The 447200-nt window shown below is 73.7% G+C and carries 414 protein-coding genes, 2 tRNA genes and 6 pseudogenes (2 of these 422 cut by a window edge); 199 read left to right on the top strand and 223 right to left on the bottom strand.

Annotated elements, in window-relative coordinates; genetic code table 11:
- The 3 genes from BLU95_RS29945 to metH form a co-directional block, all read right to left on the bottom strand.
- Positions 1-1435 carry the 5' portion of an ABC transporter substrate-binding protein gene (locus tag BLU95_RS29945; RefSeq protein WP_159425042.1) on the bottom strand. Its footprint begins 173 nt before the window's first position, so only the first 1435 of its 1608 coding nucleotides appear in the window; its start codon is at positions 1433-1435; its stop codon lies beyond the left edge, outside the window.
- Between the two features lie 284 nt (positions 1436-1719).
- The gene (locus tag BLU95_RS29940; RefSeq protein ID WP_093862721.1) at positions 1720-2424 is read right to left on the bottom strand and encodes an HAD family hydrolase; all 705 of its coding nucleotides are present in this window, start codon (positions 2422-2424) and stop codon (positions 1720-1722) included.
- Positions 2425-2565: 141 nt separating this feature from the next.
- Complete coding sequence (metH, locus tag BLU95_RS29935) at positions 2566-6075, bottom strand: methionine synthase (RefSeq protein ID WP_162497196.1); 3510 nt, start codon at positions 6073-6075, stop codon at positions 2566-2568.
- Between the two features lie 145 nt (positions 6076-6220).
- Here metH and BLU95_RS29930 point away from each other — a divergent pair, with 145 nt between their 5' ends.
- Positions 6221-7321, top strand: coding sequence for a glycoside hydrolase family 18 protein (locus BLU95_RS29930; RefSeq protein ID WP_107452613.1), 1101 nt, complete (start codon positions 6221-6223; stop codon positions 7319-7321).
- 10 nt (positions 7322-7331) lie between these two features.
- On the opposite strand, the gene BLU95_RS29925 is transcribed toward BLU95_RS29930, so the two are convergent.
- A complete protein-coding gene (locus BLU95_RS29925; protein ID WP_159425041.1) occupies positions 7332-7865 on the bottom strand; it encodes an SRPBCC family protein in 534 nt (177 codons plus the stop codon).
- A gap of 316 nt (positions 7866-8181) precedes the next feature.
- On the opposite strand from BLU95_RS29925, the gene BLU95_RS29920 reads away from it, so the two are divergent.
- Entirely contained in the window at positions 8182-9132 is a 951-nt protein-coding gene (locus BLU95_RS29920; protein ID WP_045939655.1) for a PAC2 family protein, read from the top strand.
- 117 nt (positions 9133-9249) lie between these two features.
- Here the strand turns inward: BLU95_RS29920 and mshC are convergent, their stop codons facing one another.
- The 6 genes from mshC to BLU95_RS29890 all read right to left on the bottom strand — a co-directional run bounded on the left by mshC (position 9250) and on the right by BLU95_RS29890 (position 15269).
- Positions 9250-10479: a cysteine--1-D-myo-inosityl 2-amino-2-deoxy-alpha-D-glucopyranoside ligase gene (mshC, locus tag BLU95_RS29915; protein ID WP_093862719.1), complete on the bottom strand. Its 1230-nt coding sequence runs from the start codon at positions 10477-10479 to the stop codon at positions 9250-9252.
- A gap of 283 nt (positions 10480-10762) precedes the next feature.
- The gene (locus tag BLU95_RS29910) at positions 10763-11647 is read right to left on the bottom strand and encodes a dioxygenase family protein (protein ID WP_093862718.1); all 885 of its coding nucleotides are present in this window, start codon (positions 11645-11647) and stop codon (positions 10763-10765) included.
- Positions 11648-11790: 143 nt separating this feature from the next.
- The gene (locus BLU95_RS29905; RefSeq protein WP_093862717.1) at positions 11791-12708 is read right to left on the bottom strand and encodes a helix-turn-helix domain-containing protein; all 918 of its coding nucleotides are present in this window, start codon (positions 12706-12708) and stop codon (positions 11791-11793) included.
- Positions 12709-12888: 180 nt separating this feature from the next.
- Complete coding sequence (locus tag BLU95_RS29900; RefSeq protein WP_400754988.1) at positions 12889-13734, bottom strand: SCO1664 family protein; 846 nt, start codon at positions 13732-13734, stop codon at positions 12889-12891.
- 26 nt (positions 13735-13760) lie between these two features.
- Positions 13761-14330, bottom strand: a complete 570-nt coding sequence (locus tag BLU95_RS29895; protein ID WP_093862715.1) for a DUF3090 domain-containing protein — start codon at positions 14328-14330, stop codon at positions 13761-13763.
- Positions 14331-14522: 192 nt separating this feature from the next.
- Complete coding sequence (locus BLU95_RS29890) at positions 14523-15269, bottom strand: histidine phosphatase family protein (RefSeq protein WP_093862714.1); 747 nt, start codon at positions 15267-15269, stop codon at positions 14523-14525.
- A 276-nt stretch (positions 15270-15545) separates the two neighbouring features.
- Here BLU95_RS29890 and BLU95_RS29885 point away from each other — a divergent pair, with 276 nt between their 5' ends.
- A complete protein-coding gene (locus tag BLU95_RS29885) occupies positions 15546-16538 on the top strand; it encodes a magnesium and cobalt transport protein CorA (RefSeq protein WP_173862161.1) in 993 nt (330 codons plus the stop codon).
- A gap of 63 nt (positions 16539-16601) precedes the next feature.
- Here BLU95_RS29885 and BLU95_RS29880 read toward each other — a convergent pair whose 3' ends face one another.
- On the bottom strand, positions 16602-17660 hold the full coding sequence (locus BLU95_RS29880) for an LLM class F420-dependent oxidoreductase (RefSeq protein ID WP_093862713.1): 1059 nt from the start codon (positions 17658-17660) through the stop codon (positions 16602-16604).
- 323 nt (positions 17661-17983) lie between these two features.
- Here BLU95_RS29880 and BLU95_RS29875 point away from each other — a divergent pair, with 323 nt between their 5' ends.
- The 3 genes from BLU95_RS29875 (at position 17984) to BLU95_RS29865 (ending at position 22316) form a co-directional block, all read left to right on the top strand.
- On the top strand, positions 17984-18961 hold the full coding sequence (locus BLU95_RS29875) for an aldo/keto reductase (protein WP_093862712.1): 978 nt from the start codon (positions 17984-17986) through the stop codon (positions 18959-18961).
- Between the two features lie 152 nt (positions 18962-19113).
- Positions 19114-21429 carry an ATP-binding domain-containing protein gene (locus tag BLU95_RS29870; protein ID WP_093862711.1) on the top strand — a complete coding sequence of 772 codons (2316 nt, stop codon included), beginning with the start codon at positions 19114-19116 and terminating at the stop codon, positions 21427-21429.
- 248 nt (positions 21430-21677) lie between these two features.
- Positions 21678-22316 (top strand): ester cyclase, encoded by a 639-nt coding sequence (locus BLU95_RS29865; RefSeq protein ID WP_093862710.1) that lies wholly within the window; start codon positions 21678-21680, stop codon positions 22314-22316.
- Between the two features lie 51 nt (positions 22317-22367).
- Here the strand turns inward: BLU95_RS29865 and BLU95_RS29860 are convergent, their stop codons facing one another.
- Complete coding sequence (locus BLU95_RS29860; RefSeq protein WP_093862709.1) at positions 22368-22973, bottom strand: hypothetical protein; 606 nt, start codon at positions 22971-22973, stop codon at positions 22368-22370.
- A gap of 336 nt (positions 22974-23309) precedes the next feature.
- Between BLU95_RS29860 and BLU95_RS29855 the strand changes: the two genes are divergently transcribed.
- Positions 23310-23504 carry a DUF5703 family protein gene (locus tag BLU95_RS29855; protein WP_286158661.1) on the top strand — a complete coding sequence of 65 codons (195 nt, stop codon included), beginning with the start codon at positions 23310-23312 and terminating at the stop codon, positions 23502-23504.
- A 216-nt stretch (positions 23505-23720) separates the two neighbouring features.
- Here the strand turns inward: BLU95_RS29855 and BLU95_RS29850 are convergent, their stop codons facing one another.
- The 3 genes from BLU95_RS29850 to BLU95_RS29840 all read right to left on the bottom strand — a co-directional run bounded on the left by BLU95_RS29850 (position 23721) and on the right by BLU95_RS29840 (position 26632).
- Positions 23721-24599 (bottom strand): chaplin, encoded by an 879-nt coding sequence (locus BLU95_RS29850; RefSeq protein WP_093862707.1) that lies wholly within the window; start codon positions 24597-24599, stop codon positions 23721-23723.
- 244 nt (positions 24600-24843) lie between these two features.
- Positions 24844-25086: a chaplin gene (locus tag BLU95_RS29845; protein WP_400754991.1), complete on the bottom strand. Its 243-nt coding sequence runs from the start codon at positions 25084-25086 to the stop codon at positions 24844-24846.
- 223 nt (positions 25087-25309) lie between these two features.
- Positions 25310-26632 (bottom strand): M20/M25/M40 family metallo-hydrolase, encoded by a 1323-nt coding sequence (locus tag BLU95_RS29840; protein WP_043471987.1) that lies wholly within the window; start codon positions 26630-26632, stop codon positions 25310-25312.
- A gap of 252 nt (positions 26633-26884) precedes the next feature.
- Here BLU95_RS29840 and BLU95_RS29835 point away from each other — a divergent pair.
- Positions 26885-26972 (top strand) — tRNA-Leu (locus tag BLU95_RS29835).
- Positions 26973-27113: 141 nt separating this feature from the next.
- Here the strand turns inward: BLU95_RS29835 and BLU95_RS29830 are convergent.
- From BLU95_RS29830 to BLU95_RS29810, 5 genes are all read right to left on the bottom strand, one after another.
- Positions 27114-27872 (bottom strand): methyltransferase domain-containing protein, encoded by a 759-nt coding sequence (locus BLU95_RS29830; RefSeq protein ID WP_093862705.1) that lies wholly within the window; start codon positions 27870-27872, stop codon positions 27114-27116.
- 84 nt (positions 27873-27956) lie between these two features.
- Complete coding sequence (locus BLU95_RS42530; protein ID WP_093862704.1) at positions 27957-28277, bottom strand: hypothetical protein; 321 nt, start codon at positions 28275-28277, stop codon at positions 27957-27959.
- Between the two features lie 130 nt (positions 28278-28407).
- Positions 28408-29865, bottom strand: a complete 1458-nt coding sequence (locus BLU95_RS29820) for a chloride channel protein (protein WP_093862703.1) — start codon at positions 29863-29865, stop codon at positions 28408-28410.
- Positions 29866-30032: 167 nt separating this feature from the next.
- Positions 30033-30797, bottom strand: a complete 765-nt coding sequence (locus tag BLU95_RS29815; RefSeq protein WP_231977866.1) for a TetR family transcriptional regulator — start codon at positions 30795-30797, stop codon at positions 30033-30035.
- A 136-nt stretch (positions 30798-30933) separates the two neighbouring features.
- Positions 30934-32085, bottom strand: coding sequence for an acyl-CoA dehydrogenase family protein (locus BLU95_RS29810; protein ID WP_093862702.1), 1152 nt, complete (start codon positions 32083-32085; stop codon positions 30934-30936).
- Between the two features lie 170 nt (positions 32086-32255).
- Between BLU95_RS29810 and BLU95_RS29805 the strand changes: the two genes are divergently transcribed.
- Positions 32256-32693 (top strand): PhlB family protein, encoded by a 438-nt coding sequence (locus tag BLU95_RS29805; protein WP_093862701.1) that lies wholly within the window; start codon positions 32256-32258, stop codon positions 32691-32693.
- 181 nt (positions 32694-32874) lie between these two features.
- Here BLU95_RS29805 and BLU95_RS29800 read toward each other — a convergent pair whose 3' ends face one another.
- Both BLU95_RS29800 and BLU95_RS29795 read right to left on the bottom strand, forming a co-directional pair.
- Complete coding sequence (locus BLU95_RS29800) at positions 32875-33837, bottom strand: electron transfer flavoprotein subunit alpha/FixB family protein (protein WP_093862700.1); 963 nt, start codon at positions 33835-33837, stop codon at positions 32875-32877.
- A gap of 56 nt (positions 33838-33893) precedes the next feature.
- Entirely contained in the window at positions 33894-34679 is a 786-nt protein-coding gene (locus BLU95_RS29795; RefSeq protein ID WP_093859420.1) for an electron transfer flavoprotein subunit beta/FixA family protein, read from the bottom strand.
- Positions 34680-35059: 380 nt separating this feature from the next.
- Between BLU95_RS29795 and BLU95_RS29790 the strand changes: the two genes are divergently transcribed.
- Positions 35060-36475, top strand: a complete 1416-nt coding sequence (locus BLU95_RS29790; RefSeq protein ID WP_231977864.1) for a hypothetical protein — start codon at positions 35060-35062, stop codon at positions 36473-36475.
- Positions 36472-37038, top strand: coding sequence for a hypothetical protein (locus BLU95_RS29785; protein ID WP_159425040.1), 567 nt, complete (start codon positions 36472-36474; stop codon positions 37036-37038). The genes BLU95_RS29790 and BLU95_RS29785 overlap by 4 nt, the downstream gene beginning before the upstream one ends.
- A 171-nt stretch (positions 37039-37209) precedes the next feature.
- Here the strand turns inward: BLU95_RS29785 and BLU95_RS29780 are convergent, their stop codons facing one another.
- Positions 37210-39387: an ATP-binding protein gene (locus BLU95_RS29780; protein WP_093862698.1), complete on the bottom strand. Its 2178-nt coding sequence runs from the start codon at positions 39385-39387 to the stop codon at positions 37210-37212.
- A gap of 284 nt (positions 39388-39671) precedes the next feature.
- On the opposite strand from BLU95_RS29780, the gene BLU95_RS29775 reads away from it, so the two are divergent.
- The 4 genes from BLU95_RS29775 to BLU95_RS29765 all read left to right on the top strand — a co-directional run bounded on the left by BLU95_RS29775 (position 39672) and on the right by BLU95_RS29765 (position 45135).
- Positions 39672-42794, top strand: coding sequence for an AfsR/SARP family transcriptional regulator (locus BLU95_RS29775; protein ID WP_093862697.1), 3123 nt, complete (start codon positions 39672-39674; stop codon positions 42792-42794).
- A gap of 169 nt (positions 42795-42963) precedes the next feature.
- Complete coding sequence (locus BLU95_RS45260; RefSeq protein WP_286158589.1) at positions 42964-43089, top strand: hypothetical protein; 126 nt, start codon at positions 42964-42966, stop codon at positions 43087-43089.
- 157 nt (positions 43090-43246) lie between these two features.
- Positions 43247-44338 carry a Dyp-type peroxidase gene (locus BLU95_RS29770; RefSeq protein ID WP_093862696.1) on the top strand — a complete coding sequence of 364 codons (1092 nt, stop codon included), beginning with the start codon at positions 43247-43249 and terminating at the stop codon, positions 44336-44338.
- Entirely contained in the window at positions 44335-45135 is an 801-nt protein-coding gene (locus BLU95_RS29765; protein ID WP_093862695.1) for a family 1 encapsulin nanocompartment shell protein, read from the top strand. Before BLU95_RS29770 ends, BLU95_RS29765 begins: the two co-directional genes overlap by 4 nt.
- Before the next feature lie 64 nt (positions 45136-45199).
- Here the strand turns inward: BLU95_RS29765 and BLU95_RS29760 are convergent, their stop codons facing one another.
- Complete coding sequence (locus BLU95_RS29760; RefSeq protein WP_107452691.1) at positions 45200-46480, bottom strand: MFS transporter; 1281 nt, start codon at positions 46478-46480, stop codon at positions 45200-45202.
- A 286-nt stretch (positions 46481-46766) separates the two neighbouring features.
- Here BLU95_RS29760 and BLU95_RS29755 point away from each other — a divergent pair, with 286 nt between their 5' ends.
- Positions 46767-47186, top strand: a complete 420-nt coding sequence (locus tag BLU95_RS29755; RefSeq protein ID WP_093862693.1) for a winged helix-turn-helix transcriptional regulator — start codon at positions 46767-46769, stop codon at positions 47184-47186.
- Positions 47187-47250: 64 nt separating this feature from the next.
- Here the strand turns inward: BLU95_RS29755 and BLU95_RS29750 are convergent, their stop codons facing one another.
- The 6 genes from BLU95_RS29750 to BLU95_RS29725 all read right to left on the bottom strand — a co-directional run bounded on the left by BLU95_RS29750 (position 47251) and on the right by BLU95_RS29725 (position 54686).
- A complete protein-coding gene (locus BLU95_RS29750; protein ID WP_093862692.1) occupies positions 47251-47889 on the bottom strand; it encodes an FMN reductase in 639 nt (212 codons plus the stop codon).
- Positions 47886-49031 (bottom strand): LLM class flavin-dependent oxidoreductase, encoded by a 1146-nt coding sequence (locus BLU95_RS29745; RefSeq protein ID WP_093865227.1) that lies wholly within the window; start codon positions 49029-49031, stop codon positions 47886-47888. The genes BLU95_RS29750 and BLU95_RS29745 overlap by 4 nt, the downstream gene beginning before the upstream one ends.
- A 43-nt stretch (positions 49032-49074) precedes the next feature.
- A complete protein-coding gene (locus BLU95_RS29740) occupies positions 49075-50304 on the bottom strand; it encodes an MFS transporter (protein ID WP_093862691.1) in 1230 nt (409 codons plus the stop codon).
- A 134-nt stretch (positions 50305-50438) separates the two neighbouring features.
- Complete coding sequence (locus BLU95_RS29735) at positions 50439-51035, bottom strand: TetR/AcrR family transcriptional regulator (RefSeq protein ID WP_093862690.1); 597 nt, start codon at positions 51033-51035, stop codon at positions 50439-50441.
- 151 nt (positions 51036-51186) lie between these two features.
- The gene (locus BLU95_RS29730; RefSeq protein ID WP_093862689.1) at positions 51187-53751 is read right to left on the bottom strand and encodes a collagenase; all 2565 of its coding nucleotides are present in this window, start codon (positions 53749-53751) and stop codon (positions 51187-51189) included.
- 362 nt (positions 53752-54113) lie between these two features.
- Positions 54114-54686 carry a DoxX family protein gene (locus tag BLU95_RS29725; protein ID WP_093862688.1) on the bottom strand — a complete coding sequence of 191 codons (573 nt, stop codon included), beginning with the start codon at positions 54684-54686 and terminating at the stop codon, positions 54114-54116.
- Between the two features lie 195 nt (positions 54687-54881).
- On the opposite strand from BLU95_RS29725, the gene BLU95_RS29720 reads away from it, so the two are divergent.
- Positions 54882-55478 (top strand): TIGR03086 family metal-binding protein, encoded by a 597-nt coding sequence (locus tag BLU95_RS29720; protein ID WP_093862687.1) that lies wholly within the window; start codon positions 54882-54884, stop codon positions 55476-55478.
- Between the two features lie 151 nt (positions 55479-55629).
- Positions 55630-56091 (top strand): hemerythrin domain-containing protein, encoded by a 462-nt coding sequence (locus tag BLU95_RS29715; protein WP_093862686.1) that lies wholly within the window; start codon positions 55630-55632, stop codon positions 56089-56091.
- An 86-nt stretch (positions 56092-56177) separates the two neighbouring features.
- On the opposite strand, the gene BLU95_RS29710 is transcribed toward BLU95_RS29715, so the two are convergent.
- From BLU95_RS29710 to BLU95_RS29660, 12 genes are all read right to left on the bottom strand, one after another.
- The gene (locus tag BLU95_RS29710; RefSeq protein ID WP_093862685.1) at positions 56178-56969 is read right to left on the bottom strand and encodes a VOC family protein; all 792 of its coding nucleotides are present in this window, start codon (positions 56967-56969) and stop codon (positions 56178-56180) included.
- A 299-nt stretch (positions 56970-57268) separates the two neighbouring features.
- Entirely contained in the window at positions 57269-58768 is a 1500-nt protein-coding gene (locus tag BLU95_RS29705) for an ABC transporter ATP-binding protein (protein WP_231977862.1), read from the bottom strand.
- A complete protein-coding gene (locus BLU95_RS29700) occupies positions 58765-59598 on the bottom strand; it encodes an ABC transporter permease subunit (protein WP_093862684.1) in 834 nt (277 codons plus the stop codon). Before BLU95_RS29700 ends, BLU95_RS29705 begins: the two co-directional genes overlap by 4 nt.
- Positions 59595-59879: a hypothetical protein gene (locus tag BLU95_RS42525; protein WP_159425039.1), complete on the bottom strand. Its 285-nt coding sequence runs from the start codon at positions 59877-59879 to the stop codon at positions 59595-59597. The genes BLU95_RS29700 and BLU95_RS42525 overlap by 4 nt, the downstream gene beginning before the upstream one ends.
- Entirely contained in the window at positions 59876-60832 is a 957-nt protein-coding gene (locus tag BLU95_RS29695) for an ABC transporter permease (protein WP_173862302.1), read from the bottom strand. The genes BLU95_RS42525 and BLU95_RS29695 overlap by 4 nt, the downstream gene beginning before the upstream one ends.
- Complete coding sequence (locus BLU95_RS29690; RefSeq protein WP_093862683.1) at positions 60820-62382, bottom strand: ABC transporter substrate-binding protein; 1563 nt, start codon at positions 62380-62382, stop codon at positions 60820-60822. The genes BLU95_RS29695 and BLU95_RS29690 overlap by 13 nt, the downstream gene beginning before the upstream one ends.
- 6 nt (positions 62383-62388) lie before the next feature.
- Positions 62389-63288: a class I SAM-dependent methyltransferase gene (locus BLU95_RS29685; RefSeq protein WP_093862682.1), complete on the bottom strand. Its 900-nt coding sequence runs from the start codon at positions 63286-63288 to the stop codon at positions 62389-62391.
- Entirely contained in the window at positions 63285-64490 is a 1206-nt protein-coding gene (locus BLU95_RS29680) for an MFS transporter (RefSeq protein WP_093862681.1), read from the bottom strand. The genes BLU95_RS29685 and BLU95_RS29680 overlap by 4 nt, the downstream gene beginning before the upstream one ends.
- On the bottom strand, positions 64487-65704 hold the full coding sequence (locus BLU95_RS29675; RefSeq protein WP_093862680.1) for a dipeptide epimerase: 1218 nt from the start codon (positions 65702-65704) through the stop codon (positions 64487-64489). The genes BLU95_RS29680 and BLU95_RS29675 overlap by 4 nt, the downstream gene beginning before the upstream one ends.
- Positions 65701-66906, bottom strand: a complete 1206-nt coding sequence (locus BLU95_RS29670) for a pyridoxal-phosphate dependent enzyme (RefSeq protein ID WP_107452690.1) — start codon at positions 66904-66906, stop codon at positions 65701-65703. The genes BLU95_RS29675 and BLU95_RS29670 overlap by 4 nt, the downstream gene beginning before the upstream one ends.
- Before the next feature lie 5 nt (positions 66907-66911).
- A complete protein-coding gene (locus tag BLU95_RS29665) occupies positions 66912-67835 on the bottom strand; it encodes a Rossmann-like domain-containing protein (protein ID WP_107452612.1) in 924 nt (307 codons plus the stop codon).
- Positions 67832-69181 (bottom strand): ATP-grasp domain-containing protein, encoded by a 1350-nt coding sequence (locus BLU95_RS29660; RefSeq protein ID WP_093862679.1) that lies wholly within the window; start codon positions 69179-69181, stop codon positions 67832-67834. The genes BLU95_RS29665 and BLU95_RS29660 overlap by 4 nt, the downstream gene beginning before the upstream one ends.
- A 168-nt stretch (positions 69182-69349) precedes the next feature.
- Here BLU95_RS29660 and BLU95_RS29655 point away from each other — a divergent pair, with 168 nt between their 5' ends.
- The 4 genes from BLU95_RS29655 to BLU95_RS29640 all read left to right on the top strand — a co-directional run bounded on the left by BLU95_RS29655 (position 69350) and on the right by BLU95_RS29640 (position 73516).
- The gene (locus tag BLU95_RS29655) at positions 69350-69940 is read left to right on the top strand and encodes a GNAT family N-acetyltransferase (protein ID WP_093862678.1); all 591 of its coding nucleotides are present in this window, start codon (positions 69350-69352) and stop codon (positions 69938-69940) included.
- Between the two features lie 268 nt (positions 69941-70208).
- The gene (locus BLU95_RS29650) at positions 70209-70874 is read left to right on the top strand and encodes a TetR/AcrR family transcriptional regulator (RefSeq protein WP_093862677.1); all 666 of its coding nucleotides are present in this window, start codon (positions 70209-70211) and stop codon (positions 70872-70874) included.
- A 111-nt stretch (positions 70875-70985) separates the two neighbouring features.
- Complete coding sequence (locus tag BLU95_RS29645) at positions 70986-72518, top strand: MFS transporter (protein ID WP_093862676.1); 1533 nt, start codon at positions 70986-70988, stop codon at positions 72516-72518.
- Positions 72519-73075: 557 nt separating this feature from the next.
- Positions 73076-73516 carry a PPOX class F420-dependent oxidoreductase gene (locus BLU95_RS29640; RefSeq protein WP_093862675.1) on the top strand — a complete coding sequence of 147 codons (441 nt, stop codon included), beginning with the start codon at positions 73076-73078 and terminating at the stop codon, positions 73514-73516.
- Positions 73517-73816: 300 nt separating this feature from the next.
- Here the strand turns inward: BLU95_RS29640 and BLU95_RS29635 are convergent, their stop codons facing one another.
- Complete coding sequence (locus BLU95_RS29635) at positions 73817-74086, bottom strand: DUF1876 domain-containing protein (protein ID WP_093862674.1); 270 nt, start codon at positions 74084-74086, stop codon at positions 73817-73819.
- A 191-nt stretch (positions 74087-74277) separates the two neighbouring features.
- Here BLU95_RS29635 and BLU95_RS29630 point away from each other — a divergent pair, with 191 nt between their 5' ends.
- Together BLU95_RS29630 and BLU95_RS29625 are read left to right on the top strand one after the other, a co-directional pair.
- On the top strand, positions 74278-75213 hold the full coding sequence (locus tag BLU95_RS29630) for a YndJ family protein (RefSeq protein ID WP_093865223.1): 936 nt from the start codon (positions 74278-74280) through the stop codon (positions 75211-75213).
- Entirely contained in the window at positions 75210-75755 is a 546-nt protein-coding gene (locus BLU95_RS29625) for a DUF1990 domain-containing protein (RefSeq protein ID WP_093862673.1), read from the top strand. The genes BLU95_RS29630 and BLU95_RS29625 overlap by 4 nt, the downstream gene beginning before the upstream one ends.
- 1057 nt (positions 75756-76812) lie before the next feature.
- On the opposite strand, the gene BLU95_RS29620 is transcribed toward BLU95_RS29625, so the two are convergent.
- A protein-coding gene (locus BLU95_RS29620; RefSeq protein ID WP_093862672.1) for an IS5 family transposase occupies positions 76813-77621 on the bottom strand; the annotation gives its coding sequence in 2 pieces (ribosomal slippage) (positions 76813-77282 and positions 77282-77621; 810 coding nt in all).
- 63 nt (positions 77622-77684) lie between these two features.
- Between BLU95_RS29620 and BLU95_RS29615 the strand changes: the two genes are divergently transcribed.
- On the top strand, positions 77685-78059 hold the full coding sequence (locus tag BLU95_RS29615; protein ID WP_093865222.1) for a hypothetical protein: 375 nt from the start codon (positions 77685-77687) through the stop codon (positions 78057-78059).
- A gap of 350 nt (positions 78060-78409) precedes the next feature.
- Here the strand turns inward: BLU95_RS29615 and BLU95_RS29610 are convergent, their stop codons facing one another.
- Genes BLU95_RS29610 through BLU95_RS29600 form a run of 3 tightly spaced genes read right to left on the bottom strand, consistent with a single transcriptional unit; the run spans position 78410 to position 80311 of the window.
- On the bottom strand, positions 78410-79120 hold the full coding sequence (locus BLU95_RS29610; RefSeq protein ID WP_093862671.1) for an anti-sigma factor family protein: 711 nt from the start codon (positions 79118-79120) through the stop codon (positions 78410-78412).
- Complete coding sequence (locus BLU95_RS29605) at positions 79117-79677, bottom strand: sigma-70 family RNA polymerase sigma factor (protein WP_093865221.1); 561 nt, start codon at positions 79675-79677, stop codon at positions 79117-79119. The genes BLU95_RS29610 and BLU95_RS29605 overlap by 4 nt, the downstream gene beginning before the upstream one ends.
- A gap of 55 nt (positions 79678-79732) precedes the next feature.
- Positions 79733-80311 (bottom strand): COG4315 family predicted lipoprotein, encoded by a 579-nt coding sequence (locus BLU95_RS29600; RefSeq protein ID WP_093862670.1) that lies wholly within the window; start codon positions 80309-80311, stop codon positions 79733-79735.
- 126 nt (positions 80312-80437) lie between these two features.
- Between BLU95_RS29600 and trxA the strand changes: the two genes are divergently transcribed.
- Positions 80438-80881 (top strand): thioredoxin, encoded by a 444-nt coding sequence (gene trxA / locus BLU95_RS29595; protein ID WP_353653514.1) that lies wholly within the window; start codon positions 80438-80440, stop codon positions 80879-80881.
- A 143-nt stretch (positions 80882-81024) separates the two neighbouring features.
- On the opposite strand, the gene BLU95_RS29590 is transcribed toward trxA, so the two are convergent.
- A complete protein-coding gene (locus tag BLU95_RS29590; RefSeq protein ID WP_093862668.1) occupies positions 81025-82011 on the bottom strand; it encodes a helix-turn-helix transcriptional regulator in 987 nt (328 codons plus the stop codon).
- 274 nt (positions 82012-82285) lie between these two features.
- Between BLU95_RS29590 and BLU95_RS29585 the strand changes: the two genes are divergently transcribed.
- The 3 genes from BLU95_RS29585 (at position 82286) to BLU95_RS29575 (ending at position 86071) form a co-directional block, all read left to right on the top strand.
- Positions 82286-83029: an alpha/beta fold hydrolase gene (locus BLU95_RS29585; protein ID WP_093862667.1), complete on the top strand. Its 744-nt coding sequence runs from the start codon at positions 82286-82288 to the stop codon at positions 83027-83029.
- A 235-nt stretch (positions 83030-83264) separates the two neighbouring features.
- Positions 83265-84743, top strand: a complete 1479-nt coding sequence (locus tag BLU95_RS29580) for a dihydrolipoyl dehydrogenase family protein (RefSeq protein WP_173862157.1) — start codon at positions 83265-83267, stop codon at positions 84741-84743.
- A gap of 230 nt (positions 84744-84973) precedes the next feature.
- Entirely contained in the window at positions 84974-86071 is a 1098-nt protein-coding gene (locus BLU95_RS29575) for a WD40/YVTN/BNR-like repeat-containing protein (RefSeq protein ID WP_093862666.1), read from the top strand.
- 29 nt (positions 86072-86100) lie between these two features.
- Here the strand turns inward: BLU95_RS29575 and BLU95_RS29570 are convergent, their stop codons facing one another.
- Complete coding sequence (locus BLU95_RS29570) at positions 86101-86553, bottom strand: hypothetical protein (protein WP_093862665.1); 453 nt, start codon at positions 86551-86553, stop codon at positions 86101-86103.
- A gap of 250 nt (positions 86554-86803) precedes the next feature.
- Between BLU95_RS29570 and BLU95_RS29565 the strand changes: the two genes are divergently transcribed.
- Entirely contained in the window at positions 86804-87580 is a 777-nt protein-coding gene (locus BLU95_RS29565) for a GNAT family N-acetyltransferase (protein ID WP_231977860.1), read from the top strand.
- Between the two features lie 38 nt (positions 87581-87618).
- Here the strand turns inward: BLU95_RS29565 and BLU95_RS29560 are convergent, their stop codons facing one another.
- Positions 87619-88470, bottom strand: a complete 852-nt coding sequence (locus BLU95_RS29560) for an EamA family transporter (RefSeq protein ID WP_093862663.1) — start codon at positions 88468-88470, stop codon at positions 87619-87621.
- 175 nt (positions 88471-88645) lie between these two features.
- Between BLU95_RS29560 and BLU95_RS29555 the strand changes: the two genes are divergently transcribed.
- Entirely contained in the window at positions 88646-89509 is an 864-nt protein-coding gene (locus BLU95_RS29555; protein ID WP_093862662.1) for a MurR/RpiR family transcriptional regulator, read from the top strand.
- 85 nt (positions 89510-89594) lie between these two features.
- Positions 89595-90623, top strand: coding sequence for a LacI family DNA-binding transcriptional regulator (locus BLU95_RS29550; RefSeq protein WP_093862661.1), 1029 nt, complete (start codon positions 89595-89597; stop codon positions 90621-90623).
- A gap of 90 nt (positions 90624-90713) precedes the next feature.
- Here BLU95_RS29550 and BLU95_RS29545 read toward each other — a convergent pair whose 3' ends face one another.
- The 5 genes from BLU95_RS29545 to BLU95_RS29525 form a co-directional block, all read right to left on the bottom strand.
- Positions 90714-92114 carry an FAD-dependent oxidoreductase gene (locus BLU95_RS29545; RefSeq protein WP_093862660.1) on the bottom strand — a complete coding sequence of 467 codons (1401 nt, stop codon included), beginning with the start codon at positions 92112-92114 and terminating at the stop codon, positions 90714-90716.
- A 118-nt stretch (positions 92115-92232) separates the two neighbouring features.
- Positions 92233-93285 (bottom strand): ABC transporter permease, encoded by a 1053-nt coding sequence (locus BLU95_RS29540; protein ID WP_107452610.1) that lies wholly within the window; start codon positions 93283-93285, stop codon positions 92233-92235.
- On the bottom strand, positions 93282-94256 hold the full coding sequence (locus tag BLU95_RS29535) for an ABC transporter ATP-binding protein (protein ID WP_093862658.1): 975 nt from the start codon (positions 94254-94256) through the stop codon (positions 93282-93284). Before BLU95_RS29535 ends, BLU95_RS29540 begins: the two co-directional genes overlap by 4 nt.
- 21 nt (positions 94257-94277) lie before the next feature.
- Positions 94278-94754, bottom strand: a complete 477-nt coding sequence (locus tag BLU95_RS29530) for a GntR family transcriptional regulator (RefSeq protein WP_093862657.1) — start codon at positions 94752-94754, stop codon at positions 94278-94280.
- Between the two features lie 96 nt (positions 94755-94850).
- Positions 94851-96422 (bottom strand): DUF2079 domain-containing protein, encoded by a 1572-nt coding sequence (locus BLU95_RS29525; protein WP_231977852.1) that lies wholly within the window; start codon positions 96420-96422, stop codon positions 94851-94853.
- Between the two features lie 185 nt (positions 96423-96607).
- On the opposite strand from BLU95_RS29525, the gene BLU95_RS29520 reads away from it, so the two are divergent.
- Positions 96608-97684: a fatty acid desaturase family protein gene (locus BLU95_RS29520; RefSeq protein WP_093862655.1), complete on the top strand. Its 1077-nt coding sequence runs from the start codon at positions 96608-96610 to the stop codon at positions 97682-97684.
- A 123-nt stretch (positions 97685-97807) separates the two neighbouring features.
- Here BLU95_RS29520 and BLU95_RS29515 read toward each other — a convergent pair whose 3' ends face one another.
- Entirely contained in the window at positions 97808-98320 is a 513-nt protein-coding gene (locus BLU95_RS29515; RefSeq protein WP_093862654.1) for a GNAT family N-acetyltransferase, read from the bottom strand.
- A gap of 123 nt (positions 98321-98443) precedes the next feature.
- Here BLU95_RS29515 and BLU95_RS42520 point away from each other — a divergent pair, with 123 nt between their 5' ends.
- Positions 98444-98590 (top strand): hypothetical protein, encoded by a 147-nt coding sequence (locus BLU95_RS42520; protein ID WP_159425038.1) that lies wholly within the window; start codon positions 98444-98446, stop codon positions 98588-98590.
- Between the two features lie 173 nt (positions 98591-98763).
- A complete protein-coding gene (locus BLU95_RS29510) occupies positions 98764-100143 on the top strand; it encodes an erythromycin esterase family protein (RefSeq protein WP_093862653.1) in 1380 nt (459 codons plus the stop codon).
- Positions 100144-100209: 66 nt separating this feature from the next.
- On the opposite strand, the gene BLU95_RS29505 is transcribed toward BLU95_RS29510, so the two are convergent.
- The gene (locus tag BLU95_RS29505) at positions 100210-101922 is read right to left on the bottom strand and encodes an FAD-binding dehydrogenase (RefSeq protein WP_353653591.1); all 1713 of its coding nucleotides are present in this window, start codon (positions 101920-101922) and stop codon (positions 100210-100212) included.
- Positions 101923-101976: 54 nt separating this feature from the next.
- The gene (locus tag BLU95_RS29500; protein WP_093862651.1) at positions 101977-102630 is read right to left on the bottom strand and encodes a TetR/AcrR family transcriptional regulator; all 654 of its coding nucleotides are present in this window, start codon (positions 102628-102630) and stop codon (positions 101977-101979) included.
- Between the two features lie 229 nt (positions 102631-102859).
- Between BLU95_RS29500 and BLU95_RS29495 the strand changes: the two genes are divergently transcribed.
- Positions 102860-103234: a YciI family protein gene (locus BLU95_RS29495; RefSeq protein WP_093862650.1), complete on the top strand. Its 375-nt coding sequence runs from the start codon at positions 102860-102862 to the stop codon at positions 103232-103234.
- Positions 103235-103438: 204 nt separating this feature from the next.
- Positions 103439-104680 (top strand): RNA polymerase sigma factor, encoded by a 1242-nt coding sequence (locus BLU95_RS29490; RefSeq protein ID WP_231978873.1) that lies wholly within the window; start codon positions 103439-103441, stop codon positions 104678-104680.
- 155 nt (positions 104681-104835) lie between these two features.
- Here the strand turns inward: BLU95_RS29490 and BLU95_RS29485 are convergent, their stop codons facing one another.
- Positions 104836-105351 carry a MarR family winged helix-turn-helix transcriptional regulator gene (locus BLU95_RS29485; RefSeq protein ID WP_093862649.1) on the bottom strand — a complete coding sequence of 172 codons (516 nt, stop codon included), beginning with the start codon at positions 105349-105351 and terminating at the stop codon, positions 104836-104838.
- 151 nt (positions 105352-105502) lie between these two features.
- Here BLU95_RS29485 and BLU95_RS29480 point away from each other — a divergent pair, with 151 nt between their 5' ends.
- Together BLU95_RS29480 and BLU95_RS29475 are read left to right on the top strand one after the other, a co-directional pair.
- A complete protein-coding gene (locus BLU95_RS29480; protein WP_093862648.1) occupies positions 105503-106285 on the top strand; it encodes a dioxygenase family protein in 783 nt (260 codons plus the stop codon).
- Between the two features lie 137 nt (positions 106286-106422).
- A complete protein-coding gene (locus tag BLU95_RS29475) occupies positions 106423-107013 on the top strand; it encodes a maleylpyruvate isomerase N-terminal domain-containing protein (protein ID WP_231977848.1) in 591 nt (196 codons plus the stop codon).
- 15 nt (positions 107014-107028) lie between these two features.
- Here the strand turns inward: BLU95_RS29475 and BLU95_RS29470 are convergent, their stop codons facing one another.
- Together BLU95_RS29470 and BLU95_RS29465 are read right to left on the bottom strand one after the other, a co-directional pair.
- Positions 107029-107409, bottom strand: a complete 381-nt coding sequence (locus tag BLU95_RS29470; protein WP_093862647.1) for a VOC family protein — start codon at positions 107407-107409, stop codon at positions 107029-107031.
- Between the two features lie 108 nt (positions 107410-107517).
- Positions 107518-108012, bottom strand: coding sequence for a group II truncated hemoglobin (locus BLU95_RS29465; protein ID WP_093862646.1), 495 nt, complete (start codon positions 108010-108012; stop codon positions 107518-107520).
- Between the two features lie 227 nt (positions 108013-108239).
- Between BLU95_RS29465 and BLU95_RS29460 the strand changes: the two genes are divergently transcribed.
- The 3 genes from BLU95_RS29460 to BLU95_RS29450 all read left to right on the top strand — a co-directional run bounded on the left by BLU95_RS29460 (position 108240) and on the right by BLU95_RS29450 (position 111077).
- Positions 108240-109025, top strand: coding sequence for an SDR family NAD(P)-dependent oxidoreductase (locus tag BLU95_RS29460; protein ID WP_093862645.1), 786 nt, complete (start codon positions 108240-108242; stop codon positions 109023-109025).
- 78 nt (positions 109026-109103) lie between these two features.
- Entirely contained in the window at positions 109104-109493 is a 390-nt protein-coding gene (locus tag BLU95_RS29455; protein ID WP_093862644.1) for a MerR family transcriptional regulator, read from the top strand.
- Between the two features lie 51 nt (positions 109494-109544).
- Positions 109545-111077 (top strand): AMP-binding protein, encoded by a 1533-nt coding sequence (locus BLU95_RS29450; protein ID WP_093862643.1) that lies wholly within the window; start codon positions 109545-109547, stop codon positions 111075-111077.
- A gap of 18 nt (positions 111078-111095) precedes the next feature.
- On the opposite strand, the gene BLU95_RS29445 is transcribed toward BLU95_RS29450, so the two are convergent.
- Complete coding sequence (locus BLU95_RS29445; RefSeq protein ID WP_159425037.1) at positions 111096-111884, bottom strand: helix-turn-helix transcriptional regulator; 789 nt, start codon at positions 111882-111884, stop codon at positions 111096-111098.
- 178 nt (positions 111885-112062) lie between these two features.
- Here BLU95_RS29445 and BLU95_RS29440 point away from each other — a divergent pair, with 178 nt between their 5' ends.
- Both BLU95_RS29440 and BLU95_RS29435 read left to right on the top strand, forming a co-directional pair.
- Entirely contained in the window at positions 112063-112893 is an 831-nt protein-coding gene (locus BLU95_RS29440; protein WP_093862641.1) for a TIGR03084 family metal-binding protein, read from the top strand.
- Positions 112894-112982: 89 nt separating this feature from the next.
- The gene (locus BLU95_RS29435; RefSeq protein ID WP_159425036.1) at positions 112983-113471 is read left to right on the top strand and encodes a hypothetical protein; all 489 of its coding nucleotides are present in this window, start codon (positions 112983-112985) and stop codon (positions 113469-113471) included.
- 104 nt (positions 113472-113575) lie between these two features.
- Here the strand turns inward: BLU95_RS29435 and BLU95_RS29430 are convergent, their stop codons facing one another.
- From BLU95_RS29430 to imuA', 5 genes are all read right to left on the bottom strand, one after another.
- Positions 113576-114202 carry a DUF7691 family protein gene (locus BLU95_RS29430; protein ID WP_093862639.1) on the bottom strand — a complete coding sequence of 209 codons (627 nt, stop codon included), beginning with the start codon at positions 114200-114202 and terminating at the stop codon, positions 113576-113578.
- 81 nt (positions 114203-114283) lie between these two features.
- Entirely contained in the window at positions 114284-115042 is a 759-nt protein-coding gene (locus BLU95_RS43440; RefSeq protein WP_093865217.1) for a DUF4232 domain-containing protein, read from the bottom strand.
- A gap of 34 nt (positions 115043-115076) precedes the next feature.
- Entirely contained in the window at positions 115077-118352 is a 3276-nt protein-coding gene (locus BLU95_RS29420) for an error-prone DNA polymerase (protein ID WP_093862638.1), read from the bottom strand.
- Positions 118353-118468: 116 nt separating this feature from the next.
- A complete protein-coding gene (locus tag BLU95_RS43435; protein WP_197698631.1) occupies positions 118469-120490 on the bottom strand; it encodes a DNA polymerase Y family protein in 2022 nt (673 codons plus the stop codon).
- 15 nt (positions 120491-120505) lie between these two features.
- Positions 120506-121249 carry a DnaE2-dependent mutagenesis accessory factor ImuA' gene (imuA', locus tag BLU95_RS29410; protein WP_159425035.1) on the bottom strand — a complete coding sequence of 248 codons (744 nt, stop codon included), beginning with the start codon at positions 121247-121249 and terminating at the stop codon, positions 120506-120508.
- A 226-nt stretch (positions 121250-121475) separates the two neighbouring features.
- On the opposite strand from imuA', the pseudogene BLU95_RS29405 reads away from it, so the two are divergent.
- A pseudogene (locus BLU95_RS29405) lies at positions 121476-122488 on the top strand (aldo/keto reductase).
- A gap of 51 nt (positions 122489-122539) precedes the next feature.
- Here the strand turns inward: BLU95_RS29405 and BLU95_RS29400 are convergent.
- Together BLU95_RS29400 and BLU95_RS29395 are read right to left on the bottom strand one after the other, a co-directional pair.
- Positions 122540-122998, bottom strand: a complete 459-nt coding sequence (locus tag BLU95_RS29400; protein ID WP_093862636.1) for an NUDIX domain-containing protein — start codon at positions 122996-122998, stop codon at positions 122540-122542.
- 66 nt (positions 122999-123064) lie between these two features.
- The gene (locus BLU95_RS29395; RefSeq protein WP_093862635.1) at positions 123065-123757 is read right to left on the bottom strand and encodes an HAD family hydrolase; all 693 of its coding nucleotides are present in this window, start codon (positions 123755-123757) and stop codon (positions 123065-123067) included.
- Between the two features lie 322 nt (positions 123758-124079).
- Between BLU95_RS29395 and BLU95_RS43430 the strand changes: the two genes are divergently transcribed.
- Positions 124080-126467 carry a serine/threonine protein kinase gene (locus BLU95_RS43430; RefSeq protein WP_197698630.1) on the top strand — a complete coding sequence of 796 codons (2388 nt, stop codon included), beginning with the start codon at positions 124080-124082 and terminating at the stop codon, positions 126465-126467.
- A gap of 142 nt (positions 126468-126609) precedes the next feature.
- Here BLU95_RS43430 and BLU95_RS29385 read toward each other — a convergent pair whose 3' ends face one another.
- Complete coding sequence (locus BLU95_RS29385) at positions 126610-129753, bottom strand: AfsR/SARP family transcriptional regulator (protein WP_159425034.1); 3144 nt, start codon at positions 129751-129753, stop codon at positions 126610-126612.
- A 184-nt stretch (positions 129754-129937) separates the two neighbouring features.
- Here BLU95_RS29385 and BLU95_RS29380 point away from each other — a divergent pair, with 184 nt between their 5' ends.
- Entirely contained in the window at positions 129938-130399 is a 462-nt protein-coding gene (locus BLU95_RS29380) for a carboxymuconolactone decarboxylase family protein (RefSeq protein ID WP_093862633.1), read from the top strand.
- A 67-nt stretch (positions 130400-130466) separates the two neighbouring features.
- Positions 130467-131156 (top strand): DinB family protein, encoded by a 690-nt coding sequence (locus BLU95_RS29375; protein WP_093865216.1) that lies wholly within the window; start codon positions 130467-130469, stop codon positions 131154-131156.
- Positions 131157-131282: 126 nt separating this feature from the next.
- Here the strand turns inward: BLU95_RS29375 and BLU95_RS29370 are convergent, their stop codons facing one another.
- A complete protein-coding gene (locus BLU95_RS29370; RefSeq protein WP_093865215.1) occupies positions 131283-131675 on the bottom strand; it encodes a YciI family protein in 393 nt (130 codons plus the stop codon).
- Positions 131676-131875: 200 nt separating this feature from the next.
- Here BLU95_RS29370 and BLU95_RS29365 point away from each other — a divergent pair, with 200 nt between their 5' ends.
- Positions 131876-132808 (top strand): oxygenase MpaB family protein, encoded by a 933-nt coding sequence (locus BLU95_RS29365; RefSeq protein ID WP_093862632.1) that lies wholly within the window; start codon positions 131876-131878, stop codon positions 132806-132808.
- A 21-nt stretch (positions 132809-132829) separates the two neighbouring features.
- Here BLU95_RS29365 and BLU95_RS29360 read toward each other — a convergent pair whose 3' ends face one another.
- Both BLU95_RS29360 and BLU95_RS29355 read right to left on the bottom strand, forming a co-directional pair.
- The gene (locus tag BLU95_RS29360; protein WP_093862631.1) at positions 132830-133612 is read right to left on the bottom strand and encodes a hypothetical protein; all 783 of its coding nucleotides are present in this window, start codon (positions 133610-133612) and stop codon (positions 132830-132832) included.
- Between the two features lie 117 nt (positions 133613-133729).
- The gene (locus BLU95_RS29355; RefSeq protein ID WP_093862630.1) at positions 133730-134260 is read right to left on the bottom strand and encodes a MarR family winged helix-turn-helix transcriptional regulator; all 531 of its coding nucleotides are present in this window, start codon (positions 134258-134260) and stop codon (positions 133730-133732) included.
- A gap of 108 nt (positions 134261-134368) precedes the next feature.
- Between BLU95_RS29355 and BLU95_RS29350 the strand changes: the two genes are divergently transcribed.
- The 3 genes from BLU95_RS29350 to BLU95_RS29340 all read left to right on the top strand — a co-directional run bounded on the left by BLU95_RS29350 (position 134369) and on the right by BLU95_RS29340 (position 138151).
- Positions 134369-135484, top strand: coding sequence for a substrate-binding domain-containing protein (locus BLU95_RS29350; RefSeq protein ID WP_093862629.1), 1116 nt, complete (start codon positions 134369-134371; stop codon positions 135482-135484).
- Positions 135485-135590: 106 nt separating this feature from the next.
- Positions 135591-137135, top strand: a complete 1545-nt coding sequence (locus tag BLU95_RS29345; RefSeq protein WP_093862628.1) for an APC family permease — start codon at positions 135591-135593, stop codon at positions 137133-137135.
- A complete protein-coding gene (locus BLU95_RS29340; RefSeq protein WP_093862627.1) occupies positions 137132-138151 on the top strand; it encodes an acetamidase/formamidase family protein in 1020 nt (339 codons plus the stop codon). The genes BLU95_RS29345 and BLU95_RS29340 overlap by 4 nt, the downstream gene beginning before the upstream one ends.
- A 10-nt stretch (positions 138152-138161) precedes the next feature.
- Here the strand turns inward: BLU95_RS29340 and BLU95_RS29335 are convergent, their stop codons facing one another.
- Positions 138162-138587 (bottom strand): SgcJ/EcaC family oxidoreductase, encoded by a 426-nt coding sequence (locus BLU95_RS29335; protein WP_231977844.1) that lies wholly within the window; start codon positions 138585-138587, stop codon positions 138162-138164.
- Positions 138588-138970: 383 nt separating this feature from the next.
- On the opposite strand from BLU95_RS29335, the gene BLU95_RS29330 reads away from it, so the two are divergent.
- Together BLU95_RS29330 and BLU95_RS29325 are read left to right on the top strand one after the other, a co-directional pair.
- A complete protein-coding gene (locus BLU95_RS29330) occupies positions 138971-140017 on the top strand; it encodes an isopenicillin N synthase family dioxygenase (protein ID WP_093862625.1) in 1047 nt (348 codons plus the stop codon).
- 156 nt (positions 140018-140173) lie between these two features.
- A complete protein-coding gene (locus BLU95_RS29325; RefSeq protein ID WP_093862624.1) occupies positions 140174-140908 on the top strand; it encodes a MerR family transcriptional regulator in 735 nt (244 codons plus the stop codon).
- 12 nt (positions 140909-140920) lie between these two features.
- Here the strand turns inward: BLU95_RS29325 and BLU95_RS29320 are convergent, their stop codons facing one another.
- The 4 genes from BLU95_RS29320 to BLU95_RS29305 all read right to left on the bottom strand — a co-directional run bounded on the left by BLU95_RS29320 (position 140921) and on the right by BLU95_RS29305 (position 146976).
- The gene (locus BLU95_RS29320; protein WP_093862623.1) at positions 140921-143107 is read right to left on the bottom strand and encodes a 3-hydroxyacyl-CoA dehydrogenase NAD-binding domain-containing protein; all 2187 of its coding nucleotides are present in this window, start codon (positions 143105-143107) and stop codon (positions 140921-140923) included.
- A 54-nt stretch (positions 143108-143161) separates the two neighbouring features.
- Positions 143162-144376, bottom strand: a complete 1215-nt coding sequence (locus BLU95_RS29315; RefSeq protein WP_093862622.1) for an acetyl-CoA C-acetyltransferase — start codon at positions 144374-144376, stop codon at positions 143162-143164.
- A 134-nt stretch (positions 144377-144510) separates the two neighbouring features.
- Positions 144511-145653, bottom strand: a complete 1143-nt coding sequence (locus BLU95_RS29310) for an acyl-CoA dehydrogenase family protein (protein WP_093862621.1) — start codon at positions 145651-145653, stop codon at positions 144511-144513.
- Positions 145654-145680: 27 nt separating this feature from the next.
- A complete protein-coding gene (locus BLU95_RS29305; RefSeq protein WP_231977843.1) occupies positions 145681-146976 on the bottom strand; it encodes a CaiB/BaiF CoA transferase family protein in 1296 nt (431 codons plus the stop codon).
- Positions 146977-147173: 197 nt separating this feature from the next.
- Between BLU95_RS29305 and BLU95_RS29300 the strand changes: the two genes are divergently transcribed.
- The 4 genes from BLU95_RS29300 (at position 147174) to BLU95_RS29285 (ending at position 151326) form a co-directional block, all read left to right on the top strand.
- Positions 147174-148340: a hypothetical protein gene (locus BLU95_RS29300; protein ID WP_093862620.1), complete on the top strand. Its 1167-nt coding sequence runs from the start codon at positions 147174-147176 to the stop codon at positions 148338-148340.
- Positions 148337-149728, top strand: a complete 1392-nt coding sequence (locus tag BLU95_RS29295) for a sensor histidine kinase (protein ID WP_093862619.1) — start codon at positions 148337-148339, stop codon at positions 149726-149728. The genes BLU95_RS29300 and BLU95_RS29295 overlap by 4 nt, the downstream gene beginning before the upstream one ends.
- Entirely contained in the window at positions 149725-150489 is a 765-nt protein-coding gene (locus BLU95_RS29290; RefSeq protein ID WP_093862618.1) for a response regulator transcription factor, read from the top strand. Before BLU95_RS29295 ends, BLU95_RS29290 begins: the two co-directional genes overlap by 4 nt.
- Before the next feature lie 174 nt (positions 150490-150663).
- Positions 150664-151326 carry a Pr6Pr family membrane protein gene (locus tag BLU95_RS29285; protein WP_093862617.1) on the top strand — a complete coding sequence of 221 codons (663 nt, stop codon included), beginning with the start codon at positions 150664-150666 and terminating at the stop codon, positions 151324-151326.
- Between the two features lie 115 nt (positions 151327-151441).
- Here the strand turns inward: BLU95_RS29285 and BLU95_RS29280 are convergent, their stop codons facing one another.
- The gene (locus tag BLU95_RS29280) at positions 151442-151816 is read right to left on the bottom strand and encodes a toxin Doc (RefSeq protein ID WP_093862616.1); all 375 of its coding nucleotides are present in this window, start codon (positions 151814-151816) and stop codon (positions 151442-151444) included.
- Positions 151817-151844: 28 nt separating this feature from the next.
- On the bottom strand, positions 151845-152057 hold the full coding sequence (locus BLU95_RS29275; protein WP_093865213.1) for a hypothetical protein: 213 nt from the start codon (positions 152055-152057) through the stop codon (positions 151845-151847).
- Between the two features lie 238 nt (positions 152058-152295).
- Between BLU95_RS29275 and BLU95_RS29270 the strand changes: the two genes are divergently transcribed.
- On the top strand, positions 152296-153957 hold the full coding sequence (locus tag BLU95_RS29270) for a S41 family peptidase (RefSeq protein ID WP_093862615.1): 1662 nt from the start codon (positions 152296-152298) through the stop codon (positions 153955-153957).
- A gap of 3 nt (positions 153958-153960) precedes the next feature.
- Here BLU95_RS29270 and BLU95_RS29265 read toward each other — a convergent pair whose 3' ends face one another.
- Positions 153961-155568, bottom strand: coding sequence for an ABC-F family ATP-binding cassette domain-containing protein (locus BLU95_RS29265; protein WP_093862614.1), 1608 nt, complete (start codon positions 155566-155568; stop codon positions 153961-153963).
- Between the two features lie 525 nt (positions 155569-156093).
- Between BLU95_RS29265 and BLU95_RS43425 the strand changes: the two genes are divergently transcribed.
- The 4 genes from BLU95_RS43425 (at position 156094) to BLU95_RS29245 (ending at position 160788) form a co-directional block, all read left to right on the top strand.
- A complete protein-coding gene (locus tag BLU95_RS43425; RefSeq protein WP_093862613.1) occupies positions 156094-157416 on the top strand; it encodes a hypothetical protein in 1323 nt (440 codons plus the stop codon).
- A 215-nt stretch (positions 157417-157631) separates the two neighbouring features.
- The gene (locus BLU95_RS29255; protein ID WP_093862612.1) at positions 157632-159269 is read left to right on the top strand and encodes an ABC-F family ATP-binding cassette domain-containing protein; all 1638 of its coding nucleotides are present in this window, start codon (positions 157632-157634) and stop codon (positions 159267-159269) included.
- A gap of 83 nt (positions 159270-159352) precedes the next feature.
- Complete coding sequence (locus tag BLU95_RS29250) at positions 159353-160042, top strand: nitroreductase family protein (protein ID WP_093862611.1); 690 nt, start codon at positions 159353-159355, stop codon at positions 160040-160042.
- A gap of 143 nt (positions 160043-160185) precedes the next feature.
- Complete coding sequence (locus tag BLU95_RS29245) at positions 160186-160788, top strand: GNAT family N-acetyltransferase (RefSeq protein ID WP_159425033.1); 603 nt, start codon at positions 160186-160188, stop codon at positions 160786-160788.
- 38 nt (positions 160789-160826) lie between these two features.
- Here the strand turns inward: BLU95_RS29245 and BLU95_RS29240 are convergent, their stop codons facing one another.
- Together BLU95_RS29240 and BLU95_RS29235 are read right to left on the bottom strand one after the other, a co-directional pair.
- Entirely contained in the window at positions 160827-161783 is a 957-nt protein-coding gene (locus BLU95_RS29240) for an aldo/keto reductase (RefSeq protein WP_093862609.1), read from the bottom strand.
- A gap of 88 nt (positions 161784-161871) precedes the next feature.
- On the bottom strand, positions 161872-162540 hold the full coding sequence (locus tag BLU95_RS29235; protein WP_093862608.1) for a GDSL-type esterase/lipase family protein: 669 nt from the start codon (positions 162538-162540) through the stop codon (positions 161872-161874).
- A gap of 285 nt (positions 162541-162825) precedes the next feature.
- Between BLU95_RS29235 and BLU95_RS29230 the strand changes: the two genes are divergently transcribed.
- Both BLU95_RS29230 and BLU95_RS29225 read left to right on the top strand, forming a co-directional pair.
- The gene (locus BLU95_RS29230) at positions 162826-164346 is read left to right on the top strand and encodes a carbohydrate binding domain-containing protein (protein WP_093862607.1); all 1521 of its coding nucleotides are present in this window, start codon (positions 162826-162828) and stop codon (positions 164344-164346) included.
- 173 nt (positions 164347-164519) lie between these two features.
- Positions 164520-165911 carry an SDR family NAD(P)-dependent oxidoreductase gene (locus BLU95_RS29225; protein ID WP_093862606.1) on the top strand — a complete coding sequence of 464 codons (1392 nt, stop codon included), beginning with the start codon at positions 164520-164522 and terminating at the stop codon, positions 165909-165911.
- A gap of 10 nt (positions 165912-165921) precedes the next feature.
- Here BLU95_RS29225 and BLU95_RS29220 read toward each other — a convergent pair whose 3' ends face one another.
- From BLU95_RS29220 to BLU95_RS29200, 5 genes are all read right to left on the bottom strand, one after another.
- Entirely contained in the window at positions 165922-166470 is a 549-nt protein-coding gene (locus BLU95_RS29220; RefSeq protein WP_093862605.1) for a hypothetical protein, read from the bottom strand.
- A gap of 49 nt (positions 166471-166519) precedes the next feature.
- Positions 166520-167131 (bottom strand): hypothetical protein, encoded by a 612-nt coding sequence (locus BLU95_RS29215; RefSeq protein ID WP_159425032.1) that lies wholly within the window; start codon positions 167129-167131, stop codon positions 166520-166522.
- 124 nt (positions 167132-167255) lie between these two features.
- Positions 167256-167582: a DUF6191 domain-containing protein gene (locus BLU95_RS29210; RefSeq protein ID WP_093862603.1), complete on the bottom strand. Its 327-nt coding sequence runs from the start codon at positions 167580-167582 to the stop codon at positions 167256-167258.
- 94 nt (positions 167583-167676) lie between these two features.
- The gene (locus BLU95_RS29205) at positions 167677-168780 is read right to left on the bottom strand and encodes a restriction endonuclease (protein ID WP_159425031.1); all 1104 of its coding nucleotides are present in this window, start codon (positions 168778-168780) and stop codon (positions 167677-167679) included.
- Between the two features lie 249 nt (positions 168781-169029).
- Positions 169030-169476, bottom strand: a complete 447-nt coding sequence (locus tag BLU95_RS29200) for a nitroreductase family deazaflavin-dependent oxidoreductase (RefSeq protein WP_093862601.1) — start codon at positions 169474-169476, stop codon at positions 169030-169032.
- Between the two features lie 117 nt (positions 169477-169593).
- Here BLU95_RS29200 and cutA point away from each other — a divergent pair, with 117 nt between their 5' ends.
- Positions 169594-169926 (top strand): divalent-cation tolerance protein CutA, encoded by a 333-nt coding sequence (cutA, locus tag BLU95_RS29195; protein WP_093862600.1) that lies wholly within the window; start codon positions 169594-169596, stop codon positions 169924-169926.
- Positions 169927-169978: 52 nt separating this feature from the next.
- Here cutA and BLU95_RS29190 read toward each other — a convergent pair whose 3' ends face one another.
- Positions 169979-171208: a GNAT family N-acetyltransferase gene (locus tag BLU95_RS29190; RefSeq protein WP_093862599.1), complete on the bottom strand. Its 1230-nt coding sequence runs from the start codon at positions 171206-171208 to the stop codon at positions 169979-169981.
- Positions 171209-171401: 193 nt separating this feature from the next.
- On the opposite strand from BLU95_RS29190, the gene BLU95_RS29185 reads away from it, so the two are divergent.
- The gene (locus tag BLU95_RS29185; protein ID WP_231977842.1) at positions 171402-171752 is read left to right on the top strand and encodes a hypothetical protein; all 351 of its coding nucleotides are present in this window, start codon (positions 171402-171404) and stop codon (positions 171750-171752) included.
- Positions 171753-171883: 131 nt separating this feature from the next.
- On the opposite strand, the gene BLU95_RS29180 is transcribed toward BLU95_RS29185, so the two are convergent.
- A complete protein-coding gene (locus tag BLU95_RS29180; RefSeq protein WP_093862598.1) occupies positions 171884-172735 on the bottom strand; it encodes an SDR family NAD(P)-dependent oxidoreductase in 852 nt (283 codons plus the stop codon).
- A gap of 163 nt (positions 172736-172898) precedes the next feature.
- Here BLU95_RS29180 and BLU95_RS29175 point away from each other — a divergent pair, with 163 nt between their 5' ends.
- The 5 genes from BLU95_RS29175 (at position 172899) to BLU95_RS29155 (ending at position 177485) form a co-directional block, all read left to right on the top strand.
- The gene (locus BLU95_RS29175; RefSeq protein ID WP_093862597.1) at positions 172899-173492 is read left to right on the top strand and encodes a TetR/AcrR family transcriptional regulator; all 594 of its coding nucleotides are present in this window, start codon (positions 172899-172901) and stop codon (positions 173490-173492) included.
- A 217-nt stretch (positions 173493-173709) separates the two neighbouring features.
- Positions 173710-174930: a cytochrome P450 gene (locus BLU95_RS29170; RefSeq protein WP_502689872.1), complete on the top strand. Its 1221-nt coding sequence runs from the start codon at positions 173710-173712 to the stop codon at positions 174928-174930.
- Positions 174931-175018: 88 nt separating this feature from the next.
- Positions 175019-176179 (top strand): type III polyketide synthase, encoded by a 1161-nt coding sequence (locus BLU95_RS29165; protein ID WP_093862595.1) that lies wholly within the window; start codon positions 175019-175021, stop codon positions 176177-176179.
- Complete coding sequence (locus BLU95_RS29160; protein ID WP_093862594.1) at positions 176176-176880, top strand: NUDIX hydrolase; 705 nt, start codon at positions 176176-176178, stop codon at positions 176878-176880. Before BLU95_RS29165 ends, BLU95_RS29160 begins: the two co-directional genes overlap by 4 nt.
- Positions 176881-177062: 182 nt before the next feature.
- Positions 177063-177485, top strand: a complete 423-nt coding sequence (locus BLU95_RS29155; RefSeq protein ID WP_093862593.1) for an SHOCT domain-containing protein — start codon at positions 177063-177065, stop codon at positions 177483-177485.
- 57 nt (positions 177486-177542) lie between these two features.
- Here the strand turns inward: BLU95_RS29155 and BLU95_RS29150 are convergent, their stop codons facing one another.
- Positions 177543-180017 carry a Tex family protein gene (locus tag BLU95_RS29150; RefSeq protein WP_093865211.1) on the bottom strand — a complete coding sequence of 825 codons (2475 nt, stop codon included), beginning with the start codon at positions 180015-180017 and terminating at the stop codon, positions 177543-177545.
- A 261-nt stretch (positions 180018-180278) separates the two neighbouring features.
- Between BLU95_RS29150 and BLU95_RS29145 the strand changes: the two genes are divergently transcribed.
- Positions 180279-181220, top strand: coding sequence for an aminoglycoside phosphotransferase family protein (locus tag BLU95_RS29145; RefSeq protein ID WP_231977841.1), 942 nt, complete (start codon positions 180279-180281; stop codon positions 181218-181220).
- Positions 181221-181348: 128 nt separating this feature from the next.
- On the opposite strand, the gene BLU95_RS29140 is transcribed toward BLU95_RS29145, so the two are convergent.
- Both BLU95_RS29140 and BLU95_RS29135 read right to left on the bottom strand, forming a co-directional pair.
- Positions 181349-182509 (bottom strand): hypothetical protein, encoded by a 1161-nt coding sequence (locus BLU95_RS29140; protein WP_093862591.1) that lies wholly within the window; start codon positions 182507-182509, stop codon positions 181349-181351.
- Positions 182510-182785: 276 nt separating this feature from the next.
- Complete coding sequence (locus BLU95_RS29135) at positions 182786-183781, bottom strand: zinc-dependent alcohol dehydrogenase family protein (protein ID WP_093862590.1); 996 nt, start codon at positions 183779-183781, stop codon at positions 182786-182788.
- A gap of 175 nt (positions 183782-183956) precedes the next feature.
- On the opposite strand from BLU95_RS29135, the gene BLU95_RS29130 reads away from it, so the two are divergent.
- From BLU95_RS29130 to BLU95_RS29105, 6 genes are all read left to right on the top strand, one after another.
- Positions 183957-184343 (top strand): ArsR/SmtB family transcription factor, encoded by a 387-nt coding sequence (locus tag BLU95_RS29130; protein ID WP_093862589.1) that lies wholly within the window; start codon positions 183957-183959, stop codon positions 184341-184343.
- A 9-nt stretch (positions 184344-184352) separates the two neighbouring features.
- Positions 184353-185105, top strand: coding sequence for a tyrosine-protein phosphatase (locus BLU95_RS29125; protein ID WP_093862588.1), 753 nt, complete (start codon positions 184353-184355; stop codon positions 185103-185105).
- 350 nt (positions 185106-185455) lie between these two features.
- Positions 185456-185863: a hypothetical protein gene (locus BLU95_RS29120; protein WP_093862587.1), complete on the top strand. Its 408-nt coding sequence runs from the start codon at positions 185456-185458 to the stop codon at positions 185861-185863.
- A gap of 197 nt (positions 185864-186060) precedes the next feature.
- The gene (locus tag BLU95_RS29115) at positions 186061-186930 is read left to right on the top strand and encodes an ATP-binding cassette domain-containing protein (RefSeq protein ID WP_093862586.1); all 870 of its coding nucleotides are present in this window, start codon (positions 186061-186063) and stop codon (positions 186928-186930) included.
- A 1-nt stretch (position 186931) separates the two neighbouring features.
- Positions 186932-188242, top strand: a complete 1311-nt coding sequence (locus tag BLU95_RS29110) for a DUF7224 domain-containing protein (RefSeq protein WP_093862585.1) — start codon at positions 186932-186934, stop codon at positions 188240-188242.
- Between the two features lie 23 nt (positions 188243-188265).
- The gene (locus BLU95_RS29105; protein ID WP_231977840.1) at positions 188266-188844 is read left to right on the top strand and encodes a hypothetical protein; all 579 of its coding nucleotides are present in this window, start codon (positions 188266-188268) and stop codon (positions 188842-188844) included.
- A 206-nt stretch (positions 188845-189050) separates the two neighbouring features.
- Here BLU95_RS29105 and BLU95_RS29100 read toward each other — a convergent pair.
- A pseudogene (locus BLU95_RS29100) lies at positions 189051-189851 on the bottom strand (pentapeptide repeat-containing protein); the annotation flags it as partial.
- Between the two features lie 180 nt (positions 189852-190031).
- On the opposite strand from BLU95_RS29100, the gene BLU95_RS29095 reads away from it, so the two are divergent.
- Positions 190032-191702, top strand: a complete 1671-nt coding sequence (locus tag BLU95_RS29095; protein WP_093862582.1) for a DUF2079 domain-containing protein — start codon at positions 190032-190034, stop codon at positions 191700-191702.
- A 330-nt stretch (positions 191703-192032) separates the two neighbouring features.
- Here the strand turns inward: BLU95_RS29095 and BLU95_RS29090 are convergent, their stop codons facing one another.
- A complete protein-coding gene (locus BLU95_RS29090; RefSeq protein WP_093862581.1) occupies positions 192033-192842 on the bottom strand; it encodes an SGNH/GDSL hydrolase family protein in 810 nt (269 codons plus the stop codon).
- A gap of 517 nt (positions 192843-193359) precedes the next feature.
- Positions 193360-193710: pseudogene (locus tag BLU95_RS29085) on the bottom strand (winged helix-turn-helix transcriptional regulator); the annotation flags it as partial.
- A 97-nt stretch (positions 193711-193807) separates the two neighbouring features.
- On the opposite strand from BLU95_RS29085, the gene BLU95_RS29080 reads away from it, so the two are divergent.
- From BLU95_RS29080 to BLU95_RS29065, 4 genes are all read left to right on the top strand, one after another.
- Positions 193808-195022, top strand: coding sequence for a pyridoxal phosphate-dependent aminotransferase (locus BLU95_RS29080; RefSeq protein WP_093862580.1), 1215 nt, complete (start codon positions 193808-193810; stop codon positions 195020-195022).
- Positions 195023-195287: 265 nt separating this feature from the next.
- Complete coding sequence (locus tag BLU95_RS29075) at positions 195288-195512, top strand: type II toxin-antitoxin system VapB family antitoxin (protein WP_093862579.1); 225 nt, start codon at positions 195288-195290, stop codon at positions 195510-195512.
- 3 nt (positions 195513-195515) lie between these two features.
- Positions 195516-195974, top strand: a complete 459-nt coding sequence (locus BLU95_RS29070) for a PIN domain-containing protein (protein ID WP_093862578.1) — start codon at positions 195516-195518, stop codon at positions 195972-195974.
- A gap of 124 nt (positions 195975-196098) precedes the next feature.
- Complete coding sequence (locus tag BLU95_RS29065; RefSeq protein WP_030391222.1) at positions 196099-196431, top strand: YnfA family protein; 333 nt, start codon at positions 196099-196101, stop codon at positions 196429-196431.
- 66 nt (positions 196432-196497) lie between these two features.
- On the opposite strand, the gene BLU95_RS29060 is transcribed toward BLU95_RS29065, so the two are convergent.
- The 6 genes and pseudogenes from BLU95_RS29060 to BLU95_RS29045 form a co-directional block, all read right to left on the bottom strand.
- Positions 196498-198162, bottom strand: a complete 1665-nt coding sequence (locus BLU95_RS29060; RefSeq protein WP_093862577.1) for a purple acid phosphatase family protein — start codon at positions 198160-198162, stop codon at positions 196498-196500.
- A 251-nt stretch (positions 198163-198413) separates the two neighbouring features.
- A complete protein-coding gene (locus BLU95_RS45635; protein ID WP_502689871.1) occupies positions 198414-199064 on the bottom strand; it encodes an MSCRAMM family protein in 651 nt (216 codons plus the stop codon).
- 162 nt (positions 199065-199226) lie between these two features.
- A pseudogene (locus BLU95_RS44435) lies at positions 199227-200084 on the bottom strand (choice-of-anchor A family protein); the annotation flags it as partial.
- The gene (locus tag BLU95_RS44430) at positions 200012-200515 is read right to left on the bottom strand and encodes a hypothetical protein (protein WP_231977839.1); all 504 of its coding nucleotides are present in this window, start codon (positions 200513-200515) and stop codon (positions 200012-200014) included. The gene BLU95_RS44430 and the pseudogene BLU95_RS44435, both read right to left, overlap by 73 nt.
- Positions 200516-200702: 187 nt before the next feature.
- A complete protein-coding gene (locus BLU95_RS29050; protein WP_030391225.1) occupies positions 200703-200954 on the bottom strand; it encodes a hypothetical protein in 252 nt (83 codons plus the stop codon).
- Positions 200955-201031: 77 nt separating this feature from the next.
- Positions 201032-201487: a (2Fe-2S) ferredoxin domain-containing protein gene (locus tag BLU95_RS29045; protein WP_231977838.1), complete on the bottom strand. Its 456-nt coding sequence runs from the start codon at positions 201485-201487 to the stop codon at positions 201032-201034.
- Between the two features lie 251 nt (positions 201488-201738).
- On the opposite strand from BLU95_RS29045, the gene BLU95_RS29040 reads away from it, so the two are divergent.
- Together BLU95_RS29040 and BLU95_RS29035 are read left to right on the top strand one after the other, a co-directional pair.
- Positions 201739-202152 (top strand): DUF3592 domain-containing protein, encoded by a 414-nt coding sequence (locus tag BLU95_RS29040; protein ID WP_093862576.1) that lies wholly within the window; start codon positions 201739-201741, stop codon positions 202150-202152.
- Positions 202153-202502: 350 nt separating this feature from the next.
- Positions 202503-203420 carry an SGNH/GDSL hydrolase family protein gene (locus BLU95_RS29035; protein WP_093862575.1) on the top strand — a complete coding sequence of 306 codons (918 nt, stop codon included), beginning with the start codon at positions 202503-202505 and terminating at the stop codon, positions 203418-203420.
- An 84-nt stretch (positions 203421-203504) separates the two neighbouring features.
- Here the strand turns inward: BLU95_RS29035 and BLU95_RS29030 are convergent, their stop codons facing one another.
- Together BLU95_RS29030 and BLU95_RS29025 are read right to left on the bottom strand one after the other, a co-directional pair.
- A complete protein-coding gene (locus tag BLU95_RS29030) occupies positions 203505-205928 on the bottom strand; it encodes a DUF8508 domain-containing protein (protein WP_093865208.1) in 2424 nt (807 codons plus the stop codon).
- A 310-nt stretch (positions 205929-206238) separates the two neighbouring features.
- Positions 206239-207228 carry a helix-turn-helix transcriptional regulator gene (locus BLU95_RS29025; protein ID WP_093862574.1) on the bottom strand — a complete coding sequence of 330 codons (990 nt, stop codon included), beginning with the start codon at positions 207226-207228 and terminating at the stop codon, positions 206239-206241.
- Between the two features lie 468 nt (positions 207229-207696).
- Here BLU95_RS29025 and BLU95_RS43420 point away from each other — a divergent pair, with 468 nt between their 5' ends.
- The 3 genes from BLU95_RS43420 (at position 207697) to BLU95_RS45255 (ending at position 214636) form a co-directional block, all read left to right on the top strand.
- Positions 207697-207915 (top strand): hypothetical protein, encoded by a 219-nt coding sequence (locus BLU95_RS43420; RefSeq protein WP_093862573.1) that lies wholly within the window; start codon positions 207697-207699, stop codon positions 207913-207915.
- 7 nt (positions 207916-207922) lie between these two features.
- A complete protein-coding gene (locus BLU95_RS29015) occupies positions 207923-208195 on the top strand; it encodes a hypothetical protein (RefSeq protein ID WP_093862572.1) in 273 nt (90 codons plus the stop codon).
- A 234-nt stretch (positions 208196-208429) separates the two neighbouring features.
- Positions 208430-214636, top strand: coding sequence for a DNRLRE domain-containing protein (locus BLU95_RS45255; protein WP_093862571.1), 6207 nt, complete (start codon positions 208430-208432; stop codon positions 214634-214636).
- 179 nt (positions 214637-214815) lie between these two features.
- Here the strand turns inward: BLU95_RS45255 and nicT are convergent, their stop codons facing one another.
- On the bottom strand, positions 214816-215919 hold the full coding sequence (nicT, locus tag BLU95_RS29005) for a Nickel transporter NicT (RefSeq protein WP_093862570.1): 1104 nt from the start codon (positions 215917-215919) through the stop codon (positions 214816-214818).
- 264 nt (positions 215920-216183) lie between these two features.
- Here nicT and BLU95_RS29000 point away from each other — a divergent pair, with 264 nt between their 5' ends.
- From BLU95_RS29000 to BLU95_RS28985, 4 genes are all read left to right on the top strand, one after another.
- Positions 216184-217116 carry a motility-associated ABC transporter substrate-binding family protein gene (locus BLU95_RS29000; RefSeq protein ID WP_173862155.1) on the top strand — a complete coding sequence of 311 codons (933 nt, stop codon included), beginning with the start codon at positions 216184-216186 and terminating at the stop codon, positions 217114-217116.
- Between the two features lie 167 nt (positions 217117-217283).
- Positions 217284-219158 (top strand): CocE/NonD family hydrolase, encoded by a 1875-nt coding sequence (locus tag BLU95_RS28995; protein WP_159425030.1) that lies wholly within the window; start codon positions 217284-217286, stop codon positions 219156-219158.
- Between the two features lie 41 nt (positions 219159-219199).
- Positions 219200-219673 (top strand): hypothetical protein, encoded by a 474-nt coding sequence (locus tag BLU95_RS28990; protein ID WP_093862568.1) that lies wholly within the window; start codon positions 219200-219202, stop codon positions 219671-219673.
- Entirely contained in the window at positions 219670-220023 is a 354-nt protein-coding gene (locus tag BLU95_RS28985) for a hypothetical protein (protein ID WP_093862567.1), read from the top strand. The genes BLU95_RS28990 and BLU95_RS28985 overlap by 4 nt, the downstream gene beginning before the upstream one ends.
- 14 nt (positions 220024-220037) lie before the next feature.
- On the opposite strand, the pseudogene BLU95_RS28980 reads toward BLU95_RS28985, so the two are convergent.
- The 6 genes and pseudogenes from BLU95_RS28980 to BLU95_RS28960 form a co-directional block, all read right to left on the bottom strand.
- Positions 220038-220193 (bottom strand): annotated as a pseudogene (locus BLU95_RS28980) (aminoglycoside phosphotransferase family protein); the annotation flags it as partial.
- Between the two features lie 165 nt (positions 220194-220358).
- On the bottom strand, positions 220359-221720 hold the full coding sequence (locus BLU95_RS28975) for a hypothetical protein (protein WP_093862565.1): 1362 nt from the start codon (positions 221718-221720) through the stop codon (positions 220359-220361).
- Complete coding sequence (locus BLU95_RS28970) at positions 221710-222261, bottom strand: SigE family RNA polymerase sigma factor (protein ID WP_093862564.1); 552 nt, start codon at positions 222259-222261, stop codon at positions 221710-221712. Before BLU95_RS28970 ends, BLU95_RS28975 begins: the two co-directional genes overlap by 11 nt.
- Before the next feature lie 107 nt (positions 222262-222368).
- The gene (locus BLU95_RS45250) at positions 222369-222503 is read right to left on the bottom strand and encodes a hypothetical protein (RefSeq protein ID WP_286158588.1); all 135 of its coding nucleotides are present in this window, start codon (positions 222501-222503) and stop codon (positions 222369-222371) included.
- On the bottom strand, positions 222500-222736 hold the full coding sequence (locus BLU95_RS28965; RefSeq protein ID WP_093862563.1) for a hypothetical protein: 237 nt from the start codon (positions 222734-222736) through the stop codon (positions 222500-222502). Before BLU95_RS28965 ends, BLU95_RS45250 begins: the two co-directional genes overlap by 4 nt.
- Positions 222733-223101: an ATP-binding protein gene (locus tag BLU95_RS28960; RefSeq protein ID WP_093862562.1), complete on the bottom strand. Its 369-nt coding sequence runs from the start codon at positions 223099-223101 to the stop codon at positions 222733-222735. Before BLU95_RS28960 ends, BLU95_RS28965 begins: the two co-directional genes overlap by 4 nt.
- A gap of 297 nt (positions 223102-223398) precedes the next feature.
- Between BLU95_RS28960 and BLU95_RS28955 the strand changes: the two genes are divergently transcribed.
- The 4 genes from BLU95_RS28955 (at position 223399) to BLU95_RS28940 (ending at position 225686) form a co-directional block, all read left to right on the top strand.
- Positions 223399-224262: a helix-turn-helix domain-containing protein gene (locus BLU95_RS28955; RefSeq protein ID WP_093862561.1), complete on the top strand. Its 864-nt coding sequence runs from the start codon at positions 223399-223401 to the stop codon at positions 224260-224262.
- Positions 224259-224483, top strand: coding sequence for a DUF397 domain-containing protein (locus BLU95_RS28950; protein WP_093862560.1), 225 nt, complete (start codon positions 224259-224261; stop codon positions 224481-224483). The genes BLU95_RS28955 and BLU95_RS28950 overlap by 4 nt, the downstream gene beginning before the upstream one ends.
- Positions 224484-224559: 76 nt before the next feature.
- Positions 224560-224784 carry a DUF397 domain-containing protein gene (locus tag BLU95_RS28945; protein ID WP_093862559.1) on the top strand — a complete coding sequence of 75 codons (225 nt, stop codon included), beginning with the start codon at positions 224560-224562 and terminating at the stop codon, positions 224782-224784.
- Between the two features lie 101 nt (positions 224785-224885).
- Positions 224886-225686 (top strand): class I SAM-dependent methyltransferase, encoded by an 801-nt coding sequence (locus tag BLU95_RS28940; RefSeq protein WP_159425029.1) that lies wholly within the window; start codon positions 224886-224888, stop codon positions 225684-225686.
- A 204-nt stretch (positions 225687-225890) separates the two neighbouring features.
- Here the strand turns inward: BLU95_RS28940 and BLU95_RS28935 are convergent, their stop codons facing one another.
- The gene (locus tag BLU95_RS28935; RefSeq protein ID WP_093862557.1) at positions 225891-226499 is read right to left on the bottom strand and encodes a hypothetical protein; all 609 of its coding nucleotides are present in this window, start codon (positions 226497-226499) and stop codon (positions 225891-225893) included.
- 288 nt (positions 226500-226787) lie between these two features.
- Here BLU95_RS28935 and BLU95_RS28930 point away from each other — a divergent pair, with 288 nt between their 5' ends.
- Together BLU95_RS28930 and BLU95_RS28925 are read left to right on the top strand one after the other, a co-directional pair.
- The gene (locus tag BLU95_RS28930; protein ID WP_093862556.1) at positions 226788-227135 is read left to right on the top strand and encodes a DoxX family protein; all 348 of its coding nucleotides are present in this window, start codon (positions 226788-226790) and stop codon (positions 227133-227135) included.
- 73 nt (positions 227136-227208) lie between these two features.
- Positions 227209-227889, top strand: coding sequence for a DUF4097 family beta strand repeat-containing protein (locus tag BLU95_RS28925; protein WP_093862555.1), 681 nt, complete (start codon positions 227209-227211; stop codon positions 227887-227889).
- Positions 227890-227909: 20 nt separating this feature from the next.
- Here the strand turns inward: BLU95_RS28925 and BLU95_RS28920 are convergent, their stop codons facing one another.
- Positions 227910-229031 carry a fatty acid desaturase family protein gene (locus BLU95_RS28920; RefSeq protein WP_093862554.1) on the bottom strand — a complete coding sequence of 374 codons (1122 nt, stop codon included), beginning with the start codon at positions 229029-229031 and terminating at the stop codon, positions 227910-227912.
- A gap of 7 nt (positions 229032-229038) precedes the next feature.
- On the bottom strand, positions 229039-230109 hold the full coding sequence (locus tag BLU95_RS28915) for a ferredoxin reductase (RefSeq protein WP_093862553.1): 1071 nt from the start codon (positions 230107-230109) through the stop codon (positions 229039-229041).
- Positions 230110-230196: 87 nt separating this feature from the next.
- Here BLU95_RS28915 and BLU95_RS28910 point away from each other — a divergent pair, with 87 nt between their 5' ends.
- Both BLU95_RS28910 and BLU95_RS28905 read left to right on the top strand, forming a co-directional pair.
- A complete protein-coding gene (locus tag BLU95_RS28910) occupies positions 230197-231336 on the top strand; it encodes a PucR family transcriptional regulator (RefSeq protein WP_093862552.1) in 1140 nt (379 codons plus the stop codon).
- Positions 231337-231399: 63 nt separating this feature from the next.
- Positions 231400-232515: an NADAR family protein gene (locus tag BLU95_RS28905; protein WP_093862551.1), complete on the top strand. Its 1116-nt coding sequence runs from the start codon at positions 231400-231402 to the stop codon at positions 232513-232515.
- A gap of 79 nt (positions 232516-232594) precedes the next feature.
- On the opposite strand, the gene BLU95_RS28900 is transcribed toward BLU95_RS28905, so the two are convergent.
- The gene (locus BLU95_RS28900) at positions 232595-233344 is read right to left on the bottom strand and encodes a dienelactone hydrolase family protein (RefSeq protein WP_093862550.1); all 750 of its coding nucleotides are present in this window, start codon (positions 233342-233344) and stop codon (positions 232595-232597) included.
- A gap of 163 nt (positions 233345-233507) precedes the next feature.
- Between BLU95_RS28900 and BLU95_RS28895 the strand changes: the two genes are divergently transcribed.
- Both BLU95_RS28895 and BLU95_RS28890 read left to right on the top strand, forming a co-directional pair.
- Entirely contained in the window at positions 233508-234386 is an 879-nt protein-coding gene (locus tag BLU95_RS28895) for a helix-turn-helix transcriptional regulator (protein WP_093862549.1), read from the top strand.
- Positions 234387-234414: 28 nt separating this feature from the next.
- Positions 234415-235470 (top strand): serine hydrolase domain-containing protein, encoded by a 1056-nt coding sequence (locus BLU95_RS28890; protein WP_093862548.1) that lies wholly within the window; start codon positions 234415-234417, stop codon positions 235468-235470.
- Between the two features lie 90 nt (positions 235471-235560).
- Here BLU95_RS28890 and BLU95_RS28885 read toward each other — a convergent pair whose 3' ends face one another.
- Positions 235561-236916, bottom strand: coding sequence for a helix-turn-helix transcriptional regulator (locus BLU95_RS28885; protein WP_107452609.1), 1356 nt, complete (start codon positions 236914-236916; stop codon positions 235561-235563).
- Between the two features lie 186 nt (positions 236917-237102).
- On the opposite strand from BLU95_RS28885, the gene BLU95_RS28880 reads away from it, so the two are divergent.
- From BLU95_RS28880 to BLU95_RS28865, 4 genes are all read left to right on the top strand, one after another.
- A complete protein-coding gene (locus BLU95_RS28880; RefSeq protein WP_093862546.1) occupies positions 237103-237423 on the top strand; it encodes a hypothetical protein in 321 nt (106 codons plus the stop codon).
- Between the two features lie 188 nt (positions 237424-237611).
- Entirely contained in the window at positions 237612-237866 is a 255-nt protein-coding gene (locus tag BLU95_RS28875) for a hypothetical protein (RefSeq protein ID WP_093862545.1), read from the top strand.
- Between the two features lie 94 nt (positions 237867-237960).
- Complete coding sequence (locus BLU95_RS28870; RefSeq protein WP_093862544.1) at positions 237961-238896, top strand: aegerolysin family protein; 936 nt, start codon at positions 237961-237963, stop codon at positions 238894-238896.
- A 49-nt stretch (positions 238897-238945) separates the two neighbouring features.
- Positions 238946-239821, top strand: coding sequence for a ribosome-inactivating family protein (locus tag BLU95_RS28865; RefSeq protein ID WP_093862543.1), 876 nt, complete (start codon positions 238946-238948; stop codon positions 239819-239821).
- A gap of 72 nt (positions 239822-239893) precedes the next feature.
- On the opposite strand, the gene BLU95_RS45630 is transcribed toward BLU95_RS28865, so the two are convergent.
- Positions 239894-241444: a putative Ig domain-containing protein gene (locus BLU95_RS45630; protein WP_093862542.1), complete on the bottom strand. Its 1551-nt coding sequence runs from the start codon at positions 241442-241444 to the stop codon at positions 239894-239896.
- Between the two features lie 226 nt (positions 241445-241670).
- Here BLU95_RS45630 and BLU95_RS28855 point away from each other — a divergent pair.
- A pseudogene (locus BLU95_RS28855) lies at positions 241671-241868 on the top strand (Uma2 family endonuclease); the annotation flags it as partial.
- 52 nt (positions 241869-241920) lie between these two features.
- Here the strand turns inward: BLU95_RS28855 and BLU95_RS28850 are convergent.
- Both BLU95_RS28850 and BLU95_RS28845 read right to left on the bottom strand, forming a co-directional pair.
- Positions 241921-242730 (bottom strand): hypothetical protein, encoded by an 810-nt coding sequence (locus tag BLU95_RS28850; protein ID WP_093862541.1) that lies wholly within the window; start codon positions 242728-242730, stop codon positions 241921-241923.
- Positions 242731-242954: 224 nt separating this feature from the next.
- The gene (locus BLU95_RS28845; RefSeq protein ID WP_159425028.1) at positions 242955-243959 is read right to left on the bottom strand and encodes a hypothetical protein; all 1005 of its coding nucleotides are present in this window, start codon (positions 243957-243959) and stop codon (positions 242955-242957) included.
- A gap of 150 nt (positions 243960-244109) precedes the next feature.
- On the opposite strand from BLU95_RS28845, the gene BLU95_RS28840 reads away from it, so the two are divergent.
- Entirely contained in the window at positions 244110-245234 is a 1125-nt protein-coding gene (locus BLU95_RS28840) for an alpha/beta hydrolase (protein WP_093862539.1), read from the top strand.
- A gap of 144 nt (positions 245235-245378) precedes the next feature.
- A complete protein-coding gene (locus tag BLU95_RS28835) occupies positions 245379-248024 on the top strand; it encodes an ArnT family glycosyltransferase (protein WP_093862538.1) in 2646 nt (881 codons plus the stop codon).
- An 80-nt stretch (positions 248025-248104) separates the two neighbouring features.
- On the opposite strand, the gene BLU95_RS28830 is transcribed toward BLU95_RS28835, so the two are convergent.
- From BLU95_RS28830 to BLU95_RS28815, 4 genes are all read right to left on the bottom strand, one after another.
- Positions 248105-249679, bottom strand: a complete 1575-nt coding sequence (locus BLU95_RS28830) for an alpha/beta hydrolase (RefSeq protein ID WP_231978868.1) — start codon at positions 249677-249679, stop codon at positions 248105-248107.
- 134 nt (positions 249680-249813) lie between these two features.
- A complete protein-coding gene (locus BLU95_RS28825) occupies positions 249814-251472 on the bottom strand; it encodes an alpha/beta hydrolase (protein ID WP_093862536.1) in 1659 nt (552 codons plus the stop codon).
- Between the two features lie 62 nt (positions 251473-251534).
- Complete coding sequence (locus BLU95_RS28820; RefSeq protein ID WP_231977836.1) at positions 251535-252296, bottom strand: HNH endonuclease family protein; 762 nt, start codon at positions 252294-252296, stop codon at positions 251535-251537.
- Between the two features lie 280 nt (positions 252297-252576).
- The gene (locus tag BLU95_RS28815; protein ID WP_093862535.1) at positions 252577-253491 is read right to left on the bottom strand and encodes an NAD-dependent epimerase/dehydratase family protein; all 915 of its coding nucleotides are present in this window, start codon (positions 253489-253491) and stop codon (positions 252577-252579) included.
- A 122-nt stretch (positions 253492-253613) separates the two neighbouring features.
- On the opposite strand from BLU95_RS28815, the gene BLU95_RS28810 reads away from it, so the two are divergent.
- Entirely contained in the window at positions 253614-254633 is a 1020-nt protein-coding gene (locus tag BLU95_RS28810) for a GlxA family transcriptional regulator (RefSeq protein WP_093862534.1), read from the top strand.
- A 32-nt stretch (positions 254634-254665) separates the two neighbouring features.
- Here the strand turns inward: BLU95_RS28810 and moaA are convergent, their stop codons facing one another.
- The gene (gene moaA, locus BLU95_RS28805) at positions 254666-255820 is read right to left on the bottom strand and encodes a GTP 3',8-cyclase MoaA (RefSeq protein WP_093862533.1); all 1155 of its coding nucleotides are present in this window, start codon (positions 255818-255820) and stop codon (positions 254666-254668) included.
- 145 nt (positions 255821-255965) lie between these two features.
- Here moaA and BLU95_RS28800 point away from each other — a divergent pair, with 145 nt between their 5' ends.
- The 5 genes from BLU95_RS28800 to BLU95_RS28780 all read left to right on the top strand — a co-directional run bounded on the left by BLU95_RS28800 (position 255966) and on the right by BLU95_RS28780 (position 261373).
- Positions 255966-256565, top strand: a complete 600-nt coding sequence (locus BLU95_RS28800) for a nucleotidyltransferase family protein (RefSeq protein ID WP_173862153.1) — start codon at positions 255966-255968, stop codon at positions 256563-256565.
- Between the two features lie 331 nt (positions 256566-256896).
- A complete protein-coding gene (locus BLU95_RS28795; protein WP_231977835.1) occupies positions 256897-257769 on the top strand; it encodes a hypothetical protein in 873 nt (290 codons plus the stop codon).
- 198 nt (positions 257770-257967) lie between these two features.
- Positions 257968-258810, top strand: coding sequence for a hypothetical protein (locus BLU95_RS28790; protein ID WP_400742378.1), 843 nt, complete (start codon positions 257968-257970; stop codon positions 258808-258810).
- A 215-nt stretch (positions 258811-259025) separates the two neighbouring features.
- The gene (locus BLU95_RS28785; protein ID WP_231977834.1) at positions 259026-260090 is read left to right on the top strand and encodes a (2Fe-2S)-binding protein; all 1065 of its coding nucleotides are present in this window, start codon (positions 259026-259028) and stop codon (positions 260088-260090) included.
- Between the two features lie 224 nt (positions 260091-260314).
- The gene (locus BLU95_RS28780; RefSeq protein ID WP_093862532.1) at positions 260315-261373 is read left to right on the top strand and encodes a DUF2637 domain-containing protein; all 1059 of its coding nucleotides are present in this window, start codon (positions 260315-260317) and stop codon (positions 261371-261373) included.
- Between the two features lie 110 nt (positions 261374-261483).
- Here the strand turns inward: BLU95_RS28780 and BLU95_RS28775 are convergent, their stop codons facing one another.
- Both BLU95_RS28775 and BLU95_RS28770 read right to left on the bottom strand, forming a co-directional pair.
- The gene (locus tag BLU95_RS28775) at positions 261484-263733 is read right to left on the bottom strand and encodes an ATP-binding SpoIIE family protein phosphatase (RefSeq protein ID WP_093862531.1); all 2250 of its coding nucleotides are present in this window, start codon (positions 263731-263733) and stop codon (positions 261484-261486) included.
- A gap of 303 nt (positions 263734-264036) precedes the next feature.
- Complete coding sequence (locus BLU95_RS28770; RefSeq protein ID WP_231977833.1) at positions 264037-264480, bottom strand: ATP-binding protein; 444 nt, start codon at positions 264478-264480, stop codon at positions 264037-264039.
- Between the two features lie 532 nt (positions 264481-265012).
- Here BLU95_RS28770 and ureA point away from each other — a divergent pair.
- Genes ureA through BLU95_RS28755 form a run of 3 tightly spaced genes read left to right on the top strand, consistent with a single transcriptional unit; the run spans position 265013 to position 268516 of the window.
- A complete protein-coding gene (ureA, locus tag BLU95_RS28765; protein ID WP_093862529.1) occupies positions 265013-265723 on the top strand; it encodes an urease subunit gamma in 711 nt (236 codons plus the stop codon).
- Positions 265720-267423, top strand: coding sequence for an urease subunit alpha (locus BLU95_RS28760; RefSeq protein WP_093862528.1), 1704 nt, complete (start codon positions 265720-265722; stop codon positions 267421-267423). Before ureA ends, BLU95_RS28760 begins: the two co-directional genes overlap by 4 nt.
- A gap of 49 nt (positions 267424-267472) precedes the next feature.
- Positions 267473-268516 (top strand): agmatine deiminase family protein, encoded by a 1044-nt coding sequence (locus BLU95_RS28755; protein ID WP_093862527.1) that lies wholly within the window; start codon positions 267473-267475, stop codon positions 268514-268516.
- A 181-nt stretch (positions 268517-268697) separates the two neighbouring features.
- Here the strand turns inward: BLU95_RS28755 and BLU95_RS28750 are convergent, their stop codons facing one another.
- Positions 268698-269195: a hypothetical protein gene (locus BLU95_RS28750; RefSeq protein ID WP_093862526.1), complete on the bottom strand. Its 498-nt coding sequence runs from the start codon at positions 269193-269195 to the stop codon at positions 268698-268700.
- Between the two features lie 135 nt (positions 269196-269330).
- On the opposite strand from BLU95_RS28750, the gene BLU95_RS28745 reads away from it, so the two are divergent.
- From BLU95_RS28745 to BLU95_RS28735, 3 genes are all read left to right on the top strand, one after another.
- On the top strand, positions 269331-270179 hold the full coding sequence (locus BLU95_RS28745; protein WP_093862525.1) for a helix-turn-helix domain-containing protein: 849 nt from the start codon (positions 269331-269333) through the stop codon (positions 270177-270179).
- Between the two features lie 11 nt (positions 270180-270190).
- The gene (gene cyaB, locus BLU95_RS28740) at positions 270191-270766 is read left to right on the top strand and encodes a class IV adenylate cyclase (protein WP_093862524.1); all 576 of its coding nucleotides are present in this window, start codon (positions 270191-270193) and stop codon (positions 270764-270766) included.
- 317 nt (positions 270767-271083) lie between these two features.
- Positions 271084-271692, top strand: a complete 609-nt coding sequence (locus BLU95_RS28735; RefSeq protein WP_093862523.1) for a TetR/AcrR family transcriptional regulator — start codon at positions 271084-271086, stop codon at positions 271690-271692.
- Positions 271693-271707: 15 nt separating this feature from the next.
- On the opposite strand, the gene BLU95_RS43415 is transcribed toward BLU95_RS28735, so the two are convergent.
- Entirely contained in the window at positions 271708-273429 is a 1722-nt protein-coding gene (locus BLU95_RS43415; RefSeq protein WP_093862522.1) for a PP2C family serine/threonine-protein phosphatase, read from the bottom strand.
- 305 nt (positions 273430-273734) lie between these two features.
- Here BLU95_RS43415 and BLU95_RS28725 point away from each other — a divergent pair, with 305 nt between their 5' ends.
- The 3 genes from BLU95_RS28725 (at position 273735) to BLU95_RS28715 (ending at position 275845) form a co-directional block, all read left to right on the top strand.
- Positions 273735-274283, top strand: a complete 549-nt coding sequence (locus tag BLU95_RS28725) for a hypothetical protein (protein WP_159425027.1) — start codon at positions 273735-273737, stop codon at positions 274281-274283.
- Positions 274284-274418: 135 nt separating this feature from the next.
- Positions 274419-275099: a thioredoxin-like domain-containing protein gene (locus BLU95_RS28720; protein WP_093862520.1), complete on the top strand. Its 681-nt coding sequence runs from the start codon at positions 274419-274421 to the stop codon at positions 275097-275099.
- Positions 275096-275845, top strand: a complete 750-nt coding sequence (locus tag BLU95_RS28715; protein ID WP_173862148.1) for a DUF305 domain-containing protein — start codon at positions 275096-275098, stop codon at positions 275843-275845. Before BLU95_RS28720 ends, BLU95_RS28715 begins: the two co-directional genes overlap by 4 nt.
- Positions 275846-276011: 166 nt before the next feature.
- Here BLU95_RS28715 and BLU95_RS28710 read toward each other — a convergent pair whose 3' ends face one another.
- The gene (locus BLU95_RS28710; protein WP_093862519.1) at positions 276012-277514 is read right to left on the bottom strand and encodes an MFS transporter; all 1503 of its coding nucleotides are present in this window, start codon (positions 277512-277514) and stop codon (positions 276012-276014) included.
- Between the two features lie 142 nt (positions 277515-277656).
- Between BLU95_RS28710 and BLU95_RS28705 the strand changes: the two genes are divergently transcribed.
- The gene (locus tag BLU95_RS28705) at positions 277657-278172 is read left to right on the top strand and encodes a MarR family winged helix-turn-helix transcriptional regulator (RefSeq protein WP_093862518.1); all 516 of its coding nucleotides are present in this window, start codon (positions 277657-277659) and stop codon (positions 278170-278172) included.
- Positions 278173-278222: 50 nt separating this feature from the next.
- On the top strand, positions 278223-278753 hold the full coding sequence (locus BLU95_RS28700; protein WP_093862517.1) for a GNAT family N-acetyltransferase: 531 nt from the start codon (positions 278223-278225) through the stop codon (positions 278751-278753).
- A 91-nt stretch (positions 278754-278844) separates the two neighbouring features.
- Here BLU95_RS28700 and BLU95_RS28695 read toward each other — a convergent pair whose 3' ends face one another.
- Positions 278845-279498 carry a methylated-DNA--[protein]-cysteine S-methyltransferase gene (locus BLU95_RS28695; RefSeq protein WP_353653513.1) on the bottom strand — a complete coding sequence of 218 codons (654 nt, stop codon included), beginning with the start codon at positions 279496-279498 and terminating at the stop codon, positions 278845-278847.
- A complete protein-coding gene (locus BLU95_RS28685; protein WP_173862146.1) occupies positions 279495-281066 on the bottom strand; it encodes a DNA-3-methyladenine glycosylase 2 family protein in 1572 nt (523 codons plus the stop codon). The genes BLU95_RS28695 and BLU95_RS28685 overlap by 4 nt, the downstream gene beginning before the upstream one ends.
- A gap of 109 nt (positions 281067-281175) precedes the next feature.
- On the opposite strand from BLU95_RS28685, the gene BLU95_RS28680 reads away from it, so the two are divergent.
- Positions 281176-281631 carry an ASCH domain-containing protein gene (locus BLU95_RS28680; protein ID WP_231977832.1) on the top strand — a complete coding sequence of 152 codons (456 nt, stop codon included), beginning with the start codon at positions 281176-281178 and terminating at the stop codon, positions 281629-281631.
- Between the two features lie 108 nt (positions 281632-281739).
- On the opposite strand, the gene rsgA is transcribed toward BLU95_RS28680, so the two are convergent.
- Entirely contained in the window at positions 281740-282804 is a 1065-nt protein-coding gene (gene rsgA, locus BLU95_RS28675) for a ribosome small subunit-dependent GTPase A (RefSeq protein WP_173862299.1), read from the bottom strand.
- Between the two features lie 448 nt (positions 282805-283252).
- On the bottom strand, positions 283253-284548 hold the full coding sequence (locus BLU95_RS28670) for a YihY/virulence factor BrkB family protein (RefSeq protein WP_231977831.1): 1296 nt from the start codon (positions 284546-284548) through the stop codon (positions 283253-283255).
- A gap of 320 nt (positions 284549-284868) precedes the next feature.
- Here BLU95_RS28670 and BLU95_RS45625 point away from each other — a divergent pair, with 320 nt between their 5' ends.
- The 13 genes from BLU95_RS45625 to BLU95_RS28610 all read left to right on the top strand — a co-directional run bounded on the left by BLU95_RS45625 (position 284869) and on the right by BLU95_RS28610 (position 295507).
- A complete protein-coding gene (locus BLU95_RS45625; protein ID WP_310593185.1) occupies positions 284869-284952 on the top strand; it encodes a putative leader peptide in 84 nt (27 codons plus the stop codon).
- A gap of 198 nt (positions 284953-285150) precedes the next feature.
- Positions 285151-286875, top strand: a complete 1725-nt coding sequence (locus tag BLU95_RS28665) for a nitrite/sulfite reductase (RefSeq protein ID WP_093862510.1) — start codon at positions 285151-285153, stop codon at positions 286873-286875.
- A complete protein-coding gene (locus BLU95_RS28660) occupies positions 286872-287051 on the top strand; it encodes an eL43 family ribosomal protein (protein WP_030391290.1) in 180 nt (59 codons plus the stop codon). The genes BLU95_RS28665 and BLU95_RS28660 overlap by 4 nt, the downstream gene beginning before the upstream one ends.
- Positions 287032-287733 carry a phosphoadenylyl-sulfate reductase gene (locus tag BLU95_RS28655; protein WP_231977830.1) on the top strand — a complete coding sequence of 234 codons (702 nt, stop codon included), beginning with the start codon at positions 287032-287034 and terminating at the stop codon, positions 287731-287733. The genes BLU95_RS28660 and BLU95_RS28655 overlap by 20 nt, the downstream gene beginning before the upstream one ends.
- A 70-nt stretch (positions 287734-287803) precedes the next feature.
- A complete protein-coding gene (gene cysC / locus BLU95_RS28650; RefSeq protein ID WP_286158587.1) occupies positions 287804-288403 on the top strand; it encodes an adenylyl-sulfate kinase in 600 nt (199 codons plus the stop codon).
- A complete protein-coding gene (gene cysD, locus BLU95_RS28645) occupies positions 288400-289356 on the top strand; it encodes a sulfate adenylyltransferase subunit CysD (protein ID WP_093862508.1) in 957 nt (318 codons plus the stop codon). Before cysC ends, cysD begins: the two co-directional genes overlap by 4 nt.
- Complete coding sequence (locus BLU95_RS28640) at positions 289356-290702, top strand: sulfate adenylyltransferase subunit 1 (protein WP_093862507.1); 1347 nt, start codon at positions 289356-289358, stop codon at positions 290700-290702. The genes cysD and BLU95_RS28640 overlap by 1 nt, the downstream gene beginning before the upstream one ends.
- 254 nt (positions 290703-290956) lie before the next feature.
- A complete protein-coding gene (locus BLU95_RS28635; RefSeq protein WP_093862506.1) occupies positions 290957-292138 on the top strand; it encodes an aliphatic sulfonate ABC transporter substrate-binding protein in 1182 nt (393 codons plus the stop codon).
- Between the two features lie 163 nt (positions 292139-292301).
- Positions 292302-293105, top strand: a complete 804-nt coding sequence (locus BLU95_RS28630; protein ID WP_093862505.1) for an ABC transporter ATP-binding protein — start codon at positions 292302-292304, stop codon at positions 293103-293105.
- Entirely contained in the window at positions 293092-294003 is a 912-nt protein-coding gene (locus BLU95_RS28625) for an ABC transporter permease (protein WP_093862504.1), read from the top strand. The genes BLU95_RS28630 and BLU95_RS28625 overlap by 14 nt, the downstream gene beginning before the upstream one ends.
- Before the next feature lie 10 nt (positions 294004-294013).
- A complete protein-coding gene (locus BLU95_RS28620; protein WP_093862503.1) occupies positions 294014-294829 on the top strand; it encodes a sirohydrochlorin chelatase in 816 nt (271 codons plus the stop codon).
- Between the two features lie 40 nt (positions 294830-294869).
- On the top strand, positions 294870-295097 hold the full coding sequence (locus BLU95_RS42505; protein ID WP_159425026.1) for a hypothetical protein: 228 nt from the start codon (positions 294870-294872) through the stop codon (positions 295095-295097).
- On the top strand, positions 295094-295507 hold the full coding sequence (locus tag BLU95_RS28610; protein WP_093862501.1) for a type II toxin-antitoxin system VapC family toxin: 414 nt from the start codon (positions 295094-295096) through the stop codon (positions 295505-295507). Before BLU95_RS42505 ends, BLU95_RS28610 begins: the two co-directional genes overlap by 4 nt.
- A 35-nt stretch (positions 295508-295542) precedes the next feature.
- Here BLU95_RS28610 and BLU95_RS28605 read toward each other — a convergent pair whose 3' ends face one another.
- Entirely contained in the window at positions 295543-295866 is a 324-nt protein-coding gene (locus BLU95_RS28605; RefSeq protein WP_093862500.1) for a DMT family transporter, read from the bottom strand.
- 5 nt (positions 295867-295871) lie between these two features.
- Entirely contained in the window at positions 295872-296540 is a 669-nt protein-coding gene (locus BLU95_RS28600) for an FMN-dependent NADH-azoreductase (RefSeq protein WP_093862499.1), read from the bottom strand.
- A 145-nt stretch (positions 296541-296685) separates the two neighbouring features.
- On the opposite strand from BLU95_RS28600, the gene BLU95_RS28595 reads away from it, so the two are divergent.
- Positions 296686-297318 carry a TetR/AcrR family transcriptional regulator gene (locus tag BLU95_RS28595; protein WP_093862498.1) on the top strand — a complete coding sequence of 211 codons (633 nt, stop codon included), beginning with the start codon at positions 296686-296688 and terminating at the stop codon, positions 297316-297318.
- Between the two features lie 15 nt (positions 297319-297333).
- Here BLU95_RS28595 and BLU95_RS28590 read toward each other — a convergent pair whose 3' ends face one another.
- From BLU95_RS28590 to BLU95_RS28550, 9 genes are all read right to left on the bottom strand, one after another.
- On the bottom strand, positions 297334-298092 hold the full coding sequence (locus BLU95_RS28590) for a ricin-type beta-trefoil lectin domain protein (RefSeq protein WP_231977829.1): 759 nt from the start codon (positions 298090-298092) through the stop codon (positions 297334-297336).
- A gap of 54 nt (positions 298093-298146) precedes the next feature.
- Complete coding sequence (locus tag BLU95_RS44405) at positions 298147-298905, bottom strand: ricin-type beta-trefoil lectin domain protein (protein ID WP_231977828.1); 759 nt, start codon at positions 298903-298905, stop codon at positions 298147-298149.
- A 41-nt stretch (positions 298906-298946) separates the two neighbouring features.
- Positions 298947-299705: a ricin-type beta-trefoil lectin domain protein gene (locus BLU95_RS44400; protein ID WP_231977827.1), complete on the bottom strand. Its 759-nt coding sequence runs from the start codon at positions 299703-299705 to the stop codon at positions 298947-298949.
- A 45-nt stretch (positions 299706-299750) separates the two neighbouring features.
- The gene (locus BLU95_RS28575; RefSeq protein ID WP_093865196.1) at positions 299751-300476 is read right to left on the bottom strand and encodes a ricin-type beta-trefoil lectin domain protein; all 726 of its coding nucleotides are present in this window, start codon (positions 300474-300476) and stop codon (positions 299751-299753) included.
- A gap of 264 nt (positions 300477-300740) precedes the next feature.
- Entirely contained in the window at positions 300741-301472 is a 732-nt protein-coding gene (locus tag BLU95_RS28570; protein ID WP_093862497.1) for a ricin-type beta-trefoil lectin domain protein, read from the bottom strand.
- A gap of 177 nt (positions 301473-301649) precedes the next feature.
- Positions 301650-302177 carry an RICIN domain-containing protein gene (locus tag BLU95_RS28565; RefSeq protein WP_159425025.1) on the bottom strand — a complete coding sequence of 176 codons (528 nt, stop codon included), beginning with the start codon at positions 302175-302177 and terminating at the stop codon, positions 301650-301652.
- Between the two features lie 210 nt (positions 302178-302387).
- Entirely contained in the window at positions 302388-304073 is a 1686-nt protein-coding gene (locus BLU95_RS28560; protein ID WP_093862495.1) for a DEAD/DEAH box helicase, read from the bottom strand.
- 157 nt (positions 304074-304230) lie between these two features.
- Positions 304231-304437 (bottom strand): cold-shock protein, encoded by a 207-nt coding sequence (locus BLU95_RS28555; RefSeq protein ID WP_030391310.1) that lies wholly within the window; start codon positions 304435-304437, stop codon positions 304231-304233.
- Positions 304438-304758: 321 nt separating this feature from the next.
- Complete coding sequence (locus tag BLU95_RS28550) at positions 304759-306945, bottom strand: MMPL family transporter (RefSeq protein WP_093862494.1); 2187 nt, start codon at positions 306943-306945, stop codon at positions 304759-304761.
- 566 nt (positions 306946-307511) lie between these two features.
- Here BLU95_RS28550 and BLU95_RS28545 point away from each other — a divergent pair.
- The 3 genes from BLU95_RS28545 to BLU95_RS28535 all read left to right on the top strand — a co-directional run bounded on the left by BLU95_RS28545 (position 307512) and on the right by BLU95_RS28535 (position 311783).
- Entirely contained in the window at positions 307512-309797 is a 2286-nt protein-coding gene (locus tag BLU95_RS28545; RefSeq protein ID WP_093865195.1) for an MMPL family transporter, read from the top strand.
- Positions 309798-309931: 134 nt separating this feature from the next.
- Positions 309932-310825: a phosphotransferase enzyme family protein gene (locus BLU95_RS28540; RefSeq protein WP_093862493.1), complete on the top strand. Its 894-nt coding sequence runs from the start codon at positions 309932-309934 to the stop codon at positions 310823-310825.
- Positions 310826-310922: 97 nt separating this feature from the next.
- The gene (locus BLU95_RS28535) at positions 310923-311783 is read left to right on the top strand and encodes a DUF3592 domain-containing protein (RefSeq protein ID WP_093862492.1); all 861 of its coding nucleotides are present in this window, start codon (positions 310923-310925) and stop codon (positions 311781-311783) included.
- Here BLU95_RS28535 and BLU95_RS28530 read toward each other — a convergent pair.
- The 5 genes from BLU95_RS28530 to BLU95_RS28510 all read right to left on the bottom strand — a co-directional run bounded on the left by BLU95_RS28530 (position 311755) and on the right by BLU95_RS28510 (position 316752).
- Positions 311755-312456, bottom strand: coding sequence for an exonuclease domain-containing protein (locus BLU95_RS28530; RefSeq protein ID WP_093862491.1), 702 nt, complete (start codon positions 312454-312456; stop codon positions 311755-311757). The two genes, BLU95_RS28535 and BLU95_RS28530, sit on opposite strands and share 29 nt — an antisense overlap.
- A 270-nt stretch (positions 312457-312726) precedes the next feature.
- Positions 312727-313359, bottom strand: a complete 633-nt coding sequence (locus BLU95_RS28525) for an RICIN domain-containing protein (RefSeq protein ID WP_093862490.1) — start codon at positions 313357-313359, stop codon at positions 312727-312729.
- Between the two features lie 163 nt (positions 313360-313522).
- The gene (locus BLU95_RS28520) at positions 313523-314770 is read right to left on the bottom strand and encodes a Dyp-type peroxidase (RefSeq protein ID WP_093862489.1); all 1248 of its coding nucleotides are present in this window, start codon (positions 314768-314770) and stop codon (positions 313523-313525) included.
- A gap of 142 nt (positions 314771-314912) precedes the next feature.
- Positions 314913-315371, bottom strand: coding sequence for a GNAT family N-acetyltransferase (locus BLU95_RS28515; protein WP_093862488.1), 459 nt, complete (start codon positions 315369-315371; stop codon positions 314913-314915).
- A gap of 100 nt (positions 315372-315471) precedes the next feature.
- Complete coding sequence (locus BLU95_RS28510; protein ID WP_093862487.1) at positions 315472-316752, bottom strand: DUF5919 domain-containing protein; 1281 nt, start codon at positions 316750-316752, stop codon at positions 315472-315474.
- Between the two features lie 734 nt (positions 316753-317486).
- On the opposite strand from BLU95_RS28510, the gene glgX reads away from it, so the two are divergent.
- From glgX to treZ, 4 genes are all read left to right on the top strand, one after another.
- Positions 317487-319634, top strand: a complete 2148-nt coding sequence (gene glgX, locus BLU95_RS28505) for a glycogen debranching protein GlgX (protein ID WP_093862486.1) — start codon at positions 317487-317489, stop codon at positions 319632-319634.
- 132 nt (positions 319635-319766) lie between these two features.
- The gene (locus BLU95_RS28500; RefSeq protein ID WP_093862485.1) at positions 319767-320522 is read left to right on the top strand and encodes a hypothetical protein; all 756 of its coding nucleotides are present in this window, start codon (positions 319767-319769) and stop codon (positions 320520-320522) included.
- A 99-nt stretch (positions 320523-320621) separates the two neighbouring features.
- Entirely contained in the window at positions 320622-323126 is a 2505-nt protein-coding gene (locus BLU95_RS28495; RefSeq protein ID WP_093862484.1) for an alpha-amylase family glycosyl hydrolase, read from the top strand.
- Between the two features lie 87 nt (positions 323127-323213).
- On the top strand, positions 323214-324932 hold the full coding sequence (gene treZ, locus BLU95_RS28490) for a malto-oligosyltrehalose trehalohydrolase (RefSeq protein ID WP_093865194.1): 1719 nt from the start codon (positions 323214-323216) through the stop codon (positions 324930-324932).
- A gap of 15 nt (positions 324933-324947) precedes the next feature.
- Here the strand turns inward: treZ and BLU95_RS28485 are convergent, their stop codons facing one another.
- Together BLU95_RS28485 and BLU95_RS28480 are read right to left on the bottom strand one after the other, a co-directional pair.
- Positions 324948-325844, bottom strand: coding sequence for a transketolase family protein (locus BLU95_RS28485; RefSeq protein WP_093862483.1), 897 nt, complete (start codon positions 325842-325844; stop codon positions 324948-324950).
- 22 nt (positions 325845-325866) lie between these two features.
- The gene (locus BLU95_RS28480) at positions 325867-326571 is read right to left on the bottom strand and encodes a thiamine pyrophosphate-binding protein (RefSeq protein ID WP_093862482.1); all 705 of its coding nucleotides are present in this window, start codon (positions 326569-326571) and stop codon (positions 325867-325869) included.
- 55 nt (positions 326572-326626) lie between these two features.
- On the opposite strand from BLU95_RS28480, the gene soxR reads away from it, so the two are divergent.
- The 4 genes from soxR to BLU95_RS28460 all read left to right on the top strand — a co-directional run bounded on the left by soxR (position 326627) and on the right by BLU95_RS28460 (position 329361).
- Positions 326627-327136: a redox-sensitive transcriptional activator SoxR gene (gene soxR, locus BLU95_RS28475; RefSeq protein WP_093862481.1), complete on the top strand. Its 510-nt coding sequence runs from the start codon at positions 326627-326629 to the stop codon at positions 327134-327136.
- A gap of 59 nt (positions 327137-327195) precedes the next feature.
- The gene (locus tag BLU95_RS28470; RefSeq protein ID WP_159425024.1) at positions 327196-328065 is read left to right on the top strand and encodes a M23 family metallopeptidase; all 870 of its coding nucleotides are present in this window, start codon (positions 327196-327198) and stop codon (positions 328063-328065) included.
- A 40-nt stretch (positions 328066-328105) separates the two neighbouring features.
- Positions 328106-328561 carry a cupredoxin domain-containing protein gene (locus BLU95_RS28465; protein WP_231977826.1) on the top strand — a complete coding sequence of 152 codons (456 nt, stop codon included), beginning with the start codon at positions 328106-328108 and terminating at the stop codon, positions 328559-328561.
- A 62-nt stretch (positions 328562-328623) separates the two neighbouring features.
- The gene (locus BLU95_RS28460; RefSeq protein ID WP_093862480.1) at positions 328624-329361 is read left to right on the top strand and encodes an AAA family ATPase; all 738 of its coding nucleotides are present in this window, start codon (positions 328624-328626) and stop codon (positions 329359-329361) included.
- A 97-nt stretch (positions 329362-329458) separates the two neighbouring features.
- Here BLU95_RS28460 and BLU95_RS28455 read toward each other — a convergent pair whose 3' ends face one another.
- Complete coding sequence (locus BLU95_RS28455) at positions 329459-330310, bottom strand: oxidoreductase (RefSeq protein WP_093862479.1); 852 nt, start codon at positions 330308-330310, stop codon at positions 329459-329461.
- A 67-nt stretch (positions 330311-330377) separates the two neighbouring features.
- Between BLU95_RS28455 and BLU95_RS28450 the strand changes: the two genes are divergently transcribed.
- Positions 330378-331046: a helix-turn-helix domain-containing protein gene (locus BLU95_RS28450; protein WP_093865191.1), complete on the top strand. Its 669-nt coding sequence runs from the start codon at positions 330378-330380 to the stop codon at positions 331044-331046.
- Between the two features lie 67 nt (positions 331047-331113).
- Here BLU95_RS28450 and BLU95_RS28445 read toward each other — a convergent pair whose 3' ends face one another.
- Positions 331114-331452, bottom strand: a complete 339-nt coding sequence (locus BLU95_RS28445) for a hypothetical protein (RefSeq protein ID WP_231977825.1) — start codon at positions 331450-331452, stop codon at positions 331114-331116.
- Between the two features lie 263 nt (positions 331453-331715).
- Positions 331716-332132, bottom strand: coding sequence for an ATP-binding protein (locus BLU95_RS28440; protein WP_093862478.1), 417 nt, complete (start codon positions 332130-332132; stop codon positions 331716-331718).
- A gap of 225 nt (positions 332133-332357) precedes the next feature.
- On the opposite strand from BLU95_RS28440, the gene BLU95_RS28435 reads away from it, so the two are divergent.
- The 3 genes from BLU95_RS28435 to BLU95_RS28425 all read left to right on the top strand — a co-directional run bounded on the left by BLU95_RS28435 (position 332358) and on the right by BLU95_RS28425 (position 333688).
- On the top strand, positions 332358-333212 hold the full coding sequence (locus BLU95_RS28435; protein WP_093862477.1) for a helix-turn-helix domain-containing protein: 855 nt from the start codon (positions 332358-332360) through the stop codon (positions 333210-333212).
- A complete protein-coding gene (locus tag BLU95_RS28430) occupies positions 333209-333418 on the top strand; it encodes a DUF397 domain-containing protein (RefSeq protein WP_093862476.1) in 210 nt (69 codons plus the stop codon). Before BLU95_RS28435 ends, BLU95_RS28430 begins: the two co-directional genes overlap by 4 nt.
- 66 nt (positions 333419-333484) lie before the next feature.
- Complete coding sequence (locus BLU95_RS28425; RefSeq protein ID WP_093862475.1) at positions 333485-333688, top strand: DUF397 domain-containing protein; 204 nt, start codon at positions 333485-333487, stop codon at positions 333686-333688.
- Positions 333689-333819: 131 nt separating this feature from the next.
- Here the strand turns inward: BLU95_RS28425 and BLU95_RS28420 are convergent, their stop codons facing one another.
- Complete coding sequence (locus BLU95_RS28420; RefSeq protein ID WP_093862474.1) at positions 333820-334719, bottom strand: YwqG family protein; 900 nt, start codon at positions 334717-334719, stop codon at positions 333820-333822.
- 358 nt (positions 334720-335077) lie between these two features.
- Positions 335078-335536, bottom strand: coding sequence for an RICIN domain-containing protein (locus tag BLU95_RS28415; RefSeq protein ID WP_093862473.1), 459 nt, complete (start codon positions 335534-335536; stop codon positions 335078-335080).
- Between the two features lie 408 nt (positions 335537-335944).
- On the opposite strand from BLU95_RS28415, the gene BLU95_RS28410 reads away from it, so the two are divergent.
- Both BLU95_RS28410 and BLU95_RS28405 read left to right on the top strand, forming a co-directional pair.
- On the top strand, positions 335945-337030 hold the full coding sequence (locus tag BLU95_RS28410; RefSeq protein WP_093862472.1) for a DNA alkylation repair protein: 1086 nt from the start codon (positions 335945-335947) through the stop codon (positions 337028-337030).
- Between the two features lie 501 nt (positions 337031-337531).
- Entirely contained in the window at positions 337532-337813 is a 282-nt protein-coding gene (locus BLU95_RS28405) for a Uma2 family endonuclease (RefSeq protein WP_159425023.1), read from the top strand.
- A 15-nt stretch (positions 337814-337828) separates the two neighbouring features.
- On the opposite strand, the gene BLU95_RS28400 is transcribed toward BLU95_RS28405, so the two are convergent.
- Positions 337829-339241, bottom strand: coding sequence for an MFS transporter (locus tag BLU95_RS28400; RefSeq protein ID WP_093862470.1), 1413 nt, complete (start codon positions 339239-339241; stop codon positions 337829-337831).
- A gap of 88 nt (positions 339242-339329) precedes the next feature.
- Here BLU95_RS28400 and BLU95_RS28395 point away from each other — a divergent pair, with 88 nt between their 5' ends.
- From BLU95_RS28395 to BLU95_RS28380, 4 genes are all read left to right on the top strand, one after another.
- Positions 339330-339725 carry a MerR family transcriptional regulator gene (locus tag BLU95_RS28395; RefSeq protein ID WP_093862469.1) on the top strand — a complete coding sequence of 132 codons (396 nt, stop codon included), beginning with the start codon at positions 339330-339332 and terminating at the stop codon, positions 339723-339725.
- A 272-nt stretch (positions 339726-339997) separates the two neighbouring features.
- The gene (locus BLU95_RS28390) at positions 339998-340732 is read left to right on the top strand and encodes a class I SAM-dependent methyltransferase (protein WP_093862468.1); all 735 of its coding nucleotides are present in this window, start codon (positions 339998-340000) and stop codon (positions 340730-340732) included.
- Positions 340733-340826: 94 nt separating this feature from the next.
- Complete coding sequence (locus BLU95_RS28385; RefSeq protein ID WP_093862467.1) at positions 340827-341855, top strand: hypothetical protein; 1029 nt, start codon at positions 340827-340829, stop codon at positions 341853-341855.
- Entirely contained in the window at positions 341852-342880 is a 1029-nt protein-coding gene (locus BLU95_RS28380; protein ID WP_093862466.1) for a hypothetical protein, read from the top strand. The genes BLU95_RS28385 and BLU95_RS28380 overlap by 4 nt, the downstream gene beginning before the upstream one ends.
- Before the next feature lie 87 nt (positions 342881-342967).
- On the opposite strand, the gene BLU95_RS28375 is transcribed toward BLU95_RS28380, so the two are convergent.
- Positions 342968-343438 carry an SsgA family sporulation/cell division regulator gene (locus BLU95_RS28375; RefSeq protein WP_093862465.1) on the bottom strand — a complete coding sequence of 157 codons (471 nt, stop codon included), beginning with the start codon at positions 343436-343438 and terminating at the stop codon, positions 342968-342970.
- 365 nt (positions 343439-343803) lie between these two features.
- Here BLU95_RS28375 and BLU95_RS28370 point away from each other — a divergent pair, with 365 nt between their 5' ends.
- Positions 343804-345423 (top strand): alpha/beta hydrolase, encoded by a 1620-nt coding sequence (locus BLU95_RS28370; RefSeq protein WP_093862464.1) that lies wholly within the window; start codon positions 343804-343806, stop codon positions 345421-345423.
- 186 nt (positions 345424-345609) lie between these two features.
- A complete protein-coding gene (locus BLU95_RS28365) occupies positions 345610-346017 on the top strand; it encodes a hypothetical protein (protein ID WP_093862463.1) in 408 nt (135 codons plus the stop codon).
- 4 nt (positions 346018-346021) lie between these two features.
- On the opposite strand, the gene BLU95_RS28360 is transcribed toward BLU95_RS28365, so the two are convergent.
- Entirely contained in the window at positions 346022-346939 is a 918-nt protein-coding gene (locus tag BLU95_RS28360; RefSeq protein ID WP_093862462.1) for a LysR family transcriptional regulator, read from the bottom strand.
- A gap of 77 nt (positions 346940-347016) precedes the next feature.
- Here BLU95_RS28360 and BLU95_RS28355 point away from each other — a divergent pair, with 77 nt between their 5' ends.
- Positions 347017-347736, top strand: coding sequence for a CTP synthase C-terminal region-related (seleno)protein (locus tag BLU95_RS28355; protein WP_093862461.1), 720 nt, complete (start codon positions 347017-347019; stop codon positions 347734-347736).
- Between the two features lie 56 nt (positions 347737-347792).
- Here BLU95_RS28355 and coaE read toward each other — a convergent pair whose 3' ends face one another.
- The gene (gene coaE, locus BLU95_RS28350; RefSeq protein WP_093862460.1) at positions 347793-348386 is read right to left on the bottom strand and encodes a dephospho-CoA kinase; all 594 of its coding nucleotides are present in this window, start codon (positions 348384-348386) and stop codon (positions 347793-347795) included.
- 116 nt (positions 348387-348502) lie between these two features.
- Entirely contained in the window at positions 348503-349141 is a 639-nt protein-coding gene (locus tag BLU95_RS28345; protein ID WP_093862459.1) for an MBL fold metallo-hydrolase, read from the bottom strand.
- 61 nt (positions 349142-349202) lie between these two features.
- On the opposite strand from BLU95_RS28345, the gene BLU95_RS28340 reads away from it, so the two are divergent.
- Entirely contained in the window at positions 349203-349628 is a 426-nt protein-coding gene (locus BLU95_RS28340) for a MarR family winged helix-turn-helix transcriptional regulator (protein WP_093862458.1), read from the top strand.
- A gap of 103 nt (positions 349629-349731) precedes the next feature.
- Here BLU95_RS28340 and BLU95_RS28335 read toward each other — a convergent pair whose 3' ends face one another.
- Together BLU95_RS28335 and rpsA are read right to left on the bottom strand one after the other, a co-directional pair.
- A complete protein-coding gene (locus tag BLU95_RS28335; RefSeq protein WP_159425021.1) occupies positions 349732-351963 on the bottom strand; it encodes an MMPL family transporter in 2232 nt (743 codons plus the stop codon).
- A 267-nt stretch (positions 351964-352230) separates the two neighbouring features.
- Entirely contained in the window at positions 352231-353721 is a 1491-nt protein-coding gene (gene rpsA / locus BLU95_RS28330) for a 30S ribosomal protein S1 (RefSeq protein ID WP_030307517.1), read from the bottom strand.
- A 414-nt stretch (positions 353722-354135) separates the two neighbouring features.
- Here rpsA and BLU95_RS28325 point away from each other — a divergent pair, with 414 nt between their 5' ends.
- Together BLU95_RS28325 and hrpB are read left to right on the top strand one after the other, a co-directional pair.
- A complete protein-coding gene (locus BLU95_RS28325; protein WP_093862456.1) occupies positions 354136-354990 on the top strand; it encodes a class I SAM-dependent methyltransferase in 855 nt (284 codons plus the stop codon).
- A 4-nt stretch (positions 354991-354994) separates the two neighbouring features.
- Positions 354995-357523, top strand: coding sequence for an ATP-dependent helicase HrpB (gene hrpB / locus BLU95_RS28320; protein ID WP_173862145.1), 2529 nt, complete (start codon positions 354995-354997; stop codon positions 357521-357523).
- 30 nt (positions 357524-357553) lie between these two features.
- Here the strand turns inward: hrpB and BLU95_RS28315 are convergent, their stop codons facing one another.
- The 5 genes from BLU95_RS28315 to polA all read right to left on the bottom strand — a co-directional run bounded on the left by BLU95_RS28315 (position 357554) and on the right by polA (position 364842).
- A complete protein-coding gene (locus BLU95_RS28315) occupies positions 357554-358021 on the bottom strand; it encodes an NUDIX domain-containing protein (protein WP_093862455.1) in 468 nt (155 codons plus the stop codon).
- 851 nt (positions 358022-358872) lie between these two features.
- Positions 358873-359646, bottom strand: a complete 774-nt coding sequence (locus BLU95_RS28310) for a GNAT family N-acetyltransferase (RefSeq protein ID WP_093862454.1) — start codon at positions 359644-359646, stop codon at positions 358873-358875.
- A 105-nt stretch (positions 359647-359751) separates the two neighbouring features.
- Complete coding sequence (locus tag BLU95_RS28305; RefSeq protein ID WP_093862453.1) at positions 359752-360882, bottom strand: DUF3103 family protein; 1131 nt, start codon at positions 360880-360882, stop codon at positions 359752-359754.
- 450 nt (positions 360883-361332) lie between these two features.
- Positions 361333-362019: a hypothetical protein gene (locus tag BLU95_RS28300; RefSeq protein WP_093862452.1), complete on the bottom strand. Its 687-nt coding sequence runs from the start codon at positions 362017-362019 to the stop codon at positions 361333-361335.
- Between the two features lie 141 nt (positions 362020-362160).
- Complete coding sequence (gene polA / locus BLU95_RS28295) at positions 362161-364842, bottom strand: DNA polymerase I (protein WP_093862451.1); 2682 nt, start codon at positions 364840-364842, stop codon at positions 362161-362163.
- 406 nt (positions 364843-365248) lie between these two features.
- Here polA and BLU95_RS28285 point away from each other — a divergent pair, with 406 nt between their 5' ends.
- The 6 genes from BLU95_RS28285 (at position 365249) to BLU95_RS28260 (ending at position 372013) form a co-directional block, all read left to right on the top strand.
- The gene (locus tag BLU95_RS28285; RefSeq protein ID WP_045940274.1) at positions 365249-365662 is read left to right on the top strand and encodes a PaaI family thioesterase; all 414 of its coding nucleotides are present in this window, start codon (positions 365249-365251) and stop codon (positions 365660-365662) included.
- 547 nt (positions 365663-366209) lie between these two features.
- Positions 366210-367442 carry a branched-chain amino acid ABC transporter substrate-binding protein gene (locus BLU95_RS28280; protein WP_093862449.1) on the top strand — a complete coding sequence of 411 codons (1233 nt, stop codon included), beginning with the start codon at positions 366210-366212 and terminating at the stop codon, positions 367440-367442.
- Between the two features lie 132 nt (positions 367443-367574).
- The gene (locus BLU95_RS28275; protein ID WP_093862448.1) at positions 367575-368504 is read left to right on the top strand and encodes a branched-chain amino acid ABC transporter permease; all 930 of its coding nucleotides are present in this window, start codon (positions 367575-367577) and stop codon (positions 368502-368504) included.
- Positions 368505-368509: 5 nt separating this feature from the next.
- Positions 368510-370447, top strand: coding sequence for a branched-chain amino acid ABC transporter permease (locus BLU95_RS28270; RefSeq protein ID WP_231977824.1), 1938 nt, complete (start codon positions 368510-368512; stop codon positions 370445-370447).
- 7 nt (positions 370448-370454) lie between these two features.
- A complete protein-coding gene (locus tag BLU95_RS28265) occupies positions 370455-371300 on the top strand; it encodes an ABC transporter ATP-binding protein (protein WP_093862447.1) in 846 nt (281 codons plus the stop codon).
- On the top strand, positions 371297-372013 hold the full coding sequence (locus BLU95_RS28260; protein ID WP_093862446.1) for an ABC transporter ATP-binding protein: 717 nt from the start codon (positions 371297-371299) through the stop codon (positions 372011-372013). The genes BLU95_RS28265 and BLU95_RS28260 overlap by 4 nt, the downstream gene beginning before the upstream one ends.
- A gap of 71 nt (positions 372014-372084) precedes the next feature.
- On the opposite strand, the gene BLU95_RS28255 is transcribed toward BLU95_RS28260, so the two are convergent.
- Complete coding sequence (locus tag BLU95_RS28255) at positions 372085-372741, bottom strand: ANTAR domain-containing response regulator (protein WP_030307471.1); 657 nt, start codon at positions 372739-372741, stop codon at positions 372085-372087.
- A 100-nt stretch (positions 372742-372841) separates the two neighbouring features.
- On the opposite strand from BLU95_RS28255, the gene BLU95_RS28250 reads away from it, so the two are divergent.
- Together BLU95_RS28250 and BLU95_RS45620 are read left to right on the top strand one after the other, a co-directional pair.
- Positions 372842-372914 (top strand) — tRNA-Leu (locus tag BLU95_RS28250).
- 473 nt (positions 372915-373387) lie between these two features.
- Positions 373388-373804 carry a hypothetical protein gene (locus tag BLU95_RS45620; protein WP_353653512.1) on the top strand — a complete coding sequence of 139 codons (417 nt, stop codon included), beginning with the start codon at positions 373388-373390 and terminating at the stop codon, positions 373802-373804.
- A gap of 43 nt (positions 373805-373847) precedes the next feature.
- On the opposite strand, the gene pyk is transcribed toward BLU95_RS45620, so the two are convergent.
- A complete protein-coding gene (gene pyk, locus BLU95_RS28240; protein WP_093862444.1) occupies positions 373848-375278 on the bottom strand; it encodes a pyruvate kinase in 1431 nt (476 codons plus the stop codon).
- A 274-nt stretch (positions 375279-375552) separates the two neighbouring features.
- Here pyk and BLU95_RS28235 point away from each other — a divergent pair, with 274 nt between their 5' ends.
- The gene (locus tag BLU95_RS28235) at positions 375553-376686 is read left to right on the top strand and encodes a substrate-binding domain-containing protein (protein ID WP_159425020.1); all 1134 of its coding nucleotides are present in this window, start codon (positions 375553-375555) and stop codon (positions 376684-376686) included.
- A 29-nt stretch (positions 376687-376715) separates the two neighbouring features.
- Positions 376716-378359, top strand: a complete 1644-nt coding sequence (locus BLU95_RS28230; RefSeq protein WP_400742172.1) for a VWA domain-containing protein — start codon at positions 376716-376718, stop codon at positions 378357-378359.
- A 66-nt stretch (positions 378360-378425) separates the two neighbouring features.
- Here the strand turns inward: BLU95_RS28230 and BLU95_RS28225 are convergent, their stop codons facing one another.
- Positions 378426-378908: a hypothetical protein gene (locus BLU95_RS28225; RefSeq protein WP_093862442.1), complete on the bottom strand. Its 483-nt coding sequence runs from the start codon at positions 378906-378908 to the stop codon at positions 378426-378428.
- Positions 378909-378918: 10 nt separating this feature from the next.
- Here BLU95_RS28225 and BLU95_RS28220 point away from each other — a divergent pair, with 10 nt between their 5' ends.
- A complete protein-coding gene (locus tag BLU95_RS28220; RefSeq protein WP_159425019.1) occupies positions 378919-379059 on the top strand; it encodes a hypothetical protein in 141 nt (46 codons plus the stop codon).
- Positions 379060-379216: 157 nt separating this feature from the next.
- Here BLU95_RS28220 and BLU95_RS28215 read toward each other — a convergent pair whose 3' ends face one another.
- Positions 379217-382369: a helix-turn-helix transcriptional regulator gene (locus BLU95_RS28215; protein ID WP_093862440.1), complete on the bottom strand. Its 3153-nt coding sequence runs from the start codon at positions 382367-382369 to the stop codon at positions 379217-379219.
- A gap of 644 nt (positions 382370-383013) precedes the next feature.
- Between BLU95_RS28215 and BLU95_RS28210 the strand changes: the two genes are divergently transcribed.
- The 3 genes from BLU95_RS28210 (at position 383014) to BLU95_RS28200 (ending at position 386384) form a co-directional block, all read left to right on the top strand.
- Positions 383014-383691, top strand: a complete 678-nt coding sequence (locus BLU95_RS28210; protein ID WP_231978866.1) for a helix-turn-helix transcriptional regulator — start codon at positions 383014-383016, stop codon at positions 383689-383691.
- 282 nt (positions 383692-383973) lie between these two features.
- Positions 383974-385800 carry a bifunctional metallophosphatase/5'-nucleotidase gene (locus BLU95_RS28205; RefSeq protein WP_093862438.1) on the top strand — a complete coding sequence of 609 codons (1827 nt, stop codon included), beginning with the start codon at positions 383974-383976 and terminating at the stop codon, positions 385798-385800.
- 158 nt (positions 385801-385958) lie between these two features.
- Positions 385959-386384, top strand: a complete 426-nt coding sequence (locus BLU95_RS28200) for a hypothetical protein (protein WP_093862437.1) — start codon at positions 385959-385961, stop codon at positions 386382-386384.
- Between the two features lie 37 nt (positions 386385-386421).
- On the opposite strand, the gene BLU95_RS28195 is transcribed toward BLU95_RS28200, so the two are convergent.
- Together BLU95_RS28195 and BLU95_RS28190 are read right to left on the bottom strand one after the other, a co-directional pair.
- Positions 386422-387414, bottom strand: a complete 993-nt coding sequence (locus BLU95_RS28195; RefSeq protein WP_093865186.1) for a BtrH N-terminal domain-containing protein — start codon at positions 387412-387414, stop codon at positions 386422-386424.
- Positions 387411-388256, bottom strand: coding sequence for a MerR family transcriptional regulator (locus tag BLU95_RS28190; protein WP_093862436.1), 846 nt, complete (start codon positions 388254-388256; stop codon positions 387411-387413). The genes BLU95_RS28195 and BLU95_RS28190 overlap by 4 nt, the downstream gene beginning before the upstream one ends.
- Before the next feature lie 244 nt (positions 388257-388500).
- On the opposite strand from BLU95_RS28190, the gene BLU95_RS28185 reads away from it, so the two are divergent.
- From BLU95_RS28185 to BLU95_RS28175, 3 genes are read left to right on the top strand one after another with little or no spacing between them, the layout of a single operon-like run.
- The gene (locus BLU95_RS28185) at positions 388501-389427 is read left to right on the top strand and encodes an NADP-dependent oxidoreductase (RefSeq protein WP_093862435.1); all 927 of its coding nucleotides are present in this window, start codon (positions 388501-388503) and stop codon (positions 389425-389427) included.
- 44 nt (positions 389428-389471) lie between these two features.
- Positions 389472-390404 carry an AraC family transcriptional regulator gene (locus BLU95_RS28180; protein ID WP_093862434.1) on the top strand — a complete coding sequence of 311 codons (933 nt, stop codon included), beginning with the start codon at positions 389472-389474 and terminating at the stop codon, positions 390402-390404.
- 57 nt (positions 390405-390461) lie between these two features.
- Positions 390462-391025 carry a Uma2 family endonuclease gene (locus BLU95_RS28175; RefSeq protein ID WP_093862433.1) on the top strand — a complete coding sequence of 188 codons (564 nt, stop codon included), beginning with the start codon at positions 390462-390464 and terminating at the stop codon, positions 391023-391025.
- On the opposite strand, the gene BLU95_RS28170 is transcribed toward BLU95_RS28175, so the two are convergent.
- On the bottom strand, positions 391019-391756 hold the full coding sequence (locus tag BLU95_RS28170; protein WP_286158658.1) for an SAM-dependent methyltransferase: 738 nt from the start codon (positions 391754-391756) through the stop codon (positions 391019-391021). The genes BLU95_RS28175 and BLU95_RS28170 overlap by 7 nt on opposite strands.
- A gap of 28 nt (positions 391757-391784) precedes the next feature.
- Here BLU95_RS28170 and BLU95_RS28165 point away from each other — a divergent pair, with 28 nt between their 5' ends.
- Positions 391785-393308, top strand: coding sequence for a recombinase family protein (locus tag BLU95_RS28165; protein WP_231978865.1), 1524 nt, complete (start codon positions 391785-391787; stop codon positions 393306-393308).
- Positions 393309-393363: 55 nt separating this feature from the next.
- Here BLU95_RS28165 and BLU95_RS28160 read toward each other — a convergent pair whose 3' ends face one another.
- The 7 genes from BLU95_RS28160 to BLU95_RS28130 form a co-directional block, all read right to left on the bottom strand.
- Complete coding sequence (locus BLU95_RS28160; RefSeq protein WP_159425018.1) at positions 393364-393792, bottom strand: hypothetical protein; 429 nt, start codon at positions 393790-393792, stop codon at positions 393364-393366.
- Complete coding sequence (locus BLU95_RS28155) at positions 393785-395260, bottom strand: replication initiator (protein WP_197698628.1); 1476 nt, start codon at positions 395258-395260, stop codon at positions 393785-393787. The genes BLU95_RS28160 and BLU95_RS28155 overlap by 8 nt, the downstream gene beginning before the upstream one ends.
- A gap of 83 nt (positions 395261-395343) precedes the next feature.
- A complete protein-coding gene (locus tag BLU95_RS28150; RefSeq protein ID WP_093862430.1) occupies positions 395344-395601 on the bottom strand; it encodes a hypothetical protein in 258 nt (85 codons plus the stop codon).
- Positions 395598-396950 (bottom strand): FtsK/SpoIIIE domain-containing protein, encoded by a 1353-nt coding sequence (locus tag BLU95_RS28145; protein ID WP_231977822.1) that lies wholly within the window; start codon positions 396948-396950, stop codon positions 395598-395600. Before BLU95_RS28145 ends, BLU95_RS28150 begins: the two co-directional genes overlap by 4 nt.
- A complete protein-coding gene (locus BLU95_RS28140) occupies positions 396947-397492 on the bottom strand; it encodes an RDD family protein (RefSeq protein ID WP_159425017.1) in 546 nt (181 codons plus the stop codon). The genes BLU95_RS28145 and BLU95_RS28140 overlap by 4 nt, the downstream gene beginning before the upstream one ends.
- Entirely contained in the window at positions 397485-397745 is a 261-nt protein-coding gene (locus tag BLU95_RS28135) for a hypothetical protein (protein ID WP_093862428.1), read from the bottom strand. The genes BLU95_RS28140 and BLU95_RS28135 overlap by 8 nt, the downstream gene beginning before the upstream one ends.
- Positions 397742-398101: an SCO3933 family regulatory protein gene (locus BLU95_RS28130; protein ID WP_197698627.1), complete on the bottom strand. Its 360-nt coding sequence runs from the start codon at positions 398099-398101 to the stop codon at positions 397742-397744. The genes BLU95_RS28135 and BLU95_RS28130 overlap by 4 nt, the downstream gene beginning before the upstream one ends.
- Before the next feature lie 232 nt (positions 398102-398333).
- Here BLU95_RS28130 and BLU95_RS28125 point away from each other — a divergent pair, with 232 nt between their 5' ends.
- Entirely contained in the window at positions 398334-399089 is a 756-nt protein-coding gene (locus BLU95_RS28125; RefSeq protein WP_159425016.1) for a GntR family transcriptional regulator, read from the top strand.
- A 105-nt stretch (positions 399090-399194) separates the two neighbouring features.
- Here the strand turns inward: BLU95_RS28125 and BLU95_RS42495 are convergent, their stop codons facing one another.
- The 3 genes from BLU95_RS42495 to BLU95_RS28115 all read right to left on the bottom strand — a co-directional run bounded on the left by BLU95_RS42495 (position 399195) and on the right by BLU95_RS28115 (position 401265).
- A complete protein-coding gene (locus BLU95_RS42495; protein WP_159425015.1) occupies positions 399195-399446 on the bottom strand; it encodes a hypothetical protein in 252 nt (83 codons plus the stop codon).
- Between the two features lie 431 nt (positions 399447-399877).
- Positions 399878-400207 (bottom strand): hypothetical protein, encoded by a 330-nt coding sequence (locus BLU95_RS28120; protein WP_093862426.1) that lies wholly within the window; start codon positions 400205-400207, stop codon positions 399878-399880.
- Between the two features lie 536 nt (positions 400208-400743).
- Positions 400744-401265 (bottom strand): hypothetical protein, encoded by a 522-nt coding sequence (locus BLU95_RS28115; RefSeq protein WP_093862425.1) that lies wholly within the window; start codon positions 401263-401265, stop codon positions 400744-400746.
- A 168-nt stretch (positions 401266-401433) separates the two neighbouring features.
- On the opposite strand from BLU95_RS28115, the gene BLU95_RS28110 reads away from it, so the two are divergent.
- Complete coding sequence (locus tag BLU95_RS28110; RefSeq protein ID WP_093862424.1) at positions 401434-401679, top strand: GntR family transcriptional regulator; 246 nt, start codon at positions 401434-401436, stop codon at positions 401677-401679.
- Between the two features lie 700 nt (positions 401680-402379).
- On the opposite strand, the gene BLU95_RS28105 is transcribed toward BLU95_RS28110, so the two are convergent.
- The 3 genes from BLU95_RS28105 to BLU95_RS28095 form a co-directional block, all read right to left on the bottom strand.
- Complete coding sequence (locus BLU95_RS28105; RefSeq protein ID WP_093862423.1) at positions 402380-402724, bottom strand: hypothetical protein; 345 nt, start codon at positions 402722-402724, stop codon at positions 402380-402382.
- A 2-nt stretch (positions 402725-402726) separates the two neighbouring features.
- Positions 402727-403032: a hypothetical protein gene (locus BLU95_RS28100; protein WP_093862422.1), complete on the bottom strand. Its 306-nt coding sequence runs from the start codon at positions 403030-403032 to the stop codon at positions 402727-402729.
- A 104-nt stretch (positions 403033-403136) separates the two neighbouring features.
- Entirely contained in the window at positions 403137-403589 is a 453-nt protein-coding gene (locus tag BLU95_RS28095) for an NUDIX domain-containing protein (protein ID WP_159425014.1), read from the bottom strand.
- Positions 403590-404235: 646 nt separating this feature from the next.
- Between BLU95_RS28095 and BLU95_RS28085 the strand changes: the two genes are divergently transcribed.
- Positions 404236-405180, top strand: a complete 945-nt coding sequence (locus tag BLU95_RS28085) for a helix-turn-helix domain-containing protein (RefSeq protein WP_093862419.1) — start codon at positions 404236-404238, stop codon at positions 405178-405180.
- Positions 405152-405376 carry a DUF397 domain-containing protein gene (locus BLU95_RS28080; RefSeq protein ID WP_353653511.1) on the top strand — a complete coding sequence of 75 codons (225 nt, stop codon included), beginning with the start codon at positions 405152-405154 and terminating at the stop codon, positions 405374-405376. The genes BLU95_RS28085 and BLU95_RS28080 overlap by 29 nt, the downstream gene beginning before the upstream one ends.
- Before the next feature lie 399 nt (positions 405377-405775).
- Here the strand turns inward: BLU95_RS28080 and BLU95_RS42490 are convergent, their stop codons facing one another.
- The 3 genes from BLU95_RS42490 to BLU95_RS28070 form a co-directional block, all read right to left on the bottom strand.
- Positions 405776-405931, bottom strand: coding sequence for a hypothetical protein (locus BLU95_RS42490; protein ID WP_159425013.1), 156 nt, complete (start codon positions 405929-405931; stop codon positions 405776-405778).
- 84 nt (positions 405932-406015) lie between these two features.
- Complete coding sequence (locus BLU95_RS28075) at positions 406016-407473, bottom strand: aldehyde dehydrogenase family protein (protein ID WP_093862417.1); 1458 nt, start codon at positions 407471-407473, stop codon at positions 406016-406018.
- Between the two features lie 89 nt (positions 407474-407562).
- On the bottom strand, positions 407563-408429 hold the full coding sequence (locus tag BLU95_RS28070) for a Sco1979 family transcriptional regulator (RefSeq protein WP_093862416.1): 867 nt from the start codon (positions 408427-408429) through the stop codon (positions 407563-407565).
- Positions 408430-408730: 301 nt separating this feature from the next.
- On the opposite strand from BLU95_RS28070, the gene BLU95_RS28065 reads away from it, so the two are divergent.
- A complete protein-coding gene (locus BLU95_RS28065; protein ID WP_093862415.1) occupies positions 408731-409657 on the top strand; it encodes a hypothetical protein in 927 nt (308 codons plus the stop codon).
- Positions 409658-409804: 147 nt separating this feature from the next.
- Here the strand turns inward: BLU95_RS28065 and BLU95_RS28060 are convergent, their stop codons facing one another.
- From BLU95_RS28060 to hisI, 17 genes are all read right to left on the bottom strand, one after another.
- Positions 409805-411265, bottom strand: a complete 1461-nt coding sequence (locus BLU95_RS28060; RefSeq protein WP_093862414.1) for a glutamate synthase subunit beta — start codon at positions 411263-411265, stop codon at positions 409805-409807.
- Positions 411258-415859, bottom strand: coding sequence for a glutamate synthase large subunit (gene gltB, locus BLU95_RS28055; protein WP_173862295.1), 4602 nt, complete (start codon positions 415857-415859; stop codon positions 411258-411260). The genes BLU95_RS28060 and gltB overlap by 8 nt, the downstream gene beginning before the upstream one ends.
- A gap of 608 nt (positions 415860-416467) precedes the next feature.
- Positions 416468-417226 carry a VIT1/CCC1 transporter family protein gene (locus tag BLU95_RS28050; protein WP_093862412.1) on the bottom strand — a complete coding sequence of 253 codons (759 nt, stop codon included), beginning with the start codon at positions 417224-417226 and terminating at the stop codon, positions 416468-416470.
- A 136-nt stretch (positions 417227-417362) separates the two neighbouring features.
- Entirely contained in the window at positions 417363-418397 is a 1035-nt protein-coding gene (gene lgt, locus BLU95_RS28045; RefSeq protein ID WP_093862411.1) for a prolipoprotein diacylglyceryl transferase, read from the bottom strand.
- Between the two features lie 151 nt (positions 418398-418548).
- Positions 418549-419412, bottom strand: coding sequence for a DsbA family protein (locus BLU95_RS28040; RefSeq protein ID WP_093862410.1), 864 nt, complete (start codon positions 419410-419412; stop codon positions 418549-418551).
- Between the two features lie 60 nt (positions 419413-419472).
- Positions 419473-419934 carry a MauE/DoxX family redox-associated membrane protein gene (locus BLU95_RS28035; protein WP_093862409.1) on the bottom strand — a complete coding sequence of 154 codons (462 nt, stop codon included), beginning with the start codon at positions 419932-419934 and terminating at the stop codon, positions 419473-419475.
- 124 nt (positions 419935-420058) lie between these two features.
- On the bottom strand, positions 420059-420361 hold the full coding sequence (locus BLU95_RS28030) for a hypothetical protein (protein ID WP_159425012.1): 303 nt from the start codon (positions 420359-420361) through the stop codon (positions 420059-420061).
- Positions 420362-420561: 200 nt separating this feature from the next.
- Positions 420562-421371, bottom strand: coding sequence for a tryptophan synthase subunit alpha (gene trpA, locus BLU95_RS28025; RefSeq protein WP_093862407.1), 810 nt, complete (start codon positions 421369-421371; stop codon positions 420562-420564).
- Between the two features lie 2 nt (positions 421372-421373).
- Positions 421374-422633: a tryptophan synthase subunit beta gene (trpB, locus tag BLU95_RS28020; protein WP_093865183.1), complete on the bottom strand. Its 1260-nt coding sequence runs from the start codon at positions 422631-422633 to the stop codon at positions 421374-421376.
- Positions 422634-422701: 68 nt separating this feature from the next.
- The gene (gene trpM / locus BLU95_RS45870) at positions 422702-422851 is read right to left on the bottom strand and encodes a tryptophan biosynthesis modulator TrpM (protein ID WP_380605817.1); all 150 of its coding nucleotides are present in this window, start codon (positions 422849-422851) and stop codon (positions 422702-422704) included.
- 10 nt (positions 422852-422861) lie between these two features.
- Positions 422862-423668, bottom strand: a complete 807-nt coding sequence (gene trpC, locus BLU95_RS28015) for an indole-3-glycerol phosphate synthase TrpC (protein WP_030391399.1) — start codon at positions 423666-423668, stop codon at positions 422862-422864.
- 270 nt (positions 423669-423938) lie between these two features.
- Positions 423939-424385 carry a DUF2752 domain-containing protein gene (locus BLU95_RS28010; RefSeq protein WP_231977821.1) on the bottom strand — a complete coding sequence of 149 codons (447 nt, stop codon included), beginning with the start codon at positions 424383-424385 and terminating at the stop codon, positions 423939-423941.
- A gap of 90 nt (positions 424386-424475) precedes the next feature.
- Positions 424476-424733, bottom strand: a complete 258-nt coding sequence (locus tag BLU95_RS28005) for an HGxxPAAW family protein (RefSeq protein ID WP_093862405.1) — start codon at positions 424731-424733, stop codon at positions 424476-424478.
- Positions 424734-424878: 145 nt separating this feature from the next.
- Positions 424879-425541, bottom strand: coding sequence for a TIGR02234 family membrane protein (locus BLU95_RS28000; RefSeq protein ID WP_286158586.1), 663 nt, complete (start codon positions 425539-425541; stop codon positions 424879-424881).
- Positions 425542-425561: 20 nt separating this feature from the next.
- Positions 425562-426143 carry a Uma2 family endonuclease gene (locus BLU95_RS27995; protein ID WP_093862404.1) on the bottom strand — a complete coding sequence of 194 codons (582 nt, stop codon included), beginning with the start codon at positions 426141-426143 and terminating at the stop codon, positions 425562-425564.
- A gap of 39 nt (positions 426144-426182) precedes the next feature.
- Complete coding sequence (locus BLU95_RS27990) at positions 426183-427703, bottom strand: anthranilate synthase component I (RefSeq protein ID WP_093862403.1); 1521 nt, start codon at positions 427701-427703, stop codon at positions 426183-426185.
- A 39-nt stretch (positions 427704-427742) separates the two neighbouring features.
- On the bottom strand, positions 427743-428114 hold the full coding sequence (gene hisI, locus BLU95_RS27985; RefSeq protein WP_045938149.1) for a phosphoribosyl-AMP cyclohydrolase: 372 nt from the start codon (positions 428112-428114) through the stop codon (positions 427743-427745).
- Positions 428115-428293: 179 nt separating this feature from the next.
- On the opposite strand from hisI, the gene BLU95_RS43400 reads away from it, so the two are divergent.
- From BLU95_RS43400 to BLU95_RS27970, 3 genes are all read left to right on the top strand, one after another.
- On the top strand, positions 428294-428956 hold the full coding sequence (locus BLU95_RS43400) for a hypothetical protein (protein ID WP_159425011.1): 663 nt from the start codon (positions 428294-428296) through the stop codon (positions 428954-428956).
- 30 nt (positions 428957-428986) lie between these two features.
- A complete protein-coding gene (locus BLU95_RS27975; RefSeq protein WP_093862401.1) occupies positions 428987-429634 on the top strand; it encodes a TIGR03085 family metal-binding protein in 648 nt (215 codons plus the stop codon).
- A 150-nt stretch (positions 429635-429784) separates the two neighbouring features.
- Positions 429785-430570: a VOC family protein gene (locus tag BLU95_RS27970; protein WP_093862400.1), complete on the top strand. Its 786-nt coding sequence runs from the start codon at positions 429785-429787 to the stop codon at positions 430568-430570.
- Positions 430571-430670: 100 nt separating this feature from the next.
- Here BLU95_RS27970 and hisF read toward each other — a convergent pair whose 3' ends face one another.
- Genes hisF through hisD form a run of 8 tightly spaced genes read right to left on the bottom strand, consistent with a single transcriptional unit; the run spans position 430671 to position 436481 of the window.
- The gene (gene hisF, locus BLU95_RS27965; protein ID WP_093862399.1) at positions 430671-431441 is read right to left on the bottom strand and encodes an imidazole glycerol phosphate synthase subunit HisF; all 771 of its coding nucleotides are present in this window, start codon (positions 431439-431441) and stop codon (positions 430671-430673) included.
- The gene (locus BLU95_RS27960; RefSeq protein ID WP_093862398.1) at positions 431438-431878 is read right to left on the bottom strand and encodes a Rid family hydrolase; all 441 of its coding nucleotides are present in this window, start codon (positions 431876-431878) and stop codon (positions 431438-431440) included. The genes hisF and BLU95_RS27960 overlap by 4 nt, the downstream gene beginning before the upstream one ends.
- Positions 431875-432600 (bottom strand): bifunctional 1-(5-phosphoribosyl)-5-((5-phosphoribosylamino)methylideneamino)imidazole-4-carboxamide isomerase/phosphoribosylanthranilate isomerase PriA, encoded by a 726-nt coding sequence (priA, locus tag BLU95_RS27955; protein WP_045938181.1) that lies wholly within the window; start codon positions 432598-432600, stop codon positions 431875-431877. The genes BLU95_RS27960 and priA overlap by 4 nt, the downstream gene beginning before the upstream one ends.
- A gap of 20 nt (positions 432601-432620) precedes the next feature.
- Positions 432621-433256: an imidazole glycerol phosphate synthase subunit HisH gene (gene hisH / locus BLU95_RS27950; RefSeq protein WP_093862397.1), complete on the bottom strand. Its 636-nt coding sequence runs from the start codon at positions 433254-433256 to the stop codon at positions 432621-432623.
- A gap of 44 nt (positions 433257-433300) precedes the next feature.
- On the bottom strand, positions 433301-433438 hold the full coding sequence (locus BLU95_RS42920) for a CG2302 family histidine operon protein (RefSeq protein ID WP_037778773.1): 138 nt from the start codon (positions 433436-433438) through the stop codon (positions 433301-433303).
- 11 nt (positions 433439-433449) lie between these two features.
- On the bottom strand, positions 433450-434043 hold the full coding sequence (gene hisB / locus BLU95_RS27945; protein WP_093862396.1) for an imidazoleglycerol-phosphate dehydratase HisB: 594 nt from the start codon (positions 434041-434043) through the stop codon (positions 433450-433452).
- A 6-nt stretch (positions 434044-434049) separates the two neighbouring features.
- Complete coding sequence (locus tag BLU95_RS27940) at positions 434050-435150, bottom strand: histidinol-phosphate transaminase (RefSeq protein ID WP_093865181.1); 1101 nt, start codon at positions 435148-435150, stop codon at positions 434050-434052.
- The gene (gene hisD / locus BLU95_RS27935; protein WP_093862395.1) at positions 435147-436481 is read right to left on the bottom strand and encodes a histidinol dehydrogenase; all 1335 of its coding nucleotides are present in this window, start codon (positions 436479-436481) and stop codon (positions 435147-435149) included. The genes BLU95_RS27940 and hisD overlap by 4 nt, the downstream gene beginning before the upstream one ends.
- Before the next feature lie 91 nt (positions 436482-436572).
- Between hisD and BLU95_RS27930 the strand changes: the two genes are divergently transcribed.
- From BLU95_RS27930 to ybaK, 3 genes are all read left to right on the top strand, one after another.
- A complete protein-coding gene (locus BLU95_RS27930; RefSeq protein ID WP_093862394.1) occupies positions 436573-438153 on the top strand; it encodes an oxidoreductase in 1581 nt (526 codons plus the stop codon).
- A 51-nt stretch (positions 438154-438204) separates the two neighbouring features.
- Complete coding sequence (locus BLU95_RS27925; RefSeq protein ID WP_173862294.1) at positions 438205-438942, top strand: LON peptidase substrate-binding domain-containing protein; 738 nt, start codon at positions 438205-438207, stop codon at positions 438940-438942.
- Between the two features lie 91 nt (positions 438943-439033).
- Positions 439034-439528, top strand: coding sequence for a Cys-tRNA(Pro) deacylase (gene ybaK / locus BLU95_RS27920; RefSeq protein WP_093862392.1), 495 nt, complete (start codon positions 439034-439036; stop codon positions 439526-439528).
- Positions 439529-439546: 18 nt separating this feature from the next.
- On the opposite strand, the gene BLU95_RS27915 is transcribed toward ybaK, so the two are convergent.
- The 6 genes from BLU95_RS27915 to BLU95_RS27890 all read right to left on the bottom strand — a co-directional run bounded on the left by BLU95_RS27915 (position 439547) and on the right by BLU95_RS27890 (position 445965).
- Positions 439547-440398, bottom strand: coding sequence for an ABC transporter permease (locus BLU95_RS27915; protein WP_197698626.1), 852 nt, complete (start codon positions 440396-440398; stop codon positions 439547-439549).
- A 118-nt stretch (positions 440399-440516) separates the two neighbouring features.
- On the bottom strand, positions 440517-441329 hold the full coding sequence (locus BLU95_RS27910; RefSeq protein WP_093862391.1) for an ABC transporter permease: 813 nt from the start codon (positions 441327-441329) through the stop codon (positions 440517-440519).
- Entirely contained in the window at positions 441326-442324 is a 999-nt protein-coding gene (locus BLU95_RS27905) for an ABC transporter ATP-binding protein (RefSeq protein WP_093862390.1), read from the bottom strand. Before BLU95_RS27905 ends, BLU95_RS27910 begins: the two co-directional genes overlap by 4 nt.
- An 81-nt stretch (positions 442325-442405) precedes the next feature.
- On the bottom strand, positions 442406-443677 hold the full coding sequence (locus BLU95_RS27900; RefSeq protein ID WP_093862389.1) for an NYN domain-containing protein: 1272 nt from the start codon (positions 443675-443677) through the stop codon (positions 442406-442408).
- A gap of 241 nt (positions 443678-443918) precedes the next feature.
- Complete coding sequence (locus BLU95_RS27895) at positions 443919-444965, bottom strand: aspartate-semialdehyde dehydrogenase (protein ID WP_093862388.1); 1047 nt, start codon at positions 444963-444965, stop codon at positions 443919-443921.
- A gap of 109 nt (positions 444966-445074) precedes the next feature.
- Positions 445075-445965 (bottom strand): dihydrodipicolinate synthase family protein, encoded by an 891-nt coding sequence (locus tag BLU95_RS27890; protein ID WP_093862387.1) that lies wholly within the window; start codon positions 445963-445965, stop codon positions 445075-445077.
- A gap of 72 nt (positions 445966-446037) precedes the next feature.
- On the opposite strand from BLU95_RS27890, the gene BLU95_RS27885 reads away from it, so the two are divergent.
- Entirely contained in the window at positions 446038-446925 is an 888-nt protein-coding gene (locus BLU95_RS27885; protein ID WP_093862386.1) for a LysR family transcriptional regulator, read from the top strand.
- 54 nt (positions 446926-446979) lie between these two features.
- On the opposite strand, the gene dnaE is transcribed toward BLU95_RS27885, so the two are convergent.
- Positions 446980-447200 carry the 3' portion of a DNA polymerase III subunit alpha gene (dnaE, locus tag BLU95_RS27880; protein WP_093862385.1) on the bottom strand. Its footprint extends 3337 nt past the window's final position, so 221 of the gene's 3558 nt are visible here — the last part of the coding sequence; the start codon falls outside the window, past its right edge; it ends in the stop codon at positions 446980-446982.

Genomic DNA, 447200 nt, shown 5'->3' with positions numbered 1-447200 from the left:
TGCTGGCGGTGGCCCGGTCGGTCTGCTTGAGGGTGTCGGGCACCAGCTTCTGGCTGATCCGCTGGTCGTCCCAGCCGTGGTGGTAGGCGCCACCCTCGACGATCAGCGGCGCGACGTAGTTGTCCGGGTCCGGGTAGTCCGCGAACCAGCCGATCAGGTACATCTGGTACTTGCTCTCGTTCCAGCCCTTCTTGAAGGCGTCCCAGTCGGGCTCCTGCTGGACGGTGACCTGGAACAGGCCGCCGGCCTCCAGCTGCTTCTTCAGGGTCTCGGCCTCGACGGCCTCGGCGCGCGAGCGCGACCAGGTGAGGTTGAGCTTGACCGGGGTGGCGACCTTGGCGGCGGCGAGGATCGCCTTGGCCTTGGCCGGGTCCTGGTCGCCGTAGCGGTCGAAGAAGGCCGTGTTGTGGCCGGTGACGCCCGCCGGGACCATGGAGTACAGCGGCTGGACGGTGCGCGCGAAGACGTCGCGGGCCAGGGCCTTGCGGTCGACCAGCTGGGCGGCGGCCTGGCGGACGGCGACGTTGCCGGCGGTGGCGTCCTTGGTGTTGAACACCAGGTAGCGGGTGTCGTTGCTGTCGCCCTCGACGACGCGCAGGTCGGTCTTGCCGCCCTGCTGGTCGGAGAGGATCTGCGCGGCGGTGTTCGGCTCGAGGCTGTTGTCGGCCAGGTCGACCTCGCCGTTGTCGATCGCGGTCTTGAGGTCGGCCGGCTTGTCGAAGTAGCGCAGCACGAACTTCTTGTTCCGGAGCTTGGCGTCGCCGGTGTACTTGTCGTTGGGCAGGAGCACGACCTTGGCCGGGCCGCTCTTCGGGGTCGCCTCGATGGAGTCGATCTTGTACGGGCCGGAGCCGACCAGCTTGTCGTTCGCCAGCGCCTTGTCCGCCGGGAAGACCTCCTGGTCGACGATGGCGCCGGCCGGGCCGGCCAGCTTGGCCGGGAGGGTGGCGTCGGGCTGGGCGAGGTGGAAGAGCACCTCGGTGTCGTTGACCGCCTCGACCGTCTTGATCGACGACAGCAGGCCGGCCGGGCCGTTGGCGTCGTTGATCTTCAGGGTCCGCTGGATCGAGAAGACGACGTCGGCGGAGGTCAGCGCGTGGCCGTTGGAGAACTTCAGCCCGCTCCGGAGCGTGCAGTGGTACTGGGTGGCGTCGCCGGCGGTGAACTCGCAGGACTGGGCGGCGTCCGGGGTGGGGGCGCTGGACGCGGCCGGGTAGCTGAGCAGCGACTGGAAGGTGTTGCGCAGCAGCAGCCAGGAGCCGGCGTCGTAGGCGACGGCCGGGTCCAGGGCGTTGGTCGTCGCGGTGGTGCCCAGGGTGATCGCCTTGTCGCCGTCGCCCTTGACGGCGTCGGTCACCGAGCCGCAGCCGGCCACCGTAACGGCCACGATTCCGGCGCAGCCGAGCACGGCCAGTCGTTCAGCGGAAGTCTTCACGGGTCGCGTCCTTCTGGGTGCGGGGCTGCGACCGCGGGCACGACGGGGGTGCCCGTCAGCGGCGGTGCCTGGGCTCGGGGGTGGAACGAACTGGAGTAGCGTGCCATATCGAACAGACACCCCCGATACCCGCACAGGTGACAGTTGGGACACGGGCGGGTGCGCTGGACTGGCCTCTCCTACGAGTTGTCAGGCAATGCCCGTTTTCTCCCCGGGGAGTCCCCCGGCCCGGCCCGGTCCGTCCGCTTACCGGTCGGTACCGACGGTCCGCAATGAGACGACAATCACACTCGCGAGGCGACCAGCGAGCGCAGCAGTTCCAGGTCGACCTGCTCCAGCGAGGACAGCACCAGGCGCCCCGGAGCGGGCTCGATCGGCGCCACCGAGGGGACGGCGATCACCGGGCAGCCGGCCGCCTCGGCGGCCCGCACGCCGGTCGGCGCGTCCTCCACCACCACGCAGCGGGCCGGGTCGGCGCCGAGCCGGCGGGCCGCCTCCAGGTACGGGTCCGGGTGCGGCTTGGTGCGGGCCACCTCGTCGCCGGCGACCGAGAAGGCGAAGTGCTCGGCGCCGAGCGAGCGGAGCACGATGTCGATGATGTGCCGGTGCGAGGCGGACACCAGGGCGGCCGGGACCCCGTGCGCGGCCAGCGTGTTGAGCAGCCGCTCGGCGCCCGGCATCAGCGGCACGCCGCCGTCCAGCAGGTCGACGAAGCGCCTGTTGATCAGCACGGTCAGCTCGGCCGGCGAGAGGTCCACCCCGGTACTGGCCAGCAGGTGGTCGATGACCCGGGTCATCGGGCCGCCGACCACGTGGGCGCGGTCCTCGGCGGTCAGCTCGTGGCCCAGCTCGGCGAAGAGCGAGGCCTCCGCCTGCCACCAGAAGTCCTCGGTGTCGACCAGCGTCCCGTCCATGTCCAGCAGCACCGCCTGCAGGCCCCGGTCGTCGCCGCGGCCGAGGGTCGGGGTGGCGGTGGAGATGGTGGTCATTGGCGGGATCCTTCCGTCCGTGCCCGGATCGGACCCGGGGATGGCACGGGCCGGCCCGCTTTTGAGCGGACCGGCCCGTTCAGGATCATCAAGGATACGCCCGGGGACCCCGAATGAAGCGAACGCTGCGCAGCGTGGGCGTTACCGGGCGTTGAAGTACTTGGCCTCCGGGTGGTGGATCACGATCGCGTCGGTGGACTGCTCGGGGTGCAGCTGGAACTCCTCGGAGAGCACCACGCCGATCCGCTCGGGCTTCAGCAGCTCGGCGATCTTGGCGCGGTCCTCCAGCTCCGGGCAGGCCCCGTAGCCGAGCGAGAACCGGGCGCCGCGGTACTTGAGCGCGAACATGTCCTTGACGTCCTGCGGGTCCTCGTCGCCGAAGCCCAGCTCGTAGCGGACCCGCGCGTGCCAGAACTCGGCCAGCGCCTCGGCCAGCTGGACGGACAGTCCGTGCAGCTCCAGGTAGTCCCGGTAGGAGTTGTCGGCGAACAGCTCGTTGGCGGCCTCGGAGATCCGGTTGCCCATGGTGACCACCTGGAGGCCCAGCACGTCGCGGACCCCGGACTCCTCCGGGCGGAAGAAGTCGGCCAGGCAGAGCCGGCGCCCGCGCCGCTGGCGCGGGAAGGTGAACCTGGTCCGCTCGCTGCCGTCCTCGTGGAAGACGATCAGGTCGTCGCCCTTGGAGTTCGCCGGGTAGAAGCCGTAGACGACCGCCGCCTCCAGCCAGCCCTCGGTCTGCAGCCGGTCCAGCCACATCCGCAGCCGCGGCCGGCCCTCGGTCTCCACCAGCTCCTCGTACGAGGGGCCGTCGCCGTTCCGGGCGGCCTTGAGGCCCCACTGCCCCTTGAACAGCGCGTCCTCGTCCAGCCAGGAGGAGTAGTCGGCGAACGGCACGCCCTTGACGATCCGGTCGCCCCAGAACGGCGGCTCGGGCACCCGGTTGTCGACCGCGACGTCGGAACGGATCTGGCCGAGGTTGACCTCCTCCGGCTCCTCGACCTCGACCCGGGCGTGCCGGCGCTGCTTGAGCTCCGGCAGGGTGGCGCCGGGCACACCGCGCTTGACCGCGATCAGCGCGTCCATCAGCCGCAGGCCCTCGAAGGCGTCCCGGGCGTAGCGGACCTCGCCCTCGTAGATCTCGTGCAGGTCCTGCTCGACGTAGGCACGGGTCAGCGCGGCGCCGCCGAGGATCACCGGGTAGTCGGCCGCCAGCTTGCGCTGGTTCAGCTCCTCCAGGTTCTCCTTCATGATCACGGTGGACTTGACCAGCAGGCCGGACATCCCGATGACGTCCGCCCGGTGCTCCTGGGCGGCGTCCAGGATCGCCGAGACCGGCTGCTTGATGCCCAGGTTGACCACGGTGTAGCCGTTGTTGGACAGGATGATGTCGACCAGGTTCTTGCCGATGTCGTGGACGTCGCCCTTGACGGTGGCCAGCACGATGGTGCCCTTGCCCTCGTCGTCGGACTTCTCCATGTGCGGCTCCAGGTGGGCCACCGCGGTCTTCATGACCTCGGCCGACTGGAGCACGAACGGCAGCTGCATCTGGCCGGAGCCGAACAGCTCGCCGACCACCTTCATGCCGGCCAGCAGCGTGCTGTTGACGATCTCCAGGGCCGGGCGCTCCGTCAGCGCCTCGTCGAGGTCGGCCTCCAGGCCGTTGCGCTCGCCGTCGATGATCCGGCGCTGGAGCCGCTCCTCCAGCGGCAGCGCGGCCAGCTCCTCCGCCTTGGACGCCCGGACCGAGGACGAGGAGACGCCCTCGAACAGCTGCAGCAGCTTCTGCAGCGGGTCGTAGCCCTCGCTGCGGCGGTCGTACACCAGGTCGAGCGCGACCTCGCGCTGGTCCTCGGGGATCCGCGCCATCGGCAGGATCTTGGAGGCGTGCACGATCGCCGAGTCCAGGCCCGCGTCGACGCACTCGTTCAGGAAGACCGAGTTGATCACCATCCGGGCGGCCGGGCTGAGGCCGAAGGAGATGTTGGACAGACCGAGGGTGGTCTGCACGTCCGGGTGGCGGCGCTTGAGCTCGCGGATCGCCTCGATGGTCTCGATGCCGTCCCGGCGCGACTCCTCCTGCCCGGTGCCCAGGGTGAAGGCCAGGCAGTCGACCAGGATCGAGCCCTCGTCGACGCCGTACTCGCCGGTCAGCTGGGCGATCAGCCGCTCGGCGATCTCGACCTTCTTGGCCGCGGTGCGGGCCTGGCCGTCCTCGTCGATGGTCAGCGCGATCAGCCCGGCGCCGTGCTCGCGGGCCAGCGAGGCGATCCGGCCGAAACGGGTGTCCGGGCCGTCGCCGTCCTCGTAGTTCACCGAGTTCAGCACGGCGCGCCCGCCGAGCGACTCCAGGCCGGCCCGCAGCACCTCCGGCTCGGTGGAGTCCAGCACGATCGGCAGGGTGGAGGCGGTGGCCAGCCGGCCGGCGATCTCCTTCATGTCGGCGACGCCGTCGCGGCCGACGTAGTCCACACAGAGGTCCAGCAGGTGGGAGCCGTCCCGGATCTGGTCGCGGGCGATCTCCACGCAGGCCTGCCAGTCGCCGGCCAGCATCGACTCGCGGAACTTCTTCGAGCCGTTGGCGTTGGTGCGCTCGCCGATCGCCAGGTAGGAGGTGTCCTGGCGGAACGGCACCGACTGGTACAGCGAGGACGCGGACGGCTCGGGGCGCGGCTCGCGCGGCGCGACCGGGCGGCCCTGCACCCGCTCGACCACCTGGCGCAGGTGCTCGGGGGTGGTGCCGCAGCAGCCGCCGACCAGCGAGAGCCCGTAGTCGCGGGTGAACACGTCGTGCGCGTCGGCCAGCTCGGACGGGCTCAGCGGGTAGTGCGCGCCGTCCTTGCCCAGCACCGGCAGGCCCGCGTTGGGCATGCAGGACAGGCCGATCCGGGCGTTCTTCGCCAGGTAGCGCAGGTGCTCGCTCATCTCGGCCGGGCCGGTGGCGCAGTTCAGGCCGATGTAGTCGACGCCGAGCGGCTCCAGCGCGGTCAGCGCGGCGCCGATCTCCGAGCCGAGCAGCATGGTGCCGGTGGTCTCCACCGTCACCTGGACCAGCACCGGCAGGTCCAGGCCCGCGTCGGCCAGGGCCTGCTTGGAGCCCAGGATCGCGGCCTTGGTCTGCAGCAGGTCCTGGCTGGTCTCCACCAGCAGGGCGTCCGCGCCGCCGGCGATCAGACCGGCCGCGTTCTCCCGGAAGCCCTCGCGCAGGACCTCGTACGGCGCGTGGCCCAGGGTCGGCAGCTTGGTGCCGGGGCCGATCGAGCCGAGCACCCAGCGGGTCCGGCCGTCCTCGGCCGCGTGCGCGTCGGCGGCCTCGCGGGCCAGTCGGGCACCGGCCTCGGAGAGCTCGAAGATCCGGTCGGGGATGTCGTACTCGCCGAGCGCGGAGAAGTTGGCGCCGAAGGTGTTGGTCTCCACACAGTCCACGCCCACCGCGAAGTAGGCGTCGTGGACGGAGCGGACGATGTCGGGCCTGGTCAGGTTGAGGACCTCGTTGCAGCCCTCCAGGTTCTGGAAGTCCTCCAGCGTCGGGTCCTGTGCCTGGAGCATGGTGCCCATCGCTCCGTCGGCGACCACCACCCGGGTGGCCAGTGCCTCACGCAGCGCGTTCGCGCGGCTCTGCGGGGTGACGGACGGGCTGGCGGCAATGGCCATGGGGCTTCTCCCTGGGTGCGACGGCTGTCGGCTTTGCGAACCCGCTGAGTCGGGGACGCACGTGGCCAGGGTATCCGGACCCCGCCGGGAGGAGACCACCTATTCCGTATCCTGAACGCTCGGCCGAACAGGGGGGAACGACCGGATGACCACGATGCGGACACTGGTTCGGGACGGCGTACGGCGGGCCGGGGGCGCCGCCGCCGCCCGGGCCCGGGCGCTCCGGTCCCGCTGGCGCGGCTGGTCGCGGTGGCGCAAGAGCCTGGTGGTGGCGCTGACGGCGCTGGCCGTGGTGCTGGTCCCGGTCGGTTCGGCGGCGCTCGCGCTGCGCCTGCAGTACGTCGGCGACCCCTCCCCCGAGGCGCGCAGCCGCGGCCGTGACGCACTCTGGCTCGGCCACGCCTGGGTGGACGGCCGGAAGGGTGACGCGGACGTCGCGGCCCTCGCCGAACGGCTGGCCGGCACCGGCGTGCGGGACCTCTACGTGCACACCGGCCCGCTGGAGCACGACGGCTCGCTGCCGCCCGCCGTGCACCCCCGGGCGGCCTGGTTCACCGGGGCCGCGCACCGGGCGCTGCCCGGGGTCCGGGTGCAGAGCTGGCTCGGCGACGAGGTGAAGCCGGAGAAGGACGGCCTGGACCTGGAGGACGCCGCCACCCGCGACCGGGTCACCGCCTCCGCCCGCCAGGTCCTGGACCTCGGCTTCGACGGCGTGCACTTCGACATGGAGCCGATCCGGCCGGGCTCCGACGGCTGGCTCGCCCTGCTCGACCAGGTCCGCCCGGTCACCGCCGGGCGCGGCGCGAAACTGTCCGTCGCCGCCCCGCAGATCGACCCGCTGCCCTACCAGCACGACGTCGCCATCGCGCTCACGGACCACGGCAAGTGGTGGGACCAGGCGTACTTCACCGCCACCGCCCGCCGGGTGGACCAGATCGCGGTGATGACCTACGACTCCAGCATGCCGACCGAGGGGTTCTACGGCGCCTACAACGCCTACCAGACCGAGCTCGCCCTGGAGGCCACCCCGGCGGAGGTCGACCTGCTGATGGGCCTGCCGTTCTACTGGGAGGACGAATGGGGCCACTGGGGGCGTGCCGAGACGGTCACCGCCGGGATCCGGGGCATCCGGCTGGGCCTGGGCCGGCAGGACCTGCACCGGCCGAACTTCGGCGTCGGCCTGTACGTGGACTTCGCCGCCACCGAGCAGAACTGGGCCGACTACCGGCGCGACTGGGTGCGATGAGGGCCGGTTCTCAGGGCGCGGCCAGCCGGTGGGCGAGCGCGCTCAGGTAGCGGTGGACGGTGGCGTCCTCGCCGGTCAGGTAGTGCGAGACGGCCCGGTACAGCGGCTGGTAGACCTCGCCGTGCTCGGTGACGGTGAGCGTGCAGCCCCGGCCCGCCGGTGTCAGCACGTACGTCCAGGTGCCGCCGTAGGGCAGGTCCGGGTCCGCGATGCCGGTCACCAGGCGGTGCGGGGCGGCGCTCTCCACGACCTCGTAGGTGGTGTGGCCGTGCTTGCCGTACTCGCGCCACCGGGGGTGCCCGGCGGCGGTGGCGGGCAGCCGTTCGACGTGCGCCAGCCCCGGGCGCCAGGCCGGGAAGAGGTCGACGGCGGTCAGGACGTCCCAGACCTCGTCGGGCGGCCGGTCCAGTTCGAGTCCGCCCTCGCTGACGTGTTCCACCGGCAGTCGCCGGCCCGCGGCCAGCAGCGCCACCGCCAGCCCGGCCGTGGCTCCCGCCGCCACCACGGCGGTCGCCCCGACCGCCGTCCACCGCCGTCCGCTCATCCGCCGGCTCCTCACACCCTGTGCACCCGGCCCCATCACCCATCATCGCGCCGTCCCGCCGCGCGGGCGCGGCCGGGCCCGGGGCGGTCCCCCGGGGCCCGCCCGGATAACCGCTGGATCGCGGCCGTCCCCTCGCCCAGACTGTCCCGGTGGCCCGGCGGAACGGCGCTTCAAAGCCCGTAGGCTGGGCAGGTAGGGACCATGGAGCGCGGCGTTCCATGGGTGACGAGAGGTTCGACCGTCGGCTTCCGGCCGCCGGCACCCGGGCATTCCCGGCCGGGTGGCGCGGTGGACGCCGACCGGAGGGAGACGCTGGGTGATCGAGCTGGAGGAAGTTCCCGAGTTGATCGACCCGGTGATGGTGTGCGCCTTCGAGGGGTGGAACGACGCGGGTGACGCCGCCTCGGCCGCGCTGGCGCACCTGGACGAGACCTGGGGCGGCAAGGTGTTCGCCGCGCTCGACGCGGAGGAGTACTACGACTTCCAGGTCAACCGGCCCACCGTATGGCTGGACGGCGGGGTGCGCCGGATCACCTGGCCCACCACCCGGCTCTCGGTGATCCGGGTCACCGAGCCGACCACCCGGGACGTGGTGCTGGTCCGCGGCATCGAGCCGAGCATGCGCTGGCGCTCGTTCTGCAACGAGCTGCTCGGCTTCGCGCACGAGCTGGGCGTCGAGCTGGTGGTGATCCTGGGCGCACTGCTCGGCGACACCCCGCACAGCCGCCCGGTGCCGGTCAGCGGTGTCACCTCGGACCCGGAGCTTGCCCGCCGGCTGGAGCTGGAGGAGAGCCGCTACGAGGGACCGACCGGGATCGTCGGGGTGCTCCAGGAGGCGTGCACGCACGCCGGGGTGCCGGCCGTGACGCTGTGGGCGGCGGTGCCGCACTACGTCGCCCAGCCGCCGAACCCCAAGGCCACCCTGGCGCTGGTCAACAAGCTGGAGGACCTGCTGGACCTGCGCATCCCGCCGGGCGAGCTCGGCGAGGACGCCCGGGCGTGGCAGCTGGGCGTGGACCAGCTGGCCGCCGAGGACAGCGAGGTCGCGGAGTACGTCCAGCAGCTGGAGGAGGCGCAGGACACCGCGGAGCTGCCGGAGGCCTCGGGCGACGCGATCGCCCGGGAGTTCGAGCGGTACCTGCGGCGCCGGGAGAACGTCGGGCCGACCGGCGAGAAGCCGGTCTCCGGGCACGCCACCGCGGAGCGGCCGGCCGAGCCGGAGCCTCCGACGGCCCGGGAGAGCCAGGACGGCGCCGAGGAGGACTGAGCGCGTCCGGTCGGACCGGAACCGCCGTACCGACGCCGTGGGGGCGTCGAGGCCACTGGCCTCGACGCCCCCACGGCGTTGACGGGACTCCGCGCGGACTCCCTGGGGCGCGACGCCCTAGAGCGCGACGCCGAGCAGCGCGTCCACGGTGCGGGTGACCAGACCGGGGGCGCCGATCACGGTGCCGCCGTCGCGCTCCTGCGCGGCGGCCCAGCGGTCCACCGCGGCCAGCGCGGCCGGGGCGTCCAGGTCGTTCGCGAGCGCGGCGCGGACCTCGGCGAGCAGCTGCTCGGCGGCCGGGCCGTCCGGGCGGGAGACCGCGGCGCGCCAGCGGGCGAGCCGCTCGACGGCCTCGTCCAGGGTGCCCTTGGTCCACTCCCAGTCCTCGCGGTAGTGGTGCGAGAGCAGGGCCAGCCGGATCGCCGCCGGGTCGACGCCCTCGCGGCGCAGGGCCGAGACGAAGACCAGGTTGCCGCGGGACTTGGACATCTTGTGGCCGTCCAGGCCGACCATGCCGGCGTGCACGTACGCCTGGGCGTACGGGTGGGCGCCGGTGGCCACCTGGGCGTGCGCGGCGCCCATCTCGTGGTGCGGGAAGGACAGGTCGCTGCCGCCGCCCTGGATGTCGAAGGACATGCCGAGGAACTGCAGGGCGATCGCGACGCACTCGATGTGCCAGCCGGGGCGGCCGTGGCCGAGCTCGGTGTCCCAGGCGGGCTCGCCGGGACGGGCGGCCAGCCAGAGCAGGGCGTCCAGCGGGTGGCGCTTGCCGGGGCGGTCCGGGTCGCCGCCGCGCTCGGCGAAGACCGGGAGCATGGCCTCGCGGGTGAGGCCGGAGACCTCGCCGAAGGTCGGGTCGGCCTCGACCGAGAAGTAGATGTCGCCGTCCAGCTCGTAGGCGGCACCGCTCGCGAGCAGCTTCTGGACCAGCGGGACGATCCACGGGATGGACTCGACGGCGCCGATGTAGTGGGCCGGCGGGAGCAGCCGCAGCGCGGTCATGTCCTCGCGGAACAGCGCGGTCTCGCGCTCGGCGAGGGCCACCCAGTCCTGTCCGGTCTCGACCGCGCGCTGGAGCAGGGGGTCGTCGACGTCGGTGACGTTCTGCACGTAGAGGACGTCGTGTCCGGCGTCCTTCCACACCCGCTGCACCAGGTCGAAGGCGTTGTAGGTGGCGGCGTGGCCCATGTGGGTCGCGTCGTAGGGCGTGATGCCGCAGACGTAGATCCGGGCGGTGCCGTCCTGCGGCACGACCTCCCGGATGCCTCCCGTCGCGGTGTCGTGGATTCGAAGGGGGAGCCCCTGACCAGGCAGGGCGGGAACCTCGGAGGCGGGCCAGGCATGCATGGGATCGACTTTAACCTTGAGAACATTTGAAAGCCTAACCAGTCGGCAAGATCGACTGGATTCGTCTGCTTTCGCGGCCCGGGCGCTTCCTGACCGATCGTGTCCGGAAACCTTCGCCGGAGCGCCGGGGCGAAAGCGGCGCGAAGGCGGACCGGAAGCGGAACGGCGGCAGGCCGGAACCGCCCCGTGCACGGCCACACGGGGCGGTCCGGGCGGACGGGCGCCCGGTCGGCCCTGCCGCCGACCGGGCGCCCGCGACCCTGCGGGCAGACGGCCGGAGCCGCTACAACCGCTGCCAGAGGGCCGGCACGTTCGGCGGCTCCCACCCCGCGATGGCGGTGTGCCCCTGGAGGCACCGGTAGGAGACGCCGCCGTAGGTGACGCGGTCGCCCGCGTTGTAGAAGGTGCCCGCGGTCCAGGTCCCGCCCGGCGCCGTGGTCGGCGGCGTGGTGGGGGGTGTGGTGGGCGGCTTGGTCGGCGTGGTGGGGGTGGCGGTCGGGGTCGGGGTCTGCGGCACGTTGAGCACGAAGTCGTACGTGCCCTCCTTCGCCGAGCCGACCTGGCGGACGTTCATCAGCAGCCGCGCGTCGTAGATGGTGTCGGTGCTGTTGCGCGGCTCGTTCGGGAAGTACAGCTGGGTGGTGAGCACCGGCCGGCCGGGCGCCTGGAGCTTGACGTGGATGTGCCGGGTGCGACCCGGGTAGAGGCCCGGCACGATCGTGGTGAGGCTGAACGCACCCTGGGCGTTGGTGAACTGGTGGCCGCGGAAGGTGAACCCGACGTTGTCGTAGGCACCGTTCACGTCGGCCTGCCAGAAGTCCAGCAGGACGCCGGACAGGGGCAGGCAGGCGCGGCCGAAGACGTAGCCGCTGACGGTGAGCCTGGTGCCCGGGGTGCTGTCGGTGATGAGCGAGGTGCGCAGCGGCGAGTTGGGCTTGAAGTACGGCCCCTCGGTCTGCTCGATGGTCGGGGCGTCGCCGTCGTGGCACTCGGGCGTGAAGTCCGGCATCTCGCCGGTGCCGACCCGGTCGCGGGCCAGGGCGACGCCGCCGCCGACCAGCAGGGGGGCGGTGCCGAGAACGGCGGCTGCCCGGAGGACGGTCTTGCGGCTTATCCGGCGGTCGGTGGGACCGTCCGTCCCGGTGACGGGCTCTTCGGACGCGGGCATGCGCCGACTCCTTCGCTGTGGGTGTGGGGGATCTGCCGGTGTCGATGGGAATGACGGCCCTTGCCATGGTGGGGGCATGACAAGGACCGGGCCGGCGGGCCGCCCGCTCGCGCCGGGCGGTCCGCCGGTGGCCGACAGTCAACCTACGGGCCGTCCGGACCTGCCGCGATGGACGTGATCCGGGGATCGTGGTGATTTCCTCCGACCTTGGCCCGGAACTCCCCGGGCGTCATCCCGGTCTCCCGGCGGAAGAACCGGCAGAAGTACGCCGGGTCCCCGAACCCGGCCTCCCGGGACACCTGACGCACCGTCAGTTCGGTGCAGGCCAGCAACCGCTTGGCCTCCAGCGTCTGCTGCTGGCGGATCAGCCGCCCCGGCGTCCGGCCGGTCGCCTGCTTGACCGTCGCCTGGAGGTGCCCCGGGGAGACCCCCAGCTCCTGGGCGCAGGAGGCGACCGAGCGTTGCACTCCGCCCGGGTCGGCGATCAGCCGGGTGAACGCGGCGGCGAGGTCGCCGGTGCGGCCCGGCAGCGCCCCCGGGCCGACCGGCGCGCAGGCCCGCAGGGCGCGGACCACCAGGATGTGCAGACTGGCCCGCAGCACGCCCGGATAGCCCGCCGGCCGCGCCCGGTACTCGGCCTCCATGTCCGCCAGCAGCGCGGCGATCGGCCCGGCCTGCTCGCCCAGCCGCACCGCCGGGCGACCGGCCAGGACGCGCAGCGCGGCGAGGTCCTGCGGATTGGTCAGGAGGAAGTCCTCGTTGAACAGCACGACCTGGCCGGTGAGGTCGTCCGCGTCCACCCAGTGGTGCACCTGGCCGGGCGCGATCACGCACAACTGCGGCGGCTGCAGCGGTCGCTGGACCAGGTCCAGGACGTGGGCGCCGCGGCCGCCGGTGACGTAGACGATCTCGAAGAAGGAGTGCCGGTGGGGGAAGCCGGCCCGGGACAGCGGGCCGATGGTGTCGAAACTGCCGATCGCGAACGGGAGCAGATGCGGCAGCGGGACCTGGAGGCGGTGCAGCGGCAGGTCCAGGTGGGGGGTGGTCCGTCGCTCGTCCATCGTCGCAGTGTGCGGCCGGGACCTGGCACCGGTCCAGACCACTGTCCGGTGGAAGGACTTCCGGACGGGTGGTCCGGCGGGCCGGACGGCCCCGGCTTCGAAGGCGGGAGGCCCCGCGGGACCGTCCGATCGCGGGAAGCCGCACCGGACCGGCGGATCGCGGGAAGCCCCGCCGGACCGTCAGATCGGCGGCCAGGGGATGGACGGCCAGTCCTCGGAGGGCAGCGGATGGGTACCGGCGGCGAGCAGCGCCGCCACCCGGGCCCGGGTGGCGTCCAGTTCGGCCGCCGTCAGGTGCGGGGCCAGCCGCTCCCCCAGCGCGCCGTCCAGCTGCCCGGCCAGGCCGGCCAGCACCGCCGCCGCCTCCTCGGGCAGCGGGCTCCCGGCCCAGCCCCAGAGCAGGGTGCGCAGCTTGCCCTCGCTGTGGAAGGTGACGCCGTGGTCGATGCCGTAGATCCGGCCGTCCGCGGCCGGGATCAGGTGGCCGCCCTTGCGGTCGGCGTTGTTGAGGACGGCGTCCAGTACGGCGAGCCGGCGCAGCCGCTCGTCGTCGGGGTGGACCAGCAGCGCGGTGCGCCCGTCGCCGACCTCGGCCCGGACGATCGGCAGCCAGCCGTCCTCGGGGCCGTCCGGGTCCTGGAGCGCGAGCAGCGGGTCCGCGTCCGGGTCGGGCTCGACCCACAGCTGCACCATGCCGGGGCCGTGCGGGCCGTCCCGCAGCACGGTGGGCGGGACCAGCCCCCAGCCGGTGGCGGCGGACAGCTCGTAGGCGGCGACCTCGCGGCCGGCCAGGGTGCCGTCCGGGAAGTCCCAGAGCGGGCGCTCGCCGGCCACCGGCTTGTAGACGGCCTGGGCGGCGAGGCCTTCGGTGCCGTCGATGCCGACGGTGCAGTAGAGGGCCGCGTTGGAGGCGTCGGTGAGCCGGCCGTGCACGGTCAGCGCGCCCTCCCGCAGCAGCCGCAGCGCGGTCGGCGGGTCGGCGGCGAGGGCGGCGGCCCCGGCGGGGTCGGCGCGCGGCGGCTCGATCCCGCCGGCCGGGGCGGACGAGGTGTTCAGCGCCGGTACCCGTTCGCGCGCGGGCACAGGTGGCCCTCCGGGTCGAGCGGCAGGTTGCAGAACGGGCAGGGCTTGCGGCCGGCCGCGACGAGGTCCAGCGCGCGCCTGGCGAACACCCGGGCCATCGCGCCGGACAGCCGCACCCGGAGCATGTCGGGGCCGTTCTCGTCGTCCTCGAAGACGGCGGCGCCCTCCTCCTCGCCCTCCTCCTCCTCGATCAGCGCCTGTGCCTCGACGACCAGGCAGCTGTCCACGGTGTCCCACGCCAGCGCCATCGTGCCGACCCGGAACTCCTGCTCCAGCGGCAGGTCCAGCGGTGCGGTGTCCAGCAGCTCCTGCGGGGCACCGGCCGGGATCGCGGCGTCGCCGCCGCTGCGGCGCAGGGCCTCGTCGAGGACCTCCTCGATCCGCTCGGCGAGCGCGGCGACCTGGGTCTTCTCCAGCAGCACGCTGGTGATCCGCCCCCGGGCGCTGGCCTGGAGGTAGAACGCCCGGGCGCCGGGCTGGCCGACGGTGCCGGCCACGAACCGTTCGGGCTGGTCGTAGAAGTAGACCTGACGGGGCACGCTCTCGCTCCGGATCGTATCGATCGTCGTGGACGTCGGGGACGTCACGGGGTTCGGGGTCGGGCTCGGTGGTCCCGGGGTGCGCGGCGGGGTGCACCGGGGCCCACTGGTCACCCTACGACCTCCCGGGCCGGGCCGGGGAGCCGAGCCCCGGGGCCGGCCGCCGGGGGCCGTTGCGCGGGTCCGGCCCGATCAGGCCGCGCCGGTGGACCCGCCGACCACGGCGTCCCCGCTCGGACCGGCCTGGCCGGCCTGCCCGGGGTGGGCGGCGGGCCGGGGCGCGAGGGAGGCGAGGTCGCCGGTGTCGCCCATCCGCAGCACGAACGGGCGGCGCGCGGTGTAGCGGATCGCGGTGACCGAGCAGGGATCGACGTTGATCCGCTGGAAGTGGTCGAGGTGCAGGCCCAGCGCGTCGGCCACCACGGCCTTGATCACGTCTCCGTGCGAGCAGGCGATCCAGACCGCGTCCTCGCCGTGCTCGGCGGCGATCTTCTCGTTCCACTCGCGGACCGCGTCGACGGTTCGGTGGCTCAGCTCGCGCAGCGACTCGCCGCCCGGGAAGGCCGCGGCGGCCGCGTGGTCCTGGACGGTGCGCCAGAGCGGTTCCTTGGCGAGTTCGGCCAGCGGGCGGCCGGTCCACTCCCCGTAGTGGCACTCGCCGAGGCGCTCGTCCAGCGCGGGCTCGCCCGGCGCGGTGCCGCCGTGCTCGGGACCGGCCAGCCCGGGGCGGGCGGCGAGCAGCGGCTCCAGGGTCTGCCGGCAGCGCTCCAGCGGGCTGCTGACCGCCTGGACCAGCGGGACCGGGGCGAGCCGGTCGGCGAGGGCGGCGGCCTGGGCGCGCCCGGTGTCGTCGAGCTCCACGCCCGGCGTCCAACCGGCCAGGATTCCGGCGGTGTTCGCGGTGGAGCGGCCGTGGCGGACGAGCAGCAGGGTGGGCATGGGCCCACCCTACGGCCTCCCGGACCGGGGCGGGAGGGCTTCCGGATCTTGGTCGGGGCGCCGTGGCGGGGGCGGAGCGGGCCGTCACGGCGGGGCGGGGGCGGGACGTCGCGGCGGGCACCGGGGCGGGGGCGGGCCGGACGGGCGGCCGGGGCGGGACGCCGGGGCAGTACGGGTGGGGCGCACAGGACGCGGGGAACGCGGGGAGCACGGGAGAACGGTGCCGGGGCGAACCGTCGTCGCGGCGGATGTTTCGGAAGGGCGCCAGGGGCGAGAATGGCGCGCATGATCGTCCACTGCGCCATCTACCGGGACGGCCGCCCGGTCGCGACGCCCTCCGGTCCGGCCGGCTCCCTCGCCGCCGCCCGGAAGGCGGGGCGCGGCGGCTTCGTCTGGATAGGCCTGTTCGAGCCGACCGCCGAGGAACTCGACCAGGTCTCGGAGGAGTTCGGCCTGCACCCGCTGGCCGTCGAGGACGCGGTCGGCGCCCACCAGCGGCCCAAGGTGGAGGCCTACCAGGACTCGCTGTTCGTCGCGCTCAAGACCCTCGGTTACCACCCCGGCGGCCACGCGGTGACCAGCGGCGAGGTGATGCTCTTCGTCGGCGAGGACTTCGTGATGACCGTCCGGCACGGCGCCGACAGCCCACTCGGCGATCTGCGGGCCGAGCTGGAGGAGCAGCCGGAGGTGCTCAAGTACGGCCCGAGTGCCGTGCTGCACTCCGTCTGCGACGCGGTGGTGGACGGCTACGTGGACGTGGTGGTCGGGCTGCAGGCGGACCTCGACGAACTGGAGGCCGATGTCTTCGCCCCCGGCCGGGTGGGCCGGGACGTCGCGAGCCGGATCTACGGCTACAAGCGGCAGCTGGTCACCGTCCGCCGGGCCACCGGCCCGCTGGTCGAGCCGATGATACGGCTGGACCGCGGCGGGGTGCCGTTCGTCCGTGCCGAGGCGCGGCCCTATCTGCGGGACGTCTCGGACCACCTGGCCCGGGCCAACGACCAGGTGGAGGGGATGGACCGGCTGCTCTCGGACATCCTCGCCGCCAACCTGGCGCAGGTCAGCGTGCAGCAGAACAACGACATGCGGAAGATCTCGGCCTGGGCGGCGCTGGCCGCCGTGCCGACGATGATCGCGGGCGTGTACGGGATGAACTTCGAGCACATGCCGGAACTGCACCAGGCCTGGGGCTACCCGGCGGCGGTGTCGCTGATGGTGGTGGTCTGCGTGCTGCTGCACCGGGTGTTCAAGCGCTCCGGCTGGCTGTAGGCCCGGCCCCGGCGCGCCCGGGTGGCACCGCCGCCCTCGGGACGGTGCCACCGGGCCCGGTGATCAGGCCAGGCCGGCCCGCTCCAGCGCCGCGACGCCGGTGCGCAGCGCGGTGATCCGCTCGTCCAGGGTGAAGCCGGCCGGGGCCAGGGTGAGCGTGGTGACGCCCGCGTCGGCGTACGCCTGCATCCGGTCGGCGATCCGGGCGGTGTCGCCGATCAGCGAGGTGGCGTCGATGAGCTCGTGCGGGACGGCGGCGGCCGCGCCCGCGTAGTCCCTGGCCAGGTAGCGCTCCTGGACCTCGTCGGCGGCCTGCTCGTAGCCCATCCGCCGGGCGAGCTGGTTGTAGAAGTTCTTCTCCTTGCTGCCCATGCCGCCGATGTAGAGCGCGGTGTACGAGCGCTGCGAGTCGACGCCCGCCTTGATGTCCTCGCCGACCGCGATGGCGACGGTCGGGCAGACGTCGAATCCCTCGAACTCCCGGCCGGTCTCGGCACCGGCCCGGACCCGGCCGGCCTTCAGCGGGTCGAGGGAGAGCGCGGCGTGCTGCGGGTCGAAGAAGATGCCGAGCCAGCCGTCGGCGATCTCGCCGGTCTGCTCCAGGTTCTTCGGGCCGATCGCGGCGATGTACAGCGGGATGTGCTCGCGCACCGGGTGCACGGTGAGCTTGATCGGCTTGCCGGGGCCGCCGGGCAGCGGCAGCGTCCAGTGCTCGCCCTCGTGGACCAGCCGCTCGCGGGACATCGCCTTGCGGATGATCTCCACGTACTCGCGGGTGCGGGCCAGCGGCTTGTCGAACTTCACGCCGTACCAGCCCTCGGAGACCTGGGGGCCGGAGACGCCGAGGCCGAGCCGGAAACGGCCGCCCGAGAGGGTGTCCAGGGTCGCGGCGGTCATCGCGGTCATCGCCGGGGTGCGGGCCGGGATCTGGAAGATCGCCGAGCCCACGTCGATCCGCTCGGTCCGGGCGGCGACGAAGGACAGCACGGTGGCCGCGTCCGAACCGTAGGCCTCGGCCGCCCAGCAGACCGAGTAGCCGAGCCGGTCGGCCTCCTGGGCGACGGCGATGTTGTCGGCGTCCATGCCGAGTCCCCAGTAGCCGAGGTTGATGCCGAGTCGCATGGGCACTGCCTTCCAGTCGGTTGTGTCGTGAGGGTAGCGGCGCGTCCGGCGGACATGCTACTGGCCGGTAGGAGTGGTCCGGGTCACATTCCGGCCGCGTGGCGGGGGCCGGGCGCGACCGGCCGCGGGGGCGGCTCCGTCCCGCCGCGGGGGCGGGGGCGGTCCTGCGGGTCTGCGCACCTGCCCGGGCACCGGCCGCTACGCTCAGCCGACGTGGGGGCGCCTCGCCCCACCTGCGTGTTCGTCCCCGTCGTCCCGGCCGCGCTGCCGGCCGGTGGCGCCGCGCCGCCACCGCACCTACGGCCAGTAAGAGGGCACGTCCGATGGAAAAGCGTCACCTCGGCCGCACCGGGCTGCAGGTCTCCCGGCTCGGCCTCGGCACCATGACCTGGGGCCGCGCCACCGACGAGCAGGAGGCCGCGGAACAGCTCAAGGAGTTCGTCGACGCGGGCGGAAACCTCGTCGACACCGCCGACGTCTACGCCGACGGCGACGCCGAGTACCTGCTCTCCCGGCTCACCGACAGTCTCGTCCCCCGCTCCGAGCTGGTCATCGCCACCAAGGCCGGAAGCGTCCCGGCCGCCCGCCGCTTCGACGGCTCGCGCGGGCACCTGCTCGCCGCGCTCGACGCCTCGCTGCGCCGGCTCGGCACCGACTACGTCGACCTGTGGCAGGTGCACGCCTTCGACCCGGCCACCCCCGTCGAGGAGACCCTCAGCGCGCTCGACATCGCCGTCTCCTCCGGCCGGGCGCGTTACGTCGGGGTCTGCGACTTCAGCGGCTGGCAGCTGGCCAAGGCCGCCACCTGGCAGAACGCCCACCACGGGCGGGTCCCGCTGGCCGGGGCGCAGCTGGAGTACTCGCTGCTCCAGCGCGGCATCGAGCGGGAGGCCCTGCCCGCCGCCCGGGACACCGGGGTCGGGCTGCTCGCCGCCTCCCCGCTCGGGCGCGGTGTGCTGACCGGCAAGTACCGGCACGGCCTCCCGCAGGACTCGCGCGGCGCCTCGCCGTACCTGTCGGGGTTCGTCCAGCCCTACCTCGGGGAGCGTCCGCGCCGGATCGTGGACGCCGTCGCGACCGCCGCCGACGGCCTCGCCAGCAGCCCGCTGGCGGTCGCGCTCGCCTGGGTCCGGGACCGCCCCGGGGTGGCGAGCGCGCTGGTCGGGGCCCGCACCGTGGGGCAGCTGCAGGCGGCGCTGTCGGTGGAGGCGCTTACGCTTCCGGAGGAGATCCGCGGTGCGCTCGACGACATCTCGGCGCCGGTCCACCGCTACCCCGACCAGGGGTGGAGCGAGCTGTAGCGGTCGCCCCACCCCGCACCCGAGCCTGCCCGAACCGACCGACCGCCGACCCGACCGCCCCGCGCGGCCCCGGACCGGCCCGAACAGCCGACCGCCCGCAGCCCGGGGTGGCCGGTGCCCAGCAGTGGAGTTGAGCTTTTGTGGAGCGGACGATGACTGACGCGGAGAACGGTGCCCCGGAGGAGTCCTCGACGGGCCCGGACACGGGCGGCGCCGTGCCCGCGCAGGCGTCGGCGGAGCGGGACGCGGCGGAGCCGGCGGCGGGCGCCGACGCGGTGGCCACGGACTCGGAGGCGGACCCGGGCGCGGACGCGGGCTCCGACAGTGACTCGGGCTCGGGCTCGGACGCGGACGGGGAGGCGGCACGTGCGGGGGCACCCGACGCGGCCGGGCCCTCCGGCGGCGCCGCGGACCGGGCGGCCGTCGTCGCGGCGCTCGCCGAGCGGGTCCGCTCGGTGGGCCGCTCCGGCCCGGGTTCCGCCGCGCCCTCGGCGTCCCCCGCCGCCCCGGGCGCCCCCGCGCCGGCCGACGGGACGGCTCCCGCTTCACCCGCCGACCGCGGCGGCACCGACCGGGTGGTGACCGACGAGCAGCGGGCGCAGGCGCTCCGCGCGACCGCCGAGGTGCTCGGCGCGGGCGGCGCCCCGGCCGGGCTGGCCGGCGCCGCCGTGTCGGTGTTCGGCGACGGCGCGGCCGAGCAGCTCCGCGAGGACCCGTGGGCCGTGCTCTCGCTGCCCGGCGTCCGCCCGGAGCACGCGGACGGCTTCGCCCGCGGCCTGCTCGGCCCGGCGGCCGGCCCGGGCGACCCGCGGCGCGCGCAGGCACTGGTCGGCTGGCTGCTGGAGCAGGCGGCGCTGCGCGGCCACTCCGCCCTGGAGATCGGCGAGGTGACCGCCGGGCTGGAGCGCCTCGGGGTGCCGGACTCCGCCGCCGCCGTCCAGGCCGCGGTGCTCGACGGCCGGGCGATGCCCTTCCAGGAGGAACTCACCGGCGCCGAGGCGCACGCGGCGGGCGGCGACGACGAGGACGAGCCGCCGACCCGGACCCTGCTCGCCCTGGAGCGCCTCGCGCTGGCGGAGGAGAGCCTGGCGGACGGCCTGGTCCGGCTGATGTCCACCTTCGTGCCCGGCGAGGACCAGGAGGAGTCCGCCGAGGAAGCCGCGGCCGACAGCGTCCCCGAGACTGCCGACGAGGACTCGGACGACGACGCGGACGGCTCGGACGCGGAGGACGGCACCGAAGCCGCCCCTCAGGCACCCGCCGCGCCCGGTCCGGCCGCCTGGGAGGCCGCCGCCGAGGCCGCCCCGTCCTCCTCCGCGGCCGCCCTGGTCCGGGCCGCCGCCGCGAACGCGCTCGTCCTGCACACCGGCGGCGAGGCCGCCCGCGCCGAGCCGGCCGCCCTGCTGGCCACGGCCACCGGCCTCGGGCTGCGCGCCTGGGCCGCCACCTGGACCGACCACGGCCGGACCGCCTTCGCCGCCCTCGCCCCGCTCGCCGACGTCCCGGCCCCCGCCCCCGTCGCGACCCTGGCCGAGCTGCTCGCCGGCGCCGCCGGCCCCGGCCGCTCCCCCGACGGCACGCTCGCGCTCGACCTGCTGGTCGTGCTGGACGCGCCGCTGCTGGACGTCGAGCTGGCCGCCACCCTGCTGGAGTCGCTGGCCGACGGCACCCGGCTGGTGCTCAGTGGCGACCCGGGCCAGCTGTGGTCCGCCGGTCCGGGCCGGTTCTTCGCCGACCTGCTCACCGCCAAGGTCTGCCCGGCCGTCGCCTCCCGCACCCCGGACTTCGGCCCGATCGGCGAGCTGGTCTCCGGCGTCGGCATCGGCGAGCTCCAGCCGGTCGACGCACCGGACAAGGAGGTGGTCATCCTGACCGCCAAGGACAGCGGGGAGGCCGTCCACCGCGCCGTCCAGCTGCTCACCGACTCCATCCCGCGCGCCCTCGGCATCCCCTCCGAGCAGGTCGTCCTGCTCACCCCCGGCCACGGCGGCGGGGCCGGCACCCGCGCACTGAACGCGGCCGCCAAGGCCCGGCTCAACCCGGGCCCGGGCCGGTTCGCCGGCTTCGACCCGGGCGACCGGGTCGCCGACTCCCCCGCGCCCGGCCACACCCGGCCGGCCCGGGTGGTCGACGGCGACGCCGCCGGCCTGCACCTGGAGTACCCGGACGGCACCCGCCGCACCGTCCCGCCCGCCGAGGCCCAAAAGCTGCGGCACGGCTGGGCGCTGACCGTCCACCAGGCGGTCGGCCGGCACTGGCCGGGCGCGGTGGTGGTGGTACCGGACGACGCGGCTCCGGCGCTCAGCCGGCAGTGGGTGTACACCGCGTTCGGCCGGGGCGAGCGGCACCTCTCGGTGGTCCACGCCGCCGGACCGGCGCTCCCCCAGGCCGTCGCCGAGCGACCGGCCGCGCCGCGCACCACGCGACTGCGCGCGATCCTCGCCGAGAACGCCGCGCAGGAGTACTGACGGGCCCGGACGGCGTCCGGTCCGCACGGAGGGCCCCGGGTACGTCCTCGGACGTGCCCGGGGCCCTCCGGCCTTCGCGCGCGCCACCGGCCCGGGGCGCACCCTCCCGACCCTCGCGACATGAACAGGATTCATTGTTCCGGTAGAAAGCAAGCCTTGGACGCATGGCACCGGGCCGACGGAGGGTGAGGACGTCCCCCGGCGCGCACCTGCGCGCCGGCCGCGCCCCGAGAGGAACGTCCGAAATCATGCGTCCGAAGCGCCGCTTCCGCCCCGCCTCCGCCACCCTCGCCGGCTCCCTGGCCGCCCTGCTCGCCGCCGGCGCCGTCCTCGGCGGTGCGACCGCCGCCGCCGCCCGCGACTCCGCCGACCGGGGTTCCGCCGCAGCAGCGGACCGGGCCCGGCGGCTGGTGGACCGCTCGCCCGACCTCGTCCGGCCCCTGGCTCTCACCGTGGACGGCTCGCTGGGGACCCGCCGGGCCGCGCAGGAGGTCCGGCTGGCCCAGCAGCTCTACACCTTCTGGAACACCGGGGAGCAGCGCTACCTGGACGCCGCCGTCGACCGGGACTTCCGGGACAACACCCTCCCGGCCGGGCGGCCGCAGGGGCCCACCGGCCCGGCCGTCGCCGCGCGCGCCTTCCGGGCGGCCGTGCCCGACCTGCGCTGCGAGCTGGCCGACCTCCTGGTCACGGGGGACAAGCTCACCGCCCGGCTGGTGTTCCGAGGGCACTTCACCGGGGTGTTCCAGGGGCGGGCCGGCCGCGGGCAGGCCGTGGAGTTCACCGCGATCGACATCCAGCACGTCGGCGCGCGGCGGATCACCGAGGACTGGCACATCGAGGACAACACGACCCTCCTCGCCCAGCTCGGCGCCGCCACCGGCTGAGCGGCCCCGCCCCGCGCGCGCCGGGCGCGCGGGGCGGACACGGGACGGCTGTCAGTCGTCGAGGTCCTCGTCGTCGTAGACCTCGCTGACGTCGAAGCGGCAGATCAGCAGCTGCGGGTCCGCGTGCTCGAACGGCTCCGGCAGCCACTCGCCCGGCTCGCTCGGCTCGGCCGCCGCCACCCAGAGCGTGGAGTCGCCCTCCTCCAGTCCGAACTCCTCGCTGCGGGCGGCGATCTCGTCCGGCTCGAACTCGCCGAACAGCACGCCGATCGCGGCGTTCACCCCGTCGCCCGCGGCCCCCTCCGGGGTCAGCGAGTCGTCCAGCCGCTCGGCCTGGGCACGCAGCCGCTTCGGGTCGACGATGTGGTAGTCGCGGCGGATCAGCACGCTGATCGCCTCGGGCTGTTCGGGTCCGTGGTACCCGCCCGGGCCCTCGTCGCCGGGGACCTCGAAGGGGGTCACCTCGTCGTAGACCTCGTACAGGAGTTGGTCGTACGCGATGGCCGCCGTCGCGAGCTGCTCGTAGGCGGTGGACACAGCGGAATCGTCCGCTGCGCTGGGGCTTGACACCGCTTCCAGATGACGGTCGATGGCGGCCTTGACCGCCTCGGCGGCGGCGCGTACCTCGGCAATGGTGGGCTGCGCGGCATCAGACATGGTGCAGACGCTATCTCCCCCCGGTGCCGGTACGCACAGCGGTTGTCACCTACACCCGCGATTTCACCGCAACTTCCCCCCTGATGTCCGTTCCGCATGCATCTGTCCCCCGCCGGCAGGCGCTCGACGGCGCACGCCGGGCGCACACTCGGGCCCGTCCCGGGGTCGCTTCACCCGGCGCACCCGGGGTATGCCGACCACAGGAGCAACGGAACTGATGTCCAGTCAGCCAGGTGCGGGCCGGGGCGGCCGAAAATACCCGGGCCCGCTGTCGGAAGCAGGCCGTAGGCTTGCTCGGAGGCGTCCCACAGGAGGAGCATTTTGACCCCACCGAAGCTGGTCCGGCAGCCGGAGTACGAGTACCAGTCGCTGCGCATGCCGCGCGGGACGTCCCGCAACGCGGCACGCCAACTCCTCACCGATCATGCCGAGTACGGGCACTGGGAGCTCGACAGACTCCGACTGTTCCCGGACGGCAGCCGGACGGTGCTGCTGCGCCGGCGGATCATCCGGCAGGTCCGGAGCTGGTGACGGTCCGGGGCCGGTGACGGTCCGGGGCCGGTGAAGGTCCGGGGCCGGACCCTCCGGAGGCGGTGACGGCGGCCGAACGGGAGCCGGGACGTCGCCGGGTGCCGCGTCCCGCCCGTTGGCCCGCCTCCGGACCTCCGGACCTGCTGTGAGCACGCCACCGGCCCCGGGCCGTGGGGCCCGGGGCCGGTGTGCCGGGAGATCCGGCGCCGGGAGTGCTCAGCGAGCGCCGGCGCGGGAGCGGCGGTAGAGGACACCGCCGCCGATCAGCAGGGCCAGACCGGCCGCGCCGAGCAGTTCGGTGTCACCGGCGCCGGTGGAGGCCAGCTGGCTGCCCGCGGCGGCGGTCGGCGCCGCGGACGGGCTCCCGGTGCGCGCGGCCGCCGGGCGGGCCTGGCCCGCCGAGCCGCCCTGCTGCGTAGCGGCGGCACTGCCCGGAGCGGCGGCCGCCGCGCTCGCGGAACCCGTCGCCCCGCTGCCGGACGGCGTGCCCTCGGACGGGCCGCCGTTCCTGGGCGTGCCGGTGCTCGGGGTCTGGGTGACCGGCGGGGTGGAGGGGTGGGCGGTCGCGGGCGGCGGCGGGTTGTGCGGGCCGTGCTCCTCCGGGCAGTCCTCGTCGGGCGTGACGGGCGGAGCGGTGTGCGCGGGCGCGGCCGTGGCGGCGCAGTCGTTGCCGAACGCCGGGTTGGCGGCGCCGACCACGTCGACCGAGTTCCCGCAGGCGTTGACGGGGATGTGCACCGGCGCCTGGACGCTGTTCCCCGCGGCGACACCGGGTGAGCCGGTGGCCGCACCGGAGGCGCTCGCGCCCGGGGCCGACTTGCCGCCGCCCGTGTGCGCACCGCCGTGGTGCCCGGAGGCGTTGGCGCAGTTGTTGCCGTACGCCGGGTTCAGCGCGCCGACCACGTCGACCGTGTTGCCGCAGGCGTTGATCGGCACTTCCACCGGCACCTGCACCGAGTTGCCGGAGGCGACACCCGGCGAACCCACTGCCGCGCCCTCCGCCCCGGCGGTCGCGCTGGCATAGCCGGCTGTCGAGGCCAGCACACTGCCGGTGGCCACGGCCGTGAGGAGCCCCTTCTTGGCTGCGTTCCTCATATTTTCCCCTGACATTTCGAGACGACGTGACGACCTTCCGAAAGTCGGAATTTCCGATTGGGCGGAGAGGTCCTCGGCTGCATGGGAGAAAACGAAGCAACCCACAAGGAGGTTGAGCCGTGCGGCCCCCATTCACTCTTTCGAGGGATGTCATGGGTCGCGCCGGGGGCGGCCCCGGAAACGCAGGCGCCCCCGGCGCGGCGCGTCCGCCGCCCGGGGGCCCGACTCAACGACCGATCGAGGATCAGACGTTCGCGCAGTGGTTGCCGAACGCCGGATTCAGCACGCCGATCACACTGATGGTGTTGCCGCACAGGTTGACCGGGATGTGCACCGGGATCTGGATCTGGTTGCCGGCCACGACGCCCGGGGAACCGGCGGCCACACCCTCGGCACCGGCCCCGCCGTGGGCGGAGGCGACACCGGCAACGGCGAGCACCAGGCCGCCGGTGGCGGCGGTCACGGCGGCGATCTTCTTGACCTTCATCATTCCTCCTGTATGAACACCCGGATATCGGCTCCGGGCCGTCACAGTGAGGAACGAGATTGCGGCAAACGGGGTACGGAACAGACGTTGCATTCACCCGGACCGGTGATACGACGAACATGTCATCGAACTTCCCGGATCCGCGTCCGTCGGGAAACGCGGGAGCCGCACGGTGGACCGCCGTGCGGCTCCCGTGCGGCTCCCGCCCCGGTCGGCGGGCCGCTCAGCAGGCGTCGAGGAACCGGTCCAGCACCCGCACGCCGAACTTCAGGCCGTCCACCGGCACCCGCTCGTCCACCCCGTGGAACATCCCGGCGAAGTCGAGCTCCGGCGGCAGCTGGAGCGGGGCGAAGCCGAAGCAGCGGATCCCGAGGTCCTGGAAGGACTTGGCGTCCGTCCCGCCGGACAGGCAGTACGGCACCGCGCGGGCGATCGGGTCCTCGGCACGCAGCGCGGTCTGCATCGCCTCCACCAGAGCCCCGTCGAAGCTCGTCTCGATCGCCTTGTCCGAGTGCAGGCTCTCCCGCTTCACCCGCGGGCCGAGCACGCTGTCCAGCTCGGCCAGGAACTCCTCCTCGTAGCCGGGCAGGAAGCGGCCGTCCACGTGCGCGGTGGCCTGGCCGGGGATCACGTTCACCTTGTACCCGGCGCCGAGCATGGTCGGCTGGGCGGTGTTGCGCAGCGTGGTGCCGATCATCTTGGCGATGCCGCCGAGCACCCGGAGCGTCTCGTCCATGTTCTCCGGGTCGAGCTCGACGCCGAGCGCGTCCGACAGCTCGTCCAGGAAGGCCCGGACGGTCTTGGTGATGCGCAGCGGGAACTCGTGCCGCCCGAGGCGGGCGACCGCCTCGCACAGCTCGGTGATGGCGTTGTCGTTGTTCTCCATGGACCCGTGCCCGGCCCGGCCCTCGACCGTGAGCCGCATCCAGTGCATGCCCTTCTCGGCCGTCTCGATCAGGTAGAGCCTGTTCCGGTCGTTGACCGTGAAGGAGAAGCCGCCGACCTCGCCGATCGCCTCGGTCACGCCCTCGAAGAGCCCCGGGTGCTTGTCCACCAGGTACCGGGCGCCGTAGGTGCCGCCCGCCTCCTCGTCGGCGAGGAAGGCCAGCACCAGGTCGCGCGGGGGCTTGCGGCCGGTGCGCAGCCGGTCGCGCACCACGGCCAGGGTCATCGCGTCCATGTCCTTCATGTCGACCGCGCCGCGCCCCCAGACGCAGCCGTCCGCGATCTCGCCGGAGAACGGGTCGTACGTCCAGTCCGCGGCGTTGGCCGGCACGACGTCGGTGTGCCCGTGGATCAGCAGGCCCGGGCGCGACCGGTCCTCGCCCTCGATCCGGACGACGGTGGAGGCCCGCCCCTTGGCGGACTCGATGATCTGCGGTTCGAGGCCGAACTCCGCGAGCTGCTCGGCCACGTACTCGGCCGCCTTCCGCTCGCCCGGACCGGAACCGTCACCGTAGTTGCTGGTGTCGATCCGGATCAGGTCGCGGCAGATGTCGGCGACCTCGGACTCCCCCGTCACCTTCGACTCGCTCCGCTCGCTCACGGTCACTCCTCGTCTCTGGCCCGCACCGGCACCCCGGCGCCGCCCCAGGACCTGCACCCGGGTCGCGCGAGCACGTCCACCCATCCTCTCCCAGCCCCGGACCCGGATCCACCCCCAGGAAACACGCCGACACACCGCCGCAACCCCCACTCCCCCGCCCCGGGCCGTTTTGGGACCGACAGCCGATCACTGCTACAGTTACATCTGTCAGCGCGGCCGACGAACAGAAGGAAGCCGCGAGGACAACACCCCGTCCGGGTGGCGGAATGGCAGACGCGCTAGCTTGAGGTGCTAGTGCCCTTTATCGGGCGTGGGGGTTCAAGTCCCCCCTCGGACACCACGGAAAGACCCCAGATTCGTCTGGGGTCTTTTTCGTTTTCCGCACCGCTCCTGTCACGCTACGCCGCGCCGTGGCGTGACAGGAGCGGCCCCGGCCTCGGGCCGGACCGCCCCGGCGAACGGCGCACCGGGCGATCGCCGGTCAGTCCGCGTGGGCGGTGACGGCGACGGCGGTCTCGGCGAGGAAGAAGCGTCCGTGGGCGGCGGCGAGGCGGACGGCGGTGTGCCAGGCCTCGATCTCCGCCGGGGAGAGCGGGCCGCGTCCCTCCTCGGCGGCGGTGGCCAGGGCGTGGCGGATGCCCTCGATCCGGCGGGCGGCGTGGCCGGTCAGCTCGGTGGAACCGGTGACGACCGGGTGGACCCGTCCGAGCCGCAGTGGGGAGTTCCGGACCAGGCCCGGGAGCTTGCGGCCGATCCGCCCGTCCGCGTGGTCCATCCAGGGCTGCTGGTCGTCGGTGAAGGCGTGGCAGATCCGCCGGTCGAGGTCGCGGTCGGCGCCGGCGATCACCAGTGAGTCGAAGTCGACGTGGGCCAGGACCGCCCGGCCGCCGGGCCGCAGCACCCGGGCGGTCTCGGCGAGCAGCGCGGCCGGGTCCGGCAGGCATTCGAGCACATTGTAGGAGACCGCGGCGTCGACGTCGTGGTCGGGCAGCGGGAGCGGCCGGGCCAGGTCCGCGGTCCCGATCCCGACGCCTCCGGGGTGGTCCGCCAGCAGGCGGCGGGCGGCGGCGACGCTGTCGGCCGAGTGGTCGAGGCCGAGCAGCCGGGCATCGGGGTGGCGGCGGGAGAAGACGGCCAGGGTGGGACCGGTGCCGCAGCCGAGGTCGAGCACCCGCCCGCCCGGGCGCAGCGCGGCCTCGTCCACCAGGTGCTCGTGTATCGGCTCGTCGGCTTCCGACATGTGCGTCCCCCTCGGCGTCCGACCCGTTCTACCACCGGGCGGCGACCGCGGGCACGGGGTTTTCGGCGGGCGGCGGCGGGGTTCTCAGCGGGCGGCCCAGACCGGGCAGCGGGGGTGGTGGCGGTGGGTGCGGATGACCGTCCCGCCGAGCGAGCGGCGCTCGGTGGTGGAGACGGCGCAGCAGGCGGCGGCCTGCGGGGCACCCGGCGCCGGTGCGGACCCGGGCGCGATCGGACCTGATCCGCCCGGCCCGGACCTGCCGGGCGCGCCGGGCTGGTTCGGCGGAGGCGTGGGGAGCGGGCGGCGGGGGCGGCCCTCGGTGGACCGGCGGCCGGCAGCGCGGTGGTCGGTGGCGCGGCGGTCGGTGGAGCGGCGGCTGCGGCGATGGGGTGAGGAGGTGGTCATGGGAGCGGGATTGCCCGGGGCGGCGGCCGCGAATCCCGGATTAATTCGAAGGAGTGGAGAAGAGGGATCGGTATTGACGCGGGCGCCACCGGTCCCCCAGCCATCGGCCGGTGGAGCGGTGGCCGGTCCCTCAGCCGGCCCGCGCATCCGCCGGGGCCGTGCGCCGCTCGATCCGACCGCGCAGCAGTTCGCCGACCACGAAGGAGGTCACGGCCGTCACCAGCAGCAGGGGGAGCGAGTCGGGTGCGTCCGGCCCGAGCAGCTCGGCCGCCAGTACCGTGCTGGTCACCGGCAACCGGGTGACCGAGGTGGCCGCGGCGGCCAGGCCGACGGCCAGCCCCGACTCGATGCCGAGGCCCGGCAGCGGGCCGCAGGCCACCCCCAGGGCCGCGCCGATCAGCACCGCCGGGAAGATCGGGCCACCGCGCAGGCTGCCAAGGGCGATGCCCCAGGCGACCGTCTTGCAGAGCGTCAGCATCAGCAGCGCGAACACCGACCAGGCCGCCGGATTCGCGGCCAGGGCCCCCAGGGTGGCCTGGCCGGAGAGCGCCGCCTCCTCCGGCGAGCGGTCCGTCAGCAGCGCGTACGCGGCGATGCAGCCGCCGACCGCGACCGCGCACAGCACCGTGCGCAGAGCCGTCTGCCGGACCGTCGGCGGCGGAACCGCCCGCCCGGGGTCGCCGACGGTGAACGCCTTGACCCGGTGGCCGAGAAACTGCCCGGCCACGCAGACCACGGTGACCGCGACCGCCACCGGCAGACCCCACAGGAAGTCGCCCGGGTCGGGGACCGCGGCGGGCGGTTCCGAGGGCAGCGACAGCGCGCCGACCGAGAGCCCGGTCCAGTGGCCGAAGCCGGTGAACACCAGCGCGCCGACCCCGCTCGCCAGCAGGCAGGGCATGATCAGCAGCAGGAGCTGCGGCCCGCCCAGGCCGGCCGCCTCGATCATCATCACGGCGGCCACCAGAGGGCTGCCGAAGATGGTGGAGATCGCCGCCGCCGAACCGGCCGCGCCCAGGACCGGCACCAGCTGCGGCCGGGCCGCGCGGCGGGACGGCCGGACGGCGAGCAGCGCCAGCCCGGCGCCCATCGCCATCAGCGGCGCCTCCGGACCGAGCACGGCGCCGAGCGGCAGACAGGCGAGGGCGGCCAGCACGACGCCGGGCACGGCGCTCGGCGGGGCGGGCGGCCCGCCCAGACCGTCCACCGGGACGTGGCCGCCGCGCCCGGGCACCCGGGTGACGATCGGTGCGAGCAGCAGTCCGGCCAGCAGCAGCGCGGGCAGCGGCCACCACCACGGGGCCCGGTCGAGGCCGAGGGCGTCGGGCAGGCTCTCCCAGACCCAGTGCTGGAGCTGGTGCTCGAGGCCGACGAACCAGAAGGCGGCCAGCGAGACCGGGACGCCGACCAGGGCCGAGATCACGAGGAGGCCGAGATAGCCCTTGGTGCGCAGCACACCGTGCAGGGTGGGGGACGGTCGCGCGGGCGCCGGGTGGACGGGAGGGGACGCCGGGCCGGTGCCCGACGTCGGGCCGGATCCCGCCGTCGGGTCCTCGCTCCCGCTCGGGCCGTCGCTCGGCTCGGGCATCGTCCGCCTCCGTCGCGTTCCCCGCGCCGGTCCGGCTCCGGCCACGTCCTGCGACCGAGTCTCGCCCGCCGCCCGGGCTCGCGCACGGCAGCCGCGGGTCGGGGCCCGGCGCGTCCCGCCGGGCCTGCGCCATCAGGGTGAGAGAGGCGGGGCCGACGGGGGACGGGTCACTCCTGGGGGACCCGCCGGGGGTCGCCGAGGGCGCTCTCGATGCCCTGGACCATCCGCCAGAGCGGCGCCCGGCGGCTGGCGACCAGCACCACGACGTCGTCCTGCTCCCCCGGGCCGTCGCCGTCCGCCGCCGGGGCGCCGCCGGCGGGGCGCTCGCCCCAGGTGTCGGTGACGAAGGCCATCGCCCGGTCCACCTCGGTCACCCAGTCGCTCTCGCCGCCGGAGCGGAGCCAGGTGCGCAGGGCGTGGTTGTGCGCGGAGACCACGGCGGCGGCGACCACGTCGGCCCGCAGCGGGCCCTCCGGACGCCCGGCGAACCGGCCGCGCAGATAGTGCGCGAGGGTGTGCTCGTAGCGCCAGACGACGGACAGTTCGTAGGTGCGCAGGCCCGGCACCTTGCGGGTCAGGCGGTAGCGCTGGACGGAGAACGACGGCTGCTCGGCGTACATCCGCAGGACCAGCCGGGCCGCGTCGCAGGCGTGCCGGACCGGGTCCTCCTCGCCGCTGCCGGACTCCAGGAACTCCGTCATCTCGGCAAGGCCGCGCTCGTGGTCGGGGAAGACCACGTCCTCCTTGGCCGGGAAGTAGCGGAAGAAGGACCGCCGGCCGACGCCGGCGAGCGAGACGATGTCGTCGATCGTGGTCTGCTCGAAGCCGCGCTCCAGGAAGAGCTCGAAGGCGGCGGCAACCAGCGCCTCACGCATCGCGGGCTTCGGTTGCCCGTCGTTCATCGGTTGGTCCTGCTCTTCCTTCTCGCTCATTCCCGGAACATAGCATCGGCCTCGAACACCCGGACCGGCCCGTGCACGGCTGCGGTCCGGGTGCCCGAGGACGGGCCCCGAAGGGTCCTCAGACCGGTTCCCCGACCGGTTCCCGGACCGGTCGGGAGGGGTGGTGCTACGGCAGGTTGCGGGCCATCACGATGCGCTGGATCTGGTTGGTGCCCTCGTAGATCTGCGTGATCTTCGCGTCCCGCATCATCCGCTCCAACGGGTAGTCCCGCGTGTACCCGTAACCGCCCAGCAACTGCACCGCGTCCGTCGTGATCTCCATCGCCGCGTCCGACGCGAAGCACTTCGCCGCCGCCCCGAAGAACGTCAGGTCCCCGTCCTCCCGCTGCGACCGCGCCGCCGCCGCGTACGTCAACTGACGCGCCGCCTCCAGCTTCATCGCCATGTCCGCCAGCATGAACTGCACACCCTGGAAATCACCGATCGGCTTCCCGAACTGCCTGCGCTCCCGCACATACCCCTTCGCGTAGTCCAGCGCGCCCTGCGCGATCCCCAGCGCCTGCGCCGCGATCGTCACCCGCGTGTGGTCCAGCGTCCGCATCGCCGTCGCGAACCCCGTACCCTCCGCACCGATCATCCGGTCCGCCGGGATCCGCACGTTGTCGAAGTACACCTCACGCGTCGGCGAGCCCTTGATGCCCAGCTTCCGCTCGGGAGCACCGAACGACACCCCCTCGTCGCCCTTCTCCACCACGAACGCCGAGATCCCCCTGGACCGCAGCTCCGGGTCCGTCACCGCCATCACCGTGTAGAACTCCGACACCCCCGCATTGGTGATCCAGCGCTTCACACCGTTCAGCACCCAGAAATCACCGTCCCGCACGGCCCGGGTCTTCATCCCCGCCGCGTCGGACCCGGCGTCCGGCTCCGACAGGCAGTACGAGAACATGCCCTCACCCCGGGCCAGCGCCCCCAGGTACCTGGCCTTCAGCTCCTCCGAACCCGACAGCTGCACCGGCAGCGAACCCAGCTTGTTCACCGCCGGGATCAACGACGACGAGGCGCACACCCGCGCCACCTCCTCGATCACGATCACCGTCGCCAGCGCGTCCGCCCCGGAACCCCCGAACTCCTCCGGCACGTGCACCGCGTGCAGATCGTTGCCCTGCAACGCGTCCAGCGCCTCCTGCGGGAACCGCCCCGCCTCGTCCACCTCCGCCGCGAACGGAGCGATCTTCGCCTCGGCCAGCGAACGCACCGCCTCACGGAGCATCACGTGCTCCTCGGAGATCCGGAAGAGATCGAAGTCCTGGCTCATGAGCGGCACTCCTGTTTCACGATGTTCGCGACGGTACTCAGTACCCTTCATTATGCACGCGCACAAGGAAAAGGGAACTCAGTGCCTTCACAGAGCGGCACTGAGTTCCCTATCCTCTTTCTGGCGGTAGCCGTAGCACCGGACCCGTACAACCGCAGGGAGATGACACCGTGGTCCACCCAGCCATCGAGGCCGACACCGAGCACGCCCCGCTGTACTTCCAGCGCTGCGACTGGTGCCACAACCCGACCTTCCAGCGCCTGCTCTGCCCCACCTGCGGCTCCACCGAGCTGCGGCTGGAGCGCAGCGAGGGCACCGGGGTGGTGCGGCGGTGCGCCGTCGAGCAGGCCCGTACGCCGCTGGCGCGGCAGAAGTCGCTGATCCGGATGTCCGAGGGCTTCGACGTCTGGTGCATCGTCAGCGGCCTGCGATCCACCGTGCCGGTGGGCACCAGGGTCCGGCTCAGCGGGGCCGCCGAAGGGGTGGAGCAGCCGGAGCTGACGGTGCTGTCGCCGGAGGAGCCGGAGCGGGTGCCGGCCCTCGAACCCCGTCCGCTGCCGCCGAACCAGGGCGGGTTCACCCAGCACCTGGCGGCCTTCGCGGAGTGACAGCGCCGCGGCTCTCGCGGGGCCGCGGCTCTCGCGGGGCCGCGGCTCTCGCGTGGGGCCGCGGCCTGCGCGGAACAGCAAGCATGGAACGGCGAACGGGCGTGGCACCGAGTACCCCGGGGTACTCGGTGCCACGCCCGTTCGGGCATCAGGCCGGTGTGCGGCCGGAACTCGTTCGGGGTCAGGCCTTGCGGGCCTTCACCTCGCCGGTGAGCTGCGGCAGGACCTCGAACAGGTCGCCGACCACGCCGTAGTCGGCGAGCTCGAAGATCGGGGCCTCGGGGTCCTTGTTGACGGCCACGATGGTCTTCGAGGTCTGCATGCCGGCCCGGTGCTGGATCGCGCCGGAGATCCCGTTGGCGATGTACAGCTGCGGGGAGACCTGCTTGCCGGTCTGGCCGACCTGGCTGCTGTGCGGGTACCAGCCGGCGTCGACGGCAGCGCGCGAGGCACCGACGGCCGCGCCGAGCACGTCGGCGAGCTCCTCGACCACGCCGAAGCCCTCGGCGGCACCGACGCCGCGGCCGCCGGAGACCACGATCGCGGCCTCGGTCAGCTCCGGGCGCCCGGAGGAGACGCGCGGGGTGCGCGAGACGACCTTGGCGGCGTTGCCGGTGAACGCGACGGTGACGTCCTCCACCGTGCCCGCGGCCGGAGCGGCCTCCGGGGCGACGGCGTTCGGCTTGACCGCGATGACCGGCACGCCGTTGCTGACGCGGGAGTCGACGGTGTACGAGGCCGCGAAGACGGACTGGGTGGCGACCGGGCCGCTGTCGCCGGCGCGCAGGTCGACGGCGTCGGTGATGACGCCGGACCCCAGGCGGAGGGCGACGCGGGCGGCGACCTCCTTGCCCTCGCCGGAGGAGGTGACCAGCACCGCGGCCGCGTCGGCGGCCTTGGCGATCTGGGCCAGCGCGTCCACCTTCGGGACGACCAGCTGGTCGGCGAACTCGGCACCGTCGGCCACGTACACCTTGGCGGCGCCGTACTCGGCGGCCTTGGCGGCCAGCTCGGCCGCCTTGTCACCGGCGCCGAGGACGACCGCGGACGGCTCGCCGATGCGGCGGGCCAGGGTCAGCAGCTCCAGGGCCGGCTTGCGGACCACGCCGTCGGCGTGGTCGACCAGGACGAGGATCTCAGCCATAACTCGATGTCTCCGTGTTGTGGGGTGGGGCAGCAGGGATGCGCGAACGGGTGGGACTAGATGAACTTCTGGTCGGCGAGGAAACCCGCGAGCGCCTTGCCGCCCTCGCCCTCGTCCTTGACGACCGTGCCCGCGGTACGCGCCGGACGCGCCGTCACCGACTCCACCGCCGTCCACGAACCCGCCAGACCGACCTCACCGGCCCCGATCCCCAGATCGTCCAGGTCCAGGGACTCCACCGGCTTCTTCTTCGCCGCCATGATCCCCTTGAACGACGGGTAACGCGCCTCGCCCGACTGGTCCGTCACCGACACCACCGCCGGCAGCGCCGCCTCCACCAGCTCCGTCGCCGAGTCACCGTCCCGACGGCCCTTCACCACACCGCCCTCGACCGACACCTCCGACAGCAGCGTCAGCTGCGGCACACCCAGCCGCTCCGCCAGCAGCGCCGGCAGCACACCCATCGTGCCGTCCGTCGACGCCATACCACCGATCACCAGGTCGAACCCGGCCCGCTCCAGCGCCTTCGCCAGCACCGCCGACGTCCCGATCGCATCGGAACCGTGGATGTCCTCGTCGTTCACGTGCACGGCCCGGTCCGCACCCATCGACAACGCCTTGCGCAGCGCGTCCTTCGCGTCGTCCGGACCCACCGTCAGCACCGTCACCTCGGCACCCTCGTTCGCCTCCGCGATCCGCAGCGCCTGCTCCACCCCGTACTCGTCCAGCTCCGACAGAAGGCCGTCCACGCCCTCCCGGTCGGTGGTGTGGTCGTCCGCGAAACGACGGTCACCCGTCGCGTCCGGCACGTACTTCACACAGACAACGATCCTCAAGCTCATGAGCGGTTCTCCTGGTACGGGTGCACTGGTCGGATGCACTGGTCCACGGCCTCGCAGCCCGCCGAGGGTACTGAGTGCCAAGTCCGGCCCGGCCGCGCCCCGCGAGCGGTGTCGCACCACCCGGACCGGCCTGCCCTGTCGGCTCTCCGTCAACAGCGTCAGAGGCTCTCCGAAGAGGATACGGCACTCAGTACCCCTGGTAAAGGAACTCAGTACCCTTCCCTGCTGCCGGGCCCGCCGGACCGGGGGCAAGGCCGCCGCAAGCTTTGCGCAAGCCCCGGCCAGGGACCGTCATGGAATCCGCCAGAACGCCCGGGCACACCCCCGTCGGGGCCGCCGGGACCCGGGGCCCCGGTCCGGGATCAAGGAGGGGGAACGACATGACCTTGGTGCACGGGGAACACGGGGAACACGGGGAAGTCGACCGCGGGAACGTCGCGCACGGGAACGTCGCGCACGAGGCGGGCGGTCGCGGAGAGATCGCCCGCGAGGAGGGCGGGAGCGCGAGGGCCGGCCACGGTGAGACCGGGAGCGGTCGCCGCTGGGCCACACTGACCGGCTGCAAGGAGGTGCTGGTGGTCGTCCACTCGACGGTCTACGGCCAGCGCCTGCACGACATCTATCCGCTGCTCGGCGCCGATCTTCGGGTGCACGTCCAGTTCACGGTGGCACCGCACGCGTTCAACGCGGGAGCGGCCGCCCACGTCCGCAGGCTCGGCGGCACGGTGCTGCCCTGGGAGGAGGCCGTCCGCCGGGAGTTCGACCTGGTGCTCGCGGCCGGTTCGCAGGGGCTGGAGCGGTTGCGCGGGCCGCTGGTCCGGCTGCCGCACGGTGCCGGGCACATCAAGCTGTCGCCGGCCGGTCCCGGGAGCGGGGCCGGTAACGGGAGCGGGGCCGGGAGCGGGGCCGGGAGCGGGAGCGGGGCCGGCAGCGGGCGGACCGTGTCCGGCCTGGGGCCCGAGTACATCGTCCTGAACGGCCGGGTGATGCCCTCCGCCTTCGCCCTCGCACACGAGGAGGAGCGCGCCGAGGTGGGCCGCGGCTGCCCCGAGGCACTGCCGATCACCGAGGTGGTGGGGGACGGCTGCTACGACCGGATCGCCGCCGCCCTCCCCGCCCGCGAACGCTACCGGGCCGCGCTCGGGCTGCGGCCGGGCGAACGCCTGGTGCTGGTCTGCTCCACCTGGGGCAGCGGCTCGCTGTTCACCCGGCTCGACGCCGTCCTGCCGCGACTGGCCGGCGAACTGCCCAGGCGCGGCTACCGCACCGCGCTGCTGGTGCACCCCAATGTGGCCGCCGCCCACGGTCCGTGGGCCGTCCGGTCCTGGGCGACGGCCACCGCCCGCGGGGCGGTCGCCGTACTCGGGCCCGAGGAGGACTGGCGCCCGCTGCTGGTCGCCGCCGATTTCGTCATCGGCGACCACGGCTCCGTCACGCTCTACGGCACCATGACCGGCGCCCCGATCCTGCTCGCCGAATACCCGCACCGTGACGTCAACCCGCGCTCGCCCGGCGCCCTGCTCGCGCGGACCGCGCCCGCGCTCAGCCCAGCCCATCCCCTGACCTCCCAGCTCGACTACGCCGCCCGGCAGTACCGGCGGTCCGACTACGCGGCGATCGCCGCCCGGATCAGCTCCGAACCGGGCCGGTTCGACCGCCGGATGCGGCGACTGCTCTACCGCGTCCTCGGCCTCGGCGAACCCGCCCACGTGCCGGAGCCGCCGGTCCTGCCGCTGCCGGCACCGCTGTGGCCGTCGGCCGGCACGACCGGCCGGGCGGGGAGGGCCGGGCGGTGACCCCTCCGCGCACCGTGCCGCGCACCGCGTTCCGCACCACGCCGCGCACCGCGTTCCGCACCGTGCTGCTCGCCCCGGTCGACGGCCCTACGCCGTCGACCGGGGAGCCCGGCCGCAGCGTCGAGGCCCGGATCCGCTCCTCGGCCGGGGTCCGGTGCGGGCTGCTGCTCACCGTCGACCGCACCGCCGGGCCCGTGGTGCCCCGTCCCTTCGTCGACGAGCACCTGGCGCTCGACCTCACCGCACCGGGTGCCACGCACTGGCGTCACCACGCCGATGTGCTGCACCTCGGCCGCACCGGCCGGGCCCGGGCCCGGGAGCGGCTCTCCGCCGTCCTCGGGGCGCTCCCCGGCTGTGCGGTCGCCACGGCCGACGACGCGGACGGCACGCTGTTCGTCCTCGCCCGGAGCGGCGGCGGTCTGGTGCTCCGCACCTCCTCGCCCGTCCCGGGGCTCGTCCTCGGCTCGCTCGCCCACGCGTGGCTCGCCGCCGGCGGCAGGCTCGCCGAGCTCGTCGCGCTGGCAGCACCGGTCACCCGCCGGGCGGCCCGGCGCGGCGCCTGAAGTCCCGCGGCCGCTCGGCCGGCCCGCCTGCCGGAGCGGGTTCCGGCAGGCGGGCCGGCGGGCCGGCCGAGCGGCCGGGGCGGCGCGCCGGTGCCGGGTCGCGGTGACGCGGTGCCCTGGTGACGCGGCGGGGGCGGCGGGGGCAGCGACGCGTCGGGGGCGTACCCGCGCTCAGTCCGCAGCAGGTGGGGGTGGCGGACCGGGCGGCGCCGCCAGGACGGCGAGCGCGGTCTCGAGACGAGCCGCGTCGGGAGCGGCCAGGTGCTGGTAGCGGGCCAGGGACTCGCCGTAGCGGGCGGCCGCCTCGACCAGGTCTCCGCGCGCCCGGGCCAGGTCGCCGAAGAGTTCGAGCACCCGGGCCTCCCAGTGGCGGGCCCGGCCCTCGCGGAACTCGGCGAGCGCCTCCGCGTAGCAGTGCCGGGCCCGGTCGTAGGCGCCGAGTGCGACGTGGGCCTGGCCGAGGAAGGCGAGCGCCCGCGCGGCCTCGTAGGGGTCGGGGACGGCGACCAGGGCCCGGTGGGCGTCCAGGACGACGGGCAGGGTCTCGGCCGGGCGGCCGGCCGCGAGCAGCACCTCGCCGAGCGCCAACCGGGCCAGTGCCGTACCGCGGGCGTAGCCCCGGGCCTCCCTCAGCGCGGCCACCTCGCGAAGGCAGTCGGCCGCCTCGGTGAGCCGGCCCGCCGTCCGGTGGGTCTGGCTCAGGCCGTAGAGCGCGTCCGCCTCGACCAGTGGTTCGCCGACCTCACGGGCCAGCCGCAGCGCCGCGGTGAACCACTCCGAAGCCTCCTCCCCCTCGGCCGCGTTTCGCAGACCGTTGCCGCCGGAGGTGAGCATCCGCAGCTCGCCCTCGCGGTCGCCGGCGGCCCGGGCGGCCTCCCGCCCGATCCGGTGCGCCTCGACCCAGAGCCGGGCCGGGCGCAGCCGCAGGAACAACGGCCACATGGCGTCGACCAGTTGCCAGGCGGCGGCCGCCCGGCCGATCGCGGCGGCCCAGCGGACGGTGTCGGCGAGTCGCCCCGTCTCGGTGTCGAGCCAGCCGACGGCGGCCGCCTCGTCCGCGAACTCCCGTGCCCGGGGGCCCGGTTCGACGGCGTAGTCGCGACGCAGGGTGCGGTGGCTCGGGCTCAGCAGCGCCTCGGCCGCGGTGGTGCGGGCGAGGTACCAGTCGAGCACGCGGTCGACGGCGGACCGGCCCTCGGGCAGGTCCCGCACCGCCTCGGCCCGCGCCCGGGCATGCAGCTTGACCAGGTCGTGGAAGCGGAAGCCGCCCTCCACCTCCTCCAGCAGGTGGACGTCGATCAGCCCGTCGAGCAGCCGGTCGGCCTCGTCCGGGGCCAGGCCGCCGACCGCGCAGGCGACGTCCAGGGTGAAGACGGGGAACGGCAGCAGACCGAGCAACCCGTACAGCCGGACGGTGTCCGTCCCCAGGACCTCGAAGGAGGCGTCCAACGCGTGCTGCACGGCTTCCCCTTCGACGTCGAGCGCGGCGAGCCCCTGGGACTCCTGCCCGAGGGCTTCGGCGGTGGCGGCGAGCGGCTGCACCGGACGGGCGGCGATCCGGGCCGCCGCCAGACAGACGGCGAGCGGGAGCCGGCCGCAACGCTCCACCACCTGGACGGCGGCGGTCCGTTCGCGGGCCACCCGCTCCGCGCCGACCCGCTGGGCCAGCAGTTGCACGGACGCGTCGTCCGAGAGCAGGCCGACCGGTCGGAACACGGCACCGTCTATGCCCAGCCCGGTGAGCCGGCGGCGGCTGGTCACCACCACCACGGCGTGCTCCGAACCGGGCAGCAGCGGCCGGACCTGAGCAGCGGTGGAGGCGTTGTCGAGCAGAACGGTGATCCGGCGCTCGGCGGCGAGGGAGCGCCAGAGCGCCGCACCCTCGGCGAGGCTGCTGGGCACGGGGGCGATGCCGAAGGCCCGCAGGAAACCGCCCAGGGCCTCGGCGGGATCGGCGGGCCCGCCCGGGGCGTGGCCGCGCAGGTCCGCGTAGAGCTGACCGTCCGGGAAGCGGCCGGCCAGCCGGCGCAGCCACTGGGCGGCGAGCGCGGTCTTGCCCACCCCGGCGGGGCCCGTGACGACCACCGTGACATCGACGGCACCCGGGGAATCGCCCAACTCACTGTCCAGGGCAGCGAAGTCGGCGTCGCGTCCGATCAACCGCCTTGGCGTCGGCGGCAGTTGCCTCGGAACCGGCAGTACCGGGGCAGCGGACGCTTCGGCGGGGCCGCCGTAGACCGTCAGATGGCGGATCTCCCCCGCCTGGATCACGGAACCCTCGATCCTCCCGCCGGACAGGGAGTTCCGCGTCTCGAAGCGCTGTTCACGTGCTCCGTCCGCCGAGCTCATCGGCGGCTCCCGACGCGCGGCCGACCTCGGACCCCGGCTGCTCCGAACCCCTTTGGCTCCACTGGCTCCCCCTACCGGTAGAACGACGGACCGAAGTGACGTGAACGACCGATGTGACCCGTGTGACCGAACAATCGCCGACTCCCGCATATCACCTGACGCCCAGTCGGTCGAATTGTCAATAACGCCCGCCCCGACAGGCCGATGCGGTCTGGCTCAGCACCAGCGCACGTGGGATCCTCTCCGACACGGCACGCTGGAAGCCGACCGGCGGGGGGCGTCGAATGGAGTTCCATCTTCTGGGTTCGGTTGAACTTTCGGTGAACGGCGAGTTGTCGGCAATTCGCTCGGACAAGGGTCGCCGACTGCTGGCCGCCCTGGCCCTGGACGTCGGGCGGCCGCTCAGCCACGACCTGCTGGCAGGCCGCCTGTGGGACGAGGAACCGCCGCCCAGCGCGGTCGCCAGCATCTACAGCCATGTCTCCCGCATTCGGCGTCAGTTGAGATTGGCCGTTGCCGCCGAGGACCCCGGCTCGCCCCGCGACATCCCCACCATCGAGAGCCGATCGCACACATACGCGCTGCGTGCCGACACGCATTTGATCGACTGGCATCGCTTTGTCGACCTGTCCCGAAACGCCCGCCGACTCGCCGACAACGGCGACGACATCCAGGCCAGGACCGTCCTGGGCCGCGCCGAAGAAATCTGGCGAGGTGAACCGCTCGCCGGACTGCCCGGCGGCTGGGCCCAGTCCACCCGCGCCACCATGGCCGACCAGCGCCTGGCCACCACGCTGCTGCGGATCGAGATCGACCTCCGGCTCGGCCGCTTCGGGGAGGTCGTCCCCGAACTCACCGCCCTCCGCGAGGACCGCCCCACCGACGAACGGGTCGCCGCGCACCTCCTGGTCGCGCTGCACGGCGCCGGGCGGCAGGCGGAGGCACTGGCCGTCTACCCCGCCGTCGTCCGCCGCCTGCACGCGGACCTCGGCACCGGCCCGGGCGCGGCCCTCACCCGCCTGCACGAGCGCATGCTCACCGGCGCCCCCCTGGCCGCGCCCACCGTACGGACAACGGCCGTACGGCCAACGGCCGGCCCACGGGCGACCGCCGCCCCGCTTCCGGAGGACCCGCGCGGCGGCGCACCGTCGTCCGCTCCGGCGGGCCGGCGCATGATCGGACGCCGGGACGACCTGCGCCGCCTCCTCGGCGGCACCGAGGAAGCCGCGGAGCAGGGCGGCGTGGTGACCGTCTCGGCGATCCTCGGTATGGCCGGGGTCGGCAAGACCACTCTCGCCCTGCATGCCGCGCACCTCATGCGGGGGCGCTTCCCCGACGGCTACGCCCACCTCAACCTGGGCGCCCACGCAGTGGACCGACGCCCGCTCGCACCCCAGACCGTGGCCACCGCGCTGCTGCGCCGGCTCGGCGTGCCCGCCACCACCGTCCCGATCGACAGCGAGGAACTGTTCGCCCTGTGCGCCGAAGTGCTCGCCACCCGGCGCGCAGTGGTCGTCCTCGACGACGCGGCGACCGCGGCACAGGTCCGACCGCTGCTGCCCACCGCGCCGACCTCACTGGTCTTCGTCACCAGCCGCCGCCGACTCGCCGAACTGCCCGGCTCCAGACCGGTGTTCCTGGACATCCTGCCGGTGGACGACGCGGTCGCCCTGTTCACCTCGGTGGTGGGACGGGAGCGCGCCGACGACCGCGCCCGGATCGTCGAGATCGTCGACCGGTGCGGGCTGCTCCCGCTGGCCATCGAGATCGCCGCCAGCCGGTTCAAGGCGCGGCCGTCCTGGACCCTCGCACACCTCGCCCAGCGACTGTCCCGCAAGACCGGCCGGCTCGCCGAGATCCGGCACGACACGGAGAGCGTCGCCCGCGCCTTCGAGATGTCGTACCGGTCTCTGCCCATCGAGCAGCAGGAGGCCTTCCGGCTGCTCGGCGTCCACCCGGGGCCCGACATCGGCCTGCACGCGGCGGCGGCCCTGCTCGGCCGCACGGTCGACGAGACGGACCACCTGCTGGAGGCGCTGCTGCACTGCCACCTGGTGCAGGAGAACACTCCGGAGCGCTATCAGCTCCACGACCTCCTCAAGGAGTACGCGCACGCACTGATTCGCGACGAGGGGGGCGAGGAGGAGGCGGGGATCGCGCTTCGGCGGCTGCTCGGGTTCACGCTCCGAGCAGCCGACCAGGCGGATCGGCTGCTGTATCCACGCCGATCGCGGCTACCGTTGCCGACGTTCCGTCAGTTGCCGGGAATGGAAACGTTGTTGTACGACCTTGACTTGGATTCGAATGATGCCGCACGCAAATGGCTCGACACTGAACAGGCCGGCCTGACCGCACTGGCCGCTCACGCCCGCACGGCCGGTCACCCCGAGGCCACCGCGTGGCTCGCGCACGTCCTGGCCGGCCATCTGGACGCCCAGGCCTTCTGGAGCGAGGCCCACGAGCTGCATCAGGCCGCTGCCGCGTACTGGCGTTCGGCATCGAACGACCGCCGCGAGGCCCGTGCTCTGATCAACCTGGGGGCCACCTTCGCCAACGCCTCCCGCTACCCGGCCGCTCAGGAGGCGCTCCAGCGGGGCCTGACGCTCGCCCGCGCCGAGCGCGACGACGACGCCACGGCGGAGGCTTTGAGCCTGTTGGGGGCACTGCACTGGTACCGGAGCTCCTTGAGCGAGGCCCTCGCCCACCAGGAGGAGGCCCTGCGCATCCGACGAGAAACAGGCGACCTCTGGAACACTGCCCGATGCCTGGCGAACGTCGGCATCCTGGAGAATTCTCTGGGAAATCCAAAAAAGGCCCTGGTCGCCTATGAGACGGCACTTCCACTGGCCCGCAGAATGGGCAATCGGACTTTGGAGCTCAGAATTCTCAACAATCTGGGCGACCTGCATCTGGGAATTCGAGACCACGCCGCCGCCCGCGCCTCCTTCGAACAGGTACTGAGCCTGGAGAACGGCTCGATGCCGCACTTCGAGCTGGCCGTCGTACGGATAAACCTCGCCGCATCGCTCCCAGTCCCGGAACAGCTGGAGCGCGTGCTGTCGCTGTACCGTTCGGCGCTGGCCACCTTCCGCAGGACCGGAAGCATCCGGCACGAGTCCATTGCGCTCGCCGGACTCGGCGACGCCCTGCGCGCGGCCGGAGAGCTCGACGAGGCCCGCGACCAGCTCTCCCTTGCAATGGAGTTGGCCCGATCGGTCGGCGCCGCGCGCGAAGAAGTAGCCGCCCTCCGGGGCCTCGGCCAGTGCGAGGCCCTGCTCGGCGCGCCACAGCGGGCGGTCGCCCTTTTGACCGAGGCCGTAGCCCTGGCGGAGCGGGCCGAGGCGGCAGAGGAAGCGGCACTGGCCCGGGCAGCACTCGCTCGACTCGGATCCACGGACAACGAATAGAAGCCGACCGACTCCTCGGCGCACCCCACAAGAGAATACTCTTTCTCCGAGCCTATTATCATCACAGGCGGGGCGCCGACAGGTCCGACTTGTCGAGCAGGCTCTCGAATGCTAGGAATGGCACGGCAGATTGCCAATCATTCAAGCAGATGCAGGAGAACGACCACCCGTGTTCGAACACATCGACGAGCCCTGCCGTTCGTCCCTTCGCACCAGCCGCCCGTTCGCCGACAATCGGTCCGGCGAGGAGCCCTGCGTGGATCTCGTGGCGATCTGGTGCGTCCTGTTCGGCTAGGCCGAACCCCGGGCCGGTGCGAGTCGCACCGGCCCTCCGTGTGTCCGGGTCCGTGAGGGCGAGCACGTACGGCCGACCGGCCCGCAGCCCGCGCCGAAATGTCCGCTCCGGGGTGTAATCGTACGGATGATCAGGCCCCGGAGACCGGAGTCCGCCCATGCCGCCAGAGTCCCCCCACCCCCAGCCCGCCGACCCACCGGCCCCGCAGCCGGTCCTCACGCCGCTCACCACCGCCGCGATCTTCCTGGTCCTGACGGTCGAGCCCGGCGGCGAGAACGCCGTCCGCGCCCTGCTGCCCGACCTCGCGGGCCTCCGCCACGCCATCGCCTTCCGCGCCCCCGACGTCGGCCTCACCTGCGTCACCGGCATCGGCTCCGACGCCTGGGACCGGCTCTTCGACGGCCCCAGGCCGGCCGCCCTGCACCCCTTCCCCGAGGTGGCCGGCCCCCGCCACCGCGCCCCGGCCACCCCCGGCGACCTGCTCCTGCACATCCGGGCCGGCCGGATGGACGTCTGCTGGGAGCTCGCCGGCCGGATCACCCGACGGCTCTCCGGCGCCGCCACCGTCGTCGACGCGACCAACGGCTTCTCCTACTACGACGCGCGGGACCTGCTGGGCTTCGTGGACGGCACCGAGAACCCGGAGGGCCGGGAGGCCGCCGAGGCCGTATTGATCGGCGAGGAGGACCGGGACTTCGCCGGCGGCAGCTACGTCATCGTGCAGAAGTACCTGCACGACCTCGCCGCCTGGGAACACCTGACCGTCGACCAGCAGGAACGCGCGGTCGGCCGCAGCAAGGCCGACGACATCGAGTTCGACGACGCCGCCAAGCCCGCCGACTCCCACGTCGCGCTCACCTCCGTCACCGGTCCGGACGGCGAGGAGCGGCAGATCCTGCGGTTCAACATGCCCTTCGGCAGGCTGGACGGCGGTCCGGCGGGGCGCGGCGAGGCCGGCACCTACTTCATCGGCTACGCGCGCGACCCCGGGGTGCCCGAGGAGATGATCCGCAACATGTTCACGGGTCGGGGTCCGGCCGCCCACGACCGCCTGCTCGACTTCTCCACCGCGGTCACCGGCACGCTGTTCCACGTCCCCACCGCCGACTTCCTCGCCGACCCGCCACCGGCGCCGGCCGCCCCCGTCGCGCTCGCCGCCCCGCTCCCGGCCGCCGTGCTCCCCACCGCCGCTCTCCTCGCCGACGGCTCCCTCGCCATCGGCAGCCTGAAAGGCAGCCCCGCGTCATGAACAACCTGCACCGTCAACTCGCCCCCGTTTCCGCCGCGGCCTGGGAGGAGATCGAGGAGGAGGCCAGGCGGACCTTCAAACTCCACCTCGCCGGCCGCCGGGTCGTCGACCTGGCCGGCCCGGACGGCCCCACCCTCGCGGCGGTCGGCACCGGGCACCTCACCACCATCGAGCCGCCCACCCCCGGAGTGCAGGCCCACGCCCGCGAGGTCCGCCCCCTGATCGAACTCAGGGTCCCCTTCTCGGTCGACCGCGCCGCCGTCGACGACGTCGAACGCGGCTCCGGTGACTCCGACTGGGCGCCCGTACAGGCGGCGGCCCGCACCCTCGCCCTCACCGAGGACCGCGCCCTCTTCGACGGCTATCCGGCCGCCGGCATCGAGGGCATCCGTGCCGCCGCCACCAACCCGGCCATCCCGCTCCCCGCCGACGTCCGCGAATACCCGGAAGCCGTGAGTCGCGCCCTCACCACCCTCCGCCTCGCCGGAGTGGGCGGCCCCTACGCCCTGCTCCTCGGCGCCGACGCGTACACGGCCGTCAACGAGACCTCGGACCACGGATACCCCGTCGCCAGCCACATCGCCCGCCTCCTCGACGGCGAACTGATCTGGGCCCCCGCCATCGAGGGCGCCCTGCTCCTCTCCACCCGCGGCGGCGACTTCACCCTCGTCCTGGGCCAGGACGTCTCGGTCGGCTACCTCTCCCACACCGCCGACACCATCGCCCTCTACCTCCAGGAGTCCCTCACCGCCCGCCTCCTCACCCCCGAGGCCGCCGTCCCCCTGACGACCGCCTGAGCCCGCCCCCGCCCTCACCGGGTGGGGCGGGGCGGGGGCGGGGCAGGGGGACAGCGGGCGTCGGTCAGCCGCGGGCGCGGCGCAGGCCGAGGGCGGTGACCAGGGCGCCGAGGGCGACCGCCGCGACCGGCACCACCAGCGCGGCCCGCAGGCCGTCCGGGCCGCCGACGGTGAGGCTCACGGTGGTGACCGCCGAGAGGCCGAGCGCCGCGCCGAACTGGAAGGCGGTGTTGAGCAGCCCGCCGGCCAGCCCCTGCTCCTCCTCGGCGACGCCGTCGGTGGCGGCGATGGTCAGCGGCCCGTAGGCGAGGGCGAAGGCCAGTCCGGTGAGGAGCATGGTCGGGAACATCATCGGATACGTCCAGTCCGGCCCGACCGGCAGGAACAGCGCGTAGGAGACCACCGCCAGGCAGAAGCCGCCGAGGATCACCCGGACGTTGCCGAAGCGCTCCACCAGCCGGGGCGTGAGGGTCGGCGCCAGCACCGCGTCCACGCCGACCGCGAGCAGGGCGAGGCCGGTCTGCAGCGGGGACCAGCCGCGCAGGTCCTGGAGGTAGAGGGTGACGACGAACTGGAAACCGAAGAAGGAGGCCGCGAACAGCAGCGCGCCGATGTTCGCGCGCAGCAGCGGGCCGGAGCGGAGCAGGCCGAGGCGGAGCAGCGGGGCGGCCGAGCGCCGTTCGATCGCCACGAAGGCGGCCAGCAGGGCCGTGCCGCCGGCGAACAGGGCGAGGGTCGGGCCGGCGGTGGCGCCGGGTTCGCCGAGCCGCACCACGGCCTGGACGAGCAGCAGCATGGCGCCGGTGACGGTGACGGCGCCGCCCAGGTCGAAGCGCTCGCCGGGGCGGCGGACGGGCGGCCGGTCGCGCGGGAGCAGCGGCACGGCGGCGAGCAGCAGGCCGCCCGCGAGCAGCACCGGGGCGAAGAAGACCCAGCGCCAGCCGACGGCGGTGAGCAGTCCGCCGGCCACCAGGCCGAGGGAGAAACCGGCCGCGGCGGTGCCCGCGTAGACCAGCAGCGCGCGGTTGCGGCGGGGGCCCTCGGCGAAGGCGGAGGTGATGACGGCCAGTCCCGCGGGAGTCATGAAGGCCGCCGAGAGGCCGGTGGCGAAGCGGGCCAGGATCAGGACCCAGGGGGCGCCGGCCAGACCGCCGAGACCGGAGCAGAGCACGAAGACGGTGAGCCAGAGGAGGAACATCCGGCGCCGGCCCAGCAGGTCGGCGGTGCGGCCGCCGAGCAGCATGAAGCCGCCGTAGCCGAGCACGTAGGCGCTCAGCACCCAGCTCAGCGAGCCGGTGTCCATCCCGAGGTCCGCGCGGATCGACGGGAGCGCCACATTGAGCATGGCGACGTCGATGCCCTCCAGGAAGATCGCGCCGCAGAGGACGAGGAGGACGGCCGCCTCCCGGCCGGTGAAGCGGGCGGACGGGGCGGACGGGTCGGCCGGGTCGGACGGTGGCGAGCCGGCCGGGGCGGCGGCCGGGCGGCCGGTTTCGGGCACGGCTGAGGACGTGGACACAGTGGTCTCCTGGGAGCGCGCGGGGGGGTGGGGAGGCCGGACGAGGCGGTTCCCGTTCGTCCGGTCGGTTCCCTCTTGTAACCACCGCCATCCTGAGGCAGCATCAGGGGGCATGGAAGAAGGCACTTTGAAGTCACCGACGCACTGCGCGGTTACCGAGGACGACTACGACGTGCTCCAGTGGGACACCCGGGAGGACTGCGAGGTGCGGCAGATCCTCGACCGGATCGCCGACAAGTGGTCGCTGCTGGTGATCGCGCTGCTCGACCGGGGCTCGCTGCGCTTCACCGAGCTGCGGCGGGAGATCGACGGGGTCAGCCAGCGGATGCTGACCGTCACCCTGCGGCAGCTGGAGCGGGACGGCCTGGTCGAGCGGACCGTGCACCCCGTGGTGCCGCCGCGGGTCGACTACGCGCTGACGCCGCTCGGGCGGACGCTGCACGAGACCGTCCGCTCCCTGGTCACCTGGACCGAGACGCACCAGCGCGAGATCGCGACGGCCCGCGCCTCGTACGACGCACGCGTGGGGTGAGGGCACGCGAAGAGGCGGGTCCGGAACCTCCGGACCCGCCTCTCCCGCCCCTCCCCCGTCACCCTCAGACCCGCAGTGCCGCCAGTTGCTGCTCGAACGGCACCACGGCCTCCTGCTGCGCCGCGCCGCCCCCGGTCGGACCGCTCGGGGCACGGCCCGCGAGCAGTCCGGCGAGTTCTCCGGCAGCGCGGTCGATCCGGCCCGGGAGGCCGTCGGTGAGGCGGTCCCCCGTGGTGCCCCAGTCGTCGGTGGCGGCGTACACCGAGGTCGGCACGACCACCGAACGCAGGTAGGAGAACAGCGGGCGGACGGCGTGCTCCAGTGCGAGCGAATGCCGGGCGGTGCCGCCGGTGGCGGCGATCAGCACCGGCTTGCCGGTGAGGGTGTCCGGGTCGAGCACGTCGAAGAACGACTTGAACAGCCCGCTGTAGGAGGCGGCGAAGATCGGCGTCACCGCGATCAGCGCGTCCGCACCGCCGACCGCGTCGATCGCCTCGCGCAGCGCGGGGCCGGGGAAGCCGGTGACGAAGTTGTGCGCGATGTCGGTGGCGAGGTCCCGCAGTTCGACCACCTGGACGCCCATCTCCCGCCCCTCGGAAGCGAGCTGACGGACCGTTGCATCGGCGAGCCGGTCGGCGAGCAGCCTGGTCGAGGACGGCTTGCTCAGTCCGGCACTGATCACCACCAGTCGGTACGCGGTCACTTGGCCACCTCCACGGTCTGCTCGGCCTGCTCGGTCTGCTCGGCGGTGTCGGAACCCTGCCGGTGACGGGCGCGCTCGGCCGCCAGCCTGGTGGCGTGGGTCGGCGCGTCGGGGACACCGGCCGGGCGGCCCTTGGCGAACTCCTCGCGCAGCACCGGCACGACCTCCTCGCCGAGCAGGTCCAGCTGCTCCAGCACGGTCTTCAGCGGCAGGCCGGCGTGGTCCATCAGGAACAGCTGGCGCTGGTAGTCGCCGAAGGTGTCGCGGAAGGCCAGGGTCTTCTCGATCACCTCCTGCGGGCTGCCGACGGTGAGCGGGGTCTCGGCGGTGAACTCCTCGAGCGACGGGCCGTGGCCGTACACCGGCGCGTTGTCGAAGTACGGACGGAACTCCCGCACCGCGTCCTGCGAGTTCTTGCGCATGAACACCTGGCCGCCCAGGCCGACGATCGCCTGCTCGGGCGTGCCGTGCCCGTAGTGGGCGTAGCGCTCCCGGTAGAGGTTCACCAGCTTCTGGAAGTGCTCCTTGGGCCAGAAGATGTTGTTCGCGAAGAAGCCGTCGCCGTAGTAGGCGGCCTGCTCGGCGATCTCCGGGCTGCGGATCGAGCCGTGCCAGACGAACGGCGGGACGCCGTCCAGCGGACGCGGGGTCGCGGTGAAGGACTGCAGCGGGGTGCGGAAGCGGCCCGACCAGTCGACCACGTCCTCGCGCCACAGCTGGTGCAGCAGTGCGTAGTTCTCTATCGCGAGCGGGATGCCCTGGCGGATGTCCTTGCCGAACCACGGGTACACCGGGCCGGTGTTGCCGCGGCCCATCATGAGGTCCACCCGGCCGTCGGAGAGGTGCTGGAGCACCGCGTAGTCCTCGGCGATCTTCACCGGGTCGTTGGTGGTGATCAGCGTGGTCGAGGTGGAGAGGATGATGCGCTCGGTCTGCGCGGCGATGTAGCCGAGCAGCGTGGTCGGGGAGGACGGCACGAACGGCGGGTTGTGGTGCTCACCGGTCGCGAAGACGTCCAGGCCGACCTCCTCCGCCTTGCGCGCGATGGCCACGGTCGCCTTGATCCGCTCGTGCTCGGTCGGGGTGCGGCCGGTGGTCGGATCGGGGGTGACATCGCCGACGGTGAAGATTCCGAACTGCATGGTGCTCACCACACTCCTGGCTGATCCCGCCCGGGAAACCGGTTCAGGATCCGATCGTCAAAGTTTCAACCACCTTAGCATCCGGCCCGCGGCGGATATTCCCCCCAGCGCCCGACCCCTGTTCCGGGACCGCACTGCGACGCGCGCGCAGGGCGTCCGGGAGCAGCGTCAGCAGTCCCGCGGCGGCCATCGCGGTGCCGAGCCACAGCACGGCACGCAGACCGAGCGCGTCGATGGCGAGGCCGCCGAGCAGCGAGCTGAGGATGACGCCCAGCGTGATGAAGGAGTTGTGGACGGTGTTCACCAGCGGGCGGGAACCGCCGATCCGCTGGACCCTGGAGGCCATCGCGGGGTTCATGGTGACCCCGACCAGACCGACACCCAGCAGCAGGGCGACGGCGGGCACCCGGAACTGGGCGAGCAGCGCGAGACCCGCCAGGAACAGGGTGTTCAGCGCCAGCCCGGTCGCCAGCACCGGCAGCGCGTACTGGTCGGCGAGCCGGCCGACCACCGTGTTGCCGAGCACGGTCGCCGCGCCGTAGGCGACGAGCAGCAGCGGGACGGACCCGGCCGAGAAGCCGGTGAGCCCGGTCAGGATCGGATTGACGTAGCTGAACAGCGTGAAGGTCGCGCCGATGATCAGGGTGCTGGTGACGAAGGCCAGCCACAGCCGCCGGTCGCGCAGCGCGCCCAGCTCGTCCCGGAGCGAGCCGGTGCCCTCGGCGTGGTCGGCGTCCGGGACCCCGGCGAGGGTGCACAGCGCCACCGCCGCGGTGAGGACGGCCACCGCCCAGAACGCCGCGCGCCAGCCGAGGTGCTCGCCGATCACGGTGGCGAGCGGCAGGCCGAGCAGCGTGCCGAGCATGAGGCCGTTCATCAGGACGGCGATCGCCCGGCCGCGGATCTCCGGACGGGCCAGCTGGGCGCAGAGCGAGATCGAGATGCCGAAGAAGGCCTGCGCCGCGACGCCGGAGACCACCCGGGCCACCAGCATCACCGGATAGCCGGAGGCGGTCGCGGCGAGCAGGTTTCCGACCAGGAAGATCGCGAACAGGAGCATCAGCGCCGCCTTCTGGCGCATCCGGAGGAGGGCGACGGCCAGGAACGGGCCGCCGAAGGACATCGCCACCGAGAAGGCGGTGATCAGGTAGCCGATCTGCGGGACGGTGGCGTCGAGGCCCTCCGCCAGCTGGGGCATCAACCCGGCGACGGCGAACTCGCTGGTCACCATCGCGAAGACGCCGAGAGCGAGGACGTACACGGCACGTGGCATGGGAAGGGCTCCCCCGTTGATTTTGGATGGATCGGTACAGAATGAGGGCGGACGTGGGCACGCCGGGGCACGCGAACGCGCTCCCGGGGCGGGTCGCTCAGACCGCGCGGGTCACTCGGGTCGCGCAGGGCGGGTCAGGGGGTGAGGGCGTCCAGGGCGGTGGCGGCCACGGCCTCGACGGCGGCCCGGTCGGCCCCGCCCTTGGCGGCGACCCGCATCCCGCCGATCACCGCGTTGACGAAGCGGGCCAGCTCCTCCGGCGCCCGCCGGCCGGCGATCCCGCCCGCCAGTTGCCCGGCGGCGATCGCGGCCCGCAGCGCGGCGAGCCGCACCTCCTGGTCGCGGACCAGCATCGCGTCCGCCTCCGGGTCGCGTCCGGCCAGCTCCACCACGGTGTTCACGGTCAGACAGCCGATGCTGCGACCCTCCGGACGGTGCTCGAACTCCCCCTCCACGATCCGCGCGAGCAGGACCCGGATCCGCTCCAGCGGCGGCAGCCCCGGATCCTCCAGCAGCTCGATCTGCGGGACGGTCATCACCTCGATGTAGCGGGCCAGCGACCGCTTGAACAGGTCGTGCTTGCTGCTGAACGTGTTGTAGATGCTGCTCCGCCCGAGACCGGTCGCCTCGCAGAGGTCCTGCGTGGAGGTGGCCTCGTAGCCGTTCGCCCAGAACGCGTGCATCGCCGCGTCGAGCGCGCGGCCCTCGTCGAAGGTGCGCGGTCTCGCCATGGCAGCACGTTAACCTTTTTGGACCGGTCGGTGCAATACCGGTGCGTCCGCTCCGGGGCGGGACGCGGGGAGGCCCCCGGCGGCGCGCCGTTCGCGCGCCGCCGGGGGCCTCCGGGTACTGCCGGATGCATCCGGGATCAGAACTCCGGCCTCAGTACTCGGCCTTGATGTTCGCGCCGGAGAAGGCCTGCTGGCCGTAGAGGCTCACGTAGACGTAGCCGGCCGGCGGGTTGGCGATGGTCAGGGTCTCGGTGTTGTTGCTCGCGTTGGTGGACTTGGCGGTGTACGAGTTGGTGTACGCCCAGCTGGTGGCGTTGTAGTAGAGGTCGGCGTTGCCAGTGCCGCCCGTACTGGTGAGCTTGAGCTGCTTCACCCCGGCCGGGAGGTACAGGTAGAAGTGGGCGTAGTTGCCGGTGCCCGCCGAGAGGTTGCTGCGGCGGCAGTTCTTGTCCAGCTGGCGCGGGTCGGCGCCGGAGCACTCCGGCAGGCCCGCCACGGTGACGTTCTGCCGGGCGCTCGCGGTGGCGCCCTTGTCGTCGGTCACGGTGAGGGTGACGGTGTAGGTACCGGCCTTGGTGTACCACTTGGTCGGATTGGCGGTGGTGGCGCTGGTGCCGTCGCCGAAGTCCCAGGCGTAGGCGGCGATCTTGCCGTCCGGGTCGGTGGAGCGGTTGACGAAGGTGACCGCCAGCTCGCCGATCGCGGTGGTGAAGGCCGCGGTGGGCGGCTGGTTGCCGGGCGGGTTGGTGCTGCCGGAGCAGGCACCGGCCGCGCAGCGGGTCAGCCAGGCGTCGAAGTCGGCGTCGTAGCGGGTACCGATGGTGGTCTTGAGCACGGTGCGGGCGCCGTTCCAGTCACCGGCGCGGTACTTGCCGAGCACGGTGTCCACGTCGGCCCGGTGCTGCTCCAGCATGTAGCGCACCGCGAGGTAGCCCCAGCGGTAGGTGCGCTCCGTGTCGGTGTTCTCGTAGGTGGTGTCGAACAGCGTGGAGAGCTTGTAGGTGTGCAGGCCGGCGGCGGAGATCGCCGCGTCGTAGTTCACCTTGCGGTACGAGTAGGAGATGTACTCCGCGAAGCCCTCGATCCACCAGATGGTCGGGGTCGTCACGCCGGCGTCGAAGTCGCCGTACATGTCGTACCGGCCGTCGAGGTAGTGGGTGTACTCGTGGTTGAGGTTCCAGACCTGGAAGTCCGGGCGCGCCCACTCGGCCTCGTAGGCCAGGAAGCGCGGCTGGTTGCCGACCTCGTTCGGCTTGCCCTCCAGGTACATGCCGCCGTTGTCGGTGTTGATGCCGTAGATGGAGGCGGCGAACACCCCGTAGTCGAAGGAGCTGTGGAAGACCACGACCTCGATGGTGGTGTTCCGGTCGTCCGCGACCGGACCGTTGTCCTTGACCACGCCGTGGAAGTACGCGTCCTGGCCGGTCAGACTGGTGCAGGCGGTCGCCAGCTGAGTCGGGTCCAGCGCCTGGGCCAGGATCCGGATGCTCGAGCTGCAGGTGTAACTCACCTTCAGGACGGCCGACTTGAGTCGGGCCGCGGAGTCGCAGGTGCCGTAGTACGAGCAGTTGCCGTTGTCGTAGGCGTCGGTCATCTCGGCGACGGCGGCCCACTGGTAGGCGGTGGTGCCGCTGGGCGAGGAGCGGTCGGCCAGCCCCTTCAGCAGCGGGCGCACCTTGGCCTGGAGCACCGGGTACTGGACGAACCGGCCCAGCTCGCGGGTGGCGTTGTAGACCAGGAAGGTGTAGTCGCCGCCGAGCAGACCACTGTTGGCGGCCGCGAAGGAGTACAGCGCGTCGAGCACGCTCGGGTCGGCCGCCACCGCGTCGACGAAACCGGTGGTCTGGTGGCCGCGCCACAGCACGGTGAACACGCTGTTCAGCGCGTTGCCCATGTTGGCCGGGTTGTGGGTGGCGGCGTCGTAGGCGCCCAGCAGCCGCTTCACCACGGGGAGGTAGCGGACGTTCTCCTGCGCGCTGTCGATCAGGGTGATCGCCTCGCCGAGGGTGCCGGCGTTGGCGGAGGTGACGTCGCGGGAGTGCGCGCTGTTGAAGAAGGCGTCCAGCGCGCCGCGGATCGAGGTCTGCAGGGCGGTGCCGTAGGTGCCGACGTCGGAGGCGTGGTACCACTGCACGAAGTACCCGGCCCGCAGGAAGAGCACCAACTGGCCGGTGGAGGTGGAGTTGTCGCCCGGGTAGGCGGCGGCGTTGGCGCGCAGGGCGTCGGCCACCGAGACCATCTGGGCCTCGCGGAAGGCGCCGCGCGCGTCGGTGCCGACCAGGTTGAACAGGCTGTTGATGCAGCCGAGGTCGGCGGCCTTGACCGCCTGGACCAGGGCGCTGCCGGTGCGACCGGTGAAGTCCGGGATGTTGCAGGGCTGTTCGGCGAGGGCCTTGGGAGCGGCCGCGCCGAAGGTCTTGACGATCTCCGCCTGCCGGTGGGCCGCCGACGGGCTGTCGGAGCGGTCCGGCGAGGCGGTCGAGAACGGGGCGCGGTCCCGGGCCGGGACCGGCCGGTTCTTGCCGCCCGTGTCGGGGGTGTCACCGACGGCGGGCCTCGGGGCGAGCCCGGCCGGGCCGGCCGAGGTGGCGGCGGGAGAGCCGCCGCCGAAGTCCGGACGGGTCCGGTCGGTGGCCGCCTGGGCGCGCGGGGCGAACAGGCCGACCGTCACGAACAGCGCCAGGATCAGCGTCAGGAGCTTTGCTACGTGCGGCATTTGCGTTAAAGGGCGTGCGGTTCTCACGTGGGGGCCTCCGGGCCTTCGTCGGTCGCCTGGGGGTGCGACCAGTGGGGGTGATGAGGGCCGTTGTGGCGCACCGTTGGGGCGGTGGCGCCGAACACCGTTGGGGAGTGTGACATGTACAATGGCATACATCACAAGGCCGGGGAAGCCTCGGGACGGAGAATCTCCGGCAACTGCCCCGCCCGCACGGGAAATTCACCGCTCGACCACGGAACGGCGAAGGCCGCCGGTCGGTGGACCGGCGGCCTTCGCGGGGGATCACGACCTCAACGGCCGTGTGCTCCGGAGCAGTTGTACCCAGGGTCAGTTGCGCCCCGAGCCGGTTGCGCCCCGGGTCAGTTGCGGGCCAGGAGCACGGCGCCCGCGGTGACCAGGGCGAGCACCACGGCGGCCGCGCCGTAGCTCAGCCGGTGCGCGCGCACCACCGGCAGGTAGCGGTCCGCGGCGTAGCGGCCGGGCCCGGTCAGGGCGAGCGCCGCCGCGGCCGCGATCAGCAGGAGTTCGTACTCGCTGCCGCCCTTGGCGGCGAAGAAGGTGCTGCTCCAGGTGACGGCCAGGGCGTTGAGCATGGTGCCGAGGATCGCGGCGGCGGCCAGCGGGGTCAGCAGGCCGACGGCCAGCGCCAGTCCGCCGCCGGCCTCGGTGAGGCCGGCCACGACGGCCATGAACTTCGCCGCCGGGTAGCCCTTCGCCTCGAAGAACTTTCCGGTGCCGTCGATGCCGCCGCCGCCGAACCAGCCGAACAGCTTCTGGCTGCCGTGCGCGGCCATGGTCAGGCCGAGTGCCACCCGCAGCAGCAGGAGGCCGACGTCGTAGGCGTGCGGGGAGGTGATCGCCGAGCCGGGGTCCGACCCGGCTGCGGCAAGGGGGGTGGTGGCGGCGGTCGTGCTCGGGCTGCTGCTCGGCATGCGCGTCTCCATCAGAAAGGGGGGTTCGTCGATACCGGCCGAATCTGTTTGTTCAAATTCGAACCAGCTGGGGTGTGTCGACCGTACCTGGAAGTTTGAATTTGAACAACCGAACGAACCGAAGATATTGGCGTGACCGGGTCACAAGTGGTGTAGACCGGCGTACGGACGCGCGTGGCGGGGCACGCTCAGGACATGGCACATCGCAAGGAACACCGACGGCCGGCCGACCGGGGCACCCCGCACGCCGAGGCCCTCGCAGCCTTCACCGAACGGATCCGGCTGGTCACCCCCGGCCAGTGGGACGCGCCCACCCCCTGCACCGACTGGAGTGTCCGCGATCTGGTCAACCACCTCACCGGCGAGCAGCTCTGGGTGCCCGAGCTGCTGATGGGCGCGACGATCTCCGAGGTCGGCGGCCGCTTCGACGGCGACGTCCTCGGTGACGACCCGGTCGCCGCCTGGACGGCCGCCGCCGAAGCCGCCCGCGAGGCCTTCGCCGTCCCCGGCGCCACCGAGCTCACCGTGCACCTCTCCTTCGGCGACGTCCCCGGCCAGTACTACCTGGACCAGCTCACCACCGACGCCGTCGTCCACAGCTGGGACCTCGCCGAGGGCATCGGCCGGGACACCCGGCTCCCGGAGGACCTGGTCGACTTCGCGCTCGCCGAGTTCGCCGGCTACGGGGACCTCTCCGGCAGCGGACTGTTCGACCCGCCGCTCCCGGTGGCCCCGGACGCCGGGCCGCAGACCCGGCTGCTGGCCCTCGCCGGGCGGCGGGACCGCCCCTGAACGCACGGCGGCACGGCGCCCGTCGAACCCGCGGCGGACCGGGCGCCGTCCGCCGCCAGGTCCGGTGGACACCCCGCTCGCCCGGGCCACGCCGGATACTGGAGATGTCGGGGGGCGCACCGGACGTCGACGGAGAAGAGGCGGGCGCGCCATGAGCCGCAGGCCGGACATCCTGGGTGAGTTCACCGCGGAGCACCGCGCGGTGGAGGATCTGCTCGTACGGATCGAGGCCGGCCTGGCCGAGGACCGGGCGCCGGGAGCATTGCTGGACCAGCTCACCGACCTGCTGCTCAGCCACTGCGCGGCCGAGGAGGAACACCTCTTCCCGCTCGTCCAGCACGATGTGCCGGACGGTGGCGCGGTGGTGTTCCGGTGCATCCACGACCACCTCGCGATCGGCCAGTACCTCGCCGACCTCCAGGCCCTGCCCTCCGGCGACCCGGCGCTGGGCATCCTGCTGAGCGGGCTCACCGAGGTGCTGCGGCGGCACCTGGCGACCGAGGAGAAACAGCTCTTCACCGCTGCCCGCAAGGCCCTGCCGGCCGCCGAGCGGGCCGCGCTCGGCGAACGGCTGCGGGCCGAGCGGGCGGAGATCGCCGGGGCCGGGCCGTAGGACGGGGCGGGTCCGGGCGAGGGTTCGGGCGAGAGCGGAGGCGCGGTCGAGCGCGGGGAGGCGGCGCGGGGAGGCGGAGGCGCGGTTCAGGGCTTGGCGCTGATCACCGCGAAGCGGCCGCCCTCCGGGTCCCGCAGCCGGGCCACCCGCCCGTACGGCGAGTCGAAGGCCGGGCCGAGCACGCTGCCGCCGAGCCGCTCCGCCCGGACCAGCGCCTCGTCGGTGTCAGGCACGGAGAAGGAGACCTCCCAGTGCGGGGTCAGCCCCGTCGGCCCGCCCGCCTGCTCCCGGGCCAGCGCGGCGACACTGTGTCCCTCCGCCCGCAGCACCACCCGGTCGTGCTCCCAGCGGACCTCGAACCGCTCCGGGTCGCGGCCGTCCCAGCGGAACACCTCGCCGTAGAACAGCGCCGCCGCGAACGGGTCCGGGGTGCGCAGCTCGATCCAGACCGGCGCGCCCAGCAGGTCCAGCCGCCGCGCCCGGCCGGGCGGGCCCTCCCAGATCCCGAACACCGCACCCGCCGGGTCGGCCGCCAACGCCAGCCGGTCGCCGTCGAAGGACAGCGGACCGACCGCGAGGGTCGCCCCGCGCTCGCGCACCGCGTCGGCGGCCGCGTCGGCGCTCTCGGTACCGAAGTAACTGGTCCAGGCGACCGGCATGTCCCACCCGCCGCCCGCCACCCCGACCCCGGCCACCGCCTCGCCGCCGACCACCGCGTGCTCGTACGGGCCGAAGCGGTCCGGTCCCGGCTCGAACTCCCAGCCCAGCAAGGGCCCGTAGAAGGCCCGGACGGTGTCGAGGTCGCGGGCCATCAGGCTCACCCAGCACGGGACGGCCGCCACGCAGCGCACCTCGGCCGTCGTCGCATCGCTGCCCATCGCGCACCACCTCCGAGATCCCGGCCGCCGGGCCCCTCCCGACTCCCACGGCCGTCCGGCCGTCCGGGCGGGTTCAGCCTAGGACGTGTCCGACAATTCGTGCCGCATCAGCGCGCGGGGGGCGGGTGTGGGCCCGGTGGGGCGTTGGTGAGGGTGGCGGGAGGGCCGGGAGCGGGAGCGCGCGCCCGGCCTGGGTGCGCCCCCGGCCGCACCGCGCGACGACCGGGGCGTCCCCGCCGGGCGGCCACCGCGGCGCGGCGGCGGCGGGCCCGTGCCGGTCCGGAGGACGACCGGCGGTGCTACCCGGGCGGGGCGGCGTCCTGTCGCCCGAACGGGTGAGCCGCCGAGGCGGGGTGCAGCCGGCCGTCGGCCAGCGTGACCACCCGGTCGGCCAGGGCTGCGACGGCCGCCGGATCGTGGGAGACGAACAGCAGCGCCAGGCCCGCCCGGTCCCGGCGGTCGGCGAGGTGCGCCAGGATCGAGGCCCGGGTGTCCGCGTCCAGTCCCGCGGTGATCTCGTCGCACACCAGGACCGCCGGGCCGACGATCAACGACCTTGCCAGCGCCGCCCGCTGGAGCTCGCCGCCGGAGAGCCCGCCGGGCGGCCGGGCGGCCTTCGCCGGGTCGAGGCCGAGGTCGGCGAGCAGGTCGGCGGACTCCGCCGCGGCGGCCGCCGGGGTGCGGCCGCGCAGCCGGACCGCCGCCCGGGCGACCTGGTCCAGCACCGGGCGGTGGTCCGCGAAGGCCGACCGGGCGTCCTGGAAGACGTACTGCACGGCCGCCAGCCGTCGCGGTCCGCGCCGCCGGACGCTGCTCGGCAGCGGCTCGCCGTCCAGCAGGACGGTGCCCTCGTGGCGCGGGTGCAGCCCCGCCAGGCAGCGGCCCAGGGTGGTCTTGCCGCTGCCCGTGGGACCGGTGAGGGCGAGGCACTCCCCCGCCCGCAGGCTCAGCCCGACCTCGCGCAGCACCACGGCGCCGCCCGGGTGGCGGGCGGTGAGGCCCCTCGCCTCGAGCCGGACCGGCGACAGCTCCCGGCGGGCAGCCGGCACCGGGTGGGCGAGCGGCGGCTCCGCGCGGACGAGCGGCTCCGGTCGGGCAGACGGCTCCGGTCGGGCAGGCGCGGGCAGGACCTCGTCGGGTGGGCCCGTCCGCACCGCGCGACCGTCGGCCAGCAGCACCACCTCGTCGGCCGACGCCCGGACCAGGGCGAGGTCGTGGGTGAGCAGCAGCAGCCCGGTGCCGCGCGCGGCGAGCCGGCCGAACAGGGCGGCCAGCCGGTGCGCGGTGGCCGGGTCCTGGCCGGTGGTGGGTTCGTCGGCGACGATCACCCGCGCTCCGGTGAGCAACGCCTGTGCGAGCACCAGGCGTTGCTGCTGGCCGCCGGAGAGCTGGTGCGGGTAGCGGCGCAACAGGCTCTCCACCTCCGACAGTTCGGCATCGCGGAGGGCGCGGCGAACGGCCTCCGGGCCGCCGCCGTGCACCCTGGCGAGGTCGCGCAGCAGGACGCCCACCCGACGGGCCGGGTTGAGCACCGTAGCGGGGTGCTGCGGCACATGGCCGACCGGGACGCCGCCCGCCCCGGCGACGGAGATCGTGCCGGACACCCGGGCACCGTCGGGACGGGCGCCCAGCAGGGCGAGCGCGGTCGTCGTCTTGCCGCTGCCGGACGGTCCCACCAGGGCCGTCACCCGGCCCGCGCGCACCCGCAGGGACACTCCGTCCACCAGGACCCGGGCGCCGACCCGCACCCGCAGGCCCTCCACGGCGGCCAGCACGGGCCCGCTCGCGTCGCGGCTCACGTCGCGGCTCCCGTCACGGCTCCCGGAGTGCGCCGGTCCGCTCCCCGAGCGCGTCGGCCCGACGGGGCCAGGGCCGCGTCGAACAGCAGATTGGTGCCGGTCGACAGGCCGGCCACCAGCAGCGCCGGGACCACCACCGCCCAGGGCTGCAGGAACAGCCCCGCCCGGTTGCGGTCCACCATCACCGCCCAGTCGGCGGTGTCGGGCCCCACCCCGACGCCGAGGAAGGCCGCCGTCGCCACCAGATACAGGGCGCCCACCAGCCGGGTGCCCGCGTCGGCGGCCAGGGTGCGCCGGATCGTCCTGGCGACCTGCCCGAAGGCGATCCGCCACCAGGACTCGCCGTGCAGCCGCAGCGCCTCGACCACCGGGCGGGAGGCCGCCGCCACGGCCGCCGCGTGCGCGACCCGGGCGATGTCCGGCACCGCCGTCACCCCGACCAGGACGGCCAGCCCGGCCGGTCCCGGCTCCGCGGCGGTGGCCACCAGCAGGACCAGGAGCAGGGTCGGTACGGCGAGCAGCACGTCCAGGGGACGCAGCAGCAGCTCCTCGACCCAGGACCGCCCGGCCAGCGCGGCGGCCAGCGCGAGCGGCAGCGCCAGCGCGTACCCGAGGACGGTCGCGGTGACCGCCACCAGCACCACCGGGCGCCCCCCGAGCAGGACTTGGCGCAGGACGTCGCGACCCGCGAAGTCGGTGCCCAGCCAGTGGCCGCCGCCGGTCGTGAAGGACACCCCGCGCGGCTCCGGCCCGCCCGCCAGCAGCGGCCCGCCGAGGGCCAGCAGCAGCGGCACCGCGACCAGCGCGAGCCCGAGCGCGTAGCGCCTCACGGTGCCACCGAGGCCCTGGCCCGGCGGCGCCCGGCGACGGAGCCGCCGACCCGGTGGACCAGCCACCGGCAGCGCCGGGCCAGGGCCCGGCAGACGCCGCAGTCGCAGCGGCGGGCGGTGGGGTGACCGGCGGGCCGGCCGCCCTCGGGCCGGTGGCCGACGTCAGGACGGCTCTCGCGAGGACGGCCGGCGCGGCGGTCGACGGCGGACGGAACAGCACGGGGCGGAACAGCACGGGGCGGGGCGGCACGGGGCGGGGCGGCACGGGGCGGGGCGGTCATACGGCGACTTCCGTTCGGGGGGCGAGGCGGCGGGCGGCGAGGTCGGCGGCGAGGTTCAGCAGCACGGTCACGGCGCCGAACAGCACCGCCAGGCCCTGGACCACCGGCACGTCGCGGGCAGCGACGGCGTCCAGCAGCACGGTGCCGAGCCCGGGGACCACGAACAGGGCCTCCGCCACGATCACCCCGCAGAGCAGCCACTCGGCGGTCCGGGCGAGGTGCTGGACCACCGGGGCGAGGGCGTTGGGCAGCGCGTGGCCGAGCCGGACCCGGTTCACCGGGACGCCGCAGCGCAGCGCGTGCACGGCGTACGGGGCCGCCATGGCGTCGAGCAGTCCGGCCCGGACCAGCCGCGCGGTCGAGCAGACCGGGCGGGCCAGCAGCACGACGACCGGCAGGACCAGAACGGCGGGCCGGCCTCCGATCCCGCCGACGGCGGTCGGCGGGAGCCAGCCCAGCCGCAGCGCGAACACCGCCGTCAGCAGCACGCCGAGGGCGAACTCCGGTACCGCGTACACCCCGAGGGTGACCGTGCTGACGGCGCGGTCCAGCGGACCGCCCTCCCGCCGGGCGGCGAGCAGCCCGAGGCCGACCGCCGCCGGGACGAGCAGGGCCAGGGTGAGCCCGGCCAGCAGCAGGGTCGGGGCGAGGGCAGCGGTGAGCTGGTCGGCGACCGGGCGGCCGCCGACCAGGGAGCGGCCCAGATCGCCGTGCGTCAACTCGCCCGCCCAGTCGGCGAAGCGCTCCACCGCCGGGCGGTCCAGCCGCAGCGCGGCCCGCAGCGCGGCGATCCGCGCCGGGTCGGGGTCGTCCCCGGCGGCGACCACGGCGGCGTCGCCGGGGAGCGCCTCGGTGAGGGCGAAGACCAGGATCGGGACGGCCGCGATCTGCCCGGCGCCGAGCAGCAACCGGCGCCGCACCCAGCCGCGCGGCGTCGCCGTCACGCCAGCCAGACCTTGTCGAACCTGGCCCAGTCGAGGGTGTTGGCCGGGGCGTCCGCGGCCACGCCGCGCAGCCGCGGGGAGTGGCCGACGATCCAGTCGGCGAAGCCCCACACCAGCAGTCCGCCCTCGTCGAACAGCCGGCGCTGCATCCGCTCGTAGAGGGCGGTGCGGGCCGCCGGGTCGGCCGTGGACTGCGCCTGGGTGTAGAGGTCGTCGAAGTCGGGGCGGCGCCAGTGGGTGGCGTTGGTGGTGGAGCTGGAGAGCAGCCGCTGCGAGATGTGGGACTCGATCGGCATCGCGCCGGAGCGGAAGGAGGCGAGCACTCCGCCGTCCAGGATGTCCTTCCAGTAGGTGTCCTTGCTGCCCACCCGCACCTCGATCGTGATTCCGGCCCGCGCGGCCTGGTCCTTGAGGATGCCCGCCGCCTCGACCAGTCCGGCCGCGACCGGTGAGGTGTCGAGGGTGACCCGCAGCCCCTCGGCACCGGCCTCGCGCAGCAGCGCGCGGGCCCGGTCGAGGTCCCGGGTGCGCTGCGGAAGGCCGGCCGGGTAGTACTGACTGCCCTTGCCGAACAGATCGTTGCCGATCTCCCCGGCACCGGAGAGCGCGCCGTCGACCAGCTCCTGCCGGTCGACCAGGTGGAAGAACGCCTGCCGGACCCGGGGGTCGTCGAAGGGCGGCCGGTCGGTCTTCATGACGAAGCCCTGCATGGCACTGTTGCGCAGCCGGACGATGCCGATCCGCCCGCCGGAGGCCTGGGCGCGGGCGGTGACCGGCGCCAACTCGTGGGCGTACTCGGCCTGTCCGGCCAGCAGCGCGTTGGCGCGGGCGGACTCCTCGGCCGCGGCGAGGATCTCCAGCTCGTCGACGTGCGGCGCACCGTCCCAGTGCCCGTCGAAGCGCCGGAGCAGCAGGGACCGGCCGGGCTCGAAGGAGACGAAGGAGAACGGCCCGGAGCCCACCGGTGCCCGGAAGTCCTCGGCGCCCTCCGGGACGATGTAGGCGCCGAACGCGGCCAGGACATTGGGGAATTCGGCGCACGGCCGGTTCAGCCGGAACTCCACGGTGCGCGGGTCGGCGGCCCGGCTCGCGGCGAGGTCGATCGGTTCGAGCGAGGCCCGGGCCCGGAACGCCCGCTTGGGGTCGGCTATTCGGCGGTAGCTGTACAGGACGTCGGCGGCGGTGACCGGGCGGCCGTCGTGGAAGGACGCCTCACGCAGCCGGACGGTCCAGACGTCGAGGCCCGGGCCCGGCTCCCAGCCGGCGGCGAGCCGGGGGACGGCGGCGAGGTCGGGGCCGAAGTCGGCGAGCTTGTCGTGGAGCGCCTTGGCCCGGGCCGCGTCGGCGAACAGGTTGACCCGGTGCGGGTCGAGGGTCTCGTCGGCGCCTCCGCCGGCGAACAGGGCGCGCAACCGGCCGCCGGGTCTGGGTATGGCGGCGGCCGGCGCGCGGTCGGCGGCGGCCGTGCCGCCCGGGGCGGAGCAGGCGGCCAGGGCGAGCGCCGCACCGGAGGCGGAGGCGGCGGTGAGCAGGGTACGGCGGGCGAGTGGGCGGGGCATCGGGGGTCAACTTCCCTTTCTGGCCGGGGGTTCGAACCGGGCGACCAGGTGCATCCGGTCGCCGTCGGCGGTGCCGGGAGTGTCGGCGGTGCCGGGAGTGGGGGCGCTGTCGGGGGTGGGGGCGCTGTCGGGAGCGGGGGCGGGCGGTCCGCCGTCCGTCCACGGCGGTTCGGTGCGCGGGCCGGGCCGGTCGTGCAACGCGAGGACGGTGAAGCCGTGGTGGGCGAGCAGGTGGCGCAGTTCCTGCGGGAAGAGCAGCCGCCAGGCGGAGTGCTGCTCGACCGGCGGCGCGCCGTCGTCCCCGACCCAGCTCCGGGTGCGGCGCAGGAGCTGGGCCGCGTGGTCGATCCACAGCACGGTGCGCGAGGTGAGGGTGACCCCGTCGTGGGTGACGCTGTCCAGCCTCGGCGCGTCGAGGAGTTCGGTGCGCCCGAGGAAGAAGGCGCCGTTGCGCATCTCGGCGACCAGCAGGCCACCGGGGCGCAGGTGGTGGCGGAGCCGGCCGAAGAGGGCGTCGAGGTCCTCGTTGGTGTGGCAGTAGAGCAGTGCGCTGTCCAGGCAGAGCACCGCGTCGAACCGCCCCGGCAGCGCGAAGTCCCGCATGTCGCCGACGTGGTAGACCGGTCCGGGATGACGGGAGCGGGCATGGGCGATCATCGCCGCGGAGCTGTCCAGGCCGGTGACGGTGCGCCCGGCGACGCGGTGCAGCCACCCCGCGTCGCGTCCGGTGCCGCAGCCGAGATCGAGCACCTCCGGACCGGCGCCGTGGGCGCGCAGCATCGCCTCGGCCCACCGGGCGGCGGTGGACTCCGGGTCCGGGAAGCGGAGTTCGTAGAGTTCCGGGCGGTCGGTGAGCAGGTTCCGGTCGGTCCCGGCGGGGAGCGGCGGGGTCGGGCGGGGGTTCATCGGGCCTCGCTGGGGAGGGGGCGGGCGGGGGTGGGGAGCCGTCCGGTGCGGTGCAGCCGGGCGAGCGCGGTGGCGGAGGCGAGGCCAAGACCGGCGCAGAGCAGCCAGGGAGCGGTGGCGGTGCTGTCCATGGCCCGGCCGACCAGGGTGTTGCCGAGTGCGGCGGCGAAGCCGGAGACCACGTAGTACAGGCCGTAGTAGGTGCCGGTGAGGCCGTCGCGCCCGAACGCCGGGATCAGGGCGAGGACGAAGGGCTGCGCGGTCATCAGCCCGAGCTGGAGCAGCAGGACACCACCGAGGACGCCGGGCAGGCCGGGTGCGGCGAGCGGCAGCAGGAAGCCGGTCGCGGCGACGGCGAGGCCGAGCGGGATCCAGCGGGAGGGCGGGCCGTGCCGCTGCAGCCGGGTGGTGATGCGCAGTTGCAGGGTCAGGTTGGCGAGGGTGGCGGTCAGGAAGACCAGGCTGACGGCCCCCTCCCAGCCGGTGGCGCGCCGGGCGGCGTCGGGCAGCAGCAGGTAGAGCTGGCTCTCCATGCCGAACAGGCCGACCATGCCCAGGGAGAAGGCCAGGAAGCGCCGGTCCGAGGCCACTTCGCGCCAGTCGGCGAGCACCCCGCGCGGGGCCGGCTCGGCGGCGCGCTCGGGCAGGGCGAAGGCCTGGGCGACGGTGAGGACCGCGAAGACGCCCGCCGCGGTGAGCGCGGCGGCCCGGAAGTCCACCAGCAGCAGGACGGTGCCGATCAACGGTCCGGCGAGCGCGCCGGTGGTGGCGAACACCGAGAACAGCGCGAACGCCTCGGCCTTGCGGTCCGCCGCGTCGCGGGCCACGTAGGTGCGCACGGCCGGGTTGAACAGCGCGCCGGCCAGACCGCTGAGCGCGGAGGCGGCGAGCAGCACACCGAGGGTGTCGCCGAGCGCGAACAGGCCGAAGCCGACGCTGCGCAGCGCGCACCCGGCGATGATGACGCGGCGGGCGCCGAGCCGGTCGGCGGCCGATCCGCCGAGGATGAACAGGCCCTGCTGGCTGAGGTTGCGCAGCCCGAGCACGGTGCCGACGGCGAGCGCGGACAGGCCCAGGTCGTGCCCCAGGTGCCCGGCCAGGTACGGGATCAGCAGGTAGAAGCCGGTGTTCACGCCGAGCTGGTTGACCAGCAGCAGCCGCACGGGGAGCGGGAAGGACCGTACGGCGCGCAGTATTCTCACCGGCCGGCCGGCGGTCGGGCCCCGGCGAGCCGTCCGGCGCGGCCGTCGGAGGCGGGGGCCGGGGTCTCGGGGACGGGGGCTGCGGTCGCGGCTGCGGCTGCAGTTGCGGGGACCGCGGCTGCCGGCACCGCGGCCCCGGGTACGGCGGGGCCTTCGGGCGCGGAGGGCGGCAGTTCGGGAGCGGGCAGCACACCGAGACCGGCCCGGTCCGGGGTACGGACGGTGCCGTCGGCGCCGCCGATGCCCTGCCAGGGGTCGTGGGCGAGCAGCAGATGGCCGTCGAGGTCGAGCCAGCGGGCCCGGTCGGCGAGGTGGACGGCGGGCGCGATGCCCAGCGAACTCGCCACCAGGCAGCCGAGCATCAGTTCGGTGCCGCTGCCGCGCAGGGCCTCGGCGATGCGCAGCACCTGGTGGACGCCTCCGCACTTGGCGAGCTTGAGGTTGACACCGTGGACCCGCCCGGCGAGCCGGCACGCGTCCTCGTAGTCGACGGCGTCCTCGTCGGCGATCACCGGGACCGGTGAGCGCTCGGCGACGGCGGCGAGCGCGTCGGGGTCGCCCGGCGCGATCGGCTGCTCGACGGCCTCTACCCCGATGGCGGCGAAGGCGGGCAGCAGCCGGACGGCCTCGTCCGGGGTCCAGGCGCCGTTGGGGTCGAGCAGCAGCCGGGCCTCCGGGGCGGCCTCGTGCACGGCCTGGACCCGGACCAGATCGAGGCCGGGGTCGGCACCGCCGACCTTGATCTTGAGCACCGTGAAGCCCGCGTCCGCGAGCCGGGCGGCCTGGACGGCGGCCCGGGCGGGCGGCTCGATGCCGATGGTGCGGGCGGTGACGGCGGCGACCGGTTCGGCCCGGCCGAGGAGGCGGTGGACGGGTTCGCCGGCCCGCTTGCCGACCAGGTCCAGCAGGGCGGCCTCGACGGCCGCCAGCACCCCGGCCGGCAGCGGGGCGAACGGGGCGGCACCGGCGCGGAGGTCGGCGAGCGCCTGCTCGGGCTCCTGACTCCGCTCCAGCACCGGGCGCAGGAGCGCGAGTTCGTGGTGGATCCGGTGGGTGGGCAGGGCGAGGTGGATGCTGCTGACCACCTCGCCGTGGCCGGTCAGCCCACCGTGCCCGAGGGCCACCCGGACGGCGTCCCGCTCGGTGGTCACCGAGCGGGAGATCCGCAACGGCGTGGCCAGGCGGAGCCGTACGGTGTGGATGTCGAGCCTCATCGCTCCTCCTCGGTGCGGGCGGGTCCGGCGGCGGCCGGGAGGGTGACGACGGCGGGTGCGGGTGTCGGTGCGGTGACGGGCGCGGGCGCGGGTCCGGGTGTCGGTGCGGGCGCGGGTGTCGGTGCGGCAGCGGGCGCGGGGGCTGCGGCGGCCGCCGTCATGCCGACGTTGCAGCGGGCCCAGCCGCTGACCTCGACGGCCGCCGGGTGCGGGATCTCGATCGGGCGCGGCGCGGCCCGCTCGGCGTCCAGTCCGTGCCGCCGGCAGAACGCGTCGTCGTACACCGTGCCGAGGTAGCGGTGCGGGCCGTCGGGGAAGACGGTGGCGACGGCGGCGCCCGGATGGACCCGGGCGGCCCAGGCCGCGACCAGGGCGACCGCGCCGGTGGACCAGCCCCCGCTGACGAAGGCGCCCCGGGCCAGCCGCCGACAGGTGTCCACCGCTTCCGCCGGGCCGACCCAGTGCACCTCGTCGAAGGCCTGGTGGGCGACGTTCCGGGGGTGGATCGAACTGCCGAGGCCGCGCATCAACCGGGGCCGGGCGGGCTGGCCGAAGATGGTGGAGCCGACCGAGTCGACCCCGATGATCCGCAGCCGGGGCCAGCGGCGGCGCAGGGCCTCCGCCAGCCCCGCACTGTGCCCGCCGGTGCCGACACTGCACACCAGCACGTCGAGGTGGTCGAGCTCGGCCGTGATCTCCTGGGCCATCGCCCGGTAACCGGCCGCGTTGTCGGGGTTGTTGTACTGGTCGGGCCAGTAGGCGTCGGGCACCCGGTCGAGCACCGCGCGCAGCCGGGCGAGCCGGGCCGCCTGCCAGCCTCCGTGCCGGGCCGGCTGCTCGACCAGCTCCAGCCGGGCACCGTACGCACGGAGCAACTGCCTCATGGACGGTTCGAGTTCGCTGTCGCCGACCAGGACGACCGGGTGGCCGAGGGCCTGCCCGGCGAACGCCAGGCCGACCCCCATGGTGCCCGAGGTGGACTCCACCACCGTGGCACCGGGGCGGAGTTCACCGCGCGCGTGGGCGCCGCGCAGCATCGCGACGGCCGACCGGGCCTTCATGCCGCCCGCGCCCAGCCCCTCCAGCTTGGCCCAGAAACCGGGGTGCGGGTGCGGCAGCGGGGTGGTGATCCGGGCCAGCGGGGTGCCGCCGAGAAGCGGCAACAGGGCCGGATTGCCCAGCGCCGCACCGGAGTCGAGCAGGGCCGTCACCGCGCCGCACCCCCTCGGCCCGCCCGGCCGCCGTAGAGGTGGAGCACGGAGGAACCGCCGTCGAGCCAGAAGAAGGGGTAGGGCTCGGCACTGACGGCGCTCACCCCGTCCCCCAGCAGTCGGGGCAGCACCGCGCTGCCGGTCTGGGCGAACAGCACCAGCGGCTTGCCGGTGGCGCGGGCGTGTACGAGCAGCGGATCGAGCGAGCCGTTGCCCAGGGTCATGCCGGAGGCGAGCACGGCGTCGCAGTCGTCGAGGTGGGCGAGGGCGTCGGCCCGCACCGGCTCGTCCCACTCGGTGGTACCACCCTTGAGGTCGCACGGGACGTACTCGATCCCGCGCGAACGGAGCTGCTCCAGGAGCGAGTTGACGACACCGACGACCAGCACCCGACGGACGTCGGCGAGTGGCAGCAGCCCCGCCACGGCGGCGGCCCGGGCTCGGGACTTCGCCAGCGAGGAGCCCGCGGGCAACGGGACCGGGCGGGCGCCCTCGGCCGGTCCGTGCGGGCGGCAGTGGCCGAGGTAGGCGTCCAGTGCGGCGACCCGGACGGCGGAGCTGGGGTGGTCGAGCAGCTCGTCGACGGTGGCGCCCACGCAGCCGGTGAGGGTGTCGGCGGGGAGTTCGCCCGGTTCGACGGCGCAGGATCCGACGGCGGCGCCGAGCCGCAGGCTGAGCACCTCGTTGCGGTAGCCGCGGGCGCGGCCGGCGTGCCGGACGGCCTGGGCGGTGGTGAAGGCGAGCGCGATCCGCAGGGAGGCCGGGTCGGGCCCGTACGCCCCCGTACGGGCCCGCCCGGTGATCAGGTCGAGCACGGGGGTGCCGGTGCTCGGGGGAAGACCGACACCGGTGGTGGCGGTGGTGGCCGTACTGGTACTGGCGGTGCCCGCAGGACAGGTGGTGGCGGCGGGGGTACTCATGCGGGCACCCCGGCGGATGCGGGCGCGGAGGACACCGTCCCGGCGGCGTCGCCGAAGGCGTGCTCGACGGCCGCCTCGGCACCGGCGGCCGCCGTGAGGCGCGGGGTGAGCCCGGCCAGCAGCCGCTCGGCGGCGCCGCGCGCGCCGGCGCCCACGCTGTCGGCGGTCATGACGTGCCCGAGGTACTCGTTGTTGCTGGTCGCCGGCCGGACCTCGCGGCCCGCCCCGGCGAGCGCGAGCTCCACCACCGCCGGATCGCGCCGCACCGCCTCCTCGCCGTCGAAGCCGTCCAGCAACCCGGCCTGCCCGCCCTCGGGGACGAGGAAGGCGATCGCCGCGCTGGTCACCCCGGTCGGGTGGACGGCGAGGTCCGGCCGGCGGCCGAGGGCCACGTCGACGGCGGCGGCCGCCAGGTCGACCCCGGTGACCCGCCGGACCAGCTCGGTGATCCGGTTCCCGGCCGGACGCGGATTGACCTCGACCACGCGGGGCCCGGTAGGGGTCAGCTTGATCTCGGTGTGCGCGACGACCTGGTCGAGCCCGAGCGCGGCCAGCGCGGCGAGCGCCGTGTCGGCGGCGGCCCCGGCCTCGGCCGGTTCGAGGGCGGCCGGGAACATGTGCCCGGTCTCGACGAACGCCGGCGCCCCGCCGACGCTCTTGTCGGTGATCCCGACGACGTGCGCGACACCGCCCGCCGAGACCGTCTCGACGCTGACCTCGGGCCCGGTGAGCAGCTCCTCCAGCAGCACGGCCGGCTCCCGGCGCTGGCCGCGCGCGTTGACCGGGAAGCCGTCCAGGGCCCGGATCGCGACCAGGAGCTCGGTCTCGTCGACGACCTCCCGGACGAACATCCCGGCGCACAGGTCGACCGGCTTGACCACCAGCGGGTAGCCGATCGCCCGGGCGGCGGCCCGGGCCTGCTCGCGGTCGGCACAGAGCGCGTACGCGGGCCCGGGGACGCCCGCCTCGGCGAGCTTCCGGCGGGTGAGGTCCTTGCGGCAGGCGGCCGTGACCGCCTCGGGCGCGGCCCCGGGCAGCCCGAGCCGGTGGGCCACCCGGGCGACCTGGGGGAGGTAGTAGTCGCAGGAGGAGAGCACCCCGTCGAAGCCGAGCAGTCCGTGCAGCCGTTCGGCGAACGGGAGCAGCACCGCGGCGTCATTGGTGTCGACGGTGAGGATGTTCTCCGCCGCGAGCAGCGGGTGCGGGCCGTCGACGGGGGCGGCGCGCAGGTAGTGGTGCAGGTCGCGGGTGAGGAAGGTGAAGCGGTGGCCGCCCTCCCCCAGCGCCCTCGGCAGCAACCTGCTCATGGAGCCGACCCAGCTCTCGATCACCAGCAGATGCGCCACGGTTCTCCCCTTCGACGGACTCCACGATCGGCGGACAGGCAGGACGGTAACGGGATTCGTTTTCATTTTCAACACGCCGGACCGCACGGCCGTCAACGTGTCAGATGAAAGTGGTTTTCATGTACGCTGACCATCACCCTCCCGCCCAACCTCCGGTCGGAGAATCTGATGCAGCGTCAATTTCCTTATGCGATCCGCCATGCCCTGCCACAGGACGTCCCCGGGGCACGCCGGCTGATCCTCGACACCTTCTACCGCGAGTTCGGCTACGGCTACGTGCCCGACTGGCACGCCGACGTGGTCGACCTCCAGGGGCACTACCTGGATCACCCCCGGCACGCCCTGCTCGTCGCCGTCCACGGCGAGGAGGTGGTCGCCACCACCGCACTGCACTCCACCGGGCCGGCCCATCCGCCGCACCCGCGCGTGGTCGCCGAGCGCTACCCGTCGGGGACCACCGCCCAGCTGGTCCGGGTGTACGTCCGGGCGGAGCACCGGCGGCACGGCCTGGCCCGCGAACTCGTCCGGCGCGCCGTCGCGTTCGCCGCCGCGGAGGGCGGCTACCGGCGGCTCTACCTGCACACCAACACGGCGATCCCGGGCGCCGAGGCGTTCTGGCGCAGCCTCGCCGAGGAGGTCCACGACGCCCGGCCGACCGGTGAGCACGGCCCCGGCGTGGCCACCGTCCACTTCGAGATCCCGCTGCACCGGCCCGCCCGCACCGAGCCGGGCGCCGGGTCGCGGGTCGCGGTGGGGTGACCCTGCGACCGTCGGACCGTCGGGCCATCGAGACGTCGAGACGTCGGGCCATTCGGCCACCGGGCCGTCGGTGCATCGGTGCGTCGGTACGTGGGGCGAGGATGCGGAAGGCGATCACCGTGACGGAATGAGTCGAGCATGGACCGTAATGTGACCCAGGTCACACGGAAGCGTGAAATTTCCGGGGAGCGATTCCCCGTTTAGCCCTTCGAAGGACTAAGCGGGGAGTTTCTCCCCGGAACTTGTATGCTTCGGGAGGAGCAGAGCCGTGAGCACCGCCGCCGTCCGGCCGACCCCGACCACGGAACCGGCCCGCACGCCCCGACTGCGTGCGGACGCCAGCCGCAACCGTGAGCGGATCGTGCTGGCGGCCCGGGACGCGTTCGTCCAGCACGGCGCCGAGGCGCCGCTGGACGAAATTGCGAAGCGGGCAGGCGTCGGAAACGCTACGCTCTACCGGAACTTCCCCACCAGGGCGGCACTGATCCGCGAGGTGGCACTGCTCGTCAAGAACCGCATCGTGGCGATCGCCGAGCGGGCCGCCGCCGAGGCCGCCGGCCCGTTCGACGCCCTGGAGCGGTTCGCCCACGAGACGGTCGACGAGAAGGTCGGCGCGCTCTGCCCGATGCTCACCAACCAGGTCGACCTGAACGATCCGGACCTGGCGGAGGCACGCGAGCGCCTGATGCTGGTCGTCGGCGATCTGCTGGACCGGGCGAAGGCGGCGGGCGAGATCCGTCCGGACGTCGCCCACGGTGACCTGTTCATCGCGCTCAGCCAGCTGACCCGCCCGCTGCCGGGCACGTCGTGCCACATCCTGGAGGGATTCGTCCACCGGCACCTGCAACTGTTCCTGGACGGCATGCGGGCGCCCGCCCGCTCGACACTGCCCGGCCGGGCCGCGACCTTCGAGGACTTCCACGGCGACCACTGACGCGACCACCGGTCCGGAACGTCCGCCGCTGTTCTCCTCCCCTTAACCCGTTGTCCCTTGCACCGCACCGCACGTCTTCCGCACACCTCGCACCGTGAAGTGAGTACCGCCATGTCAAAAACCGACTCCCTGCCCGCCCTTCAGCCTGATCCGAGGCGCTGGAAGGCCCTGATATTCATCGGCCTCGCGCAGCTGATGGTCGTCCTGGACGCCACCATCGTGAACATCGCGCTGCCGTCCGCCCAGAAGGACCTCGGCATCACCGACGGCAACCGCCAGTGGGTGATCACCGCGTACGCGCTGGCCTTCGGCGGGCTGCTGCTGTTCGGCGGCCGCGTGGCCGACCTGTGGGGGCGCAAGCGCACCTTCATCGTCGGTCTGACCGGCTTCGCGCTGGCCTCCGCGCTCGGTGGCGCCGCCGCCAACACCGCGATGCTGCTCGGCGCCCGCGCCCTCCAGGGTGTCTTCGGCGCCCTGCTCGCCCCGGCCGCGCTCTCGCTGCTGGCGGTCATGTTCACCGAGGCCAAGGAGCGCGCCAAGGCGTTCGGCATCTACGGCGCGATCGCCGGTGGCGGTGGCGCGATCGGTCTGATCCTCGGCGGCCTGCTCACCGAGTACATGAACTGGCGCTGGACCTTCTTCGTCAACATCCCGTTCGCCGTGGTCGCCGCCGTCGGCGCCGTCATGGTGATCCGCGAGCCCGCCGAGGGCCGCAACCGCAACAAGCTCGACGTGCCCGGCGTGCTGCTGGTCACCACCGGTCTGGTCGCGCTGGTCTACGGCTTCACCCGCGCCGAGTCGGACGGCTGGAGCTCGGGCGTGACGATCGGCCTGTTCGTCGGCGCCGCCGTGCTGCTGGCCGCGTTCGTCCTGGTCGAGAGCAAGGTCAAGGCGCCGCTGCTGCCGCTGCGCGTCGTGCTGGACCGCAACCGCGGCGGGGTCTACCTGTCGCTGGGCCTGGCCGTGATCGGCATGTTCGGTCTCTTCCTCTTCCTGACCTACTACCTGCAGATCGTGCTCGACTACAGCCCGGTGCTGACCGGCGTGGCCTTCCTGCCGATGGTGGCGGGCATGATCACCGGCTCCACCCAGATCGGCGCCCGCCTGATGACCCGCGTCCCGGCGCGGTACCTGATGGCGCCCGGCTTCCTGCTGGCCTCGGTCGGCATGCTGATCCTGACCCAGATCGACCTGGACACCTCCTACCCGGCGCTGATCCTGCCCGGTCTGGTCCTGATGGGCCTCGGCATGGGCACCGCGTTCATGCCGGCGATGAGCCTCGCCACGCACGGCGTCCAGCCGCGCGACGCGGGCGTGGCCTCCGCCATGGTCAACACCTCGCAGCAGGTCGGCGGCGCCATCGGCACCGCGCTGCTGAACACCATCGCGGCCAGCGCCACCACCACCTGGCTGGCGGCCCACGCGGGCGAGGCCACCAGCCCGGCCGCCGCGAAGGCGGTGCAGTTCGGGGGCATGGTGCACGGCTTCTCGACCGCGATCTGGTGGTCCTTCGGGATCCTGGCCCTCGCGGCCGTGCTGGCCTTCGTCCTGGTGAACGCCGGTCGCCCCGAGGCCGGCGGCGCCGGCCAGGGTTCGGGCGCGGGTGCGGCGGACGCCAACGAGGTGCCGGTGCTGGTGCACTGACCCTCGCGGAGTAACGCGACGGTGCGAAGCGGCCCGTCCGGTGTCTTCAGGACGCCGGGCGGGCCGCTCGCCGATTCCGGGGGCGTGCCCTGCGCCCTGCGCCCTGCGCCCTGTGCCCTGTGCCCTGTGCCCTGTGCCCTGCGTCTGTACGCGGGCCTGTGCCTGGGTCTGGGTCTGGGCCGTCCGGGTGGGATTCGTCGTCGTCAGCGAGCGGCACCGCTTCCGGTCCCCGGCTGCGGGAGCGGCCGCGGGACCGGCGGTTCCGTGGCGGCGCGCGCCCGGCGCGCGCCCGCGGCAGCGCACCCGTGCACCGCTTTCGGGCGACCCCGAGCCCTCGAAAGGGCGGCCGCCCTGGACGACAATGGAGTGGCCCGACCGGCCGGGGTCCTTGACCGGACCCGTGCCAAGCTGTCCCGTGGGTCGTACGCGGGCGGCCGGACCGCCGGGCCCACCGCGGAGCACCGCACCGCCTGCGAGCAGCACGCCCCCGTGGAGCGCCACGGGAGCACCGGTCGCCACGACCGCGACCGCCCGCCGGACCGGAGAGGGAGGACACCGTGCACGACCGTACCGACCAGCTCGCCGACAGCAGATACCTCCTGCTCACCTCCTACGGCGAGGACGGCCGCCAGGTCCACTCGCAGAGCTGGGTCGTGGCCGACGGCACGGCGCTCGGCATCTGGACCCCCGCCCACTCCGGCGAGGCCGAACGGATCCGCCGCCACCCCAAGGTGCTGGTCGGCCCCTGCGACTCGCACGGCCGCCCGACCGGCGCCCAGCTCCCGGCCCGCGCGGCGGTCTGCGACGAGGACGCCACCGCCCGCTACCGGGCGTCGCTGATCAACAAGTACGGCCTGTCGGCCTTCGTGGCCCTGGCCCGCAGCCGGATGCGGCTCGGGCTGTCCGGCACGATCGGGATCCGGATCACGCTCAACGAGCTGGAGCAGCGGTTGATCGGGCCCGAGTGGCAGGCGCCGACGACGTACTGCCCGAACTGACCTGCCCGCCCGGGCGGTGCCGTTCGCCACCCGGGCGGTGCCGGTCGCCGCTCGGGCCGTGCCGTTCTCCGGGGCGCGCCGCTCTCCGGGGTGCGCCGCTCTCCGTTCAGGCGGTGCCGTTCTCCGGGGCGCGGGCGAGGTCTCCCGGCTCGCACGCCTCCTGGCCGGTCCCGGCGTGCACCACCTTGACCGCGCGGCCCGGCCCGCCGGGCACCACCCGCTGCTCCTTCCCGCACCTCGGGCAGATCAGCGGGATGCGCGACCGGTGGGCGGCCGGGCCCGCGGCACCTTCCGACGGCGTCACGACAGCGGGTGGGTCGGGATCGGGCTGACCTGCTGGATCTCGCCGTGGGCCTTGGTGAGCAACTGCGAGGCGAGGTCGTTGAGCGCCCGTGCGGCGGCGATCTCCTCGCCGACCCTGAGCTGTTCCGGGTCCGACGGGTGGCGGCTGGTGTAGCCGTGCGCGCGCAGCTCCGATCCGTCGCCCAGTCGCAGCAGGGCGGCGGCGGCCGTCCGCGGCCCCTGCTCGTGGAACTCCATCTCGATGTGCCAACCGACAAGAGTCTGCATGGCGGATCACCTCCGGCGGTCGCTCCTCGTCCGGTCCCCCGCCTACTCCTCCAGGGTGCTCCGTGCCCCTCGTGAACACCAGGGCAGGTGGCGGCGACTACCTGCGGGCTGAAACTTGAACGCGTTCAATCCCCCGCGTAGAGTCGGCGCGCAAGGGAAGTTTGAACGCGTTCAAGGAGGTCCGGGTCACCATGGGCAGAGGAACCGCCGAACTGGTCGACCTGCTGGTCCTGCTCGGCATGGGCGCGGTCGTCCCGCTCGGCCTCGCACTCGTCGACGAACCGGGACTCGTCCGGCTGCGCCGCCTCTGGCCGCTGGCCGCCGTCCCCGGTGCCCTGTCACTGTGGCTGCCACGGGGCCCGCTCGCCACCGGCACCGCCGCCTGCTACGCCCTCGGCACCCTCGCCGTCGCCGCCCACGCCCCGATCCGGCTGGCCCGCACCCGCTCCCTCGCCCCGCCCGAGATCGCCGTGCTCACCGCGCTGGCCATGCCCTCGGTCGCCGGACTGGCCCTGGTCGCGGAGCGCGCCGGGTACCGGCTGTTCGGCTTCGACCTCGACATCCTGGCCCTGACCGTCCCGCACTTCCACTACGCCGGGTTCACCGCCGCCCTCGTCGCCGGACTCGTCTGCCGCGCCGTCCCCGACCACCCCGCCGCCCGGTGGGCCGCGCTCAGCGTCCCGACCGGGACCCTGCTGGTGCTCGGCGGCTACTTCGTCGGGGACTGGGCCGAGCTCGTCGGCGCCGCCGTCCTCACCGCGGGCATGTGGCTGGTCGGCCTGCTCACCTGGCGCGACCTGCGACCCCGAGCCGGGGACCGGGGCCGCGTCCCCCGGTGCACCGGCACGCCCGTCCTGCTCGGTGTCTCGGCGACCGTCCTCGCCGTCACCATGCTGCTCGCCCTCTGGTGGGCCCTCGGCGAGGCCTCCGGCATCCCCCGTCCCACCCTCGGCTGGATGGCAGCCACCCACGGCGTCGGCAACGCCCTCGGCTTCGCCCTCTGCTCGCTGCTCGCCTGGCGGCGCCTCGCCCTCGCCCCGATGCCGCCGGTCCGGCCGGTCCCGCCGATGCCGCTGGCGCCGCCGATGCCGCCAATGCCGCCGATCCCGCAGGAGACCCTTCGATGAACGCCCACGCACCGCTCAGCGACCTCAACTACCCCGAGGTCGGCGCCAGCACCCGCCTCGACACCCCGCTCCCGGCCGGCTACAACCACCTCCGCCACCGCGCCCTGATCGGCCACGGCCGCGCCGCCCTCGACGCCGCCGGGACGGCCGTGCTGGGCTGGCGGATGCACCGGGCCGCCGGTGTCCGGATCACCGCCGACGCCGGGCGGGCCGCGCGCGGGGTCGCGGTCCAGTGCGCCATCGGCATCGGCCCGCTGCGGGCCGGCGCCCCGTGCCGGGTCGTCTGGAGCACCGCCGAGGGCGAACCCGACCGCTACGGCTTCACGTACGGCACCCGCCGGGGGCACCTCGCGGTGGGCGAGGAGACCTTCGTGGTGGAACTGGCACCGGACGGGGCGGTCTGGTTCACCGTGAACGCCTTCAGCCGCCCCCAGCGCTGGTACGCCCGCCTCGCCGGCCCCCTCCTCCCCCTCGCCCAACACCTCTTCGCCCGCCGCTGCGCCCGCGCCCTCACCCACCTCGCCACCTGGGCAACCCGTTAGCCCGCGGAGTGGGAAGTCGGCCGGATCGACTTCCCACTCCGCTTCCCACTCCGCCCCGGACGGCGGAACCACGCCCGCTGGGAGTCGGCCGGGTCGACTTCCCGCGCGTCCCACCAACCACCATCCCGAGCCGCGCCGGGCAGAGCAACGGGCGTAGGAAGTCGACACGCTCGACTTCCCGCGCCGTACCAACCACCACCTCGAGTCACGCCGAACGAAGCCGCATGCCACCGGCGAAAGCGGGCGTAGGAAGTCGTCATCGTCGACTTCCTACGCCGAAACCGGAGCCCTGGGTCAAGGGCCGGGATGCGCAGGAAGCCGGGAAGAATCGACTGCCCACAACGAGCAGGCCGAAGCGCCGAGCGGGAGCCGAGAGCGGCACAGGAAGTCGGCCCCGTTGACTTCCTGCGCCACGTCAGCCACCACCTCGACTCACGCCAGCAGAGCGCGGAATCACGCGGGGCCGATCGGGAGGCCGAGCGGGAAGTCGGCCCAGTCGGCTTCCCACGACGAGCCGGCCAAAGCGCGCTCAGCGGGAACCGCGAGCAGCGCAAGAAGTCGGCCCCGTTGACTTCGCGCGCGCCGCCAACCATCACCCCGAGCCACGTCAGCAGAGCAGCGAAACACACCGTCGGCGGAGAACGAGCGCAGGAAGTCGGCCCGACCGACTTCCTGCGCCCACCGACCACGACCTCGGCGCACGCCGGACAAGGCGGCGAACTCAGGCCCCGCCGACGAAGAGTGGGCCGAGAAGGCAGCCTCGTCGACTTCTCACGGGCAGCGGGCCGAAGCGCTGAGGCCGACGGGAAGCATCGGGCGCGCGTAGGAAGTCGACACCGCCGACTTCCTGCGCGCCCTGCCAACGACCGCCCCGCCCGACGCCGAGCAGGGCGGCGGCAGCACGCACCGCCCAGGGAAAGAAGCCGGAAGTCGAGGCAATCGAACTCCGGCAGCGGCGGGCCAAAGCCCTGGGGTGGGAAGCAAACCCAGCATGGCACCGAAGCCAGCGAATTCGCCCCCGCACGCAACAACCAGGCCAACGCACTAACTGATCGTTTCAGAATGATCGCGAGAGCCGCCGCAGGCAGACGATTGAGCAGGCGAGTTCGAGGAGTCCCTGGTGGAGGTCGGCGCGTCGCTCGTAGCGGATGCGGAGGCGCTTGAACTGGTGGAGCCAGGCGAACGCGCGCTCTACGACCCAGCGCACTTTGCCGAGTCCGGAGCCGTGGGCGATGCCGCGTCGGGCGATCATCGGCTTGATGCCGCGCTTCCACAGCTGGCGGCGGTACTTGTCGAAGTCGTAGCCCCGGTCGGCGTACAGGCGCCGGGGCCGGTGGCGGGGCCGCTCTCGCAGGCCCCGGATCGGTGGGACCGCGTCCAGCAGCGGTAGGAGTTGGGTGACGTCGTGCCGGTTGCCGCCGGTGAGTGTGACGGCCAGCGGGGTGCCGTGGCGATCGACGATCAGGTGGTGCTTGGAGCCGGGCCGGCCACGATCGACGGGCGAGGGGCCGACGTGATCCCCCCTTTGAGGGCCCGGACGTGCGAGCCGTCCACCCCGCAGTCGTCCAGGTCCAACAGGTCTGCTCGGCGCAATTCGGTCAACAACGCGGCCTGCAGGCGGGGCCGAAGACCCGCCTCGGTCCAGTCTCGCAGCCGTCGCCAGGCCGTCACCCCGGAGCAACCCACCACCGAAGCCGGTACGTCTCGCCAAGCCACGCCGTTGCGCAGGACGTAGACGACGCCAGCGAGCGCGACACGGTCCGGCACTGGAAGCCGCCCGGGGTGGCGATGCCGCCGCACGGGCCGCGCCGGCATCAGTGGGGCTGTTCGATCCCAGAGCTCGTCGGGGACAAGGTTCGCGATCACGACGCTGAAGCTTGCCGGAGAATCCAGTTGAGCACTTCGGGCAGGCCGAAGATGCTCCCCTGTATGACCCACACCAGGACCGAAACCGCTGACCAGGGCTGGGACGGCCCCTGGTACCGCGTCCGAACGGATCACTTCGAGGCGTCGTTCCTGCCCAGCGCGGGCGAGCCTCTGGACAGCGTCTGCAACATCGACGTCGAGGTCCGGCTCACAGCGGACGGCTCACGCTGGAGCGCGACCGTGTTCACCGTTGCAGAGGTCGAACGCCTCATGGAGAGGTGGTCCCGAACTGGCGAGGCACTGGCTGGCCGCTACTTCTGGTGCTCCGACGGCCTCATCGTCCGGGATCCCGGCATCGACAACATGACGCAGGTACTGGCCGGCTTGCTCGCCGACGGCGACTTCACCCAGATTCTCCAGCGGCTCCAAGACGAATGACCGCCCGACGGCCATTCTGAAACGATCAGTAAGTGGGGGCTGCGAGGGGCACAGGAAGTCGGCAGCGTCGACTTCCCACAACAGGCGGGCCGAGACACCCAGCGGGAGCCGTGAGCAGTGCGGGAAGTCGACTCGATCGACTTCCCGCGCGCCGCGCCAACCGTCGCACCGAGTCACGCCGGGCAGAGCGGCGGGGCTGGGAAGTCGGTCGGGCTCGTCGGCTCCCTGCGGGCCGGAGGCGGCCAGGGAGAGCCGGCCCGCGCAGGGAGTCGGCCTTGTCGACTTTCCGTGCCCCTGGTCACGTCGGGCGGGGGCGGTGGAATCGGCGCTGCGGGGGTGGTGGGGGTCAGTCAGGGGGTGTGGGTGGGGACGGTGAGGAGGAGGGTGTCGGTGTCGAGGGTGCGGATCTCGAAGTGGTCGATGGTGGTGGGCGGGAGGGCGGTGCCGCCGGTGGTGTGGAGAGCGGCGGTGGTGTAGCCGGTGGCGGGGACGCTCCAGGTGGTCACTGTCTGCCGGTCGCCCGCGTGGGAGACGGCGACCAGGTCGCAGGTGAGCGGGCCCGGGACGCCGGAGAGTTCGAGGGTGACCCGGCTGCCCCAGGGCGCGGCGTCGACGCCGACGACGGCCCGGGCCCCGGTCACGGGGTCCGTCCCGGTGAAGCGGTGGGCCGCGGCCGTGGCGACCACCGCGGGCGGGGAGTCGGCGGTGATGACGGCGGCGGTCACGGCCGGTCCGGCCAGTGCCACGGCGGCGGCCGCGACGACCAGCGCCAGCCGCCGGACCCGGCCCCGGCGGCGGACCGCCCCGGCCTCGGCGACCAGCCGGTCGAGCAGCGCCGGGTCCGGACTCGGCAGGGGGTCGGCCGGGTCCCCGTCGGCCGCGTACTCGGCCAGCAGGGTTCCGACGGGGGTCAGTTCGGCCAGTTCCCGGGCGCACCGGGGGCAGCCGGCGGCCAGATGGGCGTCGAAGGCGGCACGTTCGACCGGGTCCAGTACGCCGAGGACGTAGCCGGCGACGTCGAGGTGCACGGACGGGTCGGGGCCGGGCTCGTGCGGTGTCACGGTGTCACGCCCCGTTCCTCCAGGGCGAGCCTGAGCGCCCGCAGCGCGTAGTACAGCCGCGAGCGCACGGTGCCTGCGGGGATGCCGAGTTCGGCGGCGGCCTCGCCGGCGGTCAGGCCCTTGAAGTAGGTTTCCACGACGACCTCCCGGTGCGCGGGCGAGAGGTCGCCGAGGGCGTCGGCCACCGTCATCATCCGCAGTGCGCGGTCGAGTTCGTCCGCGGCGGGCAGCAACTCCAGCGGTGCCGGGTCCACTTCGCGCGGCCGGGCGAGCGCGGCGCGGTGTCCGTCGATGACGATCCGGCGGGCGACGGTGGCCAGCCAGGGGCGCAGCGACGCGGCAGCCGGGTCGAGCCGGTGGAGGTTGCGCCAGGCCCGCAGCAGGGTCTCCTGCACGACGTCCTCGGCGCGTTGGCGGTCCCCGGCGACGAGGTGGAGCACGAAACCCAGCAGGGGCCCGGCGTGCTCGCGGTAGAGGGCGCGCATCAGCTCCTCGTCCGGTGCCGGCGCGCTCCGCGCGGCCGGGCGGCCGCCACCGGGAGGCTCCTCGGTCACCATCACATCCTTGCGCACCCGTGCCTCCGGGTCGAGTACGGGCGGCGGCCCGTCGGGCTCAGTAACCGGAGCCGCCCGAGGTGGCGGCGGCCCGGTCGCCGGCGGGGGTCACCGCGAACCAGACGCCCTGGACGCCCTGGCCCTTGGTGTCGCCGGGGTTCCGGTCGGGGGCGTAGCGGTAGAGCGGCCGGCCGGCGAGGGTGAGCTGCTTGCTGCCGTCGGCCCGGGTGACGGTGCCGACGAGTTTCGCGTCGATGCCGCCGGTGGTGACCGCGGTGCCGTCGGCGGGGGCCGGGGGCCAGAGGGTGGCGCAGTCGCCGTTGCAGGTCGCGGTCGGCGGTGTGGCGCTGTCCTTGTCGAAACGGTAGAGGGTGAAACCCGCGCTGTCGGTGACGACGGTGCCGAGCCGGCCGTCGGTGGTGGTCCGCAGGGTGGCGGCGGACGTGCCCGGCACGGAGGGTGCCGAGGAGGAGGCGGGCGGGTTGGTCGGCGGCGAGCCGCCGGAGGAGGCGGACGAGCCGCAGCCCGCGACGAGGGCGGCGGCGGCCAGCCCGGCGGCGGCGAGCACGGCGAGGCGCCCGGTCCCGCGAACGGAACCGGTCGGGCCTTCGGGACGGGTACGGCGGGTGCTGCGCATGGTGACCGCTCCCCGGTCGGTGGGTGGGCACCTCGGTGCCTGACACCCTCCGGTACGGACGGGGGCCGGATTCTGCTCGACGGATCGCGCGGTAGGGTCCGCGGAATAGCGCGCGGACAGCAGCCGTTGTGGGGGGCAGATGGCCTTGACCGCCACCACCGGAAGGGCAGGAATCGCGAGATGAGCAGCACGGTCGAGCTGACCAAGGAGAACTTCGACGAGATCGTCCCTGGTGAGGGCGGCAAGGATTTCGTCCTGATCGACTTCTGGGCGGCCTGGTGCGGCCCCTGCCGGCAGTTCGCGCCGGTCTTCGAGAAGGCCGCCGAGCGTCACCAGGACCTCGTGTTCGCCAAGGTCGACACCGAGGCGCAGCAGGAACTCGCCGCTGCGTTCGGGATCCAGTCGATCCCCACGCTGGCGATCATCCGGGAGGGCGTGCTCGTCTTCTCCCAGGCCGGGGCGCTGCCCGAGCCGGTGTTCGAGGATCTGATCGGTCAGGCCAGGAAGCTGGACATGGACGAGGTCAAGCGGCAGGTGGCGTCGGAGCAGAACGGCGCGCCGAAGGCCTGACGGCCGGTCGCCCCTGCGGCGGGCTCCGGGGTGGCTGGTCCGCCCCGGGGTCCGCCGTCGCGTCTTTCGGCGTACCGGTACGCGGCCGGACCGGTACGCGGGCGGACCGATCCACGGGCGGACCGGTGCGCGTTCGGGGCTGCTCAGCCCTCGGCCGGTGCGCCTTCGGCCGGTCCCTGCTCCGCCCAGCCGGCGAGGCGGGCGGCCAGCGCGCGGACCTCGTCGCGCAGGGCGGCGGGGCGGCGGACGATGAAGGGCCGACCGAGGCCGGCGAGCAGGACGGCCATGCCGTCGAGGCGCTCCGCGCGGGCGCGGAGCAGCACCCTGCCGTCCTCGGTCGCGGTGACCGTGCCGACGGTGGGCGGGACGCGGTGGCGGGCCTCGTCCAGGCCGATGGTCAGGACGACCTCGATCTCGTGCTGCCACGGCACCGAGGCGAGCGATTCCAGGACCCGCCGCACCGGGTCGACGTCCGCGGGCGGTTCGAAGCCGGCCGTGCCCGGCCGCACGGAGCGGATCCGGTCCAGCCGGAAGGTGCGCTGCTCGCCGCTGAGGTGGTCCAGCCCCGTGGTGTACCAGCGGCCGGAGTGGAAGACCAGCCCGTACGGATCGAACTCGCGCTCGCTCGGCGCACCGGTGCGGTCCCGGTAGTCGAGCCGGACCCGGCGGCTCCGACGCGCGGCCTCGGCGAGCGTGAACAACGCCGAGGCGGCCGGGCTGGGGCCGGAGGCGGGCGCGGCGGTCAGTCCGAGTGTCTGCTCTACGGCCGCGACCTGGTCCCGCAGCGCGGGCGGCAGCACCCGCTGGATCTTGGCGAGCGCCGACTCCCCGGCCTGCTCCCCCACCGACAGCCCGGACCGGCGGCCGGCCAGCAGCCCGAGCACCACCGAGGCGGCCTCGTCCCCGGTGAGCATCAGCGGTGGCAGCCGGTAGCCGGGCAGCAGCCGGTACCCGCCGTAGCGGCCGCGCTCGGCCCGGACGGGGATGCCGAGTTCGGCGAGCCGGGACGCGTAGCGGCGCACGGTGCGGGCGTCGACCTCCAGCCGCTCGGCGAGTTCGGCACCGGTGAGCCCGGGGCGGGCCTGGAGCAGTTCGAGGAGGGCGAGGATACGGCTGACCGGGTGTTCCACGGTGCTCCGCTCCTGTTCTGCCGACCGGCCGGGCCGACGGTCGGCCGGTGAGCGGCCGGGGGTCGACGGTGGTCGGGGGTCGACCGGTCGGGGGTCGGCCGAGGGCCACGCGGCCGGCGGGGACACGGGCGGGCGGACGGCCGAACCGGTCGCAAATCCGGTCGAGTTCTGTCCGGTTGCCATTCTAGGGTCGGTGTGACGGCGGGCGGCCCGGCCGGCGGTCAGCACCGGGCCCGGGCCCACCACAGGCATTCCACGAGAGGACCGTCCCATCATGAGCACCTTCGTACTCGTCCCCGGTTTCTGGCTCGGCGGCTGGGCCTGGGACGCGGTGGCCGAACCCCTGCGCGCCGCCGGCCACACCGTGCACGCGGTGACCCTGCCCGGGCTCGCCGAACGGGCCGGCGAGGCAGGGCCGGACACCGGTACGGAGGCCCAGGTCGCCGACCTCACCGAGCTGTTGGTCCGCGAGGACCTCAGGGACGTGGTCCTGGTGGCGCACAGCGGCGGCACCGTCGCCGTGTCCGGCGCGGCCGACCGCGTGCCGGAGCGGATCCGCCGGGTGGTCTACGTCGACTCCGGCCCGATCGCGGACGGGGTCGCGCTCGCGGACCTCTGGGAACCGGACTACCGCGCCGCGCTGGAGGCCACACTGGTGGACGGCCGATGGCTGCCACTGCCGACCTGGGAGCTGCTGGCCTCCGACGGCGCCTCCGTGGAGGGGATCGACGAGGCCGGGCTGGCACGGTTCCGCGAGCGGGCGACGGCCCAGCCGGTCGGGACGCTGCACGAGCCGCTGCGGCTGACCGGCGGGGCGGACAAGCTGCCGAAGGGCCTGGTCTCCTGCTCGATGCCGCTGGCACAGGTCCGGGAGCTGATCGCCGCCGGGCACCCGTACTTCGCCGCGCTCGGCGGGCCCGAGTGGGAGCTGCGCGAGGTGCTGACCGGGCACTGGCCGATGTTCTCCCGGCCGGCCGAAACGGCGGCGGCGCTCGCCGAATTGGCGGAGCTCGGGTAGTCCGCGCACCGGCACCCGGTGGCCGCCGCTCCGCACCTCGGTGCGGCACGGCGGCCACCGGCATGTGCACGCGGCGGCCACCGGCGTGTGAAGGGGTTGTCCGGACCGGCGCCTCGCCCGCGTGTTCGGCTGCGCGGGGCGGCCGGGTCGGCGCAGGATGGGCACGGCACCACGGCACCACAGTGCAACAGCATCACCGCTCGACAGCACCGGTCCAGAACAGCGAGGAGCACGCATGACCTCCCCCCAGTCCCCCGCCCCCGAGGAGTTCGACGTCATCGTGATCGGCGCGGGCCCCACCGGCGAGAACGTCGCCGACCGGACGGCCGCCGCCGGGCTGCGCACGGTGATCGTGGAGAGCGAACTGGTCGGCGGCGAGTGCTCGTACTGGGCCTGCATGCCGAGCAAGGCACTGCTGCGCCCGGTGGCCGCGCTCGGCGACGCCCGCGCGGTGGCCGGTTCCCGGGAGGCGGTCGGCGACGGTGCGCTGGACGCGGCCGCGGTGCTCGCCCGGCGCGACTCGTTCGCCTCGCACTGGCAGGACGACGGCCAGGTGCGGTGGCTCCGCGACACCGGTATCGAGCTGGCCCGGGGCCACGGCCGGCTGGCCGGCGACCGGCAGGTGACGGTCGAGTCGGAGGACGGCGGCGAGCGGCTGCTGGTGGCCCGGCACGCCGTCGCGATCTGCACCGGGAGCCGCCCCGTGCTGCCGCGCGACGTGACCGGACTGGCCGACGCCCGGCCGTGGACCAACCGCGAGGCGACCGGGGCGCCCGCCGTCCCCCGGCGGCTGGCCGTGGTGGGCGGCGGGGTGGTCGGCGTGGAACTCGCCACCGCCTGGCGGGCGCTCGGCTCGGAGGTGGTACTGCTGGTCCGCGGCTCCGCGCTGCTGCCCCGGACCGAGCCGTTCGCCGGTGAGCTGGTCGCGGACGGTCTGCGGGACCTCGGGGTGGACCTCCGGTTCGGGACGGAGGTGACCGCGCTGGAGCGGCGGCCGGTGGACGGGGCGGGCGCCGCGGAGGGACCGTCCGAGGTCACGCTCACCCTGGGCGACGGCGGGCGGCTGACCGTGGACGAGGTGCTCTACGCCACCGGGCGGGCTCCGCGCACGGCGGACGTCGGTCTGGAGCAGGTCGGCCTGCACCCCGGCGACTGGCTCGACGTGGACGACAGCTGCACGGTGCTCGGCGTCGACGGCACCTGGCTGTACGCCGCCGGGGACGTCAACCACCGGGCACTGCTCACCCACCAGGGCAAGTACCAGGCGCGGATCACCGGCGCGGCGATCGTCGCCCGCGCCCAGGCGCGCCCGTTGGACACCAAGCGCTGGGGCGCGCACGCCGCGTCCGCGGACAGCGCCGGAGCGCCCCAGGTGGTCTTCACCCAGCCGGAGGTCGCCGCCGTCGGCCTGACCCTGGACGCCGCCGAACGGGCCGGGCTGCGGGTCAAGGCGATCGACCACGACCTCGGCGCGGTCGCCGGGGCCTCGCTCTACGGCGACGACTACCGGGGCCGGGCCCGGGTCGTGTTCGACCTGGACCGGGAGGTGCTGGTCGGCGCGACCTTCGTCGGCCCCGGCGTCTCCGAACTGCTGCACTCGGCGACGATCGCGGTGGTCGGCGAGGTGCCCATCGACCGGCTGTGGCACGCGGTGCCCGCCTATCCGACGATCAGCGAGGTCTGGCTGCGGCTGCTCGAGGGCTGCCGGGGCTGACGGCGCGGCCGACGAGGCCGACGGCGCGGTGCCCGGGCGCCGCGCCGTCGGGCCACCGTGCCGCCGGAGTGCGCCGGGGGACGGCATCGCGCGGGTCGACCGGGGGCGGGGCGGTGCCCGGGCCGCGGTCCGCCCCGGCGCGGCGAGATGTGGCGGGCCCCCGACGGCGGGACACTGGCCCGGGAGGGGTGTCCGCGGGGGCCGTTTCGCCGACCGGGTGGTGTGTCGCAATGACCGAGGTGCTGTTGGCCGTCGGGACCGAGAAGGGTCTCTTCCTCGGGCGCAGTCGTGACCGGGTGCACTGGGAGTTCAGCGGGCCGCATTTCCGGATGAACGCGATCTACTCCGTCGCCGTCGACCGCCGCGGGGACCGGACCAGGCTGCTGGTGGGCGCCGACAGCAGCCACTGGGGCCCGTCGGTGTGGCGCTCGGACGACCTCGGCGAGAGCTGGTTCGAGCCGTCCACCCCGGCCATCCGCTTCCCCGAGCACACGGGTGCCTCGCTGACCCGGGTCTGGCAGCTCCAGCCGGCCGGGCCCGAGGCCCCGGGCGTGGTCTACGCGGGCACCGAACCCGCCGCGCTGTTCCGCTCCACGGACGGCGGCGAGACCTTCACCCTGATCGAGTCGCTGTGGGACCACCCGCAGCGCACCGAGTGGGGAGCCGGCTACGGGGGCCAGGGCCTGCACACCGTGCTCTGCGACCCGCGCGACCCGGAGCGGCTGCTGGTCGCCGTCTCCAGCGGCGGCGTCTACCGCAGCAAGGACGGCGGCGGCAGCTGGGAGCCCTCCAACACCGGTCTGCAGGCCGAGTTCCTGCCGGAGGAGAACCAGTACCCCGAGTTCGGCCAGTGCGTGCACAAGATCGCCCGGGACGCCGTGAACCCAGACCGGCTCTACCTCCAGAACCACGGCGGCGTCTACCGCAGCGACGACGGCGGCGCGAGCTGGCGTTCGATCGCCGACGGCCTGCCCGCCGACTTCGGCTTCGCGATCGCCGCCCACCCGCACCGTGCCGACACCGCGTACGTGTTCCCGCTCGGCGGCGCCGACGACCGGATTCCGCCGGGCCGCCGCTGCCGGGTGTTCCGCACCGACGACGCCGGCGACAGCTGGCAGGCGCTCGCCGAGGGTTTGCCCGGCGAGGACCACTACGGCGTCGTGCTGCGGGACGCGCTGCGCACCGACGACCTCGCACCGGCCGGCATCTACTTCGGCACCCGGACCGGCGAGGTCCACGCCAGCGCCGACGAGGGCGCCCACTGGTCACCGGTGCTCACCCACCTGCCGGACGTGCTCTGCGTCCGCGCGGCGGTGATCGCGGACTGAGCCGGCCGGACCGGGCCGGGGCGGCGGGCTCAGGTGTCGTACTCGCCGTCCCAGGGGGCGTGGAAGCCGAGACGGTCGGGGTAGAACTCGGCCCAGTCGTCCTCCGTCGCGTCCTCGTGGTGCCGCTCGACGACCAGGCCGAAGCGGCAGCCGTCGACCAGCACCGTGAAGGGCGCGACGGCGATGTCCGCGAACTCCCGCTCCGGCAGCGCGTCCAGCCACTCCCGCAGCAGGTCCTCGACCGCCTTCGGCGCCGCGCTCCCGGACTCCTCCGGTACGGTCTCGATCCGCGAGCCGAGGTGTCTCCCGCTCTCGTCGAACCGGTGCAGCACCGCGTACCACGCCCCGCCGTCGGGACCGGAGGGCCCCTCGGGACTGGCGTAGCAGACGGAGGCGAAGAACTGGCCGCCCCCGCAGCGGCCGATGGTGTCGGTGCGGTAGCCGGGCTCGTGGAGGATCGGGACGACCTCGGGGACGCTCATGGCGGGAGACGATAGGCCCCACCACCGACAGCCCCGCCACCGACGGTCCCGCCACCGACGGTCCCGCCACCGACGCTGCAGGCGACCGCGCAGCCGGGGGTCCGGTCCACCACGCCGACCGGCCCGATCCACCACCGGGTTCGGCCGGTTGACCCGAAGTCGGTTGATCCCGACGGATCGTTCACCGAGCATGGCGGACGACAGGGCGTACCGAGGGGTGGGCCGACGCGCGAGGATCGGACGGAACGGCGTGGCGCAGACGGGGAGCGACTGGCAGTACGGGTACGGGGCCGACGGGGTCGCCGTGGTGCGGTTCGAGCGGGGCGAACGGGAGGGCCGCCCCTGGGCGGACCGGCTGGAGGCGGTCGATCCGGGGGCCGATCCGGCCGCCCTGGTGGCCTTCGTGCAGACGGAACTGGCGGGCTGGGTGGTGTCCGGCCCGGTCCGGCTCGGGGAGGAGCTGGTGCGCCGGGGGGCCGCCGTGCTGCGCCACGGCCACACGATGCTCCGGAACCTCACCGACGCTCCCCCGCCCGGAGGCTGGGCGGGCTGGGCGGACACCCCGCTCCGGAACGGGCTCCGCGCTGTTCCCTGCGACCGCGGGCCCGAGGCGCTCGTGTCCGCCTCCCGGGCGGCCTTCGGCCCCGGTCACCCCGATCACCGCACGGACGAGGGCCAGGACGAGCGGGTCGCGGTGCAGCGCCTCGCCGAGCTGCTCTCCGGGCAGGTCATAGGCCCCGTGCTGCCCTCCAGCTCCCTGGTCGTGGACGGCACCGACCGGGTGGTGGCGGGCGCCGTCCTCACCGATCGGGACGGCCTGCCCTGGATCGCCCATGTGTTCCGCGACCCGGCGCACGGCTACCCCGGGCTCGGCCGCGACCTGCTGCGCCGGGTCGTCGCCGCGGTCGCCGCCGCCGGCGGCGAGGAGATCGGACTGGCCGTGACCGAGGGCAACCGCGCCCGGCAGCTCTACACGGACCTGGGCTTCACGACGACGGACACCTCGCTGACCGTCATCGTCCCCTGAACCCCCGGGGGCGCGCCCCCGACGTCCTGGAACCGGCCTCAGGGGCGGGCCAGTTCCAGGACGGCTATCCCGGCCAGCACGGCCGCGCTCGCCGCCATCCGCAGCCGCCCGAGACGCTCCCGGAAGACCACGGCGGCGATCAGCGCGGCGATCACGATGCTCGTTTCGCGCAGCGCCGCGACGGTGGCGAGGTCCCCCCGGGACTGCGCCCACACCACCAGCCCGTAGGCGGTCAGCGAGAGCACACCGCCGAGCAGCCCGAACGGCACCGCCGGGCCCGCCCCGGCCAGCAACCGCGGCCCGCGCCGCGCCAGGGCGATCAGTGCCAGGACCGGCCCCTGGAGCAGGAACAGCCAGGCGACGTAGCCGCCGACCGTCCCCGCGTGCCGGACGCCGCCGCCGTCGGACACGGTGTAGGCAGCGATCATCACCCCGGTGCCGAGCGCCGCCGCGAGCGCGGGCAGCTGGGCCCGGCCCGGGATCCCCTTGGCGAAGGCCAGCCCGACCAGGCCGCAGGAGATGACGGCCACCCCGAGCAGTTCCCCGGCCCCGGGCGACTCGCCGAGGAGCGCCACCGACAGCACGGCCACCAGCAGGGGCGCCGAACCGCGCGCGATCGGGTACATCTGCCCGAAGTCCCCCAGCTGGTAGGCGCGCAGGAGCAGCAGCTGGGACGCCACCTGCATCGCCACGGAGGCCAGCAGGTACGGCCAGGCGGCCGCAGCCGGGAACGGGTTCAGCAGCACCAGGACCACCGCGCACGCGGTGTACGCGAGGTTGATCAGGGTGAAGCCGACCAGCTTGTCCGGGATCCGGTGCGCCAGCCCGTTCCACACCGCGTGCAGGACGGCGGCGGTCAGAACGGCCGCGGGAACGGCGGCGGCGGCCATGGCGGAGCTCCCTTCCGGAGGACGGAACAGCAGAACGACGGAACAGCAGAACGAACAGCGGCACAGGGGCACAGGGGCACGGCAGAACAGCGGCACAGCGGAACAGCACAACGACGGATCGGCGGGCCGGTGGAGCACCGACCCCCGGAATCCCGTTCCACGTTACACTGGATCCATGGAAGAGCATTCCGAATTTTCTCCGCTGGAGTCCCAGCTGGCCGCCCACGTCCGGGCCCGGCTCGGCGAGCTGCGCGGCAGCGAGGAGCGGGTCGCCCGGGTGGTCCTCGCCCGGGGCGCCGATCTGGTCGGCCTCAGCGTGAGCGATGTCGCCGAACTCGCCGGGACGGCGCCGTCCTCGGTGGTCCGCGCCTGCCAGCGGCTCGGATTCCGCGGCTACCAGGAGCTGAAGATCGCGGCCGTCCGCCAGGCCCCGGCCCCGGCCCCGGACGCGTCCGACACCCGGGACCCGGCCGCCCGCGCCCTCTCCGACACCGTCCGCGCCGCCCGGGAGGCGCTCGACGGGATCACCACCACGCTCGCCGTCGACGGACTGCGAGCGGCGGCCGGGGCGCTGGACGCCGCCGACCACGTCCTCCTCCTCGGCGAGGGGCTCTCCGGCGCGGTCGTGCTGGACGCCGCCTACCGGCTGCGCGCCCTGGGCCTGCGCACCGACGCCCCCGCCGACCCGAGCACGGCGCAACTGGCCGCCGCACAGCTGACGTCCGCCTCCGCCTGCCTGGCGGTCAGCCACACCGGGGCGACCCGCACCGTGGTCGACGCCGCCCGCCACGCCCGCGACAACGGCGCCGCGGTGGTGGCCGTCACCAGCTACGCCCGCTCCCCGCTCGGCGAGGCCGCCACCCACACCCTGGTCGCCGGCGGCCAGGACCTGGTCTTCGGACTGGAGACCACCGCCAGCCGGATCGCCCATCTGACGGTGGTGGACGCGCTGACGCTCACCCTGCTCGCCCTGCGCGGCGAACCGGCCGAGCGGGCCCTGCGCCGCTCCGCGGACGTCACCGCCGACCAGATGTACTGACGGTGCCCCGCACGGTGTTCGACGCGGCGTCCGGCCGGTGGAACGACGGCCGGGCCCGTCGGTACCGGTGTGTAGGCTCGCGGGCATGGCAAGGGTGACGCGGGACGACGTGGCGAGGACGGCGGGGACGTCGACGGCGGTCGTGAGTTATGTGATCAACAACGGACCCCGGCCGGTGGCAGCCGCGACCCGGGCCCGGGTGCTCGCCGCCGTCGAGGAGCTGGGGTACCGGCCGAACCGCGTCGCGCAGGCCATGGCGCGGCGGCGGACCGACCTGATCGGCATGGTCGTCCCGGACGCCCGGCAGCCCTTCTTCGCCGAACTCGCGCACACCGTGGAGCGGGCCGCCGCCGAGCGCGGAAAGCTGGTGCTGATCGGCAACTCCGACTACGCCGACGAGCGCGAGGCCCACTACATCCGCGCCTTCCTGGGCATGCAGGTGGACGGCCTGATCCTGGTCACCCAGGACCCGTCCGCCCCCGGCGTCGCCCGGGCGGACGCCCCGGACGGAACGCCGGTCGTGCTGCTGCACCACCGCGCCGAGACCGAGCACGGGATCGCGGTCGTCGCGGACGACGAGGGCGGGGCGCGGGAGGTCGTCGGCCATCTGCTCGGACACGGCCACGCCACCGTGCACTGCTTCGGCGGCACCTTCGCGCTCAGCCCGAGCGACCCGGTCACCGTCCGCACCGCCGGCTGGGCCGCCGCGCTCACCGAGGCCGGACTCGCCACCGAGGGGCGACTGGTCGTCGCGCCCTTCGACCGCGTCCGCGCGCACCGGGAGGCGCTCGTCCTGCTGGCGCGCGCCGACCGGCCGACGGCCGTGTTCTGCGCGACCGACGACCAGGCGATCGGCCTGTTGCGGGCCGCCGACGACCTCGGCCTGCGGGTCCCGGAGGACCTCGCGGTGGCCGGATTCGACGACATCGCGGAGGCCGTGATCGCCGGCCCGCCGCTGACCAGCGTGGCCACCGCGCAGGAGGAGATGGCGCGCGCCGCCGTCGACCTGGTGCTCGGTGTGCGCGCCGACGGGGAGCCGACGCCCACCGCCGGGGCCCGGATGTTCCCGGCCCGGATGGTGGTCCGGCGGTCCTGCGGCTGCACCGGGCCCTGAGCCGGGGCGCGGGCAGGACCACGGGCAGGAAGCACGAGCCCGGGCGAGACCGCCCGGGCACCCGGCCCCGCCCGGCTCCGGCCCCGGGCTCTACGCCTCGGCCGGAGCACCACCCGGAGCGGCGTCACCACCCGGAGCACCGTCATCGTCCGGAGCACCGGGCGGCCCGGCCATGAGGTGCAGGTTCTCGTGGCCGTCCGGGGCAAGCACCCGGTCGTGATTGAACGCGGAGATGCCGGCCCAGAACGCGCCCCGTTCGAACATCGCCTTCTCGTAGCCCTCGACGGCGGCTTCGAGGTCCGCTGCGGTCGAGGGCTCCCAGCGGGCCGGCGGCGCCAGCACGGGGGCCACCGCCAGCGCGAGTTCGGCGGCGTCCCACATCGCGAGGTTGACGCCCTGCCCGGCGAACGGGGACATCAGGTGCGCCGCGTCCCCGACCAGGGTGACGCCCGGCCGGCGCGACCAGCGCAGGCCGACCGGCAGCATCTCCAGCGGCTGGGTCCGCACGCTGTCGTCGCAGGCGGCCAGGGCGTCCCGGAACTCCGGCGCCCAGTCGGCGAAGTGGCGGGAGACGGCGGCCCGGGTGCCCGCCGGGTCGTGGGCGGAGAGGCCGGCCACCCGCAGCCAGTCCTCGGGGCTGCGGAAGAAGGCGTAGACGCGGATCCGGCCGTCACCGTTGCGCTGGAGGACCAGGCCCTTGTTGTCGTGGAAGGCGAACAGGGTGCCGTTGCCCACCGCGGCGGCGGCCCCGGGTGCGGTCCGGTCCGCGTCGGGGATGCCCAGCTCCACCAGGCTGACGCCGGTGTAGTGCGGCTCCACCGGGGTGAGTTGCGGGCGGACCCGGGAGTGCGCGCCCTCGGCGCCGATCAACAGGTCGCAGAGCTCGACGGCGCCGTTGTCGAAATGCAGGCGGTGCCGGCCGTCGCCGAGCGGCTCGGCCCGGTCGAGACGGTGACCCCAGCGGACGGTGCCGGGAGCGAGCGAGTCCAGCAGCAGTCCGCGCAGATCGCCCCGGTCTATCTCGGGGCTCGCCCCCGCGTCGGCCCCGCCGGGCGCACCGGACCCGTCCACGGCGCCGGGAGGGCCCGACGCGCCGGCGGCGTCGGGAGCGGGCCCGGCGCCGAACCCGCTCGGGGCGGCACCGTGCTTGTCGACGATGCGGAACTCCGCTCCCTCGGGCCTGGCCTTCGCCCAGAACTCCTCGGTCAGGCGCGCCTCCTGGACGGCGCGCCGGCCGGTGTCGCCGTGCAGGTCGAGCGTCCCGCCCTGGCCGCGGACGTCCCGGTCGGGCTCGCGCTCGTAGACGGTGGCGGTGATGCCGTGGACCTGGAGGATCCGGGCGAGGGTGAGGCCGGCGGGGCCGCCGCCGATGACGGCGATCCGCACGGTCGCACCAGCCGCACCAGCCGCACCGGCCGTTCCGGTCGCCTCGTCCGCACTGGTTGCACCGGCCGCTTCGTCCGCACCGGTGCCTGCTGTCGTTCCGCTCATGCTGCGCAGTTCTCCTTCTGGGACGGGGGAGACCGCAAGCGGCCGTGACGCCGTCCCAGTCTGCTGGGCCGGGCGCGCGGGCAGAAGACCGTAATCGGACGGCGCCGGACCGGACCGTTCAGACCCCGGCGCGGGTGAGCCGGCGGAGCACGACGGTCACCACCAGGGCGGTGAGCACCAGCAGCAGACCGGCTTCGACCAACTGGATCGGCACGAAGTGGGAGACCGGGTGGTACTGGCCCCAGGAGGTCGGTGCCTCCTGGCAGACCTCGGCGGACTCGTAGCACTTCTCGTTCATCAGCCGGGTGCCGTCCGCCAGCACCACGCCGCGCTCCACCAGCCAGGAGCCGCCGGGCTGGACGAAGCCGCCCAACGTGTTGTTGTAGGGCTGCTCCTCCTCGACCAGCGGCCAGAAGAACGGCCGCCAGGCGACCGTCACGGCCTGCGCGAGTGCCACCACCACCCCACTGACCAGCACCGCGGCGACGGTGCGCCGCAGCAGTTGCCCCACCAGCACACCGAGGACCAGGCCGAACACCGACCAGGCGACCGGGGCGACCCCCAGCACCGGGTAGGTGAAGCCCTGGAAGGGAGGGTCGAAGGCCACCGGGCCGTGGTAGATGTCCGACCACCACACCCAGCTGGTCAGCGCGGCCAGCACGGCGGTCGCCACCAGGACGGTCGCACCGGGGACGGCGAGCCGGGTCAGCAGCCAGCGGCGCGGGCTGACCGACTGCGTCAGGGCCAGCCGGACGGTGCCGCGTTCGTACTCCTGGGCGAGCAGCGGCCCGCCCAGGAACATGCCGACCAGAACGGGTACGGCGGTGACGGCGGGCTGGAGGACGTCGGTGAACATCCGGGTCAGCAGCTCGACCCGGCCGAACTGGATCCGGCACTCGATCCGGTCCCAGGAGGACGGGGTGACGCAGGAGGTCTGCTGCATGACCCCGATCCGGTCCTGGATCAGGACGTGCATGGCGATCAGGACGGCGGAGACGAGGACGAGCAGGATCGCCACCGACCGGATCGCGGCCCGGTTCTGGTGCAGGACCAGCCACAGCACCCCGCTCGGTCCGCGCCTGCGGGCCGGGGCGGAGCCGCCGTTCGCGGCCGACGGGGCGGCGGCCGGGCGGGGAGGTGTCGCGTGCCCGGACAAAGTGCTGGTGCTCATGCGGCGGCCTCGCGATCGGCGTCGGCGGCGGGCGGGGGCAGTGGGGTGCGGAGGTAGGCCAGCAGCAGCTCCTCCAGACTCGGCCGGACCGACTCCCACGGTCCGTCGACCGGCTCGCCGCTGTGCAGCAGGGCGGTGACCTGGCGGCCCCGGACCCGGCGCTCCACGGTGGTCCCGGCGGGCAGTTCCGCACCTTCGGCGATGCCGGTGAGCAGCCGGTGGCTGTCGAGGATCTCCTCCGGGTCGCCGGACAGCCGGATCCGCCCCGCCTGCACCAGCAGCAAGTGGTCCATGACGCCGTCGAGTTCGGGCAGGATGTGCGAGGAGACCAGGATCGTGGTGCCGCGTTCGGCGGCCTCGGCCATCAGGACGCCCATCAGCTCGTGGCGGGCGAGCGGGTCGAGGTCGGACATCGGCTCGTCGAGCAGGAGCAGGTCGGCGCGCTTGCCGAGCGCGAGCGCGAGCGCGACCCTGGTCCGCTGACCCCCGGAGAGCGAGCCGACGCGGGCGTCGAGCCTCAACTCCCCCATCCCGATGACCCGCTGGGCCACCTCCTCGTCCCAGCCCGGGTTGAGCTCGCGCCCCATGCGCAGCGTCCCGGCCACCGTGAAGGAGGGGTAGAGCGGCTTCTCCTGGGTGACGCAGGCAACCCTGGCCCGGGTCTCCCGGGTGCTCGACGCCTCGCCGAACACCCGCAACTCGCCCTCGGTGGGCTCGATCAGGCGCGCGGCCAGGGTGAGCAGGGTGCTCTTGCCCGCGCCGTTGGCGCCGACCACACCGCAGATCCGGCCGGCCGGGACGGTGAACCCGCAGTCCCGCAGCGCCCACCGGTCGCCCCGGTAGCGTTTGCCGAGTCCCACGGCCTCGATGGCCGGTGTGCCCTCGGACGGCGCTCCGCCGGACGGCGTTCCGCCCGGCCGCCCGTCCCCTGGCCCGGATATCGCCTGCGTCGCCGCTGTCGCGTCTGTCATGCGGCCCCCACCCTCTCTGTTCTACGCGGTCGGATCCGCCGGCCCGGTGCTTTCGGCACTGCCGGAACTCCCCTTGCCGCCACTGCCCCCGGCGATGCCGCTCCCGCCGGTGACGCCGGTCTCGAAGCGCTGGTCCAGTACCGACGCCATCAGCGCGGAGATGTCCTCGCGGTCGAGTCCGGCCGTGCGGGCCTCGTCGACCCACCCCACCAGCCCCGCGCGCAGCGGTCCGTCGGCGGCCGCCTCCGGCCGGGCGAGCGAACGCCGGACGAAGGTGCCGAGACCCGGCCTGGGCTCGACCAGCCCCTCGCGTTCGAGTTCGCGATAGGCCTTCAGCACGGTGTTCGGGTTGATCGCGGTCTGTTCGACCACCTCCCGCGCGGTCGGCAGCTTGTCCCCGGGCTGCAGCACACCGAGTCGCAGCGCCTGCTTGGTCTGCTGCACGATCTGCTGGTAGGTGGACACTCCGCTGCGCCGCTCGATGCGGTACTCGATCACACCCGCATCACCCTTTCACTAGTTTATTGGTGGAATGGTGGCGGACCACTGCGCCGCGGTCAAGTCCGACCCCGCCCGGGGAACGGTCGAAAGGCCCTACGGGCGGCCGAGCAGCCGCAGGTCACCGTCGTCCACGACCCGGCGGTAGCCGAGCCGCTCGTAGCGGTCGAGCATCCGGAGGGTGTCGGCGATCGCGCAGGGCGCCTGCACACTCGGGTCGGCCAGGTCGACGACCACCCAGTCCGGGCCGCCCCGTACTGCACCGGCCGGCACCGCACCGACGGGCGGAGAACCGACCGCCGGAGACCCGTTCGACGGGGACCCGGCCGCCGGAGACCCGTTCGACGGGGACCCGGCCACCGGAGACTCGACCGGCGGCGAAGGCTCGCGGCAGGCCAGGCCGACCGTGGTCCGCCCGGCCAGTTGCGCGGCGAGGCGGTTGGAGGCGGCGACGGTCGCACCGTCGGGAATCCGGGCGAGCATCGCCCGGGCCCGCTCCAGTCGGGGCGAAGTCCCCCAGGCCCCGGGGGCGACGAGTTCGTGCAGCGGGTAGACCGGCAGCGTCACCAGGGCCACCAGTCCGGCCACCGCAAGGGCGCGGCGGGCCCGGCGGACGGCCACCAGGGCCGGTCCCGGTCCGGCCGCCCGGCTCCTCACGAGTACCCGACCCGGCCCGTCGAAGGCTCCGGTCCGCCGCACGGCGTCCACCAGGGCCGCCAGCAGCAGCGGCATCAGCACCGCACTGTAGTGGTAACTCACACCCCAGTAGTGCGAGTTGTCCGTAGCCAGCCGCCAGCCGAGGGTGGGCACGCAGAGCAGGACCAGCGGCGACCGCAGCCCCAGGAAGCCGGCCGTGGCCGCGGCCAGTGCAAGCAGCAGCCATTTCAGCGGCGGCCAGACCAGCCGGCCCGCGAGCTCCCACGGCGCGCCCGCCGCCTCCCGCGTGCCCATCTGCCCCCAGTAGTCGAAGCCGCCGTCCGGGTTGAACGAGGGCAGCACGACCAGCACGGTCAGCGCGGTCGCCGCGAGCCCGAAGAGCGCCGCCCCGAAGCCCAGCGCCCTGGTCCCACTGCCCTTCCCCGCCCGGACGAAGACCAGTGCGCCCACCACCGCCGCGGTGAGCCCGAGATCCTCCTTGACCAGGACCAGTGGCAGGGCCCACAGCACCCCGGCGACCGGGCGGCCCCGGCCGAGCGCGGTGGCGGCGAAGGCGAGCAGCGGCACCGCGAACGCGATCTCGTGGAAGTCGTCGGCCGCCGCCTCGACGATCCCCCAGGAAACCCCGGTCAGGCCGCCGACCAGGACGGCCAGCCTCGGGCCCCCCACCTCGAAGGCCCACCTGGCGAGCGGCACGACGGCCAGCGCCATCAGCACCGCCTGCGCCAGCAGCAGCGTGACCGCGCCCGGGAACAGCCGGTACAGCGGGGCGAGGGTGGCGAGCAGCGGGTGGAAGTGGTCGCCGAGCAGCTGGTAGCCGGGGCCCTTGAGCAGTACCACCGGCGCCTCGCCGTGGGCGTAGGCACGCACCGCCTGCTCGAAGATGCCCAGGTCGTAGGCCTGGGTCAGCATCCGCCGGTGCCGGTTGACGGCGACGCAGGCGTAGAGCGCGGCGAACAGCCCGGCCAGCCCCCAGGACAGCGGCCGGGGCCGCCGGAGGGCATGGAGCATCCGCATGAGTAAACCACCCTTTCACTACTCAATTAGTGAAAGGGTGGTGGAACCCGATGGCGACCGTCAACCCCGACCACCACCGGGCGGGGGCATTCCCACCCCCGAACCGGGGGTCAACCCCCCTGTCGAGAAGGGGGCTTGTCCGGTTCTCCGTACCCGGGCCGGCCACCAGACTTCCTGCCATGAGCCCAGAGCCCACGACGCTTGCCCCACCCGCACCGGTCGCCACGGCCACCACCGCCACTCCGGCCGGACGGGAGCGGGAGGGCAGCGACTTCGCCCAGCTGGCCCGCCGGATCACCGAGGAGGGCCTGCTCGACCGGCGCCCCGGCTACTACACCGCGCGCATCGGCCTCACCCTCGCGGCATTCGCGGCCGGCTGGTACGCCCTCTTCGCCCTGGGCGACACCTGGCTGCAACTCGCCCTGGCCGCCGGCCTGTCCGTGGTCTTCACGCAACTCGGCCTGATAGCACATGATCTGGCGCACCGTCAGGTCTTCGGTGGACGGCGGGCGAGCGAGACCGGCGGGAGGATCGTCGCCAACCTGCTGATGGGTATGAGCTACGGCTGGTGGATGAGCAAGCACACCCGCCACCACGCCAACCCCAACCACGAGGGCCGGGATCCGGACGTCTCCCCCGACATCGTGGTGTGGTCCCAGCAGCAGGCCAGGGAGTCACGCGGGGTCGCCCGGTTCATCGGCCGCCGACTGGCCTACCTCTTCCTCCCGCTGCTGTGCCTGGAGGGCCTCAACCTCAGCTGGAACAGCTTCCGCGCACTGCGCAGCCCCGACATGAAGCGCCCCCGGCTGGAGGGCTCCCTCCTGGTCCTCCACTTCGCGGCCTACCTCGGGGCCGTCCTCGTCGCCCTCCCGGCCGGAAAGGCGATCGCCTTCCTGGTGGTCCACCAGGCGCTGCTGGGCATCCTCCTGGGCTGCGTCTTCGCGCCCAACCACAAGGGCATACTGATGGTGACCCCGGAGATGCGGCTGGACTTCCTCCGCCGCCAGGTGCTGACCTCGCGCAACGTCCGCGGCAACCCGGTGCTCGACACCCTGATGGGCGGCCTCAACTACCAGATCGAGCACCACCTCTTCCCCAGCATGCCGACCCCCGCACTCCCCCGGGCGGCCCGGATCACCCGGCAGTTCTGCGCCGAGAAGGGCATCCCGTACTACGAGACCGGGCTGCTCCGCTCCTACCGGGAGATCTTCGCCCACCTCCACCGCACCGGCGAGCCGCTGCGCGCGGACCACTGACCCGGCCGGACCGCTCACCCGGTCGGAAAGCGGCCCCGGCGGACCACTCACCCAGTCGGAAAGCGGCCCCGGCGGACCACTCACCCGCCGGACCACGGCCCCACCGGAGCGCGAAGCCTCGGTTCAGACCAGTTCGGCGGCCAGCAGGTCCATCAGCAGGTTGTCGTGCCAGGTGCCGTCCGAGCCGCGCTCGTACTGCCGCATCACCCCCACGGGGCGGAAGCCGACCTTCTCGTAACAGCGGATCGCCGCCGTGTTGTCCGCCGCCGGGTCGATGATCAGCCGGTGGTAGTGGTGCTCGTCGACGAGGTGGCGGGCCAGCGTGCGAACGGCGTCGGTGCCGTGGCCGCGCCCGTGGTGGGCCGGGTCGAGATAGATGTCCATCCCGGCGTGGCGGTACTCGTCGTCGTTCTCGGCGTACCACTGGACCGCGCCGACGACCCGGCCCCCGACCTCGATCACGAAGGTCTCGGTGCCGGGCTCGGCGAGGTCCGTGGTGACGGCGTCGGTGAGGTCGTCACCACCGCGCCAGCGGGCGTAGACCTCGGGGGTGCGGCGGATGGCGACCAGGGCCGGGATGTCCTCGGCGGAGGCCGGACGGAGTGTGACGTGCGCGCCGTGCAGATTCGTCCCCATAACAGCGGATGCTCCCACGGAACGCCGCATTCGGCGAGCCGATATCGCTCTGCACGCACACCGTCCCACCAGCCATGATTCGCCCCCGCGACACGTCCGCCGATCGTCCTCCAGGACGACCCGGTGGCGGCGTTCGACCTGGCCCGCGCGCTCGGGGTGGGGCGGGCCGAGGCCGGACCGCCGGCGGCCGAGCCTCGCCCGGAGAAGGACGCGGACGTGCGGCCCGGCCGCCCGTGGACGGCGCCGTCGGCCACCGCGCGCGCCCCGTAACGGACGGAGGGGCCGCCACCGGTCGGGGGTCCGCCACCGAATCCGACCGGGGGGCTCCCCCCAGCAAGGACGGCGGTCCTCCCCAGCGCGCGGCGGGCTCCTCCGCGGCGAAGATCAACTCATCGAACGCCGAGGTCCTCGGCGTTCCGTCGAGTTGAGAAGTGATCACAACGATGGCAGGCGACAAGCGGATCGGGCGGCGCGGACTGCTGGCGGCGACGGCGGTACTGGCCGCCGCGGCGGTACTGGTCCCGGTGGCGGCGGTGGCCGCGCCGATGGCCCCCACCTCGGCCGGGGCCGCGGCCGCGGCCCCGGCGGCGGCGGAGCGCTCCGCCGTGGTGCGCGCGCTGGAGGGCGTCGCCCAGCCGCTGCGGACGACCGAACCGGGCGGCCGCACCGCCGACCTGCGGGCGCTGGGCGCGATGATCGGCGATGCCCGGGTGGTCGGCCTCGGCGAGGCCACCCACGGTTCGCACGAGCTCTTCGCGATGAAGCAGCGGCTGTTCCGCTACCTGGTCGAGGAGAAGGGCTTCACCGCCTTCGCCCTGGAGACCAGTTGGAGCAGTGGCCTGCAGATCGACGAGTACGTCCAGGGCGGTCCGGGCGACGCGCGGCAGTTGGTGAAGGACGCCCTGGGCGGCAGCCCGTGGGACCGGGAGGAGTTCGCCGACCTGATCGCCTGGATGCGTTCCCACAACCGGAGCCACCCGGAGAACCCGGTCCACTTCGTGGGCGACGACATCGGTGCCCCGAGGCTCGGCGACCGGATCTTCGAACGGGTCGTCTCCTACCTGCGGGAGACCCGGCCGGAGGCGCTCCCGCGGCTCGACGGGTTCTACGCCGGGCTGCGACCGTTCGACGACGCCATGGCGTACCTGAAGAAGCCGCTCGCCGAGCGCCGGGAGAACGCCGCCAGGGCGCAGCAGGCCCTCGACCTGGTCACCGCGAGCGGCGCCGGCGACGACGCCCACGCGTGGGCCGTGCAGCACGCCAGGAACATCGCCGACACCTTCGCCTTCGTCGCCCTGGACCTCGCCGACCCGGCCTCCGTATCGGCCGCCGAGCAGTTGCGCGACCGGGTGATGGCGGACAACACCGCCTGGTGGGAGCGCCGCACCGGCGGCAAGGTGCTGCTGTCGGCGCACAACGGGCACACCGGCTACCTGGCCACCGACACCTTCCTCTGTCCCGAGCCGCAGGGGTCCCACCTCCGGGAGGTCTACGGCCGCGACTACGTGGCCGTCGGCTTCACCTTCGACAGCGGATCCTTCCTCACCAACGACGGGATCCTGACCGACGCCTGGAAGGCCGTCACCGTTCCCCCGGCCACGCCGGAGATGAACGAGCACACCCTCGACCGGGTCCGGTTCCGGGACTACTACGTCGATCTGCGCACCGTGCCCCGGGCGGCCCGCGACTGGCTGGACGTCACCCGCCCCACCTACGAGGCCGGATCGGTCTACCGCACCGACCCCCGGCCGGAGTTGGCGATCGGCCGGGCCTACGACGTCCTGATCCACCTGAACCGGGTGACGCAGGCCCGGATGTTCTGACCGCCCGGGGCGCCGGCGTCGGCCCGACGGCCGGGGGGACCGACCGTCGGGCCGACGCCGGCACCCTCAGGACACCGCCTCCGCCGCCGCCCGGCCCGCCGCGCGGCCGGAGAACAGGCAGCCGCCGAGGAAAGTCCCCTCCAGGGCGTTGTAGCCGTGCACGCCCCCGCCGCCGAAGCCGGCGACCTCCCCCGCCGCGTACAGGCCGTCGAGCGGACGCCCGTCGAGCCCGAGCGCCCGGGAGTCGAGGTCGGTCTGGATGCCGCCGAGGGACTTCCGGGTCAGGACGTGCAGCTTGACCCCGATCAGCGGGCCCGCCGCCGGGTCGAGGACGCGGTGCGGGGCGGCGGTGCGGCTGAGCCGGTCGCCCAGGTAGCGGCGGGAGTTGCGGATGCCCTGGATCTGCGCGTCCTTGCTGAAGGGGTTGGCGATCTGGAGGTCCCGGGCCTCGATCTGGGCCCGCAGCACGACCGGGTCGAGCAGCGGCTCCTCGGTCAGGCCGTTCATCTTCGCCACCAGTTCCTCCAGGGTGGCGGCGACCACGAAGTCCGCGCCGTTCCGCTTGAACGCCTCCACCGGCCGGGGGGCGCCGCTGCCGAGGAGGCGCTCGCGCAGCACGGCCTTGCGGTCACCGCTGGTGAGGTCGGGGTTCTGCTCCGAACCCGACAGCGCGAACTCCTTCTCGATCATCCGCTGGGTGAGGACGAACCACGAGTGGTCGTACTGGGCGATGTCCTCGGTGGTGCGGAGGTGCCTGAGGGTGCCCAGGGTGTCGTAGCCGGGCAGGCAGGGCTCCGGCAGACGCCGTCCGAGGGCGTCGAACCACAGCGGCGACGGGCCGGGGAGGATGCGGATCGCGTGTCCGGGCCAGACCGGGTCCCAGTTCCGGATCCCCTCGGTGTAGTGCCACATGCGGTCGCGGTTGACCAGCCGCACCCCCGCGGCCGCGCTGATGTCGAGCATCCGCCCGTCCACGTGGGCGGGGACACCCGTGATCATGTTCTTCGGGGGTGTGCCCATGCGCTCCGGCCAGTGGCGGCGCACGAGTTCGTGGTCGCCGCCGATGCCGCCGGTGGTGACGATCACGGCCTGGGCGGTGAGCTCGAACTCCCCGGCCGGCTCCCGGTTGGAGGCGGCGCCGCGCGGGGCGGGGTCCGGCGCCAGCAGGGTGCCCCGCACGCCCGTCACCGCCCCGTCCCGGACCACCAACTCGTCGACCCGGTGCCGGTGGTGGAAGGTGAGCAGGCCCGCAGCGGCGGCCTGCCGGGCGTCCTGCACGAACGGGCCCACCACCCCGGTGCCGGTGCCCCAGGGGACGTGGAAGCGGGGCACGGAGTTGCCGTGGCCGTCCGCGCGCAGGTCGCCGCGCTCGGCCCAGCCCACCAGCGGTGTCAGCTTGATCCCGCGCTCGGTGATCCAGGCGCGCTTCTCGCCGGCGGCGAAGTCCACGTAGGCGCGGGCCCAGCGCACCGCCCAGGAGTCCTCGTCCTCGAGGCGGTCGAAGCGGGCGCTGCCGCTCCAGTCGTTCCACGCCAGCTCGACGGAGTCCTTGACGCCGAGCCGCCGCTGTTCGGGGGAGTCCACCAGGAAGAGCCCGCCGAAGGACCAGTGGGCCTGGCCGCCGAGGTTGGCGGCGCTCTCCTGGTCCAGCAGCGCGACCCGTCGGCCCCGAGCGGTGAGCTCGCGCGCCGCGACGAGGCCGGCGAGTCCGGCTCCGACCACGATGACATCGGCGTCCATGACAGCACTCCATCCTTCGGGCGACCGGCCGGGCCTGATGGTCCGGCCGGGGACACAGGGAAGACAAGGGCGAGCGGGGGCCGGGGACGCCCGTCAGCCGGGTCCGTCGGCGGACAGCAGGGCGAGCAGCAGCTGCCGGAGCCAGGCCCGGGCGTGCTCGACGTCGCGGTCCAGCAGGAGCTGGGTGGTGACACCGTCGTAGGCGGCGATCACCGCGTGGGCCGCGCCCTCGGCGCCCCCCAGCACCTCGGGCAGCGGGCGCTCGGCGGCCACCTCGGCCAGCCGTTCGGCGATCAACTCCCGCAACCGCCGGCGGTGCTCCAGCAGCGTCCGCGCGGTACGGGGGTCCCTGGCGGCCGCGACGAGGAAGTCCGTCTTGATCAGCAGCCAGTCGCGCTCCAGCAGCAGCACCCCGGTCACCCGCTCGACCAGCGAGGCCACGTCGGTGTCCCCCGCCCGCGCCGCGAGCGCCCCGGTGACCTGGGCGGCGATCAGCTCGGCCCGCTCCTCGTACAGGACGAAGAACAGCTCCTCCAGGGTGTCGAAGTTCGAGTAGAACGCCCCCCGGCTGTACCCCGCGGCCTCGCAGACCTCCTCGATGGACACCCGGCCGAACCCCTTGGCCGCGAACACGCCGAACGCGGCCTCCAGCAGCCGTGCCCTCGTCCGCGCCCTGCGCGCCGTCACCCGGACGCCGCCGGGCCCCGGTGCCGTCTCCGTTCCGGCCACAGCCCCACCTCGATACATCGGCGTATCGGATACATCGGTGTATCCGCCGTCACCGTAGCGGAGACCCGGCCGGGTCCGACACCCCCGCGCGGCGTCTCTCCCGGCTGCGGCGCCGGGCGCTCCGGTGGCCGGGTCCGGAATCCGTCGGAAGAATTTCCCGACCGGCTGTCGAAACGGACGCCCTCCGTTCGACGCAGGGGTGAGCGGCGGGGAGAAGCCCCGCCCGCACCGACGAGGAGTGAGTACCGTGCCGCGCTTCATGAGCCTGATCCGCATCGACGAGCAGCAGTCCCAGAACTTCGACATGGACCCCGCGTTCGAGGAGCGCATGGGAGCACTCTTCGCGGAGATCACCAAGGCCGGGGTGATGCTGGACACCGCCGGACTGCTGCCCACCAAGGAGGGCACCCGGCTGCTCTGGGAGGGGGGCAAGGTGACCGCCACCGACGGACCGTTCACCGAGACCAAGGAGGTCGTGGGCGGCTACGCGATCCTCCAGTGCAAGGACATGGCCGAGGCCGTCGAGTGGACCCGGCGCTTCCTGGAGGTCCACCCCGGGAGCTGGACGGTCGGCGCCGAGCTGCGGCAGATCGACGAGGCCGCCACCCCGCCGGAGGCGTGACGGGTCGGGCGGGGCCGGGCGGGGCCGGGCGGGCGGATGCGGACCGGGCGGGCGGTTTGCCCGCCCGGTCGGCGGCTGCTCTGATGGGTGATCGTGACGGAGCGCGACGCGGGTGCGACGGAAGCCGCCGGGACGGACACGGCCGGGGCGGACACGGCCGGGACCGACACGGCCAGGACCGACACGGCCAGGACGGTCGAAGCGGTGTTCAGGATCGAGTCCGCCCGGATCATCGCGGGGGTCACCCGGATCGTGCGCGATGTCGGCATCGCCGAGGAGCTGGCACAGGACGCGCTGGTCGCCGCCCTGGAGCAGTGGCCCGGCTCGGGCGTTCCGGACCGTCCGGGCGCCTGGCTCATGGCCACCGCCAAGCACCGCGCGGTCGACCTGGTCCGCCGCCGGGAGACGTACGCCCGCAAGCTCGCCGAGGTCGGGCGGGCGCTGGAGGACGTCCCGCCGCCGGAGCCGGCCGGGCCGGACGACATCGACGACGACCTGCTGCGGCTGATCTTCACCGTCTGCCATCCGGTGCTGTCCGCCGAGGCCCGGATCGCGCTGACGCTGCGGCTGCTCGGTGGGCTCACCACGGCGGAGATCGCCCGGGCCGTGCTCTCCTCGGAGCCGACGGTCGCGCAGCGGATCGTCCGCGCGAAACGGACGCTGGCGCAGGCCCGGATACCGTTCGAGGTCCCGTACGGGGCGGAGCGGGCGGCCCGGCTCTCCTCCGTCCTGGAGGTCATCTATCTGATCTTCAACGAGGGGTACTCGGCCACCGCCGGGGACGACCTGCTGCGGCCGGGGCTCTGCGAGGACGCGCTGCGCCTCGCCCGGGTGCTGGCCGCGCTGATGCCCGGGGAGCCCGAGGCGCACGGGCTGACGGCACTGCTGGAACTCCAGGCCTCCCGGACGGCGGCCCGCACCGGCCCGGACGGCCGGCCCGTGCTGCTCGCCGACCAGAACCGGGCCCGCTGGGACCGGCTGCTGATCCGGCGCGGGCTCACCGCCCTGTTGCGGGCGGGCACCGGTCCGTACTCGGTCCAGGCGGCGATCGCGGCCTGCCACGCGCGTGCGGTGCGCTACGAGGACACCGACTGGCGGACCATCGCCGCCCTCTACGAGCGGCTGATGGCGCTGACGCCGTCCCCGGTGGTCGAGCTCAACCGGGCCGTGGCGCTGTCGATGGCCGAGGGCCCGGCGGTCGCGCTCGACGTGGTGGACGCACTCGCCGAGGAACCGGCGCTGCGCGGGTACCACCTGCTGCCCAGCGTCCGGGGGGATCTGCTGGCCCGGCTGGGGCGGGGCGCGGAGGCGCGGGCGGAGTTCGAACGGGCGGCGGGGCTCACCCGCAACGAGCGCGAGCGGGAGCTGCTGCTCGCCCGCGCGACGGAGGCGGCCCCGGCCGGGGACCGAGGACCGGACGGCGGTCGAGGGCCGGACGACGAGTGAGGGCCGGACGACGAGTGAGCCCCGGACGGCGGTCGAGCACCGGACGGGCGCGGGCAGGGGCGGAAGCCGGGTACCGAGGACGACGGGGGTGTCCTCGGGACCCGGCGGCTCGAAGGGCGGACCGCTCGCGGACGGTCCGGAGGGTGTCGCCCGACTCAGAGGGCGTCGTCGAGGCGGAGGCGGGCGCTGACCTGGCCGAGGCCGTCGGCGAGCACGGCGAGCTGCTCCCGGCTGAGCACGTCGATCAGCAGTTCGCGGACCAGCGCGACATGGCCGGGCGCGGCCTCCCGCAACATCTCCCGGCCCTGGTCGGTGAGTTCGGCGAAGACGCCGCGCACATCGCTCGGGCAGGAGCGCCGGCCGACCAGCCCCGCCTTCTCCAGCTGGGTGACCTGGTAGGTCAGGCCGCTCTTGGAGGTGACGAGCTTGTCCGCCAGTTCGGTCATGCGCAGCGAGCCGGCCGGGGCGGCGGAGAGATGGACGAGGATCTCGTACTGGGTGTGGGAGAGACCGGAATCCTCCTTGAGCTGGCGTTCCAGGCGGCGGTTGAGGAGGTTGCTCGCGGTGACGAAGCTCCGCCAGGCAGCCATCTCCTCCTCGTCGAGCCACCGGGGCTCGTACGGGGAGGCGGCGGAGGGGGGCGCCGAAGGTGCGGACGAGGTGGAGGGCATGAGGTGATCGTACTCCTATTGTTCAAATTCGAACGAAGGTGTACGGTCGAATCCTGGGAGAGTTCAAATTTGAACTACTTTCCCGGACCGCCCTTCCACGGACCACCCCGAGCACCCCGAGCACCCCGAGGGCCGGAGGAGAAGAACCGCCATGAGTACCGCCGCAACCGGCCGCATGCCCGCCCTCTACCTGTCGCACGGCGCACCGCCGCTCGCCGACGACCCGGTCTGGCCCGGTCAGCTGGCCGCCTGGTCCGCCGACCTGCCCCGGCCCAGGGCGATCCTGATGGTGTCCGCGCACTGGGAGGAGGCCCCGCTCGCACTCGGCGCCGTCACCACCGTTCCCCTCGTGTACGACTTCTGGGGCTTCCCCGAGCACTACTACCGCGTCCGGTACGCCGCCCCCGGCGCACCGGAGCTCGCCGAGCGCGTGCGCAAGCTGCTGCGCGCCCCCGGCACACCCGTGCAGGACATCCCCGACCGGGGCCTCGACCACGGCGCCTACGTCCCGCTGGTGGAGATGTTCCCGGAGGCGGACATCCCCGTCCTCCAGGTCTCCATGCCGACCCTCGACCCGCAGCGACTGCTGGAGATCGGGCGCCGGCTCGCCCCGCTGCGCGACGAGGGCGTGCTGATCGTCGGCAGCGGCTTCTTCACCCACAACCTGCGGGCGCTCAGCAACGACGGCCGGATCACCTCGGTGATGGCCGAGTTCGACGACTGGGGCCGGCGGGCGCTCGAGGCCCAGGACCTCGACGCGCTGCTCGACTTCGAGGAGAAGGCGCCGGCCGGCCGGCTCGCCCACCCCCGGACGGAGCACTTCGCCCCGCTGTTCGTCACCCTCGGTGCCGCCGAGGCCGAACTGGGCCGCCAGCGCACCGTGATCGACGGCTTCTGGATGGGCCTGGCGAAGCGTTCGATCCAGATCGGCTGACGCCCGGCGTGGCCCGAGCGCCCGGAGCGGGCGCCCGGGCGGTCCGGGCGGCCAGGTGGTCCGGGCGGCCAGGTGGTCCCGGCGGTCCGGGCAGCTCCGGCGCACGTCCGCCGGAGCGGGCATGAGACGGTGTGGCGATGACCGACCACCGGATGAACGGCGCCGACGTCCGGGCCGCGCTCGGCGAGGCGACGGCCGTACTGGGACCCGCCGCCGAAGCGGGCGGCCCGGACTGGGACGCGCCCGCCGGGCCCCTGGAGTGGAGCTGCCGGGACACCGCCGCCCACATCGCCCACGACCTGCTCGCCTACGCCGGACAGCTCGCCGCCCGGCCCACCGACCGCTATCTGCCGCTCGACCTCACCGTGCACCCGGACGCCGGACCGGCCGAGGTGCTCACGGTGGTCACGGCCGCCGCGCACCTGCTGGCCACCGCCCTCGACGCGGCACCGCCGGAGCTGCGGGCCTGGCACTACGGGCCGTGCGACCCGACCGGGTTCGCCGCGATGGGCGTCGCCGAGACCCTGCTGCACACCCACGACATCACCCTCGGGCTGGGCCTGGGCTGGCGGCCCCCGGAGCGGCTCGCGGAGGCGGTGCTCGCCCGGCTCTTCCCCGACGCGCCCGCCGGGCAGCCGGCGGACGTGCTGCTCTGGTGCACCGGCCGAGGCGAACTCGACGGCCGCCCGCGCCGGACCTCGTGGACCTGGCGGGCGGCCGTCGACTAGGGGTTGTGCGGCCGCTCAGGCGGTGGCGGCCCGCTCGGCGGCGCTGCGCACCACGCAGAACTCGTTGCCTTCGATGTCGGTGAGGGTCACCCAGCCCGCGCCGTCGGGCCGGCGGTGGTCCTCGAACTGCTTCGCGCCGAGGGCGATCAGGCGCTCGACCTCCTCGTCCCGGGTGCGGTCCTTGGGCGTCAGGTCGAGGTGGAGCCGGTTCTTGACCTCCTTGCCCTCCTCGACCCGGATGAAGAGCAGCGAGACGCCCTCCGAGTTGACCTCGATCTCCGGGTCGCCGGGGACGTCGCCCTCGCCCAGGGCGCCGTCCACCACCTCCGCCCAGAACAGGGCGAGGGCGTGGGGGTCTGCGCAGTCGAACGTGACGTGTTGCACGAGAGAAGCCATGCGCCCACTGTGGCCCGTCAGGCCTCGCTCGTCCAAACGGATTCCGCGGCCGCCGGAGGTGCCCGGCGGCCGTTCCGAGGGGCGTTCCGGGGCCTGCCCCCGGTGGCCCTACTTGAGGCCCTCCCAGCCCCAGCGCGGGGTGGGGCCCGGGTCCCCGAGGTCGGTGCCGGCCGGCGAGGCCGAGACGTCCTTGGCGATCCGGGTCCCCCAGTCGAAGTACTCCAGGACACGCCGGCGCAGCAGTTCACCCTCGGGGAGTTCCTTGTGCACGGCCTCCGCCATCAGCTCCATCCACCGGATGCGCTGCTCCTCGGTGATGGCGAGCCCGAGGTGGGCGCGGAGCAGGGACTGGTGGCCGCCGAGGTCCGTGGTGAAGCGCTCCGGACCGCCGAAGATCTCGGCCAGCCAGACAGCGACGTGCTCGATGTGAGTGGGCGTGAAGTCGGCGAAGACCGGCGCGAGCAGCGGGTCGGCGAGCACGCCCCGGTAGAAGGCCTCGCTCAGTCTCCGGAGGGCGTCGAGACCCCCGATCGCCTCGTAGAGGCCGTCGGAGCCGGTGGAGCTGTGGGAGCTGTGGGAGCTGTCGGAAAGGTGGTCGGTCATCGGTGTCTCTCCCCGTGCGGATGTCCTTGAGGTCCTTGCGGTCCTGCCGCCCTTCCTAACAGCGGAACGGGGGCCGCGCCTCCCCCGCGACCTCTGTTCGCCGCCTGTTCGCCGCCGGCTCAGCAAGAGGAAGCCCCGGCTCCGGCTCGCGCCCACCACCCGGCCCCCGCCGTTCACGGAACGGCGCTTGACCTTGCCACCGGCGTCAGGGTCGCAGGCTTGCGGGCATGAACGGAACGACGGGAACGGGCGGGACTGTGGCGGAGCACGGACGGGTGGTGGTGGTCACCGGCGCGGGGACCGGGATCGGGCGGGCGACGGCACTGGCCTTCGCCGAGCAGGACCCGCGGGCACGGGTGGTGGCGGTCGGACGGCGGGCCGAACCGCTGGCGGGAACGGCGGAGCGGGCACCGGGGCGGATCGTGCCGCTGGTCGCCGACATCACGGCGCCGGACGGCCCGGAGACCGTCGTCCGGGCCGCACTGGAGCGGTTCGGCCGACTGGACGTCCTGGTCAACAACGCGGGCATCGCCCCGCACGCGACACTCGGCGGCTACACCCCGGAGGGCATCGGCGCGCTGCTGGCCACCAATCTGACGGCGCCCGTCCTGCTGACCCAGGCCGCGCTGCCCGCGCTCACCGACAGCCGGGGCGTGGTCGTCAACGTCAGCACCGCCGTCGGCCTGCGCGGCTGGCCGAGCAACTCCGTCTACGCCGCGAGCAAGGCGGCCGTGGACACCCTGACCCGCAGCTGGGCCGTGGAACTCGCCCCGCGCGGCATCCGGGTGGTGGCGGTGGCGCCCGGCGCGATCGGGACGCCGATCGCCGACCACGCCGGGATCGGCCCCGAGCGGCAGGCGGCACTGCGCGCCTGGCAGATCGCGCACACCCCGCTGGGCCGGATCGGGGAGGCCGCCGAGGTGGCCTGGGCCGTCACACAACTCGCCGCGCCGCAGGCCTCCTTCGTCACCGGAGTAGTCTTGCCGGTGGACGGGGGCGCCGTGGTCGGATGAGCGCCCCGGTCGGACGAGCGGCCCCGGACGACCGGTGCAGCGGTCCGACCGGCCGGGAGAAGGACGGGGGCCGCGCGGGTGCGGATCGGCGAGCTGGCACGGGCGACGGGGACCACCGCCCGGGCGCTGCGGCACTACGAGCAGGCCGGACTCATCGGCTCCGGGCGGGCCGCCAACGGCTACCGGGTCTACGAGGAGTCGGCGGTGACCAGGGTGCGCAACATCCGCTCCCTGCTTGAGGCCGGGTTCACCCTGGAGGACGTCCGGCCGTTCCTCGGCTGCCTGGACCAGGAGGCGTTCGGGCCGCCGTCGGCCGGCGCGCTGCGGATCGCCCGGGACCGTCTGGCGGTGCTGGAACGCCGGATCGCCGCCCAGGCCGAGACCCGGGACCGGCTCGCCGCGGCGATCGCCGGCGCCGAGGCGGCCGCCGGGACGGCCACCGGGGCGTTCCGGACCACTTCCGGGTGACACCCCCGATCGGGGGTGTGCAGGGGGCGGTGGGCGGAGGACAGTGGGCGCATGCAGATTCCACTCTCCGTGATGGACTTCCTCGACCGGGCCGAGCTGGTCTACGGCGACCGGGTCGGCATCGTCGACGAACCGGCGCAACCCGCTGAGTCCTGGGGCGATCTGACCTATCGACGGGTGGCCGAGCTGGCCCGGGCGCAGGCCGCCGGGCTGGACCGGCTCGGGGTCGGCCCCGGTGAGCGGGTGGCGGTCGTGTCGCACAACTCGGCGCGCCTGATGACCTCGATGTTCGGGGTCAGCGGGCACGGCCGGGTGCTGGTGCCGGTGAACTTCCGCCTCCGGGCGGAGGAGGTGTCGTACATCGTCGAGCAGAGCGGCGCCTCGGTGCTGCTGGTCGACCCGGAGCTGGCCGAACCGCTGGCCGGGGTGGTCGCCAAGCACAAGTTCGTGATCGGCGCGGACAGCGACCGGCTGCTGTACGACTTCGAGCACGCGCCCCGCCGGTACCCGATCGACGAGAACGACACCGCCACCGTCAACTACACCAGCGGAACCACCGCGCGCCCCAAGGGTGTTCAGCTCACCCACCGCAACCTCTGGCTGAACGCGAACCTGATGGCCCTGCACTTCGGCGCGAGCGACCGGGACGTCTACCTGCACACCCTGCCGATGTTCCACGCCAACGGCTGGGGCTTCCCGTTCTCGCTCACCGGGCTCGGCGCGCGGCACGTGGTGCTGCGGAAGGTCGACGGTGCGGAGATCCTGCGCCGGGTCGAGCGGCACGGCGTGACCTTCCTGTGCGGCGCGCCGGCCGTGGTGCAGATGGTGCTCGACGCGGCGGCCGAGTGGGAGGGGCCGGTCCCCGGCCGGGACCGGGTGCGGATGGTGGTGGCCGGCGCACCGCCGCCCACCTCGGTGGTGCAGCGGATGGAGTCCGAACTCGGCTGGGAGTTCATGCAGATCTACGGCCTGACCGAGACCTCGCCGGTGGTGACGGTCAACCGCACCCGCGCCGAGTGGGACGAACTGCCCGCCGAGCGACGGGCCGAGAAGCTGGTGCAGGCCGGCGCCCCCGCCCTCGGCAACCAGGTGCGGGTGGACGAGCAGGGCGAGGTGCTGGTCCGCTCCAACGTCGTCCTGGAGGGCTACTGGCAGCAGCCGGAGGCCACCGCCGAAGCGGTCCGGGACGGCTGGTTCCACACCGGCGACGGCGGCACCCTGACCGACGGCTATCTGACCATCTCGGACCGGAAGAAGGACGTCATCATCAGCGGCGGCGAGAACGTCTCCTCGATCGAGGTGGAGGACTGCCTCTACGACCACCCGGCGGTGGCCGAGGCCGCGGTGATCGGTGTGCCGGACGCCAAATGGGGCGAGACGGTCAAGGCCCTGGTGGTGCTGAAGCCGGGCAGCGAGGCCGGCGAGGCGGACCTCATCGCGCACTGCAAGCAGCGGCTGGCCGGGTACAAGTCCCCCACCTCGGTGGAGTTCCGGGAGTCGCTGCCGCGGACGACCACCGGGAAGCTGCAGAAGTTCCGGCTCCGCGAACCGTACTGGGCGGGGCGCGAGCGCCGCGTCAACTGAGCTTCTCAGGCCAGGTGTTCAGTCCAGCAGCCCGGACTCACGGGCGGTGAGCGCGAGTTCGGTGCGGTTGCGGACGCCGAGCTTGTGCATCGCGCTCTTCAGGTAGCCGGTCACCGTGTTGCAGGTGAGGCCGAGCTGGGCGGCGATCTCCGGGTTGGTCCGGCCGGTCGCCGCCCAGCGGAGCACCTCGTGCTCGCGCCGGGTGAGGGCCGCGGGCGCGGGCGGCGGCCCGGCCCTCCGCGGGGAAGGGTCCGCGCCCCCTTCCCCGCACCAGGCCGCGGCCCCGGCCAGGGCCAGGGTGGCGGCCTCGGCGAGCCTGGTCACCGCACCGATCCGGACGTCCCCGAACGGCACCACCGCGCGCAGCGAGGCGTACACGACGCCGTGCACCGCGCCCCGGTGGAGCAGCGGCACGGTGAGCATCGCGTAGAGGTCCTCGGCGGTCACGGCGGCGTCGTAGTGGTGCGAGATGGTGGTGGCGGCGCGGTAGTCGGGCACCCAGCTGGGCGCCCGCTCGGCCAGTGCCCGGCCGCCGAGGCCGGTCCCGGCCGGTACGGCGAGGTCGTGCAGCAGGTCCGCCCGGGTGCCGGCCCAGTGCCGCAGCACCATCCCCTCGGTGCCCGGTCCGGCCGGTTCCCGGTCCGGTACGCCGACGAGACCGACGTCGGCGCCGCAGTCGGCGACCACCCGGCGGGCGAGGTCGCCGAGCACGGCGTCCCGGACCAGTTCGGCAGCCCGGGCGGCGAGGTCCGGCCGCGCGGGCGCACCGCCCGTCGGCGGGCCCGGGGTGGTCGGGGCGGCAGTCACCGCGCGATTGTCACACGGGTTCCCGCCCGCGGGGAGGGGTGCGGAGCGCGGGTTCGGTGGAGTTCCGGGTGCGGGACCGCCGGGCGGCGTAGGGTGCGGGCGCGAGGTTACCGGCGGGTCACCAAGGGTGGCGCGCCGCGGTGTGTTCCAGGTTTCCGAGCTTGCGAGAGGGAGATCCATGACGGACCCGAACGTTCCCGGGAAGTCGTCCGTGCTGACCGGACTGCTGGCCGACCTGCGGGCCGAGAGCGAGGTGCTGGACGGGCTCGTCGCCGGCCTGGAGCCGGACGGCTGGGCGCTGGACACGCCCGCGGCGGGCTGGACGGTGGCCCATCAGATCGCCCACCTGGCCTGGACGGACGACTGGTCCGAGCTGGCCGCGCGCGACCCCGGGGCCTTCGTCGCGGACTCCGGCCGGATCTTCGGCGAGTTGCTCGCGGCCGGAGCGGACCCGGTCGAGGACGGCGCCGCGCGCGGGGCCGCCGAGGAGCCGGCCGCGCTGCTGACCCGCTGGCGGGCAGGCCGGGAGCGGCTCGCGACGGCCCTCGCGGCGGTGCCGGCCGGGACCGCGCTGCCGTGGCTGGGGCCGCCGATGAAGGCCCCGTCGATGGCCACCGCCCGGCTGATGGAGACCTGGGCGCACGGACAGGACGTCGCGGACGCGCTCGGTGCCGTCCGGGAGCCGAGCGCCCGGCTGCGGCACGTCGCGCACCTGGGCGTACGAACCCTGGGATTCGCGTTCACGGTGCACGGACTGGCCGCTCCGGAGGCCCCGGTGCGGGTCGAACTGACGGCGCCGGAAGGCGGGTTGTGGACCTGGGGGCCGGAGGGGGCGGCGGACCGGGTGGCCGGCCCGGCCCTGGACTTCTGCCTGCTGGTCACCCAGCGCCGGCACCGGGACGACCTCGCGCTGACCGCCGTCGGCGCGGTGGCGACGGCCTGGCTGCCGATCGCCCAGGCCTTCGCCGGACCGCCCGGAAAGGGGCGGCCGAGCGGATTCTCGCTTTAGCGGATCAATCGTCAAATAACCCCGCCTGACGGGTAAACCACACGTTCCGGCGATATACGGAGTTCGTCGGCGAATGATGGAATCCCGCCATGAAGCGAATGAACCCGAGCCGCACCACCCTGGCCGGCTGCGTCGCCCTGCTCGCCGTCGGCGGCCTCCTGGCCGCCTCCGCCCCGGCCGCGTTCGCGCTGCCCCCTGGGCCTGCCGCCGCGGTCGTGTCGGCCCAGGTCCGAGCGGGGACGCCGTCCGCGCACCAGGTGGTCGTCTTCTTCGAGGAGTACCGGCGGGCGGTGCTGGGCACCAGTGGCGAGCGGCCGGCCGAGGTGCGCAAGCGCTTCCTCACCCCGGCCCTCGACCGTCGGCTCGACACCTGGGCGCAGGAGAACGACGCCGATCCGGTGTTCCGCGCCCAGAACGTCCCGCTGGACTGGTCCGTCCAGCAGGTCAAGGAGGAGTACGGCTTCGCCTCCGTCCGGCTCACCGAGTTCTGGGTCGGGGGCGGCAGCCAGGAGGTCTGGTTCACCGTACGGGTGCGCGACCTGAGGATCGTCGAACTCGGCGACCGGCCCGCCTTCTGACCGGCCGGTCCTCCCGCCGGTCGGATCCGGCCGACGGACCTCCGTGAACCCCGGCGCGGCGCAGGCACCCCCACGACTGCGCCGCGCCGGTCAACCGCGCGCGGTCACTTGCCGCCGTCGCGCAGGATCAGCAGCCCGCTCCCCCGCTCCCGGGCACCCGCCGTCCAGTCCGGCAGCAGTTCGCCGACCAGCCACTCGACCTCCTCGGCCGCGTCCTCGTCACCGCCCGGCAGGAGTTCCGGCTCCTCGTGGATCCGTTCGGTGTCGAATCCGGCCAGTTCGCCGTGGACGCGGTCGAGTTCGGGACCGGCCGCGAGGCAGGGGAAGGGCCACGGATCCCCGTCGGACACCTCGGCGCGCGGCCACGGCCAGGGGCGCGCCCACAACGCGGCGAGGGCCGGCAGCCCCCAGGCCCGGAAGGTGCCGGTGAGTTCGTGCCAGCCGCGCCCCGGCAGGGTCGCCCCGCCGAGGCGGTCCCCGGCCCCGGGCAGCAGGAGTTCCAGCAGCCAGCCGTAGCCGCCGGTGCGTGCCGGGTGGAGCCGGCCGCCGACGATCTCCCGCAGGGCGGGCTCCACCTCGGCGGGATCGGTGGCCCGGAGCAGCCGCCCGGCCGCCGTCAGCGGGGCGATCCGGTCCAGCGCGGAGCGGACGAGGGCCTCGTCGCCGGAGCCGACCGTGCGCAACAGGGCGTCGCCGTCGACCGCGAACGCCGAGAGGTACTGTTCGGACATGGGGTCATTGTCCCGGTGCCGTCGTCTCGCCCGGCGGGCGGGGGTGTTGGGGCCCGGCCGGACGGGCGGGGGCGTTGGGCGCTACCGCGCGGGCGCGGACCACGGGGCGACGCCGAGCCGGCCGGTGGTGCCGAGGTCGAGCTCGGCCGGGACGGTCAGCCGGGGGCGGCCGGGGAGCGGGGCGACCTCCAGGTAACGGCCGTTGTCGGGGGCCTTGTCGCCCATGGCCACGGTGTTGCGCCAGACCAGCTGGAACTCGGCGTACTCGCGCGGCTGCAGGGTCAGCGGCTTCGGAGCCGCGTCGAAGTCCGCCAGGGTGGCGATGCCGGCCGAGCCGCGCTTGACGGTGACGGCGAGCGGGGCGCGTTCGGCGTCCAGGACCCGGACGCCCGGGTGGCCGTTGAGGCTGTAGGGGCGGGTGCCGCAGTTGGTCAACCGGACCGGCAGCACCCGCAGGCCCATCGCGGCATCGGCCTCACCGACGGTCAGGGCGACGCCTTCGGAGGAGCAGACGGGCGGCGGGGCCGGAGTGGCACTCGGCGCGGAACCCGGCAGCGGCACCGCCCGGACGGACCCCGGGGTGGACCCGGCACTCGCGGCGGGTGCGGGAGTCGGCGCGGCCGTGAGGGGCTGCGTGACCACGGGGACCGGCGTCACCGCGGGGGGCGCGTCGCCGATGCTGCGCGCCGGGCCCGGCGCTCCCCCGCCCGCCCCGGTCGCCGGGGTGCTGCCGCATCCGGCCGTCGCGAGCACGCCCACCAGGAGCAGCAGCCCCACCCGGACGGAGGCCCGGGGAACGACGGTGATCGGGGGTGGGGTCGGCGACGACGTCGATTCCATGGGGACGATCATGGCACGAACCGATCCGGCGCCCTCACAGCCCGATCCGCAGCGGGGCGAGCCGGGTGGCGACCAGGTTGGTGGCGCCCCGGTCCCGTTCGACGTGCCCGTGGACCAGCAGTCCGGCCCGGTCGAGGGCGGTGCGGCGCTGGGACTCCCAGACCGGTCGGCTGCAGATCACATTGATCAGCCCGGTCTCGTCCTCCAGGCTGATGAAGAGCACCCCGCCCGCCGTCGGCGGCCGCTGCCGGTGGGTGACCAGGCCGCCGACCACCACCGCCGTCCCGTCCGGCACGTCCGGGAGCCGCTCCGCCGGTAGCGCGCCGCCGCGGTCCAGGTGGGCACGCAGATGCTGGAGCGGATGGCTGCTCGCGGAGGTCCCGGTGGCCCAGAGGTCGGCGATGGTCTCCTCGATCGGGGTCATCGCGGGCAGGTCCGGCGCCTCGGTGCCGGGCGTCGTGCCCGGGATGAGGTCCGCCGAGACGCCCGCGAACGCGCCCGCCGCCCAGAGCGCCTGCCGCCGTCCGAGCCCGAAGCAGCCGAACGCGCCCGCCGCGGCCAGCGCCTCCAGTCCCGGCGCCGGCAGGCCGGTCCGGCGGGCGAAGTCCTCCAGGTCCGCGTACGGACGCCCGGCCGCGATCGCCTCGGCCTGCGCGGTGCCGATGCCGCGCACGGTGTCCAGCCCGAGCCGGATCGCGGGCTGCGGCAGGCCCGCGGTCAGCGGCGGCGCGGGCGTCGGCCCCCGGTAGGGCTCCAGGGTGGGCGCGGGCCCGCTGGCGTTGACGTCCACCCCGCGCACCCGCACACCGTGCCGCCGGGCGTCCGAGATCAGGCTGAGCGGCGAGTAGAAACCCATCGGCTGGTTGGCCAGCAGGGCGCAGGTGAAGGCCGCCGGATAGTGGTACTTGAGCCAGGCGCTGGCGTACACCAGGTAGGCGAAGCTGATCGCGTGGCTCTCCGGGAAGCCGTAGTTGGAGAAGGCCTCGATCTTCACATAGACGTCCTCCGCCACCTCCTGCGGGATGCCGCGCGCGGCCATGCCGTCCAGCAGCCGTTCGCGCAGCCGGGCGACCCGTTCGTGGGAGCGCTTGGCGCCCATCGCCTGGCGCAGCCGGTCCGCCTCGGCGGGGGTGAACCCGGCGCAGTCGATGGCGAGTTGCATCATCTGCTCCTGGAACAGCGGCACCCCGAGGGTCTTGCCGAGCGCGTTCTCCATCAGCGGGTGCGGGCAGCCGGCCGGCTCCACCCCGGCGCGGCGGCGCAGGTACGGGTGGACGGAGCCGCCCTGGATCGGGCCGGGCCGGATCAGCGCCACCTCCACCACCAGGTCGTAGAAGTGGTCCGGCTTGAGGCGGGGCAGGGTGGCCATCTGGGCACGCGACTCGACCTGGAAGACCCCGACCGTGTCGGCGCGCCGCAGCATCGCGTACACGCCCTTGTCGTCGTCCGGGATGGTCGCCAGGTCGTAGTGCCGGCCGTGGTGGCGGGCGACCAGGTCGCAGGTGTCGTGCAGCGCGGCGAGCATGCCGAGGCCGAGCAGGTCGATCTTGACCAGGCCGGCCCCGGCCACCGACTCCTTGTCCCACTGCAGCACGGAGCGCCCCGGCATCCGGGCCCACTCGGTCGGGCAGATCTCGGCGATCGGCTCCCGGGTGAGCACCATGCCGCCCGAGTGGATGCCCAGGTGACGTGGCAGTCCGTGGAGTTGGCCGGCGAGCGAGAGCACGTCGGCGGGAACGACGGCGTCCTCGCCGGGCGGCGAGCGGAAGTCCGCCTGCCGGCTGAACGCGTCGACCTGGCCCTGCGGGTAACCGAGCACCCGGGCGGCGTCGCGCAGCGCCAGCCGGGGCCGGTAGGTGATCACATTGGCCACCTGGGCGGCGTGCTCCCGCCCGTACCGGCGGTAGACGTACTGGATGACCTCCTCGCGGCGGCGGTTCTCGATGTCCAGGTCGATGTCCGGCGGCCCGTCCCGGGCGGTGGAGAGAAAGCGTTCGAAGAGCAGCTTGTAGTGCACCGGGTCGACGGCGGTGATCCCCAGCGCGAAGCAGACCGCCGAGTTCGCCGCCGAGCCGCGCCCCTGGCACCAGATGTCCTCGCGGCGGCAGAAGTCGACGATGTCGTGGACGATCAGGAAGTAGCCGGCCAGGTCGAGGTCCTCGATGACGTCCAGCTCGCGGGCGAGCTGGCGGCGGGCCGGACCGTTCGCCGGTCCGAACCGGGCCGGGCCTCCCTCGGCGACCAGCGCGCGGAGATGGCCGATCTCGGTGCGGCCGGGCGGCACGGGGTAGCCGGGCAGCTCCGGGTCCATGGTCGCGAAGTCGAAGGAACAGGCGCGGGCGAGGTCCACGGTCGCCTCCCGGACGCCGGGGAAGCGGGCCAGCCGGGCCGCCATCTCGCGGCCGGAGCGCAGGTGGGCGGTGCCGGCGGCCCGCGTCCAGCCCGCCGCCCCGGCGAGAGTGCGGCGGTCGTGCAGGGCGGCCAGACCCTGGGCGAGGCGGCCCTGGGCGGGGCTCGCGTGGTGGGCGTTGGTGGAGGCGACGGTCGCCAGGCCCAGCCGGGCGGCGAGCGCGGCGAGGGCGTCGTTGCGCAGGTCGTCGCCGGGCAGCCACTGGTCGATCAGTTCGACGTGGACGTTGTCGTGGCCGAACGCCTCGACGAGGGAGCGGAGTTCGAGTTCGGGGTCGGGGACGACGAGGGCGCCGGGGCCGGCCGCGCCGGTGGCGGCCAGGACGGCCGGGACGCGGCCGAGGCGGCATCCGGTGAGCACCGCCCAGTGGCCGCCGTGCGCCTCGGCCAGGGCGGCGAAGTCGTAGACCGGTTTCCCCTTGGCCCCGCCCGCGAGTTGGGCCGCGCCGATGACGGCGGAGAGACGCCGGTAGCCCTCCGGGTCGCGGGCCAGCACGAGCAGGTGCTCGACGCCGCCACCCGCTTCCTGACGGATCGTCAGTTCCGCGCCGAAGACGGTCGCCACGCCCGTGCCCCGGGCCGCCTCGGCGAACCTGACCACGCCGTAGAGGCCGTCGTGGTCGGTGAGCGCGAGTGCCTCGACCTCCAGCCGGGCGGCCTCGGCGACCAGCGCCTCGGGGTCGCTGGCGCCGTCCAGGAAGCTGAAGGCGGAGTGGACGTGCAGCTCGGCCCAGGGGGGCCCGGCGGGGGCGGCCGGCCCGGCGGGGCGCGTGGGAGCCGCGGGGCCGGCGGCCTCCGCGGCCGGGCCCGGGCGCAGCGGCACCACATCGCCGCCGGCGCGGGCGGCCATGCGCCGGTGCAGCTCGCTCCAGGGGACGGAGGGATGGCTGGTGAATCCCATCGGGGTGGTGCCTTCGATCTCTCGTTCGTTCTCCGGTCCCCCCGCTCGGACGGCCCGTGTCGTCCGCGTCGTCCATGTCCTCCGGGCCATCCGTGTCGTCCGGGCCGTCCGGGCCGTCAGTCGTACCCGGCCTCCACGAACCAGGCACCCCCCTCCACCGTGAGCAGCAGCGCCCGCCCGTCCGCCACCGTCACCTGGAACCGGGCCCGGCGGCGGGCCCGGGCCTGGTCCCACCAGTACTCGACCGCCGGCCAGGGTCCGGTCCAGCCCTCCACCGGCAGTTCCCGCCCGCGCACCGCCACGACGGCCGGCCGGGCCGACACCCCCGCCCGGCCGTCCACCGTCACCGCCCGCCCGTCCGCGTCCAGGACCGTCACCGGCACCGGGACCCGGTGCACGACGGAGGGCCAGACGTCCCGCAGCCCGCCGACCCGGCCCGGCCACGGCGCGTCGGCGGGCGCCGCCGGGTCGTACGGCTCGCCCCACGGCACCCGGACCACCTGGTCCTCCGGCCCCCGTCCGCCGGCCGGCTCGATCCGGCGCAGCCCGGCATGCCCGAGCACCGCCTGCACCCGGGCCACCGCGCGCTCCACCCGGTCGTCGGCCACCGCCTGCCCCCAGAGGGCGAGTTGGCGGCCCTGGTCGGGGGTGAGGTCGTCGGGGACGAGGCGCAGCGCGGTGAAGCCGCCCACCTCGGGGCCCGTTCCGGGGCCGTCGTCACCGGGACGGCTCTCCCCGGCCCGGCTCCCACCGGCGCGGCTCTCCCCGATGCGGTCGAACGTGCCCGCGCTCTGCCAGGCCTGGAGCTGCCAGCGGACCCGTTCGGCGAGCGCCGTCGCCGAGAGCCGGCCCTCGTGCCGCCAGAGCCGGGCGACCGTCCGGCCGTCCGCACACACCACCTCGACGGCGACCCGCTGACAGGTCAGCCCCGCCCCGGCGAGCCGCTGGTGCAGCCGCTCGGCCAGGGTCCGGGCGACGAACACCAGCGGCTCGGCGAGCGGCTCCGGCGGATCGAAGCGCTGCTCGACGGAGAGGTCCGGCCCCTCGGCGCGCGGCACCAGCGGGCGCGGCTGCAGCCCCCGGGCCAGCCGGTGCGCCGTGGCACCGGTCGGGCCGAAGCGGTCGGCCACCGACTCGGCGGGCAGCGCGGCGAACGCCCCGACCGTGGGCAGGCCCAGCCGGTCCAGCAGTTCGGCCAGCCCGGCGTCACCGAGCGCGGCCACCGGGTAGGGCGCGAGGAACTCCGCCGTCCGCCCGGCGGGGACCAGCACCCCGGCCCGGGCGGCGAGCACGGCGGCGAACAGGCCGTCGGCCACCCCGACCAGGCCGAGCGGCTGCACCAGCGCGGGAGCCGCAGGCGTTCCGGCCCCCGGCCCGGGGACCGGTTCCGACGGGGGCGCCGACGGACAGGCGGGCGGGCGCGCGAAACCGCCCCGAGCGCCGTCCCGGGCGGGCGGCGCGGCGGAGAACAGCTCCTCCGTCCCGGCCGTCCGCCGCCGGGCGGCCCCGGCCCGCTCGGCATCGGCGGGGTGCCCGGGAGCGGCCGGACGCAGGGGGACGACCTCGGCCAGGCCGTCGCCGTCGCCGTGCCCGTCGCCGCGCTCCCTCTCCGTGCCCGCCTCCGCGTCCGCCGGCTGCCGCTGGGGCCCGGCCACCGCCGCCGCGACGGCCTCCGCGACCGCCACCACCTCCGCCGACACCGCCAGGGCAGCCGTGACCGCCGCCCGGACCTTCGCCGCCAGGGCCTCCTCCCCGCCGAAGTAGCGGGCCGGCCCCTTCACCGGGATCGCGCACAGCCCCGGGCGCAGCACCTCCACCCGGGGGGTGAACGCCTCCACCGCGGCGGCCACCGGTTCGAACCGCCGGGCCTCCGCCTCCGGGTCCCGGTCCCGCAGCTCCAGCGCCGGACAGAGCCGCTGGGCCAGCTTGAGCCGCTGCCCCTGCCGCACCCCGGCCGCCCGGGCCGTCGCCGAACAGGCCAGCACCCGGCCGCCCTCGACCACCGCCACCGGGGCGTCCCGGTCCTCCTCCGGACGTTCGACGGCCACCACCGGCCAGTCCGGACACCACACCACCAGCACCCGGGGGGTGACCGCGCCACTCGCCCCGGTGGAGCCGGCAACCTCTCCGCCGGTCAACTCGCACCACTCATCTCACACCACCGCCATGCGGTCGAGACCCGTACCGGGCCCCGCCACCGCGTCCTCCCCCACCACGTCCGCCGTCCCGGTGCCGACCGTCTCCTCCACGGTCCGCACCGCACCGTGCGCGTCCGGCAGCCAGAGCCTGGCCGCCCGCCCGCGCACCGCCGAGCCGCGTCCCTCGGCCACCACCTCCACCTGGCGTCCGGTGAGCTGCCCGTGCCCGTCCCCCAGCCCGAACCAGCGCCCGGACCGCACCCCCAGCCGCAGTCCGGCCCCCGGCCACGGACCGGCCACCAGCAGCACGCAGCCGCTGCGCCGCAGGACGGCGGCCAGTCGGGCGGCCAGGTTCGGCGGGACCGGGCCGTCCGGGCGCAGCATGATCAGCTCGACGGCCCCGGCCAGCACCGACACCACCTCGGCCCAGTGCGGGCCCGGATCGTCGGCCACCAGCAGCCGCCGCAGATCCAGCCCGTACCCGGCGGCCGCGGCCAGTCCGAGGTCGGGCAGCCCGACCGCCGCCGCCCATCCGCCGTCGGTCTCCCGCACCCCGGCGGCCAGCGCCAGCAGCAGCCCGGCGTCCCCGCCGGCCACCGACACTGCGGTCCCCCGCCTCAGCCCGCCCTCCGGCAGCACCCCGCGCAGGGCGGGGACCACCGGCAGCAGCCCCCGGCCGGGGGCGGCGGGCGACGCCACCGGCCGGAGCGCGGGCTGTCGCTCGACGGTGGATTCGAAAACGGATTCGATAACGGGCACACCCCCAGGATCGAACATCTGTTCGCAAAGATTCAAGTCCGAATCCCCCACCCCGACCGTCACCCTCCGTCACCGCCTTCCCTGCGCGGCCCCCGGGAGCGGTGCCGGCGCCGTCCGCCGACCGGGCACGGAAGGCCCCGACCGTTCCTCGGACCGGGGGCGGCCGGGGCCCGCTTCCGCTCCCGATCGACTTCGAGCGCACTCGAACACCTGGCGTCCGGGACAGATGGTTCCGAGCTCAGGAGGCAGCAGCACGACCGAGATCCCCGCCCGGCACCTGGGCAGCCTGACGGTCTCCGCGCAGGGCCTGGGATGCATGGGCATGAGCCACGGCTACGGCACCTCGGACGACGCGCAGTCGATCGCGACGCTGCACCGCGCCCTCGACCTCGGGGTGACCCTGCTGGACACCGCCGACTTCTACGGATCCGGGCACAACGAGGAGCTGATCGGCCGGGCCGTCGCCGGGCGCCGCGACGGGGTGGTGATCGCCACGAAGTTCGGCTTCGCCAACCGCCTGGGCGAGCCCACCCTGATCCGCGGCGACGCCGCCTACGTGCGGCAGGCCTGCGAGGCCTCGCTGCGCCGGCTCGGGGTCGACCACATCGACCTCTACTACCAGCACCGGGTCGATCCGCGGGTGCCGATCGAGGAGACCGTCGGCGCCATGGCCGAGCTGGTGCGGGCCGGGAAGGTGCGCCACCTCGGGCTCTCGTAGGCGGCCGCGGCCACCGTCCGGCGGGCGCACGCGGTGCACCCGGTCGCCGCGCTGCAGAGCGAGTGGTCGTTGTGGACCCGCGACCCGGAGGCGGAGGTCGCCCCGCTCTGCCGCGAACTCGGCACCGGCCCGGTCCCGTTCTCCCCGCTCGGGCGCGGCTTCCTGACCGGCCGGTACAACTCGGTGGAGGGGCTGGCCGAGACGGACGTCCGTCGCAGTCAGCCGCGCTTCGCCGACGGCAACCTCGAACGGAACCTGGCGATCGTCGCGAAGCTGGACGAGCCGGCCGCGGCGAAGGGCGTCACCACCGGTCAGCTCGCGCTGGCCCGGGTGCAGCACCGGGGCTCGGACGTGGTGCCGATCCCGGCACCCGGCGGCAGCGCCACCTGGAGGAGAACCTCGCGGCCCTGGACATCGAGCTCTCCCCCGCGGACCTCGCCGCCGTCGAGGCCGCCGCACCGGCCGGGCAGGTCGCGGACACCCGCTACGACGCGGCCGGCCTCACCTTCGTCGACAACTGAGACACCCGGCCAGCCGGCCCCGGCCAGCGGGCGTCCGTCAGCGGGTGGCGGTCAGCGGGTAGCGGCGGCGAAGTGGGCGAGGGTCTCGCCGAGTTGGGAGTGCCGGGGCTCGGGCAGCCCGTCCGGGGCGAACCAGCCGAGAGCGTCGAACTTGTGCGGCTCGCCGATGACGACCCGCGCGGGGTCCACCTCGACGGCGAACAGCACCGCCACCCAGTGCGAGACCGGGTCGCCGCGCAGGATGTTGCGCACCCCCAGGGTCTCGACCGTCAGGGCCTCGGTGCCGTACTCCTCCAGGACCTCGCGCCGTACGGCCGATTCGAAGGACTCGCCGTGCTCCAGGGCCCCCGCCCCGGTGTCCCAGGTGCCCGGCTCGTCCCTGGCCCCGGCGCTGCGCCGGGCCAGCAGGATGCGGCCGTCGCCGTCGTGGCAGACGAAGACGCAGGACACCGTGGGTGCGGTGAGCGCCCGTTCGGCGGGGCGTCCGGTCGGGGCGGGGGTGGGGTTCATCGGGTGCTTCCTCCGGTGTCGGACTCGGTCAGGGTGTCGGACTCGGTCGGGAACGGTCCCGGGAACTCAGAAGTGGTCGAGCAGCTCGCGGAAGGCGCGCAGGTGCAGCACCGCCTCGTCGGCCGGGTCCAGCTCGCTGTGTTCGAGCACCCAGGTGTGGTCGTTGGGGATGAAGACGGCGTTCATGCCCGCGGCCCGCGCCGGCAGGATGTCCGACTTCGGCGAGTTGCCGATCATCCAGCTGTCGGCGGGGGTGAGGCCGTGCGCCGCCACGAAGCCGCGGTAGCTCGCGGTGTCCTTCTCCTGGACGATCTCGATCGCCCGGAAGTGGTGCGCCAGCCGGGAGGCGTCGATCTTGCGCCGCTGCTCCTCCGGGTCGCCCTTGGTCAGCATGAGCAGGGTGTGCCGGCCGCCCAGGACGGCGAGGGTCTCGGCGACGTCCGGGACGAGCTCCACCCGGTGGTCGGCCAGGACGGCGGCCAGTTCCTCGATCTCGGCCAGCTCCTGGCCGGTGGCGGGCCTGCCGCGCAGCTTCTCCACGCAGTCGCCGAGACTGCGCAGCAGCATCCGGCTGCCGTACCCGTGGGTGACGGCGTTGGCGCGCTGGACGTCGTCGAGCACGGCCCGCAGCCGGGCCCGGTCGAGCGTGGGGTGCCGGAGCCAGTCCAGGTAGTCGTGGATGACGCGCTCGAACAGCACGTTGTTCTCCCACAGCGTGTCGTCCGCGTCGAAGACGAGTACCTGTCCGTTGCGCCGCACCGAAACCCCCCGAGGTCCACCTGACCGGTCGTCCGTGACCCTAATCGGAACCGCACCCGCCCGCCTCGGATTTTCCGCCCACCGGCGGCCCTCGAGCCCGCCCGGGGCGTCATCCTGACGACATGTCGACAGAAGCTCGCGCGGGGTGACCACCGTCCGCCCCCGAGATGCCGACGGACCGCCGGGGTACCCGAAAGGGCAGTTTCAGTGCGCACGCCAAGTCCGCGTTTATTCCCGCCTGACAGGGTCGGTCGGCGCGACCGAGGCCCGACCCGGGCCCCCTGGCGGCGGACGCGACGACGGAACGAGGTCGAGGAGAATCATGCGTGGCACCACACTCGGTGACCGCTACCGACTGGGCGAATGGCTCGGCGGCGGCTCGATGGGCGATGTCTGGCTCGCCGAGGACCAGGTGCTCGACCGCCGGGTGGCTGTCAAGATCCTGAAGCCCGCACTGCTGGACGAACCGGGCTTCGCGGAGCGGTTCCACGACGAGGCCCGGGTGATGGCCCGGCTGCGGCACCCCGGCATCGTCGGCGTGTACGACTTCGGCCCCGGCCGGACGGCCGAGGACGTGCCGTCCTGGGGTGCGCCGACGCCTCCCCCGACCCGCCCGGTCGCCTACCTGGTCATGGAACTGATCACCGGCGAGCCGCTGAGCACGGTGCTGGAGCGGCGCGGCCCGCTGACCGTCCTGGAGACCCTGGGCCTGGCACTGGAGGTGCTGGCCGCGCTGCAGGCCGCGCACGAGGCCGGCATCGTCCACCGGGACGTCAAACCGGCCAACCTGATGGTCCGGGACGGCCATGTGGTCATCACCGACTTCGGTATCGCCCGCCCCGGCTGCGACGCCCGGCTCACCGTGCCCGGGATGGTGCTCGGCACCGCCGCCTACCAGGCCCCGGAACAGGCCTCCACCGGCACGGTCACCGCCTCGGCGGACCTGTACGCGCTCGGGGTCGTGCTCTACGAGTGCCTCACCGGGCGGCTGCCGTTCGAGGGCGGGACCGCTCTCGAACTGATCCTCAAGCATCTGACCGACCCGGTGCCGCCGTTGCCGGCGGGGATCCCGGCCCCGGTCCGGGCCGTGGTCGAGGGGGCGATGGCGAAGGATCCCGCCCTGCGCTGGCCGGACGCCGCCGCGATGGCCTCGGCCGTCCGGGCGGCACTGGCCGGGGAACCGGTCGCGGGTCCGCCGCCCACCGGAACGCTGGGCGGCGCGGCGGCCGGAGCGGCCTCGGTCCGGTCGACCGGAGCGGCGGCGGTACTCCGGTCCACGGGCACCGGCACCGGCACCGGCACGGGTACGGGTACGGGGACGGGCACCGCAACGGGCCCGGGGACGAGGACGGGCCCGGGGACAGGAACGGGGACGGGAAGAAGGACCGGAGCGGGCACCGGCCGGGGGACCGGGACGACGACCCTCGGCCGGGTGGTGTTCGATCCGGCCGGGTCGATCGGCACCGGATCGCTCCTGGCCGGAACCGGGTCCCGTCCGCTCGGGACCGCGGCGCGCGAGCTGCTCCTGGTCGAGACCGTCGCCCCGCCCGAGCGCGCGACCGGGTGGCGGTCGACGCTCTTCGGCAGCCGCCGCCGGACCCTGCTCGTGGCGGGCGCGGCCGTACTGTGCTGCGCCGTCACCGCCGGCACGGCCGTCCTTCTGCACCAGGACGGGAGGCGGGCCGACGTCGTGGCGGGGGCGGCCGCCGCGGGACCGACGGGCGACCCCGTCCGGGTGGACCCGCTGTCGGCCTCGGCCCCGACGTCGGCCGACCCGGGCACGGCCTCGCCCTCCCCCGCCGCCCCCTCGCCCGCCGCCTCCCTCCCGCCCGGCACACCGGGTGCGCCGCTGCCCGAGGCCGGTGTCGGTGCCGGAGCGGTCGGCGGCGCCGGGGGCCCGGTCACCGGGCCGACGGGCGGTGCCGCGAACCGGGACGCCGCGCCGAACGCCTCCGGCGCGACGGCTCCCGGAGCATCCGGCGGCCCCGTCGGGCCCGGGGCCCCGGGCCCGACGGGCGGACCGGGCACATCCGGCGGCGGCGCCACGAACCCGCCCGAGCGGCCGTCGACACCGTCCGACCCCGTCTACACGGCCGCCCCGCCGCCGGGCGACCCGGCCTACACCGCCGTGCCGCGCCGGACCGTCCCCCCGGTGTACGCGACGTCCTCGTTGACGCCCGCCCCGGTGTACACGCCGTCACCGGCGTACACGCCCCCGCCGTACACCGCGGGCCCGCCCCCGCCGCCGCCGGGGACCGTCCGGACCGATCCGCCGATCAAGCCGCCAACCCAGCAGCCCGGCCCGCTGCCCGCACGCGCCCGGGTGTCCAACGCCGGGGCCGTGCTCTACGACCAGGCGTCCCTGGACCAGGACGGCAACCCGGTGGTGGTGGCTCCGGACGACGGCGGTCCCGGCGGCGTGTGGCAGTTGGCCGCCCGGGCCGGGGGCGGGTACTCCCTCTTCAACGGCGCCAGCCGGTTCACCAAGGTCCTCGACCTGGAGGAGAGCCGCTCCCGGACCAGGCTGTCGCAGTCGGTGCCCGACCGGACGGACCAGGCCTGGACGTTCGTCCCGGTGGCCGGCGGCTATCTGCTGGGTGTCCGGGGGGACGCGCTGCGCTGCCTGTCCGCAGCCGGCCCGAACATGCCCGCCACGCTCCGTACCTGCGCGGGTTCCACCGACCAGGTCTGGACGGTCACCGCGGCCTGACCGCCCCCGACGGCGCCGGGCGCCCCGGCCCTCCCGGGGCGCCCGGCTCGCCTGCCCGCCTGCCCGCCTGCCCGCCTGCCGTGGAGCCCTCGCCCTCCCGGCTCCCTGTCCTCCCGGTCCCCTGCCCCGGCCCGACGACGGCTCAGGCCGGGAGCCAGGACGGCCAGCGCCGCCGGGGCGGCCCGGTCGGGTGGTCCTGGCCGAGCAGGGGCACCAGGCGTTCGGCCTCCGGCGCGCCGATCGGGGCCAGGATGTCGTGCGCCTCGGCCCAGCACGCCCGCGCCCGGACATCGGCCGGCACCGGACCGCCGGCCCCCGGCGACGCGTCGGCCCCCGGACCACCGGCCGCCCCCGGAGCGTCGGTCAGCGCGTCGCCCAGTGCGGCCAGGGCCAGGCCCCGGCCCCGGTGGTCGCCGTCGAGGGTCAGCGCCTCGACCGCGCGTTCCGCCGCCCCGACCGCCTCCGGGCCGCGCCCGGCCGCGCGCAGCGACTCGACCAGCCGCAACAGGATCCGGCCGGTGCGCCGGTGGTCGGCCGGGTCGGTCAGCGCGAGCGCGGCCCGCCGGTGGGAGACCGCCCCGTCGTAGCGGCCGAGGTCGTGCTCGATCGATCCGAGTGCCTCCCGGGCCCGGGCCTCCAACACGTGGTCGGCCAGTTCATGACTGACCAGCAACGATTGGTCGATCACCCGGCCCGCCGCGTCGTGGCGCCCCTGCCCGGCGAACGCCCCGGCCAGGTCGAGCAGTTCGGCGGCCAGCGCCCGCCGGTCCCCGGACCGCTCCCGGACCGCGACCGCCGCCGAGAAGCCAGCCACCGCTTCTTCCGCGCGGCCGAGGTGGACGAAGCAGGCCGCGAGCGAGCCGTGCGCGAGGGCGAGCAACGGCTCCGGCAGCCCGTGCACGATGCACAGGTCGCGGGCCCGGAGCAGTTCGGACAGCGCCGAGGAGGCGGAGCCGACCTCGGTCAGCAGCCGGCCGAGCACCAGCCTGGTCCGGGCCTCGGCGGTACGGTCGGCCTGCTCCAGGGCCGCGCTCAGCAGCGCGTTGGCGGCGTGGCCGAGCGGCCGGGTGGCGCGGCCGGAATCCGCCGACAGGCAGACGCCCAGGAGGAGTTCGGCGAGGCGGTCGAGCGGGGGCGCGGCGCAGCCGGCCGGGTGCGGCAGCTTCGCGCACTGGCTCACCAGCGCGCCGACGGCCGCGTAGTCCCCGCCGACGGCGTACTCCCCGCCGGCCGCGTGGTTCCCGCCGACGGCCGGACGGCCTCCGCCGCGGGACGGGTCCGGTGCGGCGCCGGGACCGGCCGTCACCCTCGCGTGGTGGTGGTCCACCAGCCGGGTCAGCACACCCACCCGCTCCGCCTCCGCCTCCGCCTGCGCCGGCCCCCGCTCTCCGGTGTCGTCCCCGTGACCGAGCCGCTGGGCGAACGCCCGCAGCAGATCGTGGTAGCGGTAGCGGTCCGGGTTCGCCGCGGCCTCCAGCATCGAACAGTCCACCAGGGACTCGGCGAGCTCCTCGGCGACGGCCGCCGGCCGGTCCAGCACCGCGGCCACCTCCCCGGCCGACAGGTCCGGCACCTCCGGAACCGCCAACAGCCGGAATGCGCGGGCCTGTTCGGCGTCGAGCTGGTCGAAGCCGAACCGGAACGAGGACTCCACGGCGAGGTCCCCGGCCCGCAGCGCGTCCAAGCGGTAGCGGTCGCCGCCGAGTTGCTCCACCAGCCGGGCAACGCTCCAGCCCGGACGGCAGGCCAGGCGGGCCGCGAGGATCCGCACCGCCAGTGGCAACTGCCCGCAGAGCCGGACGAGTTCGCGGGACGCCCCGGGTTCGGCCGCGACCCGCTCCTCGCCGACCGTCCGGGCCAGCAGGGTGACGGCCTCGTCGGCGGACAGGACCGCCAGTTCGGTGAAGCGGGCGTTGGGCAGCGCCCCGATCCGGGTCCGGCCGGTGACCAGGACGGCGCAGCCGGGGCTGCCGGGCAGCAGCGGCCGGACCTGCTCCGCGTCGCGCGCGTTGTCGAGCAGCACCAGGACCCGCCGCCCGGACAGCAACGAGCGGTAGCGGGCGGCGCGTTCGGCCAGGCCCGTCGGAATCGCCCCGCCGACCGCACCGAACGAGCGCAGGAAGACCGCCAACGCCTCCTCGGGCCGGGTCGGCCGGCCGTCGGCGCCGTGCAGGTCGAGGTGGAGCCGGCCGTCCGGGAACTCCCCGGCGAGGTCGTGCGCGACCTGGACGGCGAGCGCGGTCTTGCCGACCCCGCCCATGCCCGCGACCACCGCCACGGGCACCCGGCCCGGCTCCCGCAGGGCGGTCCGCAGTGCTTCGGCCTCCGCTGCCCGGCCGGTGAAATCGGCCACAGCGGCGGGGAGTTGATCCGGGACGAGCAGGGCGGCCGGGTCCGCCCCGGACGGCCCGGCGGCCTCCCCCGAGGGCGTCGGCGCGGCACCCCGGACGGCGGCCTCCCCGGCGGCTCCCGTGGCGGCGACCTCCCGGGGGGCGCGCACCGTGAGCGTCCGGTCCGCCGCGAGGATCCGCCCGTGCAGCTCGCGCAGGCCCGGGCCGGGCCCGACGCCCAGCTCGGTGCGCAGCCGGCGGTCCGCCGCGCGGTAGGCCTCCAGCGCGTCCGCCTGCCGTCCGGAGCGGTACAGCGCGAGCATCAGCAGCTCGGAGAGGCGCTCGCGCAGCGGGTGTTCCTCGACCAGGGCCGTCAGTTCGGCGACCGCCCCGGTCCACCGGCCACCCACCGTCCCGCTCGCGGCCCCGGCCTCCGCCTCGGCCTCCAGGCGTGCTTCCAGGACGGCGAGCCGCCGCTCCTCCCATTCCCGGCGCCGGCGCTGCACATAGGGCCCGGGCACCCCCGACATCGGTTCGCCCCGCCAGAGCGCCAGCGCCGCCCGCAGCGCGGTGGCGGCCTCGGCGGGCCGCCCGTCGGCGCGCAGCATCCGGGCCCGGGCCACCAGCGCCTCGCACCGGGCGGTGTCGAGACCGCCGTGGTCGGCCACGAGCAGGTAGCCGCCGCCGAGCGAGGTCAGCACGTCCGGCCCGAGCACCCGGCGCAGCCGGTGCACATACGTCCGGACGACGCCGTGGGCGCTGGCCGGCGGCCCGTCGCCCCACAGGTCGTCGATCAACTGGCCGCCCGACACCTGCCGGCCCGACCGGAACAGCAGGGACAGCAGCAGACCCTGCTGCTGCGGCGAACCGAGCGGCAGTTCCGCGCCGTCCCGCAGCGCGCGCACCGGCCCGAGCACCTCGAACCCCAGCGCGCCGGACCACCCGTCCTGGCCCACGTACCGACTCCCCCCACACCGGAACGACTCCCCCGTCCGCATGATAACCATCGGCATTCGCCCTGCTCGGATCGGCGGAACCGGCCGGCCCGCCGCGGTGGCGCCGATGGTTGACCTTGAGTGCACTCCAAGTCGTACGGTCGGCAGCACCGCACACCGAGGACCACCAGGGAACGGAGACCCCATGAGCACCGACACCACCGGCAGCAGCGACAACGGCACCACCGGCAGCACCGACAGCGCAGGCACCACCCGGGAGGAGCGGTTCGACCGGGGACTCGCCGTTCTCACCGCCGTCGACGGCGAGGCCGGGCAGCGGGTGGTCGACTCGCTCGCCGACGTGCACCCCGAACTCGCCCACCAGATCGTCGCCTGGGGCTTCGGCGAGATCTACAGCCGCCCCGGGCTGCAGCCCCGGGACCGGCAGTTGGTGACCCTGGGCATGCTCACCGCGCTGGGCGGCTGCGAACCGCAGCTGGAGGTCCACCTCAACGCCGCCCTCAACGTCGGCCTCACGGCCGCCGAGATCACCGAGGTCCTGCTGCACTCCGCCGCCTACTGCGGCTTCCCGAAGGCGCTGAACGCCACGTTCGTCGCCAAGAAGGTCTTCGGCGAGCGCGGCCTGCTGCCCGTCGGAGCGCAGTGAGGGCGGCCAGGGCCCGCCGCCGGAAAATCCGGTGACCGGTCCGGGCGGCGGCGGAAGACTGGCCGCCATGACCGAGAGCGACGCCGAGATCGAGACCGACACCGACAGCAGGACCGAGACCGACACCAGGACCGGCACCGGCCGTCCCGGGACCGGCTCCGGACCGGAGGCGTTCAAGCAGGACCTGCGGACCTACCTCCAGGACGCCAGGGACGCCCTGCTGTGGAAGCTCGAAGGGCTGTCCGAGTACGACGTCCGCCGACCGCTGACACCGACCGGGACCAATCTGCTGGGACTGGTCAAGCACGCGACGGCGGCGGAGGCCCTCTACTTCGGGGAGACCTTCGGGCGGCCCTTCGAGGCGCCCCGGCCGTGGATCACCGGGGACGCCGAACCGAACGCCGACCTCTGGGCGACCCCCGAGGAGAGCCGGGAGCTGATCGTCGACCGGTACCGCGCGGCCTGCGCGCACGCGGACGCGACCATCGCCTCGCTGCCGCTCGACGCCGTCGGCCGGGTGCCGTGGGGCGACCGCAACGCGGTGACGCTGCACCACGGCCTCGTCCACATGACCGCCGAGACCCAGCGGCACGCCGGCCACGCCGACATCGTGCGGGAGCTCGTCGACGGCGCGACCGGGCAGCGCCGGGACGGCGAGAACACGGCCCCGGGCGACGAGGGCTGGTGGGCCGCCCACCGGGCCCGGGTCGAGCGGGCCGCCCGGACGGCGGCGGACGGGGCAGCGGGACGGCCCTGAGAGCCGGGGCGGCGTGGGCCGGACGGCGCCGCGCGGTCCGGCCGGGCCCGCCCACGGGGGTGGCGGGCCCGGCCGGACCGGCGCTCACGCGTCGGCGCTCGCATGTCGGCGCTCACATGTCGGCGCTCACACCTCCACCGGCGGCTCCGACATGATCCGGCGCACTTCGACCGGCATGCCGAGCGGCTTCCCCTCCGGCCCCGGGGCGGCCGAGACCTTGGCCGCGACCTCGACCGCCCGCTCCCGGCTGCCGCAGTCCACGATCCACCAGCCGGCCACCCACTCCTTGCTCTCCGCGAACGGCCCGTCGGTCACCACCGGCAGGCCGCCGCCCTGCGCGCGGACGATCCGGGCGGTCTCCGGCACGTCCAGGCCCTGGGCGTCGACGAGTTCGCCGGTGCCGGCCAGCTCGGCGTTCAGGTCCCGCATGTACTGGACGTGCACCCGGACGTCCTCCAGCGGCCAGTCCTCGACCTTCGGGAAGTCGACGTCCTTCTTGCTGAACTGCATCAGCAGCATGTACTTCACGGTCGTACTCCTCGTTCGTGGTGGGCCTGCACCGAGAGGTCGGAGCCGGCCGCGCGGTCTCGACACCGCCGACCGGAAATCCTGGAAGATCTTTTCGGGCTCCCGGCGGACCGGCCCCGGCGGACCGGCCCCGGAACGCCCGGCGGGGTGCCGTTGACCCGGCCCTGACCAGGACTCTAGGGTCGGGGCCCGTGCAGCGATACGACTGGCTGAAGAAGATTCAGCGCATGGACCCGGAGACCGAGTTCACCGAGATCTACCGGATCAGCAGCTGGTACGAGTTCCCGTGGGACTACAACCAGTCGCTCAGCTTCGCGCTGTACCGCACCTACGCGGTGCCCAGCATCGGCGGACTGCTGGCCACCACCGGCGAGTTCACCCGGCGCACGCAGAAGCGCTACGACGACACGGTGCTGATCCTGGAGGCGGTGCTCGAGCACGGATTCGACTCCTCGCAGGGCCGCGAGGCGATCCGCCGGATGAACGGGATGCACCGCCGGTACGACATCTCCGACGCCGACTACCACTACGTGCTGTCCACGTTCGTGGTGACGCCCAAGCGCTGGATGGACGACTACGGCTGGCGGCGGCTCTCCCCGCACGAGATCCGGGCGAGCGTCAACTACTACCGGGAGCTGGGCCGCCACATGGGCCTGACCGGCCTCCCGGCGACCTTCGAGGAGTTCGAGCGGCTGCTCGACGGCTACGAGCGCGAGCACTTCGCCTTCGACGAGGGCGGCCGGGCCGTCTCCGACTCGACGCTCGGCCTGATGGCCTCCTGGTACCCGGCACCGCTGCGGTCCTCGATGCGGCTCTCCTCGCTCTGCCTGCTCGACGACCCGCTGCGCGAGGCCTTCGGCTACCCGGCCCCCTCGGCGCCGCTGCGGCGCGCCGTGCGCACGGGGATGCGGCTGCGGGGCCGCTTCGTCCGCCTCCTCCCGCCGCGCCGCCGACCGCACCTGGGCCGGGACGGGTGGCAGGTGCGGAGCTATCCCGGCTACCCGTACGGCTACCGGATCAGCGAGCTGGGCACCTTCGAGGACGCCGCCCCCTCCGGTGGCGGCTGCCCCTTCCCGCACGCGGCGGCGGACGGGAAGGGGCCCCGGACGGACGACACGCCCTGACGCGTCGGCGAGCCGGGTCCGTCAGGCGGCGGCCTTCGGGAGGTCGCCGTCGACGACCGACCCGGCGGACAGGGAGGGCAGGACGACCGGCACGTCGTAGTCGGTGAAGTCGAGGGTCATCCGCTTCCCCGCGGACTCGCCCCACCCGTCCTCCAGCCGCAGCGGCACCATGGCGCCCTCCGCCGCGAGGTGGGCGGTGTAGGGGCCCTCCTCCTTGGAGCTCAGCATGACGCCCATGCTCGCCCGGTCGCCGACCGTGCCGGGGTCGCCGGCCAGGCCGGTCCACGCACTGTTCGGGTCGCCGAAGGCCGTCAGCCCGGTCAGGTCGCAGAGCTCGGCCATGGAGGAGTACTCCGACCCCGGGGGGACCTTGAACCAGCGGTCCCGGTAGCGCTCGGCGACCTCCGCGCCCCGCATCGCGGTGAGCGTCGCGGCTGTCGGCCGGACCAGAAGCGTCCGCTCGGCGGTGCGCACGAGTTCGAACTCTCCCTTGCCCCCGACGCCGACCTTGACCGCACACTGGCCCTTCCGGTCGGCGGAAAGCTGGATGTCGGTCCTCCGGCCGCCGTCCTCGTCGTCGACGACGAATCCCGTCATCCGCACCGAGGACACGTGTCCGTACGCCTCGCGCCCCTTGTCGAGCAGTCGCTTCCCGGTCATCGAGGCGACGCGTTCGGTCGGGCTGGGCGAGGCCTGGCTCGACGCAGCAGCGGCTGCGGTGGTGCCCTTGTCGTCGCAGGCCGTCGCGGTGAGGGCCAGGCCCAGAGCGGCGAGGGCCGCGACGACGGAACGGTTGGCAGGCATGAACGATTCTCCCGGGAACGGAACGCTGATTCGACCCCGCACGATGCAGTCCGGGCTGCCGGTTCGTCAAACGCGATCCCGGGGCCACCCCTCGCCCCCGGTCCGGTCGGGCCCCGGTCAGGCCCCGGTGAGGTGGCGCAGCAGCGGGCCCGGGTCGGGGGTGCCGCAGGCGGTGCGGACGGCGGCGTCGTGGGCGGCGGCGAGGGCGTCCAGGCGTTCGAGCCGGATCAGGCCGCGCCGGGAGAGATGGGCGGTGATCCGGCGGCGGTCCTGCTCGTCCTGGCGGCGGTAGGCGAGGCCGGCCTCGGTGAGGGCGTCGACGATGCGGCTGAGGCTGGCCTGCGGGATGAGCAGCGCCTGGGCGAGGTCGCCCATCGAGCGGCCGGCGTCGTCGGTGAGGCACCGCATGACCCGCCACTGGTCCAGGGTGCAGTCCTCGGCCTCCAGGCGGGCGGCCAGGTCGCGGGCCAGCCGGCGCTGGGCGAGGGTGAGGAGTTCGATCAGCAGCGGCTCGTCGGCGGCGGAGGCCGAGGCAGCGGGGGCCGCGGTGCCGACGGCCGAAGTACCGACGGCCGGGGTGTCGACGGCCGGAGTACCGACGGCCGGGGTGTCGACGGCCGGAGTGTCGGAGGTGGCTGGTGGTGTCATGGCCGTCTCGCTCTCCCCGTCGTTCGTCCCGCGGCCGGTCCCGTCGTCCCGCCCGGCCTTCCCGCGCCCGCTTGGCCGGACCGGCTGCCATGACGATACTCGCAAGCCATGGGCGCCGATGTGAAGCTGCTGGAGCCACTCGACGCGCTGTACCTCCCCCGCGAGGCACCGGCGCTGAGGGTGGGCCTGGTCGTGCCGCAGTCCGGCCCGCTCGGCCTGACCGGTCCCTCGGCGCTGGACGGCGCGCTGCTGGCCGCGCACGAGGTGAACACCGGCGGTGGCGTGCGCGGCCGGCCGCTGGAACTGGTGCTGGTGGACGGCGGCGGCCCGCCGGACGCGGTGGCCCGGGAGGTGGCGCTGCTGCTGGACGCCGGGGCGGTGGACACCGTGGCGGGCTGCCACTCCAGCGATGTGCACCGGGCCGTCGAGGCGGTGACCACCGGGCGGTCGGCGTACGTGTTCACCCCGCCGCACGAGGGCGGGACGCGGCTGCCGGGCGTCGTCTGCACCGGGGCGGAGCCGGCCCGCCAACTCGCCGGGGTGGTCGAACGGCTCACCGGGCTGCACCGGCTGCGCCGATGGGCGCTGGTCGGCAACGACTACATCTGGCCCCGCGCCGTGCACCGGGCGGCCGGGTCGGCGGTGGTCCGGGCCGGGGGGCGGGTGGTGCTCGACCGGCATCTGCCGTTCGGGACCACCGACCGGGGGCTGGAACCGCTGCTCGACGCGCTGCGGACACGGCGGGCCGACGCGCTGCTGCTGAGCCTGATCGGCGCCGACCTGGTCCGGTTCAACCGGGCGCTGCGCCGCACCGGCCTGGACCGGCGGCTGGTGCGGCTGTCCGGCGCGCTGGAGGAGAACAGCCTGCTCGCGTCCGGCGGGGACACCACCGGCACGCTGTACGCCGCGATGCCGTCGTTCGCGAGCCTCGGGGAGGACCGCCGGGTGCGGCTGGCCGAACGGCACCGGGCGGTGTTCGGCCCGTACGCGCCGGTGCTGGACGCGTACGCGGTGGGCCTCTACGACGGGCTGCACCTGGTGGCGGCACTGGCGGCGCGCGGGGAGCTGGTCGCGGACGGGGGGCTCGCGCGGGCGGCGGCGCGCCTGTTGCACGGCGAGGGCCCGGCGGCGCGGCGGGCGTGGGCCCGGGCCCCGCTGGGACCGGCCAGGGAGGGGGTGCACCTGGCACGGGCGGAGGGCCTGGGGTTCACCGTCCTGCCGTGAGCGGCGGGACCGCCCGGCGCCCTCCCGCCAAAACCCTTCCATTTGGAAATAACTGGCTCTAGTGTCTCCCACCACCACCCCGGGTCGTCACGGAAGCGAGCCCCCCATGTCCGAAGCACCCGCCCCGCCCTCCGGCCCCGGCGGCGCACCGGCCGACCCCGCCGGCGCCGCCGCTTCCCCCGTTCCCTCCGAGCCCGCCGGCATCGAGGGCTACGGCTACCGCCAGGAGCTGCGCCGCTCCCTGCGCTTCACCGACCTGCTGGTCTACGGCCTGGTCTTCATGGTGCCGATCGCCCCCTTCGGCATCTTCGGCAGCGTCTTCCAGGGCTCGGGCGGCATGGTCGCCCTGGCGTACGGGCTCGGGATGGTGGCGATGATGTTCACCGCCCTCTCCTACGCCCAGATGTCGCGGGCCTTCCCGATGGCCGGCTCGGTGTACACCTACGCCGGGCGCGGCATCGCGGCGCCGGTCGGCTTCCTGGCCGGCTGGATGATCCTGCTGGACTACGTGCTCGTGCCCGGCCTGCTGTACCTGATCGCCGGTGTGGCGATGAACTCCCTGGTACCGGCCGTACCGGTCTGGCTGTGGCTGGTCGGCTTCGTGCTGCTCAACACCGCCGTCAACTACCTGGGCGTCGAGATGACCTCGAAGGTCAACAAGGTCATGCTGGTGGGCGAGCTGCTGGTACTGCTGGTCTTCGTCGGCTTCGGCCTGGCGGCGCTGGCCGCCGGCAAGGGGCGCGGTTTCGACTTCACGCCCGTCTACAACTCCCAGACGTTCTCCTGGAGCCTGGTGTTCGGAGCGGTCTCGGTGGCGGTGCTGAGCTTCCTCGGCTTCGACGGGATCTCCACCCTCTCCGAGGAGAACCGGGACTCCGCCCGGGCCGTCGGCCGCTCGATGATCGCCGCCCTGCTGCTCGCCGGCTCGCTGTTCATCGCCCAGACCTGGATCGCCTCCCTGCTCGTCCCGGACCCGAACGCGCTGATCACCGAGGGCGATCCGGACGGCACCGCCTTCTACGACGCCGCCCGGGTCGCCGCCGGCGGCTGGCTCGCCACCGTGACGGCCGCCGCCACCGCCGTCGCCTGGGGCTTCGCCAACTCCCTGGTGGCCCAGGCCGCCACCTCCCGACTGCTGTACGCGATGGCCCGGGACCGGCAGTTGCCCGCCTTCCTGGCCAGGATCCACCCGGACCGCCGCGTCCCGGTGAACGCCACCCTGCTGACGGCGGGCGTCTCGCTCGTGCTCGGCCTCTGGACGGCCTCCCGCGAGGACGGCATCACCCTGCTGTCCACCCTGGTGAACTTCGGCGCGCTGACCACCTTCCTGGTCCTGCACGTGTCCGTGGTGGTGCACTACCTGGTGCGGCGGCGCAGCCGGGACTGGTGGCGCCATCTGGTCGCCCCGGCCGCCGGATTCGCCGTCCTGGCGTACGTGGTGGTGAACGCGGACATCGCCGCGCAGCGGCTCGGCTTCGTCTGGCTGGCGATCGGCGGGCTGGTCCTGGCCGGGCTGATGCTCTCCGGCCGCCGGCCGAGCCTGGCGGCGGTCGGCACCGACCGGCCGTCGGCCGCCGACCCGTCCTCCCCCGACTCGCCCTCCACGGCCCCGTCCTCCCCCGCCCCGCCCCTCAGCAAGGAGAACCAGTGAGCCTGCCCGACGTCGTCACGCTCTCCCCGACCCCCGACGAGTACGCCTACACCTTCGGCGGACGCGCCCCGCTGGTGACGGTCCGGCCGGGCACGATCGTCGAGCTGACCACGGAGGACTGCTTCGGCGGCCGGGTCCGCGGCACCGGCGACCTGCCCAGCGAGGTGTGCGAGTTCCCCTACCTCAACCCGGTGACCGGACCGATCGCGGTGGCCGGCGCCGAACCCGGCGACACCCTCGCGGTGCACTTCGTGGAGATCGCCCCGGCCCGGGACTGGGGGATCTCCAGCACCTTCCCGCACTTCGGCGCGCTCACCGCGACCCACAGCACCGCGATGCTGCACGCCCCGCTGGAGGAGCGGGTGTGGGTGTACGAGCTGGACCGGGCGGCCGGGACCTGCCGGTTCCGGGCCCGGGTCGGCGACTTCGCCGTCGATCTGCCGCTCGACCCGATGCACGGCACGGTCGGCGTCGCCCCGGCCGGCGGCGAGACCCTGATGTCGATCACGCCCGGCGCGCACGGCGGCAACCTCGACACCCCCGAGATGCGGACCGGCGCCACCGCCTACTTCCGGGTCAACGTGCCCGGCGGCCTGCTCGCCGTCGGTGACGGCCACGCCCGCCAGGGCGAGGGCGAGGTGTGCGGCACGGCGGTCGAGACGGCGATGCGCACCACGGTCGTGGTCGACCTCGTCAAGGGCGGCGGGCCCGCCTGGCCGCGGCTGGAGGACGACCGGCACCTGATCTCCACCGGTTCGGCCCGGCCGCTGGAGGACGCCTTCCGGATCAGCCAGCACGATCTGGTCGGCTGGACCGCGGAGTTGCTCGGCCTGGACACCCTGGACGCCTACCAGCTGGTCAGCCAGGCCGGCCTGGCACCGGCGGCCAATGTGTGCGACACCAACTACACCATGGCCGCCAAGCTGCCCAAGTCGCTGCTGGGCCGCACCCGGGCGTACGGCGGTCTGCACGACCGGCTCCGCGCGACCGCCGCGGCCTACCTCCGCCACCGCTAGCCGGTGCGGCTCATTCACCGACCACCGGGGTGTTCTGATTGGCCGTCAGCAGCCAGCGGCCGTCCTCCTTGGCCATCACGTACAGCGGGCTGCCCTCGTCGCCGACCTGCTCACCGGCGGCGTCGAGGTACCGCTGGCGGACCTTGACGGCGGCGACGTCGGGGCGGACGAAGAACACGTGCGACACCTCGTAGGTGGCGGTGTTGCCGGTGCCGGAGAAGCTGCCGGGGAGCACCGCGCGGGTGAACTCGGCGATCGCGTCCCGTCCGAGGAGGACCTTGCCGTGCCCGGTGGTCCAGATCGCGTCCTCCCGGAAGAGGTCGATGAACACCTCCGGGAGTTCGTTGACCTGCGCGTGCTGGACGGTGGCGACAACCTGCTGGATGGCGGCGAGCTCGGCCTCGACGGAACCGGCGTTCATGAGTGCGTTGTTCATGTGGACAATCATGGAAGTTGAAGCTCGCTTGAGGTCAAGCGCCGCAAGGAATCCCGCCGCCCGGCCCCTTGCCGGAACGGCACGACGGGAGCACTATCTCGGCATGCCCATGCCATGAGCCCGGCCCCGGCGCCCATCACCCGAACGGTTGATCTAGGCTGGTGACGTGCTCATACTCGTTCGCCGTCGCCACGTGGACCTGCTCCGCGTGACCAGCATGTCCTGTCGACGCTCCAGCTGAACCTCGCACCCCACCCTCAGCGCGGCCCCGACCGGCCGCGTCCCCCTCCCCGGCCCCGGGCACACCCGCCGCACCAGGCGCGTCCCCGGCGTTCCCGGTCACCACCGGAGCCGGCCGGGACGAGACCCAGCGGATGTCATCCATGTCGCAGCAGCACCCCACCACCACCCCCTCGGCCACCCTCCCGACCACTGAGGACGCCCTCCCGGTGATCGACCTCTCGCTCGCCCACGGCAGCCCGGCGGACCGCACCCGGCTGCACGACGCGCTCCGGGCCGCCGCCACCGGCGTCGGCTTCTTCCAGCTCGTCGGCCACGGGGTCACCCCGGCCGAGACGGACGCCCTCACCGACGCCATGCGGGCCTTCTTCACCCTCCCCGAGGCCGACCGCCTCGCCGTCGCCAACCTCAACTCGCCGCACTACCGCGGCTACACCCGCACCGGCGACGAGCGCACCGGCGGCAGCCAGGACTGGCGCGACCAGCTGGACATCGGTGCCGAACTGCCCCCGCACGTCCCCGCCCCGGGCGAACCCGCCTACTGGTGGCTGGAGGGCCCCAACCAGTGGCCCACCGCCCTGCCGGAACTCCGCGACGCCGCCCTGACCTGGATCGACCGGCTCGGCACCGTCGCCCGCACGCTGCTGCACGAACTCCTCACCGCGATCGGCGCCCGGCCGGACTTCTACGACTACGCCTTCGCCGGCCACCCGCACCTGCGGCTCAAGCTGGTCCGCTACCCGGGAACCGCCCCGGACGGCGCCGGCCAGGGCGTCGGCGCCCACAAGGACTACGGCTTCATCACCCTGCTACTCCAGGACACCGTGGCCGGCCTCCAGGTGCAGCGCGCCGACGGCTCCTTCCTGGACGTCCCGCCGATGCCGGGCGCGTTCGTGGTCAACCTCGGCGAACTGCTGGAGGTCGCCACCGACGGCTACCTGAAGGCCACCAGCCACCGCGTGGTCAGCCCGCCCGGCGCCCGCGAGCGCTACTCCGTCCCGTTCTTCTACAACCCGCGCCTCGACGCCCACATCGAGCCGCTGGACTTCCCGCTCGCCCACCACGCCCCCGGCGCCACCCAGGACCCGGCCAACCCCCTCTACGCCGACTTCGGCTTCAACGAGTGGAAGGGCTACACCCGCGCCCACCCCGAAGTCACCCGCCGCCACCACCCCGACCTCGCCGCCTGAGGCCGGGCAGCCCCGCCCCCGGTGCAGGACGCCCCCCGGGCCCGCGCTCCGCCGTCGGAGCGCGGGCCCGGTCGCGTCCGTGGGCGTGGACCGGGTGGGACAGTGGTGTCACACTTGTGGTGTCACAGTGATGGTGCTACGAGACGGGAGGCGGGGGTGGAGGTGCGGCTGACGGTGGACGAGTTGGCGGCGCGGGCCGGGGTCACGGTGCGGACGGTGCGGTTCTACGGGACGAAGGGGCTGCTGCCGCCGCCGGTGCTCGGGGCCCGGCGGGTGGGGTGGTACGGGGCCGAGCACCTGGACCGGCTGGGGCTGATCGAGGAGTTGCAGCGGCAGGGGCTGACCCTGGCCGCGATCGAGCGGTACCTGGCCCGGCTGCCGCAGGACCCCACCCCGCTGGACCTGGCGATCCACCGGGCGCTGGTGGCCTCCTGGACGCCGGAGACGCCGGAGCAGGCGGGGCGCGAGGAGGTCGAGCGGCGGGCCGGGCGGCGGCTCTCGGAGGAGCAGCTGGACCGGCTGGCCGCGATGGGCGCGCTGGAGCGCACCGCGGACCCGGAGGTGTTCCGGGTGGACCAGGGACTGCTGCCGCTCGGGGTGCGGATCCTGGACGTGCCGATCCCGCTGGAGACGCTGCTCGCGGCACGCGCCGTCGTGGTGGAGCACAGCCGGGCCACCGCGCGGGAGCTGCACCGGCTGTTCCGGGAGACGGTCTGGCGGCCGTACCGGGAGAGCGAACCGGAGCCCGACGACGTGGAGCGGATGAAGGCGCTCACCGACCACATCCAGCCGATGGTGGCGCAGGCGCTGGTGACGGCGTTCCAGAAGTCGCTGCGGGAGGAACTGGGCGAGGCGGCCGCCGAGGAGCGGCGGGCCGCCCCGCCCGGGTGACGACGGGCCTGGTCAGTCGGTGAAGGTACGCCCCTCGGCGGCGATCCGCTCCAGCAGCGCGGGCGGCGCGAACCGCTCCCCGTACGCGGCGGCGAGTTCGCGGGCGCGCTCCGCGAAACCGGCCGGGCCGCCCGGGTAGCCGTTGATGTACTGGAGCACACCGCCGGTCCAGGCCGGGAAGCCGATGCCGAGAATGGAACCGACGTTGGCGTCCGCCACGGAGGTGAGCACGCCCTCCTCCAGGCAGCGGACGGAGTCCAGGGCCTCGCTGAAGAGCATCCGCTCCTTGAGGTCCTCGAACGGGACGTCCACGTCCGCGCGGGTGAAGTGCTCGCGCAGGCCGGGCCAGAGCCGGCCCCGGGCGCCGCTCTCGTCGTAGTCGTAGAAACCGGCGCCGCCGCTGCGGCCGGGGCGGCCGAACTCGTCGACCATCCGGTCCACCACCGCGTCCGCCGGGTGGGCGGTCCACTCGCCGCCGGCCGCCTCGACGGCGCGCCGGTACTCGTCGCGGATCCGGCGCGGCAGGGTGAGGGTCAGCTCGTCGAGCAGCGAGAGCACCTTGGCCGGGTAGCCGGCCTGGGCGGCGGCCTGCTCCACACTGGCCGGCTCGACCCCCTCGCCGATCATGGCCACGCCCTCGTTGATGAACTGGCCGATCACCCGCGAGGTGAAGAAGCCGCGCGAGTCGTTCACCACGATCGGGGTCCGGCCGATCTGCCGGACCAGGTCGAAGGCGCGGGCCAGCGCCTCGTCCCCGGTCTGCGGGCCGCGGACGATCTCCACCAGCCGCATCCTGTCGACCGGCGAGAAGAAGTGCAGCCCGATGAAGTCGGCGGTGCGCTGCACACCCTCGGCGAGCAGGCCGATCGGCAGGGTGGAGGTGTTGGAGCAGAGCAGCGCGTCGGGTGCGACGACGCCCTCGACCTCCTGGAACACCTTGTGCTTGAGCTCCGGGTTCTCGAAGACCGCCTCGATCACCGCGTCGCAGCCGGCCAGATCGGCGGCGTCGGCGGTGGGGGTGATCCGCGCGAGCACCTCGTCGCGCTGAGCCCCGGTGCGCCGGCCGCGGGCCACCGCCTTCGCCAGCAGGCCCTCGGAGTAGGCCTTCCCGCGCTCGGCGGCCTCGACCGTGACGTCCTTGAGCAGCACCTCGATGCCGGCCTCGGCACAGGTGTACGCGATACCGGCGCCCATCATCCCGGCACCGAGCACGGCGACCCGGCGGACCGTCCGCTTCTCCACCGAAGCCGGACGCCCGGCACCGGAGTTGACCGCCTGGAGGTCGAAGAAGAGCGCCTGGATCATGTTCTTGCTGGTCTGCCCGCAGGCCAGCTCGGTGAAGTAGCGGGCCTCGATCGCCATCGCCGTGTCGACGTCCACCTGGGCGCTCTCCACGGCCGCCGCGAGCACGTTGCGCGGCGCCGGGTAGGGGGCGCCGGCCAGCTGCTTGCGCAGGTTGGCGGGGAAGGCGGGCAGGTTGGCGGCGAAGGCCGGGGTGCTCGGGGTGCCGCCGGGGATCTTGTAGCCCTTGACGTCCCAGGGTTGGACGGGAGCCGGGTTCGCCTCGATCCAGGCCCGCGCCCGCTCGGCCAGCTCCTCCGGGGTGGAGACGAGTTCGTGCACCAGACCGTGCTGGAGGGCCTGCGCCGGCCGGTACTGGCGGCCCTGCAGCAGGAACTTGAGCAGGGCGTCGGTGATGCCGAACAGCCGCACCGTGCGGACGATGCCGCCGCCGCCGGGCAGCAGACCGAGGGTGACCTCGGGCAGGCCGATCCGGCTGGCCGGGGTGTCGAGCGCGATCCGGTGGTGGCAGGCGAGGGCGAGTTCCAGGCCGCCGCCGAGCGCACTGCCGTTGATCGCGGCGACGACCGGCAGGCCGAGCGTCTCCAGGGTGCGCAGGGCGCGCTTGATCCGCATCGACTTCTCGAAGACGGCGGCGGCGTCCTCCGGGCGGGCGGCGGAGAGCATCCTCAGGTCGCCGCCGGCGAAGAAGGTCTTCTTGGCGGAGGTGATCACCACGCCGCGCAGCCCGCCGGCGGCGCCGAGGCCGGCCAGCCGGGCGACGACGGTCTCGAAGTCGGCGGTGAACGCCTCGTTCATGGTGTTGACGGACTGGTCGGGGTCGTCGAGGACGAGGGTGACCACGCCGTCCTCGTCCTGCTCCCAGCGGATGGTGGTGGTGTCGCCGGTGTCGCTCATGGGGTTCTGGTCTCCTGATGGGGCCGGAAGGGGAGGAGGTCTCGGGGGCGCGGGTCAGACGCGCTCGACGACGGTGGCGATGCCCATGCCGCCGCCCACGCAGAGGGTGGCCAGGCCGTAGCGGAGGTCGCGCCGCTCCAGTTCGTCGATCAGGGTGCCGATGAGCATCGCCCCGGTGGCGCCCAGCGGGTGGCCGAGGGCGATCGCGCCGCCGTTGACGTTCACCTGGTCCGGGGAGAAGCCCATCTCCCGGACGAAGCGCAGCGCGACGGCGGCGAACGCCTCGTTGATCTCGACCAGGTCGATGTCGGCGGCGGTCAGTCCGGCCTTGGCGAGCGCCTTGCGGGTGGCGGGGGCGGGGCCGGTGAGCATGATGGTCGGCTCGGAGCCGGAGACGGCGGCGGAGACGATCCGGGCGCGCGGCCGCAGTCCGTAGCGCTCGCCGATCTCGCGGCTGCCGATGGCGACCAGGGCGGCGCCGTCCACGATGCCGGAGGAGTTGCCGGCGTGGTGGACGTGGTCGATGGCCTCCACCCAGTGGTACTTCTGCAGGGCGACGGCGTCGAACCCGCCGGCCTCGCCGATCGCGGCGAACGAGGGCTTGAGCCCGGCCAGGGTCTCGACGGTGGTGCCGGGGCGGATGAACTCGTCCCGTTCCAGGACGACCAGGCCGTTGCGGTCGCGGACCGGGACCACCGAGCGGTCGAACAGCCCGTCGGCCTGGGCCTTGGCCGCGCGGGCCTGGGACTCGGCGGCGAAGGCGTCGACGTCGGTGCGGGAGAAGCCCTCGATGGTGGCGATCAGGTCGGCGCCGATGCCCTGGGGGGCGAAGTTGGTCTCGTAGGCGGTCATCGGGTCGGCGAACCAGGCGCCGCCGTCGGAGGCCATCTTCACCCGGGACATCGACTCGACGCCGCCGGCCAGGATCAGGTCCTCCCAGCCGGAACGGACCTTGGCGGCGGCCATGTTGACGGCTTCCAGACCGGAGGCGCAGAAGCGGTTCTCCTGGACGCCGGCCACCGTGTCGGGCAGTCCGGCCGCGACGGCGGCGATCCGGGCGATGTCGGAGCCCTGGTCGCCGACGGGGCTGACCACCCCGAGCACGATGTCGTCGATCGCCGCCGGGTCCAGCCCGGGGAAGCGGCGGCGGATCTCGTGGATCAGGCCGACGACCAGGTCGATCGGCTTGGTGCCGTGCAGCGAGCCGGTGGCCTTGCCCCGGCCGCGCGGGGTGCGGATCGCGTCGTAGACGTACGCTTCGGTGGTCACGGTGGGCAGCCTTTCGGGGCGGGGTGCGGGGTGCGGGGTGCTCGGGGTACGGGGTGCTCTGCGTACGGGTTGCCGGGTGCTGGGTGCGTCGGCGTGGCGGCCGGGGCCGGGGCCGGGGCCGGGCCGTGCGGGGTTCAGCCGAGGAGGGAGCGGCCCACGATCTCCTTCATGATCTCGGTGGTGCCGCCGTAGATGGTCTGGATGCGACCGTCGGTGAACGCCCTGGCCACCGGGTACTCGGTCATGTAACCGTAGCCGCCGTGGAGTTGGAGGCAGCGGTCGGCGGTGCGCTTCTGCAGTTCGGTGGCCCACCACTTGGCCATCGAGGCGTCCGCCGGGGTGAGCGCGTAACGGTTGTGCTCGGTGATGCAGCGGTCCACGAAGGCGCGGGTGACGGCGCACTCGGTGGCGAGTTCGGCGATCTCGAAGCGGACGTGCTGGAGCTTCGCCAGCGGCCGGCCGAACGCCTCGCGCCCCTTGACGTACTCGGTGGTGATCTCGACCAGGTACTCCGCCCCGGCGATCGCGGCGGCGGCGATGGTGAGCCGTTCCTGCGCGAGGTTGCGCATCAGGTACAGGAAGCCCTGGTCGAGCTCGCCGAGCAGGTTCTCCTTCGGTACGCGGACGTCCTCGAAGAACAACTCGGCGGTGTCCTGCGCCTTCTGGCCGATCTTGTCGAGGTTGCGGCCGCGTTCGAAGCCGGGCATGCCCCGCTCGACGACCAGCAGGCTGAGGCCGTGGGCGCCGCCCTCGGGGGTGGTGCGGGCGACCACGATCACCAGGTCCGCGAGGATCCCGTTGGAGATGAAGGTCTTGGCGCCGTTGAGGAGGAAGTGGTCCCCCCGGTCCTCGGCCCGGGTGCGGATGCCCTGGAGGTCGGAGCCGGTCCCGGGCTCGGTCATCGCGATGGCCGTGACGAGTTCGCCGGAGCAGAATCCCGGCAGCCAGCGGCGCTGCTGCTCCTCGGTGGCGAGCGAGGTGAGGTACGGGCCGATGATGTCGTTGTGCAGCCCGATCGCCAGTCCGGACGCCCCGGCCCGGGCGAACTCCTCGGCCAGTACGGCGGCGTAGCGGAAGTCGGCGTTCCCGCCGCCGCCGTGCTCCTCGGCGACGGCGAGGCCGAGCAGCCCCTGCCGACCGGCCGCCAGCCAGGCTTCGCGGTCCACGATGCCGGCCTTCTCCCAGCGGTCGTAGTGCGGCAGCACCTCCTTGGCGAGGAACGCCCGGACGGTGCCGCGGAAGTCCTCGTGCTCGTCGGTGAAGAGGTCGCGTTGCACGGCAAACTCCTTGGGAGGGTGTCGGGTTCAGGCGGTCGGCGGCGCGGGGGTGCGGGCGGGGGCGGCGGGGCCGGCCGGCTCGGCAGGCTCGACGGGCCCGGCCGCCCCGGCCGCGAGCGAGGGCGCGCCCCAGTCGCGGGCGACCTCGGCGGTGTCGGCTCCCGGCCGGGCCGGCGGGCGGCGCAGCGCGCCGGGGGTGGCGGAGAACCTCGGTGCGGGGGCCGGCTGGACGACGCCGGCCACCTCGACGTACGTCCCCCGGCTCACCAGGTGCTCGTGCGCATGGGATTGACGCATCGTCAGTACGGGCTCCACGCAGGCGTCCGACCCGGCGAAGACGAGCTCCCATTCGGCGCGGGTACGGCCGGCGAAGCGCGTCGCGATCCGGGCCCGCAGCTCGGGCCAGCGGGCGGTGTCCCACTGTCCGGGCGCGTCCGGGCCGAGCTCCAGCAGCCGGGCGAACTCGGCGTAGAACTGCGGCTCCAGCGCGCCGACCGCGAGGTGGCCGCCGTCGGCGGCCGGGTAGACGGCGTAGAACGGCGCGCCGCCGTCGAGGAGGTTGACGCCGCGCCGGTCCTGCCAGCTGCCGCCGGCCAGCAGTCCCTGGAGGACGGCGGTGAGGTGGGCGGCGCCGTCGACGATCGCCGCGTCCACCACCTGACCGGCGCCGGTTGCGCGGGCGTGGTGGAGGGCCGCGAGCAGACCGACGACCAGGTAGAGCGAGCCGCCGGCGTAGTCGCCGAGCAGGTTGGCGGGGAGGGCGGGCGGCCCGTCGGGATCGGCCGCGGAGCCGTCCGCAGGGACTGCCGCGGGGACTGCCGCGGAGCCGTCCGCGGGGACTGCCGCCGTCGGGGCGACCAGACCGAGCACGCCGGCCACCGCCGTGTACCCGATGTCGTGCCCGGCCCTGGCGGCCAGCGGCCCGTGCTGCCCCCAGCCGGTCATCCGCCCGTAGACCAGCGCCGGGTTGCGGGCCAGGCAGGCTTCCGGCCCGACCCCGAGGCGCTCGGCGACCCCCGGCCGGTACCCCTCGATCAGCAGATCGGCCCGGGCCACCAGGTCGAGCACCTGCCCCGGCCCCTCGGGGGCCTTGAGGTCGACGACCACCGAACGCTTGTTGCGATTGGCGATGTCGTACGCCGGCTCGATGCCGAGCGGCGACGGCTCGGGGCGGTCCACCCGGACCACGTCCGCGCCGAGGTCGCCCAGCAGCATCGCGGCGAACGGTCCGGGGCCGATCCCGGCGAGTTCGACCACCCGGACCCCGGCCAGCGGCCCGCCCGCGCCGCCGCCGTGCACACCGCTGCCACCCACGGGCGCCACGGCCCCTCCGAGGATCGACGAAGTCTGACAGTAAAGCTGTAACACTCGCGATGATAGGCAAGCGACCCGCCGGTAACAAGACCTCCGGCCCTCGCCCGCCGGGACGGCGGCGGTCCGCCCGGATCCCCCCGGCGGGGGAGGCGGATCCCGTCTCCGGAGGACGCGCGGGCCGCCCGACCCGCGCGACCGTGGGACACATGACCTCGATGCTCCCGACCCGCGCACCGGCCCCGACCCCGACACCCGACGTGCCACCCGCTCCGGCCCCGGACGGCGTACCGGCCCCGGCACACCGCCCCGACGCACCGGTCGGCCGGGCCAGGGCCGTGGCGTCCGCGGTGGCCGTCGCGGCGACCGTGCCCTATCTGGGCCTCAAGCTGCTCTGGCTCACCGGCCACCCGGTCGGGGCCGGCGACGGCGACGCCATGGACGACCTGTGGCTCGTCAACCTGCTGACCTTCGGCATGGACACCGTCGCCGTCCTGCTCGCCCTCTCCTTCGTCCGGCCCTGGGGGCGCCGGGCTCCCGCCGGGTTGGTGGCCTTCCCGATGTGGGTCGCGACCGGACTGCTCGGGACCCTCCTGGTCGCCCTGCCGCTGTTCCTGCTCGCCACCCTGCTGCTCGGCCCGGACCAGGCGCCGCCCGGCACCGACGACGGGCCGAGCGGCTGGGTGTTCCCGGTGGTGTACGGCGGGTTCGCCGTCCAGGGGCTGGCGCTGATCACCGGCTTCCTGCTGTACGCGCGGGAACGCTGGGCCGGACTGCTGCGCCACGACCGGATCGGCGACCTCCCCCGCTCCCCTACCCTCACCACCCAACGGGCCTTCGCCTGCGTCGCCGCCCCGCTCGCCGCCGGGGTCGCGGCGGCCCGGGTGTACTGGGCCTGCGGGGGGACGACCGGGCTGCCGCTGGAGTGGCAGGAGTACCGCGGCCGGGGCGTGGCGGTGATGGACGGGGTGACGGCCCTGATGGCGGTGGCCGCCGGCGCGGCACTGCTGCTGCTGGTGTTCCGGGGCCGTCCGGGGTGGCGGCTGCGCGGACCGCTGGCCGTGCTGTGGACGGCGGCCGGGTCGCTGTTCGGCTGGGGATCCTGGCAGTTGGTGGCGTTCGGGACGTTCACGGCGGCGCCCGATCCCCGGCGGGCGGTGCCGGGCCTGCTGACCCTGGTGAAGTCCGCCCAGGTGGTGACCGGGCTGCTGGTCCTGGCGGTGGGCGCGATCGCCCTGGCCGAGCGGTCCGCGGCCGGCGCCGCCCCCACCATCGCACGGGCCGTCCCGGACACCGCGCGGGCCGTCCCGGACACCGCGCGGGCTACGTCGGTCCCGCGCCGGATCCGGACGGCTGACGTAGAGTCTGCGCAATGATCACGGGGGCGGGGGCCGACCGGCAGGCGGACGCGAGCACGGGCACGGAGCACAGCACCGGCACCGGCACCGGCACCGGCACCGGCAGCACGGGCACGGACACGGGCACGGAGACCGACCGGGCCGCGGGCCCCGTCCGCCGCACGCTGCGCGCCCTGTTCGGCCGGCAGGCCCGGCTGCGGTGGGTGCACCTGGTGCTCGGCGGTGCGCTGCTGATGCCGTACTGGCTGCTGTCCACCGTCCTGCTGGGCTCGCTCGACCCACGCAAGGGGCCGCTGCTCCAGGTCCTGCTCTACTTCGCCGCCCTCGCCACCTCGCTCCCGATGGCCGCCGCCACCGCGCTGGTGCCGACCGTACGGGCCCTGGAGGGGGCGGCCGCACTCGCGCTCTGCGCGCCCGCCCGGGCGGGCGAGGTGGTGACCGGTCCGGCCCGGTCCTGGGCGGCCCGGCGGCGGTCGGCCGGCTGGTTCGTGCTGCACCTCGCGTTCGGCGGCATCGTCAGCGGAATGACGCTGACCGGCACGCCGTTCGCGCTGATGCTGATCCTCCGCCCGGTCGGCTTCGAGGAGTTGACGCGGTTCTGGGAGGACAGCGGCGTACCGGGACCACTGCCCGGCCCGGTGCTGGGCCTGGCCCTGCTCGCGCTGATCGTCGGCACCAGCGCCGGCCTCGGCGGCCTGCTGGCCCGCTGGGCGCCCGTACTGCTCGGCCCGACCCCGGACGAGCGCCTGGCCGCCGCCGAGCGGCGCGCCACCGTGCTCGCCCAGCGCAACCGGCTGGCCCGCGAACTGCACGACTCGGTCGGCCACGCGCTGAGTGCCGTCGGCATCCAGGCCTCCGCCGCCGCCCGGGTGCTGCGCACCGACCCGGAGTTCGCGGCGGAGGCGCTGGCCGCCATCGAGGAGACCGCACGCGGCGCCGTCGCCGAACTGGACGCGGTACTGGGGCTGCTCCGCGAGGAGGAGCGGGCCGAGGCCGGCACGGCCGGACCGACCCTGGCCGGGTTGGACGACCTGTTGCGGCAACTCGCCAGGACGGGAGTGCAGGTGGACGCCGAGCTGGCGCCGGGCCTGGACCGGCTGCCGCCCGGGTTCTCCCGCGAGGCGTACCGGATCGTCCAGGAGGGCCTCACCAACGTGCTGCGGCACGCCGGGCCCGCACCCGCCCGGCTGCGGGTCTCGCTGGCCGAGGAATGGGTGGGGATCGAGCTGACCAATCCGCTCGACCGGCTCCGGCCCGGCCGGCCCGGCGGCGGACGCGGGCTGCGCGGGATCGGCGAACGCGCGGCGGCCCTGAACGGCGACTGCGCGGCCGGGCCGACGGACGACGGAACGATGTGGCGGCTGGCCGTCCGGCTGCCGGTGGGTACGGGAGGAGAGCAAGGGTGAACGGTCCGAGGAGCACGGCAGGGGTCGACCGCGGGGCGGCGGGGGCCGCCGGCCCGGTGCGGGTGGTGATCGCCGACGACGAGCGGCTGGTGCGGACGGGCCTGCGGGTGGTCATCGACGCCGAACCGGACCTCACCGTGGTCGGCGAGGCCGCCGACGGCGCCGAGGTGGTGCCGCTGGTGCGCGAACAGCGTCCGGACGTGGTGCTGATGGACGTCCGGATGCCCGGGATCGACGGCATCCGGGCCACCGAGCAGCTGATCGGCGGGATGGCCGAGCCGCCCCGGATCCTGGTGGTCACCACCTTCGAGCACGACGACCACGTGTACGACGCGCTGCGGGCGGGGGCGGCCGGCTTCCTGCTGAAGCGGGCCCGGGCGGAGGAGATGGTGCAGGCGGTGCGGCTGATCGCGCGCGGCGACTCGCTGCTGTTCCCGGCCGCCGTCCGCGATCTCGCCCTCCGGTACGGGGCGCCGTCCGCGCGGGACGCCCGTCCGGCGCCCGGCCGGGCTGCGGCCCCGGGCCGGGGTCGCACGCCGATCGAGCGGCGAACGCCGATCGAGCGGCTGACCGAGCGTGAGGGCCAGGTGCTGCGACTGATGGCGGCGGGCCTGAGCAACGGGGAGATCGCCGCGAAGCTCGTGCTCAGCCAGGAGACGATCAAGACGCACGTGGCCGGCGTACTCGCCAAGCTCGGCGCGCGGGACCGCACCCAGGCGGTCATCGCGGCCTACGAGTCGGGCTTCGTCCTGCCGGGCTGAGCCCGGCGTCCGGAGCCGCCCGCCGAGGTGTCGGCCGAATATCCCAGGGGCATCCACAGGGAATCCGGTAGGTGGAGGAACGTTTTTCCGCTCCCCCGGACCCACAGGTAGAGTGCGATCTTCCCCTTCGACGTCCGATACCTCCTGTATCGCCCGAAAAGAACTGGTGGCCGCATGTCAGTCCGGACCAGCCCGGCGCTCTGGTGGCGCGCCGGCATCGTGCTCTCGACGGCCCTCGGCCTGAGCCTCCAGACCGCGCCGCTGGTGTACTTCACCGTCCAGAGCAACGTGATCGTGCTCGGCTACTTCATCGGCGCCGTGTACTGGATGCTGAAGCGCGGGACCACCGACGCGCCCGCGCCCCGGCTGCGCGGCGCCGCCACCCTGTACATCCTGATCACCGGACTGGTCTCGCACATCCTGCTCGAGCACGGCGCCAACCCGTTGCCCGGCCTGTTCGACGGGCCGGACAAGCTCCAGCACTGGTCGTCGTTCTTCGTGCACTACGTCACCCCGGTACTGGTGATCGTCGACTGGCTGGTGTTCCGGCCCCGCAACGCCTCCTCCTGGCGGGACATCCCGCTCTGGCTGACCTTCCCGCTCGGCTACGCGGCGCTCGTGCTCGTCCGCAACGCGCTGTTCTCCAACTACCCGCTGCCGTACCCGTACTTCTTCTTCGACCCGACCACGAAGGGGTACGGCTACGTCTGGGGGCAGATCGCCCTGCTGACGGTCGAGTTCGTGGCGCTGGCCGCCGTCGTGGTCGGCCTGGACCGGCTGGGCACCCTGGTCCGCACCAGGCTGGGGCGCGACGGCACCACCCCGACCGGGGCCTGACGGGGCGTCGGCCCTGGGGCGGGTGTCGACTCCGGGGCGGACGTCGACTCCGGGGCGGACGCCGGCTCCGGAGCCGGTGTCGACCCCGGTCCGGCGCCGGACCCGGCATCGGGCCTCAGATCCGCCAGGACCGGATCCGGTCGGCCGCCGCGAACACGTCCGCCCGTCCCTCCACGATGTCCCGGGCCAGCTCGACCAGCGCCCCGTACGGCGGATCGACGCCCTCGCCCGCCGCGTGCATGTACGCGGCCGTCGCCATGCAGGCGAAGAGGTTGTTGCGCAGCGGCAGCGGGCGCAGCAGCACGATGGTGTGCATCAGGGTGGCGGCGCACCAGGCCGGATCGGCCTCGTGGCCGAGCTGAGCGGTGTTCACCCGGTGCCGTGCGACCGCCGCCTGGAGTGCCGAGTAGTCGCGCACGCTGAGGTCCTCGGGCGAGGCCAGCTCCTGGATGTCGAGCAGCCAGCGCAGATCGACGCGCGGAAGCAACATCGCGCCACCCCTCCCGTGACGGCACCGCTCAGGCGGCGGGCGCGTCCTCCGGGAAGGCCCGGTCGAACTCCTCGCGGTGCTCGTTCCAGAACGCCACCGCGTGGGAGACGAACACCCGGCGCTGCTGCTCCCGCACGCTCAAGTCGTGCACGTACGCCTTGACACTCTTCCCGTCGGCGGCGGCGGCCTCGCGGATGGCGGCGAGTTCGTGCTCCGTGTACTCGATGCTGAGTGCTGGCATGGCGCCGATGGTACTGGAGCCCACAGGAGTTGGACACTGAGCCGACAACCCCGAGAGCACTCGGGGAGCCTCTGGTCCGCAGGTCGGAGCCGGGTGCGCCGAGGCGTACCTCCGGGGTACAGGTGGGGACGGATCCGCAGGTTGACGTGCCGGGACCGGTCGGGCCCGTACCGTCGGCCCTGGACGGCGGAGAGGCTCCGCGGGGGGACGCCCGGACCGGAGAACGGCAGGGGACGACATGGGTATCGGACGGCGGAGGCCTGCGGGCCGGACGACCAGGGCGACCGGGGCAGCGGGGGCGGTCAGGGCGGCGGGGGTCGCCGCGGTCGCGCTCGCGGTCACGGCGGGGACCGTCGGCGCGGCGGGTGCCGTCGGCGCGGCGGGTGCCGTCGGCGCCGCGCCGGACGGGGACGGCGACGCGAGGCGGCCGGGGGTCGACCGGCTGGAGGGCGTCTGGCGGACGGACGGCTACGGCATGATCGTCGAGATCCGCGGAACGACCTTCACCACCTACGACGTGACCCGGATCAGCTGCACCCCGGGCTTCTACTCCGGCACGCAGATCGGCGCGCCCGGACGTGACGGCACCGTCCGGTATGGCCAGTCCGGCAAGGCGTACGCGTCGTCCTCGCTCACGCCCCGGGGACGCGACCGGGCCGTGTACTCGGAGGACGGCGCCGCCTCCACCAAGGACTTCACCCGGTTGCCCGGGCTCCCGGCCCAGTGCCGGCAGCCCGCCCCGCAGGACGCGCTCGCGACCTTCGACCGGTTCTGGGCGACCTTCGAGGAGAACTACCCCTTCTTCGCCGCCAAGGGCGTCGACTGGCGTGCGCAGGGCGCGCGGGCACGGGCCGGCATCACCTCGCGGACCAGCACCGACGACCTGCAGAAGATCATCGTGGGCCTGCTGGAACCGCTCGGCGACGCGCACACCGCGCTGGGCCGCAAGCGCCCCGGCGGCGGGTACGACGGTGTCTTCGGCGGGCTGCGCCCGGGCACCGCGGAGCCCACCGACGACGTCCGGGAGCAGGCGGCCCGGGCGGTGGCCGCCCAGCTCCTCGCCCCCGAGCAGACCTTCGGCCGGGGCCTGCTCGGGGTCGGCGAACTCCCGGGCGGCATCGGCTACCTGCGGGTCAGCGCCTTCGACGGCTACGTCGACGACGGCCCGTACCAGGACCACGCCGCCGAGCTGGACAAGGCGCTGGACCTCTTGCTGGCGCACCCCGAGCGACTGAACGGCGTGGTGGTCGACCTCCGGCTGAACGGCGGCGGTTCGGACCAGCTGGGTCTGCGGATCGCCTCCCGGCTCACCGACCGGCCGTTCCTGGCCTACCGCAAGGTGGCCCGCAACGACCCGGCCGACCCGAGCAGGTTCACCCGGCCCCAGCCGAGCGTGGTCCGCCCCGCCGCCGGCTCCACCCGGTACACCGGACCGGTCGCCCTGCTGACCGCCGGCTCGACCGTCAGCGCGGGCGAGACCTTCACCCAGGCGATGGCGGAGCGACGGCCGGCACCCGTCCGGATCGGCGAGAACACCCAGGGCGTCTTCTCCGACGTCATGTTCAAGCCGCTCTCGGCCGACCTCGTGGCCGTCCTGCCGAACGAGAAGTTCCTCACCCGCTCCGGCAGCACCTTCGACGGACCGGGTGTCCCGCCGAACGTCCGCACCCCGGTGTTCACCCCGGAGGAGCTGAGCCAGGGCCGCGACTCGGCACTGACCGAGGCCCGCAGGCTCCTCTCCGCCGGGCGCACCGGAGCGACGGACACCACGGACACCGCTGACGCCACGGACACCACGGACATTACGGACGCCACGGACGCCACGGACGCCACGGACGCCACGGACGCCACCGGAGCCTCGGCAACCGCCGGGGCCGGAGCCGCAGCCGCCCCCCGCTGACCGTCACATCGGATCCACCGTCCTCAGCTCGCCGTCCAGCTCCAGCCAGCGGGTGATGCCGAGGCCGCGCAGGAACGGCAGGTCGTGGCTGGCGACGATCAGCGCACCCCGGTAGGCGGCGAGCGCCTGGGTGAGCTGGCGCACACTGGCCAGGTCGAGGTTGTTGGTCGGCTCGTCGAGCAGCAGCAGCTGCGGCGGCGGGTCGGCCAGCAGCAGCGCGGCCAGGGTGGCCCGGAACCGCTCGCCGCCGGAGAGCGTGCCGGCCGGCTGGTCCGCCCGCCCGCCGCGGAACAGGAACCGGGCCAGCCGGGCCCGGATCGCGTTGTCCCCCGCGTTCGGAGCGAACAGCTTGACGTTGCCCACCACGGTCAGCTTCTCGTCCAGCAGGTCCAGCCGCTGCGGCAGGTGCCGGAGCGACACCGGGGCGGTGATCGTGCCGGAGAGCGGGGCGAGCTCGCCCGCGACGGTGCGCAGCAGCGTGGTCTTGCCCGCGCCGTTGCGGCCGACCAGGGCGATCCGCTCGGGCCCGCGGAGGTCCAGCTCCGCGGTGATGCCGTTCGGCAGCCGCACCCGCTCCAGGGTGAGCACGGTGCGCCCGGCCGGAACGGCGGTACGGGGCAGGTCGATCCGGATCTCGGCATCGTCCCGCACGGCCTCCTCGGCCGCGGAGAGCTTGCGCCTGGCCTCCTCCAGCCGCTCGGTGTGCATGCCCTGGAGGCGGCCGGCGGTCTCCTGGCCCTGGCGTTTGAGCTTGCCGGCGAAGATGTGCGGATCGTTGCGGGTGACCGAGCGCTTCTTCCCGTAGCTGGCGCTGCGCTCCAGCCTCGTCCTGGCGTCGACCAAGTCCCGCTTCTGGCGCTGGACATCGGCCTCGGCGTGGCGCAGCAGCCGCTCGGCGGTCTCCTGCTGGGCGGCGACGGTGCGCTCGTACTCGGCGAAGTTGCCCCCGTACCAGATGACCTGACCGTCCCTCAGTTCGGCGATCTGGTCGACGTGCTGGAGCAGCTCACGGTCGTGGCTGACGATCACCATCACCCCGCCCCAGCCGGCCACCGTGTCGTAGAGCCGCTCACGGGCCGCCCGGTCGAGGTTGTTGGTCGGCTCGTCGAGCAGCAGCACGTCGGGGCGGCGCAGCAGCAGGGCGGCCAGCCGCAGCAGCACGGCCTCGCCGCCGGAGAGTTCGCCGGTGGTGCGGTCGAGGCCGAGCCGGCGCAGGCCGAGCCGGTCGAGCAGGGCGCGGGCGCGCTCCTCGACGTCCCAGTCGTCGCCGATCGCGTCGAAGTGGCGCTGGTCGGTGGATCCGGCCTCGACGGCGTGCAGGGCCTCGCGCGCGGCCCGGACGCCGAGCGCCTCGTCGACCCGCAGGCCGGTGTCCAGGGTGAGCCCCTGCGGGAGGTAGCCGATCTCGCCGCCCACCTTCACGGTGCCGGAGGTGGGCGTGAGTTCGCCCGCGAGCAGCCGGAGCAGGGTGGACTTGCCCGCGCCGTTGAGCCCGATCAGTCCGGTGCGGCCGGGGCCGACGGCGAGGTGGAAGCCGTCGAGGACGGGCCTGCCGTCCGGCCAGTCGAAGGAGAGGTCGGTGCAGAGGAGCGAGGTGGTGGGTTGTGCCATGGAGGCCTCCCGAGGGTCTGCCGGACGCGGCCGGTCACCGGACGTGATCGTGGGACGACACGGGGAGACACCGCGGGTGTGCGCGGGACCGGGGTGGGGCCGGGACGGGGCTCGGGTCGTCAGAGCGACGGGGGACGCCGGGCCGGCTCACCACTGAGGTCGGGCACTCGCACACTCACGGACCGCGCGGGCAGCACTGGGGCTGCGGAAGGGCAGCGAAGTCGCTGCGGCGCGGCGGGGGCGGTGTCTCGGGACCTCAGTAGAGCAACGGCCTTCTCCTGTTCTGGCGGGTGGCAGGGATCACGCTACGGAGGCCTCCGGTGGTGTGCAACCGGTTATTCCGGTGCCGATCGCGTGCCGATCCGGTGACGGCGCCGCTCCGGAACGGCCGACGGCCGGATGCCGTCCGCCGCGCATGGCAGACTCCTCCCCTGCCACACCCGCCACACCCGCGGCCCGTCCGCCGCTGGATCCGTGGCGGGTACTCACATCCGTGGTGTGCATTCACAGGGGGAACCGAACATCATGTCATCGATATCCCGGGCGACGCGTGCCGCGCTGGGCGCCTCCGTCGTCGCTCTGACGATGGTCGTCGCGACCGCGTGCGGTCCGGACAACAGCGACCCGGCCGGCGGCCAGACCGCCGCCGCTCCCGGTGGGACGACCGCCGCGGCCACCGCGGGCGCCACCGACAAGCCGGGCGGTCTGCCGCCGATCAAGCTGCCGACGGCCGACGAGCTGAAGAAGTGGAACTTCGACGACTGGGACAAGTGGGCCCAGCAGAACGTCGTCTCCCCGGCGGTGAAGGGCTTCTGGGACCTGCAGAAGATCCTCAAGGCCAAGCCCTACAAGCCGGGCCCGGGGAGCCAGCCGACCGCGCAGCCCACGGCCCAGCCGACCGGTGCGGCGCCGGCCCAGCCGACCACCCAGCCGCCGGCGCAGCCCACCGCGCAGCCGACGGCGGCCCAGCCCACCAGCGCCGCCCCCGCCCAGCCGGGCGGCAGCGGCGGCACCGGTGGCGGCACCGGTGGCAACGGCGGCGGCAGCCAGAACGACCCGCAGCCGAAGCTGGTCGAGATGAAGCCCCTCCCGCACCCGTTCGCCAAGCCGGCCCACGTCAACGGCAAGCTGTTCTTCCAGGACGGCAAGCAGGACTACGTCTGCTCCGGCACGGTCGTCTCCGACCCCGCCAACCCGGGGAAGAGCAACCTCGTCTGGACCGCCAGCCACTGCCTGCACGGCGGCAAGGGCGGCAAGTACCACACCAACATCACCTTCGCCCCGGCCTTCAACAGCAGCGGCGCGGTGAGCGCCGGCAAGCAGGGCACCCTCGCCGACGCCGAGCCGTACGGCGAGTGGGGCGCCGTCGCGGGCATGGTCGCCCCGCAGTGGACGGCCGAGGCCGACCCGGAGAACGGCGGCCCGTGGAGCCAGTACGACTTCGGCATCCTCAGGGTCGCCAACCCGGACGGCAGCGCCAAGTCCCTGGAGGAGGTCGTCGGCGGCTCGGTACCGGTCTGGTTCAACGCCCCGCGTGAGCAGATCGCCTCGGTCAGCACCTACGGCTACCCGGCCGCCAAGCCGTTCGACGGCATGGAGCTGGAGCACTGCGAGGCCGGCAGGCCGGCCCGCCGCTCGATGGACCCGTCCCGCCCGACCATGCTGATGACCGGCTGCAACGGCAGCGGCGGCGACAGCGGCGGCGGCTGGTTCACCACCAAGGACGGCAAGCAGGTGCTGGTGTCGGACACCTCCATCGGCGGCTCCGACAACACCTGGGAGGCCGGCCCGTACCTGGACGACGTCGCCCAGCACGCGCTGGAGTACTTCTCCAAGAAGAGCAAGTGACCCCGGTCACCCGCTGAACTCCCCCGCCGGGGGCGGTGGCACCCCGCGTGCCGCCGCCCCCGGCGGCGTTCCCGCCCGCACCCGCCCGGGCGGCCGCCGCTTCCGCGTCCCGGCAGGCTCCCCGGCCGCGTCCGGGTCGGTCCTCCCCCGCGCGCCGGCCCGCTTCCCGCCCGCGCCCCGGCGCACGCCCCGGCCCGCCTAGAATCGACGACATCATGAGCGCCACACTCGTCGTCAAGGACCTCGCCGCCGGCCACGGCGAGCGCACCCTCTTCTCCGGCCTGGACCTGGTCGTCGCCCCCGGCGACGTGATCGGCCTGGTCGGCGTGAACGGGGCCGGCAAGTCGACCCTGCTGCGCCTGCTGGCCGGCCTGGACACCCCGGAGGGCGGTACCCGGCGGCTCAGCCCCGCCTCCGCCAACGTCGGCCACCTCCCGCAGGAGCCGGAGCGCCGCGCCGACGAGTCGGTCCGCGACTTCCTGGCCCGCCGCACCGGTGTGTCCGCCGCGCAGGCCGCCCTGGACGAGGCCACCCAGGGCCTGGTCGACGGCGCGCCCGGTGCCGACGACGCCTACGCGGAGAACCTGGACCGCTGGCTGGAGCTGGGCGGCGCCGACCTGGAGGACCGCGCGGAGGAGGTCGCCGACTCGCTCGGCCTCAAGATCTCGCTGGACCTGCCGATGACCGCCCTCTCGGGCGGCCAGGCGGCCCGGGCCGGCCTGGCCTCGCTGCTGCTCTCCCGCTACGACGTGTTCCTGCTCGACGAGCCCACCAACGACCTCGACCTGGACGGTCTGGAGCGGCTGGAGTCGTTCGTCAAGGGTCTGCGCGCGGGCACCGTGGTGATCAGTCACGACCGCGAGTTCCTGGCCCGCACGGTGACCAAGGTGCTGGAGCTGGACCTCCACCAGCAGCAGGTCAACCTCTACGGCGGCGGCTACGAGGCGTACCTGGAGGAACGCGCCACGGCCCGCCGGCACGCCCGCGAGGAGTACGAGGAGTACGCCGACACCAAGGCGGGCCTGGAGGCCCGGGCCCGGATGCAGCGCGGCTGGATGGAGAACGGCGTCCGCAACGCCCGCCGCAAGTCCAGCGACAACGACAAGATCGGGCGCGCGATGCGCACCGAGTCCACCGAGAAGCAGGCCGCCAAGGCCCGGCAGACCCAGCGGATGATCGAGCGGCTGGACGTGGTCGACGAGCCCCGCAAGGAGTGGGAGCTGCGGATGGAGATCGCCGCCGCGCCGCGCTCCGGCTCGGTCGTCGCCACCCTGCGCGGGGCCACCGCCCGGCGCGGCGACTTCGTGCTGGGCCCGGTGGACCTGCAGATCGACTGGGCGGACCGGGTCGCCATCACCGGTGCCAACGGCGCGGGCAAGTCCACGCTGCTGGCCGCCCTACTGGGCCGGCTCGAACTCGACTCCGGCAGCGCGGCGCTGGGCTCCGGCGTGGTCGTCGGCGAGGTGGACCAGGCACGCGGGCTGTTCCTCGGCGGCGAACCGCTGCTGGAGGCGTTCGCGGCCGCCGTCCCCGAGCTCGCACCGGACGAGGTCCGCACCCTGCTGGCGAAGTTCGGGCTGAAGGCGGTGCACGTGCTGCGCCCCGCGGACACGCTCTCCCCCGGCGAGCGGACCCGGGCGGCGCTCGCGCTGCTCCAGGCGCGCGGGGTGAACCTGCTGGTGCTGGACGAGCCCACCAACCACCTGGACCTGGCGGCCATCGAGCAGCTGGAGTCGGCACTCGCCTCGTACACCGGCACGCTGCTGCTGGTCACGCACGACCGGCGGATGCTGGACACCGTCGCGGTGAACCGGCGGATCGAGGTCGGCGGCGGGCGGGTCGCCGAGCTGTAGCACCGGGCGCCCTGCGCACCGCGGGCCGGGGAGGAGGTCCAGACCTCTTCCCCGGCCCGCCGTCATGTGCTGTGCTGTCGCCCATGGTTGACAGCACAGCGCTCGACAGCGCGGTGGCAGGCGCGTCCTACCCGACCGTCCCGCTCACCCCCATGACCGTGCCCGCCCACGAGGCCGAGGCCCGCAGCAAGTCCTTCCACGACGTGATGGACCAGCGCCGAACCGTCCGCGACTACTCGACCCGGCCGCTCCCGGACGGCGTGCTGGAGTGGGCGATCCGCACCGCCAACACAGCGCCGAGCGGCGCGCACGTCCAGCCCTGGCGGTTCGTGGTGATCACCGATCCGGACCGCAAGCGCCGGCTGCGGGAGGCCGCCGAGGCCGAGGAGCGCGAGTTCTACGCGCACCGGGCCTCCGAGGAGTGGCTGGCCGCGCTCGCGCCGATCGGCACCGACTGGGAGAAGCCCTTCCTGGAGGACGCCCCGGCCGTGATCGTGGTCTTCGAGGTGCACAAGGGCCCGCACTCGCCGCGCCCGTACTACACCAAGGAGTCGGTGGGCATCGCGGTCGGCCTGCTGCTGGCCACGCTGCACCAGGCGGGGCTGGCCACGCTCACCCACACGCCGAGCCCGATGAAGTTCCTCAACGAGGTGTGCGAACGGCCGCAGGAGGAACGGGCCGCGTACGTCATCCCGGTGGGGTACCCCGCCGAGGGGGCGCGCGTACCGGACCTGCGGCGCAAGGAGCTCGACGAGGTGCTGATCCGCCTCTGACGCGCCCCCGGACCGCCCGGGTAAGCGGCGACGGGCGGTGGTGACGGATACAGGACGTCGACATAATCGCTGTCATGAATCACGTCATGCCACCGCCGTGCGGTGCCGCGTCCGATCCCCCTCCGTCGTCCGCTCCCTCCTCCGTGCCCGCACCCGGCGCGCCCGCGCCCACCCCCGGCCGGCCGCCCGAACTGCTGCGGCCGGCCGGGGGAATCACGCTGCGCCGCCGCTCCCCCGCCCAGAGCCTCGCCCTCAACGCCGCCGTCCGGGCCGACCTGGACCACCTGCGCCCCTGGCTGGAGTGGGCCGCCGAGCCCCCCACCGCCGCCCGCACCGCCGAGCTGACCGAGGCCGGCATGGCCGCCTGGGAGGCCGGCACCGACTTCATCTACCTGGTCGGCCTGGACGCCGAACCCGGCCGGGTGATCGGCTCGTTCGGCCTGCACCGCCGGATCGGACCGGGCGCGCTGGAGATCGGCTACTGGGTCGGCACCGACCACGTCGGCCGGGGCATCGCCACCGCCGCCGCCCGGGCGCTCACCGCCGCGGCGTTCGCCCTGCCCGGAATCCACCGGGTCGAGATCCACTGCGACCCGGCGAACACCGCCAGCGCCGCGGTCGCCCGACGGCTCGGCTTCTGCCTCGACCGGACGGTCGATGCGCCGGTGCGGGCACCGGGCGAGACCGGACGCAAGCAGATCTGGGTCCAGGAGTGCCGTCCCGCCCGGTGGCGTCCCGCCCGGTAGCGGTCCGTCCGGTAGCGGTCCGTCCGGCAGCGCCCCGCTCAGTACCGCTCGCCCGACGGCGCCGGCAGCGCGTCCAGCTCGGCGAGGTCAGCCGGCGACAGCACCAGCTCGGCCGCCGCCGCGTTCTGCACCAGGTACTCGGGCGTCTTGGTGCCCGGGATCGGCAGCACGTACCGCCCCTGCGCGACCAGCCAGGCGAGCGCCACCTGCGCGGGCGTCGCGCCGACCCTCGCCGCGACCTCCCGCACCCGCTCCACCAGTGCCAGGTTCGCCTTCAGCGCGTCCTGCTGGAAGCGCGGCAGGCCGCGGCGGAAGTCGTCGGCCGGCAATTCGTCGAAGGAGGCGATGCCGCCGGTCAGGAAGCCCCGGCCGAGCGGCGAGAACGGCAGGAACGCGATCCCGTGCTGCTCGGTGTACGGCAGCACCTCGGCCAGCGAGTCCCTGGTCCACAGCGACAGTTCGTTCTGCACCGAGGCCACCGGGTGGACGGCCCGGGCGCGCTCGATCTCCTCGACGCCCACCTCGGACAGCCCGATCCGGCGCGCCTTGCCGGCCGCCACCACCTCGGCGAGCGCGCCCCAGGACTCCTCGATCGGCACCTCCGGGTCGACCCGGTGCAGCTGGTACAGGTCGACGTGGTCGGTGCCGAGGCGGTGCAGGCTGTCGTCGATCGCCCGCCGGATGTGCTCGGGCCGCCCGTTGCGCAGCACCCGCTCCCCACCGGTGCCCGGCACCAGGCCGACCTTGGTGGCGAGCACCGCCCGCTCCCGGTACGGACCGGCCAGCGCGGCGCCGACCACCTCCTCGTTGCTGTAGGGGCCGTAGATGTCGGAGGTGTCGATCAGCGTGACCCCGAGGTCGAGCGCCTGCCGGATCACCCGGACCGAGGTCTCGTCGTCCCGGTTGTGGACGTCGTAGGCCCAGGTCATCCCCATGCAGCCGAGGCCGACGACCCCGACCTCGGGGCCCTCGCTGCCGAGCGTGGCGTTGCGCATGACGTACTCCTCACTGGTGCCGGCCCCGTGGCGCCGACGTGCGGTCGGATCAACGGGCCCCAGCCTGCCCCTTGGAGTGCGCTCGAGGTCAAGCCCGGCCCGGGAGACCCGGGCCGCGCCCGCGCTCCGCCGACCACTCCCGGAACCCGCCGCCCAGCACCAGGTCCGCGAGCCGCCGGTAGCCGCCCGCCCCCGGGTGCGCGCCGTCCGCGGCCAGGGCCTCCGCGACCCACGTCCGGTCCGCCGCCAGGGCGGCCGTCACATCGACGAACGGCACCCCTCGCGCGGCGCAGACCCCGGCGATGCCCTCCGCCAGCGACAGCAGCCGCCCCAGGTGCGGCGCCCCCGCGTCGACCACCGGCGGCGGACCCACCACGAACGGCACGAGCCCCCGGCCCCGGGCGCCGTCCAGCAGCGCGGCCACGTTCGCCAGGCACGCGTCCGGCTCGACCCGCGGCCGACCGGCCTCCTCCACCGCGTCGTTGCTGCCCACCGACAGCACCAGCCGGTTGTCCGCGCCCGGCAGCACCCGGACGTCCGTCTCGCCCCAGCAACGCGCCCGCACGTCGGCCGACGTGTTCCGCCGGACTCCCAGGTTGAACACCGTCACCTCGGCCGCTCCGGCCCCGGGACCCGCCCAGCAGTCCGCCGCCACGCGGCCCACCCAGCCCCGGAACTCCGGGTCGCCGACACCCTGGGTGAAGGAGTCGCCGAGGAAGAGGCACCGCAGGTTCCGCCCCGCCATGTCTTCGATCATGGCGGCACCCTAGGGGTTGGGCGGGCCCGCTCGCCCGGCCGTCCACCACCCGGCGCGACGCCTGCCCGCGTCCTCCCGCCGGAACCTTAACGTCCGCGTAAGGCCGACTGGGAGCCTCCTTTGATGCCCCGAAGGTTCTTGACGTGCGCAGGTGGTCTAGTCCAGCTTGGTCCTCAGCACCGCGCACCTCCCCCACCCGGACCACCCTCCGCCGTCACCCGCCCCCGCGCCCTCCTCCCCACCGCGCGAGGCCGGTGGCAGACCTCGTTCCCGAGAGGCACCCCCATGCCACGCGCGCCCCACGACACCCCTGCCCGGCACCGCCGCCCGGCCGTCCGCACCAAGCTCCTCGGCCTCGCCACCGCCGTCGTCCTCGCCGGCGCCGGCCTGGCCGCGGTCGCCGGGAACGCCGGCGCCGCCGACGGCAACCTGCTCGCCAACCCCGGCTTCGAGAGCGGCTCGCTCGGCCCGTGGAGCTGCTCCGGCACCACCGGCAGCGTGGTCAACTCCGGCGCGCACGGCGGCTCGTACGCCCTGAGCGGCGCGGTCGGCAGCTCCGACACCGCCCAGTGCGGCCAGAGCGTCGCCGTGAAGCCCAACACCACCTACACGCTGAGCGCCTGGGTCAAGGGCCAGTACGTCTACCTCGGCGCGACCGGCAGCGGGGTCACCGACCCGGCCGTCTGGACGCCCGGCGGCAGCGGCTGGCAGCAGCTGAGCGCCACCTTCACCACCGGCGCGGCCACCACCAGCGTCAACGTCTACCTGCACGGCTGGTACGGCCAGGGCGCCTACCTCGCCGACGACGTCACGCTGTCCGGCCCCGGTGGCAACCCGACCACCCCGCCGCCCACCACCCCGCCGACCACGACGCCCCCGACCACCACCCCGCCCACGACCACGCCGCCCACCACCCCCGCGCCCGACGTGGCCCTCCCGGTCGCGCCGTACATCGACATGGGCGCCTGGCCGACCCCCTCGCTGCCCGCGATGGCCAAGTCCGGCAACCTCAAGGCCTTCACCATGGGCTTCGTCACCGCCGTCGGCTGCAAGGCCAGCTGGTTCAACGCCTACGACCCGCGCACCGGCTGGGCCAAGGACCAGATCGACGCGCTGCGCGCGGCCGGCGGCGACGTCAAGCTCTCCTTCGGCGGCGCCAGCGGCACCGAACTCGCCGCCGCCTGCACCACCGTCGACTCGCTGTTCGCCGAGTACGACGCGGTGGTGAAGGCCTTCAACCTGCGCTACGTGGACTTCGACATCGAGGGCGCCGCGATCGCCGACACCGCCGCCAACGACCGCCGCTCCGCCGCGCTCGCCAAGCTGCAGAAGGCCAACCCGGGGCTGAAGGTCTCCTTCACCCTGCCCGTGCTCCCGGAGGGCCTCACCACCGAGGGCGTCGCCATCGTCCGCTCGGCCCGCGACGCGGGGGTGAACGTCGACCTCGTCAACATCATGGCGATGGACTACTACCGCTCCGGCGCGGACTACGGCGACGCCGCCGTCCAGGCGGCGCAGTCCCTGTACGGTCAGCTCAAGGCCCTGTACCCGGCCAAGAGCGACGCCCAGCTGTGGTCGGCCGTCGGCGTCACCCCGATGATCGGCGAGAACGACGACCACCAGATCTACAACCAGGCCGACGCCCAGCAGCTGGTCGCCTTCGCCCGCCAGCACCACCTGGGCGAACTGGCCTTCTGGGACGCCACCCGGGACGCCAACGCCTGCACCGGCGGCCTCTTCAAGTGCACCAACATCCCGCAGCAGCCGTACGAGTTCGCGAAGATCTTCGCCCAGTACACGGGCTGACCGGCCCCGCCCGACCGCCCCACCCGCCCCGCGCCGGCGGCCCCACCCCCACGGGCCGCCGGCGCGGCGTTATTCGAGCGCGCGTTCGCGGGCGGTCCACTACAGTCCCCCCATCACCGGAGCCGCCCGCCGGCCGCTCCGACGCAGGTGAACAGGCGCACGAGGGGGCGGACATGACGGTCCGGGACGACACGGGCAGCACGACCGGGGAGGTCACTCCCGAGGAACTGGCCGCGTTCGGCCGCACCCTCGCCCGCCTGCGCGCACTGCCCACCGGCGACGTCACCCGGCTGCACGCCGAGCGGCAGCTCAGCTCCTTCCACCGCGCGAGCCGCAAGCAGCGCCGCCAGGAGGAGCGCGCCCAGGTCCTGGCCGCCGACGCCGCGCTGCTCGCCGCCACCGCCACCGGCGCCCGCGACCGCCGGGAGGACGCCCCGCTGCCCGCCCGGGCGGACTCGGCCCCCGTCGGCGAACTCCGCGGCAGCCGCCGCTGCTACGTCTGCAAGCGGCGGTACCGCGAGGTGGACGCGTTCTACCACATGCTCTGCCGCCCCTGCGCGGCCGACAACACCTCCCGCCGCGCCCTCTCCACCGACCTCCGGGGCCGCCGCGCGCTGCTCACCGGCGGCCGGGTGAAGATCGGGTTCCAGCTGGCCCTGATGATGCTGCGCGACGGCGCCGAGCTGCTCGTCACCAGCCGTTTCCCGCACGACACCGTGCGCCGCTTCCGGGCCGCCGAGGGCAGCGCCGCCTGGTGGGACCGCCTCACCGTCATCGGCATCGACCTGCGCGACCCGCGCCAGGTGCTCGGCCTCACCGAGCAACTGCGCACCGACGGGCGGTCGTTGGACATCCTGGTCAACAACGCCGCGCAGACCTTGCGCCGCCCGCCCGAGTCCTACGCCCTGCTGGCCGCCGGCGAGCGGTCCGCCCTGCCCGCGGGCGACGCCGCGAACGTCACGCATGCGCCCGGCTTCCGGTCGACGGCCGCCCCGGCGCCGTCGCCGCTCCCGCCACTGCTTGCGTCACCGCTTCCGGTCCCGCTCGGGACCGACGAGGCCGGCCTGCTGCCGGACCTCGCCGACACCAACTCCTGGTCCGCCCGCCTCGGTTCGCTCGATCCCACCGAGGTCCTGGAGGTCCAGCTCGTCAACGCGCTCGCCCCGGCCCTGCTCTGCGACCGGCTGCTGCCGCTGCTGCTCGCCTCCCCGCACCCCCGCCGCTACATCGTCAACGTGACGGCCGTGGAGGGCCGGTTCGCCGTCCGCAACAAGACCCCCGGCCACCCGCACACCAACATGGCCAAGGCCGCGCTCAACATGCTCACCCGCACCAGCGCGGAGGAACTCGCCACCCGGGGCGTGCACATGTGCGCCGTCGACACCGGCTGGATCACCGACGAGAACCCGGCCCCCCGGAAGGCCCGGATCGCCGCCACCGGCTTCCGCACCCCGCTCGACATCGTCGACGGCGCCGCCCGCGTCTACGACCCCGTGGTCCGCGGCGAGGCGGGCTCCCCGGTCTCCGGGGTCTTCCTCAAGGACTACCGCGAGGCGGCCTGGTGACCACCCGGGGCTACCGGCCGGGGAGCCTGAAACGGGGCGGGGCGAGCAGTTCCTCAACCGGTCGCGGCCGGCACCACTCGCACGGATCACCGGGCCGCGCCGAGCCCGCCGGGGCCGGCTTCCGACGCCGCGGCCTCCGTGGTCGCGAGCCGGGCCTCCTGAGGACGAACGGCCGCTCCGGCGGCAGAACCGGGATTTCGTGGTGCCACTCCGGGCCCACTCGATCCGCCAGCTCGGTGCACCAGCGCTCGGCCCACGCCGGATCGAGGGCGTACAACGCGGCAGCCTGCCGCTCCCACAGCCATTCGTGCGCGGGAAGCCCGTCACGGACGACCCAGTACAACAGCTCCGAGGCATCGTCGGTGAACCGCTCGGAAAGCTTCTCCCCCCTCTCGAAGGAGAAGTAGCCCATCGTCCCGTCGGCCCGGATCCCGATGGTGTTGCCGGACGCGAAGTCGAAAGACGGCTTGTGTTCCCCCGGGAGGCCCAGAAGGCGCCACAGCCGGTCGATCTCGTTCTCCAGATCCCGCTGCCGTCGGCGGCGCCGATGCTCGTTCATGTCGCTCCGATCGTTCCTGCCCGCCGACCCCGAACATCCCGTCCCGGCGCTACCGGTCGAGCAGCCTGAAACGTGGGAACCCCTTCGGCGTGCGCCGCTGCTTCCGGCACAGGTCGCACGAATCGGCCGACCGAGGCGGGCTCACGAACGCGGCCGACAGCGGGGCCGGGCGGGGGCCGGCGCCGGCAGGCCGCCTGGTGGCCGGCCGGACGGCCGCCGGAGCCGGTCTCCTCGGGCGCGGCGATCGGAACCGGGGCGACCGGAGCACGAAAGGCTCCTCCGGCGGAAGCGTCGGGACCTCGTGCCGCCGCTCCGGGCCGATCGTTCCGGCCAGCTCCGCGCACCAGCGCTCGGCCCATGCCGGGTCGAGGGCGTGCAGCGCGGAGGCCCGCTGCGCCCACGTACCGCCGGACCGGCAGAGCGCGTCGGAGATCACCCAGTACATCAGCTCTGAGACGTCACGGGTGCTCCGCTCGACGGTGACGCCCCGCTCGGAGAAGGAGAGGCACCTCAGCCTGCCGTTGTAACGGAAATCGATGAACCGCGCACCGTCGTCGCGGAATTCGCAGCGCGGCCTGAGGTCCTCCGGGATTCCCACGAGGTCGCTCAGCCGGTCGATCTCGCTCTCCAGGCGCCAGCGCTCCACGTCGTACCAATCCATGCCCGTGCCCCCGTTCGCTTGCAGGCGGCGCACGGGACACGACACGTTCGGCCGTCCGGCGCCGAGCCGAGCATACGCTATTAGTGTCAGAGTGACGATAATGAGAGGGTGCCGCCGGTCGTGCTCAGGACGGGCTCTCGCGGCCCTCCGGCTCCCGCCGCTTGCGGATCACCATCGCGGTGCCCGCGTCCAGGTCGATGCCGTGGCCGGGCGGGGCGGTCGCGTGGTCGTCGTCGCGCAGGACGAGCCGCGCCTGGCGCTGCTCGATCTGGACGCGCTTGCCCGCGTGGAACAGGGCGTGCAGCTCCTCGAACACCGACATGCCGAAGCCGCCGGATCCCGATCCGGCCTCCGGTCCGCCGTCGCGGCGGTTGCTCACCACCGCCGCCAGGGCGACCAGCCCGGCCACCAGGGCCGCCGCCGCCATGACCACCACCGACACCACCGTCATGCCCGTATCAACGGCCGGGCAGCGCACCATCGTTCCGAGGCCCGCCACGCAGGAAGTCGGCGCGGTCGACTTCCTGCGCGGCGGCCGGTCGCGGTCACTGCCCCGCGGCCACCGCCTCCTCGTCCGTGACCTCCAGGCCGTACGCCACGACCGCCTGCCGCAGCCCGCCCGGGTAGCCCGCGAGGGCGGGGGTGAAGTCCCAGTCCCCCGCCTCGTCGCGGTCGAAGCGGCCCAGGCGCATCGCGATGTTGGTCTCCGCCCCGTCCGCGAGGTGGACGACGGCCGCGTCCTGGTCGGCGCCCGCCTCCAGGATCAGCGCCGGCCCGGCGAACCCGGCCATGGTGGCCTCCGGGTGGTTCTCGGTGTCGGCCGCGGCGATGACGACGAGCCGGTCCGCCTCGGTGGGCAGCGCGTCGAAGTCGACCATCAGGCACGCGTTGGCGTCGTCGTAGCCGGTCACGAGCCGGACCGAACCGTCCGGCGTGGAGGCGTTGTTGTAGAAGACGAGGTGGTCGTCGGAGAGCGCGCGGTTGCCCTGGCAGACCAGGGCGGCGATGTCGTACTCCTCCTCCCCCGTCCAGTGCAGCAGCAGCCGTGCGGGCTCGGCGGCCACCTCGATCGCGGGCGCGCTGTCGTCCGACCCGCCGGCCGGCTCGTCCACCGCGCTCGCGCAGGCGGGCGCGAACATCTCGTGGAAGCCGTGGTGCTTGAGCAGACCGACCAGCTCGGAGCCGTTGATCAGCGTGATCGGCTTGCCGGAGACGAACTGGTGCGAGCTCGGCCCGAACTTGCTGGTGGTGACGAGCACGGCCTTGGTGGCCGCCCGGTCGTGCTGGAGCGTGCCGAAGAGGTCCCGCACGACCGACGGGGTCACCGTGTCCCGGTAGCGCTTGACCTGCACGATCACGTTCCCGCCCCGGAACGGGTCGCTGTCGATGCCGCGCACGTCCACCCCGCCGTCCTTCGACCGGGCGGTCAGCTCGACCTTCATGCCCATCGACTCCATCAGCCGGGCTATCAGCTTCTCGAACTCGATCGGGTCCATCTCCAGCAGGAGCTGGAGCTCGCGCACCCGCCGCGCCATCCGGCCGCGGTTCGCGTTGGTGTCGTCGCGGAGGTGCCGGAACAGCATCCGCTGGGCGCGGCGCTCGTTGGCATCGGGGTTGCTGAGACGGTGGAGCTTGCGGCTCCGGGACATAGGTACTCCCTCGAACGCACCTGACTGACATATCGTCAGGTGCGTGTCAGAAATGGCGACTTCAGGACGGCTCGGGCACATCCCCCGCTGGGTGAGTGAGTAGGTTACCGCCGTACGCGGACCCTGTCGCTCGGATCGGCGGGAGCGGACCCACCCGACCGCCTGCACCCGATCGCCTCCGCGATCGCGACCCGTGAGCTGCGGAGGTTCCCCGAAGCGCGCCGCCCGAGGTGAACCCGGCGCCCGGTCCTACCGGTGCCCGGGCTCCAGGACGAAGACGGGGATCAGGCGGTCGGTCTTCTCCTGGTACTCGGCGTACGTCGGGAAGGCGGCGACCGCGCGCTCCCACCACTCGGCGCGTTCGGACCCGGTCACCTCGCGGGCCGTCATCTCCTGTCGCACCGGACCGTCCTGGAGCTCCACGTGCGGGTCGGTCGTCAGGTTGAGGTACCAGACCGGGTGCTCCGGGAAGCCGCCCTTCGAGGCCACGGCCGCGTACCGTCCCTCGTGCTCCACCCGCATCACCGGGACCTTGCGCACCTTGCCGCTCTTCGCGCCGCGCATCGTGATGACGACGACCGGCAGACCGGTGTCCCTCAGCGTCGTCCCCTCGGTGCCACCCGAACTCTCGTACAGCTCGACCTGCTCGCGGATCCACTGTGCCGGACTCAGCCCGTACTCGCCCTCAAGAGGCATCGCGTTCACTCCGTCGTCGCGTCGTGAAGAAGGGATGTACCGGGCGACGAGCCTATCGGGCGCGGGTCGCGTGTGCGGGGATTCGCGGCGTTCCGCCCGTGGTTAGGCTCTCCGGTCATGGCGACGAACAGCGGTGGGTTTCTCGTGGTGACCACGACCCACGACGACGAGGATAAGGCCCGCGCCCTGGCGGCGGAGGTCGTGCGGGCGCGGCTGGCCGCCTGCGCGCAGGTGTACCGGATCCGGTCCGTGTACTGGTGGGACGGCGAGGTCCAGGACGCGGCGGAGTGGCGGACCGACTTCAAGACCCGCGCCGAACTGCTCGACGAGCTGACGGAGTTCATCGGTGCGCGGCACGACTACGACACCCCGGAGGTGGTGGCCGTGCCGATGGTGGCGGGCAGCGCCGCGTACCTGGAGTGGGTGCGGGCCGAGACGGATCGCCCGTGACCCGGCCCGCCGCCCACGGGCGGCGGGCTGTCGGCGATCCCCGGTTCCCCGGTCAGAACCAGTGCAGGCAGTGCGGCGGCCGCTCCGTGCCGAAGAGGCTGTCGGCCTCGGCGGCCGCGCCCGGCCGGTGGGCCTCGATCCGGCCCGCGCGGACCAGTGTGCTCGGGGTGGTGCCACCGAGGTAGATCGAGCCCAGGTCGGACACGTCCAGGCTCAGGTCCGGCTCCCGGTCGGTCTCCGCGCACTCCGCCTTGCCGTCCCGGACGGTGAGCAGCCAGCGGTGGTGCTCACCGAGGAACGCGTCCTCGACGTCGAGCACCAGCTCCCCGTCCGCGAACCAGCCGCGCGCGGCCAGGGCGCGCGGCACGTCCAGCAGCCGGACCCAGAGCCAGTCCTCCTCGGCGCTGGTCTCGCCGCTGCGAATGTCCTCCAGCTGCCAGCGCAGCGGGTGCCAGGACGGGACGTGCTTGAACACGACCTGACCGATCAGGTCGTGGCCGAGCACGGTGCGGGCCAACGCCGTGAACACGGTGTCGTCGAGGGCGATGACCTCGTCCACGGTCAGGACGCTCGTCTTGTTCACGCGGTCGAAGTCGCCGAGCGCGTAACTCGCGTAGCCGTCCGGGACGCCGGCGGCGTCCCGGTGCAGCACGACGTAGCGCGGCGCCGGGGAGATCGGGGGCTGACCGGCCCGCAGGGCCCACCAGCGGTGCGGCCGCGAGAGCGCCCCGGGCTGGGCCCGGCGGTAGCGGTCGTAGACCTCCTCCAGGATCTCCTGGCAGTCGTCGCTCCGCAGCAGCTCGACGGAACCGGTGTCCTCGCCGCCCGCCCTCGGGGTGATCAGCTCGGCCCGCTTGCGCGGCACGGTCAGCCGGTTGGTCCAGGTCGCCGGTCCGTAGCCGAAACGGCGGTAGATCACGGCCTCCGAGGCCAGCAGCACCGAGAGGAACTCGCCGCGCTCGCGGATGTCGGCGAGCTGACGCCGCATCATCCCGGTGAGCGCGCCCTGCCGCCGGTGCGTGGGCGCGACCCCGACGGCGGTGACTCCGGAGACCGGGACGATGCCGCCCCCGGGCAGGGTGAGTTCGAAGGAGTAGGCGGCGGCGGTGCCGACCGGCGGACCGTCCTCCGCCACCGCGAACAGCCCCCGGTCCAGTTCGAAGGCCGACCACCAGGCCCCGCCGCCGTCCTCGGTGGTGGTTCCGGGGAACAGCCCGAAGGCCGAGTGCATGGTGGCGACGAACCTCTCGCGGTCCTGCTCGCTCGTGGCACGGATCTCCATCGGTACTGCAGCCTCCCCGGATCGTTCGCACCACCACACGTGGCGCCCCGGCCACAGTGCATCCGCCCCGACGATCGCGGTCAAGCGAATTACCCCCGTGTCGCCGCCCGCATCGCCCGACCCTCAGGAGAACCGTTCATCGCTCCAGCGGTCGGCACCGAGTAGGCTCACCCTGGAGGAGAGGAGGGCCGCCATGAGCCGGCCCGTGCACGACGGAGTCGAACTGATCCCTCGGCCCGAGCAGAACCCGGCAGCGCTCAGAGCCGCCCTGGCCGTGGTCGCCGCCGACCGCCTCCCCGAAATGCTCGACGGACAGACCAAGGCGATGGCCGAGGCCATCGAGGCCGCGAGCGTTCAGCCGCTCCGCTCGTTCGTGGCGCACTGGTCGGCGGTGGTGGAGATCGAACGGCACCCTGTCACCGCTCGGGCCTACCACCGGGCGAACTATCTGGCGAACCATGCCGCGACCCTCGCCGATTGCCGCGAACACGCCACCGCTGTCGCCGGGTTCTACCGCGCCGCCTGCGCGGCAGTGAACGAGTGACCTGGAGCCGGGAGCACCTCCCCAGCAAGTGACGGCCGGAGCCCCGGCGGGGCTCCGGTTCCTGATTCCTCGCGGTCGCGCCGCAGGTCTCCTGTCCCGGCCACGGAACACGAGCGGTCCCTGTGTCCCGTTCAGGCCACCCGCTCGCCGCTCGGCTCGCGGGCGCCCGCCTCGCCGCCCGTCCCGCCGCCCGCCATCGCGTCGCGGACGCCGCGCGAGAGGCGTTCGGCCAGCGCGGCGACCAGGGTGCGCGGGCGGCGCGGGGTGAGGTGGGCGCTGAGCTGGTTGGCGAGGCCCGGCACCACGTAGGCGCGGTCGGCGTCGAGGGCCCGCAGCGCAGCCCGGACGACCGGGCCGACCGTCGCGAAGCTGCCCGTGACAGCGGCCTTCCGGGTGCCGATGACGTTGAAGAACTCGGTCTCCACCGGCCCGGGGCAGAAGGCCAGGACGCGGATGCCGCGCTTCCGGTACTCCTGCCGCAGCGCGAGGCTGAAGTTGAGCACGAAGGTCTTCGAGGCGCCGTAGACGGCGAGGTACGGGGTGGGCTGGAAGCTCGCCGTGGAGGACACGTTGATCACCGAACCCCCGCCGCGCGCGAGCATGCCGGGGAGGAGTTCGTGGGTGAGGTCGACGAGGGCGACCACGTTGACCATCAGCTGGTCGTGGTCGCGCTGCCCGTCGACGGTCTCGAACGGGCCGCAGGTGCCGAAGCCGGCGTTGTTGACCAGGATGTCGACGGCGATGCCCCGGTCCGCGAGTCCGGCGCCGACGCGGCGGGCGGCGTCGGGGGCGGCGAGGTCCTGGACCAGGACGTGGGCGGTGATGCCGTGGGCCTTGCCCAGGCGCTCGGCGAGGTCGTGCAGGCGGTCGGCGGAGCGGGCGACCAGGACGAGGTCGTGACCGCGCGCGGCGAGCTGGGCGGCGAACTCGGCACCGAGGCCGGAGGACGCGCCGGTGATCAGAGCAGTGGTGGCAGTGCGCACGGTGGTGCTCCCTTGTCCTTCGATCTGTGACTCGACCTATGACTCGATCTGCAACACGAGAGTATCTGATAATCCTAGAGCTGCGACACTTCTGTTTCAGTTAGTGGGCGAGCCGATCCCCCGCTGTACCGTTCCCGGGTACGGCAGAGCTGGAGGCACACAGATGAACCGCACGCCCGGGCGCCCGCTGCGCGCCGACGCCGAACGCAGCGTCCGCGCGATCCTCGCGGCGGCCGAACGCGTCCTGGCCGAGCACCCGGGCGCGACCATGGAGCAGATCGCGGAGGCGGCCGGGGTCACCCGCACCACCGTGCACCGCCGCTTCGCCAACCGGCAGGCGCTGCTGGACGCGCTCGCCACCGAGGCCGCGGCCAAGCTCGCCGAGGCGATCGAGGACGGGCACCCGGAGACCGCGCCGCCGCTGGTCGCGCTGCACCGGGCGACGGCCAACGTGCTGCGGGTGAAGGCGTCCTGGGGCTTCGCCCTGGGGCCGGCGGCCGCCGGGAGCGAGCCGGCCGCCCGGATCCACGAGGCGATCGCGCGCCGCTGCGTCGAACTGCTCGGCCGGATCCGGGAACAGGGGGTGATCGCCGCCGACGCCGACCTGGAGTGGGTGCGCCGGGTCTACTACGCCCTCATCGGCGAGGCACTGCACGGCGAGGGCGGCGCCGGGCCCGTCGACGCCGACCCGGACACCCTGGCCGCCCTGATCGTCGACACCGTGCTGCACGGCGTGGGCCCCCGCCGGGCGGGCTGACACCACCGGCGCCGGGCTCCTCCGTCCGCTCCGTCCCGGCGGATCGCGCTGCCCCGGTACCGCCGCGTCTCTCCCCAACTCGCCCATATCGCATGACAATCCTCTATCTCCCTCGATCGAGGGAAAGATCGCCCATGACGCCTTTTTCGCCGCCGGATGGGGGAACATCAGCACGTCCGCGCCCGAACGATCCCGGTCGGGCGGCAGAACCCGGCCCCTGGATGAGCCCGTGACTCCCTCCTCCGCACCCGTGTGGGACTGCCCCTTCAACCACACCGACGGCCTGGAGTTCGACCCGCTCCTCAAGCGGCTGCTCACCGAGGAGCCGATCGCCAGGATCCGCCTGCCGCACGGCGAGGGCGAGGCCTGGCTGGCCACCCGCTACGAGGACGTCCGAGTGGTCACCACCGACCGCCGGTTCAGCCGCGCCGCGGGCATCGGCCGGGACCTGCCGCGGATGACGCCCGCCCCGATCGCCCAGGTCGAGTCGATCAACCTGATGGACCCGCCGGCCCACAACCGGCTGCGCCGCCTCGTCGCCCAGGGGTTCACCAACCGCCAGGTGGAGCGGATGCGCGCGCACACCCAGCGCGTCGTCGACGGCTACCTCGACGAGATGACCGAGCACGGCGCGCCCGCCGACCTCGTCGCCCACCTCTCCGCCCGGCTCCCGCTCACCACCATCTGCGAACTGCTCGACATCCCCGCCGAGGACCGCACCGAACTCCGCGGCCACGCCGTGGCGATGATGGCGATGGGGCCGAACAGCGGCGCCGGCCAGGTCAACGCCAAGACCGCGCTGCGCGCCTACTTCGCCGAGCTCACCGCCGCCCGCCGGCGCGATCCCGGCGAGGACCTCATCAGCGCCCTCGCCACCGCCCGCGACGGCGCCGAGCTGCTGGACGACGACGAACTCGCCGTGATGGCCATGGTCCTGCTGGTGACCGGCCACGACACCAGTACCTACGAGCTGTCCAACATCACCTACACCCTGCTCACCCACCCCGAGCAGCTCGCCAAGCTGCGCGCCCAGCCCGAGATGCTGCCGCGCGCGCTGGAGGAGCTGCTCCGCTTCATCCCGTTCCGCCAGGGCGTGGGCATCGCCCGGGTCGCCACCGAGGACGTCGAGCTCGGCGGCGTGCTGATCCGGGCCGGTGAGCCGGTGCACGTCTCCTACCTGGCCGCCAACCGCGACCCGGCGGTGTACGAGCGCCCCGACGAGCTCGATCTCGACCGGGGCGCCCCCACCCACATGACCTTCGGCTACGGCACCCACCACTGCCTCGGCTCCCATCTGGCCCGGATGGAGCTCCAGGTGGCCATCGGCACCCTGCTGAACCGCTTCCCGGGGCTCCGGCTCGCCGTACCGCCGGAGGCACTGGACTGGCGGACCGGCTCGATCTGGCGCTACCCGCGGACCCTGCCCGTCGCCTGGTGACGACCGCCCCAGCCGCGGGCCCCCTGCGTGCGGGCGATCTGCCCGCAGGGGCCCGCCCACAGGCCACCTGCCCATCGGAGACCCCGCCATGCCTACGCTCTGCCGCCCCGCCGTCGCCGTCCCCGAGCACGTCATCACGCTCGACGAGACCCTCGACCTGGCGCGCACCCTGCACGCCGACCACCCGCAGCTCGGGCTCGCCCTGCGGCTGATCGAGAACACCGGGGTGCGGACCAGGCACCTGGTCCAGCCCATCGAGGAGACCCTCCGGCACCCCGGCTTCACCGCGCGCAACGCCGTCTACGAGCGGGAGGCCAAACGCCGCGTCCCGGAGGTGGTCGAGCGCGCCCTCGGTCACGCCGACCTCACGGCCCAGGACATCGACCTCATCGTCTACGTGTCCTGCACCGGCTTCATGATGCCCTCGCTGACCGCCTGGCTGATCAACAGCATGGGGTTCCGCTCCGACACCCGCCAGCTGCCGATCGCCCAGCTCGGCTGCGCGGCCGGCGGCGCCGCCGTCAACCGGGCGCACGACTTCTGCCGCGCCTACCCCGGCGCCAATGTGCTCGTCGTCGCCTGCGAGTTCTGCTCGCTCTGCTACCAGCCCACCGACCTCGGCGTCGGCTCGCTGCTCTCCAACGGGCTGTTCGGCGACGCGATCGCCGCCGTCGTGCTGCGCGGCCACGGCGGCACCGGCGTCCATCTGGAGCGCAACGGCTCGCACCTCGTCCCGGAGACCGAGCACTGGATCTCCTACGGGGTCAAGGACACCGGATTCCACTTCCAGCTCGACAAGCGCGTGCCCGGCACCATGGAGATGCTCGCGCCCGCCCTGCGCGCCCTGGCCACCGACCACGCCTGGGACGTCTCCGGTCTCGGCTTCTACATCGTGCACGCGGGCGGTCCGCGGATCCTCGACGACCTCTGCCGCTTCCTCAACCTGGAGCCCGCCGCGTTCCGGTTCTCCCGGGCCACGCTCACCGAGCGCGGCAACATCGCCAGCGCCGTGGTCTTCGACGCACTGGCCCGGATGTTCGAGGAGGGCGGGGTCGAGGACGGCACCCAGGGGCTGATCGCCGGCTTCGGTCCGGGCATCACCGCCGAGATCTCGCTCGGCAGTTGGGTGCGGCAGCCGCTGGAGGCGAAGGTCCCGCGCCGGCCCCGGGCGATCGACGCCGCGGAGCTGACCCTGGCTCACCAGACCACCCCCCTGCTGCGTCCGGCCGGGACTACGATCACCGAATGACCGATACCACCGATGCCAGCCATGCCACCGATGCCGGCCGTGCCACTGGTGCCGGCCCTGCCACCGACGCGGCCGGGGCGGGCGGGACGGCCCGGACGAGCGATCCGGCCGGGGCGCCCTCGATCCCCAGACCGCCCCGGCCCGGTGACGCGTCCCGGGCCACCGAGCTGGCCGCGCTCTTCCCGGCCCTGCACGCGCCGCAGTACTGGGCCTGGGGCCGTTACGACGCGCAGTTCTCCACCGTCCTGCCGCCGGACGAGCTGGTCACCAACATCCACCTGGTGGGCTTCACCGACGACGACAGGGTGGTGCTCTGCCGTGACGACCGGAACCACTGGTTCCTGCCCGGCGGCACCCGCGAGCACAACGAGTCCGTGGACTCCTGCCTGGTCCGCGAGCTGCGCGAGGAGGCCGGCGCCCGGTTGCTCGGCGCCCCGGTCTGGCTGGGGGCGCACCGCTGCGTGACCGACGACCCGGTGCCCTACCGGCCGTGGCAGCCGCACCCGGAGAAGGCGTGGCTCTGGGGCTGGGCCGACGTGGCGGTGGACTCGGTGCCGACCAACCCGGACGACGGCGAGCAGGTCGTCGAGGTCCGGGCGGTGGAGCCGGACGAGGCCCGACGGCTGCTGCTGGGCGGCCACGAGGCCTGGTGGGGCGAGCTGATCGCGCTGGCGGTCGAGCTGCGGTCGCGACCGCGCTGAGCCCGCCCGGAGACCGTCGGGCCGTGCCCGGGCCCCAAAGCCCCGGGCCCAGGGCCCCGCCTCCGCCTCCGCCTCCGCAGGATCACCGGAATGGCTCAGCACCGCAGCATGGCACCCGATCGGCGGTGATAAGACTCGAAGGGACTCGGGTCCCCCTCGGGCCCGCACCGACGGGAGCCGTCATGGACAACTACCCGCTGCTCAACATCTTCTGGACGATGCTGGAGCTGTTCCTCTGGATCCTCTGGTTCTTCCTGCTGTTCAAGATCATCACGGACATCTTCCGCAGCCACGACATGGGCGGCTGGGCCAAGGCGGGCTGGATGATCCTGGTGATCCTGCTGCCGCTGATCGGCGTGCTGGTGTACGTGATCGTGCGCGGCAAGAGCATGGGCGAACGCGACGTCGCCCAGGCCCAGAAGGCCGACGCGGCGTTCAAGGCCTACATCCGGGACGCGGCCGGCACCCCCGGCGAGGGCGGCACCGGGGACGCGGGCACGGGCCGCAGCCACGTCGACGACCTGGCGAAGCTCGCCGCGCTCAAGGCCGACGGGTCCATCTCCGAGGAGGAGTACCAGAAGGCCAAGGACAAGCTGCTGGTCTGAGCCCGGTACGGCCGCGGTGGCCGGTGGACGCGTGTCCGCCGGCCACCGCGGCTCGTGTCAGCGCCGCCCGGAGCGGCGGTCGTCCGAACCGCCACCGCCGGCCAGACCGGCCCGGCGCAGCGCGTCCGCCATGGCGCTGTTGCCCAACGCCCCCGGGCCGCCGGAACCGCCCCGGTCCCGGCGCTCCTGACCGCCGCCGCCACCCTGACCGCGACCGCCCTGACCGCCCTGGCCGCCGCGCCGCTCCTGGCGCGGCGGGCGCGCCTGCCGGTCGCCGCCGCGGCCGCCCTCGCCCCGGCCGCCCTCGCCGCCACCACGACCGACCTCGTCGTCCAGCCGCAGGGTGAGCCCGATCCGCTTGCGCGGCACGTCGACCGTGGTGACCCGGACGGTCACGATGTCGCCGGGCTTGACCACCTCGCGCGGGTCCTTGACGAAGTTCTTCGACAGCGCCGACACGTGCACCAGGCCGTCCTGGTGCACACCCACGTCGACGAAGGCGCCGAACGCGGCCACATTGGTCACCACGCCCTCCAGCACCATGCCGACCTCCAGGTCGCCGATCTTGTCGACGCCCTCCTTGAAGGTGGCGGTGCGGAACGCCGGGCGCGGGTCGCGCCCCGGCTTGTCCAGCTCGCCCAGGATGTCGGTGACGGTCGGGACGCCGAAGGTGCCGTCGGCGAAGTCGCCCGGCCGCAGCGCGCGCAGCCGGCTGCCGTTGCCGATCAGCTCGCGCAGCTCCCCACCGGTCGCGGCCAGGATCCGGCGCACCACCGGGTACGCCTCCGGGTGCACGCCGGAGGCGTCCAGCGGGTCGTCGCCGTCCGGGATCCGCAGGAAGCCCGCGCACTGCTCGAAGGCCTTCGGGCCGAGCCGGGCGACGTTCTTGAGCTCCTTGCGGGTACGGAACGGGCCGTTGGCGTCCCGGTGCGCGACGATGTTGTCCGCGAGCGTGCCGGTGATGCCGGAGACCCTGGTCAGCAGCGGCGCGGAGGCGGTGTTCACGTCCACGCCGACCGCGTTGACGCAGTCCTCGACCACGGCGTCCAGCGAGCGGGAGAGCTTCACCTCGCTCAGGTCGTGCTGGTACTGGCCGACACCGATCGACTTGGGGTCGATCTTGACCAGCTCGGCCAGCGGGTCCTGGAGCCGACGGGCGATCGACACCGCGCCGCGGATCGACACGTCGAGGTCCGGCAGCTCCTGCGAGGCGAACGCGGAGGCCGAGTACACCGAGGCACCGGCCTCGCTGACCATCGCCTTGGTCACGCCCAGCTCCGGGTGCCGCTTGAGGAGGTCCTCGGCGAGCTTGTCGGTCTCCCGCGAGGCGGTGCCGTTGCCGATCGCGACCAGGTCCACACCGTGCTTCCTCGCCAGCGCGGCCAGCGTCGCCAGCGCGGCGTCCCACTTGTTCGCCGGCTGGTGCGGGTAGATCGTGTCGTGCGCGAGCACCTTGCCGGTGGCGTCCACCACGGCGACCTTCACGCCCGTCCGGAAGCCCGGGTCCAGGCCCATGGTGGCGCGGGTGCCGGCCGGGGCGGCCAGCAGCAGGTCCCGCAGGTTCGCGGCGAACACCCGGACCGCCTCGTCCTCGGCCTCGGCGCGCAGCCGTCCGCGCAGGTCGATGCCGAGCCGGACCAGCACCCGGGTGCGCCAGGCCCAGCGGACGGTGTCGCCGAGCCACTTGTCGGCCGGGCGGCCGTGGTCGGCGATGCCGAAGCGGGCGGCGATCCGCTGCTCGTAGTCGCTCGCGCCGGGCAGGTCGCCGCCCTCGTCGCCGTCGTACGGGGACAGGTCGAGGTCGAGCACCTCCTCCTTCTCGCCGCGCAGCATCGCCAGGATCCGGTGCGAGGGGAGCTTGGTGTACGGCTCGGCGAAGTCGAAGTAGTCGGCGAACTTCGCGCCCTCCTGCTCCTTGCCCTCGCGGACGGTGGCGACCAGGCGGCCCCTGGTCCACATCCGCTCGCGCAGCGAGCCGACCAGGTCGGCGTCCTCGCCGAACCGCTCGACCAGGATCGCCCGGGCGCCCTCCAGCGCGGCGGCGCCGTCCGCGACCGACTCGTTGAGGAACCGCGCGGCCAGCGCCGCCGGGTCCTGCGTCGGGTCGGCGAGCAGGGTGTCCGCCAGCGGCTCGAGACCGGCCTCGCGGGCGATCTGGGCCTTGGTGCGCCGCTTCGGCTTGAACGGCAGGTAGATGTCCTCCAGCCGCGCCTTGGAGTCGGCGGCGAGGATCCGCGCCCGCAGCTCGTCGTCCAGCTTGCCCTGGGAATCGACCGACTCCAGGACGGCGGCGCGGCGCTCCTCCAGCTCCCGCAGGTAGCGCAGCCGCTCCTCGAGGGTGCGCAGCTGAGCGTCGTCCAGCGAGCCGGTGACCTCCTTGCGGTAGCGGGCCACGAACGGCACCGTCGCACCGCCGTCCAGCAGCTCGACCGCCGCCTTCACCTGCCCCTCGCGGACGCCCAGTTCCTCGGCGATCTTCCGCCCGATCGCCTGCTGGGCCTGCTGGGCCGCCTGTTCGACTGGCGTGGTCACGAAGCCGGTCACCTTCTTCAGAGTTGCTGTCCGTACCCCGGCATTCTGACAGCCGCCACCGACGGCCCGCCCCGCCCCCACCACCCCGGGCGTGGCGCGCCGGCGGTCCCCGACCGGCGCCTCCCGGCGGCCACCGGCAGCGCCGATGCGGCCCCGAGCGCCCCCCGCGAAACCCAACGCCCCTGTGAAATCCTCATGTTCTCACCCTGGTGTTCGAAATCCGCCTGATCGCGGGGCCCGTCCCGGCGTACAGTGCCGGGCATGTGCGCAGCCGCCCGGACGCCCGACCGCATGCACGACGACGACTTCCTGCACGACCGTCTGCACGACGAAGAACCCGTCATCGACACCGGCTTGGTGAGACGGCTGATCGCGGCCCAGTTCCCGCAGTGGACGGGCCTGCCGCTGACCCCGGTCGGCATCGCCGCCACCGACAACGCGATGTTCCGGCTCGGCGCCGACCACGCCGTCCGGCTGCCCAGGGCCGCGTGGGCCGCCGCGAACACCGCGCGTGAGCAGTACTGGCTGCCCCGCCTCGCCCCGCACCTGCCGGTCCCCGTGCCGGTGCCGGTCGCCCAGGGCCGGCCGACCACCGCCTACCCGTGGGAGTGGTCGGTGCTGCGCTGGCTGGACGGCGTCAATCCGGCCCCCGGGGTGCTCGCCGACCCCGCACAGCTCGCCCGGGACCTGGCCGGGTTCCTCGGCGCGCTGCACGCCGCAGAACCGGGACCGGACGCGCCGCCGGCGTCCCGCGGCGGACCGCTGGCCGGACGCGACGCCGCCACCCGTGCGGCGGTCGGCCGGCTGCGCGGCGTGATCGACACCGGGGCGGCCACCGCCCTCTGGGACAAGGCACTGCGGCTGCCCGAGCCGACCGGACCGGCCACCTGGGTGCACGGCGACCTCACCGCCGGGAACCTTCTGCTCTCCGGCCAACGCCTCGGTGCCGTGCTGGACTTCGGCCTGCTCGGGGCGGGCGACCCGACCGTCGACCTGATCGCCGCCTGGAACGTGCTCCCGGCGTCCGCCCGCCCGGTCTTCCGCGCCGCCCTGGCGCTCGACGACGCCACCTGGGAACGCGGCCGCGCCTGGGCGCTGTCCATCGCCCTCGTCCAGCTGCCCTACTACCGCACCACCAACCCCCCGCTGGCCGCCAACGCCCGTCACGTCGTCCGCGAGGTCCTGACGGACCGCAGCGTCTGACGGGCCCCCGCGTCCGACCGACCGCGGGGGCGAGGGGCGCCGGTTCCGGGGCCCGGGATCCGGGATCCGGGGGGCCGGGGAGCCGGGGAGCCGGGGAGCCGGGATCCGGGGGGCCGGGAGGAGCCGCCTCAGACCGAGCGGGTGGCCTCCGCCGCGCCCGGCGGGAGCGGCGTACGGGCTCCCTCCGCCCGCCAGGCGCCGGCCAGTTCGGCCGGGAAGCGCCGCCCGCTGCGGGTCAGCACCAGGCCGGGGGTGAGCTCGACCTCGTCGCCCGGCCGGAACGGCCGGTCGGCGTCCGCCGGGAGCCGCTCCCACGGGCCGAGGTGCCCGCGCCGCCCGGCCACCCGGATCCGGCTGCCGTAGGTGCTGGTGTCCCGCACCACCACGGCGCCGCCGCGCACCGCGACCAGCAGGTGACGGCGGCTGACCCCGGCGGCGCGCTCGGCGGGCAGCAGCCCGGCCAGGGGGATGCCGTCCGGCGTCCCGGGGGCGCGGCCGACCTCGGTCCGCGCCCCCTCGTCGAGGGTGTACCGGCCCACGCACTCCCCGTCCAGCACCACCTTGACCTGGGCGGCACCGGGCCGGGCCCCGTCGTCCAGCAGCGGGGTGCCGTGCAGTTCGCAGGTGGGCACGCCGCCGCGCATCCTCGGCAGCATCACCCGCCCGCCCCGGTGCACGCTGTAGAGGCCGCACCGCGTGTCCGGACAGCGCCAGGCCCGCCCGACCACCTCGACCAGCGGTTTGCGCCCGGCGGTCAGCAGCCCCTGCTTCTTGAGCGCGGACAGCTCCATCTTCTTGGAGATCTCCGCGCCGGTCCGGTACCCCATGTCCAGCGGCGCCAGCCGGACCGCGCCCCGCCCGACCGCCTCCGGCCGCAGGAACTGCCAGGTGTTGCCCTGGATCCACGGGTGCTCGATCCGGTGGTCGTCGTAGTAGTCGCCGGTGACGACCTGGATCCCGGTCATACCGGCGATCTCCAGCACCCGCTCGTCGGCGTCCGGCACCTCCTCGACCACCCCCTCGGCGACCCAGCGGGCCAGCGTCGGCGCGTCCCCGGGCTCGGTGAACTCCCGGCGCCCGCCCAGCAGACTGCGGTCGGCGACGCAGTACACGGCCACGTGCCGGTCCCCGGTCATCCGCACCAGCGCCTCCACCACCAGCCCCAGCCGGTGCAGCGAACGCGGCGCGGACCCGCCGAAGTCCGTGCGGCGGACGATGTTGGAGAGCTCGACCAGATAGTCCGCCCGGTCCGCGGACGTGGCGAGGTTGCGGTCGATACCGTGCTCCATCGGGCCTCCGCGTGCTCGTCCGGCACGGGCCGCCCCGGACGAACGTCCCCCCGGCCCGTCAGTTCCTTCCCATCATCGTCGATCGCGCTCCCGAGCGGGAGCGGACGACGGGAGTGGACGGGAGCGGACGACAGGAACAGCCTCGGAGGAGCTCGAGCAGGGGCGAACTCCCAGCGCTCGGTACAGCGCGTCGACGATCCGGCGACCGCACGGTCCCACGTCCACGGCGGGAACCGCGGGAACCGCCGCGGTGCCGCCGGACTGCCGGCCGGTGCGTCAGTGGTCGACGGTCACCACGATCTTGCCGATCTGGCTGCCGCCCTCCAGGTACCGGTGGGCGTCGGCGATCTCCTCGAAGGGGAAGACCCGGTCCACCGCGGGCTCGAAGGCGCCGGTGCGCAGGCCGGAGGCGACGAAGGCCTCGGCGCGGCGCAGGCCCTCGGGGTCGGTGGTGATCTCGTGCAGGGTGTAGCTGCGCATGGACTTGCCCTTCATCACCGGCATCGGCGGGAAGGGGGTGTCCTCGCCGCTGAGGGCGCCGTAGAGAACGAGTGCGCCGCCCTGGGCGAGGGCGCGGGCGAGGTCGACGACTCCGGGCCCGGCGACGGCGTCGAAGACGAGCTCCGCGCCCCGGCCGCCGGTCAGCTCCAGGACGCGGGCGGCGAGATCCTCCTCCTCGGTCACGACCACCTCGGCGGCGCCGGCCTTCAGCAGGGCCTCCCGCTTGGCCGCGGTGCGGGTGGTGGCGATCGGGACGGCGCCGACGCGCTCGGCGATCCGGATCGCCGCCAGACCCACGCTGCTGGACGCCGCGGTGATCACCACGGTGTCGCCGGCCCGCAGACCGCCGGCCTCCACCATGGCGCCGTACGCGGTGACATAGGGCATCCAGACCGCCGCGCCGCGCACCGCGTCGAGTCCTTCGGGCCGGTGCACCACCGCGTTCGCCGGGACGACGGCGCGCTCCGCGTAGACGGCGTAGTCGTTCATCGAGAAGGCCGGGACGACGCTCACCGCGTCGCCGACGGCGAACCCCGTGACGGCCGGGCCGATCGCCTCGACCACGCCCGCCGCCTCGCTGCCGAGGCGGCCGGGGAACTCCCGGACGTCCTCGATGTACTGGCCGCTGCGGTACAGCACCTCGGCCCGGTTGAGGCCGATCGCGTCGATGCGGACCAGCAGCTCGCCGGGGCCGGGCCCGGCGATCGGCGCCTCCTCCAGCCGCAGCACCTCGGGCCCGCCCAGCTCGTGGAACAGCACGGTCCTGACCATGTTCGACTCCCCCTCTGTCGCGTCCGCTTCCGCACCGGGCGGTTCGCTTCCGACGCCTCGTCAGCTCGTGTTCCACACTCAAACCCAAAGTGCGACACCTGTCAAACTTTGATTGCTGTCGTACTTCGATCAGTGTCGTACCATGACGGGCACGAGGACAGGAGGCCGACCACCCATGGCACGAACCGCACCGCGCACCGGCTCCACCCCCGCGCGGGACCGCGTCCCCCCGCACCCCGACCTGCGGACGATCACGCTCCAGCAGGTACTGGAAGCCCTCGTCGACCCGGTGCGGCGGCAGATCGTCCGCGCCCTGCACGCGGCCGGCGAGGACCTGCCGTGCGGGGTGATCGAGCTGCCGGTCAGCAAGTCGACGGCCACCCACCACTTCCACGTCCTGCGCGAGGCCGGGCTGATCCGCCAGCACTACGTGGGCACTTCGCGGATGAACGCGCTGCGGCGCGAGGAGTTCGCGGAGTGCTTCCCGGGCCTGCTGGAGGCGCTGGTCGCGGCACCCGAGCGGCACCGGGCCGCTCCCCACCGCAGCGAACCCGCCCGATAGGGTGCGGACATGACCCGCCACATCGCCTTCGAGGGACCGCACAACTTCCGCGACCTGGGCGGCTACCCGACCGCCGACGGGCGGACGGTCCGGTGGGGGCGGCTCTACCGCTCGGCCTCGCTCGGAACGCTCACCTCGCCCGCCGATCTCGAACGGTTCCGGGCGCTGGACATCGGCACCGTGATCGACCTGCGCTACCCGTGGGAGATCGCCCGCAAGGGCAGGATCCCTGAGCTGACGGGCGTCGCGTACCACAACCTCTCGATCGAGCACCGGCCGTACGACCAGGCCGAGATCGATCCCGACGTCGACCCCTGGCGGTATCTGGCGGATCGTTTCGCCGAGGTGACCGAGGACGGCGTCGCGGAGATCCGCACCGTCCTGGAGCTGATCGCCGACGCCGACCGGCCGGTCGTGTTCCACTGCGCCTCGGGCAAGGACCGCACCGGACTGATCGCCGCGCTGGTACTCAGGCTGCTCGGCGTCGGCGAGGACGACGTGGCCGCCGACTTCGCGCTCACCGAGCTCGCCACCGCGCGCCTGGTGGCCGACTGGCGGGCCGCCAACCCGGGGCGCACGCTGCGCTGGCCGGGCTTCGGTCGCGCGCCGGAGGACGTGATCCGGCTCGTGCTCGCGGACCTGACCGCCGCTCACGGCTCGGTCCACGGTTATGCCACCGGCACGGTCGGGGTGGACGAGGCGCTGATCGGCCGACTGCGCGCGCGGCTGCTTCCGGAGCCGCCCGAGGGCGCCCGCCGGTAGGCCGGAACCGGCCAGTGCAGCACCGGGACGACAATCACATGAAAAAGGAATCGGTCCAGCAGTAGAAGAAACGCGAACACTGTGGATCGATTCTCGCCGGAAAAGCGTTCGGTCCAGGAAATTCCGGCAACTCTCGATCATCCGCTTGCCAGAGTTCCGCCCTCCGGCCAGACCCGTCCGAATGGCCGGAAAAAATAGTGCTGGCCACCTGTTCGTGCACGCTAAGGTCATTTCCGCGGGGGCTCGGCCGACCGGGTGACCGCGACCGTTCCGGTCGAACCACCGCTCGTTTCCTTCTGCCTGCATGGCACCGCCCGACCGGCGGCGCCACCGGAATGATCGGACGGACCATGGACGCAGAGAACCACTCCGGCCGCGTGCTCCGCGGCCTGCTGGTGACCGCCGCGCTGCTCGGCTTCGCCGGCGCCACCCCCGCCCTCGCCGAGGGCTCCTGGGCGTCCTACATCAGCAGCTGGGGCCCCGGCTCGGAATCCCGCCGGTGGGCGGACAGCGACCGCGACGACGTCGCCACCTCCGTCGCCTTCCAGGGCTGCCAGACCGGGAACAACGACTTCAAGGACGCCGACCTCCAGCTGTACAAGGACGTCTTCGGACCCGACAAGGCCTACGGACACCGCTCCAACCACTGCGACACCTCCACCTGGGGCGACCAGAGTGCCGGCGACTACTACTTCGTCCTGGAGGGCGTGCGAAGCGGCTCCAGGCTCTGGGTGGACACCGTGACCACCCGGTACTGAGCGCCGTCACCCCGAGCGCCCGCCCGCCCCACCCTCACCGCCGCACCGTTCGCCCCGCCCTTTCCGTCCTGCCCTTTTCGTCCCGCCCTTTCCCGCCCTCCTTCACCGGCCCACCTCCTCGACGTGCGGCGCCGGCGGCCGCCCCCGCCCGCCGGCACCGCACACCCCTTTCCCGAGCGAAATGCGTCGTCCCTGCCATGGCTCTTGAATTCCAGCGCATCGAATTCCAGTACGGCCGGAAGGCCCGCCTCTTCACCGGCCTCGATCTGCGGATCGACAATCCGGCCACCGTCCTGCTCGGCCCCAACGGCGCGGGCAAATCCACCCTCATGGCCCTCGCCGCCTCCCAGTTGAGCCCCCGCCGGGGATCCGTCAGCTGGCACGGCGTCGATCCGGCGGCCGGCGCGGGCGACCGGGCCGCCTACCGGCGGGCGGTGGCCTGGCTGCCGCAGCAGATCACCCCGGTCCCTGGCCTCAGCGTCCGCGAACAGGTGGCGTACTGCGGCTGGCTGAAGGGCATGTCCAGGGCCGCCGCCTGGCAGGCCTCGGCGGTCGCACTCGCCCGGGTCGGCCTCGGCGAGCTGGCCGACCGGGACGGACACCGGCTGTCCGGCGGCCAGTTGCGCCGGATGGGCATCGCCGGCTGCCTCGCCCACCACAGCGAACTGATCCTGATGGACGAGCCGACCGCCGGCCTCGATCCCACTCAGCGGGCGGTGTTCCGCGCCCTGGTGGAGGAGTTGACGAACGAGGTGAACGTGATCGTCTCCACCCATCAGACCGAGGACCTCGCCGGCACGTACCGGCAGGTGGTGGTGCTGGACCGGGGGCAGGTCAGATTCCAGGGCGCCACCGAGGACTTCCACGCGCTGGCGGCCGACGACGGGACCGGGGGCGGGGGCAGGACCGGGACCGGGGACAGGACCGCCGACGGGACGGGGACCGGAGGCAGGACGGACGGCTCCGGCCGTCCTCCGGCGGCCGTGCCGGTCCCCGGAGGCGGAACCGCCGCCGGTGCGCCGAGCGCCGAGGCCGCGTACGCCCGCCTGATCGAGCGGGAGACCTGACATGCTGCTGCGCACCGTTCTCAGGGTCTCGGCGGGCACCCGGGTGCTGCCCTTCCTGCTCGGCTTCGTCCTGGTCGCGCTCGGCGACGAGCTGACCGCCTGGGTCACCCCCGCCTACGGGCTCGCCGCCGCCGGACACGCCAGCCTCGCACTGCCGTTCACCTGTGCGGCCTGCGCCGCCGCCGGCGCCTGGGAGGGCGGCCGGCTGCACCGGGGCGGTGTGTTCGGCCGCTCGCCGGTGCGCTCCGCCCTCGCCATCACCACCCCGGTGCTGCTGCCGGTCGCGCTGATGGGCGGACTCGGCATGCTCGCCGCGCTCACCACCGCGGCGCTGGCCGGCGGCGCCGCGGACGGCGTGCCCCAGCCGGGCGTACTCGCCGTCTGGGCGGGCCTGCTGCTCGCCAACACCCTGGTCGGCTCGGTCGTCGGCCGGGTGCTCGCGCCGTTGGTCGCCGTCCCGCTCGCACTGATCAGCAGCTTCGTCCTGAACGCCTACCCGGTCGCGTTCGACACCTACTGGCCGCGGCACCTGGTCGGCGGCGGGCTGTCCGACTGCTGCGCGGTGGACCAGGTGCTGGACGGACGGGCGGTAGCGGCCTCGCTGGCCTTCTCCGGAGCGGTCTGCGCGGCCGCCGTCCTGCTCGTCCGACGGCGCGGGAGCCCGCTCGCCCTCGCCGTCGCGCTCGCGGTCACGGCGGGCGGGGTCGCACTGGGCGGCTGGACCGCCCGCGACCTGGGCCCCGAACCGGTGCGCCCCCGGTCCTCCGCCGCGCTGCGCTGCGACTCCGGGCAGCCGCGCGTCTGCCTCTGGCCCGAACTCGGCGCCGCCCGCTCGGTCCTGGTCCGCGAGGAGGTCCGGCGGACGGCCGGGGCCCTGGCCGCCCACGGCGTCCCCGTCCCGGCGGTGTTCACCATGGCCGCCCGACCCGGGCCCGGTGAGGCCGGGCTCGGGGTCCCGACCGACGCGCGGGCGCCGGACGTCACCGCCGCCGTGGTCGGCGGACTGCTCCCCCGTACCCCGGACTGCGCCCGCCGCGGCGACCCCTATCCCGCCGCGGCCGCCGCCGGCACGGCCACCGCCTGGCTCACCGCCACCACCACCGCCACCACGACCGGAACCACCGGAATCACAGAGGGCTCCGCCGCCGGCCGCTTCACCCCGGCCGACAGCGCCCGCGCGGCCCAACTGCTCCAGACGCCCGAGGCCACCCAGCTCGCCTGGTACCGGGCCACCCTGGACGCCCTGGCCGACTGCGGCACCCTGCCCCCGCCGGTCCCGCACGCCGGCGCGGCGATCGGGGGTGAGCGGTGATCTGGTGGTGCAAGGCGCGCGCGGTGCCGCTGCTCGTGGCCGTCCTCGCCGGGACGGTGGCCTCCGGTCTGCTCCTCGGCGACGGCGAACTGCCGGTGCCGGCGCTGCACGGCCAGGCCGGTCACTTCCTGCTCGCGCACGTGATCACGCTGCTCCCGGCGGTGTTCCTGCTGCACGGGCTGGGCCGGGGCGACCTGCGCACCGAGACCGTCGCCGGGCGGTCCCTGCGCGGACTGGACGTCGGCCTCGCACTCGCCCTGGCCGCCGCCGGGGCCACCTGCGGCAGCCTCGCGTACGCCGCCGGACAGGGGGCGCTCGCGCTGGTCGTCGCCCGCAACATCGCCGGCTACCTCGGCCTCGCGCTGCTGTTCCACCCCTTGATCGGCCACCGCCCGGCCGCCGCCGCGCTCGCCGCCGTCCCCCTGCTCTGCTCGGCGGCGGGCTGGCACCCGGACGGCAGCCCCCGGCCCTGGGCCTGGCCGCTCCACCCGGCCGGCTCCGCGTACGCCCTCGTCGCCGTCGCCCTACTGCTCCTCACGGGGGCCGGGTGCGCGCTGCTCCGCCGACATCCCGCGACCGGCTCCCGCCTGCTCGCCGGCTGACCCTCGCGCCGGAGCGGCGGTCCCGCTCAGCCGCGGCGCGGCCTCCCCTGACGACCGCCACCCTGACCGCCGCCCTGCCCGCCGGTCCGACTACCGCCCTGCCCGCCGCCCTTCGGCCGTCCGCCGGAGCGGCCGCCGGAGCCGTTACCGCCCTGCGGCTTGCGGGGCGCGCGTCCGGCCGGGGCCGGGGCATCGGCGGTCTCCGGCCAGTGCGCGGGCCGGTCCAGGGCGGCCGGAAGGCGGGTGGCGGCGTCGCCGCGGGCCGCGTTCAGCTGGGTCTGGGTGAGGAAGAGCACCTCGGTCAGGTCGGCACCGGCCAGGTTCGCGTCCCTCAGGTCCGCGCCGATCAGGTCGGCGAGCCGGAGGTCCGCCCCGGAGAGGTCGGCCGCGACCAGCATCGCGCCCCGGAGGTTGGCGCCGCGCAGGTCCGCACCCCGCAACCGGGCACCGAAGAGGTCCGCCCCCCGGTGCTCGCGCCGGCGCGGGACGGCGGCCCGGACCAGCTCGCCGGCCCGGAGCAGCAGCTCGGCCACCGTCTGCCGGTGGGTGGGGACGTCGACCGCGAGGATCTCCTGCGGTGTGCCGCCGACCAGCCGCTCCGTCTCCTCCAGGGCCCGGCGCAGCTCCCCGTGGACGGGGCGGGCCGGGGCGAAGGTGAGCGCCTCGGTGAGGTAATGGAGCAGCTCGTGCAGCTGCCGCACCACCGGGAACACCTCGTACATCGTCCGGGCGGTCTCCGGCGCCTCCCGCCAGCTGCGCCCGCCGAAGACCACCTGGGAGACCTGCTGTCCGGCCCCGAAGCAGTCGTACACCGTGCAGCCGGGGAAGCCGGTCTCGCGCAGCCGCTCGTGGATCCCGCAGCCGAAGTCGGTCCGGAGGTTGCGGCAGGGGGTGCCGGCGGCCTTGTCGGTGGCGAAGTCCGTACCGGCGGCGAAAGGCAGCGCCACACAGCACAACCCGAAGCAGCTACCGCAGTCGGAGACGAGGTTGATGCTCGGGACGCTCACGGTGCTGTTGTTCCTCCAGGACGACGGTCGGTGCGCTGTAGAGCGTACCGACCGCTTCGAACGGCCGTCGGCTAGTCTGGTCGGCCGAACCCCCAGCACCACGGAACCGGCGCCGGCACCACGGCGTCGGTACCGCAGTACGGCACCACAGCACCACAGCACCAACGGAGGACCCAAGGCATGTCCCGGCACGACGTGACGCCGTACCCGGACACCGAGGGTGCCACCGACACCACCGACACCACCGCCAGCGTGAGCGCTACCGGCACCTCCAGCACCTCCGGCAGTGCCGACACCGCCGGACCGGCGCTCCGGATCCCCCCGCGCGCCCGCACCCTGGGCCTCACCCTGCTCTGCTTCGCGGTCTGCCTCGCGATCGGCCTCCAGCAGTGGACCACCGCCCAGCTCGGCGGCTTCGACCTCGGGATCTTCGACCAGGGCGTGCGCGGCTACGCGCACCTCGGCCTGCCGGTCTCGACGCTGAAGAGCTTCCACCACGAGTTCCCGCCCGGCTTCTCGCTGCTCGGCGACCACTTCTCCCCCGTGATCGCGCTGATGGCGCCGCTCTACTGGCTGTGGGACGACCCGCGCTCACTGCTCCTCGGCCAGGCGCTCTGCTTCGCCGCCGGGGTGCCGCTGATCCGCCGGATCGCCGGGCGCTGCTTCGCCGACGCCGACCCCCGCACCGCCCGCCGCGCCGCCGACCTGGCCGCGCTCGCGTACGGGCTGGGGTGGCCGCTGCTGGTCGCCTCGCGCGGCGGGTTCCACGAGGTGGCGTTCGCGGTGCCGCTCACGCTGCTGATGCTGGAGCGCGGCATGGCCCGGCAGTACTGGGCCTCGGCACTGGCCGGCCTGCTGCTGTGCTGCACCAAGGAGGACATGGGTCTGGCCGTGGGCGCCTACGGCCTGGTGCTGCTGCTGCGGGCCCGGCGGGACCCGGATCCGGCCCGGCGCCGTCCGGCCGTGCGCTGGGGCGCGGGGCTGCTGCTCGGCGGCCCGCTCGCCTCGGCGCTCGCGATCGCCCAGCTGGTACCGGCCATGGGTGGCGTGCCCGGTTACTACTGGAACTACCAGGCGCTCGGCGAGGACGGCGGCTCGGCGGTCGCCAACGTCCTGGCGGACCCGGCCCGGCTGCTCTCGGCCTCCTTCGACGCCCCGCTGAAGCCGCTGCTGCTGCTCTGGATCTTCGGCACCCTGTTCGCCCTCCCGCTCCGCTCGGCGACGGTGCTCCTGGCCGTCCCGCTGCTGGCCGAGCGGGTGCTGTCCAGCAACCCGAACCACTGGTCGATCGCCCGGCACTACGACGCCTTCCTGTGGCCGATCCTGCTGGTCGCCGCACTGGAGGTGCTGGGCCGCTGCCACGGCCGGGTGCTCACCCGGCGGCTCGGGGTGGCGGCGGCCGCCGTGACCGTCGCGGCGGCGGTGCCGTTGGGAGTGGCGAACCTGTTCGTCCCGGCCTACTGGCAGCCGAAGCCGAGCGAGGCGGCACTGCTGCGCGGCGCGGCGCTGGTCCCGGACGGCGCGTCCGTGGAGGCGGACAACCAGGCGGCGCCCCGGCTGACCGCTCGGGCGGACGTGGTGCTGGTGGACGAGAAGCCGCGCGGACGCGAGTACGTGCTGATCCGCGCGGACAAGCGGTCCTTCCCGTTCCGGACCGACCGGGAGCAGGCGGCGCGGATCGAGCTGCTGCTCGCGCACGGGTACCGGACGGTCTGGTCGGAGGACGGCGTGTACCTGCTGCACCGGGAGAGCACCGAGCCGGTCCCGGGCGAGCAGGTGCCCGGCCAGGACGCCGTCCCGTACCAGGACGCGGTGCCGTCGGACGTCGGCCACAACCTGTTCCGGGGCTGAGCCCCGAGCCGGCGAAGCACCCGGCCGACAGGCGCACGGGAGTCCACCCACCACGACGGCCGACAGCCGCGCTGCGGCCGCACCCGCCCTCTGTCGCGCCCTCGGAACGGCCGACCTCCGGCGCGGGACGAGTAGCGGCCCGCCGGCGTCACGTGCGCGGCCGGGCCCGGAGCGAGGGCACCGCGAAGCCCGAAGAGGCAGACCGAGACAGCCGCTCGTCGAAGACAGCCGCTCGTCGAGGCCCTGGGGTCCCCCGAGGTCGGACCGGCGTCCTCGCGGGCCGTCGTCGCCTCGGCGCCGCGCCTCGCAGGAGCCGTCCGACTCTGCGGCTCAGCCCTCGTAGGGTGCCAGCTCGGCGCGCTTCGGCGCGCGGCCGTCGCCGGAGGAGCGGCCGGTGAGCCGGCGGCCGATCCAGGGGCCGAGGTGGGTGCGGACCCAACGGGCGTCGGCGGCCAGCTTCTCGGAGCGGGTCGGCGGGGCGGTGGCCGGGAGCGGGGCGCGCCAGTCGAAGCCGGCGGGCCGGCCGAGCGACTCCAGCACCGCTTCGGCGACCCGGCGGTGGCCCTCGGGCGAGAGGTGCAGCCGGTCCTCGGCCCAGAGCCGGCGGTCGTCGAAGCAGGGCGCGGAGAACAGGTCGACCACCGCGATGCCCGGGTCCTGGGCGAGCTCGTGGACGAAGTCCTTCATCCGCAGGATCGCCGGGAGCAGCCGGGCCGAGCCGGCCATCCGGCGGGTGGGGTCGGTGCTGCTGAACATGACCACGGTGGCGCCGGTGGCGCGCAGCCGGGTGGCGGCCGAGCCGAGGAGTTCCTCGACCCGGGCGATGTCGCAGCGCGGGCGCAGCACGTCGTTGAGCCCGCCGGCCAGGGTGACCAGTTCGGCGCCCAGGCCGGCGGCCCGGTCGACCTGCTCGTCGTGGATCTGGCCGATGAGCTTGCCGCGGACGGCGAGGTTGGCGTACCGGAAGCCGTCGCCCGGACCTCCGACCGGGTGTTCGGCCGCGAGCCGGGCGGCCAGGCGGTCGGCCCAGCCCCGGTAGTGGCCGTCGGGCAGCAGGTCGTCGCACATGCCCTCGGTGAAGGAGTCCCCGACGGCGACGTAACTGCGAAAGGCGGTGGGCGTGTTCTGCGTGTTCTCCATGGCCCGACGATCGTACGCGTGCGGCCCCGGGCGCACCCGCGTACCCCACCCACCCGGGTCGCGTCCCGCACCCACCCGCGCGGATCGGCGGCGACTCAACGTCCGCGGCAAGCGGACGCCGATCGCGCGTTGATCGGTGGCGGGCAGAGTGGGGGACGTCGGGAGGAACGGCCGGGGGGGAACCACGGGCCGTGCGCTCCGCGGCGTCCGGCCTCGGGGGTGTCGGGCGCCGCGGCCGCTCCCCACCGCCGGTCGCGGGCGCGGCGCCTCCCACACGGGCGCCCCCGCGACCGGCCACCCGGCGCAACGGGCGACCCCACCACGACCGGAGCACCGCCGGACCGAAGCCGGACCCGAGCCGGACCGGAGCCGGAGCTCAGCCGGCCACCGTCGCGGCGACCACCTCCGCGCCACCCGCCGCGTTCACGTCGCCCGCCGGACCCGCCCCGGACGGACCCGCACCCGCCGGACTCACTCCCGCCGGACCCGCCCCCGCCGTCACCGCCCCGCCGGTGACCCAGTGCGTCCGCACCGCGTCGGTCGGCCGCTGCTCGCCCAGCGCGTCGAGTCCCCAGCCGCCGAGCGCCTCGACGACCGGCCGCAGCGCGGCCCCGCGCCCGGTCAGCTCGTAGACGGTGGCGTTGGCCGGCCGCTCCAGGCGGCGGCGCTCGACGACGCCCTCGCCCTCCAGCTGCTTGAGCCGCGCGGCGAGGATGTCGGTGGAGACGCCGGGCAGGTCGGCGTGCAGGTCGGTGTAGCGGCGCGGGCCGGCCAGGAGTTCACGGACGATCAGGAGGCTCCAGCGCTCCCCCACCGCGTCCAGGGCGCGGGCGACGGCGCAGTACTGGTCGTAGCTTCGGCGTGACATGTGGATCAGCATAGCCAAAAGGTTGGACTTTCCAAGTGCCTACTTGGTAGAACAAAGCAACCAGGGTCGGCGTGGGGTGACGGTCGGGAGGCCGCAGATGGAGTTTCGGCAGTCCAGCAAGCTGAATGACGTGTGTTACGAGATCCGCGGCCCGGTGGTCGACCAGGCCAACGCGCTGGAGGAGGCGGGGCACAGCGTGCTCCGGCTGAACACCGGCAACCCGGCCACGTTCGGCTTCGAGGCGCCGGAGGAGATCCTCCAGGACATCATCCGCAACCTCCCGCGGGCGCACGGCTACAGCGACTCGCGCGGCATCCTGCCGGCCCGCCGGGCCGTGGTGCAGTACTACCAGCAGCGCGGGGTCGACGGGGTGACCGTCAACGACGTCTATCTCGGCAACGGCGCCTCGGAGCTGATCCAGATGGCCGTCACCGCACTGGTGGACGACGGCGACGAGGTGCTCGTCCCGGCGCCGGACTTCCCGCTGTGGACGGCGTCGGTCCGGCTGGCCGGCGGCAAGGCGGTGCACTACCTCTGCGACGAGCAGGCGGAGTGGTTCCCCGACCTCGACGACATCGCCGCCAAGATCACCGCCCGGACCAAGGCGATCGTGGTCATCAACCCCAACAACCCCACCGGCGCGGTCTACCCGAAGGAGCTGCTGGAGGGCATCCTCGACCTCGCCCGCCGGCACCAGCTGATGGTGCTGGCCGACGAGATCTACGACAAGATCCTCTACGACGGCGTCGAGCACCACTGCCTGGCCGCCCTGGCCGACGACGTGCTGACCCTCACCTTCAACGGACTCTCCAAGTCCTACCGGGTGGCGGGCTTCCGCAGCGGCTGGCTGGTCGTCAGCGGCCCCAAGCAGCACGCGAGCGACTACCTGGAGGGCCTGACCATGCTCGCGGGCATGCGCCTGTGCCCGAACGTGCCGGCCCAGTACGCGGTCCAGGCCGCGCTCGGCGGCCACCAGTCGATCAACGACCTGGTCCTGCCCACCGGGCGGCTCGCCGAACAGCGCGACGTCGCCCACCGGGCCCTGAACGAGATCCCCGGCGTCAGCTGCGTCAAGCCCAAGGGTGCCCTCTACGCCTTCGCGAGGCTCGACCCGGCCGTCCACCGGATCGTCGACGACGAGCGGTTCGTCCTGGACCTGCTGCTCCGCGAGAAGATCCACATCGTCCAGGGCACCGGCTTCAACTGGCCCCGCCCGGACCACTTCCGCTTCGTCACCCTCCCCCGGGCCGACGACCTGGAGACCGCCATCAACCGCATCGGCCGCTTCCTCGCCACCTACCGCCAGGTCTGAACCCGGCCCCGGCCCCGGCCCCGGCCCCGGGCCCGAACCCGACTCCGATTCCGGGCCCGAACCGGGCCACCCCGTCCCCGACCGCCCTCCACCCGGCAGCCCCCGCGCCCCCGCGCGGGGGCTGCCGCACTTTGGTCGAACTCATTGCATTAAGCAATCGACATGTAGGCGCAAATATGGACATTTCAACTTGCCAATCTCACGCCCGGGCGATTAATGTGGATGACGTGGATAGATTTGCCACATCATCAACGGAGGCGCGAAAATGAGTATGACCAACGTCGACGTCGACGACGCGATCCTCGCCGAGGCCATGCGCCTCATGGGGACCAGCACCAAGAAGGACACCATCAACGGCGCCCTCGCCGACTACGTCAACCGACTGAAGCGGATCGAGGCACTGGAGAAGCTGTCCGCACGTGCGACCCGGGGGGAGTTCGACCCGACGGAGCGGATCCATCAGGCCCGGAAGACGGGCGGGGAGGAATGACACATGAACGACCTCGGCTACCTGATCGACACCTCGGGGTTCGTCCACCTGATGCGCGATCCGGTGGCGCTCGCCCGCTGGCGAGGGCCGCTGGAGTCCGGGCTCATCAGGATCGCCAAGGTGACCAAGTCGGAGATCCTCTACTCGGCCACCGGTCCGGCGCACCGTGACGAGCTGGAGGAGGAGCTCAACGACCTCTTCGGCCCCGCGCTCGGCATCCCGAAGGGTGGTGAGGACTGGGCCCTCAACGCCCAGTACAAGCTCACCCAGAAGGGGCAGCACCGCTCGGCAGGCACGGTGGACCTGCTGCTGTGCTCGGTCGCGGCGCACTACAACTACCCGGTGCTGCACGTGGACAGCGACTTCGTCACCGTCGCGCGCGTCATCGCCGAACTCAGGGAGCGCGACGTCCGCGGCGACGTCCGCGGCGACATCCGGGAGCACGACGTCCGGGAGTCCTGACCCGGCTCCTGCGCGAAGCCCCCTGCCGACCGTTCGGGATTCCCGAACGGTGGGCAGGGGGCTTCACACATGCGCCCCGGCCCGAAGGCGGCCGCACGGGTCCGGCCGCCTAGGCTGGACCGCTATGACCGTTCTGCGTTCCGTCGCCCTGTTCGTGCTCGCCGCGCTCGCCGAGATCGGCGGCTGCTGGCTGATCTGGCAGAGCGTGCGCGAGGCGCGGCCGTGGTGGCTCGCCGGGGTGGGGGTGGTCGTGCTCGGCGGGTACGGCTTCGTGGCGGCGCTCCAGCCGGACGCCGCCTTCGGCCGGGTGCTCGCCGCGTACGGCGGCGTGTTCGTGGCCGGCTCGCTGCTGTGGGGCGTGGTCGTGGACGGCTTCCGGCCGACCCGCTACGACGTGCTGGGGGCCCTGGTCTGCCTGGCTGGGGTCGCCGTGATCATGTACGGACCCCGGCGCTGAACGAGCGCCGGGGTCCGTGGGTACGTCAGGACGTACGTCAGGAAACAGCACGAAGCAGGACCGGGACTACCAGCCCCAGCCGCCGCCCTCGCCGTCGTCGTCGCGGTCGCTGTCCCAGCCCTCGCCGACCGTGCGCAGGACGGTGTAGTGGTCGACCCGGGTGCCGTCCTCCGCCAGAGCGGTGACGGTCATCTCCGACTTCTGGCCCAGGTGGGCGGGCTTGACGTCCACCTTGATGAACGAGTAGCCGGTGTAGCGGACCCGCGACCACTCCACCGTCTCGGTCACCTTGCCGCCGCCCTTGGCGAAGTAGTAGGTGTCCACCGAGTCGAGGCGGTTCTCGTGGCCCTCGTAGGTGTCCGGGGCGTCGAAGCGGTACAGGCTGCGGCCGGCCGCTCCCGCCGTCACGTAGACCACGCCGTCCGTGGCCGGCTCGACGGTGGCGCCGCTCGGCACGGCCTTGGCGACCTTGTTGCCGAGGATCGCGTCGGTGCGCTCGTAGACGTGGTTGTGACCGTTGATCACCAGGTCGACCCGGTACTTCTCGAACAGCGGCACCCAGGCCTCGCGCACGCCGCCCTCGGAGGCGTGCTGGTGGGTGGTCGAGAAGGCGCAGTGGTGGAAGAAGACCACAACGAAGTCGACGGTCTCGTCGTTGCGCAGGTCCTTGAGGGTGCGCTCCAGCCAGCGGGTCTGCTTGCCCGCCGAGACGCCCAGGTTGGCCGGGATCTCGTAGGAGATGTCGTTGGCGTCCAGCGAGACGACGCCGACGTTCTTGTAGCGGAAGGAGTAGACGCCGGGGACGCTGCGCTTGTCCGGGCCGTTGTCCGGCAGGTAGAAGCGGGCGTTCTCGCCGCCGTAGCCGTTCGGCGAGTACCAGGCCTCCATGTCGTGGTTGCCGTAGGAGACCATCCACGGCACCTTCGAGGCGACCGTCTCGGTCTGCACCAGGAAGGCGTCCCAGGTGGTGGCGTCGAACACCGACTTGTCGGAGTCCTGGCCGGAGCCCGCCGGGTCGGCGTAGCAGATGTCGCCGGCGTGCAGGTGGAAGGCCGGGTTCTGGGCCAGGATGATGTGGTCGTTGCCCTTGGCGTGGTCGCTGACGCCCTGGTCGCCGAAGGCGGTGAAGGTGAACGGCTCGTACACCTTGCCCCAGCGGTGGTCGCGCGAGGGCGCGGTGCGGAAGGTGCCGAGGGTGGAGATCGCCTGCTGCGAGGCCGGGTCGAAGCCCTGGTGGCCGACACCGTAGTAGTAGGTGGTGTCGGGGCGCAGGTCCTCCAGCGCCACGTGCAGGTAGTACTGGTCCACGGCCTTGCCGGTGGGGGTGAGGGCCGGGGTGTGCAGGTTGCGCACCTCCGCCTCGATCTTGTGGCTGAGGTCCCACGGGTTCTTGCCGTAGCGCAGGAACGGCCGCTTCACCGGGGCCGGCACCTGCCAGGAGACCCGGAACTGGGTGTCCGGCTCGGGCCCGAAGGCGAGGTGACGCCCGATCGGGGCGACCAGCGAGCCGTCGATGCCCGCGGTGGCGCCGCCGGCCAGCAGCTGCGGCGCGACGGGGGCGGCCGAGGCGGTACCGCCGAGAGTGCCGCCCACGGCGAGCGCGCCCACCGAGACGGCACCGGCGCGCAGCATCCGGCGGCGGGAGAAACGGGCCCGCAGGTACTCGTGCTGCTCGGCCATGCTCATGCGTTCGGCGAGCTTCGCCGGCACGCCCATGTTCGGAGTTTCCATGGACAGGGACTCTCCCAGTCACGTGTTGACCGGACGCGGACGGGCGGTGAACGCACCCGGGCGTACCGGTCAGTCGAACGCCAATGTTCGACCATGGCTCGGCAAAGCCGTGCGCGGACGAATCGCTCCGCGACGGGTCGCCGGGCCGTGGTCGGGGATCGCCGCCGGGCCGGGGCCGGGACCGTCCTGGGCGGGAGTGACCCCAGAACGGTCCCGGCCACCGGTTCACCCGGTCGGATGAACGCCCGTCATCAGCAGTCGTCGTCCTTCTTGTTGGTGAGGGCGACGGTGACGCAGTCGTCGGCGTTCACCCGGTAGGGTCCGCTGACCGGGTCCGGCGGCAGTCGGTAGCCGGCGGGCGCGGCGGTCTCCCGCAGGTAGTACTGACCGGTCGGCAGGTGCTTGAAGTCGCAGCCGCCGCCGGCCGCAGTGGTGCAGTCACCCGCCCGGATGTCCGGGTTGATGCCGATGGTCTGCAGACCGGGAATGCCGTTGGCCTCCCGCCACAGCTCGAACACCGCGCCGTCGAGCGGCTTGCCCGACCAGGCGTCCTTCTTGGTCAGGTGGATCGCGCCGGTGGCCGGGGGCTTCGGCGACGGGCAGTCCTTGGCGGTCACCTGGACGCCGGCCGCGGCGTTGGCCGGGGTCAGCACCAGCGGGCCGAACACCGGCTCGGCCGGCAGGTCGTAGCCGGCCGGGGCGGCGGTCTCCCGCCAGTAGTAGGTACCCACCTCCACCGTCCGACGGCACAGACCGTCCGCACCCGTGGTGCAGACCGCCCCCACCTGGGTGTCCGGGTTGATGCCGATGGTCTGCAGGCCGGGAATGCCGTTGGTCTCGCGCCACAGGTCGAACACGCCGCCCGCGAGCGGAGCGCCCGTCTCGGCGTTCGTCTTCAGCACCCGCACCTCACCCGTCACCGGGGGCTGCGGGGCGTCGGCGGCCGTCGTCTGCACACCCGCCGCGGCGTTCTCCGGCGTCAGCACCAACGGACCGAACACCGGATTCACCGGCAACTGGTACCCCGCCGGGGCCGCGGTCTCCCGCCAGTAGTAGGTACCCACCTCCACCGTCCGACGGCACAGACCGTCCGCACCCGTGGTGCAGGCCGCCCCCACCTGGGTGTCCGGGTTCACGCCCGAGGACTGCAGACCCGGCAGACCGTTGGTCTCCTCCCACAGCTCGAACACCCCACCCGCCAACGCGGCGCCCGACACCGAATCCGTCTTCAGCACCCGCACCTCACCCGTCACCGGGGTGGAGCCGCACGAGGGCAGGTCGCCGTTGAAGGGGTAGGAGTGGAACTCCTGGCCGCCTCCGCCGGTGGCCAGGCTGGTGTGGGTGAGGGAGCCGGTGGTGAAGAAGCGGCCGTTGACGCCGGCCAGGGTGACCGTGGTCTGCGAGGCCGGTTCGCCGATCAGGAAGCTGCCCTGGAACTGGCCGGTGCCGCCCAGGGTGACCGAGGTGGCATCGGGGAAGTTCCACAGCAGGTGGTCGCGGTAGCCGTTCAGCGGGTCGTCGGAGTCGTTGATGCCGCCGCTGTAGGTGTTCAGGACGCGGGTGGCGCCGGTGACGTTGACCAGGATCGTGGCCCCGGCCGGAATGCCGGCGAAGACGATGCCCTGCTGACCCCCGGTCGGTCCGGTGAGGTCGAAGTCCGCGTTGAAGACCTGGAGTGCCGAGCTGCCGTCACCGGTGAACAGGGTCTGGCCGCCCTGGTTGACCGCCGTGCCGGTCGGGGTGCGGGGCAGGCCGCCGACCCGGGCGTAGCAGTCGGAGGCGGCGGAGAGCTGGGCGCGCAGAGCGGTGTAGGGCTGGACGGCGTTGGCGTCGGTGGTCGAGGTGCCGGTCACCGTGCCGCTGACGGGCCCGGCGTGGCGGACGACGCCGCCCTCGGCCACCAGGGACTGGCCGCTCGCGACGGTGACCCCGGCGCCGGTGGTGAGGAAGTCGGCGCCGTCCGGCGGGGGACCCGGGAGCCGACGCCGGCGATGCCGACGTTGTAGATCGAGCTGACACCGGCCTCCTTCGCCTGGTCGTAGGCGTTGAGGACGACGACGCGGCCCTCGGCCTCGGCGGCGCGGCCGCGGACCAGGAAGTCACCGCCGACGAAGACGTTGATGCCGTTGTCCCGGCCGGCGAACGGTCCGTTGTTGATCGAGGTGGGATAAGTGACGGGGCAGCTGCCGGGCACGCAGGGCCCGAGTCCGCCGGGCAGCGGGGCCGCCGCGGCACTGACCGCGCCCGGGCCGAGCGCGAGGACGGGGACGAGGGCCGTGACGAGGGTGCCCGGTACCGCCAGGGCACCGGCCCTTCGGCGTATGCGGGCGAGCAGTCGGTTCAGGGAAGCCATGCTCGTAGCGTCCGACAGTCCGTGCGAACGCGGTCACCGCTGGGGCGTCCTCCTACGCTGATGCGGTGAGCGGGCGCACCCGCCCGGACCAACCGTCACCGTCCGGAGCCGGGGAAGGGCCGCCCCGGCAACGGCAACGGTCCTGGCACCGGCACCGGCTCCGGCCCGGCCCCGGCACCCCGCGGCGTCAGGACGCCTCGTCCCAGGGAGAAGCGGCCCGGTTCCCGGTGCCGTCGCAGGTGCGGCAGATCTCGTCGCGGTACGCGTGCTTGGCCCCGCCCGCGTCGACCCGGTAGCGGACGTACACCCCGGTGCCGTCGCAGAGGAAGCAGTTGCCGCCGCCACCGCCGACCTCGGTGGTGCCGGTGCCCTGGCAGGTCCGGCAGCTGAGGCCGGCGGTGCGGCCGGTGCCTGCACAGATGCGGCAGACCGTGGTCATCGTCTTCCTCCTGTCGGCGCGCGGAGCCTAGGTCATGCTAGGCCAGCCGCTCCACGTACGGGCCCGGGTCGGCGGGGTCAGCCCGGCAGTCCCTCGCCGACGCGGCGGGAGACCGAGATCTGCTGGAGGTCGAGCAGCCCCGGCGGTTCGGCGACACCCGGGCCGCCGGAGTGCACCCAGCTGGCGATCTCCTCGATCATGTCGTCCGCCAGCACCCAGCCCAGCCAGACCGGTCGGCCGCCGGCCGCGCGGCCCTCGCTGGAGGGGCCGACCACCACGACGTTGGAGTGCGCGCAGGTGTCCAGGCACTTCACGGCGCGGACCCGGCCGGCGTCGCCGACCGCCGCGCGCAACCGCTCGTACTGGCCGGCGTGGTCGACGCCCGGGTGCTTCTGCTGGGTGCCGCAGCAGCAGCCCCGGCAGACGGTGACGGTCACCGGGGCGGCCGGACCGCGTCCGCCCTGCTTCCCCGCCCCGCCCTGCTTGCCGGCTCCGCCCTGCTTGCCGATCCGGTCGCGCTCGCGACGGCTCATGGTTCCCCGGCCTCCTCGTTCCCCAGGGCCCGCCGCCGCGCCCGTGCGCGCGGCGGCCGCAGGCCGCGGCGGCCGACGATCACGGTGGAGCCCGCCGGCCGGGTGACACCAGGACGGCAGCCGCAGCCTACCCGGCCGCCTGCCGAGGGCCGCCTCTGGTACCGCGGCCGACATGAACCAGACTCCAACAAAAGGGAGTTGACGGCAAAGCCCTGGGCTTGGACCGGGCCTCGGGCGTAGGCTGCACGGCTGTGAACCTTCTCGCCCTGCTGATCGGGACGGTGTTCGCCGGCAGCTCGTACTGGACCGGATCACGCGCCTCGCGGACGTTCCGCATCCACCGCTTCGGCACTCGCCACCGGGCCCGCGTGGTCGCCGTGACGAGCACGCCCGTGGGCGACGAGGGCGGCTACGAGGACACCGTCCGGGTGCGGTTCGAGGTCGCGGTCGGCCCGGCGGTGGAGGCGACCACGTCGATCGCGCTGCGCGGGCCGACCGGACTCCGACCCGGCGACGAGGTCGACGTAGCCCACCTCCCGCGGTTCCCGGACAAGGTCGTCGTCCTCGGCCTCCCCAGCGCCGACGGCGTCGGGCTGCTGGGGTACGCCTGCGTGCTCTTCGCCGTGATGACGGTCTTCTTCTTCTGGGTCGCCGCCGCCGACTGACCGCGTGGACCGCGTGGACCGCGCCGCCCCCACCCCGCCGCCACCTCCACCTCCACGGCGGCACCCCGCCCCCGCGCAGGCCCCGACGCCACCCTCACGGCGGCACCCCGCCCCCTGGCGGGCACCGCCCGAATTCCGCTCCGCCCCGTCTCGGAATGCATTTCGAAACTCCTCGGAGCGAAATTCGGAATTCCCGCCGGAGCGCCTTCCGAAACCTCTGACGGATTTTCGGAAATGTATGCGCACAGCATGGACGACCGCGAAACCTGCCAGTAACTTACCTGTCAGTAGTAGCTGTGGCCCGGCTCGCACCACCCCCACCCACCCGTTTCTCTCCCCCAGGAGGAACCGTGCTCCGCCGTGCCCGGAATTCCCTGCTGCTCGCTTCCGCCGCGTTGGGCGCCGCACTCGCGATGACCGCCACCAGCGCGCAGGCCGCCACTCCCGCCCCCCACCGCTACGTGGCGCTCGGCGACTCCTACGCGGCCGGCGCGGGGGTTCCGAACCAGTCGGCCGGCCTCTGCCTGCGTTCCGACCGCAACTACGGCCACCTGGTCGCCGCCGCCCTGAACGCCGCCGCCTACCGCGACGTCACCTGCGCCGCCGCCAAGGTGAAGTCGATCACCGAGGCGCAGTACGACGCCTTCATCCGGGTCAACGACCCGCAGATCGACGCGGTGACCGCCGACACCGACCTGATCACCCTGGGGATCGGCGGCAACGACCTGGGCGACAGCGACCTCGGGATCGCCGACGTGATCGCCACCTGCATCGCGGGCGCCGTGGTCAACCCGCTCGGCACCCCGTGCACCGACGTCTACCACCACGGGTACTGGGACTGGTCCAGCTGGTCCTGGCAGTACGGCAACGACGACCTCGCCGACCGGATCGACCGGACCGGACCGCGGCTCGCCGACACCGTGAAGCGGCTGCGTGCCAAGGCCCCGAAGGCCCGGATCCTGCTGGTCGGGTATCCGTCGGTGCTGCCCGCCGACGGCGCCTCCTGCGTCCTGCGCCAGCCGATCGCCCCGCGCGACATCCCGTACCTGCACGAGGTGCTCGGCCGGCTGAACAGCATGCTGCAGTCCACCGCCCGCGCCACCGGCGCCACCTACGTGGACACGGCCACGCCCACCCGCGGGCACGACGTCTGCTCGTCCGACCGCTGGGTGGAGGGCGCGCTGCCCGGCTCCCCCGCCGTCCCCTTCCACCCGAACGCGACCGGTGAGCGGGTCATGGCCGACGCCGTGCTCAAGGCCCTCGGGTAACGCTTCCGGAAGACACGCCCCCACAAGCCCCGAGGGGCGGTGACCGGTCCCCGGTCACCGCCCCTCGGTCGTGCTCCGCCGGCCTCACGGCTTGATGCGGACCACCTGCGGGTCGTGGTCGCTCGCCTGCTGGGCGAACTCGGCGTTGATGTGCACCACGTCGTACTTGGCGTACCCGACCTCCGGGCTGACCAGGATGTGGTCCAGCACCTGCGAGTTGCCCTGGTAGACGTAGGAGTACTGCTCCTTCTCCGGCAGCTCGTTCACCAGGTCGCGCAGCACGCCGTCCTTGGTGAGCGTGGTCAGCGCGGGCGAGAACTGGTAGTCGTTGAAGTCGCCGACCGAGACCACCTTGGCGTTCTTGTCCGCGGCCAGCAGCTTGGCGACGAACGCCTGCTCCACCGTGGCCTGGGCGACCCGCTGGGTCTCCGAGGAGCGGGTCGGCGCCTGGAAGCGGCTGTCGATGCCCTGGTCGCCGCCCTTGCTGTTGAAGTGGTTGGCGATGACGAAGACCTTCTTGCCGCGGAAGGAGAACTGGCCGATCAGCGGCTTGCGGCTGTTGGTCCACGCCGCGTCGGCGGGGGCGATCCGGCCGGGCGAGGCGGTCAGCGAGGCGGCGGAGCCGGTGCCGGCCACGTCGACCGCCGCGGTGGCGGCGCCACCGGGGATGTCCGTGAAGGAGACCCGCTGCGGGTTGAACAGGAAGACCTGGCGGATGTTGCCGCCGGGCTCGCCGCCGTCCTTGCCGTCCTCCGGGTCCACCGAGCGCCAGTCGTACGCCGGGCCGCCGGCCGCCTTGATCGCGGCGACGAACTTGGCGACGGTCTCGCTCGCGTCCACCGTGCCGTCGCTCTTGGCACCGTTGTTGTCCTGGATCTCCTCCAGGGCGACGATGTCGGGCGAGCGCAGGTGGGTGACGACGCCGGCGGCCAGCTCGGCGAACTTGCTGTCGGGGTTGGTGGCCGCCAGGTTCTCCACGTTGTAGGTGGCGATGGAGAGTTCGCGGTCGGCGGTCGGGGCGGTCACCTCGCGCTGGAGGTGGTTGTCCTGGAGCGCGCCGAGGGTGCCCGCGACCAGGGTGTAGCCGCCGAACTGGTTGTAGTCCAGCGGGCCGTTGGTGACGCCGGTCAGCACGTCGCCCACGTTGGCGACCGGGAAGGCCTGCTGGGAGACGAGCGCCTGCTGCTGCACCATCAGCCGGCCGACGTTCGGCTCCGCGTAGGACTCGTAGAGCACGCCGCCGCGCTGGCTCTTCTGGTCCTGCTTGTCGGCGGCGACCCACAGCTCGTTGTACTTGTCGGTGGCCTGGATCACCCGGACGTCACGGACCTCGACGAGCATGCCCTCCAGCGACTCGTAGAAGTCGAGGGTGTACTTCTCCGGGTCCAGGGTGACGCCGTTGATCGTCCCGTCCGGGCCGGCCGCCGGGGTGTAGGTGCCGGGGATGTTGCGGGTGTCGACGACCACCGGGGCCGGCAGCGGGTTGCCGGAGGAGACCACGGTGACGGCCGGGTTGGTCAGCTGGGTGAGCGACTGCGAGCCGCCGGTGAAGTTCGGGTAGTACTCCGTCACCTTGCCGGTGACCAGGACCGAGTCGCCGACCTTGACGGTCGGGTTGGCGGAGCCGGTGTAGACGAAGACGCCCTCGCTGGTGGCCGGGTCGGCGTCCGGGTTCGGGTCCTGGATCCAGAAGCCCTTGGAGCCGTACGCGCGCACGCCGGTGACGATGCCGGGCACGCCCGCGACGGTCTTGCCGGTGCGGTCGGACAGCCGGGTGCGGCCCTGGACGTCGTGGATCCGGACGGTGCCCGGCTCGGTCGGGCCGGTCGGGGTGGAGCCCTCGGCGACCTCGCCCTTGCTGTTGGTCGGCGACGGGGCGCCGGCCGCGAGGTCGGCGGCGTTGTCGTCGGTGTCCGGCAGACCGGCCTTGCGGGCGACCGAGGCGGTGTTGGAGGCGCCGGCCACCGAGGCGGAGCCCTCGTGGACCACGGCGGTGCCGAAGCCGACGATGTCGCGCACCCGCGGGTCCGCGGCGCAGTCGGCGGCGGTCTTGCAGGTCAGCGGGTCGGTGCCGTGCACCAGCGCGACGGTGCCGCTGGTGCCGGACAGCGCCAGCGAGCCCACCGCGTCCGGGGTGGGCAGGTCGACGGTGCCCGCGGCGCCGGCGCCCTCGCCGACCAGGTAGCGCCCGCCGGGGGCGATCGAACCGGTCAGCGGGGTGACGCCCCACTGGGAGTTCGGGCCGGGCGCGGCCGATATGTACTGGACGCTCCAGCCGTCCAGGCCGAAGGCGGCGCCGCCCTTGTTGGCCAGCTCGACGAAGTCGTTCTTCAGCGTGGCGCCCGAGTTGCCGCCACCGCCGTAGACCTCGGAGATCAGCGCGTCCGCGGACGGCGCGGCCACGGCGGCGGGCAGCGGGGCCAGCACCAGGGAGGCGGCCAGACCGGCCGGGACGATGGCCGCGCGCAGCAGGGCGCGGCGCGAGCGCGGACGGGGAGCGATGGGCATGGTCACCGGAACGGGGCTCCTAGCTCGGGTGGTGCATGGGGGTGGGTCGGCGGGGCGGGTCGGCCGGACGGTTCAGCCGGACGGGTCGACGGACGGGTCGGCGGTGCGGGTCGGCCGGACGGGTGAACCTGACGCATCGGCCGGTGCCCGGCCCCGCTGTCCTGCTACCCGCGTAGAAATCCGCGCGGAAGTCGGGAACCGCCCCCCGCAGCGCCCCAAAGATACGCGCGTAGAAAATGACCGGACAAGAGCCTGGAGGTGAACTTCTCCAGCACAGCGACAGTCCGTTACCCCGAAGCTGTGACCCCGGCTACAACCAGCCGCGCTGGGCCGCCTTCAGGCCCGCCTCGAAGCGGCTGGCCGCCTCCAGACGCTCCATCAGCGCCGCCATCTGCCGCCGGACCGTCCGCACCGAGACGCCCAGCCGCTTGGCCGCCGCGTCGTCGGTCAGCCCGGTGGAGAGCAGCCGCAGCAGTTCGCGCTCACCGGGGCTGAGGCCGGTGCCGGCGTCCTCGGGGCGCGGGTCCCCGCCGAGCGGGGCGGCGGTCTCCCAGGTCTGCTCGAACAGCGCGACCAGGGAGGCGACGATCCCGGGCTCCTCGGTGCACAGGGCGCCGGCCCTGGTGTTCTCCGGGTCGATCGGCACCACGGCGGTGGTCCCGTCGAAGACCAGCATCCGCGGCGGCAGCACCGGGGCGGTGCGCACCCGGCCGCCCAGGCCGGTCATCCACTGGGTGTAGGCGAAGGTCTCCGGGTCGTTGCGGACGCTGTCCTGGTAGATGGTGCGCAGGCTGACGCCCCGTCTCAGGGCGTCCTCGTCCAGCGGGCGGGAGGCGGCCAGGCTGGCGGCGGACTGCGCGCCGCCGGGCATCACCGCCAGGCACTCGGTCGCCAGCCGGGCGGTCAGCGTCTCCAGCTTGGCCTGGATCGCGTCCAGGCCGACCAGGCGCTCGCCGCCGTCCACCAGGGTGGCCGAGCGGAGGGTGGCGTACTCCGCGACGGCGCGCGCCACGGCGGCCTTGGAGACGGCCAGCTCCTGCTGGCGGCGGGCGAGGTCCTCCTCCTGGCGGCGCAGCAGCAGCTCGAGCCCGCGCTCCGGGCTGACCGGCCAGAGCGCGCCGGGGCGTTCCCGGGAGGCGCGCAGCAGGGTCAGGTCGGCGAGGCGGTCGAGCGCGGCCCGGACGTCGGCCTCGGGCAGGTCGAGCCGTTCCCGGAGTTCGGCCACCCCGCCCTCCGGATCCGCGAGCATCTCGCGGTACACGGCTTCCGCGGTGGTGTCCACGCCCAGCAGTTCCAGCACGTCAACGACCCCTGACCGTCACGACATCACGTCTCATCGCGTCCCATCGCGGCTCGCGACGGAATTCCGGTCCGCCCCGGCGACCCCCGATCCTTCCTCCGGTGCTCCCGTCGCCACAAGACCTGATCCGGTCACCCGAACCGGACCGTCCGGTCTGTTCCGCAAAGGGTTCGGGCGGACCGGCGCCACCCCGCGAACCGCGTCCCGGGGTTGCAGCAAGCTGCCTGGCCGGATGCTGCCCGGCGAACTCCCTCCCGGCGCGGACCGGGTGACGGAAGGATGCAGTCTGCGGACGGACACCGGACCGCCCGCACCGGCACCACGCACCATCGCACACCGGCACCACGCACCACCGCCCCGCACCGGCACCACGCACCGTCGCACACCGGCACCACGCACCACCGTCCCGCCCTGAACCGCCCCGCACCGCCACCACGCCCTGAACCACCGTGCAGAACAGGAACCGCCGTGCCGAAGCCCGTCCGGCTGCTCGCCGCCGCCGCCCTCGCACTGACCCTCGCCACCGCCGCCGCCCCCGCCGCCTCCGCGCAGGCCGCCCCGGCCGCCCCTGTGACCGCCCACGCCGACGGGACCGGGATCGGCTGGGACGCCCCCGCCGTCCGGGGGACCGGAGGCATCGGCTGGGACTCCTCCCGCGCCGACGGCCCGGGCATCGGCTGGGACTGACCGTTCGGTGTTCGCCGTCCAACTGACTCTCCTGGACGTCTCGGCCGCGCCCGCCGTCGAGACCGGACCCGCCGACGTCCAGGGCGCCCTGTGGGCGCGCGCCACTCCGGGCGACGGCCTGGAGCACGTCCGCGCCCGCTCCTTCCCGGGGGGCGTCGGCGTCGTGCTGTACGTCCGCGCCCCCGACCGGGAGGCGGCCGAGCTGAGGGCGTACGCCCTGCTCCGCCGCGCACTGGCGGAGGGCCCCGCGCACCGCTTCACGGTGGCGGCTCCACCGTAGGCCGCGGGGCCCTCCGCCGGGCTCGCTCCCGCCTTCCGTCCTGATTTCGGACGGTTGCGCACACCCACGGGTTTGGCCGATTCATGCCTATGGCTTGACCGGCCCCTTATTGACATGCATATGCCCATCGGCATGCCCGCGCACAGGTCCGGTCGCCCCGGGCCGGCTCGGCCGTGCCCGAACGCGGACGCGTGTCGCCGTCGAACCCCTCACCACAGACCGTCGAGGAGCTCCATGTCACAGCCGACCGGCACACCACCCCGGCACCGCGCCGGGAACACCGTGCCAGCCGCCCCCGCACCACACCGCCGCAACGGCGTCCTGCGCCACACCGCGGTCGCCCTCGCCGTGGTCCTCGCCACCCAGGCCGCCGCCGTCGTCATGACGACCGGTCAGGCCGTCGCGGTCACCCCCGAGGCCCCCGCGCCCAAGCCCGGCAAGGCCCTCGGCCCGGCCGAGGCCAAGGACATCGCCACCGCCCACCTCAAGGCCCGGCTGGAGAACCGCCGGATCGAGGTGACCGACGAGCGCGGCGAGTCCACCACCACCTGGATCAACCCGGACGGCACCACCACGCTGGACGTCGCCTCCGGCCCCGTCCGCTTCAAGGACAAGGACGGCGCCCTCCGGCCGATCGACGTCAGCCTGGCCCAGCAGGCCGACGGTTCGGTCAAGGCCAAGGGCCACCCGCTCGGCCTCACCCTGGCCGGCGCCACCGCACCCGCCGCCGCGTCGAAGTTCAAGGCCGCCGGCGCCCCGGCCGGCGATCAGCAGGCCCCCGCCGTCCCCCTGGTCTCGCTGGACAACGGCAACGGCACCAGCATGTCGCTGTCCTGGCGCGGCACCCTCCCGGCCCCCGTGGTCGACGGCACCAAGGCCCGGTACCCGAACGCGCTCACCGCGACCGACCTGATCGTCGAGTCCACCCGGACCGGCTTCGAGCAGTTCCTCGAACTCAAGGACCGCAGCGCGGTCGGCGCCAACGGCACCGTCACCATGACCCTGGACGCGGCCGGCCTGCGGGCCCGCCACAACGCGGACAACTCGGTCTCCTTCCTCGACCCGGCGACCGGCGAGGAGAAGGGCCAGCTGCCCGCCCCGGTGATGTGGGACGCGAAGGTCGACGAGCGCAGCGGCGACCACACCCGCACCGCCCCGGTCGGTCTGAAGGTCACCCAGAACGGCAACGCCGTCGACCTCACCCTCACCCCGGACGCGGCCTTCCTCAACGACCCGGCGACCCAGTACCCGGTCACCGTGGACCCGGCGGTCAACATCGGCGTCGGCTTCGACACCTTCGTCCAGCAGGGCTACGCCACCGACGTCTCCTCGCAGACCGAGCTCAAGCTGGGCAACAACGGCTCGGGCCAGATCGCCCGCTCCTTCCTGCAGTTCCCGATGGCCAAGATCAGCGGGAAGCAGATCACCAGCGGCAAGCTCAACCTCTGGAACTTCCACAGCTGGTCCTGCACCGCCAAGGGCTGGGACGTCTGGGACACCGGCAGCGCCACCACCGCCACCCGGTGGACCGCGCAGCCCGGCTGGAACCGCAAGTGGGCCACCTCCACCTCGACCAAGGGCTACTCCAGCTCCTGCAACGACGGCTGGGTGAACCAGGACATCACCTCGCTGGTGCAGGCCTGGGCCGGCAACGGCAACGCCAACAACACCCTGGGCATCCGCGCCACCGACGAGAGCGACCCGTACGGCTGGAAGAAGTTCAACTCCGGCAACGCGTCCGCCAACACGCCCTACCTGTCGGTGACGTACAACACCCCGCCGGCCGTCTCCACCCTGCTCGCCCCGGCCAACGGGGCGCTCACCGGGGACGCCACGCCGACCCTGTCCGCCAAGGCGACCGACCCCGACGGCGGCAACGTCCTGCTCGACTTCGAGGTCTGGGCCGCGAACGGCACCGCGGCGCTGCAGTCCGGCCACACCGCCTACGCGGCCTCCGGCTCCACCTTCACCTGGACCCCGGGCACCGCGCTGCCGGCCGGCGCCTACAAGTGGCGCTCCCGCTCCTGGGACGGCACCGCCAACAGCGCCTGGTCCGCGTTCCGCACCCTCACCGTGGACACCACCGCGCCCGGCGTCACCGCGATCGCCTCCGGGGACTTCCCGGCCGGACAGTGGGCGGGCACCCCGGACGCCAACGGCGACTACAGCGGCACCTTCACCTTCACCCCGCCGACCGCCGACGTGAAGGACGTCCAGTACAAGCTGGACGGCGGCGCCTGGGTCACCGCGGCCACCACCGGCGCCCCGGTCGGCGCGAAGCTCACCTTCAAGGCCGGCGCGCACACCGTCACCGCGCACACCCGGGACGCCGCGGGCAACGTCTCCGCCGACCGCACCTACACCTTCTACGCCGGCAAGGGCTCCGCCCTGGTCGCCCCCGCCGCGGGCGAGCGCCCGGCCCGCCGCACCTCGCTGCAGGCCGAGGGCAACAGCACCTACACCGGGGTGCGCTACCAGTACCGCCGCGGCGAGACCGACGCCTGGAAGGACGTTCCGACCGCCAACGTCACCACCACCGGCGGCCAGCCGGTCACCGCCTGGCCGTTCGCCGCCCCCGGTGGCAAGCCGGCCGCGCTGACCTGGAACATCACCGACACCCTGACCGAGAACGGCCCGGTCGACGTCCGCGCGGTCTTCACCGACGGCACCGCCACCGACGCCACCGAGCCCAACACCGTCACGGTGGACCGCAACGCCGGAACCGCCCCGGAGACCAAGGTCGGCCCCGGCGAGGTGAACACCCTCACCGGTGACCTCGGCCTGTCCGCCACCGACGCCGAGGCCTTCGGCCTGCACGCCGAGCGCTCCTTCTCCTCCCGCCGGCCCACCAACGGCTCGGCGCAGGAGGGCCAGGCGGCGATCTTCGGCCCGCAGTGGAGCTCCGGCACCACTGCCGAGATCACCGACGCCGACTGGTCCTACGTCCGGAAGACCTCGGCGACCTCCCTCTCGGTGGTCTCCGCCGACGGCTCCGAGACCGGCTTCACGGCCACCGGCGCGGGCGGCTGGAAGCCCGAGCCCGGCGCCGAGAACCTCACCCTGACCGGCGGCTTCACCGGGGCCTTCACCCTGAAGGACACCGAGGGCACCACGGTCGCCTTCGCCAAGGTCGACCCGGCCGCCACCACCTGGCAGGCCACCGCCTCCTCGCTGCCCAGCGACAACTCCACCACCTCCGTGGTGTCGGAGAAGGTCGTCTCCGGCGGGAAGACCCTGGCCCGGCCGAAGTATGTGGTCGCGCCCACCTCGGCGACCGCCTCCGTCAACTGCGCCGCCGTGCCGTCCACGGCCGGCTGCCGGGTGCTGGAGTACGTCTACGCCGACGCCACCACCGCCACCGCGTCCGCCCTCGGCGACGTGACCGGCCAGGTGAAGCAGATCCGCCTCTGGTCCACCGACCCCGGCGCCTCCGCCGCCACCCCCGTCGTCGTTTCGCAGTACGCGTACGACGAGCAGGGCCGGCTGCGCGAGGTGTCGGACCCGCGGACCTCGCCGGCGCTGAAGACCGCGTACGGCTACGACGCGGCCGGCCGGGTCACCACCGTGACCGAGCCCGGCGAACTGCCGTGGACCCTGGAGTACGGCAAGGCCGGCAACGCGGCCACCGCCGGCGAGGGCATGCTGCTCGCCGCCTCCCGGCCCACCCTCAAGCAGGGCAGCAAGGACGTCACCGACGGCACCGCGACCACCTCGGTGGTCTACGACGTCCCGCTGAGCGGCGCCAACGCGCCCTACCCGCTGGCACCGTCCGACGTCGCGGCCTGGGGCCAGACCGACGCCCCGACCGACGCCACCGCCGTGCTGCCGCCCGACGCCGTCCCGTCGACCCACGACGGCAAGGCGCTCGGCACCGCCGCGTACAACCGGGCCTCGGTGACCTACACCAACGCGTCCGGCCGCGAGGTCAACACCGCCACCCCCGGCGGCGGCATCACCACCACCGAGTACAACGCCTTCGGCAGCCAGGTGCGGGCCCTCTCCGCGGAGAACCGCATCCTCGCCCTGGCCACCACCGGTGACGGCCTGAACAAGCTGCGCGCCCTCGGCATCGCCGGCCGCTCCACCGCCGACCGCGCCCAGGTGCTCTCCTCGACGTCGGTCTACTCGGCCGACGGCAAGCGGCTGGTCGAGCAGTACGACCCGCTGCAGCTGGTCACCCTGGAGCACGACCTGGCCGCCTCCGGCAGCTCCCCGGCGCTCACCACCGGCGCCGAGGTCCCGGCCCGCGCCCACACCGTGAGCAGCTACGACGAGGGCCGCCCGGCGACCGCCGCGGTCAGCGACAAGACCACCTCGGTGACGGTCGGCGCCCGGATCGACGGCTACGCCGCCGACGCCGACACCCGCCGGACCGCCACCGGCTACGACTGGGCCCAGGGCCTGCCCACCCAGTCGGTCCAGGACCCGGCCGGCCTGAGGATCACCACCGCCACCGGCTACGACGCCGCCGGCCGGGTGACCTCGCAGAGCCGCCCGAACTCCACCGGCTCCGACGCGGCCACCACGGTCACCTCGTACTACGGTCCGACCGGCACCGGCGCCTGCGCCGGCCACCCGGAGTGGGCCGACCTGGTCTGCTCGGTCGCCCCGGCCGCCCAGGTCACCGGCGGCGGGAGCAACCCGGCCCAGCTGCCGACGAAGACCTTCCAGTACGACCGCTGGGGCAACGTCTCGGTGCTGACCGAGACCGCCAACGGCGTCACCCGCACCACCACCCGCGACTACGACGCCGCCGGCCGTCCGGTGAAGGTCTCGGTCACCGGCGGCACCGGCACCGCCGTCGCCGACACCGTGCTCGGCTACGACCCGGCCACCGGTGAGCTCGCCACCGTCAACAACGGCAGGGCCACCATCACCCAGGGCTACGACAGGCTCGGCCGCCAGGTCTCCTACGACGACGGCGCCGGCAACGTCACCACCACCGAGTACGACAAGCTCGACCGGGTGGTGAAGAAGTCCGACTCGGTGCCGTCCAGCGTCACCTACGGCTACGACACCGCCAAGGACCCGCGCGGCCTGCCCACCACGCTGACCGACTCGGTCGCGGGCACCTTCACCGCCTCCTACGACGTCGAGGGCCGGCTGGTCACCCAGACCATGCCCGGCGGCAACACCCTGACCAACAGCTACGACAGCCGGGGCAGCCAGACCGGCAAGACCTACAGCAACCAGGCGGGCACCGTCCTGCTGGCCGACAACGCCGACTACACCGTGCACGGCCAGCAGGCCGGCCGCACCCAGTCCGACGGCAACAGCACCACCAGCGGCTACACCTACGACGCCACCGGCCGCCTGACCAAGGCCGCCGACAGCACCGGCCTGGCCTGCGCGACCCGGACCTACGCGTTCGACCAGAGCAGCAACCGGACCAACCGCACCAGCGTGACCGACGACTGCGACCCGGCCACCCAGGACGCCGTCACCAAGGCCGAGAACCACGGCTACGACACCGCCGACCGCCTCACCGACGCCGGCTACACGTACGACGCCTACGGCCGCACCACCGCCCTGCCGAAGGGCACCCAGCTCGGCTACTACGTCAACGACCTGGTCCGCACCGAGACCCTCGGCGACACCCGCAAGACCTGGGACCTGGACGCCTCCGGCCGCCTCGCGGTGAGCACCACGGAGACCAAGGGCACCGACGGCACCTGGGCCGTCACCGCCCAGGACACCAAGCACTTCGAAGCGGGCACCGACAGCCCGTCCTGGTCCAAGGACGCGGCCGGCAAGCTCACCCGCAACGTCCTGGACCTGACCGGCCAGCTCACGGCCGCCACCGGCACCGACGGCGGCGCGGTCCTGCTGCTGACCAACCTGCACGGCGACGTCTCGGTCCAGATGTCCCCCGACGGCACCCAGGACCTCGCCGTCTACCACTACGACGAGTACGGCAACGTCGTCGACGCCACCGGCTCGACCGAGTACGGCTGGCTCGGCGGGGCGCAGCGCGAGGGCGACAGCCTCTCCGGCCTCACCCTGATGGGCGTCCGGCTGTACGACCCGGCCACCGGCCGGTTCCTGCAGACCGACCCGGTCCTGGAGGGCTCGCCGAACGCCTACGGCTACCCGGTCGACCCGATCACCATGGACGACCTGACCGGCATGTCCTGGCGCAAGAAGTGGGTCGCCTACTTCAGCCGGGCCGAGGGCAACACCATCGGCACCCTGCTCTACGTCTCGGGTCTGATCGCCAACGGCATCGGCAAGATCCTGCGCAAGCTCCCGCACATCGTCGCGCGGGCCGCCGGCTACGTGCTGTGGGCGCTGTCCTACCTGATGAAGAAGATCGGCAAGCAGTTCCTCAAGGCCGCCAACAAGCGGGGCAGCCACGGGGTGCGGTTCACCTTCGGGATCTGGCGCTCCAGCCACTGGTGGGTGCCGGACCGCCCGATCTACCGGGTGGACCCGCGGTACTGAGCCGCGCGGGCCGACAGCAGTTCCGGCTACGACGGAACCGCTGACCGGTGCTCCACCGTTGTTCCCAGTGGAAGACAGGTAAGGCCGGGCCCCGGAGGTTCTCCCCCGGGGCCCGGCCGCTTCCCGTTCCGCTGTCGGTCGCGCGCCCCTGGCGGTGGCTGCGCGCCGTCGCCGGTCGGCTACTCTCCCTTGTCGGCGGCCGCGGCGGTGAGTCCGGCGGACCACTTCTCCTCGACGTTGCCGAGCTTCCAGTAGGCGATCGCCGCCACCCAGGTCAGCACGAACAGGCCGACGATGGCGTAGCCGACCAGGTTGAGGTCCAGCTCGCCGATCCAGGCGACCGGGCCGCTGCCGATGTCCAGCTTCTCGCCGAGCAGCCCGATCAGCTCGATCGAGCCGATGACCAGGGCGACCAGCACCGAGAGACCGGTGACGGTGAGGTTGTAGTAGATCTTCCGGACCGGCTTGGAGAACGCCCACTCGTAGGCGAAGTTCATGAACGAGCCGTCGATGGTGTCCAGCAGGCTCATCCCGGCGGCGAACAGGACCGGCAGCACCAGCAGCGCGTACCAGGGCAGCTGGAACGCCGCCGCGCCGCCGGCCAGCACCAGCAGCGACACCTCGGTGGCGGTGTCGAAGCCCAGGCCGAACAGCAGCCCGACCGGGTACATGTGCCAGGGCTTGGTGACGGCCCTGGTCACCCGGCCGAGGATGCGGTTCATGAAGCCGCGCTTCTCCAGCTGGGCCTCCAGCTCCGCCTCGTCGAACTCGCCCTCGCGCATCCGCCGGAACACCTTGAGGATGCCGTTGAACGCGCCCAGGTTGATCAGGCCGAGCGCCAGCAGGAAGGTGCCGGAGACGGTGACGCCGATCAGGCCGGTCGTCTCGTGCAGGGTGGATCCGTCCTCCTCGACCTGGCCGGCCAGCGAGCGGATGCCGAGGGCGAGCAGGGCGCAGAGGCCGAAGACGATGGACGAGTGGCCCAGCGAGAACCAGAAGCCGACCGACAGCGGACGCTTGCCCTGGCCCATCAGCTTGCGGGTGGTGTTGTCGATGGCGGCGATGTGGTCGGCGTCGAAGGCGTGCCGCATGCCGAGCGTGTACGCGGTGAGCCCCATGCCGGCGCCGAAGACCTGGCCGCCGACGTCGTAGTGCTCGGGCGCGATGACCGCGAGCAGGGTGAACCAGCCGATCACGTGCAGCGCGAGGATGAAACCACCCATACCTGCCAGGCGGATCCACTCCTCACGGGTGAGCCGGTCGCGCCAGCGGGGGCCGGTCATCGGGGGTCCTTTCGTGGGGCCGTAGCGGCTCCGGGGCGCCGGAGCTGGGCCATCTTTCCTTCTGGTCGTAATTAGTTGCAAGTCATGCGCAATTACGACCTGGTTACCGGGTGGCGGACGAACCGGGGGCCCACGAAACCCTCCCCCGGACAGAGATGGTCATGAACCGTACAAGCGGCGGTAACCCGACCCGCCCGGAAGACGCCGTTCTACGCGCGGATACTCGGTCGTCCCGCACCCCAACCCCCTCCGGAGGGACGGCACATGATGCTCCGTCGAAGCACGCTCGCGCTGGCCGCGTCCGCCCTGCTCGCCACCGGCCCGCTCGCGCTCACCGCCCCCGCCCCGGCCGCCGCCGCGACCTCGGCCCTCCCCCACCGCGTCCTGTTCGACAACAGCAAGGGCGAGACCGCCGGCAACGCGGACTGGATCATCTCCACCGCCCAGCCCGACCCGCGCACCCAGAACGCCAGCCCCACCACCGAGAAGAGCTGGACCGGCGCCCTCTCCGCCTGGGGCGTCGCCCTCCAGAAGACCGGCCAGTACAGCCTGAAGACCCTCCCGGCCGGCTCCACCATCAGCTACGGCACCGGCGCCGCGCTCGACCTCGCCAACTTCGACACCTTCGTGATCCCCGAGCCGAACATCCGCTTCTCCGCGGCGGAGAAGTCCGCGATCGTCCGCTTCGTGCAGAACGGCGGCGGGCTGTTCCTCGTCTCCGACCACGACCGGAGCGACCGCAACAACGACGGCTGGGACTCCCCGGCGATCATCAACGACCTGTTCACCAACAACGGTGTGAACAACAACGACCCGTTCGGCTTCTCGGTCGACGTCAAGAACATCTCCACCGACAACCCGCGCGCCGTCAACGACGCCGCCGACCCGGTGCTGCACGGTCCCTTCGGCACCGTCACCGGCTCGATCCTGCGCTCCGGCACCACCTTCACCCTCAAGCCGGCCGACAACCCCAAGGTCAAGGGCATCGTCTACCGCACCGGCTCGTCCGGGAACACCGGCGCCTTCTTCGTCACCAGCGGCTACGGCAGCGGCCGGGTCGCCGCCTGGGGCGACAGCTCCCCCGCCGACGACGGCACCGGCCAGTCCGGCAACAACCTGTTCAACGGCTGGGACGACCCGGCCGGCACCAATGCCGCGCTCGCCCTCAACGCCACGGCGTGGCTGAGCAAGGCCTGAGGCCCGCCACCCCCGGGGTGCCCCGTCCGCCGCGTGCCCGGCCCGTCCGCCGGGCGCGCGGCCTCCCGTCCGGCCCGGCCCCCTCACCGGGCGGGCGACCGCTTCCTCCCCTAGTGTCGGAATGATCCGCACCGATCCGCACCGACCGGGACCCGATGGGAGCGGCCATGCCCTCGTACCCGCACCGCACCACCCGCGAGGACCTGCGCGTCCCCCTCCCCGACGGCACCGAGCTGTACGCCCGCCTCTGGCGCCCCGCGACCGACGAGCCCGTCCCCGTCGTCCTGGAGTACTCCACCGACCGGCTCACCGACTGGACCGCCACCGAGGACGCCCGCCGCCACCCCTGGCTCGCCGGCCACGGCCACGCCGCCGTCCGGATCGACGCCCGCGGCCACGGCAACTCCGGCGGACTGCCGCCCGGCTCCGCCTCCGCCGACCTGCTCGTCGAGGACGGCGCCGCCCTGGTCCACTGGCTCGCCGGCCGGCCCTGGTGCAACGGACGGACCGGACTGCTCGGCACCGGCGCGGCGGGGGCCCTCGCACTGCGGATCGGCGCCCGCGCCCCGGACACCGTGCGCGCCGTCGTCACCGCCTGCCCCGACGGCCCGCACCGCCTCGGCCGCGCCGTCCTCGCCGCCGACGGCCACACCCGCGCCACCGCCCACCTCGCCGACGCCGCCCGCCCACCGGACCCGCTGTACGTCGGCGACGACTGGCGGGCCCGTTGGCTGGCCCGGCTCGACGCCCTCGAACCCCCGCTCGCCGACTGGCTCGACGCCCCGGCGGCCCCCGCCCCGGCCGCCGCCGTCCCCACCCTCGCCGTCGCCGGCTGGACCGATCCGTCCGCCGCGGCGGTGCTGGCACTCGCACGCGCCGGAGGCTCCACCGCCGTCCCCGTCCGCGCCGTCCTCGGCCCCTGGCCGCACGGACTCCCCGACGAACTCCTCCCCGAGGCCCTGCGCTGGTACGACCACTGGCTGCGCGACGTCGACACCGGCGCCCTCGCCACCCCCGCCCTGCGCAGCTGGCTCGGCACCCGCTGGTCCGCCGACGACCCCTGGCCGTCCCCCGGGGTCCGCGAGGTCCGGTACGGCCTCGACGGCCCGCTGCGCACCGCCGGCACCGCCTCCGAGGACCGCTGGGTGCGCGTCCGCTCGCCCCAGCACACCGGCCTCAACGCCGGTTCCTACGTCCCGCACGGCCGCCCCGCCGACCGGCCCCCGGACCAGCGCGAGGAGGACGGGCGCTCGGTCTGCTTCGACTCCCGGCCGCTGCCCGAACCGCTGGAGCTGCACGGCACCCCGGCGCTGACCCTGCGCCCGGACCCGGCGAGCGGCGGCGCCCTGGTCGCCGCCCGCCTCTGCGCCGTCGCCCCGGACGGCACCTCGACCCTGCTCACCCGGGGCGTCCTCACCCTCCCGGCCGAGCCGGCCGGCCCCGACCCGGTGGTCACGCTCGCCCCGGTCGGCGCCACCGTCCCGCCCGGCCACCGGCTGCGGCTCGCCCTCTCGTCCACGTACTGGCCCTGGCTGTGGCCCGGCGCCGACCCCGACGGCTTCGCCGTCGACCCCTCCCACTCCGCCCTCACTCTCCCGGTCCACGACCCGGGCACCCCGGAGGCGGCCCCCTTCCGCTCCCCCACCCTCCCCCTGCCGCCCCCGCTGCACCTCACCGAACCCCTCGCCGCCCGCCCCGAACGCATCACCGTCCACGACATCGGCCGCCGCGAGTGGCGCACCGAACTCTCCCCGGCCACCGACGGCACCCGCACCCACTCCGACGGCCTGGTCCGTGCCGAGCACACCGTCACCGCCTACCGGGTCCTGACCGCCACTCCCCTCAGTGCCCAGGCCCGCACCGACCGCACCCTGCGCCTCGAACGCCCCGCCCTCGGCTGGGACGTCACCGTGCACACCCGCACCGAACTCCGCTGCGACGCGACCCACCTGCTCGCCCACACCCGGCTCCGGGCGGAGGAGGCCGGCAACGTCGTGTTCGACAAGGAGTGGCACCAGCGCATCCGCCGCATTGGGACCTGATTCGACCCCACAGGACTGACATCCGAGCTACTGTGGATGTCATGACTGCAGCCTACGAGGAGATCCCCTTCAGCGAGCTGCTCCACCGGCCCGCTGCCACGACCAGCAGACTCGACGCCGTCCGCGCGCTCCGGCTCCGCCGCCGCGACGCCGGCGACCTCGCCCTGATGCGGGTCGACCAACTGGAACAGGACACCACCGTCGTCGACTTCACGTCCCGCCTGCTCGGCGGACTGGTCCGGACCGGCAACACCGCCGCCCTCCGGGCCGCCCTGCCTGACGCCCTCCCCTGGGTGACATTCCTCCCCGAGGAGGACGTGGACCTGCTCGTCGACGAGCTGGTGGACGTCGCCCGCGGCGCAGTCGCCCTCGACAACCTCGCCCCGATCGCCCTGCTGCTCACCCAGTGGCGCCACACCGCCGAGGTCCACGCCGACCCCGCCCTGCACGCCCTCCTGACCCGTGAGCCCGAGGGCGACCTCGGTCCCGTGCCACGCCCCGGAGAACCCGGGTGAGCCCGAAGCGCGGCGACCGCGCCGCACCTCCGCCGATCGAGGGCGAGTACGACCTCCGGTTCGCCAGCTCCGCAGCTGCCGAGGGCTGGGACCTCCTCACCCGCCACGCACCGACCGGTCTCCGTCGCGCCTACGAGCACATCAGATCCACGCCGCGAGCCACCGACAACCCGAGCCGGCAGCACCAGCTGAAGGGCAAACTCGCGACCGCCGACTTCAAGGGACGGGAGCTCGAACGCTGGCAGTACGAGGTCACCAGCGGCGGGCGCATCTGGTATCTGGTCGACACGCCGACTCTCACCGCCTGGATCACTTACGCAGGCACCGGCCACCCCAAGGAAACCGACTGACGCCAACCCTTTTCTCACTCCACCAGGGCCAGCGCCTCGCTCAGGTTGTACTCGGCGATCGCCCGCATCGCGGCGCGGTGCGGGAAGTCGCCGTCGAGCAGGCGCAGCGGTCCGGCGACCAGGGACAGGCGGATCGCCAGTCCGTAGAGGTCCAGTCCGGGGCCGTCGAGGTCGTCGGTCCCGCCCAGGCTCGGGCGAACTCCCCTTCGAAACACCGCCCGTCCCCGAACGCCGCCCGTGCCACCCCGGCCGATTCCACCGCTCGACCCCCTGCTGTCCTGCCGCTCCCCCCGTGCGGAGCGGCAGGACAGCTCAGGGGAGGGGTCCGAGAAGGGTCATTTCCGCCAGTCGGGCGCCATGACCATGGCCCTCAACTGCTCGACCGAGAGCGCCGGCTGACCGGGCCGGTACGTGTGCTCGTCCTCGCCGTTGCCCTCACTGATCAGGACGTTGCGCCCGTCGGGGTAGTACACCCACACCACCCAGTGCAGGAGCGGGTCGACGGCACTCTTGCCGTTGCCGAACTGGTTCATCACGACGAACGTGCCGTCGGGCAGTTTCTGCCTGACCTCCAGCGGTGTCGGCGTTCCCTCCTCGGCCCCCTTCTTGAATTCGATTCCACGCGGCCCGGCAGGCTCCAGATGGACGGACAGCCTGCTGGTCCGACCCTCGTACTCGACCGCCACGGCGCCGTTCTCCGCGTCCCGACCCACCTCCTTCGCGCCGGTGGGCAGCAGTCCGGCCAGCACCGCGGTCAGCTCCGGCAGCGACTCCCCGGGCGCGGGGGTGGACATGGCGGGGAAGGACGGCTCGGTGGTCGCGGTGACGGTCGAGGGCGGGGTGGTGCCTGCGGCGGCCGTCGACGGCGGGGCCGTGCGCGCAGTGGCCGTCGACGGCGGGAACGCCGGTCCGGAGGACGCCCTGGGCGCGTTCGGGTTCGCCGGCATCGCCGCGACCACCCGCCCCCACTCCGGCGCGGTCACCACTGCAGCGAGCCGTTCCGCGTCCAGCGGCGGCAGCTCCCTCGTCGGGCTCACCGGGCTTCCGTTGAACTCCACCAGGGTGACCTTCGTACCGTCCGGCGCCGCATAGACACCCCGCCACGCCCGCTGCCCCTCGAATGTGGTGTCCCTGGTCTTGTCGATCATCAGCACCGCACCGTCCGGCCGGACGGTGCGGTCGCAGGGATCCTCCGGCACCACCCGCGGGTTGCAGACGGCGGCCTGCTCGGGCGTCTGCGCTCCGCGTTCGACGAAGTAGTGGATCGAGCTCACCCCATGGCCGTCGTCGTAGTTGAACAGTCCCGCAGTCATGTACGGGTGGTTGCTCGACTCGGTCGCGTCACCCGGGGCCGACGCGGTCGTGTCCGTCACGGTGCCCGGCGGCAGCAGACCGGCCACCAGCCGCACCACGTCGTCGCCGGTCATCGGCGCTTCCGCGGCCGGACCGAACAGTCCCGGACCCGGTCCTCCGACGAACGCCCCCACACCGGCGACGGCGAGCACGGCGAGAGCCGCACCACCGGCGACCGCGGCCCGCCGCCGGTTGCGCCGGCGCCGTCCCAACCGCTCGGCCCCGGCGGCCAGGGCGAACAACGACTCGTCGGGCGCCAGAGCGGCCGCCCCGCGCAGCTCCCGGGCGAACCGCTCCTCGAACCCGGCCCCGATGCGGACCGCGAAGTCGTCCTCAACCGGCATGACGCAGCACCTCCTTGTCCGTGAACGCCGACCCCAACGTGTGCCGCATCCGGGCCAGCGCCCGGCTGCTGCGCGAACGGACGGCCGTACTGCTCAGCCGCATCGCCGCCGCCGTCTCCTCCACGCTGCGGTCCTCCCAGAAGCGCAGCACCAGCACCGCCCGGTCCTGCGGCGGCAGTTCGCCGAGCGCCCGGAGGAGGGTGAGCCGCAGGGCGGGGTCGGGGTCGGTGACCGCGGCATCGGGCAGCACGTCGGTGACCCGTTCGGTGCTGCTGCGCCGACGGCGGTGCGAGAGGAAGGTGTTGACGAGGACGGTCTGCGCGTAGCCGCTCGGGTTGTCCAGGCGCGAGATCCGACGCCACTTCACGAAGACGCGTCCGAGCGCCTCCTGCACGAGGTCCTCGGCGAGATGCGCGTCACCACCGGTGAGCAGGAACGCCGTCCGCAGCAGATGGCGCCCCCGCGATGCCACGAAGGCCGGAAAGTCGGGCGGCGCTCCCGACTCGACCGCCGGTGCCTCCGCCCCCTGTATTTGCTCCATGCCCTACTAACGCGATCACTCGGTGGTCTTGTGGCACCGGTTTTCCGGCGGGCCGATCCTCACACAGCGCCGGAGCCGCTCGAGCACCGGCGCTGCTGCCGGTTGCCTCAGTCCGACGGCCCGTCGTCCTCCGGCCGGCCGGGCATCCGGCGGACGAGGACGACGCCGAGCACGACGGTTGCCAGGGCAAGGAGGGCGAGGAAGGAGAGGGCGATCCCGACCAGCAGCCGGGTCGGGGTCACGGCCGGGCCTTGAGCAGGGCGAGGAGGTTGAGGAGGGTGGCGGTCGGGGCGTTGCCGAACCGGACCAGCACCCGGCCGTCGACCACGCCTTCGGTGGTGGCGGAGGGCCAGACGATGCCGAGGGCCTTTCCGCGCTCGTGGAGTTCGGCGAGGAGCGCCTCCACCTCGACCTCGCTGTAGGTGCCGATGCGGGGGTCGTGGGGCCCGATCGGGGCGCTGTCGGGGGCGCTCACGCGGCGGCGTCCAGCTCGAACCAGACCGACTTGCCGGACCTGCGCGGGTCCGCGCCGAAGCGGTCCGTGAGCGAGCGGACGAGGTGCAGCCCGCGCCCGGAGAGCGCGTAGGGTCCGTCCGCAGTTCTCTGCTCGGGAAGGTTCGGGCACCCGTCCGCGACGGACACCCGGAGCTTCCCCTCCAGGAGGACGACGACCACCAGCGGGGCCAGCGAGCCTCCGTGCTTCCAGGCGTTGACGAACAGCTCGCACAACGCCAACTCGGCGTCGCGGAAGGCACCGTCGGACCACCCGGCGCGCACGAGCACCGCGCGCAACTCCTCACGGGCGAGCGACCAGTCGGGGGGCAGGGGGAGCGTGGACATACGGAGACCTCCGTAGGGGTGGAGTGGATTCGATCCGGCGCCTGATGATCAATCAGCTGGATCTGATCAACATGCAGCCATGGCGCCAACGCGCACAGCAGCGATCGGCGCTTGCCGACAGTGTGCGGCTCGTCACAGTCAGCATGGGGCCTTGATGGCCATCCTGGCAACTCATCTCAGAATTTTGGATATATCCAAATCGAACACCAATTAGCGCCCCTACAGTGGCAGTTACCCAGTGGCGCAGGTGCACGGCGCCGAGGCACACTGATCCAGCGAGGCTCAGAGAGGGCGGGGATGGCCGCAGCAGCAGGTCCAACAGTTCGACGGAGGCAGCTCGGCGCCGAACTCCGCCGCAGACGAGAAGAGGCCGGCCTCTCGCACGACGAGGTCGCGGACGCTCTGACCAGCATGAGCCAGCCCAAGCTCTCCCGCATCGAGAACGGCCGCGGCGCCACCAAGGTCGACGACGTCAAGAAGCTCCTGTCGCTCTACAAGTGCGAGGACACGGACCTCGTCTCCGCACTCGTCGACTTGGCCAAGAACGGTGCACACCGCGGCATGTGGTGGCAGAGCTACAGCGCACACATCGGCCAGGCTCTCGGCGACCTGATTTCTCTCGAGGCCGGCGCAGCGTCCGTTCGGACCTACGAGGGCGCTTTCATTCCAGGCCTCCTCCAGACGCCCGCCTACGCGCGCGAGATCATCAAGAAGCTCAGCATGCGTCCCGACGTCAATGTCGAAGCACTCGTCGATGTGCGCGTGGCTCGCCAGAGCGCTCTGACCCGAGCAGAACCGCTGACTCTGTGGGCCGTGATCCACGAGGCCGCCATCCGCTCCGGCGTCGGCGGACCGAAGGTCATGGCCGAGCAGCTCGCACGGCTGGCGGACCGTGCGAGCCAGCCCAATATCAACATTCAGGTGATGCCGATCGGCGCTCCCGCTCACCACGGCATGGGCGGGGCCTTCACCATCCTCGGTTTTCCACAAAGGCAGGATCTCGACGTGGCACTCGTCGAGGGCACATTGAGCAACTTCTGGGTCGAGGATGCCGCCGATGTGGAGCAGTACGCGGCGAAGTTCGATGCCATCCGGGCCGACGCCTTGGGCTTGGACGACTCGCTCGCCATCATCACCGAACAGAGAGACAACATCACATGACGTTCATCCCGAACGCGGCAGCACTCAATGTGACTTGGCGCAAGTCGTCCAGGAGCAACGAGTCCACCAACTGCGTCGAGTTCGCATCCTCCGACGGCATCGTCTCCTACGTTCGTGACTCCAAGGACCCTTCCGGCCCGGCCCTGACACTCACCGCCACCGCGCACTCCGCCTTCATCTCGGCAGTCGTCAACGGCGAGTTCGACTTCGACCTGCTCTGACAGCACCACTGAACCCACGGCCCGGCGCGCCTCGAACGGCGCGCCGGGCCGCACAACCGGTGAGAGGCGGAGACACATGTCCCAGGTCACCAACACCACAGGTCTCGAGGCCGACTTCCAGAAGTCGTCGTTCAGTGGCGGCAATGAGAACTGCATCGAACTCGCGACCAACCTCCGTCATTTCGTTGTCGTCCGGGACTCGAAAGACCCCTCGGGCCCAGAACTCCTCTTCACCTCCGACGCCCATACCGCGTTCATCACTGCGGTTGCCTCGGGCGAGTTCGACTTCGACCTCTTCTGACCACAGTCGACCCCGCCGTTACGGCCCGCCCGCCAGGCATGGCGGGCGGGCCGTCGACGCTCCGAAAGGTCTCCGTGACGCCCTCCCCCGACCCCATCGACATGACCCGCCGCCAACTCTTCGGCGGCGTGGCCGAGATATACGACGCGGTCCGCCCCGGCTACCCCGCTGTCCTCGTCTCCGCCGTCCTGGACTACGCCGCCCTCGGCGACCGCCCCGCCCTCGAGGTCGGAGCAGGCACGGGCAAGGCCACCGTCCCGTTCGCCACCGCCCTCACCAGCCCGCTCACCTGCGTCGAACCCGACCCCCGCATGGCCGAGGTCCTGCGCCGCAACACCGCGGCCCACCCCCACGTCCGCATCGAGGTGGGCAACTTCGAGGACCGGCAGCCCACCGACACCCGCTTCGGGCTGCTCTTCGCCGCGACCTCCTGGCACTGGATCGACCCGGCCCGCCGCTGGAACCTCGCCCACGAGGCCCTCGCCCCCGGCGGCACGATCGCCCTGTTCTGGAACCCCCTGGGCATCCGCGACCCCGCCCTCCACGCCGCCCTCACCGAGGTCGACCGCCGCCACGGCCTCACCCACACCCCGCACGCCGTCCTCGCCTCGGCCTTCGGCGACACTCCTGGGCACTGGCCCGACATGCTCGGCCACTGGCCGGCCGTCGACTGCGCGACGGACGACCGGTTCACCGACCTCCGCTCACTGCGCTTCCGCGAGGAGGCTTACTACGGGACGGCCGACTACCTCGCCTACCTCTCCTCCCTCTCGATGTACGCCGCCCTCCCCTCCGACCACCGCGCCCAGGCCCTCGCCGACACCGCCGCCGTCCTCGACTCCCACGGCGACGGCGTCCCGGTCGAGCACATCCACGACCTCTTCCTCACCCGCCGCCACTGACCTCCGCGCCCGCAACGATCCACTGCCCCACCCCACAGCGCGGGCCCTGCCGACTCGGCAGGGCCCGCGCCGCCCTGCGCAGGAAGTCGGCGCATCCGACTTCCTGCGCAGGAATCCAGGGCCTCGGTCCACCCGTCGGCGGAACGGCGCAGCACCACGAGAGGTCCACCAGGACGTCGGTCCCGAGGTCCTGCCTTCAGGACCTCAGCTGTACGGGTTCCAGTCACCCAATCGCGCGAGCAGGTACCGGGTGTCGTCCTCGTTCAGGCCGAACGCGGCGGCGGCCTCATCGGAGCTCGCCTTGGCCCGCACGTCGTGGGCCGGCCAGTACCCGGACCGGACGGCGGTCACCTCCAGCAGCCTGGCAGCCCGGACGGCCGCCAGCGGCGACTGCCGGGCCAGCTTCTCGATCTTCTCCGAGACGAGGCGCAGCAGGTCGGTGATGTCCTCCGGGACGGCGACGGCCGACTTCTCGACCGCGACGGTGTGCCCGTCCCACCATTCCGTCTCGCATTCCTCCGCGAGGTCCCAGGCAGCGGCCCGGAGGTTCTGCTCACCGATCTGCTCCCAGTCGAGCGGGTGCTCGTTCCCGGTCCAGCCGCACGAGCACACGGCACGCAGGGCGTGTGCCCTGGGCGTGAGGCTGAAGCGGCCGTCGTAGACGCTCCACTCCGAGGTGGTGTGCCCGCCCCCTCCGGACGACAGGGGGAAGTGCGCGGGCTGCGGGACCGTGCCGTCGGGCAGGAGCACGCCGATGGACCCTTCGTGCGAGGACCCGAACTCGTCCGTGGTCCACGTCTGCCGTTCAGCCATCGACGGTCCTCCGTTGTCGGCCCGCTCGGCACGGGCCGTTCGCCGCGCCTCGTGGGCAACGATCCCGCAGCGGGCACCGGTTCAGCGGCGAAACGCCGAAAGTCCCCTCCTCCGCGCGCCCGGGCGACAACGCCCGGGGAAGAGCCTCGAAAGAATTCTTCGCCGGGCTGTCACATCCGGTGCGGGTGGCGGGTCAGTGGAGTGTTCGAGCAAGTGCGGCAGGGGCGGGGCGGGAGTCGGTCCGCCCGTCTCCCGCCACTCCCTCCATCCGAATCAGGGGTATTCGTCATGTCCGTCGCCCACGTCGTCCTCGCCGTTGTCAGCGCTCTCTGGGTCGGCTTCTCCGGTGTCTCGCTCGCCCGGCGGGCGGAGTTCGTCACCCAGCCGCTCGTCGAGTACGGGGTGCCGCGTTCGTGGTGGGGCCCGCTGGCGCTGGCGAAGCTCGCGGGGGCGGCCGGCCTGCTGGTCGGCCTCGCCGTCCCGGCCCTCGGTGTCGCCGCCGCGATCGGCCTGATCCTGTACTTCCTCGGCGCGGTGATCACCTGCCTGCGGGCCCGCTCCTTCAAGACCGTGGCGTTCCCGCTCCTCTACCTCGCCCCCGTCGCGGTGACCCTGGGCCTGGGCCTCGCCTCCTGACTCTCCGGTGCCGGAAGCAAGCAGGCAACCAGCCAGGCGCGGGCAAGCACGCGCAAGCCACAGGAGAACCACGATGCTGAAGTTCGCCACCCCCGCCCCGCTCACCGCCGCCGTCGACGTCCCCGCCGCCTCGGTGCGCTTCGTCGCCGCCGAACGCGCCGACACCACCGTCGAGGTCCTCCCCGCCGACGCGTCGAGGAGCCACGACGTGAAGGCCGCCGCTCAGGTGCGGGTCAGCTGCGGCGACGGGGTGCTGCGCATCTCGGCCGAACCGGCGAGGAGCCGGGCCCTGGGGAGCGCCGGGAAGGTGGCGGTGACCGTGCGGCTGCCGGCCGGCTCCCGGGTCCAGGTCACGGCAGCGCTCGGCGAGCTGCGCGGCGTCGGCCGCCTGGGCGAGGTCACCTTCGAGGGTGCCCACGGCCTCGTCGAACTCGACGAGGCCGCCGGCGCCCACCTCACCGTCCAGTCCGGCGACATCCGCCTCGGCCGCCTGACCGGCCCGGCCCGGATCAGCACCCGCAGGGGCGACCTCACCGTCACCGAGGCCACCGGCGGCGCGCTCGACCTGCGGACCGGGCACGGCGACATCACGGTCGGTGCCGCGCGCGGCACCTCCGCCACCCTGACCGCCGCCACCGGCCGGGGCCGCGTCCACGACGGCCTGACCAGGACCGGCGCCACGGGCCCGGCCGCCTCGGGCCTGGCCGTCACGGCCACCACCGCTCACGGCGACATCGCCGTCCGCACCCTCTGAACGGATGCGGACCCCCGGGGTCAGGCCGCGACGAGCTCCCGCTCGCGGTCCGGCGTCCTGCCCCCCTTGGGCTTCCGGTTCGGCAGCGAGAGCCGGAAGACCTTGTGCCAGGCGGAGAACACCTGCTTGGGCAGCGGCCCGGTGACGTACACCAGCTCGTACTTCTCGAACAGCGCGCGCACCTTCACCGCGACCTCCGCGTACCGGTTGCTCGGCAGGTCCGGGAACAGGTGGTGCTCGATCTGGTGCGACAGGTTGCCGGTCATGAAGTGCATGGCCTTGCTGCCGCTGATGTTCGCCGAGCCCATCATCTGGCGCAGGTACCACTGGCCGCGCGTCTCGCCCTCGATCGACCGGCGCTCGAAGACCTGCACGCCCTCGGGGAAGTGCCCGCACATGATCACCGAGTGGGTCCAGAGGTTGCGGACCAGGTTTGCGGTGAACGTCGCGGCGAGGGTGGTGAGGAACGACGGGCCCGACAGCAGCGGGTGGACCACGTAGTCCTTGAGCACCTGCTTGCGGATCTTGCGGCCCACGGCCCTGACCCGGGCGCGGAACTCCGGGTTGTTGCGGCGGCGCTTGCGCAGGTTCTTGCCGAGCTCCAGGTCGTACGCGGCGATGCCGTACTCGAAGAAGCAGGCGTTGAGGAAGTTCCACAGCGGCTGGCCGAGGTGGAACGGGTGCCACCGCTGGTCCTCGTCGACGCGCATGATGCCGTAGCCGAGGTCGTTGTCCTTGCCGATCACGTTGGTGTACGTGTGGTGCAGCTCGTTGTGGGAGTGCTTCCACTGGTCGGACGGCGAGACGTGGTCCCACTCCCAGGCGGTGGAGTGGATCTTCGGGTCCCGCATCCAGTCCCACTGGCCGTGCAGGATGTTGTGCCCGATCTCCATGTTGTCCATGATCTTCGCCACGGACAGGCCGGCGGTGCCGATCAGCCAGGCGGGCGGGAAGATCGAGAACAGCAGCACACCCCTGCTGGCCAGCTCCAGCTTGCGCTGCGCCGAGATGACCTTGCGGATGTAGGCGGCGTCCTTCTCGCCTCGGTCGGCGATCACCTCGTCGCGGATCGCGTCCAGCTCGCGGCCGAGCTCCTCGATCTGCTCCGCGGTCAGGTGGGCGGTGGGGTCGATGGCGGTCACGTTGCCTCTACCGTTCGATGTCGCAGGGGCCCGCCGCGGCGGACACACAGGTCTGGATGAGGACGCCCGGCTCGGCCTCGGTGATCTCGCCGGTGCGCAGGTCGCGGACGGCGCCCGCCTTGAGCGGGGTGACGCAGCCGAAGCAGATGCCCATGCGGCACCCGGACGGCATCAGCACCCCGGCCTCCTCGCCGACAGCCAGCAACGGCGTGGTGCCGTCCGCGTCGACGGTCCTGCCGGTGGTGCTGAACGTGACCGCGCCGCCGGTGCCCTCCCCGGCCTCCCCGGCCGCCGCGGCGGCCGGGCGGAAGCGTTCGGTGCGCAGGCGCTCCGGGACACCGTGCCCGGCCCAGTGCTCCTCGGCGGCGTCGAGCAGGCCCGCCGGCCCGCACGCCCAGGTCTCGCGCTCGGCCCAGTCGGGCACGAGCTCACCGAGACGGGCGAGGTCGAGCCTGCCGTCGGTGCCGGTGTGCACCTCGACGAGCCGCAGCTTCCCGTCCGCGACCAGGCCGTGCAGGTCTTCGCGGAAGATCACGTCGTGCGGCCGCGGCGCGGAGTGGACCATCACGACGTCGTCGAGCCCGGTGTCGCGCAGCATGCCCATCACGGGGGTGATGCCGCTGCCGGCCGTCAGGTAGAGCACCTTGGCGGGCCTGGCCGCAGGCAGCACGAAGTCACCACCGGCCTGGTCGAGCTGGACCAGCGTGCCCGGTTTCGCCCCGCGGACCAGGTGGTTGCTGACCTTTCCGCCCGGGACCGCCTTCACGGTGATCGTGATCCGGCCGTCCCGGCGGTGCGTCGGCGACGTGAGGGAGTAGGTGCGCCACAGGCGCACCCCGTCGACGTCGACGCCGATCCGCACGTACTGGCCGGCGGTGTGGCCGCGCCAGCCCCGGCCGGGCCTGATCACGACGGTCGCGGCGTCCGCCGTCTCGGGGTGCACGGCCTCGATGCGCCCCCGCAGGTCGGCGCCCGCCCGCAGCGGGCTGACCAGGTCGAGGTAGTCCGACGGCAACAGCGGCGTCGTGACCGTCTCCAGCAGTTTCCACGCCCTGCTGCGGAGGGCTGTACTCGTCATGGCTCCAGCTTCATACGCCCCTCGGGGTAAAGTCTTGTCTGCAGGACGTGAATCCGGTCAGCCGAATTGTTCGCAGGGAACAACACCATGGGTCATGCCATTCGGAGCGCCAGCGAACTGGCCCTGGACGGGACGACGGTCACCGCGCTCCGGGCCGCGCTGGGTACCACCGCCGACGAGGTCGTCCAGGCGATCATCGACGAGGTCCCTCCCTACGCCAACGCCCTCTCGGGCCGCATGGGCGTCACCATCCGTCGGGCCGTCCGCACCGCGCTCGGCCACTACCTCGACCTGGCGAGCGGCAGCACCACGGGCGGCGACGCCGGGGACGCGGCCTACGAACTGGGCCGCGGCGAGGTCCGCGACGGCCGTTCGATGGACGCCCTGCTCAGCGCGTACCGGGTCGGCGCCCGGGTGGCCTGGCGCAGCCTGGCCGCGGGCGCCGTCCCGGCCGGGCTGCCCGCCGCCGAGGTCGCCAGGTTCGCCGAGCTGACGTTCGCCTACATCGACGAACTCTCCGCCGCGAGCGCCGCGGGCCACGCCGACGAACTGGCCGCCCGGGGCCGGGTGCGCGAGCGCCACCTGGAACAACTGGCCCGCGACCTCCTCGCCGACGCGAACCCGGACGTCCTCCTCGCCACCGCCCAGCGGGCCGGCTGGCCGCCCCCCGGTTCACTGACCGCGGTCCTGCTGGCCGCCGACCAGGCCCGGCCGGCCCACCGCTCGCTCGACCCGAACACCCTCGTCCTCGACGATCTGCCGGACGCCTCCGGCGTGCTGCTCGTCCCCGATGCCGACCGGTCGCACCTCCTGCGGCAGCTGACCGACCGCACCGCCGTGGTCGGCCCGGCCCTGCCCTGGACCCGGGTGTCCGCCTCGTACGCACGGGCCGCACGCGCACGCTCCCTCTCCCCCGACATCCGCGACACCGAGGACCACCTGCCCGAGCTGGTGCTGAGCGCCGACCCGGAGGCGTTCGCGGACCTCCGCGCCCGGGCCCTGGCACCACTGCACACCCTGCCCCCAGCGACCGCGCGGCGCCTCGAGGAGACCCTGCGGGCCTGGCTGCTGCACCAGGGCCGGCGCGACGAGGTGGCGGCGGCCCTGTTCGTCCACCCCCAGACGGTCCGGTACCGGATGTCCCAGCTGCGGGAGCTGTTCCCCGACCTCGGCTCACCGCAGCGGGTCCTCGAACTGACCCTGGCGGTCGGCCTCCGGACCGCCTGACCCGCCCCGACGGGAGTCCTAGCGCCGCCCTCGACCCGGCGAGTGCTGCGGCACAATCCCAGGATGACCGGCAAATGCATCACGTATCGCACGGCGGACGGGCTCCACATACCCGGCACCTGGCGGCACGCCTTCATCCGCAGCGGCGACCATTACTTCCTCACCGACCTCTTCATCTACGCCGACGGACTCGTCGACTGCTGCGGGCTCGTCACGGTCGAGGAGTTCGAGGAGAAGCTGCGCACCGGCTGGGTGGCCACCAGCCTTCCGGAGGGCGGCAAGGCCTCCGCCGACGACTTCGGGGAGTGGAGGTTCGGCGAGCCGCGAAGCTGGATCACGCCCGCACTCCTGCTCGCCGAAGTCCGCGACACCATCGACCGGCTGAACGAACGACCCGACTCCATCGGACGCTGCCTGGCCGCCGTCGACGTCTTCCTCGCCGACCGGACCGAGGAGAACCGGGCCGCGGCCCGAGCCGCGTTCCTGGCCGTCCCGGAGACCAGGCGGAGCTACGCGCTGGGCGACATGGACATCAAGGACCGGCCGCTGCGACTCCTGCTGGCGGGGCCCGGCAACCGGACCTGTCTGTCGTACGACGGAACGGTTTCGCAGGAGGACTACGACAGCGCCCTCGCGTACTTCGACAAGCGCTGGACGGCCGGGCCGACCACCCGCGTCCCGGCGGACGGACCGGCGACACCGCAGGCCCCGACCGTCGTGCTCCCGCACTCGTTCACGATCCGGCAGGTGGACGACCCCGGAAAGCTCGGCCTGCGGCACGACTACCCCGCCCCGATCACCGTCTCGGGCGCCGACTATCCCTCCGTCACCCACGCGTACTGGGCCCTGTCGGTCGCAGATCCGGAGACCCGACAGGCGGTCGCCGCCGCGGGGACCGCCACCGCGGCACGCAAGCTCGCGACCGAGGCCCCCCGCCACGAGGGCTGGGAACACGCTCGAACCGCCGTCATGGCACTCCTGCTGCGCGCCAAGTACGACCAGCACCCCGATCTGGCCGAGATCCTCCTGACGACGGGCGACGGCACCGTGATCTACGACGACATGAACTCCGCGTTCTGGGGCGACAACGGGGGCCACGGGCGCAACTGGTCGGGGCGCCTGCTCGAACTCGTCCGCTCCGAGCTGCTGGCACGACGAGCGGGGGTCCCGGGGATCTGAGCGTGCCCGGCGCCGTACCCCGCCCGTCCCCGCCGAGGTCGGCCTCGGCGGGGACGGAAAAGCGGCGGGCGTACCGTCCTCACACCGCCGGGGCGCCGGCCTGGACCCCCGTGAAGGCGAGCAGGCGGTGCCAGGCGTCGGTGCACGCCTCGCTCCAGTCCTCGGCGCTGTCGTCGAAGAAGGAGTGCGGGGCGCCCTCGTACACCTTCAGCTCGTACTCCTTGCCGGCCCGCTCGAGGCGCCCGGTGAACTCCGCGAACTCCTCGTGCGTCGTCACCACGTCCTCCCCCGCCAGCAGCATCAGCAGCGGTGCCGTCAGCTGCTCCGCCCGGTCGCCGAAGAAGCGCGGGACTCCGTAGAAGCCGGCCGCGCCGGCCAGGCCGAGGCCGGCGGCGGCGAGGCGCCAGGAGTAGGAGCCGCCGAGGCAGAAGCCGACGCCGAACACCGGGTCACCGCTCCACTCCCGCAGCTTCGCCAGGGCGGCGGCCGCGTCGGTCTCGACGTGGGCGGGCTCCAGCAGCGGCATGTGGGTGGCCCAGTCGAAGTCGGCGTCCCGGCGGGACAGTCCGGCCGAGCGGCCGTAGAGGTCGAACGCGATGACGTGGAACCCGGCCTCGGCGAAGCGCCGGGCGAGCTCCTCGTAGAAGGGGTGCAGGCCGCGCCGGTCCGGCAGGAGCAGGATGCTGCGGCCGTTGGGGACGCCGGGGGCGGCGCGGAAGGCGTTGAACCGGTTGCCGTCGGCCGCGGTGATCTCCAGCCGGCCCTCGTCCGCGACGGTCCCGGTGACGACGGGGGCGGCGGGCGGGCGGCTGTCGGTGGGGTGGCACATGGGAGTTCCTCAGCAGGTGGGACGGTGCGGGAGCCGGCGGCTCCCTCGAACACGTCCCAGCCTGTCCGGGCCGGACCCGACCGCCCAGGCCCCGCTGTTACGGGTACTGCCAGGGCCACCCTGAGCACCGGTCGGGCCGCCCGCGCCGGTCATACTGGCCCGCATGGACGATCACCACGGTTTCGGGGAGTTCCTCCAGGCCCGCCGGGCCCTGGTCACCCCGCAGAGCGCCGGGCTGCGCGGCGGCGGACGGCGCCGGGTGCCGGGGCTGCGGCGCGAGGAGCTGGCGCAGCTGGCGGGGATCAGCGTCGAGTACTACCAGCGGCTGGAACAGGGCCGGGCGAAGCACCCGTCCGACGAGGTCCTCGACGCGCTCGCCGAGGCGCTCCGGCTGGACCGGGTGGAGCGCGAGCACCTGCACCGCCTCGCCCGGCCCGGCCGGAAGGACCGTCCCGCCGACGGGCCCGCGCCGGACCGGGCGGTGGCGGCCCGCCCGGAACTGGTGCGGCTGCTGGAGCACGTACGGGTCCCGGCGATGGTGCTGAGCGACCGCCTGGACGTGCTCGTGCTCAACCCGGTCGCCCAGCGGCTGTTCGTCCACGGCGCGTCCGCCGCGCCGGGCAGCTGGAACCTGGCCGTGTTCCTCTTCCTCGCCCCCGAGGCGCGGGAGTTCTACGTCGAGTGGGACCGGCTCGCCGCCGACACCGTGGGCCAGCTCCGCGCCACCGCCGGCCGCCACCCCGAGGACCGGCGACTCGCCCGGCTGATCGACCGGTTGCGTGCGGAGAGCGACACCTTCCGGCTGCTCTGGTCCCGGGCGGACGTCGAGGTCCGCACCCACGGCACCAAGAGCTTCCGCCATCCGGCCGTGGGGACGCTCACCTTCACCTACGAGACCCTCGACCTCTCCGGCCCGGAGCGCCAGCGCCTGGTGACCCTCACCCCCGTCCCGGGCGGGCCGACCGAGGCCGCGCTGCAACTCCTCACCACCTGGGCCACCGACTCGACGGTCCCGCCCGCCCGCCAACCGCAGGACGCCTGAGCCCCAGGACGCCTGAGCCCCAGGACGCCTGAGCCCCGGGGCGCTCCGGGGCGCGCTGGACGGTCTGACCGGCGAACACCGGCTCGCGGGCGCCGTCGTCGAGGTGGTCGATCCCGCTTGCGGGACGTGGGCCGGAGCGAGCGGCACGGCCGACGTACGGACCGGCCGGCCGGCGAGCGCCGCCGACCGGCTCCGGATCGGCAGCGTCACCAAGACCTTCACCGCCACCGTCGTCCTCCAACTCGCCGCCGAGGGAAGGCTGTCGCTGGACGACACCGTGGCGGACCACCTGCCCGACCTGGTCCGGGGCGGCGGCTACGACGGGCGCGGCATCACCCTCCGCCAACTCCTCCAGCAGACCGGCGGACTGCCGGACCACGCCGACGCACTCGCCGACGCGGACGTCGACTGGCTGCGTCACCACCATTTCGAGCCGGAGGAGCTGGTGGCGGCGGCCCTCGGCCTGCCGCACCCGAAGCCCGGCTGGCACTACTCCACCACCGACTACGTGCTCGCCGGGCTCGTCGTCGAGCAGGTCACCGGCCGGAGTGCGGAGGACGAGGTCACCCGGCGGATCATCGACCCGCTCCACCTGCACGACACCTACTGGCCCGGGGACGCCGAGGACATCCGCGGCCGCCACTCGCACAGCTACTTCACGGCCGAACGGGACGGCAGGCCCGTCCGGGTCGACGGGACCCGCTGGAACACCTCGGCGGGCGGCGCGGGCGGCGCGCTGATCTCGACGCCCGCCGACGTCGACCGCTTCCTGGGCGCACTCCTCGGGGGCCGCCTCCTGCCCGCCGGACAGCTCGCCGAGATGCTCAGCACCGTGCCCGGCGACCCCGAACGGCTCGGCAGCGAAGGCCGGTACGGGCTCGGCCTGATCACCGAGCCCCTCTCCTGCGGCGGCGTCCGGACCGGCCACACCGGCTCCACCAGGGCCGGCCATCACATCGTCACGGCCATGGCACCCGGCGGACGGCGGGCCACCGTCGCCGTCAACGAGTCCCCCGCCACCGACGCGGCCGCGAACGCCGTACTCGCCGCCCTCGACACGGCCCTAAGCGCTCCCCGGCCGTAACGGCGGGCGGAGCGGGAAGTCGGCGGGATCGACTTCCCGCTCCACCTTCGCACCGGTCGGCGCTGACGCTCCGCAGCCGGATCCCCCGGGTTACGTGACGGTGGCCGCCGGTTTCGTGACGCTTCCGGGTGACCGGTCCCTGCCCCGGGCGCGGTAGGCGCGGGAGCGGCAGCGGGAGGAGCAGTAGGTGGGCGGCCTGCCGTTCGGGCGCTGCTGCTGGGCGAGCGACTCGCCGCAGGCGGGGCAGCGGGCGTCGGCGGCGGGATCCCCGGAGCCGGGCGCGCCTTCGGGCGGGGGCGCGGGCGCGGCCCCGGGCGCGCAGTCGGGCGCGGCCGGGGAGGGCGTCGACGCCGGTGCCGCTGCCGCTGCCGGTGCCGGCGCCGGTGCCGGATGGGCGGTGAGCCCCTGGCGCTCGGCGAAGACACCGGCCTGGAACCTGCTGTGCGCCCCGAGGCCCTCCAGGATCTCGGAGACGTGCCGACGGCAGGTCCGCAGCGAGATCCCGAGCCGGCGCGCGATCGACTCGTCCTTGAGTCCCTTGGCGAGCAGGACGAGGATGCTCTGCTTGACGGTCACGGCGATGTCGTGCGCGGCCTGCGGTCCGGTCGCGAAGGGGGTGGCGTTCTCCCAGTCGCGTGCGAAGACGTCCAGCAGATAGGACAGCAGGTCGGGTTCGCGGATCACGAGCGCGCCGCCCGACCGGGCCGGGAGCAGCGCCAGCGCCCCGTCCACGATGATCATCTGGGGCAGGACCTCGGGCAGGGTGCGGATCTCGGCGCCCGCGCCGATGAGCTGCTCCGCGTGCAGCCTGGTCGGCTGGTCGAAGCGGGTGGCGTGCTGGTACAGGCTGCGCATCCGGACGCCCCGGCCGAGCACGGCCAGGTCGCGGGGCAGGGCCTCCCGGAGCGCGGCCGGCGGGAAGGAGCCACCGTGCTTGGACACCAGGACCTCGCTGCGGCAGGAGTCGATGACGTCGCAGAGCAGCGCGCGGACGGCGAACTTGTCCGGCAGGTGGTCGATGGTGCCCTGCGGGTAGGCGTGCTGACGCGCCTGGAGGTAGACGGGCACCAGGGCCGCCAGGCCGTCGCGCTCCTGCTGGATGCGTCGGCGCTGGGCGCGCAGGGCCTCCTCCTCGGCCCGCAGGGCGGCGTCGCGGTCGGACAGCAGTTGCGCGGTGGCGGCCTGGGGGCTCACCGGCTGCCAGCCGACGGGGGCGGCACCGGGAGCCGCGGGCGGGAGGACCTGGAGGAGGCAGGCCTCCGTGAGTGCCGCGAGGGCCCGCCGGCAGTCCGTCTCGCCGATGCCGGTCTCGACGGCCGCCTGCGCCAGGGTGGCCGGGGTGAGCCGCCCGTGCACGACGGTCCAGCGGTAGAGCGTGACGGCCGCGCTGTCGACGCCGGGGATCGTGGCCGCGGCGTCGGCCGCCACTTCGGTCTCGGCTTCCATCGCATGCCTCCTAAAAGTGCCTGGCAGGCTCATGATCCCTGGCGAACGGTGCACGGACCATCCGCCGACTGGCAGGGTTGTGACCACGGCCGGGGCGGTGCTCCGCAGCGTGACTCGCGAGGTGCTCCGCAGGGCGGCGAGGACCGGCCGGCATCGGACCGAGGTCAATTTCACGGGAGTTGAGTCATGCGCGGAATCGTGGTGCGGACACTGGTCGCGGTCGTGCTGGGGACCGGCGCGTGGTGGGGCGGCGCGGCCGCCGCCCTCGCGGCCGACTCCGGCCCCGGACCGGCGGTCACCGCGACACCCGGCGGCGCCCACGACGCCAAGCCCGGGAACGCCGCCAAGCCCGGGAACGCCGACAAGCCGGGCAGTCTCGATGACCGTCTCGGCAACCTCCTGGACCTCGACGGCCGCGACGGCCACGGCGGCGCCGACTCCGGCCGCCAGTGCTCCGTGACGACCGCCTGGGGCGACTCCTGGTGCCCCCGCAAGCCGCTCGACTAGAGCCGCCCGGGAGACCGGGTGAGGGGGCGACGGGTGCCATCCGTCGCCGGTTGGGTGGATGCGGGCCCGACCCCGGTCTCGGCGCCGACCAGGCGCACAGGCTCCCGGCACAGCACAGCACACACCACCAGCACGCCTCCGGGAGCCCAGGACGACGGCCCCGGACAGCGTCCGACGAGAGGAACACCATGACCTTCGGCATGCGCGCGATCCCGGTCCGCAGACTGGCCGCCACCCTGGGCGCGACCGTCGCCCTCCTCGCGGTCGCCACCGGCGCCGCGAGCGCACAGACGAACGACTACCGGGTCTACGGCGGCCACTACGGCACCTACGCCCAGTGCAACCAGGCCGGTTCGCTCAGCGTCGCACTGGGCCTGTACAGCCGCTTCGAGTGCAACCCGAACAACACCGGCAGCAGCTTCGACCTCTGGTACGTCGAGTGACCGCAGCAGTCCACGCCCGCTGACCCGACGGCCGCCCCCGGCCACCCCTCCCCCTCCAGGCCCCTCCTCCCCATCCTCGAAGGGATTACTTGTCATGCCCACGCTCGCCAGCTCCACCCGCTGGGCCGCCTCGGCCGCCCTGCTCACCACCCTCCTCGGCGGCGCGGCCGCCCTCGCCCCGGCCGCCCAGGCCGCACCCACGCCCAGCAGCCTCACGGCCGCCCCCTCGCCCGACACCGTCACGACCGCCCCCGCCACCGGCGCCGTCACCGTCCAGGAGGCCGCCCGCAGCACCGGCGTCTCCTTCCGCAACAGCACCCAGCAGCAGCTGCAGCGCACCGACTCCGGTCTCTCCCACGGCTGCTGGTCCCGCGACGGCCTGCCGCAGGACGCCATCGCCAAGACCGTCACCGCCTCCTGGAAGAGCGAGTCCTGCGGCTTCGCCACCGGCACCGAGGGCTACACCGTCTACCGCTTCGCGAGCGACTGGAACCAGACGGTGACCCTCCGCTGGAACAACCCCTACTCCGGCCGCAACTCCTACAGCTGCGACGCCCCCGCGGGCTACCAGTGCAGCTGGTCGGGCGGCAGCGGCAACAACGCCAACGTGGCCTTCACCCTCACCGGCGGCCCCTCCGCCTTCTCGGCGAAGACCGCCTCCGACTCCGACCTGACCGCTGCCGTCACCCCCGTCCGCAGCGTCAAGGTCAACGTCAACAACTACTCCGGCGCCCTGCTCGGCCGGATCGGCGCCGGCCTGGACGGCGGCATCTGGACCGGCAACAGCCTGCCCCCGTCGGCCATCAACAACGGCGACCGGGCCCGCTGGCAGAGCGAGTCCGAAGGGTTCGCCACCGGCACCGCCGGCAGTGCCGAGTACCTGCTCTCCGGCGGCGGCAAGGTCACCTTCCGCTGGAGCAACCCCTTCGCCGGCTCCAACAGCTACAGCTGCGAGGTCCCGTCCGGCCACAACTGCACCACCTCCGGCGGCGGCGGCAAGAACGCCGAAGTGACCTTCACCGTCAACTGATCCCCGGCCTCTCCGCCCTCGAAGCCCTCACCACCCGAAGGAGTTCCCCATGCGCAGGACGCTCACCGCCGCCCTCCTCTGCCTCCCCCTGCTCGCCGGCGTGGCACCCGCCGCCCAGGCCGTCGCACCGCAGCCCGGCGCCGGCCAGGTCTCGATCCTCCAGGTCCCCGTCCACACCATCAACTGGGACCTGCGGAGCGGCAACGTGGACAACCGCCGCGCCTCGTACACCCAGATGATCCGGTCGATCCACAACATCGGCCCGATCATCAGCGGCAACGGCGGCGAGGGCACGGTCTGGGAGACCCCGCGCACCAACGAGGTCATCGCCGTCAACGCCCAGTTCACGACCAACGACGGCACCCGGACGCTCACCCTCTACCTCACGGCCGACAACCTCTACCTGCGCGGCTTCTCCACCGGCAACGCCGGCGTGGTCGTCCAGTTCGCCAACGAGCCCGACGCGCCCTACGACCTGGGCCAGGCGCTGGGCCGCAACGCCATCCGACTCCCCTTCAACGGACGCTACGGCGGAAACCACAGCCTGGAGGCCTCGCAGAGCACCCGTCAGGTGTCGATCAGCCATAACAACCTGGTCGGCGCGATGAACCGGCTGTGGGGCTACGCCTCCACCGGGACCACCTACAACAACTTCCGCGAGGACCTCGTCGCCGCGATCGCCGTCGTGTCCGAGGCCAGCCGTTTCCGCAACATCGAGACGCGGGTCCGCGACGGCCTCGGCGGCAACACCCAGCTGAACGCCCAGGAGGCCGCCGAGGAGAACGACTGGGGCCGCGGCTCCGGCTACATGTACCGGGCCCGCAACAACAACACCACGCCCTCGGTCCGACTCGGCGGCATCGACCTGCGCAGCTTCGCCCAGGGCGCCACCTACATGTCGATGCTGAACAGCAACATGAACTGACCGCCACCGCCCGTGACGCGGCCCCTCGGAGTGCGCTCCGAGGGGCCGCGTCGTCGTCGAACGGACCGGACGTCAGCTGGTGGCGACCGAGGTGTCGTCGATCACGAAGCTGGTCTGCAGCGAGGAGTCCTCGGTGCCGGTGAACTTGACCGTCACCGACTGGCCCGCGTAGGCCGAGAGGTCGAGGCTGCGGAGCTGGTAGCCCGCGGCCGCGTCCGCGTTGGAGTAGGTCTTCAGCGTGGTGCCGTTGGCCTGGACCGTCAGCTTGTCGTACGCCGTGGTGCCGGACTCACCGGTGTCGATGTGCAGGTAGAAGCTCAGCGTCGCCTTGCAGCCGGTCGGCACGGTCACCGTCTGCGCGAGGCTGTCGGTGTGGGTGGAGCCGTAGCCGTTCAGCCACGCCTTCCAGGTGCCGCCGTGCGGGGCCTGCGAGGCCGACTTGTCGACGACGCCGCTGGAGGCGGTCCACGGCGCGGCCGTGCCCGTCTCGAAGCCCGCGTTGCCGAGCAGCTGCGCCGGGGTGCAGGTGCCGCCACCGCCGCCGGAGACCACCCAGGTGAAGCTGGTGCTACCGGACTTGGCCGCCGAGTCCTTCGCCGTCACGGTGACGTTGTAGGTGCCCGCGGTGCTCGCGGTACCGCTGATGACACCGGTGGAGGCGTTGATCGACAGACCGGCCGGCAGGCCCGTCGCCGAGTAGGTGTAGGGGGTCGAGCCGCCGCTCGCCGTGATCCTGAGGTTCGCCGCGCCGCCCACCGCCGTCGACTGGTCGCCCGGGTTGGCGACCGAGACGGAGCCGCTGCCCGCGGGCTTCGTCAGCAGGCAGCCGCTGACGTTGAGGTCGATGACCCGGCCGCTGCCCAGGCAGGTGGTGAACCAGTAGGTCTCCTGGCCGTAGCTCTGGCCCTGGTGCACCGTGGTGGTGCCGTCGGCGGCGACCTCGCACGGGTTGTTGAGGGTGCACATCTGGCCGTCGTCGTTGCCGGTGTTGTTGATGCCGACGACCTTGCGGGTGGCGGCGTCGACGATCGGCGAACCCGAGGTGCCGTGCGTGGTGTTGCAGCCGGAGCTGTAGCGGATCGAGTCGCGCCAGCTCCAGGCGTCCTCGCGCAGGTCGGTGAAGCCGTTGACGGAGCAGTTCCAGGTCTGCTTCCAGTAGGACGACGGTATGTACATCGCCGAACCGTCGACCGGGTGGGTGTCGTTGATGGTCAGCGCGGTGGCGCCGAACTTCGAGGTGATCGACCCGAAGGTGTCGGTGAGCTGGTACAGCGCGACATCCGTGCCGGTCATCGTCGCGTACAGCACCTTGTCGGCCTGCACGGTGCCGAGCGAACCGCCGGAGGCGTTGAGCAGCGTGCCGCTGCGGCTGGCGGTCTGGTTCTGGATGACCTGGCCGGCGGGGGGCATGGTCGGCAGGCAGTGGCCGTTGGTCAGCATCAGGGCCCGGTCGGTGTCGACCGACGAGGGGTAACGCACCAGCGAGGCCGAGCAGTTGCTCAGCGCGATGGTGGACGCCAGGTCACCGGCCTGTACCGCCTGCGCGGGGGCGACTGCCACGGAGGTGAGGACCCCGGCGATGACAGCGCTCGCGGCGGACGCGGCGGCAAGTCTCTTGAGCATGGCTCTCCTTGTGGGGGATGCGGGGCGTACGACCGGTTGCGGACGCCCGCGCCGCACGAAAGTGCCATGGTCACCTCAATCGGTCAACCGATCGGGCAGAAGTCACACGCGCGAATCCACCCGAGCCACCATCAACCGGCCACCTGCGGCTCCTGGACGAATGCGCACCGGGCAGCGCGATGCTCCGGGCCCACGAGGAAGGAGTGCCCCGCACGGCACACTGCCCCGGACGGCGAAGCGGCGCCGCTACTCGCAGTACGGCGCGCCGGTCCACCTCCTGGTCGACCGTCAGGAGCGGGCGTGCACACTGTTCTCCCGACCGGGTCGACTCGGGTACACGCTCGTCGAGGGGCCGCACCCGTTCGGGGTGGAGGTGCGGCTTCCGGAGCCGCTGGACGTCGTCCTGGACACCACCGAATTCTGACGGCACCGACCACGGCCCCCAAGGGCCGACCCTTCACCACCGCCGGGCCGGGTCAGCGCAGGTCGAGGACCGGGCGGGTGGAGAGGCAGTCGACGAGGTCCTCGCCCTCCTCGCCGTAGATGTAGGCCGCGAGGTCGGGGTGGCGGTTGGCCGTGGCGAGCGGAAGCCAGGACAGGAAGGTGCCGTAACCGCCGCAGACGGACTCGCCGCCGTCACCGCCGTGGATCAGGCCGGGCTCGGCGGTGATCTCGGAGCGGTAGGTGTCGTGCGCGATGAGCAGGCCGAAGGCGTTCGGCCCGGCGTGCGGACCGGTGTCGTCGCCGTACGGGAGGCGGTCGAGCGGGCACTCGTCGCCCCAGCGGAACAGGGTGCGGGCGCCGGCGCCGCAGGCGTGCTCCCACTCGTCGGGCGTGGGCAGCCGGAGGCCCTCACGGGCGAGGAGGGCCGGCATGTCGGCGGGCGCCTCCTCGATCGGCTCGTCCTCGACGGCCATGAGCAGGGTCGGCACGGTGACCGTCCGGCGCGGGCCGAGCACCCGGGCGAGGTGGGCGTGCACGTCCGCGTCGCCGAAGCCCCGGTCGACGCTCTCCTCCCGGTAGCCCGCGAGGAGTTCGGCGGACGGCCGCCAGGACGCCGCGTCGAAGCCGAGGGTGACCCGGCCGCCCGGTATCAGCGCGTACATCCGCCCGCCCCGCTCGACCAGCACCTGGTGCAGCGGGGCCCCCAGGTGCTCGACCGTCCCGACCCGCTCGAGCCGCCCGCCCACGCCGTCGGCGGCCTGGGCGGCGATCCGGGTGGCGGCGGCGAGGTCGAGTCTGCGCCAGGCGGCGAAGGTGAGGGCGGCGAGCGGTTCGGGGGCCATGGCGGGAGTGTGGCACGGGCCACTGACAATTGACCGGGAGCGGACGGCAACCGGGCCCACCCGCGACCGACGCCCCGCCCCCGGGGCACCGCGGCCGGGACGGACGGGCAGCGTCCGCCGGGACGGACGGGCACCCGGCGCGGGCACCGACCCGCGCGGACGTCACCCGTCGGGCCCGCCCGGGACCCGCGGGCGACGTCCGCGCGGGTCCCGGGCGGCCGGCGCTACGGCTGCGGGAAGTTCTGCTCGTCCACGTCGCTGGTCTTCGCGTTGCCGCCGACCTTCGCGGTCAGCGTGATCGACCAGATCGAGTAGGTCTTGCCGGTCTCGAAGGCCATCGTCTCGTCGAACTTGGTGTAGCTGCAGTCCTGCGTGAACATCTTCAGCGACGGGTCCCAGTCGATGCCGTCGGAGAAGAACACGTCGTACGTGCCGTCCTCGATGCCCTTGATCGAGGCCTTCTTCCCCTTGCCTACGTACAGCGAGTGGACGGCCTTGCCGGTCTTGGAGAGCGAGACGACCGAGTCGGTGGTGCCCTCGGTGTTGTCGATGTTCAGCTCGCCCTCGCCGCGCAGCCGCCCCTTGGTGACGAAGGAGCCGTTGTCGAGCGTCCGGGTCTGCGGCTGCGGGGTCTGCGGGACGGCGAAGTTGGTGGTGTAGCCGGCCGCGGTCATCTCGGCGAGGGCGCCGGGGACGGCCTTGAGGCCCTCCGAGAGGCCGACCTGGGCGAAGGCGGAACCGGTGGTGCAGTAGGTCTTCGCCTTGATGTCGGTGCGGATCTTGGTCAGGTCGGTGGCGAGCTGCGAGAACGCCGTCACCAGTTGGCGCTTGGTGGTGCCGACGCCCGCCGGGGTGTCGCTCAGCCCGAGACCGCTGCTCGCGGAGTTGGCGGCGCCGGCGGCCTCCTGGAGCGCGGCCATGAAGCCGGTCAGGTCCGCGGCGGGGTTGATCTTGCCGAGCGCGGTGCTGACCGGGTCGACGTAGCCCGCCAGGACCGGCCCGTACGGCGTGGGCGTGGGTGTGGGCGTCGGCGTCGGCGTGTACGTCGGCGCGGGCAGCGCGCTGAAGCCGTCCGACGGGCTGGACGCCGCCGAACTGCTGCCGCCGCCCGATCCGCCGTCGCTGCCCCCGGAGCACGCAGCCAGCAGCAGCGCGCTGCCGACCGCCGCGCCGACCTTGATGAAGGACCTCATGGCGTTCCCCCGGATGTTCTCTCGGTGCTCTCTCATGCACACTCCGTGCAGTCTGCTCGTCCCCGCCGACATGATCCCGACCCGACAAGAGGCGGTCAACAGGGCGCACTTGCGGCGCGTCGAAGCGTATATGGGGCGCATAAAGGAGCGCACGGAGGGGCAGCACGGGTCAACTACGATCGACGGGTGCTCAGCCTCACAGGACTCCCGCTCCAGATCGTCGCCACCGTGCTCGCGGTCGGCGTCTTCGCCGCCACGATGTGGCTCTGGCCGAAGTTCGGCGGACACGGCTGGAAGGCCTGGACGGGGCGGATCGGCGCCTTCCTCGCCACCCAGCTCGCGGTGCTCGTCGCGATGGGGCTGATCGCCAACGGCTACTTCGGCTTCTACAGCTCGTGGAGCGACCTGCTCGGCACCAACGGCAAGCCCGGCACCGTCGTCGACCACCAGCCGAACGCGGCCGCCTCCCTCTCCGTCACCGGGGAGAAGAACATGTACTCGGCGCAGGGCTCGGCCCGCGACCGCTCCGGGGTGATCCAGGAGGTCTCGGTCCGCGGCCCGCAGAGCGGCCTCAGCAGCGACGCCTTCGTCTACCTCCCGCCGCAGTACTTCCAGCCCGAGTACGCGCAGAGCAAGTTCCCGATGGCGCTGGTCCTGGCCGGGTACCCGGGCTCGGCGGAGAAGCTCATCACGCTGATGCAGTACCCGGCCTCCGCCCTCACCGCCATCGAGGAGAAGAAGCTGCCGCCGACCGTCCTGGTGCTGATGCGCCCGACCCTGGTCGGCAACCGCGACACCGAGTGCATGGACGTCCCCGGCGGGCCTCAGGTCGAGACCTTCTTCACCAGCGACCTGCCCAAGGCGCTGTCCGCCGGCTACCGGATCGGCACCGACCCGGCCAACCGCGCCGTGATCGGCAACTCGACCGGCGGCTACTGCGCCCTCAAGTTCGCGCTGCGCAAGCCGGACGCGTACCGGTCCGCGATCTCGCTCTCCGGCTACTACACCGCGCCGATCGACGAGACCACCGGCGACCTGTTCGCGGGCGACGACCGGCTGAAGCAGGAGAACGACCTGGTCTGGCGGCTGCGCAACAAGCCCGCCGAGCCGGTCGCGCTGCTGCTCGCCACCAGCTACGACGAGAACAACTACGAGGGCACCCAGGCCATGGTCGGCGCGTTCAAGGCGCCGACGAAGCTGTCCACCATCACCCTCGACACCGGCGGCCACAACTTCCACACCTGGACCCGGGAGATCCCGCCCGCGCTGGAGTGGCTCGGCAAGCACCTGACGATGCCGCAGGCCGCGTAGCGGCGCACCGGTCCGGGCAACGGCACCCGGTCGGCGCAACCGCGCCGTCCCGGAGCGGCCCTCCGACCAGGGCGGGCGAGGATCACAGGCGGCTCATACCCGCGTCTCACCGTTCTCTCAGCCGGGCGCCCGAACGTAGCGCCCATGACCACGACCAGCCTCACCCCGCCGGCCGGCGAGCCCTGGCCGGAGGCCGGGGACTTCCCGCCCCCGCTGCTGCCGCCCGCCTCCGCGCCGGAGGGGGCGGCACCCGGGCGGACCGCCCACCCGCCGCTGTTCCCCGAGCTCCCGCTGCCGCCCACCGGCCCCAAGGGCCCGGCCTCCTGGGCCGGACGGCTGCGCACCCTGCCGGCCCGGGCCTGGCGGGGACGCCCGGAGGACCCGCGCTGGGTCCGGCCCTCGCTGCTCGCCCTGCTGGCCGCCACCGCCGTCCTCTACCTCTGGGGACTGTCCGCCTCCGGCTGGGCCAACTCCTTCTACTCCGCCGCCGCCCAGGCGGGCAGCCGGAGCTGGAAGGCCTTCTTCTACGGCTCCTCGGACGCCGGTAACTTCATCACCGTCGACAAGCCCCCGCTGGCCCTGTGGCCGATGGCCCTCTCGGCCCGGGTCTTCGGGCTCTCCTCCTGGTCGGTCCTGGCCCCGCAGGCGCTGATGGCCGTCGGCACGGTCGCCGCCCTGTACGCGACGGTGCGCCGGCGCTTCTCGCCGCTCGCCGGACTGCTGGCCGGCCTCGCCTTCGCGCTGACGCCGGTCGCGGCGCTGATGTTCCGCTTCAACAACCCGGACGCGCTGCTGGTCCTGCTGCTCACCCTGGCCGCCTACGGGCTGGTGCGGGCGATCGAGGCGGCGGGCACCCGGTGGCTGGTGTTCACCGGGGTGATGCTCGGTCTGGCCTTCCTCACCAAGACCCTGCAGGCGTTCCTGGTGCTGCCCGCCTTCGTCCTGGTCTACCTGGTGGTGGCGCCGACCGGGCTGTGGCGGCGGGTCCGGCAGCTGTTGGCCGGCGGACTCGCGATGGTGGTCGCCGGCGGCTGGTGGGTCGCGATCGTCGAACTGGTCCCGGCGTCGGCGCGCCCGTACATCGGCGGCTCGCAGGACAACAGCTTCCTGTCCCTCACCTTCGGCTACAACGGCCTGGGCCGGCTGAACGGGGACGAGACCGGCAGTGTGGGCGGAGGCGGCCGCGGCCGGCTCCCGGCCGGGGCCGAGGCGGTCTTCGGCAACGCCCCCGGCGGTGCGCCCGCCGGAGGGCCGGGCGGCGGGATGCGCGGCGGTGGCGGCGGTGGCTGGGGCGAGACCGGCATCACCCGGCTGTTCGACGGCGACATCGGCGGGCAGATCGCCTGGCTGCTGCCCGCGGCGCTGATCCTGCTGGTGCTCGGCCTGTGGGCGACCCGTCGCCACGCCCGGACGGACACCGCGCGCGCGGCCTTCCTGGTCTGGGGCGGCTGGCTCCTGTGCACCGCGCTGACCTTCAGCTTCATGTCCGGGATCTTCCACCAGTACTACACGGTGGCGCTGGCCCCGGCGGTCGCCGCACTGGTCGGCATGGGTGCGGACGGGCTGTGGCGGGCCCGGCACCGGCTGCCGTACGCGGCGGTGCTGGCGGCGACGCTCGCCGTGACGGCGGTGTGGGCGTACGTGCTGCTCGGACGGAGCTCCGGCTTCCAGCCCTGGCTGCGGCCGACGGTGCTGGCCGGCGGGCTGCTCGCCGCGGTGGCCCTGCTGGTGGCCGGCCCGCTGGGGGCCCGGCTCGCGGCCGGCGCCCCGGCCGGAACTCCGTCGGACGCTCCGTCGGACACTGCGGCCGGTGCTGCGGCCGGTGCTGCGGCCGACGGGCGTGCCGGGGCGCGGCGGATCGCCGGACGCGTGACCGCCGTGGCGGGCCTGGTGGGCGCGGCGGCGGCGCTGGGCGGTCCGGCGGCGTACGCGCTGGAGACGGTCGGCACCCCGCACCAGGGCTCGATCGTGCTGGCCGGGCCCTCGGTGGCGGGCGGCTTCGGCCCCGGCGGCATGCGGGGGCGCGGTGCGGGCGGCGGCGCTCCGGGGCTGTGGCTCAACGGCCGGATGGTGGCACCCCCGCAGGGCGGCGGTCAGGTCGGCGGCGGCCAGGACGGTGGTCAGCCCGGCGGTGGTCAGGACGGTGGTCAGGCCGTGCCCGGCTTCCCGCAGCAGGACGGCGGCCGGGGCACCGGCCGGGTGCCGAACGGCAACGGCGGCGGTGGCGGTGGCAACGGCGGCGGTGGCAACGGCGGCAGCGCTCAGGATCCCTCCACCGTCTTCGGCGGCCCCGGTGGTCAGGGTGGCCAGGGCGGTCAGGGTGGCCAGGGCGGTCAGGGCGGCCCCGGTGGGATGAACGGGCTGCTGAACGGTGCCCGGGTGAGCGAGGAGGCGGCCGCCCTGCTGAAGCAGGACGCCGACCGGTACCGCTGGGCCGGCGCGACCTCCGGCTCGCAGAACGCCGCCAGCTACCAACTCGCCTCCGACGTCCCGGTGATGGCCCTGGGCGGCTTCAACAGCAGCGACCCCTCGCTCAGCCTGAGCGCCTTCCAGCAGTACGTGAAGGAGGGCAAGGTGCACTGGTTCATCGGCGGCGAGTCGCGCCGCACCGGCGGCGGAACCGCCGAGGCGGCGGCCGGAGCGAACGGCACGACCACCACGACCGGCCCCGGCGGCGGGTCCTCGGAGTCCATGACCGCCCAGATCGAGGAGTGGGTGGCGAGCCACTACACCGCCCGCACGGTCGGCGGGTCGACCTTCTACGACCTGACCCAGCCGCCGAGTTCCTGACGCGGCGGCTCCCGGCGGCGGGGCGTCCTCCCGGTGTCCACCGGGAGGACGCCCCGCCGTCGCGCTACCCCGCCGCCGCGCTACCCGCGGTCGCTCGCGCAGCGCGTCCCGGCGGCCGGCAGGGTGCCGTCGACGAGGTAGGCGCCCACCGCCGCCCGGACGCAGGCACTGTGCCCGTAACCGGTGTGGCCCTCGCCCTCGCGGGTGAGCAGCACCGCGTTGCCCAACTGGGCCACCAGCTGCTGGGCGTTGGCGTACGAGGTCGCCGCGTCACCGGTGGAGCCGACCACCACGATCGGCGTCGCGGCCTTCGAGGCGATCGGGTGCGCCTTCTCCGCCGAACGGAACGGCCAGCTCCGGCAGTCCGGGTCGAACAGCACCGCCGCCGGCTCGTGCCGGCTGAAGAGCGGGGCCCGGGCGACCATCCGGGCGTAGGCGTCCCGCAGCGCGTCCCCGGTCGGGACGTCGGTGGCCCCGTCGGCGCAGTAGATCGCGGTGTAGGCGTCCGTGGCGGCGCCGTAACGGCCGTCCTCGCCGCGCTTGTTGTACGAGTCGGCGTAGGCGAGCAGGTAGTCGCCGTCGCCCTGCTCCATGGCCCGGCCGATGGCCTCGGCCAGGCCGTCCCAGCCGCCCTCGTCCCCGTAGAGCACGTCCATCACGGCCGCCCAGGCGGCGGAGGAGGTGAGGACGCGGCCGCCGGTGGTGGTGAGCGGCTTCCGCTTCAGCCCGTCGAGGAAGTCGGCGGCCCGCACGGCCGCCCTGTCCTGGTCCGTCCCGAACGGGCACGACGACTGCCGGGCGCAGTGGGCGGCGAAGGCGCGCAGCGAGCGGTCGAAGCCCGCGTACTGCTCGATGTTGGTCTCGGCGATCGGCTTGGCCGGGTCGATCGCACCGTCCAGGACGAGGCGGCCGACCCGGTCGGGGAACTCCTCGGCGTAGACGCTGCCCAGATAGGTGCCGTAGGACAGGCCGAGGTAGGTGAGCTTCCGGTCGCCGAGCGCGGCGCGCAGCACGTCCATGTCGCGCGCGGTGTCGCGGGTGCCGACGTGCTCCAGCAGCGTGCCGTACTTGGCCTTGCAGGCGTCGGCGAGCAGCTTGCCGTGCTCGGGCCCGGGGGTGTCGGTGGTGACCCAGCCGTCCCGGACCTCGTCGTCCAGGCAGTTGACCGGGGCGGTGCGACCGGTGGCCCGGGGGTCGAAGCCGACGATGTCGTAGTGGTCGCGCAGCGGACCGTCGTAGTCGCGCTGTCCGCCGAGGACGGCGTCGACACCGCTGTTGCCCGGCCCGCCCGGGTTGACCAGGAGCGACCCGGCCCGCAACGCGGGCTTGGCGGCACCGACCCGGGCCACCGCCACCTCGAGGGTGGCGCCGGCCGGGTCGGCGTAGTCCAGCGGCACTTCGAGGGTCGCGCACCGTACCGACGCCGGGTCGACGCCCTCGGTCCTCGGGGCGTCCTTGCAGGCCGCCCAGGCGAGCCGCTGGCCGTAGAACGACCGGAGCGCCGGGTCCGGGGCCGACTGCGCGTCCGGCGCGGCGGCCGCCGGGGCGGGGGCGCCCGCGCCGCCGGTGGTGGTGGTACCGCCGGCGGTACAGGCCGCCAGCAGCACCACCGCGGCGACGGCGGGCAGGGCACGTCGCGAGAGCCGGGTCGTCATCGAGTCCACCGCACACGAATATCACCCGGCCATCACGCCGCTGACGGCGCCCCGCCCCTCCGTCGTCCCTCCGTCGCGTCAGCCGCGCCGGTCGCGCCGGCCGTGTCGGTCACGCCGGCCCACCGTGCGGCGGCTCACCGCGCGGCGTCGGTCGCGCAGCGCGTCCCGGCGGCCGGCACGGTGCCGTCGACGAGGTAGGCGTGCACGGCGTCCCGGACGCAGGCGCTGCGGCCGTAGCCGGTGTGGCCCTCCCCCTCGCGGGTGAGCAGCACGGCGTTGCCGAGCTGGGCGGCGAGCTTCTCGGAGTTGGCGTACGGCGTGGCCGCGTCACCGGTGGAGCCGACCACCACGATCGGGGTCGCCGCCTTCGAGGCGATCGGGTGCGCCTTCTCCGCCGAACGGAACGGCCAGCTGCGGCAGTCCGGGTCGAACAGCGCCGCTCCCGGCTCGTGCCGGCTGATCAGCGGCGCCTTGGCGGCCATCTCGGCGTAGGCGGCGTCGAGCGCCGCCCCGGTGAGGACGCCGGTGGCCCCGTCGGCGCAGTAGATCGCCGTGTAGGCGTCGGCGGAGACGTTGTAGTGGCCGTCCTTGTCCCGCTTGTTGTACGAGTCGGTGTAGGCCAGCAGGTTGTCGCCCTTGCCCCGGACCATGGCCCAACCGATGCTGTTGGCCAGGGAGTCCCAGCCGCTCTCGTCCCCGTAGAGCCCCTCGACCACGCCGGTCCAGGCGGCCGCGGAGGTGAGCGTCCGGCCGCCGCCGGCGGCGAGCGGCTTCTGCTTCAGCCCGTCGAGGAAGTCGGCGAGCTTGCCCGCCGCCTTGTCCGGGTCCTTGCCGAGGGGGCACTGCGCCTGCTTCGCGCAGTGGGCGGCGAACGCCTGCAGCGAGCGCTCGAAGCCCGCGTACTGCTCGATGTTGTTCTGGGCGATGGGCTTGGCCGGGTCGACCGCGCCGTCCAGCACCAGCCGGCCCACCCGGTCCGGGAACTCCTCCGCGTAGACGCTGCCGAGGTAGGTGCCGTACGACAGGCCCATGTAGGTCAGCTTCTGGTCGCCGAGCGCCGCGCGCAGCACGTCGACGTCCCGCACGGTGTCGCGGGTGCCGATGTGCTCCAGCAGCTTGCCGTACTTGGCCTGGCAGGCGTCGGCGAGGGCCTTGCCGTGCTCGGGGCCGAGGGCGTCCGTGGTGAGCCAGGTGTCACGGGTCTTGTCGTCCAGGCAGTTGACCGGGGCGCTGAGGCCGGAGCCGCGCGGGTCGAAGCCGACGATGTCGTAGTGGTCGCGCAGCGGGCCGTCGTAGTCCTTCTGGCCGCCCTGGACCATGGCCACCCCGCTGCCGCCCGGCCCGCCCGGGTTGACCAGGAGCGAGCCGGTCCGCTCCCCGGGCTTGGCGCCGGTGATCCGGGCCACGCCGATGTCCAGCGTCTCCCCCGACGACGGATTCGCGTAGTCCAACGGAACCTTGAGGGTCGCGCACTGGACCGCCGACTCGTCGGTCTTCGTCGTCCTCGGGTCGTCCTTGCAGGCCGCCCAGGCGAGCTGCTGGCCGTAGAAGGACCCTAGTGCCGGGTCCGCCTGGCCGGTCGGCTTCACGGTCGGGGTCGGCGTCGGGGTGGGGGCGGCCGCCGGGGCGGTCGGGTCCGCGGACACGGTCGTAGGAGCGGCCGTAGGAGCGGCCGTCGGAGCGGTGGAGGCCGCGCCGGTGGAGCCGCCCGTGCTGCTGCAGGCGGCCAGCAGGGCGGCCGCGGCGACGGCGGGCAGGGCGCGTCGCGAGAGTCGGGTGATCGTCGAATGCACCGCACACGAATATCACCCGACCGTCATACCGCCCGACGGCACCCCTCCCCCTCGACCGGGTGTCAGCCGCCGCACTGCTGCAGCATCGCCTTCTTGTCGGCCTCCGTCACCGGCAGCTGGTACTTCAGCGACACCTGCGCGAAGCGGACCGCGTACGCGCACCGTATCTTCGGGTCGGCGGGCAGCCAGGCGGACGGGCCGGAGTCGCCCTTGGAGGCGTTCTGCGAACCGTCGGCGGGGACGAGGTTCAGCGGATCGTTGGCGATCCGGACCCGCTTGGCCTTGTCCCACCCGCGCGCGCCCATCTGCCAGTCGTAGGACAGCGGCATCACATGGTCTATCTGGATCTTGGACGCCTGCTGCTTGCTCCAGCGCACGGTCCTGCCGGTGTACGGGTCGAGGATGGTCATCGCGGTGACCACGCACTTCGAGCCGTCCTTGTGCTCGACCGCCGAACCGTCGCGGGCCAGCAGGTCGTTGCGGGTGTCGCAGTTGTTGCCGCCGCCGGGCACGCCGTCCACGTTGTCGGTCCAGGCGGGGCCGAACTCGTTGCGGTCGTAGCCGTCCTTGGTGCCGGTCGCGGCGGTGGCGACCTTGGCGATCAGCTCCCGGCCCGCCTTCTGCTCCTCGGGCGAAGTCAGCGGCGCCAGACCGGGCTTGGTGCCGTCCGGATTGTCCAGCGGACTGGTGCCGGGGCCGACGGCGCCGGCCCCGGCGGGCGCGGCGTCCTCGCTGCGCGTCCCGGCGCCGGAGCAACCGCTCAGCACCAGGGTGGATATCAGGAACACGGCGGCGGCCGACAGGGTGGGGCGACGGGTGGGCACGGTGGACTCCCCGGACGGGTGGGCGACTGACGGCGCACCAGCAGACCAGCCCGCCCGCACCCGGTCAAGCCACCACAACCCGGAGCATTTCGATCATGGCGAAGCTCACACCGGACAGCGAACGCCGTGCACCGCGCACCGGACCCGTCCCGCCCTGCTCCGCCCCACCCCGGTCACCGCCGCACCCCGCTCCGCCCCACCCCGGTCACCGCCGCACCCCGCTCCGCCCCACCCCGGTCACCGCCGCACCCCGCTCCGCCCCACCCCGGTCACCGCCGCACTACGGCCGCGCGCCGCCGACGATCTCCTCGAGCACCTCCTCGAACGGCGTCGCCGTCACCCCGAGCACCTCCTCCGTGCGGGTCGAGTCCAGCCGCAGCGGCCGGTCGTACAGGTAGGCCATCTCCGCCACCTCGGCGAGGACTTCGTCCCCCGACCCGGCCAGTGCGGCCGGCGCCACGGCGGTGAGCACGGGCTCCGGCGCCCCGGCGGCCGCCGCCAGCCGCCGGGCCACCTCCCGGGCGGACGCCTCGGTGGTGCTGGGCACGTGCCAGGCCCGGCCCCAGGAGGCAGCGCTGCGGGCGGCGGCGACCAGGGTGACGGCCACATCGCCGAGGTGGCTCCAGCTGTGCGGCGCGTCCAGGTCGGCCGGGTAGCCGACCGGCTCGCCCGCCAGCACGGCCGGTACCACCGTGAAGCCGAACAGCGAGGTGGCTCCCCGGCCGAGGAAGTCACTGGCCCTGACCTCGGTGACGCGCACCCGGCCCGCCCGGTGCGCGGCGAGCGCGTCCGCCCACAGGGCCGCCCGCAGCGCGCCCTTGCGGCTGGCCGGTGCGGCGGGCAGGTCCTCGGTGAGCGGGCCGTCGACCGGCCCGTAGCCGTACACGTTGCCGAGCATGACGTAGCCCGCGCCGGTCCGTTCGGCGGCGGTCAGCAGCCCGGCGGCGAGCGGCGGGAACTCCGTGAGCCAGCGGTGGTAGGGCGGGGCGGCGCAGTTGACCAGCGAGAGCGCGCCGTCGGCCAGCGCGGTCAGGACGTCGGCGTCGGTGGCGTCGGCGGCGATCCGCTCGATGCCCGGGTGCTCGGGGCCGGTGCCGCGACGGGTGACCAGCCGGACCCGTTCGCCGGAGCCGGCGAGCAGCAGGGCGGTCGCGGTGCCGGTCGGGCCGGCGCCGGTGACGACGTGGAAGGACATGGGAGGCTCCTGGGCTGCCGTTGGGGCGGGTGGCGCCGGAGTGCCGGCGCCGTGATCAACTCTCGGTCGGGGCCCTGCCGCGCGGCAGGGCCCCGGCTGCCAAGGTTCCGGAGGTTCTGGCCATGTCCTCAGCCGTGCCCTGGTCCGACGGGGTGCCCGCCGTCCACCGGATAGCGGTCGTCGCCGTACCGCCGGTGACCGCCTTCGACCTCGCCATCCCCGACATCGTCTTCGGCTCCGCCGAGGTGGACGGCCGCCCGGCCTACCAGGTGCGGATCTGCACGGTCGAGCCGGGCCCGGTGGCGAGCACCAGCAGCCTCCAGGTGATCGTCCCGCACGGCCTGGACGTGCTCGCCGGGGCCGACACCGTGCTCGTCACCGGGTCGGCCTCCCGCGCGGACGCCGACGAACGGATCCTCGCGGCGCTGCGCGCGGCGGCGGACCGGGGCGCGCGGATGGCCTCGATCTGCACCGGCGCCTTCGTACTGGCCCAGGCCGGGGTGCTGAACGGGCACAGCGCCACCACCTACTGGGTGCAGGCGGGCGCGCTGGCGCACCGCTTCCCCGAGGTCCGGGTGCTCCCCGAGGCGCTGTTCGTCGACGACGGCCCGGTGCTCACCTCGGCCGGGCTGACCGCCGGCATCGACCTGTGTCTGCACATGGTGCGGACCGACCACGGCGCGGCGGTGGCCAACGCGGTGGCCCGGCTGGCGGCGGTCTCGGCGGTCCGCGAGGGCGGCCAGGGCCAGGTCCTGCCGACGCCGGTGACCGCCGCGGACGGCAGTTCGCTCGCCGCCACCCGCGCCTGGGCGCTGGCCCGGCTGGCCGAACCGCTCACCCTGGCCGAGCTGGCCGCCCACGCGGGGGTGAGCGTGCGCACCCTCAACCGGCGCTTCCAGGCCGAGGCGGGCACCACGCCGCTGCAGTGGCTGCTCACCCAACGCCTGGAACAAGCACGGGAGTTGCTGGAGTCCACCGATCTGGCGATGGACCTGGTGGCGGCCCGGACCGGCTTCGTCACGCCCGACTCGCTGCGCCGCCACCTGCTCCAGCGGATCGGCATGACCCCGCGCGCCTACCGGGCGCACTTCGCCAGGCCGGTCCGTCCGTCCGCCGGTCCGCGCTCCGGCGCCCGTCCCTGACGCCTGCCCCCGGAGCCTCCCCCGACGTCCGGTCAGCCGCCGATGGCCGACATCGGCCGGGCGGGCCGGACGAAGTCCGCGCCACCGATGGCGTGGCCGGGCCCCTTGCGGGCGATGGTGGCCCGCCAGGCGGCCTCCACCCGGTCGTCGTCGGCGCCCTCGCGCAGCAGCGCGCGAAGGTCCGACTCCTCGGTGGCGAACAGGCAGTTGCGCAACTGCCCGTCGGCGGTGAGCCGCACCCGGTCGCACCCGCCGCAGAACGGGCGGGTGACGGAGGCGATCACCCCGACCACCGCGTCCGTCCCGGCGATCCGCCACTCCTCGGCCGGGGCGTTGCCGGACCGGCCGACCGGGTGCAGCTCGAAGCGCTCGCCGAGGCGGGCCAGGATCTCGTCCGCGGTGACCATCCGCTCGCGGTCCCAGGCGCCCTGCGCGTCCAGCGGCATCGACTCGATGAAGCGCATCCGGTAGCCGTGCCGGACGGCGAAGCCGAGCAGTTCGGCCAGTTCGTCGTCGTTGACCCCGCGTACCGGTACCGCGTTCACCTTCACCGGCGCCAGCCCGGCCGCGTGGGCGGCGGCCAGCCCGGCCAGGACGTCGGCCAGCCGGTCGCGGCGGGTGAGCGCGGCGTACCGCTCGGGGCGCAGGGTGTCCAGGCTGACGTTGACCCGGTGCAGCCCGGCCGCGCGCAGCGCCTCGGCGGTCCTGGCCAGACCGATGCCGTTGGTGGTCAGCGACACCTCCGCCCCGAGCGCGGCGATCCGCCCGACCAGGGCGGGCAGTCCGCGCCGCAGCAGCGGCTCGCCGCCGGTGAGGCGCACCGCCGTGATGCCGAGCCGGCGGACGGCGATCCGCACCAGGCGGACCACCTCGTCGTCGCTCAGCACCTCCGCCCGGGGCAGCCAGTCCAGCCCCTCGGCGGGCATGCAGTAGGTGCAGCGCAGATTGCACCGGTCGGTCAGCGACACCCGCAGATCGGTGTGCACCCGCCCGTACCGGTCCACCAGGGGGTGCGCCGCCCCGGGTCGACCCGTGACGACGCGGTCCGGCCCGACGGCGACCGTCCCCGGCGCGGTGGTGCCCGACGCGGTGGTGCCCTGCACGGTGGCGCCCGGCCCGGTGGTGCCCTGCACGGTGGTGCCCGACGTGCTGTTCCTCGACGCACTGTTCCTCGACGCGCTGCTCATCCGCCCAGTACAGGGGCCCTGCGGCAGGAGCACCAGCGGCCGAACCGCCGGGGCACGGCCACTCGCCGCCGTCCGCGCTCGTGCGATCGTCCAACACCCGGCGGCCGGACTGTGCCCCGGCGGCCCGGCCGGGCAGGCTGGGCCCATGGAACAGAGGGACGCGGTCACCGCGCTGGTGCTGGCGGCCGGCGGCGGACGCCGGTTGGGCGGACGACCGAAGGCACTGCTGCCGTACCGGGGGCGGCCGCTGGTGGAGCACGCCGCGGCGGCGGCCCGCGCGGGCGGCTGCCGGGAGGTGACGGTGGTGCTGGGCGCGGACCGGGAGCGGGTGCGTTCCACCGCGCATCTGCCGGGCTGCCGGCTGGTGGCCAATCCGGACTGGGAGGGCGGCATGGGCTCCTCGCTGCGGGCCGGTCTGGCCGCGCTGCCCGCCGGGTCCTCGGCGGTGCTGGTGATGCTGGTGGACACGCCGGGGGTGGGAGCGGCCGCGGTGGCCCGGCTGCTGGCCGCGCACCGGGCCGGGGCCGGGCTGGCCGCGGCGACGTACGGGGGGCGGCGCGGGCACCCGGTGCTGATCGGGGCCGGGTACCTCGCCGAGGCGGCCGCGGGCGCGCGGGGGGACGCCGGGGCCCGGGCCCTGCTGGCGGCGCACGCCGGGGAGTTGGTGCCGGTCGAGTGCGCCGACATCGCCTCCCCCGACGACCTGGACACGCCCGCCGACCTCGCCCGCTGGGGAGCGGGGTGACACCCGCCCGGCACCGGACCGCCGCCGCTGCTCGGGACAGCCGCCGTCCCGGCACCGGACCGCCCCGTCCCGGACCGCTGTCACCCACCGGACAGCCCCCGTCCCGACACCCGGACCGCCGTTACCCACCGGACCGCCGCCGGCCCCGCCCCCGCCGCTCGGGACGGGACTCCCGCCCGAGGGGGACCGCCCTCCTCCTCACCGGCGAGGATTCGGGCGCGCACCCCTGATTCCTCCCTGAGGATTGCCGCATTCCGCGCCGCACCCCACGGGTTTCGGGGAGCATGGGACACGTCACTCCGCCCCCGATTCGAACGGACGGTACCCCGCGATGGCCGGACTGCCCGACGACTTCACCGGACACGACCCGGCCGGGCGCGGCCCGGGGGCGGCGGGTGGCGCCCGGGCGATCCGCTGCCCCGCCTGCCGGCGGGAGCACCTCTACGAGCCGCCCTCGCTGCCGTGCCCGTGCGGCGCCTCGCTGAAGGTGCCGCTGCTGCGCGGCGGGGTGCCGGTCCAGGTCCGGTTCCGGTCCTGGGAGGACTCCTGGCTGAGCATGCGCTGCCCGCACTGCGGGCGCTCCGACCAGTGGCCGCAGCCCGAGTTCACCTGCAACTGCGGCGCCACCGTGCGGCTCCCGGTGGACCGGACCACCCGGCTGGGCGGCGGGGCGGCGGCCGGCCCGCTGGGCGCCACCGCCGGGCCGCGGGCCTCCCACCCGCACCCGGCCCGGCCCGCGCACTCCCTGGACGCGCCGCCCGCCGCCGCGCCCCCGGCCACCGGGTCCGGCGGCCAGACCGCGCAGTGGAGGCGCCGGGCGCCGTTCCGCCCGCACCCGGTGCGGACCTCGCAGGACGCGGTGTTCACCGCCGCCCGCTACCTGGAGTGGCTGGGCTTCGACGACCTGGAGCTGACGGAGGCCCAGGAACGCGACGGGGTGACGCTGCTGGGCAGCCGGATGGTCGCGCAGGTGGACACCTGGACCGAGCCGGCGGACGTGAAGTCGGTCGAGTGCCTGTGGCTGCAGACCCTGCACGCGGAGGAGATGGCCGCCGCGATGTTCACTCTTGCGGGCTATTCGCACCAGGCCACGGTGCGCGGCGAACAGCTGCTGGTGGCCCTGTTCAGCCTGGATCTGGCGGGTGTGCCGCAGCCCGCGAACGGCGCCGCCGAGGCCCTGATGGAGACCGGCTGGACGTCCTGAGGCCTCGTTCGGGCCCCGACCGACCGGCCGCTGATCGTTTAGACGAAAAGCCGGCCGCGCGCAACAACCTCCGCTCGTGATCTGGTGCACAAGCTCGCCCCCGTGTTGAATTGCCGCCACAACGCGGGCCTGTGGTGTGTCGTGCCACGGACGGGGAGGGCCCGCGTCCTGCTGGATGGCGCACACAAGGAGGTGGCGTTGTCGGAGCACGGATGGGGCCCGAACGGTCAGGACGCACCGGGGCGGACGGCGCCCCCGGAGCCGGGGGACACCGTATGGCGGCTGCGGTCCCGGGCGTGCTGGCGGGAGGCCGCCGACCTGCTGCGGCCGGCCGCCGAACGCGACCCGGCGGCGGCTCTGATCAGGGCCGAACTCCTGATCGAGCAGTGCCTGTTCACCGCCACCCACTGGAACCAGGCGGAGCAGGCGCTGAGACTCGCCGAGGCCACCGTGACCACCACCGAGCAGCGCGCGGCGGCGGCCTGCGCCCGGGGCTTCCTGGCGTACGTGGCCAGCGTGCTGGGCGCGCGCGACCGTCTGGACGAGGCGCAGGCCGCGCTCGGCCGCACCTCGGCACTGCTGCCGCCGGACGCGCCGGGCCGGCCGCTGCTGGACTTCCGCCGGGGGCTGGTGGCGGAGAACCTGCTCCGCGACCCGACGGCGGCCTGGATCGCCTACCGCCGGGCCCACGAGGGGGCGGGCGAGCGCGGCGACGAACTGCTGCGCTCGTCGACCTGGCGGCACCTGGCCGCGCTGGCGCTGGCCGCCGGGGACCACGAGCGGGCCCGGGAGGGCTTCGACGCCTCGCTGCGGCTGCGCGAGCAGCTGGGCTTCACGGTCGGGGTGGCCCCGGCGCTGGCCGCGCTGGCCGAGGTGTCGGAACCGGAGGAGGCCACCCGCCTGCGGGCGGAGGCGACCCGACTGGTGCAGGCGCTCGGGGGCGTGCCGGTCTGGCTCGCACGCCAGCTCGGCGCGGGGCGCGCGCCGGGCGCTCCCCCGGACGGACGCATCGGGAGGCAGGCCGGGGGCCCGATCAGCTAAGGTGACCCTAACCTGGCCGGGTCGAGCAGTGCCCCGGCCAGGTTCGCCTTGCCGTTCCCGGGCTCCGCCAAGCCCCGGCCGGCCGGGTCCGGACGTACGGCGCGACGGCGCCACGGCGTGCCCCGCCACACCGGGCGCGCCGGCGGCGGACGGGCCCCGGCCCGGGCACGGACCGGGCGGTCCGGCGTGGCCCGGTCGACCCGATGGGGCCCACCATGAGCGCGCACAGCACCCGGTCCACCCCCGTGGCGACGGCCGTCGGCCGACCCGGCCCCGGACCTCGCCCCGGCCCCACCGGCCCGGCGACCACCCGCGGCACCGGCGGCCCCACCGCCGCCGTCCGCAGCACCACTGCCACCGGGATCCGCGGCACCGTCACCGCCGCCGGGCCGGCCGCGTACCGCCGGCTCGGCGAGGTGCTCCCCGCCCTCCGGGTGCGCTGCGCCCCGCCCCGCAGCGGCCGGGGCTGGCTCGCGGGGGCCGACCTGGTGGCCCGGCCGGCCGCGCTGCGCGAGCTGATCTCGTACGACGCCCGGCAGGCCCTGGCCCGCTACGGGCAGCCGCTGCGCCCCGACGTGGCGGCGGGCATCGGGCTGCACCGGTTCGTCTGGCCGGTCGCGCTGCTGTTCACCCTGCCGTGGTTCCTGGAGCGCCGGGTGCCGCTGCTCGTGCCCGGCGACATCGCGGTCCGCCGCCGCACCGGTGAACTGACGGTCCGCCCGGGCGCCTTCCTCTGCCTGCCGGACGATCCGGCGGCACCGGGCGCGGCCGTCCCCCCGGCCGTTCCCCCGGCGGCCCCGCGCGCGGCCGTCCCCCCGGGAACGCCGTCGCCCCCGCTCCCGCCCGGCGCCCGCACCGTGACCGACGAGGCGGCCCTCGCCGCCGGGCTCCGCTCGGCGCTGGCGGACTTCCTCACCCCGGTGCTGGACGCGTTCCGCCCCGAGGTGCGACGCGGCCCGCGCACCCTGTGGGCGATGTCCACCGACGCCGTGGTCGAGGGCCTCTGGTACGCCGGGGGCCTGCTCGGCGAGGAGGAGCGCGCCCGGACGGAGCTCGCCGCACTGTTCGCGCCCGGCGTGTCCGGGGCGTCCGGGCCGAGGGAGCCGCGGGCCGCCCGCCCGGCGCCGGAGTGCGCGCCCTTCACGCCGGGCGCCGGCTTCACCGACCCCGCGTCCGGCGGCACCGATCGCTCCGACCGGTGCCGGGCCAGCTGCTGCCTCGTCTACACCGCCCGGGTCGAGGCGATGTGCGCCGGCTGCCCCCGCGTCACACGGGGTTGACGGAGGTGAACGGCGGTGCGGGGCCCGGCCGGGCCCCGACCTCGGGAAACACCGGAATTCCCCATTGATATCAATATGACAATGCGACTTATCCCTCGCCAGAAATCCCTCTCGTCAGCGCATTGACAGCGAATCAGCCATTCTCCGGCCGAGCATCCGTCATGATGGTCCCCGCCATCACGGCGCAGGAATTGCGACGCAGGAAAGCGAGGCTGGTCCAGGCGATGAAATTGTCCGACATACCGCTCGGTTGGGCCGTCACCGGCGTTGCCGCGCTGCTGGTCAGCGCGCTCGTGGTGGCCCTGGCCCGGAGCCGGGGATCCGGCGGCACCGGCACCGCGGATTCCTGGGAGCGATCCGAGGAACGGCGCCGCCGCAAGGAGTCCCTGTACGGCGGGGCCTCGTACACCCTGCTGTTCTGCTGCGCGGCCGTCGCCGCCGCACTCTCCTTCCACGGCCTGGTCGGGTTCGGGGTGCAGAACCTCAACCTGTCCGGCGGCTGGGAGTACCTGGTGCCGTTCGGCCTGGACGGGGCGGCAATGTTCTGCTCCGTGCTCGCCGTGCGCGAGGCCAGCCACGGCGACGCCGCACTCGGTTCCCGGCTGCTGGTCTGGCTGTTCGCCGGCGCCTCGGCCTGGTTCAACTGGGTGCACGCCCCACGCGGTTTCGGCCACGCGGGCGCGCCGCAGTTCTTCGCGGGGATGTCCCTCTCGGCCGCCGTGCTGTTCGACCGGGCCCTCAAACAGACCCGCCGGGCCGCGCTGCGCGAACAGGGCCTGGTCCCCCGTCCGCTCCCGCAGATCCGGATCGTCCGCTGGCTGCGGGCCCCGCGGGAGACCTACGCCGCCTGGTCGCTGATGCTGCTGGAGGGCGTGCGGAGCCTGGAGGAGGCGGTCGACGAGGTCCGCGAGGACAAGCGCGAGCACGCCAGGGAGAAGGAGCGCCGCAAGCTCGCGGGGCGCCGGGAGCGGGCCGAGATCAGGGCCATCAACCGCACCCACAGCGTCTGGCGCCCGCGCGGCGGCGGCTCCGGGGCGGCGTCCCGGCAGCTGGAGCCCGGCCCGGAGTCCGCCATAGCGGGCGGCCCCGGCGGCCCCGACCGGCCCGCGGTCGAACCGCCGGCACGGGCCGAGGCCGTGGAGGGCGCGGCGGCGCAGGCGGGCCTGCCGGCCCGGCCCGAACGGCGCACCATCGACCTCACGCCCGACGACGACACCGTGGCGCTGCCCCGGCTGGACTCGCTGGAGCGCAAGCTGAAGGACCTGGAGCAGCAGTTCGGGTGAGGCCGGAGCCGGGGCCGGAGCCGTCGCAGGCCCCCGGGCACCACTGCCCGGGGGCCGCTCGGCCACCGTCACTCCCCCGCCGTCACTCCCCCGGCGTCACTGCGACGCCGTCACTCCGCCGTCGCCACCGTGAGCTCGAACCACATCCGCTTGCCCGACCCCCGGGGCTCCACGCCCCAGCCGTCGGCCAGCGCCTCGACCAGCATCAGCCCGCGCCCGGAGGAGGCCTGCTCCCCCGGTGTGCGGCGGGTCGGCCAGAGGTCCGACTCGTCCTCGACCTCGACCCGCAGCCGGGCCCGGCCGCCGTCCGCGGCCGGCTCCCGGTAGAGCCGGGCGGTGAACATCGCGTCCCGGTCGGTGTGCCGGATCGCGTTAGTGACCAGCTCCGAGGAGAGCAGCTCCGCGGTGTCGATCAGCTCGGCGACACCCCAGCGGCGCAGCGCGTCCCGCAGCTCCGCCCGGACCTCCGCGATCCGCGCCAGATCGGCCTGCCCGATCCGGCGGCGCAGCTGCTGGGCGGCCAGGCCGCCCTCAGGGCCGTCCCAGCGCAGCAGCAGCAGCGCTATGTCGTCCTCGCGCTCACTGGAGTCGGCGGCCTGCGAGGCGATCCGGTCGGCCAGCTCCTCCAGCGGGTCGCGGCCGGTCCGGGAGGCGTCCGCGAGCGGCTCGGCGAGCACCGAGGTGAGTCGCGCGACGCCCTCGTCGAGGTCCATGTCGCGCGCCTCGACCAGGCCGTCGGTACAGAGCAGCACCGTCTCGCCCGGGTCCAGGCTGAACCGGGTGACCCGGTACTCCTCGTCGGGCGCGATGCCGAGCGGCAGCCCGCCGGCCACCGGGACGGTGCTCGCGGTGCCGTCGGCGCGCCGCACCACCGGGTCGAGGTGGCCGGCCCGTACCGCGTACACGACGCCGTAGTCGACGTTCACCTCGGCGTAGGTACAGGTGGCGAAGTGGTCGGTGTCCAGGTCGGCCAGGAAGCGGGAGGCCCGGGCCATCACGGCGGCGGGCGGGTGGCCCTCGGCGGCGTAGGCGCGCAGGGCGATCCGCAGCTGGCCCATGATCCCGGCGGCGTGCACGTCGTGGCCCTGGACGTCGCCGATCACCAGGCCGACGTGGCCGCCGGGCAGCGGCACCACGTCGTACCAGTCGCCGCCGATCTGGAGCCCGGAGCCGGCCGCCAGGTAGCGGACGGCGGTGGTGACCCCGGGTACCGAGGGCACGGTGCGCGGCAGCATGACCCGCTGCAGGCCGGCCGCGAGCTCGTGCTCGGCGTCGTGCAGCCGGGCCCTGGCCAGGGACTGGGCGACCAGGCCGCCGAGGGTGGAGAGCAGGGTGCGCTCGTCGGCGTCCAGCTGGCGGTCGTCGTCGAAGCTGACCACGCAGACGCCGATCGCCCGGCCGCTGGCCACCAGCGGCAGGAACGCCCAGGAGCTGCGGCTGGTGCGGCGGGCCTGCTCCCAGACGTCCGGGTAGCGCTCGCGGTACTCCTCGCGGCTGGCGCAGAACACCGGGGCGCGGCCCCGGAGCGCCTCGGCGGCGGGGTGGCTCGGCGGCAGCACCGAGCGGTCGTAGCCGGCCAGTTCCTCGGGCCGGTAGCCGGAGGCGCCGAGGATCTGCACCCGGCCGGCCTCGAAGGAGGCCAGGACCAGGCCGTCCGGCGGCAGGCCGGGCAGCGGCAGCTCGGTGAAGACCCGGGCCACGTCGCGCACGGTGACCGCCTCCGAGAGGGCCCGGGCGGCCTCCTTGATGAAGCGGGAGCGCTCCTCGCGCAGCAGGGCCATCCGGTCGGCGCGATCGCGTTTGTGCAGCTCGACGGTGGCGTCCCAGACGAAGCCGACCATCCGGGAGGCCCGGCCGAAGGCGTCGGCGAGGACCCGGCCGCGGAAGCGGACGGCGCGGGTGGTGCCGTGCGGGCCGACCGTCCGGTAGTAGGCGCCGCACTGGCCGAGCTCGGCGACGGCGCGCTCGACCCGGCGGCGCACCACGGGGGCGTCCTCGGGGTGGAGCAGGGCCAGGAAGGAGGCGGAGGTGCGGTCGAAGCGGCCCTTCTCGGCGGAGTCCAGGCCGACGATGGTGCAGGCCCGCTGGTCACCCTCGAGGATGTCGCGGCGGATGTCCCAGTCGAAGGAGCCGATGCCGTTGGCCGCCATCGCCGGTTCCAGCCAGTCCGGCGTGGAGTCGCCCGGGGAGAGCGGCAGGCCGCCGGAGAGCATCGGCGCGAGCCGGCCGGCCGCGAGGCCGGGGGCGGTGCGCAGCGCATGCCGCCGGGCCGCCTGCGCGGGGGGCCTGGCCCGACCGGAGCCGGTCGTGGGCGGACCGGACGGGAGGGCCGGCCCCGGTGACTCGGGCTCTGTGGGCATGCTGCTCCTGCCGCTGCCGTGGCGGACCGCGCCGACCGTCCGGACGGGCCGCGTGGCGGTGTGATGGGTGGTGCTCGACGGTCGCGCGCCGACGGGCGGTCATCGGTCGAGACGGTAGGAGTTTCCCGCCGCTTCTCGCTCGTGGGCACACATTCCCACCATCCTGGCCAATGTTCGGCCGAGCGGCAATGGCAACGGGCCGGAAATCTTGGCACTCGCCTTCACTTACGGGCATCGTTCGGTCGCGAACGGTGCTCGTACGGCAAACGGTGGGCCGGGAAGTCGGAGTTCGGCGGCGGGAAGTCAGAGTTCGACGGTGGCCAGTTCGAACCAGGTGACCTTGCCGTCGCCGCGCAGGTGCACGCCCCAGGAGTCGGCGAGCGCCTCGACCAGCATCAGCCCCCGGCCGGAGGTGGCGTACTCCGCGTCCGGGTCGCGGCGGCGGCCGGGGAGTCCGGCCTCGCCGTCCTGGACCTCGATCCGCAGCCGCTGGTCACCGGTGAGCACCGCGTCGAAGACCGCGCCCCGGCCGGTGTGCTGCAGCGCGTTGGTGACCAGCTCGGAGGTGAGCAGCTCGGCCGTGTCGGCCAGCTCGGGCACGCCCCAGTGGCCGAGCGCGGCGCGCAGCCGGTGGCGGACCGCGCCGACCGCGACCAGGTCGGCGGCCTCCAGTGCCAGGTGGAGCCGGCGGTTCAGCGCGCACCCCGGTGCCGGTACGCCCGGCCGGGCGACGTCTGTCGCACCCACGGTGCCCGCGCCACCTGCCGTGCCCGCCGGACCGCCCTGGCCGGTTCCGGTGATCCGGAAGGCGCCCCCCGAACTCGTCCGCTGCCGCGGGAATCGCGACTGACCGTCCATCACCCCTGCCCCCACCCTCGCTCCCGGCCGCCGATCCGGGCCCCCGCCGGTCGGTCGACCCCTTTGGTACTGACCAATCATCGTCATGCCCACCTTTCGGCATTTGGAACAGTGCGCGGGCGATCACCTGGGGTGAAAGGGGCACGAGGCGGTTCGCGTGATCCAGCCGCCCCCGCCGGACAGGTTTGCGATGCGTACGGGCCGCCCCCGGGCCCCGGACGGGCTTCCGGGACCGGCGCGGACCGGCGACCGGACACCGGCGCGGGCCGCCGGCCCGGGGCGACCGGACGCGTCCCGTGTGCCGAACGGCGCGCGAGCGGCAAGGCTGGACAGGGCGGACGGCTCCGGGTTCAATGGCCCGAGGTGTTTGAACGCCGTTCTAAAAGCCCTCACCCTCTCCTGCGACCGCGAGCGAGGAACCGTGCGACTGACCCCCACCGAGCGGGACCGGCTGCTGATCTTCACAGCAGCCGAGCTGGCCCGCGCCCGCCGCGCCCGAGGCGTGCGGCTCAACATCCCCGAGGCGACCGCGCTCATCGCCGACGCCGTCTGCGAGGCCGCCCGCGACGGCCTGCGCCTCGCCGAGGCCGTCGAGGCGGGCCGCTCCGTGCTCACCGCCGCCGACGTGCTGCCCGGCGTGCCGGACGTGGTCACCGTGGTCCAGGTCGAGGCGGTCTTCGACGACGGCACCCGCCTGGCCGTGGTCGACGACCCGTTCCGCGGCGCCGGCTCGCTCGGCGAGGACGCCCCCGGCAGCGCCCTTCCCGGTGACGGCGCCGGCTACGACCCGGTCGAGGAGACCGTCCTCCTCCCCGTCCACAACACCTCCGGCGTCCCGATCTCCGTCACCTCGCACTTCCACTTCTTCGAGGCCAACCCCCGACTGGCCTTCGACCGGGCCGCCGCCTACGGCACCCACCTCGCGGTCCCGGCCGGCTCCTCGGTGCGCTTCGACCCGGGCAGCACCGTCGAGGTCGGGCTGGTCCCGATCGGCGGCGCCCGGGTCGCGATCGGCTTCGCCGGCCTGGTCGACGGCCCGCTCGACGCGCCCGGCGCCAAGGAGTCCGCCCTCGCCAAGGCCCGCGCCACCGGCTACCTGACCGGCTTCGACGACGCGGAGGTGGAGTCATGACGTCCATCACCCCGCACGACTACATCTCAGTCCACGGCCCGCGCGCCGGCGACCGGGTCAGGCTCGGCGACTCCGGGCTGGTCGTCCGGGTCGAGTCGGACTCCCAGCGGCCCGGCGACGAGTTCCTGGCCGGATTCGGCAAGACCGCCCGCGACGGCCTGCACCTCAAGCCCGCCGCCGTCCGCGACACCTGCGACGTGGTGATCAGCAACGTGCTGGTGATCGACGCCGTGCAGGGCGTGCGCAAGACCTCGATCGGCATCCGGGAGGGCCGGATCGCCGCGATCGGCCGGGCCGGCAACCCCGACACCCTGGACGGCGTGGACGTCGTGGTCGGCACCGGCACCACCATCGTCTCCGGCGAGGGCCTGATCGCCACCGCCGGCGCCGTCGACACCCACGTCCACCTGCTCTCGCCGCGGATCATGGAGGCCTCGCTCGCCTCCGGGGTCACCACGGTCATCGGCCAGGAGTTCGGCCCGGTCTGGGGTGTCGGCGTCAACTCGCCCTGGGCGCTGCGGCACGCCTTCAAAGCCTTCGACGCCTGGCCGGTCAACATCGGCTTCCTCGCCCGCGGCTCCTCCTCCGACGAGGCCCCGCTGATCGAGGCCCTCGCCGAGGGCGGCGCGTCCGGCTTCAAGGTGCACGAGGACATGGGCGCGCACACCCGCGCCCTGGACACCGCACTGCGGGTGGCCGAGGAGTACGACGTCCAGGTCGCCCTGCACACCGACGGCCTCAACGAGTGCCTGTCCGTCGAGGACACCCTGCGGGTGCTCGACGGCCGGACGATCCACGCCTTCCACATCGAGGGCTGCGGCGGCGGCCACGTGCCCAACGTGCTGAAGATGGCGGGCGTGCCGAACGTCATCGGCTCCTCCACCAACCCCACCCTGCCCTTCGGCCGGGACGCCCTGGGCGAGCACTTCGGCATGATCGTCTCCGCCCACGACCTCAAGACCGACCTGCCCGGGGACGCCGCGATGGCCCGCGACCGGATCCGGGCCGGCACCATGGGCGCCGAGGACGTGCTGCACGACCTGGGCGTCATCGGCATCACCTCCTCCGACGCCCAGGGCATGGGCCGGGCCGGCGAGACCGTGCGCCGCACCTTCGCCCTGGCCGGGAAGATGAAGGCCGAACGCGGCCCGATGGAGGGCGACGGGCCCGAGGACGACAACCAGCGGGTGCTGCGCTACATCGCCAAGCTCACCGTCAATCCGGCCGTCGCCCACGGCCTCTCCCACGAGATCGGCTCGATCGAGACCGGCAAGCTCGCCGACATCGTGCTCTGGCGCCCCGACCACTTCGGTGCCAAGCCGCAGCTGGTCCTCAAGGCCGGCTTCCCCGCCTACGGCGTGGTCGGCGACCCCAACGCCTCCACCGACCGCTGCGAACCCCTCGTGCTGGGACCGCAGTTCGGCGCCCACGGCGCCACCGCCGCCGACCTCTCGGTCGCCTTCGTGGCCCGGGCGGCGGCCGACGGCGCCTACCTGGACCGCGCCGCCGACGGCCTGCCCACCCGGCGCCGGCGCGTCGGCGTCCGCAACACCCGCGGCATCGGCCCGCGCGACATGGTGCGCAACGCCCGCACCGGGCAGGTCGAGGTCACACCGACCGGCCTGGTCTCGCTGGACGGCGACCCACTGCGCTCCGAACCGGCCGACAGCGTCTCGCTGAGCCGCCTCTACTTCCTCTGACCCGCACCTTCCGCACCGTCACCCACCCGTTCCACCGAAGGACCTCCCGATGACCACCCCCGCCCCCGCCTCGCTCGGCTACCGGATGCCCGCCGAGTGGCACCCGCACGACCGGACCTGGATGGCCTTCCCCACCAGCAACCCGACCTTCGACACCCCGGAGAACCTGCACACCGGCCGCGAGGCCTGGGCCGCGGTCGCCAACACGATCGTCCGGTACGAGCCGGTCACCCTGGTGGTCAACACCGGTGAGACCGAGGAGGCCCGCAAGTACGTCTCCGAGCAGGTCGAGATCGTCGAGCGCCCGCTCGACGACGCCTGGATGCGCGACATCGGCCCGTCCTTCCTGATCGACGGCAACGGCGGGCTGGCCGCCACCGACTGGATCTTCAACGGCTGGGGCGCCCAGGGCTGGGCCCGTTGGGACAAGGACCAGCACATCGCCGAGCACATCACCGAGCTGACCGGCGTCCGCCGCTTCGCCTCCCGGCTGATCAACGAGGGCGGCGGCATCCACGTCGACGGCGAGGGCACCGTGCTCGTCACCGACACCGTCCAGCTCGGCGAGGGCCGCAACTCCGACTGGACCCGCGAGGAGGTCGAGGCCGAGCTGCACGCCTTCCTCGGCACCACCAAGGCGATCTGGCTGCCGCGCGGACTCACCCGCGACTACGACGAGTTCGGCACCCGCGGCCACATCGACATCGTCGCCTCCTTCGTCCGCCCCGGCGTCGTCGTCGCCCACGTCCAGCCCGACCCGGCGCACCCCGACCACGCGGTCTGCCAGGAGCTGGTGGCGATCCTCCGGGCCTCCACCGACGCCCAGGGCCGCCCGCTGGAGGTCGTCGAACTCCCCGCCCCCACCGTCCTGCTGGACGAGGACGGCGAGCCGGTCGACTACTCCTACATCAACCACTACGTCGCCAACGGCGCCGTGGTGCTGTGCGCCTTCGACGACCCCCGCGACCAGGAGGCCGCCGCCATCCTCGCCGAGGCCTACCCGGGCCGCACGGTCGAACTGGTCGACGCCCGCGAGATCTTCGCCAACGGCGGCGGTATTCATTGCATTACTCAGCAGCAGCCGAAGGCCTGACGCCTGTGCAGGTCACCTGCACGGACGAAACGACGGTCTCCTGACTCCCCGGCCGGCGCCCCACCGGGCGCCGGCCGGGGCATCAGCGCGATACGGGCGAGCAGCAGCACACACACGATCACTGCGACCGGGACCACTGCGGCCACCGTCAACCGGGGCGCGCAGGACCCCGAGTTCCTCCTCAAGGGGCGCGCCGAGCATGGCCGGCCTTCCCCTGGTAGTCGCTGCGGGCCAGTTCTCTGCCGATCCAGGACCACGCGCTCGACTCGATGCCCCACCGCAGGACGTGCCCCTTCTCACGAACCGGCTCGCACGTCGCGCTGTCCATCACCACCCACAGCCCAGGGTTCCGTCCGCGTGGCGGTTCCTGCACCGGCTGGTACCGCGCGGCGTGCCTCTGTCTGGCGGTCCGACCGTCGCCGCGACGGACACGGATGACGATCCGGCCGGCCGGAAGGGTGACCGGGAAGTCCAGTGCGCCACCGTCCAGCGCGGCCTCGACGGTCTCGGTGGCCCCGGTGCCGAAGAGCATGCGAACAGCGGCGCGCTGCTGGTCCCCGAACTCCAGGTCCTTCACTGCCTGCCAGACGGCAGTCAGTGCCGCTGCTGGTGGCAGGGCCGTGGGTTCCAAGCACCCATCGACGCTGACGGTCCAGTCCTCATCTGCGGTCAAGGCCATGCGCTCTCCTTGGTGCCGAGGCGGCGGAATCCGAGCCGCGCCATCTCTGACGAGATTCGGGCAATGGGGCGCCAGGCTCGATACCCGGCCGGTAATCTCACGCTGAGATGGATTCACGGAGACTGGAATGCCGCTGTGGTGACCGCGCTCGAACCGATCCGACTTCCTGACTCCGCGTGGCAGAACTCGGAGATCCGCGGCGCCCTGAGCGGCCGCGACATCGCTGCCACCTTCCGATGGGTCCAACACCACAGCGGCGCCAGCCAGGCCCGAATTGCCGCGCAGGTCGGCATGACCCAGAGCCGGGTCAACGAGATCATGAACAGGAGACGGGAAGTCACCCGCCTCGACGTCTTCGAACGAATCGCGGACGGGCTGAACATGCCGGCCGACGCTCGACGGATGCTCGGCCTCGCCCCGCAGCGGGAGAGTCGAACTCCCGGCGCGGCATTCGACCTTGCGGCGTTCCCGGAGATCGTTCGCGTCCACTCCGACCAGGCGTCGGCAGCGGCTGAGATCCAGCGCGCGGCCCGCTCGGCATCGGAACTCGACATCCTCGCCGTCCGGGGTCTCGGACTACTCGCGCTCCGGGACTCCCTGCTCCGCCCGCACCTCGACCGTGACGGTGACGACCCACCCCGCCTTCGGGTCCTCCTCCTCGCCCCGGACTCACCCGCGCTGGCCCGTCGGGCCGCTGAGATCGGCGAGTCGCCCGAGTCCCTGGCCAGCGGTGTACGCCTCGCCGAGGCCCGTCTGCGTGAGCTCGCGGAGCTCGGCCGCGTCGAGGTGTACCGCTACCGCACCCTGCCCGTATGGCGGGTGATCCGTCTCGACAAGACCCTCTACGTCAGCGCGTTCGACACGGATCGGGAAGGCCACGAGTCGCCGACCTATAAGGTGCTGGCCACCCCCTACGGACCGCTGTACCGGGGATGGCGGAGGACGTTCGACGCCATGGTGGACGACGCGGAGCGCGTGATCTGAGAGGGGCAGCAGTGGCGATCGAGGCAGAGCTCAAGGCCGTGGTCCGCGATCCGGAAACACTCCTGCGACTGCTGGAGGACCAGTACGGGGCCGGCCGCGCCGAGGTGTACCGCGACACCTACTACGACGCCCCCGACGGTTCACTGATGGGGGCGGACAGGGAACTGCGGATCCGCACCGTTCACAGCCCGCAGGACACCCGGACCGTCCTGACCTACAAGGGGGCCCGTGTCGATGAGGCATCCGGGTCGAAGCCCGAGGCGGAGACCCGCGTCGAGGATGCCGAGGCCGCGCACGAGATCGTCCGCGCGCTCGGGTTCGTCCCCCGGATCGCCTTCGAGAAGCGCTGCCGCAACTACGACTTCCAGCACGACGGCCGGCGGCTCCTCGCCACCCTGGTTCACGTCCCCGAGATCGACGGCACCTTCATCGAGCTGGAGACCGTCGCGGCCACCGAGGCCGACCTTGGACCAGCTCTCATTGTCGTACGATCCGTCCTTGCCGAGCTCGGCGTCCACGGGGAGGACCTGACGACCGAGCAGTACACCGATGCCGTCGCGGCCTCCCGGCCGGTTCCGCCGCAGTAACCACTCGACGAGGCCGGCCACACGAAGCGCGGCCCACAAGGCAATCACCGGCCCGTCCCTGGCCGGCCGATCCGGGCATCGTGATCGCCGAGTCCGGTGTCCCCGTCCGAATCGGCGGGAGATGCCGGTGACGGGATCGGAGTGGCAAGCCCACGCGCGCCGGCGGGTCCACGGCTCCCCCTGCGGCGACGTCGACCTCACCGACACCCGCCGGATCGAGCACCGCCTCGTCCGCATGCCCCGCGCCTCCCGCTCCGTGGTCCGCCGGGCACGGTCGGTATCGTGAAGCCCTACCGAACCCCGGAGGAGCAGCACCGATGGCCGACGCCCGCCCGCGCCGACCGGCCCGCCCGCGCGAGGAGGTCTTCGCCACCGCCCGCGCCGCGATCGCCGAGCACGGGCTCGCCAAGCTCACCATGGCCGGCCTCGGCAAGAAGCTCCAGATGAGTGCGGGCCACCTGCTCTACTACTTCGGCAGCAAGGACCAGCTGCTGCTGGAGACCCTCCGCTGGAGCGAGGAGCAGCTCGGCGCCCGCCGCCGGGAGATGCTCGCCGACGCCGCCCGCGACGTCCGGGGGCGGCTGGACGAGTACACCGCGCTCTACCTGCCGGAGGGCCCCGGGGACCCGCGCTGGATCCTCTGGGTCGAGGTGTGGGGCCGTTCCCCCGCCAGCGAGGAGCTGCGGCAGGGGCAGCTGGAGATCGAGGGCCCCTGGCAGGCCGACCTGGTCGCCCTGATCGAGGAGGGCACCGCCGCCGGCCGCTTCGGCCCCGGCGACGCCACCGAACGCGCCGTCCAGATCCGCGCCCTGCTGGACGGCCTCGCCGTCCCGATCGCCCTCGGCCTCACCGGTGCCCGCCGGAGCCGGGCGCTCCACCTCGCCGGGTCCGCCTGCGGCACCCTGCTGGCCGCCGCACCCGCCTGAGCGGACCGGGTCCGGCTACTCGGTCCAGATCGCGGCCGCGGTCCGGTCGTCGGTGTAGCCCTTGGCCCGGACCTGGACCTGGCGGAGGAAGTCCACGGTGCCCGGCGGGTGCGGGTGCGCCCAGTGCGAGGCCAGGAAGTGCGCGACCGCGGGCTCGTCCGCGACCGGACGGGACAGTCCCGGGGTGCAGAGCAGCAGGATGTCGCCCGGGGTCGCCGGGACCATCCGGAAGCGGAACGGGCGCGGGCCCGGCACCGGGGACTCCGGCACCGGCGGCTGGCCGTCGGGGTGGTGCAGCAGCCGCGCCGCGTACGCGTCGATCCAGTGGCCGGAGCGCAGCAGGTACAGCCCGCCCGGGCCGACCCCGAACGCCGCCCGGTACCCGGCCTCCGGGTCCAGCGAGGTGAGCAGGCAGTGCAGCGAGGCGGGGGACGGCGGCCCGTCCTCCCCGTCCTCCCGGTGCTCCGCGCCGGCCGGGGTCAGGGCACGGAGCGGGGCGACGGCGCCGAGCGCGAGCCGCTGGAGGCCGTAGCGGAGCCGGTCGCGGGCGCCGTCGCGCAGGTCCGCGGCGAGGCCCTCGCGGCTGCGGCCGACGGCGGCCGCGAGCTGACGGCAGGCCTCGGCACTCGCGGTGGCGACCGCTCCGGCGGCCGGGCCGGAGTCGTCGAACCCGCCGAGCACCGCGAGCAGCAGCCCGTCCGCGCCCTCGCCGAACCGGGTGACCAGCAGCGAGTCCCGCCGGGGCTCGCCCCGGTAGCGGGCGGAGTCGCCGCGCACGGAGGCCGCCCGCAGGGTGGTGGCGCCGTACTGGGCCCCCTCCAGCACGGTGTCGGCGACGATGCCGCCCAGCGCGCCGGGGTCGGCCTCGGGGACGGCGGTCGGCTCGGGGCCGTAGGTGGGCGGGCGTTCGCCGACGTGCGGCACGGCGGGCGCGGAGGCGGCCCGGCCGGGGCGGGGGTCCGGGCGCGGGGCGGGCGGCACGGGTGCGGACGCGGGTGCGGGTGCGGACGCGGGTGCGGGTGCTTCGGGCGCGGGTGCTTCGGGCGCGCGCCCGGAGGCCTCGAACGCGGCGGCTTCGGGCGCAACGACCTCGGGCTCGACGGCTTCAAGCTCCACGGCTTCGGGCTCGACGGCTTCCGGCGCAACGACTTCCGGCGCAACGGCTTCGGGCTCGGCCGGAGCGGCGACCTCGGCCGGCGACTCCAGCGACTCCACCGGTGCCGGCGCCGGCACCGGCTCCCGCTCCGGCTCCGGCGCCGGCGCCGGAGCTGCCACGGCGTCGGACCCCGCCCGGGGCTCGGGCACCCGCGGGGCCGGTTCGACGGCCGTGTCCTCGGCCCCGGGCACCCCGGACAGGGTGGCCGGCCCCGCCTCCGCCCAGGCGGGGGCGGGGAAGCGGCGGGTGTCGTCGGCGCCCGGAGGCTCGTCCGCCGGGCGCTGCGGAGCGATCACGCCGACGGCGGTGTCGAACCAGTCGTCGATGCTGTCCCGTTCCAGCACCTCCTGGTCGGCCCGCGACGACCCGGGCTCCGGTACCGCCCCGGCCTCCCCGGGGTCGCCCTCGCGCTGCTGCCCGATGAGTCCCGCCGCCGTCTCAAACCAGTCGTCGACGCTGCCCTCCCCCGGTCCGGCGTGCGGGGTGTCGGGGAGGGTGCCGGCCGGGCCCGCGTAGACCGTGTCCCACCAGCCGTCGTCCGGCCGGAGCTGCTGCTGCGCGGGTGCGCCCTGTTCGGTCATCTGGCGGCTCCTGATCGCTGCTGCTCGGTGCTGGTTGCTCGCTGCTTCATGCGCCGCCCCCGGGCGGGCCGGGCTCGACGTCATTGTCCCCAAGTGCAACGACGCTGTCCGGGTTTCGGCGACAACCACGCACACATCGGCCGATACCGATCACCGGGTTCGACGCCCGTTTCGCTTCTGTTCCTCCCGCAGTCGACCGAACCGCCCGGACCAGGGCGTTTCCGGGGTATTCAGGCGGCTCCGCGCTCGAAAATGAGAACCGGGGAGGGGGCTCGCTTCACTCGTTCGGCTGATTAAATGTGCGCATGACCGCGTCGGCCCCCAGCACACCCCGGCCGGGGAGGGCCGCTCTCGCGGTCCGCCCGGTGGGCGTGCTGTGGATCCTGCTGCTGGCCGGGCTGCTGACGGCGCTCCCGTGCGCGGCACACGCCAAGGCGGCCACGGCCGAACGGTCCGGCTTCCCGGTGACCGTCCCGGCCGACCCCCCGGTGGGCCCGCCGACCGGACTCGTCGCCGTTCCCCGGGCCGACGCACCCCCGCACCTCCTCGGCACCGCCGCCACCGGTCCGGCCACCACGCCCCAGACCCTCGGCGACCGCCTCCGCGCGGAGAGCCACCGGCACTGGACCTGGTGCTCGGTCGACGGCGACCCGCCGCACCGCAACAACGGCTGCTCCAGCCACCCGTACTGCGCCCAGGACGCCCAGCTCCCCAATCCGCCGCCGCACCCGCAACCCGCCGCGGCACCCCGGCCGGAGACCGCCGAGGTGCTGCCCCGGGTGGTGCCCGCCGGACTGCTGGTCGGGCCGCACCCCGTGCCCGACCTGCACGAACTCCAAGTACACCGGTCCTGAGCGGAACCCGCCGCCGGCCCCGGCCCTCCCCCGCCGCCCGAACGGGCGCCGGGCGGGCGGGACCGACGGATCCGCCCCCTCCCACCACCTCTTCAGACCGCCGTGCCCGATGCGCGGTGGGGACAAGGACACCTCATGGGTTCCGCCTCCAAGCAGTCGAACAAGGCCCAGGGCAACAAGCCGAGCGGGAAGCAGGCGAGCAACGACCGCCGCGCCCGGATCGCCGAGCTGCGCGCCGCCGAGCAGCGCCGCGACCGCCGCAACAAGATCATCGCGGGCTCGGTCGCGGGCGTCCTGGTGATCGCCGCGATAGCCACCGGCACCTGGATCGTGGTCGACGCCAACAAGGACAAGAAGGCCAAGGCCGCCGCTGCCGCCGCCCCGATCGACGGCGTCCAGACCTTCGGCGACCTGAGCCGCAACCACGTCAAGGAGAAGGTCACCTACCCGCAGACCCCGCCGGTCGGCGGTGACCACAACGCGGTCTGGCTGGACTGCATGGGCACCGTCTACGACCAGCCGGTCGAGAACGAGCGCGCCGTCCACTCGCTGGAGCACGGCGCGGTCTGGGTGACCTACAACGGCAAGGCCACCCCCGAGGACATCAAGACCCTCTCGGACAAGGTGAAGGCCACCCCGTACTCGCTGATGAGCCCCTACCCGGACGAGAAGGGCACCATCACCCTGAACGCCTGGTCGACCCAGCTCGTCGTGGACAGCGCGAGCGACCCCCGGGTGAACCAGTTCTTCACCAAGTACGTCCAGGGCAAGCAGACCCAGGAGCCGGGCGCCTCCTGCTCGATGGGGCAGATGTGACCGCCGCCGAGGCGGACGGCCACCGGGCGGACGGCCCCGGGGCGGACGGCCACCCGGCCGACGGCGCGGACGCCGCTCCGGCGCCCTCGCGACGGCGGATCTGGTGGCCGGCCGCGCTGGCCGCCGCGCTCGCCCTCGCGCTCGGGGTGCCCGCCCTGGTCGCGGGCGGCACGTCGGCTTCCGGCACCTCTTCGTTGAGCGTGCCGGCGGACGACTCCCCGGAGGCCGGGTTTGCCCGGGACATGGCGACCCACCACCAGCAGGCGGTGGACCTGTCGTTCATCGTCCGGGACCGGACCACCGACGAGCCCACCCGCACGCTGGCCTTCGACATCATCAACACCCAGGCCAATCAGCGCGGCATGATGATGGGCTGGCTCGACCAGTGGGGGCTGACCCAGCACTCGCCGGCCAAGCCGATGGCCTGGATGGCGATGGGCGGGCACGGGCACGGCGCCGACTACCAGGCGCACGACGGTTCGCTGATGCCCGGCATGGCCACCAACACCCAGCTCGCCAAGCTCCGCTCGCTGAGCGGGCGGGAGGCCGAGGTGTTCTACCTGCAGCTGATGCTGGAGCACCACAAGGGCGGGGTGGAGATGGCCCAGGGTTACGTCGACATGGCGCGCAACGAGTCGGAGAAGCGGCTCGCGCAGTCGATGGTGATCGGCCAGACCTCGGAGATCGGCCTGATCACCGACATGCTCAAGGACCGCGGCGCCGTCCCGGGCGTGCCCGCCTCCTGAGCCACCCTGCACGACCGAACGACCCGCACGACCTGCACGCTCTGCGTGCTCTGCACGACCTGCACCACGGCACAGCACGGCCGGGGCGGTGGACGGGACTCCCGTCCACCGCCCCGGCCGTTGCCGTGTCGTACCCGCTCCTCGCTTCCCGCTTCCCGCTTCCCGCTCAGCGCCGCCGCACCGGCCGGGCGAGCACGACCGCGAGTCCCGCGACGACGGCGAGCGCCAGCAGGACCGACCGGCCGCCCAGCGCCGGGCCGGCCAGATGGACGCCGAGCACCGGCAGCGCGGTGCCGAGCGCCGTGCCGAGGCTGCGGGCCATGTTCACCATGCCGCCGCCGACCGCCGAGCACTCCGCCGGGATCGCCCGCATCACCAGCGCGTTGTTGGCCGGCAGCAGCAGTCCGAGACCGCCGCCGAGCACCAGCAGCGGGCCCGCCAACAACACCGCGGGCGCGGCCAGGGCGGGCAGCAGCGCGCAGCCGAGCAGTCCGGCCCCGGCGAGGGCCGCGCCGAAGCGGCAGCGGGCGACATCGGACCAGCCGCGCGGCAGCAGCCCGCCGCCGACCGTCGCGGCCACCGCGAACGCGGCCGGGAGCACGGTGATCACCAGGCCGGAGCGCGCGGTCGGGAGCCCCGCCTCGGCGAGCAGCACCGGGCCGAGGACGAGCGGGCAGAACAGCAGCAGGTAGCCGATCAGCGCGACCGCGAGGCCGGGGCGGACACCGGGGGTGTTGACCAGACCGGGCGCGAGGATCGGCCGGGCGGCCCGGCGCTCCTGGTGGACCAGGGCGAGCGCGCACAGGACGGCGGCGGCCAGCAGGGCGGCCACCGCCCAGGCGGGCAGCGGCAGGCCGGAGGCGGCGGAGAGAGCGAGCAGCAGCGCGGTGGTGGAGCCGCCGAGCAGCAGCAGGCCGGCCAGGTCGAAGCGCCCGCGGTCCGGCTCGGACCCGCCACCGGGCCCGAGGAAGGTTCCGCCGACCGGCCCGACGGCAGGCCCGGCGACGGGACGCGGACGCGGGAGTGCCGGTGCGGTCTCGACCCTGGTCCGGGGCAGCAGGAACCACCCGGCCACGATGCCCACCAGGGCGACCGGCACATTGATCCAGAACACCCAGCGCCAGGAGGCGTGCGCCACCAGCAGCCCGCCGAGGCTGGGACCCAGCGCCAGGCCGAGGCCCTGCGCGGCGGCCTGCACCCCGAGCGCCCGGCGCATCGCGTGGCCGGGGACGCCGCGGGCGACCAGGGCGACGCTGTTGGCCTGCATCATCGCGCCGCCGACGGCCTGGACCGCCCGGCAGGCGACCAGGGTGCCGAGACCGCCGGCGAACCCCGCCCCCAGCGAGGCCAGGCCGAAGACGGCGAAGCCGCCCAGGTACACGGTCTTGCGGCCGACCAGGTCGGAGAGCCGGCCGACCGGCGCCAGCAGCGCGACCAGGACCAGCAGATACGCGAGGGCGACCCATTCGACGGCCGCGAACCCGGCGTCGAACCGGCGCTGGAGTGCCGGGTAGACGAGCGCGGTGACGCTGGCCGTCAGCTGGCCGAGGAACGCCCCCAGGCAGACGGTCCCGACGGCGAGCCAGTGGGCGTACCGGCGGTCGGCTATGCCGCGCGGCCTGGGGCGCTCGGCGAGCAGCCGGGCGGTGAGCGTTGACGCGGCGTTCATACGAGGAAATATATCGGATGCAGATATGTTCGCTCTACGATCTGTTCTGGGTGCGACCGGTCCGTCACGGAGCGGGACCGGTCGCGCCCGACCGGTCCGCAGCCGTCAAAGGGCACCGGTACCAGGCGATACGCTGTCGGCCATGCCGTCGTCACCGTCCGTTCCCGAATCCACCACAGGCCCGCACGGCCTCGAGCCGCGGGACGCGGAGCCGACGACGATCGAACGCGCCCGCCGGCTCACCGACGCGGTCACCCGGCTCCGCCGCGCCCTGCGCAGCAGCATCCGGACCGACTACCCGTGGGAGTCCCTGCCGATGGCGCAGGTCGAACTCCTCCAGACGCTCGCCGCCGCACCGCTGCGGGTCGGCGAACTGGCCGCCCGGCAGCGGCTCGCCCCGAACACCGTGAGCGGGCTGGTCGGCAAGCTGCTGGAGGCCGGCTTCGTCGACCGCCAGGCCGACCCCGGGGACCGTCGCACCGCCCGGATCGCGCTCACCCCGGCCGGGCGCCGCCAGCTCGACGACTGGCAGCGCGCCCACGAGCGCCGGATCGCGGACGCTCTCGACACCCTCTCCGCCGCCGACCGCGACGCCGTGATGCACGCGCTGCCCGCCCTGGAGAACCTCGCCCGCGCCCTCGCCGACCCCCTGGCCTGAGCGGCGAAAACGGCTACCACCCCGGTGGCCGGCGCCACTATCGTCCGGTCATGGACACCCCCGCGCTGCGGCTCGAAGCCTGGACCGACTCCGATCTCGCCCTGCTGCGGCTGATCAACACCCCGGAGATGCGCCGGCACGTCGGCGGTCCGGAGAGCGAGGAGCGGATGCTCGTCCGCCACCGCCGCTACCTCGACTTCGTGCCCTCCGGGACCGGCTGCATGTACCGCGTGGTGCTGGAGACCGAGGAGGTGCCCGAGGGGGTGGCCGTCGGCAGCGTCGGCTACGCCGAGCGCGCGTGGCAGGGCGGCACCGTCTACGAGATGGGCTGGAACGTGCTCCCGCCCCACCGGGGCCGGGGCATCGCCGCGGCCGCGGCGCGGGCCGCCGTCGGCGCCGCGGCCCGCACCGCGCGCCACCGCCACCTGCACGCCTTCCCCTCGGTGGACCACCCCGCCTCCAACGCCGTCTGCCGCCGGGCGGGCTTCACGCTCGTCGGCGAGACCGACTTCGAGTTCCCGCCCGGCCGCTGGATGCGCAGCAACGACTGGCGGGTGGACCTGGCCTCGGTCGCCGGCTGACGGTCCCGTCCCGACCGCCCTGCGGCGTGGCCCGGGCCGGTCCTCCTCCGGGCGGGCCGGGCCCGGCGGGCGCCCCGTACCTCCCCGGCCGTCAGAACAGGGCGCCGCTCTCCAGGTCCAGCAGCCAGCGCTTGCGGTCCGTCCCGGCGGCGAAGCCGGTGAGGGCGCCGTTGGCCCCGACGACGCGGTGGCAGGGGCGGACGATGAGCAGCGGATTGGCACCGACCGCGCCGCCGACCGCGCGGACGGCCCGCGGGGACTCGCCCGCCAGTTCGGCGAGCCGGCCGTAGGTGACGGTCTCCCCGTACGGGATCCGGTCCAGCGCCTCCCAGATCCGGCGCCGGAACTCGGTGCCCACGGGGGCGAGCGGGAAGTCGAACCGGGTGCGCTCCCCGGCGAAGTACGCGGTCAGCTGGGCCACCGGCTCGGCCAGCGCCTCCGGGTCGTGCTCCCAGTCGTCGGCGGGCTCGGCGAGCGCGTACTTCTGGCCGGGGGCCGTGACGGTGGCCAGCGCGGCCGGACCGCCGTCCACGGGCCGGACGCCGCTGAGCATCAGCCGCCCGAACGGGCTCTCCATGAAGGTGAAGACCGTGGTGCCGGTCCCGCCGGAGGTCCCCCCGGGCGCGGCGTTCCCGTCCGCGGCGTTCCCGGTCGTCGTCCTGCCGGTCGTCGTCCTCGGAGCCGTCGTCCTCGGGATCGTGGTCTTCGGAGTGGTCTTCGGAGTGGTCTTCTCGGTGGTGCTCATGCGGGGGTGTTCTCCGTTCGGGTGCTGAGGTCGTCGGCCGGGGCCGCCCAGAGGCGGTGCACGGCGTAGGAGCGCCACGGGGCCCAGGCGCCGGACGCGAGGGCGGCGGACTTCGGGTCCCCCGGGGCGCCGAGCCGGAGCAGTCCGTGCCTGACGCCGATGTCGCTCGGGAGGAAGACGTCGGGGTCGGCGAGCGCGCGCATCCGCAGGTAGCCGACGGTCCACGGGCCGATGCCGGGCAGGGCGAGCAGTTGAGCGGCCGCCTCCTCCCGGTCGACGCCGCCGTCGAGCCGGACGGTGCCCTCGGCGAGGGCGGCGCACAGGCCGGTGAGCGCGCGGCGCCGGGCGGCCGGCATCGCGAAGTCCTCCGGGTCGGCGGTGGCCAGCGCGGCGGCGGTCGGGAAGAGCAACCGCAGTCCGCCGCTGGGTTCGGGCAGCGCGGTGCCGTACTTCTCGGCCAGTCGGCCGGCCAGGGTGCGGGCCGCGCCGACGGTGACCTGCTGGCCGAGGACGGCGCGCACGGCCAGTTCGTGCGGGTCGACGTGGCCCGGCGAGCGCAGCCCGGGGCGGGCCCGGACCAGCGGACCGAGCAGCGGGTCGGCGCCGAGCTGCTCGTCGACCGCGACCGGGTCGGCGTCCAGGTCGAACAGGACCCGCAGGCGCTGGACGGCGGTCGGCAGGTCGCGCAGGTCGGTGAGGAACAGCCGGCAGTCGAGCCACCCCCGGGCAACCGGCCGGTCGGCGCCCAGGCCGTCCACCTCGGCGATGCCGGTGCCGTACGGGAGCGCGAGGGTGCGACGGTAGGTCCGCACGCCGGGGCCCGGTCCGGGCACGACCTCCTCCACCCCGGGCACGGCCCGCAGGGCGAGGAAGTCGATCAGGTGGTCGCTGTCCAGGGCGCCCCGGTAGGCGAGCCGCAGGGCGAGGCCCCCGGCCGGGGTCGCGGTGCGCCGGCCGGCCGCCACCTCGGCGCGCAGCCCGCTCGGGGTGCGGTCGTAGATCTCGCGCACGGTGTCGTTGAACTGCCGGACGGAGGCGAAGCCGGCCGCGAACGCGATCTCGGTGACCGGCAGCCCGGTGGTCTGGAGCAGCAGCCGGGCGGTCTGGGCTCGGCGGGCGCGGGCCAGCGCGATCGGGCCGGCGCCGAGTTCGGCGGTGAGCTGGCGCTGGAGCTGGCGGGAGCTGTAACCGAGGCGGTCGGCCAGACCGGCCACGCCCTCGCGGTCCACCACGCCGTCGCCGATCAGCCGCATGGCCCGGCCGACCAGGTCGGCGCGCTGGTTCCACTCGGGCGAGCCGGGGACGGAGTCGGGGCGGCAGCGGCGGCAGGCCCGGAAGCCGGCGTGCTGGGCGGCGGCGGCGCTGGGGTAGAAGGTGCAGTTGACGCGCTTCGGGGTCACGGCCGGGCAGCTCGGCCGGCAGTAGATGCCGGTCGAGGTGACGGCCGTGAAGAAGACACCGTCGAAGCGGGCGTCCCGGCTGTCCACGGCGCGGTACCGGATGTCGTCGTCGATCACGCTGTCCAGTCTGCGGCACCGGAGGGGCCTCGACCGGCGGAAATCGGACATGGGCGTCGGCCCGGCGCCCGGACGCCGGGCCGGTGGAAAACCAGGAGCCCGCGCCCGCCCCGGCCGGATAGCCTGCGCGGGTCCCCCACCCCGACCGACAGGAGATCCCGTGTCCGAGCAGCCCTACTCCGGTCCGGACGACCCCCGGGTCACCGCGCTGCGCGTCGAGCAGTTCGCCTTCCCCGGCCCGTTGCGGGACCGGCTGGTCGAGGCCGTGCTGTCCGGGGCGAAGACCAGCACCACCGGCCTGGTCACCGAGTACGAGGCCGAGGACGAGCCGCTGCCGCTGGCCGGGACCAGGGGCGCCGTGGTGGACTCGGCCGGGCGGATCGTCGCGGTGACCGAGGTCGCCGAGGTCCGGATCGTCCGGCTCGACGAGGTCGACCTGCAGCACGCCCTCGACGAGGGCGAGGGGTACACGACGCTCGCCGAGTGGCGGTCCGGGCACGAGCGGTTCTGGCACAGCGACGAGCTGCGCGCGGCGCTCGGCGACCCGGATTTCACCGTCACGGACGACACCCGGGTGATCCTGGAGCGGTTCCGGCTGGTCGCCGACTTCCGCTGACGGCCACCGCCGCCCGGCGCCCGGCCCGCCCCCGGTAGCGGCGGCGGGCCGGACGGGCCGGTGGACAGGGGGCTCGGGCGGGCCGGGCGGAGCGGCACCGGCCCGAGGTCACCGCTTCACGGGACCTCCCGAGGCGCGCATCGACTTGGTGATGGTCTTCCACTTCTTCAACCGCTCCGAGGCGAGCCGGGCGTCCGAGCGGGAGGCGATCCACTCGTTCTCCCGCTGGAGCTTGAGATAGCTGTCCATCCGGCGCTCGGGCAGCGAGCCGTCCTCCAGGGCGGCCCGCACCGCGCAGCCGGGCTCGCTCGTGTGGCGGCAGTCGTGGAAGCGGCAGCCCTCGGCCAGCTCCTCGATGTCGGCGAACGCGAGCGCCACGCCCTCGCCACCGTAGAGGCCGACCTCACGCAGGCCGGGGGTGTCGATCAGCACCCCGCCGCCGGGCAGCAGGACGAGCTCACGGGTGGTCGTGGTGTGCCGGCCCTTCTGGTCGCCCGAGCGGGCGGCCTGGACGGTCATCACATCGACCCCGGCGAGCACATTGGTGAGGGTGGACTTGCCGACGCCGGACTGGCCGAGCACCGCGGTGGTGCCGGGCGTGCAGGCGCGCAGCACGTCGATCCCCTCGCCCGTCTCGGCGCTGACCACCAGAACGGTGACGCCGGGCGCGGCGGCCTCGACGTCGGCGCGGATGAAGTCGGCGTCGTCGACCAGGTCGGCCTTGGTGAGCACGACCAGCGGCTCGGCGCCGGACTCCCAGGCGAGGGCGAGGAAGCGCTCGATCCGGCCGAGGTCCGGCTCGGCGGCGAGCGAGGCGGCGATCACCACGGTGTCGACGTTGGCGGCGAGCACCTGGCCGTCGGAGCGCTTGCCGGCGACCTTGCGGATGATCGCGGTGGAGCGCGGCAGCAGGGCCGCGACCGCGGGCACGGGCAGACCGGGCGAGAGGTCGACGGCGACCCAGTCCCCGGTGCACGGGCAGTTGATCATGTCGGCGTCGCCGACCTGCCGGGTGTCGGCCCGGACGGTGCGGAGCTCGCCCGTGCCGGGGTCGACCAGGACGGCGTCGCACCGGCCCCGGTCGATCCGGACGATCCGGGCCGGGACCAGCCCGGCCTCGGCCAGCGGCGCGAACAGTTCGTCGAGCGCGCTGGTCCAGCCGTAAGCGGCCAGCGACCCGGCGGGTGCGGCGGGCTCGAAACCGTCGGCGGCGGAGAGGGCGGAGAGGGCGGAGAGGGGGGAAGAAGAGGAGAACGGAACGGAGGCAGCGTTGAACAACGCAGTGGGCCCTTCGGGAGGAAAGTGGTCCCGCCGGGCTGCTGCGGCTGCGTGCGCGAAGGGCTACGTCAGCCGGCGGCCGGCAGGGAGAGGTGGATGCGGTTGCTGCCCCGGGCAGCCGTCATGGCAATCGTGGCCACGGGACTCACCTCCTGCTTTCTCTCCTCGGACGGCGCGCGACGCCGCCCGAACCGGACGCTCACACGCTAGCGGGCCCGGTCCACCCTGCCAACCGGTTTTTCACCTGCAGTTCCGTGCCCCACCAGCGGTTCCGTGCCCGTCCGCGGTTCCGTGCCCCACCTGCGGTTCCGTACCCCACCAGCGGTTCCGTGCGCCCCGGAGCTCACCGCCGGTCCCACGGCGGGCTCGGCGGGCGGCTGGGCAGCGGGTACTCGGGCGGCGGCGCGGTGGGCCGGTCGCTGTCCGGCGGCGGCGGGGCCGGCCGGTGGTGCGGGCCGCCGCCGCGCGCGGTGATCCGGCCGCGGAGGTTGTCGGCCGCGAGCACGTCGGCCCACCGCTCGGGGTACTCGGAGGGCACGTCGGCGTCCTCGCCGTCCTCCTCCCAGTACTCCTCCTCGCCGCCCTCGGCGAGGCCCAGCTCGCGGGCCCGGCGGGCCCGTTCGACGGCGCGCCGGGCGGCCACCTCGCGGACCACGGCGGCCGCGGCCTCCTCGTGCGCGCGCTCGTTCTCGGCGCGGGCGTCGGCGGTCTCCAGGGTGGGCCAGCGGCGGTCTATGGCCGCGTTCATGGCGGCGCCGATGAGCACCGCGAGCGCGACCACGAAGATCCACAGCAGGACGGCCACCGGCGCGGCCAGCGAGCCGTACACCGAGTGGCCCTCGATGGAGCTGACCAGGTAGAGGCGCAGCGCGACGCTGCAGAAGACCAGTACCACCAGGGCGACCAGCGCGCCCGGGATGTCCTCGCGCCAGGGCGTGGAGACCGGCACCGCCAGGTGGTAGAGCGTCGTCAGCGAGACGATCAGCAGCAGGATCGCGAACGGCCAGTAGGCGGCGTTGATCAGTCCGCCGCTCTCCGGCACGGCGTTGGTCACCAGCCCCGGCCCGGCCATCAGCAGCGGCAGCACCAGTGAGCCGATCACCAGCGCGCCGAGGTAGAGGCCGAGCGACATCAGCCGGGTCTTGACGATGCCGCGCTTGCCGTCGAGCCCGTACATCACGGTGATGGTGTCGATGAAGATGTAGAGCGCCCGGGAGCCGGACCAGAGCGACAGCAGGAAGCCGATCGAGACGAGGTCCGGCCTGGTCTGGTCGAAGACCTGGCGCAGCAGCGGCTGGACGACCTGGGTGATGGAGGAGTCCGAGAGCACCGTGCCGGCCGCCTTGACGATGTCGGCCTTCAGCTTGTCGATGGTGCCCGCGCCGAGGAAGTCGTCGAGGTAGCCGAGCGTGCCGGCCAGGCAGAGCAGCAGCGGTGGGATGGAGAGGAGCGTGAAGAAGGCCGCCTCCGCGGCGAGTCCGGTGACCCGGTACTCGACGCAGGTGTTGGTGGTGTCCTTGACCAGCGCCCAGACGGTCGTCCGCCAGGTGGCCTGCTTGGCCGCCCGGCGGGACCCCTTGCCCCGACGACGGGAGGGGCGCTCGGGGGTCGACCGGGTCGTTTCGCCTGCTGCTTGCACAGGGCCAACGTTATCGGGCCCGGACCGGTCGGCCCCTCTCCCGGGGCACGGGCGCGACACGGGCGGCCCGCGGACGGTGCGCGAGCGGCCCGCGGGCAGTACGCGAGTGCCGCGCGGGCACTGCGCGGGTGAGGCGCGGGCGGTACGCGGGTGAGGCGCGGGCGGTACGCGAGTGCCGCGCGGGCGCGGAAAAGAAGAGGATCCGGGGCCCGGTCGGCGGGAGCGGCGGGAACGCTCCGGCATCTCGCGATCCGAAACTCTGAGGTCCAAAATACGGACGTTAGTGGACCGCGAGTCGTGCTCCGTGCGAATCTCTTGCCATGCCGAGCGCCGGAACCACCCTAGTAGGTCGACTTCACGTCGATCTCCTTCGCGTGTCCAGCGCCATCTGTCCGGTGACCTGAGCCCAACCCCGCCGCCTCCCACCGCACCCGGCGCCACCTCACCGCCATCCCCGTCGAAGCGGATGCGCAGGCGCCCGCCCGGCCGCCGCGAATGCTCTCCCGGTCCTGAGAAACCCGCAGGTCACAGCAGCTTCGCCGGTTCGAGCACGCCCCGCGACCAACCCGGCGTCAGAGCCACCTGCCCCGAAGGACTTCACCATGGCCACCACTCCCGAGACCGCCGAACCCACGGCCGAGAGCGCCCCCGCGCGCCGCACCGCCGCGGTTCGCAAGGTGACCCGTCACCGCGGCGAGGGCCAGTGGGGCATGGGCCACTACACCCCCTTGAACGCCAACGAGCAGTTCAAGAAGGACGACGACGGTCTCAATGTGCGGACACGTATTGAGACGATCTACGCCCAGCGGGGCTTCGACTCGATCGACCCGGCCGACCTGCGCGGCCGGATGCGCTGGTGGGGGCTGTACACCCAGCGCAAGGAGGGCATCGACGGCGGCAAGACCGCGATCCTCGACCCGCACGAGCTCGACGCCGAGTACTTCATGCTCCGGGTCCGGATCGACGGCGGCCGGCTGACGGTCGCCCAGCTGCGCGCGATCGCCGAGGTCTCCGAGGAGTACGGCCGCAACACCGCCGACCTGACCGACCGGCAGAACGTCCAGTACCACTGGATCCGGATCGAGGACGTCCCGGCGATCTGGCAGAAGCTGGAGGCCGTCGGCCTGTCCACCACCGAGGCCTGCGGCGACACCCCGCGCGTCATCCTCGGCTCCCCGGTGGCCGGCATCGCCGAGGACGAGATCATCGACGGCACTCCCGCCATCGACGAGATCCAGCGCCGCTTCATCGGCAACAAGGACTTCTCGAACCTGCCGCGCAAGTTCAAGTCCGCCGTCTCCGGCTCGCCGCTCCTGGACGTCGCGCACGAGATCAACGACATCGCCTTCGTCGGCGTGGTCCACCCCGAGCACGGCCCCGGCTTCGACCTCTGGGTCGGCGGCGGCCTGTCCACCAACCCCAAGCTCGGCGTCCGGCTCGGCGCCTGGGTCCCGCTCGACGAGGTCGCCGACGTCTACGGCGGCGTCATCGGCATCTTCCGCGACTACGGCTACCGCCGGCTGCGCAACCGCGCCCGGCTGAAGTTCCTGGTCGCCGACTGGGGCACCGAGAAGTTCCGCCAGGTGCTGGAGGACGAGTACCTCAAGTACAAGCTGGTCGACGGCCCCGCCCCGGCGGAGCCCAGCGGCCGCTGGCGCGACCACGTCGGCGTGCACCGGCAGAAGGACGGCCGCTACTACGTCGGCTTCGCGCCCCGGGTCGGCCGGGTCGACGGCAAGCTGCTCGGGCAGATCGCCGACCTCGCCGAGGCCCACGGCAGCGACCGGCTGCGCACCACCGCCGAGCAGAAGATGATCGTGCTCGACATCCCCGAGGACCGGGTCGAGTCCCTGGTGGCCGGCCTGGAGGCGCTGGACCTGCGGGTCACCCCCTCGCCGTTCCGCCGCGGCACCATGGCCTGCACCGGCATCGAGTACTGCAAGCTCGCCATCGTCGAGACCAAGGAGCGCGGCCGCACGCTCATCGACGAGCTGGAGCAGCGGCTGCCCGAGTTCGCCGAGCCGCTGACCATCAACATCAACGGCTGCCCGAACGCCTGCGCCCGCATCCAGGTCGCGGACATCGGTCTCAAGGGCCAGCTGGTGACGGACGAGCAGGGCAACCAGGTCGAGGGCTACCAGGTGCACCTGGGCGGCGCGCTCGGACTGGAGGCCGGCTTCGGCCGCAAGGTCCGCGGCCTCAAGGTCACCAAGGACGGCCTGCCCGACTACGTCGAGCGCGTCCTGACCCGGTACCAGGAGGACCGCACCGAGGGCGAGCGCTTCGCCCAGTGGGCGGCCCGCGCCAGCGAGGAGCAGCTGTCGTGAGTGAGCGCGCCGCCCCCTTCTTCTGCCCCTACTGCGGGGACGAGGACCTGCGTCCGTCCGAGGCCGGGCACGGCGCCTGGGAATGCCACGGGTGCCGCCGGGCCTTCCAGTTGAAGTTCCTCGGCCTGCTGTCACCGAGCAATGGGGGTAACCGGAGTGACCGGCACGACGACTGACTTCGAGGAGCTGGCCACCAGGGCCGGCCGCGAGCTGGAGGAGGCCGAGCCGCAGGAGATCCTGCGCTGGGCCGCCGACACCTTCGGCAAGCGCTTCTGCGTCACCTCCTCGATGGAGGACGCGGTCGTCGCCCACCTGGCCTCCTCGGTGTTCCCCGGGGTGGACGTGGTGTTCCTGGACACCGGCTACCACTTCCCGGAGACCATCGGCACCCGGGACGCGGTGGCCGCGACCATGCCGGTCAACGTCATCACGCTCACCCCGGCGCTGACCGTGGCCGAGCAGGACGCCGCGTACGGGCAGGAGCTGCACGACCGCGACCCGGACCGGTGCTGCGCGCTGCGGAAGGTCGAGCCGCTCAACCGCGGCCTCGGCGGCTACGACGCCTGGGCCACCGGACTGCGCCGCGACGAGTCGCCGACCCGCGCGAACACCCCGGTGGTCTCCTGGGACCCCAGGCGTGGCAAGGTCAAGATCGCCCCGATCGCCCGCTGGACGCAGGAGGACGTGGACGCCTACGTCAACGCCAACGGCGTGCTGCTCAACCCGCTGCTGTGGGAGGGCTACACCTCGATCGGCTGCTCGCCGCTCTCCTGCACCCGCAAGCCGGGCGAGGGCGAGGACGCCAGGTCGGGCCGCTGGTCCGGCTCCGGCAAGACCGAGTGCGGCATCCACCTCTAGACCCCGTCCCCGCGGACCTCCGCGGACCACCACCGATCACCGTCGACCCCCCGTTCTAAGGACTTCCACCGTGACCACAGCCGACACCCCGGCCGCCGCCGGAGCCGCGGAGGCGGCCCCCGCGGCCGGTCCCTGCGAGCGCGGCGCCACTGTGTGGCTGACCGGGCTCCCGAGCGCGGGCAAGACCACGCTGGCCTTCGCCCTGGCCGGGCGGCTGCGCGCCGAGGGCCACAAGGTCGAGGTCCTGGACGGCGACGAGATCCGCGAGTTCCTCTCCAAGGGACTCGGCTTCAGCCGCGAGGACCGCCACACCAACGTCACCCGGATCGGCTTCGTCGCCGAGAAGCTCGCCGCCAACGGCGTCAAGGTGCTCGCCCCGGTGATCGCCCCGTTCGCGGACTCCCGCGCGGCGGTCCGCGAACGGCACACCGCCAACGGCACCGCGTTCCTGGAGATCCACGTCGCCACCCCGGTCGAGCTCTGCGCCGAGCGCGACGTCAAGGGGCTGTACGCGAAGCAGGCGGCCGGCGAGATCTCCGGCCTGACCGGCGTCGACGACCCGTACGAGGCCCCCGAGAACCCGGAGCTGCGGCTGCAGACCCAGGGCCGCGAGGTGGCCGACTCCGCCGCCGAACTGCACGTCTTCCTGACCGAGAGGGGCCTGGCATGACCACCGCGACGGACAGCCTGCTCCGCGCCGAGGACCCCGAGCGCAATTCGGGGGCGCCCTTCGCGCTGTCCCACCTGGACGCGCTGGAGGCCGAGTCGGTGCACATCTTCCGCGAGGTCGCGGGGGAGTTCGAGCGCCCGGTGATCCTCTTCTCCGGCGGCAAGGACTCCATCGTCATGCTGCACCTGGCGCTCAAGGCCTTCCGGCCCGCCGCGATCCCGTTCTCGCTGCTGCACGTCGACACCGGCCACAACTTCCCCGAGGTCATCGACTACCGGGACCGGGTGGCCGCCGAGCACAACCTGCGCCTGCACGTCGCCTCGGTACAGGACTTCATCGACGACGGCCGGCTGCGCGAGCGTCCGGACGGCACCCGCAACCCGCTGCAGACCGTCCCGCTGCTCGACGCCATCGAGAAGGGCCGCTTCGACGCCGTCTTCGGCGGCGGCCGCCGCGACGAGGAGAAGGCCCGCGCCAAGGAGCGCGTCTTCTCCCTGCGCGACGAGTTCGGCGCCTGGGACCCGCGCCGCCAGCGCCCCGAGCTGTGGTCGCTCTACAACGGCCGGCACGCCGTCGGCGAACACGTGCGCGTCTTCCCGCTCTCCAACTGGACCGAACTGGACGTCTGGCAGTACATCGAGCGCGAGTCCATCGAACTCCCGGAGATCTACTACGCCCACGAGCGCGACGTCTTCGCCCGCGGCGGCATGTGGCTGACCGCCGGCGAATGGGGCGGCCCCAGGGACGACGAGCCCGTCGAGCGGCGGCTGATCCGCTACCGCACCGTCGGCGACATGTCCTGCACCGGCGCCGTCGACTCCGACGCCACCACCATCGCCAAGGTCATCGCCGAGATCGCCGCCAGCCGCCTCACCGAGCGCGGCGCCACCCGGGCCGACGACAAGCTCTCCGAGGCCGCGATGGAAGACCGCAAGCGCGAGGGATACTTCTAATGAGCACCACCCAGACCGGCACGACCCCGACCGGCACCGCCACCTCGCTGCTGCGCTTCGCCACCGCCGGCTCCGTCGACGACGGAAAGTCCACCCTGGTCGGCCGACTGCTGCACGACTCCAAGTCCGTGCTCGCCGACCAGCTGGAGGCCGTCGAACGCGCCTCCCTCAGCCGCGGCCAGGAGGCACCCGACCTGGCGCTGCTCACCGACGGCCTGCGCGCCGAGCGCGAGCAGGGCATCACCATCGACGTCGCCTACCGCTACTTCGCCACCCCCCGGCGCCGGTTCGTCCTCGCCGACACCCCCGGGCACGTGCAGTACACCCGCAACATGGTCACCGGCGCCTCCACCGCCGAACTGGCCGTCGTCCTGGTCGACGCCCGCAACGGCGTCGTCGAGCAGACCCGCCGGCACGCCGCCGTCGCCGCCCTGCTGCGGGTGCCGCACGTCGTCCTCGCCGTCAACAAGATGGACCTGGTCGACTACGCGGAGCCGGTCTTCGCCGCCATCGCCGCCGAGTTCACCGCCTACGCCGCCTCCCTCGGCATCGGCGACGTGCTCGCCGTCCCGATCTCCGCACTCGCCGGCGACAACGTGGTCGAGCCCTCCGCGCACATGGACTGGTACGGCGGCCCGACCCTGCTGGAACACCTGGAGACGGTCCCCGTCGGCAGCGACCCGAGCGCCGAACCGACCCGCTTCCCGGTCCAGTACGTGATCCGCCCGCAGACCGAGGAACACCCCGACTACCGCGGCTACGCGGGCCAGCTCGCCTCCGGCGTGCTGCGGGTCGGCGACCCGGTCACCGTGCTGCCCTCCGGCCACACCACCACCGTCACCGGCATCGACGTACTCGGCCGCACCACCGACATCGCCTGGTCCCCCCAGTCGGTCACCGTGCGCCTGGCCCACGACATCGACATCTCCCGCGGCGACCTCATCGCGGCCGGCCCGGCCCCCGTCCCCACCAAGGACATCGAGGCCACCGTCAGCCACCTCAACGAGCGTCCGCTGCGCGCCGGCGACAAGGTGCTGCTCAAGCACACCACCCGCACCGTCCGGGCACTGGTCAAGGAGATCACCTACCGGATCGACATCGACACCCTCGAGCGGCGCTCCGGCGCCGACGGCCTGAACGTCAACGACATCGGCCACGTGGTGCTGCGCACCGCCGAGCCACTGGCCCTCGACGACTACACCGACAACCGCCGGACCGGCTCGTTCCTCCTGATCGACCCGGCCGACGGCACCACCCTCACCGCCGGCATGGCGGGCGAGGCCTTCGCAACCGCCGGCAGCGCCGGCACCGACGACAGCGAACCCGACGAGGAGGACTGGGTCTGATGCCCAGCGAGGCGTTCTCGGGCATGGACAAGGAAGGCGGCCGCATCGGCAGCGGCGTCCTCGGCAGCGGCCAGGGCGGCCTGACGCGATGTGCGGGCCGACAGGGCTGAGAAGCGCCCTGTCACCGGGCCGCCGCCCCGACCGCAGGCCGGCCCGGCTTGCCCGGCACCCCGCACGGTGCCGCAAGCACAACCTTGACCGAACTTCCGCCCCGAGACCGCTTCCTGACGGTCCGTCCGCGAACAGGACTCACCATGGCACCGAACCAGGCACTGTCGCACGGCCACGACCCGCATCCGACCGTTCGCCCCCGCGCCGGCCGGATCAGACGCTCCGCAGTGACCGTCGTGGCCGGTCTCACCGCCGTCGCACTGCTCTCCGCGTGCAGCTACGGTTCCAAGAACGACGACAAGAAGACCAACACCGCCGCCCCCGCCGCCGATTCCGCCTCCAGCGGGGCCGCGGCCAAGCTCTCCGCGGACACCGTGCGGATCGGCTACTTCGCCAACCTCACCCACGGCACCCCGCTGGTCGGCCTCCAGGACGGCATATTCCAGAAGGAGCTGGGCGCCACCCAGATCAAGACCCAGGTCTTCAACGCCGGCCCGGCCGAGATCGAGGCGCTCAACGCCGGCTCCATCGACATCGGCTGGATCGGCCCCTCCCCGGCGATCAACGGCTTCACCAAGTCCGAGGGCAAGTCGCTGAAGATCATCGGCGGTTCGGCCTCCGGCGGCGTCAAGCTGGTCGCCAACCCGGACAAGGTCGCCTCGCTGGACGACCTCAAGGGCAAGAAGATCGCCACCCCGCAGCTGGGCAACACCCAGGACGTGGCGCTGCTCAACTACCTGGCCGGCAAGGGCTTCAAGGTCGACGCCCAGTCCGGCGCCGGCGACGTCAGCGTGGTCCGCTCCGACAACAAGGTCACCCCGGACGCCTACAAGCAGGGCTCCATCGACGCCGCCTGGGTGCCCGAGCCGACCGCCTCCAAGCTGGTCACCCTCGGCGCGAAGGTCCTCCTCAACGAGAAGGACATCTGGCCGGACAAGAAGTTCGTGATCACCAACATCATCGTCTCGCAGAAGTTCCTCACCGAGCACCCCGACGTGGTCGAGGCCGTACTGCGCGGCTCGGTGACCACCAACGCCTACATCAAGGCCAACCCGGACAAGGCCAAGGCCACCGCCAACGAGGCGATCAAGAAGGAGGCCGGCAACGCCCTGGAGCCGGCCATCCTCGACCCGGCCTGGGCCGACATCGACTTCCTGGACGACCCGCTGGCCTCCACCCTGCAGACCGAGGCGGACAACGCGGTCACCGCGGGCCTGCTCAAGAAGCCGAACCTGAACGGCATCTACGACCTCTCCCTGCTCAACAAGGTGCTGAAGGAGAAGGGGCAGAGCCCCGTCGCGGACGCCGGCCTCGGCGCCAAGTAGCGCCCGCCGTACCGCAGTACCGCGCCCGAACCCCGAGGTCCGGCCCCCGCCCGTCCGTACGGAACCCCGCTCGATGCCCCGAGCACGGTCGGGCGGGGCCCGGCCCCCGGCCCCGCTCCCTCGTCGCCAGATGCCAGACCACACCACGCAGGAGGTGCCCGGAATGAGCCCGGCACTGACCACCTCGAACGACGCCGGCGGCGTCGGCACCCTCGACGGTGCCCCCGCCGTCCGGATCTCGAACGTGCACAAGACCTTCGGCCGCCCCGGCGCGCAGACCCACGTCCTGGACGACATCACCCTCGACGTCGCCCCGGGCGAGTTCGTCACGCTGCTCGGCGCCTCGGGCTGCGGCAAGTCCACCCTGCTCAACCTGGTCGCCGGCCTCGACAAGCCCACCGCGGGCAGCATCGAGGTCCCCGGCGGACGCCCCGCGCTGATGTTCCAGGAGCACGCGCTCTTCCCCTGGCTCACCGCCGGCAAGAACATCGAACTCGCCCTCAAGCTCGCCGGCGTGCCCCGCGCCGACCGCCGTCCCGAGGCCGAGCGCCTGCTCGAACTCGTCCGCCTCCAGGGCTCCTACGGCAAGCGGGTGCACGAGCTCTCCGGCGGCATGCGCCAGCGCGTCGCGATGGCCCGCGCCCTCGCCCAGGGCAGCCAGGTGCTGCTGATGGACGAGCCGTTCGCCGCCCTCGACGCCATCACCCGCGACGTCCTGCACAACGAGATCACCCGGATCTGGGCCGAGCAGAAGCTGTCCGTCCTCTTCGTCACCCACAACGTGCGGGAGGCCGTCCGGCTCGCCCAGCGCGTGGTGCTGCTCTCCTCCCGCCCCGGGCGGGTCGCCCGCGAGTGGACGATCGACCTCCCGCAGCCCCGCCGGATCGAGTCCGCCGGCGTGGCGGACCTGTCCATCGAGATCACCGAAGAACTGCGTGGGGAGATCCGCCGCCATGGCCAGCACTGACACCACCACCAAGGCCGGATCGGGCCACGGCGGTACGGTCGCCGACTTCGCCGGCGTCGAGGCCGGACTGGACGCGCTCGACGCGGTCGTCACCCAGCGCAACTCCACCGCCGAAACGCTGCGGCAGAAGGTCCTGCCGCCGCTGCTCGGCGTCCTCCTGGTGCTGGCCCTCTGGCAGGGCGCCTACAGCCTGCACGTCACCTCCGCCTACAAGCTCCCCAGCCCGCTCGACGTCTGGCACGCCGCCGAGGACCTCTGGTACCAGGGCACGCTGTTCTCGATCATCTGGACCAGCGTCTGGCGCGGCCTGTCCGGCTTCGTGGTCGCCCTGCTCATCGGCACCCCGATCGGCCTGCTCGTCTCCCGGGTCAGGCCGGTGCGCGCCGCGGTCGGCCCGGTGCTCTCCGGCCTCCAGTCGCTGCCCTCGGTCGCCTGGGTTCCCGCCGCGGTCATCTGGCTCGGCATCAACGACTCGATGATGTACGCCGTCATCCTGCTCGGCGCCGTCCCCTCGATCGCCAACGGCCTGGTCGCCGGCATCGACCAGGTGCCGCCGCTGTTCCTGCGGGCCGGCCGCACCATCGGCGCCACCGGCCTGGCCGGGGCCCGGCACATCCTGCTGCCGGCCGCGCTGCCCGGCTACCTCGCCGGACTCAAGCAGGGCTGGGCCTTCTCCTGGCGCTCGCTGATGGCCGCCGAACTCGTCGCCTCCTCCCCCGACCTGGGCCTCGGCCTCGGCCGGTTCCTGGAGAACCAGCGCGAGTTCTCCGACATGGCGGGCGTCCTGCTCGGCATCATCCTGATCCTGTTCGTCGGCATCGCCATCGAACTGCTGGTCTTCACCCCGGTCGAGCGCCGGGTCCTGCGCAACCGCGGCCTGCTGGCCGCCGTCAAGTGAGGCCCCCCGCATGACCGAACGACGGCTGTCCGCCGCCCCCGCCACCCCGGTGGCGGCGGGCGGCCCCGCCCTGCTCCTGATCGCCCACGGCAGCCGCGACCCCCGGCACGCCGCCGCGGTGGCCGCCCTGGTCCCGCTGCTGCACCGGCTGCGCCCCCACCTGGACGTCGCCACCGCCTACCTGGACCACTGCGCACCGCGCATCCCGCAGGTGGTGGAGCGGCTCGACGGCGCCGCGATCGCCGTCCCGCTGCTGCTCAACCGGGCCTTCCACGCCAAGCACGACATCCCCGCCGCCCTCCGCACGGTCGGCGCCGACCTGCCGCTCGCGGACGTCCTCGGGCCGTCACCGCTGCTGCTCGCCGCCCTCGACCGCCGGCTCGCCGAGGCCGCGCCGGAGCTCGCCTCCCCCGCCGCCCGCGCCCGCACCGGCGTCGTGCTCGCCGCCGCCGGCTCCTCCGACCCGGCCGCCGACGCCGTCACCAGGGCGGTCGCCGCCGAATGGCGCCGCACCCGCGGCTGGGCCGCCGTCGAGGTCGCCTACGCCTCCGCCGGCGGGCCCCGCGTCCCGGACGCCGTCGCCGCCCTGCGCCGCGCCCCGGCCGTCGAACGGGTCGCCGTCTCCCCCTACCTGCTCGCCCCCGGCCTGCTCCCCGACCGCATCGCCCAGGCCGCCACCGAGGCCGCCGCCGACGTGCTGGCCGACGTGCTCGCCCCCACCCCGGAGCTCGCCCGCCTCCTCCTCACCCGCTACGACGAGGCCCGCGCGGCGGCCGGCATCACGATCCGCACGCCCACCCGCACTCCCCGAGCCCTCACGGCTTGAAGAGCCCCGCCCCCGGCACGGTCGGCAGTATCGTGAGGGCATGAGCGTCGCCCACGACCACTACCCCGAGCTCCATGACCTCATCGACCGGCTGGACCCGAAACAGGCCGAGGAGGTCCGCCGACACGCCCTCCGCCTGGTGGGCGAGGACGAGGCTCCACCGCGTCATCGGCTGAGCTTCACGGGAATAGGAGTGAGCGCCAACCCCGACCTGGGCTCGGAGGCGAAGCGCATCATCCGCTCCGAACTGCGGGGAGTCGACGAGTGATCCTGGTCGACACCGGCCCCTTGGTGGCCACTCTGGCCGCCACCGACGCCAACCACGCCCGATGTGTACGGTTCTTCGACAGCTACTCCGGCGACCTCCTGGTCACCCCGTACGTGGTCACCGAGGTCTGCTACCTCGTCGAACGCGATATGGGCAGCAAGGCCGAGGCCGCCTTCCTCCGTGCCGTCGCAGCCGGTGAGCTCCGACAGGTCGAGACCGTCGACAGTGATCTCCTCCGGATGGCCGAACTCGTCGAGATCTACGCCGACTTCCCGCTCGGCGCCACGGATGCCTCGGTGATCGCCGTCGCCGAGAGGCTCGGCCTGACAGAGATCGCCACTCTGGACCGTCGTCACTTCAGTGTCGTCCGCCCGCTCCACACCTCGGCCTTCCACCTCCTGCCGGACTGACGGAACCACCCGTCCCCGACGCAAGGTGGGCCCGGTCACTGCGCCCCCGCCCCCAGGTGCACCGTGATCAGGCCGGCCGTGATCAGGCCGAGGCCGGCGAAGGTGGTCGGGGACGGGACCTCGTGGCGGAGGGCGAGGGCGGTCAGGACGGTGCCGACGGTGCCGATGCCGGTGAAGACCGCGTAGCCGGTGCCGACCGGGAGGTCCCGCATCGCGCGGGAGAGCAGGAACACCGCGACCAGCATCAGCACGAGGCACAGCAGGCTCTGCGGGAGGCGGGTGAATCCGCGGGTCGGTTCGATCGACTGCGCCCAGGCGACCTCCACCACCCCCGCGAGCAGCAGCCAGAGCCACGGCACGGCGCTCAGTCCTCCCTCGGGATGCGGTAGCCGACCAGCTTGGTGCCGATCTCGCCGGCCCGGTACAGCGCGTCGGCCACCGATTCGCGGTGCTGGGCGGCCCGCCCGGCGAGGGCCGGGTCGACCAGGGAGTTGACGAGCTCGGCGGCGATCACCTCGGTGTCCTCGACCGCGTAGTGGCCGCGGAAGAAGTCGGTCAGGTAGCGGCCGTTGTGGTCGTAGGGCTCGCGCGGGGTGCCCGGGCCGTAGGCGCCGCCGCGGGCGGCGACCACCACGAACTTGCGCGGGGCGAGCACCATCCGGGGGAAGGTGACCTGGTCGATCCAGGCCTTGAGCGCGGACGGGATGCCGTAGTTGTACATCGGCGCGCCGACCAGGACGGCGTCGGCGGCGACGAGTTCGTCCAGCAGCGGCCGGACGACCGCCCAGGCTTCGCGCTCCTGATCCGTGCGGACCGCCTCGGCGTAGCGGGCGATGTCGGTGATCTCCTCGCGCTGGAGGGTGTCGCAGATGGTGGTCCAGCCCTCGCGGATCGGCGGGACGGGGTCGGCGGCGAGGTCGCGGTGGGTGACCTCGCCCCCGCCGGCGCGCCAGGCGTCGGCGAAGGCGGCGCCGAGGCGGCGGGTGAAGGAATCGGTGCGCGCGCTGCTGTCGAGGTGCAGGAGGTGGGACACGGTGAACCCCCGGGGCGGTCTGGGCGGGACGGTACCGCCGACTCAAGCGGACACGGCGTCCACTTGTCGGCGCACCCAACGATAAAGGGAAGCGGACGGAGTGTCCACTTCCCTTGGGTGCACCTTCGCTCTACCGTTGCTCCTCATGACCACCGAGCCGACCGAGCCGACCGAGCTCCCCCTGGCCGACGGCCCGCCGCCGCGCGAGCGGGCCGACGCCGCCCGCAACCGGGCCAAGGTGCTGGCCGCCGCCGAGCGGCTCTTCGCCGACGGCGACCCGGCCGCCGTCACCATGGACGACATCGCCCGGGCCGCCGGCATCGGCCGCGGCACGCTCTACCGCCGCTACCCCGACCGCGCCTCGATCGCCCGCGCCCTGCTCGACGAGCACGAGCGCGCCCTCCAGGAGAAGCTGCTGCGCGGCGCGCCCCCGCTCGGCCCCGGCGACCCGGGCGCCGGGGGCGACCCCGCCCCGGCCGACCGGCTGGCCGCCTTCTACGCCGCGATGGTCGAACTGCTGGAGACCCACGTCCACCTGGTGCTCGGTGCCGAGACCGGCGAGGCCCGCTACCGGACCGGCGCCCACGCGTTCTGGCGGCTGCACGTCTCCCACCTGGTGCGCGAGGCCGGCCGGCCGGACCCGGAGGTCCTGGCCGACCAGCTGCTCGCCCCGCTCGCCCCGGAGCTGTTCCGCCACCAGCGCGCGGCCGGCGTCACCCCCGAGCGGATCACGGCCGGCCTCGCCGCCCTGGCCCACGGCGTGCTGGGCCGGGGCTGAGCGAGGCCGGGAGGCTCAGGCCGGCAGGTGCCAGACCTGGTTGGCGTAGCCGTTGCAGTCCCAGATGAGCAACTGGTTGCCGTTGCTGGTGGAGAACTGGTAGTCGTCCAGGCAGCGGCCGGACTGCGGGTTGTACAGCGAGCCGTCCGCCCGCGCCTGCCACTGCTGGGCGCCGGTGCCGTTGCAGTCGTAGATCTGCACCGGGGTGCCCAGGGCGGTGTTGCCGCCCTTGACGTCAAGGCACTTGCCGAGCGCGCGGACGGTGCCATCGGCGCCGATCCGCCACTGCTGGCCGGCGGTGCCGAGGCAGTCCCAGATCTGCACCGGCGTGCCGTTGGCCTGGTTCTGGCCCCGGACGTCGACGCACTTGTCGCCGTACCCGGTGATCCGGCCGGTCGGACCGGCCGGCGGCCTGGGTCCGAGGACGACCTGGGCGGAGTACGGCATCCCGCCCTGGATGCAGGACGCGCCCAGGGTTCCGTCACCGGCGGTCGTGGGGCTCCAGAGCGGCTTCATGGCCGGGAAGCCGTTCTCCCAGGCCTGGCACCAGCCCCCGATGCTCCAGGTCTGGTTCGGGTCGAGACCGGTACAGGTCCCGGTGGCCCCGAAGGCCACATAGCTGATCGAGCAGTTCTCGGCGGCCACGGCGTCCGCGACCGGCGCGGGCGGGGTGGCCCGCGGAGCGCTGCTCCCCGCCGCGTGGGCGACGGGCGCGGTGAGCGCGGCGGCGCCCGCGAGCAGGGCGGTGGCGAACAGGGCGGCGACTCGGCGCACGGTGATGCTCCCGGGGGGTGAGGAGGAGAGGGACGGTTCAGTGCCGAACAGCGATCAGGCCGGCAGGTGCCAGACCTGGTTGGCGGCGCCGTTGCAGTCCCAGATCACGATCGGGCTCGCATTGCCGGTGTTGTACGCGAACAGGTCCAGGCAGCGGCCGGACATCGGGTTGAACAGCGAGCCGTCGGGCCGGGCCCGCCACTGCTGGGCGCCGCCGCCGTTGCAGTCGTAGATCTGCACCGGGGTGCCGATGTCGGTCACGCCGCCCTGCACGTCCAGGCACTTGCCGAGGGCCCGGACAGTGCCGTCCACGGCGACCTTCCAGGTCTGGGCGGCATTGCCCAGGCAGTCGTAGATCTGCACCGGGGTGCCGTTGGCGTTGCTGCCGTAGCGGACGTCGACGCACTTGTTCCCGTACCCGGTGATCGGGCCCCTCGGCCCGGCCACCGGCTTGGGCCCGAAGGTGATCCTGGACCAGACCAGGGTCCCGCCCTCGAAGCAGACCCCGCCGACGACGCCGTCACCGGTGGTCCAGGAACTCGAGTACCCCGAGGGGACGGGGACACCATTGGGGTACTCCTGGCACACGCCCGCGACGGTCCAGGTCTGCTCGGGGTCGAGGCCGGTGCAGGTCCCGACGACGCCGAAGCCCGAGTACCTGAGAGAGCAGTTCTCGGCGGCCACGGCGTCCGCGACCGGTGCGGGCGGGGTGGCCCGCGGGGCGGCGCCCCCGGCAGCCTGGGCGGCGGGCGCGGTGAGCGCGGCGGCCCCCGCGAGCAGAGCGGTGGCCAGAAGGGCGGCGGTACGACGCACGGGAGGACTCCTAGGAAGCAGTGAGTGCGGGTGACAACGCGTCAGACCGGCAGGTGCCAGACCTGGTTGGCGGCGCCGTTGCAGTCCCAGATGCCGAGCTGGTTGCCGTTCGTGGTGGAGAAGCCCAGGTCGTCCAGGCAGCGGCCGGACTGCGGGTTGAGCAGGGAACCGTCGGGCCGGGCCTGCCACTGCTGGGCACCGGTGCCGTTGCAGTCGTAGATCTGCACCAGGGTGCCCTGGCCGGTCCGGCCGCCCTGCACGTCCAGGCACTTGCCGAGGGCACGGACCGTCCCGTCCGCCGCCACCTTCCACTGCTGGCCGGCGGCGCCGGTGCAGTCCCAGATCTGGACCGGGGTGCTGTTGCCGTTGCTGCCGCCGCGCACGTCCACGCACTTGTCCGCGTACCCGGTGATCCGGCCGGTCGGCCCGGCCGGGGGCGTGGGGCCGAACACGATCTGGACGAAGGCCACCGTCCCGCCCATGACGCAGGACGCGCCGACCGTGCCGTCACCGACGGCCGTCGGGCCGAAGAGCGGCTTCGTGACCGGGAAGCCGTTCTCCCAGGCCTGGCACCAGCCGCCGACGCTCCAGGTCTGGTTCGGGTCGAGGCCGGTACAGGTCCCGGTGGCGCCGTAGACCAAGCCGGTAATGGAACAGTTCTGCGCGGCCGCGGCGTTCGCGACCGGTGCGGGCGGGGTGGCCCGCGGGGCGGTGCTCCCCGCCGCGTGGGCGGAGGGCGCGGTGAGCGCGGCAGCGGCGGCGAGCAGGGCGGTGGCGAACACGGAGGCGGTACGGCGCACGGGGAAGCTCCTGGGAGGTCGCGGGGGCGGGGGGAACGACACGCGTCAGGCGGGGACGTGCCAGACCTGGTTGGCGGCGCCGTTGCAGTCCCAGATGCCGAGCTGGTTGCCGTTCTCCGTGGAGAAGCCCAGGTCGTCCAGGCAGCGGCCGGAGGCCGGGTTGAGGATCGAGCCGTCCGCGCGGACCTGCCACTGCTGGGCACCGGTCCCGTTGCAGGTGTACAGCTGGACCTTGGTGCCGTTGCCCGTGGCCGCGCCCGTGACGTCGAGGCACTTGTTGAAGGCGCGGACGGTGCCGTCCACGGCGATCTTCCACTGCTGGGCGTTGGTGCCGTTGCAGTCGTAGATCTGCACCGGCGTGCGGTCGGCACTGCTGGCGCCCTTCACGTCCACGCACTTGTCGGCGTAGCCGGTGATCGGGCCGACCGGACCGGCGGGCTGGGTGGGGAGGCGGCCGGCGTAGACGATGTGCGGGAAGCTCAGGGTGTCGTTGATCCCGCAGGAGGCGACCGAGGTGCCGTCGCCGAACACCAGGCCGCCGATGGCGGTGCGGTAGAACGGCACGGTGTGGTCGACGTTCCAGGACTGGCAGGTGGCGGTGACGTACCAGCCCTGGAGCGGGTCGCTGCCGTTGCAGACGCCGTAGGCGTTCCAGGCGCCGGTGTAGGCGTAGCAGTTCCCCGCGGCCGGGGCGGCGGTGGCGGGCGAGGCGAGGGCGGCGGCCCCGCCCAGCAGGAGGGCGGAGCCGAGGAGCGCGGCGGTACGACGCATCAGGAAGGTCCTTCCGAAGACGATGAACCGGTCTGCCCGCCGGCCGGGAACCGTGATGACGGTGTACCGGTTGTGCGGGACGCGTGAAGCCTCGGGGGGATGCGTGCCCACGGTCAACAACGGGGGGAGATGATCACGCCAACGATCCGTCCACGGACGGGCACCGGTACGAACGGACGTGCGGAAGCGACGGCAGGCCGGGGCCCCGGACGATCCGTCCGGAAACCACCGGCCCGCCGCCGCACGCACGCGCGGGCGCCGGGGTCAGGCGGGGACGTGCCAGATCTGGTTCTCCAGGCCGTTGCAGTCCCAGATACCGAGCTGGTTGCCGTCGGTGGTGGAGAAGCCGAGGTTGTCCAGGCAGCGGCCGGAGGCCGGGTTGAGGATCGAGCCGTCCGCGCGGACCCGCCACTGCTGGGCGCCGGTGCGGTTGCACGTGTACAGCTGCACCTTGGTGCCGTTCGTCGTCCCGGCGGCGGCCACGTCCAGGCACTTGTTCAGGGCGCGGATCGTCCCGTCCTCGGCGATCTTCCACTGCTGGGCGGCGGTGCCGTTGCAGGCGAAGATCTGCACGGGTGTGCGGTCGGCCGAGGTGCCGTTCTTCACGTCCACACACTTGCCCGCGTAGCCGCTGATCGGCCCGACCGGGCCGTTGGGGACGAGCTCCCCGTAGTAGATGAAGGGGCTCACGATGTCTTCGGTGAGGCCGCAGGGGGCGTAGGCGGTGCCGTCGCCGAGCATCAGGGCACTGGCGGTCGGACGGCTGCGGCGAACGTGGTTGTAGTCCCAGTAGTCGCAGCTGGCCATGACCGCCCAGCTCTGTCGCGGGTCGATCCCGGAACAGGTCCCCGCGGCGTTGTTGATCGCCGGGACGACATAGGCCTGGCAGCCGGCAGCCGCCGGGGCCGCGGCGGCCGGGGCGGCGAGCGGGACGGAGAACGAGGCGGCCGCGCCGAGCACGGCGGCGGCGGTCAGGAGCACGGAGGTGCGGCGCATCGGAAGGTCCTTCCGGAGACGGGGCGGCGGCCGCCCGGCCCTTCGGGTGCGGGGCCGGAGCGGCGGGCACGAGAGCCACCGGAGAGCGTCCCGGTGACACGTGCACACGGTCAACCGGGCGGGGGTGACTATCCGCCACCCCGGCCACGCCGAGGCCTGGCCCGGCCGCGGACCCGGTCAGGAGGGAACGACGCGCCACCGCTGGTTGGCACCACCGACGCAGTCCCAGAGGATCAGCTGGACGCCGTCCCGGCCCGTGGCCCGCGGGACGTCGAGGCAGAGGTCGGTCCAGGGGTTGCGGATCGTGCCGTCCGCCCGGAACTCCCACTGTTCCTCCAGCGTGCCGAGGCACTGGGAGAACACCACCGGGGTCTCGCGCCGCCAGCGGCCGGGTTCGGGCATCATGCAGTACCCGCGGTGCTGGAGCGTCCCGCCGACCGCGACCTTGACGACCTGGTCCGCGGCGCCCCGGCAGGGGTAGTACAGCGCGAGGAGGAAGCGGGCGACCGAGTCGTTCCGCACCGTCAGGCACTTGTCGAGGTAGCCGACGAACGCCCCTTGGACGAACGGCCCCGGCAGGTCGCCGGCGGTGACCGCCGACGGCGCCCCGGAGGACGGCGGGACCGCCCCGGCGGCGGCCGGGGCGGCCAGGGTGACGGCTCCGGCCAGCAGCAGAGCGGCGAGCGGCACGGCGGTTCGGCGCACGGGAACTCCCTTTCCGGGTTCGCCGCCGAGGCCAACCGTGCGCCAGGGCGGTCGAGTTGACGGCCCACCGGTCTGCCGGGCCCGCCGGCCAGCCTTCGGGGTCGGCCGTGTGCCGTCAATGCGGATCCACGGAGTTCCCCCCAGGGGGGTATACGCCGACGGCCCGGCTCCCCCGCGTGGGGGGAGCCGGGCCGTCGGACGTCGGGTCGGTCAGTCGCCCTGGCGGCGCTGGCGGCCGGTGCCGTAGTTGGAGCCGGACTTGGAGCCGCTGCCCGGCTTCGCCCGCCCGGAGGAGCGGCCGATGAAGCCGGCCGCCTGGCGCGACGCGCCGCCGCCCTGACCGCCGCCGGCCGCGGCGCCGGTGCGCTGCTTGGGCCGGGGCCGGCGCGGGTTGCCGTTCATGTCGACGTCGGTCGGCAGCCCGGAGCGCTTGCCGGAGCGCCGGCGCGGGGCGGAGGTCTTCCCGGCGCCCCCGCCCTCGCCGCCGGCGGCCTGGGCCGGCGCGGCCGGCGCGGGCACGGCCACGGTGACCGGCACACCGCTCGGGGTGCGGGCACCGGTGATCCGGGTGAGCTCGACGTCGCCCGGGCGGATCTTCGTGGTGGTGGGACGGATCCCGGCCACCGTCATCAGCCGGCTGACCTCGCGCCGCTGGTCCGGCAGGACGAGCGTGACGACGGTGCCGGACTCGCCGGCCCGGGCGGTGCGGCCGCCGCGGTGCAGGTAGTCCTTGTGGTCGATCGGCGGGTCGACGTTGACGACCAGGTCGAGGCCGTCGATGTGGATGCCGCGGGCGGCGACGTTGGTGGCGATCAGCGCGGTGACATGACCGTCGCGGAACTGGTCGAGCACCCGGTTGCGCTGCGGCTGGGACTTGCCGCCGTGCAGGGCGGCCGCCTTCACGCCGTTGGCCAGCAGCTGCTTGGCGAGCCGGTCCGCACCGTGCTTGGTGTGCACGAACATGATCACGCGCCCGTCGCGGGAGGCGATGTGGGCGGTGGTGGACGCCTTGTCCGCCGGGTCCAGCTGGAGCAGGTGGTGGTCCATGGTGGTGACCGCACCGGCCGACGGGTCCACCGAGTGGGTCACCGGGTCGTTCAGGAAGCGCTTGACCAGCCGGTCGACGTTGCGGTCCAGGGTGGCGGAGAAGAGCATCCGCTGCCCGCCCTCGGCGACCTGCTCCAGCAGCTTGGTGACCTGCGGCAGGAAGCCCATGTCGGCCATCTGGTCGGCCTCGTCGAGCACGGTGATCGCGACGTCGGAGAGGTTGACGTCGCCGCGCCCGATCAGGTCGTCCAGTCGGCCGGGGGTGGCGACCAGGACCTCGGCGCCGCGGCGCACCGCGTTGGCCTGCCGGGTGATCGACATGCCGCCGACGACGGTGGCGATCCGCAGGTTGACAGCGGTGGCGTACGGGGTGAGGGCCTCGGTGACCTGCTGGGCCAGCTCGCGGGTGGGCGTCAGCACCAGCGCCAGCGGGTGCCGGGCGTCGGCCCGACGGCCGGCGGTGCGCGCGAGCAGCGACAGGCCGAAGGCCAGCGTCTTGCCGGAGCCGGTGCGGCCCCGGCCGAGCACGTCGCGCCCGGCGATCGAGTCGGGGAGGGTGGCGGCCTGGATCGGGAACGGCTCGGTGACGCCCTGGCGGGTCAGCGCGCTCAGGATGCCCTTGGGGAGCTCCAGCTCGGCGAAGCTCGCCGCCGGCGGGCGGGCCGGGGTGCCCTCGACCACGGTGAATTCGGCGGGCTCGGCGACCCGGGGGGCGTTGCGGCGCGGGGGCCGGGAGGAGGCGCCGGTGCGCGGGGCACCGGTACGCGGGGCGCCGCCGGTGCGCGGGGCGCCGGTGCGGGGCTTGCGGGAACGACCGCCGTCGCGGTGCGGCTGGGCAGGGGTGGTCACGGGATCTCCGTCCAGAGCGTGACAGCCCCGGGTGAGGGGCTGGTCCGGCCGTCGGAAAGGAGTTCGCCGCCCCGGCCGTTCGGCGGCATGGGCGAGGGCCCGCACCGTGCGGTGCGGGCCCTCGCTACGCGAAATCGCGCGTCAGCGGAGGCTGACGTCAGCCGATGACGCGGATGTTCTCGGCCTGCGGGCCCTTCTGGCCCTGGGTGACGTCGAACTCGACCTTCTGGCCCTCGAGCAGCTCACGGAAACCCTGAGCCGTGATGTTCGAGTAGTGGGCGAACACGTCCGGGCCGCCAGTCTCCTGCTCGATGAAGCCGAAGCCCTTTTCGCTGTTGAACCACTTCACGGTGCCGGTAGCCATAACCGTCTCCTCTAACTGGGGCATCGGAGCCCACACCTCGTGGACCCCAAGTAGCCGCGATCCCCATCCGGAGGCTGAAACACCGGACAAAACAAATGCGCCTGTTGGTTGGTACCAGCAGGCGCACACATACGTTCATGGGAACCAAAACTGCAACTGAGTCGACTCTAGCACGTCCGCACCCCGATTGACCGGGGAGTTTCTGCCGCACAGATCACGTTTGCCGGATCGGCGGAACGGGCAAACGGCGCCCGCCGTGAGGCGGGCGCCGTTTGCCTGATTGTCTGACCAGCGGTCTCTGGCGACCGGCGGAACGGGCGGTCAGCGCCGTCCGGCCGACTCCGGCAGACCGTGGGCGCTGTGCGCGCCCGCCGGCGGAACGGCCGCGCCGTGGTCACCGGTGGCGTCGCCGCCGTGACCGGGCCACCAGGCCGCCTTGCCGACCAGCGCGGTGAGCGCCGGCGTGAAGAACATCGCCATCACGAAGGCCGCCAGCGCGATGCCGAAGGCCATGCCGAAGCCGAACTCCAGCATGAAGATGTTGCCCGCGAGCATGAAGGTCGCGAACGACACCGCCAGGATGAAGCCGGCCGCCGCGACGGTCGGGCCGCCGTGGCGCACCGCCTCGCGGGCCGCCTCGCGCGGGCTGCGGCCCGCCCGGGCCTCCTCGCGCAGTCGGGCGATGATCAGGATGTTGTAGTCGGTACCGATCGCGACCACGAAGAGGTAGATCAGGATCGGCAGCATGAACATCATGCCGTGCTCGCCCTTGATGTTCTGGAACAGCAGGGTCGAGGAGCCGAGGGTGGCGGTGAAGCCGAGGCCCACCGAGGCCATCAGGTACCAGGGGGCGACCACGCTGCGCAGCTGGAGGGCCAGGATCAGCAGGATCAGCAGACCCGCGATCGGGAACACCAGCTTGTAGTCGTGGCTCATCGCCAGGTTGATGTCCTTGTAGATCGCGGTGATGCCGCCGACCTTGGCATCGGTCCCGGACGGCGCCTGGGCGTGGGCGACCTCGCGCAGTTCGGTGACCGTGTCGATCGCGTCGTTGCTGGACGGCTCGTGCTTGAGCAGCACGGTGAAGTCCGCCGTCGCGCCGTCCTTGCTGAGCTGCGGCGTCGCGGGCGCGTCGGCGACGCCGGGGACGGCGCCGAGCTTGGCGGCGTAACCGGCGAACGCGCCCTGGTCGAGCTTCGCGCCGCCGTCGGCCGTCAGGTAGACGTGCGTCGGGTCCGCGGCACCGGCCGAGAAGCCGTTGACCAGCTTGTCCTGGACGACCATCGACTCCGCGGTCTTGGGCATGGAGCTGCCCGCGAGGTCGAAGGTGCCGTTGTAGTTGAGGGCGCCGGCGGTCAGGGCCAGCAGCACACCGCCGGAGGCGACGGCCACCAGGGCCGGCCGCTTCTCGACCACGCGGCCGAGCGCGGCGAACCGGGCGTCGCTCGGCTCGTGCATCCACTTCTTGCCGGGCCAGAACACGCCGCGGGCCGGGATGACCGTGAGCACGGCCGGGGCCAGGGTGAGCGAGGCGAAGGCGGTGACGACGACCGCGATGGCCAGCGCCGGGCCGAGCGCCTTGAACATGCCGAGGCTGGAGAGGACCAGCACCGCGAAGGCGACGGTGACCGCGCCGGCCGCGGAGGCGATCGCCTCGCCGACCCGGGAGACGGCGTTGACCACGGCCTCCTGCCGGGTGTCGCCCGCCCGCAGCCGCTCGCGGTAGCGGAAGGCGAGGAACAGGAAGTAGTCGGTACCGACACCGAGCACGACGACGATGAGGATCGCCGACAGCACCGGGGTGGACTTCAGGTCGAAGGCCTTGGTGGCGTAGGCGATCAGACCGTTCGCGGTCGGCATCGCGATCATCAGCGAGAGCAGCACCGGCAGGAGGCCGGCCAGCACGCTGCGGAAGATCAGACCGACGATGATCGCGACCAGGACGACACTGCTGATGCCGATGACGGCATCGGCCGCGCCGGAGGACTCCTGCTGGTCCAGCTGCTGGGCGGCCTGGCCGCCGAGCTGGTACTTCAGCGCGGTGCCCTCGGCGAGCTTCTTGCCCTCGGTACGGATCTCCTTGGCGACCTCGCCGAACTTCTCCGAGTTCTGGGTGGTCTTGTCGATCGCGATCGGCGCCAGCGCGTACTTGCCGTCCTTGGAGGTCGTCTGGTCACTGACCGGGACGATCTGCTCGACGTGCTCGATCTTCTTGTCGGTGAGGCCCTGGACGATCTTCGCCGCGGCGGCCTTGTCCTCCGCCGTCAGCGGGGCGCCGTCGTTGCGCTCGAACAGCGCGAGCGCGGAGGGCGTGAAGCTCGACGGGAACGCCTTCTCCTGCAACTGCGCGGCCTGGATGGACTCGTAGTGCTTGGGGAGGAACGCGGCCTCGTCGGTCTGGGCCGTGATCTTCGGGGCCGAGACGGCGATGGCGATCATCGCGACGACCCACGCCGCGATCACCCACCAGGCGCGACGGACGACAAAATGTCCTAGTCGGTGGAACATGCTCGTGATGCCTCCTGGGCATGGTTCACCGCAGCCCTTGGGGGACGGGACGTCGGGCGACGGATCGGATCGGCCCGACTTGTGCGGGGCACAGGTCTAGCCGGTCGGCAGGTAAGTACTCGGAGGGGCTCATCCTACGGTCACTTGCTAGCCGACCGGCAAGCAGTTTTCCCCGTGACCCGATGCCGCAGTCCGACCCCCTCGGGGACGCCGCGAAGTGTCCCCGAGCCATTTTCGCGTGCGGAGGACCGGCTTGACCTCGTACTCGGGGTGGAGACGGCTCCCCCTCAGGGTGGAGCTTGCTCCCCTGACCCCAGGAGGAGATATCAGGGTAGACGGGTAGGGAAAACCCCACCCCACCCCCGAGGAGGACCACAGGGCGCACTCCCCCGCCAGCCGGATACCCCGTCAACACGCGCTTCCCTAGGGTCGATCACGACGCCGGACCGCACCCGGCGCCCACTCCGGCGGCCGACCACCGCCGTACACCCGGCCCGCGCCCGCCACCGGCGCCGGCCGCTCTTCCTGGGGGAACCGTGAAGACCAAGCCCGGCATGGCCGCCGCCATGGGCGCCTGGAGCGCCCGGCACAGAAAGACCGCCGTCTTCGGCTGGCTGCTGTTCGTCGTCCTCGCCACCTTCCTCGGCGGCCTGCACGGCAGCACCCAGGTCGACGAGGCCGAGGCCATGCCCGGCCAGGTCTCCCGGGCCGCCGAGATCCTCGACCGGGCCGGACTGAAGTCCCCGTCCACCGAGACCGTCCTGATCCAGAGCACCGACCGGACCGCCGACGCCCCCGCCTTCCGCGCCGTCGTCGACCAGGTGATCGCCGGGGTCAACGGCACCGGCAAGGCCACCGACGTCCGCTCCCCCTACGACACCAGGGCCGTCTCCGCCGACGGCCGCTCCGCGCTCGTCCAGCTCACCGTGCGGGGCGACCACGAGGAGGCCACCGCCAACGTCGGCGCCGTGGTCGACGCCGTCGCCGCCGTCCAGAAGCAGCACCCCGACCTCACCGTGGTGGAGCTCGGCGACGCCAGCTCCGGCAAGTGGATGGACGAGCAGTTCGCCGACGACTTCGCCCGGGCCGAGTGGACGGCCGTCCCGCTCGCCCTCGGCATCCTGCTGGTCGCCTTCGGCGCGCTGGTCGCCGCCGTCCTGCCCGTCCTGCTCGCGATCACCGCCTTCGTCGCGGCCGGCGGACTCGTCGCCCTCAGCAGCGGGATCCTGCACACCAGCAACAGCGCCAGCTCGGTGATGCTGCTGGTCGGCCTCGCCGTCGGCGTCGACTACTGCCTCTTCTACCTGCGCCGCGAACGCGAGGAGCGGGCGGCCGGGCGCGACCTCGACACCTCGCTGCGGATCGCCGCCGCCACCAGCGGCCGGGCCGTGCTGGTCTCCGGCGTCACCGTGGTGATCGCCATGGCGGGCATGTTCCTCACCGGCATCGCCGAGTTCAAGGCCATGGCCTACGCCACCATCGTGGTCGTCGTCACCGCCGTGCTCGGCTCGCTCACCGTGCTGCCCGCCCTGCTCTCGATGCTCGGCGACCGGGTCGACAAGGGCCGGGTGCCCTTCCTGCACCGGCTGCGCCGCCCCGACGCCGCCACCGGCGGCGGCCGCTTCTGGAACGCCGTGCTCACCCCGGTGCTGCGCCGCCCGCTGGCCGCCGCCACCCTGTCCGGCGCCGTGCTGATCGGCCTGGCCGCGCCGCTGCTCACCATGCACACCGCCAACCTGACCTTCCAGCAGCAGCTGCCGAAGGGCAACGAGCTGGTCGCCGTCTCGCAGAAGATCGAGGCCGCCTTCCCCGGCAGCCCCGCGCCCGCCTCCGTGGTGATCAGGGCCACCGACATCGACTCCCCCGCGATGACCGCCGCGATCGCCGACCTCCAGGCCCGCGCGCTGGCCTCCGGCCGGATGCACGGACCGGTCGACGTCACCGTCCACCCCGAGCAGAACGTGGCCACCGTCGACATCCCGCTCAACGGCAGCGGCAACGACGAGGTCAGCAACGCCGCCCTGCGCACCCTGCGCGAGGACCTCGTGCCCGCCACCGTGCTCGCGGTGCCCGGCACCGAGGCCCCGGTCACCGGCCGCACCGCCGGCTCCTACGACTTCAACGCCAAGATGACCGGGTCGATGCCGGTGGTCTTCGGCTTCGTGGTCGCCTTCGCCTTCCTGCTCATGCTCACCTCCTTCCGCTCGCTGGCCGTCGCCGGCACCGCCGTGGTGCTCAACCTGCTCTCGGTCGGCGCCGCGTACGGGGTGCTGACGCTGGTCTTCCAGCACGGCGTCGGGGCCTCGCTGCTCGGCACCGCGGGCGTCGGCGCGGTCGAGTCCTGGGTGCCGCTGTTCCTCTTCGTGATCCTCTTCGGCCTGTCGATGGACTACCACGTCTTCGTGGTCTCCCGGATCAAGGAGGGCCGTGACCGGGGCCTGCCCACCCGGGTCGCGATCGCCCACGGCATCCGCTCCACGGCCGGGGTGGTCACCAGCGCGGCCGTGATCATGGTGGCGGTCTTCGCGGTCTTCGGCACCCTCTCCATGCAGGCCATGAAGCAGATGGGCGTCGGCCTCGCGGTCGCGGTGCTGATCGACGCGACGATCATCCGCGCGGTGCTGCTGCCCTCGGTGATGACCCTGCTCGACGAGCGCAACTGGTACCTGCCGCGCTGGCTCGCCTGGCTGCCCGACTTCTCCCACGGGGAGAGCGTCCCGCCGCTCGGCGCCGGTGCTCCGCCCGCCCCGGCCGCCGGCACTGCCACTGGCCATGGCGCCGGCACCGGCACCGGCACCGGCACCGACGAACCGCGCGTCCCGCAGGCCCGGCACCGCCGGATCGGGGTCTGACCCTTCCCCGTCGGGTCCCCGGGCCCGCAGACCCCGGACAACCGCCGGGCCCCGCGTCGCGCGGGGCCCGGCACCCGTTTGCCAGAATGATCGCCCACCCTCACCCGGCTGTCACGAAGGAAACCAACACCCTCATGCACCGCTTCGACGAGGGGCGGGCGCGGCTGCTGCTCGCCCGTGCCTGCGAGTCCGCCGGCCTGCCCGAACCCACCGGCGCCCGGCTGCTCGCCCTCGGCGAGAACGCCGTCTTCGACCTCGGCGACCCGGCCGTGGTCGCCAAGGTCGGCCGCGCGCCCGAACTGCGCGACCGGGCCCGCCGTGAACTCGCCGTCGCCGACTGGCTGGCCGGCCACGACGTCCCGGTGGTCCGCCCGTACGACGCGGTGCCCGCCGGGCCCCGGCTCGCCGAAGGGCACCCGGTCACCTTCTGGCACCGGCTCGCCCCCGCCGAACGGCCCGCCCGCCCGGTGGACCTCGCCCCGCTGCTGCACGCCGTGCACCGGCTGCCCGAGCCGCCGTTCGCGCTCGGCCGCCGCGACCTGCTCGCCCCCGTCGAGCGCTGGCTCGCCTCCGCCGAGGGCCACGTCGACCCGGCCGACGTCGACTTCCTGCGCGACCGCCGGGACTCCTTCGCCGCCGCGGCGGCCGCGCTCGTCCCGCACCTGCCGACCGGGGTGATCCACGGCGACGCGCTGCCGCGCAACGTCCACGTCGGCCCGGACGGGCCCGTCCTGCTCGACCTGGAGTTCGTCGCGCACGACCTGCGCGAGCACGACCTGGTGGTGCTCGCGCTCAGCCACGACCGGTACGGCGTGCCGGACGCGGACTACCGGGAGTTCACCGCGGCGTACGGCTGGGACGTGCGCGAGTGGCCCGGCTTCGCGGTGCTGCGCGGGGCCAGGGAGACGGCCAGCGCCTCCTGGGTCGCCCAGCAGGCACCGGGCAACCCGGCGGCACTGGCCGAGTTCCGGCGCCGGGTGGACTCGCTGCGGACCGGCGCCACCGAGGTGCGCTGGTACCCGTTCTGACGCCCGGTCGGCCGTCCCGCGCGCGGTGGCGCGGGACGGTCACCACCGTCGCGGGCACGACCCCGGGAGTTCGCCGGATCCCCCTACACTCCGGCCCATGGCCACCGATCGCCCCATCGCCCTCGGACCGCGCCTGAGCCGCGGCCGGATCGTCGGACTCGCCGTCACCGCCGTCCTCACCGCGGCCACCGGCTGGCTCACCGCCACCGGCGCCGTCCGGGCGTTCGCCGCCGACGCCTGCGGCCCCGAACGGCACTGCGGCGCCCTGCCCACCGTCCTCCTGCTCGTCCTCGGGCCGCTGCTCTGGCTGGCGGCCCTGGTGGCCGCCGCCACCACCGCCCACGGCGACGCCCCCACCACCGAGCCCTCGGCCACCTCCGACCGGGGCGTCCTGCTCGGCTGCCTGGCCGCCGGCCTGCTCGGCGCGGCCCTCGCCGGGGGGACCGCCCGGCCCTGGCTGCTCGCGCCCGTCCTCCCGCTCGCCCTGCTCACCGCCGCCCTGGACCGGCACGGCGCCCGGCGCTGGCGCGCCCACCGGCTGGCCGCCGGACGACAGGAGCGGCTGGACCGGGAGGGCATCACCGTCCCGGCCCTGATCACCCGCGTCACCGGCACCGGGGCGACCGACGACGAGGACCCCGAGCTGCGCGTCACCGTCGGCTTCCGCACCGTCGACGGAGCCGACCGCACGGCCGCCACCGTCGACACCTTCCCGCCCGGCCGCGCCCCGCGCCCCGGCGACGGCGCCGAGGTCCGCTACCACCCCGACGATCCGGAGAACCTCCACGTCACCATCGCCGCCCGCACCGCCGCCCCGCAGGACGGCGGTGTCGTGTCCGCCCTCGAACGCCTCGCCGCGCTCCGGCGCGAGGGCGCCCTCGACGCCGCCGAGTTCGCCGCCGCCAAGGCCCTGCTGCTCGGGGGCGGGATCAGCGCAGAGGCCAGCGGGGGTCTATGACCGCCTCCGGGTCCTTGGCCCGGCGGAGCCAGGCCTGGAGGTCCTCGGCCCAGGCCCGGTGCCAGTCGACCTGACGGGCGTGGAGCTCGGCCACCGGGACGGCGCCGACCTGGTCCGGGTAGCGCTCGGCGAGGGCCACCGCGACCCGGACGGCGGCGAGGGCGTCACTGCCCGCCTCGTGGGCGTCGGTCAGCTCGACGCCGTACACCTCGCAGACCCGCTGCAGGGTCCGCGAGCCCTTGCGGTACTTGTCCACCGCGCGGTCGATCACCAGTGCGTCGAGCACCGGCACGACCGGCCCGCCGAGCCGCTCGGCCAGCGCCGGCAGCCCGTACCGGCGCAGCTCGGCGTCGAGCATCGAGAGGTCGAACGGGGCGTTGAACGCCACCACCGCCCACCCCTCGGCGAGCCGGGCGCACAGCGCGCCGGCTATCTCGTCCACCGCCTCCTTGGCGGGCCGCCCCTTGGCCCGCGCCAGGTCGTCCCCGATCCCGTGGATCGCCGCCGCCTCCGCGGGGATCGGCACCCCCGGGTCGAGCAGCCACCCGGTGGCATCCAGCCGGCGGTCCCCGACGGTGTCCACGAGGGCGGCCGTGACAATCCGGTCCACGGCCGGGTCGGTACCCGTGGTCTCCAGGTCGAAGCCGACCAGTGGCTGCTGCCACCAGCTCATAGGAATGCGTCCTTCCGTCCTCCACTCGAACAGCCCCTATCATCACCCGCCCCTCCGACAATCCGGCCGCTGGGGCCCGCACCCCCGCCCGCCGGAGCCCCGCGGCACCAGCCGGCGGCACCCCGACCGGCCGGTCGCGGGCGGCCCCGGCAGCGGGCCCCGCGAACGCGTCCGCGCCCCCGGCCCGCCGGTCACGGCGGGCCGGGGGCGCGGACTCCCCGGTAGCGGACTCCCCGGTAGCGGACTCCTCCGGCCGTCCGACGACCGGTACTACGCGCCGACGATCCTCCACCACTGCTGCGACTGGTAGTTCTTCTGCCACAGCTGCGCCTGGGCGCCGTTGCCGGACACGTTCGTGTCCCGGTCCAGCACGGTGTTGTAGCCGTTGTTGTACCGCGAGTTGTAGATCGCGACGTCGTTGGCCCGCACGAACCACTTCTGCTGCGTGGCGCCGTTGCACTGCCACAGCTGGACCCGGGTCCCGTTGCCGCCGTTCCCGTTGGTGTCCGCGTCCAGGCACATCCCCGGGAACCGCACGCTCTCGATGCTGTAGTCGCTCCACGAGATCCACTCCTGCTGCGTGGACCCGTTGCACCCCCAGACCTGCACCTTGGTCCCGTTGCCGCCGTTGTTGGCGTCGGCGTCCAGACACTGGCCCGACGTCACCGAGTAGAGGCTGTTGATCCGGATGTAGGTGCCGGTCACGGCCTGCCGCGCACCGGCCTCGCGCTGCGGACCGTCGGCGCGGGTGTCGGCGTGGGTGTCGGCGACCGCCCGGCCCAGGGTGAGCGCGGAGGCGGGCAGGGCCGGCTGCGCGGAGGCGACGCCCGGGACCGCCACGGCGCACATCAGGGCCGTGAGCGAGGCGGCGGACAGGCCGAGGAGAGTCTTGCGTACCCGCATGGGGATCCCCCGAACGCGGAGCGGGGACCGCCGGTCCGGCCGTCCTGGTGCCGCTGCGCAACGTGGCCAGCTTGCACAGCGGCGCTCCGCCCGCGCCACGGGAGGACGTCAATCCTGTTGCGGAGATAGAACCCCATGCGGACAGGCGACTTCCGACCACGCCCTAGCCGAGCAGGGTGCGGCCGAGCCAGTCGGTGGGGTCCTGGGCGCCGGGGAGGACGTAGAAGTAGCCGCCGCCGGTGGGGCGGAGGAAGCGGGCGAGGGGCTCGTCGATCAGTCGGGTCTGGACGGTCTCGAACTGCCTGGCGATGTCGCGCTGGTAGCAGCAGAAGGCGAGGCCGAGTTCGGGGACGCCGCCCGCGTCGAGGCCACGGTCGTAGTTGAAGGCGCGGCGCAGGATGCGGTCGGCGCGGGTGGCGTCGGTGCGGGGGTTGGCGAGGCGGATGTGGGAGTCGAGGGCGATCACGGCGCCGTTCGGGTCCTGGGTGTAGTCGGGGGTGTCGCCCTCCTTGGTGCGGCCGAGCGGGGCGCCGTCGGACTTCCGGCGGCCGATGATCCGCTCCTGCTCGCCCAGGGGCAGTTCGTCCCAGGGGCCGACCAGGGTGCGGACGGCGCGGATCACCTGGTAGGTGCCGCCGACCGCCCAGGCCGGTCCGCCGGCGTCCGCGCCGACCCAGACCAGGGCGTCCATCTGCTGGGCGGAGCCGGTGTCGGGGTTCTGGATGCCGTCCTTGAAGCCCAGCAGGTTGCGGGCGGCGCCGGCCGGACGGGCCCGGTTCTGGTAGCCGTCGAGCTGCCAGCGCGGGCTGAGCGCCTTGCCGGTGCCGCGCAGCAGGTGGCGGATCGCGTGCTGGACGGTGTCGCGGCTGGTGGCGCAGACCTGGAGGGAGAGGTCGCCGTGGCATTCGGCGGGGCGCAGGCCGTCGTTGGGGAAGGTGCGCATCGCGGTGAGCCCGGCGGGGCGGGCGTCGGCGAGGCCGTAGCGGGCGTCCAAGAGGGAGGCGCCGACGCCGACGGTGACGGTGAGGTCGTCGGTGGGCAGGGCGGCGGGGCCGAGGGTGCCGCTGTCGGAGGGTGCGGCGCCGGGGCCGAGGTCGGGCGGGGTGCCGCCGTCGGTGAGGAAGCGGATCCGGTCGGTGAGGGTGCGCAGCAGGGCGGCGAGTGCGGCGCGGTCGTTGACGTGGACGTCGAGGGCGAGGAAGGTGCCGTAGCCGGGGGGCGGGTTGAGGATGCCGGCCTGGTGGACGCCGTGGAACGGGATCCGCCCGGTGGTGGCGGCGGGGGCGCCCGGGGCGGGGCCGGCGGTACCGAGGGCGAGGGCTCCGACGGCCCCGGCGCCGAGCGCGGTGCGGACGAAGCTGCGGCGCGAGGCGACGGGGGCGCCCGGGTCGCTCGTGTACTGACTGGTCAACGGGGGGCCTTCCGGGGCGGCGGGTCCAGGAGCGCGGGCGGACCCGGTGCCGGGCCGCTGATCATGGATTCGACGCTAGCAACGCCCGCCCCGGACCGCCTCCGCTCGCCGCCCGAAGGGGGGAGCCGCCGAACGGGCCCGCCTACCGCTCCCCGGCGGGCCGGAGCAGGTGGACGTCGACCCCGTCCTCGCGCTCGAAGGCGAAGCCGTGCCGCTCGTAGAGGCGGCGGGCGCGGCTGCCCCGGAGCACGATCAGCCGCACCGGCTCGCCGGCCGCGTCGGTCTCGGCCAGCAGCCGGCGCAGGACTGCACCGCCGAGGCCGACGCCCTGGTGGGCCGGGTCGAGGTAGAAGTGCTCCAGGAGGCGTCCGCCCTGCTCGGCGGGGCGGACGGTGCAGCAGCCGGCCAGGACCCCGGCCACCTCGACGACGGCGGTCCAGCGGGTGGAGAAGCCCTCCCGCAGGCGCCGGCGGACCCGGTCCTCGTCGTAGCGGCCGAGGCGGACCAGGTCGGTGCGCATGACCTCGGCGCGCAGCGCCGCGAGCGGCTCGATGTCCTCGGGACGGCCGGGGCGCAGCGTCCAGTCGGGAGTGCTGTTCATCCGGGCACTGTCGCAGCCGCCCCGCCCGCCCGGCCAGCGGTTTTCCGGGCACCGAGAACGGAGGGGGCGGCGGGGCAACCCGCCCCGGGGAGGCGTCGGTTCAGGAGACCGGGCGGGAGTCCGCCCAGATGCCCTCGAACTCCTCGCGGTAGACCTCCAGCAGTCCGGCGTCGGTGCCGCCGGGCTCCTGTCCGGCGCCGCCGCGCAGGACCAGGGCGGGCGATTCCATGCCCCGGGCCCGGCGCAGGTACGGCTGGACGACGCCGAGGTCGCGGGTCTGCCGCCGGCCGCCGGGGGCCGTCGCTCCCGCCGGTGTGCCCTCGACCAGGTAGGCGGTGAACCGCGGGGTCTCGTCGAACACCCGGATCTCGAAGCCGCCCTGGTCCCGCAGCGCGGCGCGGACCCGACGCACGTGCAGGATGTTCATCTGGATGGAGCGACCCAGCTCGCCGCGTCCGAGCCCGAGTTCGCGCTCGCGGCGGCGCACGGCGCTGCTGGCCGGGTTGAGGAAGAGCAGGCGGACCCGGCAGCCCTCGCCGGCGAGCCGGACCAGCCGCTTGCCGGTGTAGTTCTGGCAGAGCATGCCGAGGCCGATGCCGAGCGCGTCGAGCCGCCGGGCGCCGTCGAGGAGGTCCTCGACCGGCAGGTCGCGCTGGAGCCGGACCCGGTCGGGGTGGACGGCGACGACGTCCGCGTACCGGCCGGCGACCAGGGACTCGACCACGTCCGCGGGCACGGCCCCGGTGCCGCCGTCGAGCAGGGCGAGCAGCCGGGCGGAGGCCCGTTCCGCCTGGGCGAGCACGGTCGGGGTGAGGACACGGTTGCGGGAGACGACGTGCCGGGCGACCTCCAGCTCGTCGAGGGCCAGCTCGATCTCCCGGCGGTCGGCCAGGTACGGCTCGAAGCAGGGCCAGTGCTGGACCATCAGTTCGCGCAGCTGCGGCAGGGTGAGGAAGACCAGCGGGTCGTCGTCGGCCGGGTCGAGCAGGTAGCCCTTGCGGCGGCTGACCTCGCGGACGGCGCCGGCCCGGTGCGCCCACTCCTCGCCGGCCGGGCCGGCCGCGGCGGTGACCCAGTCCTCGCCGTGGGCGGGCGCGTAGATCGGGTGCAGCACCTCGTCGACGAGCGAGCGGAGCCGCTGCTCGACCAGGTTGAGCCAGACGTAGGCGCGGCCGGAGAGCCTGACCCGCTGGTAGGCGTCCTCCCACTCGGCGCCGGACCAGGCGAGCGCGGGGACCTCGACCGGCCCGCCCTGGGCGGGGACGAGCGAGCGCCCGCCGGTCAGGGCGGGGCGCATGACCACCGTCGGCGCCTCGCTGCGGGCGCCGCCACGGTCGGGGCCGCCGGGCCCACCGCCACGACCGCCGGCGGGGAACACCATGCGCACCTCACCTGGTTCCTGTCGTGAGCCGCCCGGGGCCGCTCGGAGCTGTCTGTCTGACCGCCTGTCCGCCGTCCGGCCGGTCGGCCGCTCGGCGCACCGGACGACCGGACGGCCGGGGACGCACCGCCGACACACCGGGGCGCACCGCCGGTTCGCCGACGGTTCGCCTGATGGATCGCCATGAGTCCCGAACAGCCGGACGATCAAGGGTACTGCCCGCCGCGAACCGCCCGCAGCCGGTTGGGGCACGGCGGCGGCCGGGCCGCCGGGGCACCCCAACCGTCTCACCCGCCCCGCCCACCACGAAAGCCCCTCGACGGCGCCGGCCCGACCCGGGAGGACGCCTGCCCACCCGGGAGGGCGCCCACCGGCCCCGCGCCGACCCCGCGACGCACCCCGCGACGCACCCCGCACCGGCCCGCGCCCACCCGGGAGTGCCCGCGACGCACCTGCGACGCACCCGCGACGGCCCCCCGTTGACCGGCTCGGCCTGTCGGCCACGGCCCGCGGCGACGCGCGCGGACACCCGTTCGGGCGAATACGGCACAAATGGCCCCGCCGTCGGGCGAAGCGTCGGGGAGTATGCGGACTGTGCCGCCGTGTGCCGTGGGTCACGGTGCCCGAGCGGCGCATGCCCGGCCGCGAGGCCGGGAAGAGAGTGCCTCCGAGGTCCGGGCCCGGCCGTCGGACTTTACGTCAGTTCTCCTTCTACGCAAGGAAGTCGAGGAACCATGCAGGTCTGGCCAGGGACCTCCTACCCCCTCGGTGCCACCTACGACGGGGCCGGCACCAACTTCGCCGTGTTCTCGGAGAGCGCCGACCGGATCGAGCTCTGCCTGCTCGACGAGGACGGCTCGGAGTCCTCCGTCGAACTGCGCGAGACGGACGCCTTCGTCCGGCACGCCTACCTCCCGGGCGTCCAGCCGGGCCAGCGCTACGGATTCCGCGTCCACGGCCCCTACAACCCGGGCCTGGGCCAGCGGCACAACAGCGCCAAACTGCTGCTGGACCCGTACGCCAAGGCGATGAGCGGCACCATCGACTGGGACGAGTCGGTCTACGGCTACCACTTCGGCGCCCCCGAGCGCCGCAACGACCTCGACTCCGCCCCGCACACCATGCACTCGGTGGTGATCAACCCCTACTTCGACTGGGGCACCGACCGGCCGCCCCGCACCGACTACCACCGCACGGTGCTCTACGAGGCCCATGTGAAGGGCCTGACCAAACTGCACCCGGGGATCCCCGAGGAGATCCGCGGCACCTACGCGGGCGTCGCCCACCCGGCCGTGATCGAGCACCTCGCCAAGCTCGGCGTCACCGCGATCGAGCTGATGCCGGTGCACCAGTTCGTCCGCGACCACCGGCTGCGGGACCTCGGACTGGCCAACTACTGGGGCTACAACACCGTCGGCTTCTTCGCCCCGCACTCCTCCTACTCCTCCACCGGCGACCGGGGCCAGCAGGTGCAGGAGTTCAAGTCGATGGTGAAGGCGCTGCACGCGGCCGGCATCGAGGTCATCCTCGACGTGGTCTACAACCACACCGCCGAGGGCAACCACCTGGGCCCGACGCTGTCCATGCGCGGCCTCGACAACGTCTCCTACTACCGCCTCGCCCGGGACCAGCGGTTCTACGAGGACACCACCGGCACCGGCAACAGCCTGCTGATGCGCAGCCCGCACGTGCTCCAGCTGATCATGGACTCGCTGCGCTACTGGGTCACCGAGATGCACGTCGACGGCTTCCGCTTCGACCTCGCCGCCACCCTGGCCCGGCAGTTCCACGAGGTGGACCGGCTCTCCTCGTTCTTCGACCTGGTCCAGCAGGACCCGGTGGTCTCCCAGGCCAAGCTGATCGCCGAGCCCTGGGACCTCGGCGAGGGCGGCTACCAGGTCGGCAACTTCCCCCCGCTGTGGACGGAGTGGAACGGCATGTACCGCGACACCGTCCGCGACCTGTGGCGCGGCGAGAACGCCACCCTGGCCGAGTTCGGCTCCCGGCTCACCGGCTCCTCCGACCTCTACCAGGACGACGGCCGCCGCCCGATCGCCTCGATCAACTTCGTCACCTGCCACGACGGCTTCACCCTGCGCGACCTGGTCTCCTACAACGACAAGCACAACGAGGCCAACGGCGAGAACAACCGGGACGGCGAGTCCTTCAACCGCTCCTGGAACTGCGGGGTCGAGGGCCCCGGCGAGGACCCCGGCACCGAGGAGCTGCGGGCCCGCCAGCAGCGCAACTTCCTCGCCACCCTGATGCTCTCGCAGGGCGTGCCGATGCTCTCCCACGGCGACGAGCTGGGCCGCACCCAGCACGGCAACAACAACGCCTACTGCCAGGACAACCCGCTCACCTGGGTGCACTGGCCGACCGGGGACGGGCCGGACGCCCGGCTGCTGGAGTTCACCCAGGGCATGGTCTGGCTGCGCCGCGACCACCCGGTGTTCCGGCGCCGCCGCTTCTTCCACGGGCGCCCGGTCCCGGGGCGGCCCACCGGGGAGGGCGGCGGGTCCGGCGCGTACGAGGACCTCACCGACATCGCCTGGTTCACGCCCGCCGGGGAGGAGATGACCAAGCGCAACTGGGGTGCCAGCTACGCCAAGTCGCTCACCGTCTTCCTGAACGGCTACGCCATCTCGGAGCCGGACCGGCGCGGCGGGCGGATCGTCGACGACTCCTTCCTGCTGATGTTCAACGCGCACTTCGAGCCGCTGGAGTTCACCGTGCCGGCCGGGCACGGGCAGGAGTGGCAGGTCGTGGTGGACACCGCGCAGGCCCGGCTGCCCGCGCCGGGCACGGGCGCGGTGGTCAAGGCCGGGGACGCGCTGCAGCTCGTCGACCGCTCGCTGATGGTGCTGCAGCGCCCGGCCTGAGCGGCCGGGCGTACCCAGCCGCGGTGTGCGGGTGCGCCGAAGGCCCTTGCGCATCCGCCGTCGCACGGGCCACCGTGGTCCCCGGGGAGGCCGGAGCCTGCCCGGGGACCGGTGCGAGGGACGGCGGGGGCGATGGCGGGCGATCGGACGACCACGGCGGAGTTCCTGCTCGGAACACTGCTCTCCGTCCCGGGCCGGCTCGCGGACGCGACGGTCCGCCGCCCGCCCCCGTACCGGTGGGTGCTCGCGCGCACCCGCACCCCCGGGGCGGAGGCCGCCCGGGCCGCCGAACGCGCCCTGGTCGAGGGGCTGGTCGAACGGCTCGGCGCGGTCGACGGGATCACCTTCGTCGTGTCGCAGGTGGACGACCGCCGGACCGCCCCCGGGCTCGGGCTCGACCCGGGGCGCCGGCTGGAGCTGGTCTGCCAGCTCGCCGCGACGGCCTACTTCGCCACCGCGCTGGAGCCGCCGGAGCTGCTGCGCCGGATCGACGCGGCCGGCGTCGCCGACTGGGGCGCGGACGGGTACGCCGACCCCCGGCTGCCGCACCGGCGCGGCTCGGTCGCCGCCGCGCTGGCGTACTACCGCGACGGCGGCCGCCACCCGGACGGTTCGCCGCGGGACCTCCCCGCGCTGTTCGCGCCGGAGCCCCTGGACGCCCGCCTGAGCTGGGACGAGCCGGGCCGGACGCCGGTCGCGGAACCCACCCCGACCATGTTCAACAGCTCGTTCGCCCAGTACGCGGACGACCCGGCCGCCGCCGAGGCGGTGCGGGCCGCCCGGGCCGAACACGGCCGGATCCTGCGCCTCGGCCGCTCCGGGGCCGGCGGGCCGCAGCGCCCCGGCTACTTCACGGTGCCCCGGGGGTGGCGCCGCCGCGGCCACTGAGCGTCCGCCCCGGACACATCCGCCCCCGGCGGGCCCCGCTCACCTGTTCGGTCCAGCAACGGGTCTTGCCCCCGCGCCCCGCCGGGTAGGCATGGAGGCATGACCCACGCCGCCGAGCCCGCGCAGTCCCGCCCGGCCGCCGCCCCCGCCGCCGTGCCGTCGGCCAGCTACCGCCTCCAGCTCCAGCCCGGCTTCACCCTGCACGACGCCACCGCCGCCGTCCCCTACCTGGCCGCCCTCGGCGTCTCCCACCTGCACCTCTCCCCGCTGCTGGCCGCCGTGCCCGGCTCCACCCACGGCTACGACACCGTCGACCACGGCCGGATATCCGAGCAGCTCGGCGGCGAGGAGGCGCTGCGGGCACTGGCCGCCGAGGCCCACCGGCACCACCTGCGGCTGATCGCCGACGTGGTGCCCAACCACATGGCGGTCCCCGTCCCCGAGCACCTCAACCGGCCGCTCTGGGAGGTGCTGCGGGACGGCCCCGACTCGCCGTACGCGGACTGGTTCGACATCGACTGGACCGCCCAGCCGGGACCGGTGGACGCCCCCGGACGCGGCCGGGTGCTGCTGCCGCTGCTCGGCGACCGGCTCGGCGCCGTCCTCGACCAGCTGGCCGTCGACGGCGACACGCTCCGCTACCACGACCACGTGCTGCCGCTGCGCCCCGGCACCGAGACGCTGCCGCTGCCCGAGCTGCTCGGCCGGCAGTGGTACCGCCCGGCATGGTGGCGGCTGGCCCGCACCGAGCTGAACTACCGGCGGTTCTTCACCGTGAACGAGCTGATCGCCGTCCGGGTCGAGCGCCCCGAGGTGTTCGAGGCCACCCACGGCGTGCTGCTGCGGCTGCACCGCGAGGGCGTGCTGGACGGCTTCCGGATCGACCACCCGGACGGGCTCGCCGACCCGCGCGGCTACCTGGAACGCCTGTCCGGGGCCACCGGCGGCGCGTACACGGTGGTGGAGAAGATCCTCACCGGCGAGGAACGGCTGCCCGCCGACTGGCCCTGCGCCGGTACCACCGGGTACGACGCGCTGCGCCGGATCGACGGGGTGCTCACCGACCACGCGGGTGCCTGCCGGCTGGCCGGGGCGTACGAGGCGTTCCTGACCGCCTCCCCCGACGGCCCCGACAGCCCGGACTCCGGCGTCCCGGACCCCGGCGAGCCGTGCGCCGACCCGCACCCGGCGCTGGCCGCCGCCCGGCGGGGACGGGCCGACATGACCGGGCCCGGCGGCGAGCTGTCCGCCGAGGTCGAGCGGCTGGTCCGGCTGGCCGTCCGGCTCGGCGCCGCCCACCCGGCGTTCGCCGACCACCCGCCGGAGCGGCTGCGCGCCGCCCTGGGCCGGCTGCTGACCGGCTACCCCGCGTACCGCCCCTACCTCCGCCCCGGGGAGCCGCTGCCGGAGGTCTCCGCCGAGCAGCTGCGCGCCGCCCGCGCGGCCGACGATGGGCCCACCGACGCCACCGACCGGTTCGTCGCGGAGCTCGCGGCGGGCGCGCTCGGACGCGGGCCCGAGCAGGACGAGTTCGCCGTCCGGTTCGGGCAGACCGCCGCCGCCGTGGCCGCCAAGGGCGTCGAGGACACCGCCTTCTACCGCTGGAACGCGCTGCTGAGCCTCAACGAGGTCGGCGGCGAGCCCGCCCGGCCCGGGGTCCGGCCGGAGGACTTCCACGCCTGGTGCCACTACGTCGAACGGCACTGGCCGCACACCATGACGGTGCTCTCCACCCACGACACCAAGCGCAGTGCCGACGCCCGGGCCCGGCTGGCCGTGCTGGCCGAGCAGCCGCGGGAGTGGGCCGCCGAGGCGGCGGCCTGGTCGACGGCGGCCGGTCGTGGCCCGGGCCACGACCCCGACAGCGACTGGCTGCTCTGGCAGACCCTGGTCGCCGGCTGGCCGCTCTCCCCGGAACGGCTGGTCGCCGCCGCGCTCAAGGCGGCCCGGGAGGCGAAGCTCCGCACCTCCTGGACCACCCAGGACGTCCGCTTCGAACGCGCCCTCGCCGAGCGCGCCCAAGGCGTCTTCGGCAACCCCGGGCTGCTGCCCCGGATCGAGGGGTACGTGGCCGGGCTCGCCCCGTACGCCCGCTCCAACACGCTCGCCGCCGCCCTGCTGCACCTCACCGTGCCCGGGGTGCCGGACCTCTACCAGGGCAGCGAGGAGCCGCTCTACACCCTGGTGGACCCGGACAACCGGCGCCCGGTCGACCTCGGGGCACTGGCCGTGCGGCTCACCGACTCGCCGACCGCGCGCACCGGCGACCTGGCCCGGGAGAAGCTGCACCTCACCACCACCGCCCTGCACCTGCGCCGCACCCGGGAGTTGGGCGGCTACCGCCCGCTCACCGCCGTCGGCCCGGCCGCCGCCCACCTGCTCGCCTTCGGGCGCGGTCCGGACGTGCTCACCGCCGTCACCCGGCTGCCGTACCGGCTCGCCCGGACCGGCGGCTGGCACGACACCGTGCTGCACCTGCCCGCGGGAAAGGGCTGGACGGACGAATTGACGGACCGTCACTTCCCCTCGGGCCCGGTCCCGGTGGGCGAACTGCTGGCCGGCGACCGGCCGGTGGCGCTGCTGACCAGGAGGGGCACGTCATGAGGCACCGGACCGGGAGGAACGCGTCATGAGGCAGCAGGCGGCCGGGAGGAACGCGTCATGAGGCAGCAGGCCGGGAGGGGCGACGTCATGAGGTACCGGGTCTGGGCCCCGAACGCCGCCGACCGGGTCGAGGTGGCGGTCGACGGCGCGCACCACCCGCTGGCCCGGGACACCGTCCGCGCCGGCTGGTGGCAGGGCGAGGCGCCCGCCGGGGACTACGCGTTCGTGCTGGACGGCGGGCGCCCGATGCCGGACCCGCGCTCGCCCCGGCAGCCGCACGGACCGGACGGCCCGAGCCGGGCCGTCGACCACGCCGCGTTCAACTGGTCGCACACCGGCTGGCGCGGCCGCCCGCTGCCCGGCGCCGTGCTGTACGAGCTGCACATCGGCACCTTCACGCCCGCCGGCACCTTCGACGCGGCCGCCGAACGGCTGGACCACCTGGTCGACCTGGGCGTCGACTTCGTCGAGCTGATGCCCGTCTGCCCGTTCCCCGGCAAGCACGGCTGGGGGTACGACGGCGTGTCGCTGTGGGCCGTGCACGAGCCCTACGGCGGCCCCGAGGGCCTCAAGCGCTTCGTCGACGCCGCCCACCGCAAGGGCCTCGGCGTGGTCCTCGACGTGGTGCACAACCACCTCGGCCCGGCCGGGAACTACCTCCCCGCCTTCGGCCCCTACTTCACCGACCGGCACCACACCCCGTGGGGCTCGGCGGTCAACCTGGACGCGCCCGGCTCCGACGAGGTGCGCGCCTATCTGATCGGCAGCGCGCTCGCATGGCTGCGCGACTACCGGATCGACGGCCTGCGGCTGGACGCCGTGCATGCCCTGGCCGACGACCGGGCGGTGCACTTCCTGGAGGAACTCGCCACCGAGGTCGACCGGTTGGCGGTGGCGACCAACCGCCCGCTGTTCCTGGTCGCCGAGTCCGACCTGAACGACCCGCGCACCACCACGCCCCGCGAGGCCGGCGGGCAGGGGCTCGCCGCCCAGTGGAGCGACGACTTCCACCACTCCCTGCACTGCGCCCTGACCGGCGAGTCCCAGGGCTACTACGGGGACTTCGCCGCCGCACCGCTCGCCGCCGTGGCCCGCACCCTCACCCGGGGGTACTTCCACGACGGCGGCTGGTCCTCGTTCCGCGGCCGCCACCACGGCCGCCCGTTCCCGCCCGCCCACGGCCACCGGCTGCTCGGCTACCTCCAGACGCACGACCAGGTGGGCAACCGGGCGCTCGGCGACCGGATCTCCACCAGCCTCTCCCCCGGCCGGCTCGCCTGCGGGGCCGCGCTGGTGCTCACCTCGCCGTTCACCCCGATGCTGTTCATGGGCGAGGAGTGGGGCGCGGCCACACCCTGGCAGTACTTCACCGACCACACCGACCCCAACCTCGCCGAGGCCGTCCGCCGGGGCCGGCGGCGGGAGTTCGCCGAGCACGGCTGGGCGGCGGACTCGGTGCCGGACCCGCAGGAGCCGGCCACCGTGCTGCGCTCGGTGCTGGACTGGACCGAGCCCCGGCGCGGGCCGCACCGGGCGCTGCTGGACTGGACCAGGACCCTGATCCGGCTGCGGCGGGAGCACCCGGAGATGACCGATCCCGATCTGTCCGCCGTCCGGGCCGAGTTCGACGAGGAGGCCGGCTGGCTGGTGGTGCACCGGGGGCCGTACCGGGTGGCGGTGAACCTGGGGCGGGCGGCGGCCGCGGTGCCGGCGGCCGGCGAGGTGGTGGCCGCGTTCGGGGGGCACCACCGCTCCGGGGACCGGCTGACCCTCGATCCGGACTCGGTCGCGGTGGTCCGCCGCTGACGGGCCCGCCCGGGGCTACTGCTTCAGGAAGCCGTCGATCCGCTCGCGCAGCCCGTGCGCGTCCAGCCCGTAGGCGGCCAGGTGCTCCGGGATCGACCCGTACTGCCGGTGCTCGGCCTGCGGCACCCCGAGGGCCAGCACCCGGTGCGGCCGGTCGGCGAGCGCCTCGTGCGCCGCGTTGGCGGAGGTGCCGGCCAGGTAGGGCTCGACCAGCACCACGTCCGCCCGCCGCCCGGTGGCCGCCCGCAGCGCGGCGCCGTCGAACGGCCGGACGGTGGCCGCGTACAGCACGGTGACGTCCAGGTTGGCGGTGGCGGCGAGCACGGCGTCCAGCATCGGGCCGACCGCGACCACAGTGCCCCGGCCTCCCTCGCGGACCACCGTGAACCGGCCCGGTTCGACCTTCACGGCCCGCTCGTTCTGGTGCGCGGACAGCCGGACGTACACCTTGCTGTCGCCGTCGGCCACCGCGTGGCGCAGCAGCCGTTCCGCCTCGTCCGGGTGGCCCGGCACGTGCACCGTCCAGTCGGGCAGGGTGTCCAGCAGGGCGACGTCCCCCGGCGACATGTGGGTGCGGCCGCCGGCCGGCCAGTCGTAGGAGCCGGCCGCGCTCACCAGCACCGCCCCGACGTCCTGGTGGTTGAGGTCCAGCTTGACCTGCTCGAACGGTCGCTCGACCAGGAAGCTGGCGAAGGTGTGGGCGATCGGCCGCATCCCGGTGAGCGCCAGTCCGGCGGCGGCGCCGATCAGCAGCTGCTCGCGGATGCCGACGTTGACCAGCCGGTCCGGGTGCCGCTCGGCGGCCTTCTGGAAGCCCGCGGCGCTGATGTCCGCGAGGACGAGGGCGAGCCGGGGGTCCTCGTCCAGCAGGCCGGAGGTGACGTCGATGAAGCGGTCGCGCATGGTGTCCATGGAGGTTCGGGCCCTTTCCGGCTCAGGAGTTCTTCGGCTCGACGCGGGCGACCACGACCCGCGGCCGGCCCGGGTGCGCGGCGGTGTACGCCGCGTGCAGGGCCTCGTGGTCGCGGCCGTCCACCGTCTCCGCCGACCAGCCCTCGGCGGCGAAGCGCGCCGCGATGCCGCCGCGCCAGCCGTGCGTGGCGGAGGAGTTGTCGATCACCAGGGCGTGCAGCCGGTCCAGGCCGTAGGCGCCGGCGAAGGCCACCGCCTCGTGGTTGGAGCCCTCGTCGAACTCCGCGTCGCCGAGCAGCACCCAGACCGCCGGGTCGTGCAGGCCCTGGGCGCGCAGACCGAGCGCGGTGCCCACCCCGATCGGCAGCCCGTGCCCCAGCGAGCCCGAGCTGATCTCCACCCCGGGGACGAGCAGCCGGTCCGGGTGGTGGCCGAGCGGCGAGTCGTACGCGCCGAAGCTCGGCAGCACCTCCGGGTCGAGGAAGCCCTTGGCCGCCAGCACCGCGTAGTACGCCATCGGACCGTGGCCCTTGGAGAGCAGGAACCGGTCCCGGTCCTGGGCCTGCGCCGTCTCCGGGGTGACCCGCAGCACCCGGTCGTACAGGACCCACAGGGCGTCCAGGGTGGAGGTCGCGGCCGGGCCGTGCTTCTCGTCGCCGGTCATCAGCGCCATCAGGCCCGGCAGGTCGGCGAAACCGGAGGTAGCGGTTCGGGTGCTGTTCGTCATGCCTCCGATGCTGCAACCTGAAGTCGGCTTCAAGTCAAGCGCTAGAGTGTCACCCATGATCGCCAACGGGCCGAGCCGCCACGACCTGCTCACCATCGGCCAGCTCTCCGAGCGGAGCGGCCTCGCCACCTCGGCGCTGCGCTACTACGAGCGACTGGGGCTGATCCACGCCACCCGCACCACCGGCAACCAGCGCCGCTACACCCGCGGCACCCTGCGCCGGATCGCCTTCGTCCGCGCCGCCCAGCGGGTCGGACTGTCCCTGGACGAGGCGAAGGTCGCCCTCGACCGCCTTCCCGAGCACCGCGCCCCCAGCGGCACCGAGTGGGACGGCGTCGCGCAGTCCTGGCAGAGCCGGATCGACGAGCAGATCACCGAACTGGAGCGGCTCAAGGCCAAGCTCACCGGCTGCATCGGCTGCGGGTGCCTCTCGCTCACCCGCTGCTCGCTCTACAACGCCGACGACCGCGCGGCCGCGGCCGGCCCCGGCGCCCGCTACCTGCTCACCCGCGACCCGGCCACCGGCCCCGAGCCCGCCCCGGCGGACGGGCCGGACAGCGTCTGACCCCGGACGGCGCCCCCTCGGCATTCTTTCGGCACTCCCCTCTCGGAAGGACACCGCCCTTGTCGGCCCTACGGAAGTACCACGGCCCGGTCTTCGGCGCCGGCACCCTCTGCATCCTGCTGAACGCCCTGGTCGGCACCGGCGGCGTGGGCGCCCTCTGGCTGACCGGGGTCGCGCTGCTGGCCGTCGGCGGAGTGCTGCGGTGGTCGCTGGTGCGGTGGCAGCGGCCACGCGGCGAGCGGGAGCCGGTCGCGGTCGCCGTGCCCGTCGAGGGACGCTGGTCCGCACTGAACGGCCCGGCCACCAAGGTCCCCAGCCACACCCACAGCCATGCCCAGACCTACGCCATCGACCTCGTCCTCGCGCCCGGCCCGGGCGAGCCGCAGGGTCCGCCGTTCCGGCCGCTCGCACCGCTCGGCCACCGGCCCGAGCGCTACCCGTCCTTCGGCCGGCCGGTGCTGGCTCCCGCCGACGGCACCGTGGTGGCCGTCGAGACGCGGATGCGGGACCACTGGTCGCGGGCCTCGCTGCCCGCGTTCGGCTACCTCTACCTGGAGGGCTTCGTCCGCGGCCTCGGCCGGCCGCGGCACCTCTGGGGCAACTTCGTCCTGCTCGACCTCGGCGACGGGGTGGTGGCCGGGTTCGCCCACCTGCGCCGGGGCTCACCGTGCGTCGCGGTCGGGGACCGGGTGCGGGCCGGGCAGCGGCTCGGCGACTGCGGCAACTCGGGCAACTCCTCCGAACCGCACCTGCACTTCCAGCTGATGGACGGGCCGGACCCGGAGCTGGCGCGCGGGGTGCCGTTCCGGTGGGACTACCGGGACGACGACGGGGCGGACCGCTCGGGAGTGCCCGAGGACGCCACCACGTTCACCGCGCGCCCGGCCCGCCCGGCGCGCCCGCTGGGAGGGCCGACCGGCGCGCTCTAGCGTGGGCGGATCACCGCAGGTAGCGAGGCTGGAGCCGCTGATGACCCGCCGTTCGTTCTGTTCGTTCCGTGCTTCCCGTGCTTCCCGGACCGCCCTCGCCGCCGTGATGTCGGCCTGGCTGCTGGTCGGAGCCGCCGGCTGTTCGAGCAGCAGCGGGGGCGGCTCCTCCTCACCGGCCGCGTCCTCGCCGGCCGCCTCCTCCGCTGCTTCCTCCTCCGCCTCCTCCGCGCCGGCCGGGGCGGCGGCCGTGACGATCAAGGACTTCACGTTCGGCCCCGCCACCCTCACCGTGGCCCCGGGCACGAGCATCACGGTCACCAACCAGGACTCCGCCGGTCACACCCTCACCGCGATCGCGCCCAACGCCGGCGCGTTCGACACCGGTCTGCTGGAGCAGGGCAGGTCGGCCACGATCACCGCCCCCACCACCCCCGGCTCGTACCCGTTCCACTGCGACGTCCACCCGAACATGACGGGCACCCTCGTCGTCCAGTGACCGTTCGTGTCGGACCCACCGCCTAGCCTCGGGAGAGCACTGCCCGCAGGAAAGGCCCGCCCATGATCGTCGACCGCATACGCGTCCATCCCCAGCTCGTCAGCACCGAGGAGCGGGAGGAATGGCCCTGGACGGTGCCGTGCGTCGGCGCGCTGCTCGGGGCCGGGGTGACGCTGCCCGCGCCTGTGACCTTCCTGGTCGGCGAGAACGGCAGCGGCAAGTCGACCCTGGTCGAGGCGGTGGCGGAGGCGTTCGGACTGGACTCCTACGGCGGTCGCGGCGGTTCGCGCTACGCCTCGCCGCGTGCGAAGAGCGTTCTCGGCGAGCGCCTCCACCTCGACTTCACGCCGCGCGGGCTCGCCATGGCCTCGGGCCCGCGCGCCAGGCGGCGCGGCTTCTTCCTCCGGGCCGAGACGGCGATGGGGATGATGGAGGAGAAGCAGGGCTGGCCCGGCTACTGGGAGGAAGAGACCGACCTGATGAGCCACGGCGAGGGATTCCTCACCGTGTTCGAGTCGATGTTCCGGGGGCCCGGCTTCTACGTGCTGGACGAGCCCGAGGCGGCGCTGTCGTTCACGTCGAGCCTGCGCCTCGTCGCCCTGCTCGCCGAGCTGGGCCGCAGCGGCGCCCAGGTGGTCTGCGCGACCCACTCCCCGATCCTGGCGTCCGTGCCGGGCGCGGCGGTCCTGGAGGTCGGCGAGCACGGGATCACGGAAACCGCGTGGAAGGACCTCGCGATCGTCGACCACTGGCGCCGCTACCTGGAACGCCCGGAGGCGTACCTGCGGCACCTGCTCTGAGCCGTACTGCCGGGCGGCCGAAGGCAGGTCGTGCCGCCGAAGGCCGGTCGTGCCGCCGAAGGCCGGTCGTGCCGCCGAGGAGCAGTCGCACCCCCGCTCAGGCGCGCAGGTCCGCCAGGTCCTCCGCGCCGAGCGCGAGACCGCCCGCCGCGAGGTTCTCCTCCAGGTGGTCGAGCGACCCGGTGCCCGGAATCGCCAGCACCGACGGCGATTCCGCCAGCAGTGCGGCGAGCGCCACCTGCGACGTGGTCCCGCCCACCCGGGCGGCGACCCGGCCGAGCCGTTCGCGGTCGAGCGGGACCAGGCCCCCGCCGAGCGGGAAGTACGGCACGTACGCGATTCCCGCCGCCTCGCAGGTGGCCAGCAGCCCCGCACCGTTCTCGAACGAGTTCTGCACCGCCGCCACGGGCGCGACCGCCCGCGCCTCGGCGAGCTGGGCGGCGTCGACGTTGCTCACGCCCAGGTGCCGGATCAGCCCCTGCTCACGGAGCTCGGCGAGCGCCGCGAACCGGTCCGCGATCGACTCGGTGTCCGGCCCGGTCAGCCCGCCCACCCGCAGGTAGACCAGGTCCAGCCGGTCCAGCCCGAGGGCCCGCAGGTCCGCCTCCACCAGACCGCGCAGCTCGCCCGGCCCCGCCTTCCCGGTCGGCACACCGTCCGGACCGGGCAGCGGGCCGACCTTGGTCGCGATCACCAGGTCGTCCCGGTACGGGGTCAGCGCCCTGCGGATCAGTTCGTTCGCGCGCACCGCTCCGCGGTTGTAGAAGCCGGCCGTGTCGATGTGGTTCACCCCGAGCTCGACGGCGCGCCGCAGCACCGCGATACCGGTCGCCGGATCCCGCGCCGGGCCCTCGAAGGTGCCGGCGGCGAGGCGCATCGCGCCGAAGCCGAGCCGGTGGACAGCGAGGTCGCCGCCGAGGAGGAATGTCGTGGTCGTCGTGGTCGTCATGCGCCCCATGCTGTCCGCCGCCGAGAACCCCGGCGAGACCGTGGCCAGTTGCTGCCAGACTGGACGGATGAGCAACGACCAGGTGTTCTCGGTCCACGGCGACGCCGAACTGATCGCGCGCGCAGGCCATCTCTTCGAGTCCGCACGGACCGAGTTCCTGTGCGCGGCCAGGGACCTCCGCACCTGGTCCCGGCCGGAGGCGCGGGCCGCGATCCGGACCCGGATGCGGGACGCCGCCGAGCCCGGCTTCACCACCCGCAAGCTCCTCAGCCCGGTCGCCCTCGCCGACGAGGAGGCCCGCGTCCACCTCCGGGTGGTGCAGGCCGCGGGCGCCCTCGTCCGGATCAGCGGCTCACCGCTGCCGCACGAGACCATCCTCATCGACCGCCGGGTGATGATCCTCGCGGGCCGGGAGAACCCGGCCGGCCGCGAGTACACCGTGACCACGTCGCAGGCCCTGATCGACGGCGTGCACGCGCTCTTCCAGGCCGCCTGGGACAGCGCCGTCGACCTCGACGTCTACCTGTCCGGCGACGTCCCGCACCTCGACGCGGACGGCCGCACCATCCTGCGTTCCCTCGCCTCCGGGCTCACCGACGAGGTGGCGGCGCGGCGGCTCGGCGTCTCACTGCGCACCTACCGGCGGCGGGTGGCCGAACTGATGGCCCGGCTCGAAGCCGACTCCCGCTTCCAGGCCGGCCTGCGCGCGGGGGAGTTGGGGCTGCGCCGGGCGTAGCCGTCGACGCGCGACCCGGTCGTGCCGCCGCCCCCGAGCCGGGGCGGCGGCACGGTCGGTCACGGCGTCACGGGGTGTAGCTGACCCAGCCCTGCTTGGGGGTGGTGTTCGGCGGGCAGTACACGCGGACGTTCTGGAAGGTGGTGTACGGGCCGGCGGTGCGGGTGGAGTTGTCGGTGCAGCTGATGTTCACCCACCACTTGGTGGTGCCGGTGGCCGAGCAGGAGATGTTGTAGTACCACTGGTTGCCGTCGGAGCCGAAGGTGCCGGTGCTGCAGTTGATGCTGTCGAGCCGGGTCGGCGAGCTGGTCTGCGCGCTCGCGGCCGGCGCCGTGACGACCGCGGCCGCGGCGACGCCGGCCAGCAGACAGCCGGCCAGGCTGATCCTCTTGGTGTTCCTGCGCACGATGGTTCCGTCCTCGTTGTCGGTGGTGACAGAACGTGCCGCTGAGACCCGCGGCCGGGATGTGCCTCGGTGAATATAGGGAGGGAGTGTGAAGTTCCGCATATGACAGGGGAATTGTCGTCAGGACGGCCCTGTGCTGCCGATTCGCCTCCGCAGACCGGGGCGCGCGGCGCGTCACGAGCCTGACGGGTCACCCGTTCCGTGGAAGCCGTGCACCAACCACCGTCCCAACGGCCGGAATCCGTCGTTCCTTCGTCGTCGGACTACGGCGCGATCTCCACCCAGACGATCTTCCCCACGCCCTCGCGGGGACAGCAACCCCATCTCTGCGCCAGCAACTTGACGAGCACCAGGCCGCGCCCGGACTCGTCCTCGCCGGACGCCGCCCGCAGCACCGGCCCCCGTTCGCCACGCGCGTCGTGCACCTCGATCCGAAGCCGCCACCGGTCGACGTCGATGACGAGGTGGATCCGGCGCCCCATCGGCGTGCCGTGCAGGACGGCGTTCGTCACGAGTTCGCTGACGAGCAACTGCCCGGCGTCGAAGAAACGTTCGCCACCGGGGGCGTCGGCGAGCAGGTTTTCGAGGAGCCGCCGCGCCTCCCCGGGCGAGCGCCGGCTGCGCGGCAGCCAGGTGGAGAGGGAGGAGGAGGGAGAGGGGGAGGAGTTGCAGGAGGACATGGCGGATTCACCTTCCGCGTGCAGGGAGTTGGGGCATGGGAATGCCCGGCGACCGGCCGCTTGATCACTCAGACGGTCCAGATCGTCACTTCGTGTAGTGTGCACCTCGCAGGCTGTTGCGTGCAAGCGCATCTCAGCTGCAATTGCAGCCTCTGCCATCATGGTTGAGGCTCGGCGAGGGGTGGCAGACTATGCAAGGACCCGAACAGGCAGGGAGTGTGACGAGTGAGCAGTCCGACCGTGCTGCGGCGTAGGCTCGGCGGCGAGCTTGGCAAGTTGCGCTCGTCACGCGACATGAGCGCCAAGGACGTGGCCGCCGCGCTCGGCTGGTCCGCCTCCAAGCTGAGCCGGATCGAGAGTGGCCTCGTGTCACTACAAGAGCGCGACGCGGCGAAGCTGTTGGCGCACTACGGGATTACTTCACCCGAAGAGGTGAAGCAGTTCCTGAAACTCACGAGGCAGAGCCGGCAACAGGGTTGGTGGCACGCCTACGGCGATGCGCTGCCCGATCGATTCCGCGCCTACGTCGGCTTCGAGACCGACGCCACGAAGATCGTGACGTTCCAGTGCGAGGCCGTGCCCGGCTTGCTCCAGACGGAGGGCTACGCCCGGCACATCATCCGCGCGATGACACCGACGGAGTCCACCGAAAGCGTCGAGCTGAAGCTCGCGCTTCGCATGGAGCGACAGCACATCCTCGACCGCACCAGCCCACCTCAGATCTGGGCAATCATCGGCGAGGCCGCCATTCGACGCCCCGTCGGCAGTGAACTCGTCATGGCAGAGCAGTTGAATCACATCGCGACCATGGCCGAGGAGCGCCCCAACATCACCGTGCAAGTGCTTCCGTTCTCGGCGGGCGCCCACACATCCATGGGGTCGTCCTTCTCGATCTTCGCGTTCAGTGACATCCCGAGCAGCGTGGTCTACTGCGAGACAATCAGCAGCAAGACCTACATCGAGCAGCAGTCCGAGATTGCCCGCCACGAGGACGTCTTCCATCGACTCATGGCGTCCTCGGCCCAACCTGAAAAGTCGATCTCCTGGTTGAGGCAGGTCGCAGAGGAGTACGGCAAATGAATCGTGTTTTCCGTAACGCCCGGTGGCGCAAGAGCACCTACAGCATCGCCGACGGCGACTGCGTCGAGGTCGGCGACGAGATTCCGGACATAGTTCCCGTCCGTGACAGCAAGGACCCCCACGGACCCGCCCTCACCTTCACCACCGCCGCCTGGCGATCCTTCATCACCGCCATCAACACCGGCGAACTCCCCACCCAGCCGTGAACACTCGGCGGCTCCTGCGGCCACCGCAGGAGCCGCCGACGCCACGACCTCCGGGAGGGAACCCATATGCACTCCATCGCAACCTGGTACAAGAGCAGTTACAGCGGCAGCGAAGGCGGGAACTGCATCGAAGTCGCCGACGGTTCCACCGGCACAGTTCCCGTCCGTGACAGCAAGGACCCTCACGGACCCACCCTCACCTTCACCACCGCCGCCTGGCGATCCTTCATCACCGCCATCAACACCGGCGAACTCCCCGCCCGGCCGTGAACACTCGGCGGCTCCTGCGACCACCGCAGGAGCCGCCGACACCACGACCTCCAGGAGGGACCCCGTCGTACCTGCCAACGCAGCCCGGCGACTTCCCGCCCACCCGCACTGACATCACCGGTCGCGCCGCCTCAGGAACAGTCCCAGCGGTGGTCGACCGGACGGTCCGGGCACGACCTGCACTCGAAGATGTAGACACCGCCCGCGTCGCCGAACATCACCTGGGCGGGACTGTGCGCGGCGCGGCCCCCGGTGGCGTCGCGGCGCTCCTCGCCGGTCTCGCTGTCGCGGTCCTCCAGTGGGAGCCAGGTGCGGTACGACATGCCGTCGTACTCCCAGCTCTTCACCGTCAGGAGATGGTCCGTCGTCCGCCCGCAGGTCGGGCAGTCCGGCCAGCCGGGTTCCTGGGTCCAGCTCGGGTATCCGCCGAGCTTGATCCCCGGGGCCTCGGCCAGGTGGTAGCTGTACCACAGGCCGGTGCGGGCCTTCAGTTCCTCCATCCGGACGCCCACCGCTTCGCTCACCTCCTCCGGCATGTCCCAGCTCGGATAGTCCGTCACCGGCTCGGGATGCAGGACGCACGGGGCCGGGATGCTGCCCTCGGGCGCCGTGGCGACGGTCGGCGGCGCGGCATCGAGGACCGGACCCACCGTGCCGGAACTCCGCCGGATCACCCGGGGCGTCGGCTCCGGGCAGGAGTCGACGATGAACGGGCACCAGAGCACCTGGAGCAGATCGGTCCCGGCGGGGAAGTCGAGCTGAGGGACGTCCCGGCGGTGGATCTGGACCACGGGCACCAGGGGCACCGGCCCCTGCGTCCCGGGCTGGCCCCACTCCCCGGGGTGATCCGTGCTCGGACAGATCGGCCACGGCTCGTCGGCGGGCCACAGCAGCGGCCCGCCGACCGAGCTCTCGGCCGGCGACGGGCTTCCGGCTCGGGGATGGAGGCGTATCGCTTCGCGGCGCAGCGGCGCCAGTTCGGGGAAGAGCTGCTCCACATCCACAGGGCGTTGCGGGGTCGTGCGGGCCATCGTCGTCTCCGGGGTGCGGTGTGCGGGGCGGTGGAGTCGCCACGGGTGGCTCGGCGGGAGCGGAGCCCGTTTCCGGGCACCGGTCAGCCCGATCACGTACCGACTCGGCCGGACGCCGAATCGACTCGGCGTCCGTGGCTCCGATTCGATCACGTCCCACCGACAACCCGAACGGAACCGGTACAGGCCCGGCCGCCCGGGTGCGCAGCCCCGCGCGGAATGCGGTGGTTCCCGTACCGGGCCCCGCCGCATTGCGCGCGAAAACGCCCTCCCCGGAGATTGAGGCGCCGGGGAGGGCGTTCTTCATTCCCTTACTGGACGGGCCTTCCGTTCACGAGGCCATTGCCCCGATCGGGAATCAGTTCCACTTCTGGTAGTTGCCGCCGTTGCCGCCGATGGCGTAGACGTCGCCGTTCACGTTGCTGTCCAGGTAACGGCCGGTGGCGACGTTCCGGTAGAAGGAGCCGTTGCCGCCCCAGCTCTTGACCCACTTCTGGTAGTTGCCGCCGTTGCAGCCCAGCGTGTAGACCTTGCCGTCGCCGTTGCTGTCGAGGCAGCGGCCGGTGGCCAGGTTCTTGAAGGTGTAGGTCTCGTTGCCCTCGTCGTTGGCCCACCAGACCTGGTAGGACCCGCCGTTGGCGCCCAGGGTGTAGACGTTGCCGTTGCCGTTGCTGTCCAGGACACGGCTGGTGGCGAGGTTGGTCAGGGTGACGTAGCCGGAAGCGGCGCTGGCCGGCCCGGTGGACAGGAACGTCAGGCCGCCGGCCAGGACGGCCGTCGAGGCAGCAAGGGCAGCGGTGCGCTTGACGAGCTTCATCGCATTTCCTCCCGATGTCGACCGGTCCGTCTGACCGGTCGACGTCGAACTTATCCGCAGAATCCCTTCCATGGACCTCCGGATCTCCGGACATGTCCAGCTTCGGCCACCTGGAACTGGGTGATCCGGATTTCTCGGGCAGGAACGGAACAATTCCCGCCGGTACATCCGCGGATATCACCGGACATTCCCGGGATCGGCGCTGGACAGACCCCACCGATACGGGGATGTCATGGCAAGGCCAACACAAAGCGGACAAGGCCCGCAGATCCGATCATTCGGCACCCGAAGTCTTCGACCACGAACATGGCCGGATCCGGCGACGCCGGGCGTGGCCGGTCGTTGTCGGACCCACCGCGTACCGTTCAACAGCCACTGCAAACCCGCACGTCACCAGGAGGCCACCCCGTGCCCACGGCCGCCGAGATGATCGCCCCGGACACCGTCGCCGCGCTCGCCCGCTGCCTCGCCCGCACCGGCCCGGGCGTCACCACCGACGCCCTCGACCGCTGCCGCGCGGCCCTGGACCCGCTCGGCTTCCGCGAGCGCGTCACCGCGATCCGCGACGCCGTGCTCGCCGACCTCCCGTCCGGCTACCCGGAGTTCGAGCAGGTCCTGTACGCGGCGCTGCGGGACGCGGAGTTCACCGGGTGGATGACCTTCCCCGTCGGCGAGGCCGTCGCCGTCCGCGGCCTGGACGCGTTCGAACCCGCGCTCGCACTGCTCGCCGCGCTCACCCCCCGGCACACCTCCGAGAGCGCCGTCCGACCGTTCCTCCGCGCCGACCAGGCCCGCGCGCTCGCCGCCATCACCTCGTGGACCGCCCACCCGGACCCGCACGTCCGGCGGCTCGCCAGCGAAGGCACCCGGCCGCGCCTGCCGTGGGCACCGCAACTGCCCGCCCTGATCGCCGATCCGACGCCCGCGCTGCCCCTGCTCGACGCGCTGTACCGGGACGAGTCCGAGTACGTGCGCCGCTCGGTCGCCAACCACCTCAACGACATCAGCCGCGACCACCCCGCCGTCGCCGTCGAGGCCGCCGGCCGCTGGCTCGCCGACCCGGCGCCGACCACGCCGCAGCTGGTCCGGCACGGACTGCGGACCCTGATCAAGGCGGGCCGCCCGGAGGCGCTCACCCTGTTCGGCCACCGCCCGGACGCCCCGGTGACCGTCGAGGGCCCGCACGTCCTGACCCCGGACCTCCGGCTCGGCGAGGAGCTGGTGTTCGAGTTCGCGGTGACCAACACCCATGACGAGAGCACCAGCGTGGTGATCGACTACGTCGTGCACCACGTCAAGGCCAACGGCGGCCGCACGCCCAAGGTCTTCAAGCTGACCACCCGCACCCTGGCCCCCGGCGAGACCCTGCGGGCGGTCCGGCGGCACGCCGTGAAGCCGATCAGCACCCGGCGCTACTACGCCGGTCTGCACCTGCTGGAGCTCCAGGTCAACGGCAGCCGCCACGGGGAGGGGTCGTTCACCCTGCACCTGTGACGGCCGCGTGGGCGGCCACGCCGCCGACGGTCAGTCGTGCCACCTCGGGCGGCCACAGTGCCGAACCCTCCAGCACGAGCCGGCGTGTCCGTCGTCCGGTACTCGCAGCCGAGCCGGCCCGCCAGCAGCCGACCGAGCGTCGGCTTCCCGGTGTTCGACATGCCCCCGATCAACACCACCCGCACACCGTCGTCCGTCATACGGCCGACCCTGTCCACCGGCCCCGGCCCGCGCCCGCGCGCGGGAAGTCGACCCCGCCGACTTCCGGCGCGCAGGCTGCCCGGAGTGCGCCGGGGACCGCAGACTGCCCACCACCGCGCTCACCGGCGCGCACCGCCCACCTGCGGCTTCGCGCTGCCCGGTCCTGACCGGTCTGCCGGGCCGGTCAGCCGTACGAAGCCGTGAACCGGTACCGCCCGGCGTCCGGTCGGGGACAGTGCGGGAAGGCGCCATGTGGAAGGAAGGACTCGTGAGCGTTGCAGTCTCCGAGCACAGTGGGCCGTGGACGGTCGCGGACGCACCCTCGGCGCGCACGACATCGCCGTGGCCATCGAGATCGCCTCGCCCTCCACCCGCGTTGCCGACAAGAAGACGAAGCCGTCCCTGTATGCCGCAGCCGGGATCCCGCACTACTGGCGCATCGAGCTCGAACCCGCGCCACGCCTCTGCCTCGGGCACCTCGAACGCGGTCTCTACGTCGACCGTCTCGTCCAGGTCGGCGCGACCGCCCGGCTCGACGACCCCTTCACCTTGAGCCTCGACCCCGCGCGGCTGCGCCGGTAGCCGCGGGCGGCCGCATCACACCGCCGTCGACTCCGTCGCCCCTGTGCCCGACCGGGCGGGCGGGCACAGGCCGCCGCCGGTCGAGCCGGGTGCCGACTCCCGCCGGTCGGCCGACGGGACCGGCCCCGCCACCGCACCGGAAGTCGGACCCGCCGACTTCCCGCGCGCGAGGCGTCCGGACAGGAGCGGCGCCACGGCCGCGCACCCGGCCACGGCGATCATCACGAGTCCCGCCCCGACCAGCACCGCGCGCGGCCCCAGCACGGCCGTCAGCGGACCGCCCAGGGTGGCGCCCGCCGGGGAGGCCGTCATCAGCACGGAGGACCGCAGGGCCAGCACGGAGGTCAGGGCGGGCGGCGGTGTGAGGTCCTGGAACAGGCGGAGCGACAGCGCGCCGTAGGGGCCGTACACCACGCCGGCCACGGCGAACCCGGCCACCGAGACCGCGGCCGGGCCGGGCGGCGCGAACGACAGCAGGGCGACACCGTGCGCGGCGACGATCCCCAGCAGCACCCGCCGGACGGCGCCGCCGCGCAGCATGCCGACGGCCAGCGCACCCAGCACCGCCCCGACCCCGAAGGCCGCCCAGTAGGCACCGAGCAGGCCCGGCCCGGCCGCCAGCTCCTGCCCGACGAACAGCGGCAGCGCGACCTCCACCGGGCCCCAGGCCAGATTGAACAGCCAGGTCAGGGCGAGCAGCGCGAGCAGTTGCGGCCTGGCCCGCAGCACCCGCAGTCCCTCGCCGCGCGGTACGGCGTCCTGCTCCGTCCGGTCACGCGCGGAGTCCGGGACGGGGACCGGGGCGGGGGCGGCGGACAGCCGTCCGGCACCGACCGCCAGCACCGCGAACGACAGCGCGTCCAGCCCGATCACCCAGGCCGGTGCGGCCACCGCCGTCAGCGTCCCCGCCAGCGCCGGTCCGGCGATCATCGCCACCCAGCCACTCGTACTGAGCAGCGCGTTGGCCGCCAGCCGGTGCCCGGCCGGGATCACCTCGGCCACCAGGGCGTACCGGGCGCTCGCGCCCCAGCCGTGCAGCAGCGAGGAGCCGGCCAGCAGGGCCAGCAGCAGCCAGGGCGCCAGCACCCCGGACGCCCACCCCACCGGGACCGCGCCGAGCAGCACCGCGCGCGTCCACGCGTCCGCCCGGATCAGCCGCCGGGCGGGCAGTCCGCGCAGCCACCGGCCGAGCAGCAGCGCACCGAGCGCGCCGGGCAGGACGTACGCGGCGACGGCAGCCCCGACGAACAGTCCGGCCTGCCCGGGCGGGGCCAGTTGCAGCGCGAGCCACGGCACGGCGACGGCGCTCATGCCGTCGCCGAGGTCGGACACCGCGAGCGCGGGGAGCAGCCGCCGGAACGGGCCGGGGGCGAACAGTGGACGGTAGGCCGGGGGAAGCCGCCGGACCAGTGGTGCGGATGAGATCATGCAGGCCAGGCAAGCGGTTCACGCGCGCTTGAAGTCAAGCGGAACCGGAGAGCGGGACCGGGCAGCGGAACCGGGGGCGGGGGCGCACGTGCAGGACGTCGGAATCGGGGAACTGGCCCGGCAGACCGGGCTGCGGCCCTCGGCGCTGCGGTACTACGAGAGCCTCGGCCTGCTGCCCGCCGCCCGGCGCGAGGGCGGCCGCCGGGTCTGGCCGGCGGCCGCGCTGCGCCGGGTCGCCCTGATCCGGATGTCCCAGCGGGCGGGCTTCACGCTGGCCGAGATCCGAGGGCTGCTGGACTCCTCCACCGCGCGCGGCACCACCCGCCAGTGGCGTGCCCTGGCCGAACGCAAGCTCCCCGAGCTCGACCTCGTGGTCCGCCAGACCCAGCGGCTCCGGGACGCCGTCGCGGCCTGCCTCGCCTGCGGCTGCATGAACTTCGCCGACTGCGAACTCCTCTCCGCCGGTGCGGCCGACGGCGACTGACCGGGCGGGCGGGGCGGCCGCCGGAACGTGATCGACATGTGATCCGGCGCCCCCGTCCGGCGGGCTCCGGCGGCGTGCCCGGACGCCCTTTCCCGGGCCTGCGGCACGGTGCGGCCGACCGACCGCCCCGGGGTCCGCAGGCCAGGGCGGCGGCCGTCCGGCCGGGGCCGCAGCAGGGCCCAACGGCCCTTTCGGCACCGGGAATCGGAGGTGAACGCACCTCCGCCGCCTCCTACGCTGGAAGCATCCCGCCCCCTCCGGAAGGCCCGCCCTTGAACCGCACCGTCCGCTCCGTCGACGACGTCCTCGACCTGCTCGACGGACTCTTCCGCCCCGAAGCCGACCGCTGGACCGACCGGGCCGCCGACTGGTGGGACGGCTTCTACGCCGACCGGGACTCCGGGCGGCCGTTCTTCGTCGACAAGCCGGACGAGAACCTCGTCGCACTGCTCGACGCCGGCCCGCTGCCGCCCGGTGCGCGGGTACTGGACCTCGGCTGCGGGGCCGGCCGCAACGCCGTGCACCTCGCCTCGCTCGGCTTCGAGGTGGACGCCGTCGACCTCTCCGCGACCGCCCTCGCCTGGGCGCGCGAGCGCGCGGAGGCGGCGGGCGTCGCCCCGCGCTTCCACCACGGCAACATCTTCGGCACCGAACTCCCCCTCCCCCACTACGACCTGGTGTACGACTCGGGCTGCCTGCACCACCTCCCGCCGCACCGCCGGATCAGCTACCTGGCCCTGCTGGAGCGCGTCCTCGCGCCGGGCGGGCACTTCGGGCTGACCTGCTTCGCGGCCGGCGCCATGGGTTCGGAGCTGCCGGACACCGCGCTGTACCGCAACGGCCGGCTGGACGGCGGACTGGCCTTCACCCCGGACGAACTCCGGTGGATCTTCGCCGGGTTCACCGAGCTGGAGATCCGCCCGATGGTCCCGCAGGGGCCCGCGTCGCCGCTCTTCGGCCTGCCCGTGCTGCTCACCGCCCTGTTCCGCAGGCCGCTCGCCGACTGAGGCATGCGGGCGCCCCGGCCGGGAAGGAAGGAGGTGGACAGGGCCGGGTCGCACCGCCGACCGGCCGGCCGGCAGCGAGAGGGGACGGGACGCGATGTCCGCCGACGAAACGCCGTGGGACGACGCCGTCGGGCGCGGACTGGGCTTCCTCCACCGGGCGTTGGGGCCCACCGGACTCCCCTCCGCCCGGCCCGGCGCCGACCCGGAGCTGCGCCGCCCGCTCAGCGGCGCCGAGGCGCGCCGGCACCTGCTCGTCACGCACGGGGAGGACCTCGGCTTCGACCCGGACGACGAGGGCTTCTCCGCGATGTGGGGGCTCGCGCTGCTGCGGCCGGGGTCCGAACGCGCCGAGGAGCGCGAGCTGGTCGCCGCGCTGGCGTCGCAGGTCGCGCGGTACCGCGAGCCCGCGGCGCAGCGCTACCGCATCTTCCCGCCCGGCCTCCCGTTCCCCGCCGACACCGACAGCACCGCCGTCGCGGCCGTCGGCCTGGCCCGGCACGGGCTGCTCGGGGCTGCCGAACTGGACGACCTTTCGCGGGAGTTGCTGGACACCCAGATAGGCCCGGACGACGGTCCGATACCGGCCTACTGGGAGGACAGCGACCGCAGTCCCGCGCGCGGACGGCGCTACGACGCCGTGTCCGCCGCCAACATCCTGTTCGCACTGCACCTTCCGGGCGCCGCCCACCGGCTGCCGCACCCGGCGGCCGAGGCGACCCTCCGGTACGTCGTCGAACACCTCAACGGCCCCCGCACCGGCACCCGTTACTACTCCGCCCCGGAAGCCTTCCTGCACGCCGCCGCCCGGGCCTCCACCGTGGTGCCCGAACTCGCCGGGCCGGTACGGCGGGCGGTGGGGCACGTGACCACCCAGACCGCCGAGACGCCGCTCCTGGTGGCACTGCTCGTGCTCGCCGGCGAGCACGCCGGCGAGAGCGCCGGCGAGAGCGCCGAACTGCCCGAGCTGCGCCGCCGGCTGGCCGGGACCCAACTCGCGGACGGCTCCTGGCCGGCCGCCGGCTACTTCCGCACCGGGCGGCTGCCGCTGTACTTCGGCTCGCCGCACCTCACCACCCTGTTCGCGGTCCGCGCGCTGCGCCCGGAGACCGCCGCCCGGCCGTGAGCACGGAGGAGGACGGGACCGGGACCACCGACGGGGCAGCCGGGACCGCCGACAGGGCCACCGGAACCACCGGGACCGCCGACAGGACGGCCCGGACCACCGACGGGACGCCCCGGACCGGAGGGAGCGCCGCGGTGGCGGCACTGCTGGCGCCCTTCCGGGACGTCCTGGCCGCCCCGGGCGCGCCCGCCCTGGCCGCAGCGCTGCTGACGGAGTCCCTCGCCCACTGCGGCTGCGACCGCGGCGCCTCCTGGCACGCCGGGGAGGCGGTGTTCACCACCGTGTTCGAACTGCACGCCTCCCCCGCCGACGCCGACCCCGCCGAGCATCTGACGGTCGGCCGGTACATCGCGCTGTTCTTCCTGGTGGAGGACGGCCCGCCGGAGGAGGCCCGGGCGCTGGCCGACCGCATCCGGGCCGGCACCGGGTACGGCGACGGAGAGGCCGCCCGGGCACTGCGCGTCCTGCTGGCGGACCTCCGCGGCCGCGGACTGCCGACCGGGCGGCTGACGGCGCTGGTCGCCGAGTTCTGCGCGGCCACCGCGGCGGAGGCCGCCGGGCCGCCACCGCCCGGGCGGGCGCCCGTCCCCCGCGCGGAGACGATCGGCGCGCGGCCGCACATCGAGTGCTGGCGACTGCTGCGGGCCCTGCCCCCGCCCGCTCCCGGCTCCTCCGGGCACGCGTTCGCCGAGGCGACCGTGGAGGCCGTGTACCTGGCCAACGACCTGCTGTCGGCAGCGGTCGAGGAGCGCGCCGGAGGGCGCGCCGCGGCCGGGAACACCGTGCTCGCCCGGGCCCGCGGCACCGGCGACCGCGCGGGCGCCGTCGAGTCCGCCGTCACCCGCTACAACACCCTGGTCGCGACGCTCGCCGCCGAACGGCACCGGCCGCTGCCCGCCCTGCTGGGCGAACTGGTGGACGGCAATCTCCGCGGACACCTCGCCCTCGCCGGCGTCCGCTACCCGGGCCTGCCCCTGGACGTCCTCGGCCGGCTGCGCACCGTCGCGGAGACGGGGCGGCCGTAGGCCGTGTCCTTCGGACCGCGCCGGGCGGGCGGCGCGGTCCGAAGGACACGGCCCGGAGGCCCCGGGCGGCGCGGTACCGGACCGCCGTCACGGCCCGGGCGAGGCGGCGCCACCGTCGCACAGCCTCCGCAGCAGCCCGTCCAGGTCGAGACGGGTGCGCTCCCGCCCGATCGGGACCAGGCTCTCGGTGCGGGCGAGGAAGTCCCGGACCCGCCCGGCGGGGGCCCGCAGGACGACGCTGCTCCCCTCGCCGGTGAGGGTGATGAAGACGGAGTCGAGCCGCTCGTCCACGCCGGGGTGGACCGACACACTGCCGATCCCGGACCAGCCGTGCAGTCCGGTGGCGAGCAGGTCGCGGGCGAACACCCAGGTGATGGGCGTGGCGAGGTCGGTGTGGTTGTCGAGGAAGACGGCGTAGGGGTCGGCGGCGTGGTACCGCAGCCGGGCCGCGACGGAGACGGTCAGACCGGGGCAGACGGCGACCCGCAGGTCGAGCTCGACCGCGCAGCCGTCACCGGGGGCGTACTGCGCGGGGACGCGCGGGCTGTCGTACGTCATGACCGCCTCCGGGTGGGGCGCACCGCCGGAACGGCGACGCGGGCATGCAGAATCGTTTCTTCACAACCGCCACGGGCGGAAAAGTCAGGGCTCACGGCAGGAACAACGAGCCACCCGGGCTTCGGCAACCCCCGCGTCCGTCGGTCCCTCCCTGCCGTCCCTTCCTGCCGTCCCTTCCTTCCGTCCCTCCCTCCGCGCCGGACCACCCGCGCCGGACCACCCGCGCGGCCCAGGCCGACGGCGCGCCGCCCCGCGCCGGGTCCGCCCCGTCCCTAGGCTGACGCCGCAGCAGCCCCGAGCGCCGCCGCCCCCGCAGCGGCCCGCGCGCCCCCTCCCCGCCGCGACCCCAGGAACGGACCACCCCCATGCACCCTGTCGTACGCGGCGCCGGGGCCCTCGGCCTCGCCGCGGTCCTGGCCGCCGGCACGGCCGCCTGCGAGAGCGGCTCCGGCACCGCCGCCGCCTCGCCCACCGCTCCCGCCTCCTCGGGCTCCACCTCCGCCTCAGCCTCAGCCTCCGCGGGCGTCCCGCCGCTGCCGGCCTCGCTCACCGGCCAGCAGCTCGACTGGCAGCCCTGCCCGGCCCCCTCCACCGCCCAGGGCGGCGACGGCTCCGCCCCGGGCGCGCCCTGGCAGTGCGCCACCCTCAAGGCCCCGCTGGACTACACGAAGCCCGACGGGCAGACCATCGACCTGGCCCTGATCCGGGCCGTGGCCACCGGCACCGGCGGGCAGTCCCGGATCGGCTCGCTGATCTACAACTTCGGCGGCCCCGGCGGCTCCGGCGTCGCCACCCTGCCCGCCCTCGCCAAGGACTACGCCGACCTCAACGCCCGCTACGACCTGGTGAGTTTCGACCCGCGCGGGGTCGGCAACAGCGCGGGCGTACGGTGCCTGGACGACGCCGCCACCGACGCCTCCGCCGCCGTCGACGGCTCGCCCGACGACCAGGCCGAGACCACCGCGCTCGACGCGGCCAACACCGCCTACGTCGCCGCCTGCGAGCAGAACTCCGGGGCCGTCCTGCCCCACGTCGACACCGTCTCGGCCGCCCGCGACCTCGACCTGATGCGCCAGGTGCTCGGCGACGCGAAACTGCACTACTTCGGCATCTCCTACGGCACCGAACTCGGCGGCGTCTACGCCCACCAGTACCCGGGCAACGTCGGCCACCTGGTGATGGACGCCGTCGTCGACCCGACCAAGGACCCGGAGCAGAACGCGCTCGCCCAGGCCAAGGGCTTCCAACTCGCCCTGGAGAACTTCATGAAGGCGTGCGCCGCGCAGGCCGGACCGTCCTGCCCGACCGGCCAGGGCGGCGAGGAGGGCACCCGGCGGATCACCGACCTGCTGACCGCTCTCGACGCCGCCCCGCTTCCCACCGACGGCTCCCGCAAGCTGACCCAGGACCTCGCGGTCACCGGCATCGCCGCCGCGCTCTACAACCCGAACTCCTGGAACGCCCTCTCCGTCGGGCTCCAGGAGGCGATGCAGGGCGGCACCGGCACCACCCTGCTCGCGCTCGCCGACGCCTACACCGGCCGCGACCAGCAGGGCCACTACAGCAACCAGTCCGCCGCCAACCGGGCGATCAGCTGCGCCGACGACAGGTCCCGCTACACCGCCGCCGACGTGCAGGGGCTGCTGCCCGCGTTCCGCCAGGCCTCTCCGGTGTTCGGCGACTTCACCGCCTGGGGCCTGACCTCCTGCACCGGCTGGCCGGTGCAGGGCGGCGCCGACCTCCCCGAGGTGTCCGCGCCGGGCTCGGCGCCGATCGTCGTCATCGGCAACACCGGCGACCCGGCCACCCCGTACGAGGGCGCCGGGGCGATGGTGCGGCAACTCGGCCCGGGCGTCGGGGTCGAGGTCACCCTCCAGGGCCAGGGCCACGGCGGCTACGACTCCGGCAACGCCTGCCTCAAGCAGGCCGTCGACCAGTACCTGCTGGCCGACAAGGTGCCGGCCGAGGGCACCACCTGCGCGTAGTCCGGGTCCTGGGACCGGCCGGTCGCCGGTCGGTCCGCCCCCGTCGGGGCTGCCCGGTGCCCCCGCGGGCGACGGCCCGGAGCGGCCCGCCCCCGGCACCGTCTGCACCTGGATCCACCAACCCCCCACCCCGGACGGCGACTTCGCGGCACGGCACCCTACCGTGGGCCCCGGAAAGGGGACCACATGACCGCCCAACCGCCACCGCCGCAGGGAAACCGCCGCCTCCTCGACCCCGCGCGACCGTTCCCCGAACGGGTCGCCCGGCTGGTCCGGGACTGGGAGGACGACGGCCGGGCCCGCTACCGCCTGGTCGACGGGCGGCCGTTGCTCGCCCTCTACTGCTGGCACCTGGACGCCGCCCGGCGCGGCACCACCGAGGACGACCCGGCGACCGCGGCGTACATCGCCGCGGCCTTCGCCGCCAACGGCGGCGCCGACGGGTGGGACGCGCTGCTGCGCGAACGGGCCGACTGTGCCTGCCACGGGCAGAGTTGGCGACTGGAGAACATCTCGGTCTGTCTCGGCTGCCTGCGCTACGTGTGCTATCAGGTCGAGGGGCCCTGCTGTCCCGGCGCCCGCATCGTGGGCTGAGCCGTCACAGCGCCGGGCCGGAAGCCCCCGTGCGCACCCGCTCCCCCGTCAGGAGCCGGGCCAGCAGCGCGGCGGGCCCCTCCGGCAGCGCGCCGTGCACCAGCTCCGTCCGGTGCACCAGCCGGGGAGCCCGGACCGGCACCGCCGCCACGTCCGGCACCCCGGCCAGGGCGGTGGCGGGCAGCAGCGCCAGCCCGTGCCCGGCCGCGACCAGGGCGAGCAGCCCCCGCACGTCGGTGCCCAGGTAGCGGGCCGCGGGCCGGTAGCCCTCGACACCGGCGGCGGCACTCAGCCGGGCGGCGGTCGGGGCGAGGCCCGGGGCGTCCAGCCAGTGGGCGGCGGACAGGTCGGCGAGCGCCAGGCCGGGGCGTCCGGCGAGCGGGTGCCCGACCGGCAGGGCGACGACGAGCGGTTGTTCGGCGACGGCGACGGTGGCGAGCGGGCCGACGTCGGGCAGCGGGAGCGGGTCGCTGGGCGCGGCCGGGCCGTCGACGAGCGCGAGATCGACCTCGCCGGTCGCGACCTCGGCCGGCAGGACGCCCTGGGCGACCACCCGCACCGTCAGGTCCACCGCCGGATGCGCCCGGCGCACCTCGGCGAGCGCGCGCCCCAGTTCCGCTCCGACCGCCAGCGGGGTGGCACCGACCGTGAGCCGGGCGCTCGCGGCACCCGCGAGGCGTGCGATGTCGGCGCGCGCCGCATCGATCCTCAGCAGCAGTGCGGAGGCGTGCTCCAGCAACCGTTCACCGGCACCGGTGGGCCCGACCGGACGGCGGTGGAGCACGGCGGTGCCGAGATCCGCCTCCAGTGCCGCGATCTGCTGGGAGACGGCGGACTGGGTGTAGCCGAGTTCGCGGGCCGCCTCGGAGAACGAGCCCAGCCGGGCCACCGTGACGAAGGTGCGCAGCTGCTGCGGCTCCATCTGCCATCACATCCACTGATCGAGGGGTAAGCAATCATCGTTGGCGCTGATGCCGCGTCGGCGGTCAGGATAACCGCATGACGCATCCCTCCTCCCGCCTGGCCCTGGTCGGCGACCGCTCCGCCGCCGTCCGCTCGCACGCCCGCATCCCGGGGCTGCTCGACGCGCTCGCCGCCCGCGAGCACCTCGTCCTGGACGCCTACTGGATCCCCACCGAGGACGCCGCGGCCCCCGGCGCGCTCGACGGCTTCGACGCGGTCTGGCTGCTGCCCGGCAGTCCGTACCGCAGCGAGGACGGCGCGGTCGCCGCCGTCCGCACCGCCCGCGAGCGGCGCATCCCCTTCCTCGGCACCTGCGCCGGCTTCCAGCACGCGGTGCTGGAGTACGCCCGGAACGTCTGCGGCATCGACGGTGCCGCGCACGGCGAGAGCAACCCGGAGGAGACGGACCGGGTGATCGTGCCGCTCACCTGTTCCCTGGTGGGGCACGAGGGCGCCGTCCGGCTGACCCCCGGCTCGCTGGCCGAACGGGTGCTCGGCGCGCCGCGCACCGTGGAGCGGTACCACTGCGCGTACGGGCTGAACGACGGCTACCTGGAACGGCTGCGCGCGGGCGGTCTGCGGTTCACCGGCGCGGACTACGCGGGCGAGCAGCGGATCCTGGAGCTGCCGGAGCAGGACCACCCGTTCTTCCTGGCCTCGCTGTTCCAGCCGGAGCTGGCCGGGGACGGCACCCGGGCGCACCCGATGATCCGGGCCTTCGCGGCCGCGGCCGTGGCCCGCACCGCCGCGGCCTGAGCGGAGGTCGGCCCCCGTCGGGGGCCGGCGCACGCCGGGGCCCCGGGGCCGGCGGCTCAGCGACGGGCGGCCAGCCGCTCCCACGCCTCGCCGACCCGGGGGGCCAGCTCCGCCAGCGATCCGCTGTTGTCGATCACCAGATCGGCGATCGCCAGCCGGTCCGCCCGGCTCGCCTGGGCGGCCATCCGGGCCCGGGCCTCGTCCTCGGTCATGCCGCGCAGCCGCACCAGCCGGTCGATCCGCACCTCGTCCGCCGCGTCGACGACCACGACCAGGTCGTACAGCGGGCCGAGCCCGTTCTCGGCCAGCAGCGGCACGTCGTGCACCACCACCGCGTCCGGCGCGGCCGCCGACTCCAGCTCGGCGGACCGCGCCCGGACCAGCGGGTGGACGATCGCGTTCAGCGCCTTCAGCCGCTCCGGGTCGGCGAAGACGACCGCGCCGAGGGCGGGCCGGTCCAGCGAGCCGTCCGCCGCGAGCACGCCCGGGCCGAACTCGGCGGCCACGGCCGCCAGGCCGGGCGTCCCGGGGGCGACCACCTCGCGGGCGATCACATCGGAGTCCACGATCACCGCGCCGTGGGCGGCGAGCAGCCGCGACACCTCGCTCTTGCCCGCGCCGATGCCGCCCGTCAGTCCGATCTTCAGCATGGCGTCAGGCTACCGGCGCGCACCGCCCTCCCGTCACCCCGGGCCGCCCGGTCACCCGCCCCGGGGCCCCGGGCGCCGCCCCGGCCCCCTGCCCCCGGGCCCCTGGCCCCTGAGACTCACCCCACGTCGAGGCTCTCGCCCTCGCCCAGGGTGCGCAGCTCCGCGCCACCCGGGCCGCCCGGGCCGATCAGCCGGGTGTGCACGGCGAGGCCGACCGGGCTGAGCACCGCGTCGTGCACCGGCACCGCCTGCCGCGCCCCGGCCTCGCGGACGTAGTCGACGAGCTCGCCGACCTTGGTCCACGGCGCGGCGATCGGCAGCAGCAGGGTGTCCACCGGTCCCGGCGGGACGAGCAGCGCGTCACCGGGGTGGAACAGCCGCCCGTCGAACAGGAAGCCGATGTTCCGCACCAGCGGGATGTCCGGATGGATGACGGCGTGCCACTCGCCGTGCACCGAGACCGGGATCCCGCCGAGGTCGAAGGCGTCGCCCTCGCCGACCGCCGCCACCCGCCGGCCGACCCCGTCCAGCTTCCCGGCCACGTCCTTGTTGGTCCACACCCGCAGCTCCGGGTCCGCCTCCAGGGCGGCCCGCAGCCGGGCCTCCTCGAAGTGGTCGACGTGCTCGTGGGTGATCAGGACGGCGTCCGCACCGGCCAGGGCGGCGGGGTCGGTGAACGATCCGGGGTCGACGACCACGGTCGTCCCCCCGTGCTCGAGGCGTACACAGGCATGTCCGAACTTGGTGATCCGCATGGGGTGAACATACAGCAGAACTGCACAGTTCTGCTGTAGATCTTCGGGGTAGGCTTCTCCCGTGAACAGCCCGCACCCCGAGACCCTCGAACTCGCCGCCGACCTGCGCGGCGCCATCGGCGAACTGGTCCGCGCACTGCGCCCCGACGACGCGCTGCCGCAGAACCAGGCCGGCGTCCTCGGTCTGCTGGTCCGCGACGACCGCGCCCGCACCGTCGCCGAACTGGCCGTCCTCCAGCGCGTCCGGCACCAGTCGATGGCCCGCACGGTCGCACTGCTCACCGAGGCCGGCCTGGTCACCCAGCAGCCGCACACCACCGACCGCCGCAAACTGCTGGTCACCGCCACCGAGGCCGGCCGCGCCGCCCTGTACGAGCAGCGCGCCCGCCGCGAGGCACGGATCGCCTCGGCGATCGAGGCCCGCCTCAGCCCCGACGAGCGCGAGACCCTGCGCAGCGCCGTCGCCCTGCTCCGCCGCCTGCCCTGACCGCGGGCGGACCCCGACGCCGCCCCGCTTCCTCGCCGAGCCCGCCCCCTCGCCGCACCCGCCCCCCGCCGAGCCCGCCCCCTCGCCGAGCCCGCCCCGGGAGCTACGAGGCCGTGCCGACCAGTTCCTCCGCCGGACGCTGCGCCGGCAGCACGGCCGGGGCCAGCTCCGGCAGCTCGACGTGCTCGCTCAGCCCGAACCGGTCGTGCAACCGCCGCAGCGGGCGCGGCGCCCACCAGTTGAACTCGCCGAAGAAGCTCATCGCGGCCGGCACCAGCAGACAGCGGACCAGGGTCGCGTCGACCGCGACGGCGACGGCCAGCGCGATGCCCATCTGCTTGACCATCAGCATGTCGCCGAGGGCGAAGCCGGCGAAGACGATCACCATCAGCAGCGCCGCCGAGGTGATGATCCGACCGCTGCGCTGGACGCCCAGCTCCACCGCCCGGGTACAGCTGTGCCCCTTGTCCCGCAGCTCCTTGATCCGGGCCAGCAGGAAGACCTCGTAGTCCATCGACAGCCCGAAGGCGAACGCGAACACCAGGACCGGGATGAAGGTCTCCAGCCCGCCGGTCGGACTGAAGCCGAGCAGCCCGCTGAACCAGCCGTCCTGGAACACCAGGGTCAGCGCGCCGAGCGAGGCGCCCAGCGAGAGCAGGTTCATCAGCAGGGCCTTGACCGGCATCACCACCGAGCCGGTCATCAGGAAGAGCAGGACCAGGGTCCCGAGCGCCACCAGGCCGAGCGCGATCGGCCCCCGGGTGAGCAGTTCGTCCTGGAAGTCGACCACCGAGGCCGCCCCGCCGGTCACCTGGGTGGTCAGCCCGCCCCGGTCCGCGCGCAGCTCCTTGACGACCTGCTTGGCCTCCGCGCCCTGCGGGTCGCCGTGCACCAGGACGTCGACGGTGGAGACGGTGTCGCTCACCGGGGTGACGGCCCGCACCCCGCTGACGCCGGGCAACTGGGCCACCACGTCGTCCGCGTAGGCCTGGGCGACCGTCGCACCGCTCTGCACCACCACCGTGATCGGGGCGGCCGAGGCCTGCGGGAAGCGCTGGTCGACGGTCTCGGCGACCTGCCGGCCCGCCGAGGAGGCGGGCAGCACGGCGGCACCGGAGTTGCGCATCTCGGCGTGCAGGAACGGCGCCCCGGCGGCCATCAGCACCCCGGTGCAGACCAGTGCGACCAGCACGGCCCGCTTGCGGACCCGGCGCACGGTCCGGCTGAAGAAACCCTCGTCGGGGACGGGCGCAGCGGGTGTCCTGATCCGGCGCCCGGCGAAGCCGAGCAGCGCGGGCACCAGCGTCAGCGCGGCGGCCACCGCGATCACCACGACGCTCACCCCGGCCGCGGCGACCGCCCCGAGCACCGGACTGGTGAAGACGAACAGCCCGGACAGGGCGACGGCGACGGTCAGTCCGGAGAAGGCGACGGTGCGCCCGGCGGTGGCGGCGGTCCGCTCCACGGCGGCGGAGATCGACGCTCCGTGCCCGCGTTCCTCGCGGAAACGATTCACCATGAGCAGCGCGTAGTCGATCGAGAGTCCGAGCCCCAGCACGGTGGCGATCGGCAGCACACTGGTGTCGATGTCCATGATCCTGCTGAAGCCGAACATGGCCAGCAGCGCCCCGCCCACCGAGGCGACGGCCCCGATCACCGGCAGGCTCGCGGCGGCCAGGCCGCCGAACACCAGGACCATCACGATCAGGGTGAGCGGCAGGGTCACGATCTCGCCGAAGCGGGTGTCCTTCTCGGTCTGCTTCTTGACCTCGTCCTGGAGCACGAGGTCCCCGCCGACGGTCACCTTGCCACCACCGGGCCGGACTTCGGCGCCGATCGCGGCCAGCCGCTGGTTCACGGCGCCGGCCTGCGCGGAGGTGCTGCTGTCCGCCATCCGCACCGAGACCAGGCTCGCGTTGCCGTCGGCCGAGCGGAGCGCCCCGGAACCCGGGCCGGGGCCGTAGGCGTCGACCACCGAGGAGACCCCGGGCAGGGCCGCGATCTCGGCGGTGGCCCGGGTGACGGCGTCGCGCACGGCGGTGTCGTCCACGGAGCGGCCGTCCACCACGGCGGTGACGGTGCCCCGGGCCGGGTCGGCGGCGGCGACGACCGCGCTGCCCCGGTCCGCCTCGGCGGAGGCGGAGGAGGCGCCGGCCACCGTGCCCTCGAAGACCCGGCCGCCGATCAGCACGCCTATGACCAGGACGACCGCCCAGAACCCGAGGACCCAGCGCCGCTGCCGGTAGCAGAACCGGCCGAGGGCGGCGAGACGTCCGGCGACCCGGGGGTCGGCGGACGTACCGGCGTCGGGGACGAGGGGGGAAGCGGGGGTCACGGCAGAGCGACGGCGCATATGCGTGGGGTGCCTAGCGTGCGGGGCCGGGTGAGCGACCCATCGGGCAACTCCCCCCAAGGTAGGCCCCAGGTCCCGAATCACCCATAGGCATCCGATGAGCCCCTAATCACAAAAATACGGCCCATAAAGAACACATAATGAAGGCCGAAAAACAATGGACCCCGCTCGGAAACCGAGCGGGGTCCATCGATGACGCCGGGTTCTGATCAGCCGGAGCTAATCAGCCACAGCGGCGGGGTCAGAGCTTCAGCTCTGGCCACCGGCCAGCTTCTCGCGCAGGGCGGCCAGGGCCTCGTCCGAGGCCAGGGCGCCCGAGCCCTCGTCGCTGCTGGACGAGTAGGAGCCACCGGCCGCGGCGGCAACGGCGTCGCCACCCTCGGCAGCGGCCTCCGCGTCGGCCTCGCGGCTCTTGATGACCTGGGCCTGGTGCTGCTCGAAGCGGGTCTGGGCCTCGGCGTACTGCCGCTCCCACTCCTCGCGCTGCTTCTCGAAGCCGGGCAGCCAGTCGTTCGCCTCGGGGTCGAAGCCCTCCGGGTAGATGTAGTTGCCCTGGTCGTCGTACGACGCGGCCATGCCGTAGAGGGTCGGGTCGAACTCGACCTCGGCCGGGTTGGCACCCAGCGCCTCGTTGGCCTGCTTCAGCGAGAGGCTGATGCGGCGACGCTCGAGGTCGATGTCGATGACCTTGACGAAGATCTCGTCGCCGACCTGGACGACCTGCTCCGGGATCTCGACGTGGCGCTCGGCCAGCTCGGAGATGTGGACCAGACCCTCGATGCCCTCGTCCACGCGGACGAACGCACCGAACGGAACCAGCTTGGTGACCTTACCCGGAACGACCTGGCCGATCTGGTGGGTACGGGCGAACTGCTGCCACGGGTCCTCCTGGGTCGCCTTCAGCGACAGGGAGACGCGCTCGCGGTCCATGTCCACGTCGAGAACCTCGACGGTGACCTCCTGGCCGACCTCGACAACCTCGGACGGGTGGTCGATGTGCTTCCAGGACAGCTCGGAGACGTGCACCAGGCCGTCGACGCCACCCAGGTCCACGAAGGCACCGAAGTTGACGATCGAGGAGACGACGCCGGAGCGCACCTGGCCCTTCTGCAGGGTGGTGAGGAAGGTCTGGCGGACCTCGCTCTGGGTCTGCTCCAGCCAGGCACGGCGGGACAGGACCACGTTGTTGCGGTTCTTGTCCAGCTCGATGATCTTGGCCTCGAGCTCCTTGCCCACGTAGGGCTGGAGGTCGCGGACGCGACGCATCTCGACGAGCGAGGCCGGCAGGAAGCCACGGAGGCCGATGTCGAGGATGAGACCACCCTTGACGACCTCGATGACGGTACCGGTGACGATGCCGTCCTCTTCCTTGATCTTCTCGATCGTGCCCCAGGCACGCTCGTACTGAGCGCGCTTCTTGGACAGGATGAGACGACCCTCCTTGTCCTCCTTCTGGAGAACCAGGGCCTCGATGTTGTCGCCGACGGCGACGACCTCGTGCGGGTCGACGTCGTGCTTGATCGACAGCTCGCGGGACGGGATGACGCCCTCGGTCTTGTAACCGATGTCGAGGAGGACCTCGTCACGGTCGACCTTCACGATGACGCCCTCGACGATGTCGCCATCGTTGAAGTACTTGATGGTCTCGTCGATCGCGGCCAGGAACGCCTCGGCGTCGCCGATGTCGTTCAGCGCGACCTGCGGGGTGGTGCTGAGGGAGGAGTCGGTGGGGCTCGTCATTAGGAAAAGGGCTCCGGTACGGACATGAAAGTCGTAGGTAATGCCACGCGGAGGGCCCGTATCGCTCCCACCGAAAGCCGGACAGCCAAGAACACGGAGCACCGGGAATCCCGCAGCACGGGAGAATCGGCGTCCGTCTTGCGACCGTGGGGTCTTCGACAGATGCGAGCGCGACCTGCTCCGTCCGAGGCGCGCAGGCCCGCAGCGCAACTTGTAGCATACGGGGACGGCCAGGCACGGTCAACGCCAACAACGGCAAGACGGTGGAGCCCGGCATGGAACAGGCCATATCCTCCGATTGCGCACCGCGAGGTGGCGGCCGAAGGGACCCCTTCCCCGGATGCCACCGCCGGGATCCCGGCCCTCTCGGACCGGATCGCGACAGCGGCGCTTCCGCAGACGACACCCTACGCGATGGGCCTTCTCACCGTGACCGGCACCCCCCTCCCCGAGCCCGACGATCTTGACGAGGACGGCGACGACGCGGTAAGGAGGTCCGCCGGCGCCGGCGAGAGCAGCCGTGCCAGCCGCCACTGGTGGGACCGCAACGCCGACGAGTACCAGGACGAGCACGGCGAGTTCCTCGGCGACGACCGCTTCACCTGGTGCCCCGAGGGCCTCGACGAGGCCGACGCCCGCCTGCTCGGCGAGGTCTCCGGGAAGGACGTGCTGGAGATCGGCGCCGGCGCCGCCCAGTGCTCGCGCTGGCTGACCGCCCGCGGCGCCCGCCCGGTCGCCCTCGACATCTCCTACCGCCAGCTCCAGCACTCCCGCCGGATCGACCTCGCCCGCGGCACCGCACCCGTGGCCGTGGTCCAGGCCGACGCCGCCGTCCTCCCGTTCGCCGACGGCGCCTTCGACCTCGCCTGCTCCGCCTACGGAGCCGTCCCGTTCAGCGCCGACACCGAGGCCCTGATGCGCGAGGTGCACCGGGTGCTGCGGCCCGGCGGGCGCTGGGTCTTCTCGGTCACCCACCCGATCCGCTGGGCCTTCCCCGACGAACCCGGCGTCGAGGGCCTCACCGCGGTCTCCTCCTACTTCGACCGCACCCCGTACGTGGAGGAGGACGAACAGGGCCGCGCCAGCTACGTCGAGCACCACCGCACCCTCGGCGACCGGGTCCGCGAACTCGTCGCCGCCGGCTTCCGGCTGGTCGACCTCGTCGAGCCCGAGTGGCCGGAGGGGCACGAGCAGGACTGGGGCGGCTGGTCCCCGCTGCGCGGGCGGCTCATCCCCGGCACCGCGATCTTCGTCGCCGAACGGGGCTGACACCTTGCCACTCGACCGATCAGCAGGGGCGGCCTGGCGCGACCTGCCGGTCCGCACCGCCCTGCCCGCGCTGCACGAGGCGCTGGACGGGCCCGGCACCGCCGTGCTCGCCGCACCGCCCGGCACCGGCAAGACCACCCTGGTGCCGCTCGCCCTCGCCGGACTGCTCGACGACGGCCGGCCCGTCCGCCGGGTGCTGGTCGCCGAACCGCGCCGGCTCGCCGTCCGGGCCGCCGCCCACCGGATGGCCTGGCTGCTCGGCTCCTCCGTGGGCCGCGAGGTCGGGTACACCGTGCGCGGCGAGCGCCGCGTCGGCCCGGGGACCGCGGTCGAGGTGGTCACCACCGGCGTGCTGCTGCAACGCCTCCAGCGCGACCAGGAGCTGCCCGGCGTCGACGTCGTCGTGCTCGACGAGTGCCACGAACGCCACCTGGACGCCGACACCGCGCTCGCCTTCCTGCTCGACGTCCGCGCCGCCCTGCGGCCCGAGCTGCGGATCGTCTGCGCCTCCGCCACCTCCGACACCGCGGCCTGGGCCGAACTCCTGGACGGCGCGCCGGTGGTCGAGGCGCACGGTGTCTCGCACCCGGTCGAGGTGGTGTGGGCGCCGCCGCCGCGCGCCGTCCGGCCCGCGCACGGCACCCGGGTGGACTTCGCCCTGCTCGACCACGTCGCGGCGACGGTGCGGCGGGCCCTGGACGAACGCGAGGGGGACGTGCTCTGCTTCCTGCCCGGTGTCGGCGAGATCGCCCGGGTCGCCGGGCAGTTGGGCGGGGCACCGGCCGAGGTGCTGCAACTGCACGGGCGTGCGCCGCAGACCGTGCAGGACGCCGCGCTCACCCCCTCCGCCTCCCGCCGCGTCGTCCTGTCCACCGCCGTCGCCGAGTCCTCGCTCACCGTGCCCGGGGTCCGGATCGTGGTCGACGCCGGACTCGCCCGGGAACCCCGCACCGACCACGCCCGGGGGCTCGCCGCCCTGGTCACCGTCCGCGCCTCGCTCGCCGCCGCCCGCCAGCGCGCCGGCCGCGCGGGCCGCGAGGCGCCCGGCACCGTCTACCGCTGCTGGCACGAGGCCGAGGACGCCCGCGCCGCCCGCTTCCCGACCCCCGAGATCGCGCTCGCCGACCTGACGTCGTTCGCCCTCCGGGCGGCCGTGTGGGGCGACCCGGACGCCACCGGACTCGCCCTGCCCGACCGCCCGCCGGCGGGCGCGATGGCCGCCGCCCGGGAGACGCTGCTCGCCCTCGGGGCGGTGGACGCGGACGGCCGGGCGACGGAGCGCGGCGGGCGGCTCGCCCGCACCGGGCTGCACCCGCGGCTGGCCCGTGCCCTGGTCGACGGCGCGCCCGCCGTGGGGGCCCGGCGGGCGGCCGAGGTGGTCGCGCTGCTCTCCGAGGAGCCGCCGCGGGCGCTGGGGGACGACCTCGGCGCGGTGTGGCGCGCGGTGAAGGCCTCCCGCGACCCCTACGCGGGCCGCTGGCGCGACGAAGTCCGCCGCCTGCTGCGCGCCACCTCCGACGAACCCGCCACCGCGCTGGACGACGCCACCGCCGTCGGCCTCGTCGTCGCCCTGGCCTTCCCCGAACGAATCGCCCGCGCGAGGGTCGAGCGGCCCGAACCCGGCCAGCGCAGCCCGTACCTGATGGCCTCGGGCACCGCCGCCGAACTCGCCCCCGGCACCACCCTGGGCTCACTCCCCTGGCTCGCCGTCGCGGCGGCCGACCGCCCGGCCGGCGCGCACTCGGCCCGGATCCTGCACGCCGCCGCCCTCGACGAGGAGACCGCCCTGCTCGCCGGCGCGCCGCTCCTCGCCTCCCGCGCCGAGGTCCACTGGGACACCCGTCACGGCGAGGTCGTCTCCCGCCGGGTCGAAGCCCTCGGCGCCGTCGAACTCGCCGAGAAGCCACTCGAGCGCCCCGACGCCGCTCTCGTCCGGGCGGCCGTCCTCGAAGGCCTCACCCGCGAGGGCGTGAGCGCCCTGCTGACCTTCCCGTCCAACCTGCGCGAACGCCTCGCCTTCCTCCACACTGCCATCGGCAACCCCTGGCCCGACGTCTCCGATTCCGCCCTGCTGGAACGCGCCGAGGAGTGGCTGGAACCCGAGCTGTCCCGAGCCCGCCGCCGCGCCGACCTGGCGAGGATCAACACGACCGACGCCCTGCAACGCCTGCTCCCCTGGGCGAGCGGCCAGGCCGGCCGCCTCGACGAGTTGGCCCCCGAACGCATCACCGTGCCCACCGGCTCGAAGATCCGGGTCGACTACGGCACCGGGCGCCCCGTGCTGTCGGTGAAGTTGCAGGAGCTCTTCGGCTGGAAGGCCGCCCCGGCCCTGGCCGGCGGACGCGTCCCGCTCACCGTGCAGTTGTTGTCCCCCGCCGGCCGCCCCGCCGCCGTCACCGGTGATCTGGAGGGTTTCTGGAAGAACGGCTATCACGCCGTCAGGGCGGATCTCCGGGGCCGCTACCCCCGCCACCCCTGGCCCGAGGACCCGACCACGGCCGAGCCGACCAGGCGCACCAACGCCAGGAAGTAGCCGGGGAGTCCCCCGTCCGCCGAAGCGCGGCTAACGCACCACGGGGATCGCGCCGGAGCGCCAGTCGGCCAACCGCCTGCGGATGTTCGGGCGCATCGGCAGCCCGTCCGTCCCGTCCGGCGCGAACCACGCCACTTCGTGGGACTCGCCGGACACCCGCAACTCCCCGCCGAGCGGGCGCCCGAGAAGGCAGACGGAGAACTCCTGGCGGACCTCGCCGTCGTCGTACGCGAAGACATGACGGGGATCGGTGTAGGTACCGACGATCCCGGTGATCTCGATCTCGATGCCGGTCTCCTCCCACGTCTCCCGGACAGCGCACCCGGCGATCGACTCACCGATCTCCATCACGCCGCCCGGCAGGGCCCACATCCCGTTGTCGGTGCGGCGCTGGAGGAGGACACGGCCCGCGTCGTCGACCACGACGACCGAGGCCGCCGGGACGAGGGAGTTGACCTCCGGGGCGTCCGGATCGTCCTCGTAGTCACGCCTGGCCACAACCACCCGCCTCCGTCGGCCGCCCCGGACCCACCCGGAGCGGACAGCCCGTACGCACGACTACCACGCCTCCGCCGGAAAGCCGAGCACGGACGCGCCCCCTGCCTCGCCGCCGCGCCCGCCGAGCACCGCGCCCGCCGGGGCGGCCGTGCCCCCACGCACGGCCGCCCCGGCCCCGGAGAGCACTTTGCAAAGCACTTTGCAAAGTGCCAGCAGGACTTTGCAAAGTGCTCTGAACCCCCGTTTTCCCTGCCTCGGGTGGACTTTGCAAAGTCTCACCAGACTTTGCAAAGTCCACCCGCCCACCCGCCACCCACCCATGACCTGCGCACCGTCACCCGCCACCGGACCCGAGCCACCCTCAGGTGGGCGCTCCGCGCAGGAAGTCGACCCGGCCGACTTCCTGCGCGGCCACCGAGTTGCATCGACGCCGTACTCGCGGTCGATCTCGACGCCCGGGCCGACGCGAAGTGGCCCGACGTCCCCTTCCCGTGGGAAGTCGGCCGGTCCGACTTCCCACGCGAGGCGCTCGACCCGAGAGCGGCTCCGGCGCTCAGGCCGTCAGCCCGACGACGGTGGTCCGGTCGGCACCCAGGCCGCCCTCCGCCGGCTCGGTGCAGACGCCTTCGCTGTCGATCCGGCCGGTCGCCATCACCCCGCCCCGCCCGGTGGAACACCAACTCCCCACCCACCGACACACCGTGCGTCCAGCGCGGGGAGAGCCTTCCGCCGGCCGGGCCGACGAAGGGTCCCGCCTCTTCCTGTCGCTGTCGGACCGTCGTCGGCCCGATGGAAGAGCAGTCCCCCGGGCATGCTTCCTCCTCGGCCGGAGGGCAGGGGCGCGCCCCACGCTACGCCGTCCCGGAGGGTGCGGACCACCAGGTCGAGGGGGCCGCGACCGTGTACCCCAGCGACTCGTACAGCGGCCTGCCCAGCTTCGAGGCGGTGAGGGTGGCCGGGAGGTCCGCCACCCCGGCGAGGGCACCGAGCATGACGGCCCGGCCCACGCCGCGCGAGCGGAAGGACGCGGAGGTGGCGATCCAGTAGTGGCTGGCGACGCCGCCGGCCACGACGCTCACGCCGGCGCCCGCGGTGACACCGTCGATCGAGGCGAGGAACACGTCCACACCCGGGTGTTCGACCAGCGCCTCCGGGAAGAGCTCACCGGGGCGGTGGGGCTCGAAGCCGTCCAGCTCGAAACCCTCGATCACGACCCGCTCGGCCGCCCGGAGGTCCTCGGGGTTCCGGACCCGGACCACGTCCAGTGCCGGGGCGTCGACGGGGCCGGGCGGGCGCAGCATGACCGGCATCTGCCAGGTGCGCATGCCCAGGTGGCCCAGGTCCGTCGAGCTGAACGGGTCCTCGACGGTCACCGGCCCGACAGCCCGGCGGAGCAGCTCGCCCACCTCGGCGACCTCGTCCGGGTCGAGGTCGGGCTCCTGGATCAGGATCCGCAGGCCCGCGCGCTCGTCACCGGCCACGGCGAGGAGACCGCGGCGCCGGATCACCTCGTGTCCCCGGCTCCGGCCGGTCGCCGCCCAGAAGGCGGCGGAGTTGCGGGCCTGGAGCAGCGGTGCCGCGGCCGGGGAGGCGGGCCGGTCGGTCGAGTCGGATTCCATGGTCATCGTGCCCACGGTAGTACGAAACCGACTCCGCGACACGGGTTGATCAATGGTGGCCGGGCCGGCGGAGTGCGGCGACGCGCTGCGCCGGCCCGGCCTGTCGGGACGTCAGAGCTGGCTGACCCAGTAGGGCTCGACGGTCATCCAGCCGTTGCCCCGGGCACCGTTGAGCTGGCCGGTGCTGGTGCGGGCGAGGGTGTACCAGGACTCCACGTAGTCCGGGTCGTCGGTCCACCAGGACGAGGGCAGCGCCGCGAGGACGGCGTTGACCAGCGGGATGTAGGCGCCCTGGTCGGCGATGGTGAGCAGGACGGCGGCGACGGCCTGGGCGAGGGCCAGGTAGTTGGTGTCGCCGTCGTCCTCCATCAGGACGACGTCGGCCAGGTTGTACTTGTAGTTCGACCAGTTGACCAGGATCTGGTTCGGGTAGTAGGTCGTGCCGTCGTACTGGAGGTACGGCATGGCGACCGAGTCGACGCGGACCTTGCCGTCCTGGCCGAAGCCGGAGACCAGGCTGAACATCTCGGCGGCGCCCTTGAACCAGGGCTCCTCGTCGTCGTTCACCCGGACGGAGGTGATCTTGGTGCCCCACCAGCCGGCGGCCTGGACCGCGGCCGGGGCCGACGCGGCGGAGCCGACGCCGCGGGCGGCCAACTCCCGCTGGAGCAGGTCGATCCCGGCGTTCAGCGCCTTGGCCGTGTCGATGTCGACCAGGTAGACCGGGCGGGTGGGCAGGGTGGCCGCGTCGAGGGCGCGGGCCCGGCCGGCGGTGTCGTAGGCGCGGACGGTGCGGGCGTGCTCGTCGGTGCCGGCGGTGGCCACCAGCGGCGCGGCGCCGGCGTCCAGGGCGGCCCGCATCGACGGGTCTGCCAGCTGGACCCGCAGCAGCGGGCCGAGGTCGGCGCCGAGGCCCTTGGCGGCGGCGACGCCGAGGTCCGCGCGGGCGGTGGTGGCGGCGAGACCGCGGGCGGCGGCGCCGGACAGGCCGGCGGCCAGCGGGGCGAGTTCGGCGCCGGCGGGTGCGGCGGCGGTGGCGGAGCGCAGGTGCTCGCGCAGGGCGGGGTCAGCGAGGGAGGCGGCGAGGGTGCGGGCCACCTCGTCCTCGATCGCGGTCACCTTCGAGGTGGCGGCGGGGGCGGGGGCCGGGGTCGGGGCGGCCACGGCCTGGCCCGCGCCGAGCGCGAGCAGGGGCAGGGCCGTCAGCGCGACAACGGCGCGCCGCAGGCGGGACTGGGACATGAGGGGATCTCCAGACTCGTCGGGTGAGGCGTCGGAGCGGTGGAGCGGTGGAACCGTGGAGCCGTGAGGCGTCGGAGCGGTGAGGCGTCGAAGCATCGGGAGCCGTGGGCGGTGGGGCGTCGGAGCGGGTGGTGCCGTGCCCACGATCAAGGACGGCGGCGCCATGACAAGTGAACGGCCTTCCCGACGTGGCATCAACCCCCCGGTGCCGCGGCGCCGGACCGGCGGAACCCGGCGACCGCCCGGACCCACGGACACCGGCGCGACGGCCGGCACCCCGCCGCCGACGCTCAGGACCGCTGCTCCGGCGGGGCATCGGCGGCAGGGACGACGGCGGGCGACGCGTCCGCGGGCACCGCGCCCGCGGGGGCGGCCGGGCCGGTCCGGTGAGCGGTGGACGGACGAACCGCCACGGGGATTTTCCGCGCCGTTCGCCGGGCGGCGACGGGCTCACCCGCCCCCGGAGAACCCCCCGCCCGAGTTGGCCGAGCCCGAGCCGCCGTACACCCAGCCGCCGGACGGGACCGGGGGCTTGCGCCGGACGCGGCGTTCGGTGCGGCGCACCACGCGCACGCCGGCCGGGCCGAGCAGGTCCTCCAGGGACCGGTGGAGCGCGTCGGCGTCGGTGCCCTTCGGCGCACTGTGCGGGCCCTCGCCGCCGGTCGAGGTCACCACCGTGATGGCGAGGGTGCGGGCGGCGGGCGCGGGGTCGCCCTCGTAGGGCTCCTCCACGGACTCGTCCAGCCGGACGTGCCGCAGGTCGGAGATCGGCGCCCAGGCGCCGGTGCGGGCACCCAGGACGAACCGCAGTTCGGTCGGGGCCCGGGCCGGGGCGAACTGCACCCGGCGGACCGAGCGCAGCTCGGCGACCGCGAAGAGCACCCACAGGACCAGCGCGCCGGACACCCACAGCAGCGCACAGACGGTCGCCGCGGCCGCGAAGGTGGCACCGATGATCACCGCGACCACCACCACGATCACACCGACCGGGAGGGCGACGACACCCGTGGCGGGCAGGACCACGAGGGCGCGCAGCACCAGGAGCGCGGCGGCGGGCCAGGAGCCTCCGCCCGGCTCGAACACCAGGTCCACGGTGGCCCCGTCACGGCCGGGGCGGAGCACCTCGTCGGCAGGCATACCCGCCAGGGTAGGACCGCTCCCCGGTGCCGGAAAGGCCCCGGGCGTCACTTCGACGAAGCTCCGCCCGGGGCGATTTGACGGAACGTCAGTGCACCACGGCCCGACGGGAACGTCAGCGCACCACGGCCCGACGGAACGTCAGTGCGCCGCGACCTCCCAGTTGACGCCGACGCCGACCGAGACGTCCAGCGGGGCCCGCAGCGGGTAGGCGCCGGCCATCTGCTCGCGCACGAGCGCCTCGACCGGCTCGCGCTCGCCCGGGGCCAGCTCCAGCACGATTTCGTCGTGCACCTGGAGCAGCATCCGGGAGGCCAGCCCCGCCGTGCGCAGCGCCTCGTCCACCCGCAGCATGGCGATCTTGACGATGTCGGCGGCGGAGCCCTGGATCGGGGCGTTGAGGGCCATCCGCTCGGCCATCTCGCGGCGCTGGCGGTTGTCGCTGTTGAGGTCCGGCAGGTAGCGGCGGCGGCCGAGCAGGGTCTCGGTGTAGCCGGTGGCGCGGGCCTCCTCGACCACCCGGTGCAGGTAGTCGCGCACGCCGCCGAAGCGCTCGAAGTAGGTGTCCATCAGACCCTGCGCCTCGGCCGGCTTGATGCCGAGCTGCTGGGAGAGCCCGTAGGCGGACAGCCCGTAGGCGAGGCCGTAGGACATCGCCTTGATCTTGCGGCGCATCTCGGCGTCGACGGAGCCGCCGGGGACCTCGAAGACCTGGGAGGCGACGGTGGTGTGGAGGTCCTCGCCGGTGGCGAAGGCCTCGATCAGCGCCTCGTCCTCGGAGAGGTGGGCCATGATCCGCAGCTCGATCTGCGAGTAGTCGGCGGTGAGCAGCGACTCGTAGCCCTCGCCGACCACGAAGGCCCGGCGGATCATCCGGCCCTCCTCGGTGCGGACCGGGATGTTCTGCAGGTTCGGGTCCTGCGAGGAGAGCCGGCCGGTGGCGGCGACCATCTGGTTGAAGGTGGTGTGGATCCGCCCGGCCGGGGAGACCGTCTTGAGCAGGCCCTCGACGGTGGTGCGCAGCTTGGCCTGGTCGCGGTGGCGCAGCAGGATCACCGGCAGCTCGTTGTCGGTCTGGGTGGCGAGCCAGGTGAGCGCGTCTGCGTCGGTGGTGTACCCGGTCTTGATCTTCTTGGTCTTGGGCAGCGCCAGCTCGCCGAAGAGGATCTCCTGGAGCTGCTTGGGCGAGCCGAGGTTGAACTCGTGGCCGGCGGCGGCGTGCGCCTCCTCGACCACGCGCTGGATCTCGGCGGCGAACTGCGCCTCCAGGCCGGTGAGCCAGTCGCGGTCGGCGGCGATGCCGGTGCGCTCCATCCGGGCGAGCAGGGCGGCGATCGGCAGCTCCATGTCGCGCAGCAGCCCGGTGGCGCCGACCTCGGCGAGGCGGGTGTCGAACAGCGAGGCGAGGTCGAGCACGGCGCGGGCCTGGAGCATCAGCGCCTGGGCGCCGGCGGTCGGGTCCTCCTCCGGGGCGTCGAAGGCGAGCTGGCCGGACTCGGCGGCCGGGGCCGGGGTGAGCGAGCGGGCGAGGTACTCCTCGGCGAGCACCTCCAGGGTGAAGGTGCGGCGGCCGGGCTTCTCGAGGTAGGCGGCGAGGGCGGTGTCGGCGACGACTCCCTCGATGGTCCAGCCGCGCTCGGCGAAGGCCCGCATGACCTGCTTGGCGATGTGCAGGGCCTTGGGGGCGGCGGGGTCGGCGAGCCAGCCGGCGAAGGCCCGCTCGTCCTCCTCGGCGAGCAGCGCCGGGTCGAACCAGGCCGCCGTCTCCCCGGCGGCGAGCGCGACCTCGGTGACCTCGCCGCTGCCGAGCGCCCACCGGTAGACGGCGGCCAGCGCGACCGGGGTCTTGTCGGCGGCGTGCTCGCGCAGCCAGGCGGCGAGGGTGCCGGGGTCGGTGAGGAGTTCGCCGTCGACCTCGACGCCGGGGGCGAGTTCGGCGGCCTCGGGCTCGACGGCGGCCGGGTCGATGCCGTGCACGCGGTCGCGGAAGTTGGCGTTGCGGAACTCCAGCGTCTCCATGAGCGCGGTGACGGCCTGGCTGTCGAACGGCGCGCGGGCCAGGTCGGCCACGCCGAGCGGGAGTTCGACGTCCCGGACCAGCTCGGTCAGGACGCGGTTGCGCTTGACCGAGTCGAGGTGCTCGCGCAGCTTCTCGCCGATCTTGCCCTTGACCTCGTCGGCCCGGGCGACGAGTTCGTCGAAGGAGCCGAACTGGTTGACCCACTTGGCGGCGGTCTTCTCGCCGACGCCGGGGATGCCGGGCAGGTTGTCGGACGGGTCGCCGCGCAGGGCGGCGAGGTCCGGGTACTGGCGGGGGGTGACGCCGTACTTCTCGGCGACCTTCTCCGGGGTGTAGCGGGTCAGTTCGGAGACGCCCTTGGTCGGGTAGAGCACGGTGACGTGCTCGGTGACCAGTTGGAGCGAGTCGCGGTCGCCGGTGACGATGTCGACGTCGTAGCCGGCCGCCTCGGCGGCGGTGGCCAGGGTGGCGATGATGTCGTCCGCCTCGAAGCCCTCGGCGGTCAGCCGCGGCACGTGCATCGCGTCGAGCAGCTCGCCGATCAGCCCGATCTGGCTGCGGAACTCGTCCGGGGTCTTGGCCCGGTTGGCCTTGTAGTCGGGGAACTCGACCGAGCGGAAGGTCTGGCGGGAGAGGTCGAAGGCGACCGCGAGGTGGGTGGGCGCCTCGTCCCGGACGGTGTTGGCGAGCATCGAGGCGAAGCCGTACACCGCGTTGGTCGGCTGGCCGGTGGAGGTGTTGAAGTTCTCCACGGGCAGCGCGTAGAACGCCCGGTAGGCCATGGAGTGCCCGTCGAGCAGCATCAGGCGGGGCCGCGATCCGGCTCCGCCACCACCCGCCGCGCCCTTGTCCGTACTCTGCGTAGCCACGTCAACGTCCGTTCCTGCCGATTCCACTACCGGCCACCGATCCTAGGGCCCGCCACTGACAAAAGGGGCATGCCGGGGGCGGGCGCCCCGCGGGTGCGCTCGCACCCCGGGCGCCACTCCGGTTTTCTCCCGCCACCGCCACTACCACCGAGTAGGACGGTCGTACGATCACAGTCAGTACGACGACGCGACCCCCGAGCGGCAGGAGCTCCCCATGACCGATCCGGCCCCCGACACCGCCCCCCGCGCCGGCACCGCCGCCGGCACCGGCACCGCGCCCGCGCCCGGCACCGCCCCCGGCGGCGCCGACGCCACGCCCCTCATCGACGTCCCGCAGGAGATGCTGGACCACTTCGCCAAGCTCGGCGTGGACCCGGCCACCTTCTCCGGCGGCCGGCTGGGCGACAAGCTGGGCATCAGGATCGTCGAGGCCTCGGGCGACCGGGTGGTCGGCACCATGCCGGTGGACGGCAACCAGCAGCCGTACGGGCTGCTGCACGGCGGCGCCTCGGCGGCGCTGGCGGAGACGCTCGGCTCGGTCGGGGCGATGCTGCACGCCGGGCCGGGCCGGTACGCGGTGGGCGTGGACCTGAACGCGACCCACCACCGCTCGGCGACCTCCGGCCTGGTCACCGGCGTGGCGACCGCGGTGTTCAAGGGCCGCACCGCCGCCACCTACGAGATCGCGATCACCGACGACACCGGCAAGCGGGTCACCAGCTGCCGCCTCACCTGCATGCTGCGCGACCTCTGAGCCAAATTTCCGTCAAATCCCTTGCCCGCCCCCTTGTTTGACCTTCGACAGCACTGGGCAGTCGTTGGTCTGGACAAGGGGGCGGTGGCATGTCCGGCCATCCGGAGCGATGTAACCGTGCGTAACAAGCAGGAAATCCGAGCAGTCGAGGAGCCCGGGGGGTCGGATCCGGTCGAGAACAGCGCCCGACGGCCGTCGACGTCCGATATTCGGACGCATACGCCCGACTCCAACAGCGCGGACACTCTTGTCCGGTAATCGGTGAGTTCAGGAGTCACCTGCCGTTCTACGCCTTACATGGCGCGAGTTGGCCCGGGAACACTGGGGTCCGGTCGAGCCGGTCGAGCCGGAACGACCACATGCTGAGACGACTTCTCCGTGTGCTCATAACAAGAGAATCACAGCCTCGCCGCAGCACTGCCAGAGCCGCCGACCGGCATCTAGAGTCACGGCCAGTCACCGCGCCACCGGAATGGGCCAGGCCCACCGCGCATCCAGGCTCCCGCCGTTCAGGCGCGGCGCCCTCCTGAACCGAAGGGGACCCCCCGTGCGTCATCGTTCAGCAGTTGTCGTGAGCATTGCCGTCATCGGCGCCCTCAGCCTCACCGCGTGCGGCTCCCGCGACGACAAGAAGTCCGGGGACAGCGGCCAGGCCGGCGGCTCCACCACCGTCACCATCGGCGTCGACGCCCCCCTCACCGGCGACCTCTCCGCCCTCGGCCTCGGCATCCGCAACTCCGTCGAACTCGCGGTCAAGCAGGCCAACGAGAAGAACGAGGTCCCCGGCGTCAAGTTCCAGATCAAGGGCCTCGACGACACCGGCAAGCCCGCCCCCGGCCAGCAGAACGCCACCCAGCTGGTCGGCGACAAGGACGTCATCGGCGTCGTCGGCCCGCTGAACTCCAGCGTCGCCCAGTCGATGCAGCAGATCTTCAACGACGCCAACCTCGTCCAGATCTCCCCCGCCAACACCGGCGTCGCCCTCAGCCAGGGCGAGAAGTGGGCCAGCGGCGTCAAGGCCCGCCCCTTCAAGAGCTACTTCCGCACCGCCACCACCGACGCCGTCCAGGGCCCCTTCGCCGCCGACTTCCTGATCAAGGACGCGAAGAAGACCAAGGTCTTCCTCATCGACGACCAGAAGACCTACGGCGCCGGCCTCGCCGCCACCTTCAAGGGCCAGTTCACCAAGAACGGCGGCCAGATCGTCGGCGAGGAGCACGTCAACCCCGACGACCGCGACTTCGCCGCCGTCGTCACCAAGGTCAAGTCCTCCGGCGCCGAAGCCGTCTACTACGGCGGCGAGTACCCCGCCGCCGGCCCCCTCTCGCTCCAGCTCAAGGACGCCGGCGTCAGCATCCCGCTGATGGGCGGCGACGGCATCCAGAGCGGCGACTTCATCAAGCTCAACCCCAAGGGCCAGGGCGACTACGCCACCGCCGTCGGCCTGCCCGTCGAGCAGCTGCCGACCGCCGCCAAGTTCATCGCCGACTACAAGGCCGCCGGCTACAAGGACGCCTACGAGACCTACGGCGGCTACTCCTACGACAGCGCCTGGGCCATCATCCAGGGCGTCAAGGCCGTCGTCACCGCCAACAACGGCAAGCTGCCCGACAGCCCCCGCGCCAAGGTCGTCGAAGCCGTCCAGAAGGTCTCCTTCGAAGGCGTGACCGGCAAGGTCTCCTTCGACGAGTACGGCGACACCACCAACAAGCAGCTCACCGTCTACACCGTCAAGGACGGCAAGTGGGCCGTGGAGAAGTCCGGCACGTTCAGCGGCTGACCCTCGCCTGATCCCGAATCAGGAACGCCACAGCACACCGGAGTTACCGCGCGGGGGCGCCACGAGTGCCCCCGCGCGCACCCACATCCACCACCCACGCGGACACCCCACACGCACAACGGAGGCCCAGCGGTGCACGACCTACCGCAGCAGCTGGCCAACGGCCTGATCCTCGGCGCCCTCTACGGCCTCGTCGCGATCGGCTACACGATGGTCTACGGCATCGTCCAGCTCATCAACTTCGCCCACGGCGAGATCGTCATGGTCGGCGGCTTCGGCGCCCTGACCGCCTACCTCGCCCTCCCCGGCGGCACCACCCTGTGGCTGGCCCTACCGCTGATGCTGATCGCCGGCATCCTGGTCTCCACCCTCACCGCCGTCGCCGCCGAGCGCTTCGCCTACCGGCCACTGCGCTCCGCCCCCCGGCTCGCCCCCCTCATCACCGCGATCGGCCTGTCCATCGCCCTGCAGCAGCTCGTCTTCGCCTTCTACCCCGACGCCAAGAAGGCCCGGGTCTTCCCGAAGATCCCCGGCGACCCCTTCGAGATCGGCTCCGTCGCCATCCAGCGCAGCGACATCTTCCTCCTCGTCGCCGCCCCGCTCTGCATGCTCGCCCTCGGCTGGTTCGTCACCCGCACCCGCTCCGGCCGCGCCATGCAGGCCACCAGCCAGGACCCCGACACCGCCAAGCTGATGGGCATCGACACCGACCGGATCATCGTCATGGCCTTCGCCATCGGCGCCGCCTTCGCCGCCGTCGCCGCCGTCGCCTACGGCCTGCGCAGCGGCCAGGTCGACTTCCGGATGGGCTTCCTGCTCGGCCTCAAGGCCTTCACCGCCGCCGTCCTCGGCGGCATCGGCAACATCTACGGCGCCATGCTCGGCGGCATCACCCTCGGCCTCGCCGAAGCCCTCGCCACCGGCTACATCCAGCACCTGCCCGGCATGCACCTCTTCGGAGGCGGCGCCTGGAAGGACGTCTGGGCCTTCGTACTCCTCATCGTCGTCCTGCTCGTCCGGCCCCAGGGGCTGCTCGGCGCGCGCGTCTCGGACAGGGTGTGAGCACCATGACCACCAGCAGCACCGAGACCACCCCGGTCATCGCCCTCCCCGGCCGCACCGCCGCCCTCCTCACCGGCCTCGGCGCCACCGCCACCGCCGCCTCCGCCCTGATGGCCTGGACCTGGACCTCCGACTACCCCGGCGACCTCACCTACTACGGCTCCCCCGCCGGCCTCCAGTGGCTCGCCCTCACCGCCGGACTCGCCACCCTCGTCCTCCTCCTCGCCACCCAGGGCGTCCCCGGCCTGCGCTGGGCCGCCCCCCGCCGCAGCAACAACGCCGTCGTCCTCGCCGCCGCCGGCGCCGTCGCCGTCGGCTGGTTCTCGGTGATCTCCATCTCCACCGACCTCGGCGGCCTCGCCAACCTCGAACCCGGCGGCTGGGTCCTCGCCGCCGGCTCCCTGCTCGCCCTCGCCGGCTCCCTCGGCCTGCCGCTCGACCGGCGCACCGCCGTCCCGCTGCGGATCCTCGACCGGCGACTGTTCCTCCTCGTCCCGATCGCCCCCCTCGTCTGGGTCGCCACCCACGCGATCCCCGAGGACAAGCCGGTCGCCCCCGTACTCACCGCCCTCGCCGGCGGCCTCGCCATCGCCACCGGCGCCGTCCTCCTGCTCCAGCTCGGCCACGCCGCCAACAGCTGGCTGCGGCTCGGCACCGTCCACCGGCCGCTGCCCGCCCCGCGCGAACTGCCGTCCTGGGTCGAGGTCGCCCTCATCGTGGTCGCCTTCGCCATCGCCCTGTTCGCCATCACCTTCGGCATCGACACCGAGTACGGCGAACTCTTCACCGGCTACCTGCTGCTCGCCGCCTCCGTCGTCGCCGCGTTCGGCCGCTCCGGCCTGCTGCCCCGGCTGCGCGCCCTCACCGTCAAGTACCAGACCGTCACCACCGGCGCCGCCTTCGCCGCCGCCGCCAGCTTCCCCTTCACCCAGACCAGCGACCAGTACACCTCCGTCGCCACCAACATCCTGATCTTCGCCACCGTCGCCCTCGGCCTGAACATCGTCGTCGGCCTGGCCGGCCTGCTCGACCTCGGCTACGTCGCCTTCCTCGGCGTCGGCGCCTACAGCGCCGCCCTCGTCTCCGGCTCCCCCGCCTCGCCGATCCACGTCCAGTTCCCCTTCTGGGGCGCCATGCTCACCGGCGCCGTCGTCTCCATGGTCTTCGGCGTCGTCATCGGCGCCCCGACCCTGCGACTGCGCGGCGACTACCTCGCCATCGTCACCCTCGGCTTCGGCGAGATCTTCCGCATCACCATGCTCAACCTCAACGGCACCACCGGCCCGAAGATCACCAACGGCTCCAACGGCATCCCCCGGATCCCCGACCTCGAAATCCTCGGCTGGAACCTCGGCAAGCCCACCACGATCTTCGGCATCGAACTCGGCCGGTTCTCCAACTACTACCTGCTGATGCTCGCCGTCACCGCCCTCGTCGTCCTCGTCTTCGCCCGCGTCGGCAACTCCCGCATCGGCCGCGCCTGGGTCGCCATCCGCGAGGACGAGACCGCCGCCGAAGCCATGGGCATCAACGGCTTCCGCCTCAAGCTCCTCGCCTTCGCCCTCGGCGCCTGCCTCGCCGGCCTCGCCGGCACCGTCCAGGCCCACGTCAGCTACACCGTCACCCCCGACCAGTACACCTTCGCCGAAGCCCTCCCCCCCAACTCCGCCTTCCTGCTCGCCGCCGTCATCCTCGGCGGCATGGGCACCATCAGCGGACCCCTCGCCGGCGCCACCCTGCTCTTCCTCATCCCGAAGAAGCTCGAATTCCTCGCCGACTACCAACTGCTCGCCTTCGGCATCGCCCTCATCGTCCTCATGCGGGTCCGCCCCGAAGGCCTCATCCCCAACCGGCGCCGCCAACTCGAATTCCACGAGGCCGACGCCGACATCCCGGCACAGGCCACCGGCGACACCGTCGCCCTCTCCAAGGCAGGGGCGTGACCCACAGATGACCACCACCGACGCCCCCGCCCCCACCCCGGCACCGGCACCCGCCCCCACCGAGACCCTGCTCGACGTCTCCGGCGTCACCATGCGCTTCGGCGGCCTCACCGCCGTCAACAACGTCTCCCTCACCGTCGGCCGCGGCGAGATCATCGGCCTCATCGGCCCCAACGGCGCCGGCAAGACCACCTTCTTCAACTGCCTCACCGGCCTCTACGTCCCCACCGAAGGCACCGTCACCTACCAGGGCACCGTCCTCCCCCCCAAACCCCACCTCGTCACCCAGGCCGGCATCGCCCGCACCTTCCAGAACATCCGGCTCTTCGCCAACATGACCGTCCTCGAGAACGTCCAGGTCGGCCGCCACAGCCGCATGCACCAAGGCCTCCTCTCCGCCGTCCTGCGCGGCCCCGGCTACCGCCGCTCCGAACAGGAGAGCCGCGACAAGGCCATGGAACTCCTCGAGTTCACCGGCCTCGCCGGCAAGGCCGACCACCTCGCCCGCAACCTCCCCTACGGCGAACAACGCAAGCTCGAAATCGCCCGCGCCCTCGCCTCCGACCCCGGCCTGCTGCTCCTCGACGAGCCCACCGCCGGCATGAACCCGCAGGAGACCCGCGCCGCCGAGGAACTCGTCTTCGCCATCCGCGACCGGGGCGTCTCCGTCCTCGTCATCGAGCACGACATGCGCTTCATCTTCAACCTCTGCGACCGCACCGCCGTGCTGGTCCAGGGCCAGAAGATCGTCGAGGGCGACCGCGAGACGGTCCAGAACGACGAACGCGTCATCACCGCCTACCTCGGCGCCCCGCTCGAAGGCACCACCCCCGTTACGGAGACCGACCAGTGACCGCACTCCTCGAAGTCCAGGACCTCCGCGTCTCCTACGGCAAGATCGAAGCCGTCAAGGGCATCAGCTTCACCGTCAACCAGGGCGAGGTCACCACCCTGATCGGCACCAACGGCGCCGGCAAGACCACCACCCTGCGCACCCTGTCCGGCCTGCTCAAGCCCACCGCCGGCACCATCACCTTCGACGGGCAGCCCCTCGCCGCCGTCCCCGCCCACAAGATCGTCGCCCTGGGCCTGGCCCACTCCCCCGAGGGCCGGCACATCTTCCCGCGCATGACCATCGAGGAGAACCTCCTCCTCGGCGCCTTCCTGCGCAACGACACCGACGGCATCACCAAGGACGTCGAACGGGCCTACGGCCTCTTCCCCATCCTCGGCGAACGCCGCAAGCAGGCCGCCGGCACCCTCTCCGGCGGCGAGCAGCAGATGCTCGCCATGGGACGCGCCCTGATGTCCCGGCCCAAACTGCTGATGCTCGACGAGCCCTCCATGGGCCTCTCGCCGCTCATGATGCAGAAGATCATGGCGACCATCGTCGAACTCAAGGCCGACGGCACCACCATCCTGCTGGTCGAACAGAACGCCCAGGCCGCGCTCTCGCTCTCCGACCGCGGCTACGTCATGGAGATCGGCAGCATCGTCCTCCAGGGCACCGGCGCCGACCTCCTGCACGACGAGTCGGTCCGCAAGGCCTACCTCGGCGAGGACTGACCTCCCCGCCCGAACGGCGGAGGGCCCGACACGAGTGTGCCGGGCCCTCCGTCGTACGCTCCGCCCGCCGACTACTCGGACGCGGCCTCCTCGGCCTTCTTCTTGTCCTGGGCCTCGCCCTCTTCGATCACGGCCTCGGCCACCGCCGCCATCGTCATCCGGCGGTCCATCGAGGTCTTCTGGATCCACCGGAACGCGGCCGGCTCGTTCAGCCCGAACTTCGTCTGCAGCACGCTCTTCGCCCGGTCCACCAGCTTCCGGGTCTCCAGCCGCTGGGTGAGATCCGCGATCTCCTCCTCCAGCGTCCGCATCTCCGTGTACCGGGACACCGCCATCTCGATCGCCGGCACCAGGTCGCTCTTGGAGAACGGCTTCACGATGTACGCCATCGCACCCGCGTCCCGCGCCCGGTCCACCAGCTCGCGCTGCGAGAACGCCGTCAGCATCAGCACCGGCGCCAGGTGCGCCTCGTGGATCTGCTCGGCCGCGGACAGCCCGTCCAGCACCGGCATCTTCACGTCGAGGATCGCCAGGTCCGGCTTCAGCTCCTGGACCAGCCGGACCGCCGTCGCCCCGTCCCCGGCCTCGCCGACGACGGTGTACCCCTCCTCTTCCAGCATCTCCTTGAGGTCGAGGCGGATCAGCGCCTCGTCCTCGGCGATCACAATGCGGGTGATCTGGGGCGAATCGGTCTCAAGCGGCTCTGCCTGCTCGTCGGCGGTGCTCACGGGGCTCCTCGTTCCGGCGGGGTACTGCATGCACGAGGGTACCTAGACACGGTATGTTTGAGACCAAGCAGGGTCGGAGCAAACCTTCGATTCAGCGGTTGCCCCGGTAGCCCAGCGGAAGAGGCCATGGTCTCAAACACCATACAGCGTGGGTTCGAATCCCACCCGGGGCACTTTTCCTTCATTTCCAAGGTCATGAAAATCGGCCCAACGGTTGGCGATCTTCATCACTTCGAATGAAGATTCGCATGACCCCCGATGATGTACGCCTGGGCGGCGCAGGCTCGGGCACATGTACGACACGGCTGCACGGCAACGCGCCCTCGACCTCCATGCGTCCGGCCTGACATTCAGCCAGGTGAGCCGCGCCACCGGGATCTCCCGCTATGCGGTCCGGCAGTGGACCACACAACCCGATCCCCGCAAGCCGAACGACTGCCCGGCACCCTCCGGCCGACCGAGCCCGTCCGTTCCCCGGGCCGACTACGCCTACCTTCTCGGCCTCTACCTCGGTGACGGCTGTATCAGTGAAGGCCGCCGCAAAGTCCATGCCCTCCGCATCGCCTGCGGCAACAACTGGCCCGGCCTGATAAACGAGTGCGAGCGAGCGATGGCCGCCGTCATGCCACGGAACAAGGTCACGCGTGTGCGTGCCACTGGCTGCACCAGTGTGGTCGGCACCAGCAAGCACTGGCCCTGCCTGATCCCCCAGCACGGCCCCGGCCCGAAGCACCTACGTCGGATAGCCCTCGAGCCCTGGCAGCAGGAGATCGTCGACGCCCACCCCTGGGACTTCCTCCGCGGCCTGATCCACTCCGACGGCTGCCGGATCACCAACTGGACGACCCGCACCGTCGGTGGCGTCCCGAAGCGCTACGAGTACCCGCGCTACTTCTTCACCAACACCTCGACCGACATCGTCCGCCTCTTCACCGACACCCTCGACGCGGTCGGTGTCCAGTGGAAGGCCACGGCCCCCCGACCGACCGGCCAGATCAACGTCTCCGTCGCCCGCAAGGAGTCCGTGGCGCTCATGGACGCCCACATCGGCCCCAAGCACTGACCCCGGTGCGGCTCCGCCCGGGGCGGAGCCGCACCGGACCGCGTCAGTTGTCCAGGGCACCCACGTGGTGGACCCGGACGAGGTTGGTGGAGCCGGCCAGGCCGGGCGGGGAGCCGGCGGTGATGACGACGATGTCGCCCTTCTCGCAGCGGCCCAGGGAGAGCAGCGCGGCGTCGACCTGTTCGACCATCTCGTCGGTGGTGGGCGCGAACGGGCCGAGGAAGGTCTCCACGCCCCAGGTGAGTGCCAGTTGGCTGCGGACGGCGGGTTCGTAGGTGAAGGCCAGGACCGGGATCGGTGAGCGGTAGCGGGTCAGCCGGCGGGCGGTGTCGCCGGACTGGGTGAAGGCGATCAGGTACTTGGCGTGCAGGAAGTCGCCGATCTCGGCGGCGGCCCGGGCGACGGCGCCGCCCTGGGTGCGGGGTTTGTTGCTCGGGGTGAGGACGGGCAGGCCCTCGGCGAGCACGTCCTGTTCGGCGGCCTCGATGATCCGGGCCATGGTGCGGACCGTCTCGGAGGGGTATTTGCCGACGGAGGTCTCGCCGGAGAGCATCACCGCGTCGGTGCCGTCGAGGACGGCGTTGGCGACGTCGGAGGCCTCGGCGCGGGTGGGGCGCGAGGAGTTGATCATCGAGTCGAGCATCTGGGTGGCGACGATGACCGGCTTGGCGTTCCGGCGGGCGAGCTTGACCGCCCGCTTCTGCACCATGGGCACGACTTCGAGCGGCATCTCGACGCCGAGGTCGCCGCGGGCGACCATGATGCCGTCGAAGCGGTCGACGATGGAGTCGAGGTTCTGCACCGCCTGCGGCTTCTCGATCTTGGCGATGACGGGGACCCGGCGCCCTTCCTCGTCCATGACCCGGTGGACGTCCTCGACGTCGCGGCCGCTGCGGACGAAGGAGAGCGCGATCAGGTCGGCCCCGGTCCGCAGGGCCCAGCGCAGGTCGGCGACGTCCTTGTCGCTGAGCGCGGGCACCGAGACGGCGATCCCGGGGAGGTTGAGGCCCTTGTGGTCGGAGACGAGGCCGCCCTCGACGACGAGGCAGCGGACCCGGGGGCCGTCGACCTCGACGACCTCGAGGGTGACCCGGCCGTCGTCGACGAGGATCCGTTCACCGGCGGTGACGTCTTCCGCGAGGCCGGGGTAGGTGGTGCCGCAGCCGTTCTGGTCCCCGTCGACGTCTTTGTCGGTGGAGATGGTGAACTCGTCGCCGCGTTCGAGAAGTACGGGGCCCTCGGCGAAGGTTCCGAGGCGGATCTTCGGGCCTTGAAGGTCGGCGAGCACGCCGATACTGCGGCCGCTCTCGTCGGCGGCCTTGCGGACCCGGCGGTACCGCTCCTCGTGCTCGATGTGGGAGCCGTGGCTCAGGTTGAATCGGGCGATGTCCATCCCGGCGTCGACCAGGGACTTGATCTGGTCGTAGGTGTCGGTGGCTGGCCCGAGGGTACAGACGATTTTTGCTCGGCGCATAGTGCTGAGAGTAGGCATTACCGGCGCGTAACGTCGATGCCGGTCCGGACAACCGGATGGCCGTTGCCGTAAGGAGAGTTGAACAATCTGACACGACGTCGGACCGAAGTGCGAGAGGTTCCCGGCGGTCCGCCCCCGCTCGATCCCCGATGCGATTCCGTGAAGGGCTGTTCACCCCTGGTTCACCGGGACTTACGCCCCCGCTCCCGGCCCGGCGGGACGCTCGTCACCCGGGTGGGCCATGAACGTTGTGACGAGGGGGGAAGCTTCCGGAATGAAGCGCGTGATCGGAGTACTGACGGCACTTCTGGTACTCGGGGGTCTGGTCGTCGCGGTCCTGAACAGATCGAAGGACGATCCCACTCCCGGGCCGGGCAAGGTCGTCACCCTCACCGGCATGGTCGGCTCGGAGAAGGGCGCGTTCTTCGGGGACCAGAAGGTCAAGGATGCGCTGAAGGCCCGCGGCCTGGTGGTGAACACCCAGAGCGCGGGCTCCTGGCAGATGGGCGATCTCAAGAACGACAACCTGGACTTCGTCTTCCCGGCGAGCCAGCAGCCCGCCGAGGCGATCAAGGCGGACCACCAGCTGAAGAGCACCCCGACCCGGCCGTTCTACTCGCCGCTGGTGATCGTCACCCGCCAGGACACCGCCGAGGTGCTGAAGGAGAACAACCTGGCCTCCTGCGACGAGAAGAGCAACGTCTGCAAGTTCTCGATGCAGGAGTTCCTCCGGGGCATCGACGAGAAGCGGACCTGGCAGCAGCTCCCGAAGCCGCCCGCGGAGAAGAAGCCCGGCGACCTCGTCGGATCCATCTTCCTGACCACCACCAACCCGGAGACGTCCTCCTCGGGCGCCCTGTATCTCGCCATGGTGTCCTACCTGCTGAACGGCGGGCAGGTGATCACGGAGCCCGGAGGGGTGACGGCGCCGATCGGCACGAAGCTGCGCGCGGTCATCACCCCGCAGGGGGTCATGAAGAACTCCACCGAGGAACCGTTCATGGACTTCGTGTCCGGCAACGGCCGCCCGCTGGTCCTGGCGTACGAGTCCCAGGTGCTCGAACTGGTCCTGAAGCAGAAGGCCCCGCCGGACATGGTGATGTTCTACCCGGACACCACCGTGGTGTCCGACCACACGATCGTGGCCCTGAACGACAAGGGCAAGCTGCTCGCCGACGCGCTGGCCACCGACCCGGCGCTGCGCGAGCAGGAGCTCCGGTACGGCTTCCGGCCGGCCGACGCGGCGGGCGCGGCGGAGTTCGCCGCCCGGGTCCAGAGCGCACAGCCGGGCGGGCCGAAGCCGTTGTTCGCGTTCGCGCCCGACCTGCGGGACGCCAAGATCTCGCAGGCCACGGTGCCGACGCCGGAGGTCATGACGAGCCTGGTCAACGCGACCAAGAACGGGTGACGGGGGACATGGGAACGGGAGCGGGCACGATGCGCAGGAGTGGTGTGCGGGGCCTGATGGCCGGGCTGGCGCTGCTGGTGGCGACCTCGGTGGCGGCGTGCACGTCGTCGCCGGCGCCGCCGCCGAAGCCCGGGCCGAGCGACGCGCCCGCGCCGAGCGCGCAGCCGGGGGTGCTGCGGGTGCTGGCGGGCAGTGAACTGCAGGACATGGCGCCGGTGCTGGAGGAGGCGCAGAAGGCCACCGGGGTGACGGTGCAGTTCGCCTGGACGGGTTCGCTGGACGGTGCGGACGCGGTGTCCGCGGGTCGGACGGACGGCAAGTACGACGCGATCTGGTTCCCGTCGAACCAGTATCTGCACCTGGACGAGGGGAGCAAGTCGAAGTTGCTCTCGGAGACTCCGATCATGGCCTCGCCGGTGGCTTTCGGTATCCGTTCGGCGGTGCTGGGCGACCTGGGCTGGGGTGACGGTTCGAAGGTGACCTGGGGCAATCTGGCGGAGGCCGCGGTCGGCGGCAAGCTGTCGTACGGCATGGCGGACCCGTCGCGGTCCAATTCGGGTTTCTCTGCGCTGGTGTCGGTGGCCTCGGCGTTCTCCGGCGCGAGTTCGGCGCTGACCGAGGCCGATGTGCAGAAGGCGACGCCGCAGCTGAAGCAGTTCTTCGCCGGCCAGAGGCTGACGTCCGGCTCTTCGGGCTGGCTGGCGCAGGCGTACGGCCGGGCGGAGCGGGGTTCGATCGGCGCGCTGGTGAACTACGAGTCGGTGCTGTTGTCGCTGAACAAGACGCTGGCGGCCGATCAGCAGCTCACCGTGGTCCGTCCGGTCGACGGTGTGGTCTCGGGCAACTATCCGTTGACGTTGCTGAGCTCTTCGCAGCAGCGGGAGCGGGAGTCTTTTCAGCGGCTGACCTCCTATCTGCTGAAGGAGGACGTGCAGAAGCGGATCTCCGAGCTGACGCTGCGCCGTCCGGTGACGGCGGGGGTGGCTCCGGCGGCGGGGTTGCCGACGGACCGGCGGCACGAGCTGCCGTTCCCCGGTACCCGGGCGGTGGCGGACGGGTTGTTGTCCTCGTACCAGAACGAGCTGCGTCGGCCTTCGCGCACGGTGTACGTGCTGGACACGTCGGGTTCGATGGCCGGGCAGCGGCTGAGTTCGCTGAAGTCGGCGATGGGCCGGTTGACGGGTGCGGACGACACTCGGGGGGTGCGGCGGTTCCGGGACCGTGAGGAGGTCACGTTGATCTCCTTCGCCTCGAAGGTGAAGTCGACGAAGACGCACTCGGTGCCGAGCGGGGTGGGGGCGCAGCAGGAGTTGGCGTCGATCAACGGGGATGTGCAGGCGTTGTCGGCGGACGGTGGGACGGCGGTGTACTCGTCGTTGCAGGAGGCGTACCGGGTGATCCAGCGGCAGCAGTCGGCGGCGGGGGACGACCGGTTCACGTCGATCGTGCTGATGACGGACGGGGAGAGCAACGAGGGGGCGTCGGACAAGGATTTCCGGACGTTCTACGGGGGGTTGTCGTCGGTGCAGAAGGCGACGCCGGTGTTCCCGATCCTGTTCGGTGATGCCGCGAAGGAGCAGTTGCAGGGGATCGCGGATCTGACCGGTGGGAAGTTGTTCGACGGGACGGGTTCGCTGGACGGGGCGTTCGAGGAGATTCGTGGCTACCAGTAGCGGTGGCGGGGGCGGTCCCGACGGGGCCGGTGGGCGGGTGTGGGTGTATCTGACCTCTGCCCGGCACTATGTGGCGAGCGGGGCGGCGGTGGTCGGGGTGGTGGCGTCGATCGCGTTGCAGAGTCCGGTGGCGTTGTCGGCGCTGCTGGTGGCGGGGCCGTACGTGGCGACGGTGACCCTGTGGCCGCGTCCGGACCCGCCGGGGCCTTCGGGGCCGCCGAAGCCGCCGACTTCTCCGGACGACCCGCCGGACGATCCGTCGAGCGGGGGGAGTGTGTCCGGGTCGGTGGGTTCCGGGGTGTCGGGGCCTGTGCCGGCCGAGCGGGAGTTCCCGTTGGGTACGGCGCGCCGTACTCGGCCGTTGGCTCCCGTGGCCGCGCGGGCCGCGCGCCCGGCGGCGGAGGCGTCCTCGCGGCCTCCGGTCCCGTCGGTGCTCTGGCCCCAGTTGGAGGAGTTGGCGGCGTTCGTGGGTTCGGCGCCGTTGCCGCCGTCGGCGAACGTGCCGGGGTTGCTGGAGCGGCTGCGCAGCGCCGGTCCGGGGCCGACCACGGAGCCGATCGTGCGGCGGCGGCTGCCGCTGGCGGTGGACGGTTATCTGCGGGCGTTGACGTGGCAGCCGTGGGCGGTGGACGGGGCCGACCCGGCGGCCGAGTTGGCGCGGGCGGTGGACGAGATGGCGGCCCTGGTGCCGGCGGCCTGACGGCGTCGGGGCAGCGGTTGTACGGCCCCGGTCCCCCGTGGACCGGGGCCGTTCGCGTTCCCCGCCCGCCTGCCCGTCCGTCCGCACGCACGCCCGTCCGTCCGCCCGTCCGTCCGTCCGCACGCCCGTCCGCACGCACGCCCGCCCGTCGGTCCCGTCAGGCTTCCAGCGCGCCGGGGAGTTCGAGCCGCCGCCGCACCCCCAGTTTGCGGAAGCTGTTGGTGAGGTGGGTCTCCACCGTCCGTACCGCGAGGTGGAGCATGGCGGCGATCTCGGCGTTGGAGTGCCCGGCGGCGGCGAGCCGGCAGATCCGCAGTTCGCTGTCGGTGAGTGCCTCCGCCCCGGCGTGGTCGCCGCGGCCGACGCGTGCGCCGGAGGCCCGCAGCGCCTCCAGTGCGGCGGAGCGCTGCCGGACGGCGCCGAGGCGTTCGGCGCGTCCGGCGGCCTCGCGCAGGGCCCGCCGGGCGGCGCCGCGCCGGCCGCCGTCGCCGAGCAGTCGGCCGTAGGTGATGAGGGCGGGGACGAGTTCGGTGTCGATCTCGGCGGTGCGCAGCAGTTGGACGGCTTCGGTGGCGAGGTCGAGGCCGTGCCGTCCGCCGGTGGCTGCGGCGAGGGCGCGCAGGGCGCGGCCGACGGTGCGCGGGGTGCCCCAGATCCGGGCGAGGCGGAGTTCTTCCTCGGCGAGGGTGACGGCCGGGCCGGGGGCGCCGAGTTGGAGGTGGCATTCGGCGGCGGCGGAGCGCCAGGGGGTGACGATGGGGCTGTGGACCTGGCGTTCGCCCTGGCGGCGGCCGCATTCGAGGAGGTCGGCGAGGGCTTCGGCGGGTTCGCCGGAGGCGAGTCGGAGCAGGCCGCGGGCGTAGAGGTATTCGTTCCATTCCCAGGAGTCGCGGGCGCGGTCGGCGGCGACGGCGCGGGCGAGGCCGTGGGCCTGCCAGAGCCGGCCGGTCTCGACGAGGGCGATGACGGCCTGGGCGACGAGGTGGGCGTTCTGCTGGCCGAGGAGTTCGGCGTAGCGGGCGGGGGTGGTGTCCCCGGCGGCGGTGCGGGCTTCGGGCGCGGTCTGGGCGGTCTGCTCGGTCCCGGCGACCGGCGCCGTCGGGGCGGTCGGGGCGACGGGGGCGCTCCAGGCGGGCAGTCGGGGCAGTCCGGGCGGGCCCCAGGGGGTGGCCGGGTGGGTGGTGCGGGCGGGTGCCTGGCCGGTGGTCGTGGGGCCGGCGGAGGAGCCGGGGGCGGTGAGGGCGTAGTCCTCCAGCAGGGCCTGGTACTCGCCGCGCATGATCCTGGCCTCGGCGCGGACGCTGAGCAGGCACTGGTAGCCGGGGTCGAGGGGGCCGCCGCGGAAGTGGGAGAGGCCGCGGACGGCCAGTTCGTCGGCCTCGTCGAGCAGGTCGGCCCACTGGGAGAGGGTGGCGAGGGAGATCAGCAGGTAGGAGCGGCAGAGCGGGTCGACGGGGGAGGCTTCGAGTTCGTGGACGCGTTCGGCGACCTCGGTGGCGGCGAGCAGGCCGCTGGTGGCGTCGAATTCGGTGAGCAGCGCGTAGGCGGGCGGTGCGAGGCGGTGCGGGGTGCGGGTGGCGAGGCGTTGGAGTCCTTCGACGACCTGGAGCCAGCTGCGGCCGTCGTGGGCGGCGATCTGGGCGGTGGCGGCCTGGACGGCGTGCAGGACGTCGTCCTGGTCGGCGAACCGGTGGGCCAGTTCGTCCATGAGTTCGATGGCGGCGGCGGTGTCGCCGCGGGTGGCGAGGACGGCGCCGAGGGTGCCGGCGGCGCGGAAGACGCCTTCGTCGGTCTGCTGGAGGTGGACGGCTTCGGCGAGGTGGCGCAGTCCGACGGTGCGTTCGGCGGGGCCGAGGGTGACTTCGAGGCTGCCGAGTTCGGAGAGCAGCAGTCCGCGGCGGCGGTCGCTGAGGGGTTCGGCGAGGACGCGGCGCAGCAGGGCGACGGCGTCGGCGGGGCGGTCGGTGTCGGCGGCGGCGCGGGCGGCGCGGCGCAGGGTGTCGGGGGCCCAGTGGGGGGCGGGGGCGGGGGTGAGCAGGAGGTGGCCGGCGACGAGTTCGTCGGGGGCGCCGGCGTGGTGGAGGTGCTCGGCGGCGGCGAGGTGGACGTCGGCGCGGTGTCCGGGGGCGTGGCCGGTGAGGACGGCGTCGGCGAGCAGGGGGTGGGCGAAGCGGGGCCAGTGGCCGGTGTCGGGGGTGTCGAGGTGGTGGTGGGCGGTGAGGTCGGCGAGCCAGCCGGTGAGGCGGCCGGGGTCGGCGGCGGCGAGGTGGGCGAGCAGGGGGACGGGGTCCAGGGGCGGGGTGCCGGGGGTGGGGGTGGTGTCGGCGGCGGGGTGTTCGCGCATCCGGGCGAGGACGCGGGCGGCGGTGACGGCGTGTTCGCCGGCGCCGTGCAGCCAGGTTTCGACGGCTTCGGCGAAGGCGCCGCCGGGGAGGGCGCCGCACTGCTCGGGGAGGGTCGGGGGGAGCGTTGCGGCGGGTGGGGCGGTGTCGGCCGGGTTCCCGTGCGGGCTGTCGTGCTTGTCGTTCCTGTCGTGCTTGTCGTGCCTGTCGTGCCTGTCGTCGGTCGCCGCGAGGTCGGCGAGCAGTGCGGTGAGCAGCAGCGGGTTGCCGCCGGTGGCGCGGGCGCAGTCGGCGGCGAGGGTGGGGGGTGTGCCGGGTCCGAGCCGCTGTCCGGCGAGCTGGACGGCCGCCGGGGTGCCGAGCGGGGCGAGGCGCAGGGTGGTGGCGAGTTCGGGCGGCAGGTCGCGGGCGAAGCGGTCGGTCCGGCCGGTGAGGGTGGCCTGTCGGGGTTCGGTGGCGATCAGCAGGGCGGGCAGGCGGTCGATGCGACGGGCGACCTGGCGCAGCCAGCGGCGGGAGGGTTCGTCGGCGAGGTGGATGTCGTCGATCGCGAGGAGCAGCGGGTGGTGGGTGCCGTGCAGTCGGAGGAGGGACCAGAGGGTGGATTCGGCGGTGTCGGGTCCGGTGCCGTCGGCGGGCGTCTCGGTGGGGGCGGTGGACGCTGTGCGGGGGGTCCAGGCGGTGTGGGCGTAGGGGCCGGCGGGGGTCGGGCCGGTGTCGAAGAGCTGGCGGGCGGCCGCGTAGGGGGTGGTGGTCTCCTCGGCGGAGCAGCGGGCCCGGAGCACGGTGGTGCCGTCGGCGGCGGCCCTGCGTGCGGCCTCGGCGAGGAGTGCGGTGCGGCCGGTGCCGACGGCGCCGGTGAGCAGCAGGACGTGGCCGGTGCCGCGGCGGGCGTCGGCGGCCCGGTCGGTGATCAGCCGCAGCTGCGGTTCGCGGTCCACGAGGCGGGTGGACGTGGCGGTGCTCATTCAGGTGCTCCTCTTTGCCCTTCCCGGGTCTTCGTCGGTGTCCGAACGGGCACACCCTGTCGTTCTACCGGGTAAACGGCTTGACGTCCTAACCACGTGTTACTGGCGAGTCAGGTTTCCGCCCCGGGGGCCGGTTTCCCGGCCGGACCGCCACGGCCTCCCGATTTGTCGGTTTTGCGGTGTCCGGCGGCCTCTTCGATGCACCTCTCCCATGTTCCAGACCACCTGGGGGTCGGAAAGCGTTGCCTCCCCCCGATCGGCGGGGACCGGTCGGCGGGCCCGATCTCGTGGTGGACCACGATGGCCGGGGGCCTGCCCGGGCGGGAAGCATGGTGGTTGATTCCGGGGCACGGGCAGCGCTGCCGGATCGCCGTCGACAACGGTCGGCCAGCCCGGGTGGGGCGCCACGCCCTGACGTTCGGGGTCCGCCGGGTGGCCGGGCCGGCTTCTCCAGGAGGGGGCCAGATTTGACTGTTCTGCACACCGAGTACGACCGCCGGGGTACGGCGGCGGGGTTGTCCGGGTCGGCGTCCGCCACCCGTGCGGTCCCGCCGCAGCGCCCGTCGGCGTCCCGCTCGGTCACCACGAACACCCATGCCGTCGGCAGCGCCGCGGCGCCCGTCCACCCCCAGGCCGTCGTGGCCGTGCGGGGTGCGGCCGGGGCCGGGCGGGCGGCGGTCGCGGCGGGCGCCCGCAGTTCGACGGTGCCGGTCGCCGTCCAGGCCGCCGATCCGCTGTCCCGTGCGGGGGCCGAGGCGCAGCTGCGCCGTTTCCCCGGGGTGGCGGTGGTCGACCCGAGCGGTTCCGCGGGTCCGGGCACGGTCACCGTGCTGGTCGCCGAGTCCGCCGACGCGGCCGCGACGGCGGCCCTGCGCCGGCTGGTCCGCGGCGCCGGGCAGCGGGTGGTGCTGGTGGTCGAGCGGCTGCGCGAGACCGAGCTGATGGAGGCCGTCGAGTGCGGGGTGGCGGCGATCCTGTGGCGGCGGGAGGCGACGCCGGAGCGGCTCGGCCGGGCGGTGCTCGCCGCCGCCCGGGGTGACGGCGATCTGCCGGCCGATCTCCAGGGACGCCTGATCGCCCAGGTGGGGCGGCTGCAGCGGTCCGTCCAGGGCATGCCGGGCCAGGCGCCGACGGGTCTGTCGGAGCGTGAGTCGGACGTGCTGCGGCTGGTCGCCGAGGGCTGGGACACCGGGGAGATCGCGGCCCGGCTGTCGTACTCCGAGCGGACCGTGAAGAACGTGCTGCACGGTCTGACGACGCGGCTGCAACTGCGCAACCGGGCGCACGCGGTGGCCCACGCGGTGCGCGAGGGCTACATCTAGCGGAGCCGCCGCGGCAGCGCGGCGGGGCCGCGCCGGACCTGCGGCGGGGCTGTGCCGTGACCGGGGCGGGCGGGTACCGTACCCGCCCGCCCGGGTCACGAACGAGTCGCCAAGATCTCACCTGTTGGAAAGGTCCGGGGGCTATCCGCCGGAGGGGAGCGCACGGCAGACTGCTGCGCGCGTACTTCTACGCGCGTCAACGCGCCTGCCCCGCCGACACCGGCGGTGCTCCCGGCTGTCGTTGACGGTCCGTTGCCGCCGTCCCCACCGGGAGAGTCGTCCATGCCCCTGAACCGCCGTGACTTCGTCACCCGGTCCGCCGCCACCGCCGCAGGAGCCGCCCTCGTGAGCGGCGGCGCCCTCGCCGCCGCCGGCCCGGCGGCCGCGGCCGGACCGGACGAGGCCCGCGCCAAGGGCCGGACCAAGCGCCAGGCCTTCACCGTCATGGGCACCACCGACCTCCACGGCCGGGTGCTCAACTGGGACTACTTCACCGACGCCGTCTACGCCGACAAGGCACACAACGAGGTCGGCCTCGCCAAGATCTCCACGCTGGCCAAGCAGGTCCGCGAGGAGAAGGGCTGGGACCGCTGCCTGCTCATCGACGCCGGTGACACCATCCAGGGCACCCAGCTGACCTACTACTACGCCCGGATCGAGCCGATCGCCACCGAGGCCGACACCGCGCCCGAGCACCCGATGGCGCTCGCCATGAACACCATGGAGTACACCGCCGCCGCGCTCGGCAACCACGAGTTCAATTACGGCATCGACACCCTGCGCGCCTACGAGGAGCAGCTGGACTTCCCGCTGCTCGGCGCCAACGCGCTGAACGCCCGCAACGACAAGCCGGCCTTCCCGCCCTACGTGATCCGCAAGGTCAAGCTGGGCGGCGGCCCGGCCCTCAAGGTCGGCATCGTCGGCCTGACCAACCCGGGCATCGCGATCTGGGACAAGGCGAACGTCGCCGGGAAGATGACGTTCCCGGGCATCGTCGAGACGGCGAGGGTCTGGGTTCCGAAGGTCAGGGCCGCCGGCGCGGACGTCGTCGTGGTCGCCTGCCACTCCGGCATGGACGAGGCCACCTCCTACGGCGACCAGCTGCCCTGGGGGGAGAACGTCTCGGTCGCGCTGGCCGAGCAGGTGCCCGGCATCGACGCCGTCCTGGTGGGCCACGCCCACAAGGAGATCCCGCAGCGCCTGGTCGTCAACAAGGAGACCGGGAAGACCGTCGTGCTGTCCGAGCCGCTGTGCTGGGGCCAGCGGCTGACCTGCTTCGACTTCGAGGTCGAGCTCGACGGCGGCGCGTGGAAGGTCGTCTCGCTCTCCTCCCGGGTGCTGAACTCCAACACCGTACCGGAGGACCCGGAGATCGTCGGCCTGATGACCGAGCAGCACAAGAAGGTCGTCGAGTACGTCAACCAGGTCATCGGCACCGCCAGGACCGAGCTGTCCATCGCCGAGGCGCCGTTCAGGGACACCCCGATCATCGACCTCATCGGCCGGGTCCAGGCCGACGTGGTGCGCGCCGCGCTGGCCGGCGGCCAGTACGCCAAGCTGCCGGTGCTCGCCCAGGCCGCGCCGTTCAACCGCAGCGCCGTCATCCCGGCCGGCCAGGTCAAGCTGCGCGACGCGGCCGGTCTGTACATCTACGAGAACACCCTGGAGGCCCGCATCCTGACGGGCGCCCAGATCAAGGACTACCTGGAGTTCTCGGCCAAGTACTACAACCAGCTCGCCCCGGGCGCGCCGGTCGACAAGGCCACCCTGACCAACGCCCAGAACACCCCGGACTACAACTACGACTCGGTGTACGGCGTTTCGTACGACATCGACATCGCCCAGCCGGTCGGCTCGCGGATCGTCGGCCTCGCCTTCGAGGGCCGTCCGATCGACCCCACCGCCCAGTTCGTCCTCGCGGTGAACAACTACCGCGCCAACGGCGGCGGCAACTTCCCGCACGTCGCGGCCGCCCAGAAGGTGTGGGCCAACTCGGACGAGATCCGCAACGCGATGATCGCCTGGGTGAAGGAGAAGGGCGTCATCGACCCGGCCGACTTCGCCGCCGAGTCCTGGCGCCTGGTCCGGGCCGGCAGCCCGGTCTTCTGACCGACCCGGCCCGGGGCCGGCAGCCCGGCCCGCACGACCGAACAGCCCCCGGGGCCCGTACCCCGGGGGCTGTTCCCCTCCTCCGCCCCCTCCCCCGCCCGCCTGCCCGCTCGCTCGCTCGCCCGCCCGCCCTCTCGCCCGCCGGTAACCTGGCCGGTATGCGGACCATCGCCTCCTGGCTCCTGGACGCCCCGCCCCCGGCCGACGTGCCGGCCGAGTTCCACGTCCCCTGCGCGCGCGTCGGACGGGACCTGCGGCAGCTGCCCGCCGGCGCCCGACTGCCGGACGGCGTCCGCTGGGAGCTCTCCGAGGAACCCTGGTCCGGGTTTCTGCTCGGCCTCGGCAGCGCCCGGGGCCTGTGCTACACCCTCGAAGTGGACCCCTACCTGCCGCCCGGGCCGCTCACCGCGCTCGTCGCCGAGCAGGTGCAGGACCACGTCACCGGCTACGAGTTCCTCCAGTGGCCGACCTGCCCCGGCCACGTCCACCTGCTGGTTCCGGCCGCGGACCCGGACGACGCCGAGCGGGCCTGGTGGCGCTGCCGGCGGTCCGGCGCCCCTCTCGTCCGCATCGGCGACCTGTGAGCCGCCACGGCCCGCGCACCGGCCCCGGGCCGGTGCCCTACGGCGCGAGCAGCCCCGTCATGGCCTCCCGCTCGATCCGGGCCAGCTCCGCCAGCAGCGCGCCGGCCCGGGCCAGATGCGCCGCGTCCCCGCTCTCCCCCGCCGCGGCGACCAGGGCGGCCACCTCCGTCCAGCCGGCCGCCGCCTCGGCGTAGCGGTCGCGGGCGGCCCGCACCCGGGCGTCGTCGAGCAGCTCGGCGCACTCGCCGAGGAAGTCCCGGTACAGGTTGCGGAACAGTGCGCCACCGGTGCCCGCCAGCTCCATCATCCGGGCGGCCTGCGGCAGTTGGCGGCCGGGATCGGTGGCGCGGGTCAGCCAGCCCGGCACCAGGGCGGCGGCCCTGGCGATCCCGCGGTGGCCGAGGTTGGCGATCGGCGGGTGCAGGAACGCCTCCGCGCAGTCGGCCAGCGCCGGTGCCAGCAGCTCGCGCGGTTCGGGGAGTTCGCCGCGCCGGGCGAGGGTGAAGGAGCGGTTGCGGGCGGTCATCGGGCCGCGTTCGGCGCGCGCCGCCGCGAGCGAGGCCAGGCTGGTGCGGACGGCGCCGCCCTGCTGCGCGGTGTCCACCAGGTGGGCGTCGTGCGCGTCGTGGCCGACCAACGCGACCGTGTGGCCGCCGAAGTGCACCTTCGAGCTGAAGTACTCCAGGTGGTAGCTGTCGAGCTGGAGCCCGACCGGGCGGCCGGCGGCGAGCCCGTCGGCCGCGTTCTGCCAGGCCCGGCGGGCCGAGCCGGTCTCCCGGACGTCCAGCTCCAGGCCGAGCCGGGCGGCCACGGCCCGGGTCGGCCCGAACGGCTTGGTCCGGCCGCCGAGGAAGGGGAAGTCCAGCCCCTTGCCGTCCCAGTAGACGAACGACAGCCCGGCACCGAGCCCGAACAGCATCGGCTCCGACAGCTCGATGCCCTCGTGCCGCAGCAGCACGCCCAGCGTCGTCGTCTCGCAGTGTGCGCCGCCGCCCACGCCCCGGTCCGCGGCCCGGTCCGGTTCCGTCATGATCCGCTCCCCCACGTCCCGTTCTCCGCCCTCTCCTCGACCCGGACGACCACCCTGGTCGTCCACTCCTCCGCCGCGGCCTCGCCCGGACCGACCAGGTACGCCTCGCGGACCGGCGGCACCGGCCGCAGTCCGCGCTCGTGCACCGCCGCCAGCAACGCGTGGTAGGCCAGCGGAAGCCGGGTGTACGGACCGTGGTGCACGACCGACAGGGCCGGACCGCCCGGCAGGACCGTCCGCTCAGGCGTCGGCGGCACCTCCGGAGCGACCGGGAGCGGCGGCACCTCGGCCCCCACCGCGATCCGCATCCCCTCCCCGAGGTCCAGCGGGAACAGCCCCCACAGCGGCGGCCGCCACGGCACCCCGTCCAGTTGTGCCAGCAGCCTGCCGACGCACTCGCCGACCCGCTCGCCCAGCCCGGCCGGCCCGGCCACGGCCCGGACGACGGCCAGCCGCCGTTCCGGCTCCCGGTCGTCGGCGACCTGGTAGCCGGGCAGCCCGCCGCCGTCCGCGAGCCGTTCCAGCAGTTCCAGCCGGGCCCGGTCCCGGGTGATCCGTTCGGCGACCCGGTCGCGTTCGGCGCGCAGCAACCGCGCCCGGTCCGCCCCGTCGGCGGCCAGGGTCGCGGCGATCACCGCGAGCGGCACGTCGAGTTCACGCAGCAGGGCGACGGTCAGGGCGTCGCGGGCCCGGTCGGCGGCGTAGTAGCGGTAGCCGGTGACGGGGTCGACCCGGGTCGGCGGCAGCAGCCCGCTGTCGTCGTAGTGGCGGAGCTGTTTGACGCTCAGCCGGCAGAGCCGGGCGAAGCGCCCGATGGTGAGGAGTTCGTCCTGTTCGCGCACGCCGCCATGGTGGACCCTCCCGCCGCGGGAGGGTCCACCGCGGTCGGCCGACCGGCGGGGGGAACGCCGGGACGACCGGCCAGCGGGACGTCAGGACGTCCGGCGGGCGGAACGCCGGGACGACCGGCCGGCGAGACGCTGGGACATCTTCCCGAGACCGCAGGATATTCAGCCGCGCGCCGGGCCTGCCTACCGTTGATCACGTCACCGAGAGCGGTGCACCGTCCCGAGAAGGAGCAGTCCCGTGCGCGCAGTTGTCCAGAAGTCCGTCGGCGGCCCCGAGGTCCTGGAGGTCGTCGAGACCGACCGGCCCGTCCCGCGCGGCGGCGAGGTGCTCGTCCGCGTCCACGCCAGCGGCGTCAACCCGGTGGACGTGGCGGTCCGTTCGGGCGCCTACCCGCTGCTCGGCGAGCCGCCCTTCGGCGTCGGCTGGGACATCTCCGGCGTCGTCGAGGTGGCCGGTCCGGGAGCCCGGTTCAAGGCCGGTGACGAGGTGTTCGGCCTGCCGTTCTTCCCCCGGGCCGCCACCGGCTACGCCGAGTACGTCGCGGTGCCGTCCCGCCAGGTGGCCCGCAAGCCCGCCGCGCTGAACCACGTCGAGGCCGCCGCGCTGCCGCTGGCCGCGCTCACCGCCTGGCAGGGCCTGGTGGACGCGGCGGGCCTGTCCGAGGGGCAGCGGGTGCTGATCCACCGTGCGGCCGGCGGCGTCGGTCACCTCGCCGTCCAGATCGCCAAGGCCCGCGGCGCGTACGTGATCGCCCTGGCGAGCGAGCCGAAGCACGACTTCGTGCGCGGCCTGGGCGCGGACGAGGTGATCGACTACCGCACCGAGGGCTTCCTGGCGGCGGTCGGCCAGGTGGACGTGGTGCTCGACTCCTCCTCGCAGGGCACCGCCTCGCTGGAGGTGCTGCGCGAGGGCGGCGTGCTGGTCTCGATCATGGAGCACTGGAACACCGCGCTGGCCGCCGAGGTCGAGGCCGCCGGACGGCGGTTCGCCGGTGTCTCGGTGGAGCCGGACTACGCCTCGCTGGAGGCGATCGCCCGGCTGGTCGAGGAGGGCCGGATCCGGCCGCACATCGCCGAGACCTTCCCGCTGGAGGAGGCCGGCAAGGCGCACGAGCTGATCGCCACCGGCCGCACCCAGGGCAAGATCGTCCTCACCGTCGCCTGAGCCGTAGGGTTCCGGTGGAGAACGTACCGACCGGGGGAGGCGGCATGGACATCCTGACCGAGGCACTGGGTTCGATGCGGACGGGGCAGCCCGCCTCCGTCCGCACGGAGGGCCGGGCCCCGTGGGGACTGCGGCTGCCCCCGGTCGCCGGCGCCGGGTTCCACGTCGTCCTCTACGGCACTTGCTGGCTGGTGCCGCTGGAGGACGACACGGCCGGGCCGATCGCGCTCAGCCCGGGGGACGTGGTCTTCCTGCGGGACGGCCGGGGCCACGTCCTCGCCGACCGGCCGGACACCCCGGCGCTCCCCGAGCAGCCCTCGCAGTTCCGGCCGAGCCTGCCGATCGGCACCGTCACCGTCGGCGGGGACGGGCCGCGCACCAGCCTGCTGTGCGGCAACTACCACCTCGACCAGGCGCGCCCGCACCCGCTGGTGCGGCAACTGCCGGAGATCGTCCACCTGCAGACCCGGCACGGCCGCCACCCCGAACTGAGCGCCGCGGTCCAGCTCCTCGGCGCCGAACTGGAGAACCCGCGGATCGGTTCGGCCGGCATCGTGCCGGCGCTGATCGACTCGCTGCTGCTGTACATCCTGCGGGCCTGGTTCGAGGAGCAGCCGCCCGCCACCGCGGCCGGCTGGGCGGCGGCGCTCGGCGACGCGGCGGTGGCACCGGCGCTCACCGCGATCCACGAGGCGCCGTCCACGCCGTGGACGGTGGAGTCGCTGGCCACCAGGGCCGGCCTCTCCCGGGCGGCCTTCGCCCGCCGCTTCACCGCCCTGGTCGGCGAGCCGCCGATGGCGTACCTGACCCGCTGGCGGATGACCACGGCGGCCCGGCTGCTGCGCGAGTCCGAGGCCCCGCTCACCGCCGTCGCCGCGAAGACCGGCTACGGCTCGGAGTACGCCTTCGCCAAGGCCTTCAAACGGGAGTTCGGCCTCGCCCCGGGCGGCTACCGCCGCGAGGCCCGCACCGCCTGAGGCCGGGCGCCGACGCAACACCACACCGGAGCGCGGGCAGGGTGGGAGGATGGCCCCATGAGCGAGTTCCGGATCCCCGAACGGCACGCCCGGCTGCTGGCCTACGCCCGGACCCTGACCCCACCGTCGGGCTGGAAGATCGAGGTGTCGGGCGACGGGATCATCGTGCTGGCCGTGCCGTCGGTGATCCACCAGCGCGACCTGCTGCTCGTCCGCGAGCAGTTCGACGCGCACTGCCCCGCCGACCTGATGCCCAGCGAGAACACCGACCTCGCCTCCCCGCACACCGGCAAGCTCCGCAACCCCGACCTGACCTACATCCCCCTCGCCGCCGTCGAGCTCGGCGGCAACCAGGTCCCCGCCGAACTCGCCGTGATCGCCGTCGAGATCGTTTCCCCCTCCAACCCGGAGAACGACCTGGTCGGCAAGGTCCGCGACTACCCGCAGATGGGCATCCCGCTCTACCTGGTGATCGACCCGCGCGAGGGCACCCTCGCCCTGCACTCCGAACCCGGCGGCGGCACCTACCACCGCCGGTGGGCCGGGAAGTTCGGCGACGCGGTGCCGATCCCGGCACCCTTCGCCTTCGAGCTGGAGACCGCCGAACTGCTCCGCTACTGAAGCTTCTCCGCCACGCCCGCCCAGATGCCGACCTGGGAGTCGGTGGGCTGCTCGGGGGCGTCGGGGCGCCACAGCGGGGCGGTGACCAGGCCGGGGTCGGTGAGCTCCAGGCCGTCGAAGAAGCGCAGCACCTGTTCGCGCGAGCGCATGGTGAGCTGGGCGGAGGCACTGCGGTAGACGGCCGGGCCGCGAGCGGCGTCGGCGGTGGGGGTGAAGTCCAGGGTGCCGTGGGAGAGCACGAGCCGGCTGCCGGGCGGCAGGGCGTCCACCAGGGTGCGCACGATGCCGCAGGGGTCGTCCTGCTCGTCGACGAAGTGCAGCACCGCGACCAGCAGCAGCCCGACCGGTTCGCCGGAGTCCAGGGCCTGCCGGACCTCCGGGGCGGCCAGGATCCCCGCCGGGTCGCGCAGATCGGCCCGGACCACCGCGGTGCTCTGCGGGGTGCTGCCGCTCAGCAGCGCGCGGCCGTGCACCAGCACGATCGGGTCGTTGTCGAGGTACACCACCCGGGCGTCGGGCCGCACCCGCTGGGCGACCTCGTGGGTGTTCCCGGCGCTCGGGATGCCGGTGCCGATGTCGACGAACCGGCGGATGCCGTCCTCGGCCAGGTGCCGCACCGCGCGGCCGAGGAACGCCCGGTTGGCGAGGGCGCTGATCCGCACCATCGGGCTGATCGCGAGCACCTTCTCGGCGGCCTCGCGGTCGGCCGGGAAATTGTCCTTGCCGCCCAGGTACTTCCCTAGAACATAGGGAGTGCTGATGATGGATCACATGCTGACCAGCGAGTACGACGGATGCGGTCTCTGCTTGATCGGAGTGGTACGTCTCAGCCGCAAGACCGATTCGACCTTCAGCCCGGGAAAGCAGCGGGGGCAGATCCTCTCCGCCGCGTCGGACGTCGGAGCCCACATCATCGCGTGGGCGGAGGATCTTGAAGTCTCCGGGGCGACCGACCCCATGACCCGCCCCAAGCTGGGGCCGTGGCTCCGGGGGGAGATGGGCCCCTACGACGGGATCGCTGCCGCCGCCGTCGACCGGGTAGGCCGGAACGTCCGTGACACGCTCAACACGCAGGACATGCTCACCAAGGCGGGGCAGATCATTGTCACCGCCGATCACCGGGGCGTGTGGGACTTCTCCGATCCGGCCGACGAGAACGAATGGATGATCAAGGCGTGGGCGTCGCAGATGGAACTGCGCGCCATCCAGAAGCGGAACGTTGACGACACAGCGACCGCACGCGCCACCGGGCGACCGAAGCAAAAGCCCTCTTACGGATACCACTTCATTCGGCTGTTCCCCACGAGCGCCGTTGATCACGTCGAGATCGACCGGGTAGCGGCCGACGTGATCCAGAACGTCGCGGAACGGATCTTGGCCGACGAGACCGGGAAGATCACATGCTCGACCGAGGCCGCGCGGCTCAACCGGGCAGGTGTACCGTCGCCCTCCGATCGGCGGGCCCAGATCTACGGCCGTCCCCTGAAGGGACATCTGTGGACCCCCAAGACGCTGCGCGTGATCCTCACCAGTGAGGCCGCCCTCGGGTTGCTGATGCACCAGGGCAAGCCGGTCCTGGGCCAGGACGGGAAGCCGGTCAGGCTGGCGGACCCGTTGTGGGACCGGCCCACCCGTGACGCGTTGATCGAGAAGACGAACCCGAAGAGGACCGGCGGCGACCGGGCCCCGATGGGGGTTCGTCGCCTGTCCGGGGTCGGTTGGTGCGGGAACTGCGGAATCCGTCTGTACATCGCAGGCCGGGAACGTGAGTTGGCCTACGGCTGCACAGGCCGTGTCCGAGGAGTCCCGGCGTCGGCGAACTGCCAGCCGGCGCCGTCGATGCAGATCAGCCTCCTGGACCAGGCCGCCGAGGAATGGTTCCTCGGCCGCTACGGAAGCGGCCAGGTCATGCGGAAGATGTACGACCCGGGCACCGGGTACGCAGCCCGGATCGAGGAACTCCAGGCACAACGGACACGGCTGCGCGAGGACCGCAAACAGGGCATGTACACCGACGACGACGATTCGAAGTGGTACACCGAGACCTACGCCGCTCTCGGTCTGGAGATCAAGGAACTCAAGGAGCGTCCCGAGCGCCCGGCGGGCATGCGGATGATGCCGACGGGCCGCACGGTCGCGCAGGAGTGGCACGCGGCCCCCGACGACGCGGCACGGCGCGAAATGCTGAACGAGTTCGGTGTCAGGGTCGTGCTCTTCCCCGAGGACGCTCCCCAGCGCTACGCGATCAGTGCCGGTCTCAACCCCTACGCACAAGCCTCCTAGGCGCCATACCCGCACGATGCCCCGGACAGCGTCACTCAGCTGTCCGGGGCACCGGTCACGTGCGCAGGGTCAGGCAGGGAACGGGGTAACGGATGATCCGTCCGCCCAACGTGCTGACGTCCTGGGAGGTCACCGCCAACTCGCCCACCACGGCGCAACGAAGTGCCATGACCGCATCCACCACCGAACCCCCCAGCACCTCCGCCAGGCTCCAGGCGCCGAACCGCAGCACGAACGCCCCCAGACCCGGCGCGCAGGCCAGCCGGAACGGCATGCTGTCGACCGTACAGCCGCCGCCGATCTCCACCCGAAGCACCGACGTGTAAGTGATCAGACTCCAGACCCCGCTGCCGTCGCGTTCGGGCACGCCGCCGACCGCTGCCGACAGGTCCCGGGCGATGTCGGCATCCGCTGTCGTGAACCCCCACACGGCCGCACCCACGTCAGGACCATGGGGGAACGCCCACCCGGAAAGATCACTCATCACAGCCCCCCTCAGCCGGCGACCGCACACCCTCAGCCCCGCCACCGCTCCGCCGCGCCCCACCCACCCACCCTGGGGGCGCGTAGTCCCGGGCGATCTCCCGGGTCCGCTCACGGTCGGCGGCGATCTGCTCAGCGATCAGCGCCTCACCGGGGCGGTGCCCCACACCGGCGAACCGCCACTCGCCAACCGTGACCGTGCCCTCCGGGGGAGCGCCCCGGATCCAGTCCTCCCGCTCGGCCCGCAGGCTGCGGTACGTCGTCGAGTACGCCCGCGTCTTGGTCAGGCAGTGCCCCCGGAAGCCCAGCATGTGAGCCCACGCCCGCAGCCGCAGGTGCGCCAACTCCGGCAGAGCGCCGAGCCGCCAGCACGTACCCACCAGCGCCCGCATGTGCGCCGACACCCGCAGCGACCGGATCTCGGCAGCACTCGTCACCCGTCGGTCGACCGCCCCCGCAGCCTCCGCCCCCTTCGTCGTGTACTTCGCCACGTACGCCGCCACCCGCTCACCGGTCCCCGGGTCGTCGGGACCGCCGCGGATTTCGTGCACGTCGAGCTGGACGCCGAACCGCAGCCGCCGTGTCCCGTAGGCCGCCGACTCCGGCACACTCAGCGCGACCGAGCCGACCGCCGTACGGACCGCCTCCGTCAGCACCCCGGCCGTGGCCCACGAAGGCGGCACCTCGCCCGCACCGCCGGGGCCGTCGAGTCGGACGACCGCGTGGAAGTGCACGAGGCCCCGGCGCTGGTACTCCGCTACCTTCACCGCTGACACCCGCACCAGCCGCCGCACCGCCGAGCGAGCGACCCCGACCAGCGAGGCAAGCCGGTGGTGGACCGTGTCCCCGAAGGCTTTCCACAGCCTTCCGGCGTGCGCGTTCCACAGCACGTGGCCCGGGTAGTCGTAGCACTCCGCGCACACCGGGGCACCGACCAGACCACTGGCCTCCCCGTGGAAGCGCCCGCACCCCAGCGGCTGTCCGTGTGCGCAGACCCCGGGGCGTTCCCGGTGGCAGCGCCCGGCCCGGTGCACCCGGCCGAACGAGGGCGCCGTCAGCGTCAGGAACACCGACGGGTGCAGCCGCACCTCCTGCGGGATGCCCTTGCCGCCGGCGAGCCCGGCGTGCACCAGGTGCCAGCTGTCGCCCTGATGCAGCCACGAGCACGGCCCGCAGCGAGAAGCACGCCGGTTGCGGCACCGCACCGCCAGCCGCTCCCCGGGCTCACCCGCTGTGCTGTACCGGCGAACCAGCGCACCCGACGCGGCGTCGAACGTCGCCGACATCCCCCGCAGGTACACCGGCCGAGCACACCCCCCGGTCGCCGAGATCTGTTCCAACCATCGTGCCAGGCCCGGCATCTGCCCCAGGCGGACCAGATCGCGGTCCACCTCGCCCAGGTGCCGGATCCTCTCCTCCTGGACCAGGTACGCACGCCGGGCCGCAGGACTCTCGAACGGACCTGTCATCGAAAAGCACCCCCGAGCAGAACGGGCCGTCCCCGGCCGCACCGAGCAGAGCCGGGCGACCGGGGACGACGAACGAGCGGACGTCAGGCGTTCCACTGCCACGGCGGCGGAGTGGTCGGCGGAGCGGTCGGCGTCGAGGGTGCCGACGGGTCCCCGGAGTGCGTCAGGCCCGTGACCAGCCAGCGCACCGCGTCCCCGATCGGGTCGGCCAGGTGCGTCTGGGCCAGGAAGAACCCGAACACCCCCACCAGGATCACGTGCCAGATCTTCAGCTCGCGCGAGCGGATCAGCAGCGCGACGACCACCGCCAGGAACGCCGTCAGCGGCAGAGCGACGTTCACGACAGACCCCCCGCCCCGGCCGATCCGGCGTACAACTGGCCCACCGACGGCCGCAGATGGGCGAACCGCACAGCCACCTCCTCCGCCTGCTCCGGGGTCACCAGGTGCGAGCGGGCCCGCATCCACCCGCCGTCCGGCGCCCCCAGGGCCACCGCCACCCCCGGCATCGAGACCGGGATCGACTGCACCGCGTCCACCGCGCCCGCGTCCAGATCACCCAAGGTCATCTCCGCCGTGCCCTTGTCCGCCACCCGGAAGCAGGCCCGCCCCGCGAGCTGGGCCCGCAGCGACGTCGCCCCCGGACCCAGGTCCGAGCCGAACCGCTGGCCGGCGACGATCAGGTGAACCCCCAGCGCCGCCCCCAACTGGCCGAGGCGAAGCAGCGCCGTCGACACCTGCGACACCTCGGCCTTGTCCGCCGACGTCGCCGTCAGGTACAGCTCCGCGACCTCATCGATCAGGACGACGATCGGAACCGGCTGCTGCTTGTCGGGGAGTTCCCACACCGAGCGGACGCCCGTCGCACGGCACAGCGCCATGCGTCCCATGGTCACTTCCACCAGCACGTCCAGCAGATCCACCGCCTCCCGGCGACTGGTCGCAAGCGCCGTCAGGCGCGGGGCGAACAAGCCGAGTTCCATGCCGCCCTTGAGGTCGATGCCGACCAGGGCGATCGGCTGTCGGGACCACTGGGCCACCAGCGAGGCCAGCAGCGTCGACTTGCCGGACTGCGTCGCGCCGACGACCAACCAGTGCGGGACCCGGCGCAGGTTCACCAGCCAGCGCCCACCGTCCTCCCAGACCCCGACCACCGCCGTCAGCAGACCCACCGACCCCCGGAACGGCTCCGCCGGACGGCTCAGCGGATCCCAGGCGTTCGCCACCAGCCACACCGTCCCCCGGGTGTCGGACACCGCCCGCACCGCGAACACCCGCCAGGCGTGGGCCATCGCCCCGCAGGCCGCCGCGTACACCTCCGGCGTCTGCCCGGAGTGCAGCCGGACCTTGACCGTCATCCCGCCCCGCCGCCAACGAGGCACCCCCGCACGGGGCTTGACCGACTTCAGCGCCCGGCCCTGCACCACCACGTTGCCCAGCAGCGCGGTCGGCGGACGCGAGGGCACCGACAGGCCCTGAAGGTCCGAGAGCCTGCGCCAGGTCCACCGGAAGCGGACCACCGTCACCGGGAACCCCCACAGCAGCCACCACACGTTCGGCGAGCGCCGCCGCAACCACGGCGAAAGCACCCCCAGCACCATGGCCGCCGCCACCAGCACGGCCAGCAGCCACACGATCGGCGGCAGCGACGACGCGCCCGCCACCTCGGCCGCGTTCTCGATCCTGCTCATTTCCTCACCTCCGCGATCTGGTTGATCACATCGACGTCGACGACGACCGAGCGGCTGATCTGATCCGCCCAGGTCTGCCGTCGGTGGTGCACCAGCGGGCGCACGAACCCGAAGAACCCCGGCGCGATGTCCACCACGTGCAGCAGGCTGCGGACGATCGAGCGGGCCGGACCCAGCGGCCGGGCGGTGTCCTCATCGACCGTGACGATCCGCATGACCCGCTGCCCCAGCGACTGACCGGTCCGCCCCCGAAGGGCCCACTGCCACACCAGGAACGCCAGCGGCAGCACCCAGTACAGGACCTTGTAGAGGGCCTGCATGTCGAAGTTCACGAGCATCGCGAGCAGTTGCAGCAGCGCCAGCGGCGGGCGCGCGTAGAACAGGACGGCCGTGTAGGTCGTCATGATCCCCCCGGCGATCGAGATCTCGATCAGCGCGGCACACGCCCGGGTGGACCAGTCCGCCATGCCCGGCACCGCCGGACGGGACTCCCGCTTCGCCCGGCCCGGACCCACCAGGGCCCGCCACCTCTCCTCACTCACCCAGACCACCGCCCCCGATGCCCTCCGGCGGCGGCAGCGGCACACCGTGCTGGATCGCCAGCGCCCGCAACTCGCTCTCCAGGTCCCGCGCGAGCAGCGCCGCGTCCTCCGCCATCGGCGCGACGATCGCGAACAGGAACCTCGCCCTGCCCCACGCCATGTCCGGCCCCAACTCCCCGGCCAGCTCACCCAGGTCGCTCAACCGCTCGCGCAGGTCCCGCCAGTCGCGACCGTCACTCAGCCGGGTACTCACTTCGAGGCCCCGCCCGACGCGCGCGGCTCCACCGCCGGCCTGACGGCAGGCGGAGCAGCCTCCACCGACTCCGCCCGGTAGGCCAGCCCCGCCCGGCCGTTCATCTCCCACCAGAACGCTTCCAGCCCGACCAGGCTCACCACCTGCCCCACGTCGATGCCCGTGGGCTCACCGGTCACCGACACTTCGATGAGCGCCGTCCTGCGACCCTCCGGCCGCACCGCGACACCCACCGCCCAGACCGGCTTGCCGTCCCGGTCCGTCTTGATCACACCCGTCTCCGGGTCCGTCTTCGCTTCCACCGACACGCACAGCGCGACACCCAGCCGCGCGGCGTCCAGCGGCAGGTTCTTCAAGGTCATGCCCCTTCCACCCCTCCCGAGTCAGAGCCAAATTCGTCAGTCATCATGATGAATTTGGCGGGAGGACGAGCATGAGCCCACTTGACGCGGAAGGCAAGGGCATTCATCCTGACGACTGCTGATTCCGGGCCCCCGGTACGCGGGCTGATCAGCGGCAACCCGCGTCATGTCACGATTTGATATCGACCAGGGCGGACACGAACAGTCCGCAGTCGGAGGGGCCGAAGTGGCTGTTGTGAAGGGACAGGCGCTCTACAAGCAGGTCGCGCGCGAGATGCGCAAGGCCATCGCCAAGGGCACGTGGCGACCCGGCGAGCGCATCCCCACCGAGGACAAGCTCACCGCCCAGTACGGCGTCTCACGCCCCACCGTCCGCCAGGCCGTCGCCGAGCTGCGCGCGGACGGCCTCCTGAACGTCCAGCAGGGACGCGGCACCTTCGTCCTGGGCCCGCAGCCCGAGCAGAGCGCCACGATCGACATCGAGCGCACGGTGGTCTGCGCCGGCGACCAGTACCACTGCCCGGCCGGATGGCACGACGCCGAGGAGCCCACCGTCTACCGCGTGCGCCTCGAAGCCAGCGCCGCCGAAACCCTCGCCGCCGACGAAGGCGAAGCCGCCTTCCTCGTCCAGCGCCTCTACACCCACCAGGACAGCGGACTACGCGCCCGCTACACCGGACTGCTGCCCATGGAGCAGATCACCAGCACCGTCCTGGCCAAGCACCCCGAGTTGTTCAACACCGACGCCTACGCCGCACTCGCCGCAGCACACGGCCCCATCGAATGGCACGAGGGCGTCAGCGCGCGCATGCCCAACCCCGACGAGCGAGCAGCGCTGAACGTCCCGGAGAACGTGCCTCTGCTGGTCTCCCAGCGCGTCACCCGCACCCAGGCCGACGCCCGACCCCTCATGCTCGAAACCCTCACCATGACCGCCGCCGCCACCCAACTGACCATCACCCACCGGCCCGTCGCTAAGTAGTACGGGCATCTCACATGCCGGGCCCACGATCCGGCGATCGAAACGCCCGAAGGTGGCCGACGCCCCCGAGGAGGCACCGGCCACCTTCGCGATCCGATCGGCTGTTCAGCCGTTCGTGCAGATATTGCCGGTCAGGAATCCGCCGACAGGGCCGAGCGACAGGAAGAGGCCCTCCAGCGGGGTGCCCGCACAGGGAATGGGCCCCTCGGCCGGGCGCGCAGCACCGGCACTCGGCGAACCAACGCCGCCGACCGCTTCGGCATGGGCGGTGGTCGCCGCACCGACCAACGGGACAGCACCCATTGCCAGCACGAGAAGGGAAGTGGCAACACTACGGCGCACCTTGGAGACGGACATCGCTGCTCCTCACCATCGGGGGCGAACCGGAACGGTTCATACTCATCTAATCGACTCAACGGAAAGTTGCACGCCGCTCGCCCAAACCACTACTCCGAACGAGTTACGATCGTGCCCCGCGACCGGACACATCCCAAGCACCGGCAGGCTGGCCAGACAGTCCAACACCGCCGTGGTCACGACCAGCCACCGATGTTCCCTGACTCGCGGGCAAGGCCACCTGGCGGCCCGTCGAAAACTTTCTCTACTCACTCAAGGGGCGGCGCACAGCGCCGCCGGTCGCCCATGGCGCCCCGGCCGGGCATGCGGCCTGACGGCCGGTCCCGGCCGGGCGCCAGACCGACCGACGGCACCCCCGAGTAGCGAAAAAAGCCACCGCGGCAACCGGCCCGCAGCACCGCGGAAGCCACGCCGCGGCACCGTCGCAAAGATCAACTCCCGGCAGGCTCCCGGGACTCCCCGCCGTCCGCCCCGACGTCCCCCCGCGCCGCCATCCCGTCGAGGATCACCCGCAGCCTGCGCGCCCCCGACGGCGTCCCCTTCAGGAAGACCACCCCCCGACCGTCGTCCGACCACCCGGCCTGTGCCTTGATCAGATCCTCACCGGCCAGCCCCAGCCCGGCCAGTACCGCGTTCAGGTCGACCGCCGCCGCCCTGGCCTCAAGCCACGCCGCTTCGTAGTCGACGCCCGGGATCATGGGTCCGCCGCCGAGGAACACCTCTCCGTCGTCACCGTCGCCGTCATCGCCCAAGTCCGCCATGCCCGCCGCCCCCCGTGCACTGTCCGCCCGCCCCCGTGGCCGATACGCATCGGCTGACTCAAAATCGATACCACACCCCGCTGACAGCAGCGTGACCGTGCGGAAGCGCGAACGGCCCCGGGACACCACGCCCCGGGACCGTCCACCGACCCAGCGGGCCGTCCAAACTACTCTCGGTCGCCGTACGCCGCCACTACCTCAACCACGACCGGCGCGCACGCCCCCGGCGCGCACCAGGCAGCCGTACGCCCCGCCCGAACCCGACGGGCGGGGCGAACAGGACTCCTGCTACGAGCAGCTCGGCGAGCACACCCACGCGGTGATCCCCGAACCGGCGGTCGCCTCCTGGTGGCCACCCGGGACCGGGCTCACGGCCTCCCCCCGGCACCGGGCGCAGTAGACCGGGCCGACACGCGGCCAGCCCTCCCCGGCCTTGTTCACGTGGCCACCGGGGTGGAACGGATCGAGCACGCAGGGGGACGTACTGTCAGGCCGCCGGGCCCCGCACACGGGCTTCCGGGTGGTTGCCGGGGTCATCACGCCACCACCGTAGCGAGGACGTGCGCACCCTCGTACGAATGGCCGGGATCCGGCAGTCCCATGGACGCCGCCACCAGCGCGCGCCGCCGCTGCACCCGCCGCCGCTCCTCGTCCCGCTCCCACAGCGGCACCACGTGCGGGGGCTCCGACTCCTCCCCGGAGGCACCCCCGGAGACACGCTCCGGCCCGACAGCCCCGAGGACGCGAACGGCACGACGCTCCCGCTCGATCACCCCCGATTCCACGTCCAGCCGCGTGGGCACACCGGACGGCACGACCACCGGCACAGGCAGCACAGCGGGAAGGAGGACCGGTTCGCCGCGCGGCGCAACCGGCACCGGACGGCGGTCGTACGCGGGGGCCCGAAGCCCGTCCAGTTCGATCGTGATCGACTCCCCGCACGCCCGGTGACGCCCCTTGGGCGTCAGATCGGCGGTGAGCCAGAGCGCGAGCACCCCGGCCCCGGCCACGCAGCCGGCGGCACCGGCGCACCACACCCAGAAGGTAAGATCTGACATGTCGAGTGCTCCTCAGAAAGCATTCGGCGGCCACCCCCGGAGCCGGTCCTAAGCGGCTCCGGGGGTTCTTGTTGTTGACGACGGTACTCAGCCTGTCCATACCTGTCCATACCTGTCCATGGACATCCATGGCTATGCCTGGACAGCTGTCACGGCTACGGTCATGGGGTGATCGAGTTCAACCCGACCCGCGCCAAGTGGGAACAGATCCTCCAGATCATCACTGCGCGCATCGAGGCCGGTGAGCTGCAACCCGGCGACATGCTGTCCGAGGTCAAGCTCACGGCGGAGTTCGGGGTGGACCGGAAGACGATCCGCAAGGCGATCGCCCACCTGCGGACGACCGGCCTGGTGATCACCCGCCCTGGCATGGGCAGCTTCGTGACCGACCGGCCCGGGACAGAAACGGACTGAGCCCCGCCCTGCTGGTGAACCGGCAGGACGGGGCCGAGGGCCGAACGGTCTCAGCCCTCCCGCCTCCGCGCCCTGGCTTCAGCAGCAAGGAGCATGCCGCGATCCTCCGCCGCCCGTCGCTGACGGTTGGCCCGATCCTTCGCCATGTGCTTGCGTGTCAGTGACGCACTCGGAGGCTCGACGACGTAGTTGCACATGCCGCAGACGTACCCACCGTCGGGCCCATAGGTGATCTCCGCGCCGCAGTGTGCGCAGTGCACGCCGGACACGCCCGCCTCCGGGGCGTGAACCTCTCGCCGCCCCGGGGATTCGGGCGGGGTGACCACGTACCAGCAATGTCCGCAGACATACCCACCGGCCGGACCGAACTCGACCGGCCATCGACACTTGCCGCAGCGCGGAGAACTCATACCTACCTCACGGTGACCGAGACGATGGGCAGCAGGTTCGACGGTACCGGGTTCGCCGGCGCCACTCGCCCGTTCAGGACGAAACCGCAGCTACCGCAGACCTGCGGGGTGCGGGACGAGTCCATGATCGCACCACAGACGGGACAGGGCATTCCTGACTCTCCTTAGGCAGTGCTTCCCACCGCACGGACGCACGGCAGGTCGTGCAAGACCCCGCCAGGTGATCATTCCCTCGCGCGGGGCCCGACCGTGCGCACTCCCGAGCGCACACGGAGCCCTTGGGTTTCAGTTCAAGAAGACGGGTTCAGGCTCGCGCACTTCAACGCCCAGCCGAGACAGCGGCCGCTGTCGGTGGCGTACTCGAACACCACGGCGGTCTGCACAACACGCAGACTCACCGGGTCGTGCCTGCGCATCCTTCGGACGAAGACGCCACGGCGTCCGTCACGGTGGACGAACAGACCCCCACGCGGCGGCAGCCCCAGATCATCCACACACCCGCCGAGCCTCCGGTGCAGGCAGTGGCAGTCACTCGTGTAATCCTCGAACTGCCTCGCGTAGACAGCTTCGCCCAGACTCTCGAACGCGTCGGCGACCACCGGCCCGACGAACAGCCCCCGGCGCGGAATAGGCACGATCACTCCTCTTCGTCGTACAGCGGCGCATCGAGGCTCCGGGCCTCTTCCGCTTCCTCCGCCGAGGGTGGTCCGACGTCACGGACCGGGCAGTCCCAAACGCGCTCGAACGCGCCCGGCTCCCGTAGCCACACGACACCCGTATTCACCACATGGACGAACCCCACTCGGCCATCGGTCCTGGTGTCGAGCCCGATCGAGCCGACCGAAGGGCCAGTGAACGCGATGTCGCGCTTGTGCGGCATGTGACTGCCCCGGGGCAGGGGAATGTGCGGACGATTGCTCGGCCGTCCCTGTTCCTCCGTCATGCGCCCACCTCTCCTGTAATGCGGGTCCCGCCCGGCACGGACGGAGGTCTCAGCAGCGAGCGGGACCCCTACCGTGTGCACCCCCGTGCACACGGAGCCTTCAACTAGCCCTGGGCCGACTCGCCGTTGTACGGCAACGGCCTCCGGATACCGACCGTCACCGCCGCGAGCGCGGCACGGATTCGGTACTCCATGTGCGGCGCCACGTGCTCCCGCAGGCGCTTGGGCGCAACCCAACCCAGTTCCTCGATCCCGCACGGCCACATGGGCAGCGACAGAGCGTCCGCCTCCGCACGGGACATCAGCCCCCCGTCGCACACGACTCCCAACCCCTCGGGCTGCCAGGCGTCCGGGTTCGCCGGCGACTGGTCGACCATCAGGGCATGTGCGACCTTCCTGCGCAGCCCCAACTGCTCGCCCAGCTCGCGAGTGGCTGCACTGGCGATCGACTCACCGGGGTGGACGCCCCCGCCCGGCAGGATCCAGTCCAGCCGGTACGACGGCTTCAGCAGCAGCACGTCACCGCCCTGACTGCGGAGCAGCACCATGGCGTTCACACGCCGTCTCGGCTGAACTCCGAGGACGGTCGAACCCGTTGTACTCATCTGATCCTCCAGGGATCAACTCAGATTTGGGGGAAGACCCCTCCCGTGCCGCCGAACGGGAGGGGCCCGATGCGGTGGTCCCGCCCCCGGGTGTGCGGCCCGGGGGCGGGACCCTTCGCCGTGCCGTCCGGACAGCCCCGACCGGCACAGCGGATGTTGGCCCCGAGCGGGCGGGGGGAGGACCGCCCAGGGCCGGAGGCCCCACACGCTGACGTTCACAACGTGTGGGGCCAGGGTGTCCACGCGTCCGACCCAGAACGTGAACACCCACCCGAGGAGCACGCAGGAGAGCGTTCCCCGGGGACCCGCCCCGCCCCGACAGTCAACGAGCACGCCGACGCCGGACCGCCGAGGCGGGAGCTTGCGATGTGTCGGTCAGGCCGCACCGGTGACCGGCGGCGCCGCTGAACCGGCGGGCAGCTCAACCGGCTCGATCGAACCGGGGTCAGTCGTCCACTCGCACCCACCCGACGGACGACGCAAGTAGACCTCCCCGCCCTCCGTCCCCATGTAGGCCCCGACCTTGCCACCGTGAGCCAAGTCGCTCACGAGCTCGCCGAGTTCAGGACAGTGCAGCTTCGCCCTCTTGCCACGCAGCATGACCGTTCCCTTCCGTAGTCGCTTCACTACCGGAACGGCTTCACTGTGGCGTACAGTCCAAGGACTGTTCAACCTGTCTCAAGCTGTTGGATTGGTAGGACGAACTTCCGTGAATAGGCGCGAACTTGATCCTCAAGCGAGCCCGGCTGCCGAGTTCGGGGTACTGCTTCGCACGTCACGTGAGCAGCGAGGCTGGACGCAGGAAGAACTTGCAGCGTTGATTGGTTGCACGTCGTCATACATCTCAGCCCTCGAAAACGGGCGAAGAAAACTAACTCAACGGATCGCGACAGCACTTGACAGTGCGTTTGGTTCGGGCGAGCAGTTTGTCAGGCAGTTCGGCAACTCTGGTCAACGTGCCCTGTTCGAGGGCTTCGAGGAGTACCTCCGTGATGAGTCGAGGGCCGCGACTCTGAGGCTGTTCGAGATCAACATCGTGCCCAGCCTCCTTCAAACCGCTGCATACGTTCGTGCCTACCAAGAAGCCCCAGTGCTGCGAGGAATTGCGACGCAAGAGCAGGCTGACGAGCGAACCGATCTGCTGTTCCGCAGGCAGCAGGCACTTATGCAAGACCCCATGCCGCTCGTTCAGGCGGTCATAGACGAAGGCGCGCTTAGACGGCCGATCGGCGGCCACGAGGTCATGGTGGCGCAGCTTCAGCACCTTGAATCACTCGCGGTCCACCCCCGCTTCCTTGTTCAGGTGAGCCCGTTCGCTGCGGGTGAGAGCCGGCCGTTTGCGCACCCAATTACGTTGCTGACCATGCCAAACAGGTCCATCGTTGGCTATGGCGAGACGGAGCGGCGTGGCTTCCTTGAACGTGATCCCAAGACGCTGGCGGAGTGGACCAGTGAGTACGATCATCTTCAGGCCGAGGCGCTGCCCCGAGCAGCCAGTCGAGAGTTCATTCGGGATGTACGGAAGGGCTTCGAGCATGGATGATCTACACAGTGTCACTTGGCGCAAGAGTTCCCACAGCGCTCAGGCGGGACAGTGCATCGAGGTGTCAGGTAGCCTCCCGGGCCTTACCCCGGTCCGCGACTCCAAGGATCCCTCTGGTCCGACGCTTGTCTTTCCCGCGTCGGAGTTCGCGGCGTTCATCGATGCCGTGCGCGCTGGGGAGTTCGGCACCATCTGATGCCGCGCCCCGGGCGCTCACCAACTGGACCCCGTCGCAGCAGTGCGGCGGGGTCCCTCCGCGTCCAGGCGGAGACCTCGCCAGCTGGCTGCCGCGCACGGGCGGGGATCGGTGGCGGGAAGCTTTACGCACCCACCGCTGGCGGGGCCCGCGTCGAGCAAGACCGGGGGGCCACTCGGCCAAATTGCGGTCAGGCCCAGAAGCCCTGACCGAGTCGCGCCAGCTTACGGCCCCCCGGCCATGCTCGACCCCACCACCGGCAGGACCCCGCCCAAAGCTTCCCGCCACCTCGCCGACACGTGCCTGCCTCGGGGTGGTGATCTTCGGGCGACCCTGCGCTGAACTGCGATTTCATGCCCCCAGGGGGTTTGGGAACAGTCGTCGCGGGTAGGTGTGTCTTTAGAGGAAGTACCTGCCGATGTAGTAGTCGTACATCCGGGCGGGGTGCGGGACTTCGGGACGCAGATCGGCGGGCGGCCGCGCACCGTCCGCCCCGTCACCGTCCCCGCCGTCCCCGGCGAGCCACTCCCGGCCGATCTCCTGAAACCCGGTCACCCGGCCACCCCTTCGATCCGTCGGACACCGGAGAACGGGGGCCCGGCCGGCCCTCCAGCGGGCCGGCCGGGTCCCCGGAGCCGCTCAGAACGGGAAGCGGCTGCGCCCGTGCTGGATCGAGATCCACTTCACCGTGGTGAAGGCGTCCACCGTGGACTCGCCGTTCAGCCGGCCGACGCCCGAGTTCTTCTCGCCGCCGAAGGGCACCACGGGCTCGTCCGCGATGGTCCCGTCGTTGACGTGGATCATGCCGGTCTCGATCCGCTGCGCGACCCGCACCCCGCGCTCGACGTCGGCGGTGTGCACCGCGCCGCTCAGCCCGAACGGCGTGTCGTTGGCTATCCGCACCGCCTCGTCCTCGCCGTCGAACTCGACCACCAGCACCACCGGGCCGAACAGCTCGCGCTGCAGGATCGGCGCGCCGGCGGGCAGGCCGCCGAGCACGACCGGGTCCATCAGGCTGCCGACGGTGGTGCCGCGCAGCAGCGCGGTCGCGCCGTCGGCGACGGCCTGGTCCACCTGTGCGGAGATCGCGTCGGCCTGGACCGGGTTGATCAGCGGGCCGATGTGGGTGGCCGGGTCCCTCGGGTCGCCGACCTTCAGGGTGGCGACCTTGGCGACGAATTTCCGGGTGAACTCCTCGGCGACGCTGCGGTCGACGAGCACCCGGTTGGCGGCCATGCAGACCTGGCCCTGGTGCACGAAGCGGCTGAACACGGCCGCGTCCACGGCGTAGTCGATGTCGGCGTCGTCCAGCACGATCAGCGCGCTGTTGCCGCCGAGCTCCAGCACGGTCCGCTTGAAGTGGGAGGCGGCGACGGTGGCGACGTGCCGGCCGACCTTGTCGGAGCCGGTGAAGGAGATCACCTTGGCGAGCGGGTGCTCGATGAACGCGTCACCGATCTCGGCGATGTCGGTGATCACGACGTTCAGCAGGCCGGCCGGAAGTCCGGCCTCCTCGAAGATCTTGGCGATCAGGGTGCCGCCGACCACCGGGGTCTCCTGGTGCGGCTTGAGCACCACGCCGTTGCCGAGCGCCAGCGCCGGGGCGACGGCCTTCATCGACAGGAACAGCGGGAAGTTGAACGGGCTGATCACCCCGACGACGCCGACCGGCAGCCGGTAGAGCCGGTTCTCCTTGCCGTCCACCGGCGAGGGCAGCAGCCGTCCCTCGGCCCGCAGGGACAGCTGCATCGCCTCGCGCAGCATGTCCTTGGTGAGGGAGAGTTCGAACCAGGCCTTGACGGCGGTGCCGCCGAGCTCGGCCATGATGTCCCGGGTGATCTCCTGCTCGCGGTCCTCCAGGATCCGCAGCGCGCGCTCGAAGACCAGCCGCCGGGTGTAGGGGTTGGTGGCCGCCCATTCCTTCTGCGCCGTCGCCGCGGCCCGGTAGGCCTGGTCGACCTCGTCGACGGTGGCCACGGTGATGCTCGCGAGCTTGTCCCCGGTGAAGGGGTCGACGTCGACGATGTCCCAGGAGCCGCTGCCCTCGCGCCACTCGCCGTCGATGTACTGCAGCGCCAACTCGGAAAGGTACGACATCCGATCCCTCTCATACCGTTCGGGAACGCCCGCGATTCTCCAACGGTCGTTCGCGATCAGAACTGATCGGGGCTCATCGTACTTACCTGCTACAGCTCTTGGCGTACGGAGCGGAGAACTTCTCGTGTCCGCTCAGGGGAAAGGCTGTCCGCCACCAGACCGTCCATCGCCCCCGCGTACTCGGCGACCTCGGCCGGTCTGTCGAGGTAGAGGGCGGTGGTGAACTGCTCCAGGTAGACGATGTCCGGCAGTTCCTGCTCGTCGAAGGCCAGCACCGAGAACGCCCCGCCCTCCGCGCGCAGCCCGCCGAAGCCCAGCGGCATCACCTGGAGCACCACGTTCGGGCGTTCGGTCAGCTCCAGCAGGCGGTCGATCTGCGCCCGCATCACCTGCTGACCGCCCCAGGGGCGGCGCAGCGCGGCCTCGTCCAGCACCGCGACCAGCCGCGGCGCCCGCTCGGCGCCCAGCACGTGCTGCCGCTTGAGCCGCACCTCCACCCGGCGCTCGATCTCGGCCGGTTCGGTCACATGGCCGCCGTGGGTGATCACCGCCCGCGCGTAGTCGGCGGTCTGCAGCAGCCCGTGGACGAACTGGACCTCGTAGCTGCGGATCTCGGTGGCGGCCTCCTCCAGGCCGAGGTAGTTCTGGAACCAGCCCGGCAGGACGTCCCCGTACCCGTGCCACCAGGAGGTCGCGTTGGCGGCCCGGACCAGCCCGAGCACCGAGGCCCGTTCCGGCTCCGCGTCGACCCCGTACAGGGTCAGCAGGTCGGCGACGTCGCGCTCCTTGAAGCCGACCCGGCCGAGCTCCATCCGGCTGATCTTCGACTCGGAGGCCCGGATCGAGTACCCGGCCTCCTCCCGGCTGACCCCGCGGGCCTCCCGGAGCCGTCGCAGCTGCGACCCCAGCAGCAGACGCCGCACCGTGGCACCGCCACCCGCCTGAGTCGCACTCATCGCCTCAACCTCCGCACGTCAGCAGCCCCCCGGCCGTGGCCGCAGTCTTCCACCAGGGACCGACGAACAACAGTCCTCGGAACGCCCTCATCGGGATCTTCCGCCCCCTCGGGGCCGCCCGGACGAGCAGCGTCCGGATACGCGCGGTAGCCGAACCGTAGCTCCCCGGAACGCACTCTAGTCCCCCGCCGCCGCCGTGCACATCCCCAACCCCCGCCACCACCCGTAGGTCGACCACAACTCGGCCGGAACCGACAACAGTTGACGGAACCCGAGCGCGCGACCGAACGTCCCCCACGGTGTGCTGAGACGACTGCCCACCGCCGCGCTCCTGCTCGCCGTGCTGTCCGTGCTCGCCGCCGTCCCCGGCGAACCTTCCCGCGCGCCAGCGGCCGCGCCCGCCGTCCCGGAGCAGGCCGTCCCGGAGCAGGCCGACGCCCCGCCCCTCACCGCCGAGGTCATGGACCGGGCCCGCCGGGTGGCGGAGGCCTGGCCCGGCTCCGAGGCCGAGCGGATCTGGCGCACCGGCTACTACCCGGCCCTGGGCGGCGAGACCTGGCTGCCGGAGGACTTCACCTCGGACGACGGAGCCTTCGCGGCCTTCCTCGACGGCCGGATCGACCTCGCCACCGACTTCCCGCCGTTCTCCGGCACCGGGACGGTCTCCTTCCCGGACGGGACGTCCACGGCCCTGCCGCTGACCGACCCGCGTACCGTCTACGAGGACCGCATCAGGTACCGCGACGGCTGCCGTAACGAACCCTGCGACACCCGGCTCACCGTCACGGCCGTCCGACCCTCCACCCGCCGCCAGCGCACCAGTCGCGGGACGGTCACGGCACCGGTCTGGGAGTTCGTGTTCGCGGGCCTCGACCACCCCTACGCGGTGGCCGCCGTGCAGTCGCAGGCGCCGTTCATCGACTACAGCGTCGAGGACGCGGACCTTCCCGCCGGCGTCACCGATGTCGTCCTCGCTTCCGAGGAGGAGCAGTGGCTGGAGGGCATGGTCAGGCCGGAGAACTGCGCCGACGCACGGCCGGGCGAGGTGTACGCGACCGCCGACGTCCTGGTGCTGATCGGCCGCACCACCGGCCGCCCGAGGACCTGCCCGGAGCCCAGCAACGCCCAGTACCCCCGGTTCGCCTTCACCCGCCCCCTCGGCGACCGGGTGGTGCTCAACCTCGCCGGGCGCCCCGTCCTGTTCCCCGAACTCGTCCCGGAGGGCTGAGAACCGCCCCCGGGCACGCGAACGGCGCCTGCCCCCAAACTGGTCGGGGATGTGGGCAGGCGCCAGGGACCGCGGTGGCCCGGCGACGCTGACGGGGTGCGGCTCGGTACGACCCGGCGAATGCGGCGCCGGGCTACCTGGACCGGATCAGACCACCAGAGGGCGGTCCGTCGGCCGGATCGGTGCGGGCAGCGGGGTCTTGCCGCCCAAGTAGGTGTCGACCGCCGCGGCGGCCGAGCGGCCCTCCGCGATGGCCCAGACGATCAGCGACTGGCCACGGCCGGCATCGCCGCAGACGTAGACGCCATCGACATTGGTGGCGAACTTCGCGTCCCGGGACACATTACCGCGTGCGTCGAGGTCCACGCCCAGCTGCTCGACCAGACCGTTGCGGACGTCCGTGCCGGTGAAGCCCATCGCCAGGGTGACCAGCTGCGCCGGGATCGCCCGCTCGCTGCCCGGCACCTGCTCGAACTTCCCGTCCTTGAACTCCACCTCGACCAGGTGCAGCTCCTGGACGTTGCCGTCCTCGTCGCCACTGAAGTGGGTGGTGGAGACGGAGTAGATCCGCTCGCCGCCCTCCTCGTGCGCGGAGGTGACCTTGTAGGTCATCGGCATGGTCGGCCACGGCTGGCCGGCCGGCCGCTCCTCGCCCGGCCGCGGCATGATCTCCAGCTGGGTGACCGAGAGCGCCCCCTGCCGGTGGGCGGTGCCGACGCAGTCCGCGCCGGTGTCGCCGCCGCCGATGACCACGACGTGCTTGCCCTTGGCGCTGATCGGCGGCTCGACGAAGTCGCCCTCCTGCACCTTGTTGGCCAGCGGCAGGTACTCCATCGCCTGGTGGACGCCCTTGAGCTCGCGCCCGGGCACCGGCAGGTCACGGGCGGTGGTGGCGCCGGCGGCCACGACGACCGCGTCGAAGCGCTCGCGCAGCTGCTGCCCGGTGATGTCCTCGCCCACGTGCACGCCGGTGCGGAACCGGGTGCCCTCCGCGCGCATCTGCTCGACGCGGCGGTTGATGTGGCGCTTCTCCATCTTGAACTCGGGGATGCCGTAGCGCAGCAGTCCGCCGATCCGGTCGGCCCGCTCGTACACCACGACGGTGTGCCCGGCCCGGGTGAGCTGCTGGGCGGCGGCCAGCCCGGCCGGACCGGAGCCGACCACGGCGACCGTCTTGCCGGACAGCCGCTCCGGCACCTGCGGGGTGACCCCGCCGCGGTCCCAGGCCTTGTCGATGATGGTGACCTCGACGTTCTTGATGGTCACCGCGTCCTGGTTGATGCCGAGCACGCAGGCCGACTCGCAGGGCGCCGGGCAGAGCCGCCCGGTGAACTCCGGGAAGTTGTTGGTCGCGTGCAGCCGCTCGATCGCGCCGGACCAGTCGTCCCGGTAGGCGAGGTCGTTCCACTCGGGGATGAGGTTCCCGAGCGGGCAGCCGTTGTGGCAGAACGGGATGCCGCAGTCCATGCAGCGGCCGGCCTGCTTGGTGATGATCGGCAGCAGGCTGCGCTCGACGTAGACCTCGTTCCAGTCCCGGATGCGCACGTCCACGGGACGCCGCTCGGCGAGCTGCTTGGGCGTGGTCAGGAAGCCCTTGGGGTCAGCCATGTGCCGCCTCCATCATCTTGCGAGTGGTCTCGGCCTCGGAGAGGCCATCGCGCTCAGCGGCGTCCTTGGCGGCGAGCACTGCCTTGTAGTCGGTCGGCATGATCGTGGAGAAGCGGGAGACCCCGCTGCCCCAGTCCGCCAGGAGTTCGGCCGCGACGGTGGAGCCGGTCTCCTCGTAGTGCTGCTGCACGGTCTCGCGCAGCCATTCGCGGTCGGCCGCGCCGGGGGCCTCGATGCCCACCATGCCGCTGTTGACGTTCGCCGGGCGCAGGTCCAGCACGTAGGCGACGCCGCCGGACATGCCGGCCGCCAGGTTGCGCCCCGTCTCGCCGAGGATGACGACCCGGCCGCCGGTCATGTACTCCAGGCCGTGGTCGCCCACGCCCTCGACGACCAGGGTGGCACCCGAGTTGCGGACGGCGAACCGCTCGCCGGCCTTGCCGCGCAGGTGGATCCGGCCGCTGGTGGCGCCGTAGCCGATGGTGTTGCCGGCGATGACGTGGTTCTGCGCGTCGTTGCCGATGGCCGCCGCGTCGCGGGCCGGGCGGACCACGAGCACGCCGCCGGACAGGCCCTTGCCGACGTAGTCGTTGGCGTCGCCCTCCAGCCGCAGCGTCACGCCGCGCGGCACGAAGGCGCCGAAGGACTGGCCGGCCGAACCGGTGAAGGTGACGTCGATGGTGCCCTCGGGCAGGCCCTCGCCGCGGTACCGCTTGGTCACGTGGTGGCCGAGCATGGTGCCGACGGTCCGGTTGACGTTGCGGATCGGCAGCTGGATGCGGACGGCGTCGCCGTTCTCCAGGGCGTCCTGGGCCAGGTCGATCAGCTGGTTGTCCAGGGCCTTGTCCAGCGCGTGGTCCTGCGTGGTGGTGCGGTGCAGCGCCGCGCCCTCGGGCAGCTCCGGGACGTGGAACAGCGGGGCCAGGTCGAGCCCGGCGGCCTTCCAGTGGTCGACCGCGGCCTCGGCGTCGATGTGCTCGGCGTGGCCGACGGCCTCCTCGATCGAGCGGAAGCCCAGGCCGGCCAGGATCTCCCGGACCTCCTCGGCGATGAACTCGAAGAAGTTGACCACGAACTCCGGCTTGCCGGAGAAGCGCTCGCGCAGCACCGGGTTCTGGGTGGCGACGCCGACCGGGCAGGTGTCCAGGTGGCAGACGCGCATCATGATGCAGCCGGAGACCACCAGCGGGGCGGTCGCGAAGCCGAACTCCTCGGCGCCCAGCAGCGCGGCGATCACCACGTCGCGGCCGGTCTTCAGCTGGCCGTCGGTCTGCACCACGATCCGGTCGCGCAGGCCGTTCAGCAGCAGGGTCTGCTGGGTCTCGGCGAGGCCGAGCTCCCAGGGGCCGCCCGCGTGCTTGAGCGAGGTCAGCGGCGAGGCGCCGGTGCCGCCGTCGTGGCCGGAGACCAGCACGACGTCCGCGTGCGCCTTGGAGACGCCGGCCGCGACCGTGCCGACGCCGACCTCGGAGACCAGCTTCACGTGGATGCGGGCCTCGGGGTTGGCGTTCTTGAGGTCGTGGATCAGCTGCGCCAGGTCCTCGATCGAGTAGATGTCGTGGTGCGGCGGCGGCGAGATCAGACCGACACCCGGGGTGGAGTGCCGGGTCTTGGCGACCCACGGGTAGACCTTGTGACCGGGCAGCTGGCCGCCCTCGCCGGGCTTGGCGCCCTGGGCCATCTTGATCTGGATGTCGTCGGCGTTGACCAGGTACTCGGAGGTGACGCCGAAGCGGCCGGAGGCGACCTGCTTGATCGCCGAGCGGCGCTCCGGGTCGTACAGGCGGTCCGGGTCCTCGCCGCCCTCACCGGTGTTGGACTTGGCGCCGAGCCGGTTCATCGCGATCGCCAGCGTCTCGTGCGCCTCGAGCGAGATCGAGCCGTACGACATGGCGCCGGTGGAGAACCGCTTGACGATCTCGGAGACCGGCTCGACCTCCTCGAGCGGCACCGGGGTGCGGCCGAGCCCGTCGAGCTTGAACAGGCCGCGCAGCGTCATCAGCCGCTCGGACTGCTCGTTCACCCGGTCCGTGTACTGCTTGAAGATGTCGTACCGGCGGTTGCGGGTGGAGTGCTGCAGCCGGAAGACGGTGTCCGGGTCGAACAGGTGCGGTTCGCCCTCGCGGCGCCACTGGTACTCGCCGCCGATCTCCAGGGCACGGTGCGCGGCCGGGATGCCGGAGGCCGGGTACGCCTTGGCGTGCCGGGCGGCGGTCTCCCGGGCGACCTCGTCCAGGCCGATGCCGCCGAGCTTGCTGGTGGTGCCGGCGAAGTAGGCGTCGACCAGCTCCTGGGCGAGGCCGATGGCCTCGAAGACCTGCGCGCCGCGGTAGGAGGCGACGGTGGAGATGCCCATCTTGGACATCACCTTGAGCACGCCCTTGCCGAGCGCCTTGATCAGGTTCTTGATCGCCTTGTCGGCCTCGACACCGGTCAGGAAGGTGCCCTGGGCGACGAGGTCCTCGACCGACTCCATGGCCAGGTACGGGTTGACCGCGCCGGCGCCGTAGCCGATCAGCAGCGCGACGTGGTGCACCTCGCGCACGTCGCCGGCCTCGACCAGCAGCGACACCCGGGTGCGCTGCTTGGTGCGGATCAGGTGGTGGTGGATCGCGGAGGTGAGCAGCAGCGAGGGGATCGGGGCGTGCTCGGCGTCGGAGTGCCGGTCGGAGAGCACGATGATCCGGGCGCCGTCGGCGATCGCCGCGTCCGCCTCGCCGGCGATGGCGGCGAGCCGGGCGGCCAGGCCTTCGCCGCCGGTGGCGACCCGGTACAGGCCGGACAGGGTGACGGCCTTGAGGCCGGGCTGGTCGCCGTCCGCGTTGATGTGGACCAGCTTGGCCAGCTCGTCGTTGTCGATCACCGGGAAGGTGATGCCGACCGAGCGGCAGGAGGCGGCCTCGGCGGCCAGCAGGTTGCCCTCGGGGCCGAGGTTGGACAGCAGCGAGGTGACGAGCTCCTCGCGGATGGCGTCCAGCGGCGGGTTGGTGACCTGCGCGAAGAGCTGCACGAAGTAGTCGAACAGCAGTCGCGGCTTCTCGCTCAGCGCGGCGATCGGCGAGTCGGTGCCCATCGAGCCGAGCGCCTCGGCGCCGGTCTTCGCCATCGGGGCCAGGACGACCCGCAGCTCCTCCTCGGTGTAGCCGAAGGTCTGCTGGCGGCGGGTGACGGAGGCGTGGGTGTGCGCGATGTGCTCGCGCTCGGGGAGCCTGGCGAGCTCGATCTGCCCGCCCTCGACCCACTCCGCGTAGGGGTGCTCGGCGGCCAGCGCCGACTTGATCTCCTCGTCCTCGACGATCCGGTGCTCGGCGGTGTCGACGAGGAACATCCGGCCGGGCTGCAGCCGGCCCTTCTTGACCACCCGGGTCTGCTCGATGTCGAGCACGCCGACCTCGGAGGAGAGGACGACCAGGCCGTCCTCGGTGATCCAGTAGCGGGCGGGGCGCAGGCCGTTGCGGTCCAGCACGGCGCCGATCTGCGTGCCGTCGGTGAAGGTGACGCAGGCCGGGCCGTCCCAGGGCTCCATCAGGTTGGAGTGGTACTGGTAGAAGGCGCGGCGGGCCGGGTCCATCGTGACGTGGTTCTCCCACGCCTCGGGGATCATCATCAGCACCGCGTGCGGCAGCGAACGGCCGCCGAGGTGGAGCAGCTCCAGGACCTCGTCGAAGGAGGCCGAGTCGGAGTGGTCCGGGGTGCAGACCGGGAAGATCCGCTCCAGGCCCTGGCCGTTGCGGTTGGCGGGGATCAGGTCGGTGGCGAGCTGGGACTCCCGGGCGGTCATCCAGTTCCGGTTGCCCTTGACCGTGTTGATCTCGCCGTTGTGCGCGACGAAGCGGTACGGGTGGGCGAGCGGCCAGCTCGGGAAGGTGTTGGTGGAGAACCGCGAGTGCACCAGACCGAGCGCGGAGGCGTAGAGCCGGTCCGACAGGTCGGGGAAGAAGGGCTCCAGCTGGCCGGTGGTCAGCATGCCCTTGTAGACGATGGTGCGCGCGGACAGCGACGGGAAGTAGACCCCGGCCTCGCGCTCGGAGCGCTTGCGGACCACGAAGGCGATCCGGTCGAGCTCGATGCCGCTCAGGTCCGCGGCGCCGAGGAACAGCTGGCGGAACCGGGGCATGACGCCGCGGGCGGTGGCGCCCAGCAGGTCCGGGGTGACCGGGACGTCGCGCCAGCCGAGGACGGTCAGGTCCTCCTCGGCCGCGATGGCCTCGATCCGCGCGACGGCGGCGGCGTCCTGGTCGTCGGCGTCGGGCAGGAAGGCGATGCCGACCGCGTAGGAGCCGGCGGCCGGGAGGTCGAAGTCGACCTTGGCGCGCAGGAAGGCGTCGGGGATCTGGGTGAGGATGCCGGCGCCGTCACCGGAGTCCGGCTCGGCGCCGGTGGCGCCGCGGTGCTCCAGGTTGCGCAGCACGGTCAGTGCCTGCTCGACGACGGTGTGGTCGGCGATGCCGGTCAGCGTGGCGACGAATCCGACGCCACAGGCGTCGTGCTCGTTCCGCGGGTCGTACAGGCCCTGAGCAGCAGGTCGCGCATCCGGAACGAGCGCGTACGGCGGGCGGGCGGCGCCGGCCTGGGGCTCGTTGGCGGAGTGCATGGATGCAGACAGCATCGGCTCTCCCGTCGTCGTCTTTGGAGGCTGGTGCAGTAGGGACGACGTTGGCCCTGATGCGATTTCGTGCAAGTTACATGATGCCGAACATCCCGGGAAGCGGGATACCTCGTCCACATCGCGGGACGGATCCGCAGGTCACGGGTGCTGCGGGAGGGCGTGCCGCGCCGCACGCCCTGACGATTGTGCCCGGCCGTCGACCGCCTGAAACAGGGGCGACATCCGCCCGCCACGGGTGTTGGCCAAGGGCGCCTGCGAATCCATTCCCACACTCGATCGGCAGATGCGATTCCTCGGCCCGATCGGCTCGAATACTGAGACAAGCCAGGCGGAGCCGGAGCTTCATGTGCGCAATGTCACCCAGGGGAATGCATAACCATGCAACAGCACAGCGTGCCGTCCTCCCACCGACCGGCCCCGCTCCCCCCGACCCCGCTCCCCCGGCCCCGCCGCCGCTCCCGCCCCCGACCGGGCCCGACCCGACTCCGCCCCCGGTCCCGGCCCGGCCCTCCGGCGCGCTCCTCCGCAGGTCCCTGCCGGGACTTTGCAAAGTCCCGGCAGACTTTGCAAAGTGCACTTTGCAAAGTGCGGCACTAGCCGATCTGCCCGCCGATCAGCCACCCCAGCAGATACGTCACCCCGGCGGCCGCACCACCCAGCACCAGCTGCCGCAGCCCGCTGAACCACCAGCTGCGCGCGGTCACCCGTGCCACCACCGCGCCGCAGGCGAACAGCCCGGCCGCGGAGAGCAGCAGCGCCGGCACCAGCGAGGTCGCCCCCAGCAGGTACGGCAGCAGCGGGAGCAGCGCGCCCACCGCGAAGCAGACGAAGGAGGATCCGGCCGCCACCCACGGCGAGGGCAGGTCGTTGGGGTCGACGCCCAGCTCCTCCCGGGCGTGCACCTCCAGCGTCCGGTCCGGGTCGGCGGACAGCTGCCGGGCCACCTCGTGGGCGAGCTCCGGCTCCACCCCGCGGTCGACGTACACCTGGGCCAGCTCGGCCAGCTCACCGTGCGGGTTGCGGCTCAGCTCCAGCCGCTCCGCCTCGATCTCGGCCTGCACCAGCTCCCGCTGGGAGGCCACCGAGGTGTACTCCCCCGCGGCCATCGAGCAGGCGCCGGCCGCCAGCCCGGCCAGGCCGGTGAGCACCACCGTGCTGCTGGGAACGGCGCCGCCGACGACGCCGGTCATCAGGGCGAAGTTGGAGACCAGCCCGTCCATCGCACCGAACACCGCCGGTCGCAGCCAGCCGCCGTTGACGTCCCGGTGGTGCCCCGCCGCGGGTATCCGCGGGTGCTGCCCGGCCTCGTGCTCCAGGATGGTCGCGGTCACGACTCTTCCCCCTCCGTCCATTGGTCCGATCGCCTTACTTATCGACCGTAGCCCTCTTGACCTGGGCATTTCCAGCAAAGTAAGGCTGTCCGAACATGACGGCGGCCGCCCTCCGCACCGGGTGCGGAAGGCGGCCACGGGCCTGGATCGGCGCAGCTCAGGCCGGGTTCCTGGCGTCCTTCTCCAACTTGTCGAGCTTCTCGGCGAGGGCGCCCTGGGCCGTCCCGCCCGACTTTCCGTCGGACTTTTCCCCGGGCTTCCCGTCGGGCCGCACGTCGGACCTCTCGTCCGCCTTGCCGCCCGGCTCGCCGGCGGTCGGGTCGGCCGAAGCCCCCGCCGCTCCCGGTGCCCGCTCGTCCGCCTCGGCCATCGGGTCGATGCTCGCCGGGTCCTCCCGGCCGGGGTGCTTCTTGCCGACGATCACGAAGTACGCGACGGCGCCGAGGAAGACGAGGATCGCCACCCAGTCGTTCAGCCGCAGGCCGAGGATGTGGTGCGCGTCGTCGATCCGCAGCCACTCGATCCAGAACCGGCCGACCGTGTACGTGGCCACGTACAGCGCGAAGACCCGGCCGTGGCCCAGGGTGAACCGCTTGTCCGCCCAGATCACCAGCAGCGCGACACCCACGCACCAGAGCGACTCGTAGAGGAAGGTCGGGTGGTAGATCCCGGTGACCGTCTCCCCGCTCGGCAGCTTCTTGTCGATCTCCAGGCCCCACGGCAGCGTGGTCTCCCGGCCGTAGAGCTCCTGGTTGAACCAGTTGCCCCAACGGCCCAGCGCCTGGGCGAGCGCGATGCCGGGGGCGATCGCGTCGGCGTAGGCGGGCAGCGGCACGCCCCGGCGGCGGGCTCCGATCCAGGCGCCGACCGCGCCCAGCGCGATCGCGCCCCAGATGCCGAGGCCGCCCTCCCAGATCTTGAAGGCGTTCCAGGGGTTCTTGCCCTCGGCGAAGTACAGCTGGTGGTCGGTGATCACGTGGTAGAGCCGGCCGCCGACCAGGCCGAACGGCACAGCCCAGACGGCGATGTCGCCGACCGTGTGCTTGCCACCACCGCGGGCGACCCAGCGCTTGCTGCCGAGCCAGACGGCCACGACGACACCGAGGATGATGCAGAAGGCGTAGGCGCGCAGCGGGACCGGTCCGATGTACAGGACACCCCGCGACGGGCTGGGAATGTAGGCGATATCCATGGCAGCTCCGACGCTACAGGGTCGACGGCCCGCCCAGGACACCCCGGCGGGTCACAGTCGGTGCACAGATCGGCGCGCGGCCCGGCCACGGAACCGCCGCCCCCTCCGGCGGGAAGGGGACGGCGGCGGTGTGCGGGCCCGCGGGCCGGGGTCAGCCCGCCTTCGGCGAGGGGTTGTTGCTCTCCGAGGCGGTGCTGGTGGGGGCGGGCGACTGTCCGTGGGTGCCCGGGGTGCCCAGCGTCTTGCCCTGGTTGGCGGCGTCGACCCACTTCACCAGGTTCTCCGGGGTGATCTCCTCGTTGTTGTACTTCGGGTAGATCGGCTGCCCGTTGAGCAGCACGGTGGGCGTGGACTTGTAGCTCGACTTGTCGAAGTCCTGCTGGACCGCCGACACCCATCCGCTGTACGTGGAGTTGTTGACGCAGGCCTCGAAGGCGGGGGTGTCGAGGCCGTTGACCTGCTTGCCGAGGCTGATCAGGGTCGCCTTGTCGCCGAAGGCGTCGCTGGTCTCGTCCGGCTGGTTGCGGTAGAGCACGTCGTGGTAGTCGCGGAAGTGCCCGGCGTCCTGGGCGCAGGCCAGCGCGTTGGCGCCGTAGCGGGAGCCCTTGCCCGGCACCGCCCGGTCGATGAACGAGACGATGTGGTAGTTGGTGTAGATCTTGCCCGCGTCCTCGAGCTGGCTGATGGTGGGCGAGAACTCCCGCTCGAAGGTGCCGCAGGCGGGGCAGCGCGGGTCCTCGTAGACGGTGAGGACGGCGGGCGAGTTGTCCGAGCCGACCGGGATCACCAGGTTCTTGTCCCCGATCGTTCCGGCCGGGGCGGCGGTGGGGGTCTCCGGCTTGGAGCGCTGGTCCTGCACCACCACGCCGGTGACCACGGCGGCGGCGATCACCGCGAGCGCCACCCCGCCGATGATCAGCTTCTTCTTCTTCCGGCCGCGGGCCTCGTCCGCGGCCCGGTCCGCCAGCATCCGCTCGCGGGCGGTGCGCTTGCCTTCTCGGTTCTTCTCGCTCATCAGCCTTGGACATTCCAGATTCGGGGGCGGGGGTGGTGCGGTGGGAGGAGGACGGGGCGCTCAGCGCGCCAGCCAGCCGTCCACCGAGAACTTGGTGCGGGGCCACCGGAGCAGCCAGGCGGCCAGCAGCAGGAACCCGGTGTCGCGCAGGATCTCCTGCAGGTACTCGGTCTGCGAGGAGTCGACCGCCCCGCCGCCGCCGAAGCATCCGCAGTCGATCGAGATGCCGCGTGCCCAGGCGGAGGCGATCCCGGCGACGAAGGCCAGCAGCAGCCCCGCCGAGAGTGCCGCGACCAGGCGGGTGCCCAGACCGACCACCAGCAGCAGCGCGAGCGCCAGCTCCAGGAAGGGCAGTCCGTGGCCGACCGGTTTGACCAGGGCCTCGGGCAGGATCTCGTACGCGCGCACCGCCTGGGCGGCCTCCGCCGGGTCGGCGATCTTCGCCAGCCCCGCCCAGCCCCAGACCACGGCCAGGCCCAACCGGGCCGCCGTGCCGATCCACTCCGTCACCGGCCCGGCCATCCGGACAACCCCCTCGGGAAACACCGTCACGCCCTATGAACCGCCGACGGTGACGCCGGGTTCCTCCGGTTTCGCGACTTAAGCCGAAAGAGTGAACATTGGTAGTGGTTGACCGGCTTTCACCCTAACGAGCGACCGGGTCGCAGCCGGGCGGCCACCCGAGCTCGTACCGGTCGACCGGGTACCTCGCGGGCTCGTACCGGCTGTCGCCGAGGAGGGCCGGCCGCCCCTGCGGATCCGAGCGCCCGGCCCGCGCCACCGCCTCCATCCGGACCGCCTCGGCGCACACGTAGGCGTCCCGCTCGGCCCGCTCCACCCCCCGTTTGGCCAGGGCCGGGACGACCGCCGCCTGCGCCCCGAGCGCGGCGCCGAGGGCCAGCGCGGCCGCGGCCGCCCGCAGCAGCACGGCTCGCTGAAGACCGGGCATCGGCCGACCCCTTCCGCTCGCTCCCGCGCCCCGGGGGCACGTGGTTCGTGCACTCGTCCCTCCACTCAACGCCGGTCAACCCCCGCTGATGCGCGCGCCCCGCACTGTTCACCCGTTCGGGTCCGGCCGGCCGCCCGCACCCGGGGGAACGCCGACGGCCCGCCACCTCCGGGGAGGTGACGGGCCGTCGGACCGTGGTGCTACTTCCGGCGGACGCCCTGCGCCAGCTCGCCGGCCAGCTCGCGGACCGCCGTCAGCGCGGCCCCCTCGTCCCCGTCCGCGTCCAGGATCCGCTGGACGAAGGCCGAGCCGACGATGACGCCGTCCGCGAACCCGGCGACCTGCGCCGCCTGCTCACGGGTCGACACCCCGAGGCCGACGCAGACCGGCAGCTCGGTGGTGGCCCTGGTGCGGGCGACCAGGTCCTCGGCGAGGTCGCCGACCTGCGCCCGGCTGCCGGTCACGCCCATCACCGCGGCCGCGTACACGAAACCGCTGCCGGCCGCGGTGACCTCCGCGAGGCGGCCGTCCTTGCTGCTCGGCGCGACCACGAACACGGTGTCCAGACCGTGCTCCTCGGCCGCCTTGCGCCACTCCACGGACTCCTCCACCGGCAGGTCCGGCAGGATGCAGCCCGCCCCGCCGGCCGCGGCCAGGTCGGCGGCGAACCGCGCGACGCCGTACCGGTCCACCGGGTTCCAGTAGGTCATGACCAGCACCGCCGCGGCGGGGTGCGCCGCGGCCACCTCCCGGACGGTGCGCAGCACGTCCTTGATCCGCACCCCGCCCCGCAGCGCGATGTCGTCCGCGGTCTGGATGGTCGGGCCGTCCAGCACCGGGTCCGAGTGCGGCAGGCCGATCTCGACGATGTCGCAGCCGCCCTCGATCAGGGCGCCGGTGGCGCGGATGCCGCCGTCCACGGACGGGAAGCCGGCCGGCAGGTAGCCGATCAGCGCGGCGCGGCCCTCCGCCTTGGCGGCGGCCAGAATGCCACTGAGCTTGGAAGCCATGGTCACTTACCCCCGTGGGCGGAGCCGGCGCCCGGCTCGTCGTAGAGGCCGAAGTACTCGGCGGCGGTGTGCATGTCCTTGTCGCCGCGCCCGGAGAGCGAGACCAGGATCGTGGCCTCCGGCCCGAGTTCGCGGCCCAGCTCCAGGGCGCCGGCGAGCGCGTGCGCGCTCTCGATGGCCGGGATGATGCCCTCGGTGCGGGACAGCAGCCGCAGCGCCTGCATGGCGGCGTCGTCGGTGACCGGGCGGTACTCGGCCCGGCCCGTGTCCTTCAGCCAGGCGTGCTCCGGGCCGACGCCCGGGTAGTCGAGGCCGGCCGAGATCGAGTGCGACTCGATGGTCTGGCCGTCCTCGTCCTGCAGCACGTACGTCCGGGAGCCGTGCAGCACCCCCGGGTCGCCCTTGGTGAGGGTGGCGGCGTGCCTGGGCGTCTCGGCGCCCTCGCCGGCCGCCTCGCAGCCGATCAGCCGCACCCCGGCGTCCGGGATGAACTCGTGGAAGATGCCCATCGCGTTGGAGCCGCCGCCGACGCAGGCCACCACCGCGTCGGGGAGCCGGCCGGTGCGGTCCAGCACCTGCCGGCGCGCCTCGACCCCGATGACCCGGTGGAAGTCCCGGACCATCATCGGGAACGGGTGCGGACCGGCCACGGTGCCGAACAGGTAGTGGGTGGAGTCGACGTTGGCGACCCAGTCGCGGAACGCCTCGTTGATGGCGTCCTTGAGCGTTCGGCTGCCGGAGGTCACCGAGACCACCTCGGCGCCCAGCATCCGCATCCGGGCGACGTTGAGCGCCTGGCGCCGGGTGTCGACCTCGCCCATGTAGATGGTGCAGTCGAAGCCGAACAGGGCGCAGGCGGTGGCGGTGGCCACGCCGTGCTGGCCGGCGCCGGTCTCGGCGATGATCCGGGTCTTGCCCATCCGCCTGGTGAGCAGGGCCTGCCCCAGGACGTTGTTGATCTTGTGCGAGCCGGTGTGGTTGAGGTCCTCGCGCTTGAGCAGGATCCGCGCGCCGCCGGCCTCGGCGGAGAACCGCCGCACATCGGTCAGCGGGCTGGGGCGGCCGGTGTAGTCCTTGAGCAGCGCGTCGAGCTCGGCGGCGAAGGCCGGGTCGGCCTTGGCCTTCTCGTACTCCTCGGCGACCTGCTCCACGGCGGCGACGAGCGCCTCCGGGATGAAGCGGCCGCCGTACGCGCCGAAGTAGCCGCGCGCGTCCGGCACCTCGGCGCCGGGCAGGTAGTCCTTCTCGGACTTTTCGGACATGGTGAAGTCCCTCGGGATGATGTCGGCGCACGATCGCCGACGGATGACGTGACGTCTGATGGCCGTGGTCAGCCGGACGTCGGACGCCATCGCCTCCCCGGTACCTGTCCGGGCTCGCAGCCGATGACGTACCGCACCCGCCGCCCCAGCACCCGGCGCGCGGGCGCGCGGCAGCCGCGCGGGCGGCAGCCGGGGGCGAGACGAGTGGCGATCTTCATGGCGGCGGGATCAGTCCTTGTGCCGGATCGCCGGGTGGGCGCCGGCCGCGACCAGGTCGGCCACGGCGGCCCGCGGGTCCTTGCCGGTCACCAGGGACTCGCCGACCAGGACCGCGTCCGCGCCCAGGTTGGCGTAGGAGATCACGTCCAGCGGACCGCGCACCCCGGACTCGGCGATCTTGACGATGCCGTCCGGGATCGCGTGCACGACGTTGCCGAAGGTGTTGCGGTCCACCTCGAGGGTCTTGAGGTTGCGGGCGTTGACACCGATGATCCGCGCCCCGGCGTCCACCGCGCGCTTGATCTCCTCCTCGTCGTGCACCTCCACCAGCGGGGTGAGGCCGATCGACTCGGCGCGCTCGATCAGCGACACCAGGGCCGGCTGCTCGAGGGCCGCGACGATCAGCAGCGCGAGGTCGGCGCCGTGCGCGCGGGCCTCCCACAGCTGGTAGGCGGTGACGATGAAGTCCTTGCGGAGCAGCGGGGTGTCCACGGCGGCGCGGACGGCGTCCAGGTCCGCCAGCGAGCCGCCGAAGCGGCGCTGCTCGGTCAGCACGCTGATCGCGGCGGCACCGCCGGCCGCGTAGTCGGTCGCCAGGGAGGCCGGGTCGGCGATCGTGGCCAGCGCGCCCTTGGACGGGCTGGAGCGCTTGACCTCGCAGATCACCCGGATGCCGTCACCGCGCAGCGCGGCCACGCCGTCCTTGGCGTCCGGGGCCTTGGCGGCGAGCTCCTTGAGCTCGTCCAGCGAGACCCGGGCCTGCCGCTCGGCGAGGTCCTCGCGGACCCCTTCGACGATCGAGTCGAGCACACTCACTCGGGCGCCCCCATCATGATTTGCCGGTACTACTGGCGAGGAGCCGGTGGCCAATGGGCCTCCGGCCCTTCGATGGTATCGGCACGGGGGGGCGCACAGCGCATCCGCCCGGCGCGCGTCTCGTGGTGCGGACACCGTTCGGGGGCTCCGGCCTGCGTCTTCACCCCGCCGCCACCCCTCCCGGCCGTTCCGCCGGACACACCGGGCCGGTGCGCGCCGCTCCCCGGCACGGACCGGGCCGGGGCCGGGCACGGACCGGGGGAGCCGGGCTCAGAGCGCCGGCGGGGCCAGACCGGCGCCGACCGGAAGATTGCGGACCACCGTGAAGACCAGCACGAACAGCGCCACCAGCACCCAGCGCCGGGCCCCGAGCGCGAGCCGGGGTCCGGGCAGTCCGCGCAGCGCCGCCCAGAGCCAGCGCGCCCAGAGCACCGCCAGCACCACGAACAGCAGCACCGCCACCGCGTTGTCGTGCAGGGCGCCGTTGAAGTCCCCGTGGGTCAGCGCGTGCACACAGCGCAGCCCGCCGCAGCCCGGGCACCACCAGCCGGTGGCCGCCAGGAAGGGACAGTCCGGGTAGTGCCCGGGGTTGTTCGGGTCCACCGCGGCGATGTACCCGGCGGGGACGGCCACGGCGACCGCGGCGGTCAGCGGCGGAACCAGCCGGCGGGGGCCGGACGGCCGGGCGGCGGCGGTGGGAGCGGGGGCGGCGTTCACGCCCATGATTGTGCCCCTCCCGGCGGCCCGGTGGGAGAAACGAAACGGCGGGCCTGCCGCCCGCCGTTCACGTGAGGAGGTGCGACCGGGTCAGGCCGTGCCGGCGGCCAGCGCCGCCTGCTCCTCCGGGGTGTAGGTGTAGGCGCTGGGCTGCGCGCCCATGCCCGCCATCGCCATGGCCTTGCCGACCACGCCGCCCAGCACCACGACCGCCAGGCCGCCCCAGACCAGCAGCACCGACGGCAGGATCATCGCGACACCCGCGATGGCGAAGCCGATGAAGGAGATCGTCACGCCGGTCCAGGCGGCGACGGTGTGGCCGCTGGCAGCCTTCGTTCCTGCAGACATCTGATGGTGCTCCTACGCTCTCGGGGCCCCGGCCGGGCCTGCGGGCCCCTGGCGGGTTGACGTCTCCATTGTGCCGGGCCGCACACCGGCGGCCCAAAGCGGGTGGCGGGTCTATCGCGTCACAGTGCGACCGGGCCCGGCGGGCTCAGCGCGCGGTCGGGTCCTCGCCCCGGTCCAGCGCCTTCCACAGGTCCGCCGGGGTCTGGTCCGCCGGATTCCGGGCCGCCGCCCGCCGGACCGGCGCCCGGCCGGTCGGCGCCTCGTAGCGGCTGCCCATGGCCGGCCAGCCGCGCCCGAACCGGACGGTCAGGAACCCGGCCAGCGCCAGCAGCAGCCCGCCCAGCAGCGCCACCCACGGCCAGGCGGTGTGCCCGACCCCGGTCGCGGCGGAACCGGTCAGCGCCAGCTTGCGGGCCGCCTCCCCGTCCAGCGCGGCGGTGTCCCCGGCGCCCGCCGCCGCGGCCGCCGCGGCGCCCAGCCCGGCCAGTACCGTCAGCGCCCCGACCACGAGCCGGCCCGCGCCGCGCACCGCGAACACCGCGACCGCCGCCGCCAGCGCCACCAGGGCCAGCCCGGCGGGCAGTTCGGAGATCTTCCCGCCGGTGACGGACACCTCCAGGGTGCCGGCCAGGCCCTCGGCCCAGACCCGCCCGGCGGCGGTCAGCACCAGCACCGCGCCCAGCACGGTGAGCAGCAGCATCACCCCGAGCGTGCGCCGCCCGGCCCGTGCGGCGGGCGCGGCGGGCGCGGGTGCGGGGGCGGCGGCGGGTTCGGCGGACACGGCGTCGGTACGGGCTTCAGCGGTCACCGGACCAGTGTCCCCCGCCCTCACCCCGCCGCCGCACCCGGGGTCGGCGGCTCGACCGGGAAGTCGCCCGTCTCCAGCACCAGCGTCCGCTCCCCCAGCGGCAGGAAGAGATCGTTCCCGAACGGCACCCGCTCCGCCTCCCGGTAAGCCCCGGTCCGGGACGGCGCGCTGTACACCGTGCTGAATCCCTCCGCCGGATCGATGACCACGTGGACCGGGATCCCGCACTCGGCGTACGCCTTGACCTTCTTGACGTAGTCGTCGGTCTCGCCGGAGGGGGAGACGACCTCCAGCACCGCCTCCACGTCGTGCCACTCGAACCGCCGCCTGCTGTTCCGCTCGGCACCCGGCGCGATCACCGCCATGTCGGGGGCGTAGCCGAACAGCGTCGACGGGAAGTCGATCATGACAGCCGACAGGATGCGTCCCTTGCCCGAGAGCTGCTTCTTGATCTGCGTCGAAGCGCTGAGGATCACCTCCCACTGGTTCTCCCCCTGGGGGGTCATGATGATCCTTCCGTCCGTGATCTCGACCCGGTACCCGTCCGGAAGGTTCACACCTTCAAGAACGTCCCAAGCACTCGCCGTGGTCATCGCGGTCATCCCGGCCGCCTCCCTCAGCAGCTCGACGGGTCGCCGCTCTCACGATAGTGGTGCGCGCAGCGTATTCGCGGTGGCGACCGCCCGCAGGACGGCGGCGGCCTTGTTGCGGCATTCGGTGTCCTCGCCGTGCGGGTCGGAGTCGGCCACCACCCCGGCGCCGGCCTGGACGTAGGCCGTGCCGTCGCGCAGCACCGCGGTGCGGATCGCGATCGCGGTGTCCGAGTCCCCCGCGAAGTCCAGGTAACCGACGCAGCCGCCGTACAGGCCGCGGCGGGTGGGCTCCAGTTCCTCGATGATCCGCATCGCCCGCGGCTTGGGCGCGCCGGAGAGCGTGCCGGCCGGGAAGCACGCGGTGAGGACGTCGAAGGCGGTGCGCCCCTCGGCGACCTTCCCGGTCACCGTGGAGACGATGTGCATGACGTGGCTGTAGCGCTCGATCTGCATGAAGTCGACCACCTCGACGCTGCCCGGCTCGCAGACCCGTCCGAGGTCGTTGCGGCCGAGGTCCACCAGCATCAGGTGCTCGGCCCGCTCCTTGGGGTCGGCGAGGAGTTCGGCGGCCAGCCCGGCGTCCTCGTGCGGGGTGGCGCCGCGGTGCCGGGTGCCGGCGATCGGGTGCAGCATCGCCTCGCCGTCGGTGACCTTGACCAGCGCCTCCGGGCTGGAGCCGACCACGTCGAAGCCGCCCTCCGCGCTCCCGTCCGGGCCGGGGAAGCGGAACAGGTACATGTAGGGGCTGGGGTTGGTGGTGCGCAGCACCCGGTAGACGTCCAGCGCGGAGGCCGGGCAGGGCGCCTCGAACCGCTGCGAGGGCACCACCTGGAACGCCTCGCCGGCCCGGATCCGCTCCTTGATCTCCTCCACCGCGGCCCGGTAGGGCGCCCCGCCGAACGGCGAGCGGACCTCGCCGGGGCCGGTCGGGGTGAAGGTGGCCAGGCCCGGGTCGACCGGCTTCAGCAGGTCGGCCTCCATCCGGTCGAGCCGGGCGACGGCGTCCGCGTAGGCCTCGTCCACCCCGCTCTCGAGGTCGTTGTGGTTGACGGCGTTGGCGATCAGCAGCACGGTGCCGTCGACGTGGTCGAGCACGGCGAGGTCGGTGGCGAGCAGCAGGGTGAGCTCGGGCAGCCGCAGGTCGTCCGGGTTGAGGTCGGGCAGCTTCTCCAGGCGCCGCACCACGTCGTAGCCGAGGTAGCCGACCAGGCCGCCGGTGAGCGGCGGCAGGCCGTCGTCGGGGTGGCGCGGGGTGTGCAGGGTCCGCAGTGCGGCGCGCAGCACCTCGAGCGGGTCGCCGGTGGTGGGGATGCCGACCGGCGGGGCGCCGAGCCAGCGGGCGTCGCCGTCCGGGCCGACGGTCAGGGTGGCGGCGCTGCGGACCCCGACGAAGGAGTAGCGCGACCAGCTGCGGCCCTGTTCGGCGGACTCCAGCAGGAAGGTGCCGGGGCGCTCGGCGGCGAGGCCGCGGTAGAGGCCGATCGGGGTGAGGCCGTCCGCGAGGAGCCTGCGGGTGACCGGGATGACCCGGGTGTCGACGGCGAGCTTGCGGAAGGCTTCGAGGTCCATGCGGGGCGGCACCTTACGGGGAGGAGCGGGGCGGGCGGTTCAGCCGAGCGGGAGCACGTCGGCGTCGAAGCAGGTGCGGTCGCCGGTGTGGCAGGCCGCGCCGGTCTGGTCGACCTTGACCAGCAGGGTGTCGCCGTCGCAGTCCAGTGCGACGGACTTGACCAGCTGGACGTGGCCGGAGGTGTCGCCCTTCACCCAGTACTCGTGGCGGCTGCGGCTCCAGTAGGTGCAGCGGCCGGTGGTGAGGGTGCGGTGCAGCGCCTCGTCGTCCATCCAGCCCAGCATCAGCACCTCGCCGGTGTCGTACTGCTGCGCGACGGCGGGGAGCAGTCCGTCCGCGGTCCGCTTGAGCCGGGCGGCGATCTCGGGGGCCAGGGCGGTGGAGCCGGGAGCGGCGGGTGTGGTGGACATGGGGCCATTGTGACAGCCCGGTCCGGCCGCGAGGGCCGCCGTCCGGATCGCGGCCGCGCCCATGGGCGCAGGTGGGGGCGGGGGCGCGGGGTGCGGCGCGCGGCCGGGAGGACCATCCGATCGAACGAGTTGTGCCAACCGCCTGCCGGGTGCCCCCGCTCTGCGCCATTCTCGTGGTCATGACCTCCGAGCAGCACTCCGCCGGGCCCGCCGAGCCGTCCGGCCGCGACCGGTCCGACGCCGAGCGGCCCGACGCCGAGCGGTCCGACGAGCTGCCGGGCGGCGACGCCCGGGCCTCCCGGGGCCTGCGGGTCGGTGTCGCCGCGGTGCTGGTGCTGCTGCTCGCGGTGGTCGCCACGGTCCTGCTCTGGCCGGGGGACGACCCGGCCCCCGCGCCGCCCCCGCCCTCCCCCACCGCGACGCCGACACCCACCCCGACACCCACGCCCACCCCCACGCCGACGCCGACGCCGACGCCGACCAAGGCGGTCCCGTACGCCTTCTTCGCCGTCGGCACCTGCCTGGACCACCCGCAGCTGAGCCGGACCGTCACCAAGCCGGAGGCCCGCCCCTGCGAGGGCAGGCACGACGGGGAGGCGATCGCCGACCAGCTGCTGCCGGACGGGCTGACCGGCGACTACCAGGTCGCCAACGCGATGCGGGACGGCTGCAAGGAGGCCCAGGCCGCCGCCGCGGCCCGGCAGGACGGCGGCGGGCCGTACTACAGCTACCCGGTGGGCCCGAGCTACGCCTTCTACCAGCAGGGCTGGCGCGACTACACCTGCATCCTGACGGCGGGAAACCGGCCGGACACCGGCAAGCTCACCGGACACCTGCGCTGACTCCCCGTCGGCACTCGTAGGGTGGTCCGCATGTCTAACCACGCTCTCGCCGAGCGCCACCGTCTGGCCGAACTGCTGGCCGCCGCCGGGCCGGACGCGCCCACCCTCTGCGACGGGTGGTCCACCCGGGACCTCGCCGCCCACCTGGTCCTCCGCGAGCGGCGGCCGGACGCCGCCGCCGGTATCCGGATCGGCCCGCTGGCCGGCTGGACCCAGCGGGTGCAGGAGTCCTACGCCGAGCGGCCCTACGAGGAGCTGGTCCGGATGTTCCGCGCCGGTCCGCCCCCGTTCTCGCTGTTCTCGCTGCCCGGCGCGGACGAGGCGGGCAACACCGTCGAGTACTACGTGCACGCCGAGGACGTCGCCCGGGCCGGTGACGGCCCGGCGCCGACGGCGGTGCCGGCCGGCCGGGCCGAGGCGCTCTGGCGCCGGCTGTCGCTGCCCGCCCGGATGGAGGCGGGCCGTCGCTCCCCGGTGCGGCTGGAGCTGTGCCACCCCGACGGCCGGACCCTGGCCGTCGGCCCGGCCGGACCGGCGACGGTGCGGATCACCGGCGAGCCGGGCGAGCTGGTGCTGCTGGCCTTCGGCCGGGGCGCCCGCGCCCGGGTCGAGGTGGACGGCCCGCACGACGCCGTCGAGGCCCTGCGGCACGCCCTCCCGCTCCCCGAGCGCGACTAGGGGTTACGGCCCGTCGGTCCCCGCCCCGGCTGCGGATGTCGGTGGCGGGGTGCAGACTCGCAGGGGGCCGGGAGGGGCGCCGCCGGGCCGCGGTGGCGGCTGTCCGGCCCCTGCCCGTCGTTACCGTCTCCGTCGAAGGGACGCGACACCATGCTCACCACCGACTTCCCGGCCGGCTCCCCCTGCTGGGTCGACCTCGGCAGCCCCGACCCGGCCGCCGCCGCCGCGTTCTACGGGGCGGTGTTCGGCTGGACCTTCCGGTCGGCCGGCCCGGAGGCCGGCGACTACGGCTTCCTCCAGCTGGACGGCCGGACGGTCGCCGCCGTCGGCCCGCTCACCGAGGAGGGCGCGCGCTCCGCCTGGACGACGTACTTCCGCACCCCGGACGCGGAGGCCGCCGCCGCGGCCGTCGAGCGGGCCGGCGGCACCGTCCGGGTCCCGGCCTTCGACGTGATGGACGCCGGGCGGATGGCCCAGCTGACCGACCCCCAGGGCGCGCAGTTCGCGGTCTGGCAGCCGGGCGCCGTCACCGGCCTCGACGCCGTGTCCGAGGACGGCGCGCTGATCTGGATCGAGCTGCACACCGGCTCCGTCGACGCCGGCTTCGGCTTCTACCGCACGGTGTTCGGCTGGCGCGAGGAGGACTTCCCGGCGCCCGGCATGACGTACAAGGTGATCTCCCCGGCCGAGGGGGACCTGCGGGCCACCACCTTCGGCGGCATCGCCCCGGTGATGGCCGACTCCGGGCCGCCGGCCTGGACGCCGTACTTCGGCTCCTCCGACGTGGACGCGGTGGTCGCCCGGGCCACCGCCGCCGGGGCGAGCGTGCTGATGGGCCCGGAGAGCGTGCCGGACGTCGGCCGGCTCGCCTGGCTGGCCGACCCGTTCGGTGCCCCGTTCGCCCTGATCAAGGGCGAACCGCCGAAGGACGCCTGACCGGCGACCCACCGGCGCGGTCCGGCCCCGGCGCGCGACCGCCCCGGCGCGCGACCGGGCGGTCGCACGCCGGGGCGGGGGCCGGCGCCGGGCCGAACGGTCAGCGGACCGGGTGCCCGGCCTCCCGCAGCGCGCCCTTGACCTCGCCGATCCGCAGGTCCCCGAAGTGGAAGACGCTGGCGGCGAGCACCGCGTCCGCGCCGGCCTCCACCGCGGGGGCGAAGTCGGCGAGCTTCCCGGCCCCGCCGGAGGCGATCACCGGGACGGAGACGGCCGCGCGGACGGCCCGGATCAGCTCCAGGTCGTAGCCGTCCTTGGTGCCGTCGGCGTCCATCGAGTTGAGCAGGATCTCGCCGGCGCCCAGCTCGGCGGCCCGCCCGGCCCACTCGACGGCGTCCAGACCGGTGCCCTTGCGGCCGCCGTGGGTGGTGACCTCGAAGCCGGACGCGGTCTCGGCGCCCTCGGCGCAGCGGCGGGCGTCCACCGACAGCACCAGCACCTGGCGGCCGAACCGCCGGGCGATCTCGCGGACCAGCTCGGGGCGGGCGATGGCCGCGGTGTTGACGCCGACCTTGTCGGCGCCGGCCCGCAGCAGCTTGTCCACGTCCTCGACGGCGCGGACGCCGCCGCCGACGGTGAGCGGGATGAACACCTGCTCGGCGGTGCGGCGGACCACGTCGTAGGTGGTCTCGCGGTCGCCGGAGGACGCGGTGATGTCGAGGAAGGTCAGCTCGTCGGCGCCCTCGGCGTCGTAGAGCCTGGCCATCTCGACCGGGTCCCCGGCGTCCCGCAGGTTCTGGAAGTTGACGCCCTTGACCACGCGGCCGGCGTCGACGTCCAGACAGGGGATGACACGTACTGCGAGGGTCACGGCTGCTTGCCTTCCAGAGCTTCCAGGGTGGCGGCGAGTCCGGCGCGGTGGGCGTCGAGTTCGACCTCGACGAGCAGCCGCGAGTCGACCAGGCTCTGCACCACCACGAGGGTGGTGACCGGGCGCACGGCCCCGAAGAGCTCCTGGTGGGCGCGGCCCGCCGCGTCGATGTCACGGGAGTGGGTGAGGTACACCCGGGTGCGGACCACGTCGTCCGCCGTCAGACCGTACGCGGCCAGGGCCTCCAGCGCGTTGCCGACCGCGGCCCGCAGCTGCTCGTAGGGGTCGCCCTCGCCCTGCAGCACGCCGTCCACCAGCGGCCTGGCGCCGGCCACGTGGACGTGGTCCCCGGCGGCGATCGCCTGGGCCGCGCCGAGGCGTTCCTCCCAGGGGGAGAACCCGCCGACCCGGCCGCCCACGATCCGACGCTCCGTCATCCCGAAACCGCCTCCAACGCCTCTCCGAGGGTGAACTTCTGCTCGTAGAGTGCCTTGCCGACGATCGCGCCCTCGACTCCCTCGCCGACCAGGCCGGCGATCGCGACCAGGTCGTCCAGCGAGGAGACGCCGCCGGAGGCGACCACCGGGCGGTCGGTGGCGGCGCACACGTCGCGCAGCAGCTGGAGGTTGGGGCCGGTCAGGGTGCCGTCCCGGTTGACGTCCGTGACCACGTAGCGGGCGCAGCCCTCGGCGTCCAGGCGGGCCAGCACCTCGAAGAGCTGGCCGCCCTCGCTGGTCCAGCCCCGGCCGCGCAGGGTGGTGCCGACCACGTCCAGGCCGACGGCGATCCGGTCGCCGTGCTCGGCGATCACCTTGGCCACCCAGTCCGGGCTCTCCAGGGCGGCGGTGCCGAGGTTGACCCGGGTGCAGCCGGTGGCGAGGGCGGCGGCCAGCGAGGCGTCGTCGCGGATGCCGCCGGACAGCTCGACCTTGATGTCGAGGGTCTCGGTGATGCCGCGGACCAGCTCGCGGTTGGAGCCGGTGCCGAAGGCGGCGTCGAGGTCGACCAGGTGCAGCCACTCGGCGCCGGCGCTCTGCCAGGCGAGGGCGGCGGCGAGCGGCTCGCCGAAGGAGGTCTCGGTGCCGGAGGCGCCCTTGACCAGGCGGACGGCCTGCCCGTCCCGGACGTCGACGGCGGGCAGCAGTTCGAGGCGGCTCATGAGGTACACGTCTTCCGTGGTCAGAGGGTGTTGACCCAGTTGGTCAGCAGGGCGGCGCCGGCGTCGCCGGACTTCTCGGGGTGGAACTGGGTGGCCCAGAGCGGGCCGTTCTCGATCGCCGCCACGAACGGCTGCCCGTGCGTGGCCCAGGTGACCAGCGGCGGGTTGATCCGCGCGCTGTGCGTCTCGAGTTCCCAGTGGCGCACCCCGTAGGAGTGGACGAAGTAGAAGCGGGCGTCCGCGTCCAGGCCGGCGAACATCCGGTTGCCCTCGGGGGCGTCCACGGTGTTCCAGCCCATGTGCGGGACGACCGGGGCCTCCAGCGGCTCCACGGTGCCCGGCCACTCGTCGCAGCCGGCGGTCTCCACCCCGTGCTCGACGCCCTTCTCGAAGAGGATCTGCATGCCCACGCAGATGCCCATGACCGGTCGGCCGCCGGCCAGCCGGCGCCCGACGATCCAGTCCCCGCGGACCGACTTCAGTCCGCGCATGCAGGCCTCGAAGGCGCCGACGCCGGGGACGAGCAGGCCGTCGGCGTCCATCGCCTTCCGGTAGTCGGAGGTGACGGTGACGGTGGCGCCGGTCCGCTCCAGGGCGCGCTGCGCCGAGCGGAGGTTGCCGGAGCCGTAGTCGAGCACCACGACGTTCTTGCCCATGTTCAGGTGTCCAGTCTTTCGTTCGCCGGTCTTCGTTCGCGCGGTTACAGGCGCATCAGGCCGGCGCCCAGGCACATGGCCGAGCCCAGCGCGAGGACGAGGATGACGCCCTTCGCCTGCTTCTGCTTCCAGAACGAGATCACGCCGCCGGCCAGGAAGAGCCCGACGAAGATGAGGATCATCGCGGTGTTGCTCACAGCGCACCCTTGGTCGACGGGAGGATGCCGGCCGCGCGCGGGTCGCGCTCGGCGGCGTAGCGCAGGGCCCGGGCCAGCGCCTTGAACTGGCACTCCACGATGTGGTGCGCGTTGCGCCCGTAGGGCACGTGGACGTGCAGGGCGATCCGGGCCTGGGCCACGAAGGACTCCAGGATGTGCCGGGTCATGGTGGTGTCGTAGGCGCCGATCATCGGCGCCATGTTCTCCGGCTCGGTGTGCACCAGGTAGGGGCGGCCGGAGAGGTCGACGGTCACCTGGGCGAGCGACTCGTCCAGCGGGACGGTGCAGTTGCCGAAGCGGTAGATGCCGACCTTGTCGCCGAGCGCCTGCCGGAAGGCCGCGCCCAGTGCGAGGGCGGTGTCCTCGATGGTGTGGTGGCTGTCGATGTGCAGGTCGCCGTCGGTCTTCACGGTCAGGTCGAAGAGGCCGTGGCGCCCGAGCTGGTCGAGCATGTGGTCGTAGAAGCCGACGCCCGTGGAGATGTCGGTCTTGCCGGTGCCGTCGAGGTCTATTTCGACCAGGACGGACGTCTCCTTGGTGGTGCGTTCGACGCGTCCGATGCGGGTCATACGGGGTTACAGCTCCTTGATCACTGAGGCGACGGCGGCCAGGAAGGCGTCGTTCTCGGCGGGGGTGCCGGCGGTGACGCGCAGCCACCCGGGGACGCCGTTGTCACGGACCAGGACGCCGTGGTCGAGGATGGCCTGCCAGACGGCGTGGGTGTCGGCGAAGCGGCCGAACTGGACGAAGTTGGCGTCCGAGTCGGTCACCTCGAGGCCGAGGCCGCGCAGGGCCCCGACCAGCCGGTCGCGCTCGTCCTTGAGCCGGCCGACGTAGCCGAGCAGGGTGTCGGTGTGCTCCAGGCAGGCCAGCGCGGTCGCCTGGGTGACGGCCGACAGGTGGTACGGCAGGCGCACCAGCTGGACCGCGTCCACCACCGCCGGGTCGGCGGCCAGGTAGCCCAGCCGCAGCCCGGCCGCGCCGAACGCCTTGGACATGGTGCGGGTGACCACCAGGTTGGGGCGGCCCGCGATCAGCGACAGCAGCGATTCGCGGTGCGAGAACTCGACGTACGCCTCGTCGACCACGACCAGGCCGGGCCGGGCGGCCTGCGCGGCCTCGTACAGCCGCAGCACGGTGTCGGCGGCGACGGCGGTCCCGGTCGGGTTGTTGGGCGAGCAGACGAACAGCACGTGCGGCCGGTGCTCGGCGATCGCCGCGGCGGCGGTGTCCGGGTCGACGGTGAAGTCGTCGTTGCGCGGGCCGGAGATCCAGTCGGTGCCGGTGCCCCGGGAGATCAGCGCGTGCATCGAGTACGAGGGCTCGAAGCCGAGCGCGGTGCGGCCGGGGCCGCCGAAGGTCTGGAGCAGCTGCTGCAGCACCTCGTTGGAGCCGTTGGCGGCCCAGACGTTCTCCCGGGCGACGGCGAAGCCGGTGGTCCGGGTCAGGTACCCGGCCAGGCCCTCGCGCAGCTCGACCGCGTCCCGGTCGGGGTAGCGGTTGAGGTGGCGGGCGGCCTCGGCGACCCGCTCGGCGATCCGGGCGACCAGCTCCTCGGGGAGCGGGTACGGGTTCTCGTTGGTGTTCAGCTGGACCGGGACGTCGAGCTGCGGGGCGCCGTAGGGCGACTGGCCGCGCAGCTCGTCCCGGACGGGGAGGTCGTCGATCGTGGTCACGTGCCGGGAACCGTCCACTCGTTCTGCCAATTCTTCTCGTCTCCGACGAACCGCGCCTTGATCGCGTCGCCGTGACCGGGCAGGTCCTCGGCGTCCGCCAGGGTGACCACGTGCGCGGCGATGCCGGCCAGCGCCTCGCGGTCGTACTCGACGACCTGCACGCCGCGCAGGAAGGTCTGCACGGACAGGCCCGCGGAGTGGCAGGCGCAGCCGCCGGTGGGCAGCACGTGGTTGGAACCGGCCGCGTAGTCGCCGAGCGAGACCGGGGTGTACCGGCCGATGAAGATCGCGCCCGCGTTGCGGACCTTCGCGGCGACCGCGTGCGGGTCCCGGGTCTGGATCTCCAGGTGCTCGGCCGCGTAGGCGTTGACGACGGCCAGGCCCTGCTCCACGTCGTCGACCAGGATGATGCCGGACTGCCGGCCGCCGAGGGCCTCGGCCACCCGCTCGCCGTGCTTGGTCCGGGCGACCTGGACCTTCAGCTCGGCCTCGACCGCGTCGGCGAGCGCCACCGAGGCGGTGACCAGCACCGAGCCCGAGGTCGGGCCGTGCTCGGCCTGGCTGATCAGGTCGGCGGCGACCTCCGCCGGGTCGGCGCTGTCGTCGGCGAGCACGGCGATCTCGGTCGGTCCGGCCTCGGAGTCGATGCCGATCCGGCCCGCGAAGTAGCGCTTGGCGGCGGCCACGTAGATGTTGCCGGGGCCGGTGACCATGTTCACCGGCTCGCACTCCTCGGTGCCGAGCGCGAACATCGCGACCGCCTGGGCACCGCCGACCGAGTACACCTCGGTGACGCCGAGCAGCGCGCACGCGGCCAGGATGGTCGGGTGCACCCGGCCGCCGAAGGCCTTCTGCGGCGGCGAGGTCACCGCGATCCCGGCGACGCCCGCCTCCTGGGCCGGCACCACGTTCATCACTACGGAGGACGGGTAGACGGCCAGACCGCCCGGCACGTACAGCCCGACCCGGTCCACCGGCACCCAGCGCTGGGTCACCGTGCCGCCGGGCACCACCTGGGTGGTGTGCCCCTCGCGGCGCTGGTCGGCGTGGACCAGCCGGGCCCGGCGGATCGACTCCTCCAGTGCGGCGCGCACCTTCGGCTCCAGCTCCGCGAGGGCCTCGGCGAGCTGCTCGGCCGGGACCCGGGTGGACTCCAGCCGCACGCCGTCGAAGCGTTCGGTGATCTCGATCAGCGCCGCGACCCCGCGATGATGCACGTCCTCGGCGATCGGGCGCACCTTCTCCAGGGCGGCCGCGACGTCGAAGTCGGCACGGGGCAGCAGGTCGCGCGGGTCGTCGAGCGAGCCGCGCAGATCGATTCGAGAGATCACGCCCCCAGTGTAAGGAGTGGCCGGAACCCGCGATCCCGCATTTCAGTCCGTGATACGAAGGGCGAGACAACCGGGGGACACGGGGGGCGGCATGGCGGAGCGGGCACCGGACGGCTGGACGGCGGCCGAGCAGGCACTGTGGCAGGCGTTCCGGCACGGCCGGACCCTCGACCTGCGCAGCGGCGACGCGGCGGCGGACGACCCGTTCGGCGAGGACGTCTGGGACGCCCGCCGCACGGTCCGGGCCGAGGTGCTGTCCCGGCTGCTGCTGGACGGTCCCGGCCCCGTGCCCGGCCGGGTCGCCTCGCTGAAACTGACCGGCGCCCTGGTCACGGGGCCGCTGCGGCTGGCCGGCGGCACGATCGGGCACTACGTCGAGCTCCACGACTGCCGGTTCGACCAGAAGATCCTGATGTCCGAGGCCGAGGCCGGCACGCTGCGCTTCATCAACTGCCTCCTCCCCCGGCTGGAGGCCTCCCGGCTGGCCACCTCCGGCGACCTGCACCTGGCCCGCTGCCGAATACGCCAGGGGGTCCGGCTCACCGATGCCCGGATCGGCACCGACCTGCTGCTCAACCAGGCCGTGCTGGGCGGCGACCGGTTCGGCCGGGCGCTGTCCGCCGACGGCATCGCGGTGAACCAGGACTGCGAGGCCGACCGGCTCGCCACCGACGGCGAGGTCAGCCTGCGCACCGCCCGGATCGGCGGCCGGCTCTCGCTGCGCGGCGCCCAGCTGCGCGCCGTCCCGGGCAACCGCAACGCCCTCAACGCCGTCCGGCTCACCGTCGGCCACACGCTGTACCTGAGCGGCTCGGCCGACGGCGGCTGGTACGGCTCGCAGACCTACTACGGCTCCGGGTACGGCGAGGTGCCGCCGCCGGGCTCGCCGAGCACACCGTTCCGCGCCTTCGGCCAGGTCCGGCTGTCCGACGGCCGGTTCGAGAACGCCTGCCTGCTCTCCGACGCCGAGTTCCACCTCGACGGGGACGACGAGGTCACCCTGCGCCGGATCCAGACCCCGGAGCTGCGCTTCACCTGCCGCTTCCCGGCCGGCGGCACGGTCTCGCTGTCCCGGGCCCGGATCGGCAACCTGGTCGACGCCCCCGGCGCCTGGCCGCAGGGCGGCACGGTCCGGCTCACCGGCTTCACCTACGAGTGCCTGCGCCCGGCCGTGCCGTTCCCCACCCAGGAGCGGATCGCCTGGCTGGAGGGCGCCGCGGTGGAGTTCCAGCCCGAGTCCTACGAGCAGCTCGCCGCCGCGCTGCGCCGCGACGGCGCCGACGACGACGCCCGCGAGGTGCTGCACGCCAAGCAGCGGCGCCGCCGGCAGACCCTGCCGCTGCCGGCCCGGATCTGGGGCCGGGTCCAGGACGCCACGGTCGGCTACGGCTACCGGCCCGGCCGGGCCGCGCTCTGGCTGCTGCTCGCGTGGGCGCTCGGCAGCCTGTACTTCGCCACCCACCCGCTCCAGCCGCTGAAGGCCGACGAGCGGCCGCACTGGAACCCGGTGCTGTACGCGCTCGGCCAGCTGCTGCCGGTCGTCGACCTGGGCCAGGGCGGCTGGAACCCCGGCGGAGCCTCCCAGTGGGTCTCGGCGGGCCTGGTCGTCGTCGGCTGGGTGCTCGCCACCACCGTCGCCGCCGGCGCCAGCCGGATGCTCCAGCGCGGCTGACGCCCGCCGGGCCGGTAACCCCGGAGCGCTCGCGGCGTCCGGGGAACTACGCTGTCCGCCGTGACAGAACGGCTGCCGCTCTTCCCGCTGAACAACGTGCTCTACCCGGGCCTGGTCATGCCCCTGAACGTCTTCGAGGAGCGCTACCGCCGTCTCGTCGCCGATCTGCTCGACGGGCCCGAGGACCGCCCGCGCCGCTTCGGCGTGCTCGCCATCAAGGACGGCCGCGAGGTCGCCCCGGTCCGCCCCGACGACGGACCGGCCGGTCCGCTGGACGGCCTCGGCACCGCCACCGGCGACCCTCTGGAGGCACTGCACCACATCGGCTGCGTCGCGGACGTCACCTCCGTCCAGCCGCAGGCCGACGGCCGCTACGAACTGCTGGTCACCGGCACCACCCGGTTCCGGCTGCGCTCGGTCGACGTCGGCGGCCCGTACCTGGTCGGCGAGGCCGAACCGATCGAGGAGCGCACCGGCGAGGGCTCCGGGGCCCTGGCCGCCGAGGTCGAGCGCGCCTTCCGCACCTACCAGCGGCGGCTCGCCGGGGCCCGGGAGGCCAGCACCGTCGGCCGCCAGGAGCTGCCCGACGACCCGCAGGTGCTGTCCTACCTGGTCGCGGCCGCCGCCGTGCTGGAGGTCCCGCTCAAGCAGCGGCTGCTCGCCAGCCCGGACAACGCCCATCGGCTGCGGGCCGAACTCGAGCTGCTGCGCCGCGAGAGCGCGGTGCTCGGCTGGCTCCCCTCGCTGCCCGCCGTCAATCTGACCCGTCAGTCCTTCAGCCCCAACTGAACCGGCCCGGACCCACCGGCCCGGACCTGGCCCGGCCCCACCGGCCCGGACCCAGCACCCGAACCCGCCCCGACCGACCACCGGAGGCCCCGTGGCCACGAAACCGAAGAAGGGCGGCCGGGGCACCCCCGCGACCGTCGCCCTGGAGACCGCCGGGGTGCCGTTCACGGTGCACGCCTACGAGCACGACCCGGCGGCCGCCTCGTACGGCGAGGAGGCCGCCGAGGCGCTCGGGGTGACCGCCGAGCGGGTCCTCAAGACCCTGGTCGCCGACGTGGACGGCGTGCTCACCGTGGGCGTGGTCCCGGTCTCCGGGCAGCTGGACCTCAAGGCGCTGGCCGCGGCGGTCGGCGGCAAGCGCGCCACGATGGCCGACCCGGCCGCCGCCGAGCGCAGCAGCGGCTACGTCCGGGGCGGCATCTCCCCGCTCGGCCAGCGCCGGGCGCTGCGCACCGTCGTCGACGCGAGCGCGCTCGCCCACCCCACCGTCTACGTCTCCGCGGGGCGCCGGGGCCTGGAGGTCGAACTCTCCCCCGCGGACCTGGTCACCCTGACCGGGGCCCGCACCGCCCCCATCGCCCGCTGAGACGGGTCGCGCGGGCGGTCAGCCCTCCCGCCGGTCCCGCGGCGCGTCCTCCCACCGGTCCGCCCGGTCCGCCCGGTCCGCCCGGTCCGCTCCGCGGTCCTCCGGCGGGGCGGCCGGGTGCGCGGCCGGGTGCGCCGCGGGAAGGCCCGCGCCCTGGACCGGCGGCCCCGGGACCCAGTACGGCGGCGGGTCCTCCTCGCGCTTGCCGAACGCGGCCGACAGCGCCAGCAGCAGCACCATGGCGGCCATCGGCCACGCCAGCACCGCGCCGTACGCCCCGAGGTCGATGTCCGCCGAGAAGTGTCCGCCGTTGCCGACCCGCCGCGCCTGGGCGACCAGGTCCCGGCCCGGCCCGAGCCAGCGGCCGAGCCCCCACGCGCCGACCGAGGCCAGCAGTCCGCCGACCGCGAGCCCGGCCGCCACCGATATCCCGCCGCCCCGCTTCCGGGTGAACAGGAACGCGCCCAGCGCGGTCAGGAGGCCCGCCCCCAGGCCGAGCAGCACGAAGACGCTGTCGGCCCCGGCCCGCTGCTCGCCCTCCGGGTCGGCGTAGAGGATCTTGTTGCCGTCCACCACCAGCGGCACCTTGGGCGCCAGCCAGACCCACAGCGCGCCCATCGCGACCCCGAGCACCAGACAGGCCAGCACGGTGGCCGCGCCGATCCTCAGCTCGGGCAGCAACCGCTGCGCGAGCGGCTCGGCCGACCGCTCCTTCCCGGCCGTCGGGTCCACCCCGGGCGGCAGCCCGTACAGCTCGGACGCGGGCCCGGGCGCGGCGTACGGATCACGGTCGGCGGCGTACGGGGCGGGCACGGCATCGGTGACACCGTCGGCGCGCGCGGGATCCGGAGGTGTGTTCGGTACGGTCACGCCTCCATCGTTTCACGCTCACGACCGCCGCGGCCCGGCCACCCACCCAACCGGCCGGGGCCCGGGCGTGATCCACAGGCCAGGCCCGGCACAGACCGGGGACAGTCGCGGGAGAGCCCTAGCGCCGGGTCGCCCGCCGGTACGCCCAGGTGGCCACGGCCAGCGAGACCACGCCCACCCCGGCGCACACCCCGAGGTCCGCGACCACCGCCGCCCAGTCGGGGCCCGGCCGGAACGTCCGGGCGAAGGCCTCCACCCCGTAGGTGGAGGGCAGCAGGTCGCGCAGCCACAGCACCGGCTGCGGCAGGTGGTCGACCGGCAGGACACCGAGCAGCAGCGCCGCCGACATGCCGAGCTGCCCCAGCATGGTGGCGATCTCCTGCCGGGGCGCGAGCAGCCCGCAGGCCGCGCCGAGCCCGGCCAGCGCCGCGCCGGCCAGCGGCACCACGGCGAGCAGCACCCACAGCTGCCCCAGCGGCAGCCCGAACATGACCGCGCCCGCGGCCGCCGTGACCAGCGCCCCCGGCAGGGTGAACGAGGCGAACGCGGCGGCCGCGCCGAGCACCACCGAGGCGGCCGGCACCGGCAGCGTCGCGTAGTGGTCCAGGCCGCCGCTGGCCCGCAGCCGCCCGAAGTACTGGGCGAGCAGGTTGAGCGCCACGAAGGCGACCACCAGCACGCTGGAGCCGGCCACCACGTACCGGGCGGCCGAGGTCTGCCCGGAGTCGACGACACCGCGCATCATCACCAGGATGCCGAGCGACTGGAAGGTGGCCACGAACAGCAACGGGATCCGCGCCACCCTGGCCCGGGCGAGCTGCGCCCGGTAGACGGCCGCGAGGGCGGGCAGCAGCCGGGCGGCGGGGGCGAGCGGGGCGGGTCCGCCGGCCGTGGCCGGGGTGGTCCGCGGCGGTGCCGAGAGCAGCGTCACTTGGCCAGTCCTCCGTGGCGGCCGCCCAGCTTGAGGTACGCGTCCTCGAGGCTCGGGGTGGCCAGGGTGAAGTCGTCCAGGGCGGCGAACGCCGGGCCGGTGGTGACGGCCGAGACCAGTTCGCGGGCCTGCTCGGGAGTGGTGCGGACGGTCCAGCGGCGGCCGGTGCGCTCGGCCCGCTCGGCCAGCGCCGCCACGGCGGGCACGCCCAGCGGCGCCTCGTCCCGCCAGACCAGGTCGAGCCGGACGTCGCCGTCGACGAGCGCCTTGAGCCCGCCGGGGGTGTCGCAGGCGATCACCCGGCCCTCGTCGATCACGGCGACCCGGTCCAGTACGGTCTCCGCCTCGATCACGTTGTGGGTGACCAGCAGCACGGTGGTGGAGCGTTCGGCCCGGCGGCGCTCGACCGCCGACCAGACGGCCCGCCGGGCGACCGGGTCCATGCCGGTGGTCGGCTCGTCGAGGACGAGCAGCGGCCGGTCGCCGACCAGGGTGGCGGCGAAGCAGGCGAGCCTGCGCTGGCCGCCGGAGAGCTTGGCGAGCGGCCGGTGGGCGAGCGGTTCCAGGCCCAGTTCGGTGATCACCGCGTCCGTCGCCGCGCGGGCCTCGGTCCGGCCGAGGCCGCGCAGCCGCCCGGTGGTCTCGGCCGCGAGGGCGACGGTCAGCTCGTCGAGCGCGGTGGACTCCTGGCCGAGGTAGCCGAGCAGCCGGGCGGCCCGTTCGGGGTGCCGGACCACGTCGTGGCCGAGGATCTCGATGCTGCCGGAGTCGGGCCGCAGCAGGCCGGTGAGCTGGCGGACCAGGGTGGACTTGCCCGCGCCGTTGGGTCCGAGCAGGCCGAAGATCTCGCCCTGCCGGACGGTCAGGGTGATGCCGTCGTTGGCCCGGACCGTCTCACCGCCGCCGCCCCGCCCGGCGCGGTACGTCCTCACCAGGTCGCGTACGGCGCAGCACGGCGCGGTGTCCTGGGGTGCCCGCCCGGCCGACTCGCTCACGACCGAAGACTCTACGCGGTGCGACCGGCGAACCGGACAACGGGGCCCGTTCCGCCCCGCTCCCCGCCGCCCCGCCTGCGGTCAGTCGTCGACCACGACCAGGTTCCCGCCGGGGACACGGGCGGCGAGCTCCTTCCAGAACCCGGCCCGGATCGCGTACCGGTCGTGCTCGTCGATCTGGTCGTCCTTGTGCGCGAGCAGCCCGAACCGGGCGGCGTAGCGCAGCAGCTCGCCGTCGACCCGGTGCGGGATCCGGGGGTAGTCGGGCCACAGCACGGTGAGCCGTTCGACGTCGCCGGCCCGGCTGGTCCAGCGGCGGGCGAAGACCTGGCCGACCTCGTGGGCGTCGCCGCCGATGGAGGTGATGTCCTCCTCGCGGTCGGCCCAGCGCTGCTCGGCCGTGGTGAGCTGGGCGAGGGTGGGCAGGCCGTCCCCGGCGGTGACGGCGGGTTCCTGGGCGGGCCGCTCGATCCAGCCCCGGTCGGAGGACCAGCGCAGCACCGGGCCGGTCTGGTGGCGGTCGGCGGTGGTGGCCTGCCGGTCGGCGCTGCGCCCGGCGAGGTCCTTGGGGGTGGGGACGACCTTGAGCCCGACGGCGGTGGCCGGCTGGGCGCGTCCGTCGGGGGCAGGACCGGCGGCGGCCGCGGTGGCGACGGCCGCCGCGGGTGCCCCGGCGGCGGGACGGCCGGGCACCGGCCCGGCGGGCAGCGGGCCGGGCAGTCCGGCCGGCGGCGCGGCGGGCGGGGCGGCGAGGATCTTGGCGATGTCGTGCCGGGCGCCGGGGGCGGGGAAGACGCTGGAGGTGTCGCGCAGGCTGAACGATCCTTCGATCCACTCGCGGTCCAGCACCCGGCGTTCGTCGGCCTCGCCGACCAGGTCCTCGGACTGGTTGAAGTCGCCGTCGGCGGCCTGGAGCGCCCAGAGGTGGACGACGACGCCGTGCTCCTTGGCGGACATCATGCCGGGCAGCAGGTCCCCGTCGCCGGTGATCAGCACGACGTCGGCGCAGGCCCGGTTGCGGGCGAGTTCGGAGAGTTCGGCGTGCATCGCGGCGTCGACGCCCTTCTGCACCCAGCGGCCCTCGGCCCGGGTGAGCGCGCCGAGCCGGACGGTGACCCGGGGCAGGACCCGCAGCCGCCGGTGCTCGGGCATCGGGCGGCGCTCGGGCGCGGCGTCGAACCAGTAGATCCGCAGCAGCGGGAGGCCGGTCTCGGCCTCGGCGCGTTCGCGCAGCGCGGCGATCAGCGCGATGTGGTCGACGGTGACCTTGGAGCGGGACGGGTCACCGGCGAGCAGGCTGGCGGCGGCGCCCAGCAGGTATCCGGCATCCACGAGGACGACACAGCGGTCCATCGCGCACCTCTTTCCGCTCGCCCTCGGGGTGGGGGCTCCGCCGGGCCGACGGTGCCGGGGTGGGCGCGCTCCGCCCGGCGGCCGGGCGGGGTGGGGTGAGGGGGTGCCCGCAGCCGCCCGATCGTTGGGTCACCTTTTCCCACTGACCCGCCCGCCGAACCTCGGGCTCCGCCGCTGTCCCGCGACAGGCCGAAGGGCCCCGTCCGGTCGTGGACGGAGCCCTTCGGCGCGATGCGGCAGGTCAGCCCCGGAGCTCGGCGGCGACCAGCTCGGCCAGCTGGACGGCGTTGAGCGCGGCGCCCTTGCGCAGGTTGTCGTTGGAGACGAACAGCGACAGGCCGTTCTCGACCGTCTCGTCGACCCGGATCCGGCCGACGTAGCTCGGGTCCCGGCCGGCGGCCTGGAGCGGGGTGGGGATCTCGCTCAGCTCGACGCCGGGGGCGCCGGTGAGCAGCTCGACCGCGCGCTCGGGGCTGATCGGGCGCTCGAAGCGGGCGTTGATCTGCAGCGAGTGGCCGGAGAAGACCGGCACGCGCACGCAGGTGCCGGCCACCTTGAGCCCGGGGATGCCGAGGATCTTGCGGCTCTCGTGGCGGAGCTTCTGCTCCTCGTCGGTCTCGTTGGAGCCGTCCTCGACGATCGAGCCGGCCAGCGGGACGACGTTGAAGGCGATCGGGCGCTTGTAGACCTGGGGCTCGGGGAAGTCCACCGCGGAGCCGTCGTGGGCGAGCGCGGCGGCGCTGTCGACGACCTTGGCGGCCTGGCCGTGGAGCTCGGCCACGCCGGCCACGCCGCTGCCGGAGACGGCCTGGTAGGTGGAGACGACCAGGGCGGCGAGGCCGGCCTCCTCGTGCAGCGGGCGCAGCACGGGCATGGCGGCCATGGTGGTGCAGTTCGGGTTGGCGACGATGCCCTTGGGGCGGTCGGCGAGGGCCTGCGGGTTGACCTCGGAGACGACCAGCGGGACCTCGGGGTCGCGGCGCCAGGCGGAGGAGTTGTCGATGACGACGGCGCCCGCGGCGGCGGCCTTGGGGGCGAGCTCCTTGGAGGTGGAGCCGCCGGCGGAGAAGATCACGATGTCCAGGCCGGTGTAGTCGGCCGTGGCCGCGTCCTCGACGGTGATCTCGGTGCCCTGCCAGGGCAGGGTGCGCCCGGCCGAACGGGCCGAGGCGAACAGCCGCAGCTGCTCCACCGGGCCGACGCCGCCCGGGAGGCCCGCGCGCTCCGCCAGGATCTCGCGGACCACGCCGCCGACCTGACCGGTGGCCCCGACAATGCCGATCTTCATCCGTCTGCTCCTCTTGATGTCGCCGTTCGATGTCGCCGTTCACGGCCGCACTCCGCCCATCATGCCTTGTCACGGGCGCCGGACGGCCGGACATTCCATCCTGTGGTCCTCAGTGGTCCAGACCACTGAGGAGTTCCAGCACCCGCTCGACCGCCGCCGGACCGGCCGGCAGCAGCGGCAGCCGCACGTCCGGGGTCGGGATCCGCCCCTGCGCGTGCAGCACCCCCTTGACCACCGCCGGGTTCGGCGCCGCGAAGGCCGCCACCGCCAGCCCGGCCAGCCGGTGGCCCAGCGCCCTGGCCCGGGCCGCGTCCCCGGCCCGCCACGCCTCGGCCAGCTCGACCCAGCGCGCGGTGGCGAGGTGGGCGGAGGCCAGGACGCCGCCGGCCGCGCCCAGCGCGAGCAGCGGCGCCAGCACCGCGTCGTCCCCGCCCAGCACCGAGAACCCGGCCGGGGCGGAGGCCAGCAGCTCCACCGCCGCCTGGTCCACCCCGCCGGTGGCGTACTTCACACCCACCACCCCGGGCAGCGCGGCCAGTTCCAGCAGCGCGGCGCCCGACAGCTCCTGCCCGGTCCGGTACGGGATGTGGTAGAAGACCAGCGGCACCGAACTGGCCTCGGCCAGCGCCCGGAAGTGCGCCACGGTGCCCGCCTCCCCCGGCCGGACGAACGACGGCACGGTGACCAGCGCGCCCGCCGCCCCCGGCACCCGTTCGGCCAGCCCGGCCAGCTCCTCGGCGGCCGCGGCGGTGCCCGGCCCGCCCGCCCCGACCAGCAGCGGCACGTCCCGGTCGGCGCAGACCGCCGCGCAGACCCCGATCACCGCCCGCCGCTCGTCCGCGGTCAGCGTGGCCGGCTCGCCGGTGGTGCCGAGCGCGACCAGACCGGACGCGCCCTCGTCCAGCAGCGAGCCGGCGAGCTTCTCCAGCGCGTCCAGCGCCACCGAGCCGTCGGCCGCGAAGGGGGTGACCAGCGGGACGAGAATGCCCTTGAGTTCCATGCCCACGATCCTGCGGCCGGGTGATCCCCCGGGTCCAGTTCATGTTTCCGACGCTTCTCGTAAGCTGGGCCGATGCTCGACGTCCGACGCCTGCGCCTGCTGCGCGAACTCGCCCACCTCGGCACCATCGCCGCCGTCGCCGAGGCGCTCAGCTTCAGCCCCTCGGCGGTGTCCCAGCAGCTGTCCGTCCTGGAGAAGGAGGCCGGTGTCCCGCTGCTCGAACGCACCGGCCGCCGGGTCGTCCTCACCCCCGCCGGACGCAACCTGGTCCGGCACGCCGAGGCCGTACTCGAACGGCTGGAGCAGGCGGGCGCCGAACTCGCCCACGCCCGCGAGGGCCTGGCCGGCCCGCTGCGGATCGGCACCTACCCGTCGGCGGCCCGCGCCATCGTCCCGGCCGTGCTCGCCGAACTCGCCGGCTGGCACCCGGGGCTGGAGCCGATGGTCACCGAGGTGGACCCGGCCGAGGTCGCGGCGGCGCTGCGGGCCGGCGAACTCGACGTCGCCCTGGTCCACGAGTACGACCTGGTCCCGGCCGACCCGGAACCCGGCCTGGCGACGACCCGGCCCGTCTTCACCGAACCGATGTACCTCGCCGCCCGCGCGCCCGGCACCATCGCCGACCAGCGCGCCGAACCGTGGATCCTCTCCCCGCCCGGCACCCTGTGCCACAGCATGGCCGTCCGGGCCTGCGAGAGCGCCGGGTTCGCGCCCCGGATCAGGCACCGGATCGACGACTTCGCCACCGTGCTCGCCCTGGTGGCGGCCGGTCAGGGCGTGGCGCTGGTCCCCCACCTCGGCATCGACCGGCCCCCGCCCGGGGTCGTCCTCACCCGGCTGCCGATGTACCGCCGCACCCGCGCCGCCTTCCGCGCCGGCGCCGGGGCCCACCCGGCGGTCTCCGCCTTCGTCTCCGCCCTGCACACCGCTGTCCCGGCCCCACTGCGCAACTCCGCCTGACGGGGCGCCGGGGCCTGACGGGGACGCCCGGTCCGGGCGCCCCCGCCGACGGCGTCAGCCCCCCGTGCCGGCGGCCGCGTTGGCCGCCAAACAGCTCGGCCCGAGCAGCTGCTTGAGGTCGCCGAACAGCGCCGGGTCCGACTTCACCCGGTGCCGGTCCAGCCGCAGCAGCGTCGTCCGGTGCTCCTCCTCCAGCCGGACCCGGACCTCCGTCGTCCCCCGGTGGCTGCTCAGCACCTCGCCGAGCCGCGCCACCAGCGGCGGCGTCACCTTGC

This window comes from Streptomyces sp. TLI_053 (genome assembly GCF_900105395.1).
In the GTDB taxonomy this organism is placed as follows: Bacteria; Actinomycetota; Actinomycetes; order Streptomycetales; family Streptomycetaceae; genus Kitasatospora.
This window is presented reverse-complemented; position numbering and strand designations above follow the sequence as displayed.

What these genes read in the sequence shown, in the direction of transcription:
- BLU95_RS29370 (WP_093865215.1), bottom strand. Translation starts at nt 131,675, where the DNA reads ATGCTGCTGATGCAGTTCAGCAAGAAGGACGTCGACTTCCCGAAGGTC.
- hisH (WP_093862397.1), bottom strand. Translation starts at nt 433,256, where the DNA reads ATGGGCAAGAACGTCGTGGTGCTCGACTACGGCTCCGGCAACCTCCGC.
- BLU95_RS28175 (WP_093862433.1), top strand. Translation starts at nt 390,462, where the DNA reads ATGAGCGAGTTCCGGATCCCCGAACGGCACGCCCGGCTGCTGGCCTAC.
- BLU95_RS28425 (WP_093862475.1), top strand. Translation starts at nt 333,485, where the DNA reads ATGCACTCCATCGCAACCTGGTACAAGAGCAGTTACAGCGGCAGCGAA.
- BLU95_RS29550 (WP_093862661.1), top strand. Translation starts at nt 89,595, where the DNA reads ATGGCAAGGGTGACGCGGGACGACGTGGCGAGGACGGCGGGGACGTCG.
- BLU95_RS28635 (WP_093862506.1), top strand. Translation starts at nt 290,957, where the DNA reads ATGGCACCGAACCAGGCACTGTCGCACGGCCACGACCCGCATCCGACC.
- BLU95_RS29335 (WP_231977844.1), bottom strand. Translation starts at nt 138,587, where the DNA reads ATGAACAACGCACTCATGAACGCCGGTTCCGTCGAGGCCGAGCTCGCC.
- BLU95_RS29880 (WP_093862713.1), bottom strand. Translation starts at nt 17,660, where the DNA reads ATGCGACTCGGCATCAACCTCGGCTACTGGGGACTCGGCATGGACGCC.
- BLU95_RS29535 (WP_093862658.1), bottom strand. Translation starts at nt 94,256, where the DNA reads ATGACAGACGCGACAGCGGCGACGCAGGCGATATCCGGGCCAGGGGAC.
- BLU95_RS28735 (WP_093862523.1), top strand. Translation starts at nt 271,084, where the DNA reads ATGGCCGACGCCCGCCCGCGCCGACCGGCCCGCCCGCGCGAGGAGGTC.
- BLU95_RS29795 (WP_093859420.1), bottom strand. Translation starts at nt 34,679, where the DNA reads ATGAGCTTGAGGATCGTTGTCTGTGTGAAGTACGTGCCGGACGCGACG.
- BLU95_RS28875 (WP_093862545.1), top strand. Translation starts at nt 237,612, where the DNA reads ATGACCTTCGGCATGCGCGCGATCCCGGTCCGCAGACTGGCCGCCACC.
- BLU95_RS29605 (WP_093865221.1), bottom strand. Translation starts at nt 79,677, where the DNA reads ATGGTGACCGAGGAGCCTCCCGGTGGCGGCCGCCCGGCCGCGCGGAGC.
- cutA (WP_093862600.1), top strand. Translation starts at nt 169,594, where the DNA reads ATGGCGACGAACAGCGGTGGGTTTCTCGTGGTGACCACGACCCACGAC.
- BLU95_RS28995 (WP_159425030.1), top strand. Translation starts at nt 217,284, where the DNA reads ATGCCCTCGTACCCGCACCGCACCACCCGCGAGGACCTGCGCGTCCCC.
- BLU95_RS29140 (WP_093862591.1), bottom strand. Translation starts at nt 182,509, where the DNA reads ATGGAGCACGGTATCGACCGCAACCTCGCCACGTCCGCGGACCGGGCG.
- BLU95_RS27960 (WP_093862398.1), bottom strand. Translation starts at nt 431,878, where the DNA reads ATGACGGAGCGTCGGATCGTGGGCGGCCGGGTCGGCGGGTTCTCCCCC.
- soxR (WP_093862481.1), top strand. Translation starts at nt 326,627, where the DNA reads ATGATCGCCAACGGGCCGAGCCGCCACGACCTGCTCACCATCGGCCAG.
- metH (WP_162497196.1), bottom strand. Translation starts at nt 6,075, where the DNA reads ATGGCCATTGCCGCCAGCCCGTCCGTCACCCCGCAGAGCCGCGCGAAC.
- BLU95_RS27890 (WP_093862387.1), bottom strand. Translation starts at nt 445,965, where the DNA reads ATGGAACTCAAGGGCATTCTCGTCCCGCTGGTCACCCCCTTCGCGGCC.
- BLU95_RS27990 (WP_093862403.1), bottom strand. Translation starts at nt 427,703, where the DNA reads ATGGACCTCGAAGCCTTCCGCAAGCTCGCCGTCGACACCCGGGTCATC.
- BLU95_RS28535 (WP_093862492.1), top strand. Translation starts at nt 310,923, where the DNA reads ATGGCCACCGATCGCCCCATCGCCCTCGGACCGCGCCTGAGCCGCGGC.
- BLU95_RS28165 (WP_231978865.1), top strand. Translation starts at nt 391,785, where the DNA reads ATGATGGATCACATGCTGACCAGCGAGTACGACGGATGCGGTCTCTGC.
- BLU95_RS28815 (WP_093862535.1), bottom strand. Translation starts at nt 253,491, where the DNA reads ATGTCCTTCCACGTCGTCACCGGCGCCGGCCCGACCGGCACCGCGACC.
- BLU95_RS28955 (WP_093862561.1), top strand. Translation starts at nt 223,399, where the DNA reads ATGGCCGCAGCAGCAGGTCCAACAGTTCGACGGAGGCAGCTCGGCGCC.
- BLU95_RS29095 (WP_093862582.1), top strand. Translation starts at nt 190,032, where the DNA reads ATGTCCCGGCACGACGTGACGCCGTACCCGGACACCGAGGGTGCCACC.
- BLU95_RS28940 (WP_159425029.1), top strand. Translation starts at nt 224,886, where the DNA reads ATGACCCGCCGCCAACTCTTCGGCGGCGTGGCCGAGATATACGACGCG.
- BLU95_RS29320 (WP_093862623.1), bottom strand. Translation starts at nt 143,107, where the DNA reads ATGAGCGACACCGGCGACACCACCACCATCCGCTGGGAGCAGGACGAG.
- BLU95_RS43415 (WP_093862522.1), bottom strand. Translation starts at nt 273,429, where the DNA reads ATGACCGAACAGGGCGCACCCGCGCAGCAGCAGCTCCGGCCGGACGAC.
- BLU95_RS29845 (WP_400754991.1), bottom strand. Translation starts at nt 25,086, where the DNA reads ATGAAGGTCAAGAAGATCGCCGCCGTGACCGCCGCCACCGGCGGCCTG.
- BLU95_RS28400 (WP_093862470.1), bottom strand. Translation starts at nt 339,241, where the DNA reads ATGATCTCATCCGCACCACTGGTCCGGCGGCTTCCCCCGGCCTACCGT.
- BLU95_RS29810 (WP_093862702.1), bottom strand. Translation starts at nt 32,085, where the DNA reads ATGAGCCAGGACTTCGATCTCTTCCGGATCTCCGAGGAGCACGTGATG.
- BLU95_RS29075 (WP_093862579.1), top strand. Translation starts at nt 195,288, where the DNA reads ATGAGTATGACCAACGTCGACGTCGACGACGCGATCCTCGCCGAGGCC.
- BLU95_RS28665 (WP_093862510.1), top strand. Translation starts at nt 285,151, where the DNA reads ATGGCCACCACTCCCGAGACCGCCGAACCCACGGCCGAGAGCGCCCCC.
- BLU95_RS28695 (WP_353653513.1), bottom strand. Translation starts at nt 279,498, where the DNA reads ATGAGCACCACCGAGAAGACCACTCCGAAGACCACTCCGAAGACCACG.
- BLU95_RS28460 (WP_093862480.1), top strand. Translation starts at nt 328,624, where the DNA reads ATGATCGTCGACCGCATACGCGTCCATCCCCAGCTCGTCAGCACCGAG.
- BLU95_RS28035 (WP_093862409.1), bottom strand. Translation starts at nt 419,934, where the DNA reads ATGGCCGGGCCGGTGACGGAGTGGATCGGCACGGCGGCCCGGTTGGGC.
- BLU95_RS29860 (WP_093862709.1), bottom strand. Translation starts at nt 22,973, where the DNA reads ATGTCTGATGCCGCGCAGCCCACCATTGCCGAGGTACGCGCCGCCGCC.
- BLU95_RS29225 (WP_093862606.1), top strand. Translation starts at nt 164,520, where the DNA reads ATGACGGTCCGGGACGACACGGGCAGCACGACCGGGGAGGTCACTCCC.
- nicT (WP_093862570.1), bottom strand. Translation starts at nt 215,919, where the DNA reads ATGACCGGCCCCCGCTGGCGCGACCGGCTCACCCGTGAGGAGTGGATC.
- BLU95_RS28080 (WP_353653511.1), top strand. Translation starts at nt 405,152, where the DNA reads ATGTACGGAAGGGCTTCGAGCATGGATGATCTACACAGTGTCACTTGG.
- BLU95_RS29270 (WP_093862615.1), top strand. Translation starts at nt 152,296, where the DNA reads ATGGGTATCGGACGGCGGAGGCCTGCGGGCCGGACGACCAGGGCGACC.
- BLU95_RS29575 (WP_093862666.1), top strand. Translation starts at nt 84,974, where the DNA reads ATGACCGAGGTGCTGTTGGCCGTCGGGACCGAGAAGGGTCTCTTCCTC.
- hisI (WP_045938149.1), bottom strand. Translation starts at nt 428,114, where the DNA reads ATGTCCACCACACCCGCCGCTCCCGGCTCCACCGCCCTGGCCCCCGAG.
- BLU95_RS29230 (WP_093862607.1), top strand. Translation starts at nt 162,826, where the DNA reads ATGCCACGCGCGCCCCACGACACCCCTGCCCGGCACCGCCGCCCGGCC.
- BLU95_RS29250 (WP_093862611.1), top strand. Translation starts at nt 159,353, where the DNA reads ATGGTTGACAGCACAGCGCTCGACAGCGCGGTGGCAGGCGCGTCCTAC.
- BLU95_RS29875 (WP_093862712.1), top strand. Translation starts at nt 17,984, where the DNA reads ATGGAAAAGCGTCACCTCGGCCGCACCGGGCTGCAGGTCTCCCGGCTC.
- BLU95_RS28075 (WP_093862417.1), bottom strand. Translation starts at nt 407,473, where the DNA reads ATGTCGTACCTTTCCGAGTTGGCGCTGCAGTACATCGACGGCGAGTGG.
- BLU95_RS28500 (WP_093862485.1), top strand. Translation starts at nt 319,767, where the DNA reads ATGGCGGGCGATCGGACGACCACGGCGGAGTTCCTGCTCGGAACACTG.
- BLU95_RS29615 (WP_093865222.1), top strand. Translation starts at nt 77,685, where the DNA reads ATGACCCACACCAGGACCGAAACCGCTGACCAGGGCTGGGACGGCCCC.
- BLU95_RS28880 (WP_093862546.1), top strand. Translation starts at nt 237,103, where the DNA reads ATGCGCGGAATCGTGGTGCGGACACTGGTCGCGGTCGTGCTGGGGACC.
- BLU95_RS28885 (WP_107452609.1), bottom strand. Translation starts at nt 236,916, where the DNA reads ATGGAAGCCGAGACCGAAGTGGCGGCCGACGCCGCGGCCACGATCCCC.
- BLU95_RS28625 (WP_093862504.1), top strand. Translation starts at nt 293,092, where the DNA reads ATGGCCAGCACTGACACCACCACCAAGGCCGGATCGGGCCACGGCGGT.
- BLU95_RS28345 (WP_093862459.1), bottom strand. Translation starts at nt 349,141, where the DNA reads ATGCGGATCACCAAGTTCGGACATGCCTGTGTACGCCTCGAGCACGGG.
- BLU95_RS29655 (WP_093862678.1), top strand. Translation starts at nt 69,350, where the DNA reads ATGCAGCGTCAATTTCCTTATGCGATCCGCCATGCCCTGCCACAGGAC.
- BLU95_RS29765 (WP_093862695.1), top strand. Translation starts at nt 44,335, where the DNA reads ATGAACAACCTGCACCGTCAACTCGCCCCCGTTTCCGCCGCGGCCTGG.
- BLU95_RS29235 (WP_093862608.1), bottom strand. Translation starts at nt 162,540, where the DNA reads ATGATCGAAGACATGGCGGGGCGGAACCTGCGGTGCCTCTTCCTCGGC.
- coaE (WP_093862460.1), bottom strand. Translation starts at nt 348,386, where the DNA reads ATGCTGAAGATCGGACTGACGGGCGGCATCGGCGCGGGCAAGAGCGAG.
- BLU95_RS28945 (WP_093862559.1), top strand. Translation starts at nt 224,560, where the DNA reads ATGTCCCAGGTCACCAACACCACAGGTCTCGAGGCCGACTTCCAGAAG.
- BLU95_RS28235 (WP_159425020.1), top strand. Translation starts at nt 375,553, where the DNA reads ATGAAGCGCGTGATCGGAGTACTGACGGCACTTCTGGTACTCGGGGGT.
- BLU95_RS28750 (WP_093862526.1), bottom strand. Translation starts at nt 269,195, where the DNA reads ATGGCCTTGACCGCAGATGAGGACTGGACCGTCAGCGTCGATGGGTGC.
- BLU95_RS28285 (WP_045940274.1), top strand. Translation starts at nt 365,249, where the DNA reads ATGCTGGACCACTTCGCCAAGCTCGGCGTGGACCCGGCCACCTTCTCC.
- BLU95_RS29600 (WP_093862670.1), bottom strand. Translation starts at nt 80,311, where the DNA reads ATGCGCAGCACCCGCCGTACCCGTCCCGAAGGCCCGACCGGTTCCGTT.
- BLU95_RS29060 (WP_093862577.1), bottom strand. Translation starts at nt 198,162, where the DNA reads ATGGAAACTCCGAACATGGGCGTGCCGGCGAAGCTCGCCGAACGCATG.
- BLU95_RS29135 (WP_093862590.1), bottom strand. Translation starts at nt 183,781, where the DNA reads ATGGTCAGGACCGTGCTGTTCCACGAGCTGGGCGGGCCCGAGGTGCTG.
- BLU95_RS29430 (WP_093862639.1), bottom strand. Translation starts at nt 114,202, where the DNA reads ATGTCCGAACAGTACCTCTCGGCGTTCGCGGTCGACGGCGACGCCCTG.
- BLU95_RS29460 (WP_093862645.1), top strand. Translation starts at nt 108,240, where the DNA reads ATGAACGGAACGACGGGAACGGGCGGGACTGTGGCGGAGCACGGACGG.
- BLU95_RS27975 (WP_093862401.1), top strand. Translation starts at nt 428,987, where the DNA reads ATGTCTAACCACGCTCTCGCCGAGCGCCACCGTCTGGCCGAACTGCTG.
- BLU95_RS28375 (WP_093862465.1), bottom strand. Translation starts at nt 343,438, where the DNA reads ATGACGTACGACAGCCCGCGCGTCCCCGCGCAGTACGCCCCCGGTGAC.
- BLU95_RS28420 (WP_093862474.1), bottom strand. Translation starts at nt 334,719, where the DNA reads ATGGCCCGCACGACCCCGCAACGCCCTGTGGATGTGGAGCAGCTCTTC.
- BLU95_RS29420 (WP_093862638.1), bottom strand. Translation starts at nt 118,352, where the DNA reads ATGGGATTCACCAGCCATCCCTCCGTCCCCTGGAGCGAGCTGCACCGG.
- BLU95_RS29510 (WP_093862653.1), top strand. Translation starts at nt 98,764, where the DNA reads ATGGCAGGCGACAAGCGGATCGGGCGGCGCGGACTGCTGGCGGCGACG.
- BLU95_RS29435 (WP_159425036.1), top strand. Translation starts at nt 112,983, where the DNA reads ATGAAGCGAATGAACCCGAGCCGCACCACCCTGGCCGGCTGCGTCGCC.
- BLU95_RS29120 (WP_093862587.1), top strand. Translation starts at nt 185,456, where the DNA reads ATGGACGCAGAGAACCACTCCGGCCGCGTGCTCCGCGGCCTGCTGGTG.
- BLU95_RS28060 (WP_093862414.1), bottom strand. Translation starts at nt 411,265, where the DNA reads ATGGCTGACCCCAAGGGCTTCCTGACCACGCCCAAGCAGCTCGCCGAG.
- BLU95_RS29110 (WP_093862585.1), top strand. Translation starts at nt 186,932, where the DNA reads ATGCTGCTGCGCACCGTTCTCAGGGTCTCGGCGGGCACCCGGGTGCTG.
- BLU95_RS28545 (WP_093865195.1), top strand. Translation starts at nt 307,512, where the DNA reads ATGGGCGCCTGGAGCGCCCGGCACAGAAAGACCGCCGTCTTCGGCTGG.
- BLU95_RS29185 (WP_231977842.1), top strand. Translation starts at nt 171,402, where the DNA reads ATGAGCCGGCCCGTGCACGACGGAGTCGAACTGATCCCTCGGCCCGAG.
- BLU95_RS29755 (WP_093862693.1), top strand. Translation starts at nt 46,767, where the DNA reads ATGGAAGAAGGCACTTTGAAGTCACCGACGCACTGCGCGGTTACCGAG.
- pyk (WP_093862444.1), bottom strand. Translation starts at nt 375,278, where the DNA reads ATGCGCCGAGCAAAAATCGTCTGTACCCTCGGGCCAGCCACCGACACC.
- BLU95_RS28300 (WP_093862452.1), bottom strand. Translation starts at nt 362,019, where the DNA reads ATGCCTGCCGACGAGGTGCTCCGCCCCGGCCGTGACGGGGCCACCGTG.
- BLU95_RS28865 (WP_093862543.1), top strand. Translation starts at nt 238,946, where the DNA reads ATGCGCAGGACGCTCACCGCCGCCCTCCTCTGCCTCCCCCTGCTCGCC.
- BLU95_RS29480 (WP_093862648.1), top strand. Translation starts at nt 105,503, where the DNA reads ATGAGTACCGCCGCAACCGGCCGCATGCCCGCCCTCTACCTGTCGCAC.
- BLU95_RS28935 (WP_093862557.1), bottom strand. Translation starts at nt 226,499, where the DNA reads ATGGCTGAACGGCAGACGTGGACCACGGACGAGTTCGGGTCCTCGCAC.
- BLU95_RS43440 (WP_093865217.1), bottom strand. Translation starts at nt 115,042, where the DNA reads ATGGAATCGACGTCGTCGCCGACCCCACCCCCGATCACCGTCGTTCCC.
- BLU95_RS29255 (WP_093862612.1), top strand. Translation starts at nt 157,632, where the DNA reads ATGAGCGCCACACTCGTCGTCAAGGACCTCGCCGCCGGCCACGGCGAG.
- BLU95_RS29630 (WP_093865223.1), top strand. Translation starts at nt 74,278, where the DNA reads ATGGGCAGAGGAACCGCCGAACTGGTCGACCTGCTGGTCCTGCTCGGC.
- BLU95_RS28850 (WP_093862541.1), bottom strand. Translation starts at nt 242,730, where the DNA reads ATGGCCCCCGAACCGCTCGCCGCCCTCACCTTCGCCGCCTGGCGCAGA.
- BLU95_RS29520 (WP_093862655.1), top strand. Translation starts at nt 96,608, where the DNA reads ATGAGCCCAGAGCCCACGACGCTTGCCCCACCCGCACCGGTCGCCACG.
- BLU95_RS29125 (WP_093862588.1), top strand. Translation starts at nt 184,353, where the DNA reads ATGACCCGCCACATCGCCTTCGAGGGACCGCACAACTTCCGCGACCTG.
- BLU95_RS28910 (WP_093862552.1), top strand. Translation starts at nt 230,197, where the DNA reads ATGGGTCATGCCATTCGGAGCGCCAGCGAACTGGCCCTGGACGGGACG.
- BLU95_RS28180 (WP_093862434.1), top strand. Translation starts at nt 389,472, where the DNA reads ATGGACATCCTGACCGAGGCACTGGGTTCGATGCGGACGGGGCAGCCC.
- BLU95_RS42495 (WP_159425015.1), bottom strand. Translation starts at nt 399,446, where the DNA reads ATGTCCGTCTCCAAGGTGCGCCGTAGTGTTGCCACTTCCCTTCTCGTG.
- BLU95_RS29155 (WP_093862593.1), top strand. Translation starts at nt 177,063, where the DNA reads ATGGACAACTACCCGCTGCTCAACATCTTCTGGACGATGCTGGAGCTG.
- BLU95_RS28960 (WP_093862562.1), bottom strand. Translation starts at nt 223,101, where the DNA reads ATGTCCACGCTCCCCCTGCCCCCCGACTGGTCGCTCGCCCGTGAGGAG.
- BLU95_RS28265 (WP_093862447.1), top strand. Translation starts at nt 370,455, where the DNA reads ATGACCACCACCGACGCCCCCGCCCCCACCCCGGCACCGGCACCCGCC.
- BLU95_RS29525 (WP_231977852.1), bottom strand. Translation starts at nt 96,422, where the DNA reads ATGCTCCATGCCCTCCGGCGGCCCCGGCCGCTGTCCTGGGGGCTGGCC.
- BLU95_RS29360 (WP_093862631.1), bottom strand. Translation starts at nt 133,612, where the DNA reads ATGCCTGCCAACCGTTCCGTCGTCGCGGCCCTCGCCGCTCTGGGCCTG.
- BLU95_RS28355 (WP_093862461.1), top strand. Translation starts at nt 347,017, where the DNA reads ATGACGCATCCCTCCTCCCGCCTGGCCCTGGTCGGCGACCGCTCCGCC.
- BLU95_RS29725 (WP_093862688.1), bottom strand. Translation starts at nt 54,686, where the DNA reads ATGCCGAGCAGCAGCCCGAGCACGACCGCCGCCACCACCCCCCTTGCC.
- BLU95_RS29735 (WP_093862690.1), bottom strand. Translation starts at nt 51,035, where the DNA reads ATGGCGAGACCGCGCACCTTCGACGAGGGCCGCGCGCTCGACGCGGCG.
- BLU95_RS29045 (WP_231977838.1), bottom strand. Translation starts at nt 201,487, where the DNA reads ATGAGCCGTCGCGAGCGCGACCGGATCGGCAAGCAGGGCGGAGCCGGC.
- BLU95_RS28200 (WP_093862437.1), top strand. Translation starts at nt 385,959, where the DNA reads ATGCGGACCATCGCCTCCTGGCTCCTGGACGCCCCGCCCCCGGCCGAC.
- BLU95_RS28155 (WP_197698628.1), bottom strand. Translation starts at nt 395,260, where the DNA reads ATGACAGGTCCGTTCGAGAGTCCTGCGGCCCGGCGTGCGTACCTGGTC.
- BLU95_RS28705 (WP_093862518.1), top strand. Translation starts at nt 277,657, where the DNA reads ATGCCGTCGTCACCGTCCGTTCCCGAATCCACCACAGGCCCGCACGGC.
- BLU95_RS29885 (WP_173862161.1), top strand. Translation starts at nt 15,546, where the DNA reads ATGGCGCGCATGATCGTCCACTGCGCCATCTACCGGGACGGCCGCCCG.
- BLU95_RS28975 (WP_093862565.1), bottom strand. Translation starts at nt 221,720, where the DNA reads ATGCCGGTTGAGGACGACTTCGCGGTCCGCATCGGGGCCGGGTTCGAG.
- BLU95_RS29440 (WP_093862641.1), top strand. Translation starts at nt 112,063, where the DNA reads ATGACGGACCCGAACGTTCCCGGGAAGTCGTCCGTGCTGACCGGACTG.
- BLU95_RS29275 (WP_093865213.1), bottom strand. Translation starts at nt 152,057, where the DNA reads ATGCCAGCACTCAGCATCGAGTACACGGAGCACGAACTCGCCGCCATC.
- BLU95_RS28465 (WP_231977826.1), top strand. Translation starts at nt 328,106, where the DNA reads ATGACCCGCCGTTCGTTCTGTTCGTTCCGTGCTTCCCGTGCTTCCCGG.
- BLU95_RS28760 (WP_093862528.1), top strand. Translation starts at nt 265,720, where the DNA reads ATGACGTCCATCACCCCGCACGACTACATCTCAGTCCACGGCCCGCGC.
- BLU95_RS29865 (WP_093862710.1), top strand. Translation starts at nt 21,678, where the DNA reads ATGCGTCCGAAGCGCCGCTTCCGCCCCGCCTCCGCCACCCTCGCCGGC.
- BLU95_RS29730 (WP_093862689.1), bottom strand. Translation starts at nt 53,751, where the DNA reads ATGCCGCACGTAGCAAAGCTCCTGACGCTGATCCTGGCGCTGTTCGTG.
- BLU95_RS28305 (WP_093862453.1), bottom strand. Translation starts at nt 360,882, where the DNA reads ATGTCCCAGTCCCGCCTGCGGCGCGCCGTTGTCGCGCTGACGGCCCTG.
- BLU95_RS29890 (WP_093862714.1), bottom strand. Translation starts at nt 15,269, where the DNA reads ATGCCCACCCTGCTGCTCGTCCGCCACGGCCGCTCCACCGCGAACACC.
- BLU95_RS29715 (WP_093862686.1), top strand. Translation starts at nt 55,630, where the DNA reads ATGAGCCGCAGGCCGGACATCCTGGGTGAGTTCACCGCGGAGCACCGC.
- BLU95_RS29760 (WP_107452691.1), bottom strand. Translation starts at nt 46,480, where the DNA reads ATGCTCAATGTGGCGCTCCCGTCGATCCGCGCGGACCTCGGGATGGAC.
- BLU95_RS29500 (WP_093862651.1), bottom strand. Translation starts at nt 102,630, where the DNA reads ATGTATCGAGGTGGGGCTGTGGCCGGAACGGAGACGGCACCGGGGCCC.
- BLU95_RS29295 (WP_093862619.1), top strand. Translation starts at nt 148,337, where the DNA reads ATGATCACGGGGGCGGGGGCCGACCGGCAGGCGGACGCGAGCACGGGC.
- BLU95_RS29380 (WP_093862633.1), top strand. Translation starts at nt 129,938, where the DNA reads ATGAGCACCGACACCACCGGCAGCAGCGACAACGGCACCACCGGCAGC.
- BLU95_RS28370 (WP_093862464.1), top strand. Translation starts at nt 343,804, where the DNA reads ATGCACCCTGTCGTACGCGGCGCCGGGGCCCTCGGCCTCGCCGCGGTC.
- BLU95_RS28455 (WP_093862479.1), bottom strand. Translation starts at nt 330,310, where the DNA reads ATGACGACCACGACGACCACGACATTCCTCCTCGGCGGCGACCTCGCT.
- BLU95_RS45630 (WP_093862542.1), bottom strand. Translation starts at nt 241,444, where the DNA reads ATGCTCAAGAGACTTGCCGCCGCGTCCGCCGCGAGCGCTGTCATCGCC.
- BLU95_RS27970 (WP_093862400.1), top strand. Translation starts at nt 429,785, where the DNA reads ATGCTCACCACCGACTTCCCGGCCGGCTCCCCCTGCTGGGTCGACCTC.
- BLU95_RS28100 (WP_093862422.1), bottom strand. Translation starts at nt 403,032, where the DNA reads ATGACGGAGGAACAGGGACGGCCGAGCAATCGTCCGCACATTCCCCTG.
- BLU95_RS28480 (WP_093862482.1), bottom strand. Translation starts at nt 326,571, where the DNA reads ATGACGAACAGCACCCGAACCGCTACCTCCGGTTTCGCCGACCTGCCG.
- BLU95_RS29560 (WP_093862663.1), bottom strand. Translation starts at nt 88,470, where the DNA reads ATGGCCGCCGCCGCCGTTCCCGCGGCCGTTCTGACCGCCGCCGTCCTG.
- BLU95_RS29780 (WP_093862698.1), bottom strand. Translation starts at nt 39,387, where the DNA reads ATGAGCTCGGCGGACGGAGCACGTGAACAGCGCTTCGAGACGCGGAAC.
- BLU95_RS29330 (WP_093862625.1), top strand. Translation starts at nt 138,971, where the DNA reads ATGTCGCAGCAGCACCCCACCACCACCCCCTCGGCCACCCTCCCGACC.
- BLU95_RS29450 (WP_093862643.1), top strand. Translation starts at nt 109,545, where the DNA reads ATGCAGATTCCACTCTCCGTGATGGACTTCCTCGACCGGGCCGAGCTG.
- BLU95_RS28810 (WP_093862534.1), top strand. Translation starts at nt 253,614, where the DNA reads ATGTCCTCAGCCGTGCCCTGGTCCGACGGGGTGCCCGCCGTCCACCGG.
- BLU95_RS28540 (WP_093862493.1), top strand. Translation starts at nt 309,932, where the DNA reads ATGCACCGCTTCGACGAGGGGCGGGCGCGGCTGCTGCTCGCCCGTGCC.
- BLU95_RS28550 (WP_093862494.1), bottom strand. Translation starts at nt 306,945, where the DNA reads ATGTTCCACCGACTAGGACATTTTGTCGTCCGTCGCGCCTGGTGGGTG.
- BLU95_RS28040 (WP_093862410.1), bottom strand. Translation starts at nt 419,412, where the DNA reads ATGAGCGAGAAGAACCGAGAAGGCAAGCGCACCGCCCGCGAGCGGATG.
- BLU95_RS28685 (WP_173862146.1), bottom strand. Translation starts at nt 281,066, where the DNA reads ATGTCCGATTTCCGCCGGTCGAGGCCCCTCCGGTGCCGCAGACTGGAC.
- BLU95_RS28555 (WP_030391310.1), bottom strand. Translation starts at nt 304,437, where the DNA reads ATGGCTACCGGCACCGTGAAGTGGTTCAACAGCGAAAAGGGCTTCGGC.
- BLU95_RS29585 (WP_093862667.1), top strand. Translation starts at nt 82,286, where the DNA reads ATGAGCACCTTCGTACTCGTCCCCGGTTTCTGGCTCGGCGGCTGGGCC.
- BLU95_RS29665 (WP_107452612.1), bottom strand. Translation starts at nt 67,835, where the DNA reads ATGAGTACCCCCGCCGCCACCACCTGTCCTGCGGGCACCGCCAGTACC.
- BLU95_RS28785 (WP_231977834.1), top strand. Translation starts at nt 259,026, where the DNA reads ATGAGCGCGCACAGCACCCGGTCCACCCCCGTGGCGACGGCCGTCGGC.
- BLU95_RS28070 (WP_093862416.1), bottom strand. Translation starts at nt 408,429, where the DNA reads ATGAGTGCGACTCAGGCGGGTGGCGGTGCCACGGTGCGGCGTCTGCTG.
- BLU95_RS28310 (WP_093862454.1), bottom strand. Translation starts at nt 359,646, where the DNA reads ATGACCATGGAATCCGACTCGACCGACCGGCCCGCCTCCCCGGCCGCG.
- BLU95_RS28755 (WP_093862527.1), top strand. Translation starts at nt 267,473, where the DNA reads ATGACCACCCCCGCCCCCGCCTCGCTCGGCTACCGGATGCCCGCCGAG.
- BLU95_RS29545 (WP_093862660.1), bottom strand. Translation starts at nt 92,114, where the DNA reads ATGAGCGGAACGACAGCAGGCACCGGTGCGGACGAAGCGGCCGGTGCA.
- hisB (WP_093862396.1), bottom strand. Translation starts at nt 434,043, where the DNA reads ATGACCCGCATCGGACGCGTCGAACGCACCACCAAGGAGACGTCCGTC.
- BLU95_RS27930 (WP_093862394.1), top strand. Translation starts at nt 436,573, where the DNA reads ATGGCGGAGCGGGCACCGGACGGCTGGACGGCGGCCGAGCAGGCACTG.
- BLU95_RS28530 (WP_093862491.1), bottom strand. Translation starts at nt 312,456, where the DNA reads ATGAGCTGGTGGCAGCAGCCACTGGTCGGCTTCGACCTGGAGACCACG.
- BLU95_RS28050 (WP_093862412.1), bottom strand. Translation starts at nt 417,226, where the DNA reads ATGGACGGAGGGGGAAGAGTCGTGACCGCGACCATCCTGGAGCACGAG.
- BLU95_RS28415 (WP_093862473.1), bottom strand. Translation starts at nt 335,536, where the DNA reads ATGAAGCTCGTCAAGCGCACCGCTGCCCTTGCTGCCTCGACGGCCGTC.
- BLU95_RS29215 (WP_159425032.1), bottom strand. Translation starts at nt 167,131, where the DNA reads ATGGATTGGTACGACGTGGAGCGCTGGCGCCTGGAGAGCGAGATCGAC.
- BLU95_RS29555 (WP_093862662.1), top strand. Translation starts at nt 88,646, where the DNA reads ATGGAAGAGCATTCCGAATTTTCTCCGCTGGAGTCCCAGCTGGCCGCC.
- BLU95_RS29080 (WP_093862580.1), top strand. Translation starts at nt 193,808, where the DNA reads ATGGAGTTTCGGCAGTCCAGCAAGCTGAATGACGTGTGTTACGAGATC.
- BLU95_RS42920 (WP_037778773.1), bottom strand. Translation starts at nt 433,438, where the DNA reads ATGATCCTCATCTTCGTCGGGCTCTTCCTGGCCGGCGGCGTGATCTCG.
- BLU95_RS29375 (WP_093865216.1), top strand. Translation starts at nt 130,467, where the DNA reads ATGACCGAGAGCGACGCCGAGATCGAGACCGACACCGACAGCAGGACC.
- BLU95_RS28795 (WP_231977835.1), top strand. Translation starts at nt 256,897, where the DNA reads ATGGCCGGACTGCCCGACGACTTCACCGGACACGACCCGGCCGGGCGC.
- BLU95_RS28160 (WP_159425018.1), bottom strand. Translation starts at nt 393,792, where the DNA reads ATGAGTGATCTTTCCGGGTGGGCGTTCCCCCATGGTCCTGACGTGGGT.
- BLU95_RS28930 (WP_093862556.1), top strand. Translation starts at nt 226,788, where the DNA reads ATGTCCGTCGCCCACGTCGTCCTCGCCGTTGTCAGCGCTCTCTGGGTC.
- BLU95_RS28205 (WP_093862438.1), top strand. Translation starts at nt 383,974, where the DNA reads ATGCCCCTGAACCGCCGTGACTTCGTCACCCGGTCCGCCGCCACCGCC.
- BLU95_RS43400 (WP_159425011.1), top strand. Translation starts at nt 428,294, where the DNA reads ATGACCTCCGAGCAGCACTCCGCCGGGCCCGCCGAGCCGTCCGGCCGC.
- BLU95_RS29240 (WP_093862609.1), bottom strand. Translation starts at nt 161,783, where the DNA reads ATGCGCAACGCCACGCTCGGCAGCGAGGGCCCCGAGGTCGGGGTCGTC.
- BLU95_RS28915 (WP_093862553.1), bottom strand. Translation starts at nt 230,109, where the DNA reads ATGACGAGTACAGCCCTCCGCAGCAGGGCGTGGAAACTGCTGGAGACG.
- BLU95_RS28085 (WP_093862419.1), top strand. Translation starts at nt 404,236, where the DNA reads ATGACCGTTCCCTTCCGTAGTCGCTTCACTACCGGAACGGCTTCACTG.
- BLU95_RS29130 (WP_093862589.1), top strand. Translation starts at nt 183,957, where the DNA reads ATGGCACGAACCGCACCGCGCACCGGCTCCACCCCCGCGCGGGACCGC.
- polA (WP_093862451.1), bottom strand. Translation starts at nt 364,842, where the DNA reads ATGCTGCTCGACGGGCACTCCATGGCCTACCGGGCGTTCTACGCGCTG.
- mshC (WP_093862719.1), bottom strand. Translation starts at nt 10,479, where the DNA reads ATGCATGCCTGGCCCGCCTCCGAGGTTCCCGCCCTGCCTGGTCAGGGG.
- BLU95_RS29145 (WP_231977841.1), top strand. Translation starts at nt 180,279, where the DNA reads ATGTGCGCAGCCGCCCGGACGCCCGACCGCATGCACGACGACGACTTC.
- BLU95_RS29720 (WP_093862687.1), top strand. Translation starts at nt 54,882, where the DNA reads ATGGCACATCGCAAGGAACACCGACGGCCGGCCGACCGGGGCACCCCG.
- BLU95_RS29740 (WP_093862691.1), bottom strand. Translation starts at nt 50,304, where the DNA reads ATGCCACGTGCCGTGTACGTCCTCGCTCTCGGCGTCTTCGCGATGGTG.
- BLU95_RS45255 (WP_093862571.1), top strand. Translation starts at nt 208,430, where the DNA reads ATGTCACAGCCGACCGGCACACCACCCCGGCACCGCGCCGGGAACACC.
- BLU95_RS28115 (WP_093862425.1), bottom strand. Translation starts at nt 401,265, where the DNA reads ATGTCAGATCTTACCTTCTGGGTGTGGTGCGCCGGTGCCGCCGGCTGC.
- BLU95_RS28950 (WP_093862560.1), top strand. Translation starts at nt 224,259, where the DNA reads ATGACGTTCATCCCGAACGCGGCAGCACTCAATGTGACTTGGCGCAAG.
- trpA (WP_093862407.1), bottom strand. Translation starts at nt 421,371, where the DNA reads ATGGCTTCCAAGCTCAGTGGCATTCTGGCCGCCGCCAAGGCGGAGGGC.
- priA (WP_045938181.1), bottom strand. Translation starts at nt 432,600, where the DNA reads ATGAGCCGCCTCGAACTGCTGCCCGCCGTCGACGTCCGGGACGGGCAG.
- BLU95_RS28775 (WP_093862531.1), bottom strand. Translation starts at nt 263,733, where the DNA reads ATGCCCACAGAGCCCGAGTCACCGGGGCCGGCCCTCCCGTCCGGTCCG.
- BLU95_RS28595 (WP_093862498.1), top strand. Translation starts at nt 296,686, where the DNA reads ATGACCACCGAGCCGACCGAGCCGACCGAGCTCCCCCTGGCCGACGGC.
- BLU95_RS44430 (WP_231977839.1), bottom strand. Translation starts at nt 200,515, where the DNA reads ATGGCTTCCCTGAACCGACTGCTCGCCCGCATACGCCGAAGGGCCGGT.
- BLU95_RS43425 (WP_093862613.1), top strand. Translation starts at nt 156,094, where the DNA reads ATGTCATCGATATCCCGGGCGACGCGTGCCGCGCTGGGCGCCTCCGTC.
- BLU95_RS29200 (WP_093862601.1), bottom strand. Translation starts at nt 169,476, where the DNA reads ATGCCTCTTGAGGGCGAGTACGGGCTGAGTCCGGCACAGTGGATCCGC.
- BLU95_RS28835 (WP_093862538.1), top strand. Translation starts at nt 245,379, where the DNA reads ATGACCACGACCAGCCTCACCCCGCCGGCCGGCGAGCCCTGGCCGGAG.
- BLU95_RS29220 (WP_093862605.1), bottom strand. Translation starts at nt 166,470, where the DNA reads ATGAACGAGCATCGGCGCCGCCGACGGCAGCGGGATCTGGAGAACGAG.
- BLU95_RS28230 (WP_400742172.1), top strand. Translation starts at nt 376,716, where the DNA reads ATGCGCAGGAGTGGTGTGCGGGGCCTGATGGCCGGGCTGGCGCTGCTG.
- BLU95_RS28570 (WP_093862497.1), bottom strand. Translation starts at nt 301,472, where the DNA reads ATGCGCCGCACCTCCGTGCTCCTGACCGCCGCCGCCGTGCTCGGCGCG.
- BLU95_RS28640 (WP_093862507.1), top strand. Translation starts at nt 289,356, where the DNA reads ATGAGCACCACCCAGACCGGCACGACCCCGACCGGCACCGCCACCTCG.
- lgt (WP_093862411.1), bottom strand. Translation starts at nt 418,397, where the DNA reads ATGGATATCGCCTACATTCCCAGCCCGTCGCGGGGTGTCCTGTACATC.
- BLU95_RS28030 (WP_159425012.1), bottom strand. Translation starts at nt 420,361, where the DNA reads ATGCCCGGTCTTCAGCGAGCCGTGCTGCTGCGGGCGGCCGCGGCCGCG.
- BLU95_RS28005 (WP_093862405.1), bottom strand. Translation starts at nt 424,733, where the DNA reads ATGTCTGCAGGAACGAAGGCTGCCAGCGGCCACACCGTCGCCGCCTGG.
- BLU95_RS28970 (WP_093862564.1), bottom strand. Translation starts at nt 222,261, where the DNA reads ATGGAGCAAATACAGGGGGCGGAGGCACCGGCGGTCGAGTCGGGAGCG.
- gltB (WP_173862295.1), bottom strand. Translation starts at nt 415,859, where the DNA reads ATGCACTCCGCCAACGAGCCCCAGGCCGGCGCCGCCCGCCCGCCGTAC.
- treZ (WP_093865194.1), top strand. Translation starts at nt 323,214, where the DNA reads ATGAGGTACCGGGTCTGGGCCCCGAACGCCGCCGACCGGGTCGAGGTG.
- BLU95_RS28725 (WP_159425027.1), top strand. Translation starts at nt 273,735, where the DNA reads ATGACCGCGTCGGCCCCCAGCACACCCCGGCCGGGGAGGGCCGCTCTC.
- BLU95_RS29485 (WP_093862649.1), bottom strand. Translation starts at nt 105,351, where the DNA reads ATGCCCTCCACCTCGTCCGCACCTTCGGCGCCCCCCTCCGCCGCCTCC.
- BLU95_RS29115 (WP_093862586.1), top strand. Translation starts at nt 186,061, where the DNA reads ATGGCTCTTGAATTCCAGCGCATCGAATTCCAGTACGGCCGGAAGGCC.
- BLU95_RS29580 (WP_173862157.1), top strand. Translation starts at nt 83,265, where the DNA reads ATGACCTCCCCCCAGTCCCCCGCCCCCGAGGAGTTCGACGTCATCGTG.
- BLU95_RS29165 (WP_093862595.1), top strand. Translation starts at nt 175,019, where the DNA reads ATGCCTACGCTCTGCCGCCCCGCCGTCGCCGTCCCCGAGCACGTCATC.
- BLU95_RS29910 (WP_093862718.1), bottom strand. Translation starts at nt 11,647, where the DNA reads ATGCCCGCGTCCGAAGAGCCCGTCACCGGGACGGACGGTCCCACCGAC.
- BLU95_RS28620 (WP_093862503.1), top strand. Translation starts at nt 294,014, where the DNA reads ATGACCGAACGACGGCTGTCCGCCGCCCCCGCCACCCCGGTGGCGGCG.
- BLU95_RS29815 (WP_231977866.1), bottom strand. Translation starts at nt 30,797, where the DNA reads ATGAGCGAGAAGGAAGAGCAGGACCAACCGATGAACGACGGGCAACCG.
- BLU95_RS29355 (WP_093862630.1), bottom strand. Translation starts at nt 134,260, where the DNA reads ATGACACCACCAGCCACCTCCGACACTCCGGCCGTCGACACCCCGGCC.
- BLU95_RS29030 (WP_093865208.1), bottom strand. Translation starts at nt 205,928, where the DNA reads ATGCCCATCGCTCCCCGTCCGCGCTCGCGCCGCGCCCTGCTGCGCGCG.
- BLU95_RS28575 (WP_093865196.1), bottom strand. Translation starts at nt 300,476, where the DNA reads ATGCGTCGTACCGCCGCGCTCCTCGGCTCCGCCCTCCTGCTGGGCGGG.
- BLU95_RS29210 (WP_093862603.1), bottom strand. Translation starts at nt 167,582, where the DNA reads ATGACGGTGGTGTCGGTGGTGGTCATGGCGGCGGCGGCCCTGGTGGCC.
- BLU95_RS29280 (WP_093862616.1), bottom strand. Translation starts at nt 151,816, where the DNA reads ATGTTGCTTCCGCGCGTCGATCTGCGCTGGCTGCTCGACATCCAGGAG.
- BLU95_RS29070 (WP_093862578.1), top strand. Translation starts at nt 195,516, where the DNA reads ATGAACGACCTCGGCTACCTGATCGACACCTCGGGGTTCGTCCACCTG.
- BLU95_RS28630 (WP_093862505.1), top strand. Translation starts at nt 292,302, where the DNA reads ATGAGCCCGGCACTGACCACCTCGAACGACGCCGGCGGCGTCGGCACC.
- trpM (WP_380605817.1), bottom strand. Translation starts at nt 422,851, where the DNA reads ATGAAGATCGCCACTCGTCTCGCCCCCGGCTGCCGCCCGCGCGGCTGC.
- BLU95_RS28195 (WP_093865186.1), bottom strand. Translation starts at nt 387,414, where the DNA reads ATGACGGAACCGGACCGGGCCGCGGACCGGGGCGTGGGCGGCGGCGCA.
- BLU95_RS28895 (WP_093862549.1), top strand. Translation starts at nt 233,508, where the DNA reads ATGGACGATCACCACGGTTTCGGGGAGTTCCTCCAGGCCCGCCGGGCC.
- BLU95_RS28720 (WP_093862520.1), top strand. Translation starts at nt 274,419, where the DNA reads ATGGGTTCCGCCTCCAAGCAGTCGAACAAGGCCCAGGGCAACAAGCCG.
- BLU95_RS42530 (WP_093862704.1), bottom strand. Translation starts at nt 28,277, where the DNA reads ATGACCACCTCCTCACCCCATCGCCGCAGCCGCCGCTCCACCGACCGC.
- BLU95_RS29285 (WP_093862617.1), top strand. Translation starts at nt 150,664, where the DNA reads ATGTCAGTCCGGACCAGCCCGGCGCTCTGGTGGCGCGCCGGCATCGTG.
- BLU95_RS28385 (WP_093862467.1), top strand. Translation starts at nt 340,827, where the DNA reads ATGTCCGCCGACGAAACGCCGTGGGACGACGCCGTCGGGCGCGGACTG.
- BLU95_RS29905 (WP_093862717.1), bottom strand. Translation starts at nt 12,708, where the DNA reads ATGGACGAGCGACGGACCACCCCCCACCTGGACCTGCCGCTGCACCGC.
- BLU95_RS27995 (WP_093862404.1), bottom strand. Translation starts at nt 426,143, where the DNA reads ATGACCGCGATGACCACGGCGAGTGCTTGGGACGTTCTTGAAGGTGTG.
- BLU95_RS42505 (WP_159425026.1), top strand. Translation starts at nt 294,870, where the DNA reads ATGAGCGTCGCCCACGACCACTACCCCGAGCTCCATGACCTCATCGAC.
- BLU95_RS45625 (WP_310593185.1), top strand. Translation starts at nt 284,869, where the DNA reads ATGCCGAGCGCCGGAACCACCCTAGTAGGTCGACTTCACGTCGATCTC.
- BLU95_RS28700 (WP_093862517.1), top strand. Translation starts at nt 278,223, where the DNA reads ATGGACACCCCCGCGCTGCGGCTCGAAGCCTGGACCGACTCCGATCTC.
- BLU95_RS29820 (WP_093862703.1), bottom strand. Translation starts at nt 29,865, where the DNA reads ATGCCCGAGCCGAGCGACGGCCCGAGCGGGAGCGAGGACCCGACGGCG.
- BLU95_RS28450 (WP_093865191.1), top strand. Translation starts at nt 330,378, where the DNA reads ATGAGCAACGACCAGGTGTTCTCGGTCCACGGCGACGCCGAACTGATC.
- BLU95_RS29940 (WP_093862721.1), bottom strand. Translation starts at nt 2,424, where the DNA reads ATGACCACCATCTCCACCGCCACCCCGACCCTCGGCCGCGGCGACGAC.
- glgX (WP_093862486.1), top strand. Translation starts at nt 317,487, where the DNA reads ATGCAGGTCTGGCCAGGGACCTCCTACCCCCTCGGTGCCACCTACGAC.
- BLU95_RS29775 (WP_093862697.1), top strand. Translation starts at nt 39,672, where the DNA reads ATGGAGTTCCATCTTCTGGGTTCGGTTGAACTTTCGGTGAACGGCGAG.
- BLU95_RS27900 (WP_093862389.1), bottom strand. Translation starts at nt 443,677, where the DNA reads ATGGACCGCTGTGTCGTCCTCGTGGATGCCGGATACCTGCTGGGCGCC.
- cysD (WP_093862508.1), top strand. Translation starts at nt 288,400, where the DNA reads ATGACCACCGCGACGGACAGCCTGCTCCGCGCCGAGGACCCCGAGCGC.
- BLU95_RS29745 (WP_093865227.1), bottom strand. Translation starts at nt 49,031, where the DNA reads ATGCAGTTCGGAATCTTCACCGTCGGCGATGTCACCCCCGATCCGACC.
- BLU95_RS29190 (WP_093862599.1), bottom strand. Translation starts at nt 171,208, where the DNA reads ATGGAGATCCGTGCCACGAGCGAGCAGGACCGCGAGAGGTTCGTCGCC.
- BLU95_RS29345 (WP_093862628.1), top strand. Translation starts at nt 135,591, where the DNA reads ATGTCCGAAGCACCCGCCCCGCCCTCCGGCCCCGGCGGCGCACCGGCC.
- BLU95_RS29265 (WP_093862614.1), bottom strand. Translation starts at nt 155,568, where the DNA reads ATGGCACAACCCACCACCTCGCTCCTCTGCACCGACCTCTCCTTCGAC.
- BLU95_RS29625 (WP_093862673.1), top strand. Translation starts at nt 75,210, where the DNA reads ATGAACGCCCACGCACCGCTCAGCGACCTCAACTACCCCGAGGTCGGC.
- BLU95_RS28900 (WP_093862550.1), bottom strand. Translation starts at nt 233,344, where the DNA reads ATGTGCCACCCCACCGACAGCCGCCCGCCCGCCGCCCCCGTCGTCACC.
- BLU95_RS29710 (WP_093862685.1), bottom strand. Translation starts at nt 56,969, where the DNA reads ATGGGCAGCGATGCGACGACGGCCGAGGTGCGCTGCGTGGCGGCCGTC.
- BLU95_RS29790 (WP_231977864.1), top strand. Translation starts at nt 35,060, where the DNA reads ATGACCTTGGTGCACGGGGAACACGGGGAACACGGGGAAGTCGACCGC.
- BLU95_RS43430 (WP_197698630.1), top strand. Translation starts at nt 124,080, where the DNA reads ATGCGTGGCACCACACTCGGTGACCGCTACCGACTGGGCGAATGGCTC.
- BLU95_RS42525 (WP_159425039.1), bottom strand. Translation starts at nt 59,879, where the DNA reads ATGACCGCCCCGCCCCGTGCCGCCCCGCCCCGTGCCGCCCCGCCCCGT.
- BLU95_RS29000 (WP_173862155.1), top strand. Translation starts at nt 216,184, where the DNA reads ATGATGCTCCGTCGAAGCACGCTCGCGCTGGCCGCGTCCGCCCTGCTC.
- BLU95_RS28430 (WP_093862476.1), top strand. Translation starts at nt 333,209, where the DNA reads ATGAATCGTGTTTTCCGTAACGCCCGGTGGCGCAAGAGCACCTACAGC.
- BLU95_RS28485 (WP_093862483.1), bottom strand. Translation starts at nt 325,844, where the DNA reads ATGGACACCATGCGCGACCGCTTCATCGACGTCACCTCCGGCCTGCTG.
- BLU95_RS29930 (WP_107452613.1), top strand. Translation starts at nt 6,221, where the DNA reads ATGACCACGATGCGGACACTGGTTCGGGACGGCGTACGGCGGGCCGGG.
- BLU95_RS29540 (WP_107452610.1), bottom strand. Translation starts at nt 93,285, where the DNA reads ATGAGCACCAGCACTTTGTCCGGGCACGCGACACCTCCCCGCCCGGCC.
- BLU95_RS28710 (WP_093862519.1), bottom strand. Translation starts at nt 277,514, where the DNA reads ATGAACGCCGCGTCAACGCTCACCGCCCGGCTGCTCGCCGAGCGCCCC.
- BLU95_RS29470 (WP_093862647.1), bottom strand. Translation starts at nt 107,409, where the DNA reads ATGGCTTCTCTCGTGCAACACGTCACGTTCGACTGCGCAGACCCCCAC.
- BLU95_RS29635 (WP_093862674.1), bottom strand. Translation starts at nt 74,086, where the DNA reads ATGCAGACTCTTGTCGGTTGGCACATCGAGATGGAGTTCCACGAGCAG.
- BLU95_RS29465 (WP_093862646.1), bottom strand. Translation starts at nt 108,012, where the DNA reads ATGACCGACCACCTTTCCGACAGCTCCCACAGCTCCCACAGCTCCACC.
- BLU95_RS29160 (WP_093862594.1), top strand. Translation starts at nt 176,176, where the DNA reads ATGACCGATACCACCGATGCCAGCCATGCCACCGATGCCGGCCGTGCC.
- BLU95_RS29400 (WP_093862636.1), bottom strand. Translation starts at nt 122,998, where the DNA reads ATGAACCCCACCCCCGCCCCGACCGGACGCCCCGCCGAACGGGCGCTC.
- BLU95_RS28800 (WP_173862153.1), top strand. Translation starts at nt 255,966, where the DNA reads ATGGAACAGAGGGACGCGGTCACCGCGCTGGTGCTGGCGGCCGGCGGC.
- BLU95_RS29645 (WP_093862676.1), top strand. Translation starts at nt 70,986, where the DNA reads ATGTCAAAAACCGACTCCCTGCCCGCCCTTCAGCCTGATCCGAGGCGC.
- BLU95_RS28365 (WP_093862463.1), top strand. Translation starts at nt 345,610, where the DNA reads ATGACCGCCCAACCGCCACCGCCGCAGGGAAACCGCCGCCTCCTCGAC.
- BLU95_RS28990 (WP_093862568.1), top strand. Translation starts at nt 219,200, where the DNA reads ATGACTGCAGCCTACGAGGAGATCCCCTTCAGCGAGCTGCTCCACCGG.
- BLU95_RS27885 (WP_093862386.1), top strand. Translation starts at nt 446,038, where the DNA reads ATGCTCGACGTCCGACGCCTGCGCCTGCTGCGCGAACTCGCCCACCTC.
- BLU95_RS29570 (WP_093862665.1), bottom strand. Translation starts at nt 86,553, where the DNA reads ATGAGCGTCCCCGAGGTCGTCCCGATCCTCCACGAGCCCGGCTACCGC.
- BLU95_RS29475 (WP_231977848.1), top strand. Translation starts at nt 106,423, where the DNA reads ATGACCGACCACCGGATGAACGGCGCCGACGTCCGGGCCGCGCTCGGC.
- BLU95_RS28270 (WP_231977824.1), top strand. Translation starts at nt 368,510, where the DNA reads ATGACCACCAGCAGCACCGAGACCACCCCGGTCATCGCCCTCCCCGGC.
- BLU95_RS29515 (WP_093862654.1), bottom strand. Translation starts at nt 98,320, where the DNA reads ATGGGGACGAATCTGCACGGCGCGCACGTCACACTCCGTCCGGCCTCC.
- BLU95_RS29925 (WP_159425041.1), bottom strand. Translation starts at nt 7,865, where the DNA reads ATGAGCGGACGGCGGTGGACGGCGGTCGGGGCGACCGCCGTGGTGGCG.
- BLU95_RS29830 (WP_093862705.1), bottom strand. Translation starts at nt 27,872, where the DNA reads ATGTCGGAAGCCGACGAGCCGATACACGAGCACCTGGTGGACGAGGCC.
- BLU95_RS28440 (WP_093862478.1), bottom strand. Translation starts at nt 332,132, where the DNA reads ATGTCCTCCTGCAACTCCTCCCCCTCTCCCTCCTCCTCCCTCTCCACC.
- BLU95_RS29065 (WP_030391222.1), top strand. Translation starts at nt 196,099, where the DNA reads ATGACCGTTCTGCGTTCCGTCGCCCTGTTCGTGCTCGCCGCGCTCGCC.
- rpsA (WP_030307517.1), bottom strand. Translation starts at nt 353,721, where the DNA reads ATGACGAGCCCCACCGACTCCTCCCTCAGCACCACCCCGCAGGTCGCG.
- BLU95_RS28515 (WP_093862488.1), bottom strand. Translation starts at nt 315,371, where the DNA reads ATGAACAGCACTCCCGACTGGACGCTGCGCCCCGGCCGTCCCGAGGAC.
- BLU95_RS29690 (WP_093862683.1), bottom strand. Translation starts at nt 62,382, where the DNA reads ATGCCCCGCCCACTCGCCCGCCGTACCCTGCTCACCGCCGCCTCCGCC.
- BLU95_RS28120 (WP_093862426.1), bottom strand. Translation starts at nt 400,207, where the DNA reads ATGGCGGACTTGGGCGATGACGGCGACGGTGACGACGGAGAGGTGTTC.
- BLU95_RS28495 (WP_093862484.1), top strand. Translation starts at nt 320,622, where the DNA reads ATGACCCACGCCGCCGAGCCCGCGCAGTCCCGCCCGGCCGCCGCCCCC.
- BLU95_RS29050 (WP_030391225.1), bottom strand. Translation starts at nt 200,954, where the DNA reads ATGACCACGGTCTGCCGCATCTGTGCAGGCACCGGCCGCACCGCCGGC.
- BLU95_RS28145 (WP_231977822.1), bottom strand. Translation starts at nt 396,950, where the DNA reads ATGAGCAGGATCGAGAACGCGGCCGAGGTGGCGGGCGCGTCGTCGCTG.
- BLU95_RS28925 (WP_093862555.1), top strand. Translation starts at nt 227,209, where the DNA reads ATGCTGAAGTTCGCCACCCCCGCCCCGCTCACCGCCGCCGTCGACGTC.
- BLU95_RS27895 (WP_093862388.1), bottom strand. Translation starts at nt 444,965, where the DNA reads ATGAAGATCGGCATTGTCGGGGCCACCGGTCAGGTCGGCGGCGTGGTC.
- BLU95_RS28325 (WP_093862456.1), top strand. Translation starts at nt 354,136, where the DNA reads ATGGGCCTTCTCACCGTGACCGGCACCCCCCTCCCCGAGCCCGACGAT.
- BLU95_RS28360 (WP_093862462.1), bottom strand. Translation starts at nt 346,939, where the DNA reads ATGGAGCCGCAGCAGCTGCGCACCTTCGTCACGGTGGCCCGGCTGGGC.
- BLU95_RS28905 (WP_093862551.1), top strand. Translation starts at nt 231,400, where the DNA reads ATGACCGGCAAATGCATCACGTATCGCACGGCGGACGGGCTCCACATA.
- BLU95_RS28780 (WP_093862532.1), top strand. Translation starts at nt 260,315, where the DNA reads ATGAAATTGTCCGACATACCGCTCGGTTGGGCCGTCACCGGCGTTGCC.
- BLU95_RS28525 (WP_093862490.1), bottom strand. Translation starts at nt 313,359, where the DNA reads ATGCGGGTACGCAAGACTCTCCTCGGCCTGTCCGCCGCCTCGCTCACG.
- BLU95_RS29770 (WP_093862696.1), top strand. Translation starts at nt 43,247, where the DNA reads ATGCCGCCAGAGTCCCCCCACCCCCAGCCCGCCGACCCACCGGCCCCG.
- BLU95_RS29175 (WP_093862597.1), top strand. Translation starts at nt 172,899, where the DNA reads ATGAACCGCACGCCCGGGCGCCCGCTGCGCGCCGACGCCGAACGCAGC.
- BLU95_RS28510 (WP_093862487.1), bottom strand. Translation starts at nt 316,752, where the DNA reads ATGGTGTTCCCCGCCGGCGGTCGTGGCGGTGGGCCCGGCGGCCCCGAC.
- BLU95_RS29850 (WP_093862707.1), bottom strand. Translation starts at nt 24,599, where the DNA reads ATGAGGAACGCAGCCAAGAAGGGGCTCCTCACGGCCGTGGCCACCGGC.
- BLU95_RS29205 (WP_159425031.1), bottom strand. Translation starts at nt 168,780, where the DNA reads ATGTCCCGGAGCCGCAAGCTCCACCGTCTCAGCAACCCCGATGCCAAC.
- BLU95_RS28215 (WP_093862440.1), bottom strand. Translation starts at nt 382,369, where the DNA reads ATGAGCACCGCCACGTCCACCCGCCTCGTGGACCGCGAACCGCAGCTG.
- BLU95_RS29350 (WP_093862629.1), top strand. Translation starts at nt 134,369, where the DNA reads ATGGGCGCCGATGTGAAGCTGCTGGAGCCACTCGACGCGCTGTACCTC.
- BLU95_RS29800 (WP_093862700.1), bottom strand. Translation starts at nt 33,837, where the DNA reads ATGGCTGAGATCCTCGTCCTGGTCGACCACGCCGACGGCGTGGTCCGC.
- trpB (WP_093865183.1), bottom strand. Translation starts at nt 422,633, where the DNA reads ATGTCCGAAAAGTCCGAGAAGGACTACCTGCCCGGCGCCGAGGTGCCG.
- BLU95_RS29685 (WP_093862682.1), bottom strand. Translation starts at nt 63,288, where the DNA reads ATGAACCCCCGCCCGACCCCGCCGCTCCCCGCCGGGACCGACCGGAAC.
- BLU95_RS29870 (WP_093862711.1), top strand. Translation starts at nt 19,114, where the DNA reads ATGACTGACGCGGAGAACGGTGCCCCGGAGGAGTCCTCGACGGGCCCG.
- BLU95_RS29300 (WP_093862620.1), top strand. Translation starts at nt 147,174, where the DNA reads ATGACCTCGATGCTCCCGACCCGCGCACCGGCCCCGACCCCGACACCC.
- BLU95_RS28830 (WP_231978868.1), bottom strand. Translation starts at nt 249,679, where the DNA reads ATGACGACCCGGCTCTCGCGACGTGCCCTGCCCGCCGTCGCCGCGGTG.
- BLU95_RS29675 (WP_093862680.1), bottom strand. Translation starts at nt 65,704, where the DNA reads ATGAGGCTCGACATCCACACCGTACGGCTCCGCCTGGCCACGCCGTTG.
- BLU95_RS28870 (WP_093862544.1), top strand. Translation starts at nt 237,961, where the DNA reads ATGCCCACGCTCGCCAGCTCCACCCGCTGGGCCGCCTCGGCCGCCCTG.
- BLU95_RS28845 (WP_159425028.1), bottom strand. Translation starts at nt 243,959, where the DNA reads ATGAGAGAGCACCGAGAGAACATCCGGGGGAACGCCATGAGGTCCTTC.
- moaA (WP_093862533.1), bottom strand. Translation starts at nt 255,820, where the DNA reads ATGAGCAGCGCGTCGAGGAACAGTGCGTCGAGGAACAGCACGTCGGGC.
- BLU95_RS29090 (WP_093862581.1), bottom strand. Translation starts at nt 192,842, where the DNA reads ATGGAGAACACGCAGAACACGCCCACCGCCTTTCGCAGTTACGTCGCC.